464 protein-coding genes, 1 other RNA gene, 1 pseudogene, 6 riboswitches and 1 other annotated feature (2 of these 473 cut by a window edge) are annotated in these 457,846 nt (G+C 44.5%); of the genes and pseudogenes, 344 read left to right on the top strand and 122 right to left on the bottom strand.

Going from position 1 to position 457,846, the window contains the following annotated elements:
• Positions 1-494: the 3' end of an ABC transporter ATP-binding protein gene (locus tag ACK1LH_RS06850; protein ID WP_029282003.1), read on the top strand. The gene continues 520 nt to the left of window position 1, outside the view; only the last 494 of its 1,014 coding nucleotides appear in the window; its start codon lies off the left edge, out of view; the stop codon is at positions 492-494.
• Complete coding sequence (locus ACK1LH_RS06855; protein ID WP_051865101.1) at positions 491-1,276, top strand: serine hydrolase; 786 nt, start codon at positions 491-493, stop codon at positions 1,274-1,276. The genes ACK1LH_RS06850 and ACK1LH_RS06855 overlap by 4 nt, the downstream gene beginning before the upstream one ends.
• Positions 1,277-1,775: 499 nt before the next feature.
• Here ACK1LH_RS06855 and ACK1LH_RS06860 read toward each other — a convergent pair whose 3' ends face one another.
• Positions 1,776-3,026, bottom strand: a complete 1,251-nt coding sequence (locus ACK1LH_RS06860; RefSeq protein ID WP_029281999.1) for an ATP-binding protein — start codon at positions 3,024-3,026, stop codon at positions 1,776-1,778.
• Positions 3,027-3,204: 178 nt separating this feature from the next.
• Between ACK1LH_RS06860 and ACK1LH_RS06865 the strand changes: the two genes are divergently transcribed.
• The 7 genes from ACK1LH_RS06865 to ACK1LH_RS06895 all read left to right on the top strand — a co-directional run bounded on the left by ACK1LH_RS06865 (position 3,205) and on the right by ACK1LH_RS06895 (position 13,460).
• The gene (locus ACK1LH_RS06865) at positions 3,205-4,068 is read left to right on the top strand and encodes a dimethylarginine dimethylaminohydrolase family protein (RefSeq protein WP_411335075.1); all 864 of its coding nucleotides are present in this window, start codon (positions 3,205-3,207) and stop codon (positions 4,066-4,068) included.
• A 130-nt stretch (positions 4,069-4,198) separates the two neighbouring features.
• A complete protein-coding gene (locus ACK1LH_RS06870; RefSeq protein WP_051827027.1) occupies positions 4,199-4,657 on the top strand; it encodes an RDD family protein in 459 nt (152 codons plus the stop codon).
• 116 nt (positions 4,658-4,773) lie between these two features.
• Positions 4,774-5,688 carry a LacI family DNA-binding transcriptional regulator gene (locus ACK1LH_RS06875; RefSeq protein ID WP_411334844.1) on the top strand — a complete coding sequence of 305 codons (915 nt, stop codon included), beginning with the start codon at positions 4,774-4,776 and terminating at the stop codon, positions 5,686-5,688.
• A 57-nt stretch (positions 5,689-5,745) separates the two neighbouring features.
• The gene (locus ACK1LH_RS06880; protein WP_411334845.1) at positions 5,746-7,506 is read left to right on the top strand and encodes a glycoside hydrolase family 13 protein; all 1,761 of its coding nucleotides are present in this window, start codon (positions 5,746-5,748) and stop codon (positions 7,504-7,506) included.
• 127 nt (positions 7,507-7,633) lie between these two features.
• Positions 7,634-8,656 carry a M42 family metallopeptidase gene (locus tag ACK1LH_RS06885; RefSeq protein WP_411335076.1) on the top strand — a complete coding sequence of 341 codons (1,023 nt, stop codon included), beginning with the start codon at positions 7,634-7,636 and terminating at the stop codon, positions 8,654-8,656.
• 153 nt (positions 8,657-8,809) lie between these two features.
• Positions 8,810-11,887 carry a cell wall-binding repeat-containing protein gene (locus ACK1LH_RS06890; RefSeq protein ID WP_203289994.1) on the top strand — a complete coding sequence of 1,026 codons (3,078 nt, stop codon included), beginning with the start codon at positions 8,810-8,812 and terminating at the stop codon, positions 11,885-11,887.
• A gap of 154 nt (positions 11,888-12,041) precedes the next feature.
• Positions 12,042-13,460: a cell wall-binding repeat-containing protein gene (locus tag ACK1LH_RS06895; RefSeq protein ID WP_411334846.1), complete on the top strand. Its 1,419-nt coding sequence runs from the start codon at positions 12,042-12,044 to the stop codon at positions 13,458-13,460.
• A gap of 63 nt (positions 13,461-13,523) precedes the next feature.
• Here ACK1LH_RS06895 and ACK1LH_RS06900 read toward each other — a convergent pair whose 3' ends face one another.
• Complete coding sequence (locus ACK1LH_RS06900) at positions 13,524-14,168, bottom strand: alpha/beta hydrolase (RefSeq protein WP_411334847.1); 645 nt, start codon at positions 14,166-14,168, stop codon at positions 13,524-13,526.
• 153 nt (positions 14,169-14,321) lie between these two features.
• Between ACK1LH_RS06900 and ACK1LH_RS06905 the strand changes: the two genes are divergently transcribed.
• The 5 genes from ACK1LH_RS06905 (at position 14,322) to ACK1LH_RS06925 (ending at position 21,350) form a co-directional block, all read left to right on the top strand.
• Positions 14,322-15,275: an ABC transporter ATP-binding protein gene (locus ACK1LH_RS06905; RefSeq protein WP_411334848.1), complete on the top strand. Its 954-nt coding sequence runs from the start codon at positions 14,322-14,324 to the stop codon at positions 15,273-15,275.
• Positions 15,272-16,792: an osmoprotectant update ABC transporter permease/substrate-binding subunit OpuFB gene (gene opuFB, locus ACK1LH_RS06910; protein ID WP_411334849.1), complete on the top strand. Its 1,521-nt coding sequence runs from the start codon at positions 15,272-15,274 to the stop codon at positions 16,790-16,792. Before ACK1LH_RS06905 ends, opuFB begins: the two co-directional genes overlap by 4 nt.
• A gap of 119 nt (positions 16,793-16,911) precedes the next feature.
• Positions 16,912-17,841: a patatin-like phospholipase family protein gene (locus tag ACK1LH_RS06915; RefSeq protein ID WP_411334850.1), complete on the top strand. Its 930-nt coding sequence runs from the start codon at positions 16,912-16,914 to the stop codon at positions 17,839-17,841.
• 99 nt (positions 17,842-17,940) lie between these two features.
• Complete coding sequence (locus ACK1LH_RS06920; protein WP_411334851.1) at positions 17,941-19,449, top strand: MDR family MFS transporter; 1,509 nt, start codon at positions 17,941-17,943, stop codon at positions 19,447-19,449.
• Positions 19,450-19,733: 284 nt separating this feature from the next.
• Entirely contained in the window at positions 19,734-21,350 is a 1,617-nt protein-coding gene (locus ACK1LH_RS06925) for a M14 family metallopeptidase (protein ID WP_411334852.1), read from the top strand.
• A gap of 49 nt (positions 21,351-21,399) precedes the next feature.
• Here the strand turns inward: ACK1LH_RS06925 and ACK1LH_RS06930 are convergent, their stop codons facing one another.
• The 9 genes from ACK1LH_RS06930 to ACK1LH_RS06970 form a co-directional block, all read right to left on the bottom strand.
• Complete coding sequence (locus ACK1LH_RS06930; protein WP_029565380.1) at positions 21,400-22,581, bottom strand: NupC/NupG family nucleoside CNT transporter; 1,182 nt, start codon at positions 22,579-22,581, stop codon at positions 21,400-21,402.
• Positions 22,582-22,918: 337 nt separating this feature from the next.
• The gene (locus tag ACK1LH_RS06935; protein WP_029281966.1) at positions 22,919-23,536 is read right to left on the bottom strand and encodes a YczE/YyaS/YitT family protein; all 618 of its coding nucleotides are present in this window, start codon (positions 23,534-23,536) and stop codon (positions 22,919-22,921) included.
• A gap of 177 nt (positions 23,537-23,713) precedes the next feature.
• Positions 23,714-24,442, bottom strand: coding sequence for an amino acid ABC transporter ATP-binding protein (locus ACK1LH_RS06940; RefSeq protein WP_029281965.1), 729 nt, complete (start codon positions 24,440-24,442; stop codon positions 23,714-23,716).
• Between the two features lie 29 nt (positions 24,443-24,471).
• Positions 24,472-25,137: an amino acid ABC transporter permease gene (locus ACK1LH_RS06945; protein ID WP_029281963.1), complete on the bottom strand. Its 666-nt coding sequence runs from the start codon at positions 25,135-25,137 to the stop codon at positions 24,472-24,474.
• 32 nt (positions 25,138-25,169) lie between these two features.
• Positions 25,170-25,949, bottom strand: coding sequence for a transporter substrate-binding domain-containing protein (locus ACK1LH_RS06950; RefSeq protein ID WP_029281961.1), 780 nt, complete (start codon positions 25,947-25,949; stop codon positions 25,170-25,172).
• Positions 25,950-26,119: 170 nt separating this feature from the next.
• Complete coding sequence (locus ACK1LH_RS06955) at positions 26,120-26,623, bottom strand: GNAT family N-acetyltransferase (RefSeq protein WP_029281959.1); 504 nt, start codon at positions 26,621-26,623, stop codon at positions 26,120-26,122.
• Positions 26,624-26,764: 141 nt separating this feature from the next.
• Entirely contained in the window at positions 26,765-26,998 is a 234-nt protein-coding gene (locus tag ACK1LH_RS06960) for a hypothetical protein (protein WP_029281957.1), read from the bottom strand.
• A 79-nt stretch (positions 26,999-27,077) separates the two neighbouring features.
• Positions 27,078-27,500: a pyridoxamine 5'-phosphate oxidase family protein gene (locus tag ACK1LH_RS06965; protein WP_029281955.1), complete on the bottom strand. Its 423-nt coding sequence runs from the start codon at positions 27,498-27,500 to the stop codon at positions 27,078-27,080.
• Between the two features lie 80 nt (positions 27,501-27,580).
• Positions 27,581-28,009 (bottom strand): PH domain-containing protein, encoded by a 429-nt coding sequence (locus ACK1LH_RS06970; protein WP_029565382.1) that lies wholly within the window; start codon positions 28,007-28,009, stop codon positions 27,581-27,583.
• A gap of 215 nt (positions 28,010-28,224) precedes the next feature.
• Here ACK1LH_RS06970 and nagA point away from each other — a divergent pair, with 215 nt between their 5' ends.
• From nagA to nagE, 5 genes are read left to right on the top strand one after another with little or no spacing between them, the layout of a single operon-like run.
• Positions 28,225-29,409: an N-acetylglucosamine-6-phosphate deacetylase gene (nagA, locus tag ACK1LH_RS06975; RefSeq protein ID WP_029281952.1), complete on the top strand. Its 1,185-nt coding sequence runs from the start codon at positions 28,225-28,227 to the stop codon at positions 29,407-29,409.
• Positions 29,406-30,161 (top strand): glucosamine-6-phosphate deaminase, encoded by a 756-nt coding sequence (gene nagB / locus ACK1LH_RS06980; RefSeq protein ID WP_029565383.1) that lies wholly within the window; start codon positions 29,406-29,408, stop codon positions 30,159-30,161. Before nagA ends, nagB begins: the two co-directional genes overlap by 4 nt.
• Positions 30,158-30,886, top strand: a complete 729-nt coding sequence (locus ACK1LH_RS06985) for a GntR family transcriptional regulator (RefSeq protein WP_029565384.1) — start codon at positions 30,158-30,160, stop codon at positions 30,884-30,886. The genes nagB and ACK1LH_RS06985 overlap by 4 nt, the downstream gene beginning before the upstream one ends.
• Positions 30,883-31,791, top strand: a complete 909-nt coding sequence (gene murQ / locus ACK1LH_RS06990) for an N-acetylmuramic acid 6-phosphate etherase (RefSeq protein WP_029565385.1) — start codon at positions 30,883-30,885, stop codon at positions 31,789-31,791. The genes ACK1LH_RS06985 and murQ (ACK1LH_RS06990) overlap by 4 nt, the downstream gene beginning before the upstream one ends.
• A gap of 12 nt (positions 31,792-31,803) precedes the next feature.
• The gene (gene nagE / locus ACK1LH_RS06995; protein WP_029281944.1) at positions 31,804-33,177 is read left to right on the top strand and encodes an N-acetylglucosamine-specific PTS transporter subunit IIBC; all 1,374 of its coding nucleotides are present in this window, start codon (positions 31,804-31,806) and stop codon (positions 33,175-33,177) included.
• 27 nt (positions 33,178-33,204) lie between these two features.
• Here nagE and ACK1LH_RS07000 read toward each other — a convergent pair whose 3' ends face one another.
• Complete coding sequence (locus ACK1LH_RS07000; protein WP_324606977.1) at positions 33,205-34,020, bottom strand: alpha/beta hydrolase; 816 nt, start codon at positions 34,018-34,020, stop codon at positions 33,205-33,207.
• Between the two features lie 345 nt (positions 34,021-34,365).
• Here ACK1LH_RS07000 and ACK1LH_RS07005 point away from each other — a divergent pair, with 345 nt between their 5' ends.
• Positions 34,366-34,563, top strand: a complete 198-nt coding sequence (locus ACK1LH_RS07005; protein WP_029281940.1) for a cold-shock protein — start codon at positions 34,366-34,368, stop codon at positions 34,561-34,563.
• Between the two features lie 613 nt (positions 34,564-35,176).
• Here ACK1LH_RS07005 and ACK1LH_RS07010 read toward each other — a convergent pair.
• Positions 35,177-36,712 (bottom strand): FAD-dependent oxidoreductase, encoded by a 1,536-nt coding sequence (locus ACK1LH_RS07010; protein ID WP_411334855.1) that lies wholly within the window; start codon positions 36,710-36,712, stop codon positions 35,177-35,179.
• A gap of 133 nt (positions 36,713-36,845) precedes the next feature.
• Between ACK1LH_RS07010 and ACK1LH_RS07015 the strand changes: the two genes are divergently transcribed.
• Positions 36,846-36,980 carry an RAxF-45 family protein gene (locus tag ACK1LH_RS07015; RefSeq protein ID WP_282033294.1) on the top strand — a complete coding sequence of 45 codons (135 nt, stop codon included), beginning with the start codon at positions 36,846-36,848 and terminating at the stop codon, positions 36,978-36,980.
• 148 nt (positions 36,981-37,128) lie between these two features.
• Entirely contained in the window at positions 37,129-38,997 is a 1,869-nt protein-coding gene (gene abc-f / locus ACK1LH_RS07020; RefSeq protein ID WP_411334856.1) for a ribosomal protection-like ABC-F family protein, read from the top strand.
• Positions 38,998-39,059: 62 nt separating this feature from the next.
• Here abc-f (ACK1LH_RS07020) and ACK1LH_RS07025 read toward each other — a convergent pair whose 3' ends face one another.
• From ACK1LH_RS07025 to ACK1LH_RS07040, 4 genes are all read right to left on the bottom strand, one after another.
• Positions 39,060-39,416, bottom strand: a complete 357-nt coding sequence (locus tag ACK1LH_RS07025) for a hypothetical protein (RefSeq protein WP_051865114.1) — start codon at positions 39,414-39,416, stop codon at positions 39,060-39,062.
• A 64-nt stretch (positions 39,417-39,480) separates the two neighbouring features.
• Entirely contained in the window at positions 39,481-40,275 is a 795-nt protein-coding gene (locus tag ACK1LH_RS07030) for an ABC transporter ATP-binding protein (RefSeq protein WP_411335077.1), read from the bottom strand.
• Positions 40,268-41,245, bottom strand: coding sequence for an ABC transporter permease (locus ACK1LH_RS07035; RefSeq protein WP_411334857.1), 978 nt, complete (start codon positions 41,243-41,245; stop codon positions 40,268-40,270). Before ACK1LH_RS07035 ends, ACK1LH_RS07030 begins: the two co-directional genes overlap by 8 nt.
• Before the next feature lie 12 nt (positions 41,246-41,257).
• Positions 41,258-42,190: an ABC transporter substrate-binding protein gene (locus ACK1LH_RS07040; RefSeq protein ID WP_234703382.1), complete on the bottom strand. Its 933-nt coding sequence runs from the start codon at positions 42,188-42,190 to the stop codon at positions 41,258-41,260.
• Positions 42,191-42,416: 226 nt separating this feature from the next.
• Between ACK1LH_RS07040 and ACK1LH_RS07045 the strand changes: the two genes are divergently transcribed.
• From ACK1LH_RS07045 to ACK1LH_RS07055, 3 genes are all read left to right on the top strand, one after another.
• On the top strand, positions 42,417-43,826 hold the full coding sequence (locus tag ACK1LH_RS07045) for a sucrose-specific PTS transporter subunit IIBC (protein ID WP_029281926.1): 1,410 nt from the start codon (positions 42,417-42,419) through the stop codon (positions 43,824-43,826).
• 126 nt (positions 43,827-43,952) lie between these two features.
• Positions 43,953-44,333 (top strand): hypothetical protein, encoded by a 381-nt coding sequence (locus ACK1LH_RS07050; protein ID WP_029281924.1) that lies wholly within the window; start codon positions 43,953-43,955, stop codon positions 44,331-44,333.
• Between the two features lie 135 nt (positions 44,334-44,468).
• Entirely contained in the window at positions 44,469-45,713 is a 1,245-nt protein-coding gene (locus ACK1LH_RS07055) for a helix-turn-helix domain-containing protein (RefSeq protein ID WP_029281922.1), read from the top strand.
• A gap of 72 nt (positions 45,714-45,785) precedes the next feature.
• On the opposite strand, the gene ACK1LH_RS07060 is transcribed toward ACK1LH_RS07055, so the two are convergent.
• Positions 45,786-46,727 carry a S8 family peptidase gene (locus tag ACK1LH_RS07060; RefSeq protein WP_029565391.1) on the bottom strand — a complete coding sequence of 314 codons (942 nt, stop codon included), beginning with the start codon at positions 46,725-46,727 and terminating at the stop codon, positions 45,786-45,788.
• A gap of 189 nt (positions 46,728-46,916) precedes the next feature.
• Here ACK1LH_RS07060 and ACK1LH_RS07065 point away from each other — a divergent pair, with 189 nt between their 5' ends.
• Positions 46,917-47,657, top strand: coding sequence for a TspO/MBR family protein (locus ACK1LH_RS07065; protein WP_029281918.1), 741 nt, complete (start codon positions 46,917-46,919; stop codon positions 47,655-47,657).
• Between the two features lie 639 nt (positions 47,658-48,296).
• Here ACK1LH_RS07065 and ACK1LH_RS07070 read toward each other — a convergent pair.
• Together ACK1LH_RS07070 and aldA are read right to left on the bottom strand one after the other, a co-directional pair.
• Complete coding sequence (locus ACK1LH_RS07070) at positions 48,297-48,764, bottom strand: hypothetical protein (protein WP_029565392.1); 468 nt, start codon at positions 48,762-48,764, stop codon at positions 48,297-48,299.
• A gap of 84 nt (positions 48,765-48,848) precedes the next feature.
• Complete coding sequence (aldA, locus tag ACK1LH_RS07075) at positions 48,849-50,297, bottom strand: aldehyde dehydrogenase (protein WP_411334858.1); 1,449 nt, start codon at positions 50,295-50,297, stop codon at positions 48,849-48,851.
• A 177-nt stretch (positions 50,298-50,474) separates the two neighbouring features.
• Here aldA and ACK1LH_RS07080 point away from each other — a divergent pair, with 177 nt between their 5' ends.
• The 11 genes from ACK1LH_RS07080 (at position 50,475) to ACK1LH_RS07130 (ending at position 62,289) form a co-directional block, all read left to right on the top strand.
• Positions 50,475-51,053 (top strand): TerD family protein, encoded by a 579-nt coding sequence (locus ACK1LH_RS07080; RefSeq protein ID WP_029281912.1) that lies wholly within the window; start codon positions 50,475-50,477, stop codon positions 51,051-51,053.
• Between the two features lie 15 nt (positions 51,054-51,068).
• On the top strand, positions 51,069-51,734 hold the full coding sequence (locus ACK1LH_RS07085) for a vWA domain-containing protein (RefSeq protein ID WP_029281910.1): 666 nt from the start codon (positions 51,069-51,071) through the stop codon (positions 51,732-51,734).
• Between the two features lie 338 nt (positions 51,735-52,072).
• Positions 52,073-52,981 (top strand): N-acetylmuramic acid 6-phosphate etherase, encoded by a 909-nt coding sequence (gene murQ / locus ACK1LH_RS07090; RefSeq protein WP_411334859.1) that lies wholly within the window; start codon positions 52,073-52,075, stop codon positions 52,979-52,981.
• Between the two features lie 12 nt (positions 52,982-52,993).
• Positions 52,994-53,851 (top strand): MurR/RpiR family transcriptional regulator, encoded by an 858-nt coding sequence (locus tag ACK1LH_RS07095; protein ID WP_029281906.1) that lies wholly within the window; start codon positions 52,994-52,996, stop codon positions 53,849-53,851.
• A 24-nt stretch (positions 53,852-53,875) separates the two neighbouring features.
• Complete coding sequence (locus tag ACK1LH_RS07100) at positions 53,876-55,246, top strand: PTS transporter subunit EIIC (protein ID WP_029281904.1); 1,371 nt, start codon at positions 53,876-53,878, stop codon at positions 55,244-55,246.
• Entirely contained in the window at positions 55,243-56,253 is a 1,011-nt protein-coding gene (locus ACK1LH_RS07105; RefSeq protein WP_411334860.1) for a MupG family TIM beta-alpha barrel fold protein, read from the top strand. Before ACK1LH_RS07100 ends, ACK1LH_RS07105 begins: the two co-directional genes overlap by 4 nt.
• A 28-nt stretch (positions 56,254-56,281) precedes the next feature.
• Positions 56,282-57,634 (top strand): penicillin binding protein PBP4B, encoded by a 1,353-nt coding sequence (gene pbp4b, locus ACK1LH_RS07110; RefSeq protein ID WP_029281900.1) that lies wholly within the window; start codon positions 56,282-56,284, stop codon positions 57,632-57,634.
• Positions 57,635-57,654: 20 nt separating this feature from the next.
• Positions 57,655-59,574: a glycoside hydrolase family 3 protein gene (locus tag ACK1LH_RS07115; RefSeq protein WP_411334861.1), complete on the top strand. Its 1,920-nt coding sequence runs from the start codon at positions 57,655-57,657 to the stop codon at positions 59,572-59,574.
• 23 nt (positions 59,575-59,597) lie between these two features.
• Positions 59,598-60,839: an exo-beta-N-acetylmuramidase NamZ domain-containing protein gene (locus tag ACK1LH_RS07120; protein ID WP_411334862.1), complete on the top strand. Its 1,242-nt coding sequence runs from the start codon at positions 59,598-59,600 to the stop codon at positions 60,837-60,839.
• A 735-nt stretch (positions 60,840-61,574) separates the two neighbouring features.
• The gene (locus ACK1LH_RS07125; RefSeq protein ID WP_051827032.1) at positions 61,575-62,093 is read left to right on the top strand and encodes a GNAT family N-acetyltransferase; all 519 of its coding nucleotides are present in this window, start codon (positions 61,575-61,577) and stop codon (positions 62,091-62,093) included.
• A 58-nt stretch (positions 62,094-62,151) separates the two neighbouring features.
• Positions 62,152-62,289, top strand: coding sequence for a hypothetical protein (locus tag ACK1LH_RS07130; protein ID WP_161781192.1), 138 nt, complete (start codon positions 62,152-62,154; stop codon positions 62,287-62,289).
• Positions 62,290-62,333: 44 nt separating this feature from the next.
• Here ACK1LH_RS07130 and ACK1LH_RS07135 read toward each other — a convergent pair whose 3' ends face one another.
• Entirely contained in the window at positions 62,334-62,963 is a 630-nt protein-coding gene (locus tag ACK1LH_RS07135) for a YitT family protein (protein ID WP_029281890.1), read from the bottom strand.
• A gap of 233 nt (positions 62,964-63,196) precedes the next feature.
• On the opposite strand from ACK1LH_RS07135, the gene ACK1LH_RS07140 reads away from it, so the two are divergent.
• Complete coding sequence (locus ACK1LH_RS07140) at positions 63,197-64,057, top strand: STAS domain-containing protein (RefSeq protein ID WP_081870114.1); 861 nt, start codon at positions 63,197-63,199, stop codon at positions 64,055-64,057.
• 30 nt (positions 64,058-64,087) lie between these two features.
• On the opposite strand, the gene ACK1LH_RS07145 is transcribed toward ACK1LH_RS07140, so the two are convergent.
• Positions 64,088-64,909, bottom strand: coding sequence for a glycerophosphodiester phosphodiesterase (locus ACK1LH_RS07145; RefSeq protein ID WP_029281886.1), 822 nt, complete (start codon positions 64,907-64,909; stop codon positions 64,088-64,090).
• 128 nt (positions 64,910-65,037) lie between these two features.
• Between ACK1LH_RS07145 and ACK1LH_RS07150 the strand changes: the two genes are divergently transcribed.
• From ACK1LH_RS07150 to ACK1LH_RS07170, 5 genes are all read left to right on the top strand, one after another.
• The gene (locus ACK1LH_RS07150; protein WP_029281884.1) at positions 65,038-65,730 is read left to right on the top strand and encodes a response regulator transcription factor; all 693 of its coding nucleotides are present in this window, start codon (positions 65,038-65,040) and stop codon (positions 65,728-65,730) included.
• Entirely contained in the window at positions 65,727-67,085 is a 1,359-nt protein-coding gene (locus ACK1LH_RS07155) for an ATP-binding protein (protein WP_411334863.1), read from the top strand. The genes ACK1LH_RS07150 and ACK1LH_RS07155 overlap by 4 nt, the downstream gene beginning before the upstream one ends.
• A gap of 51 nt (positions 67,086-67,136) precedes the next feature.
• Complete coding sequence (locus ACK1LH_RS07160) at positions 67,137-67,826, top strand: PepSY domain-containing protein (RefSeq protein ID WP_411334864.1); 690 nt, start codon at positions 67,137-67,139, stop codon at positions 67,824-67,826.
• Positions 67,827-67,971: 145 nt separating this feature from the next.
• Positions 67,972-68,517 (top strand): PepSY domain-containing protein, encoded by a 546-nt coding sequence (locus tag ACK1LH_RS07165; RefSeq protein ID WP_282033312.1) that lies wholly within the window; start codon positions 67,972-67,974, stop codon positions 68,515-68,517.
• Positions 68,518-68,652: 135 nt separating this feature from the next.
• Positions 68,653-68,739, top strand: coding sequence for a YjcZ family sporulation protein (locus ACK1LH_RS07170; protein WP_035206476.1), 87 nt, complete (start codon positions 68,653-68,655; stop codon positions 68,737-68,739).
• Positions 68,740-69,011: 272 nt separating this feature from the next.
• Here ACK1LH_RS07170 and ACK1LH_RS07175 read toward each other — a convergent pair whose 3' ends face one another.
• Together ACK1LH_RS07175 and ACK1LH_RS07180 are read right to left on the bottom strand one after the other, a co-directional pair.
• Positions 69,012-70,532, bottom strand: coding sequence for a flotillin family protein (locus tag ACK1LH_RS07175; RefSeq protein ID WP_411334865.1), 1,521 nt, complete (start codon positions 70,530-70,532; stop codon positions 69,012-69,014).
• Between the two features lie 10 nt (positions 70,533-70,542).
• Complete coding sequence (locus ACK1LH_RS07180; RefSeq protein WP_411334866.1) at positions 70,543-71,082, bottom strand: NfeD family protein; 540 nt, start codon at positions 71,080-71,082, stop codon at positions 70,543-70,545.
• A 136-nt stretch (positions 71,083-71,218) separates the two neighbouring features.
• Here ACK1LH_RS07180 and ACK1LH_RS07185 point away from each other — a divergent pair, with 136 nt between their 5' ends.
• The 4 genes from ACK1LH_RS07185 to ACK1LH_RS07200 all read left to right on the top strand — a co-directional run bounded on the left by ACK1LH_RS07185 (position 71,219) and on the right by ACK1LH_RS07200 (position 75,763).
• Complete coding sequence (locus ACK1LH_RS07185) at positions 71,219-72,301, top strand: CdaR family transcriptional regulator (protein ID WP_411334867.1); 1,083 nt, start codon at positions 71,219-71,221, stop codon at positions 72,299-72,301.
• 122 nt (positions 72,302-72,423) lie between these two features.
• On the top strand, positions 72,424-73,692 hold the full coding sequence (locus ACK1LH_RS07190; RefSeq protein WP_411334868.1) for a GntP family permease: 1,269 nt from the start codon (positions 72,424-72,426) through the stop codon (positions 73,690-73,692).
• 12 nt (positions 73,693-73,704) lie between these two features.
• Positions 73,705-74,871, top strand: coding sequence for a glycerate kinase (locus ACK1LH_RS07195; protein WP_411334869.1), 1,167 nt, complete (start codon positions 73,705-73,707; stop codon positions 74,869-74,871).
• A gap of 166 nt (positions 74,872-75,037) precedes the next feature.
• Positions 75,038-75,763, top strand: a complete 726-nt coding sequence (locus ACK1LH_RS07200; protein WP_029281866.1) for a Bax inhibitor-1/YccA family membrane protein — start codon at positions 75,038-75,040, stop codon at positions 75,761-75,763.
• 33 nt (positions 75,764-75,796) lie between these two features.
• Here ACK1LH_RS07200 and ACK1LH_RS07205 read toward each other — a convergent pair whose 3' ends face one another.
• Complete coding sequence (locus ACK1LH_RS07205) at positions 75,797-77,122, bottom strand: DUF4179 domain-containing protein (RefSeq protein WP_411334870.1); 1,326 nt, start codon at positions 77,120-77,122, stop codon at positions 75,797-75,799.
• Entirely contained in the window at positions 77,115-77,636 is a 522-nt protein-coding gene (locus tag ACK1LH_RS07210) for an RNA polymerase sigma factor (RefSeq protein ID WP_411334871.1), read from the bottom strand. Before ACK1LH_RS07210 ends, ACK1LH_RS07205 begins: the two co-directional genes overlap by 8 nt.
• A gap of 382 nt (positions 77,637-78,018) precedes the next feature.
• On the opposite strand from ACK1LH_RS07210, the gene ACK1LH_RS07215 reads away from it, so the two are divergent.
• From ACK1LH_RS07215 to ACK1LH_RS07245, 7 genes are all read left to right on the top strand, one after another.
• On the top strand, positions 78,019-79,107 hold the full coding sequence (locus ACK1LH_RS07215) for a Gfo/Idh/MocA family protein (protein ID WP_411334872.1): 1,089 nt from the start codon (positions 78,019-78,021) through the stop codon (positions 79,105-79,107).
• 57 nt (positions 79,108-79,164) lie between these two features.
• Entirely contained in the window at positions 79,165-80,187 is a 1,023-nt protein-coding gene (locus ACK1LH_RS07220; RefSeq protein WP_411334873.1) for a Gfo/Idh/MocA family protein, read from the top strand.
• Positions 80,188-80,206: 19 nt separating this feature from the next.
• Positions 80,207-80,965: a sugar phosphate isomerase/epimerase family protein gene (locus ACK1LH_RS07225; RefSeq protein WP_411334874.1), complete on the top strand. Its 759-nt coding sequence runs from the start codon at positions 80,207-80,209 to the stop codon at positions 80,963-80,965.
• A 14-nt stretch (positions 80,966-80,979) separates the two neighbouring features.
• Positions 80,980-81,948 carry a sugar phosphate isomerase/epimerase family protein gene (locus tag ACK1LH_RS07230; RefSeq protein ID WP_282033321.1) on the top strand — a complete coding sequence of 323 codons (969 nt, stop codon included), beginning with the start codon at positions 80,980-80,982 and terminating at the stop codon, positions 81,946-81,948.
• A gap of 157 nt (positions 81,949-82,105) precedes the next feature.
• Positions 82,106-83,101: a LacI family DNA-binding transcriptional regulator gene (locus ACK1LH_RS07235; RefSeq protein WP_203290024.1), complete on the top strand. Its 996-nt coding sequence runs from the start codon at positions 82,106-82,108 to the stop codon at positions 83,099-83,101.
• Between the two features lie 78 nt (positions 83,102-83,179).
• Entirely contained in the window at positions 83,180-83,503 is a 324-nt protein-coding gene (locus tag ACK1LH_RS07240) for an AbrB/MazE/SpoVT family DNA-binding domain-containing protein (RefSeq protein ID WP_411334875.1), read from the top strand.
• Between the two features lie 40 nt (positions 83,504-83,543).
• Positions 83,544-83,936, top strand: a complete 393-nt coding sequence (locus ACK1LH_RS07245; protein WP_411334876.1) for a hypothetical protein — start codon at positions 83,544-83,546, stop codon at positions 83,934-83,936.
• 83 nt (positions 83,937-84,019) lie between these two features.
• Here ACK1LH_RS07245 and ACK1LH_RS07250 read toward each other — a convergent pair whose 3' ends face one another.
• The 3 genes from ACK1LH_RS07250 to ACK1LH_RS07260 form a co-directional block, all read right to left on the bottom strand.
• On the bottom strand, positions 84,020-84,685 hold the full coding sequence (locus ACK1LH_RS07250) for a hypothetical protein (protein ID WP_411334877.1): 666 nt from the start codon (positions 84,683-84,685) through the stop codon (positions 84,020-84,022).
• A 229-nt stretch (positions 84,686-84,914) separates the two neighbouring features.
• On the bottom strand, positions 84,915-85,073 hold the full coding sequence (locus ACK1LH_RS07255) for an aspartyl-phosphate phosphatase Spo0E family protein (protein ID WP_411334878.1): 159 nt from the start codon (positions 85,071-85,073) through the stop codon (positions 84,915-84,917).
• Between the two features lie 55 nt (positions 85,074-85,128).
• Positions 85,129-85,578 carry a MarR family winged helix-turn-helix transcriptional regulator gene (locus tag ACK1LH_RS07260; RefSeq protein WP_411334879.1) on the bottom strand — a complete coding sequence of 150 codons (450 nt, stop codon included), beginning with the start codon at positions 85,576-85,578 and terminating at the stop codon, positions 85,129-85,131.
• Between the two features lie 117 nt (positions 85,579-85,695).
• On the opposite strand from ACK1LH_RS07260, the gene ACK1LH_RS07265 reads away from it, so the two are divergent.
• On the top strand, positions 85,696-86,109 hold the full coding sequence (locus ACK1LH_RS07265; protein ID WP_411334880.1) for an organic hydroperoxide resistance protein: 414 nt from the start codon (positions 85,696-85,698) through the stop codon (positions 86,107-86,109).
• Between the two features lie 40 nt (positions 86,110-86,149).
• On the opposite strand, the gene ACK1LH_RS07270 is transcribed toward ACK1LH_RS07265, so the two are convergent.
• Positions 86,150-87,277, bottom strand: a complete 1,128-nt coding sequence (locus ACK1LH_RS07270; RefSeq protein ID WP_411334881.1) for a S8 family peptidase — start codon at positions 87,275-87,277, stop codon at positions 86,150-86,152.
• Between the two features lie 282 nt (positions 87,278-87,559).
• Between ACK1LH_RS07270 and ACK1LH_RS07275 the strand changes: the two genes are divergently transcribed.
• From ACK1LH_RS07275 to ACK1LH_RS07285, 3 genes are all read left to right on the top strand, one after another.
• Positions 87,560-88,813 carry a helix-turn-helix domain-containing protein gene (locus tag ACK1LH_RS07275; protein WP_203290027.1) on the top strand — a complete coding sequence of 418 codons (1,254 nt, stop codon included), beginning with the start codon at positions 87,560-87,562 and terminating at the stop codon, positions 88,811-88,813.
• A 19-nt stretch (positions 88,814-88,832) separates the two neighbouring features.
• Entirely contained in the window at positions 88,833-88,988 is a 156-nt protein-coding gene (locus tag ACK1LH_RS07280; protein ID WP_158001601.1) for a hypothetical protein, read from the top strand.
• Between the two features lie 1,135 nt (positions 88,989-90,123).
• Entirely contained in the window at positions 90,124-91,842 is a 1,719-nt protein-coding gene (locus ACK1LH_RS07285; RefSeq protein ID WP_411334882.1) for a methyl-accepting chemotaxis protein, read from the top strand.
• A gap of 24 nt (positions 91,843-91,866) precedes the next feature.
• Here the strand turns inward: ACK1LH_RS07285 and ACK1LH_RS07290 are convergent, their stop codons facing one another.
• Entirely contained in the window at positions 91,867-92,196 is a 330-nt protein-coding gene (locus ACK1LH_RS07290) for a MerR family transcriptional regulator (RefSeq protein WP_029281840.1), read from the bottom strand.
• A gap of 191 nt (positions 92,197-92,387) precedes the next feature.
• Here ACK1LH_RS07290 and ACK1LH_RS07295 point away from each other — a divergent pair, with 191 nt between their 5' ends.
• Positions 92,388-92,543 (top strand): hypothetical protein, encoded by a 156-nt coding sequence (locus ACK1LH_RS07295; protein WP_168713756.1) that lies wholly within the window; start codon positions 92,388-92,390, stop codon positions 92,541-92,543.
• On the opposite strand, the gene ACK1LH_RS07300 is transcribed toward ACK1LH_RS07295, so the two are convergent.
• Positions 92,535-92,795 carry a hypothetical protein gene (locus ACK1LH_RS07300; RefSeq protein WP_411334883.1) on the bottom strand — a complete coding sequence of 87 codons (261 nt, stop codon included), beginning with the start codon at positions 92,793-92,795 and terminating at the stop codon, positions 92,535-92,537. The genes ACK1LH_RS07295 and ACK1LH_RS07300 overlap by 9 nt on opposite strands.
• 151 nt (positions 92,796-92,946) lie before the next feature.
• On the opposite strand from ACK1LH_RS07300, the gene ACK1LH_RS07305 reads away from it, so the two are divergent.
• From ACK1LH_RS07305 to ACK1LH_RS07315, 3 genes are all read left to right on the top strand, one after another.
• Positions 92,947-93,138, top strand: a complete 192-nt coding sequence (locus ACK1LH_RS07305; RefSeq protein ID WP_029281836.1) for a hypothetical protein — start codon at positions 92,947-92,949, stop codon at positions 93,136-93,138.
• A gap of 219 nt (positions 93,139-93,357) precedes the next feature.
• Positions 93,358-93,948: a molybdenum cofactor guanylyltransferase gene (locus tag ACK1LH_RS07310; RefSeq protein ID WP_411334884.1), complete on the top strand. Its 591-nt coding sequence runs from the start codon at positions 93,358-93,360 to the stop codon at positions 93,946-93,948.
• Positions 93,949-94,035: 87 nt separating this feature from the next.
• Entirely contained in the window at positions 94,036-94,494 is a 459-nt protein-coding gene (locus ACK1LH_RS07315) for a MarR family winged helix-turn-helix transcriptional regulator (protein ID WP_369732696.1), read from the top strand.
• 28 nt (positions 94,495-94,522) lie between these two features.
• Here the strand turns inward: ACK1LH_RS07315 and ACK1LH_RS07320 are convergent, their stop codons facing one another.
• Together ACK1LH_RS07320 and ACK1LH_RS07325 are read right to left on the bottom strand one after the other, a co-directional pair.
• Positions 94,523-95,353: a hypothetical protein gene (locus tag ACK1LH_RS07320; RefSeq protein ID WP_029281829.1), complete on the bottom strand. Its 831-nt coding sequence runs from the start codon at positions 95,351-95,353 to the stop codon at positions 94,523-94,525.
• Between the two features lie 93 nt (positions 95,354-95,446).
• Positions 95,447-97,294, bottom strand: a complete 1,848-nt coding sequence (locus tag ACK1LH_RS07325) for a DNA ligase D (RefSeq protein ID WP_411334885.1) — start codon at positions 97,292-97,294, stop codon at positions 95,447-95,449.
• A gap of 71 nt (positions 97,295-97,365) precedes the next feature.
• On the opposite strand from ACK1LH_RS07325, the gene ACK1LH_RS07330 reads away from it, so the two are divergent.
• Positions 97,366-97,896: a D-glycero-alpha-D-manno-heptose-1,7-bisphosphate 7-phosphatase gene (locus tag ACK1LH_RS07330; RefSeq protein ID WP_029281825.1), complete on the top strand. Its 531-nt coding sequence runs from the start codon at positions 97,366-97,368 to the stop codon at positions 97,894-97,896.
• A gap of 19 nt (positions 97,897-97,915) precedes the next feature.
• On the opposite strand, the gene ACK1LH_RS07335 is transcribed toward ACK1LH_RS07330, so the two are convergent.
• A complete protein-coding gene (locus ACK1LH_RS07335; protein WP_411334886.1) occupies positions 97,916-98,773 on the bottom strand; it encodes a Ku protein in 858 nt (285 codons plus the stop codon).
• Between the two features lie 141 nt (positions 98,774-98,914).
• Here ACK1LH_RS07335 and ACK1LH_RS07340 point away from each other — a divergent pair, with 141 nt between their 5' ends.
• A complete protein-coding gene (locus tag ACK1LH_RS07340; RefSeq protein WP_411334887.1) occupies positions 98,915-100,414 on the top strand; it encodes an aldehyde dehydrogenase family protein in 1,500 nt (499 codons plus the stop codon).
• Between the two features lie 32 nt (positions 100,415-100,446).
• On the opposite strand, the gene ACK1LH_RS07345 is transcribed toward ACK1LH_RS07340, so the two are convergent.
• The gene (locus ACK1LH_RS07345; protein WP_029281819.1) at positions 100,447-101,220 is read right to left on the bottom strand and encodes an undecaprenyl-diphosphate phosphatase; all 774 of its coding nucleotides are present in this window, start codon (positions 101,218-101,220) and stop codon (positions 100,447-100,449) included.
• 190 nt (positions 101,221-101,410) lie between these two features.
• On the opposite strand from ACK1LH_RS07345, the gene ACK1LH_RS07350 reads away from it, so the two are divergent.
• The 4 genes from ACK1LH_RS07350 (at position 101,411) to ACK1LH_RS07365 (ending at position 105,255) form a co-directional block, all read left to right on the top strand.
• Positions 101,411-102,031, top strand: a complete 621-nt coding sequence (locus ACK1LH_RS07350; RefSeq protein ID WP_029281816.1) for a DedA family protein — start codon at positions 101,411-101,413, stop codon at positions 102,029-102,031.
• Between the two features lie 129 nt (positions 102,032-102,160).
• Positions 102,161-102,964 carry a TerC family protein gene (locus tag ACK1LH_RS07355; RefSeq protein WP_203290034.1) on the top strand — a complete coding sequence of 268 codons (804 nt, stop codon included), beginning with the start codon at positions 102,161-102,163 and terminating at the stop codon, positions 102,962-102,964.
• A 360-nt stretch (positions 102,965-103,324) separates the two neighbouring features.
• Positions 103,325-104,071 carry an RNA polymerase sigma factor SigI gene (sigI, locus tag ACK1LH_RS07360; protein WP_203290035.1) on the top strand — a complete coding sequence of 249 codons (747 nt, stop codon included), beginning with the start codon at positions 103,325-103,327 and terminating at the stop codon, positions 104,069-104,071.
• Positions 104,068-105,255 carry an anti-sigma factor domain-containing protein gene (locus ACK1LH_RS07365; RefSeq protein WP_029281810.1) on the top strand — a complete coding sequence of 396 codons (1,188 nt, stop codon included), beginning with the start codon at positions 104,068-104,070 and terminating at the stop codon, positions 105,253-105,255. Before sigI ends, ACK1LH_RS07365 begins: the two co-directional genes overlap by 4 nt.
• A 98-nt stretch (positions 105,256-105,353) precedes the next feature.
• Here the strand turns inward: ACK1LH_RS07365 and ACK1LH_RS07370 are convergent, their stop codons facing one another.
• The gene (locus tag ACK1LH_RS07370; RefSeq protein WP_029281808.1) at positions 105,354-105,560 is read right to left on the bottom strand and encodes an alpha/beta-type small acid-soluble spore protein; all 207 of its coding nucleotides are present in this window, start codon (positions 105,558-105,560) and stop codon (positions 105,354-105,356) included.
• A 119-nt stretch (positions 105,561-105,679) separates the two neighbouring features.
• Positions 105,680-106,354: a DUF1836 domain-containing protein gene (locus ACK1LH_RS07375; protein WP_051865117.1), complete on the bottom strand. Its 675-nt coding sequence runs from the start codon at positions 106,352-106,354 to the stop codon at positions 105,680-105,682.
• Positions 106,355-106,521: 167 nt separating this feature from the next.
• Here ACK1LH_RS07375 and htpX point away from each other — a divergent pair, with 167 nt between their 5' ends.
• The 4 genes from htpX to ACK1LH_RS07395 all read left to right on the top strand — a co-directional run bounded on the left by htpX (position 106,522) and on the right by ACK1LH_RS07395 (position 112,802).
• A complete protein-coding gene (htpX, locus tag ACK1LH_RS07380; protein ID WP_029281804.1) occupies positions 106,522-107,400 on the top strand; it encodes a protease HtpX in 879 nt (292 codons plus the stop codon).
• Between the two features lie 192 nt (positions 107,401-107,592).
• Positions 107,593-108,939, top strand: coding sequence for a TrkH family potassium uptake protein (locus ACK1LH_RS07385; RefSeq protein WP_029281802.1), 1,347 nt, complete (start codon positions 107,593-107,595; stop codon positions 108,937-108,939).
• Positions 108,940-109,060: 121 nt separating this feature from the next.
• Positions 109,061-111,076 (top strand): penicillin-binding transpeptidase domain-containing protein, encoded by a 2,016-nt coding sequence (locus tag ACK1LH_RS07390; protein WP_411334888.1) that lies wholly within the window; start codon positions 109,061-109,063, stop codon positions 111,074-111,076.
• A 163-nt stretch (positions 111,077-111,239) separates the two neighbouring features.
• Positions 111,240-112,802, top strand: a complete 1,563-nt coding sequence (locus ACK1LH_RS07395) for a bifunctional metallophosphatase/5'-nucleotidase (RefSeq protein WP_029281799.1) — start codon at positions 111,240-111,242, stop codon at positions 112,800-112,802.
• A gap of 50 nt (positions 112,803-112,852) precedes the next feature.
• Here the strand turns inward: ACK1LH_RS07395 and ACK1LH_RS07400 are convergent, their stop codons facing one another.
• Positions 112,853-113,188, bottom strand: a complete 336-nt coding sequence (locus ACK1LH_RS07400; protein WP_029281797.1) for a DUF3905 domain-containing protein — start codon at positions 113,186-113,188, stop codon at positions 112,853-112,855.
• 75 nt (positions 113,189-113,263) lie between these two features.
• Here ACK1LH_RS07400 and ACK1LH_RS07405 point away from each other — a divergent pair, with 75 nt between their 5' ends.
• The 3 genes from ACK1LH_RS07405 to ACK1LH_RS07415 all read left to right on the top strand — a co-directional run bounded on the left by ACK1LH_RS07405 (position 113,264) and on the right by ACK1LH_RS07415 (position 113,817).
• Complete coding sequence (locus tag ACK1LH_RS07405; protein ID WP_168713757.1) at positions 113,264-113,401, top strand: hypothetical protein; 138 nt, start codon at positions 113,264-113,266, stop codon at positions 113,399-113,401.
• Positions 113,402-113,488: 87 nt separating this feature from the next.
• Positions 113,489-113,665, top strand: coding sequence for a hypothetical protein (locus ACK1LH_RS07410; RefSeq protein WP_029281795.1), 177 nt, complete (start codon positions 113,489-113,491; stop codon positions 113,663-113,665).
• Positions 113,662-113,817 carry a hypothetical protein gene (locus tag ACK1LH_RS07415; RefSeq protein WP_168713758.1) on the top strand — a complete coding sequence of 52 codons (156 nt, stop codon included), beginning with the start codon at positions 113,662-113,664 and terminating at the stop codon, positions 113,815-113,817. Before ACK1LH_RS07410 ends, ACK1LH_RS07415 begins: the two co-directional genes overlap by 4 nt.
• Before the next feature lie 39 nt (positions 113,818-113,856).
• Here the strand turns inward: ACK1LH_RS07415 and ACK1LH_RS07420 are convergent, their stop codons facing one another.
• Together ACK1LH_RS07420 and ACK1LH_RS07425 are read right to left on the bottom strand one after the other, a co-directional pair.
• Entirely contained in the window at positions 113,857-115,623 is a 1,767-nt protein-coding gene (locus ACK1LH_RS07420; RefSeq protein WP_203290041.1) for a B12-binding domain-containing radical SAM protein, read from the bottom strand.
• A gap of 116 nt (positions 115,624-115,739) precedes the next feature.
• Positions 115,740-116,786: an acyltransferase family protein gene (locus ACK1LH_RS07425; RefSeq protein ID WP_051865119.1), complete on the bottom strand. Its 1,047-nt coding sequence runs from the start codon at positions 116,784-116,786 to the stop codon at positions 115,740-115,742.
• A gap of 295 nt (positions 116,787-117,081) precedes the next feature.
• Here ACK1LH_RS07425 and ACK1LH_RS07430 point away from each other — a divergent pair, with 295 nt between their 5' ends.
• From ACK1LH_RS07430 to ACK1LH_RS07450, 5 genes are all read left to right on the top strand, one after another.
• Positions 117,082-119,271: a PAS domain-containing sensor histidine kinase gene (locus tag ACK1LH_RS07430; RefSeq protein WP_029281789.1), complete on the top strand. Its 2,190-nt coding sequence runs from the start codon at positions 117,082-117,084 to the stop codon at positions 119,269-119,271.
• 12 nt (positions 119,272-119,283) lie between these two features.
• Entirely contained in the window at positions 119,284-119,778 is a 495-nt protein-coding gene (locus ACK1LH_RS07435) for a methylated-DNA--[protein]-cysteine S-methyltransferase (RefSeq protein WP_029281787.1), read from the top strand.
• Positions 119,779-120,039: 261 nt separating this feature from the next.
• Entirely contained in the window at positions 120,040-120,870 is an 831-nt protein-coding gene (kynA, locus tag ACK1LH_RS07440; RefSeq protein WP_411334889.1) for a tryptophan 2,3-dioxygenase, read from the top strand.
• Between the two features lie 547 nt (positions 120,871-121,417).
• A complete protein-coding gene (locus ACK1LH_RS07445; RefSeq protein WP_029281783.1) occupies positions 121,418-121,999 on the top strand; it encodes a metalloregulator ArsR/SmtB family transcription factor in 582 nt (193 codons plus the stop codon).
• 10 nt (positions 122,000-122,009) lie between these two features.
• Entirely contained in the window at positions 122,010-122,570 is a 561-nt protein-coding gene (locus ACK1LH_RS07450; RefSeq protein ID WP_411334890.1) for a GNAT family N-acetyltransferase, read from the top strand.
• Here ACK1LH_RS07450 and mtnA read toward each other — a convergent pair.
• The 3 genes from mtnA to ACK1LH_RS07465 all read right to left on the bottom strand — a co-directional run bounded on the left by mtnA (position 122,497) and on the right by ACK1LH_RS07465 (position 125,929).
• Positions 122,497-123,558 (bottom strand): S-methyl-5-thioribose-1-phosphate isomerase, encoded by a 1,062-nt coding sequence (mtnA, locus tag ACK1LH_RS07455; protein ID WP_203290043.1) that lies wholly within the window; start codon positions 123,556-123,558, stop codon positions 122,497-122,499. The genes ACK1LH_RS07450 and mtnA overlap by 74 nt on opposite strands.
• A 12-nt stretch (positions 123,559-123,570) precedes the next feature.
• Positions 123,571-124,755 (bottom strand): S-methyl-5-thioribose kinase, encoded by a 1,185-nt coding sequence (gene mtnK, locus ACK1LH_RS07460; protein ID WP_411334891.1) that lies wholly within the window; start codon positions 124,753-124,755, stop codon positions 123,571-123,573.
• Positions 124,756-124,886: 131 nt separating this feature from the next.
• A riboswitch (SAM riboswitch) is annotated at positions 124,887-125,044 on the bottom strand.
• A gap of 96 nt (positions 125,045-125,140) precedes the next feature.
• On the bottom strand, positions 125,141-125,929 hold the full coding sequence (locus tag ACK1LH_RS07465) for a carbon-nitrogen family hydrolase (RefSeq protein ID WP_411334892.1): 789 nt from the start codon (positions 125,927-125,929) through the stop codon (positions 125,141-125,143).
• A 101-nt stretch (positions 125,930-126,030) separates the two neighbouring features.
• Between ACK1LH_RS07465 and ACK1LH_RS07470 the strand changes: the two genes are divergently transcribed.
• From ACK1LH_RS07470 to ACK1LH_RS07500, 7 genes are all read left to right on the top strand, one after another.
• On the top strand, positions 126,031-127,221 hold the full coding sequence (locus ACK1LH_RS07470; protein ID WP_411334893.1) for a pyridoxal phosphate-dependent aminotransferase: 1,191 nt from the start codon (positions 126,031-126,033) through the stop codon (positions 127,219-127,221).
• Between the two features lie 53 nt (positions 127,222-127,274).
• Positions 127,275-127,382: riboswitch (SAM riboswitch) on the top strand.
• A gap of 80 nt (positions 127,383-127,462) precedes the next feature.
• Positions 127,463-128,701 carry a 2,3-diketo-5-methylthiopentyl-1-phosphate enolase gene (gene mtnW / locus ACK1LH_RS07475; RefSeq protein WP_411334894.1) on the top strand — a complete coding sequence of 413 codons (1,239 nt, stop codon included), beginning with the start codon at positions 127,463-127,465 and terminating at the stop codon, positions 128,699-128,701.
• Positions 128,698-129,360, top strand: a complete 663-nt coding sequence (locus tag ACK1LH_RS07480) for a 2-hydroxy-3-keto-5-methylthiopentenyl-1-phosphate phosphatase (RefSeq protein WP_411334895.1) — start codon at positions 128,698-128,700, stop codon at positions 129,358-129,360. The genes mtnW and ACK1LH_RS07480 overlap by 4 nt, the downstream gene beginning before the upstream one ends.
• Complete coding sequence (locus tag ACK1LH_RS07485) at positions 129,357-129,989, top strand: methylthioribulose 1-phosphate dehydratase (RefSeq protein ID WP_029281766.1); 633 nt, start codon at positions 129,357-129,359, stop codon at positions 129,987-129,989. Before ACK1LH_RS07480 ends, ACK1LH_RS07485 begins: the two co-directional genes overlap by 4 nt.
• A 25-nt stretch (positions 129,990-130,014) precedes the next feature.
• Positions 130,015-130,548 carry a 1,2-dihydroxy-3-keto-5-methylthiopentene dioxygenase gene (locus tag ACK1LH_RS07490; RefSeq protein WP_411334896.1) on the top strand — a complete coding sequence of 178 codons (534 nt, stop codon included), beginning with the start codon at positions 130,015-130,017 and terminating at the stop codon, positions 130,546-130,548.
• A 126-nt stretch (positions 130,549-130,674) separates the two neighbouring features.
• Complete coding sequence (gene cbpA, locus ACK1LH_RS07495; protein WP_411334897.1) at positions 130,675-131,328, top strand: cyclic di-AMP binding protein CbpA; 654 nt, start codon at positions 130,675-130,677, stop codon at positions 131,326-131,328.
• A gap of 253 nt (positions 131,329-131,581) precedes the next feature.
• Positions 131,582-131,830: an aspartyl-phosphate phosphatase Spo0E family protein gene (locus tag ACK1LH_RS07500; protein WP_035206479.1), complete on the top strand. Its 249-nt coding sequence runs from the start codon at positions 131,582-131,584 to the stop codon at positions 131,828-131,830.
• Between the two features lie 50 nt (positions 131,831-131,880).
• On the opposite strand, the gene ACK1LH_RS07505 is transcribed toward ACK1LH_RS07500, so the two are convergent.
• Positions 131,881-132,615: a ZIP family metal transporter gene (locus tag ACK1LH_RS07505; RefSeq protein ID WP_029565440.1), complete on the bottom strand. Its 735-nt coding sequence runs from the start codon at positions 132,613-132,615 to the stop codon at positions 131,881-131,883.
• 244 nt (positions 132,616-132,859) lie between these two features.
• Here ACK1LH_RS07505 and ACK1LH_RS07510 point away from each other — a divergent pair, with 244 nt between their 5' ends.
• The gene (locus ACK1LH_RS07510; protein WP_029565441.1) at positions 132,860-133,807 is read left to right on the top strand and encodes an aldo/keto reductase family protein; all 948 of its coding nucleotides are present in this window, start codon (positions 132,860-132,862) and stop codon (positions 133,805-133,807) included.
• A gap of 73 nt (positions 133,808-133,880) precedes the next feature.
• Here ACK1LH_RS07510 and ACK1LH_RS07515 read toward each other — a convergent pair whose 3' ends face one another.
• Positions 133,881-135,389 carry an ATP-binding protein gene (locus tag ACK1LH_RS07515; protein ID WP_051827042.1) on the bottom strand — a complete coding sequence of 503 codons (1,509 nt, stop codon included), beginning with the start codon at positions 135,387-135,389 and terminating at the stop codon, positions 133,881-133,883.
• Positions 135,390-135,700: 311 nt separating this feature from the next.
• Between ACK1LH_RS07515 and ACK1LH_RS07520 the strand changes: the two genes are divergently transcribed.
• A complete protein-coding gene (locus ACK1LH_RS07520; RefSeq protein ID WP_029281751.1) occupies positions 135,701-136,153 on the top strand; it encodes a MarR family winged helix-turn-helix transcriptional regulator in 453 nt (150 codons plus the stop codon).
• Positions 136,154-137,168: 1,015 nt separating this feature from the next.
• Here ACK1LH_RS07520 and motB read toward each other — a convergent pair.
• Both motB and motA read right to left on the bottom strand, forming a co-directional pair.
• Positions 137,169-137,927 (bottom strand): flagellar motor protein MotB, encoded by a 759-nt coding sequence (gene motB / locus ACK1LH_RS07525; RefSeq protein ID WP_029281749.1) that lies wholly within the window; start codon positions 137,925-137,927, stop codon positions 137,169-137,171.
• Entirely contained in the window at positions 137,920-138,711 is a 792-nt protein-coding gene (gene motA / locus ACK1LH_RS07530; protein ID WP_029281746.1) for a flagellar motor stator protein MotA, read from the bottom strand. Before motA ends, motB begins: the two co-directional genes overlap by 8 nt.
• A gap of 168 nt (positions 138,712-138,879) precedes the next feature.
• On the opposite strand from motA, the gene ACK1LH_RS07535 reads away from it, so the two are divergent.
• Both ACK1LH_RS07535 and ACK1LH_RS07540 read left to right on the top strand, forming a co-directional pair.
• Positions 138,880-140,574, top strand: coding sequence for a M3 family oligoendopeptidase (locus ACK1LH_RS07535; RefSeq protein ID WP_411334898.1), 1,695 nt, complete (start codon positions 138,880-138,882; stop codon positions 140,572-140,574).
• 390 nt (positions 140,575-140,964) lie between these two features.
• Entirely contained in the window at positions 140,965-141,402 is a 438-nt protein-coding gene (locus ACK1LH_RS07540) for a hypothetical protein (RefSeq protein WP_152554701.1), read from the top strand.
• Positions 141,403-141,421: 19 nt separating this feature from the next.
• On the opposite strand, the gene ACK1LH_RS07545 is transcribed toward ACK1LH_RS07540, so the two are convergent.
• Positions 141,422-143,491 (bottom strand): AAA family ATPase, encoded by a 2,070-nt coding sequence (locus tag ACK1LH_RS07545; RefSeq protein WP_411334899.1) that lies wholly within the window; start codon positions 143,489-143,491, stop codon positions 141,422-141,424.
• 261 nt (positions 143,492-143,752) lie between these two features.
• Here ACK1LH_RS07545 and ACK1LH_RS07550 point away from each other — a divergent pair, with 261 nt between their 5' ends.
• The 3 genes from ACK1LH_RS07550 to ACK1LH_RS07560 all read left to right on the top strand — a co-directional run bounded on the left by ACK1LH_RS07550 (position 143,753) and on the right by ACK1LH_RS07560 (position 146,596).
• On the top strand, positions 143,753-144,799 hold the full coding sequence (locus ACK1LH_RS07550) for a membrane protein (protein WP_029565447.1): 1,047 nt from the start codon (positions 143,753-143,755) through the stop codon (positions 144,797-144,799).
• Between the two features lie 257 nt (positions 144,800-145,056).
• Positions 145,057-146,400, top strand: coding sequence for a hemolysin family protein (locus ACK1LH_RS07555; protein WP_029565448.1), 1,344 nt, complete (start codon positions 145,057-145,059; stop codon positions 146,398-146,400).
• Positions 146,401-146,473: 73 nt separating this feature from the next.
• Positions 146,474-146,596 carry a DUF6254 family protein gene (locus ACK1LH_RS07560; protein WP_234703361.1) on the top strand — a complete coding sequence of 41 codons (123 nt, stop codon included), beginning with the start codon at positions 146,474-146,476 and terminating at the stop codon, positions 146,594-146,596.
• A gap of 41 nt (positions 146,597-146,637) precedes the next feature.
• Here the strand turns inward: ACK1LH_RS07560 and ACK1LH_RS07565 are convergent, their stop codons facing one another.
• A complete protein-coding gene (locus tag ACK1LH_RS07565) occupies positions 146,638-147,933 on the bottom strand; it encodes a DUF2254 domain-containing protein (RefSeq protein ID WP_411334900.1) in 1,296 nt (431 codons plus the stop codon).
• Positions 147,934-148,025: 92 nt separating this feature from the next.
• A riboswitch (PreQ1 riboswitch) is annotated at positions 148,026-148,070 on the top strand.
• 140 nt (positions 148,071-148,210) lie between these two features.
• On the opposite strand from ACK1LH_RS07565, the gene queC reads away from it, so the two are divergent.
• From queC to ACK1LH_RS07590, 5 genes are all read left to right on the top strand, one after another.
• On the top strand, positions 148,211-148,873 hold the full coding sequence (queC, locus tag ACK1LH_RS07570) for a 7-cyano-7-deazaguanine synthase QueC (RefSeq protein ID WP_029281734.1): 663 nt from the start codon (positions 148,211-148,213) through the stop codon (positions 148,871-148,873).
• Positions 148,870-149,307, top strand: a complete 438-nt coding sequence (queD, locus tag ACK1LH_RS07575; protein ID WP_029281732.1) for a 6-carboxytetrahydropterin synthase QueD — start codon at positions 148,870-148,872, stop codon at positions 149,305-149,307. The genes queC and queD overlap by 4 nt, the downstream gene beginning before the upstream one ends.
• The gene (gene queE, locus ACK1LH_RS07580; RefSeq protein ID WP_029281731.1) at positions 149,304-150,032 is read left to right on the top strand and encodes a 7-carboxy-7-deazaguanine synthase QueE; all 729 of its coding nucleotides are present in this window, start codon (positions 149,304-149,306) and stop codon (positions 150,030-150,032) included. The genes queD and queE overlap by 4 nt, the downstream gene beginning before the upstream one ends.
• Positions 150,033-150,051: 19 nt before the next feature.
• Entirely contained in the window at positions 150,052-150,549 is a 498-nt protein-coding gene (gene queF / locus ACK1LH_RS07585) for a preQ(1) synthase (protein ID WP_029281729.1), read from the top strand.
• Positions 150,550-150,721: 172 nt separating this feature from the next.
• Positions 150,722-150,922, top strand: coding sequence for a cold-shock protein (locus tag ACK1LH_RS07590; protein ID WP_029281727.1), 201 nt, complete (start codon positions 150,722-150,724; stop codon positions 150,920-150,922).
• A gap of 111 nt (positions 150,923-151,033) precedes the next feature.
• Here ACK1LH_RS07590 and ACK1LH_RS07595 read toward each other — a convergent pair whose 3' ends face one another.
• A complete protein-coding gene (locus tag ACK1LH_RS07595) occupies positions 151,034-151,165 on the bottom strand; it encodes a hypothetical protein (RefSeq protein WP_267881634.1) in 132 nt (43 codons plus the stop codon).
• A 155-nt stretch (positions 151,166-151,320) separates the two neighbouring features.
• Between ACK1LH_RS07595 and ssrS the strand changes: the two genes are divergently transcribed.
• Positions 151,321-151,508, top strand: a non-coding RNA gene (ssrS, locus tag ACK1LH_RS07600) — 6S RNA.
• A 68-nt stretch (positions 151,509-151,576) separates the two neighbouring features.
• Here the strand turns inward: ssrS and ACK1LH_RS07605 are convergent.
• Positions 151,577-152,251: an SOS response-associated peptidase gene (locus ACK1LH_RS07605; RefSeq protein WP_029281725.1), complete on the bottom strand. Its 675-nt coding sequence runs from the start codon at positions 152,249-152,251 to the stop codon at positions 151,577-151,579.
• Positions 152,252-152,355: 104 nt separating this feature from the next.
• On the opposite strand from ACK1LH_RS07605, the gene ACK1LH_RS07610 reads away from it, so the two are divergent.
• The gene (locus tag ACK1LH_RS07610) at positions 152,356-153,156 is read left to right on the top strand and encodes an ATP-binding cassette domain-containing protein (RefSeq protein ID WP_411334901.1); all 801 of its coding nucleotides are present in this window, start codon (positions 152,356-152,358) and stop codon (positions 153,154-153,156) included.
• 133 nt (positions 153,157-153,289) lie between these two features.
• Positions 153,290-154,087, top strand: a complete 798-nt coding sequence (locus tag ACK1LH_RS07615) for a peptidoglycan-binding protein (RefSeq protein WP_029565450.1) — start codon at positions 153,290-153,292, stop codon at positions 154,085-154,087.
• 26 nt (positions 154,088-154,113) lie between these two features.
• On the opposite strand, the gene ACK1LH_RS07620 is transcribed toward ACK1LH_RS07615, so the two are convergent.
• Both ACK1LH_RS07620 and ACK1LH_RS07625 read right to left on the bottom strand, forming a co-directional pair.
• Positions 154,114-154,632, bottom strand: a complete 519-nt coding sequence (locus ACK1LH_RS07620; protein ID WP_029281720.1) for a GNAT family N-acetyltransferase — start codon at positions 154,630-154,632, stop codon at positions 154,114-154,116.
• Between the two features lie 265 nt (positions 154,633-154,897).
• Positions 154,898-155,086: a YkvS family protein gene (locus ACK1LH_RS07625; protein ID WP_029281718.1), complete on the bottom strand. Its 189-nt coding sequence runs from the start codon at positions 155,084-155,086 to the stop codon at positions 154,898-154,900.
• Between the two features lie 185 nt (positions 155,087-155,271).
• Between ACK1LH_RS07625 and ACK1LH_RS07630 the strand changes: the two genes are divergently transcribed.
• The 3 genes from ACK1LH_RS07630 (at position 155,272) to ACK1LH_RS07640 (ending at position 157,127) form a co-directional block, all read left to right on the top strand.
• Positions 155,272-156,138 carry a patatin family protein gene (locus ACK1LH_RS07630; RefSeq protein ID WP_411334902.1) on the top strand — a complete coding sequence of 289 codons (867 nt, stop codon included), beginning with the start codon at positions 155,272-155,274 and terminating at the stop codon, positions 156,136-156,138.
• A 73-nt stretch (positions 156,139-156,211) separates the two neighbouring features.
• Positions 156,212-156,862, top strand: coding sequence for an SDR family oxidoreductase (locus tag ACK1LH_RS07635; protein ID WP_342826204.1), 651 nt, complete (start codon positions 156,212-156,214; stop codon positions 156,860-156,862).
• Between the two features lie 70 nt (positions 156,863-156,932).
• Positions 156,933-157,127, top strand: a complete 195-nt coding sequence (locus ACK1LH_RS07640; RefSeq protein WP_411334903.1) for a hypothetical protein — start codon at positions 156,933-156,935, stop codon at positions 157,125-157,127.
• A 35-nt stretch (positions 157,128-157,162) separates the two neighbouring features.
• Here the strand turns inward: ACK1LH_RS07640 and ACK1LH_RS07645 are convergent, their stop codons facing one another.
• Entirely contained in the window at positions 157,163-157,681 is a 519-nt protein-coding gene (locus tag ACK1LH_RS07645; protein WP_411334904.1) for a sigma-70 family RNA polymerase sigma factor, read from the bottom strand.
• Between the two features lie 344 nt (positions 157,682-158,025).
• On the opposite strand from ACK1LH_RS07645, the gene ACK1LH_RS07650 reads away from it, so the two are divergent.
• The 7 genes from ACK1LH_RS07650 to ACK1LH_RS07680 all read left to right on the top strand — a co-directional run bounded on the left by ACK1LH_RS07650 (position 158,026) and on the right by ACK1LH_RS07680 (position 165,754).
• Positions 158,026-158,613, top strand: a complete 588-nt coding sequence (locus tag ACK1LH_RS07650; protein WP_282033372.1) for a cell wall hydrolase — start codon at positions 158,026-158,028, stop codon at positions 158,611-158,613.
• 120 nt (positions 158,614-158,733) lie between these two features.
• Complete coding sequence (locus tag ACK1LH_RS07655) at positions 158,734-160,209, top strand: spore germination protein (protein WP_051827163.1); 1,476 nt, start codon at positions 158,734-158,736, stop codon at positions 160,207-160,209.
• 25 nt (positions 160,210-160,234) lie between these two features.
• Positions 160,235-161,341 carry a spore germination protein gene (locus ACK1LH_RS07660; RefSeq protein ID WP_029565454.1) on the top strand — a complete coding sequence of 369 codons (1,107 nt, stop codon included), beginning with the start codon at positions 160,235-160,237 and terminating at the stop codon, positions 161,339-161,341.
• Positions 161,328-162,401, top strand: a complete 1,074-nt coding sequence (locus ACK1LH_RS07665; RefSeq protein WP_029565455.1) for a Ger(x)C family spore germination protein — start codon at positions 161,328-161,330, stop codon at positions 162,399-162,401. Before ACK1LH_RS07660 ends, ACK1LH_RS07665 begins: the two co-directional genes overlap by 14 nt.
• A gap of 63 nt (positions 162,402-162,464) precedes the next feature.
• On the top strand, positions 162,465-163,793 hold the full coding sequence (locus tag ACK1LH_RS07670; protein WP_411334905.1) for a polysaccharide biosynthesis protein: 1,329 nt from the start codon (positions 162,465-162,467) through the stop codon (positions 163,791-163,793).
• 73 nt (positions 163,794-163,866) lie between these two features.
• Positions 163,867-163,968, top strand: a riboswitch (purine riboswitch).
• A gap of 150 nt (positions 163,969-164,118) precedes the next feature.
• Positions 164,119-165,312 (top strand): NupC/NupG family nucleoside CNT transporter, encoded by a 1,194-nt coding sequence (locus tag ACK1LH_RS07675; RefSeq protein WP_203290055.1) that lies wholly within the window; start codon positions 164,119-164,121, stop codon positions 165,310-165,312.
• Positions 165,313-165,391: 79 nt separating this feature from the next.
• On the top strand, positions 165,392-165,754 hold the full coding sequence (locus ACK1LH_RS07680; RefSeq protein ID WP_029281698.1) for a hypothetical protein: 363 nt from the start codon (positions 165,392-165,394) through the stop codon (positions 165,752-165,754).
• A 240-nt stretch (positions 165,755-165,994) separates the two neighbouring features.
• Here ACK1LH_RS07680 and ACK1LH_RS07685 read toward each other — a convergent pair whose 3' ends face one another.
• Positions 165,995-166,549 (bottom strand): GNAT family N-acetyltransferase, encoded by a 555-nt coding sequence (locus ACK1LH_RS07685; protein ID WP_411334906.1) that lies wholly within the window; start codon positions 166,547-166,549, stop codon positions 165,995-165,997.
• Positions 166,550-166,873: 324 nt separating this feature from the next.
• On the opposite strand from ACK1LH_RS07685, the gene ACK1LH_RS07690 reads away from it, so the two are divergent.
• Positions 166,874-168,778 (top strand): heavy metal translocating P-type ATPase, encoded by a 1,905-nt coding sequence (locus ACK1LH_RS07690; protein ID WP_029565459.1) that lies wholly within the window; start codon positions 166,874-166,876, stop codon positions 168,776-168,778.
• A 41-nt stretch (positions 168,779-168,819) separates the two neighbouring features.
• Here the strand turns inward: ACK1LH_RS07690 and ACK1LH_RS07695 are convergent, their stop codons facing one another.
• Entirely contained in the window at positions 168,820-169,017 is a 198-nt protein-coding gene (locus ACK1LH_RS07695; RefSeq protein WP_051827047.1) for a hypothetical protein, read from the bottom strand.
• 102 nt (positions 169,018-169,119) lie between these two features.
• Positions 169,120-170,442 carry a short-chain fatty acid transporter gene (locus tag ACK1LH_RS07700; RefSeq protein WP_282033377.1) on the bottom strand — a complete coding sequence of 441 codons (1,323 nt, stop codon included), beginning with the start codon at positions 170,440-170,442 and terminating at the stop codon, positions 169,120-169,122.
• 251 nt (positions 170,443-170,693) lie between these two features.
• Between ACK1LH_RS07700 and ACK1LH_RS07705 the strand changes: the two genes are divergently transcribed.
• Positions 170,694-172,838, top strand: coding sequence for a GDYXXLXY domain-containing protein (locus ACK1LH_RS07705; protein WP_411334907.1), 2,145 nt, complete (start codon positions 170,694-170,696; stop codon positions 172,836-172,838).
• A gap of 44 nt (positions 172,839-172,882) precedes the next feature.
• On the opposite strand, the gene ACK1LH_RS07710 is transcribed toward ACK1LH_RS07705, so the two are convergent.
• The 3 genes from ACK1LH_RS07710 to ACK1LH_RS07720 form a co-directional block, all read right to left on the bottom strand.
• Positions 172,883-173,218, bottom strand: a complete 336-nt coding sequence (locus ACK1LH_RS07710; RefSeq protein WP_029281687.1) for a DUF3243 domain-containing protein — start codon at positions 173,216-173,218, stop codon at positions 172,883-172,885.
• Positions 173,219-173,321: 103 nt separating this feature from the next.
• A complete protein-coding gene (locus ACK1LH_RS07715; RefSeq protein WP_029565461.1) occupies positions 173,322-174,437 on the bottom strand; it encodes a glycosyltransferase in 1,116 nt (371 codons plus the stop codon).
• Between the two features lie 82 nt (positions 174,438-174,519).
• Positions 174,520-176,040, bottom strand: coding sequence for a phytoene desaturase family protein (locus ACK1LH_RS07720; RefSeq protein ID WP_029565462.1), 1,521 nt, complete (start codon positions 176,038-176,040; stop codon positions 174,520-174,522).
• A gap of 167 nt (positions 176,041-176,207) precedes the next feature.
• Between ACK1LH_RS07720 and ACK1LH_RS07725 the strand changes: the two genes are divergently transcribed.
• From ACK1LH_RS07725 to ACK1LH_RS07740, 4 genes are all read left to right on the top strand, one after another.
• Complete coding sequence (locus ACK1LH_RS07725; protein ID WP_411334908.1) at positions 176,208-177,293, top strand: glycosyltransferase; 1,086 nt, start codon at positions 176,208-176,210, stop codon at positions 177,291-177,293.
• A complete protein-coding gene (locus ACK1LH_RS07730) occupies positions 177,290-177,826 on the top strand; it encodes a hypothetical protein (RefSeq protein WP_203290057.1) in 537 nt (178 codons plus the stop codon). Before ACK1LH_RS07725 ends, ACK1LH_RS07730 begins: the two co-directional genes overlap by 4 nt.
• A 36-nt stretch (positions 177,827-177,862) precedes the next feature.
• Entirely contained in the window at positions 177,863-178,966 is a 1,104-nt protein-coding gene (locus ACK1LH_RS07735) for a M24 family metallopeptidase (RefSeq protein WP_029281678.1), read from the top strand.
• An 81-nt stretch (positions 178,967-179,047) separates the two neighbouring features.
• Entirely contained in the window at positions 179,048-179,863 is an 816-nt protein-coding gene (locus ACK1LH_RS07740) for a thermonuclease family protein (RefSeq protein WP_203290058.1), read from the top strand.
• A gap of 34 nt (positions 179,864-179,897) precedes the next feature.
• Here ACK1LH_RS07740 and ACK1LH_RS07745 read toward each other — a convergent pair whose 3' ends face one another.
• Complete coding sequence (locus ACK1LH_RS07745) at positions 179,898-180,923, bottom strand: EAL domain-containing protein (protein WP_029565467.1); 1,026 nt, start codon at positions 180,921-180,923, stop codon at positions 179,898-179,900.
• Positions 180,924-181,078: 155 nt separating this feature from the next.
• On the opposite strand from ACK1LH_RS07745, the gene ACK1LH_RS07750 reads away from it, so the two are divergent.
• The 7 genes from ACK1LH_RS07750 to ACK1LH_RS07780 all read left to right on the top strand — a co-directional run bounded on the left by ACK1LH_RS07750 (position 181,079) and on the right by ACK1LH_RS07780 (position 189,505).
• Entirely contained in the window at positions 181,079-182,791 is a 1,713-nt protein-coding gene (locus tag ACK1LH_RS07750) for a methyl-accepting chemotaxis protein (protein WP_029281672.1), read from the top strand.
• Positions 182,792-182,973: 182 nt separating this feature from the next.
• Positions 182,974-184,206, top strand: coding sequence for an ABC transporter substrate-binding protein (locus ACK1LH_RS07755; protein WP_029565468.1), 1,233 nt, complete (start codon positions 182,974-182,976; stop codon positions 184,204-184,206).
• A complete protein-coding gene (locus ACK1LH_RS07760) occupies positions 184,184-185,839 on the top strand; it encodes an ABC transporter permease subunit (RefSeq protein WP_081870120.1) in 1,656 nt (551 codons plus the stop codon). The genes ACK1LH_RS07755 and ACK1LH_RS07760 overlap by 23 nt, the downstream gene beginning before the upstream one ends.
• A 5-nt stretch (positions 185,840-185,844) precedes the next feature.
• Complete coding sequence (locus ACK1LH_RS07765) at positions 185,845-186,831, top strand: ABC transporter ATP-binding protein (RefSeq protein ID WP_051827054.1); 987 nt, start codon at positions 185,845-185,847, stop codon at positions 186,829-186,831.
• A complete protein-coding gene (locus tag ACK1LH_RS07770; protein ID WP_029281666.1) occupies positions 186,828-187,481 on the top strand; it encodes a TVP38/TMEM64 family protein in 654 nt (217 codons plus the stop codon). The genes ACK1LH_RS07765 and ACK1LH_RS07770 overlap by 4 nt, the downstream gene beginning before the upstream one ends.
• 9 nt (positions 187,482-187,490) lie before the next feature.
• On the top strand, positions 187,491-188,072 hold the full coding sequence (locus ACK1LH_RS07775; protein ID WP_029281664.1) for a CDP-alcohol phosphatidyltransferase family protein: 582 nt from the start codon (positions 187,491-187,493) through the stop codon (positions 188,070-188,072).
• A gap of 11 nt (positions 188,073-188,083) precedes the next feature.
• Complete coding sequence (locus ACK1LH_RS07780) at positions 188,084-189,505, top strand: dihydrolipoyl dehydrogenase family protein (protein ID WP_411334909.1); 1,422 nt, start codon at positions 188,084-188,086, stop codon at positions 189,503-189,505.
• A gap of 11 nt (positions 189,506-189,516) precedes the next feature.
• On the opposite strand, the gene ACK1LH_RS07785 is transcribed toward ACK1LH_RS07780, so the two are convergent.
• Together ACK1LH_RS07785 and ACK1LH_RS07790 are read right to left on the bottom strand one after the other, a co-directional pair.
• Positions 189,517-190,593, bottom strand: coding sequence for an NAD(P)/FAD-dependent oxidoreductase (locus ACK1LH_RS07785; RefSeq protein ID WP_411334910.1), 1,077 nt, complete (start codon positions 190,591-190,593; stop codon positions 189,517-189,519).
• A gap of 267 nt (positions 190,594-190,860) precedes the next feature.
• On the bottom strand, positions 190,861-191,316 hold the full coding sequence (locus ACK1LH_RS07790; protein WP_029281659.1) for a membrane protein: 456 nt from the start codon (positions 191,314-191,316) through the stop codon (positions 190,861-190,863).
• Between the two features lie 187 nt (positions 191,317-191,503).
• On the opposite strand from ACK1LH_RS07790, the gene ACK1LH_RS07795 reads away from it, so the two are divergent.
• The 6 genes from ACK1LH_RS07795 (at position 191,504) to ACK1LH_RS07820 (ending at position 193,784) form a co-directional block, all read left to right on the top strand.
• The gene (locus ACK1LH_RS07795) at positions 191,504-191,722 is read left to right on the top strand and encodes a DUF1659 domain-containing protein (RefSeq protein ID WP_029281657.1); all 219 of its coding nucleotides are present in this window, start codon (positions 191,504-191,506) and stop codon (positions 191,720-191,722) included.
• Between the two features lie 36 nt (positions 191,723-191,758).
• The gene (locus tag ACK1LH_RS07800) at positions 191,759-191,974 is read left to right on the top strand and encodes a DUF2922 domain-containing protein (protein ID WP_029281655.1); all 216 of its coding nucleotides are present in this window, start codon (positions 191,759-191,761) and stop codon (positions 191,972-191,974) included.
• 133 nt (positions 191,975-192,107) lie between these two features.
• Positions 192,108-192,248, top strand: a complete 141-nt coding sequence (locus tag ACK1LH_RS07805) for a YvrJ family protein (protein ID WP_029281653.1) — start codon at positions 192,108-192,110, stop codon at positions 192,246-192,248.
• Between the two features lie 38 nt (positions 192,249-192,286).
• Positions 192,287-193,150: a cation diffusion facilitator family transporter gene (locus ACK1LH_RS07810; protein ID WP_029565471.1), complete on the top strand. Its 864-nt coding sequence runs from the start codon at positions 192,287-192,289 to the stop codon at positions 193,148-193,150.
• A 128-nt stretch (positions 193,151-193,278) separates the two neighbouring features.
• Positions 193,279-193,530: a hypothetical protein gene (locus tag ACK1LH_RS07815; RefSeq protein WP_051827056.1), complete on the top strand. Its 252-nt coding sequence runs from the start codon at positions 193,279-193,281 to the stop codon at positions 193,528-193,530.
• A gap of 167 nt (positions 193,531-193,697) precedes the next feature.
• Positions 193,698-193,784, top strand: a complete 87-nt coding sequence (locus ACK1LH_RS07820) for a putative holin-like toxin (protein WP_369733073.1) — start codon at positions 193,698-193,700, stop codon at positions 193,782-193,784.
• A 245-nt stretch (positions 193,785-194,029) separates the two neighbouring features.
• Here ACK1LH_RS07820 and ACK1LH_RS07825 read toward each other — a convergent pair whose 3' ends face one another.
• On the bottom strand, positions 194,030-194,161 hold the full coding sequence (locus ACK1LH_RS07825; RefSeq protein ID WP_267881635.1) for a hypothetical protein: 132 nt from the start codon (positions 194,159-194,161) through the stop codon (positions 194,030-194,032).
• Positions 194,162-194,393: 232 nt separating this feature from the next.
• Here ACK1LH_RS07825 and ACK1LH_RS07830 point away from each other — a divergent pair, with 232 nt between their 5' ends.
• Positions 194,394-196,790 (top strand): putative bifunctional diguanylate cyclase/phosphodiesterase, encoded by a 2,397-nt coding sequence (locus ACK1LH_RS07830; RefSeq protein WP_411334911.1) that lies wholly within the window; start codon positions 194,394-194,396, stop codon positions 196,788-196,790.
• A 30-nt stretch (positions 196,791-196,820) separates the two neighbouring features.
• Here ACK1LH_RS07830 and ACK1LH_RS07835 read toward each other — a convergent pair whose 3' ends face one another.
• Together ACK1LH_RS07835 and ACK1LH_RS07840 are read right to left on the bottom strand one after the other, a co-directional pair.
• Positions 196,821-197,618, bottom strand: coding sequence for a Cof-type HAD-IIB family hydrolase (locus ACK1LH_RS07835; RefSeq protein WP_029281645.1), 798 nt, complete (start codon positions 197,616-197,618; stop codon positions 196,821-196,823).
• 111 nt (positions 197,619-197,729) lie between these two features.
• The gene (locus ACK1LH_RS07840) at positions 197,730-198,155 is read right to left on the bottom strand and encodes a hypothetical protein (RefSeq protein WP_029281644.1); all 426 of its coding nucleotides are present in this window, start codon (positions 198,153-198,155) and stop codon (positions 197,730-197,732) included.
• 137 nt (positions 198,156-198,292) lie between these two features.
• Between ACK1LH_RS07840 and ACK1LH_RS07845 the strand changes: the two genes are divergently transcribed.
• The 13 genes from ACK1LH_RS07845 (at position 198,293) to ACK1LH_RS07905 (ending at position 210,383) form a co-directional block, all read left to right on the top strand.
• The gene (locus tag ACK1LH_RS07845) at positions 198,293-198,676 is read left to right on the top strand and encodes a DUF6843 domain-containing protein (protein ID WP_411334912.1); all 384 of its coding nucleotides are present in this window, start codon (positions 198,293-198,295) and stop codon (positions 198,674-198,676) included.
• Positions 198,677-198,759: 83 nt separating this feature from the next.
• A complete protein-coding gene (glcT, locus tag ACK1LH_RS07850) occupies positions 198,760-199,602 on the top strand; it encodes a glucose PTS transporter transcription antiterminator GlcT (protein ID WP_029281640.1) in 843 nt (280 codons plus the stop codon).
• A gap of 223 nt (positions 199,603-199,825) precedes the next feature.
• Positions 199,826-201,925 carry a glucose-specific PTS transporter subunit IIBC gene (ptsG, locus tag ACK1LH_RS07855; RefSeq protein ID WP_411334914.1) on the top strand — a complete coding sequence of 700 codons (2,100 nt, stop codon included), beginning with the start codon at positions 199,826-199,828 and terminating at the stop codon, positions 201,923-201,925.
• A 99-nt stretch (positions 201,926-202,024) separates the two neighbouring features.
• Positions 202,025-202,291: a phosphocarrier protein HPr gene (locus ACK1LH_RS07860; RefSeq protein ID WP_029281636.1), complete on the top strand. Its 267-nt coding sequence runs from the start codon at positions 202,025-202,027 to the stop codon at positions 202,289-202,291.
• A complete protein-coding gene (gene ptsP, locus ACK1LH_RS07865; protein WP_029281634.1) occupies positions 202,291-204,006 on the top strand; it encodes a phosphoenolpyruvate--protein phosphotransferase in 1,716 nt (571 codons plus the stop codon). The genes ACK1LH_RS07860 and ptsP overlap by 1 nt, the downstream gene beginning before the upstream one ends.
• Before the next feature lie 117 nt (positions 204,007-204,123).
• Complete coding sequence (locus tag ACK1LH_RS07870; protein ID WP_029565473.1) at positions 204,124-205,662, top strand: ATP-binding protein; 1,539 nt, start codon at positions 204,124-204,126, stop codon at positions 205,660-205,662.
• A 37-nt stretch (positions 205,663-205,699) separates the two neighbouring features.
• Entirely contained in the window at positions 205,700-205,942 is a 243-nt protein-coding gene (locus tag ACK1LH_RS07875; protein WP_029281630.1) for a transcriptional regulator SplA domain-containing protein, read from the top strand.
• Between the two features lie 142 nt (positions 205,943-206,084).
• Positions 206,085-207,113, top strand: coding sequence for a spore photoproduct lyase (gene splB, locus ACK1LH_RS07880; RefSeq protein WP_029281628.1), 1,029 nt, complete (start codon positions 206,085-206,087; stop codon positions 207,111-207,113).
• Between the two features lie 108 nt (positions 207,114-207,221).
• Positions 207,222-208,007: an SDR family oxidoreductase gene (locus tag ACK1LH_RS07885; protein ID WP_203290061.1), complete on the top strand. Its 786-nt coding sequence runs from the start codon at positions 207,222-207,224 to the stop codon at positions 208,005-208,007.
• 59 nt (positions 208,008-208,066) lie between these two features.
• Complete coding sequence (locus ACK1LH_RS07890) at positions 208,067-208,540, top strand: hypothetical protein (RefSeq protein WP_411334915.1); 474 nt, start codon at positions 208,067-208,069, stop codon at positions 208,538-208,540.
• Entirely contained in the window at positions 208,537-209,037 is a 501-nt protein-coding gene (locus ACK1LH_RS07895; RefSeq protein ID WP_411334916.1) for a hypothetical protein, read from the top strand. Before ACK1LH_RS07890 ends, ACK1LH_RS07895 begins: the two co-directional genes overlap by 4 nt.
• A gap of 33 nt (positions 209,038-209,070) precedes the next feature.
• A complete protein-coding gene (locus ACK1LH_RS07900; RefSeq protein ID WP_029281620.1) occupies positions 209,071-209,946 on the top strand; it encodes an NAD(P)-dependent oxidoreductase in 876 nt (291 codons plus the stop codon).
• Positions 209,922-210,383 carry a GNAT family N-acetyltransferase gene (locus ACK1LH_RS07905; protein WP_411334917.1) on the top strand — a complete coding sequence of 154 codons (462 nt, stop codon included), beginning with the start codon at positions 209,922-209,924 and terminating at the stop codon, positions 210,381-210,383. The genes ACK1LH_RS07900 and ACK1LH_RS07905 overlap by 25 nt, the downstream gene beginning before the upstream one ends.
• A 45-nt stretch (positions 210,384-210,428) precedes the next feature.
• Here the strand turns inward: ACK1LH_RS07905 and ACK1LH_RS07910 are convergent, their stop codons facing one another.
• Entirely contained in the window at positions 210,429-211,184 is a 756-nt protein-coding gene (locus ACK1LH_RS07910; RefSeq protein ID WP_029281616.1) for a CAP domain-containing protein, read from the bottom strand.
• Positions 211,185-211,570: 386 nt separating this feature from the next.
• Here ACK1LH_RS07910 and ACK1LH_RS07915 point away from each other — a divergent pair, with 386 nt between their 5' ends.
• The 4 genes from ACK1LH_RS07915 (at position 211,571) to ACK1LH_RS07930 (ending at position 216,808) form a co-directional block, all read left to right on the top strand.
• Positions 211,571-213,697 carry a peptidoglycan D,D-transpeptidase FtsI family protein gene (locus tag ACK1LH_RS07915; protein WP_411334918.1) on the top strand — a complete coding sequence of 709 codons (2,127 nt, stop codon included), beginning with the start codon at positions 211,571-211,573 and terminating at the stop codon, positions 213,695-213,697.
• 119 nt (positions 213,698-213,816) lie between these two features.
• On the top strand, positions 213,817-214,488 hold the full coding sequence (locus ACK1LH_RS07920; protein WP_411334919.1) for a carboxymuconolactone decarboxylase family protein: 672 nt from the start codon (positions 213,817-213,819) through the stop codon (positions 214,486-214,488).
• Positions 214,489-214,531: 43 nt separating this feature from the next.
• Positions 214,532-214,705: a hypothetical protein gene (locus tag ACK1LH_RS07925; protein WP_168713759.1), complete on the top strand. Its 174-nt coding sequence runs from the start codon at positions 214,532-214,534 to the stop codon at positions 214,703-214,705.
• Between the two features lie 291 nt (positions 214,706-214,996).
• The gene (locus ACK1LH_RS07930) at positions 214,997-216,808 is read left to right on the top strand and encodes a PAS domain S-box protein (RefSeq protein ID WP_411334920.1); all 1,812 of its coding nucleotides are present in this window, start codon (positions 214,997-214,999) and stop codon (positions 216,806-216,808) included.
• Between the two features lie 43 nt (positions 216,809-216,851).
• Here the strand turns inward: ACK1LH_RS07930 and ACK1LH_RS07935 are convergent, their stop codons facing one another.
• The gene (locus ACK1LH_RS07935) at positions 216,852-218,000 is read right to left on the bottom strand and encodes an aminotransferase A (protein WP_411334921.1); all 1,149 of its coding nucleotides are present in this window, start codon (positions 217,998-218,000) and stop codon (positions 216,852-216,854) included.
• 155 nt (positions 218,001-218,155) lie between these two features.
• On the opposite strand from ACK1LH_RS07935, the gene corA reads away from it, so the two are divergent.
• On the top strand, positions 218,156-219,127 hold the full coding sequence (gene corA, locus ACK1LH_RS07940; RefSeq protein ID WP_029281605.1) for a magnesium/cobalt transporter CorA: 972 nt from the start codon (positions 218,156-218,158) through the stop codon (positions 219,125-219,127).
• Between the two features lie 97 nt (positions 219,128-219,224).
• Positions 219,225-219,785, top strand: a complete 561-nt coding sequence (locus tag ACK1LH_RS07945; protein WP_234703364.1) for a TIGR00725 family protein — start codon at positions 219,225-219,227, stop codon at positions 219,783-219,785.
• Positions 219,786-219,830: 45 nt separating this feature from the next.
• Here the strand turns inward: ACK1LH_RS07945 and ACK1LH_RS07950 are convergent, their stop codons facing one another.
• The 4 genes from ACK1LH_RS07950 to ACK1LH_RS07965 all read right to left on the bottom strand — a co-directional run bounded on the left by ACK1LH_RS07950 (position 219,831) and on the right by ACK1LH_RS07965 (position 221,714).
• Positions 219,831-220,235, bottom strand: a complete 405-nt coding sequence (locus ACK1LH_RS07950) for a collagen-like protein (protein ID WP_411334922.1) — start codon at positions 220,233-220,235, stop codon at positions 219,831-219,833.
• A gap of 138 nt (positions 220,236-220,373) precedes the next feature.
• The gene (locus ACK1LH_RS07955; RefSeq protein WP_029281600.1) at positions 220,374-220,571 is read right to left on the bottom strand and encodes a hypothetical protein; all 198 of its coding nucleotides are present in this window, start codon (positions 220,569-220,571) and stop codon (positions 220,374-220,376) included.
• Between the two features lie 131 nt (positions 220,572-220,702).
• The gene (locus ACK1LH_RS07960; protein WP_411334923.1) at positions 220,703-221,167 is read right to left on the bottom strand and encodes a GNAT family N-acetyltransferase; all 465 of its coding nucleotides are present in this window, start codon (positions 221,165-221,167) and stop codon (positions 220,703-220,705) included.
• Positions 221,157-221,714 carry a PadR family transcriptional regulator gene (locus ACK1LH_RS07965; RefSeq protein WP_029281597.1) on the bottom strand — a complete coding sequence of 186 codons (558 nt, stop codon included), beginning with the start codon at positions 221,712-221,714 and terminating at the stop codon, positions 221,157-221,159. The genes ACK1LH_RS07960 and ACK1LH_RS07965 overlap by 11 nt, the downstream gene beginning before the upstream one ends.
• Positions 221,715-221,942: 228 nt before the next feature.
• On the opposite strand from ACK1LH_RS07965, the gene ACK1LH_RS07970 reads away from it, so the two are divergent.
• The gene (locus tag ACK1LH_RS07970; RefSeq protein ID WP_411335078.1) at positions 221,943-223,193 is read left to right on the top strand and encodes an ATP-binding protein; all 1,251 of its coding nucleotides are present in this window, start codon (positions 221,943-221,945) and stop codon (positions 223,191-223,193) included.
• Positions 223,194-223,429: 236 nt separating this feature from the next.
• On the opposite strand, the gene ACK1LH_RS07975 is transcribed toward ACK1LH_RS07970, so the two are convergent.
• Positions 223,430-224,713, bottom strand: a complete 1,284-nt coding sequence (locus ACK1LH_RS07975; protein ID WP_029281593.1) for an NCS2 family permease — start codon at positions 224,711-224,713, stop codon at positions 223,430-223,432.
• A 254-nt stretch (positions 224,714-224,967) separates the two neighbouring features.
• Between ACK1LH_RS07975 and ACK1LH_RS07980 the strand changes: the two genes are divergently transcribed.
• Positions 224,968-226,287, top strand: a complete 1,320-nt coding sequence (locus tag ACK1LH_RS07980) for an MFS transporter (RefSeq protein ID WP_411334924.1) — start codon at positions 224,968-224,970, stop codon at positions 226,285-226,287.
• 98 nt (positions 226,288-226,385) lie between these two features.
• Complete coding sequence (locus tag ACK1LH_RS07985; RefSeq protein WP_411334925.1) at positions 226,386-227,288, top strand: chemotaxis protein; 903 nt, start codon at positions 226,386-226,388, stop codon at positions 227,286-227,288.
• Between the two features lie 60 nt (positions 227,289-227,348).
• Here the strand turns inward: ACK1LH_RS07985 and ACK1LH_RS07990 are convergent, their stop codons facing one another.
• The 4 genes from ACK1LH_RS07990 to ACK1LH_RS08005 all read right to left on the bottom strand — a co-directional run bounded on the left by ACK1LH_RS07990 (position 227,349) and on the right by ACK1LH_RS08005 (position 231,415).
• Positions 227,349-227,810 carry a YkyB family protein gene (locus ACK1LH_RS07990; RefSeq protein ID WP_029281587.1) on the bottom strand — a complete coding sequence of 154 codons (462 nt, stop codon included), beginning with the start codon at positions 227,808-227,810 and terminating at the stop codon, positions 227,349-227,351.
• A gap of 82 nt (positions 227,811-227,892) precedes the next feature.
• Positions 227,893-229,386, bottom strand: a complete 1,494-nt coding sequence (locus tag ACK1LH_RS07995) for an HD domain-containing phosphohydrolase (RefSeq protein WP_282033414.1) — start codon at positions 229,384-229,386, stop codon at positions 227,893-227,895.
• A gap of 155 nt (positions 229,387-229,541) precedes the next feature.
• Positions 229,542-230,831 carry an MFS transporter gene (locus ACK1LH_RS08000; protein WP_411334926.1) on the bottom strand — a complete coding sequence of 430 codons (1,290 nt, stop codon included), beginning with the start codon at positions 230,829-230,831 and terminating at the stop codon, positions 229,542-229,544.
• Between the two features lie 89 nt (positions 230,832-230,920).
• Entirely contained in the window at positions 230,921-231,415 is a 495-nt protein-coding gene (locus tag ACK1LH_RS08005) for a L,D-transpeptidase family protein (protein ID WP_411334927.1), read from the bottom strand.
• 180 nt (positions 231,416-231,595) lie between these two features.
• Between ACK1LH_RS08005 and ACK1LH_RS08010 the strand changes: the two genes are divergently transcribed.
• From ACK1LH_RS08010 to ACK1LH_RS08020, 3 genes are all read left to right on the top strand, one after another.
• Complete coding sequence (locus tag ACK1LH_RS08010) at positions 231,596-233,122, top strand: exopolyphosphatase (protein WP_411334928.1); 1,527 nt, start codon at positions 231,596-231,598, stop codon at positions 233,120-233,122.
• Positions 233,123-233,278: 156 nt separating this feature from the next.
• On the top strand, positions 233,279-235,390 hold the full coding sequence (locus ACK1LH_RS08015; protein WP_051865140.1) for an RNA degradosome polyphosphate kinase: 2,112 nt from the start codon (positions 233,279-233,281) through the stop codon (positions 235,388-235,390).
• 168 nt (positions 235,391-235,558) lie between these two features.
• Positions 235,559-237,658, top strand: a complete 2,100-nt coding sequence (locus ACK1LH_RS08020; protein ID WP_411334929.1) for an EAL domain-containing protein — start codon at positions 235,559-235,561, stop codon at positions 237,656-237,658.
• Position 237,659: 1 nt separating this feature from the next.
• Here ACK1LH_RS08020 and ACK1LH_RS08025 read toward each other — a convergent pair whose 3' ends face one another.
• The gene (locus ACK1LH_RS08025; RefSeq protein ID WP_411334930.1) at positions 237,660-238,472 is read right to left on the bottom strand and encodes a metallophosphoesterase; all 813 of its coding nucleotides are present in this window, start codon (positions 238,470-238,472) and stop codon (positions 237,660-237,662) included.
• 157 nt (positions 238,473-238,629) lie between these two features.
• Between ACK1LH_RS08025 and fadH the strand changes: the two genes are divergently transcribed.
• From fadH to ACK1LH_RS08050, 5 genes are all read left to right on the top strand, one after another.
• Positions 238,630-239,436 carry a 2,4-dienoyl-CoA reductase gene (gene fadH, locus ACK1LH_RS08030; protein ID WP_282033418.1) on the top strand — a complete coding sequence of 269 codons (807 nt, stop codon included), beginning with the start codon at positions 238,630-238,632 and terminating at the stop codon, positions 239,434-239,436.
• 145 nt (positions 239,437-239,581) lie between these two features.
• Positions 239,582-240,784: an EAL-associated domain-containing protein gene (locus ACK1LH_RS08035; protein WP_411335079.1), complete on the top strand. Its 1,203-nt coding sequence runs from the start codon at positions 239,582-239,584 to the stop codon at positions 240,782-240,784.
• A 56-nt stretch (positions 240,785-240,840) separates the two neighbouring features.
• Entirely contained in the window at positions 240,841-241,080 is a 240-nt protein-coding gene (locus tag ACK1LH_RS08040; protein WP_029565497.1) for a hypothetical protein, read from the top strand.
• A 183-nt stretch (positions 241,081-241,263) separates the two neighbouring features.
• Complete coding sequence (locus ACK1LH_RS08045) at positions 241,264-241,923, top strand: DUF3993 domain-containing protein (RefSeq protein WP_029565498.1); 660 nt, start codon at positions 241,264-241,266, stop codon at positions 241,921-241,923.
• Positions 241,924-242,020: 97 nt separating this feature from the next.
• Positions 242,021-242,917, top strand: coding sequence for a manganese catalase family protein (locus ACK1LH_RS08050; RefSeq protein WP_029565499.1), 897 nt, complete (start codon positions 242,021-242,023; stop codon positions 242,915-242,917).
• A gap of 65 nt (positions 242,918-242,982) precedes the next feature.
• Here the strand turns inward: ACK1LH_RS08050 and ACK1LH_RS08055 are convergent, their stop codons facing one another.
• Together ACK1LH_RS08055 and ACK1LH_RS08060 are read right to left on the bottom strand one after the other, a co-directional pair.
• Entirely contained in the window at positions 242,983-243,219 is a 237-nt protein-coding gene (locus ACK1LH_RS08055; protein WP_411334931.1) for a glutaredoxin domain-containing protein, read from the bottom strand.
• Between the two features lie 19 nt (positions 243,220-243,238).
• On the bottom strand, positions 243,239-244,201 hold the full coding sequence (locus ACK1LH_RS08060) for an MBL fold metallo-hydrolase (protein ID WP_411334932.1): 963 nt from the start codon (positions 244,199-244,201) through the stop codon (positions 243,239-243,241).
• Between the two features lie 177 nt (positions 244,202-244,378).
• On the opposite strand from ACK1LH_RS08060, the gene ACK1LH_RS08065 reads away from it, so the two are divergent.
• The 6 genes from ACK1LH_RS08065 to ACK1LH_RS08090 all read left to right on the top strand — a co-directional run bounded on the left by ACK1LH_RS08065 (position 244,379) and on the right by ACK1LH_RS08090 (position 248,096).
• Positions 244,379-244,615, top strand: a complete 237-nt coding sequence (locus ACK1LH_RS08065; RefSeq protein ID WP_029281554.1) for a YkuJ family protein — start codon at positions 244,379-244,381, stop codon at positions 244,613-244,615.
• Positions 244,616-244,629: 14 nt separating this feature from the next.
• Complete coding sequence (locus tag ACK1LH_RS08070) at positions 244,630-244,779, top strand: hypothetical protein (RefSeq protein ID WP_087946297.1); 150 nt, start codon at positions 244,630-244,632, stop codon at positions 244,777-244,779.
• 304 nt (positions 244,780-245,083) lie between these two features.
• Positions 245,084-245,602 carry a ribonuclease H-like YkuK family protein gene (locus tag ACK1LH_RS08075; protein ID WP_029565503.1) on the top strand — a complete coding sequence of 173 codons (519 nt, stop codon included), beginning with the start codon at positions 245,084-245,086 and terminating at the stop codon, positions 245,600-245,602.
• A 73-nt stretch (positions 245,603-245,675) separates the two neighbouring features.
• On the top strand, positions 245,676-245,870 hold the full coding sequence (gene abbA / locus ACK1LH_RS08080) for an antirepressor AbbA (RefSeq protein ID WP_029281550.1): 195 nt from the start codon (positions 245,676-245,678) through the stop codon (positions 245,868-245,870).
• Between the two features lie 197 nt (positions 245,871-246,067).
• Entirely contained in the window at positions 246,068-246,502 is a 435-nt protein-coding gene (gene cbpB / locus ACK1LH_RS08085) for a cyclic-di-AMP-binding protein CbpB (RefSeq protein ID WP_029565505.1), read from the top strand.
• Between the two features lie 121 nt (positions 246,503-246,623).
• The gene (locus tag ACK1LH_RS08090; RefSeq protein ID WP_029281546.1) at positions 246,624-248,096 is read left to right on the top strand and encodes an MDR family MFS transporter; all 1,473 of its coding nucleotides are present in this window, start codon (positions 246,624-246,626) and stop codon (positions 248,094-248,096) included.
• 20 nt (positions 248,097-248,116) lie between these two features.
• Here the strand turns inward: ACK1LH_RS08090 and ACK1LH_RS08095 are convergent, their stop codons facing one another.
• A complete protein-coding gene (locus ACK1LH_RS08095) occupies positions 248,117-248,479 on the bottom strand; it encodes a VOC family protein (RefSeq protein WP_411334933.1) in 363 nt (120 codons plus the stop codon).
• A gap of 11 nt (positions 248,480-248,490) precedes the next feature.
• Positions 248,491-249,222 (bottom strand): sulfite exporter TauE/SafE family protein, encoded by a 732-nt coding sequence (locus ACK1LH_RS08100; RefSeq protein ID WP_411334934.1) that lies wholly within the window; start codon positions 249,220-249,222, stop codon positions 248,491-248,493.
• A gap of 126 nt (positions 249,223-249,348) precedes the next feature.
• Here ACK1LH_RS08100 and ACK1LH_RS08105 point away from each other — a divergent pair, with 126 nt between their 5' ends.
• The 5 genes from ACK1LH_RS08105 (at position 249,349) to ACK1LH_RS08125 (ending at position 253,107) form a co-directional block, all read left to right on the top strand.
• The gene (locus ACK1LH_RS08105) at positions 249,349-250,221 is read left to right on the top strand and encodes a LysR family transcriptional regulator (RefSeq protein WP_282033426.1); all 873 of its coding nucleotides are present in this window, start codon (positions 249,349-249,351) and stop codon (positions 250,219-250,221) included.
• A 130-nt stretch (positions 250,222-250,351) separates the two neighbouring features.
• Positions 250,352-250,819, top strand: a complete 468-nt coding sequence (locus ACK1LH_RS08110; RefSeq protein ID WP_411334935.1) for a flavodoxin — start codon at positions 250,352-250,354, stop codon at positions 250,817-250,819.
• A gap of 81 nt (positions 250,820-250,900) precedes the next feature.
• A complete protein-coding gene (gene dapD, locus ACK1LH_RS08115) occupies positions 250,901-251,611 on the top strand; it encodes a 2,3,4,5-tetrahydropyridine-2,6-dicarboxylate N-acetyltransferase (protein ID WP_029281540.1) in 711 nt (236 codons plus the stop codon).
• A 79-nt stretch (positions 251,612-251,690) separates the two neighbouring features.
• On the top strand, positions 251,691-252,821 hold the full coding sequence (locus ACK1LH_RS08120; protein WP_029281539.1) for an N-acetyldiaminopimelate deacetylase: 1,131 nt from the start codon (positions 251,691-251,693) through the stop codon (positions 252,819-252,821).
• A 43-nt stretch (positions 252,822-252,864) separates the two neighbouring features.
• Positions 252,865-253,107: a YkuS family protein gene (locus tag ACK1LH_RS08125; protein ID WP_029281537.1), complete on the top strand. Its 243-nt coding sequence runs from the start codon at positions 252,865-252,867 to the stop codon at positions 253,105-253,107.
• 44 nt (positions 253,108-253,151) lie between these two features.
• Here the strand turns inward: ACK1LH_RS08125 and ACK1LH_RS08130 are convergent, their stop codons facing one another.
• Positions 253,152-253,994 carry a mechanosensitive ion channel family protein gene (locus ACK1LH_RS08130; protein ID WP_029281535.1) on the bottom strand — a complete coding sequence of 281 codons (843 nt, stop codon included), beginning with the start codon at positions 253,992-253,994 and terminating at the stop codon, positions 253,152-253,154.
• A 331-nt stretch (positions 253,995-254,325) separates the two neighbouring features.
• On the opposite strand from ACK1LH_RS08130, the gene ACK1LH_RS08135 reads away from it, so the two are divergent.
• The 4 genes from ACK1LH_RS08135 (at position 254,326) to ACK1LH_RS08150 (ending at position 256,917) form a co-directional block, all read left to right on the top strand.
• The gene (locus ACK1LH_RS08135) at positions 254,326-254,868 is read left to right on the top strand and encodes a peroxiredoxin (RefSeq protein WP_029281532.1); all 543 of its coding nucleotides are present in this window, start codon (positions 254,326-254,328) and stop codon (positions 254,866-254,868) included.
• A gap of 67 nt (positions 254,869-254,935) precedes the next feature.
• A complete protein-coding gene (locus ACK1LH_RS08140; protein ID WP_411334936.1) occupies positions 254,936-255,391 on the top strand; it encodes a TlpA family protein disulfide reductase in 456 nt (151 codons plus the stop codon).
• 458 nt (positions 255,392-255,849) lie between these two features.
• Complete coding sequence (gene cspD / locus ACK1LH_RS08145) at positions 255,850-256,050, top strand: cold-shock protein CspD (RefSeq protein WP_029281530.1); 201 nt, start codon at positions 255,850-255,852, stop codon at positions 256,048-256,050.
• 249 nt (positions 256,051-256,299) lie between these two features.
• Positions 256,300-256,917, top strand: a complete 618-nt coding sequence (locus ACK1LH_RS08150; protein WP_029281529.1) for an acetate uptake transporter — start codon at positions 256,300-256,302, stop codon at positions 256,915-256,917.
• Positions 256,918-256,961: 44 nt separating this feature from the next.
• On the opposite strand, the gene ACK1LH_RS08155 is transcribed toward ACK1LH_RS08150, so the two are convergent.
• Positions 256,962-257,252, bottom strand: coding sequence for a DUF6509 family protein (locus ACK1LH_RS08155; protein ID WP_029281528.1), 291 nt, complete (start codon positions 257,250-257,252; stop codon positions 256,962-256,964).
• Positions 257,253-257,506: 254 nt separating this feature from the next.
• Between ACK1LH_RS08155 and ACK1LH_RS08160 the strand changes: the two genes are divergently transcribed.
• The 10 genes from ACK1LH_RS08160 to ACK1LH_RS08205 all read left to right on the top strand — a co-directional run bounded on the left by ACK1LH_RS08160 (position 257,507) and on the right by ACK1LH_RS08205 (position 270,553).
• Positions 257,507-258,397, top strand: a complete 891-nt coding sequence (locus ACK1LH_RS08160) for a nitrilase-related carbon-nitrogen hydrolase (protein WP_029281527.1) — start codon at positions 257,507-257,509, stop codon at positions 258,395-258,397.
• Positions 258,398-258,416: 19 nt separating this feature from the next.
• A complete protein-coding gene (locus ACK1LH_RS08165) occupies positions 258,417-259,775 on the top strand; it encodes an NAD(P)-dependent oxidoreductase (RefSeq protein WP_411335080.1) in 1,359 nt (452 codons plus the stop codon).
• 152 nt (positions 259,776-259,927) lie between these two features.
• Positions 259,928-261,208 carry an NAD-dependent dihydropyrimidine dehydrogenase subunit PreA gene (gene preA, locus ACK1LH_RS08170; RefSeq protein ID WP_029565509.1) on the top strand — a complete coding sequence of 427 codons (1,281 nt, stop codon included), beginning with the start codon at positions 259,928-259,930 and terminating at the stop codon, positions 261,206-261,208.
• A gap of 15 nt (positions 261,209-261,223) precedes the next feature.
• The gene (gene hydA / locus ACK1LH_RS08175) at positions 261,224-262,642 is read left to right on the top strand and encodes a dihydropyrimidinase (RefSeq protein ID WP_029281523.1); all 1,419 of its coding nucleotides are present in this window, start codon (positions 261,224-261,226) and stop codon (positions 262,640-262,642) included.
• 50 nt (positions 262,643-262,692) lie between these two features.
• On the top strand, positions 262,693-264,168 hold the full coding sequence (locus ACK1LH_RS08180; RefSeq protein ID WP_234703366.1) for an NCS1 family transporter: 1,476 nt from the start codon (positions 262,693-262,695) through the stop codon (positions 264,166-264,168).
• 13 nt (positions 264,169-264,181) lie between these two features.
• On the top strand, positions 264,182-264,391 hold the full coding sequence (locus ACK1LH_RS08185; RefSeq protein ID WP_029281518.1) for a hypothetical protein: 210 nt from the start codon (positions 264,182-264,184) through the stop codon (positions 264,389-264,391).
• A 127-nt stretch (positions 264,392-264,518) separates the two neighbouring features.
• The gene (locus ACK1LH_RS08190; protein WP_029281516.1) at positions 264,519-266,135 is read left to right on the top strand and encodes a PucR family transcriptional regulator; all 1,617 of its coding nucleotides are present in this window, start codon (positions 264,519-264,521) and stop codon (positions 266,133-266,135) included.
• Between the two features lie 898 nt (positions 266,136-267,033).
• A complete protein-coding gene (locus ACK1LH_RS08195) occupies positions 267,034-268,497 on the top strand; it encodes a CoA-acylating methylmalonate-semialdehyde dehydrogenase (RefSeq protein ID WP_029285285.1) in 1,464 nt (487 codons plus the stop codon).
• Positions 268,498-268,515: 18 nt separating this feature from the next.
• Positions 268,516-269,880, top strand: a complete 1,365-nt coding sequence (locus ACK1LH_RS08200) for an aspartate aminotransferase family protein (protein WP_029565510.1) — start codon at positions 268,516-268,518, stop codon at positions 269,878-269,880.
• 112 nt (positions 269,881-269,992) lie between these two features.
• Complete coding sequence (locus ACK1LH_RS08205) at positions 269,993-270,553, top strand: maltose acetyltransferase domain-containing protein (RefSeq protein ID WP_029565511.1); 561 nt, start codon at positions 269,993-269,995, stop codon at positions 270,551-270,553.
• Positions 270,554-270,625: 72 nt separating this feature from the next.
• Here the strand turns inward: ACK1LH_RS08205 and ACK1LH_RS08210 are convergent, their stop codons facing one another.
• The 5 genes and pseudogenes from ACK1LH_RS08210 to ACK1LH_RS08230 form a co-directional block, all read right to left on the bottom strand.
• A complete protein-coding gene (locus ACK1LH_RS08210; RefSeq protein ID WP_051827067.1) occupies positions 270,626-271,024 on the bottom strand; it encodes a hypothetical protein in 399 nt (132 codons plus the stop codon).
• 12 nt (positions 271,025-271,036) lie between these two features.
• The gene (locus ACK1LH_RS08215; RefSeq protein WP_029285277.1) at positions 271,037-271,480 is read right to left on the bottom strand and encodes an Hsp20/alpha crystallin family protein; all 444 of its coding nucleotides are present in this window, start codon (positions 271,478-271,480) and stop codon (positions 271,037-271,039) included.
• 24 nt (positions 271,481-271,504) lie between these two features.
• Entirely contained in the window at positions 271,505-271,747 is a 243-nt protein-coding gene (locus ACK1LH_RS08220; protein WP_029285275.1) for a spore germination protein, read from the bottom strand.
• A gap of 120 nt (positions 271,748-271,867) precedes the next feature.
• A pseudogene (locus ACK1LH_RS08225) lies at positions 271,868-272,128 on the bottom strand (spore germination protein); the annotation flags it as partial.
• Positions 272,129-272,231: 103 nt separating this feature from the next.
• Positions 272,232-272,528: a hypothetical protein gene (locus ACK1LH_RS08230; RefSeq protein WP_411335081.1), complete on the bottom strand. Its 297-nt coding sequence runs from the start codon at positions 272,526-272,528 to the stop codon at positions 272,232-272,234.
• A gap of 220 nt (positions 272,529-272,748) precedes the next feature.
• On the opposite strand from ACK1LH_RS08230, the gene ACK1LH_RS08235 reads away from it, so the two are divergent.
• From ACK1LH_RS08235 to ACK1LH_RS08280, 10 genes are all read left to right on the top strand, one after another.
• A complete protein-coding gene (locus ACK1LH_RS08235; protein ID WP_158001606.1) occupies positions 272,749-273,342 on the top strand; it encodes a GrpB family protein in 594 nt (197 codons plus the stop codon).
• A 2-nt stretch (positions 273,343-273,344) separates the two neighbouring features.
• On the top strand, positions 273,345-273,887 hold the full coding sequence (locus tag ACK1LH_RS08240) for a flavodoxin family protein (protein WP_087946313.1): 543 nt from the start codon (positions 273,345-273,347) through the stop codon (positions 273,885-273,887).
• A 223-nt stretch (positions 273,888-274,110) separates the two neighbouring features.
• Positions 274,111-275,865, top strand: coding sequence for an ABC transporter ATP-binding protein (locus tag ACK1LH_RS08245; RefSeq protein ID WP_029285266.1), 1,755 nt, complete (start codon positions 274,111-274,113; stop codon positions 275,863-275,865).
• Positions 275,866-275,873: 8 nt separating this feature from the next.
• On the top strand, positions 275,874-277,694 hold the full coding sequence (locus tag ACK1LH_RS08250) for an ABC transporter ATP-binding protein (RefSeq protein WP_029285264.1): 1,821 nt from the start codon (positions 275,874-275,876) through the stop codon (positions 277,692-277,694).
• A 127-nt stretch (positions 277,695-277,821) separates the two neighbouring features.
• Entirely contained in the window at positions 277,822-278,370 is a 549-nt protein-coding gene (locus tag ACK1LH_RS08255; protein WP_029285262.1) for a hypothetical protein, read from the top strand.
• A 137-nt stretch (positions 278,371-278,507) separates the two neighbouring features.
• On the top strand, positions 278,508-279,215 hold the full coding sequence (locus ACK1LH_RS08260; protein WP_051827071.1) for a Yip1 family protein: 708 nt from the start codon (positions 278,508-278,510) through the stop codon (positions 279,213-279,215).
• Positions 279,212-280,336 carry an efflux RND transporter periplasmic adaptor subunit gene (locus tag ACK1LH_RS08265; protein WP_029285258.1) on the top strand — a complete coding sequence of 375 codons (1,125 nt, stop codon included), beginning with the start codon at positions 279,212-279,214 and terminating at the stop codon, positions 280,334-280,336. Before ACK1LH_RS08260 ends, ACK1LH_RS08265 begins: the two co-directional genes overlap by 4 nt.
• Positions 280,333-281,019 (top strand): ABC transporter ATP-binding protein, encoded by a 687-nt coding sequence (locus tag ACK1LH_RS08270; RefSeq protein WP_029285256.1) that lies wholly within the window; start codon positions 280,333-280,335, stop codon positions 281,017-281,019. The genes ACK1LH_RS08265 and ACK1LH_RS08270 overlap by 4 nt, the downstream gene beginning before the upstream one ends.
• On the top strand, positions 281,016-282,209 hold the full coding sequence (locus ACK1LH_RS08275; protein ID WP_029565517.1) for an ABC transporter permease: 1,194 nt from the start codon (positions 281,016-281,018) through the stop codon (positions 282,207-282,209). The genes ACK1LH_RS08270 and ACK1LH_RS08275 overlap by 4 nt, the downstream gene beginning before the upstream one ends.
• Positions 282,210-282,490: 281 nt before the next feature.
• On the top strand, positions 282,491-283,114 hold the full coding sequence (locus tag ACK1LH_RS08280; protein ID WP_235728200.1) for a YdcF family protein: 624 nt from the start codon (positions 282,491-282,493) through the stop codon (positions 283,112-283,114).
• 14 nt (positions 283,115-283,128) lie between these two features.
• Here ACK1LH_RS08280 and ACK1LH_RS08285 read toward each other — a convergent pair whose 3' ends face one another.
• On the bottom strand, positions 283,129-283,776 hold the full coding sequence (locus ACK1LH_RS08285; protein WP_081870131.1) for a LysE family transporter: 648 nt from the start codon (positions 283,774-283,776) through the stop codon (positions 283,129-283,131).
• A 194-nt stretch (positions 283,777-283,970) separates the two neighbouring features.
• On the opposite strand from ACK1LH_RS08285, the gene lepB reads away from it, so the two are divergent.
• From lepB to ACK1LH_RS08300, 3 genes are all read left to right on the top strand, one after another.
• Positions 283,971-284,522 carry a signal peptidase I gene (gene lepB / locus ACK1LH_RS08290; RefSeq protein WP_411334937.1) on the top strand — a complete coding sequence of 184 codons (552 nt, stop codon included), beginning with the start codon at positions 283,971-283,973 and terminating at the stop codon, positions 284,520-284,522.
• A gap of 69 nt (positions 284,523-284,591) precedes the next feature.
• Complete coding sequence (locus ACK1LH_RS08295; RefSeq protein WP_203290086.1) at positions 284,592-285,515, top strand: DUF4349 domain-containing protein; 924 nt, start codon at positions 284,592-284,594, stop codon at positions 285,513-285,515.
• Positions 285,516-285,571: 56 nt separating this feature from the next.
• Positions 285,572-285,934 carry a DUF1499 domain-containing protein gene (locus ACK1LH_RS08300; protein ID WP_203290087.1) on the top strand — a complete coding sequence of 121 codons (363 nt, stop codon included), beginning with the start codon at positions 285,572-285,574 and terminating at the stop codon, positions 285,932-285,934.
• A gap of 25 nt (positions 285,935-285,959) precedes the next feature.
• Here ACK1LH_RS08300 and ACK1LH_RS08305 read toward each other — a convergent pair whose 3' ends face one another.
• Complete coding sequence (locus tag ACK1LH_RS08305) at positions 285,960-286,220, bottom strand: hypothetical protein (RefSeq protein ID WP_029285242.1); 261 nt, start codon at positions 286,218-286,220, stop codon at positions 285,960-285,962.
• A gap of 162 nt (positions 286,221-286,382) precedes the next feature.
• Here ACK1LH_RS08305 and ACK1LH_RS08310 point away from each other — a divergent pair, with 162 nt between their 5' ends.
• On the top strand, positions 286,383-288,002 hold the full coding sequence (locus tag ACK1LH_RS08310) for an ABC-F family ATP-binding cassette domain-containing protein (protein WP_029285240.1): 1,620 nt from the start codon (positions 286,383-286,385) through the stop codon (positions 288,000-288,002).
• 56 nt (positions 288,003-288,058) lie between these two features.
• On the opposite strand, the gene ACK1LH_RS08315 is transcribed toward ACK1LH_RS08310, so the two are convergent.
• Positions 288,059-288,973: a CobW family GTP-binding protein gene (locus tag ACK1LH_RS08315; RefSeq protein ID WP_029285239.1), complete on the bottom strand. Its 915-nt coding sequence runs from the start codon at positions 288,971-288,973 to the stop codon at positions 288,059-288,061.
• 119 nt (positions 288,974-289,092) lie between these two features.
• Positions 289,093-290,322 (bottom strand): aminopeptidase, encoded by a 1,230-nt coding sequence (locus ACK1LH_RS08320; RefSeq protein ID WP_411334938.1) that lies wholly within the window; start codon positions 290,320-290,322, stop codon positions 289,093-289,095.
• A 160-nt stretch (positions 290,323-290,482) separates the two neighbouring features.
• Here ACK1LH_RS08320 and ACK1LH_RS08325 point away from each other — a divergent pair, with 160 nt between their 5' ends.
• The 3 genes from ACK1LH_RS08325 (at position 290,483) to abc-f (ACK1LH_RS08335) (ending at position 294,562) form a co-directional block, all read left to right on the top strand.
• Positions 290,483-291,649, top strand: a complete 1,167-nt coding sequence (locus tag ACK1LH_RS08325) for an acyl-CoA dehydrogenase family protein (RefSeq protein WP_411334939.1) — start codon at positions 290,483-290,485, stop codon at positions 291,647-291,649.
• Positions 291,646-292,521 (top strand): aminoglycoside phosphotransferase family protein, encoded by an 876-nt coding sequence (locus tag ACK1LH_RS08330; protein WP_411334940.1) that lies wholly within the window; start codon positions 291,646-291,648, stop codon positions 292,519-292,521. Before ACK1LH_RS08325 ends, ACK1LH_RS08330 begins: the two co-directional genes overlap by 4 nt.
• 280 nt (positions 292,522-292,801) lie before the next feature.
• Complete coding sequence (gene abc-f / locus ACK1LH_RS08335; protein WP_411334941.1) at positions 292,802-294,562, top strand: ribosomal protection-like ABC-F family protein; 1,761 nt, start codon at positions 292,802-292,804, stop codon at positions 294,560-294,562.
• Positions 294,563-294,604: 42 nt separating this feature from the next.
• Here abc-f (ACK1LH_RS08335) and ACK1LH_RS08340 read toward each other — a convergent pair whose 3' ends face one another.
• Both ACK1LH_RS08340 and mreBH read right to left on the bottom strand, forming a co-directional pair.
• The gene (locus ACK1LH_RS08340) at positions 294,605-295,459 is read right to left on the bottom strand and encodes a VanW family protein (RefSeq protein ID WP_203290092.1); all 855 of its coding nucleotides are present in this window, start codon (positions 295,457-295,459) and stop codon (positions 294,605-294,607) included.
• A gap of 266 nt (positions 295,460-295,725) precedes the next feature.
• Complete coding sequence (mreBH, locus tag ACK1LH_RS08345; RefSeq protein ID WP_203290093.1) at positions 295,726-296,733, bottom strand: rod-share determining protein MreBH; 1,008 nt, start codon at positions 296,731-296,733, stop codon at positions 295,726-295,728.
• Positions 296,734-296,880: 147 nt separating this feature from the next.
• On the opposite strand from mreBH, the gene ACK1LH_RS08350 reads away from it, so the two are divergent.
• From ACK1LH_RS08350 to ade, 6 genes are all read left to right on the top strand, one after another.
• Positions 296,881-297,399: an acyl-CoA thioesterase gene (locus ACK1LH_RS08350; RefSeq protein ID WP_411334942.1), complete on the top strand. Its 519-nt coding sequence runs from the start codon at positions 296,881-296,883 to the stop codon at positions 297,397-297,399.
• A gap of 170 nt (positions 297,400-297,569) precedes the next feature.
• Entirely contained in the window at positions 297,570-298,025 is a 456-nt protein-coding gene (locus ACK1LH_RS08355) for a DUF6884 domain-containing protein (protein WP_411334943.1), read from the top strand.
• A gap of 85 nt (positions 298,026-298,110) precedes the next feature.
• Entirely contained in the window at positions 298,111-298,965 is an 855-nt protein-coding gene (locus ACK1LH_RS08360; protein ID WP_411334944.1) for a gamma-glutamylcyclotransferase, read from the top strand.
• Between the two features lie 109 nt (positions 298,966-299,074).
• The gene (locus tag ACK1LH_RS08365) at positions 299,075-299,737 is read left to right on the top strand and encodes a potassium channel family protein (protein ID WP_029285219.1); all 663 of its coding nucleotides are present in this window, start codon (positions 299,075-299,077) and stop codon (positions 299,735-299,737) included.
• A 167-nt stretch (positions 299,738-299,904) separates the two neighbouring features.
• Positions 299,905-299,988, top strand: a complete 84-nt coding sequence (locus tag ACK1LH_RS08370; protein WP_406817974.1) for a putative holin-like toxin — start codon at positions 299,905-299,907, stop codon at positions 299,986-299,988.
• A gap of 214 nt (positions 299,989-300,202) precedes the next feature.
• A riboswitch (purine riboswitch) is annotated at positions 300,203-300,304 on the top strand.
• 65 nt (positions 300,305-300,369) lie between these two features.
• Positions 300,370-302,091 carry an adenine deaminase gene (ade, locus tag ACK1LH_RS08375; RefSeq protein WP_411334945.1) on the top strand — a complete coding sequence of 574 codons (1,722 nt, stop codon included), beginning with the start codon at positions 300,370-300,372 and terminating at the stop codon, positions 302,089-302,091.
• Between the two features lie 69 nt (positions 302,092-302,160).
• Here ade and ACK1LH_RS08380 read toward each other — a convergent pair whose 3' ends face one another.
• The 3 genes from ACK1LH_RS08380 to ACK1LH_RS08390 form a co-directional block, all read right to left on the bottom strand.
• Entirely contained in the window at positions 302,161-302,298 is a 138-nt protein-coding gene (locus tag ACK1LH_RS08380) for a hypothetical protein (protein WP_158001607.1), read from the bottom strand.
• A 218-nt stretch (positions 302,299-302,516) separates the two neighbouring features.
• A complete protein-coding gene (gene rnjA, locus ACK1LH_RS08385) occupies positions 302,517-304,184 on the bottom strand; it encodes a ribonuclease J1 (RefSeq protein WP_029285211.1) in 1,668 nt (555 codons plus the stop codon).
• 4 nt (positions 304,185-304,188) lie between these two features.
• A complete protein-coding gene (locus ACK1LH_RS08390) occupies positions 304,189-304,398 on the bottom strand; it encodes a DNA-dependent RNA polymerase subunit epsilon (RefSeq protein WP_029285209.1) in 210 nt (69 codons plus the stop codon).
• 433 nt (positions 304,399-304,831) lie between these two features.
• On the opposite strand from ACK1LH_RS08390, the gene ACK1LH_RS08395 reads away from it, so the two are divergent.
• Complete coding sequence (locus tag ACK1LH_RS08395; RefSeq protein WP_411334946.1) at positions 304,832-305,602, top strand: Cof-type HAD-IIB family hydrolase; 771 nt, start codon at positions 304,832-304,834, stop codon at positions 305,600-305,602.
• A 45-nt stretch (positions 305,603-305,647) separates the two neighbouring features.
• On the opposite strand, the gene def is transcribed toward ACK1LH_RS08395, so the two are convergent.
• Positions 305,648-306,202, bottom strand: coding sequence for a peptide deformylase (gene def, locus ACK1LH_RS08400; RefSeq protein WP_029285205.1), 555 nt, complete (start codon positions 306,200-306,202; stop codon positions 305,648-305,650).
• 145 nt (positions 306,203-306,347) lie between these two features.
• The gene (locus ACK1LH_RS08405; RefSeq protein ID WP_081414064.1) at positions 306,348-306,476 is read right to left on the bottom strand and encodes a YjcZ family sporulation protein; all 129 of its coding nucleotides are present in this window, start codon (positions 306,474-306,476) and stop codon (positions 306,348-306,350) included.
• 238 nt (positions 306,477-306,714) lie between these two features.
• Between ACK1LH_RS08405 and ACK1LH_RS08410 the strand changes: the two genes are divergently transcribed.
• The 5 genes from ACK1LH_RS08410 (at position 306,715) to lpdA (ending at position 312,887) form a co-directional block, all read left to right on the top strand.
• Entirely contained in the window at positions 306,715-307,383 is a 669-nt protein-coding gene (locus ACK1LH_RS08410; RefSeq protein WP_029565540.1) for a YkyA family protein, read from the top strand.
• A 463-nt stretch (positions 307,384-307,846) separates the two neighbouring features.
• Positions 307,847-308,962 (top strand): pyruvate dehydrogenase (acetyl-transferring) E1 component subunit alpha, encoded by a 1,116-nt coding sequence (gene pdhA, locus ACK1LH_RS08415; RefSeq protein WP_029285202.1) that lies wholly within the window; start codon positions 307,847-307,849, stop codon positions 308,960-308,962.
• A 3-nt stretch (positions 308,963-308,965) separates the two neighbouring features.
• A complete protein-coding gene (locus tag ACK1LH_RS08420) occupies positions 308,966-309,943 on the top strand; it encodes an alpha-ketoacid dehydrogenase subunit beta (RefSeq protein WP_029285200.1) in 978 nt (325 codons plus the stop codon).
• A gap of 156 nt (positions 309,944-310,099) precedes the next feature.
• A complete protein-coding gene (locus ACK1LH_RS08425) occupies positions 310,100-311,470 on the top strand; it encodes a dihydrolipoamide acetyltransferase family protein (RefSeq protein WP_411334947.1) in 1,371 nt (456 codons plus the stop codon).
• Between the two features lie 4 nt (positions 311,471-311,474).
• Positions 311,475-312,887 carry a dihydrolipoyl dehydrogenase gene (gene lpdA / locus ACK1LH_RS08430; protein WP_029285196.1) on the top strand — a complete coding sequence of 471 codons (1,413 nt, stop codon included), beginning with the start codon at positions 311,475-311,477 and terminating at the stop codon, positions 312,885-312,887.
• Between the two features lie 69 nt (positions 312,888-312,956).
• On the opposite strand, the gene ACK1LH_RS08435 is transcribed toward lpdA, so the two are convergent.
• Both ACK1LH_RS08435 and ACK1LH_RS08440 read right to left on the bottom strand, forming a co-directional pair.
• Positions 312,957-313,343, bottom strand: a complete 387-nt coding sequence (locus ACK1LH_RS08435; RefSeq protein WP_051827077.1) for a hypothetical protein — start codon at positions 313,341-313,343, stop codon at positions 312,957-312,959.
• Positions 313,344-313,741: 398 nt separating this feature from the next.
• Positions 313,742-315,280 carry a BCCT family transporter gene (locus ACK1LH_RS08440; protein WP_029285183.1) on the bottom strand — a complete coding sequence of 513 codons (1,539 nt, stop codon included), beginning with the start codon at positions 315,278-315,280 and terminating at the stop codon, positions 313,742-313,744.
• 117 nt (positions 315,281-315,397) lie between these two features.
• Between ACK1LH_RS08440 and ACK1LH_RS08445 the strand changes: the two genes are divergently transcribed.
• Positions 315,398-316,231 (top strand): polysaccharide deacetylase family protein, encoded by an 834-nt coding sequence (locus ACK1LH_RS08445; protein WP_234703367.1) that lies wholly within the window; start codon positions 315,398-315,400, stop codon positions 316,229-316,231.
• Between the two features lie 33 nt (positions 316,232-316,264).
• Here ACK1LH_RS08445 and ACK1LH_RS08450 read toward each other — a convergent pair whose 3' ends face one another.
• Positions 316,265-316,663: a DUF1885 family protein gene (locus ACK1LH_RS08450; RefSeq protein WP_029285180.1), complete on the bottom strand. Its 399-nt coding sequence runs from the start codon at positions 316,661-316,663 to the stop codon at positions 316,265-316,267.
• A 155-nt stretch (positions 316,664-316,818) separates the two neighbouring features.
• Between ACK1LH_RS08450 and ACK1LH_RS08455 the strand changes: the two genes are divergently transcribed.
• Together ACK1LH_RS08455 and ACK1LH_RS08460 are read left to right on the top strand one after the other, a co-directional pair.
• Positions 316,819-317,118, top strand: a complete 300-nt coding sequence (locus ACK1LH_RS08455; RefSeq protein WP_411334948.1) for a DUF3055 domain-containing protein — start codon at positions 316,819-316,821, stop codon at positions 317,116-317,118.
• Positions 317,119-317,315: 197 nt separating this feature from the next.
• Positions 317,316-317,456, top strand: coding sequence for a GapA-binding peptide SR1P (locus tag ACK1LH_RS08460; protein WP_081414065.1), 141 nt, complete (start codon positions 317,316-317,318; stop codon positions 317,454-317,456).
• A 666-nt stretch (positions 317,457-318,122) separates the two neighbouring features.
• Here the strand turns inward: ACK1LH_RS08460 and ACK1LH_RS08465 are convergent.
• A complete protein-coding gene (locus tag ACK1LH_RS08465; RefSeq protein ID WP_029285176.1) occupies positions 318,123-319,595 on the bottom strand; it encodes an aminotransferase class I/II-fold pyridoxal phosphate-dependent enzyme in 1,473 nt (490 codons plus the stop codon).
• A gap of 246 nt (positions 319,596-319,841) precedes the next feature.
• Between ACK1LH_RS08465 and ACK1LH_RS08470 the strand changes: the two genes are divergently transcribed.
• The 23 genes from ACK1LH_RS08470 (at position 319,842) to ACK1LH_RS08580 (ending at position 342,288) form a co-directional block, all read left to right on the top strand.
• Entirely contained in the window at positions 319,842-321,068 is a 1,227-nt protein-coding gene (locus tag ACK1LH_RS08470) for an acyl-CoA dehydrogenase (RefSeq protein WP_029285174.1), read from the top strand.
• A gap of 11 nt (positions 321,069-321,079) precedes the next feature.
• Entirely contained in the window at positions 321,080-321,856 is a 777-nt protein-coding gene (locus ACK1LH_RS08475) for an SDR family oxidoreductase (RefSeq protein ID WP_029285172.1), read from the top strand.
• A 12-nt stretch (positions 321,857-321,868) separates the two neighbouring features.
• Positions 321,869-323,044: a thiolase family protein gene (locus ACK1LH_RS08480; RefSeq protein ID WP_029285171.1), complete on the top strand. Its 1,176-nt coding sequence runs from the start codon at positions 321,869-321,871 to the stop codon at positions 323,042-323,044.
• Positions 323,044-323,796 carry an SDR family NAD(P)-dependent oxidoreductase gene (locus ACK1LH_RS08485; RefSeq protein ID WP_029285169.1) on the top strand — a complete coding sequence of 251 codons (753 nt, stop codon included), beginning with the start codon at positions 323,044-323,046 and terminating at the stop codon, positions 323,794-323,796. Before ACK1LH_RS08480 ends, ACK1LH_RS08485 begins: the two co-directional genes overlap by 1 nt.
• Positions 323,797-323,832: 36 nt before the next feature.
• On the top strand, positions 323,833-325,437 hold the full coding sequence (locus tag ACK1LH_RS08490; RefSeq protein WP_029565544.1) for a long-chain-fatty-acid--CoA ligase: 1,605 nt from the start codon (positions 323,833-323,835) through the stop codon (positions 325,435-325,437).
• 72 nt (positions 325,438-325,509) lie between these two features.
• Positions 325,510-326,073, top strand: coding sequence for a TetR/AcrR family transcriptional regulator (locus tag ACK1LH_RS08495; RefSeq protein WP_029565545.1), 564 nt, complete (start codon positions 325,510-325,512; stop codon positions 326,071-326,073).
• 78 nt (positions 326,074-326,151) lie between these two features.
• Complete coding sequence (locus ACK1LH_RS08500) at positions 326,152-327,036, top strand: 3-hydroxyacyl-CoA dehydrogenase family protein (protein ID WP_411334949.1); 885 nt, start codon at positions 326,152-326,154, stop codon at positions 327,034-327,036.
• Positions 327,033-327,809, top strand: coding sequence for an enoyl-CoA hydratase (locus tag ACK1LH_RS08505; RefSeq protein WP_029285161.1), 777 nt, complete (start codon positions 327,033-327,035; stop codon positions 327,807-327,809). The genes ACK1LH_RS08500 and ACK1LH_RS08505 overlap by 4 nt, the downstream gene beginning before the upstream one ends.
• Positions 327,810-327,820: 11 nt before the next feature.
• Positions 327,821-328,228 (top strand): acyl-CoA thioesterase, encoded by a 408-nt coding sequence (locus ACK1LH_RS08510; protein WP_029285159.1) that lies wholly within the window; start codon positions 327,821-327,823, stop codon positions 328,226-328,228.
• A 23-nt stretch (positions 328,229-328,251) separates the two neighbouring features.
• Positions 328,252-329,307, top strand: coding sequence for a phosphotransferase family protein (locus ACK1LH_RS08515; protein WP_411334950.1), 1,056 nt, complete (start codon positions 328,252-328,254; stop codon positions 329,305-329,307).
• 2 nt (positions 329,308-329,309) lie between these two features.
• The gene (locus ACK1LH_RS08520; RefSeq protein WP_411334951.1) at positions 329,310-330,053 is read left to right on the top strand and encodes a 2-phosphosulfolactate phosphatase; all 744 of its coding nucleotides are present in this window, start codon (positions 329,310-329,312) and stop codon (positions 330,051-330,053) included.
• A 16-nt stretch (positions 330,054-330,069) separates the two neighbouring features.
• Positions 330,070-330,834 (top strand): SDR family NAD(P)-dependent oxidoreductase, encoded by a 765-nt coding sequence (locus ACK1LH_RS08525; protein ID WP_411334952.1) that lies wholly within the window; start codon positions 330,070-330,072, stop codon positions 330,832-330,834.
• An 11-nt stretch (positions 330,835-330,845) separates the two neighbouring features.
• Complete coding sequence (locus tag ACK1LH_RS08530; protein ID WP_320154495.1) at positions 330,846-331,625, top strand: enoyl-CoA hydratase; 780 nt, start codon at positions 330,846-330,848, stop codon at positions 331,623-331,625.
• 7 nt (positions 331,626-331,632) lie between these two features.
• The gene (locus tag ACK1LH_RS08535; protein ID WP_029285150.1) at positions 331,633-332,616 is read left to right on the top strand and encodes a zinc-binding alcohol dehydrogenase family protein; all 984 of its coding nucleotides are present in this window, start codon (positions 331,633-331,635) and stop codon (positions 332,614-332,616) included.
• 172 nt (positions 332,617-332,788) lie between these two features.
• Positions 332,789-333,655 (top strand): branched-chain amino acid ABC transporter permease, encoded by an 867-nt coding sequence (locus tag ACK1LH_RS08540; protein WP_029285149.1) that lies wholly within the window; start codon positions 332,789-332,791, stop codon positions 333,653-333,655.
• Positions 333,652-334,632: a branched-chain amino acid ABC transporter permease gene (locus ACK1LH_RS08545; protein ID WP_411334953.1), complete on the top strand. Its 981-nt coding sequence runs from the start codon at positions 333,652-333,654 to the stop codon at positions 334,630-334,632. The genes ACK1LH_RS08540 and ACK1LH_RS08545 overlap by 4 nt, the downstream gene beginning before the upstream one ends.
• Positions 334,632-335,411: an ABC transporter ATP-binding protein gene (locus ACK1LH_RS08550; protein ID WP_029565551.1), complete on the top strand. Its 780-nt coding sequence runs from the start codon at positions 334,632-334,634 to the stop codon at positions 335,409-335,411. Before ACK1LH_RS08545 ends, ACK1LH_RS08550 begins: the two co-directional genes overlap by 1 nt.
• Complete coding sequence (locus tag ACK1LH_RS08555; protein WP_029565552.1) at positions 335,389-336,096, top strand: ABC transporter ATP-binding protein; 708 nt, start codon at positions 335,389-335,391, stop codon at positions 336,094-336,096. Before ACK1LH_RS08550 ends, ACK1LH_RS08555 begins: the two co-directional genes overlap by 23 nt.
• 110 nt (positions 336,097-336,206) lie before the next feature.
• Positions 336,207-337,358, top strand: coding sequence for an ABC transporter substrate-binding protein (locus tag ACK1LH_RS08560; RefSeq protein WP_411335082.1), 1,152 nt, complete (start codon positions 336,207-336,209; stop codon positions 337,356-337,358).
• A 294-nt stretch (positions 337,359-337,652) separates the two neighbouring features.
• Positions 337,653-339,326 carry a long-chain fatty acid--CoA ligase gene (locus tag ACK1LH_RS08565; protein WP_029285139.1) on the top strand — a complete coding sequence of 558 codons (1,674 nt, stop codon included), beginning with the start codon at positions 337,653-337,655 and terminating at the stop codon, positions 339,324-339,326.
• Between the two features lie 6 nt (positions 339,327-339,332).
• Positions 339,333-340,334: a phosphotriesterase gene (locus ACK1LH_RS08570; protein WP_029285137.1), complete on the top strand. Its 1,002-nt coding sequence runs from the start codon at positions 339,333-339,335 to the stop codon at positions 340,332-340,334.
• A gap of 701 nt (positions 340,335-341,035) precedes the next feature.
• Positions 341,036-341,992, top strand: a complete 957-nt coding sequence (locus ACK1LH_RS08575) for an NAD(P)H-dependent flavin oxidoreductase (RefSeq protein ID WP_029285135.1) — start codon at positions 341,036-341,038, stop codon at positions 341,990-341,992.
• Between the two features lie 26 nt (positions 341,993-342,018).
• Positions 342,019-342,288, top strand: a complete 270-nt coding sequence (locus tag ACK1LH_RS08580) for a UPF0223 family protein (RefSeq protein ID WP_029285133.1) — start codon at positions 342,019-342,021, stop codon at positions 342,286-342,288.
• Between the two features lie 70 nt (positions 342,289-342,358).
• On the opposite strand, the gene ACK1LH_RS08585 is transcribed toward ACK1LH_RS08580, so the two are convergent.
• The gene (locus ACK1LH_RS08585; protein WP_029285131.1) at positions 342,359-343,000 is read right to left on the bottom strand and encodes a YktB family protein; all 642 of its coding nucleotides are present in this window, start codon (positions 342,998-343,000) and stop codon (positions 342,359-342,361) included.
• Positions 343,001-343,254: 254 nt separating this feature from the next.
• Here ACK1LH_RS08585 and ACK1LH_RS08590 point away from each other — a divergent pair, with 254 nt between their 5' ends.
• From ACK1LH_RS08590 to ACK1LH_RS08600, 3 genes are all read left to right on the top strand, one after another.
• Positions 343,255-343,443: a hypothetical protein gene (locus ACK1LH_RS08590; RefSeq protein WP_029285129.1), complete on the top strand. Its 189-nt coding sequence runs from the start codon at positions 343,255-343,257 to the stop codon at positions 343,441-343,443.
• A gap of 174 nt (positions 343,444-343,617) precedes the next feature.
• Entirely contained in the window at positions 343,618-344,409 is a 792-nt protein-coding gene (locus ACK1LH_RS08595) for an inositol monophosphatase family protein (RefSeq protein ID WP_029285128.1), read from the top strand.
• Positions 344,409-344,864, top strand: a complete 456-nt coding sequence (locus ACK1LH_RS08600) for a GNAT family N-acetyltransferase (protein WP_029565555.1) — start codon at positions 344,409-344,411, stop codon at positions 344,862-344,864. Before ACK1LH_RS08595 ends, ACK1LH_RS08600 begins: the two co-directional genes overlap by 1 nt.
• A 61-nt stretch (positions 344,865-344,925) precedes the next feature.
• On the opposite strand, the gene ACK1LH_RS08605 is transcribed toward ACK1LH_RS08600, so the two are convergent.
• Complete coding sequence (locus tag ACK1LH_RS08605) at positions 344,926-345,111, bottom strand: YlaF family protein (RefSeq protein WP_029285124.1); 186 nt, start codon at positions 345,109-345,111, stop codon at positions 344,926-344,928.
• Between the two features lie 139 nt (positions 345,112-345,250).
• Between ACK1LH_RS08605 and typA the strand changes: the two genes are divergently transcribed.
• The 3 genes from typA to ACK1LH_RS08620 are packed head-to-tail and all read left to right on the top strand — an operon-like array spanning position 345,251 to position 347,736.
• Complete coding sequence (gene typA / locus ACK1LH_RS08610) at positions 345,251-347,095, top strand: translational GTPase TypA (protein WP_029285122.1); 1,845 nt, start codon at positions 345,251-345,253, stop codon at positions 347,093-347,095.
• 54 nt (positions 347,096-347,149) lie between these two features.
• Positions 347,150-347,458, top strand: a complete 309-nt coding sequence (locus tag ACK1LH_RS08615; protein WP_369733087.1) for a YlaH-like family protein — start codon at positions 347,150-347,152, stop codon at positions 347,456-347,458.
• Positions 347,455-347,736, top strand: a complete 282-nt coding sequence (locus ACK1LH_RS08620) for a hypothetical protein (RefSeq protein WP_029285118.1) — start codon at positions 347,455-347,457, stop codon at positions 347,734-347,736. Before ACK1LH_RS08615 ends, ACK1LH_RS08620 begins: the two co-directional genes overlap by 4 nt.
• A gap of 9 nt (positions 347,737-347,745) precedes the next feature.
• On the opposite strand, the gene ACK1LH_RS08625 is transcribed toward ACK1LH_RS08620, so the two are convergent.
• Both ACK1LH_RS08625 and ACK1LH_RS08630 read right to left on the bottom strand, forming a co-directional pair.
• Positions 347,746-348,168, bottom strand: coding sequence for a hypothetical protein (locus ACK1LH_RS08625; RefSeq protein WP_035319098.1), 423 nt, complete (start codon positions 348,166-348,168; stop codon positions 347,746-347,748).
• On the bottom strand, positions 348,168-348,368 hold the full coding sequence (locus ACK1LH_RS08630) for a YlaI family protein (RefSeq protein ID WP_029285115.1): 201 nt from the start codon (positions 348,366-348,368) through the stop codon (positions 348,168-348,170). Before ACK1LH_RS08630 ends, ACK1LH_RS08625 begins: the two co-directional genes overlap by 1 nt.
• 176 nt (positions 348,369-348,544) lie before the next feature.
• Between ACK1LH_RS08630 and ACK1LH_RS08635 the strand changes: the two genes are divergently transcribed.
• A complete protein-coding gene (locus ACK1LH_RS08635) occupies positions 348,545-349,000 on the top strand; it encodes a pyridoxamine 5'-phosphate oxidase family protein (RefSeq protein ID WP_029285113.1) in 456 nt (151 codons plus the stop codon).
• Positions 349,001-349,027: 27 nt separating this feature from the next.
• On the opposite strand, the gene ACK1LH_RS08640 is transcribed toward ACK1LH_RS08635, so the two are convergent.
• Complete coding sequence (locus tag ACK1LH_RS08640; RefSeq protein WP_029285111.1) at positions 349,028-349,642, bottom strand: YhcN/YlaJ family sporulation lipoprotein; 615 nt, start codon at positions 349,640-349,642, stop codon at positions 349,028-349,030.
• A gap of 170 nt (positions 349,643-349,812) precedes the next feature.
• Between ACK1LH_RS08640 and ACK1LH_RS08645 the strand changes: the two genes are divergently transcribed.
• Complete coding sequence (locus tag ACK1LH_RS08645) at positions 349,813-351,141, top strand: PhoH family protein (protein WP_029285109.1); 1,329 nt, start codon at positions 349,813-349,815, stop codon at positions 351,139-351,141.
• A gap of 58 nt (positions 351,142-351,199) precedes the next feature.
• On the opposite strand, the gene ACK1LH_RS08650 is transcribed toward ACK1LH_RS08645, so the two are convergent.
• A complete protein-coding gene (locus tag ACK1LH_RS08650; RefSeq protein WP_411334954.1) occupies positions 351,200-351,688 on the bottom strand; it encodes a peptidyl-prolyl cis-trans isomerase in 489 nt (162 codons plus the stop codon).
• A gap of 134 nt (positions 351,689-351,822) precedes the next feature.
• On the opposite strand from ACK1LH_RS08650, the gene glsA reads away from it, so the two are divergent.
• From glsA to ACK1LH_RS08675, 5 genes are all read left to right on the top strand, one after another.
• Positions 351,823-352,752 carry a glutaminase A gene (gene glsA, locus ACK1LH_RS08655; protein WP_282033483.1) on the top strand — a complete coding sequence of 310 codons (930 nt, stop codon included), beginning with the start codon at positions 351,823-351,825 and terminating at the stop codon, positions 352,750-352,752.
• 112 nt (positions 352,753-352,864) lie between these two features.
• On the top strand, positions 352,865-353,146 hold the full coding sequence (locus tag ACK1LH_RS08660) for a YlaN family protein (RefSeq protein WP_029285103.1): 282 nt from the start codon (positions 352,865-352,867) through the stop codon (positions 353,144-353,146).
• Between the two features lie 263 nt (positions 353,147-353,409).
• A complete protein-coding gene (locus tag ACK1LH_RS08665; RefSeq protein WP_029285101.1) occupies positions 353,410-354,618 on the top strand; it encodes an FtsW/RodA/SpoVE family cell cycle protein in 1,209 nt (402 codons plus the stop codon).
• 69 nt (positions 354,619-354,687) lie between these two features.
• A complete protein-coding gene (gene pyc, locus ACK1LH_RS08670) occupies positions 354,688-358,131 on the top strand; it encodes a pyruvate carboxylase (protein ID WP_029285099.1) in 3,444 nt (1,147 codons plus the stop codon).
• Between the two features lie 130 nt (positions 358,132-358,261).
• A complete protein-coding gene (locus ACK1LH_RS08675) occupies positions 358,262-359,686 on the top strand; it encodes a cryptochrome/photolyase family protein (RefSeq protein ID WP_411334955.1) in 1,425 nt (474 codons plus the stop codon).
• 27 nt (positions 359,687-359,713) lie between these two features.
• Here the strand turns inward: ACK1LH_RS08675 and ACK1LH_RS08680 are convergent, their stop codons facing one another.
• Positions 359,714-360,655, bottom strand: coding sequence for a COX15/CtaA family protein (locus tag ACK1LH_RS08680; RefSeq protein ID WP_029285096.1), 942 nt, complete (start codon positions 360,653-360,655; stop codon positions 359,714-359,716).
• Between the two features lie 463 nt (positions 360,656-361,118).
• On the opposite strand from ACK1LH_RS08680, the gene cyoE reads away from it, so the two are divergent.
• The 9 genes from cyoE to ACK1LH_RS08725 all read left to right on the top strand — a co-directional run bounded on the left by cyoE (position 361,119) and on the right by ACK1LH_RS08725 (position 369,371).
• Entirely contained in the window at positions 361,119-362,036 is a 918-nt protein-coding gene (gene cyoE, locus ACK1LH_RS08685) for a heme o synthase (protein ID WP_411334956.1), read from the top strand.
• Positions 362,037-362,135: 99 nt separating this feature from the next.
• Positions 362,136-363,215, top strand: coding sequence for a cytochrome c oxidase subunit II (gene coxB / locus ACK1LH_RS08690; RefSeq protein ID WP_203290105.1), 1,080 nt, complete (start codon positions 362,136-362,138; stop codon positions 363,213-363,215).
• 34 nt (positions 363,216-363,249) lie between these two features.
• Positions 363,250-365,121 carry a cytochrome c oxidase subunit I gene (gene ctaD / locus ACK1LH_RS08695; protein WP_029285092.1) on the top strand — a complete coding sequence of 624 codons (1,872 nt, stop codon included), beginning with the start codon at positions 363,250-363,252 and terminating at the stop codon, positions 365,119-365,121.
• Complete coding sequence (gene ctaE, locus ACK1LH_RS08700) at positions 365,121-365,744, top strand: cytochrome c oxidase subunit III (protein WP_029285090.1); 624 nt, start codon at positions 365,121-365,123, stop codon at positions 365,742-365,744. The genes ctaD and ctaE overlap by 1 nt, the downstream gene beginning before the upstream one ends.
• Positions 365,745-365,748: 4 nt before the next feature.
• On the top strand, positions 365,749-366,078 hold the full coding sequence (gene ctaF / locus ACK1LH_RS08705; protein ID WP_029285089.1) for a cytochrome c oxidase subunit IVB: 330 nt from the start codon (positions 365,749-365,751) through the stop codon (positions 366,076-366,078).
• 173 nt (positions 366,079-366,251) lie between these two features.
• The gene (gene ctaG, locus ACK1LH_RS08710; protein ID WP_029285087.1) at positions 366,252-367,142 is read left to right on the top strand and encodes a cytochrome c oxidase assembly factor CtaG; all 891 of its coding nucleotides are present in this window, start codon (positions 366,252-366,254) and stop codon (positions 367,140-367,142) included.
• A 58-nt stretch (positions 367,143-367,200) separates the two neighbouring features.
• Positions 367,201-367,662, top strand: coding sequence for a DUF420 domain-containing protein (locus tag ACK1LH_RS08715; protein WP_029285085.1), 462 nt, complete (start codon positions 367,201-367,203; stop codon positions 367,660-367,662).
• Positions 367,663-367,807: 145 nt separating this feature from the next.
• On the top strand, positions 367,808-368,317 hold the full coding sequence (locus ACK1LH_RS08720; protein WP_029565559.1) for a GNAT family N-acetyltransferase: 510 nt from the start codon (positions 367,808-367,810) through the stop codon (positions 368,315-368,317).
• 313 nt (positions 368,318-368,630) lie between these two features.
• Positions 368,631-369,371, top strand: coding sequence for a sterol carrier protein domain-containing protein (locus tag ACK1LH_RS08725; protein ID WP_411334957.1), 741 nt, complete (start codon positions 368,631-368,633; stop codon positions 369,369-369,371).
• Positions 369,372-369,408: 37 nt separating this feature from the next.
• On the opposite strand, the gene ytvI is transcribed toward ACK1LH_RS08725, so the two are convergent.
• Together ytvI and ACK1LH_RS08735 are read right to left on the bottom strand one after the other, a co-directional pair.
• Positions 369,409-370,467 carry a sporulation integral membrane protein YtvI gene (ytvI, locus tag ACK1LH_RS08730; RefSeq protein ID WP_029285079.1) on the bottom strand — a complete coding sequence of 353 codons (1,059 nt, stop codon included), beginning with the start codon at positions 370,465-370,467 and terminating at the stop codon, positions 369,409-369,411.
• Between the two features lie 171 nt (positions 370,468-370,638).
• Positions 370,639-370,995: a YugN family protein gene (locus tag ACK1LH_RS08735; protein ID WP_029285077.1), complete on the bottom strand. Its 357-nt coding sequence runs from the start codon at positions 370,993-370,995 to the stop codon at positions 370,639-370,641.
• Between the two features lie 196 nt (positions 370,996-371,191).
• Here ACK1LH_RS08735 and ACK1LH_RS08740 point away from each other — a divergent pair, with 196 nt between their 5' ends.
• Positions 371,192-371,620 (top strand): CBS domain-containing protein, encoded by a 429-nt coding sequence (locus tag ACK1LH_RS08740; RefSeq protein ID WP_203290107.1) that lies wholly within the window; start codon positions 371,192-371,194, stop codon positions 371,618-371,620.
• Positions 371,621-371,824: 204 nt separating this feature from the next.
• Positions 371,825-372,862, top strand: coding sequence for a CAP domain-containing protein (locus tag ACK1LH_RS08745; RefSeq protein WP_411335083.1), 1,038 nt, complete (start codon positions 371,825-371,827; stop codon positions 372,860-372,862).
• Positions 372,863-373,054: 192 nt separating this feature from the next.
• On the opposite strand, the gene ACK1LH_RS08750 is transcribed toward ACK1LH_RS08745, so the two are convergent.
• Positions 373,055-373,537 carry a PaaI family thioesterase gene (locus ACK1LH_RS08750; RefSeq protein WP_029285072.1) on the bottom strand — a complete coding sequence of 161 codons (483 nt, stop codon included), beginning with the start codon at positions 373,535-373,537 and terminating at the stop codon, positions 373,055-373,057.
• 171 nt (positions 373,538-373,708) lie between these two features.
• On the opposite strand from ACK1LH_RS08750, the gene ACK1LH_RS08755 reads away from it, so the two are divergent.
• The 4 genes from ACK1LH_RS08755 (at position 373,709) to ACK1LH_RS08770 (ending at position 375,399) form a co-directional block, all read left to right on the top strand.
• The gene (locus ACK1LH_RS08755) at positions 373,709-374,104 is read left to right on the top strand and encodes a YlbD family protein (RefSeq protein WP_029285070.1); all 396 of its coding nucleotides are present in this window, start codon (positions 373,709-373,711) and stop codon (positions 374,102-374,104) included.
• A 15-nt stretch (positions 374,105-374,119) separates the two neighbouring features.
• Positions 374,120-374,359, top strand: coding sequence for a YlbE-like family protein (locus ACK1LH_RS08760; RefSeq protein WP_411334958.1), 240 nt, complete (start codon positions 374,120-374,122; stop codon positions 374,357-374,359).
• 103 nt (positions 374,360-374,462) lie between these two features.
• Positions 374,463-374,879: a hypothetical protein gene (locus ACK1LH_RS08765; protein WP_051827080.1), complete on the top strand. Its 417-nt coding sequence runs from the start codon at positions 374,463-374,465 to the stop codon at positions 374,877-374,879.
• Positions 374,880-374,949: 70 nt separating this feature from the next.
• Complete coding sequence (locus ACK1LH_RS08770; RefSeq protein ID WP_029285065.1) at positions 374,950-375,399, top strand: YlbF family regulator; 450 nt, start codon at positions 374,950-374,952, stop codon at positions 375,397-375,399.
• 9 nt (positions 375,400-375,408) lie between these two features.
• Here ACK1LH_RS08770 and ACK1LH_RS08775 read toward each other — a convergent pair whose 3' ends face one another.
• Positions 375,409-375,744, bottom strand: coding sequence for a hypothetical protein (locus ACK1LH_RS08775; protein WP_035206503.1), 336 nt, complete (start codon positions 375,742-375,744; stop codon positions 375,409-375,411).
• Between the two features lie 95 nt (positions 375,745-375,839).
• Here ACK1LH_RS08775 and ACK1LH_RS08780 point away from each other — a divergent pair, with 95 nt between their 5' ends.
• A complete protein-coding gene (locus ACK1LH_RS08780; protein WP_029285061.1) occupies positions 375,840-376,112 on the top strand; it encodes a YlbG family protein in 273 nt (90 codons plus the stop codon).
• Positions 376,113-376,165: 53 nt separating this feature from the next.
• On the opposite strand, the gene ACK1LH_RS08785 is transcribed toward ACK1LH_RS08780, so the two are convergent.
• Complete coding sequence (locus ACK1LH_RS08785) at positions 376,166-376,546, bottom strand: methylthioribose kinase (RefSeq protein ID WP_320154249.1); 381 nt, start codon at positions 376,544-376,546, stop codon at positions 376,166-376,168.
• Between the two features lie 380 nt (positions 376,547-376,926).
• On the opposite strand from ACK1LH_RS08785, the gene rsmD reads away from it, so the two are divergent.
• On the top strand, positions 376,927-377,496 hold the full coding sequence (gene rsmD, locus ACK1LH_RS08790) for a 16S rRNA (guanine(966)-N(2))-methyltransferase RsmD (RefSeq protein WP_411334959.1): 570 nt from the start codon (positions 376,927-376,929) through the stop codon (positions 377,494-377,496).
• A gap of 1 nt (position 377,497) precedes the next feature.
• Positions 377,498-377,980 (top strand): pantetheine-phosphate adenylyltransferase, encoded by a 483-nt coding sequence (gene coaD, locus ACK1LH_RS08795; protein ID WP_029285056.1) that lies wholly within the window; start codon positions 377,498-377,500, stop codon positions 377,978-377,980.
• A gap of 46 nt (positions 377,981-378,026) precedes the next feature.
• On the opposite strand, the gene ylbJ is transcribed toward coaD, so the two are convergent.
• On the bottom strand, positions 378,027-379,241 hold the full coding sequence (ylbJ, locus tag ACK1LH_RS08800) for a sporulation integral membrane protein YlbJ (protein ID WP_411334960.1): 1,215 nt from the start codon (positions 379,239-379,241) through the stop codon (positions 378,027-378,029).
• A 141-nt stretch (positions 379,242-379,382) separates the two neighbouring features.
• Here ylbJ and ACK1LH_RS08805 point away from each other — a divergent pair, with 141 nt between their 5' ends.
• Together ACK1LH_RS08805 and ACK1LH_RS08810 are read left to right on the top strand one after the other, a co-directional pair.
• A complete protein-coding gene (locus ACK1LH_RS08805; RefSeq protein ID WP_051827082.1) occupies positions 379,383-380,222 on the top strand; it encodes a patatin-like phospholipase family protein in 840 nt (279 codons plus the stop codon).
• Complete coding sequence (locus ACK1LH_RS08810; protein WP_203290110.1) at positions 380,206-381,228, top strand: SepM family pheromone-processing serine protease; 1,023 nt, start codon at positions 380,206-380,208, stop codon at positions 381,226-381,228. The genes ACK1LH_RS08805 and ACK1LH_RS08810 overlap by 17 nt, the downstream gene beginning before the upstream one ends.
• A gap of 82 nt (positions 381,229-381,310) precedes the next feature.
• On the opposite strand, the gene ACK1LH_RS08815 is transcribed toward ACK1LH_RS08810, so the two are convergent.
• A complete protein-coding gene (locus ACK1LH_RS08815; protein WP_203290111.1) occupies positions 381,311-382,540 on the bottom strand; it encodes a nucleotidyltransferase in 1,230 nt (409 codons plus the stop codon).
• Between the two features lie 296 nt (positions 382,541-382,836).
• On the opposite strand from ACK1LH_RS08815, the gene ACK1LH_RS08820 reads away from it, so the two are divergent.
• From ACK1LH_RS08820 to ACK1LH_RS08840, 5 genes are all read left to right on the top strand, one after another.
• Positions 382,837-383,073, top strand: coding sequence for a hypothetical protein (locus ACK1LH_RS08820; RefSeq protein ID WP_203290112.1), 237 nt, complete (start codon positions 382,837-382,839; stop codon positions 383,071-383,073).
• 53 nt (positions 383,074-383,126) lie between these two features.
• Positions 383,127-383,648: a YceD family protein gene (locus tag ACK1LH_RS08825; RefSeq protein WP_029285045.1), complete on the top strand. Its 522-nt coding sequence runs from the start codon at positions 383,127-383,129 to the stop codon at positions 383,646-383,648.
• A 72-nt stretch (positions 383,649-383,720) separates the two neighbouring features.
• The gene (rpmF, locus tag ACK1LH_RS08830; RefSeq protein WP_029285043.1) at positions 383,721-383,894 is read left to right on the top strand and encodes a 50S ribosomal protein L32; all 174 of its coding nucleotides are present in this window, start codon (positions 383,721-383,723) and stop codon (positions 383,892-383,894) included.
• A gap of 123 nt (positions 383,895-384,017) precedes the next feature.
• On the top strand, positions 384,018-384,800 hold the full coding sequence (locus ACK1LH_RS08835; RefSeq protein ID WP_029285041.1) for an enoyl-CoA hydratase/isomerase family protein: 783 nt from the start codon (positions 384,018-384,020) through the stop codon (positions 384,798-384,800).
• Between the two features lie 87 nt (positions 384,801-384,887).
• On the top strand, positions 384,888-385,496 hold the full coding sequence (locus ACK1LH_RS08840; RefSeq protein WP_029285040.1) for an RsfA family transcriptional regulator: 609 nt from the start codon (positions 384,888-384,890) through the stop codon (positions 385,494-385,496).
• 35 nt (positions 385,497-385,531) lie between these two features.
• Here the strand turns inward: ACK1LH_RS08840 and ACK1LH_RS08845 are convergent, their stop codons facing one another.
• On the bottom strand, positions 385,532-386,011 hold the full coding sequence (locus ACK1LH_RS08845; RefSeq protein ID WP_029285038.1) for an N-acetyltransferase: 480 nt from the start codon (positions 386,009-386,011) through the stop codon (positions 385,532-385,534).
• Between the two features lie 195 nt (positions 386,012-386,206).
• Here ACK1LH_RS08845 and ACK1LH_RS08850 point away from each other — a divergent pair, with 195 nt between their 5' ends.
• The 47 genes from ACK1LH_RS08850 to pyrE all read left to right on the top strand — a co-directional run bounded on the left by ACK1LH_RS08850 (position 386,207) and on the right by pyrE (position 440,223).
• The gene (locus ACK1LH_RS08850) at positions 386,207-387,541 is read left to right on the top strand and encodes an acetyl/propionyl/methylcrotonyl-CoA carboxylase subunit alpha (protein ID WP_203290113.1); all 1,335 of its coding nucleotides are present in this window, start codon (positions 386,207-386,209) and stop codon (positions 387,539-387,541) included.
• A 76-nt stretch (positions 387,542-387,617) separates the two neighbouring features.
• Entirely contained in the window at positions 387,618-387,833 is a 216-nt protein-coding gene (locus ACK1LH_RS08855) for an acetyl-CoA carboxylase biotin carboxyl carrier protein subunit (protein WP_029285035.1), read from the top strand.
• Positions 387,834-387,853: 20 nt separating this feature from the next.
• Entirely contained in the window at positions 387,854-389,392 is a 1,539-nt protein-coding gene (locus ACK1LH_RS08860) for an acyl-CoA carboxylase subunit beta (protein WP_407656359.1), read from the top strand.
• A 141-nt stretch (positions 389,393-389,533) separates the two neighbouring features.
• On the top strand, positions 389,534-390,412 hold the full coding sequence (locus ACK1LH_RS08865; RefSeq protein ID WP_203290114.1) for a 2-dehydropantoate 2-reductase: 879 nt from the start codon (positions 389,534-389,536) through the stop codon (positions 390,410-390,412).
• The gene (locus ACK1LH_RS08870) at positions 390,409-390,798 is read left to right on the top strand and encodes a DUF3397 family protein (protein ID WP_029285030.1); all 390 of its coding nucleotides are present in this window, start codon (positions 390,409-390,411) and stop codon (positions 390,796-390,798) included. Before ACK1LH_RS08865 ends, ACK1LH_RS08870 begins: the two co-directional genes overlap by 4 nt.
• Before the next feature lie 89 nt (positions 390,799-390,887).
• Positions 390,888-392,513 carry a bacillithiol biosynthesis cysteine-adding enzyme BshC gene (gene bshC / locus ACK1LH_RS08875; protein ID WP_029285028.1) on the top strand — a complete coding sequence of 542 codons (1,626 nt, stop codon included), beginning with the start codon at positions 390,888-390,890 and terminating at the stop codon, positions 392,511-392,513.
• A 123-nt stretch (positions 392,514-392,636) separates the two neighbouring features.
• Positions 392,637-393,068: a division/cell wall cluster transcriptional repressor MraZ gene (gene mraZ / locus ACK1LH_RS08880; RefSeq protein ID WP_029285027.1), complete on the top strand. Its 432-nt coding sequence runs from the start codon at positions 392,637-392,639 to the stop codon at positions 393,066-393,068.
• Positions 393,069-393,152: 84 nt separating this feature from the next.
• Complete coding sequence (rsmH, locus tag ACK1LH_RS08885; protein ID WP_029285025.1) at positions 393,153-394,085, top strand: 16S rRNA (cytosine(1402)-N(4))-methyltransferase RsmH; 933 nt, start codon at positions 393,153-393,155, stop codon at positions 394,083-394,085.
• A gap of 29 nt (positions 394,086-394,114) precedes the next feature.
• Positions 394,115-394,480, top strand: a complete 366-nt coding sequence (gene ftsL / locus ACK1LH_RS08890) for a cell division protein FtsL (protein ID WP_029285023.1) — start codon at positions 394,115-394,117, stop codon at positions 394,478-394,480.
• A 2-nt stretch (positions 394,481-394,482) separates the two neighbouring features.
• Positions 394,483-396,684 carry a penicillin-binding protein gene (locus tag ACK1LH_RS08895; RefSeq protein ID WP_411334961.1) on the top strand — a complete coding sequence of 734 codons (2,202 nt, stop codon included), beginning with the start codon at positions 394,483-394,485 and terminating at the stop codon, positions 396,682-396,684.
• 122 nt (positions 396,685-396,806) lie between these two features.
• A complete protein-coding gene (locus tag ACK1LH_RS08900; RefSeq protein ID WP_029285020.1) occupies positions 396,807-398,750 on the top strand; it encodes a stage V sporulation protein D in 1,944 nt (647 codons plus the stop codon).
• Positions 398,751-399,013: 263 nt separating this feature from the next.
• A complete protein-coding gene (locus tag ACK1LH_RS08905) occupies positions 399,014-400,483 on the top strand; it encodes a UDP-N-acetylmuramoyl-L-alanyl-D-glutamate--2,6-diaminopimelate ligase (RefSeq protein WP_029285018.1) in 1,470 nt (489 codons plus the stop codon).
• A 90-nt stretch (positions 400,484-400,573) separates the two neighbouring features.
• Positions 400,574-401,548 carry a phospho-N-acetylmuramoyl-pentapeptide-transferase gene (mraY, locus tag ACK1LH_RS08910; protein WP_029285016.1) on the top strand — a complete coding sequence of 325 codons (975 nt, stop codon included), beginning with the start codon at positions 400,574-400,576 and terminating at the stop codon, positions 401,546-401,548.
• A gap of 1 nt (position 401,549) precedes the next feature.
• A complete protein-coding gene (gene murD, locus ACK1LH_RS08915; RefSeq protein ID WP_029565565.1) occupies positions 401,550-402,899 on the top strand; it encodes a UDP-N-acetylmuramoyl-L-alanine--D-glutamate ligase in 1,350 nt (449 codons plus the stop codon).
• 47 nt (positions 402,900-402,946) lie between these two features.
• A complete protein-coding gene (spoVE, locus tag ACK1LH_RS08920) occupies positions 402,947-404,047 on the top strand; it encodes a stage V sporulation protein E (protein WP_029285012.1) in 1,101 nt (366 codons plus the stop codon).
• 234 nt (positions 404,048-404,281) lie between these two features.
• Positions 404,282-405,190, top strand: a complete 909-nt coding sequence (gene murB, locus ACK1LH_RS08925; RefSeq protein WP_029285010.1) for a UDP-N-acetylmuramate dehydrogenase — start codon at positions 404,282-404,284, stop codon at positions 405,188-405,190.
• Between the two features lie 145 nt (positions 405,191-405,335).
• Complete coding sequence (locus ACK1LH_RS08930; protein WP_081414069.1) at positions 405,336-406,175, top strand: cell division protein FtsQ/DivIB; 840 nt, start codon at positions 405,336-405,338, stop codon at positions 406,173-406,175.
• Positions 406,165-406,863 (top strand): DUF881 domain-containing protein, encoded by a 699-nt coding sequence (locus tag ACK1LH_RS08935; protein WP_029285006.1) that lies wholly within the window; start codon positions 406,165-406,167, stop codon positions 406,861-406,863. The genes ACK1LH_RS08930 and ACK1LH_RS08935 overlap by 11 nt, the downstream gene beginning before the upstream one ends.
• Positions 406,864-406,875: 12 nt before the next feature.
• The gene (locus tag ACK1LH_RS08940; RefSeq protein ID WP_029285004.1) at positions 406,876-407,595 is read left to right on the top strand and encodes a DUF881 domain-containing protein; all 720 of its coding nucleotides are present in this window, start codon (positions 406,876-406,878) and stop codon (positions 407,593-407,595) included.
• Positions 407,595-407,957, top strand: a complete 363-nt coding sequence (locus ACK1LH_RS08945) for a small basic family protein (protein ID WP_029285002.1) — start codon at positions 407,595-407,597, stop codon at positions 407,955-407,957. Before ACK1LH_RS08940 ends, ACK1LH_RS08945 begins: the two co-directional genes overlap by 1 nt.
• A 217-nt stretch (positions 407,958-408,174) precedes the next feature.
• A complete protein-coding gene (ftsA, locus tag ACK1LH_RS08950; protein WP_029285000.1) occupies positions 408,175-409,470 on the top strand; it encodes a cell division protein FtsA in 1,296 nt (431 codons plus the stop codon).
• A 44-nt stretch (positions 409,471-409,514) separates the two neighbouring features.
• Entirely contained in the window at positions 409,515-410,672 is a 1,158-nt protein-coding gene (gene ftsZ / locus ACK1LH_RS08955; RefSeq protein WP_029284998.1) for a cell division protein FtsZ, read from the top strand.
• Positions 410,673-411,183: 511 nt separating this feature from the next.
• Entirely contained in the window at positions 411,184-415,485 is a 4,302-nt protein-coding gene (locus tag ACK1LH_RS08960; RefSeq protein WP_411334962.1) for a S8 family serine peptidase, read from the top strand.
• Between the two features lie 259 nt (positions 415,486-415,744).
• Positions 415,745-416,674, top strand: coding sequence for a sigma-E processing peptidase SpoIIGA (gene spoIIGA / locus ACK1LH_RS08965; protein WP_029284994.1), 930 nt, complete (start codon positions 415,745-415,747; stop codon positions 416,672-416,674).
• A gap of 443 nt (positions 416,675-417,117) precedes the next feature.
• The gene (gene sigE, locus ACK1LH_RS08970) at positions 417,118-417,837 is read left to right on the top strand and encodes an RNA polymerase sporulation sigma factor SigE (RefSeq protein WP_029284992.1); all 720 of its coding nucleotides are present in this window, start codon (positions 417,118-417,120) and stop codon (positions 417,835-417,837) included.
• A gap of 72 nt (positions 417,838-417,909) precedes the next feature.
• Positions 417,910-418,758 carry an RNA polymerase sporulation sigma factor SigG gene (gene sigG / locus ACK1LH_RS08975; protein ID WP_087946299.1) on the top strand — a complete coding sequence of 283 codons (849 nt, stop codon included), beginning with the start codon at positions 417,910-417,912 and terminating at the stop codon, positions 418,756-418,758.
• Between the two features lie 90 nt (positions 418,759-418,848).
• Entirely contained in the window at positions 418,849-419,112 is a 264-nt protein-coding gene (locus ACK1LH_RS08980) for a YlmC/YmxH family sporulation protein (protein WP_029284990.1), read from the top strand.
• Between the two features lie 87 nt (positions 419,113-419,199).
• Complete coding sequence (gene pgeF / locus ACK1LH_RS08985; protein ID WP_411334963.1) at positions 419,200-420,039, top strand: peptidoglycan editing factor PgeF; 840 nt, start codon at positions 419,200-419,202, stop codon at positions 420,037-420,039.
• Positions 420,036-420,704: a YggS family pyridoxal phosphate-dependent enzyme gene (locus ACK1LH_RS08990; protein WP_411334964.1), complete on the top strand. Its 669-nt coding sequence runs from the start codon at positions 420,036-420,038 to the stop codon at positions 420,702-420,704. Before pgeF ends, ACK1LH_RS08990 begins: the two co-directional genes overlap by 4 nt.
• A 21-nt stretch (positions 420,705-420,725) precedes the next feature.
• Entirely contained in the window at positions 420,726-421,166 is a 441-nt protein-coding gene (locus ACK1LH_RS08995; protein WP_029284987.1) for a cell division protein SepF, read from the top strand.
• Between the two features lie 6 nt (positions 421,167-421,172).
• Entirely contained in the window at positions 421,173-421,436 is a 264-nt protein-coding gene (locus ACK1LH_RS09000; protein ID WP_029284986.1) for a YggT family protein, read from the top strand.
• A gap of 85 nt (positions 421,437-421,521) precedes the next feature.
• Entirely contained in the window at positions 421,522-422,292 is a 771-nt protein-coding gene (locus ACK1LH_RS09005; protein WP_411334965.1) for an RNA-binding protein, read from the top strand.
• A gap of 96 nt (positions 422,293-422,388) precedes the next feature.
• Positions 422,389-422,901, top strand: a complete 513-nt coding sequence (locus tag ACK1LH_RS09010) for a DivIVA domain-containing protein (protein WP_029284984.1) — start codon at positions 422,389-422,391, stop codon at positions 422,899-422,901.
• Positions 422,902-422,953: 52 nt separating this feature from the next.
• Positions 422,954-423,185, top strand: a binding site (T-box leader).
• Between the two features lie 60 nt (positions 423,186-423,245).
• A complete protein-coding gene (ileS, locus tag ACK1LH_RS09015) occupies positions 423,246-426,017 on the top strand; it encodes an isoleucine--tRNA ligase (RefSeq protein ID WP_411334966.1) in 2,772 nt (923 codons plus the stop codon).
• A gap of 540 nt (positions 426,018-426,557) precedes the next feature.
• Positions 426,558-426,929: a TraR/DksA family transcriptional regulator gene (locus ACK1LH_RS09020; protein ID WP_029281480.1), complete on the top strand. Its 372-nt coding sequence runs from the start codon at positions 426,558-426,560 to the stop codon at positions 426,927-426,929.
• Between the two features lie 80 nt (positions 426,930-427,009).
• The gene (gene lspA / locus ACK1LH_RS09025) at positions 427,010-427,492 is read left to right on the top strand and encodes a signal peptidase II (protein WP_029281478.1); all 483 of its coding nucleotides are present in this window, start codon (positions 427,010-427,012) and stop codon (positions 427,490-427,492) included.
• A complete protein-coding gene (locus ACK1LH_RS09030) occupies positions 427,473-428,387 on the top strand; it encodes an RluA family pseudouridine synthase (protein WP_203290130.1) in 915 nt (304 codons plus the stop codon). The genes lspA and ACK1LH_RS09030 overlap by 20 nt, the downstream gene beginning before the upstream one ends.
• 187 nt (positions 428,388-428,574) lie before the next feature.
• A complete protein-coding gene (pyrR, locus tag ACK1LH_RS09035) occupies positions 428,575-429,120 on the top strand; it encodes a bifunctional pyr operon transcriptional regulator/uracil phosphoribosyltransferase PyrR (RefSeq protein ID WP_029281474.1) in 546 nt (181 codons plus the stop codon).
• A 139-nt stretch (positions 429,121-429,259) separates the two neighbouring features.
• Positions 429,260-430,567 carry a solute carrier family 23 protein gene (locus ACK1LH_RS09040; protein ID WP_029281472.1) on the top strand — a complete coding sequence of 436 codons (1,308 nt, stop codon included), beginning with the start codon at positions 429,260-429,262 and terminating at the stop codon, positions 430,565-430,567.
• Between the two features lie 146 nt (positions 430,568-430,713).
• Positions 430,714-431,631, top strand: a complete 918-nt coding sequence (locus ACK1LH_RS09045) for an aspartate carbamoyltransferase catalytic subunit (RefSeq protein ID WP_035206509.1) — start codon at positions 430,714-430,716, stop codon at positions 431,629-431,631.
• On the top strand, positions 431,615-432,901 hold the full coding sequence (locus ACK1LH_RS09050; protein ID WP_029281468.1) for a dihydroorotase: 1,287 nt from the start codon (positions 431,615-431,617) through the stop codon (positions 432,899-432,901). The genes ACK1LH_RS09045 and ACK1LH_RS09050 overlap by 17 nt, the downstream gene beginning before the upstream one ends.
• On the top strand, positions 432,898-433,998 hold the full coding sequence (locus tag ACK1LH_RS09055) for a carbamoyl phosphate synthase small subunit (RefSeq protein ID WP_029281467.1): 1,101 nt from the start codon (positions 432,898-432,900) through the stop codon (positions 433,996-433,998). The genes ACK1LH_RS09050 and ACK1LH_RS09055 overlap by 4 nt, the downstream gene beginning before the upstream one ends.
• Complete coding sequence (gene carB, locus ACK1LH_RS09060; protein ID WP_411334967.1) at positions 433,983-437,195, top strand: carbamoyl-phosphate synthase large subunit; 3,213 nt, start codon at positions 433,983-433,985, stop codon at positions 437,193-437,195. The genes ACK1LH_RS09055 and carB overlap by 16 nt, the downstream gene beginning before the upstream one ends.
• Positions 437,192-437,977 (top strand): dihydroorotate dehydrogenase electron transfer subunit, encoded by a 786-nt coding sequence (locus ACK1LH_RS09065; protein WP_029565572.1) that lies wholly within the window; start codon positions 437,192-437,194, stop codon positions 437,975-437,977. Before carB ends, ACK1LH_RS09065 begins: the two co-directional genes overlap by 4 nt.
• Complete coding sequence (locus ACK1LH_RS09070) at positions 437,971-438,906, top strand: dihydroorotate dehydrogenase (RefSeq protein ID WP_029565573.1); 936 nt, start codon at positions 437,971-437,973, stop codon at positions 438,904-438,906. The genes ACK1LH_RS09065 and ACK1LH_RS09070 overlap by 7 nt, the downstream gene beginning before the upstream one ends.
• A complete protein-coding gene (gene pyrF / locus ACK1LH_RS09075) occupies positions 438,875-439,594 on the top strand; it encodes an orotidine-5'-phosphate decarboxylase (protein WP_411334968.1) in 720 nt (239 codons plus the stop codon). The genes ACK1LH_RS09070 and pyrF overlap by 32 nt, the downstream gene beginning before the upstream one ends.
• On the top strand, positions 439,591-440,223 hold the full coding sequence (gene pyrE, locus ACK1LH_RS09080) for an orotate phosphoribosyltransferase (RefSeq protein ID WP_029281461.1): 633 nt from the start codon (positions 439,591-439,593) through the stop codon (positions 440,221-440,223). The genes pyrF and pyrE overlap by 4 nt, the downstream gene beginning before the upstream one ends.
• 35 nt (positions 440,224-440,258) lie before the next feature.
• On the opposite strand, the gene ACK1LH_RS09085 is transcribed toward pyrE, so the two are convergent.
• Positions 440,259-440,519 (bottom strand): hypothetical protein, encoded by a 261-nt coding sequence (locus tag ACK1LH_RS09085; RefSeq protein WP_411334969.1) that lies wholly within the window; start codon positions 440,517-440,519, stop codon positions 440,259-440,261.
• Between the two features lie 171 nt (positions 440,520-440,690).
• A riboswitch (SAM riboswitch) is annotated at positions 440,691-440,796 on the top strand.
• A gap of 64 nt (positions 440,797-440,860) precedes the next feature.
• Here ACK1LH_RS09085 and ACK1LH_RS09090 point away from each other — a divergent pair.
• The 10 genes from ACK1LH_RS09090 to ACK1LH_RS09135 all read left to right on the top strand — a co-directional run bounded on the left by ACK1LH_RS09090 (position 440,861) and on the right by ACK1LH_RS09135 (position 448,123).
• Positions 440,861-441,004 carry a YezD family protein gene (locus ACK1LH_RS09090; protein WP_235728203.1) on the top strand — a complete coding sequence of 48 codons (144 nt, stop codon included), beginning with the start codon at positions 440,861-440,863 and terminating at the stop codon, positions 441,002-441,004.
• A 105-nt stretch (positions 441,005-441,109) separates the two neighbouring features.
• On the top strand, positions 441,110-441,811 hold the full coding sequence (locus tag ACK1LH_RS09095; RefSeq protein WP_282034506.1) for a phosphoadenylyl-sulfate reductase: 702 nt from the start codon (positions 441,110-441,112) through the stop codon (positions 441,809-441,811).
• A 54-nt stretch (positions 441,812-441,865) separates the two neighbouring features.
• Positions 441,866-442,888, top strand: a complete 1,023-nt coding sequence (locus ACK1LH_RS09100; protein WP_411335084.1) for an anion permease — start codon at positions 441,866-441,868, stop codon at positions 442,886-442,888.
• 42 nt (positions 442,889-442,930) lie between these two features.
• Positions 442,931-444,070 carry a sulfate adenylyltransferase gene (sat, locus tag ACK1LH_RS09105; RefSeq protein ID WP_282034507.1) on the top strand — a complete coding sequence of 380 codons (1,140 nt, stop codon included), beginning with the start codon at positions 442,931-442,933 and terminating at the stop codon, positions 444,068-444,070.
• Between the two features lie 16 nt (positions 444,071-444,086).
• Positions 444,087-444,680, top strand: a complete 594-nt coding sequence (cysC, locus tag ACK1LH_RS09110) for an adenylyl-sulfate kinase (RefSeq protein WP_029281451.1) — start codon at positions 444,087-444,089, stop codon at positions 444,678-444,680.
• Positions 444,681-444,793: 113 nt separating this feature from the next.
• Positions 444,794-445,567, top strand: a complete 774-nt coding sequence (gene cobA / locus ACK1LH_RS09115; RefSeq protein WP_282034508.1) for a uroporphyrinogen-III C-methyltransferase — start codon at positions 444,794-444,796, stop codon at positions 445,565-445,567.
• A 1-nt stretch (position 445,568) separates the two neighbouring features.
• Positions 445,569-446,354: a sirohydrochlorin chelatase gene (locus ACK1LH_RS09120; RefSeq protein ID WP_411334970.1), complete on the top strand. Its 786-nt coding sequence runs from the start codon at positions 445,569-445,571 to the stop codon at positions 446,352-446,354.
• A complete protein-coding gene (locus ACK1LH_RS09125; protein ID WP_051865216.1) occupies positions 446,335-446,898 on the top strand; it encodes an NAD(P)-dependent oxidoreductase in 564 nt (187 codons plus the stop codon). Before ACK1LH_RS09120 ends, ACK1LH_RS09125 begins: the two co-directional genes overlap by 20 nt.
• A 223-nt stretch (positions 446,899-447,121) precedes the next feature.
• On the top strand, positions 447,122-447,397 hold the full coding sequence (locus ACK1LH_RS09130) for a hypothetical protein (protein WP_029281447.1): 276 nt from the start codon (positions 447,122-447,124) through the stop codon (positions 447,395-447,397).
• Positions 447,398-447,769: 372 nt separating this feature from the next.
• The gene (locus ACK1LH_RS09135) at positions 447,770-448,123 is read left to right on the top strand and encodes a VOC family protein (protein WP_029281446.1); all 354 of its coding nucleotides are present in this window, start codon (positions 447,770-447,772) and stop codon (positions 448,121-448,123) included.
• A gap of 44 nt (positions 448,124-448,167) precedes the next feature.
• Here the strand turns inward: ACK1LH_RS09135 and ACK1LH_RS09140 are convergent, their stop codons facing one another.
• Complete coding sequence (locus tag ACK1LH_RS09140) at positions 448,168-449,871, bottom strand: NFACT family protein (protein WP_411334971.1); 1,704 nt, start codon at positions 449,869-449,871, stop codon at positions 448,168-448,170.
• A gap of 142 nt (positions 449,872-450,013) precedes the next feature.
• Between ACK1LH_RS09140 and ACK1LH_RS09145 the strand changes: the two genes are divergently transcribed.
• From ACK1LH_RS09145 to priA, 7 genes are all read left to right on the top strand, one after another.
• Positions 450,014-452,701 carry a calcium-translocating P-type ATPase, SERCA-type gene (locus ACK1LH_RS09145; RefSeq protein ID WP_411334972.1) on the top strand — a complete coding sequence of 896 codons (2,688 nt, stop codon included), beginning with the start codon at positions 450,014-450,016 and terminating at the stop codon, positions 452,699-452,701.
• Positions 452,702-452,798: 97 nt separating this feature from the next.
• Positions 452,799-453,674 carry a YicC/YloC family endoribonuclease gene (locus tag ACK1LH_RS09150; protein ID WP_411335085.1) on the top strand — a complete coding sequence of 292 codons (876 nt, stop codon included), beginning with the start codon at positions 452,799-452,801 and terminating at the stop codon, positions 453,672-453,674.
• A 73-nt stretch (positions 453,675-453,747) separates the two neighbouring features.
• A complete protein-coding gene (gene remA, locus ACK1LH_RS09155) occupies positions 453,748-454,011 on the top strand; it encodes an extracellular matrix/biofilm regulator RemA (RefSeq protein WP_029281439.1) in 264 nt (87 codons plus the stop codon).
• A gap of 14 nt (positions 454,012-454,025) precedes the next feature.
• The gene (gene gmk / locus ACK1LH_RS09160; RefSeq protein ID WP_029281437.1) at positions 454,026-454,637 is read left to right on the top strand and encodes a guanylate kinase; all 612 of its coding nucleotides are present in this window, start codon (positions 454,026-454,028) and stop codon (positions 454,635-454,637) included.
• A 5-nt stretch (positions 454,638-454,642) separates the two neighbouring features.
• Positions 454,643-454,840, top strand: coding sequence for a DNA-directed RNA polymerase subunit omega (rpoZ, locus tag ACK1LH_RS09165; RefSeq protein ID WP_029281435.1), 198 nt, complete (start codon positions 454,643-454,645; stop codon positions 454,838-454,840).
• Between the two features lie 101 nt (positions 454,841-454,941).
• Complete coding sequence (gene coaBC / locus ACK1LH_RS09170) at positions 454,942-456,144, top strand: bifunctional phosphopantothenoylcysteine decarboxylase/phosphopantothenate--cysteine ligase CoaBC (protein WP_029281433.1); 1,203 nt, start codon at positions 454,942-454,944, stop codon at positions 456,142-456,144.
• A gap of 3 nt (positions 456,145-456,147) precedes the next feature.
• Positions 456,148-457,846, top strand: the 5' portion of a protein-coding gene (gene priA / locus ACK1LH_RS09175) for a primosomal protein N' (protein WP_411334973.1). It continues 719 nt past the right edge of the window; the window shows 1,699 of its 2,418 coding nt (coding positions 1-1,699); its start codon is at positions 456,148-456,150; the stop codon falls past the right edge of the window.

A 457,846-nucleotide genomic window follows, 5' to 3' on the forward strand; every position in this document is an offset into this window, starting at 1 on the left:
TTGCGGACGAGCCGATTTCAGCACTGGATGTTTCCGTCCAGGCTCAAGTCGTCAATTTGATGAAACGCCTGCAAAAGGAAAAAGGACTGACATATGTATTCATCGCGCATGATTTGTCCATGGTGAAACAAATCAGCGACCGCATTGGGGTAATGTATCTTGGGCAGATGGTCGAGCTTACGGAAAGCAGCAGCCTTTATAAAAAGCCGCTTCATCCATATACACAGGCACTCCTGACGGCTATCCCGATACCGGACCCTGATGTTGAAGATAAGCGGGAGAGGATTATTCTTCAGGGAGAACTGCCGAGTCCAATGAATCCTCCAAGCGGATGTGTCTTCAGAACACGCTGCGCCTATGCGATGGAAGCATGTTCTGTCAAAAAACCGGAGTTTCGGGAAGTGGAAGAAAATCACTACGTTGCCTGCCATTTATATGATGCCGGCATAGTCGGCAGCAGCGGCTCAGAGCAGATTGCAGCTGCAAAAAAATGAACGATTTCGTAAAGAATGCAGCTGACATTTTATCGAGTTGTCCTGGACGGGCGGGTGCATGTTTCTCGTGGAACGGTGAATGGCTCGAAGCCGGAAGCAGTGATGTTTTCTCATCTGCAAGCCTGATTAAGCTGCCGATTCTTCTCACAGCATTCAGGCTTGCTGAAAAGGGAAATCTGGATTTGAATGAAAAGGTGAAGCTGCGTGATGTTGAAAAAACCGGCGGTGCCGGTGTCCTTCAGGCTTTATCAGAGGATGCCGTCTTATCAGTACAGGATCTTTTAACACTTATGATCACTGTTTCTGACAATGCCGCGACCAATTGGGTGATTGAAAAAATCGGCATGACTAAAATCAATGAAACTATTGAGGGTCTCGGCCTTGTCGATACGAAGCTTAACCGGAAAATGATGGACCTTGATGCCATCCAATCTGGAATGGATAATTTCACATCACCGGCAGATATGGTGAGATGCCTTCAGGCTATTAACGAGGGTGATTTTGTCTCTGAAGATAGCAGACAGAAGATGCTTGCCATCCTGCAAAAACAGCAGTTTACTGATAAACTTCCTTATAACATGGATAAAGACCTAATTTACGCAGGTAACAAAACAGGCGAACTCCCCGGAATTGAGCACGACTGCGCGATCATAAAGTACAGAGATACAACGGTGTATGCTGCTGTAATGATTGATCAGCTCGAACAGAAAGAATGGGGAAGAAAAACAATTAGTGAAGTTGGAAAGCTGATTTATGAGAAGCTGCTGGTCGGGAAGGGCTGATGAGTTCTGATAGGAACCGTCAAGCGGTGTGAAAATCTGATTTGATGGGACTTATCGGTGAGATTGGAACCATCAAGCGGCGGAGAATCTGATTTGATGTCACTTATCCGTGAGATAGGAACCATCAAACGGCGGGAAATCTGATTTGATGTCACTTATCGGTGAGATAGGAACCATCAAACGGCGGAGAATCTGATTTGATGGCACTTATCGGTGAGATAGGAACCATCAAGCGGCGGGAAATCTGGTTTGATGGCACTTATCGGTGAGATAGGAACCATCAAACGCAGGGAAATCTGATTTGATAGCACTTATCACGGAGTTTGGAACCATCAAGGGGTGGAAAACCTGGTTTGATGGCACTTATCGTTAGAGCACGGTACCATGATTGACTGAACTATACCAAATGAATGGTGTACCGGTATTGACACTATCAGTAATCAAAATGATCCCATACAAAAAACAACCGGCAGCTGTTACCCAGCTGCCGGTTGTTTTTTTATGAAGAGAACTTGCCTGTCACCAAAGGAAATTCCATATAGAAAACCGTTCCGTTTTCATCGCTTTCTGCTGACATTGTTCCCTTATGATTCTCAATGATTTTTTTCGAAACGGACAGTCCAAGGCCTGTGCCGCTGTCTTTTGTTGAGAAGAAAGGATCGAAAATATGACGGATCGCAGACGGGATGATCCCGCTGCCGTTATCCTTGAAAGCAACCTGCAGGCGGTCACCGGTCACAGCCGCAGTTAGTTGTATGATGAGCGGCTCTTTCTTTTTAGCCTGAAACGAGTTTTGAAACAGGTTGAGAAAAACTTGAAGCAGTTCATCTTTATTTCCGAGAACTGCCGCTTCTCTAGCCTGTGAATCAATGACAATTTCAACTTCAACCCCATACAATAGAGCTTCACTTTTCAAAATTCTACCGAGGTGAACTTCCAGAAAGTCAGCTATTTTAAACGTTTCAGACCTGATCTCTGCAGGCTTTGCGATACTTAGAAAATCGGTAATGATTTTATTGGCGCGGTCGATTTCTGGAATTAGCACAGACTGAAACAGCGCTTTTGTATCCGGATCAGCAGATTCCTTCAGCACCTGCAAAAATCCCCGCACCGTTGTAAGGGGGTTGCGGATTTCATGGGCAATGCCGGCTGCAATCCTTCCTGCGATTGCCTGCTTTTCTGCTTCTTTAATGGCATTCAAAAAGTAAAAGGTGCCTATGACGCGCATAATCGTTCCATCTGAGTCCCGAAGAATGCGCGTGTTCAGGATGCCGTAATTTTTATCAAGCACTTCCCTGTCTACGAACTCAATGCCAGTACGGGCAGTTTCGAGGGTCAGCAGCTGCTCATCAGGAATCTGGACGAGCTCGCGCAAATGTTTTCCTATGATTGTATCTCTGTCAACGCCGTGATCTTTGGCTGCCTGAAGATTGCATAATGTAATGATGCCCGATTCGTCGATGAAGACGATATGATGGGCAACGAGGTCAAAAATATCGGATAAGAATTCTTCTGTCTGCAAAAAAGAACCGGATTCAGATGCAGATAAATAGATTCGCTGGTTAGTGTGAGCCTGCTTCTCTTCATATGTAAGCGCACGGATTACGGGATGGCCATCCTTCTGTGTCTTGCTGACTGAAAGTTCGTGCTCAGGATTCACATACGTAAAGGCGGCGGGCCATTCGGCAAGAAGTTCTCTTAACATCTGATTTTCTTTTTTCAGAGCTTCCATTTCATTTTCTGGTTTCATGTACCTTCCTCATTAGGAAAAAATTAGTTTAACCTATAAGACTATATAACATATTGGGTTGGTTGACAATTCCTAACAGTCCAGTTTGCGAAAATAGGCGTAAGATTTTATAACAAGGTAGTTTAATATTTTGCAGGAATAGGGAATAATCTCATAAAAGCATACTTTTTATGGGGGAATTCATTTGACAGCCATCAGAAAACCGGAAGAAACATTAGCTTGCTTCAGTGAATATGATTCTTTAAAGAGGGTGCTGGTTTGTGAACCTCACTATATGAGGATTACTGAAGTCATTAACGAAACACAAAGGCATTATGCCAATGAAAATATTAACGGGAAGCTTGCAGCAGAGCAGCACCGCCAATTTGTCCGTGCTTTAACTGAAAACGGAGCAGAAGTGATAAAGCTTCAACCTGATGAGCGGTATCCAGAGCAGGTTTTTACTAGAGATATAGGCTTTACAATCGGAAAGACGGTCTTTGTTTCCGAAATGGGCCAGGATATCAGAAAAGGTGAGGAGACGGTGCTCAGAGAATGGCTGGATGTTCAGGGATATCCAATGGTCAGCCTTAATGACCACCGGATTGAAGGCGGTGATGTGATCATAGACTGCACAACCATTTTCGCAGGCGTAAGCGGCAGAACGTGCATGAGCGCCATCGAAAAACTTCAGGCGGAAGCGCCGGCGTTCCAGGTGATACCGGTGCCTTTTAAAGAAAAATATCTCCATCTTGACTGTGTGTTTAATGTTCTTTCAGAAAAAGAAGCGCTCGTATATAAACCGGCTTTTGAAGAGAAAGAACTTGCCATGCTTAAGAATAGATACACGCTGATCGAAATAAATGAATCCGAACAATTTACAATGGGAACAAATGTCCTTTCTATCGGAAACAGAACCGTTATCAGCCTTCCAGTCAACAAGGAAGTAAACAGCAAGCTCAGGGAAAAGGGTTTTAATGTCATCGAAGTGGACATCTCAGAAATTATAAAATCGGGAGGTTCGTTCAGATGCTGTACAATGCCCATCTTAAGAACGGTATAGTTGAAACAGCTGCTTCACGCAGCTGTTATTTTTTTTTGAATTTATAGGAAAATAGTCAGTTTTAATAATGGTAAAAAAGGGTAAAAGATTTCCAGATTCAAGAAAATAAACATGAAAGAGGATTGATTTTATGAATGAACAAAGACCTGCAGGATTCTGGATTCGGTTTGCCGCCGCAACGATCGATGGGCTGATAACGAACAGCGTGTTAATTTTGCCTAGTATTTTTTTATTGGTATCGGGAGTAAGAGAGGGACTCATTCCTGGAATTTTAGGGTTTCTAACCCTTGCACTATTAATAGGTACAATCCTGTATTTTGGAATGATGCCTGCAACCTCTTTTCAGGGAACGCTTGGAAAAAAGATGCTGGGTCTAAAAGTCGTTAACGATACCGGCGGAAAAATTTCCATGGGTCAATCGTGGATTAGATACCTCGGATACATAGTAAGCAGTATTTTTTATATTGGCTACATCATGGCTGCATTTACGGACAGAAAACGGGCCCTGCACGATATGATGGCAGATACATATGTGGTTAAAGCGGAACCGGATTTACAGGTAGCTTCTGAAAAAAGACTTCAGGCATAATGGACAAAACCGGCTGCACTCCAGCCGGTTTTTTGTTCTCAGAAGAAGATCAGCTGGACATTGCTTAAATGATGCTTTATAATTAACTTAAACGATTAAGTGAAAATGGTGAAACAATGAAAAAAGCAACAATGAAAGATATTGCGGCAGAAGCAGGTGTATCTGTTGCGACGGTCAGTTATGTGCTGAACGGCGCCCAAAACCAGACCATTCCATCAGATACAAAAGAACGGGTGCTTGAAATAGCCAAGAAGCTGAACTATGTTCCAAATCTTGCAGCAAGATCGCTCGTGAAACAAAAAACAGGCCTTGTCGGCATTCTATTGAACAGGGGAGCTGATGAAGGGGTATGGAAACGGTCCCATCAGGCAGAATTTCTCTTTGAACTGGAAAAACTTCTGACTAAACAAGGGTATCATGTTCTGCTTTCAAGTATCGATGTTGAAAAGCCGAATCTTGAAATTATTGCGGAACGGAAACTTGACGGGGTTATTCTTGTTGATGTAAAGGAGGACTTCTTCTACAGCATCTCAACCACCGTTCCATCAGGGGTTCCGCTGGTCATAGTCGACAGCGTCATTGATGATGATCTCTTTTATAAAGTCATCTTTGATTATCAGGATGCATTTCAGGCTGCGAGAAAGAAATCACCTGAACCTGCCGTTTTAATTATGGAAGCCTATCACAATGCAGGAATCACGGAAAGAATAATGAAGGATTCGGGTTTTCACAAGGATGATATTCATATCACTTCCGGTGAGAAAGACCTTCTTGCGTTCTTGGACAAAAAGAAGGACCAGCCTGCAGTCATTCTCAATGAATTTCTTGCTTCTTCAATAAGCAGGCACAGAAACATCGAGAAGGACACTGTCATATGCACATCCGGCTGTCCTTCCATTCTGCCGGCAGGAGTGAACTGCGTCGAATTTAAAGAAACGAAGGCAGCCGCCGCGTTCAACGTTCTGTCCGATTTGATGAAAGACAACCGCGGTCTCCATCTGGAAAAATATACGTCTATTCAAGCAGAGTGAAATCTGCTCTTTTTCACTAAACTTAAACGTTTAAGTTATTTACTGGGGGAATCTACAATGTTAACTAAAGAAGCAGTTTATCACCGTCCAAAAAACAATTTTGCTTATGCTTACGATAAAGACACTTTGCATATCCGCTTGCAGGTTAAGAAAAATGAGGCAGAAAGTGTGCGCCTGATATGGGGAGATCCATTTACATGGGACCAGGACAAAGACGGCGTGTGGAAATGGAAATCAGAAGAGCATGCTGAAATGACGCTGCTTGGTAAGACAGAACTGTTTGATATCTGGACAATCGCTTTAAAGCCTCCGCACAAACGGCTGAAATACGGCTTTGAAATCATTGCCGGCGGCGAAAAGCTGATTTACACAGAGGGAGGTTTTATTCAAAAGAAACCTGAACATACCGGCGGCTATTTTACTTTCCCTTATCTTAATGAAGAAGACATTTTTTCTGCTCCTTCATGGGTTAAAGATACAGTCTGGTATCAAATTTTTCCTGAACGATTTGCAAATGGCGACGAAGCGCTGAATCCTGAAGGAGCTTTGCCTTGGGGAAGCACGGAGCCCACTGCCAAAAACACATTTGGCGGTGATTTTGAAGGCGTCATACAAAACATTGATTACCTCGTTAAGCTGGGTGTAACGGGCATCTATTTTACACCGATTTTTAAAGCTTTCTCGAATCACAAATACGACACGATCGATTATATGGAGATTGATCCGCAGTTTGGAGATAAAGAAACGTTTAAGCGTCTTGTTGACATCTGTCATGAAAATGGAATTAAAGTCATGCTTGATGCAGTATTCAATCATTCCGGCTATGAATTCCCGCCTTTTCAGGATGTCTTTGTAAATGGAGAGCATTCCAAATACAAGGACTGGTTCCACATTAACAGCTTTCCTCTGAAAAAAGATGGAAAGGTGCAGTATGAAACGTTCGGTTTCTCTGAAAATATGCCGAAACTGAGAACGGGCAATCCTGAAGTAAGAGAATACCTTCTTGAAGTTGGCCGGTACTGGGTGAAGGAATTTGGCATCGACGGGTGGAGACTTGATGTTGCAAATGAAGTGTCCCATGATTTCTGGAGAGAATTCAGAAAAGAGATCAAGGCCATTGATCCAGAGGTCTATATCCTTGGTGAAGTTTGGCATGACGCCATGCCGTGGCTTCAGGGAGATCAGTTTGATGCGGTCATGAACTATCCTTATACAAGTGTTGCGATTGAATATTTCGCTGAAGGGAAAGTAACGGCTAGCGAGTTTATCAACCGTACATCTGAAGCTTTGCTCATGTATCCTGAGCAAATATCAGCAGTTGCCTTTAACCTGCTCGGCAGCCATGATACGCCGCGCATCGCGACCGTCTGCGGAGAGAGCACGGACAAAGTGAAGCAGCTCTTTACGTTTCTTTTATCTTCACCGGGAGCACCGTGCATCTACTACGGAGATGAAATCGGCCTGACGGGGGCAATGGATCCGGGCTGCAGAAAATGCATGGTCTGGGACGAGGAGGAGCAGGATACCGAACTGCTCAGCTTTATTAGACAGCTGATTTCGCTCCGGAAAACGAATCCTGCATTCGGGAGCAAAGGGCGGATTCAGTTCATGGAAGCGGCAGCAGAGGATGAGGTTGTCATGTACACAAAGACATATGAAGAACAAACCATATTGTTTGTTCTAAACGGAACAGACCGAGATGCAGAAGCGGAGCTGCCGGAGAACGCTGCAGGCGGACAATGTGTGCTGACAGGTGAAAAAGTGAATGGACCATCCATTAAGCTAAAGCCGCACGGAATTGCTATGATTGCATACTGAACACAAAATTAATTGTCATTGATAAACCGATGTTCCGTGCGGAATATCGGTTTTTTCTATATAAAGGATAAAAGAAACTGCTATACTTGAAAAAAAGACAAAAGAGGTGTCTGCGGTGAAAGATACAATGCAGCTTATAAAAGAACTCGTCTCCATACCGAGTCCGTCTGGAAATACGAATGAAGTGATTACATATGTTGAGAACTATTTATCCGACTGCGGCATAGAAACAAGACGCAACCGCAAAGGCGGCCTGATTGCAACAATTCCAGGCAAAGATCAAAGCCGTCACCGGATGCTTACTGCTCATGTCGATACACTTGGGGCTATTGTAAAAGAGATAAAAGGCAGCGGAAGACTGACAATCGACCTGATTGGCGGATTTACATACAATTCCATCGAAGGCGAATGCTGCAAAATTGAGACTTCCTCCGGAAAAATGTTCACGGGTACGATTTTAATGCATCAGACATCTGTACATGTGTATAAAGATGCCGGCAAAGCTGAACGCAATCAGGCGAATATGGAAATACGCCTTGACGAAAAAGTGAAGAATGCTGATGATGTCAGGGAGTTTGGGATAGAAGTCGGGGACTTTGTTTCATTTGACCCGCGGGTTGAAATCACAGACGGCGGTTTCATCAAATCAAGGCACTTAGACGATAAAGCGAGTGTGGCCCTGCTTTTAGAACTGATGAAAAAAGTAAAAGAAGAGCAGACCGAGCTTCCCTTTACAACCCATTTTTTAATTTCAAACAACGAGGAAATCGGGTATGGCGGCAACTCAAATATCACACCGGAGACGGTAGAATACCTGGCTGTCGATATGGGAGCCATGGGTGACGGCCAGTCAACAGATGAGTATACCGTATCCATTTGCGTGAAGGATGCAAGCGGGCCATATCATTACGGACTTAGAAAGCACTTAACGAATCTGGCTCAAAAGAACGGGATCGGCTATAAGCTTGATATCTACCCGTACTACGGCTCCGATGCCTCTGCTGCCATCCGTTCAGGCCATGACATCGTCCACGGACTAGTGGGGCCGGGCATTGACTCTTCCCATGCATATGAAAGAACTCATAAGGATTCACTTGAAAATACAGCTAAGCTTCTATACCATTACGTCCTATCTGAAATGGTTCTTTAATCCTGCTAAGACCCGGAGCTCATCCGGGTCTTTTGTCAATCCTTTTTACAATATTAAATCTTCCTTAAAAAAGTAGAAAAGTTTTCCATATTATAAATTTCTGTGATTTAATAGATTTGTATTAGCAATGAATCTAGTAACGGAGGTAGTTAAATGAAAAGAACCATCAGCAGCTTCATGGCATTTGTCATGATTTTTTCCCTGTTTTTCAGCCAGGCCGCAGGTGCAGCCGGGGCTGATGTTCCTAAAGAAGAAGCCCTTCTCAAAGCAGGAACACCTGTTGAAGGACAGTTTGAAGAAGGCGAAAATGTAAAATGGTATACTGTGGATCCTTCTGCAGCAGAAGTTAAGGATTTCACTCATCTCAGAGTGAAATTTCAATCAGAGCTTGAGATGAACATCACCGTTTATTCAAGTCTTGAAAACGCCGTTGATAACCGCGCGTTTGACAGATATATGGGATATTCCTATGCGAATGAACCGGTACAGCTTGATTTCCCGGTAGCATGGGCAGGCCCTTTCTATGTGAAAGTAGAGCATTATCCGTATGAAGAAGAGTACATAGAAGGAGAAGAAGCACCGGAAGCACCGGCTGCAGCCTATACTCTTTCTTATGACGGGGTAACACTTCCTCCTTCAGAATACATGAGTTCTGACGAGTGTCCGGCTGAGCTGAGCACGAAGGAAAGAGAAAACGGCAAGGCGATTTTGAAAGACCTTAGATCAATCCGTGAAGATGTGCTTGCAAAAACGGAAAACGGCAAGGAACTTTCCGCTATGTATTATAAAATCGCGCCATTTTTGAGCACGAAAATGGTTTTCAGCAAAACGATCCGCGATCAGGTCTACCAAGATCTTGTTCAGCTTAAAGGTCTATTTGCCGAAGTTGCTGAAAAAGGAAGCAGCAGCACGTATAAAGTGACTAAAGAGGATCAGGATGCCATTAACCGCCTCTACTCGACAGCACTTGATTCAGTTCCATCATTCCTTCAGGATTCTATTAAGAAAACCGGCAATGCTGTCGGCATCAGCAGTTTAACAAACAAGACGGTATCATCCATTCTTCAAAAGGGGGGCTATAGTGTCCCTTCAGCAGGAAGTACTGAACACCGTGTCATCGTTAAACTCAAAGAAGGCAAAAAGCTGAGCAGCATTCAATCGAAAACAAAAGCATTCGGCATTCAGTCTGCAGCACCTTTAAAAGCAGACAAATCCATCATTCCAGATACGTATGTCATGGAAGTTGAAGGCAGCACAGGAGGCTTTAAAGCTTCTTCAAGCAGTCTGAAATCTGCAGTAAGCAGTCTTTCAAAACTGCCTGAAGTAGAATATGCAGAGCCTGTTCAGCGCTATCAGTCATTTACAGCCGACGCCCAATATCCTTACCAGTGGTCACTTAAAAACGAAGGCCGCGACGGAGGAATTCAAGGTGCAGACATCAAGTTTGAACAGCTTCAGGAATTGCTGAAAGGCAAAGACCTGAAAGATACAGTCATTGCCGTTGCCGACACAGGAGTTGATCACACGCTTGCTGATTTAAGCGGTCAAGTTCTGACAGACAAAGGCTACAATTTTATTTCTAAAAATACAGATGCCATGGATGACAACGGTCACGGTACACATGTATCCGGCATCATTGCCGCTAAAGCGGGCAACGACTATTCTATGGCCGGGATTAACGCGCATGCAAAAATCCTTCCGGTAAAAGTCCTTGACGCAGCAGGAAGCGGTGACACAGAAGGAATCGCTTTTGGCATCAGATATGCGGTAGATCAGGGAGCGCAGGTTATTAACCTGAGCCTTGGCGGAGGATACAGCCGCGTGATTGAGAGTTCGTTAAAGTATGCATATGATCGCGGGGTAACAGTAGTTGCTGCAAGCGGTAATGACGGCATGGAGGAGCTTTCTTATCCGGCTTCATCTAAATATGTTATTTCTGTCGGCGGAACAAACAGAATCGACCTGGTTTCAGACTACTCCAACTATGGAAAAGGCCTGGACCTTGTAGCACCTGGCACAGACATTCCGAGCTTAATGCCCGACGGAAACGTTACAAACATGACCGGTACGTCTATGGCAACACCGCATGTTGCAGCGGTTGCAGGTCTGCTTCTTTCACACAAGCAGGATCTGACTCCTGCTGAGATTGAAAAAATTCTCACGAAGACCGCTCAGGATATCGCTTTTGATGAGCAGGATAATCCATGGGAAAACTATGAAGAGTACCCTTATGAGGAAGAAATCCCTTACGAGGAAGAAGAAGTTATTCCTGGATATGACAGAGTATCCGGATGGGGCCGCCTTGATGCTCCTGCAGCAATCAACGGAATCGGAAAGAACTTTACTGAATGGACGCGCATCGCGGGTGAAAACCGCTTTGAAACAGCGGTAAAGCTTTCTGAAGAGGGCTTTGAAACGGCAGAGACTGCAATTATTGCAACAGGCCGCAATTTCCCGGATGCCCTGAGTGCAACACCTTTGGCGTATAAAAACGATGCACCGCTTCTTTTGACAGATACAAATCAGCTTCCAGTCATCGTGCAGGATGAATTAGTAAGACTGGAAACGGAAACGGTTATTCTTGTCGGAGGAAAAACAGCTATTTCTGCAAATGTAGAAAAACAGCTGAAAAATCTTGGCGTGAAGAAAATCAAACGCATCAGCGGCGCTGACAGATATGCCACTTCTGTCAAGATTGCAGAAGAGCTGGATGAGCCTTTCTTCGCAGCAGTTGCAACAGGAGAAAGCTTTGCAGATGCCCTTTCTATTGCACCTGTAGCTGCATCTTTGGAAATGCCGATTCTTCTTACTAAGAAGAACAGTGTGCCGTCCGTTGTCAGAAACTTTGTCGATGAGAGCGGAATTGAACTTTCTTATATTATCGGGGGAACAGGCGTGATTTCTGACAAAACGGCAAAATCATTCCCGGAGCCTGACAGAATCGGCGGTTCTGACAGATACGTGACGAACAGCAGAATCATCTCTTACTTCAGCGACACGCTGAATATGTCGGCGCCATATATCGCTACAGGAATGAACTACCCGGATGCCCTTGCAGGATCTGCCCTTGCAGCAATGAGCGGAAGTCCTGTCATCCTTACAAGCCCGTCGGGAGCCAAGCAAACGACGAAAGATACACTAGCTGATTATGCTGACACAGCTTCCATGTATTATATCATCGGCGGAGAAACAGCTTTACCTGAAGATTCTATTCTTTCATTATTTGAATAAGAGTTTATGAATCAGGCCCCGGCATTTGCCGGGGTTTCTTTATGTCAAAAAAAGTCGAAAAAAATCAGCTGAAATAATAGATTGTACCTATTACATTCAGCACTGATAGAATGTATAATCTAGTAGATTTGATACATAGAAATAGGGGGATATTATGAAAAAGGAAATATTGCTGGCCTGCGGGCTAATGCTCGCCTTGCCTGGCGCACAGGGATTTGCGGCAGAAAAAACGACAGAGAAATGGTCTGCAGCGCAGGTTCAGGCAGGCCAAATGAAGGCTTTTGGATTTGATGAAGAAGAGGGAGTGTATTATGAGGAAGAGCCTAACGATATTTTGACTAAGGCTAATCCTGTTGAGACTGGCTATTCAATCTTCGGCAAAACAGTCAATCAAGCTTCTAACAATGGAAAAGATCTCGATTATTATAAGTTTACAGTAGATGGCGAGGCGCATTATAACCTCATTGGATTCACTGAAAACGGCAAAGAAAGCACACTAAAGATCCGCTTGCTTTCGTCAGATGGAAAAGAAGCAGCTAAAAGCACATTCTATGATGAAGATGAAGGATTGAGTTTTCAAAGCATTGAAGCTCAAATTCCAGCGGGAACTTACTATTTAGAAGTGTCTAATTCAAGTGCTGTCAGCCTAAACGAACAGTATTCACTTTACCAGGATGCAATGGAGAAATATCAGAGAATTTCTGGGGAAGACCGCTACGAAACAGCTGTAAATATCTCTAAGGAAGACTGGTTTGAAGGCGAAACAGATACGGCCGTTCTTGCAACCGGTACAAGCTTTCCGGATGCATTAAGTGCTACACCGCTTGCATACAGTGAAAATGCTCCGTTGCTGCTTACTAGACCGGGAGCACTTCCGGGCGCTGTTAAAAAAGAGTTAACCCGCCTGGATGTCACAAAAGTCATCATTGTCGGAGGAACAGGAGCGGTTTCTGCTAATGTTGAAAAAGAATTAAAAGGCATGGGACTGAGAGTTTCAAGAATCAGCGGTTCTGACCGCTATGCAACATCTGCTAAAATTGCAGAGAAAATCGGCACGTACGGTCCGGTCACTCTAGCAACAGGCTTAAGCTTTGCTGACGCTCTGTCAATCGCGCCAATTGCGGCACAGATGGAGATGCCGATTCTTCTGACAAGAAAAGATTCAGTGCCTGGAGCTGTTTCAACGTTTATAAAAAACTGGGAAGTTGACCGGACATATATTATCGGAGGACCCGGCGCAATTACAGACGCTTCTGTAAAAGCATTGCCTGGCAAAAAACGCATCAGCGGTGCAGACCGTTATGCAACGAACAACAAAATTATTGATACATTTATTGACGATATTGACGTTTCTATGATGTATTTTGCAACAGGTGCAGACTATCCGGATGCCCTTGCAGGTTCTGCTCTTGCTGCTAAATATTTTAGTCCTGTTGTTCTTGTAAATCCAGTAAAGTTCAACTCATCTACTTATGAGACAGTTCAAACTTACAAGGAACAAACATTTATTAACTACATCCTCGGCGGAGAGAAAGCTCTTCCTCAAAAAGCAATCGACCAGCTTTTTGAATAAAGCCATAGCATGAGAAAGACCGGTGAGCATTAGCTGCACCGGTCTTTTCCATTTAGAAGTGATTTAAAACCTCTTTATATTCATCATAACATCCTTCAGCACATCCACTGAACCTACCGGATCCTCTGAATCTTCCAGACTGTGGTCAGCCCCGTTTATGAGGACACGCTCAAGAAATGGATTTTCAGAAAGCTTCTCAAAGCGCTCCTGGTCATAGCAGGGGTCTGAATCGCCGATGATGCATAAACCTCTCTTTTTGCTTGTGTACATGCCCTCAAATACATCATCCCTTTTCAGCAAAGGCGTGAGCCAGACAAATTTCGCATCGAGGAATGCCGTTCTCCCAAGTTCAGCAGCAAGTGCGATCGTGCCGAGTGATTTTCCTATCAAATAAAAGTGTTCATAGGAGTGCGCGCTTAATACGGTATCAATGACATGCCGGACATCTCTTTTTAACGCATCATCAAGCTCTTTATCTGAAAATGATTCATAAAAAGGCGACTGGTAGGAGTAGTTAAGATGCAGGACATCTTCACCGCGGTTCAGGAAAATTCCTGTTGAATAGTGAAATAGCGGGCCCTGCGCTGTATATCCGTAGCCCGGAAACATAACAGCAAGTGTTTTTCCTTGAGAGGCTTTTTTGAGCAGGGAATAGGAGACAGTGCCGTCTTTGTAGCCTGTGATGGAATCTTTCTGGATTTGAACCATTGGCGTTTATCCTCTCTTTTTTAGTATGATACTACTAATTCCACTAATTGGGTGCAGATTCCTTTCTTGAGTAAAAAAGAAGCTTATCTTTCGCCGGGAGAGGGTAATACATTTGGTGGCGCTATGATAACACTATAGAAAAAAGGTGAGCAGATGATCCGGTTTGAGAATGTGACAAAGGTATACAAAGACGGTACGAAGGCAGTAAACGCCCTGGACTTAACAATAGAAAAAGGTGAGTTTTTTGTCTTTATCGGGCCTTCCGGCTGCGGCAAGACGACGACGATGAAAATGATCAACAGGCTGATTGATGCCACAGACGGCACTGTCAGCATAGATGGCAAAAATGTTCATGATTATGACATTCATGAACTGCGGTGGAATATAGGGTATGTTCTTCAGCAAATTGCGCTTTTTCCTCATATGACGATTGAAGAAAACATCGCGATTGTTCCTGAACTGAGGGGATGGAATGCAGAGAAAATACGGAACCGCACAGATGAACTTCTGGAAATGGTAGGGCTTGATCCGGATACATACAGAACAAGAAAACCGAATGAGCTGTCCGGCGGTCAGCAGCAGAGAATCGGGGTCATAAGAGCTCTTGCTGCAGACCCGGATATTATTTTGATGGATGAGCCATTCAGTGCACTCGACCCGATCAGCAGAGAAAAGCTGCAGCAGGATATCATTGACCTGCAAAAGCGTATTCATAAGACGATTGTGTTTGTGACTCATGATATGCAGGAGGCCCTTGCTCTCGGTGACCGGATTTGTGTGATGAAAGACGGGGAAGCTGTGCAAATTGACACGCCTGAAGCGCTCGTCAGACGTCCCACCAGCGATTTTGTCAAAGAATTTATTGGAAACAGAGGACAGGCTGCTGTTTTGGAAGGATCTATTGAACCGTGGATCAGGCCTCTGCAGGAAACAGATCCGCTCAAAAAACCGATATCCTTTACGGCAGACCGGAAGGAAGCCCTCCAGAGACTCGGGACAGAAGACATGATTCCTGTTGAGCGTAACGGACAGATTGTTGGAACCATAACGAGAGAGTCCGCGGTACAGTTTTTAGCCGGCCGTGCGGAAGAAAGAGGGAGAATATGACGGCATTTATTGATGTATTTAAAGAACGACAAAGCGAGCTTTTAGCTGCTTTGCTTGAGCATATCCAGATCTCCTTTATTGCTTTGCTGCTCGCGGTCGCCATTTCTATTCCGCTGGGCATTTATCTGACCAGAAAATCAGGAGCCGCAGAAGGAGTGATTGGTGTTTCTGCCGTCCTGCAGACCATTCCGTCCCTTGCCCTTCTCGGACTGCTGATTCCTCTTGTTGGCATTGGAGTAGTGCCTGCCATTATTGCACTGGTCATCTATGCACTGCTTCCGATTCTGAGAAATACGTACACCGGCATCAAAGAAGTGGATTCCTCCTTGATCGAAGCGGCCCGGGCGATGGGGATGAACAGCATGAAACGGCTGTATAAAGTAGAACTGCCCCTTGCCATGCCGGTCATTATGGCTGGTATCCGCACGGCGATGGTACTGATCGTTGGAACCACCACACTTGCGGCCCTTATTGGTGCAGGCGGACTCGGAAAACTCATTCTGCTTGGGATCGACAGAAATGACAACATGCTGATTTTGCTAGGAGCGATTCCTGCAGCCCTGCTTGCTATTTTCTTTGATGCTGTTCTGCGGGGCGTTGAAAAAGCGGCATCGAGGCGATCAATGAAAGTAATCGGCATTGCAGGATTCATTGCCATACTGGCTGTTGCTGTGCCGCTTGCGTTTGGTGCCGGCAAGAAAGACATTGTCATTGCAGGAAAACTGGGGGCTGAACCGGAAATTCTGATCAATATGTACAAACTGCTGATCGAGCAGGAGACGGATCTTGAGGTTGAATTAAAGCCCGGTCTTGGAAAAACGACATTCGTCTTTAACGCTCTAAAATCAGGAGATATTGATATTTACCCTGAATTTACAGGAACAGCGATTACGACCTTTTTAAAAGAAGAGGCCGTCAGCACTGACCGGAAAGAAGTATACGAGCAGGCAAAAGCAAGTATGCTCAAGAAGTTTGACATGGCATATCTTGAGCCGATGTCATTCAACAATACGTATACACTCGCTGTGCCTAAGGAAGCTGCAGAACAGTACGGCCTTGAAAAAATGTCAGATCTTAAACCGGCTGCAGGGAATATAAAAGCAGGGTTCACTCTTGAGTTTTCGGACAGGGAGGATGGCTACAAAGGCATACAGAAAGTTTACGGCACCACCTTTGCAAACTTAAAAACAATGGAGCCTAAGCTCAGGTATGAAGCCATTCAGACAGGCGAAATCAATTTAATTGATGCTTACTCGACAGACAGTGAGCTGAAACAATATAATCTTTTAGTGCTTGAAGATGATAAAAAACTGTTTCCACCCTATCAGGGAGCACCGCTGCTGAGAAAAGAAACGCTCGATCAGCATCCAGAACTCCAGAAAGCCCTGAATCAATTGTCAGGAAAAATAACGGATGACGAAATGAGAGAAATGAACTATCAGGTAAATGTTGAAGGGCAATCTGCTGCAGAAGTTGCTGAGCAGTACTTAAGTAATGAAGGTTTATTAGGGAAATAAGGAGCAAGAGGGAGAATGTCATGATTCTCTCTCTTTTTCTGATGGATGTGTTAGACAAAAAGGATTTCTGACAGAAAACAAGAATAAAGAAAGAAGATCATTCCGGAGGTGAAGCACAAATGAAAGCTGACGGAGTATTTGAAGGCGGAGGAGTCCGGGGCATTGCGTTTACAGGTGCTATTCAGGCAATGGAGGAAGAAAAAATTGAATGGGAGCGCCTTGCAGGGACATCTGCGGGTGCAGTCATTGCCGCTCTTTTGGCAGCAGGCTATAAAAGCTATGAAATCAGGGAGCATCTCATAGAGCTGGATTTTACAAAATTCAGGGGCAGAACCTTTTTGAATTATATCCCAATCATCGGCGGACTGCTCCAGCTTATGATTCATCTCGGTTTTTACAAAAACAGCTATCTGGAAGAATGGATAGACGGTCTCCTTTCGGCAAAAGGGATTCGCACATTTGCAGACCTGCCCCAAGATAAGCTGAAAATCATTGCATCAGACGTATCCAATGGCGAAATACTTATCCTGCCCGATGATCTGCCCAAATATAAGATGAAACCCTCCGATCTGAAAGTCTCTAAAGCGGTTATGATGAGCGCATCGATTCCCTTTTTCTTCAGGCCGGTAAAATGGAAATCATCTTCCCAGTTCACTTCCTATATATTAGATGGCGGATTGCTGAGCAATTTTCCGATCTGGCTGTTTGATTCGAAAGAAGAACCTCGCTTTCCAACCTTCGGATTCCGTTTTATTAAAGAAGAAATCAAAGCGGGAGCAGTTATACCGACTCCTGTCCATCTTTTCAAAAATATGTTCAAAACGATGCTTCAGGCACACGATCTTAGACATTTGACTGAAGAAACAAAAGGACGCACAGTCCAAATTCCTACAGGAGGAATAACAGCAACTGATTTTGATTTGAATAAAGACGAAATCGAGTTTTTGTATCAATCAGGGTATTCTTCCGCACAGCAGTTTCTGAAGAGCTTTGATTTTGAGAAATATAAAGAAATACGAAAGAAAACCAAAACCGCTGCGGGTCTTTAACTGGCCCGCTTATTTGCAGTTTATGCTGGTATCCTATTCAAATTTGACTATAATAGGAGATGAAGCTTCATCAACTTAACTATTAAGGAAGTGAAGGAAATGGACGCGTCTCAACAACATACCCGGCTGGTTGTCGCAGGTCTTCTCCTCGGTATTTTTATGGCTGCAATTGATAATACCATTGTTGCAACTGCCCTGGGATCGATTGTCAGTGATCTTGGAGGACTAGATCAATTCGTGTGGGTGACGTCTGCCTATATGGTGACGGTGCTTGCGGGTATGCCGATTTTTGGAAAGCTTTCTGATATGTACGGACGAAAACGGTTTTTCATCATTGGACTTATCATTTTTCTTGCAGGATCTGCCCTGTGCGGGATTGCACAGAACATTACTCAGTTGAGCATCTTCAGGGCTATACAGGGAGTTGGCGGCGGTGCGCTTCTGCCAATTGCATTCACCATTGTTTTTGATATTTTCCCGCCGGAAAAACGCGGGAAAATGACAGGACTTTTAGGTGCAGTGTTCGGATCTGCATCTGTTTTCGGCCCGCTGATCGGAGCTTATTTAACAGAATACATCAGCTGGCACTGGGTTTTTTATGTGAACATTCCGATCGGCCTTTTATCTGTCATTCTTGTCGGAAAGTTTTATCATGAAAAAGCAAAGCTTGAAAGCCAGAAAATTGACTGGGCTGGTGCCCTTTCGCTTGTAGCCGGCGTTGTCAGTCTTATGTTTGCTCTGGAGCTTGGAGGAAAAGAGTTTTCCTGGACTTCATGGCAGTCCTATTCCTTGTTCGGCTCTTTCGTCTTATTTTTGATTTTATTTTTAGTGGCCGAAACAAAAGCGAAAGATCCAATCATTTCCTTTTGGATGTTTAAAAGCAGGCTGTTTGCAAGTTCACAGATCCTTGCCTTTTTGTACGGAGGGTCATTTATTATTCTTACGATCTTCATTCCGATTTTCGTTCAGGCTGTATACGGGGGATCAGCAACAAGTGCCGGTTACATTCTTATGCCACTTATGCTTGGGTCTGTTGTCGGCAGCGGGCTTGCGGGTGCATTTATGACTAAAACAAGCTACCGCAGCATTATGTTTGTTTCCATCATTTCCTTTATAGCCGGAATGGGGCTGCTCAGCACGATGACTCCGGACACGGGAAGGCTGCTGCTGACGCTGTTTATGATACTTTCAGGATTTGGCGTCGGATTTTCCTTTTCGCTCCTACCAAATGCGTCCATTCATAATCTGGACCCTCGTTTCAGAGGTTCAGCGAACGCAACGAATGCCTTTTTCAGATCGCTTGGAATGACAATCGGAGTGACAATCTTCGGAGCTATTCAAACAAAAATCTTCATAAGAGAGCTTGAAAATGCCGGTTCTGCCGGCAGCGGTTTTGATATGGGCAATCCTCAGGGGATTTTTCAGCCGGAAGTACGGGAGCAGATTCCTCCCGGGGTGCTTGAACCGGTTGTAAATGCGATGTCAGATTCAATTACCGCCATGTTCCTGTTTGCCCTTATTCCGCTTGGAGCTGCCCTGATCACCGTCTTTTTCATGGGTAAAACAAGACTGATCACCGGGAAGAAAGAAGAAGTATCCGCCAATTAAAAAGAGAGCTTAAATGAAGCGTACTGCTTTGTTTAGGCTCTTTTTTATTACGGAAGGTTTTAAAAAAAATGAGCCGAAAGACGGTCTAATCAGACATACTTCCGTATACTGCGAGTATTTATTCGCTATTATAAGGAGAATCAGAACCTGTCCATGTTCCTGTTTTAAATGGGATTGAACATACCATAGGAAGACATAGGAATATAAAACTAGTTTGAATTTTTTGATAATATTATCTTTTTCCTCTATGATTGTAAGCAAATGACAAGAGGAGTTGGGAAAATTTGAAGAAAAAGGCAATTCCCGTTTTGCTGACAGCGAGCTTCCTGCTTGCCCCTGCAGTCAGCGCAGAAACACCATACTATGGAAAAACGTATACACAGCCCGAACAAGTGAGGCCGCTTTTTCCCGATGTTTCACTAACTGATGAAACACCGGCTTTTACTAAAGGTGAAGAAGCCTTTACCACCCAGGAGGAAATGCTTGCTTACATAGAAGAACTCAAAAAAAAATCTCCATACGTATCAGTAAAAGAGATTGGCAGATCGCAAAACGGAATGGCGATTCCTGCGCTTTACTTTACAAAGGACGGGAGCATAAAACCGAGCTACGCATCGCGTAAGCCGACGGTCTGGATTCAGAGCCAGATTCACGGAAATGAGCCTGCAAGCGGTGAATCCATTCTCGCCATCGCAAATCGTCTGACTGGCGAACTTGGGAATGAGCTGCTCGATGATATCAATATTATTATTGTTCCACGTGTAAATCCGGATGGTTCTTACAATTTTAAACGACAGCTTCAAAATGGCCTTGACGGCAACCGTGACCACGTCAAGCTTGAATCGCCGGAAGTGCAGGCGATACACAGAGAATACAATAAGTACACGCCTGAAGTTGTCATTGATGCGCATGAATATACGCCATACACCCGTTCGTTCGACCGGTTTGGGGAAGAGGGTCTTCTGAAGTATCATGATATCCTTCTGCTGTCAGGCAGAAATTTAAACATTCCTGAAAAAATCAGAACCATGTCAGACAGCCTCTATGTTGAACCGACGTTTGAAGCACTTGAAGATCAAGGGTTTTCAGCTGACCGTTATTATACATCGGCTGTGACAAATGGTGAAATCGATATTTTAGAAGGAGGGACAGAACCGCGCATCGGAAGAAACTCCTTTGGACTGCAGCCTGCTTTTTCGTTCCTTGTGGAAAGCAGGGGCATTGATATTGGGCGAGAGGACTTCGGGCGCAGGGTTGCAGCACAGATTGAAACACATGAAAACATCTTAAGACAAACAGCAGAAAATGCCCGAAAAGTGAAAGTGACCGTTGCAGCTGAACGGGCAAAGCTAGTTAAAAAAGGTCTGCTTCCAAAAGACAATGATCCTGTTTATGTGAACAGTGAAGCATTGGAAATAGATGGACAAACTCTTGAAATGATTGATATTGCAAGCGGAACCGTTCAGGATGTGCCTGTTAACTACTTCAGTGCAACAGAAGCTGTTCCGACATTGACACGCGAGCGTCCGACTGCATATGTCCTGCAGCCTGATCAGGGTGATGCTGCAGCAAGGCTGATGAATCAGGGGGTAAAAGGATTTAAGCTTCCGAAACAAATGAAACTCCCTGTTGAAGCCTATCAGATAACAAGCAAAGAAGAGACGGAACAGTACGAAGGAAAGCAGCTGGTCGAAGTAGAAACAGAGCTCACTAAAAAAGAGGTCGTTTTCCCGAAAGGCTCATATATCTTCCTGTCTGCTCAGCCGCAAAATAATCTGCTGTCTCTTTCCCTTGAGCCCGAGTCGATTGACAGCTATGTAACATTCGGCTATATACCGTCAGAGATTGGAGAAGAATTGCCGGTTTACCGGTTTATGTTTGATGGAAAAAAGCTGAAGTAAGGTAATAAAAAAACAGATCCCGCTATATTTAGCGTGATCTGTTTTTTTATTACAGTACGATACTTACAATGATCGCTGAAAGGATACTCACAAGTGTAGCACCGTAAAGCAGCTTCAAACCGAAACGTGCAACTACGTTTCCTTGTTTTTCATGCAGACCCTTCACCGCACCGGCAATAATTCCGATGGAAGAGAAGTTGGCAAAAGATACAAGGAACACAGAGATAATACCCAGTGTACGCTCACTGAACGTATCTGCAACATTTGCAAGGTCCATCATGGCTACAAATTCGTTTGTCACAAGCTTAGTTGCCATGATTCCGCCCGCAGCTACTGCTTCATTCATAGGAACACCCATGATAAAGGCGAATGGGGCAAAGATGTATCCAAGAATGCCCTGGAATGTAATGCCGAAGACCATATCAAAAATGTTGTTGACCGCTGCAATCAGTGCAACGAAACCAATCAGCATGGCGCCGACAATAATCGCTACTTTGAAGCCGTCCATGATGTATTCGCCAAGCATTTCAAAGAATGACTGCTTTTCTTCTTCCTGAATGACGAGAATATCTTCTTCATCTGAAACAGTGTAAGGATTGATGATTGAAGCAATGATAAATCCGCCGAACAGATTGATGACGATTGCCGTTACAACATACTTTGGCTCGATCATTGTCATGTATGCTCCAACAATGGACATGGATACAGTTGACATGGCAGATGCGCAAAGCGTGTAAAGACGCTGTGATGTCAGCTGTCCAAGCTGTTTTTTAACGGTGATGAAAACTTCTGATTGACCAACGATGGCAGATGCGACAGCGTTGTAAGACTCAAGTTTTCCCATTCCGTTAACTTTGCTCAGTACAAAACCTATGCCCTTCATGACAAAAGGCAGAATCTTAAAGTACTGGAAGATCCCAATCAATGCTGAAATAAAGACGATCGGAAGAAGAACATTCAGGAAAAACGGAGCTTGTCCATCGTTCGCGAGTCCTCCAAAGACAAACATGATTCCTTCATTTGCATATTCAAGCAGCTTTCCGAAACCGTCGGCAATAGCTGTAATTAAAATGAGTCCGAATTTGGTATTCAATAATAGGAACGTTAAAGCGATTTGAATGACAATCATTAATGCAACTGGTTTAAACTTAATCTTCTTTCTGTCGCTGCTTGCAACCCAGGCAAGACCCAGAACAATCGCAAGTCCAAGAAGGGCAATCAGGTATTTCATTTCATTCACCTCTATGATGGAATAGTAATCGTTTGTTGAAAGAATACTGTATACGCTTTCATCAACTGTAAAAAAGAGAGCCAGCGTCATCTGATGTCTGACCTCTGACGTATTCAACTATAATAGATTTATAGGAACAAAGCAATAACAAATTTTTGAAAGTTTAAGGAAGATACAAAGGATAAAATACTATAGTTAAATGACAAATTTATCCTCGGCCAGCTCCAGCGCCTAGATCCTCTGTCAGAACAAATCCGCCAAAAAAGTCAAACCCGGACTTTTCCGCCGGATTCTTATCTGCCTATCGGATCTGACCAAGGCGCTTGCGCTTTCGTTCTTACTTATAAGATAATCTGCTGCTCATACGCAGCAGCAATCCCTCAAACTTCGGATGGAAATATTGAACAACAAACCCAAGTGTAAGTGTTACAGCAAATGTGCCGATGCCGATTGCTCCCTGAAAAGCAAAAGCGAGAAGCAGCGCAAAGGTTTCGCTGATGATCCTTGAATTTCTTAAATTAAGACCGAAACGGGTATGAATGGCAACCATCAGTGTATCCATCGGACTTGCAGGGAACTTCGCCTGAAGGTAAACCGCAACGCCAATGCCCATTGTCAGAATCCCGGCAATTAAAGCAGATGCCTGGAAGAATAGTCCTGCAGGGGAATAATGCTTTAAAACGACAAGAAGCCAGAAGTCAATTAATGCACCTATTAAGAGAATGCTTCCTGCTGCCAGCAGTTCAGGTTTCTTTTTCATCAAAAATGAGTTAATAAAAATCAGCACGATGCCATTTATAAAAATACAGGTACCGACTGTGAGCCCAAATAAATTGGATTCTCCTACTGCAAGGGCGTCCCATGAGGATGCGCCGAGACCTGATTTGATAATCAGCGCCACACCGAGCGTAAGGGCCAGTAAGCCTGTGATAAAAAATAGTGTTCTTTCTTTCATGGAGTTTCCCCTCTCAAGTGGAGTTGTTTGAATAGTGGTTAGTCGTCAGACCTCTTGAATTCGTTTTCATCATATCCAATAATCTTCCCTTTGGCAAGAGAAAATGAGGTGGAAGAAGAATCCACAGGTTCGGGGGGAAATGAAAAAGCCGCAGAACCCATGTTCTGCGGCTTTTATTCAGCTTAGCTGAGTCGTTCTTAAAAACTCTTTTGTACGCTCTTCTTTAGGATTTGAGAAGAACTCCTCCGGGTGTCCGATTTCAACAATTCTGCCTTCGTTCATATACACGATCCAGTCGGCAACCTCTCTCGCAAACTGCATCTCATGTGTGACGACAACCATAGTCATTCCTTCTTCTGCGAGCTCTTTCATCGTTGCGAGCACCTCTCCGACAAGTTCCGGATCAAGAGCGGATGTAGGTTCGTCAAACAGCATGATTTCAGGCTTCATGGCAAGTGCACGGGCAATGGCAACCCGCTGCTTTTGTCCCCCTGACAATTTGTTCGGATAGACATCTGCTTTGTCGGAAAGGCCTACTTTTTCAAGGAGAGCCCGTGCTTCCGCTTCAGCCTGGTTCTTTTTCATTTTCTTTACCATCAGCGGTGCTTCCATAATGTTTTCAATCACTGTTTTATGAGGGAACAGCTGAAAATGCTGGAACACCATGCCGACTTTCTGGCGGACTTCGTTGATGTCATGTGTGCCCTGTGTGACTTCTTCGCCGTTTATGATGATTTTTCCGTTATCTTTTTTCTCAAGAAAGTTAAGGCACCTGAGAAGGGTACTTTTACCGGATCCGCTTGATCCGATTAAACAAACAACATCGCTTTCACCAACTTTCATATCAATATCTTTAAGGACATGCAGGTCGCCGAATGATTTATTCAGCTTTTCCACTTTGATCATTTCTTTTGATTCCAAAAAGATTCCCTCCTTTAGCGGTCACTGATGGACATTTTCTTTTCAAGTCCGTTTACAACGAGTGTCAGAATTGCAACCAGTATTAAGTAGTAAACGGCAACAATCAGCAGGAATGTCATTTCATCGAAATTGTTTGAACCGAGTGTGGTCGCAACGTTAAATAATTCATTGATGGAGATAAATGCTGCCAGAGAAGAATCCTTTAAACCGATAATCATCTGGTTTCCAAGAGGAGGAAGTGCACGTCTGAACGCCTGAGGCATGATGATGCGTCTCATTGTGAGACCCCTTGTCATGCCAAGGGAACGGCCTGCTTCCATCTGGCCTTTGTCGATGGACTGGATCGTGCCCCTGAAAATTTCAGCAATATAGGCACCATTGTGGAAGGCGAGAGCAAGGGATGCAGCCCAGAAATCAGGGATAAGAAACAATCCGCTGAAACCGAAGTACAGAATGAAAATCTGAACGATTAATGGTGTACCGCGGACAAGGTAAATATAAGCATCTGAAATCCAGCCGAGCACTTTCAGTTTGGATATTTTCAGCAATGCGAAAAAGAGGCCGATGACAATCCCGATTAAAATGGACACTACAGTCAGCTGGAGAGTGACAAGCATCGCATCGAAAAATACGCCTCTGCTGGCTATGAGGGAATCAAAAAAATGAGAAAAGCTAGGCAATATAAACAACATCCTTTCTGTACAGGCAGTGATTATTCCGGTTTAGTTGTAATGTCTTCTCCAAAATACTCAATGCTGATTTTCTTCAGTGTTCCGTCTTTGCGCAGATTTTCGAGTGCTTCGTTAACACGCTTTAAGAGTTCGGGGTTGTCCTGCGGAATAACAACAGCCTGTTCACTTCTTTCAATCAGCTGCTGTCCGGTAATGTCAAATCCGCCTTTTGCTGCACTTTTTCCTGTTACAAAATCGGTGATCACCGCGTCATGGCGGCCTGTACTAAGCGCTTTAAGAGCAGTGATATCGCTGTCGTACATCTTTATGTTGTCTGTATATTTCTCTGCGGTTGCAGCATATGTAGAGCCTTTGGCTACAGCGACTTCTTTTCCTTTTAGATCTTCAACTGTTTTGATGCTGCTGTCAGGACGCGTGAAAATTTGAGGTCCTGAATAGTAGTAGGGTGTGGAAAAGGACACGTGCTTTGCCCGCTGGTCATTGATGGTGTGGCTCGCCACCGCTGCATCGGCCCGGCCGGTTTTGACACCTTCAACAATCCCTTTGAATTTAATCCGTTTCTGGACGGGCTTAAGTCCAAGCTCCTTCGCAATCGCTTCTCCGACGGCAACATCAAATCCGGTCATCGTCATATCGTCCTTCACGTAGCTGAATGGTTTGAATTCACCTGATGCAGCAAATACAAATTCATCCTTGTCAATCAATTCTGTTCCGTCTGATAATTTTTCTTTCTCAGCACAGGCTGCTAAAAAAACACCTGTCATCAGAAGCAGGATCATAAGATATACTTGTTTTTTCATAAGTTGCTCCAAGTCTCCTTTCTGTATGGTATGTGTGATTATGGTAAACAGGAAAAAATGCGCTAGTTGTACATACCCTTATCTTACTTACTGTAATCGCATTTTTTAGAATTTTTCAGAAAAAGAAAATGTAAACTTGCATAAAAAAAGAAGCAGCTTTATAGCTGCTTCTACTGCATAGCATTCCATTCAATTTCTCCTGCCTGCTCTTCGTAATCAATGCTTACTTTAAAGTCATGCTTTTCGTAAAAGTGCACAAGACGGTCGACGTGATCCCAGTCTCTTTTGGCGATATCCCCGGTTATAGATGGAATGTTCTGGTCTTTAGCGATTTCTTTTAAATAATTCATGCAAATTGATCCGTAGCCTTTGTTTGCAGGGCCTTTAATGTCGCCAATATGAATGGCCTGATCGTCTGAATAGGTGGCATGAATGGAAAAATCCCATTTCCCCCGATAGGCTGTTTCACAATCATTAAGCATCACTTTGCATGAATCACCGTCATTTTGTGCATAAACAACGACCCATTTGTCTTCTTTTGTCTGATCAATTCCGACAACTTTCCACCTCTTGGCGATTTCCTTGAGATTATCCTGCATTCTATAAAGCTGAAACTGCAGTTCTTCCGCGTCCACAGGTGCCTGATTTCCGCCAGTCAGTACAGATTGATACATAAATATCTCCTTCCTTTATGGTAGTCCGTACGTAAAACACAGTTATCTATTGTACTGGACTGGAGCAAAAGCATCAACCGTTTTGCTCAAATTGGAAGGAGTTGCTTAATAAAAAAACGGCGCCAGTACAGGCGCCGGATGCTAGTCTTCATGACTGTCATAAATACAGTGGTCAAAACTGTCATTGTGGATTTGATTCAGTTCCTTTACCCCGTAAATTAAAAACTGGTGGTCGTCGCCATACAAGTCAAGCTTGTTTGCTTTTTTATACTGCTCTAAAGCTGTGCGTGCTTTATCTTCTTCTGTAAAGACACCAACTACGTTTGAAGCCTCTCCACAGTCTGAGCAGCCTATATCAACTACAACATAGTACATGAAATCACCCTTTATGCTTTCATTCGTCCCTTATTTTCTCACGATGGCCGGGTGAAAACAAGGAATTGGCATAAGCGGATCAGACATCCAGTGTCTGAGGTGTTTTCTGTCCGCTGTTCATCAGGCGGATCTTGTTCGGTTTAATGGCAAGAACAATATAGTCCGGGTCATCAGGACCCTTGAACCAATTTTTCATATGCTCATTCCAGATACGGTCTTTCAGTTCCTGGTCTGTGCTGATTTCCGCTGTTCCTTCAAACTCTACATAGGAATCACCATATCCCTCACCTTCATAGCCAAGCAGGATATGTACGTTCGGATTTTTTTCAATTTCATCTGCTTTGTGCGTGTGAACATTAGTCGGGGTATAGAGCATGAGTTCATCATTGGAAAAGGTCATATAGCGGGAGTGGGGTTTATCGTCCACGACGGTGGACAATGTGCCGACTTTGTGTTTCTCAAGAACGTCCAGAACTTCTTTGTTCAGTGTCTGCTTATTCATACATACATCTCCTTTAAACGTGATAGTGTATGTATTCCTTCCTTTCCTTTATCTAAAACCTGAAAGTGAAAAGGGATGCTTTATATTGGAGTGGAAATACCCGGATTAATCATCGTCAGCTCCCTGAAGAAACGTTTTTCATCTTTTGGCAGCGAAACAAGCGCAAATTTTGAATAGGCAGGGCGGCTGGATGTAAAAGAACCTGTGTACACAATTTTCAGGCGCTTGAATGTCCAGGCCGGTGAAGATAGTGGATTCATTGAATAGTGCACTTCTTTCATGTCTCTAATAAAAATTTCTTTTCTGATGAGTCCGAATACAATTTTCAGTTTCTGATCTGCAATGACAAAATAGGAGTTAAAAAGAGCATGTGCAAGAAAGGCTGCAATTAAAAAAGGAAAAATAAGAGGAGCCGCAGGTTCACCCTGATACAGGAGAAAAAACGGGAAAACAATCAAAAAAACGATAATACATACAAGAATTGGGTTTCGCTTTACTTTAAACTTCATGACAGACCTCCTCTCACTTATTTTAGCATATTTTTCCTGAAGTTATGACGGACAAATGTCGTTCTAAGTTTCTTTTAACGGAAGTTGGACTAGGGCGGATGCGTGTAAGGAGGCCAGGGTAAGTTAAGAGAAATGAATGAAATATAAACTGGTATAGACAACTAGTTGAATAGATGTTATAGTATGTGTGAAAACGGATGCAAGGAGCTGTAATGATGGCACAAATATGCTTATTGAACGCTGAAATTTATACTGGCGAATCCATTATTGAGAGTGGGTACGTTTTAATAGAAGATGAAAAAATAAAAGAAGTCGGGATGATGGAGGATTATCAGGAGCAGAGCGGATTTGAGCGCGTAATTGATTTAAAGCACGCTGCAAAGGCCGTGCCGGGGTTTATTGATCTCCACATCCACGGCGCACATGGCGCGGATGTGATGGATGCTACTGAAGAAGCGCTGCAAACAATGACTTCAAAGCTTCCATTTGAAGGAACAACAAGTTTTCTGGCAACTACAATGACTTCAAGTAAAGAACAAATTTCTAAAGCGCTTGTTAATACAGCCGGATACTTAAAAGAAAAAAATCAAACCGGTGCAGAGATCCTTGGCATTCACCTTGAAGGTCCATTTTTAAATCCGAAACGCGCAGGAGCTCAGGCACCCGGAAATATTATTGAACCCTCAGTTGAACTTTTTGACAGGTGGCATGAAGAGTCAGGCGGAAGTATCAAACTTGTGACACTGGCAGCGGAACGCGAAGGCGGGTATGAGCTTGCGAGCCATTTAAAGAGTTTGTCAATCGTCCCGTCAATCGGCCACAGTGATGCTGTTTATCAGGAAGTGGAGACGGCGGTTGCAAGCGGAGTTCATCATGCAACACATCTTTTCAACGGGATGAGAGGCATTCATCATCGCGATGCAGGCACTGCCGGCGCTGTTCTGATGAAGGATGAAGTGATGACGGAAATGATTGTGGACGGCATTCATATTGCACCTGAAATGGTCAAGTTTGCTTATAGAATGAAAGGCAGTGAAAGGGCCATTCTCATAACAGATGCCATGCGTGCTAAAGGGCTCGGTCCAGGCACATACGATCTTGGCGGACAGGAAGTAACAGTTGACGGGGAGCGGGCGACACTCGCCGATGGAACACTGGCGGGAAGTATTCTTACATTTAGAGATGCAGCGGTCAACATGATGTCATTCACGGGATGCTCTCTTTTGGATGCTGTCACGATGTCATCTGTTAATCCTGCTAAACAAATTGGGGTCTACGACAGAAAAGGGAGCCTTGAGAAGGGAAAAGATGCAGACATTGCCGTGCTCGATGACGAGTTAAATGTGATGATGACGATCTGCAGAGGAACGATATCTTTTACAGGGAGTGCTGACAAATGAAGCTGATTGAAGCGAAGGATTACAAGGAAATGAGCATACTTGCTTCAAGAATAATCTCAGAGCAGGTCCGGTCCAAAAAAGACTCAGTGCTTGGGCTTGCAACGGGAGGAACGGTTTTAGGCACCTATCAGCAGCTGATCCTTGACCATCAGGATAACGGAACAGACTACTCTGAAGTTAGAACTTTTAATCTGGATGAGTATGCAGGTCTCCATAAAGATGATGAAAACAGCTATCATACGTACATGAAGAAGCATTTTTTTGACAGCGTCAATGTCTCTGCTGCCAATACACATCTTCCTGACGGAGAAGCATCCGACTTAGAGAAAGAGTGCGGGGATTACGACAGGCTGATCAGCGAAAGCGGCGGCATTGACCTGCAGCTTCTGGGAATAGGTCAGAACGGGCACATTGGATTTAATGAACCGGGCAGCTCATTTGATTCAAACACCCATCTTGTGAAGCTTGCACAATCGACCCGCGAAGCGAATGCAAGGTATTTCGACAGAATCGAAGATGTACCGAAACATGCGGTTACCATGGGAATCGCTTCAATCATGAGAAGCAAAAAAATTCTTCTTCTTGCATCAGGTGTTCAAAAAGCAGCTATATTAAATGATCTTTTTCATGCGGATGTATCTGAAGATATTCCGGCGACTGTCCTTAGAAACCACCCGAATGCAGTGATTATTGCAGACCGGGAAGCCCTGTCAAAGCTTCAGCCGGATGAAAGGAAGATGTTTGCAAGATGATTCAAAAGAACTCACCCCTGCCAATCTACTATCAGCTCGAAGAAGCCATCAAAGAAGCAATTCAAAATCAGGAGCTGACACCAGGCCGGATGATTCCATCTGAGAGAGAATACGCGGAAAAGTACGGAATCAGCAGAATGACTGTCAGACAAGCTCTTTCTAACCTTGTAAATGATGGCTTTCTTTACAGACAGAGAGGGAAGGGAACGTTTGTCGCCCACCAGAAAATTGAACAGCCGCTTCAGGGGCTGACCAGTTTTTCTGAGGATATGAGGTCGCGGGGCCTTGAACCAAGTACGCGGGTCATCAGCTTCAAGGTAGTGCCTGCAAGTCATGACCTTGCTTCCAAGCTTGAGGTGGAAGCGGGAACATCCCTTTTTGAATTAAAACGGATCCGGCTTGCAGACCAGCTGCCGATGGCCTATGAAATGCTGTACATTTCAAAAGAAGTGGCACCCGATCTGACCGAAGAAATCGCTCAATCTTCTATCTATGAGTACGTGGAAAATAAACTGGGACTGAAGATTCAGCATGGACGCCAAGTTCTTGAGGCCTCTATTGCCAGAAGGACAGAAGCGGAAATGCTCCAGGTCGAAGAAGGTGCCCCGGTCCTGATGATCGAGCGGAGAAGCACGCTTGAATCAAATAAACCCCTTGAAGTCGTTAAATCTGTTTACCGGGCTGACCGCTATAAATTCACCATTGATATGGAGCGATTCTCATGAATAAACGCGCAACAGAAGAAAAAAACATCCGAACGTCTGCCATTGATGAAATGACTTCCTATGAGATGGTTAAACTTATGCACCAGGAGGACACGGCAATTTCTGCCGCTGTGGAGAAAGCACTTCCCAAAATTGCTGAAGCAGCCGATGAAATTGTAGCGCGATGGAACAAAGGCGGAAGAGTGTTTGTCATTGGAGCAGGAACCAGCGGAAGAGTGGGCATGCTTGATGCAGTGGAGCTCGGACCGACTTTTTCTGTAGAGGAAGACAGATGGACGGCCATTGTATCAGGAGGAAATGAAGCGATGTGGATGCCGCTTGAGGAGACTGAAGACGATGAACACGCCATCAGGGAGGAATTGAAATCCCATTCACTGGCTGAGCAGGACTGTGTCATCGGCATCACAGCCAGCGGTTCAACTCCGTTTGCTGTAAGCGGCCTTGACTATGCGAAACAGGCGGGTGCCTGTGCAATATCGATCAGCAACAATGAACATTCTGTCATATCCAAGATAGCTGATGTTGCCATAGAACTTACAACTGGACCTGAAGTCATCAGAGGGTCAACAAGACTAAAAGCGGGGACTTCTCAAAAAATCGCTCTGAACATGATCTCAACAAGCGTCATGATTCAGCTTGGGAAAGTATACGAAAACGAGATGGCCGACATGAAACTGATCAACCGCAAACTGAAAAAGCGGGCAGAGTTGATTTTGGCGGAAACGACGGGCATTGATGAGGAAACAGCAGGACTAACCATGGAAAAAACGCAGTACAATCTTAAAGAAGCCATTTTCATGACAGTCACACATGCATCACGGGAAGAAGCAGGCCTCTATATTCATGAGGCTCAAGGGAGATTGAAACAAGCGATTCATCGCTTTTTCGATAATAAAAACAAGTAAGGGGGAATTATTATGTTGGGGTTTTTACAGAAAATAGGTAAATCACTGCAGCTGCCGATCGCCGTACTTCCGGCTGCCGGGCTTATGCTGCGCCTTGGACAGGATGACCTGCTCGGCATTCCGTTATTGGCGCAGACAGGCGATTTCATTTTTGCAAATTTGGCTCTTATCTTTGCCATTGGGGTTGCAATCGGCTTATCGAAGGATGGGCATGGTTCTGCTGCGCTTGCAGGTACAATTGGCTACCTGGTTTTAACGAAAGGGATTGAAGTCATCAATCCGGATATTAAGCTGTCCGTTCTTGGGGGGATTATAGCCGGTATTATAGCCGGTCTCTTATATAACCGTTTTTCAGAGATAAAATTGCCTGAATGGCTCGCATTCTTTGGGGGGCGCAGGTTTGTTCCCATCATTACGGCTGCCGTTATGCTTATTCTCTCTCTTGCATTCGGCTATCTTTGGGGTCCTGTGCAGGAAGGGATCAACAACGTGGGTGTCTGGCTGACTGAGGCTGGTGCCGCAGGTGTAGCCATCTATGGATTCTTAAACCGAATCTTAATTCCAGTAGGACTTCATCAGTTTATTAATAGTTTGGTATGGTTTGTATTCGGCGAATATAACGGAGCGACAGGTGATCTTAACCGATTCTTCGCCGGTGATCCAAGTGCAGGATTTTTCATGTCAGGCATGTTCCCGATCATGATGTTCGGCCTTCCTGCAGCTGCAGCTGCCATGATTATGGCTGCTAAAAAAGAGCGCCGCAAAGCTGTATCAGGTTTGCTGATCGGTGTTGCGTTTACATCATTTTTAACAGGTATTACAGAACCGATCGAGTTTATGTTCATGTTCTTATCGCCATTGCTGTATGTTATCCACGCTGTCTTAACCGGTGCGTCGATGGCAATAGCACAGCTGCTTGATATTCACCTTGGCTTTACATTCTCTGCTGGAGCCATTGATTATGTATTGAACTTTAACGCTCCGGCTGCGAAAAATGCATGGCTGCTCCTTGTCATGGGAGCTGTGTATGCTGCAATCTATTTCTTCCTGTTCTACTTCCTGATCAAGAAGCTTGATCTGAAAACGCCTGGCCGCGAGGATGAGACAGATGAGGAAGCAATCAGCGAACCTGCTGCGGGCGGAGACAAATATGCTGCAATGGCAGCAAAATATATGGCCGGTCTTGGCGGCAGCGACAATCTGACAGAGATTGATAACTGTGTGACGCGCCTTCGCCTTAAAGTGAAGGACGCAGGTGCAATTGATGAAAAAGCACTCAAGCAAGCTGGTGCAAGAGGCGTAATCAAGCTGACGAAAACAGATGTACAGGTGATCGTCGGAACAGACGTTGAGTTTGTATCCAATGAGCTGAAAAAACTGAAATAAAGAAGAATGCCTGAATCATCTCCTGATTCAGGCATTTTTTATGCGGACAGAAAAACGGTCTGCTTCTGTCTTTACTATAAATGAGACAGCATGATGATTGAATCTGTCAGGCTGATCAATATTGCAGACGTGACCTGAATCAGCTATGTACACGGCCTGTACATCCTTGTTTTCCGAGGCAATCTCTTTTACCGGCTTTAAAAATAAATGGTCTTGTTCTCCCATTAAAAACAGGACAGGAATTTTGTGGAAGTCTTTTTGAAGCTCTATCAAGTACGGATTCACGAAACGCGTCAGTGAAAACCATTGAATAAACTCTTTTTGGCACATCTTCTTTGCCTGGCTGATGAACATCGTGCGGGATTCTTTATGAGTTGCATAGGGCATTATGATCCAGGCAAACAAAGAGTAAAGCCACATATACGGGAGAATTCTTTTGCCGAGGTTGCCAACAACAAGCAGCATTCTCGTAAAGACGTTCAGTTTTGTGATGGCCCCGCCGAGAACCATGGAAGAAAGAAGCCTTGGCCTGATCTTCGCGATGGTTTGAATAACAATCGTGCCAAGTGAAATCCCGACAAAATGAGAAGAGGATATTTTCAGCCGGTCATGAACATCGATAACTTCTTCAGCAATGTCTGAAAAATCATCGCCCTCTTTCCACATCCCCTTTGCGGATCTTCCATGTCCGCGCAGATCAATGAGCAAGATGTTAAAATGTTTTTTAAATTCCCTTATTTGCTTGTACCAAATTGACGAGCTTCCGCCTGCACCATGTATAAAGGTAACCCACGGCTTTTTCTCGTGAAGTTTCAGGGTTCTGTAATATAAAATGTGTAACACCTGCCATCTGGTAAGATTATAGGTTCATAGGAACTTATATCTTAATATGAGCAGGGAACAAATAGTAGAAAAAGAGGTCAATTGTAAGAAAAGTGTCACAATTGAGAGGCAGGCTCATGTCGTGGAAGAACGCTGCGCGTGTTCTGCCATAATATGCACACAGACAAGTAGATTCCTACTTTAAAAAGATCTTAGAAACGGTTGCGGGTCCTTTAGGCTTTTGTTATAATGAAGTTACTTATTTTTGTTCGTAATATGATTAAAAAGGCACTCGTCTTGAAGAATATTATTTAGAGCAGGGATAGTAATACAATTGTGCGCTTGGCGCACGAGGAGGATACACACATGTTACAAGGTAAAGTTAAATGGTTTAACGCAGAAAAAGGTTTCGGTTTCATCGAAGCAGAAGGTCAAGAAGACGTATTCGTACATTTCTCTGCTATTCAAGGCGAAGGCTTCAAATCTCTAGAAGAAGGCCAAGAAGTTACTTTCGAAATCGTTGAAGGCGCTCGTGGACCACAAGCTGCTAACGTTCAAAAGTAATGACTGAAAAAGACTCCTGTTAAGGAGTCTTTTTTTGTCTGCACAATTAAAACACGGCAAGCGTGTGAATCCTACCCTCGGAAACCGTAAAACGATCTGGGAGGGTAAGCAAGCTCTGGGATCGTACCCTCGGAAACCGTAAAACGATCTGGGAGGGTAAGCAAATGCTGGAATCGTACCCTCGAAAACCGTAAAACGATCTGGGAGGGTAAGCAAATGCTGGAATCGTACCCTCGGAAACCGTAAAACGATCTGGGAGGGTAAGCAAAAGGCAGAATCGTACCCCGCGAACCGGTAAAAACGTTAATGGAGGGTAAGCAAAAGGCAGAATCGTACCCAGCAACCCGGTAAAAACGTTAATGGAGGGTAAGCAAAAGGCAGAATCGTACCCAGCAACCCGGTAAAAACGCTATTGGAGGGTAAGTAAGCGCCCGAATCGTACCCAGCAACCCGGTAAAAACGTTAATGGAGGGTAAGCAAAAGGCAGAATCGTACCCCGCGAACCGGTAAAAACGTTGATGGAGGGTAAGCAAAAGGCAGAATCGTACCCAGTAAACCGGTAAAAACGTTAATGGAGGGTAAGTAAAGCCCCAAGGTCTCCCCCCTGCAAAACTTACTCTTCCTTTATCATTTTCAGCGGCTTATCAGCCGGCCCTTCTATCACATCACCCTTATAAGAAAACCTCGACCCGTGACACGGGCAGTCCCAAGAGCGGTCTCCGCTGTTCCATTCCACTTCGCAGCCGAGATGGGTGCAGGTCATGTCCACAAGGTGAAGCACTCCATGTTCGTCTTTATAGCCCCCTGCTTTTTTCCCGTTCACCATCACCGCACAGCCTTCATCAGCATGAAGATCATCAGGTGTCTTTGATGGACGCTTGATTTTACCTGCTATTAGGTGCTTTGCTACATCGGCATTTGCTTTCAGAAATTCTTTTACACCAGGGTCAGAGTGAAAGCGGCTCGGAGTGAAAAGGTCAAAATAGCGTGATTCTTTCTTCACAATTAAATCCCTGAGCATATGTGCAGCAAACGTGCCGTTTGTCATGCCCCATTTATGAAACCCCGTGGCTGCGTAGATATTGGGATTGCTTGATGTGAGGGGGCCGATGTACGGGATTTTATCCAATGTAAACAAGTCCTGTGCGGACCACCTGTGTGTAATCTCCTCCAAGCCAAAAATCTCTTCTCCAAAACCTTCGAGCTTTTCATAAAGTTTGTGGGTATCTTTCTCCTGGCCTGCTTTATGTCCTTCGCCTCCGATCAAGACGACATCCTGACCGCTGGAGGATGCGGATCTTAGCGAACGCTTAGGTTCATCGACACTTAGATACATGCCGCCGGGATACGGTTTTGACGTTTTTGCACTGATGACGTATGAACGATCAGCATACATTCTGGCAAAATAAAAGCCGTTTCCGTCATAAAAAGGAAAATGAGTCGCTGCAATGACATGTTCACAAGTGACCTCAAAACCTTCATTTGAAAGCAGAACAGGCTCTTCTTTTGTGCCTTTTACGTCAATTATCGCTGTGTTTTCATAAATCTGTACACCAGACTGCAGCATTTCTTCAAGAAGGGCGTGCAAATAATTCAGCGGGTGAAACTGAGCCTGGTTTTTTACAACCAGGGCGCCTTTAATGTCTATATTCAACGAGAGCTTTTCAATAAACTCATAAGGAATGCCAATAGCATCATAAGCATCTTTTTCCTTAAGGAGTTTGTCCAGCGATTCATCTGAAACTGCATATAGAACGGCATCCTGATTGCTGAAATCACACGGAATGTTTTTTTCTTCAACGGTGTTTCTTATAAAATCAAGTCCTGCCTGGTTCGCTTCATAATAGTGTTTGGCGCCATCTGTTCCAACATGCTGAATCAGCTCGTGATAAATAAGATCATGCTGAATGGTAACTTTAGCAGTCGTATGGCCGGTCGTGCCATTGAGCAGACAATCAGAATCAATCAGTGCAACCTTAAGTCCTTCTTTCGCAAGCAGGTAGGCTGAAGTGATGCCGGTAATGCCCCCGCCTACTACTGCCGCATCAACGGTTATGTGCTTTGAAAGTTTGGAAAAAGCGGGAAGGTTCGCCGTGTCTCTCCAGTAAGGTTCAGGAAACCGGGGCAGTTTCGAGTTCGTATTTTTCATATGTAATCCTCCTCCTCAGTCACCATTAGAATATCCTCATGGCAAAAATACATGTATTTGGAAGAATGGATTGATAATTCTGAAAGCGGCAGGTTATAATAGTAGTACTTTAAGGAACGGAGGTGGATGAGAGATGAACAGTTTGAATGTGCTGCACGGTAAAGAATTATCATACCTTTATTTGTGTCGTGCTATTTTTCATGCAATTGCTGCTGACGGGATACGTCTGTCCTTTTTCAGCAACTGCATAAACACATTCAAACGTTAAGAAGATTCTCTTATCCACAAGTGATGCGGAGGGCTTATTAGCTCTCCGTTTTTTGTTTTGGCGCGTTCAGATAAACTCGCTGAAGAACCAGGATAAGCAGGAAACTGCTTATTCTGGTTTTTTTTATATTTGAAAGGGGTTCCTACTAATGACGATATGTTCGGTTCAGGGATTAACAAAATCATACGGTAGCCAGCTGATTTTTGAAAAGCTGAGCTTTGAAATAAACGAAGGCGAAAAGATTGGGTTTACAGGCAGAAATGGTACAGGGAAAACGACGATTTTTAAATGTTTGTCAGGAATTGAGCAGCCGGACGAAGGCACAATTGCTATTAAAAAAGGAAAAAAGATCGGCTATCTGGCGCAAATCCCTGTTTTCCCTGAAGGTACGACTGTGGAAGATGTGCTGAGAGAGGGGTTCTCTGAACTGACAGAGCTGTCAGCTGAGATAGCTGAACTTGAGATGAGAATGGCTGAGGAAAAAGATCCCCATCTACTAGAACGGGTGATGGAGCGTTACGGCAGCTGCAGGCAGCAACTTGAATTGCTCGGGGGCTACGAAATGGATGCGAAGGTGCAGGCTGTTGCCAGCGGACTGAAGCTTCAGGAACTCCTGAATAATGAGTTCCAGGCCATAAGCGGAGGAGAAAAAACGAAAGTTTCAATTGGCATGATCCTTTTAAAGCAGCCGGATATTCTGCTGCTTGATGAACCGACCAACCATTTGGATATTGCAGCTGTAGTATGGCTGGAGGGCTATCTCAAAGAATATAAAGGTACCGTTGTTGTAATATCGCATGACCGGGCGTTTCTGGATGAGACGGCTGGAAAAATCCTTGATCTTGAAGGCGGGGAAGTGACTGTCTACCACACTAATTATTCAGGTTTTATCGCCCAGAAACAGAAAAGGCTGCTGGCGGAATTTCAGGCCTATCAGGATCAGCAGAAAAAAATCAAAAAAATGAAAGAGGCGATTAAAAGATTGAAAGAGTGGGCAAATCAGGCTAATCCCCCGAATGAGGGCCTTCATAAGCGGGCAAGAAATATGGAGCGCGCGCTCATGAGAATGGAGAAACTGAAACGGCCTGTCCTGCAGCATAAAAAAATGAATTTGTCCTTTGAAGAGACGGACAGAAGCGGAAAAAGAGTATTGTGTCTTGAAGGCGCTTCAAAATCATTTGGAAATCGGACGATTTTAGAAGAGATTTCACTGGATATTCAGTATAAAGACAGAACCGCTATAGTCGGGGAGAATGGGTCGGGCAAATCCACTTTGCTGAAAATGATCATGGGCCAGGTCGAACCTGAAAGCGGGGCTGTGAAAATTGGCAGCAGTGTAAAGGTCGGTTACCTTTCCCAGCAGTTTGCGCTTGAGGACACCGATGCTGCAATTATTGATTTTTTCAGGGAAGATGTGCATGTATCTGAGGAAGAAGCCCGTCACATTCTTGCAGGGTTCATGTTTTACGGACCAGCCGTTTTTAAAAAAATGAAGCATACAAGCGGCGGCGAACGGATGAGAATTCAGCTTGCAAAGCTTATGCAGCAGGATTTGAACGTGCTTATTTTAGATGAGCCGACAAATCATCTGGATATAGATTCCAGGGAGGTGCTTGAAGATGCGATTGAGCAGTTTGAGGGAACAATCCTGGCCGTTTCCCATGACCGTTTTTTCCTCAACAAGCTTTTTACAAAGACATGCTGGATCCATCAGCAAAAGCTCTACTCCTTTGATGGGAACTATGCCTGGGCCCGTGAAAAAATGGAGCCAGTGATGAATCAGTCTCCAAAAGGCATTAAAGAAAGTCAGCCTTCAATTCTTAAAACGAAACAACCGCAAATAAGAATGCGGGAAAATGTTGAGGACGTACTGAACCAAATTGAACAGCTTGAACATGAGGTGTATGAGATTGAACTGAATATGAATAAACAAAGTGAACTAAATGAGCTGATCCTGCTTAACAGCCGGAAAGAAGAAATAGAAGGAGAAATTAAATGTCTGTATGAAAGACTTTAGAATGAAAAAAGATCCGCTGCCTGTGCAGCGGATCTTTTTTATTGTTGAGTAACATCAAGCGGTTACTTGAAATTTTCTACGCTTTCCGGGTTATCCGAATGATTATCTTTCAAGATGCCATTTTCTTCGATATGGCGTTTGGCTTCTTCGTCGCCAAGCAAATAAATCATCCCGTAAATTTTTCTCATCGAATCGTCATATGCTTTATTTTCAGCATCATGATGATATTCGCGGAATGGCACCTGCGCGCGCTGAAAGGTTTGAAAGTCAGCCGAGCTGTTCTCACTGTAATAGGACTTCAGCTGATCAATCTCAGCCGGAGTGGCATACAGTTTGAAGCTTGGACTTGATTCTGCAGGATTCTGAAGGATTTCTCCGCTTGCCACGTCAATATAGTATGTTTGTTTTTCCTGATTCATCCAACCCATCTCCTTTTAGTGATTTGTCTTTCTTTACCACTAATCGGAGAAATATAACCCTCTATTAACTCAGCATGACCTTGTCTGACAGTGAGCTTCCGCCTTTTATTTTTGAAAATTCGTTCAGCAGGGAGGCTACAGTCAGTTTTTTCTTTTGATCTCCCTCTGCCTGAAAGATAATTCGTCCGCCGTCCATCATGACAAGGCGATTGCCAAGGTCGACTGCCTGCTGCATATTGTGGGTAATCATCAGAGTCGTTAACTGACCTTCTGAAACGAGCTTTTCTGTCAGGTTTGTAATGAGGTCGGCCCGGGAAGGATCAAGTGCAGCTGTATGCTCATCGAGCAAGAGTATTCCCGGATTCGTGAACGTGGCCATTAAAAGGGAAAGCGCCTGCCGTTCGCCTCCTGAAAGAAGCCCGACTTTTGCAGAGAGTCTGTCTTCGAGTCCAAGGCCGAGCGTCGTCAGCTTTTCCTTGAAAAATGCTTTTCTCCTCGCTGTAACGCCGGGTCTCAGTGTGCGTTTATGGACACGTGCATAAGCGATGGCGAGATTCTCTTCTATCGTGAGCGCAGGTGATGTTCCGGCCATCGGATCCTGAAAAACGCGGCCTAGGTATTTGGCGCGCTTGTGCTCGCGCAGGTTTGTCATCGATTTTTCTTCGATCAGCACGTCCCCGTAATCAGGAAAAAGCCTGCCAGATATAACGTTCAGCAAGGTGGATTTACCTGCTCCATTGCTGCCGATTACGGTTACGAAATCTCCTTTTTTAAGAGAAAGGGAAAGCCCGTTCAAAGCTTTTTTCTCATCGGGAGAACCTTCATTAAACACTTTTTCAATCTGCTTCAGCTCAAGCAATATGAACATCTCCCTTTCTCCTGAGAAGTTTTTTCCTTTTTTCTTTCTGTTTTGCCAGCAGCTGCGGCACGACGAGGGCCGCGATGACGATGGCTGCCGTGATCATCTTCATATCGCCTGTCTCAAGGAAGTCTGCTCTAAGCGCAAGCGCAATAATAATGCGGTAGAGTATGGCTCCAATGATGACAGCGAGAGTTGCCCGGATGATTGTTTTTGTTCCGACAAGGGCTTCCCCGATAATGACAGATGCAAGACCAATGATGATCATGCCGATTCCCATGCCAATATCGCTGAATCCTGAAAATTGAGCGATGAAAGCACCAGAAAAGGCAACAAGTGCATTGGATATGCCGAGACCGATAATTTTCAGAAGATCCGTATTGGCTGAAAAGCTTGAGATCATTTTTTCATTATCACCGACAGCGCGGATGGCAATGCCGATTTCTGTTTTCAGGAAATAATCGAGTGAAAGCTTTATAAGCACAATAATGGCGCACATGGCTGCGAGAACTGACCATGTTTTCGGGATAAATGCTTCAAGACCTGCTGATACAAATACAGACTGTATAAATGCGTCGATTCCAAGCTGATTCCAGCCATCAAGCAAAACAGAAAAGACCGTGCTTTCCTGAAGCAAAGGGACGTTTGATTGTCCCATGATCCGCAGATTTATCGAATATAAGGCAATCATCATCAGGATCCCCGAAAGCAGGGGATTGATTTTCCCTTTCGTGTGAAGAATTCCCGTAAGGAACCCTGCAACAAATCCGGCGACAAGGGCCGCCAGAGTTGCGATAAAAGGGTTAACGCCATTTACAATCAATGCAGCACATACCGCGGCACCTGTGACAAAGCTGCCGTCAACGGTGAGATCGGGAAAATCGAGAATCCTGAAGGAAAGATACACACCAAGAGCCATGATGGCGTAGATCAGTCCGGATTCAACAGAAGAGAATAGGGCAGTAAACATGGTGTATCCTCCTTAATCGATTAATTCAGCGTCTTTAAAGTCTTTTATGTCAACATTCATCGCTTCAGCCGCTTTTTTGCTGACCTGCAGTTTTAATTTCTGAGGGTAATCAACAGGGATATCTCCCGCTTTTTTTTCTCCTTTTAGGATATCAGCTGCCTTTAAGCCCGCTTCATATCCAATGTCCCCGTAGTCAAATCCATAAGCAGCAAAACCGCCTCTGGCTACTGAATCAAGCTCTCCGACAAACAGGGGAATGTCTTCGTCGCCTGCAACAGAAATAACAGACTCTAAAGCGGATACGACCGTATTATCAGTAATAATATAGAAAGAATCTACTTTTCCGACTAAGCTTTCAGCGGCCTGCTTGACTTCAGCTGAGGTTGAAACAGATGCTTCAACAATTTCAATATCTGTTCCCTTAGCTGCTTTTTTAACAAGATCAATTTGAGCCGCCGAGTTTTGCTCACCTGAGTTATAGATCATCCCGACCTTATTTCCGTCCACATTTTCATCTATGAATTTGACCGTATTCGGAATGGCATCAGGGTGAGTATCTGTCGTTCCGGTAATGTTTGCACCCGGTTTTTCAAAGCTTTCGACTAGGCCTGCCCCTATTGGATCCGTGACTGAAGTGAAAACAATCGGAATATCTTTAGTAGCATTGAGTGCGCTCAGAGCACTTGGTGTGGAGTTGGCGAAGATCAAGTCAACGCCATCGCCGACAAAATTGCTTGCAATGGTCTGATTATTATTCTGATCGCCGCCTGCAATCTGCACGTCATAGTCAACCTTTAGACCTTCATCTTTCAGTGCTTTTTGAAATCCTTTTAAAGCAGCATCAAGAGAAGGATGCTCGACAATTTGAGTGACACCCACCTGATAGGTCTTTTCGCCGCTGCCTCCCGACGTTTCTTTGCTTCCGCAGCCGGCAGCGATCATCATGCTTGACAGTGCGATTCCCATTCCAAGGTTTTTCCAGTTCATTTGACATACCCCCGTTTTATTTGCTTTTACGCTTTTATGCTTTTATTCATTAAATTATACCGCAATATTTAGTTTCGACAATCATTATTTTCTGATTTGAGTGAAATTTCAGCTATTTTTTCTGTTTAAAAGAAGAGATAATGAGGGAAATTACATGTATGTCAAATACATCCAGGAGGATTCCATGTCAGACACCCGGAAAATTGCCGAAGAAGTCATCTGGGCACTTGGAGGCCGTGAAAATATCACATCTGTGTCGCACTGTGCGACAAGGCTTCGCGTAATGGTGAAAAGGAAAGAAGACATTGATCAGAAAAAAGCGGAGTCCATTGATAAAGTAAAGGGAGCCTTTTTTCATTCAGGGCAATATCAGCTGATTTTCGGAACAGGGACGGTGAACCGCATTTATGAAGAGGTCATTGCGCTAGGTGTTACCGGGTCTGCAAAGGATGAACAGAAAGAGGCAGCAGCAAAAAGCGGCAATTTGTTTCAAAGATCCGTCCGTGCGTTTGGGGATGTTTTTGTTCCAATCATTCCGATTCTCGTTGCTACCGGGCTTTTTATGGGGATTAGGGGCCTTATCCTCCAGGAGCAGGTGCTTGCTTTTTTCGGCATGACACCTGAACAGATCCCGCAAAATGTCATTACGTTTTCAGAGGTGCTGACGGATACAGCCTTTGCTTTTCTTCCCGCGCTTGTTGCATGGTCTGCGTTCAGGGTTTTCGGGGGAAATCCCGTCATTGGAATGGTGCTCGGCTTAATGCTTGTAAGTCCTGCCCTTCCAAATGCCTACGATGTGGCGGCAGATAAAGCCGAGGCGTTGACATTTTTTGGTTTTATTCCGGTTCTTGGCTATCAGGGGTCGGTCCTCCCTGCATTTATCGCGGGGCTAATAGGAGCAAAACTTGAGCGTTCAATCAGGAAACATACAAGAGAATCGCTTGATTTGATTTTGACACCATTTTTAACGCTTTTATTCATGATCATTCTTTCTCTTTTTATCATAGGACCAGTTTTTCATACAGTTGAGGAATTTATCCTGAACAGCACAGTAGCCATATTAAACTGGCCGTTTGGCATAAGCGGTCTCATCATAGGTTCATTAAATCAGCTGATTGTTGTAACAGGCGTCCATCATGTGTTTAACCTGCTTGAGATCCAGCTGCTCGAGCGCTTCGGATACAATCAGTACAATGCGATCATTACGTGTTCTGTCGTTGCACAGGGGGGAGCGGCGCTTGCTGTGGGCCTGAAAACCAAGTCAAAAAAACTGAAGGCCATTGCGCTGCCATCTTCTTTTTCTGCTTTGCTCGGAATCACAGAGCCCGCGATTTTCGGCGTGAACCTCCGCTATATCAAACCGTTTGTCATGGCGCTGATTGGCGGCGGCATTGGCGGATTTGCTGCCTCTCTTGCAGGCCTTAAAGCAACAGGAATGGCGATAACGGCAATTCCTGGAGTTCTGCTGTACTTAAATGGACAGATCATCATGTATCTCGCTGTGAACTTTCTCGCAGTCGCAACGGCATTTGTCCTGACATGGCTGTTCGGTTTTTCAGATAAGATGATTGATTTAGACGATGAAAAGGAATAAACTCCTAAAAATTCACAGATATATAACAAACGGGTAAAAACTATATTACAAAATGATGATATGAAACATTGGCCCTAAGACAATATGTATACTGATTTGTAACAGATTGGATTAGGTGGCATAGAAATGAACATAAATGAGAGAGCATTGGTACATCTATCAGGCATCTATTCAAAGCTTCTAGGGTATTTGCTGGTTCATCGAGATGCTGACGGAAATGTCGCATATGACATCAGCGAGCTGTCGGATGAACTGGGATTGTCAAAGAGGACCGCTATTCTCAGAATGCAGCAGCTTGAGCAGTTTGGCGCCATTCAGACAGAAAAGCAGGGGGTGTGCAGAATCATCACCACCCGCATTGAAAAAACACCGATAAGCCTTTGCTATCAGGCATTGCATGCTTTGAAAAGAAAACCCGGCCTGGCAGAAGATCCTTTGAAGCTGGCTGATGAAATGAATGTGGATGAAAAAGATGCAGAAATGATCCTGCACGTTCTTTCAAAATAATGAAGTGAATACCTCCGGGCTCCCGGGGGTATTTCTGCTGCCGAAAAATATTCTGTTTGAACTCGGGGCCAATCAATTGGGCATGCCGTTATAATAGTTTTATAGAGATGCTTTGACACAGGGGGATGACGCAGCATGCTGGAAGGAAAAATTATTAAATTTTACCGTGAATTCTACAACATAAAGCAAAGGGACCTTGGTGAGGCGATTTGTTCGGCCACGCACATCAGTAAAATAGAACGCGGGCTGACAGAAGTATCGAAGGAAACCATTCAATTGCTGTGCGAGCGGCTTGGAATCAGCATCGATTCAGAAATTGAAAACTACTATAAGATTAAAAAACTTCTTAATGAATGGCACGAAGCCATCATACACAAAAGCCATTCAAAAACCGAAGCTGTCAAAGAGCAGCTTGAAAACAGCCGCCTGCTTCAGATTCAGGACTTTCACCGTACATATACGCTTATTTTAACCAGGTATTATCTATCATCTTCTAAAAATGAAGAAGCAGAAGCTCTTTTAAACGAGATGCGCCTGTGGACCGGTCTGTCCCCATATGAACAAAATCTTTTGCTGCATATCCAGGGGAATTATCATTTGAGAGCCCGGCATGATTACTTTAAAGCAATTGCCGTATTAAAAGAAATTAATCTTGCAGAATATTCTAACCGTGAATATTATTACGATCTGGCGCTTGCTTACCATTCGATTCATTCAAATGTCCTTGCTTACTTTTATGCGGGCAAAGCCCTCCAGTTCTTTACAGAAAACAGAAGCCTGTCACGAATCATTGAAACGGAAATGCTTATGCTGATTCAGCTGGAGCAATCGGATGATGCTGTTTTTCAAAACAAAGAATATGAGCGCCTCATAGAGATGGCAGGAGATTACGGACTGTCTCATCAGCAGGCGCTGCTGCACCACAATTTCGGATATCATCAGCTCAGGCAGGGGGAATTTACAGCTGCAGCAGAATACTATAAAAAATCTGCCGATAAACGGCAGCCCGGAGATCCCAATTACCTTGGTTCTTTTGAAGGATATGTGAATGCTCTCTCAAAAGAGGGCCTGACAAAGAAGGAAGACCTGGCAGCCCTTGCCCAAAAGGGTCTGTCACTCGCCGAAAAAGACGACAATAAGACTTTTATTCATTTTTTTACGATGCACCTATTAAAAATAAACGGGGAAGTCGAATCCTACTATCAGTACATAGAAAACCATGCTTATCCGCACTTTAAAGAACTTGGATATGTTCTTCCGGCACAGCATTACGGTTTATTGCTGTTTGATTATTACATGGAAAAAGGCGATTTGAAAAAGGCCAATGACTTCGCTAAAGGGCTGATGGAGAAGTTCAGGAGGAACAATCAGTTTGTTTAAGCGGATTTTTTCAGGTGACTACTTGAGATCATACAAAAAGAGCCATCATCTTATGCGGATGATGGCTCTTGATTATTCTTCTGAATCTCCTTCGGCAGCATCCCGGAGCAGATCAGGCGCTGTCAAGTAGAGCAGTCCATTGCCTTCGAGCGTCTTTGGATTTCCATAAGGAATTGTACGCTTAATGAGCTGGGCGTATAGTTCAGCTTCAGTCAGCGTCCTGTCAAATTCTTTTTCTTCCAGCTCTTTAATTAAAGCAAGTGCACCTGAAACGTGCGGAGTGGCCATAGAGGTACCGCTGAATGCAGCATATTCCCCGCCAGGTATAGTAGAAACAATCCTTTCACCAGGTGCAACTAAGTCAAGTTCATTATTGGAATTGGAAAAAGGGGAAGATGCCCTGTTAAATCCTACTGAGCCAACCGAAATCACTTCATTATATGAGCCGGGATAAGAATACTCGGAAGTGCCCCCGTCCTGATCTCCTTCATTTCCCGCAGCACAAACGACGGATATCTGATTCGCAACGGCTTTTTTTACAGCCTTGCGCAGCTCAGAATGATCAGACGGTCCTCCGAGTGACATCGAAATAACATCAACTTTCTGTTCAATGGCGTAAAGAATGCCTTTCACAATCCAGTCGTACTCACCGCTTCCTGTATCTCCTGCCAGCACTTTTACAACGAGAATTTTTGCCTGCGGGGCAACTCCCACATATTTTGATGCGGCAATTGTTCCCGCTACGTGAGTGCCGTGGCCGTGGTAATCGGTCACCCGGTTTTGGTCCCCGTTGTCATCGGTCGTAAAATTACGCCCTCCTGCTATATTGCCGCGCAGATCAGGGTGATTGATGTCACAGCCTGTATCAAGCACTGCGATCGTTATGCCCCTTCCGCGGACTCCCTTTTCCCAGATCTTTGGGGCTTGAATCATTTCCACACCTTCAGAATTGGTTTTCACATTTTTAACAACCGGGCCATATTTATGGGGGAGCAGCCTTACTTGTCCTCTCATCTCTCCCTCTCCTTTACTCGTAATGCTTTAGGTATATGATGGCGTGAGCAAAAGCATGATGAATGACGAGAAGAAACTCATGACTCGTTCAAAACTCCCAAATGTGCTTTGCTTATTTTAATTTGACTAATTAAGGGTATGAAAAAAAGACAGGCAAAATACACTAATTGTGAAAAGGAGGAGGTCATCATGAAGAGATTTTCCGGTTTTGCCCTTCTGAATGCGGCGGGATATGTTCTCGTCATTGTTGTTAACTATCTGGCAAATGCCCTGCCGCTCAATGGACAGACATCTGCAGAGGTGTCTGACAGTATCCCGGTTTTGTTCACGCCTGCAGGCTATGCATTTTCCATCTGGGGACTGATTTACCTGCTGCTTGGAATTTGGACGGCAAGACAATTTTTTGTGAATGAAGAAGAACGCATGAACTATGCAAAGATTGGCATTTGGTTTTTCCTGAGCTGTATCTTTAACAGCCTATGGCTTTTTGCTTTCCATTATGAACTGTTTCCGGTCTCGCTGCTTGTCATGCTGGGACTGCTGATTTCCCTGATTATCGTGTATACGCGCATTCAGCGTTTACCAGAACGGAAATGGCTCATGAGAACACCGTTTTCGATTTATCTAGGCTGGATTTCAGTTGCAACAATCGTAAACTTTTTCATTTTCTTTTATACGGCAGGCATTGAATCATTCCTTGGCTTGAATGAGCTCGCCTGGGCAGTTATTATGCTGATTGTCGGAGCCGTGCTTGCCGTCTGGTTTACATTCAAAAATGATGATGTCTATTATCCGCTTGTCTTCATCTGGGCATATATTGCCATTTATGTGATGCAGGATCCGGCTGCCATCAAAAGAACAGTTGTCATAACGGTGATCGTCATTGCAGCGGCTGTTCTGTTAAAACTTATTCAAAAGCTTCGGAAATAAGAAAAGTGATGCTGGAACTTAACGATTTCAGAGATGAAAAACACCGAACTAGGATATAGCTAGCTCGGTGTTTTTTTCGTGTTAAAGTACAGGACTAGAAGAGGGTGCCGCCACTTTTATCAGACATGGAACCTCGTTTGTGGCGTTATTAGAGGTAGTGCTGCCACTTTCATCGGAAGAGGAACCTCATATGTGGCGTTATTCGAGGTAGTGCTGCCACTTTCACCGGAAGAGGAACCTCATTTGTGGCGTTATTCGAGGTAGTGCTGCCACTTTCACCGGAAGGGGAACCTCGTTTGTGGCGTTATTCGAGGTAGTGCTGCCACTTTCATCGGAAGAGGAACCTCATATGTGGCGTCATTCGCGATAGTGCTGCCACTTTCACCGGAAGAGGAACCTCGTTTGTGGCGTTATTCGAGGTAGTGCTGCCACTTTCATCGGAAGAGGAACCTCATATGTGGCGTCATTCGCGATAGTGCTGCTACTTTCATCGGAAGAGGAACCTCATATGTGGCGTCATTCGCGATAGTGCTGCCACTTTTATCAGAAAAGGAACCTCATTTGTGTAGTCATACCCTGAAACAGCATCAATTTTAAGAATATTTTCAAGTGAACTACCGACATGTTTTCTCCCAGCCCCTAGGATGATTCTTTTTTAAAACTTCCTTCCAGTACCTTCTGATAGCCGTAAATCAAAGCTGCATAGGAAACCGAAAGTGCAAAGAGGCAGTGCTTATTTAATTTCTTCAGCTTATATAAACCTGTTTTTTCGAAAACGTAGGTGAGAGGATAGGCCAATAGGAAATCCATGGCCGCATTAAGCAGCATAAACCTCCAAAATTTTCCGTATGTAAGGTGGAATATCCAGAGGGTTCCTGAAATGAACGGGCCGAATATAAAGCTCAGATCTCCCCATAAGCGGTTTTTCTTTCCTCCTTTAATCGTCCAAAGCTGATAAGGCCCTGCGATCATTGTTTCAACCGCCAACAACAATGAGACAAGAAAAGAGGCAGGCGAAAAGCGAAGGATGGAAGCGGGCTTTAATAAGAACAGGCTTCCCCAGGAAAGAATAAGAATGATGATTCTGATCGGTTTTGAATAGGTCACAAAAAATCCCTCCTGTTATTCATCATGCTCGAATGGGGGAGGAATTATGAAAAAACGTCCAGACAATTGCCTGAACGTTTTTTGTTATGCTTTTTTGTCGTCATACTGCATGTAAACGGCGTGTGTGACAGTGAAGTCTTCAATCCCGTGTTTGCCGTCTGCTCCGCCAAGCCCTGATTTACGCAGGCCGGCATGATAGCCTTGAATGGCTTCGAAATTTTCACGGTTAATGAAGGTCTCGCCGAACTTCAGTTCATTTGCTGCACGCATGGCTTCGTGGACATTATCTGTATAGATGGACGATGAGAGGCCGTAATCAGAATCATTTGCAAGCTCGATTGCTTCATCAAGCGTTTTATACGTCATAATCGGAAGAACGGGTCCGAAAATTTCTTCCTGGATGATTTCTGAATCCTGACTGACATTTGTTATGACGGTAGGTTCATAAAAGAATCCTCCGGATATGTCAGCCCGCTTTCCGCCAGTAAGAATTTTTGCCCCGCTGTCAACAGCATTATGAACCATCTTTTCAACCGTTTCCAGGCGGTCCTTGCTGACGAGCGGTCCCATTTCAGACTCTCTGTCTGCAGGCATTCCAACCTTTGTATCTTTCATAGCTACTGTCATTTTCTCGATAAATTCTTCAGCAACATCCTCATGCACATACACACGTTCCGCATTTGTACAAGCCTGACCGGAATTTGTGATTCTCGACTGTTTGATGCTCTTAACGGCAGTCTCGAGATTTGCATGCTTCGTCACGATGGCAGGTGCCTTACCGCCAAGCTCCAGGTTCACCTTCGTGATGTTTTGGGCAGCTGCTTCCATAACCTTTGTTCCTGCTTTCACGCTGCCGGTCATGGTAATGATGCCAACCTTAGGGTGAGAGGCCATCACGTTTCCGATTGTCGAACCTTTTCCGGTAATGAAATTGTAAACGCCGGGAGGAATATCTTTCATTTCATCAATGATTTTTGTGAACTCAGCTGCGGTATTTGGTGTTTGCTGGCTTGGTTTGAGAACAATGGTGCAGCCTGTAATAAGAGCGGTTGCGACTTTCCTTGCCAAGATGAAAACAGGAAAGTTCCATGGGACGATTCCCGCAACAACGCCTATCGGCTTCCTGAACATCAGGATGTTTTCATTCGGACGGTCACTCGGAATGATTTCCCCTTCAATCCTGCGTGCCCACTCGGACATGTAGTAAAAGTAGTCAATTGCCGTATCAACCTCACCGCTTGCCTGCTGATATGGCTTTCCCTGTTCCTCCATCAGTAGTTCAATAAAGGTTTCACGCCGTTCCTTCAGCCTGTCCCCAAGAGCTCTGACGATTTTTCCTCTATCTGCTGAGGGGACTTTTTCCCATTGCTTCTGAGCTTTGAATGCCGCTTCAATCGCTTTGTTTGCATCTTCTTCTGTACCTGCAAAAATGGCTGAAATGACTTCCTCTGTCGCCGGATTTACGACTTCAATTGTTTCATCTGAAGTTGAATCCATGTATTCTCCGTTAATATATAATTTATGCCGTTTCATAGTGATCCTCCTTCAATTTCAATCTAGTAGACTGTTCCACTCATGGTTATCCCTTAAACATGAGAATCTTTTTGAATGTGCAGCGAAAAATTGGAAATTGAAACTTTTTTGTGCTAGATTCGTAGTACAATAGAAGCAGACTTCCTTTAATGGAAAATATTTTTAGGGGTGATCAACTTGTCAATTTCATTATCAAAAGGACAGCGCATTGATCTTACGAAAACAAATCCGGGTTTAACAAAAGTGATTATCGGTCTTGGGTGGGATACGAATAAATATTCAGGCGGCAGAGATTTTGATTTGGATGCGTCGGCATTTCTTGCAGATGGAAATGGAAATGTACAGAACGATCTTGATTTTATCTTTTATAACAATTTAAAGAGTCCAAATGGGGCAGTTGAACATACAGGGGATAACCGCACAGGTGAAGGAGACGGGGACGATGAACAGATGATCATTGATTTTTCCCTGATGCCTTCTCACGTTGAGAAAATCGGCATTACCGTTACCATTCATGATGCAGAAGCCCGAAGCCAGAACTTCGGCCAGGTTTCCAATGCCTTCGTGCGCGTTGTAAATGCAGACAACTCTGAAGAAGTGCTGCGCTATGACCTCGGTGAAGACTTCTCAGTCGAAACAGCAGTAGTTGTATGCGAATTGTACAAGCACGGCCAGGACTGGAAGTTCAATGCAATCGGCAGCGGCTTCTCAGGAGGACTCGCTGCATTATGCCGAAACTACGGACTTGATGTCTGATAGGAGGCTGTGAACATGAGCACAATCAATTTGATGAAAAAAACGGCCGGTATCGTTCTTGAGAAAAAAAAGCTTACAGGTGTCGTCGCAAGAGTAGGTCTTGTTCTTGATATTTCCGGTTCAATGCGGAGCCTCTACAAGGATGGAACCGTGCAAAAGGTGGTTGAGAGAATTCTTGCAGTGGCAAGCCAGTTTGATGATGACGGAATGCTTGACGTCTGGGTATACGACAATGAATTTACAAGACTTCCATCAGTCACAGAACGAGATTTCGAAAACTATGTAAACAGAGAGATTCTTTTTAACGATTCTATACATAAATTCGGGCGCAACGATGAACCGCCGGTCATGTTTGATGTCATGACAAAATATTTAAAGGAAGAGCCGAGCAGTGATCCTGCGTTTGTCGTGTTTATAAACGACGGAGGCTGTAAAAGCACAATTAAAAAACCGGTTGTGTCATCTTCTGATAAGCCGCTTTTCTGGCAGTTTGTCGGGATTGGAGATTCCAATTTTAAAGTGCTTGAAAATCTGGACACAATGGAAGGCAGGTTCATCGACAACGCAAACTTCTTCCATGTGCAGAACATCGATGCAATGACAGATGAAGAGCTTTATGACCGTTTACTGAATGAGTTTCCGGACTGGATCAGAGAAGCAAAGGACAAACGAGTATTGTGATTTTGAGGCCACAGGGCATAATCCTGTGGTCTTTTTTTTCTGTTCTGATTGAAAAATCATTCCTTTTTCCTGTTTGCTTATGTGAATCTGCATACAAACCAATCTTTTTTCATGCCCCGCTCACAAAAAACGAATCAAAAGACCCGTAAAATTGTGGGCATTTACATAATTTACAATTGAGAAAACAGGTCGGCACCTCTTGCCGTCTAGTCATAAAAGCGCTATCATGGACGTATAATCTGAAATGTAATTTCAAAAAAGTTAAGTTTAAATTGAAATTATGTTTATATTAAAATATACTGAATAGTAAGAATTTTGTTAGGGGGCAACATCCTTTTATGGAAAAACAGCTGCGTTCATTAACGACAGAATTGAGAAATGAACAAACAATGAAGATCGACAGCGCAAGCACGCTTGAAATCCTCTCGATCATGAATAACGAGGATATGAAAATAGCGGCGGCAGTACAAGAAGTTCTTCCTGAAGTGAAGGCGGCCGTAGAGTTTACCTATGAATCTCTTAAAAAGGGAGGCAGGATCATTTATATTGGTGCAGGCACAAGCGGCAGGCTCGGAGTCCTCGACGCTGTCGAATGCCCGCCGACCTTCAGTACATCACCGGATACAGTCATCGGGCTGATTGCCGGTGGGGAACGAGCTTTTGTTAAAGCGGTAGAAGGAGCAGAAGACAGAGAAGATTTTGGAGTAAATGATTTAAAATCCATCCAGCTCACAGCTAATGATACGGTAGTAGGCATTGCCGCAAGCGGAAGAACGCCTTATGTTTACGGAGGCCTTCAATATGCAAAAAGCATCGGGGCTAAAACAGTCGCTCTTTCATGCAACAAAGATGCGAAAATTTCTGAAGCGGCGGAAGTCGGTATAGAAGTGATTGTTGGGCCTGAAGTTGTAACGGGTTCAACAAGAATGAAAGCGGCTACTGCCCACAAGATGGTTTTAAACATGATCTCAACAGCATCCATGATCAAAATCGGAAAAGTGTATGAAAATCTGATGGTTGATGTGAATGTGAGCAACTACAAGCTCAAAGAACGGGCCGTCAGCATCATCCAGACGTTAACTGGATCAGATTATGAAACGGCAAAAGAGACTCTTGAAAAAGCGGAGCTGAAAGTGAAGCCGTCCATTGTCATGATTAAAGCGGGAGCCGCGTATGACGAAGCATCTGATTTATTGCTTCGCGCAGACGGAGATGTCCGAAAAGCCATCTCACTTCATGAAGGGTAAGGAGCGAAAGCTATGACAACCGGTGCTCTCTCCATTATCCAAACGATGCTTTCCAAGCTGCCGCAATCTGAACAAAAGCTTGCCGAATATATTCTCAAACATCCGCACGAAGTGGTAAACAGCACCGTAAGCGAGCTCAGCACATCGGCAAAGACAAGCGGGGCAGCTGTTGTCAGGCTCTGCAAATCACTTGGACTCAGAGGGTTTCAGGATCTGAAAATGAGAATTGCCGGCGACTTGATGAAGTCTGTTGAACAAGGCTACCGTGATATTGAGCCTGGTGAATCTCTTTACAGAGTTGTTGAGAAAACGACAAGCAATACGATTCAGATTATAAGAGATACAGCGGAGATTATTGATCATGACAATCTGAAAATGGCAATCAGCATGCTCATGAAGGCGAAAAACGTTCACTTCTGCGGGGTAGGCGCATCAAACATAGTCGCGCAGGATGCCCAGCAAAAGCTGATCCGCATCAACAAAGGAGCAACTGCCTTTACAGATATGCATCTTGTTGCAACATTAATAGCAAATGCACAGCCGGACGATGTGCTTTTCGCCATTTCGTTTTCGGGTGAAACGAAGGAAATCGTCAATGTGATGAAACTTGCAAGAGAAAGAGGAGTGAAAACGATTGGGCTTACCCATTTCGGGCAGACGACTGTTTCCTCACTCAGCGATGTCTCGCTTCATACTTCTTTCTCAAATGAAGCTCCATTCAGGAGCGCCGCGACGTCATCACGGCTTGCGCAGCTTTATATGATTGATATTTTATTCCTCGGAATGGCGACCGAGCAGTATGATGAGACCGTTCGATATATTGACAATACAAGAGCGGCGATCAAATCAATGACAGAAAAAATGAAATAGGCACAACAAAAGGGGGATTACAGAATGGCTAAGGGGAATAACAGAAACTTACTCATTGCCGAGCAGCTGCTTGAGCATCTTGGAGGAGCAGAAAACGTCAGTGCTTCTACACACTGCATGACTAGGCTTAGAGTTTCTCCGTATGACAAATCAAAAGTAAATATGGATGCCATTAAAAAAACAGACGGTGTTCTCGGGGTTGTAGAGGAAGAGACGATTCAGATCATTCTTGGACCTGGAGCTGTCAACAAGGTTTCGGCCGAGTTTGAAAAGCTGCTTGCTTCAGCGGACGGATTCGACTTAAAGGATGCCGCATCGAAAAACAAGTCGGAAATCGATAAAAAGAATGCAAAGCCTTTTAAACTGTTCCTCAGAAGAATTGCAAGCATCTTTATTCCGCTGATTCCGGCACTTGTCGCATCCGGGTTGATTACCGGTATTACAAAAGCAGTTGTCCAGGCAGAGTGGCTTGCAGCCGATTCACAGCTGGCCATTATTTTAACTGTTATAGGTTCAGGATTGTTCGCTTACCTAGGAATATTAGTCGGTACAAACGCGGCAAAAGAATTTGGCGGTTCGCCGGCGCTTGGCGCACTCGCAGGTATTCTGGTCATTAACCCCGCAGTGGGCGATATTGCCCTGTTCGGCGAAAATCTTCTTCCTGGACGCGGCGGCTTAATCGGAGTCCTTTTCGCTGCCATCTTTATTGCTTTCGTTGAAAAGCAGGTTCGCAAATTTGTTCCGCAGTCTCTTGATATTATCATTACACCTACCATTGCACTTTTAATTACAGGGATCGTAACCTATATCGTATTCATGCCAGTTGGAGGTTTTGTATCTGATACGATCACAAAAGGACTTCTGAGCGTGCTTGATCTTGGAGGAGTAGTTGCCGGTTTTGTCCTTGGAGCTACGTTCCTTCCGCTTGTTGTAACAGGTCTTCATCAGGGTCTGACACCTGTACATCTTGAGCTGATTAATTCAATCGGCGATGATCCGCTTCTTCCGATTCTTGCTATGGGAGGCGCAGGTCAGGTAGGGGCAGCCTTTGCCATCTACTTCAAAACAAAGAAGAAAAGCCTGAAGCGCGCCATTGGCGGCGGTCTTCCATCAGGCATGCTCGGCATCGGCGAACCGCTGATCTTTGGTGTCACACTGCCTCTGGGCCGTCCTTTCCTGACAGCATGTCTTGGAGCAGGAGTAGGGGGAGCCTTCCAGGCGCACTTTGATATTGCGACAATTGCAGTCGGTGTATCCGGCCTTCCGCTGACATTCCTGGTTCACACAAACCAGATCCTTCTTTACCTTGCAGGACTCGCCATCTCTTATGCTGCAGGTTTCATCTTTACGTATCTATTCGGATTTAAAGACGAAATGGCAGCTGAGTTCAAGTGATCGGCATATCATTTTATCTTCAGGACCCGCATGCAGAACAGCAGATTCTGCATGCGGCAGTATCAGGCGTGAAGCGGGCGTTTACCTCGCTTCACATTCCTGAAGAAAAGGGAAATCTGAAGCAGAGGGCGGCAGAGCTTCTGGCACTTGCAGAAAACCATGACATTGAGATCCATGCCGACGTATCACCTTCCACACTAAAGCATCTTGACATACATAATTTTGAAGAGCTTTCTGCATTTGGTATCAGGGGAATCAGACTTGATGACGGATTCGATGAAGCTGCGATACAGTCACTGTCTGCCGTTTTTGCCCTTTCTATTAATGCGAGCACGATAACCGGGCCCGAGCTTGCATCTTTGCTGAAAAAAGGCTTGGAACCTCAAAAGACGATAGCATGGCACAATTTCTATCCGAGGAGAGAAACCGGTTTAGACGAAGAATTCTTTCATTCTCAAAATGAGCTGTTCAGAAAATACGGCATTGAGACAGCAGCCTTCATCCCCGGTACAGGGACAAAAAGAGGACCGCTGTATGATGGACTGCCAACTTTAGAGAAACATAGAAACATATCCTCCTATGCAGCCGGTGTTGAACTGCTTCAAAAGGTCGATCACGTCAATATAGGCGACCCGGGTACAGAAGACGGCCTGATAGAAAAATTGTCTCTTTATAAAAGACGGAATATTCTAACTCTAAGGGTTCATTCAGACCAGTTTACAGGCGGCTTTTATCAGTTTCGGCCAGATGCATCAAGAGATGTTTTCAGACTAAAAGATACGCGATTGGCTGAAGAGGTAAAACCATGCAATACGATTGAACGGCAAATAGGAATGATTACGATGGATAACAGCGGGTACGGCCGCTACAGGGGAGAAGTCCAGATTTGCAGGCGGGTCTTAAAAGCAGATGAAAGAGTGAATGTCATCGGAAAAGTGATAGATGAGGATTTGCCGCTTTTGAACCTTGCCCTGCCCGGACAAAAAGTGAAGATCGACGCGGTTTAAAAAAATACGGAAAACAAAGGGGAAACACATGAAAAAATGGACAGCCAGCGCACTTAGTTCGGTTCTTGCTCTATCGCTTATCGCACCATCTGCATCGTTTGCAGAAATCAAAGCCTCGCCTAAAGCTAAAACAGAGTACTCTGTTCTGTCGAAAGCAAAAAAACCTGAAGAAGCCGGTTTCTCTTCTGAAAAACTTGAAAAAGTAGACCAGCTGATTGAAAAAGAAGTCGCAGCCGGTTTTCCGGGAGCCGCTCTGATTGTCATAAAAGACGGCAAAATCGTAAAAAATGAAAGCTACGGCTACAAACAAAAATTTGACGGTCATACACCGCTTAAGAAATTTTTGAAGATGGAGAACGATACGCTGTTTGACCTCGCCTCCAATACAAAAATGTATGCTGCAAACTTTGCTCTGCAAAAACTGGCAAGCGAAGGAAAACTGGATGTTTACGACAAAGTTCAAACGTACATTCCGGAATTTAAGGATTCAGAGTCTGATGTGATCAAGGGCAAAGACACGATGCGCATTATTGATGTCCTGCATCACACAGCAGGATTTAAGCCTGACCCGCAATATCATAACCCTGCAGTATCAAAGGAACTGTATTCGCAGGAGCGGGAAAAAACAATTGCAAATATCAACAAGACGCCTCTTACATATGAACCGGGAACACAGAATATTTACAGCGATGTAGATTATATGCTTCTTGGCACGATCGTTGAAAAAATTACTGGACAAAAGCTTGATCAATACGTTGAAAACGAATTGTACAAGCCTTTGAAATTGAAGGATACAGTCTTTAATCCGCTGCAAAAAGGGTTTAAACCGAAGGAAATCTCAGCAACAGAACTTATGGGCAATACCCGCGACGGCGTCATCAGCTTCCCGAACATCAGAACATATACACTTCAGGGGGAAGTTCATGATGAAAAAGCCTTCTATTCAATGGAAGGTGTATCTGGACACGCAGGTCTGTTTTCAACAACACAGGACCTTGCCGTTCTTCTTCAAGTGATGCTGAATGGAGGAGGCTACGGAAACGAGAAGCTTTTTGACAGAGAGGTTATCGAAGAATTCGTAGAGCCTTCTGACATGAATGGCACGTACGGCCTCGGCTGGAGATTAAATGGAAACGACAGCATGGACTGGATGTTCAGCAAGTATGCAAGCGACAGCGCTTATGGTCATACAGGCTGGACAGGCACTGTCACGATTATTGATCCTGAGTATGACCTTGGCATCGTTCTTTTAACAAACAAAAAGCACTCTCCGCTCGTGAATCCGGCTGCAAACTCTAATCAATTCTTCGGAGATCTGTTTACAACAGGCAGCTATGGAAGTGTTGTAACAGCTGTTTATGAAGCTTTGGAAACCAAATAAAAAATAAGGGGATGGGTAACATGGGGAAAAAGAAATGGATATCCGCCGCTCTTGCAGCGGTCCTGTCAGTATCAGCTTTAGCCGGAATCAAGCCGGTTAAAGCATCGGCAGAAACAGATGTGAAAGCCATTGTAGAAAACATGTCCGTTGATGAAAAAATCGGACAGATGCTGATGCCTGATTTCCGCAACTGGAAAAAAGAAGGGGAAAGCACTGCGACAGGCTTCACGGTTATGAACGATGAAGTCGGCGGCATCATTCAGAAATATCACCTTGGGGGAGTCATTCTTTTCGCAGAAAACGTTGTCGGAACCGAACAGACAGCACGTTTAACAGACGGTCTTCAGCAGGCAAGCCCTGATATTCCGCTCTTCATTACAATTGATCAGGAAGGCGGGATTGTCACGCGTCTTCAGACAGGGACAAACCTTCCAGGCAATATGGCACTCGGTGCTGCAAGAAGTGAAAAATATGCCTATCAGACAGGTGAAATTGTCGGCAAAGAGCTTTCCTCTCTCGGAGTGAACGTTAACTTTGGTCCGTCGGTTGATGTGAACAATAACCCAGGGAATCCGGTAATCGGCGTCCGTTCGTTCAGTTCTAATCCGGAACTTGTTTCAAAGCTTGGCATCCAGACAATCAAAGGACTACAAAGCCAGAATATGGCCGCAACAACAAAGCATTTCCCGGGACATGGCGATACAGCGACAGACAGCCATTATGGGCTTCCTATCGTGACGCATGACAAAGAAAGACTTCGTGCTGTTGAACTCGCTCCTTTCCAAAAAGCCATTGATGAAGGCGTTGACATGGTCATGACGGCTCATGTTCAATTCCCGGCATTTGACGATACGACGTACATCAGCAAAAAAGACGGTGAGGAAATTCTTGTTCCGGCTACGCTTTCCAAGAAAGTTCTGACTGGACTGCTTCGCGAAGAAATGGGCTTTAACGGTGTCATCATTACGGATGCCCTGAATATGAAAGCCATCGCCGACAACTTCGGCCAGGAAGAAGCTGTTGTGCTTGCACTGAAATCCGGTGTGGATATCGCATTAATGCCTGCACAGGTAAATTCACTTGATATGGAGCAAAATCTTGCATCTGTCTTCAATGCTGTGAAAGAAGCGATCTCAGAAGGGGAGCTTCCGATTGAGCAGGTGAATGCATCCGTTGAGCGCATTCTTACACTAAAGGAAAAACGCGGCATCTTAACACCTGATTTAACTCCAATTGAGGAAAAAGTAGAAAATGCACTTGAAGTAGTCGGAAACAAAGATCACCTGAAAAAAGAAAAGAAAATGGCAGAAGATGCTGTCACCCTTTTGAAAAACGAAGATAAAACACTTCCTTTCAAACCGAAAAAAGGCGAAAAAGTATTGGTGCTTGCACCATTTGCGGATCAAGTAGAAGCGATGACACGCAGTCTTAAAGAATTAAAAGGCAAGAAAAAAGACGTTGAAGTCTCAGGATATGCTTTCTCCGGGAAAACATTCGGTCCTGAAACAGCTGCGATGATTGATAAAGCTGATTATGTCATTACTGGTTCCTATGTGGTGAAAAACGACCCGGCTGTAAACGACGGCGTCATTGACGACTCAGTACAGGATTCAAGCAAATGGGCAACGGCTTTCCCAAGAGCGGTCATGAAAGATGCACAGTCAAAAGGCAAAGATTTTGTCCTTATGAGCATGCGCAATCCGTATGACGCAGCAAATTTTGAAGAAGCAAAAGCTGTCATGGCCGTTTACGGCTTCAAAGGCTATTCAAACGGCGCATACAGACAGCCAAACATCCCGGCCGGAATCAGAACGATCTTCGGAGAGTCAAATCCAAAAGGCAAGCTTCCAGTCGACATTCCATCCGTCACAAATCCAGAAGAAACGCTGTATCCGTTCGGATATGGACTGGACATCCGCTCAGGCAAACAGCTTAAATAATCTGATCTAAGGGAGAGGCTGAAATGAAACGAATACTTGTGCTTATAACGGTACTGATGCTTGCAATCAGTGCATGGCCGGCTGATAAAGATGTTTCTGCCCATAAAGAGAAAAAGAAAAACAAAGTCACACCGGGTGTTGAAGTATTGCTGGAGGATGAGAAAGAACTTCTCAAGGGGAAAAAAGTCGGGCTGATTACAAATCCGACGGGAATAGATTCAAACCTGAACAGCATCGTTGACCAGCTGCATAACGATCCTGAAATTGAACTGACGGCCCTTTTCGGCCCTGAGCACGGCGTCCGCGGAGATGCTCAGGCCGGCTCATACGTCGAGTTTTATATCGACGAGAAAACAGGCCTTCCAGTATACAGTCTATATGGTAATACGAAGAAACCAACTCCTGAAATGCTTGAGAACGTAGAAATTCTTCTTTTTGACATCCAGGATGTCGGAACGCGCTACTACACATACATTTACACAATGGCTTATGCCATGGAAGCAGCGAAAGAAAACAACATTCCGATTGTCGTGCTCGACCGCCCGAATCCGCAGGGAGGGGACAGTGTCGACGGACCTGTCCTTGAACCGGAAGCAGCGTCCTTTATCGGACTTTATCCGATTCCGACTAAGCACGGCATGACGGTTGGAGAGCTTGCTTCTCTCTTTAATGAAGAATTCAACATCGGAGCCGATCTCACAGTCGTGAAAATGAAAGGCTGGAAACGCTCCATGGGTTACGATGACACAGGACTTCCGTTTGTTCTGCCTTCTCCAAACATGCCGACTGTGTCGACAGCATTTGTCTATCCTGCAACTGGTCTGATTGAGGGAACGAACCTTTCAGAAGGACGGGGTACAACAAAACCGTTTGAACTGATTGGAGCACCGTTCATCAACAGCACAGACCTTGCTGCGGAGCTGAACGCACTCAGCTTGCCGGGCGTGAAGTTCCGGGCTGCATCATTTACACCGATGTTCTCTAAGCATGCCGGCAAACTCAGCCACGGTGTAGAAGTCTATGTGACCGACAGAGAGGAATTTGATGCCGTGCCGACAGGCCTGCATATCGTCAAAACCGTCCATGACATGTATCCGGAAGACTTCGAGTTCTTATCAAACAACTTCTTCGACAAGCTGATCGGCAACACATGGACAAGACCGATGATCCTTGAAGGAGCAGCAGTCTCTGACATAACAGACAAATACAAAAAAGACCTTGATGCATTCAAAAAAGTACGAAAAGAATATTTGATCTATAAGTAAACGCAAAAAGGATGGAATCTTCGGATTTCATCTTTTTTGTTGCCCTCCAGCACTGTAAAACGGTTTGGGAGGGTAAGTAAGAGCCGGAATCGTACCCTCGGAAACCGTAAAACGATTTGCGAAGGTAAGCAAACAGGAGAAACGTACCCTCGAAAACCGTAAAACGATTTGCGGGGGTAAGCAAACAGGAGAAACGTACCCTCGAAAACCGTAAAACGATTTGCGAGGGTAAGCAAACAGGAGAAACGTACCCTCGAAAACCGTAAAACGATTTGCGAGGGTAAGCAAACAGGAGAAACGTACCCTCGAAAACCTTAAAACGATTTGCGGGGGTAAGCAAACAGGAGAAACGTACCCTCGAAAACCGTAAAACGATTTGCGGGGGTAAGCAAACTCGGAGACCGTACAACTAAAAGCATGTTCCCCCAATCTAACTGCAATCCAAATAAATAACCACAGGTTGCAGGATATATATGGAATACAGAGAATGTTTTAGTTAAGTAAACAGAATTCCTCTTCAACATTGCTGAAAAGGGAGACTTATTATGAGAGAACAGGTAAATATGAGGGCAGTGCAGCAATCATATCGCGAAAGAGAGAAAAAGAAGGCAGCAGAAAATAAGGAAATGCTCGGGGGCAGCCGCGGTTCTTTCCATCTTCTTGCTTTTTGCTTTTTTATTTTTTCATCAGTATCTCGTGTGGTAGCAAGAATAAAATGGAAAAGCGGTGGACATGTTGATTGAAACGAAGAGGTGTCAGGCGTCCCGGATCCGAATAGCAGACATAGAAGAAGTAAAACAGCTCTATTTAAACCCGGAAGTGCGCAAATATCTGGGAGGAGTTCGTGATGAAGAGTCGCTTGCGCCTATGATTGAAGCTGTAAAGGTCGCTGAAGGCCAGCTGCCTTATTGGGTTGTAAGGGAAAAAATGACTCAGCAGTTCATGGGTACTGTTTCTCTTGATGTGCACCATGAAGGCGTGCATACGGAAATCTCCTATCAGTTCCTGCCAAAATGGTGGGGAGCGGGGTATGCTTCTGAAATTGTCCGTGCCGTAATAACATATGCTTTTGAAGAGATGAATCTTCCGGTTATCCTTGCCGAAACGCAGACAGCCAATCTGGCATCATGCAAAATGCTTGAGAAGATTGGCATGAAGCTGGAACGTAACCTGGTGCGCTTTGGGGCACAGCAGTCGCTGTATGCTTTGGAGTCATGCAGCCAGAAAGAGAATCCGAGGATATTGTATAAATAGAGGAAGACTGCACCTGTTCCAATCATATATTAATGTATCCTTTGAGCGGAGGGGTTCGATGGATAAGAATGATGATAAGACAAAGGTGAGGGAAGATGCCTGGAACCGGACGGTTTACGGGAGTCCGACAATAGGGGGATTCATAGTCTTCGGAAGTATTGCTGCAGTTATTATTTATCAGTGGCTGTTTGGATGAAAACAAAAAGGAACCGGATTAAAACCCGGTTCCTTTTTGTTTTTTCAGGCTGTTGCCGAAACGCTGTTTTCTTCAGTTTCAGCATGGCCGCTTTCACGCTCGAGCGGAGCTTTTTTATGGTATCTTCCGAGAATTGCCGTCATGACGAAGATGGCAATGGCCGAGTAGATAATTTGCAGGGGACCGAATACAAGCAGTGCTGATCCGACAATCATCAGGTCGGTGATAAGCATGGTTCTGCCTGGGTTGAATCCGAATTTCTTCTCGAGAAAAATACAAAGAATGTTCATGCCGCCAAGTGACGATCCGTTTCTGAATAAGAAGATGAGACCGATTCCAATGGAGATTCCTCCAAGTATGGCTGCGATGACAGGATGCGGAAAATGGACAATGAATGTTTGCTGCAGAAATTCTGAGGTGATGGACAAGATGCTGACGCTGATGAACGTCCTTAGGGTAAATGCGATGCCCAGCTGTGTGACGGCAAGTGCATAAAAAGGCAAGTTAATGACAAAAAAAAGAGTTCCGAATGAGTAGGCTGAAAGGTGCTGTGCTACAATTCCCATTCCTGCCGTTCCGCCGATGACAAGCTCTGAGGATGATAGCAGATGAACGCCGAGCGACACGGCAAAACAGCCTGTGATGATGCTGATCCAGCGAATAACAATGTGCATGCTTTCCGTACGACTCCTTCTATAGATGATAAAACTCATTATACATGAAGATTCCAGGAAACCTTTTGTTATTGAAAAATGGAAATGTTATGAAAATTAATGGAGGCTGAATACGCTGAAATTCCTGTCACACAGATTTATTGTGTTTCATTTTTCATCATAATGGGTATTAGTGCTAGGTTCTTAGAACGAGAAAGATCAACGATGAAGTTCAGAAGGGCTGGTGAACAGAAGTGACAGACACGCTATTAGGTTTGAGCAAGCCGATAAAGAAATATTCAAATTTTGATGAAGCTTCTGAAAGCATACTTCAAATGATGAGCAAGTTCATTGAAATTAACACCTTGTTCATTGCGAAAAATGATCGGCAGCGTAATGAAATTGTGAAAGTTTTTAATAAGGATTCAGTACTCCTCGAGGAAGGCTCTGAGCTCCCATTCAGGGAAACATTCTGCAAGCTGAGCGTCGATCGGGGAAGAGAGGTTCTGATTATTCCGGATTTGGCAGGCAGCGGCTTGACGAAGGATCTGGATGTGACGAAAAATTTAGGCGGAGGATGTTTTATCGGTATTCCGATTTACTATGAAAACGGAGAGAATTACGGAACAATATGCGGACTGGATACAAATTCTCTTCCTTTTACAGATAAGCATGTCGAGCTATTTGAAACGATGGCAACCCTCCTTTCTTATGTACTTGAGCTTGACCGGGCGAACAAAGAAATTATTCACTTGTCAGCTCCGATTGTCCCAATCACTAAAGGAGTGGCTATTCTTCCGATCATTGGTGATATCAGCGAATACCGTGCAGAAAAGATCATACATACGGCACTTACCTCGAGTACAGATTTGTCATTAAACTACCTGATCATCGACTTATCGGGGATTCTTCAAATAAATGACGATGTGAGCGTTCATTTGCTTAACCTCGTCAGAATGCTTGAGCTGATCGGGGTGACACCTGCCCTTACAGGAATACGTCCTGATTTGGCGATGAAGGCTGTTCAGCTAAATCTTGATTTGGATAATATCCTGATTGGAGGAGATGTCGAGGGGGTTTTAAGTCATATCGGCTTTTCTCTGAACCGCAAATGAGTGTAACTTTAAAAGCATGAAGCCGCGGCTTCATGCTTTTGCTGGTTTTATATAATCAGGAAAATCGGTCGTAATGCCGTCCAAATCAAGCTGAAGAAACGCATTTGCAGATCTTCTGTCACGGATGGTGTAGGGAATGATTTTCATGTCATGTGCGTGAATGCGGGAAATCAGCTTTTTTGTCACCAGCCGTTTGTTTGGATTTACGTAGTTTGCATATTTTTTGAACTCTTCCAGCTGGGCATTTGAGATTCCCTTTGGTGTGAATTTTACGAGTACGCCAATTGGGACAGTCGGAGCGATATCATGAAACAGCTTCATTGAATTTGTATCAAACGACTGAACAATGATTTTGGGTTCACGGTTTTCAATGAGCCCCCTGCCTGCAAGCGCGTCATAGACTTTCTGCTCAATTCCGGGATAAAGGGCAGGGCTTTTGAGTTCAATCAGCAATCCGCATTTTTGAGGATACCGGTCGAGAACTTCATCAAACGTCGGGATGCGCTCCCCTGCAAAAACGGGATCAAACCAGCTCCCTGCATCTAAGGCCTGAAGTTCGCGACGGGTCAAGTCACGTACATTGCCTTTGCCGTTTGTTGTCCGCTCGACAGAATCGTCGTGGATCACCATCAGTTTTCCGTCTTTGCTCAGCTGGAGATCAATTTCGATAAAGTCGGCTTTCATGTCCATTGCCTTGTCAAAGGATGCCAGGGTGTTCTCGGGTGCATATCCCGAAGCTCCCCTGTGGGCAATTGTCAGCATGGATTTTGCTTGCCCGCGGTGTGAAATCTTTTTTATGAAATAAATAACTGCCAGTATAATGACTGCAGCAGCAATCACAATCGTTTCCATAAATCTGTCCCTCCCGTTCAAGCTTGTCTTTTTATAGTACCCCAGTTCAGGAATGTTTGCCAGCTGGATGGTAAGAGTTCTCATGGAACTGTGATATACTGCAAGTAAAAAAACACAGGGGAGTTCGTATGGAAAAAATTCTGGTCGTGGAAGATGAAGTGAAAATTGCGCGTGTTCTGAAGCTTGAGCTGGAATTTGAAGGGTACAGCGTCCATTCTGTACATGACGGCCTTGAAGCGCTCGAGGAAATCCGTTCTTCTTCATGGGACTGCATCCTTCTTGATGTCATGCTGCCCGGGGTTACTGGTTTGGAAGTGCTGAGACGGCTCAGGGCACAGGATGACCAAACACCGGTTATTCTTTTGACAGCCCGTGATACCCTGCCGGATAAAGTGAGCGGACTTGATCAGGGAGCAAATGATTATATAACTAAGCCTTTTCAGATTGAAGAACTTCTTGCAAGGATCAGAGTATGCCTTCGTTCAGCGAAGCCTGCTCATGTTCAGAAAGAAGCAGAAATTCTAAAGGCGGGAAATCTTATAGTGAACATAAAAACAAGGGACGTAACACGAGGAGATGACTCAATTGAATTAACTCCGCGTGAATTTGATCTTCTTGTGTATTTGCTTTCGCATAAAAATCAGGTTTTAAACAGGGAGCAGATTCTAAACGCAGTGTGGGGGTTTGATTACTACGGAGACACAAATGTTGTTGATGTGTACATACGGTACTTGAGAAAGAAAATTGACAGCGGCGATAATCAGCCCCTCATCCACACTTCTAGAGGGGTCGGGTATTCTATCAAGGAGCCAGCAGAATGAAAATCAGCCATAAAATCCAGCTGTTTTCAACGGTATGGATGCTGATTATTGTCCTTGGCATTCATGCGGCCATTTATTTTCTTTTTTTAACAGTCACTCTTGATCGCGAGGTTGAACGAACGGAGAAGCAGGCACATGCCGTTGCAGCAGCATTAAAGGAAGAAGACGGCAGAACGATGAATACAACGAATCTTTTAAGGGCTTATTTACCTGCAGATGGAATGATCCGAATCATTGACGAGTCGTCAAGGCAGCTTGCCACTGTTTCTAAAAAAGGAGAGTACCGTTCAGATTTTGATCCGGATTACTCAGCTTCTGAAAGTAGCGGCACTGTCAAATCTGATGGTGTCACCTTCTCAAGGGCTGCCATTCCTCTCATCTGGACGGACGGTGGAGTTGTCCAGCTTGAGGTGACAGAAAACCTTTCGCATGTTGATGAGGATATGGACCGGCTGAAGGTCGTCCTAGCCCTGGCTTCTCTTTTTGTGCTGCTGCCGATCTTTGCAGCGGGCAGCACATTAAGCAGAATCATCCTGAAACCCATTCACACGCTAATACAAACGATGGAAGAAATTCAAAAGAAAGAAACGTTCAAAAAAATAGAGACAAACAGCGGTTCAAAAAAAGATGAACTTCATCAAATGACCGAAACATTCAATAAAATGATCGGGCTGATTCAGACGAATTTTGAAAAACAGCAGCAGTTTGTGTCTGATGCAAGTCATGAACTGAAGACTCCTCTGACGGTCATTGAAAGCTATGCTAAACTGCTGAAACGATGGGGCACAAAAAAGCCTGAGATTATGGAAGAAGCGGTTGAAGCCATCTATTCCGAAGCAGTAAGAATGAAAGAAATGACAGCCCAGCTCCTCCTGCTTGCAGAAAATGATGCACACATGCAGGCTGAAACGAAAAGAACAGATGCAGCAGCTATATGCAGGCAAACAGGGAAAAGCCTGGAACAGGTATATCAAAGAAGGGTGGTCTATCACTTTTTCAAGCAGGAAGTGATGGTGTCTGCAGATGAGTTAAAGCTAAAACAGCTGCTCTTTATCTTACTTGATAATGCCTTTAAATACAGTGAAGAAGAAATTGAATGCACAATCGATCAAAAGGGGGACATGATTCATTTTTGCATCAGAGACCGCGGGATCGGCATCCCCCAAAAAGATCTCCCCTTTGTTTTTGAGCGGTTTTTCAGAGTGGATAAAGCACGTGCCAGGGGAACTGGAGGAACGGGCCTTGGCCTGTCGATTGCCCGGAAAATTGTTGCTGCACATAATGGCGAGATTCGGATTGACAGTTCAGAAGGACGGGGAACAGAAGTTCATGTGTATCTCCCTGCTTTCTCATGAAATTTTAATGTTTGGGGTTTATGCTGAACATATAGATTAAGGGGGGAGCTCATGCCAAACAAATGGACGGTGCTGATAACTTTCATTCTTTTAGCAGGTGCAGCATCACTGGCTGTTATGGTTTTTTTCAAGGACGAGCCTCTCACTGAAGCAGAGGCGAGAACACTTGTTAACAGCCAGTACTCTGGAACAATCACTGCACTCGAAGAGACACGGGCAGACGGAGAACATCTTTTCATTGCTGAACTTGAGGAAAAGGGAGCCCTGTACTCGGTGTCCGTCGATGCTGATGCCGGTAAAATTAAAGAACTGAAAAAAATAAAAGACGTTTATGAGAAAAGAAGTCTTCCTGTTACAACGGCAGAAGCGAAGGAAATTGCTGAGGAGCAATATCAAGGAAAGGTAGAATCATTGTCCTACGATGAACCTGAACAGGCTTACAGCATCCGGCTTGTAGCCGGCAAGGATGAAATTTCGCTGAAGATGGATGCGTCAAGCGGGAAGATACTATCTGAAGACCGGAAGACAATAGGTTCAAACAATCCGAAGGTGAAGCTGACAGAAGAACAGGCGATTGAAATTGCAAGGAAAGAAGCAAAGGGTGAGGTTGGTGATCTTGACCTTGAAGAGGAGGACGGCCGGCTATATTACGAGGTTGAAATTGAAAATGGCGAGAATGAGACAACCGTTCAAGTCGATGCTTTTACAGGAACTGTCCTTTCCGTTTCTGTTGAAGATTAAAAGTGAACCTTTTGCCATCAAAAGGTTCTTTTTTATCGTTTACACCAGAAACTAATCAATTTCTCATCAAATTCTAATCTTTCTCTCTCTTGTTTATCATTTTTCAGAGGTAGGATAAATGTATACAAACCAAGGAGGAATTCAGATGAAAAAAACAGCAGCTATTTTAACCGGAGCATTAATTGTCGGAGGAATCGGGGTAGGTTCACAGTTTATCACGCCTGGAGATAAAGCGCTGGCAGAAAAAACAGCAGAAGAACAAAATTTGAAAATCAGCTATGAAAAAGCAAAAGAAATCGTTCTGAAGGAGAAAAAGGGCAGTATATCAGAAATGGAGCTTGAGCAGGAGGCTGACGGCTGGGTTTATGAAGCCGAAGTGAAGTCAAAAGGAATAGAATACGATTTTACCATTAACGCCGATACCGGCGAAGTGACAAAAATGCATGAGGACGACGACAGCAGCGATGACGGCAGTGTAAATCAGGATGAGGTTAAAGTGACAATGGAAGAGGCCAAAAAGGCTGCTTTAAAAGAAGTGAAAGGCAAGGTCACTGAAGCGGAGCTTGAAAGTGATGACGGCCAGGCTGTCTACAAGTTTGAGATCGTGGCAGAAGACGGCAGAGAAGCTGAAGTTGAAATTTCCGCTGAAAGCGGAGAAACGGTCAAAACGGAATGGGAAGATAAAGACTGATATAAGTATCCCTCAGGGTGCCCTCAGGGCGTTTGAGGGATTTTCTCAAATCTCCACTCTTGTCCTATATCAATCTCTATCATTCTACATATTTTGATAAGGAAAGTGAATAAGAGGTGAAATGGAGGAAGAGACATGTCAGGTGGATACGAAAACGGCTTCGCGCTTGTAGTTGTATTGTTTATTCTTTTAATCATTGTAGGAGCGTCATTCTTCAACTAAGTATAACATGACAAAGAGAGGCTGCTGATGAGTAAGATCAGCAGCTTCTTTTTATGTTTACTGAGAGGCTGCAGCTTCGGTGCGGGGCGTATAAAGGCAATTGCTGATTTTTGGCGGAATTTGTTAAAAATGGACAAATTCCACATAGCAATCTCCTGTACGCTGAATAGGATATGCTATGAGAAAATAATTTTTCTCATAAGCCTCATGTTTGTAAGACACCTCTTCCTGCTTGCGCATGCCGACACCGGCATGCGCTTTTTTTGCGGCAATTATTCAGCTTGATCTATATCTTTTTGTCTTGATGAAAGCTGATCGATGCTTTGTCTGATATTCCCTTTGCCGGAATAGTTTTCGATCAGTTCTTTCATATCAATGCCGGATGATGCCTTCAGTGTTTCCTGCAGGGAGCTCATGAGATTGGTGGCATAGCCTGTGATTTTATTCGCCCCGCTGTTTTCTCCGCCGCCTCCAGTGTCCACGACAGTAATTTTGTCAATGTTGGACAGGGGCGCAGCTACTTGCTTGGCATATTCAGGAAGCATCTTCACAATCATATCGAGTACGGCTGCCTTGCCGTATTGTTCAAAGGCTTCTGCAATTTTTTCCTTAGCTTCAGCTTCTGCAAGTCCTTTGAGGCGGATGATTTCAGCTTCTGTTTCCCCTTGAGCACGCTCGGCTTCAGCCTTTGCGAGACCGTCCATGCGGATTCGTTCAGCTTCTGCTCTTGCAAGTGCCTCGATGCGGTATTGATTCGCGTCGGCATCTGCAAGCTGTTTCGCTTTTTCTGCTGCAGCGGCTTGTTCTACTGAATAACGGTCAGCGTCTGCTTTTTTCTTTACTTCAGAATCGTATTGAAGCTCGCGGCGCAGGATTTCTCTTTCTTCAAGCTCGATCTGCTTCTGGCGTTCAATGATTTTGACCTGCATTTCCTGTTCAGTGACCTTCTGCCGTGCTTTTGCCGCTTCAAGGTCATAGGCTTGGTCAGCGTTTGCTTTAGCCGTATCCTGGTCTCTTCTGTACTCTGCCATTTTCAGCTGATTCATTTTTTCAGCTTCTGCAATTTCTGTTGCCCTCTCAAGCTCTGATTTTTTTGCTTCTTTTGCTGCCTCAGCACGTTTAATGCGCGTTTCTTTCTCTGCTTCCGCTGTTGCAATATCTGCGTCCCGCTTCACCTGAGCGATACGGGGCTTTCCAAGTGAATCGAGATATCCGTTTTTGTCGCGGACATCTTTAATGGTAAAGGAGACGATGACAAGACCCATTTTTGCCAGGTCCTGAGAAGCGACCCGCTGTACTTCCTGTGAAAACTTCTCCCTGTTTTTGTAGATTTCCTCTACCGTCATAGAGCCAAGAATGGAGCGCAGGTGCCCTTCGAGGACTTCACGTGCCTCCTGCTCTCTGTCTGTTTTTGATTTCCCGAGAAATTGTTCTGCAGCGGTTGCGATCTCGCCTATAGAACCTCCGATTTTAATAATCGCGGTGCCGTCCGCCATGACCGGAACCCCTTGTTCTGTATACACTTCCGGAGTTGATACATCAAGCTTGCTTGACAGGAGGCTCAGCGGTTCAGCCTGCTGAAAGACAGGCAGCACGAAAGTTCCTCCTCCGCGTACAATTTTAATTTTATTGCTGTTTTCATCCATGTGGACATTTTTGCTGCCCAGATAGCTTCCCGTAACAATCAATGCTTCATCAGGTCCTGCAGTACGGTACTTGGCTACAAAAACGGCAAGCAGAGCGATTAGGACAAAAAGAGCAATTCCAGCAATGATAATGATAGTAGTTAACATAAAATACCTCCTAAAGTGTATCCTCGAATGGCTGATAGGGTGCTACATAGACGATGCTGTTTTTGCTTTCAATCACCAGTATTTTCGTGCCTCCGGCAATTGGTGTATGATCAAAGCTTGAGGCCGTTTTTGAAATGGACCCCACACTGCTTGTAAGCAGCACTTCTCCAAAGCCGTCTGCAGGAATAGATGTAATGACCTGTCCTGTTCGTCCTTTTAAATCCGATTCATGATAAGAAAGAGACTCTTCTGCAGATGACAAAGGGACAAGGACGAAAAAATGAAGAAGAGCAACAAGGACACCGGATGCCATAACGGAAAGAACAGCAGATAATATGGTAGAGAAGATCCCGGTTACTTCAAAGATGTATCCGCCCGCACAGAAGAATGTGATAAAAGCGAGAACAAGAGTGGGACTGAAAAAAGGGACGGCTTCGCTCATTCCTTCAAAGATGTCTCCGAAAAAGACGAAGAGAAGAGTCAGAACACCGGCAATAATGAGTCCTGCAAGGTAAATGCCCTCAATAGTATGAACTGAAATGCTGATCACCCCCTGACCGTTTTAAACTGCGGAAGAAAAAGAATAGGCCTTCAATCAGTAATACGCTCAATTTTACAGAAAGTTTCATTAATTCTAAATAATGGAGCTGTGGTAAGATAAATCAAAAATCAGCAGGTGAAAAACAATGAATGAAAAACTCGCAAAAGAAATCGTATCAAGAACAATGTCCATCATTCCATATAACATAAATGTCATGGACAAAGACGGCACAATCATTGGCTCAGGAGATAAGAAAAGGCTTGGAGACATTCATACGGGTGCAATAAGTGTCATTCAAACCGGGAAAAAAGCCGTTGTATCAGAAGAAGACGGCAAGAAACGGATGAAAAAAGGAGTCAACCTCCCAATCTATTTTCATCACGAATTAATTGGAGTCATTGGCATTACAGGGGATCCGGATGTGGTCGGGCCGCTCGGAGAACTTGTGAAAATGGCGGCAGAACTGACCGTTGAGCAGGAATATTTGTCCGATCAAATACGGTGGAATGAAACGTTGAGGCAGGAAACACTGATTCAGCTGATAAAAGGAGAAATAACGGACAGGAGAGAATTTGCAGAACGGGCGCAAAGGCTGCGGATTAATCTGGACATTGAAAGGCAGGCTATTGTCTTTATTTTAAAAGAGGATATGAACTTAAAGAAACGGAACATGTTCTTAAAACAGCTTGAAGCCGCTGCAGATGAAGATGGCTTGATTGTCATTCCGGGTGCTGGTGAAATTGTGCTTCTTAAAGACAGCCGCTCTAGTCAAAGCCCCGCATTTTTACTGAAAATGGCGGAATTCTCTCAGCAATATTCGCTTAGAGGGGCAGCGGGCTACGTTTATAAGGGATTTAACGGCACTGCCCTTTCGTATGAAGGTGCAAAGGAGGCCCTTGCTTCAGGAGGAGGGGGAGAAGGTTCATTTATTGACTATAAAGAAATGGCGCTGCCTGTATTGATTCGAAGAGGATATGACAGGCAAAAAGATGTTTACTTGCAGGATATTAAGAACACTTTTGAAGAAATGGACAAAAATGGGGAGCTTCTTGACACCCTGCGATTATTTTTCAATCAGAACGGAGATATGAACCATACAGCAGAAGAGCTGTTTATTCATCGAAATACACTAAGATACAGGCTGGATAAAATAGAAGAATCGACCTCTTTGAACCCGCGGAAAATGAAAGATTTACTGACGCTTTATACGGCATTGCTGGTTGTCTGATTGTGCGCATGCACAAAAAAGAGGCAATGGCAGGCCGTCTTTTTTTGTCTGTACGGACAATGAATTCATAAAAGTAAGCGATTACAATTAAGAGAGTGAAAAGAGAGAAGGAGGAAATCACGATGGAGATTCAAGTAAGCGCTTTCGGGGCGTTATGCGCACTCATTGCAGCCATTTTTCTAATACTGAAAAAAGTTCCTCCCGCTTATGGAATGATGGCAGGAGCTCTTATTGGGGGGCTTCTGGGCGGAGTAAATCTGACAGGAACCGTTGAGCTGATGATCGCGGGAGCAAAAGATATTACCCCCGCGGTTCTTAGAATCCTCGCAGCGGGAGTCCTGGCAGGAGTACTGATTGAATCAGGATCTGCTTCGGTGATTGCAGATACGATTATAAAAAAAATTGGAGAAAAGCGTTCACTTCTTGCCCTGGTCTTATCGACCATGCTTCTTACTATGGTCGGCGTGTTCGTGGATGTGGCCGTCATAACAGTGGCGCCGATTGCCCTGGCCATTGCATATAAAGCGAAGCTTTCAAAGCCTGCGATACTCCTTGCCATGATCGGTGGAGGAAAAGCTGGAAATATTATGTCGCCAAATCCGAATACGATAGCAGCTTCTGATGCGTTTAATGTTCCTTTAACATCGGTCATGGCGGCAGGCGCCATTCCTGCCATTTTCGGTGTGGCCGTCACGTATGTGCTTGCTAAGAGAATGGTGAGAAAAGGTGAGCAGATCAAGTCGGAAGAAATCATTTCAAAGGATGGGAACAGCCTTCCATCATTTGCGGCAGCAGTCAGCGGTCCGGCTGCAGCAATTCTGCTTCTTTCCCTGCGGCCTGTCTTTGATATAGCCATAGATCCGATTATAGCATTGCCTGCAGGGGGGCTGATCGGTGCAATTGCTACAAGAAATATGACGCGTTTAACAGAGTTTGCAGCATCCGGGCTGCTGAAGATGTCAGGTGTTGCGATCATGCTGATTGGAACCGGTACACTTGCAGGCATCATCGCAAATTCAGGGCTGAAAGATGTCATTGTTGCAGGACTTAATGCTTCCGGTCTGCCTGCCTATATTCTGGCGCCGGCCTCCGGGATTTTAATGTCAGCAGCAACAGCCTCTACAACGGCGGGCACAGCTGTTGCGAGCAGTGTGTTTGCTCCGGCAATCATGGAGATTGGAATTCCTGCACTTGCAGGTGCGGCTATGGTGCATGCGGGTGCAACCGTTCTTGATCACCTTCCGCACGGAAGCTTCTTCCATGCAACAGGAGGCAGTGTGTTTATGGGGATGAAGGAGAGAATGAAGCTTATTCCATATGAGTCACTTGTAGGGCTTACACTTGCAGTGATTTCCACCCTGATCTTTGGTGTATTTAAACTGTTTGGATAGGAGATGTTCGAGATGAAGATTGTCATTGCACCTGATTCTTTTAAAGAAAGCATGACGGCCCTTGAAGTATGCGAAGCAGCTGAAAGAGGTCTTAAAAAGACGTTTCCCGGTGCGGAAATTGTAAAAGTGCCTGTTGCAGACGGCGGAGAGGGGACGGTGCAGGCGCTTGTTGATGCCACGAACGGCAGGATGACAAAACTGTCCGTTACAGGTCCGCTCGGTCAGCCGGCAGATGCGGAGTACGGCTGGCTTGGTGACGGAAAAACAGCTGTTATCGAAATGGCGTCTGCCTCCGGACTGCATTTAGTGCCGCCGGAACGGAGAAATCCTCTTATAACGACATCGGCCGGTACTGGAGATCTGATCAGAGATGCGGTCAAAAAGGGAGCAGAGCATATCATCATCGGCATCGGCGGCAGTGCAACAAATGACGGCGGAATGGGGATGGCAAGAGCCCTCGGAGCTCTCTTTCTGGATGATCAGAAAAAGGAAATCGGACATGGCGGGGGAGCATTGGCGGAGCTTGCTGAAATTGATGTTTCCGGCTTAATGTCCCAACTTTCAAAAGTGAAAATAGAAGTAGCGTGCGATGTGGACAATCCTTTAACAGGGCCAAATGGTGCATCTGCCATATTCGGCCCGCAAAAGGGGGCAACGGCTGAATCGGTTGCTATTCTTGACCGCAATCTTGCCCATTTCGCATCCTTTTTAAAACAGACAACCGGTGCGGATGTGGCGCAAACAAAGGGAGCTGGTGCTGCCGGAGGGCTGGGAGCGGGACTGATGGCCTTCTTAAACGCTGAACTGAAGAGTGGAGTGGACATTGTATTAAATACAGTGAATCTTAAACAGCACATGTCAGATGCAGACCTTGTCATAACAGGGGAAGGCAGAATTGACGGCCAGACTATCCATGGCAAGACTCCTGCAGGCGTATCAAAGCTTGCGAAGGAACATGGAATTCCAGTCATTGCTCTTGCCGGTTCAATTGGAGAAGGATATGAATCTGTTTATGAAGCGGGGATTGGAGCTGTATTTTCCATTGTGCCGGGCATAGTCACACTCGAAGAAGCACTGAGAAAAGGTCCCCAGTATGTAGAACAAACCATCGCGAATATCGGTTACCTATTAAAAAGGGATATAATGAAGATTAAACGCAATGAGAACAGCAGATGTTGATATGCTGTTCTTTTTTTTGAATTCTTTTCCCAGAACAAGAGATTCAGCAGAAGATTTTCATATTAAGAGATCCTTGCGATATAATGAAACTAGCAAGATGCGTTCACTGTGAAACTTTTTCATCAGCTGTCCGTATTACAAGTGAAAGAAAGAAGGAGTTGATCTTATGAGAACATCGAATCCTGCGTTGAAAGCTTTTGCCAAACGGGAAGGTTCTTATTCCAGCCAGCCGATGACGCTGATGGGTGCCATTAATAAATCGTTTCTGCTGCTGTTTATTTTAATTACGGCCGCAGGAGCTGCCTGGTATTACAGTGCACAGGGGCAGGACGTATCTGCCATCATGATCGGAGGGGCGATCGGCGGATTTGTGATTGCACTGATTGTAAGCTTTGTTCCGAAAACAGCGCCGGTGCTCGCGCCCGTGTATGCGGTCCTTGAAGGAATGTTTGTAGGAGGCATCTCAGCCTATTACGCATCCCTCTACGAAGGAATCGTGATGCAGGCGGTCCTTCTGACAGCAAGCGTATTTTTGGCCTTGCTGCTTGCCTATCGCTTCAGGCTCATTAAAGTGACACGCAACTTCAGACTGGGTGTCTTTGCTGCAACCTTTGGCATTTTAATCATGTATTTGCTGTCGTTTATTCTTGGGTTTTTCGGTGTAGCCATTCCGTTTTTGCATGATGCAAGCCCGGTTGGAATCCTCATTTCAGTTGCGATTGTGATTGTCGCATCGCTTAACCTTGTTTTGGATTTTGATTTTATTGAAAACGGGTCGAATGCAGGGCTTCCTAAGCACATGGAATGGTATGCAGGCTTTGCTCTTCTTGTGACGCTTGTCTGGCTGTACCTTGAGATCCTGCGCCTGCTTGCAAAGCTGCGACGCAACTAAACAGGAATGCCCGCTCATCTGAGCGGGCATTCTTTATTTTATGTTGATTTTTGTTTTTTCCTTTATAAAGCCTGGGTAGTCGATGAACTTCATGGTCAGGGGGCCGCTGCCTGCTTTCCGGCGGTCAAATCGAACAGAGAAGCGTTTTTTGCCGTCTCCAAAGTCCTCATTGGAAGAATGGACATAGACGCTTTTTCCATTAGCATCAGTCACGTCATTAATCAGCATGCTGGACATTTCTCTATCTTCGGTATAGGTGAACCCAACTTCATTTTCTGATACTTCTATAAGGCTGAAAACATTGTCTTTTGGCTTTTTAACAACTTTCATTTTGACAGGATCAATGATGACCTCTGCATCATCTTTACTGACTCCCCGTATTCTGCTGAATTCCAGATACAGTTCTTTAGGTGTTTCAAAGTAATTGCTCTCCAGATAAATCACATCTTCTGTGTCGCTGACTTCTGTTCTCACCAATCCATTATGGAAAAGTGACCATGGCTCGCCTTTTTCATCTGTAAGCCTGATATCATCGAAGGCGAATAGCTCCATCGTATTCTCTTTATCGTATTCTACGTAAAGGGCTGCAGAGAGAGGAGTGATATCAAGTTTTCTGAATGTAATCTTCTGGTTTTCTACTGAAACGGTTTTATTCATCTCAATCTCTCTCATCTTTTCCTTCACTAAATCCTGATCCAGTTTAAAATCGAATTGAAACGTATCTTCTTGAGCCATTGACAGAGGTCTTTGTGTCTTCACAACAATGTTCAGCTTGAAATCCTCATGGTTCATTGGATCTGCAAAGTCATAATCAATCGACGAATGTTCGCTCTCATTATGAGAGAGCGTTTCATCGGTATGTCCGAAGCTGATCATCGCATTTTCGTTAAGATTGTTTGTTCCTGATGTTAGTTGGACATTCTTTAATCCAGCTTCGGCTTTTTCTGCCTTGTTTTGAACGGTATAAAAAATACGGAGCTTTCTCTGGTCGACAATAGCTGAGTTCAGGGTGATTTCTATGCCGCTTTTCTCATCGGACAAGCCAATTTCCTGTACAAAATCATTTTCTGCGGCGGACATTAACCCTTTATTGTACCTGATGATTTCAACCACTTGTTCCATGCCCGGGATGCTGCTGACATAGGAAGCAAACGCCGGAGAAACTCTGACTAACGTGATAAAAATAAAAATGAACAGGGAAGCGGCCAATGCGGCCCATCTTAAAGGATAAGGCCTTTTTTTCTTTTTTGCTTTTTGAAATCCGGCCGTGATGGCATCATCAAGCTCATCAAATGGAACGGAAATCATATCTGTTTTCGTCTTCATCTTTTCCAGCAGAGCCTCTTCCTTTTCAAACATGACCTTCACCCCCATTGTCTTTAAAATGTTTTCTAAGCAGGGAAAGCGCTTTTTTCAGTCTTGTTTTTACCGTGCTTTCCGGACAGTTTAACTGATCGGCTATTTCTTTTATTTTCAGATCCTGAAAATATTTCATGACGATGACATCCTGATATTTTTCACTGAGGCTGCATAGCGCCTCCTGAATTTCCACCGAATGCAGGGAATCTGCAGCCGTACCGGATGAGGCTAGCTTTTCGTCAAGCTTCACTTTCTTTTGACGCTTAAGCTGATCATGGCAGTAGTTCATCATGATTCGGATCAGATACGTTGTAAAATAAGACGGCTCCTTCACTTTTTTGAGTGATTTATACGCACGGTACGTCACTTCCTGAACAGCTTCAATCGCATCGTTTTCATTTTTTAAATACAAATAGGCGGTCCGGTAAAGCTGTTCTTTATGCTGTTTCATGACAAGCAGAAAGGCCCGGTCATCGCCCCTGATCGCTGCCTTTGCGAGAGTGGGGTCTGTCAATGGTGATTCCTCCTTGATGGGATCATATATCCTGATAATAAAAAACAAGTTTCAGCTTTATGAGAAAGCATTTGCCTCTTTACTCATTAGACTTCAAACGTCTGAAAAAGTTTTCCGTTTTCATCCTTTTTTTAAGCTTACAAGAAAAAGAATCTCAGAGATAAATATTTTTTTATTTTTTGTTTGATTAAAAGCGCTTTCATGTTAAAATGAGTTTGTCGAAACGTTTCACATTGATTTTCAAGAACAGGAATAAGGGATTTATACATATTTGCCCCATATCTTGTGAAACGTTTCAAATCACGTATAAATACGGCAGCGGCTTAAGCACGCTTCCAGAACGGGTCCTGACAATGGGCCGGAATGAACCCGGAGGTGGACAATGAGTACGATTGTTCGAGTTGGAATTATCGGGTGCGGAGGAATTGCAACCGGCAAGCATATGCCTGCTCTCGCACGCCTGAAGAATGTTCAGATGGTGGCATTCTTTGATCTTGTGGAAGAAAGAGCCATCGAAGCAAAAATGCAGTTTGGTTCAGAGATGGCTGAACACTACACAGATTATAAGGAATTGCTTGCAAATCCGGGTATTGATGTCGTTCATGTCTGCACACCGAATGATTCCCATTCAGATATTTCAATTGCAGCCCTTGAGGCAGGCAAGCATGTTATGTGTGAAAAGCCGATGGCAACTTCAGCTGCCGAAGCGAAAAGAATGCTTGAAACAGCGAGGCGCACAGGCAAAAAGCTTTCTGTTGCTTATCAGAACCGCTACCGCGCAGACAGCCTGCACCTGAAAAATCTCTGCGAAGAAGGGGAGCTTGGCGATATTTATTTTGCGAAGGCCCATGCAGTCAGAAGACGTGCAGTGCCGACATGGGGAGTGTTCCTAGATAAGGAGAAACAGGGAGGCGGACCGCTAATTGACATCGGCACCCATGCCCTGGATCTGACACTTTGGATGATGGATAATTACGAGCCGAAAATGGTTGTCGGAACAGCTTTTCATAAGCTCGGACCTAAGGAACATGCAGCAAATCTCTGGGGACCCTGGGATCCTGAAAAGTTTCAGGTGGAAGATTCGGCTTTTGCCTATATTACGATGCAAAATGGCGCCACCATCTTTCTTGAGTCAAGCTGGGCACTGAATACCGTCAATATCGGAGAAAGTAAATGCACGCTGATGGGAACAGAAGGCGGAGCGGATATGGACAGCGGCCTACGCATTAACGGGGAACGCCGCGGAAAGCTTTATACGACAAATGTCGATCTTGATGAATCCGGGGCTTCTGTTGTGGACGGAAAGCCTGAAAGTGAAGCCGATATTGAAGCAAGGCTGTGGATTGAAGCAATAGTCGAAGACAAAGATCCAGTTGTAAAGCCTGAACAGGCCCTGATTGTAACGGAAATTTTGGAAGCGATTTATAAATCGTCCGAAACCGGCGAACCAGTATACTTTGAGAAAAAATAAGAGATTTCTGCAGCAGGAATCGATTTCATCTTTTAAACTACTAGGAGGAAGAGAAACATGAAAACGTTAAAAATCGGAATTATCGGATGCGGAAGCATTTCAAAACACAGACATCTGCCTGAATGGGCTGGAAATAAATTTGCTGAGATCGTTGCTGTCTGCGACATTAACGAAGACCGTGCAAACCTTACTGCACAGCAGTACAATGCAAAAGCATTTACAGATTACAGAGAGCTTCTTGCCCTTGAAGAGATTGACGCTGTAAGCGTTTGTACTCCAAATGCCCTTCATGCGCCAATGTCAATTGATGCGTTGAATGCAGGCAAGCATGTTCTTTGCGAAAAGCCAATGGCCACTTCAAAAGAAGAAGCAGAAGCAATGATTCAAGCGGCTGAAAAGAACAACCGCAAGCTTATGATCGGCCACAACCAGCGTTTTGTGCCTTCTCATGAAAAAGCAAGAGAACTGATCAAAAACGGAGATATCGGAAAAGTATTTTCTTTCCGCACAGCATTTGGCCACGGCGGTCCGGAAGGCTGGAGTGCTGATGGACGCGACAGCTGGTTCTTCAAGAAAGAAGATGCGTTTATCGGCGCTATGGGAGACCTTGGTGTTCATAAAGCTGATTTAATGCGCTACATTCTTGGCGAAGAAGTAACAGAAGTAGCTGCATTTGTAGATACAGTTGCAAAAGAGGGAGCAGACGTTGATGATAACGCTGTCTGCGTGGTTAAAACAGAAAGCGGCATCATGGGAACGCTCGCAGCAAGCTGGTCATACAGCAAGGAAGATAATGCGACGGTAATCTACGGTGAAAAAGGAGTGCTTCGTTTAGAAGATCACCCTCAATTCTCTTTAATCGCACAATATACGACTGGCGAAGTAGTAAACTATGAGCTTGGCAAAATTCAGTCAAATGATGAAGGCGGACAATCCTCATCTAAAGTGATTGATAAATTTGTCGACAGCATCATCGGCAATACAGAGCCTGCCGTTTCAGGGGAAGAAGGCTACAAATCTCTGAAGATCGTACTTGGCGCATTAGAGTCAAACGAAACAAAAACAATCATAAAACTATAATCATAAGGGGGATTATCTCATGACGAAAAAAGGGCTTCAGCTCTATACAATCAGAACGCTGCTCGAAAAGGATTTTTTCGGCACATTAAAAGAAGTTGCCGGTTACGGGTATGAAGGGGTACAGTTTGCAGGCTATTACGACACGCCGGCAGACCGTCTGAAAGAGGCATTAAACGAGTATGGACTGAAGGCAGCGGGGAGTCATGTGCCTTATGAACAAGTGGCAGGGGACGGGCTCAGCGAAGTTATTTCCTACAATAAGGAAATCGGCAATGATTTAATTATTGTTCCTTATTTAACTGAAGAGCAGCGCACGGACCTTGATGCATATAAACGCGTTGCGCAGGAATTGAACAAAGCAGGAGAAGTGATTAAGCAGCAGGGACTTCAGCTTGCGTACCATAACCACGATTTTGAATTTCAATCATTTGGAGAACAGACGCCATTTGACGTCCTGCTTCAGGAAACAGACCGCAATCTGGTCAAGTTTGAACTTGACTGCTACTGGGTTACTTATGCCGGCTATGATCCGCTTTCACTGATTAAAGAGCAGCGGGACCGTGTTGCGAGTCTCCATATTAAAGATATGAAAGAAACAAACGGTGTTAAGCACAGCACAGTTATAGGCGAAGGAACCCTTGATATGAAAGGGCTGCTGACTCTTGGAAAAGACCTTGAACTGCCATGGTTCATTGCTGAGCAGGAGCATTTTGAAGGCGAGTTAATGGAAGCCGTTGCGCTTAATTCGAAAAAAATGGACGAACTATTAAAAGCATAGAAAGGAAGATCATGATGAAACTAGGAGTATTCACGGTTTTATTTTCAGATAAAAACCTCGATGAAATGCTGGATTATGTGAAAGCATCAGGTGTGGAAGCTGTTGAGATTGGAACAGGCTGCTATCCTGGAAATGCACATTGTTCTTTAGAGGAGCTTCTTGGCAACAAGGAAAAGCAAAATGAGTATTTGGAGAAAGTTACTTCACGCGGACTGACAATCAGCGCATTCAGCTGCCACGGCAATCCGATTTCACCTGACTCTGCTTTTGCTGCTGAGTCTCATGAAACACTTGTTAAAACAATCAAGCTTGCAAACGAAATGAATGTTCCGGTTGTCAACTGCTTCTCCGGTACTGCAGGTGACCACGAAAATGCTAAATATCCAAACTGGCCGGTTGCCCCTTGGCCAAACGAATATGGCGACATTCTGAAGTGGCAATGGGAGCAAAAGCTGATTCCTTACTGGAAAGAAGTCGGCGAGCTTGCTCAAAGCCTGAACGTGAAAATCGGATTAGAACTTCACGGAGGGTTCCTGGTTCACACTCCATACACGCTGCTGAAATTGCGTGAGGAAACATGTGAAGCTATTGGTGCCAACCTTGATCCAAGTCACTTGTGGTGGCAGGGAATTGATCCTGTTGGAGCGATTAAAATCCTTGGAAAAGCGGGAGCGATTCATCATTTCCACGCTAAAGATACGTATCTTGACCAGGACAACATCAATATGTATGGGCTGACAGACATGCAGCCATACGGAGAAATTCAGTCAAGAGCATGGAATTTCCGTTCAGTCGGCTGCGGACACAGCATGCAGGAGTGGTCAGATATGATCAGTGCCCTTAGAACATACGGCTATGACTATGTTGTAAGCATTGAACATGAAGATCCGATCATGTCGATTGAAGAAGGCTTCCAGCGTGCAGTATCAAACTTAAAGAGCGTACTGATTAAAGAACAGCCTGCTAATATGTGGTGGGCATAAGAATTTCTATATGGGATACACCGTACAGGCGGGTTTGACACCTGCTTGTACGGGTTATTTCCAAAAAAACCTTTCCTCTCTTTATTCACCCCAAGCACCCCGCGCAAAACTCTGTTCAAGTAATTCAGAAGAAGCCATGAAAGTAAGGTGGAGAAGAATGGCCACAATCAAAGATGTTGCAAAATTGGCCGGTGTTGCTGTTTCCACAGCATCCTATGCATTAAACAATAATTCAAGAGTCAATTCAGAAACGGCAAAACGCGTTCTGGAAGCTGCCAAAACCCTGAATTATCAGAAAAACGGGATAGCCAGGGATTTAAAGCGCAGCAAAACAGAAACAATCGGCATCATTGTCCAGGACCTGTCAGGACCTTTTTATTCAGAATTGATGAGAGGCGCACAGGATACCCTTCTCACTCACAAATACGGGCTGATTGCCTGCAGCGCCATCGGCGGAAATGTATCCACTGCGACAAAATTTTTAAGAGAACGAAGAGTAGACGGGGTCATCATTCTTGCTGAAAGCCTTCCGGATGAGCTGATTCTGCAGTCCGTCAGAGAAGATTTTCCGATTATCGTTCTTGACCGCAAGCTCGACAGTGACAGCATCATTCATGTCCTCGTCGATAATTTTTCAGGCGGATATCAGGCAACGCAGCATCTCATCGATCTTGGCCATAAAGAGCTTGCCTATATTGGGGGACCGTCGCATAACCGCGACAATCAGCTCCGTTTTGAAGGCTATAAGCAGGCTCTGAAAGACTCGGGAATTCATCTCCATCCAAGCTGGATTCTTCAGGGCCAGTATACACGCGAAGGCGGATACTCTGCGGGCAAAATTCTCATGATGCAGGGGAACGCCCCGTCTGCTGTTTTCTGCGCAAATGACGAAATGGCGGTAGGAGCGATTAAAGCCTTTAAGGAAGCGGGTTTAAAAATACCGCATGAACTCTCTATCATTGGATTTGACGACATAGAAATCTCGCAGTATATCTCTCCGCCGCTGTCAACCGTTAAGCAGTCTAACTACGAAATTGGGTCTCTCGCGGCCCACTTGATTTACCAGGCTCTGAATGAAGGGATAGAAGGCAGGGATTATCTGCTGCCGACCGAACTTGTTCTGAGAAGCTCAACAGCCAGGAAGCAGCTTTAACAGCATAGCCGGGAGGAGAAATGATGCTCTTTTTATGATATAATTGAAGGCATCTTAAAAAGGAATGGAGTGAGATCGTTGAAAAAAGGCCCATTTTTCGTGAAAATTTGGTCAAATGGTCAAGTGATGATTCCTTCCTATATACGAAAAAAACTAAACATACAGTCAGGTGAGCGTGTCATTGTACGAACAGACGGCAGAACGATACAGCTGATGAAAAATGACAGCAGCACATTTGAAAACGAAACCATTATAAGCAGCAAAGGAACCGTGACCATACCAAGCGAAATAAGAAATCTCTGTGATATTGATGTTGGCGAGAAGCTGAAAATAGATTTGAACGAAGCGATGCAGAAAATAACGTTCAGCCTGCCGGATCATATGTCTACATTATCAAGCTGACGCAGAAGACGTGTCTTTTGCAGAGCGCAGGAGGACTCTAGTGAAAAAAGTTACGCTCTTTCTCATGACAGCCTTATTTGCATTTCTTCTGTCAGGCTGCAGGGACGAAGACGAAGGAAGAGACCGGAGGCTTGTTGCAGCAGAAGATATGTTAGAGGCAATTTTAGAAGAAGATGAAAGGGAGATGAAAGACCTTTACCTCAAAGGGGCTTATCATACACCCGAAGAATTGATTTCCCTCAAGAAAAAATGGGGAATTGACAAGCTGGAACTAAATGATTTTGATTTTCAGGAAGAAAGCTTTTACGTTTACCGCGCCTATTATGACCAGGATGACCAGACGGAGAGAAAAGCAATTGTCCTGCGCGTCAGGGAAACGGAAGATGACCGGATCATTGTTGATTTTGTTGATCAGATTACGGAAAAAAAATAAGAGTGATCTGAATAGAAACGGCGTTGAAACGGTATTAATGAAAAACCAGGCTCAGATTTTGAGCCTGGTTTTTTATATGGATATCAGCGGAACACTAACTTTTCAATCAAGCTGATAATCTCCTGACCATCCCTTGGTTCAATAGAAACGAGCTTTGTGTTGTTCAGGATATCTTCTGTATCTTTTTGAAGTTCTTTTTCATCAGTACCGGGAGGGGGAGCTTCCCAGCGCATCGGGGTCGCATACACATGAATGGTTCCGTCGCCATTTCCTCTGTAAGTAACCGATCCATCAACTAAACGGGAGCCGGATAACTGAATGACGCCTTCCGGATAGACTGCACTGTTGTCTATATTGGGATTGACAGGTTCTCCCGGGGGAATATGCCTGATATTGAGCTCATCAATCTCCTGATTCGGACCAAGCTGAGCCCACACTCTTGCGTATTCAATTTCTTCGGTGGAGTAGTTTTCAAGTGAAGCTGTCTGACTGGAGCTGTCATCATCCTTTGCATCGTCTTTTGGATCACCGATTTTTACAGATGAGGAATCTGCTTCTTGTGGAGCAGATCCCTTTTTCTCATTTATAGGTTCATTTACATCCGCTTCCGCGTCATCATCAATGTTCACGCTTGATCCTGAAGATGAGCTGTTCTTTGAAGAGGCAGGTTCTTTGGCTATGTTTTCAGTGCAGCCCCCAAGCAGCACCAGCAGTCCGAGAAGTAATAAAAGCATCACCAATTTTCGCATGAGTAAAATGCCTCCTTTCCATTTACAAGTTCCGGCCGCAAATATTAACTACTTAGGACTGAAGCCGGTAAAGCTGGAAGTCCATCCTCTATTATGACATAAGTTTCCTTTTAAGTTCATGTAAAACTTCAAAAATATTCCAATGTTATCTATTCTTGCCGAATCCAGCAAATGAACAGAAAAAAGCCGGGTGATACCTGATTGGTTTCACCCGGCTTTATATATGATTTCAATTAGAAGTATCCTGGATTCTGCTGCCAATGTTTAAGAGGCGGTCCAGCTGCTGGCTTGCCCTGACTGTGGAAGCGGAACTCAGCCCTTCACGTTTAGCGCTCTCTACCATTTTCTTCCGATATTTTTCGATTAACATGTCCATTCGGTTCAACATACCACCGCTCCTCTGCATGCGTTATTAATCTATATATCGTCCATTTTTTCCTTTTTTAAATATTTGTATTGATAGACGTCAGCTTTTTCAGTAAATTTCTGAACTCAAGGTTTAATCGTTCAAAATCTTCCTGATTGAGTCCGCTAGCTGAAAGCATATATTCTGGAACGCGGTATGCTTCTGTTTGAAGTTTTCTGCCGCGCTCTGTCAAACAGATATTTACTTTGCGTTCATCTTTTTTTGAGCGGTTGCGCTGAACAAAACCGGCTTCTTCCAGTCTTTTCAGCAGCGGTGTAAGAGTGCCGGAGTCAAGGAACAGTTCCTTTCCAAGTGCTTTTACACTGATTTCTTCCTGTTCCCAGAGAACAAGCATGACAAGGTATTGAGGGTAGGTCAGCCCCAGTTCCTGGAGTATGGGCCTGTACAGTTTTGTCATTTCTCTTGAACAGGCATAAATGGAAAAGCATAGCTGCTGCTCCAGGCTGAGAGAGTTTTCTGATGCCATGATGAATGATTCTCCTGACATTTCATATTTGACAAGAACAGTATACCCTTGTTATATTAGTTTTGCAATAACAAATTGTGCGCAATTAAATTACACAAAACCAAAGGAGAGATTCACATGCAAAAGCTATACACTGCAACAGCATCAGCCATTGGCGGCAGGGAAGGACGGGTGCAGACCGCTGACAATTTCCTGGATCTTGCAATTGAGATGCCGAAAGCGCTGGGAGGACGCGGCGGGGAAGGAACGAACCCGGAACAGCTGTTTGCTGCAGGGTATGCAGCATGTTTTGACAGTGCGCTGAACCTGGTTGCCCGTACTGAGCGTGAGAAAATTGGCCAGGCAAAAGTCACTTCCCACGTTTCGATCGGCAAAGATGACTCCGGCTTTGGACTGTCGGTTGTACTTGAAGTTCATATTCCAGAGGTCTCAGAAGAACGCGCGATGGAGCTTGTTCAAAAAGCTCACGGCGTATGCCCGTATTCAAAAGCGGTCAAAGGTAACATTGAAGTGGAATTGAAAATTGTTTAAAGATAGAAAAGAGCTCACGCAGGACGTGAGCTCTTTTGCATTATTGGATGGCGGCCTGGACATTAATCAATCCCGCACCATAATAAAATGGGTCGCCCAAAGGCAGAGCAGTGCTTTTCAGCCTGTTTCGGACTTCTGTATTAGACATGGATGGGTATTTTGACAAAATAAGGGCTGCAGCACCAGCTACATGAGGCGAAGCCATTGAAGTTCCATTAAATGATGCATACTTATTTCCAGGAACCGAACTTAAAATATTTACACCCGGAGCCATTACTTCAAGTTCGCTGCCGACACTTGAAAATGAAGCTCTGGCATTAGCTGAATCAACGGCTCCAACAGCAATGGCAGAACTGTATTTTGCAGGATAGCCAATCGTATTCCGTTTGCCCTTTGTTCCGCTGTTTCCTGCAGCAGCAACAACCACTACTCCTCTGCTGTAAGCGAGGTCTACGGCCTGTTTAAGAGCCGTTGAATCCTGACTGCCGCCGAGGCTCATGTTAATAACATCCATACCATTAGCAACAGCCCACTCAATTCCCTGTGCAATTCCGCTGTAGCTGCCGCTTCCTGTGGAGTCAAGAACTTTTACAGCATAGAGAGAGACGTCCGGAGCAGTACCAAGCACTCCAACTGTATTATTTAATGCTGCCACAGTACCTGCTACATGAGTCCCGTGACTATCTCCATCAACAAATGGATCGGGCTCATTTGGGATAAAGCTTGCTCCGCCAGAAACATTCAGATCTTCATGGGAAGCGTCAATTCCGGAATCGAGAATGGCAACTTTTACACCGCTTCCTTTCACCCCTGACGCCTGAACAGCGTCTGCTTTAATTTGTGAGATTCCGTAAGGCACCGATTGTCCAATGGCTTTTGCTTGGAAATCCTCTTCAACAAACAGTACGTTCGGGTTTTTCTCGAGTGCTGCCGCTGCCTGATCCGGCAGGGTGGCATGAACAACATTCATATATTTATATTGATGCTTGACCTTGCCACCGAAACCGGAGATGATAGATGCCTTCATTTTAGAATCTTTAACAGTTGGTTTCATCCCGATGAGGTAATCTTTTTTTACTGTCTCCGCTCCTGCCGGCTGGATGGAAAATGCCATTGTGAAAGCTAGAATAGCAGCAAGAAGCAGACTGAAAATCTTTTTCTTTTTCATCAAATTCCCCCCTAGAATAAATAACTGAATAGATTGACTATTCTATTAATTATGCTACCATTTTAATAGAAGGTCTTGTATTGGGAAAAATGAGCCTTTTTTCACCGCTTAGTGCAGAAAAGCAGAGGGGTGTTTCCTCACAACTTTTAATATTGGGAAATAAGGTCGTATTTTTTCAATTAATTTCGGAAAATTAAGTCTATTTTCCCAATACGAAACGACAAGGAATCGTCATAATAAAGAGAGAATGACATATACAGATTAGTAGATGAGGTGCTGCCCATGGAAATCGGAAGTCGGATAAGGTTCTATCGCATACAGCAGAATATGACCCAGGAGGAACTGTCTAGAGGCATCATTTCCACTTCATACTTATCGAAAATTGAAAATAACCAGACCACAGCAAGCATCGAGGTGTTGGATTTCCTCTGCAGCAGACTTACAATCAACCTCATCGAAGAAGAAGAAATTCCGCTCATGAAGTCCCTGTTTGACTGGTACCATGATATCGTTCACCGCAGGCAGGATACTCTCAAAAAAAGATACGAAGAGCTCCGGGAGAAAATCCATTCCACAAGCGACACAACAGCCATGCTGTATTTTGTTCTTTTTGAGTTCAGATACTTGCTCACAGAAAGAGATTTTGCAGAAGCAGAAGCAAAGCTTGAGAAAATCAGCCTCTATAAAGATATCTTTGAAGAAAAAATGACGTACTATTACGAGAAATTCGTCGGGCTTCATCACTACCTTCAGAGCAAATATTCCTCAGCCCTCATGCATCTTAAAGGAGCTGAACGGTTTTTAACGAAGCATCTCCCCTTTGAAAAATGGGAAGAAGCGGATCTCTATTATTCAATCGCCCTTACCCTCAGCCAGCTGCGAAAGGCAGCCCTGGTCATTCAATATACTCACTTCGCATTAAATATCTACCAGTCAAGATATGATTTAATGAGGTGTGCTGAATGCCAGATCCTGCTTGGGATTAATTATTTGAGGTGTGAGGAGTACAGCAGGTCAGAGGAAAGCTATCAGCTTGCCCGAAAAATAGCCGAACAGCTGAATGATAAAAGTTTACTGGGCATGATCTGCCATAACATGGGGTATTTAAGTTCTATCACCAAAAAATACGAGCAGGCAATTATTCATTACAACGAGGCCTTGAAGTACAAAAATAAACATGAGGCGTTAAGCACAATTTTCTCCATTCTCTACGCGTATTACCAGCTGGACAAGAAAGAGGAGGCCGAAAAGTGGATTCTTGAAGGCCAAACCATTTTAAAGCAGAATCCTAATCAGGAATATGCTTATCATTTTAAAGTCTATGATTCTCTGCTAAAAGGCAACCTTTCAGCTGAATTTGAATTCTTTATGCTGGAAGTGGTAATTCCATACTTTATTGAACATGAAAAGCAGCAATATATTATCGAATACTCGGAGCTCATGGCCTCTTACTTCGAAGAGCGCCACAAATATAAATCAGCGGCACACTACTATCAAATCGTATGTCATGCTTTAAAAAGAGCTTATTCAAATTAGGAAAAGAGGAGAATGATTCATGAAGAAACTATTAGTTGGATTAACCACTGGCGTATTCTCTCTGGCATTTGCAGCGGGAGTTGGACTTTTCTCAGAACCGGACCATCCGAAAATTGTTTCTGAACCTGATCACCCGAAGATTGTTTCGGAGCCGGATCATCCAAAAATTGTTTAATCTTTAAACATAGGCTGTGACCAGCGAGTTTGGCTCGATACTATTTTTAGTCAAAAAAAACCGAACTAGGGTGCTAGTTTGGTTTTTTTATGTTTAAAGTATTTGTATATTTTTATTAGTGCCGCAGCTTGATAATCCTCGTTAATGGCGTCATTCGCTGTAGTGATGCCACTTTTATCGTAGAAGGATCCTAGTATGTGGCGTCATTCGCTGTAGTGGTGCCACTTTTAACTGGAGTGAAACCTAGTTTGTGGCGTCATTCGCTGTAGTGGTGCCACTTTTATCGTAGAAGGATCCTAGTATGTGGCATCATTCACTGTAGTGGTGCCACTTTTACCGGGAGTGAATCCTAGTTTGTGGCGTCATTCCATGTAGTGGTGCCACTTTTATCGTAGAAGGATCCTAGTTTGTGGCGTCATTCGCTGTAGTGGTGCCACTTTTATCGTAGAAGGATCCTAGTATGTGGCGTCATTCGCTGTAGTGGTGCCACTTTTATCGTAGAAGGATCCTAGTATGTGGCGTCATTCGCTGTAGTGGTGCCACTTTTATCGTAGAAGGATCCTAGTTTGTGGCGTCATTCCTTGTAGTGGTTACACTTTTATCGTAGAAGGATCCCAGTTTGTGGTGGTATTCGTTGGAGTGCTGCGTGGATCATTCTCTACTAACAACACTTTCCCTCATCAATTGAACCAAGTAAGTGTTCTAAACCGCTAGTAGCAACACTTTCCCTCATCAATCGAACCAAGTAAGTGTTCTATACCGTGAATAGCAACACTTTCCCTCATCAATTGAACCAAGTAAGTGTTCTATACCGTGAATAGCAACACTTTCCCTCATCAATCGAACCAAGTAAGTGTTCTAAACTGTCAATTGCAACATTTTCCCTTAACCATTGAACCATGTAAGTGTTCTAAACCGCTAGTAGCAACACTTTCCCTCATCAATCGGACCAAGTAAGTGTTCTATTCCGTCCTTAACAGCACTTCACCCAATCCTGAACCCCCATCAATTGCTCCATTCATTCTTTTGACCTGCCGATTTGCTAAATATTCTGCCAAAATGGCCGATGTATGGTGTATAAGTCTTTTTGCACACATACATACTAGGCAGATTTGGTTAAAAGGGAGGTCTGGAAATGAAGAAGTTAAAATTATGGAATGTAAAGAAGAGGTCAAACCTCACATTGAAGGGCAAGCTGCTGGGGAGTTTTTCGATTATCATGGTGCTCAGCCTGCTGATGGCTGGGTTTACGATTGCCGGTTTCACGATGGTCAACAGCCAGACGAAGAAAATTGTGCAGGAGGATATGCAGTCGCTGCTTGCTGAAGGGAAGCTGAGGGACAATATCACGCAGCGGGTTTCTTTGATCAGGGCATACTTCATTTATGGAAAAGATGAATACAAAGATCAGTATTATGAATTGACGGAAGAAAGCAAATCTCTTCAGAAAAACCTGCTTGAACGAAGTGTGAATCCTAAAAGCAGAGAGCTTATGGAAAAGAGTTCCGAGTGGGAGAAGATGGTTGAGGAAGATGTGATTAAAAGCTTTGATTCCGGAATGAGAGTGACAGCCAATCAGACGTTGAGAGGCGATGTTCAGAATCTTGCGGATGAGCTTACAAAGGGTTTTGACGCCCTGGCTGCAGAGCGCGAAAAATCGATTGTAAGAGATGGTGACGCCATCATCAGTCAGGGAAGATTGATTAATATCCTTGGAATTGTTTTGTCACTGCTAATTATCGGAGCGGGTATTTTTCTTTCTGTCCGGATTTCAAATGCCTTGACGAAACCAATTCATTCCATCGCCAAAAGGATGGAGGATATTTCAAAAGGGCAGCTGAATCATGAGCCTATGTCCCTTGATTCGAAAGATGAAATCGGCAGTCTTGTTGCATCTGTAAATGAAATGAATGTGCAGCTGAGCGGAATTGTCCGGGACATTTCGGAAGCATCAGTTGTTGTTTCAGCGCAAAGCGGTCAGCTGCAGGCTTCTTCAAAAGAGTTAAAAGCAGGAAGCGAACAAATTGCGTCAACGATGCAGGAGCTTTCATCGGGAGCTGAAACGCAGGCATCTTCCGCTTCGGATCTTTCTGAAACGATGGGTGAACTGATGGAATCCATTTACGTAGCGAATCAGAGCGGGGAGGCTGTTGCAAAGGCATCAGCTGAAGTCCTCACTCATTCGTATGCGGGGTATGAACTTATGAATGAATCTGTGAATCAGATGAACCGCATTAATGGACTCATGGAAACAACTGTTGAAAAAGTAGAGCATCTGGATGAGCAGTCGGAGAAAATTTCCACTTTGGTGGATGTCATTCAGAGCATCGCAGATCAGACAAACCTTCTTGCTCTTAACGCAGCGATTGAAGCTGCCAGAGCGGGGGATCACGGCAGGGGGTTTGCGGTTGTGGCAGACGAGGTCAGAAAGCTTGCTGAACAGGTATCAAGCTCGGTTGTCGATATTAACAAGATAGTCAGCAACGTCCGTAAAGAAACGGAAGAAGTAGCTGAAAACCTGAAGGATGGATATAAGCAAATTGTCAAAGGGTCAGCATCCATCAGTCAGACAGGAGAGAGTTTTTCCGAGATAAAAGAGTACATTGAAGAGATGTCGGGAAGAATCACGACCATTCAAAAGGATTTAAACCGCATTATGAAAAGCAGCGAAGTCATGAATGATTCCATTTCCAGCATTGCATCTGTATCGGAGGAGGCTGCGGCAGGGATTGAGCAGACTGCTGCATCGGCAGAACAGTCAAGCCAGTCCATGGAAGAGATATCAGGACATGCTGATTCACTGGCTGCCGTCTCATCAAGACTTACACAGCTTGTAAACCGGTTTAAACTATAAAAAAATGAGGTGCCGCACGGCGCCTCATTTTTTATTGCGGAAGTGAAACTGGGCGTTCAGCTGGCCCTCAAGCATTTTCTTGCGGTAATCAGGGTTTGAACGCATTTCCTTCTTGCGCATTTCTTTCAGGATTTCATTCGTCTGCACGCCGTCTTCGCGTTTGTTGGCAATGTCCATTAATCGTTCTACATCCGAAAAAGAATACTTTCGTGTGCCTCTTGAGGTCCGCTGCGGAGAAATCAGATGCCTCTCCTCGTAATAGCGGATCTGGCGCAGGGATAACCCGGTAAGCTCGCTTACAATCCCGATTGAAATCACTTTTTTATCTTTATATGAGTGGTCTTGCTGTTCCATTTTTCCACCCCGCACTTTCATTTCTTTTTCCAATTATACCTTATGGAAATGAGTTGAAGTGCACTTTTGTCAGAAAATCTAACATAGATTGTCAGGTTTATAAAAAACATTGTGAGTTTATTTAACAACAATGATGATTTATGAATCTTTTCTCATTACACTTGGATTAACAGATTGAAGGAGGAGACACCATGGATTTGAAGAAGGCAGCTGAAATTGCCAGGATGATTGTAGAACTGGATGTAAGGAGGGATGAAATGCTTGAGGATCTGCAGAATGAAATCGGAAAGGATGCGCATGAATTTCTGCGGTACATGCAAAACTCATGCCTGAAAAAGTCATCCTGATCTTCTGGCCATTCGGGAAGGAAAAAAATTCGTTAAAAAGTGACTGAGCTCAAAAAGATAGTCTTCTGTAAACAAAGAAGTTACATCGCTGAAGCGGTCATATCTGTGTTCATAGGCACATAAAAGCAGCAGTATCCCGGATTTGAATTCAGCAGTATACAGCTGTTCGTTTTTCGGTTCAAGTGTATTCAGAAAATAGATTTGATGCCGTTCGTCACGTGTACGATAAGCAATCGGGCGGATATGCTTCATCGTCAAGCCTCCTCCATGTAAGATCCTGAGACTAGTCTTGACCGTTTACGGCTTTTTAACACATTCAGCTGAACTTTTACACTGGCTTAACCGTGGACTTACAATCAGCGGGTAAAGTGATAACTAGACAGTTTGAAAGGAGAAGTGAAAAATGAGCAAATTGTTCAGGAAAGCTCTTGAAGATCAAAGGGTTTTTTACAGCAGGAAATTGAACTCGCTCGGCATATACGACCAAGAGGTGCTTAGCAGCATGACGCTGTCTGAATTAAAAAAGGAATATCAGCATTTTTACAGCAGTGTGCCTTTTATGAAACTCACCCATAAAAAACCTGTGCAGCCGTAGAATACGGGTTTATGCTCTTCAGAGCGGGCGAAATTTGCAAAATTGATGCCATTCTTCTAATCAGCTTTCCTCATGAAATCCCCGCCAAAAGCCGAGAGGTTCTCCGGCTTTTTTTGCTGTCTGGAAAACTCGCGGTGCAGGAACAGAGGGAAAAAGAGAAGATAGCCTCGGGACACGAAATTGTGGTAAGATGATAAAAAGAAGTTACCGGAGGCATCTATGACAGTTGCAGGTATTGTACTGGCCGGCGGAATGTCGCGGCGCTTTCAGTCTGACAAGGCATGTGAACCATACAAAAACGGCACATTCCTCTCGCATTCATATACGGAATTGAAAGCGGTATCAGATACTGCGGCAGTCTCCGGGCGCAAATGGAAAGATCCCGGGATCACAAGTTTTGAAGACTGTCCTCCTTTTAAAGGACTTGGACCGCTTGCCGGAATTTACTCGGCTATGAAAATAGTAAAATCTGAATGGTACCTGGTCCTTGCTTGTGACATGCCGCTTATTGACCGGCAGACTCTCTCTGTCTTTACGGGGTTGAAAACGGCTGGACATTCAGCTGTTGTACCTGTTATAAACGGAAAAGTTCATCCGCTTTGTGCGATGTACCATTGCTCGCTGCTTCCTGTACTGCAGAAACAGCTTGAGGACAGGGAACTGAAAATGATGTCACTGCTGCATGCCGCAGAGCCGCTTATGCTCGATCAATCGCATTTTGACCGGCCTGACCAATTTGCAAATATCAATAAAAAAGAGGATCTCGTCTTACTGAATGAGTCAAACTTCCAGCATGAAAGAAGCCTTTAAAAAACAGTGTTTTCATAGTAAAATAATCCATATGGTTTTTTGAATTTTTAGATATCTTCACAATGTTAAGGTAAGAGGGCGATGAGAATGAAGTCTTATACAAATGAAGAACTTGAACTTGCACTGAATCTTTTTAAAACGTTTGCAAGAGCATTTAAGAGTGTTTCTGAACATTCAATCCGTGACAGCAAGGAACACGGGTTTAACCCGACAGAGTTTTCAGTGCTTGAACTTCTTTATACGAAAGGACCGCAGAAGCTTCAGCAAATTGGCTCGCGTCTTTTGCTTGTCAGCGGGAATGTTACGTATGTGATTGATAAGCTGGAAAAGAATGAATTTATATACAGGGAGCAGGATCCAAAAGACAAGCGTTCTGTTTATGCCAATCTTACTGAAAAAGGAAGAACCTACCTGGATGAGATCTATCCGGTACATACATTGCGGATGGCCCGGGCTTTCTCCGGCCTGTCCATCGACGAACAGCAGCAGCTGATGGCTTTGCTGAAAAAAGCAGGCGTTCACAGTCAGCATCTGCTTTTCAGATAAAAAATCCCGAATCCGGGATTTTTTATTTTTAATCAGCGTGAAGTTTGACAGCATCCTGTGTCCATTTCCACATCAGGCAGCTCACTGCGATAAAGAACAGATGGAGCGCTGTGAACGAGGCGAAGCCGGTGTGATAAGTAAATAATCCATTTTCCAGCAGGCAATAGTGAGTGATGAGAAGGATAAGAAAAAGCAGCAGTTTAATGGCTCTGCGGCGGATTAGGACGATCAGTGTGTAAAAAAAGCAGGCAATGCTGAAAAAGACCGAGTTTGCTGCAAGATGATCACGGACGGGATTTTCAAACCATCCCGGCTGAAACAAATACATGGTAAGCGGAACGGTTGCTGCCCATGTGATTGTTAAGGATACGCTCAAATTCATAAAGTAAAGGCCGAGTTTGGCAGCGGGCTGATTGTCCTTTTTCAGCAGCCTGTACCACCAGGATGAAATGAGAAAGGCAACAGGCAGCAGCAAAGTTGTATAGTAAACTTTCCACCAGTGATGCTCATAAATCCCCAAATGCAAAAAGAACAATTCTACAGCTGACATGCCAAAACTGATCAGCAGCATCACCGGAAAGGTGAGCCTGTAAAATGCAGCTGTGACTCCAATCATCGGGACAATCATGAGCTGGCTGAAAATAGAGCCAAATGAGCTGTCTGAGAAAGGGTCACTGAAAACTTCCGGTTTATATGTATAAGAATGAAAGAAAACAAAGATGACTACTTCAAAAATAATCGCAAGCCCCGCATTTAACAGCCACAGAGGAACGAGCATGAGACGGTCTTTTCGAGCAGCTGCATAAGCAAGCGCTGCGGTTGCTGCGAGAAGGAGAAAGAACCAAAAAAAATTCGGCATAGGTCAGGCCTCATTTATATAAGAGTATGACTTATTTTTGTCATTCTCCAGGTGAATTATGTTTGGCTTAATAAATTCGGGATCATGGCGCTGTTATTCTTTTGATTTTTGCTCCTCGATGAAATGCAGGATTTGCGTTATCACTTTATCCTGCGGAGATGTAAAAAAATCTGCAAATGGACATGGCTGATCCTGCAGGCGATCGGCAACAGTGTTCATTGTATAGGAGTCGGGATTAAGGCTGTCCTTTACTTCCTCCCAATAGAGCGGTGCTGCTGCATAGGCTCCGGCAGAATTTCCCCTGAGAGAATAGGGTGAGATGATGGTCTTTCCTTCTGCATGCTGAATATAATCGACATACAGCCTGTTTCCGCGGTTTTTCTTCAGTCGTTCAATCGTAAATGCTTCAGGGAATACCTGTACAAGATAAGAAGCAATAAATTCTGTAAAGCTTCTCGTCTGCTCGTAGGAAAATGTCCCCTCCGTTATGGGGATGTGAATCTGGATGCCTTTTCCTCCTGAAAGCTTTGGAAAAGACGTAAGAGAGAATGATTCAAATAGTTTGTGCATTTCAAGAGCCGCTTTTACAGCAAGTCCAAATTCATTTCTTGAAGGCGGGTCAAGGTCAAATACGATTTCATTTGGCTGATGGGACTTTCGGGTCTGAAAGGGAACGTGAAATTCGATGGCACCCTGGTTGCCGAGCCACAATAAAGTGGAGTGGTCATTGCAGAGAATGTACTCTATTCCTTCATGTAATGATGTTTTAATAAAATCCGGCGCGTAGTCAGGGCAGTTTTTCTGATAAAAAGCTTCATCAGAAGTACCGTGCGGATAGCGGATGACAGTCAAGTGTTTATCTTCAAGAAAAGGGAGCATGCTTTCAGAAACATCAATCAAGTAAGCAAGATAATCTTCCTTTGACCTCACCGGTTTGTTCCAAAGAGGCTTGTCAGGGTTAGTAAGCTGAACATCTTCATGAACGGAAACAGCATGTACTTTAAGTTGTGACCATGTGCAGAGTTCAGGAGCAAGGTCAAATCTGAACGCATGAAATGAAGGCTCCCGCAGCTGATTTTTGTACAGACCGAGAAATTGAAGTTCCACACAGATTGCCGGAGCAATCGTAATCCATTGAGGATCTTCCGCCTCTTTATTTTGTCTGAGAATCTCTATAAGGGATTCCCTTTCTTCCCCCTCAAGCCCGTGGGAAAATACCCCGGCTTCCCTGATCGTGCCGTGATCGAAAGTACCCGCTTTAAAGTAGCCGTTTTTCTTGTCATATCCGATAATAAATACAAGGCCGTATTTATAGTTTTTTATTTTCAGCCAGTTTTTTGTGCGGATGCCCGGCTCCCACCTGCTGTTTAGATCTTTCGCCAGAATTCCCTCAGAGTCATGGCGTATGGCATTCTTAAACAGGGCATCTCCGTCTGAGAAAGAGGGGACATATTGTATGCGGACTTCCCCGGGTGCGGGGGTGAGCGGAAAACCGCATGCTTCAGAAAGAGATAAGAGTTTCTCCTTTCTGATTTTTAAAGGGGAAGCAGCTGTCTTTTCACCGGCGCACTCTATAAGATCAAACACCAAAAACGTACATGGATCAGTGTGTACTGCACGCTGGATATTCTCCTCCTTTTTCAGCCTGCCCCGCTTTTGAATCTTCTCAAATGATGCTTTGTGCGCACTTTGCAAAACGGTTAATTCCCCGTCAAGTGTACAAGGCATAAACGGCTGAAACTTGGAAAAGCTTGAACGGACAGCTTCTATGATTTCGGGAAAAAGAGGAGCAAGGTCTTTTCCGTTCCGGCTTGTAAAGGAAATGGCTGATTCTGAGATGGAAAGAAGGGCTCTGAATCCGTCAAATTTTATTTCAAAGCTCCATTGGCTTCCTTCAGGCTTCTTTAAAGAAAGAGATGGAAGCATTGGTTTTACATACATAGCAGACTTCCTTTGCTTTTTATTACTCTTACTATTTCTTATTAACGATTTGTTTATGAAAGGATGTTCTAATGATGAAAGCCGTATTTTTGGACCGTGATGGTGTGATAAACGAAGTGCTTACAGAGAGGGTCCGCTTTGTGAACAATCCCTCTCAGCTTTATCTGCTTGCCGGCGCTGCAGAGGGCGTGCGGATTCTGTGCGATAAAGGCTATAAAGTGTTTGTCGTCACCAATCAGGGCGGAGTTGGACTTGGGTATATGAAAGAGGCTGTCCTTAAAGATATCCACCGTAAAATGGTTGAAGAGATTGAAAAAGCGGGAGGGAAAATCGAAGAGGTCGCCTATTGTGCACATTCCCCGCATGCCGGCTGCGAATGCAGAAAGCCCGGTTCTCTCATGATTACAGATCTTGCTGAACGGCATGGCATTACAATAGAAGAAAGTTACATGATCGGTGACAGGGATGTGGATATAATGGCCGGAAAAAAAGCCGGAACCAAAACCATTCTGGTCGGCTCAACTGATCATGGCGCGGATATGAATTTTCCTTCTCTGCTTGATGCCGCGAAATGGATTGGGGGACAGCAGGAATCCCGCTGATCGCTCAGCGGGACTGTCCTTACGCTTTTTTTCTGGCTGTTTTCGTTTTTTTGCCGGCTTCCGGTTTTTTCTTTGTTTTTGCAGCTGGTTCTTTTGCTGCCGGCTTTTCTTTGGATTTGTCAATGCTTGCCTGAAGGGCGCTCATCAAGTCAACGACATTTTCACGCGGAGCATCTGCAGGTGTTTTGCCCTCATTCTTGCCGGCTTTTTTCTGGATCAGATTCAGGAGTGCTTCCCGGTAGTCATCTTTATAAGATTCTGGATTGAAAGAGGTTGTCAGCTGGTCAATGAGCATGATTGCTGTATCAAGTTCCTTTTCCCCCAGATCTGTCTTCTCCGGGACACTTGGAACGTCTGATGCTTTTCGGACTTCATCCGGGTAATGAATGGTTTCCATTACAATCGTATTCTGATATACCCTAAGGGCGGCGAGCTGCTGTTTGGAACGGATGGTCATTTCTGCAACACCGATCTTACCCGATTTCAGCAGGGCTTCGCGAAGAAGGGAATATGCCTTTGCTCCATTTTCGCCGGGGCCGATAAAATAAGAGCGATTAAAGTAAATCGGATCGATTTCATCAAGGTTGACAAAGTCGATAATTTCAACCGCTTTATCTTCAAGCTCCTGCTTGAGCTGCTTGAGTTCGTCTTCTTCAAGGATGACAAATTTTCCTTTTACGTATTCGTAGCCTTTTACAATGTCGTCATTTCCGACTGCTTCATCACAGTTCGGGCATTTCTTTTCATATTGAATGGGTGTATGGCATTTACTGTGCAAATTCCTCAGTTTCACATCTTTATCTTCAGTAGCGGCATATAATTTAACCGGTATATTGACCAGTCCGAAACTGATGGATCCTTTCCACATCGTGTGCATGTCAGATCTCCTGCTTTCCTTGTTGATATATAATTAGGTTTGCCAGAATTTCTGTGATAATGTGCAGGTTCCGTTCAGCTGTTTTTTGTTTATGATCTTTTTAAATGGGAATATTTCTAGAAAAGGACAGGAGGGTAAGCCATGGAGCACAGCAAATCTGCGGCAAAATTAAGCCCGGCTGGAATGGCGGGGGCAGGACCCGTTGATCAGACATCTGATTTCCGCATCAGCCAAATCATGAATTCTTCAAGAAGAGCGTTTGCCTCCTGGAGAGAAAAGAGTACAGGTGAACGGTTGTCATATCTGAAAAAGCTCAAACACGTACTGATTGACCATATGGAGGAATGCATTGAAGTTCTCGCAGCCGACACCGGAAAAGTAAAAATAGAAGCTGTTACAGCAGATTTAATGCCTGTCCTTGACACATTGTCCTTTCTTGAGAAAAACGCTGAAAAAAGTTTGAAGGCGAGGCGTGTAAAAACGCCGATTCACTTCATAGGGAAAAAAAGCTACATTGAATATATGCCAAGAGGAGCCGCTCTCATTATTTCGCCATGGAATTATCCCCTCCAGCTCGCACTCGTGCCTGTCGTAAATGCTCTGGCGGCAGGAAATACCGTTATTTTGAAGCCTTCGGAAATAACCGCTGAAACAGGATTGTTTATTGAAAAAGCCGTCCAGCTTGCAGGTTTTCCGGATGGAGTCATTCAGGTTGTTCATGGTGGAAAGGAAACGGGGCAGGCGCTGGTTAAGGCTAAACCGGATTTTATCTTTTTTACAGGGTCTGCTGCTGCAGGCAAGAAGATTCAGGAAGAAGCCGCAAAGACCCTGATTCCCGTTACACTGGAGCTTGGCGGGAAGGACCCCTTCATCGTTTTTGAAGATGCAAATCTTGAAAGAGCAGCGAAGGCTGCTGCATGGGGTTCCTTCACAAACAGCGGGCAGGTCTGCATGAGTACAGAGAGAATTTATGTGCAGGAGGCTGTGTATGAAACATTTCTTGATCTGCTCGTATCCGAAACAGTCAAGCTGAAGCAGGGGCGGGGTGAGGATGATGATATCGGCGCGATGACACATCCGTCGCAGCTTTCAGTGATAAAGGACCACGTGGAAGATGCTGTTGAGGGTGGCGCACGACTCATTGCGGGGGCGCTTCCTGAAAACTGGGAGCTGTCAGAAGGCCTGTTCATTAAGCCGATGGTATTTGCAGACGTAAAGCAGCACATGAAAATTATGCAGGATGAAACCTTTGGGCCTGTTGCAGCCGTCATGCCGTTTCAGTCTGAAGAAGAAGCCATTGCTCTGGCCAATGATTCGGTCTACGGGCTGAATGCAAGCGTCTGGAGCAAAGATCTTAAAAAAGCCAAGCGTGTTACTTCAAGACTTGAAACTGGTAACGCCGTTATTAATGATGTGATGATGTCCATAGCCAACCAGCATCTCCCTTTCGGAGGAGTGAAACAGAGCGGAATCGGAAAGTATCACGGCAAGGACGGAATCCGCCGCTTTTGTCATGAGAAATCAGTCATGGTGGACAGGGGCAGAAAAAAGACAGAGATGCAGTGGTATCCTTACAAAAACAAGTACACGAAAGTAAAGTCGCTTTTAAAGATGCTTTACGGCAGGAAAAACAAACACTAAAAAACAGCGGAAAAGGCTCCGCTGTTTTTCTGTTACCCCTTAAACTGAATGAATAGAATAACCGCTCCCAATACCCATACGTAAACCGCAAAGCCCCTCAACGAATGATTCTTCACAAATTGGATCATCCACTTAACAGCCACATATCCTGTCAGTGCAGCACTTAGCGTTGCAACGAAAAGAGGAAAGAAGCCAATAGTCGCGGCCTCGCCTGAAAACAAATCGGATACTTGAAAAAGAATGGCTCCGAAAATAGCAGGGATTGACAGAAGAAACGAAAAATAAGCAGCTGTTTCTTTGTCAATTCCTCTCATAAGAGCCCCTACGATCGTCATTCCCGATCTTGAAATGGCAGGGAAGATGGCAAGGGCCTGAAAGGAACCGATGAAAAAGGCATCAAAAACGGTGAGGTCATCGAGTTTCTTTGCTCCTTTTTTTATGGAATCAGCAAACCATAAAAATGCTCCGGTAATAAGAAACTCCCATCCGATCGTTGCCCCTGATTTGCTGATGCCGTCAAAAAAATCGCTGATGAAAACACCTGCCGCAACCGCAGGCAAGGTTCCAACAGCAAGCAGAAGAGTTAATTTGCTGAATGGCTGTTTCAAAAGCTTCCATAGAATATCTTTGTAAAAGACAATCAGGGCGATAAATGTGCCGATATGAAGCATCGTATCGAGAAAAATCCCGCCGTCCTTCATGCCAAACAGCATTCTGCCCAAGTAAAGATGGCCAGTTGAACTGATGGGAAGAAATTCCGTCAGTCCCTGAATGACGCCCAAAATAAACGCCTGAATCCAGTCCATTTTCATCACCCCTGTAAAATAAGCGTTCATAAAAATGCCAAAATAAAAGTATTGTAAAGTTGTCCCTTTTTAATGGTATGTATAGTATGATAGCTTGTAGAACTGAAAGGCTGATTTGTGCGGCTGCTTCTGATAAAAGGAAAGGACTGCACGGATTCAAAGCCTTGAATAAAGGAGTCTGGAACTGAATATGGAACATTACATACTTGCTTTTATTGAGTACTTTAAAGACCTCTCCTATTTTGGGGTGCTTTTTGCTCTTTGTTTTGAATTTGTGCCTGCCGAGATTGTTCTGCCGCTCGCCGGATACTGGGTGTATCAGGGAGATATGCTGCTGTGGGGCACTGTGCTTGCCGGCACGATCGGCGGTACTATCGGTCCGCTTACCCTTTATGCACTTGGCCGCTATGGAGGAAGACCCTTCCTCATCAAATATGGAAAATACATGTTTATCAATGAAGAAAGTCTCGCTAAAGCGGATTTGTTTTTCGAAAAAAACGGGGCTATGGTTGCTTTTACAGCAAGGTTTCTGCCAGGAGTCCGAACGCTGATCTCCATTCCATGCGGCATGGCAAAAATGAACGTCTGGGTATTTTCCATCTATACCTTTGCAGCTATGCTGCCGATCACATTCCTGTATGTTTATCTCGGATTTAAGCTTGGGGATAAATGGGAGCAGGTGGGCGGAATGGCGAACGATTACCTTCTTCCTGCCGCTGCAGTCATCGTAGCTGCGTTTATTTTGTACAAATTCATCACAAGAAAAGCCATCAAGCCATCAGCCATTTCTCAGGATAAGAAAATCAGCTAAAAACACTTGCTGCATCCCGACATGGATTTCCTGAAACATCTTTTCCAACATTAGGAAAAGATGTTTTTTTGATAAGAGTGAAAGGAAATTGGGTATATAGAGAAAATACAGATATAGGAGGAATGTTGAATGGATGTTGCCCTTTTGCTTGAATACGGGTGGGTATTGCTTGTTTTAATTGCACTGGAGGGAATTCTTGCGGCAGACAATGCTCTTGTTATGGCCGTGATGGTTAAGCACCTACCTGATGATCAAAGGAAGAAAGCCCTGTTTTACGGACTTGCAGGAGCTTTTGTCCTGAGATTCGGCTCGCTTTTTTTAATTTCATTTTTGGTGGATGTCTGGCAGGTACAGGCAATAGGGGCTGTTTATCTGCTGTTTATTGCCATAAATCATTTAGTGAAGAAATTCGTTTTAAAAAAGGATTTGCATGGTGAAAAGGACAGAAAAGAATCAGGCTTTTGGATGACGGTCCTTAAAGTGGAACTTGCAGACATTGCGTTTGCGGTTGATTCTATCCTTGCGGCAGTCGCACTTGCAGTAACACTGCCTGCAACGGGACTGCCGGAAATCGGCGGTCTGGATGGCGGACAGTTTGCCGTCATTTTGGCCGGGGGCATCATTGGCCTGGTTATCATGAGATTTGCAGCGAGCTTTTTTGTCGCCCTGCTGCAAAAACGTCCGAGTCTTGAGACTGCTGCATTTGTCATTGTGGGCTGGGTGGGAGTGAAGCTTGCTTTGTACACGCTCGCTCACCCGGATATTAACATCATCGATAAACATTTCATTGAATCTGCAACATGGAAGCTTATCTTCTGGATTGTACTTGCAGGAATCGCTGTTGCCGGATGGTTCTTATCCAAAGATGAAAGCGCCCGGCCGGAATCAGAAGAAGAGAAACTGGTAGAAAAAGCTGAAGACCGACTTGATTGAGCACCCTTAACGGGGTGTTTTTTTATTGTAGATAAATGACATTTTGTGGATAAAATAGACGCTTTATATTAAAATTTTTACAATTAAACAACTTTTAACCTGGATTTCCACCTTTATTTGTAACCTTTTTGTAAAAAAACTAATATTACACCCTCAAATTCCGAACTCGCTTCGTAGCTGTTTAGTAAGAAAAAAGAAAGGAGAACAACCTTAATAATTCTTCATCTGTTGCTTCATCAACGCCTGAAAGGTTCATCTTTACCTCAAGGCTCTCACGATTCCAAATTTCTTCCTTTGCGCTCTCAGGGCAAATTAGCTATGATTATACGAAGTAATATGGGAGAACTGAGGTGAGAACCGGTGCTTAGCCTGTTGTTTAAACTTGGCAAAAAGAAACCAACTTTAGAAGAAACTGTCCTGCAGATCCAGGGCGGCGACACACAATTGCAGAACACATTAATTGACCAGTATAAACCTTTCGTGGCAAAAACCGTTTCTTCGGTGTGCAAAAGGTATATTGATGAAAAAGACGATGAATTCAGCATTGGTTTAATTGCCTTTAATGAGGCCATTGAAAAATATTCAACTGAAAAGGGAAGTTCCCTGCTCGCTTTTGCCGAATTGATTATAAAGAGAAAAGTCATTGACTATATTCGGAAAGAAGCAAGAAACGCACAAACAGTAAATATTGATCTTCAGGAACACGAAGAAGGCGAAGCTTCGCAGAGCAAGATAGAAGCGGAGCTGTCCGTTGAAGAGCATCAAAAGCTCATTGAACAGGAGCAGCGGAGGGAAGAGATCGTTTATTTCCATAAAGTGCTCCAGGAGTTCGGCCTTTCTTTTTCAGAGCTGATGGAGAATTCTCCAAAACATATGGATGCAAGGCAAAATGCAATAAAAGTAGCTCAAGTTCTGATTGAGCACGATGAGCTGAAGCGGATTCTGTTTGCGAAAAAACAGCTTCCAGTTAAACAGCTTGAATCGCTTGTATCTGTCAGCCGCAAAACAATAGAGAGAAACAGAAAATATATTATTGCCATGACAATTATTTTATCGGGGGATTACGTTTATCTGAAAGACTATATAAGAGGGGTGCTTCAATCATGAAAAAAGGGATCGTCGTTGACCGTAATGATGATTATGTTACATTGCTTACCCCTGATGGACAATTTTTGAAAGCAGCAAAACAAAAACGTTCATACGAGCTGGGTGAGGAAATTACTTTTTTTCAGCTTTCAGATACAAGCGAAAGAGCATCAAAATCAGTAAGTATTTTTAATCTGCGCGGAATTCGAAACGGGTTACTTGCAGTTGCAGCTCTTATTCTTATTTTTTTTACCGTGCTGCCCGTTTTGAAAGAGGACAGAGTATATGCTTATATGACGATTGATATCAATCCAAGCTTTGAGCTTCAATTAAATGAAGAACTTAAAGTCATAAGGATTGAACCCATGAATGAAGATGGGAAGGCTATGCTTGCCGAACTGAAAGACATGAATAAACGCAGTGTATCAGATGTCTTTTCAACCATTGTGGACAAAAGCAAATCTCTCGGCTATTTAACAGACGATAAAGAGATTTTTGTGACGACGGTAACAGCAGATGACAAGCATGAAGAGACAAAAAAGAAAATGCTTGCAGATGTTGTGCGCCTGAAAGAGTCCTACAAGGAGCAAAGCCTGAATGTTCAGGCGGTAGAGACAGATGTTGAAACACGCAATAAAGCAGTGGAACAAGGGATTTCTACTGGTAAATATGTAAGACTTCAAAAAACAGAACAAGCTGATCCTGCAGAGAAAGAAGAAGCGGAAAAGCGCAATGAAGAGGAAAAGGCTGAGAAAGAGACAGAACCAGCCAAAAAGGAATCTCCTGAAACGGCACCTCCTGTTAAAGATACGCCTAAAGCGCCAAAAAAGGATAAAGAAGCGCCTGGCCTGAAAGAGGACGAAGACAAGGAAATCGACAAAAAGCCTGTTGTTCCAAAACCTCCTAAAGAAAAAGAAACGGACATGAAGATTGAGAATCAGTCAGAAAAAGAAAAGGCTGAAGGAAAACAATCAAGAAAAGAAGCAGATAAAGCGAGAAAAGAAAGAGAGAAAGAAAAAAAGCGGAATGAAGAGAAATCCCGTGATGAAGATGATGACAGCAGAGACGCCGGCAGCCGCGATGGATCTTCATACTGGAACAGCTACAATCGTGACCGGGATGATGACCGCGACGAAAATGAAGAGAACGACAACGACGACAATGACGATGATGATAATGAGGGGTCAAGATCTGATCGTGATTGAAACATAGGGTGCCGCGAAAGCAAAACAGACCGGATAGGCACCTGCTACATAGATAGAAAGAAGAAAACCGCAGGAGGCTTCCTGCGGTTTTTGCCATGTTATTCAGTTTTAGAAGCTTGTCCGCCAAGACCAGCCTGTGCTTGTGCGACTAAGCGCTTCGTGATTTCTCCTCCAACAGAACCGTTAGAGCGTGCAACTGTATCAGAACCAAGCGTAACGCCAAATTCCTGTGCAATTTCATATTTAATTTGATCCAGGGCCTGTTCAATGCCTGGAACAAGCAATTTATTGCTGCTGCGTGCCATTATATTCAACTCCTTCATAAAAGTTTGCAGCCATATGGCTGTGTTTATAGTCTTGTTTCAAACGGACAATCTATACTGGCAATTGTGCCCTGTGATAGGTGGTGAAGAGATTGAGTAAATTACATTTCTTTAAAATGCTCCTGCAGAAAAAGACGGGTTCTCTTCTGAAGATAGGATGTGATGACGGAAAGCACGGTGATCGTCAAAATATCCTTCACCTGATTCCAGCCATCTTCCGGAAGATCCTGAAAAAGGTCATGAGCCGCCTGTATTTGATCCTGAACATCCTTTTCGAGCTCATGTTCAGAAAGCGAGAATACCGTGATCGATTCCATACGTTCAAGAATTGTCCCGTAAGCTGAATAGTATCGCAATGGTGAAATCAAATCATCGCTCCGGTCTGATAATGTATTAAACAGCAGCTTCAGCAAATGCCTGATCGTATCAAAATCAAATGCTGATTTCAGGTCTCTCACAATGAGGAGGATGGCTGCTTGTTCGATTGAATATTTTTTGCCGTGTTCAGGTGATCCGATCAGTTCCTTCATATCCCTCTTTATCCAATTCTGAATCGATGTGGACTTTAAAGAAGTCAGTTCGCACAGTTTTGCAAGTGAAACAATTTCATTCGATGAAAGTCCTCTTGGCAGAGGCTTGGAACTTCTGATGAAATCAGGAAAATCAGACGGGTCGATCCCGATTTCTTTCAGTATAGATGCCGGAGCTGCATCCGTTTCACCCTGCAGAGTGAATAGCAGTCTGGCCATTTCTGAGCGTTTCAGCTGTATTTTCATGCGCATCACCTCTTTGTCATTTAAGTGTCTGTTCTTTAAGCAGCCATTTTCAGATCGTGCTGCATAACATTACCAAGTGCTTAGTATTTGCGATTATTCCTCTTTATTCTTTATACTATAAATTATAATATAAGTTCAAATGAACTCAAAACCTTTGGGGGTGCAAGATGGCAAAACGTATCTTTTTGTTCCTTTTAACCAATATTCTCGTACTGACAACAATAGGAATTGTCTTATCTTTGCTTGGAGTCGGCTCCTATGTAACGGCTGAAGGTGGAATCGATCTCATCAGCCTGCTCGTATTCAGTGCCGTTGTCGGCTTCTCCGGCTCATTTATATCTTTGATCATGTCAAAGTGGATGGCTAAAATGATGATGGGCGTAAAGGTTCTGAAACCGGATCAGAATTTATCTGCATATGAGCGAAACCTTGTAGAACGCGTTCACAGACTTGCAAGAGCTGCAGGCATCAGAAAAATGCCTGAAGTGGGCATCTATCAGTCCCGCGAGGTCAATGCGTTTGCAACGGGTCCGTCTAAAAATAATTCTCTCGTTGCCGTTTCCACAGGTCTGCTTGAAGAAATGGATGACGCTGCAGTCGAGGGTGTTCTTGCCCATGAAGTTGCCCATATCTCTAATGGCGATATGGTGACGATGACTCTGCTGCAGGGTATCGTCAACACATTCGTTGTGTTCCTGGCAAGAATTGCAGCTTGGATTGCTTCCAGGTTTGTAAGAGAGGACATGGCGCCGATTGTTCATTTTATTGCTGTTTTAGTGTTCCAAATCCTGTTTTCGATTCTTGGAAGCCTTGTCGTTTTTGCTTTCTCCCGCCACAGAGAATTCCACGCGGACAAGGGAGGAGCCGATCTCGCAGGCAAGGACAAAATGGTGCACGCTCTGCGTATGCTGAAAGGATACACGCAGCGGATCAGCAGCGATCAATCTTCAGTCGCGTCATTGAAAATAAGCGGGAAACGCGGGCTTGCCCTCTTTTCAACTCATCCTGACCTTGATGAGCGAATCCGCCGTTTAGAAGCAAAATAACGAGGGTATGAATCTGAGGAGATGATGTCTCCTCTTTTTTTGTTTGTTCACCCAAAGTATGTTTTCGTCTGCACATGCTGAAAATGAAAATAGGCGCGACAGATAAATTTTGGAGAACCCCTTTTCATTCGTCCAGGTTTTCATTATGATAGAGAACATGCAGTTCACCCTAAATTTTAAGGAACGATATCCATGAACCGAACTAGAACTTTTTTTCAATCATTAACGCCTTTTCAGCTGATTGTAGCTTATTATGCCATAGCTGTCTCCGTCTCGGTTGCTTTGCTTAGCCTGCCTGTAGCCCATCAGGCGGGAGTAGAATGGACGTTTATGGACGGTCTTTTTACAGCTGTAAGTGCTGTAAGCGTGACAGGATTGAGCGTCATAACGGTAGCAGATACCCTGACAACACCCGGCATTTTCATTCTGATGTTTGTGCTGCAGTTCGGGGGGATTGGCGTCATGACGCTTGGAACATTCGTCTGGCTGATTGTCGGCAAGCGAATTGGCCTTAGAGAAAGAAGACTGATTATGGCTGATCAGAATCAGTATGCCCTTTCCGGAATCGTCAACTTGATGAAGCAGGTCCTGTTTTTAATTTTGATCATTGAATTCTGCGGAGGCATGATTCTTGGAACTTACTTTTTAAACTATTATCCCACTTGGCAGGAAGCGTATTTGCACGGTTTCTTTAATTCAGTCAGTGCAACTACAAACGGAGGCTTCGACATTACGGGATCATCGATGATTCCATATGCGGACGATTATTTTATTCAGTTTGTCATCATTCTTTTAATTACGCTTGGAGCGATTGGATTTCCAGTGCTGATTGAAGTGAAAACCTTTCTTTTCAGCAAAAAAGGCAAGTACAGGTTTTCCCTTTTCACAAAGCTGACGACTGTCACATATACCTTGCTCGTTATCGGCGGAACGATTATGATCGCACTGCTTGAGTATCAGTTTTTTTTCAGCGGGAAAAGCTGGCACGAAAGTTTTTTTTATTCCCTGTTCCAGTCAACCGCCACACGAAGCGGGGGACTTGCAACGATGGATGTCAGCCTGTTTTCTGAAGCCACGCTGCTCGTCATGTGCGCTCTGATGTTTATCGGAGCTTCCCCAAGCTCAGTAGGCGGAGGGATCAGGACAACGACATTTGCTTTAAATTTGCTTGCCCTTTATCACTTTGCCAAAGGAAACAAAACCATTAAGATCTTCAAACGGGAACTTCATGAGGATGATGTGAAAAAATCACTCGTCGTCACGCTGATGGCCTTTGTCCTTTGTTTTGGGTCCGTGTTTATTCTTTCAATTACAGAAAAATTCACGCTCATTGAAATTCTTTTTGAAGTATGTTCGGCATTCGGAACGACAGGCTTATCAATGGGAATTACAGCAGAGCTGAGCACGATCGGCAAATGCATCATAATGGTCTTGATGTTTATCGGACGGATCGGCATTGTTACGTTCATTTACATTATCGGATCAAAAGCATCAAAACCAAATTACCACTATCCGAAAGAGCGCGTTATTATCGGGTGACAAAGGATGAAGCAGACAGAGAGACTGTCTGCTTTTGCTGTTTCACAGAGTTTCGTTCAGGAAAATCCTCCCTTGTCTATGCTATACTTTAGCTAATACGTCTTGGGAGAGGTAAGATAACGTGAAAAAATGGATGGCAGTGCTTTTTTCGGTAGTAATGCTTGTGATTCTTTCGGCATGTTCAAAGGGACCGCAGCCTGAAGAGCGGTTTCAGAAATACGTCAGCCTGTGGAATGACCAGGATTTCAGCGGAATGTATGATTATTTATCTTCAGATGCTAAAAAAAGCATAACAAAGCAGGAATTTACAGAGCGATATCAGCAGATTTATAAGTCTATTGAGACGGAAAATCTGAGCATCAGCTATGAGAAGCCGGAGGAGCCAGAAGAGAGAAAAGATGAGAAAGAAGCCTCTTTGCCGTTTTCGTTGAAAATGGATACTCTGGCAGGACCTGTTGCATTCGATCATAAGGCGTCACTCGTTAAGGAAGAGACGGATGATGGAGACAACTGGTTTATCTCGTGGAATCCATCGATGATATTTCCGCAGCTGAAGGAAGGAGATGCGGTCAGAATTTCGGAAGATAAGCCGGAAAGGGGAAGCATCTTGGATAAAAACGGTAAAGGTCTGGCCATAAATGCCGTCGTTCCTGAGATCCAGGCAGTTCCTGAAAAGCTCGGAAGCGATCCTGAAGCCGCAAAAGAAGCAGCGGCAAAGCTTTTGAATCTGACAGTTGAGGACATAGATAAAAAGCTGTCAGCAAGCTGGGTTAAGCCTGATATGTCCGTGCCGGTCGCAAAGGTGGACCCTTCAGAAACTGAGCTGCTCAAAAAAGTGACATCCCTTCCCGGTTTTCAAAAGGCGGATGTATCCTCAAGGTACTACCCGCTGGGTGAGAATGCTGCCCATTTAACCGGATACATAGGCAATATTTCCGGTGAGGAACTCCAAGAGCTGAAAGGGAAAGGATATACAAGTACATCGCAGCTTGGAAAAGCAGGGCTTGAAGAAGTTTACGAAGACGATCTCCGGGGGCAAACCGGATTCAGAATTTATACAGATCCTTCAAACGAAACCATTGCAGAGCGGCCTGCCGAAGACGGCAAGGACATCACTGTAACAATCGACTCTGCTCTGCAGACAGTGCTTTACAATCAGCTGAAAGGTGATTCAGGTACGGCTGCAGCAGTTCATCCGCTGACAGGGGAAACACTTGCGCTTGTCAGCAGCCCGGCCTACAATCCGAACAGCTTTGTTTTTGGAATGTCAGGTGCAGCTTATCAGGCGCTTACAGAACAGACAGGGAATCCGCTGAGCGCCAAATTCAATAAAACATTCTCTCCGGGGTCTGTGTTTAAGCCTCTTACAGCTGCAGCGGGTTTAAAAGCAGGGACACTGAATCCCGCTGAAGTCAAAACCATTACGGGTTTAACCTGGAAGAAAGGGCCTGAGTGGGGGAATTACTCTGTCACAAGAGTAACAGACGCCTATTCAGCGGTTGACCTAAAAAGGGCTCTTGTCTCATCTGACAACATTTACTTCGCACAAGCAGCGCTGGAAATGGGTGCAGATGCTTTTAAAGACGGAGCAGCTGCTTTTGGGCTAGGGGAGCGATTTGAGTTTGACTTCCCGACTGCGGACTCATCAGTCGCGGAGTCTGATCTTGCTGCAAAGGACGTCCTGCTGGCTGACTCAGGATACGGGCAGGGCGAGGTTTTGATGAGTCCGGTTCATATCGCTGCATCCTATACGGCCTTTGTCAATAACGGCAGCATGATTATGCCTTATCTTGAGAAAAAGGATGATGCAGCTCCTGAGATTTGGAAGGAAGGCATTCTAACGCCTGAACAGAGCTCCTTAATCCTGAATCACTTAATCAGCGTCGTGGATGATCCAAGCGGTACCGGCCATGAGCCTGTCGTGCCGGGTCTGAAGCTCGCAGGAAAAACCGGCACAGCCGAACTGAAGATGGCTAAAGGTGAAATAGGTCAGGAAAACGGCTGGTTTGTGGCTGTGAATACGGATCAGCCAAAGCTGCTGATTGCGATGATGATTGAGGATGTGAAAGACAGAGGCGGAAGCCATTATGTGGTGCCAAAAGTAAAACAGGCGTTTTCCGCCTATCTTAAGCAATAATCAAAAAAGAAGCTGCCAGCGCAGCTTCTTTTTTGATACCTTTACCATCTGTAAAAGCTTTTATCTGCTTCTTAACAATTCTTAATAATCCTTTACCTTGACTTTAGATGGGCTTCATTCTGGCGTGATACGTTAGAAGCAGCATCAGAGGGAGGGAAGGCCAATGAAGCATTCTGTAAAAACAGCAGGCATTTTATTCATGATAGTTTTATTTTTATTTTTTGCATCTGTTTTTGGAGAAAGTCAAGGGCGCGCAGGTACAGATGACAGCAAGCTCACTGAAATCCATCTGCTTGGAATCAATGATTTTCATGGTCAGCTGGACACTCATTCTGTTCAATCAGGCAAAAAGGTGGGCGGAGCCGAATATCTTGCTGCTCATATTAACAAACGGAGAGAGCTGCATGAGCACTCGCTGCTCTTGCATGCGGGTGATATGACAGGAGGAAGTCCGCCGCTGTCATCCCTGTTTCTGGATGAGCCGGCCGTTGAGTTTATGAATCAGCTTAAGTTTGATGCCGGCACACCGGGAAACCATGAATTTGACAGAGGAATCGGAGAGCTTAAAAGGCTGATAAACGGAGGGTATCACAGAAGTACAGGATACTTCAAAGGTGCCGATTTTGATTATGTTTCAGCCAATGTGATTGATAAAGAGACAGGAAAACCGATTTTTCCAGCATATACAATAAAAGAAATGGACGGCGTACAGATAGGCATAATCGGTGTGGTAACGAAAGAAACCAATCAATTTCTGCTTCCTGAAAACCGGGAGCAGATTGAAATTACTGATGAGTCTGAGGCAATCAATCAGGCAGCTTCACAACTGAAAAAACTCGGAGTAGAATCAATCGTCGTTTTGGCGCATGCAGCCGCAGCTTCAGATCAAAACGGTGAACGTGCTGGAGAAGAACTTGTCGAGATGGCTCCGAAAATCACCGATGAAGTAGATGTCATATTCGGGGCTCACAGCCATAAGCGTGCAAATACCAGAATCGGAAACAAGCTGATTGTACAGAGCTATTCTTACGGGAAAGCCTTTTCTGATGTAACGCTTCTTATTGACCGCAGCCAGAAGGAAATCATCCAGAAAGAAGCGCAAATTATCCTGACCGACCATAGTCAGGCTGTACCCGATGAAGGTGCTCTCAAGCTTATTGATAAATACAAGAAGAAGGTGGGAGCAGAATACAGCAAGGAAATTGGGAGTCTTCCCCGCGATTTAACAAGAAAAAAGAATCATCAGGGCCAGTCACCTCTTGCCGCACTCCTGGCTGAATCCATGATGAAAGAAATGAATACCGATATTGCTTTCGTCCATCATGGCGGCATCAGGGAAAGCCTGAAGAGAGGGCCTGTGACAAAACAGCACCTTATTGCCGCTCTCCCTTTTAATCATTACGCTGCAGAAGTTTCTTTATCCGGGAAACAAATAAAAGAGGTTCTTGAACAGCAGTGGAGTTTAAAAGCAGAGAACTTGCTTCAAACAAAAGGATTGACCTTTGAGATCGACCGGAGTGCGCCAAAGGGAGAGAGGATAAAAGAATTAAAGACAGAAGATGGTGAAGTAATTGAAGAGAAAAAAATGTATCGTGCGGCCGCAAGCAATTATCTTGCATCAGGAGGAGATGGCTTCGAAGCATTTAAATCAGGAGTAATCATTCAAAAAGGACCGGAACTTTCAGATATACTGTCTCACTATTTGGTTAAAAGTTTTGACAAATAAAAGCCGCTCTTTCCCCAATGGCTGCACCTTTGGGGAAAAAGGGCTTATTTCTAATCCTGTCCATACCCTGCATCTTTATCAGGATGAGAAAACGGAAAGCCATCAGGCTTTTTTTTGCTTTCTAAAAGCTCACGGTTTTCAGGTGTGTTCCAGCCGATGTCGTTAGTAGGATGGACCCATTGATCGCCCGCCATGATGGAAGGATCGACATCATCGCTCCACTGATTTAAGGGAGACTGTTTGGAATCATAAAAACTGTCCCCGATTAAAACGCCGTATTCATTGATAAAGGGTTTTTTCATGGTTATGCCTGTTCCTTTAAAGGACGGGGCACTTGCCTGGTGAGGCATTGTTTCATCCATCGCAAATTCATCTTTTTCACTCATATTCATCACCTCTGTAGTAGTATTGTCTGCTTTTTGGCAGGCTATGAAAGAGACATCTACAAGGAGGAAAAGGATATGAACAAGGAATTTCCGGTTGCAGCTCTTCAGGATCAGTTTCTTGAAAAAGTGAAAAAGATGGAAAATGAACTGAGAGAACAAACAGGCGAAGAGATTGTACTTATTGCCTACAAACACAATAAACAGCAAAACTGACTCGTTTTCCCTCTAATGAAGGATTCGGATTCGCCTAACACTATAAACAGTGAGGTGCTTCTCACAGACTTTCAGGGGGGTATGAAGATGAAAAGAAAAGCCGCAAGAAATCAGGCAGTGAAAAATAATACAACACCGAAAGAAAGCATGGCCGATACTGAATTTGCTGCAGAGGCGGTATACAGCAGCGAGAATCCTGCCAAGGGTGCAAACCGCAACAGTAAAAACGGCAGCAAGGGACGGTCAGGAGGGTCATTCTCATGACAAAGAAGACACACAAAAGCAAAGAGAGCGGACAGCATAAAAAGCAGATGGATCCTGATCTGCTGAAAGAAGAGTTCGGCACTGAAATGGGCGATTATAATTCAGCAAAGTTTTTGGAGGCGGCATCATCCAAAAAGAAGACATGCAAATAAAAGAAAAACCGCTCAGGGGAGCGGTTTTTCTTTGTTATGTCAGCTGACTTTATTATGGAGTTTGTTTTCTTGTACAGCATAGGAGCTTGCCGTCCGTGTAACTGGATCATAATGAACAAGCAGGATGCTCTCGCCGGGCAGCATTTCTCCGTTTCTCAAAAATGCATCCATGTCAAACGGCACCTTATCAAGAATCGTATGCTTATAAAGATCTTTTTCAGTGAAAGCTTTTTCCTCAAATTCTTTTCCAAGCAGTGATGGCTGGGATAGAATCGCCTGATAAATCGTGCTGCGCTCTGACTTCGTCAGCATGTCGTTCCACCATGGCTTGCGCGGTTTATGTTTTTGAGAGGACAGATAGTCGTATTTCATAAATCCTTCTGCCATGTCAGCCTGTTCTTTATGAAGGACAGACAGGAACTCATAAAGACGTTTAAATAAGTCTTCAAGCTGATGCCCGATTCGGACCCATCCCTGTTCGTCCCAGTAGGTACCGAATTGCTGGAAGAAATCAAACGGGGTCTCAAACACATTCTTGATCAGAAATTCGACCGTTGCATCCATCCTGTGATCATTCCAGTACTTCTCAAGCACATCTTCAACTTGTTTAATCTTCACGATATCTTCAAAAGAAAGAACATTATTTTTCAGGATTTCATAAGGCGAGTGGTCCATGTACACATAGTCATGGTCGGCAGCGCGCAGCCGCAGCCCTGTGCCGCGCAGCATTTTCAAGAAGCCGAGCTGCAGCTCCTCAGGACGCATTTCAAATACATCATTAAATGTCTTTTTAAAGGATGTATAATCCTCCTCAGGAAGTCCGGCAATTAAATCAAGATGCTGGTCAATCTTTCCGCCTTCTTTAACCATTGTGACTGTCCTCGTAAGCTTGCTGAAATTCTGGCGTCTCATCACAAGATCATTTGTCGCATCATTTGTGGACTGCACGCCGATCTCAAAACGGAAAAGTCCTTTTGGGGCATTGTCATTTAGAAACTGAATGACTTCAGGCCGCATAATGTCGGCGGTTATTTCAAATTGAAAAACCGTTCCCGGCATATGCTCATCAATAAGAAACTGAAACATCTCCATCGCATAGCTTCTGCTGATGTTGAACGTCCTGTCAACGAACTTTATGGTTTTAGCGCCGTTTTGCATCAGGTAGCGGATGTCATCTTTCACTTTTTCACGGTCAAAATAACGGACGCCTACCTCGATGGAAGACAGACAGAACTGGCAGCTGAACGGACAGCCTCTGCTTGTTTCGATATAGGTAACCCGCTTTGAAAGGTGTGGAATGTCCTCTTCAAAACGAAAAGGAGAAGCAAGTTCAGCCAGATTGATTTTATTCCGCTGAGGATTGATCAGGACCTCGCCATGATTTCTGTAGGCAATTCCAGAGACATTCTTCATATTTTTGTCTGATTGAAGAGCAGTCAAAAATTGCTTGAACGTCTCTTCACCTTCGCCGATGACAATATAATCCGCTTCGGGTATGGATTCCATCCATTCTCTTGTGTCATACGTCACCTCGGGACCGCCGAGCACGATGATGAGGGAAGGATCGATTTTTTTCATCATTTTCATGATTTTAATGGTTTCTTCGATATTCCAAATATAGCAGCTGAAACCAACAACATCAGGTTTCATGCGAAACAGATCGGTCACGACATTCATCGCCGGATCTTTAATTGTATATTCAGCAATGGCCACATCAAAGTCAGGCTGAGCATGTGCTTTCAGGCAGCGCAGGGCAAGACTTGTGTGGATGTATTTTGCGTTCAGCGTACTCAGTACAACGTTCATTTATTAACACCACTTCTAACATAATTTTTAATCCTATCTATTCTATCACATTTTATCCATAATAAAGCGACCTAAAAACATGGAAAAACCCGCTGCACAAGCAGCGGGTCCTATTATTAGCGGTACTGCACCTTTTCTTCTCTGTTTTTGAAGAATTTGCGCAGATTTGTTGCTTTCAGCTCAATAATCGGCTGTGTAACAGTTTTAACAGCATTTGTAGACAAGATGAACGTCAGAAGAACGGACAGAAGAACAATCAGTGTGACGCTCTGATAATCTTTAAGCCATTCGAGAGCCTCGCTGTTTCTGAAGGATCTGACAATGAATCCGTGCAGCAGGTAAACGTAAAATGTCCGTGTTCCCCAATGTGTAAAGAAAAAGCGGCTTTTAGGAATCAGGGAAAGAAAACTGAATGTAAGGACAAATGTCAGTGTGTAAAACCCGAGACGGATCAGCCCGTCTTCAATGCCGACTCCGCCAAACTGGGAGTATGGTTTTGAACCAAACAGCCACTCGTAGTCAAAATCCATAAAGAAATAGGCGGCGAAAACTGCCATCAGCATGGAAATTGATGCGAGGCGCACTTTTACTCCAGTCAGTCGTTTGAAGTGTGATTTATCAAGATAGAACCCGACTAAAAACAGCGGGAAGAAGACAAACGTTCTTGACACACTCAAGTAATTGCTTGCTGAATCGACATAGCCAATTCCTACTCCAAGCGCGATGGCGACAAGAATGGCTGCTCTCTTATCAAGCTTCGTATAGGCGAACAGGAAGAGATTCCAGAAAAACAAGCTCATCAGGAACCAAAGCGACCAGTGCGGATCGAGCGGATTGACGGCAAGAGCGCTTTCGGATTCAACAAGGAAGTAATAGACAGAGTAAATTCCCTGGAAAATCAAATACGGGATAATCAGTTTTTTAAAGATTTTCTGAACATAGCCTTTTTTATTGTACCCTTTTGCAAAGAAGCCTGATATTAAGATAAAGGCAGGCATATGAAAGGTGTACACAAATTTATAAACATTCAGCATAAACTCGTTATCATCAATAAATGAGCGAATAACATGACCAAACACAACAAGAATGATCAGAATAAATTTCGCATTATCGAAATAGCTTTCACGATTTTTCACAGTATCACCCATTTTCACAGAAGTCATTAAAGGCTCCTGCAGTTAGTTTTCCCATAAGGGATATTACTACCCTTTGTACCCTTTCTTAAAAGAGTTTAAAACAGCCAAATAGCAATATAGCTGTTTTTAAAGGGATTGTAAAGAAGTTGTAAGGTGCATGTAAAAAGAACAAATTTTTGCATTCTTCCATGATTCCTCCTTTTTGCATAGGTCCTTAGCAATAAAATTGTCAAATCAGGTAAAACGGTGAAGGACTATTCAGTATTCTGTAGAATTACAGGGGAGATGAAAATTTGCCCGTCGGCAAGGAGCGGAATGATGCATGAGCAAAGTAATGAATGAATGTGAAGTGACGTCATTGCAGGAGCAGATCACGATATTGAAAGAAGAAAATAAGCGGCTTGCAGAAGAGAGCCGTCAGCAGGAATTGATTATTGAAAGTGCGATGGAAGCGATCATCATCCTTGATGAATCGTTTCATTTTATAGATTGCAACAAATCTGCCTGTCATCTTTTTCAGCTGGATAAGCAGGAAATGAGCAAAAGAAAGATGTGTGATTTTCTTTCACTTGTTCCCCACCAGCAGCTGCTGAATCAAGTGGACGAGCTTCGTGACAGGGATCAAATAGAAGATGAACTGATTATCAAGCTTGACAACGGCCAGGTGAAATTTATTGAACTGTCCATTAAGAAAAATGCACTCGGAACCCGGCATCTTGCTCTTATGAGGGATATATCCTCCAACAAAATGCTTGAGCGGGAACGGACGATCAACGAACAGCTCTTTAAAGATCTGTTTCACAGGGCGGTAGACGGCATCGTCATATTTGACGGGAGCGGCCAGTTTATTGATGCGAACGGCTCGTTTTGTCTGAATTTTGAAATAGATAAAAACAGCCTGGGCTCATTTAAGCTAGAGGATTTTGTTGAGCACCAGAATCAGTTTAAACTTGATAAGCTCTGGTCTATTTTAAATGAAGGAGGCAGGGCAAAAGGTGAAATGCCTGTGACGCTTTTGTCAGGGCGCAGAAAAGTATTTGAATTTACATCCACCTCCAATGTGCTCAGCGGGTTCAACATGGCCATTATGAGGGATATCACGGAAAAGCGGAATATGGAAATGAAACTGTTCAAAAGCGAGGAACGTTTCAGGGAAATATTTGAAAATGCAATAGATGCCATTATTATCTGGAACAATGACGGGCGGATCATCAGCGCCAATCAGTCAGCCTGCAGAACGTTTGAGCTTTCAATGGAAAACCTGATCAGCAGCAGCATTTTTGATTTTATGGATCTCAGTGAATCCAAATTCAGAACAGTCAAAAAAGAATATGTAAAATCAGGAGCTATTCGCGAGGAGCTCTTGTTTTATATGCCGAACGGCCAGTGCAAGCAGCTGGAATTCACATCTAAAATGGATGTAACGGACGGGCATCATCTGACTATTCTCCGGAACGTTAGCGACCGAAAGCAAATGGAAAAAGAATTAAGGGAAAGCGAACAGAAATTCAGGAAAATTTTCAACGGGGCAATGGACGGCATTGTACTGATCGATGACAATTACACCATTATTGACGCCAATCAGGCAGCAGGAAAAATCCTCGAGATCCCTCTTGAGGACATCCATAAGTACAATCTGCATGAGCTCATTTCCTATGATAAAATGGAAGGCAGCGCCATGTATCTCATGGACGAAATGACAGAGGAAATTCCATTTAAACTCCAGAACAACAAAGAAAAAATTCTTGAATTTTCATTAAAACGGCATATTATCGAAAACATGAACCTGGCTATTTTCAGAGACGTTACGGAGAAGAAGGAGCTTGAAGAACGGCTCCGCAAATCTGACACGCTGAGCGTTGTCGGAGAGCTTGCAGCAGGGATTGCGCACGAAATCCGAAACCCGATGACGGCTTTAAAGGGTTTTATCCAGCTGCTTGAGGCGAATGTGAAAGAAGACTTTTCCATGTATTTTAACGTGATTACATCTGAACTGAGCCGGATTGAATCCATCATTACAGAATTTCTCATACTCGCAAAGCCGCAGGCCATTTCCTATCAGGAAAAAGATGTCGTGACCATAATGAAGGAAACAATCGATCTTTTGAACGCTCAGGCTATATTGGTCAATGTGCAGATCGAGCTTTTTCATAATGGCTGCGTGCCTCATGTATACTGCGAGCCGAATCAGCTCAAGCAGGTCTTTATCAATATTTTAAAAAATGCGATTGAGGTTATGCCGTCAGGCGGTACAATCCAGGTCAATATATCCCTGAAAAACGAAGATGAACTTCATATTTCGATTATTGACGAGGGGTCAGGCATTCCTGAAGACAAAATCAAGCGCCTCGGGGAACCTTTTTATACAACGAAAGACAGGGGAACTGGACTCGGCCTAATGGTAAGCTACAAAATCATCGAAGAGCACTGCGGAAAAGTGGAGGTTGAAAGCGAAGTCGGAAAAGGCACAGCTTTTCATATCAGCCTGCCGCTTCATCAGACATCATGCTGAAAGGAAGACATCATGAACGCATATAAATCAGTCAGCACGCCAATGGGAATTCTCCGCATAACATCAGACGGAACGTATATAACGAATCTCTTTTTAATGGAAGAACACCTGCATGATTTCATGGAAAAAAATCAGGTGCAGGAGAGCAGCGAAGACCCGCTCCTCAATAAAGCAGAGAAGCAGCTGAATGAATATTTTGCAGGCACCAGAAAAGACTTCAGCCTGCCTCTGAAGCAAAAGGGAACAGCCTTTCAGGAAAAGGTGTGGCAGGCGCTCACTGAAATTCCTTATGGCACTTCCTGCACGTATCAGGCCATCGCTGTAAAGACAGGCAACCCAAAAGCTGTCCGCGCAGTCGGACAGGCCAACAGAAAAAATAATCTTCCCATCATTGTGCCTTGCCACAGGGTAATTGGAGCAAACGGCCGTATGACGGGGTATGCAGGAGCGAATGTCCATTTAAAGCAAGTGCTGCTGGACCTGGAAAAAATACCATATAAAATGTAGGTTTGCTTGTCACTTTTTAGCCTTCGCGACATATCATTTGATAAGGGTAAAAAAGTTGCTTAAGGGCAAATTGGAAGGGCGGGCTTAAAATGTGGAAAAGGCCGAATAAACTTGCATTTTATACGAGTCTCCTGACTGCCATGCATGTGCTGACAGAAGAACAGAAAAAGCTGATTTTAACTGATAAGAACAGATAAAGTGAAAAGGAGTTCAAGCGATGAACTCCTTTTGCATGAGGAGAATTGGGGCGGGGGGAAAATCATGAAAGATCCAAAAGACGAAAAAGGGATACATACCGATTTCAGCAGCCGGATGACATACGGGGAATATTTGAGTCTCGGACAGCTGCTTGGCAGTCAGAACCGATTATCTGGCCATCATGATGAAATGCTGTTTATCATTATCCATCAAGTCAGCGAATTATGGATGAAGCTGATTCTGCATGAGCTGCAGGCGAGCATACAGGCAATCGAAGATGGAAACCTGTCGATGGCATTTAAAATGCTTGCCCGCGTCTCAAAAATCCAGTCACAGATTATCGAATCCTGGGACGTGCTTTCTACATTAACGCCGTCTGAATATGTGCAGTTCCGCGACAAGCTTGGCCAGGCTTCAGGATTTCAGTCCCATCAGTACAGACTGATTGAATTTGCCCTCGGCTATAAAACCACGCATGTTCTGGAAATTTACAAAAAAGATGAAGGGCTGCACAGCGAGCTGTCAAAAGCCCTTAACAGCCCAAGCATTTATGATGTTTCAATTCAGGCACTCGCTAAAGCAGGGCTTCCGATTAGAGATGAGATTCTGAGCAGGGATCTTTCTCTGACCTATAAAGGCGATCCTTCAGTAGAGGCAGCCTGGCTCGAAGTATACAGGAATCCCGGCACCTACTGGGACTTGTATGAGCTTGCTGAAAAATTGATCGATATTGAGGACTGGCTTCAGCAATGGCGTTTCCGCCACAAGAAAACAGTCGAACGGATCATTGGATTCAAAAAAGGAACAGGCGGATCTTCAGGGGTCACCTATTTAAAAAAAGTACTCGATCACCGTTTTTTTCCTGAACTGTGGGATATCCGGACGAAATTATGATGACATGGGCTCAAGCTGAATGCTTGGGTCTTTTTTTTGTGTGGTTGTGCTGGGGGCAGCTTTTAAGAGCACTTTTGTTTTGTTGGGGGGCAGAGTTTGTGCTGCAAACATTGTTTAAGAGCACTTTTTTCTTGCTGTGAATCAGAGTTTGTGCTGCAAACATTGTTTAAGAGCACTTTCGTCTTGTTGCGGATCAGAGTTTGTGCTGCAAACATCGTTTAAGAACACTTTATTCTTACTGTGAATTAGAGTTTGTGTTGCAAACATTGTTTAAGAACACTTTCGCCCCTGTGCCAGTCAGAGTTCGTGTTGTAAACAACAGTTAAGAATACTTTCACCACTGTGCTAGTCAGGGTTAGTGTTGTAAAAGTCGCTTAAGAACGAAAACGTATTCGCGACAATCTGAGTTTGTGCTGCAAACATCCCATAACAGCAATTACCCCCTCCCAGGCAAAGCGCCAGTTTTTCAAAACCGAGATTGACAGAAATATCTAATTCGATTATCATCTAATTAGATAATAATCGAATTAGATGGAGGGGAACAACTATACAGCTCAGCAAACTTGTCACATTTCACAAAGTAATGGGAGATGCCACACGCATCCGCATTCTGGCTCTTTTGGCGAAAAGCCCTAAAAACGGGCAGGCGCTGGCCGGAATACTGGGTTTGACGCCGCCTACCATCACACATCATTTAGCGAAACTAAGGGAGACAGGCGTTGTCACTGAAAAACGGGTAAAAAACACCGTCTATTTTCAGGTGAACGAAAAGCTGCTGCAGCAGCTTTCACTTGGGATGATGGAAATTGTCACTGGAAAAGGGGAGCTTGAGATGAATCAGGAAAAAACGGGTGAACATGCGAGAATTCTGGGGAACTATTTAACAAAAGATGGAAAATTAAAAACCATTCCGCCGCAGCGGAAAAGAAGGCTTATTGTTTTATATCACTTGGCTAAAGAATTTGAGCCGGGAAGAAAATATCCGGAAAAAGAGATCAATGACATCATAAAAAAATACCACGAAGATTTTGCGACGATCAGGCGGGAATTTATAGTGAATCATATGATGTACCGCGAGAACAGCATCTATGAACTGAACCCTAAAGAGCTTTGGGCGAAGATTGAATAGGGGGCATTGTATGCTGACATTTGTACCGGTGCAGGACAAGCATCTCCTTGATGCAGAACTCTGTATCATGAACTCAAATCCTGCGTATAACTTAATTTCTGAAGACAGGGAAATGCTTAATAAGCAGGACATAGCAGAAGACAGGGAAGAAGGGAAAGCAGTCAGTGCCAAACGATTTTTAATCATGGACGGCGATTTTCCTGCAGGCATATTCGAATATTGCCCGCTTAATCCGAGTGATAAAAAACCATGGATTGGCTTGTTTATTCTTCACCGTTCTTATCATGGAAAAGGGTATGCCGCTGCAGCATATGAGACAGCAGAAAAGCTGCTTCTGGATGAAGGGTTCTCTGAAATGAGGCTTGGAGTCCTGACCGAAAATGAGCGGGGGAGGAAGTTTTGGATCAAGATGGGGTATTCTGCTTTTAAAGAGGGAGTGCACAAAAGGCAAGCCCATCATCCACTTCACAAAACAAATCAAGTAGAGCCGGATGGCTCTACTTTTTGGCTTGTTGGAAGAGGTTTTTTATTTCCAGCAGGTAGTCTCCGGATAAAACGCCTTCCTCTGTGATAATGCCGGTTATTAGTTCATGAGGCGTTACATCAAATGCGGGATTAAATACCTGCACTCCTTCAGGTGCAACGCGGCAGCCCGCTATGTGAGTGATTTCTGCAGCATCACGCTCTTCTATTGGAATGTCTGCTCCGCTGCCTGTTGCAGGATCAAAGGTCGAAAGAGGTGCAGCTACATAGAACGGAATCTGGAAAGCATGTGCAAGAAGGGCAAGGCCGTAGGTGCCGATTTTATTGGCTGTATCTCCATTTGCAGCAATCCGGTCAGCACCGACAATGATGGCTGAGATCTGTTTTGTGCGGATCGTATGCGCAGCCATACTGTCTGTAATCAGCGTTACATCAACGCCTGCCTCCATAAGCTCCCATGCTGTCAGCCTTGATCCCTGCAGCACAGGACGTGTTTCACAGGCGTATACACGCAAAGGGATGCCTTTTTCTTTTGCCAGGTAAAAAGGCGAGAGAGCCGTTCCGTATCTTGCTGTGGCAATAGAGCCTGCATTGCATATGGTCATAACAGCGTCGCCTTCATTAAAAAGAGGCAGAGCATGCTCGCCGATTTTCCTGCACGTTTCTTCATCTTCAACCTGTATTTGTATCGCTTCATGCAGCAGAACTGTTTTTGCTTCTTCTGCAGATATGGCATGCTGCACACTGTTTTTCAAGCGGCTGAGAGCCCAGAAAAGGTTGACGGCAGTCGGCCTTGAACTGGCAAGATAATCATGATCGCGGGAAAGCCATTTTTGAAATTTCGAAATATCATCTGTTTCATAGTTTTTTGCCGCGAGCGCGAGCCCGAAAGCAGCTGCAATGCCGATTGCAGGGGCTCCGCGCACTTTAAGGGTTTTAATGGCATCCCACACATCCTCAACCGTTTCGAGGTGAAGATATTCCGTCGCAGCAGGCAGTTTCTGCTGATCAAGAAGGCGGATATAGGATTCTTTCCATTCGACAGAACGGGGTATGATGGATTGCTGATATGTCATGGTGCATGCTCCTTATCTGACAGGTACTTGTTTGAAATAGTCTGCAATTTGTGCAGGTGTTTTGATGCTGCTGCGGTGCTTGACAAGTTTCTTTCCGAGTTCGAGCGCGCGGATTTTAGCTTCGATCTTTCTGTCATGCGGCTCTATTAAATCAAGGTCTGCAACGTGCGCAAGCCCGATGGTTCTTCTGATGATTTCCACACCTGCAAAGCCAACCGCATCTTCAAACGTTTTTTCCAGGATGAAGGAAAGATAGCCGTCGATTCCTGTGTAAACTTCAAGGCCGTCTTTCTCCCATGCTTTAGAAAATTCCTCTGCAAAGACAGTCCAGGCCGTTTCAATATGATCAAGGAGGACCTGCTGTTTTGCTTCCTCGCGTGAAATGGCATTCATTAATAAATTGGCTGTGAAATGTCCATAGTCAAAACCAGTCGGTCCATAATAAGCAAATTCCGGATCGATGACTTTTGTCGTTTCATCATCTGCAAAAATACTGCCCGTATGAAGATCTCCGTGAACGAGGGTTTCTGCTTCTGTTAAAAATTTATGCTTCAGCTTGGCAACTTCAAGCTTTAGTTCCGTGTCGTTCCAAATGGCTTCTGCTGCAGGTCTCAGTTCATCTTCAAAGCTGTTTGATTCGACATCAAAAAAGGGATCTGTAAAAACGAAATCTTCCGTTATTTTGCATAGCTCAGGGTTTGAAAACTGCTTTACCAGCTGCTTTTTTGTCTGCGGATTTAAAGCGAAATCCGAGCTGTAGAAAAGGGTTTTTCCAAGAAATTCACCAATGTGGCGTCCAAGAAGAGGGAAGTCTTTGCCTTCGATCAATCCGGCGCGTGCAATCTGAAGATGGGATAGGTCCTCCATCGCTGTAATGGCAAGTGTTTCGTCTGAGTAATAAATCTTCGGCACGTAATCTCCTGCCGTTTCAGCCTGCTTGAGCATGGCGCTGCTTTCAATTCTTGCACGGTCGAGCGTAAGCGGCCAGCTCTCGCCGATAACCTTTGCATATGGAAGAGCCTGTTTAATGATCAGGCCGTTATTTGATTGATCGGTAATGCGGAAAACGAGATTTAAGTTGCCGTCTCCTATTTCCGTGCAGGAAAGCACGCTCTTTTCTTCAAATAATCCAAGCCTGAGGGCCAGTGTGAAGGCAGCGCTTTCTGTTAATGGTTCATAAGATTGATAGTTTGACATGGGTTTCTTCCTCCGGTTTCATATGGACTTTTACTGCCAGCAGCAGGAACATGTCATCTGAGAAAGAGGCTATGTACATGTAAAAAAGCCTCTTTCACAGGGAAAGAGGCTTGAAGGCGCAGGCTTCGCACCTCTTATCTGCCAGAAAGATGTCTTTCTGCTGGAATTAGCACCGTGCCTTGTGGAAGATGTCTTCCGGCGCAAAAAGCTGCGCCCCATTTCGCAATGGTATTACGGTCGGTTGCTGGGCATCATAGGGCCAAATCCCTCCGCCTGCTCTTGATAAGAGATTGTATTAAGTTTGTTTTCGAATAATTCGCAATTGATCACTTGTTCTGAATGTTAACAGGTTTCAAAGAAAAATGTCAATGGTTTTTTTAGAAAGTTACAAATAAAAATGGGGAAGTCTGTCTTCAAAAACGGGAATTTGCTTTCGGATTTCTTTCACTTTTTCCAGGTCGATTTCTGCTGTAAGAACGGCTTCCTCTGTCCCTGCTTCAGCAAGAATTTCTCCCCATGGATCTATGATCATGGAATGACCGGCAAATACATTTTTCGGATCCTCCCCTGACCTGTTGCACGCTACAACGTAGCACTGATTTTCAATTGCGCGGCTGATAAGCATGGTTTTCCAGTGATGAAGTCTCGGAAGCGGCCACTCTGCGACAACGAACAGGATCTCAGCTCCATTAACGGTATGAGCGCGAATCCATTCTGGAAAACGAATGTCATAGCAAATGACTCCGGCACTTTGAATTCCTTCAAGCTTAAAAAGCCCTTTTTCTGTGCCGCCATTTAGATACAAGTGTTCATCCATCAGTTTGAAAAGGTGCAATTTGCTGTATTCGTGCAAGAGTTCACCCTGTCTGTCAAACACGTACATGGTGTTCGTTACCCCTGCCTCTGTCCTTTTAGCCACAGACCCTGCTATGATATTAACCGAGCAGTTTTTTGAAAGTTCGCTCATCAGAGAGAGGGTGCGTTTTCCTTCTTCATCTGCGAGCACATCAAGACGTGTCAGGTCATATCCGGTCGTCCATAACTCCGGCAGTACAATCACATCAGGTTTGTCGCTAAGCATGATGGATTTCATCTTTTCTTCCACTGCTGCAATGTTTTCGTCCGGTTTTCCGAAAGCAATGTCTGTCTGAAGGCAGGCGATTTTAAGTTTCATATGCGTCATCTCCGCTAAAAAATATTTTCCTTTACAAGCTGACTATAACAATATATGATTTTTCACTAGAATTTCAAGAATTTTCATAAGAAGGTGCAAAGATGAAAAAGTTCGAGCAATCAGTGCTATTAAATAATCTTCCAAAACAATTTTTTGCAGGTCTCGTTGCAAAAGTTAACACAAGTATTGAGGCCGGACATGATGTCATTAATCTTGGCCAGGGGAATCCGGATCAGCCGACGCCGCCTCATATTGTAAAAGCCCTGCAGGAAGCAGCAGGCAAACCGGACTATCACAAATATTCCCCGTTCAGAGGACAGCGTTTTTTAAAAACGGCGATAACAGAATTTTATCAAAGGGAATATGGCGTTACACTGGATCCTGACACAGAAGTGGCGATTCTATTTGGGGGAAAGGCAGGTCTTGTCGAAATTCCGCAGTGTCTCCTTAATCCCGGTGAGACGGTTCTTGTTCCCGACCCGGGCTATCCCGATTATTGGTCAGGCGTAGAGCTTGCGAGGGCCCGTATGGAATATATGCCTCTTTTGAAGGAAAATGAGTTTTTGCCTGACTATTCCAAGCTCTCTGAAAAAGCGAAGGCGGATGCTAAGCTCATGTTTTTAAACTATCCGAACAACCCTACAGGGGCAGTTGCAAGCCGGAGCTTTTTCGATGACACGGTTGCGTTTGCTGAAGAAAATGACATTTGCGTCGTGCATGATTTTGCCTATGGAGCAATTGGCTTTGACGGCAAAAAGCCGGTCAGCTTTCTTGAATCCGAGGGAGCAAAAGAGACTGGAATTGAAATTTATACGCTGTCTAAGACGTATAATATGGCAGGGTGGAGGATCGGGTTTGCAGTCGGCAATAAAAGCGTCATAGAGTCGATTAATCTTTTCCAGGATCACATGTTTGTCAGTGTGTTCAGCGGAATACAGGAAGCAGCAGCTGCTGCTCTTCTTGCCCCGCAGGATTGCGTCAGCGAGCTTGTCGCACGCTATGAAAGCAGGCGTGCGGCGTTTATAGACGCACTGAACGGCATCGGCTGGAAAGTGGAGGCTCCTCCGGGATCATTCTTTGCTTGGCTGCCTGTACCCGGGGGATTCACATCGGAATCATTCGCTGACTATCTGCTGGAACACGCTCATGTTTGCGTGGCGCCGGGCATTGGATTCGGGACGTTCGGTGAGGGGTATGTCCGTGCGGGACTTTTAACCTCTGAAGAGAGATTGAGAGAAGCAGCTGAAAGAATAAAATCTTTAAATCTCTTTTCACAGTCAGTTGACAGCTGAGGGAAAAGCTGTCATAATCCAAATTAATTTCAGGTTATTCAGAACATATACAATTCTTATCAAGAGCAGGTGGAGGGACTGGCCCGATGAAGCCCGGCAACCGACTTAAACGATGTTTAAGCACGGTGCTAAATCTTGCAGCAATTGCTGGCAGATAAGGATCTTACCCATTTCAGATAAGGTCTCTTCCGTCAGCGGAGGGGACCTTTTTTATTTTCTAATTCGAAAGGCAGGCATAATCATGAGCGGCGTTACAGCAACTTATCTCATCTATGATCAGAGCAGCATCCAAAAAAAAGCAGAAGGAATCGCCATAGGCCTTACGGTCGGCTCATGGACGGACCTTCCGGAGCTTACACAGCAGCAGCTGAAACAGCACAAGGGCCAAGTTGTATCAGTTGAAGAAACGGATGCTGAAGAACGCATTTCGGAGTTTCTCGGAAAAAAAGTGAAAAAAGGAATTGTAAAAATATTTTATCCTGGTCTTAATTACTCTCATGACCTTCCTGCAGTCCTTACGACGGTTTTCGGAAAGCTTTCCCTTGACGGCGAAGTGAAACTGCTTGATTTGGAGTTTACAGGAGATCTTCTTTCTTCCTTTCAGGGACCTGCATTTGGCATAAGCGGGATCAGGGAAAAGCTTGGAGTCTATAACCGGCCTCTTCTCATGAGCATTTTCAAAGGAGTCATTGGACGTGATCTCACGTTTTTAAAAGATCAGCTCAGGCATCAGGTACTTGGCGGCGTTGACCTTGTAAAGGATGACGAAATCCTGTTTGACAATCCTCTGACTCCGTTTGAGCAAAGAATTACAGCAGGAAAAGAAGTGCTTGGCAGCGTGTATGAGGAGACCGGCCATAAAGCTATGTATGCTGTTAATTTAACTGGAAAGACCTTCAGCCTCAAAGAGAAGGCAAGACGCGCTGCAGACCTCGGGGCGGACGCCCTGCTGTTTAATGTTTTCGCTTATGGTCTTGACGTTTTGCAGGAGCTTGCAGAAGACAGGGAGATTCATGTCCCGATCATGGCGCACCCTGCTGTAAGCGGAGCCTTGTCTTCTTCCGCCCTATACGGGATTTCGCACTCTCTGCTGCTTGGAAAGCTGCTGCGGCAATGCGGTGCGGACTTTTCCCTCTTCCCGTCGCCATACGGCAGTGTGGCACTTGAAAGGGATGCGGCACTGTCCATCGGTGCAGCGTGCAAAGAGACTTCCGGCATAAAAGAAACGTTTCCGGTTCCATCAGCTGGAATTCATCCGGGCCTTGTTCCTGTTCTTATCCAGGATTTCGGCATCGACAGCGTCATTAATGCCGGCGGAGGCGTACACGGGCATCCAAACGGTGCGCAGGCGGGCGGAAGAGCTTTCCGCTCTGCAATCGATGCTGTACTTGAAGGCATCTCATTATCTGAAAAAGCTAAAAGCGAACGCGACCTTCAGCTTGCGCTTGATCTTTGGGGTCAGGTGGAGGCGGGCCGATGAGCAAACCGGTTATTATCTGTGATTTTGACGGCACCATTACAAACAATGACAATATTATCGCGCTCATGAAACGATTCGCTCCTTCTGAGTGGAACACTTTAAAAGATGATGTTTTAAGCCAGCGCATTTCAGTCCGTGAAGGCGTCGGAAGGATGTTTGAGCTGATCCCTTCAAAGCTCAAGGCTGATATGATTCAGCATTTGCTGTTCACCGCACAGATCCGGGACGGATTCAGTGATTTTGTTCAGTTTGCAAAAGATCATGAAATACATCTGTACATTGTAAGCGGAGGAATTGATTTTTTCGTCTATCCGCTGTTAAACGGGCTTGTGGAATATGATCGTGTCTACTGCAATGAATCAGATTTCAGCGGGGAATTTGTTCAAATCCTCTGGCCGAATTCATGTGATGACAGATGCACAAATGACTGCGGATGCTGCAAGCCGAGCATCATCAGAAAGCTTGCTTCCTCTGATCAGGAGGTCATTGTAATCGGAGATTCGGTGACAGATCTTGAAGCGGCCAAGCTTGCAGATTTTGTGTTTGCCAGGGATTATCTTCTTGAAAAATGTGAAACTCTTCAGCTGCGGCATCAGGCATTTTCAACTTTTTATGACGTGATTGAAGGGCTGAAGAAAAGGCAGGAGGCGGCAGTATGAGCTTATATAAACAGCGCTGGAGTGAGCTTGCAGCTGTGAAAAGGGAACTGGCGGAACGGGACTGGTTTCCGGGAACAAGCGGAAATCTTGCGATAAAAGTTCATTCAGATCCGCTCTCGTTCCTGGTCACATCAAGCGGAAAAGACAAGAGACTCCAAACAGATGAAGATTTTCTGCTTGTGGACGGTGCTGGAACACCCCTTGAAGATACAGCACAAAGACCTTCAGCGGAAACCCTTCTGCACGTAGAAATCTATAAGCGGACCAGTGCCGGCTGCAGCCTCCATGTCCACACTGTAGACAATAATGTGATCTCTGAATTGTATGGCGATGAAGGCGGAATCACCTTCAAAGGGCAGGAGATCATTAAAGCTTTCGGGCTGTGGGAGGAGGATGCCGAATGGCATATTCCGATTATTGAAAACCCTGCGGACATTCCTGCTCTTGCTGCTGACTTCGGCAGACATGTCAAAGGCAGCTCTGGTGCCGTTCTTATCCGGAACCACGGCATTACGGTTTGGGGAAAAGACGCGTTTGAAGCCAAAAAAGTGCTGGAAGCGTGCGAATTTTTATTTTCCTATCAAGTGAAACTGCTTGCTCTTAAACAGGCAAAATCGCTCGTGCGATAAATTTACCATACAGGAGGAATGAAGGATGGCGACGATCCGTTTTCAAGAAACGAATGAAAGATTAACAGATCAAAAGGAAGTTTCAGCATTTCTTAATGCGCAGGAGGTCATTTATGAGCAATGGGATATTGAGAAGCTGCCGGAGGCATTGAGAGAAAACTACAGCCTTTCTGATGAACAGAAAGAAGAAATTCTTCAGGTGTTCACAAATGAAATTGCGGATATCTCGGAACGCCGCGGCTACATGGCACAGGACGTTATTTCTTTGTCTGAAAGCACGCCGAATCTAGAACAGCTTCTTCAAAATTTCCAGAAGGAGCACCATCATACAGATGATGAAGTCCGCTTTATTGTCAGCGGCCACGGTATTTTTATTATCCAGGCAAAAGACGGCTCATTTTTCGATGTTGAACTGAATCCCGGCGACCTGATCTCTGTTCCTCCGAACATCCGCCACTACTTTACGCTGCAGGAAGACCGTAAAGTAGTAGCAGTCCGCATTTTTGTAACGACTGAAGGATGGGTGCCCATCTACGAAAAAGAACAGCAGCAGGCTTAAACGGTCTTAATCCCCCCTTCATTTTCAGGAAGGGGGTTTCTTGCGGGCTTAATAATTAGAATTTTCTTTACTCTTGTCCTGTTCTATGGTAAATTTTCAACAATATAAGAGGGGAGGATTGTCCGCATGAAAATTCGCTACAATTTTGTAAAAAAAGAAGATGTCAGGTACTGCAAGGCGGAGAGTACTGTAAAAGAAGCTTACGAATTGCTGAAAGAATCAGGTTACCGCAGCATTCCTGTTCTGAAAGACAACGGGACAGTTTTTGCAGGTTTGATCTATAAAGTTGATTTGCTCGATTATTATGTAGAAAAGCAGGGCAAGAATGAAGATTCAATTCAATCTTTGATTGTAGATAAGGATGCATTTGTTTACGAGGAGGATTCGTTTTTTAAAACGTTTCTGACAATCAGAAGGCTTCCATTTTTAGCTGTTCTGAATGAAAAAGATGAATTTTCCGGTATCATTACACATGGAAACATTATGGATGTTCTTGAAGATTCATTCGGCATGAAGACAGGAGGATATATCCTGACTGTCGGCACTAAGGAACACAAGGGTGCCATCAAGGAACTTGTTTCTGCGATCAAAGATGTAAATATTGAAGGGCTGCTCACTCTGGATAATGGTGATACATATTTAAGACGGATCATCGTCAATCTGTCCCATGATATTTCAGAAAAAAAGCTTCATAAAATCATTAAAAAACTCGAAGAAAAAGATTTCAGAGTGACCGCGGTGGATGATGTAAACAAAAGTGATAAAGTACTGATAAAATAACTGCTGAACCGGTAAATCCGGTTCTTTTTTATTATAAAAAAAGTTGGAAATATAGGTTTGAATGTGGGGGAATATGGGAAAAGAAAGGAAAACAAGTCGGTTCATCCAAGTGTGTTAACAGAATTGTCAAAAAGTCCTGTGAAAAAGCTGTCGGATTTTGCTAATCTATTTACAAGTTTAGAAGTATCTGTAATAATTTACTTGAATATTTATTCCCATTACAGATATTTTTGGATGAGGCGGAGGGAAGAAAATGTCAACTGTATCAGATAAGACCCAGCTGCTTGAGAGCATCGATACAAAAAGGAAAGAAATGATGGACTCTGCAAGGGCCGGAGGATATACGAGCAGCGAGGCCGTGAAGTGCAGCCAGGAACTGGACATGCTGTTAAACCAATACCAGCAGATTGTTTTTGAAGAAGAAAACCGGACAACCCCCCCTTTTATGCGGTTTATTCATTCTATGAAAAAATGGACAGATCGGGAAGGACTTACTATATAGAACCAAAAACGGCAGAGCTCGCAGCTCAGCCGTTTTTATTTTCGCTTTATTTAGCCGAAGGTCTCAATGAGCAGAATCATGAACAATATTCCTAGAATGAAGGAGTAGGTTGCATTCCGTTCATTTCCGTCCCCGTGGCTTTCAGGAATCAGCTCTTTATAAATAATGAACAGCATGGCCCCGGCTGCAAAGGACAGGCCGTAAGGAACGAGATTGTCCGCGAATGACGTCAAATAAAATCCCAGAAGCGAAGTTATGATCTCAACTGCGCCTGTCATAGTTGCAATGATCAGAGCTTTAAATTTGCCGATGTTCTGATTAAAAAGGAATAAGGCGACGAGAAATCCTTCAGGAGCGTTCTGCAGACCAATGGCGAAAGCAATCAGATTTCCTGTCTCTGACTGCTCTGATGCATAGCTGACACCTACAGAAAGTCCTTCCGGCAGATTATGCATCGTGATCGCAGCGATAATCAGGAACGCCTTTTCGTCAAATTGTATGCCGTATTTTGAATGCTCAAGGTCTATATGGGGGATTTTTTTTTCAAGTGTCGTCAGCACCAAAACACCGAGAAAGAGTCCGGCAAAGACCTCAAGAAACCCTCCCTGATTCAGCGCTTCAGGAAGCAGGCTCATCATGGATGCAGCCATCATGATGCCTGCGGTGAAAGCAAGCAGAATATCTCTCCACCTGTGTGTAATCGTATTTTGCAGGAACAGGATAGGAAGAGCCCCGAGTCCTGTAGCAAGGGCAGACAGTGTGCTGCCGAGTAAAACTTCTGTCATGTTACTGCTCCTTTTTTAAACGGATCTATGTTAGCCATATTATAGCTGATTTTGTCTGTGAAAAGATAGACTTTGCACCTGTTTGATGACGAAGCAGAGAAAAAATGAAGGAGAATGATTGATTTGAGGAGGGGGCGGTGTCAAATTGTGTCGCAAGGACGGCGATTCTCTCTCTTTACGATATTTGAAATTTCTGATAAGTTAAAGATAACGATATTGATCATGCACAACAGGGGGAATGGAGATGCAGTACCGGAGGCTTGGGAGATCGGGGTTAAAAGTTAGTGAAATCAGTCTTGGAAGCTGGCTTACATTTGGGAAAACAGTAGATGAGCGGGCAGCATCTGAAATTATCCATAGGGCCTATGAAGCGGGCATCAACTTTTTCGACAGTGCCAACGTATATGAACGCGGGAAAGCAGAAGTCGTCATGTCAAGGGCGCTTAAATCATTTCCGCGCGACTCTTATGTCATTACGACAAAAGCGTTTTGGCCGATGGGAGACGGGCCGAACGACAGAGGGCTTTCAAGAAAGCATATTATGGAACAGGTTCATGCGAGTCTAAAGAGAATGGACCTTGACTATGTCGATATTTTTTATTGCCACCGCTATGACCAGGAAACGCCTCTTGATGAAACGCTGAGGGCAATAGACGACTTGATCCGCCAGGGAAAAGTTCTTTATGCAGGGGTCAGCGAATGGACGGCTGCGCAAATTCAGGAAGCGCTCAGTGTATCAGACCGTTATCTTCTTGACAGAATCGTCGTCAATCAGCCGCAATATAATATGTTTCACCGGGATATTGAAGAAGAAATCATCCCTATGTGCGAAAATGCCGGTGTATCTCAAGTTGTCTGGTCACCGCTTGCTCAGGGAATCCTGACAGGAAAGTATAAAGAGGGGCTGATCCCGAAAGGCAGCCGTGCTTCAGGTGAAAACGTCAATTCATGGATGAAGCAGATCTTAAATGATATGGTGAACCGCAAAGTAGAGCTGCTCGATCAGCTCGCAAAAGAGCACGACATCACACTTGCCCAGCTTGCCCTTGCATGGACCCTGCGCCAGCATAACGTTGCAAGCACCCTTGTCGGTGCATCTCATCCTGATCAGATCGCTGAAAATGCAAAAGCATCTGATGTAGCTTTAGGCTACAGCACCCTGCAGAGGATTGAGGAAATTATTACAAGCTGACAGGATACATAGGCAAATGCAAATGAGAGTGACAGGCGATCCTGTCACTCTTTCTTTGTGTTTTAATGATGCCTCAGGCTTTTGGCTCTGTCAGAGGGAGCATAATTGTTACTTCGGTGCCTTTGTTTGGCACACTTTTAATTGATATCGTGCCTTTGTACATGGTGATGATGCGTTTGCATACGACAAGACCAAGTCCTGTTCCAGTATCCTTCATCGTAAAGAAAGGGTGGAAAAGTTTGGACTGAACTTCCTGCGGCATGCCTTTGCCTGTATCCGTTACTTTAATTTGCGCATTGCCATCGAACTTCCTGACAGCTATCGTCACTTTTCCTTCCTGCTTATCTATCGCTTCCAGAGCGTTTTTTACAAGATTCAGAAGGACTTGCTTTATGTGATCTTTTGTACAGAAAATATAAAGCGGTTCTTTATTCAGCTTTAAATCCAATTCTGTGTTGTATAAGTTGGCTTCTGATCCAAGGAGCGGAGACAATTCCAGGATGATCGCATTCAGATCATTTACAGCATGGTGATGGGCTGTTGGTTTTCCGAGGACTAAAAATTCACTTACAATTTCATTAATGCGCTGAATTTCGATGTCAATGACAGAAAAATAATATTGATCCTCTGAATCTTTGTATTTTTCCTGAAGCAGCTGGATAAACCCTTTGATTCCCGTAAGAGGATTCCGGATCTCATGTGCGGTGCTTGCAGCGAGTGTTCCGACAAGCTCGACTTTCTGTGCATCAATCTGGCTTTGTTCCAAGAGAGCACGCCTCTTCAGCAAGTAATTCTGAATGAGAATGTAAATGATGTTCATCAGACCGAAAACAATCAGCATGTACACCGCAATGTCTTTCGTATGATCAGCCGTGATGACGGTTTCAGGGAAGCCTTCAAGTTTCCAGGGGATCTGATCTAAATAAACGCGTACAGGTTCGATGCTGCCGGTCGGTTCTGAGCGGCCTGCAGTGAAAATCGTGTGATCGCTGCCATTTATGACACTTATCGTCAGTCTCGGACTGATCACGTTCATGATGTTCTGAAGATAATCGACTTTAACCGCTGCTACAAGCAGACTCCTGACTTCTCCTTCATCATCAAGTACGGGAGTGCCGATGGAAACGATATAATCACCTGTTATGTTTCCGAAATAAGCATCTGAAACTTTCGACTGTTTTGTAGCCAGGGCACTTTGGAAGAACGCGCGGTTTGATATGTTGACAGATTTCATCAGTTTTGACGTTCCGGCTGTTATTTCACCGTTCTTTTTCACATAATAAAGACCGGAAAAGCGGGGTTCCTGGCTGTGCGCTTCATTCAGAATGCGCTGGATTTTTGCTGTGTCCGTTTCTTCTTCAAGAATGAGGGACATTGTTTCAAGCCTCGCTTTTGTATCCTGTATCAGATTATCAATTTGATTTTTGTGAATGGTAATTAAAAACGCTGCCTCTTCCCTGTGTTCATCCATGATTTTATCCTTTTGATACAAATAAATGCCTGTGTTGATCAAAAGGGAGGGGATAAGCACGATTAAAAAATAGACGGCAGCTTTTCTGTAGTGTGCAGAATCTTTCAGCAAGTTAATCGCCCCAGTTTGATATTGCCGATTAGGCATACTTTCAATTATATACCATTTACATGTTTTCTACTAGGAAGGAAGAATTGGGAAAAGCGTTGTGAGAACCTTGAAACCATCTATTGAAGAAATAGGACTTTTTATGTATGATGGAAAGAAAAGGGAAGAGTTTTCATGGAAAATGCTGCTGCCTTATTAGAAGGAAACAATCCTTCTAAATTGCACGAATGAGCTCTTCTTGACAGCAGAAAACAAAGTCTGTATTATTAATAGTTAGAATTCAAGATATTTAGTTATCGAAGGATTGATGAAAAGTGGAAAATACACAAACAGATATTGAACAGTCACTAAAGCTATTTATCGTACTGTCACGTGCTCACCGTGCCATTAACGATCAAGTGAATAAACAGATTACAAGCTTTGGACTTAATCCGACGGAATTTGCCGTACTGGAGTTGCTGTATCACAAAGGCGATCAGCCCCTGCAGCAAATCGGCGGGAAAATTCTCCTTGCAAGCGGAAGCATCACCTATGTAGTCGATAAGCTGGAACAAAAACAGCTGCTGACTAGAAAGGCGTGCGAAAAAGACCGCCGTGTGACGTTTGCTCAAATCACCGAAAACGGAAAACAGCTGATTGAACGCATTTTTCCTGCTCATCAGGAACGGTTGAATGAGATTGTCGGCATATTATCGGAAGAGGAAAAGCAGACTGTCATTGATCTTATGAAAAAAGTCGGATATCATGCCCGCGACAGTCATGAGTGAAAATGCTGGGATAAAGTCAGATAGCCAAAGAAAAATCCGGACTGGGAGTTAATTAGTCCGGATTTTTTTCTGTTGGTATAAAAGCCTTTGTGATTGGCATTTGATGACACAGACACTCAATTGAGACGCCACGCGCCTGAGTGCTGCCACTTTAGAGGTGAAGACCGCTGCAAAAGTGGCGCCATTAAGTAGAGTGCTGCCACATTTGAGGTGAAGACCGCTGCAAAAGTGGCGCCATTAAGTAGAGTGCTGCCACATTTGAGGTGAAGACCCCCGCAAAAGTGGCGCCATTCACGAGAGTGCTGCCACATTTGAGGTGAAGACCCCCGTAAAAGTGGCGCCATTCAGTAGAGTGCTGCCACATTTGAGGTGAAGACCGCTGCAAAAGTGGCGCCATTCAGTAGAGTGCTGCCACATTTGAGGTGAAGACCCCCGCAAAAGTGGCGCCATTCAGTAGAGTGCAGCCACATTTGAGGTGAAGACCGCTGCAAAAGTGGCGCCATTCAGTAGAGTGCTGCCACTTTTGAGTTGAAGACCCCCGTAAAAGTGGCGCCATTCAGTAGAGTGCTGCCACATTTGAGGTGAAGACCCCCGCAAAAGTGGCGCCATTCAGTAGAGTGCAGCCACATTTGAGTTGAAGATCCCTTCAAAAGTGGCGCTATTCGCAAGAGTGCAGCCACATTTGAGGTGAAGACCCATGCAAAAGTGGCGCCATTCAGTAGAGTGCTGCCACATTTGAGTTGAAGACCCCCGCAAAAGTGGCGCCATTCAGTAGAGTGCTACAACTTAGAGTTGAAGACCCCCGCAAAAGTGGCGTCACTCACGAGAGTGCTGCCACATTTGAGTTGAAGACCCCGTATAAGTGGTGCCACGCGCCTGAGTGCTGCCACGTTTCATATGAATACCCTGTAAAAGTGGCGGAACTCGTCGCAGTGGCGCCATTTCTCCTTAACCTTGCCTGTACGTTCAATCAATTAATATTTCAAACAAAAAAACGCCTGCAATCAGGCGCTTTTTACTGGTTTTGTTCAATTGGAAGAATGAGAATTTCAACACGGCGGTTTTTTTGCTGGCCGGCGTCTGTTGCATTGTCGGCAACGGGGTTATATTCACCAAATCCTTTGGCGGAAAAGGCTCTTGGATCAAGCTTTTCATTTTCGAGCAAGAGCTTCATGAAATTCACGGCTCTCATTACGCTCAAATGCCAGTTAGAATCATAGTCCGCATTGGAGATCGGAACATTGTCTGTATGGCCGCTCACGATAATATTTCTCGGAGGATTCATGACGAGCAGATTTGAAATTTCTTTTGCCAGTTTCTCATCTTTGCCTCGGATGGCTGATTCGCCTGAATCAAAAAAGATATCGTTCAGAATCGTAATCAGCAGACCTTCATCTGTAAGGGTCGTTTTGAGCTGGCTCTCGAGGTTGTTTGCTTTAATATATGCATTTACTTTTTCCTGAATTTCTTTAAGCTTTTTCTGTTCCATTTCTTTTTGTGCTTCCTGCTGATCCTCTTTTACTTCCTTTTTATCATCCAGCTGCTCCATATCCCCGTCCGGCACAGGGCTTGGATATTCAAGGACTCCTGTTCCGCCTGTAAATGTGCTGTTGAATGCGCGGGCAAGCATCTGGAATTTCTGCGCATCAACGGAGCTCATGGCAAACAGGACAATAAAAAGGGCAAGGAGCAGGGTCAGCAGGTCTGCATACGGCAGCAGCCAGGACTCATCAACATGCTCTTCTTCATGCTTCTTTTTTTTCTTTCTAGCCATCGAGCTTCTCTCCCTCAGCGAGCAGCCCGTCCCTTTCGTGAGCTGGAAGGTAGGTTGCGAGTTTTTGCTCAATCGCTTTTGGAGCCTGTCCTTCAAGGACTGACAGCACCCCTTCAATCATGACGTGCTTTACTTTAGCTTCCTGCTTTGATTTTCTCTTAAGTTTATTTGCGAATGGATGCCAGAGGACATAACCCGTAAAAATCCCCATTAATGTGGCAACAAACGCTGCTCCTATTGCTTTTCCGAGCTCATCTGTATTATCCATATGGGAGAGTGCGGCAATGAGGCCGACAACTGCTCCGAGCACTCCGAGAGTAGGTGCGTACGTGCCCGCCTGGGAAAAGATTGATGCGCCGGCAAGATGCCTTTCTTCCATTGCATCAATTTCCTCCGTCATGACGTCACGGATAAACTCAGCGTTCTGACCGTCTACAGCCATGCTCAGTCCATTCTTTAAAAACGGATCTTCCACATCTGCAATTTTTGCTTCAAGGGCAAGCAATCCTTCGCGCCGTGCTACTTGAGCCCATTCAGAAAACATAGGAATCAATTCCTGAATGCTGAGCGATTGCTGCTCTTTGAAAATAACCCCAAAGAGCTTTGGAACTCTTTTAATCTCGCTTGTCGGAAAAGCAGTGACAACCGTGGCAATTGTTCCTGCAATGATGATGAGCAGAGCTGCCGGATTGAGGAGTACAGCAGGACTGACCCCTTTCATGAACATGCCGACGCCGACTGCGATAATGCCTAACAATAATCCAATGAGGGACGTTTTATCCATAGAATTCACCAAATCCTTTTTCGAAACTAGTTCTTATTAGTAATATCGTCTGTTTTTCTTTAACTTTAAGGAAAGTTTCAAAAAGAGATAGAAAGGATTCAGCACTTTTTTCGCGAATAGTAAACCGTGGCAGGCAATAATTAATAGATGAAAGCGGGGACCATACATATGAAATTTCAGGATTATACATACAGCCGTCCTGTGAAAGAAGAAGTAGAAGCTTCCTTCCACGAAGCACTGGAGCTGTTCAAACAGGCGGAAACACTGGAGAAGCAGGAAGAAGCACTGGAGAAGATAGGAGAAATCAGGGGGCATGTTTCAACGGCATTCAACCTCTGTTCCATCCGTCATACGATTGATACGAATGATGAGTTCTATAAGGAAGAACAGGACTATCTGGATGAACTGGATCCTCATATTAAAGCGCTGGAAACGGAGTTTTACAAAGCTCTTACAGGTTCAAAATTCAGAAACGGCCTTGAAGAAAAGTACGGCAGACAGCTGTTCCTTCTTGCTGATGCACAGCTGAAAACATTCTCCCCTGAAGTACTTGCAGATCTTCAGCAGGAAAATAAACTGGTGACGGAATATACAAAACTTGTTGCCTCTGCAAAAATTGATTTTGACAGCAAAGAGTATACACTCGCCCAGATTGAACCGCTTCTCGAAGCAAAGGAGAGGGACATACGGAAACGCGCTTCTGATGCCTATTTTGGATTTTTTGCAGAGAACGGTGAAAAGTTCGATGACATTTTCGATAAATTGGTTAAAGTCCGAACGTCGATTGCCAAAAAACTTGGTTTTTCCAATTTTACAGAGCTTGGGTATCAGCGCATGCAGCGTGTGGATTATAATGCTGAGATGGTGAAAAACTTCCGTGATCAGATTCAGGAATATATTGTTCCGATTGCAACGGATCTCCGCAAAAGGCAGCAAAAACGGCTTGGTTTGGACAAGCTTGAGTTTGCAGATGAAAAACTTGCATTCACAACAGGAAATGCAGCGCCAAAAGGCGATGCAGAATGGATCATTTCTCACGGGAAGAAAATGTATGAGGAATTATCACCTGAAACAAATGAGTTCTTTGATTTTATGATCGAGAAAAACCTGATGGATCTGCTTGCCCAAAAAGGCAAAGCCGGCGGCGGATACTGCACGTATATTGAAGATTACAAGTCCCCTTATATCTTTGCGAATTTTAACGGGACAAGCGGGGATATTGATGTGCTCACACATGAAGCAGGACATGCGTTTCAAGTTTATATGAGCCGTCATTTCAATCTGTCTGAATATCATTTCCCGACCTATGAAGCGTGCGAAATTCACTCAATGAGCATGGAGTTCTTCACATGGCCATGGATGGAATCCTTCTTTAAGGAAGATGCGGAGAAGTATAAGTTCAGCCACTTGAGTGCAGCTCTTCAGTTCCTTCCATATGGAGTAGCTGTAGATGAGTTCCAGCACTTTATCTATGAAAATCCGGAAGCTTCTCCGCAGGAACGCAAACTTGCCTGGAGAGATATGGAGCGGAAGTATTTGCCGCACCGTGATTACGGAGACAACGAATTCTTAGATGGCGGAGGCTTCTGGCAGCGTCAGGGCCATATTTACAACTCGCCATTTTACTACATCGATTATACGCTTGCTCAAATCTGCGCTCTTCAGTTCTGGAAAAAAATGCACGAAGATAAAGATGCCGCATGGGCAGATTACCTTCATCTCTGCAAGCAGGGCGGAAGCAAGTCGTTCCTTGAGCTGGTGGAGGATGCGCGTTTAATTTCTCCATTTGAAGATGGCTGTGTGCAGTCTGTTACAGGAGAGATCAGGGAGTGGCTTGATCAGGTGGATGATACGAAGCTGTAATCTTTAAACCGTCAGCGGTAAGCTGGCGGTTTTTTTAGTCTAATGAATGAAGTGAATTTCAGCACAAAGGCTGAGCAAAGATGAAGACAAAAAACCTATACTTGAAAAGGTGATTGATTAACCGCCGGCAGTAACCGAAAAATTCTGCCGCATCAGTTTATTACTATTAAGGGAATAGGTGGCCAAATGAAATTCCTCCACATTAAAATGCACGCAAAAAACCTTTTAAAGCTCAAAGAATTTTACACAGAACCACTGAGTATGAACTTAATCTCCGAAGACTCTGACTCCTTTACTGTTCAGTCTGGAAAAACGCTTTTGACGTTCACACATTCAGAGAAATCCGCATATTACCATCTCTGCTTTAGGGTAAATGAGTTCTTTTTTGACATGATGGCCGAAAGACTGCCTTTGCTTTCAAATGAACAAGGCGAAGAAATTATGGATTGGAAAGGGAAACAGGCTTACTTTTACGATTCTGAAGGCAACATACTGGAAATGGTTGTAAGGGAGGAGATCTGCGAAAAACGGAATGGCTGGTTTGATGTCTCTGAAGTAGGTATGCCATGCACCTGTGTCAAGAACATGCAGGAGGATTTAAATTTTTTGAAGGATATCCATAACGGGGAAGACCGCATGTTTTCATTCTATGGGGATCATTACGGTTCATTTGTTCTTGTGAATCAGGGGAGGCCGTGGTTCCCAACTCAAAGAGGGGCAGAAATCCACCCGCTTGAGATTGAAATAGAGGACCGGATAGAAATTGAATTCCTTCACCCGGTCTATCCATATAAGATTAAAGCAAAAAAAAGAGCTGAATTCCTGTGAATTCAGCTCTTATCAATGTTTAACCTTGTGTTACTGTCAGCGTATCATGGTCAAGCGTTAAAGTAAGTTCTGAGATTTGGCTGCCGTCAAGCAGTACATCGGCAATGGCATCTTCTACATGCTCCTGAATGACTCTGCGGAGCGGGCGGGCACCAAAGGCAGGATGGTAGCCGAGCTCTGCTATTTTTTCTTTTGCTTCATCTGTGATGTTCAGCTTAATGTGCTGTTCATTGAGCGTTTCCTGAAGCTCATCAAGCATAATGTCTACGATTTGCAGCAAATCTGTTTTTTCCAGAGACTTAAATTCGATGATGCTGTCAAAACGGTTGAGAAATTCAGGTTTAAAAAATGACCCAAGTGACTCAAGCAATGAGCTTTCGTTCAGTGCTTCGCTGTTTCCGAAGCCAACTGTAACTTTCTTATGGCCGGCTCCGGCATTGCTTGTCATAATAATGACGGTATCTTTAAAGCTTACCGTTCTGCCCTGGCTGTCTGTCAGGCGGCCATCCTCCATGACTTGAAGGAACATATGCTGCACATCGGGATGCGCTTTTTCAATTTCATCAAGCAGGATGATGCTGTACGGGTTGCGGCGGACTTTTTCGGATAGCTGTCCTGCTTCCTCATGGCCGACATAGCCCGGAGGTGATCCGATAATTTTTGAGACAGAGTGTTTTTCCATATATTCACTCATGTCCAGGCGGATCAGTGAATCACGCGTACCGAACAGCTCGGATGCAAGGGTTTTAGTCAATTCCGTTTTTCCGACTCCTGTAGGGCCGACGAACAGGAATGAACCGATTGGACGCTGTTTTGATTTCAACCCTGCCCGGCTTCTTCTGATTGCCTTTGCCACTTTCTTTACGGCTTCCTCCTGACCGATGACTTTACCGGAGAGCTTGCTTTCAAGGTTTTTCATTTGCGCCTGCTCATCTTCCTGCAGCTTGCCTACAGGAATGCCTGTTTTCTTTTCGATAATGGCCGCAATATCTTCTGCTTCCACTACTGCATGTGATGTTGTCTGCATGCTTTCAAGCTTTATCTCCTCGTCACGCAGTTTAGCTGCAAGCTCATAGTTTTCTTCTTTAGTAGCCTGTGCTTTCTTTCGTGCGATCTCAGCGAGTTTTTCGCTGATATCTTCACCGCCGCCTGACTGAAGGTTCTTTTTAGATCCCGCTTCATCAAGAAGATCGATGGCTTTATCTGGCAGGTAACGGTCCTGGATATAGCGGTGCGATAGCATAACAGTTGCTTTAATCGCATCTTCCGAATAAGAAACTTCATGGTATTTTTCGTATTTGTCCTGGATGCCTTTCAAAATCTCGATGGCTTTTTCCAGTGAAGGCTCTGTAACCATGACAGGCTGGAAGCGGCGTTCAAGAGCTGCATCCTTTTCAATCTGACGGTATTCTTTCAGAGTAGTGGCTCCGACAACCTGCAGCTCTCCGCGCGCAAGTGCCGGTTTTAAAATGTTTCCTGCGTCCATGGAGCCTTCTGCAGAGCCAGCGCCTACAAGCTGGTGTATTTCATCTATAAACAGAATGATATTTTTCTTTTGCTGAAGTTCTGAGATCAGCTGCTTCATTCTCTCTTCAAATTGTCCTCTGACTCCAGTATTTGCAACAAGTGATGCAACATCCAGCAGATAGACTTCCTTGTTCTTCAGTTTAGCCGGAACATCGCCCTCAGCAATTTTAAGAGCAAAGCCCTCTACGACAGCCGTTTTTCCGACACCTGGCTCTCCAATGAGAACAGGGTTGTTTTTGTTTCTTCTGTTCAGTACCTCAATTAATCGTTCAACTTCCGCATCTCTGCCGATGACAGGATCAATGACGCCGGCTTTGGCCGCATGTGTCAGGTTGCGTGCCAGCTGATCGAGGATCCCGTTTGCGCCTTGTTTTTGTGCTGTTTGTTCAGCACGCGGACCGAATGGCTGTGATGGCGGAACGTGACCGAATCCTCCGCTTGGAACGGCGCTTCTGTACTGAGCGTAGCACTCAGAGCAGATCATGACTTGATGGCGCTCCTGGTTGATTTGCATAGTTAAATGAACAGATGCTTTCTTAGCTTGACAGTTTTGACATAGCATAGTGAAAACCTCCATACAATAAGTTTATTTTGACTTTGACTATCTTTGACTTTAGGCTGATTAAAAAATCACCTCAAGTGGATGATATTGATTCTTATTATAGTTTGACCTATTTTGACTTTCAAGTATTTTGCTTTACCTTTTTTTTCATTTCAGGATTGAGCGATTCCTTTCCTCAAACAGTGACAATCTGTCCTTCTTTCCTGGCACCTTGTCTCATATACATATGAAAAGACCAGGGTTCGTATCGGAGGCATAACAATGAAGAAACAGTGGTTTCAGGTCGTGCAGATAGCAGCTGTATATGTTGGAACGGTAGTAGGGGCAGGATTTGCCACCGGCCGGGAGATTGTTGAATTTTTTACGCAGTATGGCGTTTATGGAATGTTTGGCATTCTTTTATGCGGTTATTTCTTTATGCATCTTGGCTCCAAAATAATGATAATTTCAAAACGGATAGGTGCAAATTCGTATCAGGACCTTAATTTTTTCCTGTTCGGAAAATCATGCGGTACAGTCGTGAATCTATTTATGCTTGTCGTTTTGTTCGGGGTTACGTCTGTCATGCTTTCAGGGGCGGGCGCTATTTTCGAAGAGCAGCTTAACCTTTCAAGCCGGTTTGGCGTTATGCTGACGATTGCGCTGACGCTGATTGCCATGTCATTTGGGTCAAAGGGCCTTTTTAGCGTGAATATCATTGTTGTGCCGATGCTGATTTTGTTCAGTGTTCTTGTGGCAGCCTCATCTTTTGATGCCCATTCGGCAAAGAGTCTCATGTCCGGTCATTCATCCTTTAAGTGGATCATCTCTGCCGTTTCGTACGCGGCGTTTAATCTTGCTATGGCGGAGGCCGTGCTTGTCCCGCTTGCAAAGGAAATTGAGGATGAACGAACGGCAAAATGGGGCGGGATTGCAGGCGGAGCCATTCTCACATTTATTTTGCTCAGCAGTCATTTTGCGCTGTCTTCATTGCGCGATGTCATCTCCTACGACATCCCGATGGCAGAAGTCATGAAGGCATCTGTGTTTTCGTTTTTTATCATTTATATTCTTGTGATTTACGGGGAAGTGTTTACATCTGTAATCGGGAACCTGTTCGGTCTCGAGCGCCATCTAATAAGCGTCGTTCCTCTTCCTGGCATGATGATTATTGCCTTGCTGCTGTGCGGTGCGTTTTTTATCAGCCTGATTGACTACAGCTCGCTGATTGCGGTCTTGTACCCGGTTTTCGGTTACATGAGCCTCATCTTTCTCCTCTTGCTGATGGTCAGAAAAGCTCCGCCTTCCGGAAACGAAAACAAATTTTAAAAAAGCAGAATAATAAAACAATTCAAACATAATAGGCTGATTTTCGTCATATTTATGAAGAAAACAATGCAAAGGATTGTTTGACTGGTGACAGGCTTCATATTATGATGGATTATATTCAGAATTTTTTATATTTTTTCGGGAGAGGTGATTGATGGGGTAATACCTTCATGACAGGGTTTCACCATCTATTATTTAAAGATTGAACTTTTCCGGGAGGTGACTCCTTTTTCGTTTCTGCGAAAAAGGGAATTTATTTGGACATAGTCAATTTGTTCATAATTGCGGTTTTAATTGCTGCGACTGCCTTTTTTGTAGCGTCTGAGTTTGCCATTGTAAAAATCCGGAGTTCCCGTCTGAATCAGCTTATTGAAGAAGGCAGCAAACAGGCGCTCTCAGCAAAGCGGGTGACGGATAATCTGGATGAGTATTTATCAGCCTGTCAGCTGGGAATCACGATTACCGCACTTGGACTTGGGTGGCTCGGAGAACCTGCGGTAGGGAAGCTTCTTCAGCCGGTTTTTGAAAAGCTGAATCTACCAAGTACAGCTGCACACTTTTTTGCGATTGCTTTTGCTTTTGCCATTATTACCTTCCTGCACGTAGTTGTCGGAGAACTTGCTCCGAAAACAGTCGCGATCCAAAAAGCAGAAAGGGTCACCCTGGCTTTTTCAAAACCGCTTATTGCATTTTACAGGCTGATGTTTCCGGCGATCTGGCTTCTGAACGGCTCTGCCCGAATGCTCACTCAAGCCTTTGGACTTAAGCGGGTATCTGAACATGAACTCGCTCACAGCGAAGAAGAGCTCAGGATTCTGCTGTCTGAAAGCTATGAAAGCGGGGAAATCAATCAGTCGGAATATAAATATGTGAATAAAATTTTTAAGTTCGATGACCGCATTGCCAAAGAAATCATGGTGCCGCGCACACAGATTATATCGCTTGACAGTGATGAACCGCTGCAGGCACACCTTAAAATTATTAAAAGTGAAAAATATACAAGATACCCCGTTGTTGACGGAGATAAAGACCATATTATCGGGATGGTCAATATTAAAGAAATTTTCACCGATTTGTTTCAGTCAAAAAAACTTGAACAGTTCTCCCTAAGAACTTATATACGGCCTGTTATTCAGGTAACTCAGTCTGTACCTGTGCAGGAGCTGCTTTTAAAAATGCAGAGAGAGCATATTCATATGGCGATTCTTATTGACGAGTATGGAGGGACTGCAGGCCTTGTCACAGTAGAGGACATTCTCGAGGAGATCGTTGGAGAAATCCGTGATGAATTCGATGCGGATGAAGTGCCTCTCGTTCAAAAGATCAATGACGATCATTACATTATTGACGGCAAAGTCCTGATCAGTGAATTAAACGATCTTTTCGGCCTTGAGCTTGATGATTCAGATGTAGATACAATTGGCGGATGGATGCTGACTGAGAAATACGATATCCAAAAAGGAGAGCTTGTTGAACTCGGCTCTTACTCATTCAAGGTGAAAGATATGGAAAATCACCATATCCGCTATCTGGAAATGATCCGAAAAAAAAAGGAAGCTAGCGTGCCTGTCATTCAGGATGGAATCGCTGCCACCCAATAAAGATGCTGCGGCATCTTTTTTTGTTGTCAGGGCAAAATAAGTCTGAAATCCATCAGAAAAGGAGCTGTGAAACGTGACTCAATCAAAAGGACAAAAACAGCGTCAATGGGACATCCGGAAGGAATCTCAAAATGAACACGGAAAAGTAAAATCCTTTAAAGAACTTGAACAAGAAGGAACTCAAAAAAAGCAGTAACGCAAAAAGGAATCCATTTAACGGATTCCTTTTCTTCTGTCTTAAAGCTGAAGTGACGGGTCATCTTTGCCGCATGCGAGCGCAAGTGATGCAAGCTCACGATTCAAGTGCTTTTTATCAAGGCTCAGCCAGTCTATCGTGTCAAGTCCTTCATAAATGTATTGAGAAAAAGACCAAATATCTTCTTTAATTTCCTCCCGGTTTGTTTCAGCAATCAGGATGAGTGCTTTTAAAATAGAGGCCATAACGGAAACATCCTCTTTTCCATAATGACGGATCTGATAAAAGCTTGTATACAGGTAATCATGAAAATCAGGCTTTGGCAGGATGACCCTAATTTTCCCTTCGCTGTCCCTGTGGTAGGGGGAAGGGGAATGATGTTTCCCGATTTTGATGAGGATCTGAGTAAGGTGCTCAATGCATGCAATGGCTGTTTCCGGGTCATTTTTTCCTGGAGCGATGCCCCGCAAAGCGATTTCAGCAAGCTTCTGAATACCGAATTCAATGTCGTTTTTTGATTCATGATCGGCATTAAACGTGATGTATTTCAAGACATCTTCCGGGGCGATTTCTTTATTACCTGAAATGAGAGTCAAGAGTGGGGTATCTTCATCTGCATACGAACCCTGATCTCTGTGGAACTTTACGGCTGCTCCGTGTTTTGCGGCAAAGGAAACCAGTTCATCTACAGCGATGTCTTCAATATAGCCTTCATGTTCGCTTTTAACTTCGATCCCATCTTCGAATGAAGGCTCTTTTTCTGTTCTTTTTTCTTCAGGTCTTTTTTTATCATCAATCGAGGCGAGTGTTTCTTTCGTGATGTTTGAAATCACGTTTCCTACTTTAATCCACTCAGTCATATGGTGAATCAGGAAAACGAACATGCCCACACATAAGAAGGCAACAAGAATTGCAAGACTGGGTACTATGAAGTCGTTGCTTGTCTCATTTTCTCTCACCTGGTTAAGAAGCACGAGAGAATAAATATACCCTCCAACAAACACACCAAGCACCCGCTGTATTTTTGAATCGGTATTGAAATTATGCATGGTTCTTGGCGAGAAATTAGCCAAAAAGGTGGTCAGAACGACAAGGACAGATGAAAAGGTGATGGTTGTCATTGTAAGCAGCGAAGTGGAGGTTGCACTCAAAATCGTATGGGAGAGCTCTTTATCTGTCAGGAAGATGGAAGGGACATAGCTGAAATATCCGCGTGCAGCAAGGAATCTGTCAGCCGACATGCTGAGTATGGCAAGGATGAAGAAAAGGACGGCATAGGCAGCTGGCGTTATCCAGAAGTTTGATTTTACTTTTACAAGAACAGGTTTGAGCGGCACGGCATTTCCTCCTTTAAAATAGATTGATGTAACAGACCGTTCGTGGTATAGTATGAACGGTAAAAAGAATGATAAAATCCGCGCATGTGCGTGCGGGAGAGGTTCTAGCACAACCCTCTATAAAAAACTAAGATCAAACAGCCAAATCTGCTGTTTTTTAGTTGAGGACTTACATGCTGGACACTTCTGAACACTCAGGGTGTCTTTTCTTATGCCGATTTTTAGGAATCGGGTTGTGAAAGAATGCTCTCTTCTACTATGAGGAGGCAGAAAAATGATAAAAAATGAAAAAGCGCTTGTTGTCTTCAGCGGAGGACAGGACAGCACAACTTGCCTGTTCTGGGCGAAGAAGCAGTTTAAAGAAGTAGAGGCCGTAACCTTCAATTACAACCAGCGTCACAAACTGGAAATTGATGTGGCCGAACAAATCGCAAAAGAGCTTGATGTGCGCCATCATCTGCTTGATATGTCTCTGTTAAACCAGCTGGCTCCCAATGCTCTTACAAGAGATGATATCGCCATTGAACATAAGGAAGGAGAGCTTCCGTCTACTTTTGTGCCGGGAAGAAACCTTCTCTTTTTAACGTTTGCTTCCGTGCTTGCCAAGCAAATCGGCGCAAAGCATATTGTGACAGGGGTATGTGAAACGGATTTCAGCGGATATCCCGATTGCCGTGATGTATTTGTAAAGTCATGCAATGTAACAATCAATCTTGCCATGGATGATCAATTTGTCATCCATACTCCGCTTATGTGGATTGATAAGGCCGAAACGTGGAAGCTTGCAGATGAGCTTTCAGCCCTTGAATATGTAAGGGATAAAACACTTACATGCTACAACGGTATTATCGCAGACGGGTGCGGAGAATGTCCAGCCTGCCGCCTCCGTAAAAAAGGGCTTGACGAGTATATTTCAGCCAAAGGGGGAGAGGCTTCATGATCCAGCAAATGTATCCGCAGACACTGCATCCCTATACGTTTGAACTTAACAAAGATATGCAGCTGTCAGCAGCACACTATGTGCCTAAAGAAGAAGCGGGCAAATGCCGGCGCCTTCATGGCCATACGTACTTTATCAATGTAACGGTAGCAGGAGACGAGCTTGACGAATCAGGATTTCTCATAAATTTTGCCCATATCAAGCAGCTTGTGCATGACCGTTTTGATCATACCATCTTAAATGAACATGACGTTTTTAATGATGAAGATCCAAATAAATTCCCTACGACAGAAGTGGTAGCTCGAACAATCTGCGAAATGATTCAGCAGCATTTGGACAGTCTTTCCCACAAACCGAAATGTGTTGGAGTATTTGTCCGTGAAACCCCGACAAGCTACGTCATGTATCGTCCAAAGCTGGTGAAAAAAGGATGAAAAAGTTTCCGGTTTTGGAGATTTTCGGCCCGACTATCCAGGGAGAAGGCATGGTCATCGGCCAGAAGACGATGTTTGTCAGAACGGCGGGATGCGATTATTCCTGCAGCTGGTGTGATTCTGCTTTCACATGGGATGGTTCAGCTAAAGATGACATCAGGCAGCTCACTGCAGAACAAATCTGGAACGAGCTGTCTGAACTGGGAGGAGATCTTTTTTCCCATGTTACGATTTCCGGCGGGAACCCGGCTTTGCTCGTTCACTTATCAGAGCTGGTTGACCTGCTGCATGAGAAGGAGATAAAGGTTGCCATCGAAACGCAGGGCAGCCGTCTTCAGCCATGGTTTTCCAAAATTGATGATTTGACCATTTCACCTAAACCTCCAAGCTCGGGAATGAGCACGGATTTCGATAAACTAAAGGAAATCATCGATTATCTGGACATAGAAAACAGGCTTGGTCATGCGAGTCTTAAAGTGGTCGTTTTTGATGAAGCAGACCTTGAATTTGCTAAAAAAGTGCACATCACGTATCCAGAGCTTCCATTCTACATTCAAGTAGGCAATGATCTTGTGCAGGAAACTAGCGACGACAAGCTGATTGGACATCTGCTGTCCAGATACGAATGGCTGATTGAACGGTCAGCAAAAGAAAAAGAGCTTAACAGTGCCCGTATTCTGCCTCAGCTCCATACGCTCGTATGGGGAAATAAAAGGGGAGTTTAACATAGAAAGGACGTATAAAATGGCTGGAAGAATAGATTCAGAACTGACAGATGTAACTTTGCTCGGAAATCAGGGGACAAACTATTTGTTTGAGTACAGCCCTGAGATCCTTGAGTCATTTGATAATAAGCATGTGAACCGTGATTACTTTGTAAAGTTCAACTGCCCGGAGTTTACAAGTCTTTGCCCGAAAACAGGACAGCCTGATTTCGCGACCATTTACATCAGTTACATTCCTGACAGGAAAATGGTGGAAAGCAAATCACTGAAACTTTATTTGTTCAGCTTCAGAAATCACGGAGATTTCCATGAAGACTGCATGAATATCATTATGAATGATCTGATTGAACTTATGGATCCGCGCTATATTGAGGTCTGGGGCAAGTTTACACCGCGCGGCGGTATTTCCATCGACCCGTACACAAACTATGGAAAACCAGGGACAAAGTACGAGAAAATGGCGGAGCACCGCATGATGAACCACGATATGTATCCGGAGAAAATTGATAACCGATAAAAAAAATTACCGAGAAAATTTGCTTTTTATTTTCATACATGGTATGGTTTAAAAGAATTATTTTTGTTCGGTACGCAAGGAAAGACAAAGTTTACAACTTTTCGCCTTTTGTTATCACAAGAGCAAGGATAGTAATACAAAGTATGCTAAAGCATACGAGGAGGCAACAACAATGGAACAAGGTACAGTAAAATGGTTTAACGCAGAAAAAGGTTTCGGATTCATCGAGCGCGAAGGCGGAGAAGACGTATTCGTTCATTTCTCAGCTATTCAAGGCGAAGGTTTCAAAACTTTAGACGAAGGCCAAGCAGTTACTTTTGACGTAGAGCAAGGTCAACGCGGACCTCAAGCAACTAACGTTCAAAAAGCTTAATTGTTAAGCTGACATATAAAAACAGTCTCTTTTAAAGAGGCTGTTTTTTTTTGCGCATTTTTATAGGGTAAATAAAAATCCGCCCGTTTTGCGGGCGGGGGGCTTGCTGATTTATGGCTTATTTGTCTGGTGGTTTGAAACGGGTGACTTGTTTGCCTTTGGCTTTAAATTTTTCAGCCTGCTTTTAATGTAATCCTTGATCATGTCGCGTTTGCGCTTAAGGCGCTTATCACGGTTTTTCATGCGAATCACCATCCCATGCAGAAGAATTACGTGCACAGTTCTATTATAACCCGGATTTGCATTGCGCGACATGGCAGACTTGCATTTTTTATAAGCGCATCGCCCGAAAAAAACTTGCCGGTTGACCAATCGGCTGTCATGATGTAATATACTACTACAAGCTGCATTGTGCGTAATGATAATTAAGTTTTAACCTTTAAGCTGTAATAGGGAGTTTTACATCGCACCCGGAATGTCATGCCTCCATTTGCAGAGGAAGACAGGAAGGCTGCTGCAAACACCCACTTTGAGAAGTGGTGGTTTAAAACTTTCTTACGTGACTTACGGCAATTGTGGCTTCTATTTTTACCATTAAAACCAGTTCCTGTCTCAGGAACTGGTTTTTTGCTAATTTAAAGAAGTATGCAAACCTCAGCAAATCTCCTGAATCAGATGCGGCCCATTATTTTTAACTGAATTCACCTCAGAAGAAACTTCAAAAGCCTCCATTTGAGCTTCGTCAAAAGGTTTTAAAAACTGTCTTAAATAGTCCGGATCAGTATGCTTCGGGTTCAGCCAGCTCGACTCGTCCTCTTCTTTAAGGATGACAGGCATTCTGTCGTGGATTGTGCTCATCAGCCTGTTTGGCTCTGTTGTGATAACAGAGCATGAGTGGACGACTTTTCCCTCTTTCGACTTCCAGGATTCCCACAGCCCTGCCATTGCGAATGGCGCACCTGATTTCAGCTTTATCCTCATTGGAGTTTTTGTCCCTTCTTCACGCTTCCATTCATAAAATGAGTCTGCAGGAATGATGCATCTTTTTTTCATAAAGGCATTTCTGAAGCTTGGTTTCTCAGATAGCGTTTCGGCTCGTGCGTTAATGGTTTTATAGCCGATTTTTTCATCTTTTGCCCACGGCGGGATAAGACCCCACCGCAAGTAGCCCATTCTGTTTTGCTTTCCGTCGTTAATAACGGCTGCAACATGCTGCGAGGGGGCAATGTTGTAGCTTATGACGTATTGATCTTCCTCTATGGCTGCGCCAATCTGAAACCGTTCTACAAGTTCTGCGTATTCAGCAAAGAGCGTGTATCTTCCGCACATGGGGGACCGCCTCCTTTTATATGAAAATGATACCGTTATCATTCCCTCTTAGACAATAAGAAAACCGTTATCGTATAATGAAAGAAAGCATGAGCGGGAGGGGATTGCAGCTGGTCCATTTAAAAAGAGTACATTATACTGCGGGTCATCAAAACGGGGGATATCCTTATCATCTTCCTCTCTTTAAAGAATCTTTTGAATTATCCTTTGAAGCACCGGTCACTATCCTTGCGGGAGAGAACGGCACGGGTAAATCCACACTGCTTGAGTCGATTGCCCAGCATGCGGGCCTCATCAGGATTGCTTCTGAGGAGGAACAGGATATGAATGCTGAAATCAGAGCATTCACTAACCACCTTAAGATTACCTGGAGAGCAAAAACGAAAAAAGGATTCTATCTGAAAGCAGATGATTTTCTGACATATGCGCGGAATGTGTCCAGAATGAGAGCTGAAGCAGAGAAAAGGGTTGAAGAAGTGGAGGAGGAATACCGGGGGAAATCCATTCTCGCGCGTCAGCTTGCTGCGTCACCTCACAAAAAAGCGATGGCGGAAATTCAGTCCTTATATGGAAGGGGACTTGATAACAGGTCCCACGGTGAGAGATTTTTATCTTTTTTTCAGTCCAGATTCCGGCCGAATGGCTTTTATCTTCTGGATGAGCCTGAAGGGCCGCTTTCTCCTATGAAGCAGCTGAGCTTCATCAGTATGCTGAAGGATATGACGGATGAGGGCTCTCAATTTGTTATTGCCACGCATTCGCCGATATTAATGGCATTTCCCGGTGCCATTCTTTACTCGCTTGATGAGTACCCGGTTTTAAGTGTTTCCTACGATCAACTGGAGCATGTGAAGATGACAAGAGATTTTCTGAACGCACCTGAACGGTACCTTAGACACTTATGAGACATTTGTCGAAATAGGCACTAATCATTGCCATTTTTCTAGTTCAAATGCTTTGTTTTTACCTCATTGCACCTGTAATTCCAGGTTTTTGTCGAATAGTGTTATGTATAATCACTTTTCGAGGAGGAACACAATGAGGAAAAAGCTTATGGGATTAATTGGAGCATCAGTACTTGGCGTCAGTGTCATGTTTCCGCTGAGCGGGGAAGCTGCACTTGGTGACAGAACCCTTGCAGAAGGAATGAGCCATTCAGATGTGAAAGAACTTCAGGAGCATCTTTTATCAAAGAGTGTTTATCCTTATTTTGAGGAAACAGGCTACTTTGGCCCGATAACTAGAGAAGCGGTAAAAGATTTTCAGGAGAAAAGCAGAATCAAAGTGGACGGAATTGCCGGCCCGCAAACGCTGCAGAAAATAAAAGTGCTTCGCTACGGCGATATGGGAAAACCGGTTACAGATCTTCAGCTCTTACTGAAGGAATGGGGTTTTTACTCAGGCATTGCTGACGGCATGTATGGAAACGGAACCAAAAATGCAGTGGCAAGCTTCCAGCAGAACTACGGTCTTGGAAGCGATGGAATCGCCGGACCGAAAACCTTTGCAAAACTGAAGCAGAGATCAAGCGGTGTTTCCGGAACAGTTAAAGAGCTCTCTGTTACGAGTACAGCATATACAGCATCGTGTGAAGGATGTTCAGGCGTGACGAAAATGGGTGTTGATCTGAACAAGTATCCGGAAGCAAAAGTGATTGCCGTAGACCCAAACGTTATACCAATCGGTTCAACAGTCGAAGTTGAAGGCTACGGAAAAGCAATTGCCGCTGATATCGGAGGAGCAATAGACGGAAATAAAATCGATGTTTTCATCGCCAGTCAAAGCAGTGCTGTTAACTGGGGAAGAAAAACGGTAAAGATTAAAGTGTATCAATAATTGTACATAAAAAAATCCGCTGTCTTTCAGCGGATTTTTTCTGTTTTTAACGCCAGTGTCATATAAAGCTCATCAACGTATTCTCCGTCTACCTTTAAAGCATTCGCATACTCTCCGTACTGGACAAAGCCGAGAGACCTGTATAAGGCGATGGCCCCTTTATTTTCAGCTCCCACTGCAAGGTCTGCTTTTTCAATAGCAGGGTTTTCTTTTATGCGGTCCAAAAGATACGTTAGCAGGCTTTTTCCCGCGCCGTTTCCTCTGGCAGAAGGGGATATGTACATGCTCAGGATCTGTCCTCTGTGTTTCATTTTATGAAGAGGCTCCTGCTTGAACGCGGTTATGCCGGTAAGCTCCCTGCCGGAAAACGCCCCTGCAATGAATTGAGAGCCGGATGGCCTGATTTCATCCATCAGTTCTTCAATTGATTTTTTCTTTTCAATTTCATAGGCAGAGGCAAAATGAAACGGCAGCTCCTCCAGTGCCTGCAGACGCAAACTTCTGTACTGTTCAGTGTCTTCCAGTGTCAGCAAACGGAAATCCATGGCGGTCACCTCATTTAGTCGTTACAGAGTAGTATTGGTTAAAAAGAGCTTCCTCATGAGCTCCAGCGTAAAAAACAGCCTGAAAGATAAAACTCTTCCAGGCTGCTTCTTTTAAAGAGATAAGATAGTATATCTTTTTTTGTGCTGATGCCAGCTCCAGCGCCTAACTCCTCGGCCAGAACGGATCCGGCGTAAAAAGCAACCCCGGCTTTTTCGCCAAATCCTTTTCTGTCCTTCGGAGCTGAGCAAGGTGCTTCCGATTTTCTTAGTGAAGTTGTTCTTTCACGATTTTATAATTTTTATGATTGACGACCGTACGTCTTTCAAGATCCAAATCTCGGAAATTCTCCATATACGTCAAGTCTACAATCACTGAATTTTCATTAACTTTCTCTACGATTCCGCGTAAACCGTCTCTGAATTCAATCACATTGCCTACTTTAGCGATTTTCATTTCCTCTCTCCTTCTCTATACAGATCCCCCATTAGGACTATTTAACATTATTTTTACAGGTAAGTAAAGGCTTTCAGACAAAATTGTGCAAGAATTTCGAAAAAACAGGCAGGCAGATTGGATGAACAGCAAGTGCCGAACATGTTATAGTAGGATAAAATCAGCATGGAAAGAGGCGGATCAACGTGGTTTCATCAGGACTTGTCCTAGAAGGGGGAGGCATGCGCGGAGTCTATACCGCTGGCGTGCTTGAATATTTTATGGAAAAAGAATTGTATTTTCCTTATGTCATTGGAGTTTCTGCCGGGGCATGTATGGGCGCTTCTTACGTTTCCAGGCAAAGGGGAAGAAACAAAACTGTAAACATCGAGTATGTCAGCCACCCCCGCTATTTATCGCTCGGAAATTATATCAGACATAAGCAGCTGTTTGGAATGGATTTTATATTCGATGAAATCCCCAATAAGCTCGTGCCTTTTCATTATGATGCTTTCTTAAAAAGCAATCAGACATTTATAGTAGGAACAACGGATTGTGTGACGGGAGAAGCTGTCTATTATGATAAAAAAGACGCCGGAATGGACATTCTGACGCTGCTCCGTGCATCAAGCTCTCTTCCGTTTATCGCTCCCATGATTGAGTACGGGGGCAGGAAGCTGCTTGACGGAGGAATTGCCGATTCCATTCCGGTTAAAAAGTCTGAAGAGGACGGAAATGTGAGGAATGTGGTCATCCTTACGAGAAATGCAGATTACCGGAAGAAAAAAAGCAGTATGGAATGGATGGTCAGACGTTCATTTAAACAGTACCCGCTTCTTGCAGATGCGATGCTCGCCCGCTACGAAAAATACAACAGCACACTTGATTATATTGAAGAACAAGAGCAAAAAGGGAACGTATTTGTGATTCGGCCATCGCAAAAGCTGGAAGTGGACAGAATCGAGCGAAACCCTGTCAAGCTCGAAAGACTTTACAATCAGGGTATAAAGGATGCCGAGAAGCAGTTCGAGCAGCTGACGGACTGGCTCAAACCCCATCACGTTCTTGCCTGAACAGTTTCATTGTTTAAACCTCCCTGTACCCGGGAAAAGTACAAGCATACTACTTAAAAAGGTGTTGGTTAGAATGAATGTACTTATAGCTGGAGCAAATGGAACAACAGGAAGACTTCTTATCGAACAAATTGCAAAAGAGGGTGAGCATCGGGCGATTGCCATGGTGCGCGATCCGAAACAGGAGCCGGAGCTAGAAAAACTTGGGGCCCAAACGGTTGTCGGTGACCTTGAAGGTGACGTTTCGCACGCCGTACACCTTGCAGATGCGATCATTTTTGCAGCGGGCTCAGGGTCAAAAACAGGACCTGACAAAACAATTTCAGTTGATCAGGAAGGAGCCAAAAACCTGATTGATGAAGCTAAAAAGCATGGAATCAAACATTTTGTCATGCTCAGTTCGATGGGGACAGACAACCCGACGGCAGGACCATCAGATATGGAGCAGTATTTCATGGCAAAAGCCATAGCGGATGAGTACCTGCGAGGTTCAGATTTGTCCTATACAATCGTAAGGCCCGGCGCTCTTACCGATGAACGCGGCACAGGCAAAATCGAAGCTGCGGATAAAATTAATCAAAAAGAAGGCCGAAGCATTCCGAGAGAAGACGTGGCGGCTGTCCTTATTGCAGCCCTTACAAAAGATGAACTTAAAAATAAGACATTTGAAATCCTCTCAGGGGAAACGGATATGGATGAAGCTCTGTCAAAAGTGTATTCATAAAGGCGCTGGACAAGCGCCCTCCTCCTTAGTAAACTTGCAATGATGAACGAACAGGAGGAATCAGGTACTTATGGATAAGCAGCTCGCAAATGAAGTCCTTGATTCGCTGAAGACCGGGGAAATGAATGAATATCATGTACAAAAGGACTCATTTCTCCCTTTTCGCGAAGTTCTTGTTAAACGGGACGATTTCAAGCATTTCCGCGGCATTGCCCAGCAGGGCGGAAGTGTTGTATACAAATATCTCGAGACCCCAAGAAGCTGAAAAAGCCGTCGCGACAGACGGCTTCTTTTTTTTTCTTATTTTGACTGAACCCAAAATCTCTCTTTCCATTCTTCAGCACTCAGAGATCTGAGCTTCTTAACTGCGCCTCTTCTCCATGATTTGACACTTGCGGGAGTGGTATTTTCACTTGCGGCAATTTCACTGATTGTTTTTTCCTTCAGGCAATAGGATATCATCCAGATCTGCTGATGTTTGGTGAGGATGTCGCAGTTCGCCAAGATCATGGCTTCCATATCCTTTAAAGTTGATGGATCATCGGAAATCATCATGTGTTCCATCACATCTGATTCGGTCAAATCCTTGTTTTTATTTTGCTTATTCATTTCATTCAGCATAGAGCCTTTAATACTTGTATAAAGGTACGTTTCAAATGATCCCTTTTCCGGATCATATGTTTTTGAAGCTTTCCAAATGGCAATAAGGCCTGCCTGGTAAAATTCATCATGGTTACGGGTAATGCACAGCTTTTTAATATTGTGGTAAATCATTGGCTTATATTGTTTCTCAAGTTCTGCAAACGTGAAATCGTCCATGGTGCATCCATTTCTGAAGGGAGCGCTCTCTCAAGGGTATTCCGCGGTATCTTCATCATAGGAAATGGCTGCCGTCCGGTAAAATGCCGATACCGGCGAAATCATGCAAGAACAGAGACGGATGTGAACCGGATTCCTCTGTGATGTGCGGGGAATGAGGAGAATGGCATGACCATTAAAGGGGAAATGCCCTAATTTCTTTGGTGTGGAACCGGATTGGATGTATTTCCAGTTTTTTGGCAATGAAGAGCGTAAATAAACCTGTTAGGCTTATATATGTGCTTCACAGATTAAAATGTTCATCCGGCAAATTTGGATGCTATACAACTGGAGGTCTACATCATATGAAAAAATTAGCGTTCTTTACTTTAATTTCAGCGATGACTGTATCCCTATTCGGCTTCGAAAAGGCACAGGCTGCAGAAGGCCATAAAGTGCAGCACGGCGATACACTTTGGCTGATTGGAAAAAAACACGGAGTTTCTGTTAAAGATATTGAGTCTTTAAATCATAAAAGCGGACATTTATTATACGTTGGGGAAGAGCTTCAGATTCCTCAATCAATTTCAGATAAAGAGAAGGATCTGCTTGCACGCATTGTTCATGCTGAAGCAAAAGGTGAACCATATGCAGGCAAAGTGGCAGTTGCAACGGTCGTTTTAAACCGGGTAGAAGATGAGCGTTTCCCGGACTCTATCACAGATGTTATCTATCAGAAGGTATCAGGCATTTATGCATTCTCTCCTGTAGAAAACGGTGCAATTAACGAGCCGGCAGATGAAGAATCAAAAGAAGCTGTTCAGGAAGCGCTCGCTTATCAGGGAATGGACAATGAAGCTGTCTACTTCTACAATCCTGTCACGGCCGAAAGTGACTGGATCCGTTCAAGAGAAATTACGCTTACAATTGGTGACCATGTCTTTGCAAAATAAATTTTCTTCACTCCTTTCCTAAGCGGAAAGGAGTTTTTTTGCTCATTCGAATAAATCCTGCCGGGGGAGGAAATATAAGGGAAAGAATGAGCATGAAACGTGGTGAGACAAATGAACGAGATGATGAAGGAAAACGGAAAACCAAAACAATCGATGGCTGAACTGATCACCTGCTTTAAATCGTCATCTGATTTTGTTCAATTTGAGCACGATGCAAAAGAGCTGAAATTCTGGATTTCCTACATTAGGACAGTAGTGGATCCGACACTTTTGCATGAAAGTATATTAGGGCCGCTGCTTAAGGAAAAATGGACGAGTCTGCTTCAGCTCAAAGAGATTGTGCCAATAGAAGAAGTCATCATAACGATCGATACAGATGTTATATCAGAAAAGCTGCTTGAAGGGTATGTCATTATTTCCATGACAGAATACGGGACGCCCTGTGCGCTTCTTAGATCAACCCTGAATAAAGCAAGGGATATTTCTCTCCCTGAAGTGGAGTTCAGTGTAGTAGGGCCAAAGGAAGCCTTTGTCGAGGCGCTCGAGTTTAATATAAATCTTATCCGCAAACGGATACAGGTGCCGCAGCTGCGTGTTAAAGAACTGCAGATAGGTGACTTGTCAAAAACCAAAACAGCGGTTCTTTATATTGATAATATTGCAGATGAAGAAAACGTCAACACGATTATACAAAGACTGAAAAACATCCATTATGATCAGATTGGCGACAGCGGATATGTGGCGCAGTTCATATCTGACAACCATAACTCGCCGTTTCCGCAGGTGCTTGATTCTGAAAGGCCTGACCGGGTTGCAGCCGTACTCGCTGAAGGGAAGGTAGCTGTAGTTGTCGACGGATCTCCTCAGGTTCTGATTGGACCGACGACGCTTATCGAATTTTTCTCATCCTTTGAAGATTATTATTTAAACTGGGTGCTTTCATCCTTCTTCAGGCTTATAAGAGTTTTTGCGGTTGCCTTCTCCATATTGGTTACACCGGTATATGTAGCAACTCTGACTTTTCATTATGAACTGATTCCAAAAGATTTGCTCAGCACACTAGTAACATCCAGGAGAGAAATTCCGCTGCCTCCTATATTGGAAGCTCTCTTTCTCGAGCTGACAATTGAACTATTGAGGGAAGCAGGGGCAAGGCTCCCTACGAAAGTCGGCCAGACAATCGGCATCGTGGGCGGGATCGTTATCGGGACGGCTTCTGTTGAAGCGGGTCTTACAAGTAATGTCCTACTTATTATCGTTGCCCTGGCAGCCCTCGCTTCTTTTACAACACCTGTTTATAAAATGGGCAATACAATCCGGCTTCTAAGGTTTCCGTTTTTACTTTTTGCGCAGGTATACGGGCTTTTGGGCATTGTATTGTGCTTTTGTTTTCTGGCGGCCCATCTTCTCAGGCTTACATCGCTCGGCCGTCCGTTCCTGGTGCCGATTTTCCCTGCAAGAGCAAGGGATTTGAAGGATGCGATCATCAGGTTTCCATTTTCAACATTAAGCAAAAGACCGCTTGCTCTCAGAACGAAAAAACCGGACAAATTCTCATCGAAACAGGCAAAACAGAAACACGACATTGACGAGTAGACTGCATAAAGGAGGTGTCCCGGACTTGAAAAAAATTGCCGAACGCTATCAGGTTTCGCCCTATATGGTTTTCTACCTGATACACGCCCTGCAATTCGGTGTAGGTGTACTCGGGTTTCAGCGCTTTATTTCTCTTGATTCCGGGCACGACGCATGGATTGCTGTCCTAGGATCAGGGCTTGCAGTCCATATCGCAGTGTTCTTGATCTATCAGATACTTAAAGATCAAGAAGGCAACATTCTTGATGTGCAGAAAAAGCTTTTTGGGAAATGGATAGGAAATGCTCTTAATGCTGTGGTCATCATTTACTTTACCTGTCTTGCCACCAATGTACTAAGAACGTTTATTGAAGTCATCCAGGTGTGGATGTTTCCAGACTTAAATGTCTGGCTCTACAGCTTCCTCTTTCTCGTCCTCGCTTATTACATATTAAGCGGCGGATTCAGGGTGGTGGCCGGCATCGCTTTTTTTGGGGTCGTTCTTCCCAGTTATTTAATTCTGACCTATCTTTTCACACTTAAATTTGCGAATTTTAACAATCTGATGCCGATATTTGACCACTCATTAACAGATTTATTAAAAAGCACAAAAAACATGTCTCTGACTGTTATTGGATTCGAAGCGCTGTTCATGTACTATCCGTTTATAAAAAACCCCGAAAAATCAAAAAAGTGGGCTCATATAGGTATAGCAGTAACAACCCTTCTCTATTTGATCATCATGCTGTTCAGCATTATTTACTTCAGTGAAGAACAGCTGCAGAAAAATGTGTGGGCAACCCTTACAATCTGGAAAATCGTTGAAATGCCGTTTGTAGAGAGATTTGAGTATATAGGCATCGCAAACTGGAATCTTGTCATTCTTCCAAATGTCTGTCTCACGCTTTGGTGCGCAAGCAGGGGAATGAAGCAGCTGATTAAAATTAAGCAAAAATACACGATCCTTATCGTTCTTGCTGTCACCTATGCCGGGATCAACTTCATGAATAGCCGTGAGCAGATCAATACGCTGAATTCATTTCTGGGGGAAGTCGGATTTTACGTTTTTATAGCCTATATTCCAATGCTTTATTTATGCACTCTTATATACAGGAAACTAAAAAAAGGGGGCAAAAAAAGTGAAAAAGCGTAAATGGCTGATAGTCCTTATTCCGCTGTTTTTGACAGGCTGCCTTGAAAAAGAAATTCTTGATGATGTGAACATTATTACAGTCGTCGGGTATGACATGGAGAGCTCAGACAGGATGAAAGGCACGGTCATTATTCCTGTTTACACACAGGATGCCCCCGTCGAAAGCGAGATTATTGAGGATACGTCCTCTACAGAAGTGAGCAAAGACATTCTGACCCATCTCCAGCGGAAATCATCTGATCCGCTTGTGCTCGGGAAGATATCGGTCGTCATATATTCAGAAGAGGTTGCAAAAAAGGGGATTACAAATCTTGTGGACACGCTTCAAAGGGATGCCAGCGTAGGCTCAAGGGTTTATCTCACTGTCGGCAGGGAGAATGCAAATGAAATCATGAAGTCGGAGTTTGGAAACAGAGGAGCGGCACCTTATATTTCAAATTTGATTAAGCATAACATTGAAAACCGGGATGTCCCCAAAACAAATCTTCATATTTTTCTGTATGATCTGTATTCAAATGACTCCGATCCGTACTTGCCGATATTAAAGAAAAATGAAGCAGGTTCTGTTGAAATTGATGGCCTCGCCCTGTTTAAAGAAGACAAAATGATCGGTGAAATTCCTAATGAAAAATTGTTCTTCTTTAAACTGATTGCTGATAAATTTACAGAGGGATCCTATGCTTTAAAGCTTCCGGACAAGAACCAGGTAGCTATTAAAACGATTTCTTCAGACAGGAAAGTGAAGCTTGATAAAGCTGACCCTTCAAAGATTACAATAGATGTAAAAATTAACGGCTTTGTCCAGCAGTATACCGGCAAAATGATTACGCCAAAAATTAAAAACCAGATGGAAAAAGCGTTTGAGAAGGTGGTTGCTGAAGAGTCGCTTGAGCTTATTGAGCAATTTAAGGAACAGAATGTCGATCCGTTAGGACTGCACGATATAATCAAAAGCAAAGTAAGAGGATTTACTCAAAAAGACTGGAAAGAGACCTATCCTGAGCTTTCAGTGAAAATTAAGCCGTCTGTCACCATCACAGAAACAGGCGTGATCGAATAAGCGCCCTAAATACTAAAATAATTTCATGCCTTGTCTCATATCCTGTTAGCAGGGGGGAGCAGCATGAATTCTTTTTTTAAAGGAACATTGTTATTAATCGTCGCAGCCTTTTTCAGTGAATGCATCGAATTCTTCGTCAATATGATTCTTGCGAGGGAGCTTGGAGAAGAGGGCATGGGAAGGTATATGTCCATTTTGCCTGTTATCTTTTTGGTGATTGTTCTGGCAAGTCTTGAGCTTCCCATTTCAATTTCAAAATACATAGCAGAAAATAAGAAAGTCCTTCACTACAGCATGCTGCAGCATGCCCTGAAAATGACGGCTGCCGTCACATTCACCGTATTGGCAGGGACTTATATCCTCTTTACGGCCACACCGCTGCTGGATGGCTTTCATCCCGCAGTCAAATGGCTGTTTATCGGCCTCATCCCGATTGCCTCATTTTCATCCATTGCCCGGGGATACTTTATGGGTGTGCAGCAGATGGGGAAGATCGCGGTGTCCAATTTTCTGAGAAAAGCCGTCCAGTTCACCGTTCTGCTTTGCGTTTTCTCTGTATTTAACTTTAGCCAGCAGGCGCTTCTGATTGCTCTGTGTGCTTTTATAGGCAGCGAATTGATTGTCTTTCTCTACCTGACAAGCATGTTCATGATTCACATGCATGCACTCAGGCGGGGGAGCTTTACTCCAATTACAGGAACAGAAGCCCGGAAAAAACTGCTTTCTGTCTCCCTGCCGACAACAGGCTTGAGAATTTTTCATGCGATAACAAATGCCATCCAGCCTTTTCTGATTCAGACAGCCCTTGTGGCCGCCGGATTCGGGGCAGCAGCCGCAACAGAGCATTTCGGCATGCTGACTGGCGTTGCGATGTCGATTGGTTTTTTTCCGGCATTTATTGCCCATTCTCTTATGATCATGCTTATACCGACTGTTTCGGATGCTTATGCTCAAAAGGATACGAAAACATTGCGCAATCTTCTGCAGCAGTCCATGTCCTTTACTATGCTTTACGGGGTTCCGGCGGTTTTCATTATTTCTCTGTTTGCTGAGCCCCTGACAAGTCTTTTCTTTTCATCTGATCAGGCAGCCTTTTATTTGAAACTGCTCTGGCCGTATTTCCTGTTTCACTTCTTCGTCATCCCCATGCAGGCTTATTTAATAGGTCTCGGGCTTGTAAAAGATGCTTTTTATCATACGCTCTGGTCGCATATCGTTTCGTTTGCGATGATGTTTTTCCTCGGTTCGAGAGAGTCGCTTCATATGACCGGCATCATACTCGGCATGAACACGGGCATTGTGCTCCTGACGTTCATGCACTATTTTACAATCTGCGAGAAAATAGGCATTACCGTGTGGCTGACAAAAAGAAGAGACAATGTTTACCGATGATTCGAAATAAACTTTCTAGTCTGCAAATAACGGAGCGGGTTGAAAAAGTCCTGTGTCCAACGTAAAATACAGAAATAACTTCATACGTTTTCCTTATATAATCATGGAGATATGGTCCATAAGTTTCTACCTGGCAGCCTTAAATTGCCGGACTATAGGGAAAGTAAGAACGGATCGTCCATTTATTGAGGCCATTGTTCAAGCTTTCTTTGTAGAGAGATGAACTGCGGTCTCTTTTTTTTTGGTAAAGAGGTCAGACATCCGACCGCCGAAATGATTCGCTAAGGAAAACGGCTGTTGATTACGAAAAATGGGGGCATACAACTTGAGCATTTTATATGGAATACTATCACTTGCAGGCATTCTGTTTCTTGGCTGGCTCCTCAGCAGCAGCCGCAAAAGCATTAACTGGAAAACGATCGGCATCGGACTATTGCTTCAGACTGTTTTTATCCTGTTTGTCCTTAAAGTAGAGGCAGGGGCCTTTATCCTTGAAAAAGCAGCTTTAGGCGTTCAGAAAATGATTGATTTCAGCTCTGAGGGAATTCAATTTGTATTCGGAGGATTCTACGGGGAAGAAACGAACATTACCTTTGTTTTTGCCATTAATGTTCTTGCAGTGATCATTTTTATTTCTGCCCTTATATCCGCACTTTATTATATGAGAATTATTCCTTTTGTCGTAAGAATCATCGGCCTTTCAATCGGCAGACTGCTTGGGACAACAAAGGTTGAGACGTTCAGCGCTGTCGGCAACTCATTTCTTGGCCTTGTCGAAGCGCCGCTTCTTGTCCGTCCTTACTTGAAGGATCTGACCCGTTCGGAGCTGTTTGCCGTCATGGTAGGCGGAACCGCATCTGCCAGCGGAGCCATTCTTGTCGGATATTCGTTAATGGGCATTGAGATGAAGTATTTGCTGATTTCGGTTTTCAGCGTTCCGTTTGTTTCTTTGATAACAGCCAAACTTCTTGAACCTGAGACAGAAGTTTCAAAAACAAATGACAATGTGATGATGGAAAAAACGAAGCATGCCAACGTATTTGAGGCCATTGCAGAAGGTGCAGTGAGCGGAGTGTCGCTAGCACTTAATATCGGGGGACTGCTGATTGCTTTTATCAGTATTCTTGCCCTTGTCAACGGGGGACTTGGACTTCTTGGAACGGACCTGTCCGAAATTTTCGGGTACGTATTTTATCCGCTTGCCCTGATGATTGGCGTTCCGTTTGATGATGCATTTAAAGCGGCTTCCATTATTGGAACAAAGCTGTCAGTCAATGAATTTGTCGCCTTTATGGATTTAAGCAAGTCGATGGAGGAGCTTTCGCCTAAAACAACAGCCATCCTGTCAATAGCGCTATGCAACTTTGCCAATCTTTCTTCAATTGGACAGCTGATTGTCGGACTGGGCTCGCTCGAACCTTCAAAACGCCCGCTCGTTTCAAAGCTCGGATTCAAGGCAATTATCGGCGGGACACTTGCAAGCTTCATCACAGCTGTGTTTGTGGGCATGTTCATGTAAAAATTGAAAAGGACAATTTCTAAAGAGGAAAAAGGTGCGTAAAGTTAGGAAGAAGTAACTCCAGGCAGGAGGTTTTAATATGGGAATCAAAACCATTAAAATTTCAGTGCTGTACCTGGCTGCCGGGCTGTTTCTCGGTTTGTACATGTCCATGGCCCATGATTATGTGCTTGCGCCGGTTCATGCACACGTGAATCTTCTCGGTTGGACGACGCTGACCATTGCGGGTATTCTGTATTATTTATTTCCTGAGCTGACGGACCACTTTCTTGCGAAATCTCATTTTTGGCTGCACAACATCGGCCTGCCATTAATGATGATCGGCCTGGTGTTTGCTGTATCGGGAAACAGCAGCCTGCTTTTCCTGACCATCGCCGGTTCCTTTGCAGTTGTCGCGGGTTTGTTATGTTTTGTATGGAATGTGCTGGTCAATTTAAAGTAGAATGGAAAAAGGAAGCAAACTGCTTCCTTTTTTTGCTGTTCAGCTTTTGTATGTGAATTCCTGAAGTTTACCTGATCCGCTGCATGAACGGCATGTCCGGGATAAGGGAAGAACAGAATGTATCTTCACCTTGCCTGACCCGCTGCAGCTTCTGCAAATAACAACTAATGCCATCAAGCGTTCACCTCGCCAAGAAAATAGATAGAAATCACTATCTATTTTGGGAATCATGAAGAGGTATTATACATTTCTCAATGAAAAAGACAGCCATTCTTCGCGCAGCATGCCCATCTTAATGGCATCATAATAAACGCCATTGTAATATCGGCACTTCCTGATCCTGCCTTCTAATCGCATCCCTGTTTTTTCTGCCACCCTGATCATTCTTGTATTTCCCGACCAAGTGGATAGGCCGATCCTTATGAGCTTGTATTTTTCAAATAAATGCCGGACCCAGAGCTTTAAGGCCTCTGTGCCTGCTCCCTTGTGCCAGTTGGACGGCTCGTAAATGACAATCCCGACCTCAAGCCAGTTAGAAGGCTGATGCTCCCAGTAGTATGTCACCATTCCAATCAGGCGTCCGTTTACTTCAATATACATTTTATTTGAATACAAATCTTTTGCTTCTCTTTTTTTCTCCTTTTCAAAATCTCTTCTTGTCATAAAGCCGACAGGGAAATAGGGAGCGTCCCATTTCTTCCACTCTGGATCTTTTTCACCGTATATAAACTCCCATAATATAGGGATATCATCATGGTTCAGCCTTCTGAGAAGGACATTTTTTCCTTGAATCATACCATTATCCCGCCTCCTTTCTTCCTTTTTTCTCCACGTTTTACTGGAATCCTTTTCCAAAGTGAAGTTTTTTTAAAAAAAAAGACCGGTTATCGGAACAATTTGCCTTAATTCATTTCCGGTGGGAATACGATTCAAATGATAATAATTATTAAATAGAAATAATAATAATTTTTAGTTGAGTTTCGGTGACATTTTGCTATAATAGAACATACACTAGTTCAAAACCTTTATATATAGGTTACTGTTGCTGCTCTGAGGGCAGCATTTGTGTTTTATACAGAGAATGATGATGATTATGATTCTCAATTAAGGAGGCTTACAATGAGCTTAAATGAAAATGCGATTGAACATGGCGGGAAATCAGTGATTAATAGAATAAAAGAAAACGGCGAACTTATAGCGGCACTTCTATCGGGATTGCTGATCCTTTGCGGATGGCTCCTGCAGACACAGCAGGGAGACACCCCATTTACAGCTGCCCTGTTTATATCGGCATTCATTATAGGAGGGTATGCAAAAGCGAAAGAAGGCATTGAAGAAACGATTGAAGACCGCAAGCTGAATGTTGAACTTCTGATGGTTTTTGCAGCCATCGGATCAGCACTTATCGGCTATTGGGTAGAGGGAGCCATTTTAATTTTTATCTTTGCGCTGAGCGGTGCACTCGAAACGTTTACAATGAACAAAAGTGAAAGAGAACTTTCTGCACTCATGGAACTTCAGCCGGAAGAAGCGTCACTGCTGAAAGACGGAAGAGAAATACGAGTGCATGTGTCAGAACTCAAAGTAGGAGACAGAATTGTTGTCAGACCTGGTGAGCGGATTGCAACAGACGGGGAAGTGGTCTCAGGAACAACAAGCATCGATCAGGCAGCGATAACCGGTGAATCCATTCCGGTCGAGAAAAAGACGGAGGATACCGTCTATGCAGGAACCGTTAACTTGAGCGGTTCCATCACAGTAGCTGTTACAAAAAACAGCGATGAAACACTTTTCAAGAAAATTATTGAGCTTGTGCAATCCGCACAGTCTGAGAAGTCACCATCCCAGCTTTTTATTGAACGATTTGAAGGCACGTATGTAAAAGGTGTTCTTGCGGCAGTTGCCCTCATGATGTTTGTGCCTCATTACCTGCTTGACTGGAGCTTCAGCGAAAGCTTTTACCGCGCCATGGTCCTGATGGTCGTTGCGTCGCCATGTGCTCTTGTTGCATCCATTACACCCGCAACACTGTCTGCCATTTCCAATGGAGCCAGAAACGGACTCCTCTTCAAAGGGGGCGTTCATTTAGAGCGCTTGAGCAAATTGAAGGTCATCGCTTTTGATAAGACAGGGACTTTGACAAAGGGAGAACCGCAAGTAACAGACGTGATGATCCTAAAAGAGATGAATGAGACAGATGTTCTGTCTGCAGCAGCTTCAATTGAAAAACAGTCAAATCATCCCCTGGCAAAAGCGATTGTCAAGCATGTTGAAAAAGAATATCCTCATGTAGAGACTGGTATGGCTGAAGTTCAGGAGCAATCAGGGTTTGGTGTGAGCGCTGTATGGAAAGGCGGTAAATGGAGTATCGGAAAGCCTGACCAGAATGAACCGCAAAACAAGCTGACTGAATTTGGACTGAAAAAGGCACAAGAAGGGAAAACAGTCGTTTATGTAAAAAATGAGGAGACTCTTGCAGCCGTACTTTGTCTTCAGGATGGCTTAAGACATGACGCTGTATCGGCTATACGGGAACTGAAAGAAGCAGGAATCCATACCGTTATGCTTACAGGAGATAATGAATCTACGGCAAAATCAATTGCTGAAGCTGCAAATGTGGATCAGTATGTGGCGGAATGTCTGCCTGATGATAAGGTGTTTGAAGTGAAAAACCTCGGAAAAACATACGGACAGACCGCCATGATCGGCGACGGCATTAATGATGCCCCAGCCCTTGCAGCGGCTAATGTCGGCATTGCAATGGGGGAAGGCACGGATGTGGCACTTGAAACAGCAGATGTCGTTCTGATGAAAAATGACCTGACAAAGCTGAAAAAAGCGATTGAGCTTTCTAAAAAAATGGACCGGATCGTGAAGCAGAACATCGTCTTCTCCATGTCTGTCATCGCCCTGCTTATTTGTTCAAATTTTCTTCAAATCCTTGATTTGCCCCTTGGCGTCATAGGACATGAAGGCAGCACAATCCTTGTTATATTAAATGGTCTCCGCCTTTTGAAGGCATGAAAAAACGGACGAATTATTTTCGTCCGTTTTTTTGCGGAAAATTACTGTTCTCCGGCCGGTTCTTCATCCGGCCGTCTGCTTACGATGACGTAAGCGGATGAAATGCAGATAAAGCCAAGAATCCAGCCAATGAGCGAGCTGTAATAAAACCAATCTGTTAATTGAATAAAGATAAATGGCGAAGCAAAACCGGCAAGACATAATAGCAGGACTATTCTGCGTTTCATCCATTTCAGCAATGCGAACATCTCCTTAACTGGGTAAGAACATACTCCACCATTCATTATACATAAAAACATGTGCTGTGAAAAATGTGCATCCATCTTTAAACAATCGATCCCCTAGAGAAAGAAAAATCCAAGTGAAATGATGACACCGCTGATAAGGAGCACAAAAACGCAGTAGCCCATAATGTCTTTTGCTTTTAAACCTGCTATGGCAAGAGCAGGAAGCGCCCAGAACGGCTGAATCATATTCGTCCATGCATCACCCCAGGCAACGGCCATCGCGGTCTTTGGCATGGATACATCGAGTGCTTTGGCAGCTTCAATCATAACGGGTGCCTGTACCGCCCATTGTCCGCCGCCGGATGGGACAAAGATATTAACAAGTCCCGCACTCCAGAATGCAAGAACCGGGAATGTCTGCTGATTTGAAATGGAGACGAAGCCTTCTGAAATGACCGCAGCGAGTCCGGATGTGACCATCATCCCCATAATGCCTGCATAAAACGGAAACTGAATGATGATTCCAGAAGTGCCTTTAATGGCTTCTGCCACAGCATTCAGGAAATTCCTCGGAGTGCCGTGGAACAGGATGCCCAAAAATAAAAACATGAAATTTACTACATCCAGGTTCAGCAGAAATCCATTCTTCATAAAATAAGAAAAAAGGTAGATCAGGCCCATTATGCCAATGACCATTGAGATGATTTTGCTGTTTTCAGCCTTTTCAGCCGGAGTGTGAGAGGCAAACTCGAGCGAAGCAGCTTCAGCGCCTGTCTCATTCAAAAGAGCAGGATCAATTGATATCGTCTCCTCTTTTCCCGGCATCATCAATCTGTTAACAAGCGGGAGTGCGATAAACAATACGGCAACAATGATCAGGTTGAACGGGGCAAAAATGGTTTCGGATGTCGGAATCAGTCCAATCAGATCCTGTGCAAAATGCCCTTCTGTTGCAATCGTCAGCGGAACAGAGCCTGAAATTCCTCCATGCCAAATAACAAATCCGCTGTATGCGCTCGCTATCAGAAGACGGTAGTCAACGTTTGTTACTTTTTTAGCCAGCTCCTTAGCAAAAAGTGCTCCGATGACAAGGCCGAAACCCCAGTTGATAAAGCTTGCGATCATCGATACTGCCGTTACATACACGATGGCCTGACCTGGTGTTTTTGCCGCGGAAGCCATTGCGCTGAGCCCCTTTTTAAAGAGCGGGCTGCTTGCTAGAACATGGCCTGTTACAAGAACGAGCACCATCTGCATAGCAAAGCTGAGCAGTCCCCAAAATCCTCCTCCCCAGAATTCCACCATTTGAAGAGGGGTGGACGGCGTAAAGATAAGACCAAGGATGAAAACGGCAAGAGTTAGAATAATGACGAATAAATACGGGTCTGGCAAGTAGCGCTGCATAAGCCTGTTCGAAAGTGAAATGACTGCTTTCATTCGTTTCCCTCCAATTTTAGTTCTTGTGTGCACTAAAATGTATTCGCTTTCAATACGCAATCTCCTTTTTTACACCAGATTCTATGATGAGGTTTTATAATGATGATAAACTAGTTAAAGAGTATGTATGTTGATGACAAATAAATAATCATTTGTTGTATTTACACAATATAGAGAATAGTGTAATATTACACCACGAACACAAATGATTGCTTTTCTGTGAAACTTGTCTAAAGGAAGGGGCATGTAAGATGAAAAAAACGATCCCGCTTGGCTATGCAGCTTCAATTATCTTTATCCTCTCAGGCATCATCTTTTTCTTTGCATCAAACTGGGGAGGCTTTGAACGAACGGAAAAGACCTCCCTTGCAGCAGGTATTATGATTCTGTTTTATGGAGGAAGCTTTCTTTTTGGAAAATGGATGAAGAGACCGGATTTGACCAGATGGCTGCTGGTTGGCGGGGCAGTGTCCTTTGGGGCTGCCGTCGCTCTGATCGGGCAAATTTACAATTCACATGCAGACAGCTATCTCCTTTTTGTCATATGGCTGATTCCATCCCTGCTGCTTGCTGTTATTACCCGCTATCAGCCTTTTGCCATACTATCCTACGTGCTGTTTATGCTTTCTTACTGGTTTTATCTCTATCCGTCAAGCATCTTTCTTTACCGGACGGAATTTGAGCAGCTCCTCATTTATCTGGGCATCGTGGTGCTGAATGGCCTTGTCTTTTTTCTTGCAAGGTCACTGGGTCTGAAGGTGCTTGAATATTGTGCGTTTGCTGTCGTTCACCTCTTTTTGATCATCATGTCATTTTACTATGTATTTGAAACCTACAGTCTCTGGATGAATGTCATGTTCCTTGCCGTTCTTTTGTTGAGCTATTTTTCTTTCATGAAAAAAGCGGGGCATCAGGGCCTGACGTTTATTGGCTTCACAATGGCCGGCATCTATGTTCTGTCAAAATATATCGAGATGAGCATACGACTGTCAGATCAGCTTGGAGGACTCAGCTTTTACTTTTTCACCATTCTTCTGGCTCTTATCTTTTTAGGTGCCGGGATTTTTGCAGCAGTAAAAGCAGCTAAACAGGCATCAAGTGATTCGGCAGCGTTTAAAGTGTCTAAAAATATTCTGATTGTCATCATCACGTTAACATCTTCCATTTTACTGTCATCAAGCTTGGCGGGCTTGCTTTACCTGATATTTGAGTCCTCATATGCTTTGGCAATCGTGAGTATGGTGTTTCTGATTTTGGCTGCAGTGCTGAAAACAGTAAATCCTGCAGCAAGGTATACGCTTTTCATTACAGGATTTTTATCGGCTCTTGGGGTCATCACCATCATGGATACAGCGGCTGTTTATCTTTTTCTAATAGCGGGAGCAGTCATCCTCCTGATTGAAAGAGAAGGTTTCCTTCAATTTCTCGCATATTCATTCGTGCTCGCTTTATTGCTTAACCTGTTTTCCGTGCATTTTGAGTGGACGGATCATTTCAGAGTGATTCTTGCAGCTGTGTCACTCATCCAATTTGCCCTTTTGCTGATTCCGTTCAAGCCTCTGCGAAAGCTTGACAGTGTGTTTCTGGCATATGGGTTTCTGCTGTTGTATCCTGCAGCGTTCTGGGGGACGGACTGGCGGGAAACACTTGTCTATCAGATTTTGTATTTTGGACTGAATCTTGCGGCACTGGTCATTTATCAGCAAAAGGAGGAAGTGTTTAAGAGAAATGCAGCCTGGGTGTTTTTCATTCTGTTTTTAACAGGCTTATATTATGATTTTGCCTGGAAGCTCCTTCATAAATCGGTCACTTTCCTGATTATTGGCGTGGTGCTGTTTGCAGCTGCCCGTTACTTTGACCGGGAAAAGAGAGCAGGGGAATCTGCATTTTCAAAAAAGAGATGGGCGATGATTGCAGCAGTTGTTCTTCTGCAGCTGGGATTTACGGGCTATCAGTCTGTTGCCAATGAGACTGCCTTAAGAGAAGGAACGTCTGTCATTCTTGAGCTCGAACCGCTGGATCCGAGATCTGTGATGCAGGGGGATTATGTTCAGCTTAGATATGAGGCCGGCCGTTTTGAAGGAGATGAAGCCATGAAAACCGGCACGGTTGTCACTGTTAAGGTGAAGAAGGACAGTACTGGGGTTTTCAGACCGGAAGGAAAGCCTGTCATTGGAAGGGCAGCCGACATGGGAGAGCCTGAACAGGACACCGTCTATCTCACCGGGAAATACAACGGCTATGACAGCGTGCATTTCGGCATTGAATCGTTTTTTGTGGAAGAAGGTACCGGTCTTGAGCTTGAACGCTCGGCGAAGTATGCAAAAGTAATCGTATCTGATGAAGGAAATGCTTTACTGACAGATGTAAAAAAGGATCTTTCTTCATTAAAATAGAAAACATCCATCCAGGCTTCCTGGATGGATGTTTTCTGTTTCTGTTAATTTGTTTCGTTGGCCAGTTTGACCAGCATGTGCGCAAGATAATGTCTTTCTTCATCATTTCCGACTTTCCAAAGCTGGTGGAGAAGATATTCTTCGCTGTTTTTAGGTTCTACGTTATTGGCAAGGTAACCGGCCACTTTTTCTGCGCCTTTGGCCAGCATCTCATCACTCAGTCCGAGACGTTTCCCGGCTTCAACTTTGTCGCCTAAGTACGATTTAAACTCTTCAAAGTCTCTTAGGATCGCGTCCATTTTTTCGTTGTTCATAGAATCCAGCTTGTTCTCAATCTTTTCGGTTTGAATTGACTCGTCTTTTACTTGATGATTTGACATGTTTCTTGCACCTCCTGGTAAAGTTACTTGTTACATTCCCTTATCACAGAGAGGTAAACCTTGGGAATGTGCAAAAGTGCGGATGAATTCCTTTTTTAAAGGATTAATCATAGGTTCTTCCTTTCCAGGTATAGCCGGTTTTTTTGACAGAAGCAAACATGGACGCATAAAGGAGTAGTAGGAAGGCTGCAGCCGAAAATGGAATGGCAGGGGACAAAGCCAGTGTCTGCCTGCTGCGTAAGTCGATGTATGCTTTTTGCAGTACGATAAGCAAGTAGGGGACAAAAAAATGCAGGTTCATTTTCCCCTGAATCAGTTCTGTAATTCCATAGAGTGCTAGAAAAAAAGGAAACAGGTAGACCAATCCGTAAAACAGCGAAAAGAGAATAACAATTAAAATTGATCGCCCAAACCCCGGAAAAATGTTTTTTTTGAACCCTTCCCAAACAGCTTTATTGCTGTCATACATATAACAGGTGACATACTCCGTGACATTCGCAAGGACCGCGCGATATCCGTTTTGTTTCGTGATTTTTGCAAGAGCCACATCATCTACTATGGCGTCTTTAACCGCCTTATGTCCCCCGAACTTGCGGTATGCGTTTTTTTCAAACATGATAAAAGCTCCGTGTGCAGCGGATGCAGCTGCCATAGGTGTGTAATTGGCAAGGTAAAGGGGAAGATGAAAATAGATTAAGAGATGCTGCATGGGCACAAGCCATTTTTCCAGAATTGTTTTAACCGGAAAGCGGGGAAAACCGGAAAGCATGTTTGCTTTTTTTTGTTTCATTAAGGCGAGAGAACGTTCGATCGTATGTTTATGTACGCGAACATCTGCATCAAGAAATAAATAATAGTCGCCTGATGCCATGCTGCTGAGCTGGTGGCAGGCAAACACTTTGCCTGCCCAACCATCAGGCAGGTCTGAACCTGTCACAATTTTAAACCGGCTGTCATTCCTTGCTGCATTAGTCAGGATTTCTTTTGTCCGGTCTGTAGACTGATCATCAAGCATGATGATTTCAAGGTTTGGATAGGAAAGGTTTTTAAGGGATGCGGCAAGATCTTCTGCATTTTTTTCCTCATTGCGGAGGGGAATCAAGATTGATACTAAAGGTGCCGCACCTGTCGAACCTTTTTTTAAAGACGGCATGAAAAGTGAATTAAGTATAGTCCAGGCGAGAAGACAGGCTAGGAAAATCTCAAACAGGAGAAGCATGGAATCACATCCTTTTATACATATAAAATAAGGGCAAAAGGCAAAAGAAGGATGAAGCTCAGTGCTTATCCTTCTTGCATGTTCAGGAAATTTCTTTGTCTTGATTGATTTGAGGCTTTTTGTCTTCATGTTCTGCTATTAAATCTGCGGTCAGCTGTCCGGATAGGGTGACCATCGGCACTCCGCCGCCCGGATGGGTGGATCCTCCGACAAAATACAGATTCTCAAGCAGCGTGCTTTTGCTCGGGATTTTAAATCCTCCATTTTTCTTCCGGTCTGTAGCAACTCCGTAAATCGAGCCGCCGTTCGCTCCGTATAAACTTTGAAGGTCGTTTGGTGTAAACGTATATTCAAATTCAATATGCTCTCTCAACCCGGTCATCCCCATGCGCTCAAGCTTATCAAGGATTTGTGCCCGGTACGTTTCTTTTCTGAATTCCCAGTTCTCACCCTCCTTAAGAGGAGGAACATGAGTAAGAACAAACAAGTTTTCTTTTCCGGAAGGTGCCTGAGTCGGATCGGATTTTGCCGAAATGCCGACATAAACCGTCGGGTCATCTGCAAGCTTGCCTTCATTAAAAATCTGATGAAATTCTTTTTCGGGATCTTCCGAGAAAAAGAAATTATGATGGGCAAGATTTTCGTATGTCCGGTCTACCCCAAGAAGCATGACCAGACCTGATACGGTAGGCTCATATTTTTGGAGATCTGACGCCTTCTGGCTGCTGCCGGCTTTGTCTTTAAGAAGCGTATTGTAGGCAGGAATGGCTTCCAGATTGGATACAACAATGTCTGCATGAAGGATTCTGCCATCTGCAAGCTCGACGCCGGCTGCTCTTGAGCCCTCAGTGACAATACGTTCTGCCTTTGTGTTCAGCAGAATGTCAGCACCTAGTTCATGAAGCAGTTTGTTCATGGCCAGTGCAATGTTGTACATGCCGCCTTCAACGTAGTAGACGCCAAGCCCGAGCTGCACATGAGTCAGCTGCGAAAGAACGGCAGGGGCATGGTAAGGTGAAGAGCCTATGTACATAATCAGAAAATTGAACAGCTGTCTGATTTTCTTGTTTTTAAAATGTTTGCGTGTGACGCCGTCCATTGATTTCAGCGGTTCCATCATCAGCAGTTCCTTCACGCTGTGAAGAGAGCGGAGATCATTCAGGCCGGATAGGCTTTTGCTGTAAAAGCTCTTCATGCTGTATTCATACATTTTACTGCAATACTGCAGGTAATCAAAGAATTCGTTTGCATCTTCTTCGGAAACTTTTTTGAGTTCCTCAAGCATAACAGGCAAATCGCTTGTTAAATCAATCGTTGTCCCGTCTTCATAGAATGTTCTCCAGCCCGGCTCAATCCTTTTAATGATCAGGTAATCTGATAGATTCCGCCCGGCGCTTTTAAATAATTTTTCAAGCACCCAGGGCATTGTCAAAATAGACGGTCCTGTATCAAAGGTATAGCCGAGTCCGCCGCGCATATTAAGCTTGCCGCCGACACGTTCTCCTTTCTCCACTACTGTGACATGATAGCCGTCTGAACGGAGCCTGATAGCCGCTGACAGCCCGCCAAGCCCGCCGCCGATAATGACTGCTTTCTTATTCATCGAAAACCCTCCTTATGAAATTCTTCTAATTTGACTAAACTAATGACCAGTCTTTACAGACATCCATTCTGCCCTGAAAAGCTTGTTTTAAACCAGTTTTGCAGGAGAATGGTGGGCTGTCCGCATGGAGGCGGGACGGATCATTCCATTAGGAAAGTGTGATGTGCATGTTTACAATTGCAGCCGGTATAGCTGCCGGCCTTTACCTTCTATACAGAATTCAGACTCTTGAAAAGCAAAACAGAGATAAAGATTCTCTCCGCAGGCTTTCTATTATTATTCCTGCAAGAAATGAAGAACAGAATATCGGCAGACTGCTGCATTCGCTGGAAGGCCAATATCCAGCCGAAATCCTTGTTGTCGATGATGGTTCAGAAGACAAAACGGCCAAGATTGCGGCTGCATGCGGAGCAGAAGTCATGCATGCGGAGGAACCTCCGGAAGGTTGGCTCGGAAAATCATGGGCATGCTTTTCGGGGGCAAAGAAAGCTAAAGGAGAGTGGCTCATGTTTCTTGATGCAGATACTTTCTTTGAGGAGTTTGGCGCGGAAAAAACGGCCGCTGCCTTTCTTGATCAGGGAGCTTCCGGAATTCTGTCCATTCATCCGTATCACAGCATACAAAAGCCATACGAATCACTTTCTGCTTTTTTCCACTTGGCAGCTTTTTCGGCAATGGGCGCTTTTCGTTTCCTTCAGAGAAAAGGTGTTTCATACGGTGCGTTTGGACAGTGCATGATCTGTACAAAACAAGATTATTTTAATTGGGGCGGCCACGGCCTCATAAAAAACAAAGTCGCAGAAAATATGGAACTTGCCGTCCTTGTAAGCCGGACTGGAGCACCTGTCCGCTGCATAAGCGGAAAAGGCGCTCTTTCAATGAGAATGTATCCGGACGGTCCCGCATCTCTTGTTGCCGGCTTTTCAAAAACATTTGCAAGCGGAGCGAAGGCGACGGATTGGAAGGTTCTGCTTCCATTTGTGCTCTGGATAGCCGGATGTTTATCCTTTTTGACTGAATTCCGGCTGGGTGAGTGGCGGGAGGTATATGCTCTTCTTTATGCTGCTGCTGTTCTGCATATTTGGATGACGGTAAGAAAGATTGGTTCTTTCGGCATCATCACGGCTCTTTTTTTTCCTTTTCATGCCGTTTTTTTCATGCTCGTTTTTTTAACATCTTTCTGGAGGACCTTCATCAGCAAGTCAGCATCATGGAAAGGGAGAAAAATTATTGTAAAGGAAGATGCTAAGTGATCTTGCTGACAGGTGCAGAGGCGGTGGCCTTGAACATAGCGGCATGGGTAGGCATCCACCTTTCAGTTTCTTTGCTGACAAGCAGGATGGACGGCCGCTCCATTTGCCGGTTTAACTGGATGTGGAATGAAAAGTCCGCTGAGGAAAGCGGCAGACTTTATGAACGGCTGATGATCAAAAGATGGAAAGACAGAATGCCTGAAGCTGGCGGTTTGTTTCCGGGCGGCATGTCAAAAAAACACCTGCATGCGGCAAAAGACATGGAACGTTTCGTCCTTGAGACAAAAAGGGGAGAGCTGTCCCACTGGATGCAGCTGTTTGCCTTTCTGCTGTTTATTATTTGGAACACTCCTGGTTCAGTTCTTATCAATGGACTGTATGCAGCCTGCTTCAATTTGCCGTTTATCATGATTCAGCGGTATAACAGGATTCGTCTGAACCGGGCATTATCTAAAAGAAAGATGAAAAAAAGTCATACTCCGGCGGAGGAAGTCAAACCGCCTTCTTTAAGTTCTGATGAAATTGGCGTATGATAGAGAAGAGATATGCAGATGAAGGAGAGAGTGCGGATGAAGAAAGAAAGACTCCAAAAACTCGGCGATTGGCTTAACGAGCAGAACACAGATGCTGCGTTCATATCGTCAACAGAAAATATTTTCTACTTGACAAATTTTTACACGGATCCTCATGAGCGATTAATGGGGCTGTTTGTATTTAAAGAGGCGGAACCGTTTTTTATTTGTCCCGGCATGGAAGTCTCCCAGGCGAGAGACGCAGGTTTTGAAGGTGAAATCATCGGATATGCCGATCATGAAGATCCATGGGAAAAAGTGAAAACGGCCATTCATAAAAGAGGCCGGCAAAATATGAAGCAGGCAGCCGTGGAAAAGGAACTTCTTCCTTTTTCAAGAGCAGAAGAAATTCAGAAGATTCTTCCGGATGCAGCCTTAGTATCAGCTGAAGAGATTATGAATGAGCTTCGTCTTGTAAAGGATGAAAAGGAGCTTGCCGTTCTGAAGCAGGCAGCAGAACTTGCCGACTACGGTGTTGAAATCGGTGTTCAGTCCTTAAAAGAAGGCGTTTCTGAAATGGACGTCCTTGCTAGAATTGAATATGAGCTAAAGCGGAAAGGAATACGCGAAATGTCCTTTTCAACGATGGTTCTGTTCGGGAAAAAATCAGGCCAGCCTCACGGAAACCCTGGGCTTGCAGCCTTAAAAGAAGGAGATTTTGTCCTGTTTGATATGGGCGTTGTTCTTGATGGGTACTGCTCGGATATAACACGGACACTAGCTTACAAATCTGTCAGCAGTGAACAAAGAAAGATCTATCAGACCGTTCTTGATGCCCAGCTGCAGGCACTTGATGCAAGCAGACCCGGCACAAGAATCGGAGATCTTGACCAGATTGCACGAGATGTCATTACAAATGCCGGCTACGGCGAGTATTTCCCTCACCGGCTTGGCCACGGGCTAGGCATCAGCGTTCATGAGTACCCGTCTATAAGCCATACAAATAACGGCGTGCTTAAAGAGGGAATGGTTTATACGATTGAACCGGGCATCTATGTTCCTGAAATTGGCGGCGTCCGTATAGAAGATGATGTATGCATTACAAAAGACGGCCATGAAACGCTGACAAAATTTCCAAAAGACCTGCAAATTATTCAGTAAGACTAACAAACCGCACTGCATGTGCGGTTTGTTTATGCCGTTTGAAGGAACGGCCTGATTTTACAAAAGGGGAAGAGCGACATGAAAAAATGGATTGCACTCATGCTCGGAGCCATGCTCTCGGCTGGCTGCTCAGATGAGGCGGCAGAGCAGCCCGAAACCGGACAGCCTGCTGTTATGCAGGATGAAAAAGAAGAAGTAACAGAAGATGCCGCTGCACCTGCAGTCCAGGAAGAAAAACCGCAGGATAAACAAGAAAGCAGTTCCGAATCATTTATTGAGGCTGAAGTTATCAAAGTAATTGACGGAGATACCGTAAAAGTAATGGCTGAAGGAAGAGAAGAAACGCTTCGCCTCCTGCTTGTTGACACACCCGAAACCGTCCATCCGAATAAACCGGTTCAGCCGTTTGGCCCTGAAGCCAGCCGCTTTGCCAAAGACACGCTCTCAGGAAAAAAAGTCGAGCTTGAACTCGACGTTGGCGAGAGAGACAAGTACGGACGGCTCCTTGTTTATCTTCACGTGGACGGGAAGATGTTTAATGAAATGCTGATAGAAAAAGGCCTTGCAAGAGTGGGATATGTGTATGCTCCGAACACAAAGCATGTAGACCGGTTTTATGAGCTGCAAAAGCAGGCTCAGCAAAGCGAGATCGGAATATGGAGCATTGAAAACTATGCAGCTGAAGACGAGGGGTTCAGGGATCTCCAGGAAAAAGAGGAAGCGCCTGCAGAAAGCAAGGATGAGTCATGCGCCATCAAGGGGAATATTTCTTCTTCAGGAGAGAAAATCTACCATCTTCCAGACGGCCAGTATTATGATGTGACGGAAGAAGAGGAACTGTTCTGTTCAGAAAAAGAAGCCGCTCAGGCAGGATACAGAGCGTCAAAAAGGTAAGCAGCGGGAGTTGATTCCGCTGCTTTTTATATTGCTAACCCGCTAAGATCATTGGAATAACCGGTTTTGCACTTGGCTTGCCTATAAGATAGCCCTGTATAAAATCGATCCCTTTCTCTCTGAGAAAAGCAAACTCTTCTTCTGTTTCAACACCTTCGCCAAGCACCTGAATGCCGAGCTTTTTGCCGATGGCTATGACATTTGACACGAAAGCCTGTTTTTCTGTGTCGCTGTGGCAGTTCGAGATATAATGCCTGTCAATTTTCACATAATCTGGCTGCAGTTCATGAAGCATATCAAGTGTGGCGTATCCGGCCCCTAAATCATCGAGAGCCACTTTCATTCCATTCTCCCTGTATACGTTAAGCACTTTTTTTAAATGAACGACATCCTCTATTTTTTCCGTTTCAACGACTTCAAAGACTAGATCCTGCGGAGAAACCCCGTATTTCTTTACGATATCAAAGGTATGCTTCAGACAATACTCCGGATTATAGATGGTGGAAGGCAGAAAGTTAATAAAGCTTTTAATGCCTGCAGGAATATGAGATGCCTTCGCTTTAATCGCCGCTTCTCTTGCCTTTTTATCCAGGACTGACTGCATGTTCGTTTCGACGGCTGTTTGAAAGAGCCGGTATGGGGAGATTTCCTGATCCATCGCACGCAGTAGTGATTCATAGCCGTAAAGCCTGCCGCTTTGTGCATGGATGATAGGCTGCAGATGGCTGACGAATGTTCCGTTTTGTATAAGATGGACAGTCTCCTCGTTCAAAATATGGGCACAGACTAACTGGAGATCATGAAAAGATGTTTTTTCTTCTTTCATGCCTGAATGAATGGCGGCAAGCCATGGTTTATCTGCAAAAAAAAGAGCTAACGGCAGGATTTTCTCTTTGAGTTCATGTTTAGTTGAATAGGCCAGGTGGAAGCTTCCGTCAGCTTTGAACGTAAAACCGGATGATTCCAGGAAGCTCATATAGGCTGAGTCTGTATTTTTTAGAGTTAAGAAACCAGCCGGGCTGATTGGAAATGACTGATAACAAAACGAACAAGCATGCATGAACAAATCCCCTTTATTTCATAATAAATCCATTATACCAAAATAATAGAATGATATGAATAATAAGGCCTATGAAAATAGACTTATTGGAAGGTTAAACATTTCCATTCTGCCTCCGATAGTAAATGTAGATAAAGAATAAAGGGGTTAAAAATATGAAAAAAGCGGTCATGTTCTGGAGAAATATCAAAATTGGCTGGAAGTTCAGCTTTTCTGTTATGATGTGCATTCTTCTCTTTGCGATCTCTATGATGGTAACGTTTGCACAGCTGAGCAGAGTGGACGGGCATATTTCAGAAATGGACAAATTGAGCACCAGCGCAAGCACAATCACTGAGATGGGTTCAATTTTCCGGTCGATGGATATTGCCATTGCTGATTACATCATTAATCCTACAGATGAAAACAAAGAAAACTATCTTGAAAAGAGAAAGAAATTGCTGGATGCAGGAGACAAAAGCAAAAAAGAATTCAATGATCCGGAAGAAACGGCCCTGTATTTAAAGATGATTCAAAATGACAAAATGTTAAATGATCTTTTTTACATAACGATCATGCCGGCGGTTGAACAAAACAATTCTCAAACGTTAAGTCAGGCGAGAGAGAGAGCCAATGTACTCAGAGATGAGACCATTACAGCCCTCTATGAGCTCAGGGACTTGAAAAACAAAGAAAGAACAGATGCAGCTGAAGATTCCCGCAGCAGCATGGAACAGATTGCTTTCACTTTGCTTTTAGCCTTAGTTGTCTCTATTGTTCTCTCGGCGGCGATTACGTTCGTCGTTCAAAGAATGATCATCAGGCATTTCAACCGGGTCATCCGCTTCTCACATGAGATATCAGCCGGGAATCTAGCTGCGCAGGACCTTGAATATGGTGGAAGGGATGAAATCGGTCAGCTGACCGCTTCCCAAAATGAGCTGAAATCAAAGATGAACAACATGGTCCGCCAAATTAAAAAAGCATCTGAAGAACTTCAAGTGCGAAGCAGAGAGTTAAACAAAGCTTCCGGCGAAGTCAACGAAGGAAGCCAGCATGTATCTGCAACAATGCAGGAGCTTGCTGCAGGTTCATCCGCGCAGTCCAATGCTTCATCAGACATCGCATCTCAAATGGATGACTTCTCAAGGCAGCTCGAAAAAGCGAATGAAGAAGGCGCCTTTATGAGAAAGTCATCAAATGAAGTCATGCATTTAGTTTCACAGGGATCTGTTCAGATGAACTCATCCTCTGCCAGAATGAATGACATCATGGGTGTGATGAATACATCTGCAGCAGAAGTCATGAATCTTGATGGAAAAACAAAAGAAATTGCTGCGCTTGTTACGGTCATTGAACAAATTGCCGAACAGACAAATCTTTTATCTCTCAATGCTGCGATTGAAGCTGCGAGAGTAGGAGAGCACGGGAAGGGATTTGCCGTTGTTGCGGATGAAGTAAGAAAACTAGCTGTAGGGGTATCGGCTTCTGTATCTGATATTACAAGGATTGTTGAAGACTTCAGAAACGTTTCCAAAAATGTAGCAGCCACTTTAAACAGCGGACAGCTCCGTGTGAAAGATTCTGCTTCATCTATTAAACAAACAGGTGAATCATTTGAGATGATCACAAAGTCGATCCGAAAGCTTGATGAAAAGATAGCCAATGTGGACGATTACTTGAAAACAATTGCAGGCGGTATGGTGCTGGTCAACAGGGCGGCAGAAGAAGTTGCTGCTGTGTCTGAAGAGTCAGCAGCTGGGATTGAAGAAGTTTCCGCTTCTGTGCACCAGTCTTCTGAAAACATAAGAGAAGTAGCAGCCTCCTCCGACCGTCTGAAAGATCTGTCTGATGAACTCTCAAAGCTTGTTGGAGAATTTCAAGTATAAGCACGAAACCTGATCATAATTGGTCAGGTTTATTTATATCCCAAAAAATGAAATAAGGAAAAAAATACCGTCATCCAATCAGGACATTTTTCCGTTATCTTTTCATGAAAGCATATTCCTGCTTGAATCCGCGTCAGGTTAATAGCATCATGAAGAGAGGATGACCCTTAAAGGAGGATAAAATGAAGCCATTTTTATTGTTTTTAGTTCTGTTAGTAGCGGCAGCCGGATGCTCCCAGTCGTCTGCTCAAAATGAAAACCGGGAGTCACTTGATCAATCATGGGAAGAGATTGAAAACAAAGCAGATGGAACGACAGTCAGAATGTTTATGTGGGGCGGTGACGAGGGAATTAACCAGTACATTGACGACTGGGCTGCACCGAGGCTTAAAGAACAATATGGACTGACCCTTGAACGGGTTCCGATGGACGCCCCTGAATTTCTTCAAAAGCTCCTGAACGAGAAAAAGGCGGGAGAAAACAAAGGTTCAACAGATATTATCTGGATCAACGGCGAAAACTTTAAAAACGCCAAAAACAGTGATCTTCTGTACGGGCCATTCACAGAAAAGCTTCCGAACTTCAAAAATCATATCAACGGGGATGCCCTTGATATTCAGTATGATTTCGGTGAAAAAACAGAAGGTCTTGAAGCGCCGTGGGGCAAGGTGCAGTTTGTTTTTCACTATGACGGGGCGAAGGTGAAGGATCCTCCGGCATCACTTGAAGAACTTAAGAAATGGGCAGAGGATAATCCCGGAAAGTTCACGTACCCCGATGCAAATGACTTCACGGGAAATGCATTTTTAAGGCATGTTTTCTATGAGTCGGGAGGAGGAGCAGACCTGTTTTTAAAAGAGGGTTTTGATGAAGAACTTGCTGCCTCATCAAGCTCTGATATGTGGACGTATCTGAATGATCTGAAACCATCTCTATGGAAAAAGGGAGCTACTTACCCGAATACGCTGACAGAGCTTGACAGACTGTACAGCAGCGGGGAAGTGTGGATGACAATGGGCTACAACGAAGCAAGAGCGGAAAGCTTAATCGAAAAAGGAATTTTCCCTGAAACGACAAAATCATTCGTGCTTGATTCCGGGTCACTCGGAAACACTCATTTTCTTGGCATTCCATTTAACACTCAAAACCCGGAAGGCGCTATGACGGCCATTAACTTCTTCATGTCTCCGGAAGCTCAGCTTGCGAAGTATGACAGCACATATTGGGGAGAGGGAATGGCTGTTGATCCAGAAACATTTAACGAGGAGCAAAAGAAGAAGTTTAATGACATCGAAAGGGGACAGTCAGTGCTCCCTCAGGATGTGCTCCAAAAAGCGCTTGTTCCTGAAGTGGACGCACAATATGTGAACTGGTTAAAGGAGAATTGGCTGAATGAAGTGGCAGGAAAGAAATAGGCTGAAGCCTGCCGTCCCCGCAGTCCTGTTTACCTTGTTGATGGTTTTTGCAGGACTGTGGCTTGCTGCGGCTGAGAGCTTAACGGCGCCTGATGGAGCGAAAAGCCTGTCAGCGTATCAAGATCTTTTTACTAATGAGTCTTTCAGGGACTCATTATTTTATAGTCTGAAAATCACCCTGCTGTCGACAGTCATCTCTATTTTGGCAGGGCTATTGATTATCAGGTCTGTCTATCCGCTTTTGAAAAATAGATATCTAAAGCTTGCTGCATGGATTCCAATGCTTTTCCCCCATTTTGTATGGGGGTATATGCTGTTTTTACTTTTATCACAGAACGGGTGGATTTCATCCATTTCAACAGAACTGGGACTGATCTCTTCAACAGGCGCTTTTCCTGATTTTATGAAAGATTCAGAAGGGACCGGCATTATTCTCACGTATGTTTGGAAAGAGATTCCGTTCGTTCTTCTCATCCTTCTTCCTGTCTATCTGCAGCTGAATACGGGACGCAAAGATGCTGTGTATACTCTCGGAGGCAATGAATGGGATGCTTTTAAACTGGTGGAATGGCCGGTGCTCATCCCGAGTCTAATTGAAATCTTTATCCTTTTGTTTTCCTTTATTTTTGCAGCCTACGAAGTGCCTGCTCTGCTTGGGACGACTTACCCGAAAATGGTTTCTGTTTTAACTTATGAGTGGTTTTATTCGGGCGACTGGAGCAGAAGACCGGCTGCATTTGCGGTTATGATTCTCTCGACTGCTGTCATTCTGGCAGCTCTGGCAGCTGTTTACCTTCTATTCAATAAGCAAAGAGAAAGAATAACCAGGTCCAGTACGGTGGAAAGCGTCCGACACGGCAGCGGGTCCCGTCCTGTGATGGCCGTTCTGCTGATACTGTTTACAGCCCCGGTGTTATTCGTTATAGCAAAAAGCATGACATCCGGATGGACGGGACTGTTTCCGGAAACTTTCTCAGTAAGAGGATACGCTTTATTGATGGATGAGCCAAAACTGGCAGAAGCTTTGTCTCAGTCCATCACGATAGCCGTCTGTGTGATTGTTTTGAACCTGCTGCTTGGCATACCGGCTGCCCAGGTTCTTGCCCACCATTCTTTTAAAGGGAAATCAGCAGCAGAAACGCTGCTGCTTACACCTGTCATTGTCCCGGTTCTGGCCATCGCAATGGGACTTCATACAGTGTTTATCCAGGCAGGCTTGGCCGGGTCGCTTTCAGGTGTCATCCTGATCCACCTTCTCCCGACTCTGCCCTACACCATCAAGGTAATGCGTTCAGGATTTGAGAGAGCGGGAGTTTTGACGGGCGAACAGGCTGCTCTGCTTGGAGCCGGCAGGTTGAAAGTGTTTTACACCATTTATTTTCCTCAGCTGATTCCGTCCATACGAAGCGTTATTTTTTTGGCATCCACCATCTCCCTGAGCCAGTATTTACTTACAGCTCTAATAGGAGGCGGAAATGTACTTACACTTGCAGGTCTGTATTTTCCTTACTTCAGCAGTGCAGATGACACGGTGATTGCGAGTTTCTCTCTGCTGTTTGCCATCCTTCCGATTGGGATTTGGCTGTTGTTTGAAGGGCTGCTTCGCTTAGTAACTCCATATCAGAAAAGGTGATCGGTTTGAATCAAGGAATAGAACTATGCGCGTTAACAAAAATGTATAAGCAAAAGCCTGTTTTTGACAGGATGGACTTGACCATACACAAAGGGGAAATTGTTTCACTGGTCGGTCCTTCGGGGACGGGAAAAACGACTTTACTGCGGTGCATTGCAGGACTTGAGACGCTGGATGAGGGTGAAATTAAGATTAACGGAGAGAATGTAACCTGGAGTAAACCCCAGAAACGTCCGGTCGTCATGATGTTTCAGCAGCCGCTGCTTTTTTCGCATATGACGGTATTTGAAAATGTTGAGTACGGGTTAAAGGCAGCTAAAAAGAAAAACCGGCGGGAACAGGTCGCTGCGATGCTTGAAAAAGTGGATATGTCAGCTTATTCAGATGCTTATCCAAACGAATTATCAGGCGGCCAGCAGCAAAGGATTTCTCTAGCGAGGGCACTTATCGTGAAACCTGAGCTGATCCTTTTGGATGAGCCGTTTTCAAGTCTTGATCCAGAGCTCAGGAAAAAAATGAGGATGTGGGTCAGAAGGCTGCTTAAGGAAGAGGGCATGTCTGCATTATTTGTTACACATGATATGGAAGAAGCCATGTACATGGGGGACAGGGCAGCCGTGCTTGCTGACGGAAGGGTTCATCAGGCAGATGTCCCGGAAACCGTCTATCTGCATCCTAAAACGGAAGCTGCCGCTTCGATCTTCAGTGAAGGGATGATGACCGGCATCGGCTCCTTTGTGCACATCAGCAACCTGAGACTTGCTGTCGATAAGAAGGAGCAGTATCCATACAGCTATGCTGCTGAAATTGAAGACATTTTCATGAAGCACGGCGTCACTTTCTATACGCTTAAACTGAAAGATGCAAATGATAGAATAACCATCCATTCAGATATATTGGCAGGCATCCAGGATTCAGTCTATGTTGAAGTCGTTCATCCGGAACTCATTCAGACGTTTGATCATTCCGAAAAAGAGGAAGATGCAGGATGAAAAAGAACAGTGTATGGAAATTGCTTGTCATTGCTGCGGGAGCGGGAGTGCTGCTGTGGATTAACAGCCGTTATCTGAATCTGCAGCCTAAGACGATCAAGGACTGGATGTTATCCTTCGGGGCAGCTGCACCGCTCCTTTATATCGTTTTATATTCCGTCAGGCCGTTAATTCTTTTTCCGGCGTCTGTCATGTCCCTTGCAGGCGGCCTTGCTTTCGGCCCCTATCTGGGGACACTGTATACTCTGGCCGGCGCAACAATTGGAGCCGTTGTGGCTTATTTGGCAGCCGGCACCTTCAAGCTTGACATGTTCAGGAAATCAGATAATCAAAGAATGCAGACACTGAAAAAGCAGCTTGAGCAGAACGGATTTTTCTATGTGCTTATCCTCAGGCTGATTCCGATTGTCCATTTTGATGCCATAAGCTATGCAGCCGGCATTTCAAAAGTGAGACTTCTTCCATTCGCGGCTGCAACTTTTATAGGGGTAATCCCGGGTACATTTGCCTTCACCTTTTTAGGATCAAGCTTTGCCGAAGGGAACGTGCTGCTGCTTGCTGCTGCAGGAGCTGTATTTCTTCTTTTGATGCTCTTGCCCCTTCTTTTCAGGGAAAAAGTAAAACAGCTGCTTACCAATGAATCGAAATGAGGAAAATGTATGCTTGATACACATGCAAGAAAATATGTTCAGCCCATCATCCATCATTCTGCAAAGCGTCTCCTGCGAGCGGGACTCACGGCGAATCAGGTGACGGTTCTGGCTTTTATCATCGGTTCGTCTTCCGGCTTTTTCGTTTATATCGGACAGCCTTTCTGGGCCTTGGCCGTACTGTGGCTATCCGGATATTTGGATGCCGTTGACGGAACGATGGCGAGGCTGACGAAACCTTCAGGATTTGGAACCGTTCTTGATATTACATTTGACAGGGTGGTTGAAATAAGCGTCATCGTAGGCCTTGCGTTTGCGTTTCCTGATGCGCGTCTTGCCCTTCTGCTGTTGTCGGTTTCTATTATCCTTTCAATGACAATCTTCCTTACAGTAGGGGCCGTCAGCGAAAAACAGGGAGTGAAAACCTTTTATTATCAGGCTGGACTGGCTGAGAGGACAGAAGGATTTATTTTGTTTTCTCTTATGATTCTTTTAACTGATCACCTTATTCTAATTACCTATTTATTCTTTGCAATTGAACTGTTTACAGCCATGCAGAGGCTGAGAGAAGCGAAAACCATTTTGAAATAGGGGGATCAGACATGGAATATGACGTAATTGTAATTGGCGGAGGATCAGGGGGGCTGACGGCTGCTGCAGGCGCTGCAAGCTTTGGGGCGAAGACGGCTTTAATAGAAAAAGAGAAAGCTTTAGGGGGAGACTGCCTTCACGCTGGCTGTGTTCCTTCTAAAGCTTTTATCGCTGCAGCAAACAAAGTGTACAGCGCTAAAAAAGCAGCAGCCGCGTTCGGACTTACCTCAGGAGGCAAAGCCGATATGAAAAAAGTGATGGAGTCCGTTCAAAGGGCGATAGCTGTTATTCAGGAGCATGATGATGATGAGCGTTTTGAGAGTCTTGGAATCGATGTGATTCACGGCGAGGCCGTTTTTGTTTCAAGTCATGAGGTCAGTGTGGGAGATAACATCCTCAAAGGGAAAAAAATCATTCTTGCAACAGGCTCAAGACCGGCGATTCCGGATATTGACGGCATCCGCGATTCCGGCTATTTGACAAACCGGAATGTATTTAATCTGGAGGTTCTGCCTGAAAGTCTTGCCGTTATAGGCGGAGGACCGATCGGAGTGGAGCTTGCACAGGCTTTCTCCAGGCTTGGGACCCAAGTAACACTTATTGAAAGGTCCTCATTGCCGCTCTCAAAAGAAGATGATGAGATCAGGGAGACCGCAGCCCGCCTGCTAAGTAAGGAATTCACCATTTTAACAGAAGCAGCCATTGAATCAGTGTCTTCTTTTGAAGACAGGAAAGAGCTTGTGATACGGCAGAATGATGTTCTTAAAACGCTTGAAGTGAGCCATATTCTCGTAGCAGCCGGAAGAAAACCGAACAGTGACGGGCTGAAGCTTGAGACTATAGGGGTCGAATGCGACGAGAAAGGAGCCGTGAAAGTCAAAAGTTCCATGCAGACGAGCGTTCCGCATATTTTCGCCATCGGAGATGTTAACGGAAACCAGCTTTTTACTCATGCTGCCGGCCTGGAAGGAAAAGGCGTCGTTCAAAAAGCAGTCCTTGGATTGCCGCATACCGTCAAGTATGACAGCATGCCTTGGGTTACATATACGCACCCGGAGATCTTTCATCTTGGCATGACAGAGGATGAAGCGCGGAAAAATCACAGGGATATTGGCGTATACAAGGCTCTCCTCAATGAAGTGGACAGATTTATAGCCGAAGATGAGACAGAAGGATTTGTGAAAATCATAACGGATAAACACGGCGCTATCTTAGGTGCCCACGCAATAGGAGAGGGAGCGGGAGACTGGATGCAGCCTGTCGTATATGCCAGTCAGCTCGGGAAAAAAATCGGCGATCTTTCCCAGATGGTTTATCCTTATCCCAACAGGGCAGCAGCTGTTCAAAAAACGGCGGACCTGTACTGGAGAGAAAAACTTTTTTCAGGCATTGTGCCTAAACTGACAGAAAAATGGATCAAAGTAAAACGCTGAAGAAAAATTCTTCAGCGTTTCATCTTTTGCATATATCTTCTGTCAATCCAGTGCTTTATTTTCCAGGGGAAACTGCCGTATAAAGAGTATGTCCCGTATAGCAGAACCCCCTTTTTATTTCCTGCAGAAAGAATACTCAAATAGCGTTTTTTAGGTTTGAACGGCTTTAGCTTCTGCCCGATCTGAAATCTCTTGATATTTTTAAACAAGACTGGAGCCTGCCGGACGGCATATACGCCGTTCTTTGCAAGACCGGGGTATTCCTCAAACGATACACAGTCTCCTGCACCAAAAATATAAGGAAACTGAACAGATTGAAGAGTCTTTGAGACAAGCATAAAACCGTTCTCATCGCATGCAATCCCGCTTTCCTTCAGCATGGGATGCGGAGCCGGTCCTGTAAGGATAAGCGCTGAGTCGAAAGGAATCCTGCTGGTTTCTGTGTGTATTGATTGTAATTTGGCGGATACAGCTGACTGATGGAGAAAGAGCGGGATGTTGTTTTCTTCAAGCAGGCGTGTCAATCCTTTAGAGATATTTTCAGCTGCAGAAGGTGCTATGCCGCTGTTTGAAAGAATCGTAACATTTGAAAGGAACCCGTTTTTCCTTCTGTATGCTGATACGGATAATGCAAGCTCCAACCCTGCGATTCCTGCTCCTATAATAACGGGTGAGTCTGCTTCTCTGAATTTTCTCATCTTTTCAGGAAAGGTATAGGCCGGCTTTATGGAACGGACTGCCGGATGACCTGGAAAAGGGGAATGACTTTCTGACCCGAGGTTCAGGCTGAGCAGGTCAAAAGCCAATTTTCCCCCTGTTTGCAGAAGAACCTCCTTTTTCAATGGATCAATTCTGACTGCTTCTGCTTTTAAAAACTCCGCACCTGCTCTTCTGCAGAGCGCCTCAATACTGAAAGTCAGATCTGCTTCCTCATAAAGCCCCTCTGAAAATCCGGAAAACATGCCGGAGTAAAACTGATATTCAGAAGGAGAAACACATGTGATGCGGCAATTCCATTTTTCTGATTTAGCTCTCTGAAGGAAGGAAGCGTGAACATGCCCTCCTCCAAGCAGCACCAAATGCTTCATTTGAACACCCCTTGACCGCAATGAAAAGCACACGCGTATACAGCGGCGTGTGCAATAAGTAGTTGTAATAGTAGACTGTACTTTTGTGAAAGTCTGATTGTTTCAGCCATGCCGGTACCACCTACACGACGTAAGCCCTGCCTCTCAAACGTCCTTGCGGTTCCAAGCCCGCGCCAGCTGGAGTAAGTGAATTCATGATTGGCTGAAATCTTGCCTCTAGCCATTATTTACCCGATATTCAGGTTGTGAAACACACCATAGAGAGTTTTATTTTATCTTGAGAAGCAGGTATCTGACGAAAAATCCAGCGGAGAGTCCGGGGATCAAAGAGAGCATAGGAAGCCATATCGGCCCTGGCAAAACTCCAAACAGCCGCACTTTGGGGGACAGCATTAACCCGACTGTTACAAAATAAGCACAGGATGCAAATGGCAGAAAGGACAGCTCAGGCTGATGTCCATCTGCATGTTTGTAAGCATCATACATAGCATACATGTAGATGCATGGATAAAACATGAGCCATCCAAAGTCCACCGTCTGAAAAGCAGTATCTATTTCCCCTAAAAAGCTCAGCATAATTCCTCTGTTAAAATGGCTGTACGTATTTATAATCACTTCCAGAGCAATAAAAAGGATCCCCTTCACAAGCTGTCTGTTCAGCAGCTGCCCAAACCCCGGAAATGCTATGCTCCATAACAAAACTTCAAGCTTAGTTGTTTTCACATTCTAACCTGCCTATCCCTGTCTGTCTTATGTATAGAAGAATATGATCTAATGTTATTTTCTGTAAAAAAACAGAGAACATACAGTAAATTTGAACATGAAAAGTAAAAGATGAAAAAAATGATGCCTGACAATGCTACTCCATTCATGATATCCATGTATAACATTCATGAAAGGAGGTGATGAAATGGCAGAAACAGTCATTCTTGATTCACAGCTCCGCCTTGTGTTTGATATGGGTCTAAATGAAAAGGGCGAGCCGGCAGTTAAGTACAAAAATTACAACAACATTAAGACAACAGCAACGCCTGAACAGCTGCTGCAGGCAGCAGCAGCCATTGCGGAACTGCAGACGGAAACGCTTTTGCATGTTGAACGCAATGATTCTCATCAAGTCATGGCGTAATGAAAAAACAGCTGGAGGGAAGGAGGTGGGAGGACTATGGCAAAAACACTTGAACTTCATTTTTTAAATGAAGAGGGAAAAATCGTGAAACTGATGATCGATTCTCCGAAAGAACCTGTTGTGCCCGGTGACGTGTCACTTGCAATGGATGAAATTCTTGCATCCAACGCATTTTTTTCAGCGGGGGGAAACTTCATCAGCAAAAAAGGAGGCCGCATCGTTGAGCGCAATGTAGCAGACCTGACGATATAAAGATAGAGGGCCGGATCCCATGCACGGAGGATCCGGCCCTTTCCTGTATTCAAATCATGCCGGCTGTTAACAGTTGAAAAAACGTGTTTTCAGTCTTTGTGCAATAAATGATGGAAAAGGAGGAAAACCTAATATGGAAGAATGGATTCAAGTAGTGAGTGAAGTCGGATTTCCAATCGTGGTGACGCTCTATTTGCTGCATAGAATTGAAAGTAAACTGGACACTCTGAACAGTACAATCCAGATGCTTCCAAATCAGCTGAACAGCAAGTAAGACTGTGCCGGCCCTCACCGGCGTTAGGAAGTGAACAAGTGGATGTTTATGATGACCTGAAAAAGGGGGAGCGCGGAGCTTGGCTGAGCATCGCATCCTATTTAATTCTGGCAGCGGCAAAACTCTCGATCGGCTATCTTTATTCCTCTCAGGCTCTGCTTGCAGACGGCCTGAACAACGGCACGGACGTTATTGCCTCCGCTGCCGTTCTGGTCGGGCTGAAAATCTCCCAGAAGCCGCCGGATAAGGACCACCCGTATGGACATTTCAAAGCAGAGGCCATAGCTGCGCTTGTCGCATCTTTTATTATCATGTCAGTGGGGCTTCAAGTATTGTTTGAAGGCTTTAAATCTATTATTGAGCCGAAAACAGAATCCCCAAGCCTAATTACCGCATGGGCGGCCATTATCAGTGCGGCCATCATGTACGGTGTTTACAGATATAACCGGGCTCTGGCTGCAAAAATCAACTCCAAAGCTCTCGTTGCCGCCGCCCATGACAACAGATCGGATGCGCTTGTAAGTCTGGGGGCGTTTGCCGGCATTGCAGCCTCTCAGTTTGGGATTGCGTGGTTTGATACTCTTACAGCCATTACCATTGGGTTTATCATCTGTAAAACAGCATGGGATATCTTTAAAGATACGGCCCATTCTCTGACAGACGGTTTTGATGACCAGAAGCTTCTCAGCTTTAAATCCACCGTTGAATCAACACCGGGAGTCGACCGAATAAAGGATATTAAAGCAAGGTACCTCGGAAGCAGTGTTCTTGTTGATGTCGTAATTGAGGTCCATGCCGGATTGAATGTGACTGAAAGCCATGAAATTACAGATCTCGTTGAAAGAAGGATGGAAATGGAACACAAGATTTCTCATGTCCATGTTCATATTGAACCATCCTGAAGAAGCGGCCGGATTCGGCCGCTTTTTTTTGGCATCTGCCGCAGATTTATTTCTCGACACAATCATACAAAGGGAATTCTGCTCGTGAAGCGAATGTAATATAGTATGAAACGTAAGGAGGATGAATCATGAGGGAGAAAGAGAAAGCAGCCAAAATCAAAGAACTGAGTGATGAGATTCTGCGAAAAGTGCTACATGATGGATACGCACCTGATGCTTATTCACTTAAGAACGTGGCCGAACTGCTGTCAAGATCCATTTATGATCTGTCGGAAATGTACGTGAATGATCAGTGCAACCATGAAGAAACACTTAAAGGAACACTTGCTAAGATGCAAATCGCCTTAAACACAATGGACCGCACCAAAGTTAAGACTTAACCGGGGGCACATATGCGCTCTCTTTTTTTTGGCTCTTTTGGAAACTTATTAGTACAATAGCATCAAAATACAAACGTATGTTCCTGTTTTGTTCGAAAAATGTTATAATGGACTTGCAGGTCAATCTTTTATGGATCAGTTTCAACCCCTGGGGAAAGGGGGGATGAATGGTGACAATATTTGAGAGCTTAGTTGTGATGGTTTCATTTGCTACGCTGATTGTAGCCGTGCTTGGCTTCGGACAAAAAAAATAGACCTCGGTATGTTCCTTTGAGGCCCGTGCAAGTGCAATCTAAAAGATGCTGCTGATCCGTATAAGTGCAGTTTGACTGCTTTGGCTGTAGATGTGGCACCATCTGCAGCTTCACGTAAACATTATATCATAAAAAAAGTGAAAATCCCTGCCCGCATGCTGATTTTTAAAAAATTCAGCGCTTGCCGGAACAATGGAAAAAGGACGGTTAAATTAACCGTCCTTATCAGCTTACACTATGTAAACTTATTTTTGTTTTTTGTTAGCTTTTTGCTGATTCATTTCTTGTGCAAATTCTGTATCAGCTTGCTGATTTTGCTGGTTTTGCTGCTGTTGCTGCATATTTTGCTGCTGCTTGTTGTTTTGCTCTTGCTTCATTTTTTTCCCCTCCTTTCAAGTAGTGAAATTCACTTTCGTTCGATAGTTTGCATCAATTTGCAGCATTTTAAACCTCTTTTTATCATTTTTTTGGAAACGATCCCGGATTCCATTCTTTTAACTTGAGAAATAGTGTGGGATACAGAGGGCAAAATTTATAAAAAAACGAACAGAACCTCTTAACTATCTCTCCTTTCGTTCGATATAAGGGATGAGGGGGGAGTTCAGATCGATGTTTGTGAATGCAGATTTGCTGCTGGTTTTACTTGTCATGCTCTTATCCATAGTAAGTTATCATCTTGCTCCTATATTTGCCGCCATCCGCAAATACAATACGAAACCTTCCTTTAGAACGAATCATTGGCTGATGAGCCTGCTGCTGGGGTTCATGTTCTGGATGACGCACGTAACGGCTGTTTTCTCTGCCGGTCTTCCTGTTTCAGAAAAATGGTTCTCTTTATATTTGGTGCTCAGCTTTTGTTTATGCAGCATGATTGCCATCTTTTCAATCAGATCGGGAGACACAGAAAATCTCAACACCTCAGCGTATTTTAAAACGGGATTTGGTATGTCTGCCGGCATTGTTATGGTTGATTTTATCGGCTACATGGTCATATTCAGCGATCATTTGGAAATTAAGCCGCTGCTGATTCTTTTTGCTTTGCTCCTGTCAGTTGCCTTCAGTTTTTCGGGTGTAAGACTTTTGCTGATCGCTCTTCAAGACAGGGAAATGAATCGGAGCAGGTCCATCAGGTATCGTACAGCAGGCAGCATCATCGGAGGAATTGCACTTTCGGGAATTCCATATGTCATCATGACATCTGTCCTGGATTTTGAATTTGCAGAAGGCGGAAAATACGTGTATCTGCTTCCGTTCCTATTCGTTTTCTTTTTAAATTTTATCCTCACTTTGATTCCGGATTTATACAGCCAAACAATGATGTATGAACAGACTGAGAGAATTCATGAAAAAGAAGAGAGATTCAGGTCCCTGTTTCACCAAAGCCCTGATGCTGTTATTTCGACAGATTTAGAGGGAACCATTACATCTGTCAACAAAATAGCGGGTGTGATGACCCAGCTGAATGAATCAGAGCTGATTGGCCTGCGTTTTTTAAAGCTGATTCACAAAGAGGATCATCAAAAAGTGCTGCATTATTTTTCAGAGATCGTAAAGGGCACTCTCATCGATAATGATCTCTCTTTAAAGTTGAAGCAAAAGAACGGTGATAACCTCGATATTCTCATCACAGCCGTAAGGCAGGTAGTAAACAATGAAGTTGTAGGTGTATACGGAGTCATAAAGGATATTACGGAAAGCAAAAAAGCTCAAACCCGGATTAACTATCTCGCATATCACGATGAGCTGACCGGTTTGCCCAACAGAAGATTTTTTGTGCAAAAATTGTCTGAAGTCATCGCAAAAGAAAAGACATTTGCTGTATTAAGTCTTGATTTTGACAGGTTTAAAAGGCTCAATGATCTTTATGGCTATGCTTTTGGCGATCAGGTTTTCATTAAAATCGCGGAGCGTCTGTCTGCGGTGCTTCCCGAAAGGTCGTTTGCAGCAAGGCTTGGGGGAGATGAGTTCAGTGTCATTCTGCTGGATGTCTCACTTGAGGAAGCGAATGAACATGCACTTGACATGGTTCATCACTTCAGGCTGCCGATGAAGGTCAGAGGAAATGACTGTCTTGTAACAGCGAGCATCGGGGCTTCCCACTATCCGACTCACAGCACGGATGAGGAATTGCTGCTGAAGTATGCGGACATTGCCATGTATGATGTAAAGGTAAACGGCTCTAACAGCTGGAGCATCTATACACCGGAAATGAACGATAAGATGATCGAAAAAATCAAAATTGAAAATGAACTGAGAAAGGCTATTCAATACAAGGAGCTTACAGTTTACTTCCAGCCGAAATTTAAAGAGAATCTGTCTACAATCATCGGGGCTGAAGCGCTGGTCAGGTGGAATCATAAGGAACTTGGATTTATTCCTCCTTCAACGTTTATTCCGATTGCTGAAGAAACAGGCCTGATCTTTGACCTTGAGAGATTTGTCATTGGAGAAGTTGGAAAACACGTACAGCAGTGGGAAAGAAAAAAACTATCCTTTGGAAGAATTTCAATTAATATTTCACACCTGCATCTTTATCAGGATGATTTAGTGCAGACAATCGACGATGTTCTCTCTATTTACAATATAAGGGCTTCAAGTCTTGAGCTTGAGATAACTGAAACAGCCATGATGGACAATGAGCTCGAGGCAAACATGAAACTTTCCCTGCTTAGAGACAGAGGAATTGAAATCAGCATGGATGACTTTGGAACAGGCTACAGCTCCTTAAGCTATCTTCAAAAACTGAATATCGACAGGCTGAAAATCGATCAGTCTTTTATTAAGGAAATGGAGCACCAAAATGGAAACGAAGCTATTGTCTCGATGATCATCTCTATGGCACGCCACCTTAACTTGAAGGTTATTGCTGAAGGTGTGGAGACTTTGACGCAGAAAGAACTGCTCTCAAACCTCGGCTGTCTTGAATTTCAGGGATACCTTGGCGGCAGGCCTATCCCGGCTGATGAATTTTTTGCTGAGTACCTTGCCAGCGGAAAAGCAAGCTAAAAAAAGGCGAGCATCTCGCCTTTTTTGCAGTTATCCATTATTGTCATTGATCTCCATCACTTTTAAAATTGCATCCCCGACAGAAGCTGCAGTATAGGCGGCTTCTTTCTTTACCTCCGGCAGCGCATTTTCCATAGCGAAGCTGAATGGTGTTAAGCGGAACATCGGTATATCGTTAAAAGAATCGCCGATGCAGGCAATTTCAGAAGGCGCAATATCAAGGTGCTGAATCAGCATCTGAAGCGCATTTCCTTTGCTGATATGTTTGGGCATGATGTCCAGGCACTGACTGTCGGATATGTACGTTTCGATTGTATCAGGATACCTTTCGCGGAGTTTTTTCTGAAGGGGCAGCAAGGACTCATACTCACCAAGTATGGAAATCTTTGAAGCTTTAATATCCCTGCCTATCCCTTCAGCCAATTGTTCATTTTCTGTTATAGGAGCAAACATACGGGATTCGATGCTTGTCACGGCTTCATTCCGCCGTTCTGTATAATTTGTGCTGTAATCTGCGACAATTGTAAGAAAATCTTCTGCGCGAACAACGTCAAAAACTTCCTGTGCAATCACACTCTCAAAAGTAAGAGCATGCAGCGATTCATCGCTGTCAGTGTTGATAAAGGCTCCGTTCTGACTAATCCGGTGGTATTTTTCACCGATTTTCGTTAAGATCTCCCCAATCTCCACATCCATTCTTCCAGAAGCAAGGCATATGTCTACACCTGATTTTTTCAGATGCTTTAAGGCTTCGATGTCTTTATCCGATACTTCTTTCTGATGATCCAGCAGTGTCCCGTCGAGGTCACTTACAAATAATTTAATCATGCCGGAGTTCCTCCCTTTCGGTATATTGCTTAAAAACATAACACTTGGTTTATTTTAAAGAGACATTGCTGCGGCTGCAATTAAATGGTCTTTTGTAAGCTGTCTTCTCTTTCAGGGCTGCTCTACTCCAAGGGTTTTGATCAGGTTCTCAGGGCTGTAGTTTATTTCAAAGAACAGCGGCTTATTTTCATCTGTAAACAAGATCAGGCGGGGATCATCTTCTTTGCTGTATACGATCATTCCTTCTGATACAATGCCATTGAACCACTTATTTTCCACTTTAAAAGGCATAACAGGCTGAATGAGAACCAAGTATCCTTTTTTGGGAAGCGGGTTTATTTTGACAGTAATGCCTTTCATTGATTGAATAGCCTTCTTTAACTCATTTGAATAGTAGTCAGTAGAAGGAGCGGTCTTTACAACATCGCCAGTCTCTACATCAATTACTTTCACTTCCTTTTCTTCTGCATGTCCTTTGACTGCAGGCAGGGCTATAAGGAAGAAAATAGATAAAAAGCATATGATTTGTTTTTTCATGATGAACACCTCCTTTGTACTTTCCCCAATATCGCAGATTATTTTCTGGCAGTAATTTCATGAAGGCGGACATGAGGATAGTTTTACATGAATGGCCAATCCTAACGAATAGTCATGATATTTAAGGAGTGATGAGAATGAAAAACATACTTATCTTCGTTTTGGCTTTATCCCTTTTAGCAGGATGTAAACAGGCAGATCAGGGCCAGCGTACATTTTTGATTCCTGAAGGTTTTACTGGCTGGGTGACCGTTCACAATGAGCCTGCAGAAGGTGAAGGCAAGAGAGAATATAAAGTGACCGAAGAGGGGCATGCAGAAGTGAAGGAAAAAGATATTCATGATGGATGGGCCTCCAATAAGTATTATTACGTGGATAAAGAGGGAAAACGCAAAGAGCTTTCAGAAGGAAAGATGATCCACGGCGCATCAGGCGGAGATGAGAATAAAGGAGAAGCCTTTTTTTTCGTTGGAAACAAAGAGGATTTTGAAAAAACAGAGTATACGCCGGAAGATAAATAACGGCAAGGTTCTTCGCAGTTGACTGCATATGACATTATTAGTACGATATGAAGCATTGAGAGATAAAAGGAGCTGAGGATTTCGTGGAGGAGTCCTTTACAATAAAAAAGGTACTGAATAATAATGTGCTGATTGCCGAGCACGATTCGTTTGAGGAAGTCGTGCTGATCGGCAAAGGGATTGGATTTGGCCGTAAACGCGGGGACAGGCTTGAAGAAACATCCTATGAAAAAATGTTTGTTCTTAAAAATCAGAAGGAACAAGAGCAGTTTAAAATGCTTCTGCCTTTTGTAGATGAAGATATGATTGAGGTTGTGAGCGATGTGATTCATTATATTGCAGAACAGGTAAAGCTCCCCCTTAATGAACATATTCATATCGCGCTTATTGACCATATAACCTTTGCCATTAAGCGTCTGCAAAAAGGGATGGATATTAAAAATCCGTTTTTGACCGAAACCAAAACCCTTTATCCAAATGAGTACATGATAGCAGAGGAAGTTGTTCATATGATCAATGACCGGCTTAAAGTGGACTTGCCGGTCGGGGAAATCGGGTTTATTGCTCTGCACATTCATAGTGCCATTACGAACAAACCAATCTCGGATGTGAATCAATTTTCACAGCTGATCGGACAGCTGATCGGCGTCATTGAGGATTCCATGAAGCTGAAAGTCAATCAGGACAGCGTGAATTACATGAGGCTTGTCAGGCATTTGCGGTATACGATTGAAAGAGTTTTATCCGGTGAAAGTGTTGAGGAGCCAGAAAAATTTGCTTTACTGTTGAAAAAAGAATATCCGCTGTGCTACAATACATCTTGGAAAATGATCAAAGTAATGCAGCAATTCCTGAAAAAACCGGTATATGAAGCTGAGGCTGTGTATCTTACCCTCCATTTATACCGTTTAACAAACAAAACTTAATCTGAAAAAGTACCTTACGTGTTACTGATACGATCAGGCATGAGTGAACAAGTACGTGTTGAAACCGCCAATCAGGGGAAGTATACCCTTTGAGTGCGGATGTCCTTGTTGCACCATGCCTTTTTTGCGTTCTTTTTGGGATTGAAATGTAAACGCTTGTAATTTGCTTTCATGTTTTTTTTGGTTGCTGCTTACACAAACTATTCCTCAAGGAGGTTAAAACATGTTTAAAAATTTATTTGGAGTTCTCCAAAAAATTGGTAAAGCACTTATGCTGCCGGTTGCCATCCTTCCTGCTGCAGGGATCCTGCTGGCATTTGGAAATGCGATGCAAAATCCGGAATTAACATCAAAAGTGCCATTTTTGACAAATGACATCATCCAGCTGATTGCTAAAGTAATGGAGTCTTCAGGGGACATTGTCTTTGCAAACCTTCCGCTGCTTTTTGCAGTAGGTGTTGCTATCGGACTTGCCAATGGTGATGGTGTTGCTGGTCTTGCAGCCATTATCGGATACTTAATCATGAACGCTACAATGAGTGCAGTACTTATTCAGACAGGGAAAATTCCGAGCGACGCTGTAGAGCTTGCGCAATTCTTCCAGCAGCTGCATCCTGAATATGCAAGGGTGCTTGGAATGCCTACCCTTCAGACCGGGGTCTTCGGCGGTATTATCGTTGGTGTCCTTGGTGCATACATGTACAACAAATTCTTTAACATTGAACTGCCTCAATACTTAGGTTTCTTTGCAGGTAAACGTTTTGTTCCGATTATGACCGCTGTATCAGCAGTTGTTCTTGGATTGGTTATGCTGTTTGTGTGGCCGCCGGTACAAGGAGGACTTAATGCCTTTTCAACTGGACTTCTTGAGTCGAACAAAACATTGGCAGCATTCGTATTCGGTTTAATCGAACGTTCTCTTATTCCTTTTGGTCTTCATCATATTTTCTATTCTCCGTTCTGGTATGAGTTTGGAAATTATACAACTCAGGCCGGAGAAATCGTGCGCGGAGATCAGCGTATCTTCATGGCACAGATCAAAGATGGCGCTGAACTGACAGCAGGTACATTTATGACAGGTAAATTCCCGTTCATGATGTTTGGTCTTCCTGCTGCGGCACTTGCGATCTATCATGAAGCAAAAGCTGAAAACAAAAAATTTGTTGCAGGCATCATGGGTTCAGCCGCATTAACGTCATTCCTGACGGGTATCACTGAACCGCTTGAATTTTCATTCTTATTCGTTGCACCTATCTTGTTTGCCATTCACGCAGTCTTTGCAGGTCTGTCCTTTATGACAATGCATATTCTGAACGTGAAAATCGGAATGACATTCTCGGGCGGGGTTATTGACTACTTCCTGTTCGGAATTCTTCCAAACCGTACTGACTGGTGGCTTGTAATTCCAGTGGGTCTTGTATTCTCGCTGATCTATTACTTCGGATTCCGTTTTGCTATCCGCAAATTCAATCTGAAAACACCTGGCCGCGAGGACAAACAGGAAGATGAAGATGCAAGCACAACAACGGAAGTTGCAGGCGATCTTCCTTACAACATTCTTGAATCACTTGGCGGAAGCTCAAACATCAAGCATCTTGATGCGTGCATTACACGCCTACGCGTGACAGTAAATGACGTGAAAGCAGTAGACAAAAACCGTCTGAAACGTCTTGGCGCTGCAGGAGTCCTAGAAGTTGGAAACAACATCCAGGCAATCTACGGTCCTAAATCAGACAGCCTGAAATCACAGATTCAGGATGTAATGGCAGGCAAAACGCCTAGACCGGCAAAACCTGTTTCAGCAGAAAAAGAAGTAGAAGAACAGGTAGAGGACATCGTACCTGGCCCGCTTAAAAATGATGTAGATCAGTTCTCATTTGTTTCACCGATGACAGGTGAGATTCACCCGATCACAGAAGTTCCTGATCAAGTATTCTCAGGCAAAATGATGGGTGACGGAATTGCGATTACTCCTTCAAACGGAACAATTGTTTCTCCTGTTGACGGAAAAATCCTGAATGTTTTCCCTACAAAACATGCAATCGGCCTTGAATCTGAAAGCGGGAATGAAATTCTGATCCATGTCGGCATTGACACTGTAAACCTGAAAGGTGAAGGCTTTGAAGCTTTCGTAAAAGAAGGGGATACAGTTAAAAAAGGCCAGAAACTTCTTGAAGTGAACCTTGATTTCGTGAAACAAAACGCACCGTCCATCATGACGCCGATCGTCTTCACGAACTTAAACGAAGGCGAATTGATTGTGATTAAATCATCCGGCAGCGTTGAAGCTGGTCAGGAGCACATCATTTCGATTGAAAAATAAATGAACTTAAGCCGCATCACTTGTCAATCATGTGATGCGGCTGTTATGATAAGGTATTGTGTACTAGCTTTATTTAACTATAAAGGAGATTGATTAATTATGGCAGAAAAAACATTCAAAGTAACAGCAGAATCAGGTATCCACGCACGTCCGGCAACTGTGCTTGTTCAAACAGCAAGCAAGTTTGATGCTGATGTGAACTTAGCATATAACGGAAAAACAGTTAACCTAAAATCAATCATGGGCGTTATGTCTCTTGGCATCGCTAAAGATTCAGAAATCACAATTTCTGCAGCTGGTTCAGATGAAAACGATGCAATCGCAGCTCTTGAAGAAACAATGAAAAAAGAAGGTTTAGGCGAATAATGACTGAACTTAAAGGGATTGGAGCTTCAGCTGGGATCGCGATTGCAAAAGCTTACCGACTAGAAGAACCAGATCTTACAGTAACAAAGCGCGAGGTTGCAGATAAAGCTTCTGAAACCGCACGCTTTGAAGAAGCTATCCAACAATCCAAATCAGAGCTTGAACAGATCAAAGAGCATGCATTCAGAGAACTTGGTGCAGATAAAGCTGAAATTTTTGAAGCGCATATCCTGGTGCTCAGCGATCCTGAACTGCTTAATCCTGTAAAAGACAAAATCAGCAGCGAATCAGTCAACGCTGAATTTGCAATGAAAGAAACGGCTGATATGTTTGTCAGCATGTTTGAATCGATGGACAATGAATACATGAAAGAGCGTGCAGCGGATATCCGCGACGTGACAAAACGTGTAATCGGCCATCTTCTTGGAGTTGAAATTCCAAACCCAAGCATGATTTCTGAAGAAGTGATTATCATTGCCGAAGATCTGACACCATCAGATACTGCACAGCTTAACCGTCAGTATGTTCTTGGCTTTACGACAGATATCGGCGGCAGAACATCACACTCGGCGATCATGGCACGTTCCATGGAAATTCCGGCAGTAGTCGGTACAAAAAAAGCCACTTCTGACATTAAAAACGGCGACATTGTCATCGTGGATGGTATTGACGGGGATGTCGTCATCAATCCTTCTGAAGAAGTGATTGCAGGCTTTGAAAAGAAAAAAGCTCAATACGAAGTGCAAAAAGCTGAGTGGGCGAAGCTTGTTAATGAAGAAACTATTACAAAAGACGGACAGCATGTTGAGCTTGCAGCCAACATCGGAACTCCTGACGATGTTCGCGGAGTTCTTGAAAACGGCGGAGAAGCTGTCGGCCTTTACCGTACGGAATTCCTTTACATGGGCCGCGACCAGCTTCCGACAGAGGATGAGCAGTTTGAAGCATACAAAGCTGTGCTCCAGCGCATGGAAGGCAAGCCTGTTGTTGTCCGCACTCTGGACATTGGCGGAGATAAAGAGCTTCCATACTTAAATCTTCCTAAAGAAATGAATCCTTTCCTTGGTTTCCGGGCAATTCGTCTTTGTCTTGAGGAACAGGAAATCTTCCGCACTCAATTGCGTGCATTGCTTCGTGCGAGCACATTCGGAAACTTGAAAATCATGTTCCCGATGATTGCGGTTGTGGACGAGTTCAGAGAAGCTAAAGCTATTCTTCTTGAAGAAAAAGCGAAGCTTGTAAGCGAAGGCGTTCAGGTGTCAGACACAATCGAAATTGGCATGATGGTTGAAATTCCTTCAACTGCCGTGCTTGCAGATCAGTTTGCGAAAGATGTTGATTTCTTCAGCATCGGGACAAACGACCTGATCCAATACACAATGGCTGCCGACCGTATGAACGAGCGCGTTTCATACTTGTACCAGCCTTATAACCCTGCTATTCTTCGTCTTGTGACGCTTGTTATTGAAGCTGCTCACAAAGAAGGCAAATGGGTTGGCATGTGCGGAGAAATGGCAGGAGATCCTTTAGCGATTCCAGTTCTTCTTGGTCTTGGACTTGATGAGTTCTCAATGAGTGCTACTTCAATCCTTCCGGCACGTTCTTTGATTAAGAACCTTTCAAAAGAAGAAGCTGCAAGCTTTAAAGAAGAAATCCTTTCCATGAGCACAACAGAAGAAGTAGTTGAATTTGTTAAAGCGAAATTCAACGTGTGAGTTTAAAAGACCTGCTGCGGCAGGTCTTTTTTATTTGTCTTTTTCCTTCAGCTTTCCCACTAAATGAGCAAGTTGTGGTAAAATAGTCACGAATGCAGAAGAAATGGGGAAGCTTTCGTGAACCGGATAGAAAATCAAAATTTGAGAAAAAAACTCCTGCTGCAGTCCATGTGGGTCATCTTTATTTTGGACGCGCTTTTTATTTTAGTCATTGAAAGAAGCTATAAATATTTTCCGATTGTTTTGATCTTTGCCGGCATCCTCCTGTGCTACACCTTCCTTCTCAGGACTATAAAGAAGGACTCTTTTTTTGTCTGGAGTTCGCTTGGGCTTATCTATTGCTATTTATTTGCCTTAAACTACACAGATCCATATATAGTGAATTTTATTTTCTTGCTTTTTCCAGTCATTTTCAGCGCGGTGTTTCAAAATCTGAAGGTTGTCTTTATAACAGGTGCAGTCACCATCTGCAGCCAGTTTTATTTTTTTCTGAACAGTTTTGAAATCATCTCGGCTTCGTTTGAAAAAATAGATGTCATGTATTATGTGTTTTTTGCCATCATCATTGTTGTTATTCTGTCGTACTACATCAAATACATAAATTACCTCTGGGAAAAAGTGCAGCGGCAAAATGACAAGGTCTCAAGAAACCTGAAAACGACAGAGGCGAAATTCGACCTTATTTTTTCACAGAGTCATGACGCCATAGCCATTATTGATCCAGAGCGGACGGTAAAAGATATAAATCCTGCGTTTACAGCCCTTTACGGCTGGAGCAATCAGGAAATTGCGGGCTGTCTTTATCCATTTCGTTCAGCAGAAAAGTCAGGCGTCAGCTCCAGGAAAGACAGAACGAAATCCGGTAAAAGTATAGAAGTTGAAGTGACGACAACACCACTTTATAATCCCTACGGGGAATTGATTGCCTATTGCGAAATGATACGCGATGTGACAGAAAGAAGAGAAGAAGAGCTTGCCCTTTTTCAGCATGAAAAACTGAAGGTAGCGGGTCAAATGGCTGCGGGCGTTGCTCATGAGATCCGGAATCCGCTGACGGTGATTCAGGGTTTTCTGCAAATGATGGATGAAAAGAAAGACATTATCGACCCGCACTATACGAAGATTATGCTTCAGGAACTAAAAAGGATGAACAGCATCGTAAGTGAATTTCTAATCCTTTCGAAACCTCAGGCTGTCTACAAGAAAGAAATGAATTTGAAAGAACTCATCCAGTCCATCATCCGGTTTTTTGAAACGGAGAGTGCCCTTAAAAACATCGGCATTCAGTTCAAGTGCGGGGCTGATCAGCTCCCGGTAATGGGGGATGAAAACCAGGTGAAACAGGTTCTGATCAACCTCTTGAAAAATGCGTTTGATGCAATGTCAGGCGGCGGAAATATACAGGTTGAAGCACGTGCTGAAAAGGACTGTATCCGGGTCATAATCACCGATGAGGGAGAAGGAATACCCCAGCATCTGCTCACTCAGATCCGAAAGCCTTTCTTTACAACAAAGGAAAAAGGGACCGGGCTTGGTCTTGTCATTACTGAAAAGATTATTCGCCAGCATGGCGGAACCCTTTCCATATCGAGCCAAAAAGGCACAGGTACGACGGTTACGGCCACTTTCCCTGCATCAGTTTCTGAAAATGGGTAAAAACTAACTGCATCAACCGATTGAAAGGTGATGTAAAATGGAGAAAAATGATGTCAGAGCAGGCGATAAGGTGTATGTGATCTACCGAAACCCACATGCAGCCAACGTAGCAAATATTCAGCAGGCCGAAGTTGTGGATCATCCGACAGAGCCCGGACAAAAAGCTTTGTTTATCCACGATTCATACCACTTATTAGACGAAGAAGACGCGATTTTCCCATCATATTCAGATGCGGAAGAGATGTATAATAAGCTCTTTGATTACGAGCAATATGAGTAAAACTCCGTTTATGCGGAGTTTTTTTTGTGTCTGAGAAGCCCCGGAAGCCCTTTGCAGTTTAAGGAAATATTTAAAAAGGATATGAACACCCTGAAAGACAAACCTTAGTAACATACCGTTTTAATCAGAAGGAAGTGACAGCATAGTGAAACCATTCGTGCCGCAGCTCGTCTATATCGAACCAAGGGCGCTTGAATACCCTCTTGGTGTGGAGCTGAAAGAAAAATTCGAAAAGATGGGTCTTGAAATAAGGGAAACAACTTCACATAATCAGGTGCGCAATATTCCCGGCAAGAACGATCTTCAGAAATACCGGAATGCGAAATCAACATTAGTCGTCGGAGTCCGAAAAACATTGGACTTTGATTCATCAAAGCCATCTGCCGAGTATGCTATACCTCTTGCTACAGGATGCATGGGTCATTGTCATTATTGTTACTTGCAGACGACGATGGGATCTAAGCCTTATATCAGAACGTACGTGAATACAGATGAAATCTTTCAGCGTGCTCAGGAATACATGGAAGAGCGGGCCCCGCAAATGACCCGTTTTGAAGCCTCCTGTACATCTGATATCGTCGGCATTGATCATTTGACACATTCGTTAAAAAGGGCGATTGAGTTTTTTGGAAAGACAGACATGGGCCGCCTGCGTTTTGTGACAAAATTTCACCATGTCGATCACTTACTGGATGCCGATCACAAAGGGAAGACAAGATTTCGCTTCAGTATTAATGCAGATTATGTCATCCGGAATTTTGAACCTGGAACATCGCCGCTTGATAAACGCATTGAAGCTGCGGTTAAAGTTGCAAAGGCAGGATATCCGCTCGGATTTATAGTTGCGCCAATCTATATACATGAAGGATGGCAGGAAGGCTATAAAGAGCTCTTTACAAAACTTGATGAACTGCTGCCGCCGGAAGCAAGAGACGATATTACCTTTGAGATGATTCAGCACAGGTTCACAAAGCCTGCCAAGCGTGTCATTCAGAAGAACTATCCGAAGTCGAAGCTGGAAATGAATGAAGATGACCGCCGCTATAAGTGGGGAAGATATGGAATCGGAAAGTATATTTATCAGAAAGATGAAGAAGCCGATTTAAGAGATACGCTTGAGAGCTATATCGATGACTTTTTCCCGAATGCAAAAATTGAATATTTCACTTGAAAAAACAGGGGCTTTCTCTGTTTTTTCTGGTTTTAAATCTCAAATAAGACATTCCTGTCCATATCCTGATACTATAAAAGAGAAGATAATCAGGAAGAGGTGCTGAAGATGGATTTAGGTTTTAAGGGGAAAACTGCACTTGTTGCAGCATCCAGCCAGGGACTCGGAAGAGCTGTTGCCGAGGCGCTTGCAATAGAGGGCGCTAACGTCATGATTACCAGCAGAGACCCTGAAAAATTGCACAGGGTCAAAGAAGAGATTTCCAAAAAAGCTTCCGGCAGAATTGAATACAAAGCCTGCGATCTTTCAAATGGAGAGGAAATTGTGCAGCTTGTCGAGGAGACTGCAAAACGCTTCGGAACAATAGATCTTCTTGTTAACAATGCAGGAGGCCCTCCTACAGGCACATTTGAAATGATGACAGATGAAGACTGGCAAAAGTCTTTCGATTTGAACGTCATGAGCCACGTCAGACTGATCAGAGCTGTTCTCCCCTATATGAGAGGAAAAGGCGGTAAGATTGTTAATATCGCTTCGTCTTCTGTTAAAGAACCAATCCCCGGCCTTGTGCTGTCCAATACGTTCCGCTTAGGGATTGTCGGACTGACAAAGACGCTCGCAGCCGAGCTTGCACCATATCAGATTCTGATCAATACTGCAGCACCAGGCCGGATTGCGACTGACCGTACAGCCTCCCTCGATCAGGCTGCAGCAGAGAGACTTGGAATAAGTGCTGAAGAAGCAGAAGAGCTAAACAAAAAGAAAATTCCTGCAGGCAGGTACGGCACGCCAGGTGAATTTGCAGCCTATGTTCTCTTTTTGCTGTCAGAAGCCAATACGTATATGACCGGACAGACCCAGCTTATTGACGGCGGTCTGGTTAAGTCCGTATAGAACGGCCGTTTGTGAAGTAAACTAAGCCTTAGATAAACTAGGTAAGGTGGCTTCCATGAATGGCGATCGTTCTCGCTGCAATAATCATCTGGCTTATGATTCACATTTATGTGTATTTGCCTAAAAAATGCAACCCGATTGAGTCTGCTTTTATTTTTATGGCGACTTCAATTATGAATAATATGTTCTGCTCAATAATTACTGAAAACTTGAGATGGGCGGTACCGTATGAAACGCCCGAAGGATTTACCGTCTTAATTTTACAAAGAGTCTTAATTATACCTCTGCTGTTTTTGCTTATTCTTCACCTGTTTTTAACGGTCAGGAGCATTCTTGGCAAGCTGCTTCTATTAATGGCATCATTTGGCATCGTAGTCGGCATGGAGGAGCTCTGCATGTACTTCCATGTGATGAAGTATGTGGATAACAGATGGGCGGTGCCGCTTATCCATACTCCGCTGCTGTTTTTGACGGGACTGATTGCCTTAACGTTATTCAGGCCAGTTTTGAAAAGGGGAGTGACGATGAGATGAACGGGATGCAAAATGAGCTTTATATTCTTGCTACCATTGCTGTTGCTCTCCTGATCATGGCAAAGCTGCCTAAAAAATTTCCGGCAGGCGTGTCAGTCCTGATTTTTACGTTCAGTGCACTTATCGGCCTGACTGCTGATCACATTTTAGCCATTCCGCCATATGACGTTTATGATGTCAATGATTCCCCGAACTTCGAAGTGTGGGATTTTATTTATTACAGCATGTATGGATTTTTCGGATACTTTTTTCTTTATATTTATCAGCACTTCCGTATAAGAGGAATTCTGACAATCCCATACATCATTCTTTGGTCGATGTTTTCGGTGTTTTATGAATGGGTGGCCGTTCAAGTCGGAATCTTTGATTTTGGCAAAGGGTACAAAATGCAATATTCTTTTCCGATTTACCTGTACATCCAGACGTTCTTTATCATCTTTTTTCATTTTGTCATGAAAGAATATGATAAGCTGAAAGAAAAGTCTTCCATTATATAAAAAGAGGAAGCTGAATAAGAGAGGGAGAGATTCATGACACACATAGGATTTATCGGAACAGGAGTGATGGGCAGAAGCATGGCCATGCATTTGCTGAAAGCAGGCTATCCTGTTTCCATTTATACGAGAACAAAAGAAAAAGCCGAGGATTTGCTTAAAGAAGGAGCTGTCTGGAGAGAAACAGCAGAAGAACTGGCCGGGCACTCTGATGTGATCATGACAATGGTGGGATATCCATCAGATGTAGAGGAGCTTTATTTGGGGGATCATGGCATTTTAAATGCTGCCAAAAGCGGCACTTACGTGATTGATATGACCACTTCTAAGCCGAGCCTTGCCATACACATTTATGAACTGGCGAAGCAAAAGGGAATTTACTCCATTGACGCACCTGTTTCCGGCGGCGATGTCGGTGCCCGAGAGGCCAGACTGTCCATTATGGCCGGCGGAGATAAGGAAGCATTTGAAGCATGTTTGCCGATCTTTTCTATTATTGGGAAAAATATTGTCTACCAGGGTCCTGCAGGAAGCGGACAGCATACTAAAATGTGCAATCAAATTGCCATTGCAGCCGGTATGATTGGTGTCAGCGAAGCGATTGCGTATGCGCATTCAGCAGGTCTTGATCCTGAAAATGTGCTGAAAAGCATTTCGGCAGGCGCTGCGGGAAGCTGGTCATTAAGCAATCTTGCACCAAGAATGCTGAAGGATGATTTTGAACCAGGATTTTATGTGAAACATTTTCTGAAAGATATGAGCATTGCCATCGAAGAGGCTGAACAAATGAACATGGAGGTGCCTGGCCTCGCTCTTGCCCATAAGCTTTATACGGAGCTATCAGAAAAAGGGGAAGCCGAGAGCGGTACACAGGCTTTGTACAAGTTATGGAAATCACCATCAGAAAATTGATTGGCGGGGAAGCTGCCCCAATGCACCTGCTGCTTGAAGCAGATCCCGAGGAAAAAGCCATTCAAAAGTACCTTCACAAAAGCATCGTTTTTTTGGCAGAACATCAAGAACAGACGGCTGGTGTACTGGTACTTAATGAAAATTCCTCCACATCATTAGAAGTAATGAATCTTGCAGTTGATGAAGCATTCCGGGGAAAAGGAATCGCAAAGAAACTGCTTGCACGTGCCAGAATGGAAGGGGAAACCGGCGGTTATGATTTTCTTGAGATTGGTACAGGCAATTCGAGCCTTGACCAGCTGGCCCTTTATCAAAAGTGCGGCTTCAGATTAGACAGGATCATCAGTAATTACTTCCTGGATCATTATGATAAGCCGATTTATGAAAATGGCATACCGTGTCTTGATATGGTCCGCCTGAAAATGTCTCTCACATAAAAAAGACAGCCGGATATCCCGGCTGTCTCACATTATCAAATTCTATTATTTACCGATGAACATTTGAGTCCAGTAGTTGCCTTCTTCAATGTGGCCCACACCGATGTGTGTGAAGTCAGCGTTCATGATGTTTTTGCGGTGACCTTCAGAGTTCATCCATGCTTGAACAACTTCTTCAGGAGAAGCTTGTCCTTTTGCAATGTTTTCACCTGCAGTTGTATACTCAACGCCGAACTTTTTCATCATATCAAATGGTGATCCGTAAGTTGGGCTGTTGTGGTCAAAGTAGTTCTTGCTTTGCATGTCTTTAGACTTTTCTTTCGCTACTTTGCTTAGTTCTTCGTCAAGCTGAAGCGGTTTTAGACCTTGCTTTTCACGCTCTGCATTTGTAAGTTCTACAACTTTTTTCTCAAATTCACTTACTGCAGCCTGAGTTTGCTCTTGCTTTGGAGCTTCTTCTTTTGCTTCAGGTGCCTGCTGCTGTGCAGGTGCTGGAGCTGCTTCTTGCTTAGGCGCTTGAGCTTGTTCTTGCTGAGGTGCCTGTGGTGCAGCCTGTCCTTGCTGTGCTTTAAACTGGCTCAGCTGCTCTTCAACCATTTTTTGAAGCTCAGGATTGTTGATGTTTTTCAACATATCCTGTGTTTGTTCCTGATTTAAATTGCAGTTTTGACCGGCAATTTGGTAAGCTTTGACTTGCATATTTGATTGCTGTGGCGCTGCTGCATCTGCAGTTTGTCCACCCGCATTAAATGTAAAAATAGTAGCTGCTGCTGCAACTGAAAGTGCAATAGACTTCTTCATGAAAAAATTCCTCCTAAGAGTTTTTTTTGTTGTGTTCCTTGCTACACACATATCGTAACACACGATTCTTGTAATATATCAGCCAGTGCTTTCCATTGACACTCATTCAGAATGCCAATCTATCGTCCTTACAAATTGTAAGTCTCACAAAAACCTGACAGCAAAGAATTTGCGGCGGATTAAACATCTGTCTGACCCACCAGGTTTTTGGCAGATTTTTTCTAGCATTATCCAGCAAAACTAACTTTTTCATTGAATTGTTTCTTGACAAAAAATTTACCCCCATTTTTGTGTAACAAGTATTACACAAGTGTTACAATAGGGTTGTAATTAGATGAATGAACCCACAATCGGATGAATCCGATTTTGAAAGGAGATAAACTGCGTTGACTGAGCAAGGCAATAGTCAGGCGGATCTGCGGAAATTAAAGAAAAAACGCTTAATCCGCATCAACGTTTTCTTTTTCTTTGTGTTTTTGCTGTTTGTAGCACTTATTATCCGGCTTGGTGTTGTGCAGATTGTCCAGGGAGAAGAGTTTTCCAAGGAAGTCAGCCGCACAGAGTCCAACTATGCCAGTTTCCCTGCACCCCGGGGCAAGATGTATGACAGGAACGGAAATGTCCTTGTTGAAAACATCGGTGTAGACGCGATTACGTATACGGTTGAAAAAACAACCAAAGCAAAAGACAAGCTCGAGACTGCTGCGAAACTGGCTTCATTAATTGAAGTCCCAACCGAATTTCTAAAAGAACGAGATTTGAAGGACTACTGGGTCGCAGCGAACCCGGAAGATGCAGCAGACCTTTTAACCGAAAAGGAAAAATCGAAAAAAGGCAGTGAAACCTATAAGCTTCAGATCGACCGGGTACCCGTAAAAGAACTTGAAGCATTAAAGGCTAATCCTGCAGAACTTGAAATAGCGGCACTTTATACCCGTTTTTCATCCGGCTATGCCTATGAGCCCCAAATTGTAACAGCTACAGGCCTGACAAAAGGCGAAGAGCTGACAAAGGACGAGCTGACCCGCGTGGCTGAAAATCTTGAAGATCTGCCAGGTGTGGATATCATCACAGACTGGAAACGCTCCTATCCCAACGGCGACCTTCTGACAGGGGTTTTCGGCAGTGTGACAACTCCTAAACAGGGAATTCTTGAAGCAAGAAAATCATATTACACAGCCCGCGGCTATGCCCGCAACGAACGGGTTGGCCGAAGCAACCTTGAGTATCAGTACGAAGACTATCTGAATCCGAGAAAATCTAAAGTGCAATATGTGACGGACACAAGCGGCAATGTCATTTCCGAATCGGTCATCGACGAAGGAAGACGCGGCTATGATCTAAAACTGTCCTTTGACCTTGAGCTTCAGAAGCAGCTCGATCAAATTGTCGAACAAGAACTGAAAGTCGCCCGAGGAAAATCCGGAAATTACCTCGTGGACAGAGCCTTTGCGGTCATGATGGACCCGCATACAGGCGACGTGCTTGCCATGTCAGGGAAGAAGTACAGTTTTGAAGAGGGGAAAGTAAACGATTATATTGTAGGGAATTTTACGACTCAATATGAAATAGGCTCTACCATTAAAGGCGCAACTGTTTTAGCTGGATATCAACATGGAATACCGAGGGGCACTGTCTACGTTGATACTCCGATGAAACTGAAAGGTGCTCCTGATAAAAAGTCAGTCAGAAATATGGGGCCTGTCTCTGACATAAGAGCTCTTCAAAAAAGTTCAAACGTTTATATGTTCAGAATAGCTCTTGAAATTGCAGGGGAGACATACGTTCCAAACGGACCTCTAGATATTTCATCCAACGATTATCAGCGACTGAGAAATTATTACAGCCAATTTGGACTTGGTGTGCCGACAGGAATTGATCTTCCTAATGAATCAATTGGTCTTCAAACAAGTGCGAGTGATCCGGGTAAGCTTGTCGATATGGCAATCGGCCAGTTTGATACGTATACGCCGCTTCAAATGGCTCAGTACGTATCCGTTATAGCTAATGGAGGGTACCGCGTTGAACCGAGGATTGTAACAAGCATACATTCACCGAATGAAGAGAAACAGCTTGGACCGATTGTAACCGAACATGAACCGACTATTCTAAATCGAATAAATAATTCACCGGAAGACATACGACAAGTGCAGAGGGGATTCGAAGCTGTTACAAAAACAGAAGGTACGGCAGCAGGAGTCTTTGGTAAATACGATGTCGCAGGGAAAACCGGAACGTCTCAAACTAGCTACTATGGTGAACTGAGCAAAAAAGCATATTGGGGTACAGATACAAATAATTTAGCTTTCGTAGGCTACTACCCTGCATCAAAGCCTGAAGTGGCAATCAGTGTGTTGGTTCCTTATACTGGGCTGCGGGCAGGGCATCCTGTAAACAAAAATATCGCCAAGCGCGCAATCGAAGCCTATGCAAACCTTGATCCTAAACCGCAGAATCAGGATGCAGACAGTTCGGCTGATGTCTCTTCGCAGGAAGAAACCGGGCAGGAATAACAAGCAGACTTTAGCTTTCCTTCACAGGAAGGCTTTTTTCTTTGCCTTTTTTTCTGAAATCAGAGTAGCCCATTATATAGTAGGAAAAAATAGGGTAAATCAAAGAAATGAGGGATCACATGGGATTTTACTCTCCTGAAAACATTCAGCTTATGAAGAGGTTTCCTGATCTTGCGCCTGAGCTTTATCAGTCATATACTGCATTCAGCAAAGCGGTGCTGAGTGACGGACATTTAACGAAAAAGGACAAGGAAATCATTGCTGTGGCTGTTTCTCATGAAACGGAATGTCCTTACTGCATTGATTTTCATACGAAAAAAGCAAAGAAAGAAGGGGCAAGTGCGGAAGAATTATTTGAAGCAGTCATGGTCGCGGCTGCAATCGAAGCAGGCGGCGCCTATGCTCACAGAATGCAGATGCACAGGGCATACGACGGTAATGCTGCAGATGCCTTTTATAAAAGCTCGGATCTTGCAGATTTAAAAACGATGAGTGATTTGACTCCGGAAATCAGTGCTTCGGCCCATGCTTTTTTTTCTAAGGCAATGGCTGCCGGCAAGCTATCTGCCAAACAAAAGCAGCTGATTGCAGTGGCGGTGGCGCACACGTCAGAATGCCCATACTGCATTGCCTCCCATACAGCAGGTGCTAAGCAGGAAGGCTGCTCTAAGGAAGAACTGGCGGAAGCCGCTATGACAGCAGCACTGTTAAGGTCAGGCGGTGTTGTCACACATGCGGTAAATATGCTGAAATCCTTCGAGGGTGAAAACGAAAAATCTTCACATAATTGAAGCGGACATGCCAAAACTAAGATAAGTCAAAGGAGGGAAGAACATGTCTAAAACAAACAAAAACGATGCGGATCAGAAAAACAAAAAAGGGTTTGACTCAAGCAAAACGGACTCTGAGTTCAGCAATGAGCTAGGCAGTGCCGCTTCAAACCGCGCGCACAAAGAAAAAGCAAAAAAAGAAAAAGCTTCAAAAAATGCAGGTGAATATAAAGGATAAAAGCAAGCCGGATCTCAAGCCGGCTTGCTTTTTTGATAGCTAGAATGACAGCGATCCTTGCATAACCCGGAAAAAAATTAACTTTTTCAGGAAATCTTAAAGGAATTTTGAAAGACAGAATCGAATTTTGTTAAGTAAAATCGAACGTTCTGCAGGCGAAGGTCATCTGCTTCCTTGTTTCTTCCTTTTTCTCCTCTCAGGCTCCCGCATTACGATCATTTTGACTGCTGTTTCCCAAAAGCAGAAAGCACGGAATTGTGTTGTGATTCACATTTTAAGGGGGGGCAATGCATGAAGCAGGAAACAGAAAGCGAATATCAGGTATTGCCGCAGGCAGAGCTGTTTGCAGTGATGAACGACAGCGGCAGGTTTCAGTTTGTGTCTGCAAACAGCGAGGAGCACCTGGGCTTTAAAAGCAGTGAAATGATTGGCACCGTATTGAAGGAATATGTTCATAAAGATGATCTTTTTTTAGTGGAGAGCTATTTTTACAATGAACATCATCTTCATCCTTGCACCTTTCGTTTCATGTTAAAGAATGAAACCTATATATGGCTGGAAGCTGATATTGATTTTATAAGAGCTGCAGCTGCAGAGGAAAATCAGATTATTCTCAAGCTGAAAATTCCTAAAACAAGCCGGCATGGAGATCCGTCCAGGCGTGTGCAGCTGAATAATCCTTATTTAAGTGAAGAATCACAGGAAATCAGCATTCATGCGACAGAGCTGCTTAAAAAACTGCCGTGTCCCCTGTTTATATCCCAGAAGGGCCAGCTTTGCTATGTCAATCAGGCCCTTATTGACCTGCTTGGAGGATCGTCAAAAGAAGATCTTCTTGGGAAAGATGTTCTTGATATCATCGATCATGATTACCATGACATTGTAAAAAATCGCATACAAAGAATGCAGCAGGGCTCCTATGTCGGCCTTATCGAACAAACGTGGAGAAGGCTTGACGGAACACCTGTTGAAGTGGAAATAAAAGCGGCCCCTGCCATTTATAAAAACAAGCCGGCGGAACTGGTCGTTCTGATTGATATTTCATCACGCAAGAAGTTCCAGAAAATCCTTCAGAAAAGCAGGGAGCGGTATCAGCTCCTGATTCAGAATTCCATTGATACCATCGCTGTTATTCATAGAGACAAATGGGTTTTTATTAATGAGTCTGGAGTAAAGCTTTTTGAAGCTTTAGACTACCCTGATATGCTCGGCAAAAACGTCTTTGCCTTATTGGAACTGGAAGATCATGAACAGGTGAGGGAAAAACTCCGCAGTATTGTCGAAGAGAAATCTGAAGTGGAAGTAACGAAGCAATCCTGGCATACATACAACGGCAGCACAATTTATACGGAAATGGTCTGCATTCCCACCACGTATTTTGGCGAACGGGCCGTTCAAGTGATCTTAAGGGATATTTCTGACCGGAAAAAGGCAGAGGAGCTCATGCTTCGCTCTGAAAAACTTTCCGTTGCAGGACAGCTTGCAGCCGGAATTGCCCATGAAATCCGCAATCCGCTGACGGCTATCAAGGGATTTCTGCAGCTTATGCATTCTGCAAACCGCCACGATCAAGGGTACTACGAAATTGTCTTTTCTGAGCTGAACCGAATTGAACTGATCCTGAGTGAACTGCTGATGCTTGCAAAACCTCAGGAAAGGGTCCTGAAAAAAACGGACTTAACTGCTCTTGTAAGTGACGTTGCAACGCTGCTTGAAACGCAGGCAATCATGAATAATGTCATCATACAAACCGTTCCCCAGGAAGAAAAACTGTTTATCCACTGTGATCAGAACCAGCTGAAACAGGTGTTCATTAATCTGATTAAAAATGCGATTGATTCCATGCCTAAAGGAGGGACCATTCAGCTTCGTTTCGAAAAAGCGGAAGGTTTCATTTTTGTGCATGTGAAAGATGAAGGGGAGGGAATACCTAAAGAAGCCCTGAAAAAAATCGGCGAACCCTTCTACACGACGAAAGAAAAAGGAACAGGCCTTGGATTAATGATCACATATAAGATCATTGAAAATCATAAAGGCAGCATGAGCATTGAGAGCACGCCTGGAATGGGCACGGTTTTTACACTGAAGCTGCCTGAAGCATAAAAGGCAAAAAGCCAGCGAAGCATGTAGCGTCCGCTGGCCAATCTTACCTGCTTTTTATATAGTGTTCAAACCGGTCCATCGCCTCCTGAAGCTGTTCAAAGCTGCAGGCATAAGAAATTCGAATGTATCCTTCCCCCAAAGCAGAAAATGCACTCCCCGGCACTACAGCCACTCCCCCATCCTTTGCAAGCGAATAGGCAAAATCAAAAGAAGAGGCATTGAAATGCTTGATGCTCGGAAAAATGTAAAAGGATCCGTCCGGCTTTTCAGTCGGAAGCCCCATCTCCGTTAATCTCCTGTACACATAGTTCATTCTTTTTGAATATTCACCGTTCATAGGTGCTGCATCGTTTTTGCCTGCTGTAAGAGCCTCCAGAGCAGCCTTTTGCGAGATGGAGGACGCACAGGATATGTTATATTGATGCACCTTCAGCAAATGCTTGCTGATGGCAGCCGGCGCGAACACAAACCCGATTCGAAAGCCGGTCATGCTGTGTGATTTTGAAAGTCCGTTTATGACGATTGTCTGATCACGCAGGTAAGACGCAATCGAACGGTGTTTTCCATCAAAAACAAGTTCGCTGTATATTTCATCTGACAGAACGAAAAGATCTTTGACTTTCAGCAGTTCGGCAATTTTCATCAGTTCTTCCTCATCAAGCGTAACGCCTGTAGGATTGGATGGATACGGCAGGACGACACAGCGCGTTTTTTCAGTCAGATGCCTGCTGATCAGTTCTGCCGTTAATTTAAACCCGTGTTCTGTTGTATCAGCGTGCACCGCTTCAGCTCCGCAAAGTGAGATGATTGGCTCATAGCCGGGATAGACCGGTCCTGGCAGAATGACTTCGCTTCCCGGAGAAAGGATGGTCCTGAATGCAATATCAATGGCCTGACTGGCTCCGGCTGTTACTATCACTTCATCTTTTCCTTGATAAGTTAGCCCATATTTTTCTTTTACAAAGGCAGCGGCAGCTTCTCTGAGTTCGGGGTAGCCCGCATTGTGGGTATACGTGGTAAAATCGCTCTCAATCGCCTCGATGGCGGCCTTTTTCACATGAGCTGGAGTTAAAAAATCCGGCTGGCCGATTGTGAGTGATATGGTATCCTCAAATTCGGAAACCATATTGAAAAACTGGCGGATGCCAGAGATCTGAATGTTTTTAACCTGCTGATTAATAAGGTGCTCCATCATGTTCATCCTTTTTCTATGTAATCAAATAACGTGTTATTATACCATCATACACAATTATTCCGTCAAATTCACCCATTCTGCGCGTGTTTAGTAACATAGTAAGAAGGGTAAAAGTCAAAAATATATTTATCTACAAAGAAAGATGTGACAGAATGATACGTACATTAGCCGTTCAATCCAGCGGGGAGGTTGTTTATGACCTGCCCCTTAAAGAACTGAGAAAACCCGAAATAAAATGGTATTGGGTCGATTTCCAGGATCCTACCGCAGATGAAACGAAACTGCTGAGCAAATTCTTCCGCTTTCATCCTCTAGCCATTGAAGACTGTGTGGAGTTTGTTCAAAGACCGAAAATTGATACATATGACACCTATTTGTTTGTTGTCATGCATGCCATTCAGCAAAAAACTCTTGAAGCTGAAGAACTCGATCTTTTTATTGCGAGGAATTACGCGGTTACTTTTCATAAAAAGCCGATAAGGGATTTGAATAATATCTGGTTTAAAATGAAAAAGGACGAAGGCTTAAAGGAAGGGGGGCCTTCCCTTTTGATGCACCAGCTGATGGACCAGCTGGTAGATGAATATTTCCCTCCTGTCTATAAGCTTGAGGACTTGCTGAATGAAATTGAGGAGAATACGAAGGATCTGACAATCAGCGAATTGATGGAAGGTGTTTTTGATATCCGCACAGATTTGTATAAGCTGAGAAGAACAATCATCCCAATGCGGGACCTGCTGTACAGGATGATCAGTTCCAGCAGTCTTAAAGCCTATATCAGAGATGAGATCTATTTTCAGGATATATACGATCACCTGCTGAAGCTTGTTGAAATGATTGATGCGAACAGGGAGCTGAGCGCAGATATCAGGGACAGCTATCTGTCCATCAGTTCAGACAGAATGAACAGAGTCATGATGACATTGACGGTCATCTCGTCCATTTTCCTTCCGCTTACATTTATTGCGGGGCTTTACGGGATGAACTTCCAGTACATGCCGGAGCTCACCGGCAAATATAATTACTTTATTGTTGTGGGCATCATGGTGCTGATTGCAGCCGGAATGATTTACTTTTTCGCGAAAATGGGCTGGTTCAGATATCATAAAGGAACAAAGCTATAACGCACATACACGCTGCCTTCGGGCAGTTTTTTTACGTTTAATTAAAAGAATGAAGAGGAAAATCATAGTATAATAAAGGAAAAGACTGAGGCGGTGGATGGTTTTGAAAAGAATTGCTGTTATTGGCCAATCGGGAGAGATACCAGCTGAAGTGCGGGCAATAAGTGAAGAAGTGGGAGCTGAAATTGCCAAGCGAAATGCCGTGCTGCTGACAGGCGGCGGAAGCGGAGTGATGGAAGCGGCGTCCAAAGGGGCAAAAGAAGCGGGAGGTCTTGTCATCGGGATTCTTGCAGGAGATGAGACTCATGTTGCCAACGATTACCTGGACGTTCCGATTACGACGGGCTTATCCTTTGATTACAGAAGTCTTGTGCTGGTTCATTCCTGTGATGCGATCATTATGATCAGGGGAGGAAATGGGACATTGGGAGAACTGTCTGCTGCCTATATGAATAAAAAGCCTGCCGTTGTCATTGAAACATCCGGAGGGTGGGCGGCGAAGCTGAAGGAAGCCGCATTTGAAGGAGCCTATCTTGACGAGCGCCGGACCGTGGAAATCCACTACGCGAACTCAGCAAAAATGGCAGTAGACAGAGCCTTCTTAAGAATCGAACATCCGCTTGATGAAATGAAAAATACAGGGATTATCGGGGATTAATAAAAGATAAAGCGGACGTGCTGTTTGGCCGTCCGCTTTTTCTGGTTATCTGCTACAAGAAAACGAAGCAATCCGCTGCGTGTCAATTCCGAAATAGACCCATCTGAATTGGCGGGGTCTCCATCTGTACCCTGCGACGGATGTTCTGCCGACAAAGGTCGGGTAAAACCAAAAGCTGTTTCCATTGTTAAGCCAAACGTACGTAAAGCGGAAAAGACATCCGCTGATGGCTCCCGGGTCTACTGCAAAAAGTGATGGACTTTGCTGGGGGATCTGGCTTGGAGGGGGGCCTGTCGGTGCCTGCGTTCCTCCGCCTCCAAATCCTGGCGGCGGACCTGGCGGCATGCCTCCTCCAGGACCAAAGCCTCCTCCAGGACCGAAGCCTCCTCCAGGACCGAAGCCTCCTCCCGGAAAACCTGGAAATCCCTGACGATCGTATGGATTGTACATATTCACATTCCTCTCCTCATTAGCCTACAACTCACAGTATGCATCAGCGGGTAAGGAAGTGAATGGAAATTCTGGGCTTTGCTCAGCACAACGTAAAAAGGAACGCTTCATCTGAGCGTCCCTTTTTACGTTGGCACATTAATATCCGAAATCCCAATCCATTTGCTCCTGCCAGACAGCGAAATGAAAGGGGGGAAGAATCATCGTTCTGCCATTCACTTTACAGCTGCACGAGTCTGAACCCGCATTCTCTTTCAGTTGCACATATATTTCTTCAGGAATATCCTCAAGAACAGTCATATCCTGATTTTCATGAAACAGCAAAACGGTTCCCACCGAAAAAACACCTTCTTTTACTAGAGATCAGTCAAAAAACACATTTAGAATTCTACCATGTTTTCGAATGAAATCCGCGGCTGAAAAGAAGATGTCATAAAATCGCCAAATCGAAATCGTTTACAGGAAGTTTAAAGGTGTTTTTTCATTTTGTACTGAATGAAGAGCATGGGATCAATAGACACGTAATGCTCAGTTAAAACCGAGTAGCCCCTGTTCATGAAAAAGGTCCGGGCTGTTATTCCCGTACTGAGAGTGACCTTTTTGTGGCCCGAATCTCTTGCCGTTTTCTCCAGTGCCTCAAGAAGGGCGGATCCGGTTCCCGTCCTTTGATGGTCTTTATGAGAATATAAAAAATGAATGTCTCCGTTATGAGTCAGTGTGCCAAATCCTGTAATTTTTTTATTTATTACAGCAAGGAGAGTCGTGTTCACTGTCAGCAGGTCACCCCAATTTTCGTAGTGATCAAGTCTTTTTGGAGCAAGTGCATGTATATGATCAGATGAATAGTCTCTTCCATTAATTTCACAGACTGTATCAATATATAAGTTAATAACTTCTTCAAGATCCTTTTCTTCAAATAATCTAATCTTCATCAGCACCACCAAGTATGTTTAATTTTTCTGCACGCGCATCTTTAATTAAATCGGTTAACCAGGCAAGTTCTGCTTCTCCATGCAGTATTGATCCTCTAATTAAGTGAATAACAGCTCTCGGAAGCTTCTTATATAAGTCAAGTATTCCTTTAAGCTCTGTCACTCTCTTCTTTGTAAGCTCCACTCTCTTTTCAAGAACATCTGCGACTTCCTGAGGATTGCTGTGGAGAGTAAAAGCAACGCCCGTAAAAAGAGGATGATACAGATTTGAATCGCTCGACAGTTCGTCCAGAATCAATTTGTGAAAGAGTTTTTTCCCTGATTCGGTAATCGAATAGATCGTTTTATCAGGCCTGTTCGTATCTTTAATAATGTCAACAATTTCAATATGCTCTTTCTTGTAAAGCTGTTCCACTGCATAATACAAGGAGCCTTTCTGCAGTTTCATAAAATGGTCCATATGTCTTTGTTCCATAATCTGCTTCATTTCATAGGGATGGGCATCCTGTTCCATTAAAAGCCCTAGTATGACCAATTTCATTGACATACAGCATACCTCGCTTTACCGAAGCTGGTGGATCTTGATCAGCTTACTTAAATTATATAGTCTAGTTTGACCATTTAGCAACGATTTTACATGAAGGTTCACTAAATCGATAAAAGGGAAAGATATCGGTGGAAATGTAAATGAACCATCTATCTATTTTCTGTTCTATCCTGTAAAATAAAGTGTTTGAAAAAATAGTTCCTTTATGGAGGAATACGTGTGCTGCAAATGATGAAACCTTTATTGGTTAATATTACAATTCTTTTTTCCCTTACCTATAATGCGAATCTGTTTTTTCCGTTTCATTCAACCCAGAAGCAGGCATTAAAACAGAAAATCATTTATGGGCTGATCAGCTCATTCGGCGCTCTTCTTTGCATGGCGTATCCGATCGAAACACTCGGTGATACGAATTTTGATTTGAGAATGGTTGTTGTGATGATTGTCACCCTGTATTCCGGTTTTCTGTCAGGTGGAATTGTTCTTATTGTAACATGCTTTGCCAGATTTTTAATCGGCGGAGAATTCTATCAGATCGGGATTGCTGTTACAGTCTTTGCTTATGTTATGGCACTGCTGTTCAGGAAGGCGTTTCTTCAGTCAAGCAATAAATACATGTTTGGAAGCATCATTTTTGCCGTTTATTTTGCTGTCTATATTTTGATCATTTACTCTAAGATCAATTTTCTGGGACTTCCTTTTTACTTTGTCTATTTCCTGACCTTTTACTTTTCATGTATTTCGATGATTTATATTATTGAAAGCCTCATAAAAACAAATAAGCAGTTTGATGAAATGGTTTATATGGATAAACTCACGACAATTGGCCAAATGGCAGCAGCCATTGCCCATGAGATCCGCAATCCAATCACAACGGTCAGAGGATTTATCCAGTATATACAGCAGAATACAGCTGATGAAAATCTGAAAAAGTTTTCTCCTTTGATTTTGGAAGAACTGGACCGGACAAACAAAATTATTACAGATTATCTGCTGCTGTCAAAGCCCGGAAATCGTGAAATGACGAAGATTGATATTGATGATGTGCTTATCGACAGCATCGAGCTGCTGAAACCGCTCGGGTATTATTCCAATGTCAGCCTGACTTTCGAATCTGACGCCAGAAACGCCGTATACGGGGACATCCATCTCCTGAAGCAGTCTTTGATGAATGTGATTAAAAATGCAATTGAATCCATTGAAGACAGCGGGGAAGTAGAAATAACCAAAACAACGAATGATGCAGACGGAACCATCAGCATTGCCATCAGTGATAACGGAAAAGGAATGACGGAGGAAGTAAGAAAAAACCTCGGTTTGCCGTTCTATACCACAAAATCAAAAGGCACCGGTCTTGGATCGATGATCACAAACAGGCTGATCAGGGAAATGGGCGGCACAGTCGAATACGAAAGTGAGCTTGGAAAGGGCACCTGCGTAATTATCAGCCTTCAGTTATATCAGGAAATGAATCACTGAAGAGAAGAAGGAGACACGAATGTTCGGAGAGAAAGTATAACGGAAAAGGGGGAGACTGGAGATCACATGTTTTCTTTTCTCATGCAGGCACTAACCGTTGCCGGTGCCATTTTCTTGTTTACAGCCCTGTATATTGTGATTCGAATGATTAAGAAGCAGTAAAAAACCCAGTTCAAGCTGAACTGGGTTTTTTGTATTGGACTCCCGTAGCTTACCGGGCGATTCCGCATTTCTATCTATATACTATGTGAAATAAAATTAGCAAGAAACAGCACTGCGATGATGTAAAGCGGCAGGGCCACTTCGTTTGTGCGTTTCATGGCAAGTTTTAAGATTGGATAAGCAATGAATCCAAAGGCCATTCCGTCTACGATGCTGTAGGTAAGGGGAATGAGTGCAATGATCAAAAAGGCCGGAAAGCTTTCCGTAAAATCTTTCAGATCGATGTTCTGGATATTCTGAATCATCAGCCCGCCGATTAAAATTAAAATAGGGGCAATTGCACTGTCTGGAATCAATTTAAGATACGGCAGAAAGAACAGTGATCCTAAAAACAGGAAGCCTGCTGTGATGGCAGTCAGTCCTGTGCGTCCGCCTGCCTGAATTCCTGCAGCTGTTTCGACCGTGCTTACTGTTGGACTAGTTCCGAATAAGCCAGCTGTAATGGCCGAAATGGCATTTGCCCTGAGCGAACCGCTGTACCTGTCTTGTCTGCTGATCATATTGACGTGTCCGTGAACAAGGCCGATGTTTTCAAACACGATGACCATCGTGAGTGAGAAAGTGGCCGTCCAGAATGCGAGATCTGCCATCTGATTAAATGACATGGCGCCAAAAACCTGAGTATACGACGCCGCAGAAAAGGAGGTCCCGCTGCTTTGAGAACTGTCAATCAAGCCAAATCCTGCAGCAATGGCTGAACCGGCAAGAATGCTGATCAGGAAGTTGCCCGGAATGTTCCTGGCAAACAGCACAATTGTAATGATTAATGTTATCAGCGTAACGAAGACATGGGGATCTGTAAAATCACCAAGTTTGACGAACGTCGTCTCGCTTCCGGTGACAATTCCGCCTTTTTGCAGACCGATAAACGTAAGGAATATCCCAATTCCGACCGTAATCGCTTCTTTCAGCGAGTCCGGTATGGAAGCGCTGATGATGCCGGAGAGCTTCGTGAATGCAACAAGTGCAAAAAGAAGACCTGAGACAAAAACGACGGCAAGACCTTCCTGCCAGGAAAGTCCCATAGAACCGCAGATGGTGTAGGTGAATAACGCATTCACCCCCATCCCTGGAACTAGAATAATCGGTGTTTTTCCAATAAAGCCCATTAGTACACAACCTGTGAAAGAGGTAAGAATGGTGGCGATAATGCCTGCTTCAATCGGAATGCCTGCGTCTGCCAAGATCGCTCCGTTAACGGCTACGATATAGACAATCGTAAAAAAGGAAATCATTCCTGCGAGCAGCTCTTTCTTGACTGTCGTGTCATGCTGTTCAAGCTGAAAGTACTTATGCAATTTTTAACCCTTCCTTAAAAAGTAACCCTCGACCCAACCCGTACAACCGGCATCAGCCGATTCACATATAGCATTATACCAAGAGGGAAGACTTTGTGCATTATCTTTATTTGTCATTTTCTGTGAGAGGCTTTTTAATCATGACTCTTATTAAACAGACAGGAGCTCGTTCACGTTAATTTTTTGTAAACGGGCAGGTGGCGGCTTCCTGTTTAAAGAAGATAACCATACAAAAAGAAAACGGAGGATGCAAAATGGCACACTTAGAAAAGCCTGAAACGATTAGCCTTCAAAAGGATAGGGCCTGGAAACTGTACTTGTCGCTCCCTATTTTGTCATGGGCGCTTTATGATTTTGCGAACACTATTTTTTCATCTAATATTACAACCATTTTCTTCCCTTTTTATCTGCAGGAAGTCATTGGCGCAAACGAAAGACTGGACCAGATTGCAAGTTCATTTATATCCTATGCCAATGCAGCAGCAAGCTTCCTGCTCGTTCTGTTTTCTCCGCTGTTCGGCGTATTAATTGACAGATCGGGTAAAAAGAAGGCATATATTATTCCTTTTACCTTAATAACCGTGCTGTGCACCATTCTTATGGGGGTTTTTGGAATGACAGAGTTTTCTTATACGCTCTTTGGACTCCCCGCTGGTTTAGTGTACGTTATTTTGCTCTTTATCATGGCGAAATTCTTTTACCATTCAAGCCTGATCTTTTATGATACGATGATTTCTGATTTAGGCACCGGCAAGCAGATTCCTTTAATATCAGGATTCGGTGTTGCGGTAGGGTATGTTGGGACTCTTGTCGGTCTCAGTGTTTATCTGTATGTTGGAGATTCAGGCTTCCACAAGGCATTTATACCGACAGCCCTTCTTTTTTTAGTCTTTTCCCTTCCGCTTTTTTTCTTTGTAAAAGAAAAGCCCTTAGCGGGTAAACCTGAAAAGACGGGATTTTTCGATGGCTACAGAGAAATTATCCGTACATTCAAAGAAATAAGAACGTATAAAGCCGTTTTTTTATTCATGATTGCCTATTTCTTTTTAAACGATGCCATCGCCACCGCAGTAGCGATGATGGCTGTTTATTCAAAAGCCATTGTAGGGTTCTCATCAGGTGAATTTATTTTGCTGTATCTTGTCTCAACGGTGGCAAGCATAGCCGGATCTTTTCTTTTTGGATATATTACAAAGGCATCAGGAACGAAAAAAAGCATCATGTATGTAGGAATCATCCTGGTCATAGCGCTGGCTTTTGCGGCATTTGCTGTTAATGCAGCCATGTTCTGGGTTGCTGGAAGTTTGTTCGGAGTTTCTCTTGGAGCTATGTGGGTCACGTCAAGAACGTTTATTGTGGAATTGACGCCGGAAAACAAGAGGGGACAGTTCTTCGGCCTTTTTGCCTTTTCCGGGAAGGTGTCATCCATTGCAGGACCGCTCCTTTACGGAACCATCACACTTGTTCTCGCTGATTACGGTGATCTTGCAAGCAGGATTGCCATTGGCTCACTGATGATTCTTGCAGGCATCGGGCTTGCTGTCCATATGATTGTTCCTGACAATGAAGCGTAAGCCTGAGATTTCCTCAGGCTTTTTTTCATTGTCCGGTTGAGAAAGATCAAATTGTTCCGATATATAAGGTATGTGTAACTATAGAGAGGAAGAAAACGATGCAGCAGACAGAGATATTATTGGAAAGCGGCACGAATGAACTTGAAATCGTTGAATTTACTGTAGCGGGACTAAAATTCGGGATTAATGTCATTAAAGTGAAAGAAATCATCCAGCTTCAGACTATGACAAAAGTGCCTCATGCCCATCCGAATGTTGAAGGCATTACTGAGCTGAGAGGGGAAGTTCTGCCTGTAGTGAATACAGCAAAAGCACTTGGTCTTGGGGAGAATCCAAATTCTTCTGCAGACAAGCTGATTGTGACGGAATTTAATAAGCAAAAGGTCATCTTTCATGTGCATGGGGTCACTCAGATTCACCGGATTTCATGGAGCCTGATTGAAAAACCGTCCCGGCTTTACCAGGGTCTTGAAAGTCAGATTACAGGAGTCGTGAAGTGGAACGGGGAAATGATTCTTCTGCCTGACTTTGAGAAACTGATTGTTGAGATTAATCCGGAATCGGGCATTCACTTAAATCAAATAAAAAAGCTCGGAAAGCGCGAACGGTCAGATAAGAAAATCGTCATCGCAGAAGATTCGCCATTACTCAGAGGGCTATTGCATGATACGCTGCAGGAAGCGGGATTTGTAAATCTGGAATTTTTTGAAAATGGCAAAGACGCACTGGACTACCTTCAAACGCTCTGCAGCAGCGGCGGTGCATTAAAAGATGAAGTGCAGCTGGTGATTACAGACATTGAAATGCCGCAAATGGACGGCCACCATCTGACGAAGCGCATTAAGGAGCATACGGCGCTTGCGGTTCTGCCTGTTCTCATATTTTCTTCGCTCATAACAGAGGATCTTAAACATAAAGGTAGAAAAGTCGGGGCGGACGGACAAGTAAGCAAACCTGAAATTGCTGAGCTCGTTTCCATGATTGATCAATTTATTCTTTAGGGATGCAGGATGAAGAAAGAGGCCTTTCCGTATGAGGAAAGGCCTCTTTCTCATTTCTCTTCAATAGCTCTCGCCCAAGCGCTTAAATACAGGTTTTTTGTATGTAGGTGCAGATTTATTGGGGCGGTTTGAAACGGTCTCCTTTACGCCGACATACTGCTGAAGCAGTGCTTTTGCTTTTGCCAGGGATAAATGTATTTTTGGATTTCGGTATGACTGATTCAGTGAACCGAGATGTGGGAGATTTTCGAAGTCATCTTTAGTGGGAGGCATATGAAAATAATATTCTCCGGCAGATATAAGAACGTCTGACTGCTGTTTGCTGTTTTTAGGGTTATTGGAAAAGTGTAGTCCTTCTTTTTTTGCTTTTCCTTCGGTTAAGAGTTTTTGAAGGGCACGTTTCTTCAGCATATATAAAAATTTCGGGTCTGGCGCCGTCTTAGCATGCCGGTTTACGATATAGATTGCTTTTGCTACATTATCTGTCGTTGGTTTAAGCGGCTGATTTCGCTGATCGTCCATTTTCTCTCTCCTTTGCACATTTATTCGCTTATTCTAAATTATACGTTTCCAGGTGTAAAATGCAAACTTAATCTAAAATCAATTACCCGTTTTCCCGGTTTTCGTTCATCAGCTGACGATCTGAAAACGAATCCATGATCTTCAGGAAATAATCCGCATAAACAGGATCCCATTGTGTGCCGCGTCCTTCTTTAATAATGGAGAGCGCTGTCTCAGACGGCATTCCGCGTCTGTATGGTCTGTCAGAAGTCATTGCGTCGTATGCGTCCGCAACGGCCATAATCCTTCCGAAAAGAGGAATATCATTTCCTGCGAGTCCTTCAGGGTATCCATGACCGTCAAACCGTTCATGATGATATTTGACGCCTGGAATGAGAGGCCGGAGCATTTCAGCAGGCTGTACACTTGAGAGAATGCTTGCACCAATAACCGGGTGTTTTTTAATTTCTTCATATTCTTCCATGGTCAAGCGTCCTTCTTTCATAAGGATGCTGTCTTTAATGCCGATTTTGCCGATGTCATGGAGAAGCGCTGATTTCCTCAAGTCATCAAGAGTTTCTTCACATAATCCTGCTTCCCTGCCAATCATAACGGAATATTCCGCTACTCTGATGGAGTGGCCAGCGGTATTAGGATCTCTTGCATCTAGAGCAGAGGCAAGTGTTGTATACAAACTTTCCAGAAGCTGATTATTGATCTGATCACGCTCTTTAAGCCCGCGTATCATTTTATTAAAACCAGCGATAACCGTTGCAAATTCATCCGAATAAACCTCATTCCGGTAATGGAATTGCCCCTGTTCAACCTCTGCCATGCCCTCCTGAAGCTTCTCAATAGGTTCAGAAATGTTTTTGAACAGCAAAAAAGAGCCAAAAACCGCAAATAGCACAGACATAATGACAATCAGCATGGACCAGCTCCAATATTCAGGCAATCCCGGAGCCACACCTTCCTTAAAACGCAGCTGTGAAGCCAGAGCAAACAGCAGCAGCGGGTATACACCAATGTAGATGGCGCTGAACATGACTTTGGACTTTAAAGAGATGGGGATTTCCCGGTCAGGCACAAGATCCGTCCCATAAAGCATAAGACCTTTATTGCGGAGGGTAATAAGCATAGGCTTCACCGCTTTGGAACATAAAAAGAATTCAATGACGCTGTGCATGCCCGCAACTAAGAACGTGACTGCAAAAGCTGGAAGAATGTATGATAGCGGGATATTCAGCAAGTTATTTTTTATTAGGCAGATTCCAAGCAGAACCGCAGGAACAGAAAAGCCAAAAAGATGAGGACCTAAAATTCTGTATACGCTTAGAAGCGGAAAACGGTGTGCCTGTCTGAAAGCAGCATCAAGCGTGTCCAAAGAGGTATCTCTGTCTTTGAAAACGTTTTTGATCGGAGCAATGTGTATTCGGAAGAGAGCCCATTCACAAAGGCTCATGCAGATAACCGAACACAAGAGCAGCAGCATCAGCAGCATGACTTCTGATGCTGAAATCGTAAGTGTAGTAAAAATAAGAACGGAACCCACGCCAAATACAGCCAATAAAGACGCAGTAAAATTATGAATGATCAACTTTGTTATAAACTCTTTATATAGTGTCAATTGGAGACCCAACTTTCAGTCAATACTTCTCCAGTAATATCGGCTGTTTTTTCTGAATCTTTACCGGAACACTGAAAACTTGAAAAAAAAAGACAGCAGATGATGTCTGCTGCCGTGAAAACGACTTACGAAATATGAATCTGTTCTTTTCCTGTCCGCTGTGCAAGCTTTCTCTGGGAATACTCGAGTTCTTTGCTTAGCTTTGGCAAAGTAAGGGCATAGAAAAGGAAAACGAAAAGAATCACAGTGGCCATTCCATAGTAGAGATATTCAATGTTGCTGATAAATTTCGGAAAGACTACGGCAATAATGCCAAGGGTCAGGGACTGAGCAAACATCATCAATGGATCTGTCCATCCGCTTACTCTGCCCATCAGTTTTGGATGGACGATTTTAGGCATCCAGCCTCCAATGGCCACATTAATTGGTCCAATGCATGTCCCAATAATGAACACAGTGGCAAGAAAAATGCCAAGATGATCGGTCAGACCAAGCATAAAAATCAGAATGCCGCTTACGAAAATCGGATAAATCATCATTTGATGCGGCTTGAATCTTGAAGACAGGAATGTACCGATGAGGCTTCCGGCAAGAAGTCCGGCTCCAAGGGAAATGGCGAAAAATGAAGCATACTTTTCGTAATTGTCAGGCGACAGCTCGTACTTCATAGTAAAGATCGGAAGGATGGAAAAAGCACCATTCACAAACCCGAATACAAAGAAACCGAACACGAGCGAAGCAAGCAACTTGTTTTTTACAATATACAGAATGCCGTCTTTAAAATCACGGTAAGTGGAAGAGAGACTGAAATCCTTCCATTTCGCTTTTCCATTTGGAAGTCTTGCCTCCATGGGAATTTTGCATCGCCGGATGAGAATTGCAGAGATGACAAAGCTGATAAAGTCGAAAGCCACGGCGCCCTTTAGTCCGATTGTCTGATAGGCGATTGCACCGAGCCCCACTCCGAAAACCATAAATATACTGAACAGAATCTGGTTCAGCCCTGCAGCCTGCGCATACTGCTCTTTGCTTAAAATTCCCTGCACTAGGCTCGCTTCAGCAGGATAGAAGAATTTTGTCACTGCACTTCTTAAAAAGAGCAGGAAGAAAATGAGCGGGATGGAATTTAAAAACAAGGAACCAAACAGAAGCACAGTCAGAAATGCCCTGATCCAGTCACAGTTTTCAGCTACTTTTTTTCTGTCAAAACGGTCTGCAACCACCCCGACAAGAAAGAAAACAAACAATGTTGGAAGTGAATACATCAATTCTGCCAGTGTCGCATAGGACGGCTGATGGCTGAAACGGTCCAATAAATAAAAGGCAAAGGCCATATTTCCGATTGTAGTGCCCATTTGCGAAGCGAGTGCGGCAAAAAAAAGCTTCACAAAATTTCTGTTTTCAAAGATTTTCATTATGCTGCTCCTTATTTTGCAGGATAGTAGTCACAGTAGTTATTATAATAGAAACATGTTCGTTTTAACATAAAGTTTTTGTAAAAATTTTACTGGCGAATGGATACCCTTGTTCCGTTCGGGACAAGGGACCCGAGGTCAAGGACATCTTTGTTCTGCATGCGGATGCAGCCTCTTGAAACAGCCTTTCCGATTGAGCTTGGATCGTTCGTGCCGTGTATGCCGTAATGAATTTTTGACAGGCTGAGCCAAAGCACTCCAAATGGACCTCCAGGATTCGGCTGTCGGTTGACAATGACAAATTCTCCAATAGGGGTTCTTGAAAGAATCTTCCCGACAGCTATCGGATAGACTTTCATCACTTGTCCTCTATTCAGCAGAGTCAGCTGTCTGCGGCCAATCGATATCATGATGCTGTATGGAATGGAAGAAGGCTCAGGCAGCCCGGGAATAATCAGAGGCTGTCCGGCGGTTAATTTATTAGGATCTGACAGCTGGTTGGCAGTAATGAGAACCGCCGGACTGATGCGGAAGTCCTGGGCAATAGAGGTGAGGGTCTCACCGGGTTTTACAAGATAGATCATCTGTTTTCACCGCTTTATTTGTGATGAATACTTCGTTTCACATGACTAGGCTCCGAGGCATTTGCTCAGTTCCGGCGTGTTAAAGCATCATATGTGCACATATGGATTTTGTTTCCGCCCGCTGTGCCACTCCGTTTCTTCGATGTGGTATAATTTTCTATATTCAGAGGAGTTGAGCAGATGATTAAGGAAAAATATGCGATTATTGACATTGGCTCTAACACAATGAGACTGGTTATTTATCAGCGTGATAAAAGCCGGAGACTCAAAGAAATTGAAAATGTAAAGATATCGGCGAGGCTCAGGAACTATTTAACAGATGAGTCTTTCTTAAACGACGAAGGAATCACCGTTTTAGTTTCATCTCTGCTCAGTTTTCAGGAAGTAACGAGGCATCATGACCTTAAAGATGTGAAGTGTGCAGCAACGGCGACCATCAGACAGGCTGTCAATAAGGACGACGTCTTAAGAATCGTTAAAGAAAAAACCGATTTTACGATCCGCATACTCTCCGAATATGAAGAGGCATATTACGGTTTCCTCGCAGCCGTAAATTCCACTCAGATCAGGAGCGGAATCACCATTGATATCGGCGGGGGGAGTACGGAGATTACCTACTTTGAAAACCGCAGCCTCATAAATTATCACAGCTTTCCTTTCGGCGCCCTGTCTTTGAAAAAAGAGTTTGTAAAAGGGGAAAAACCGACAAAGGCAGAATTGCATGAGCTAAGGCTTTATCTTGAAGAAAACTTCAGAACACTGCCTTGGCTTATGAATAAAGGTCTGCCGGTAGTGGCAATAGGGGGAAGTGCGCGCAATATCGTACAAATCCACCAGGCCATGCAGGAATATCCGCTTGCAGGCGTCCACTTATATGAAATGTCAGGAAACGATCTCCTGGACGTTCAGCAATTTCTTTCCCCCATGACCATGCATGAGCTGCAACGAACGGAGGGACTGTCAAAAGACAGGGCTGATATTATTCTTCCGGCAGCGCAGGTTTTTGTCACGCTGACAGCCATTACGGCTTCAGACCGGTTTATCTTGAGCCGAAAGGGCCTGAGGGACGGCGTTTTTTATGAAGAGCTTACGAGAGGCACAGGAACAGCCATTTTTCCGAGTGTCATTGAAGAAAGCTTTCACGAATTGCTGAGTGATTATGACATTGATCTTGATCACGTGCAGCATGTCACAAAAATTGCCCTTGAGCTGTATTCCGGTTTAGCTGCAGCGGGGAAAATTTCTTATACAGAAGAAGATATCCGCCTGATCAGGAGAGGATCGTTCGTTTATAATCTGGGGCAGTACATTGATTCGGAATCAAGCAGCCAGCATACCTTTTACCTGATTGCCAACCGGACGATAGACGGTCTGTCCCACAGAGACAGACTGAAGCTTGCGCTGATCGCCTCCTTTAAAAGCAAGTCTGCCTACAAACAATATTCAGCTCCTTTCAAACACTGGTTTTCAAAAGTTGAACAGCACAAGATCATGCTGCTTGGAGCCATCATTAAATTTGCATACAGTCTGAATGCAACAAAAAGAAATGTTGTCCGTTCTGTCAGCCTGCAGGATGAAATTGACCGCACAGTCTGCATCATCACATGTGACGGCAATTATATGCCTGAGGAGTATCAGGCAGAAAAACAAAAAAAGAATCTTGAAAAATTTCTGAAGAAAAACATTCAATTAAAGTTTCAGCAATAGATTAGTAAAGAGAAAAGAAGAGGAGAAGCTCTTCTTTTTTCTGCAGCATTTACATAAACCACATATAATCTTTACACACCATTTACTTTCCTCTAAACCTCAAGTGCTATCATTACAAATGAATCCAAATGACTAATTCAAAAGGGTGACTTTTTTATGAGCACATTGCACACCGATGAAGCAAAACTTGGCAGCCCTCACTATTACAATAACCGGGAGCTCAGCTGGCTTGCCTTTAACAAAAGAGTGCTCGAAGAGGCGATTGACAGCAGAAACCCACTTTTGGAACGCTTGAAGTTCCTTGCGATTTTCAGCTCAAACCTTGATGAGTTTTTTATGGTCAGGGTTGCGGGTCTAAAGGACCAGGTGAAGGCGGGTTTCGGCAAACCTGAGAACAAAGCTGGACTTACCCCGAAACAGCAGCTGAAGCAAATATCAGAACTGAATCATAAACTTGTTGATCTCCAGGCAGGCACCTATAATGACGTGATTCTACCCGCATTGAAGAAGGAAGGGATTGTATTCTTAAGCTTAGAAAGCCTTAAGGAGGACCAGCTTGACATCATTGAAAAACACTTTGACGAGCACATTTTTCCCGTGCTGACCCCAATGGCTGTTGATGCATACAGGCCATTTCCCATGCTTCTGAATAAGAGCCTCAATCTGGTCGTGAAGCTTGAAGATCATTCTGAAACAGAAGAATTCAGGGCGAAAACGGCCATAGTGCAGGTTCCGGCCGTGCTCGACCGGTTTATTCCCATCCCTTCAGGCGAAAAAGACTGCTCATATGTACTATTGGAAGATGTAATCACCCGCTATATACATAAACTGTTCCACGGCTATCACGTCCAGTCGGTCACACCTTTCCGCATTACCCGAAACGCCGATATGACCATACACGAAGAAGGGGCAAGAGACCTTCTGAAGGAAATAGAAAAAGAACTGAAGAAAAGAAAATGGGGTGCAGCCGTCCGGCTTGAAGTGAGAAAGAACGGCTTTGATTCGCACGTTTTGGATTATCTCCTTGAAGAACTTGAGATCCACAGCGGCGATGTTTATGAAATTGACGGACCGCTCGATTTTACTTTTCTGTTTGGTTTTTACAAAGAGCTGAGTTCTAAATTTGAACATCTGACGTTTGAAACGTTTATTCCGCAGCCTCCTAAAGATCTTCTTGCTGATGATGATGTTTTTCAGACCGCAGCCGTCCAGGACCTGTTTTTGCACCATCCCTATGAATCTTTCGAACCTGTGATTGATTTTGTCAGAGACGCTGCAGAAGACCCTGATGTATTAGCCATCAAACAGACTCTTTACAGGGTAAGCGGCGGATCGCCTGTCATTGAAGCGCTGAAAAAAGCGGCTGAAAATGGCAAGCAGGTAACCGTCTTAGTTGAACTTAAAGCAAGGTTTGACGAAGAGAACAATGTTCAGTGGGCAAAAGAACTGGAAAAAGCGGGATGTCATGTTATTTACGGCATGACCTACTTAAAAACCCACAGCAAAATTACGCTTGTTGTCAGACGGAAAAACAGCCTGATTGAACGGTTTGTTCATCTGGGGACCGGAAATTACAACGATCAGACAGCGAAAATTTACACGGACATGAGTTTGATTACCTCTGACTACCACTTTGGAATTGATGCGACCAATTTCTTCAATTATTTAAGCGGCTACACAGAAAAGCCGGAATTTCATCACATTTCAGTCGCGCCCTTCGATATTAGAACCGATTTTTTAAAGCTTGTTGATCAGGAAATTGATTACCACCGTCATTTCGGAAACGGAAGAATTATTGCGAAGATGAATTCACTCACAGATAAAGCGATTATTATGAAGCTTTATGAGGCTTCGATTGCAGGAGTGAAGATTGACTTGATTGTGCGGGGCACATGCTGCCTGAGACCGGGAATTGAGGGAATCAGTGAAAAAATCCGGGTAAGAAGCATTGTCGGCAGGTTTTTGGAGCACAGCCGGATTTACTCTTTTCATCACAACGGCGAAAATAAGATGTTTTTATCCTCAGCTGACATGATGACCAGAAATATGGAAAAGCGGGTTGAAATACTCTTTCCGGTGTTTGATGTGAAAATTAAGACGAGAATCTTTTCAATGCTTGATATTATGCTGTCTGATAATGTCAAAGCCAGAGAACAGGATGCGTCCGGTGATTATCATTATGTATCCCGGCTCCCCCATGAAGAGGAGATTGACAGCCAGGCAATATTGCGAAAATTGTCCTACAGAGTATCAGAGGATGAGGAATGATAAGGAGAGTGCCGTTCAGGTGCTCTTTTTTTGCGTGGAGTAAATAGCAGCAGCCCACTTTCACAGAAGGAATCATAGTACAGGCAGTGCAGGATATGATACTATGAAAAAAGACTTATTAAAAACGGTGAAGTGCGTGATAAAGATCATGCTGAGAATGAGGGTATCATGAATAAATTAAAGAAAGCCATTACAGAAGATTTCAGTTCAGAAGAAAATATTGAAAAAATAGAATCTATCATTTTTGCCATCATTCTTGAACATATAAAAGATCTTGTTTTTCTGATGAAGGTTGATGAGGGGCAGCTGCGGTATGTATTTGTGAATGACGAAGGAGTGAGGCATGCCGGGCTTCCGGATCATTACGGGGGCATGGCGCTTTCGGATGTGATGGATAAAAGCACCTCCCTTCATCTCACGGAAATGTACAGGACCGTCATAGAGTTAAAAGAACCATATTCCTTTCAGGATCAAGTGCAGTTATCGGATGGGTCCGTCATGTTCGGTGAATCGATGCTGACGCCGATTTTAAACGATAAAGGAGACGTCATCTATATTATTTCAGTCACGAGGGATATTTCAGACCGAATGCTTGAAAGGCAAAAGCTCATTGAGAGCGAACAGAGATACAGGTCCCTGTTCGATCACACGAATGACAGCATCCTCTCACTCAATTTGAACGGCACAATCCTGTCGGCAAATCCCGCTGCGATTAATCTTTTTAAAAGAGTAACGATTTCAATTACAGGAAAGTCCATATTTAAACTGTTTGAACAAAATACAGCTGAAACGGAGAAGCTGTTAACCGAAGCCTCCGAAGGAAGAACGTTTGAGACAGACGTCAAGCTGGCAGTGAAGAGCAAGGAATGGCACCTTCACCTGAAAACATTTCCGATTGTTTTAAATGGAAGCGTTCAGGGCATCTATCTGTTTGCGAAAGACGTTTCTGACCAAAAGCGGCACGAGGCCCTGATCAGTCATATGGCTTTTCATGATGCACTGACCGGACTTTTGAACCGGACGGCCCTTGAAAAACATCTTAAAGATTGTCTAAGCAGTGATGCGGCCTCTGTTCATGCGCTCATGTATATTGACCTTGACAGGTTCAAATGGCTGAATGATACAGCAGGCCACTCGGCAGGAGATCTGCTCCTGCAAAAAGTGAGTGATCGCCTGCAGTCCATTGCAGCACCGTCCTTCAGTGTATACCGCCATGGAGGGGACGAGTTTATCCTGTTATTCAGAAATACTGATAAGTTGGAGGCAACCTCCTACGCTAAGCAAATTCTTGATTTGTTTGCCGAACCTTATTATCTCAATGAACTTGTTTATTTTGTCAGTCCGAGCATCGGAATCAGCCTGTACCCTGAGCATGGAATCAGCGGGGAAGAACTGATTGCAGGGGCCGACCTTGCCCTATACGAAGCGAAGCATCAGGGAAGGGGACAGTTTCAAGTATTTCATTTCGGGCTCCATCACCGGTCAAAAAGGCTCCTTGATATGGATTCAGGCCTTAGGCAGGCGATTGAAAACGATGAACTTCACCTCGTCTATCAGCCTCAGATTAATCTTGAAACGGGCGCGACAGAGGGTTTTGAAGCTCTTGTCAGGTGGGAAAGCGAGGTGCTTGGAAACGTTTCTCCGGCCGAATTTATTCCTGCTGCTGAGGAATCCGGACTGATTATCCCCATTGGAGAATGGATCATGGAAGAAGCGTTCAGACAGCTTGCTGAGTGGAGGTTCGAGGGGTTCGGGGACCAATGCATTTCCATCAACCTGTCTTCCAAACAGTTTCAGCAGCGGAACCTTCCTGAAATGATCAGGTCTCTGCTTCAGACCTATCAAATTATGCCATGGCAAATTACACTTGAAGTGACTGAAAGCGCGCTACATCACCAAAAAGAAGCTTCGCTTGTCTTAAAGAAGCTGAAGGAAATCGGTGTGGGGATTGCGATTGATGATTTTGGGAGCGGATTAACTTCGCTGCAAAGTCTTAAAACGTATCCTGTGGACCTTTTAAAAATAGACCCGGCATTTATTAAAGGCGGAATAAGCGATGGCAAAGACGCGGCGGTGATTGCTTCAATCGTTCACTTTGCTCAAAGTCTTTCTCTTGAAGTTCTCGCAGAAGGAATTGAGACTGAAAATCAGGCGGAGTGGCTGCTCTCGCTGAATTGCAACAGGGGCCAGGGCTTTTATTTTTCAGGCCCGCTTTTACCGTCAGAAATATCGTCCGGGTTCAGCTGCAGCACCAAAAAAGCACCTTAATTCAGGTGCTTTTTTCTTTTGTTCTTAATGTGAAAACAGTGATTTCAGGGACAGAAAGAAATCGGAAAGGAAGCCTCGTTGTACCAAGCCCCCTGTTCACATACAGGGTCAGCCCTTCCTCTTCATACATGCCCTCTGTATAGACAGAGGCAAAGGGAGGAGTTATGAGCGGGCCATAAAGGGGCAGCTGGACCTGTCCGCCGTGGCTGTGGCCTGAAAGCTGCCAGTCTGCAGGGTGCTTTTTCGTTTCCAGTGCAGCATCCGGCTCATGTGCAAGAAGGAGAGTGAAATGACTGCTGTCTGCACCGGCAAGCGCCTGCTGATAATCAGGTTTTCCAAGCATCAAATCGTCGATTCCCGCCAAATAGATGAATGAACCATCCAGCAATGAAATCTTTTTGCCGCTGTTTTTCAGCAGAGAAAAACCGGACTCTTCCATTATGGCCTTATAAACGTCTGTACCGTATCCCCCATGGTCGTGATTTCCGTATATGGAGTATTTTCCGAGCGGTGCTTTTAATTTTTTCAATTCAGGGGCAATTTTATGCAAATATTCGTATTGATTCGGTTTATCGACAAGATCTCCTGTAAATAAAATGATGTCGGGAGAAAGCTGGTTTATTTTACTTACAACTTTGACCAGCTGGGCAATTGAATAATCATGACCCAGATGGGTATCGCTGAATTGAACCACTCTAAGGCCGTCAAAGGCCGGAGGGATTTTGCCGTTTTTCATAGGTATTTGAGTCACTTTCATCAATTTCGGCTCAATATACCGTGCATATGCATAGCCGAAAAAAAGAGCAAACAGCATTCCTGCAGCTGCCGTTAAAAAAAGCTTGAGAAAACTTCTCCTCGAATGGGTGTGTTCCAGACTGCCGCCCCCTTTCTAAAAAAACTGCCCCTACTACTTTTAGAAAGACGACCCGTTTTCCTCTTTTTGAGATAATTATTTTAATTGTTAGAAAACTATGGTAAAATATGAATGGTCATTCATTTTGGGGGTGTTTTTGTTGAAGGATAAAGTAATTATAGTTACAGGCGGTTCCAGCGGGATGGGAAAAGCAATGGCGGCAAAGTTTGCGGCACAAGGCGCGAACGTTGTCATTACAGGAAGATCACTTGAAAATTTAGAAGCAGCCAAAGAGGAAATGACAGGTCTTGAAGGGACAATCACTCCGTTTCAGATGGATGTGAGAGTGCCTGAAATGTCAGAAGAGCTGATCCGTAAAACCGATGAAGCATTCGGACGCATTGACGGCCTTGTCAACAATGCTGCGGGTAATTTCATCTGTCCGGCTGAACAGCTTTCGGTTAATGGCTGGAACTCCGTAATCAATATTGTCTTGAACGGAACGTTTTACTGCAGCAGTGCAGCAGGGAAGTACTGGATTGAAAAGCAGCAAAAAGGATCGATTTTGAACATGGTTGCTACATATGCTTGGGGAGCCGGAGCAGGTGTCATTCACTCTGCTGCAGCGAAAGCAGGCGTGCTGTCCATGACAAGAACGCTTGCTGTTGAGTGGGGAAGAAAATACGGCATTCGGGTAAATGCCATCGCACCGGGTCCTATTGAGAGAACTGGGGGAGCGGACAAGCTGTTTCAATCTGAGGAAGCAGCTAAGAGAACGCTGAAAAGTGTACCGCTTGGACGTCTTGGAACACCTGAGGAAATCGCATCCCTGGCTTCGTTCATCCTTTCTGATGAAGCTTCATACATGAACGGGGAATGCATTACATTAGACGGCGGACAGTGGCTGAATCAGCACCCGTTTTAATCACTGACGATACATTCAAAAAGATGCTCGCTTCCGAGCATCTTTTTTCATATCTTAAGCACCATTAAACCGTCCTCTCACTATGGTATAATCATACAAAACAAAGAGAGAAAGCGGGGAATGGGATTTGGATCCATTGGATATTATGTCAAACCTGGAGGACGCCAGACCGTTCTACCAGGCGATTTTCAGTGCAGACGAACAAAAGGCAATCGGGTATGAGATCGTAGGGAGAATCTGCATTCATAACGAATGGAAGAGCATGGGGCCATTCTTTAGGGATGATTCCATTCCTGATGAATACAGACTTGAGGCAGACTGCCACATTTTACATAAGGCTCTTGATGATTTTCTTGATCCGGCTGATGATACCCTGATTTTTATTAACAGAGATGCAAATCTCCTTATGCTTGATCATGGGGAAAGTCTTCTTGAACAATTGTTTCAATGGCAGGAAAAGGGCGGAAATCTTGAACGGATCGTGATAGAAATTACGGAGCATACATTTACAGGAGATATTCGGCAGCTTACACATGTTTTTACCTATTACCGGACATACGGCATTAAAATGGCGGTTGAAAATGTAGGGAAAGCAAGCAGCAATTTGGACAGAATTGCTCTTCTGATGCCCAATATCCTGAAAATTGATCTGCAGCCCCTGAGGTTAACGTCGCCCCTGCAAACGTATCACGATGTCCTGTATTCCATATCCCTGCTTGCAAGAAAAATAGGTGCAGCCATTTTGTACAGCGAAATTGACCTTCATTTCCAGTTTCAGTACGCGTGGAAAAATGGCGGCCGTTTCTTTCAGGGGGATTATCTTCAGCCGCCAAGAGAAGGCAAAATAGAACCTTACCTCCTGAAAGAGAAAATGACAGGAGAGTTTCAGGCGTTTATCAGATATGAAAAGAAAAAACTGCAGCATTTCTATGACCTGTCTGAACAGTTTCATCAAAGAATCAGTCTTCTGTTTGCAAAAGAATCCAAGCATGCTGCAGGTTCATTTGATGAACTCATTAAAAAACTCGCGGAAGAACTGAACGATTGCTGTTTCAGGATCTACGTCTGCGACGGGGACGGTTTTCAGCAAAGCTCGAACTTCCTGAAAAAAGACGATGAATGGAAAATTCAGCCTCATTATAACCAAAAAAACTGGAGCTGGCGCCCTTATTTTCTTGAAAATATCATGAAAATGCAGATCAGGAAAAAAGGCTTTTTCAGTGATGTGTACAGCGACATTGAAACAGGTGAATCCATCAGAACATTCTCTTACCCGATTGATCAGCAGCATTACCTGTTCCTCGATCTGCCCTATTCCTATCTTTACGAAAATGAGGGGCTGCTGTAATAAATTTTGTTCATTGCGCCATCCTAGATAGAAAGAACACTCTAAGGGGTGACAATATGGACAAATTCACACTCGCTCTGGCTATTCTGGCATTTATGATTGCTGGAGGCGGACTGCTGTACACAATTGGTGTAGGGCGGCTTGTGGACACTAGAAAGAGCGAACACGATACCCAGATGAATGAGAAAATTCAGGCGCATCCCTATATTAGGAATCCTGTATTTCTGGCCTGCCTGATAGCAGCAGCTTTCATTGCGGTCTACATTTTTTATCTTGCTTTCACACGTACATGGTAAACAGCAGCAATCAGCTGCTGTTTTTGTTTTGAGAAGAAATACGATTAACCTTTTTTCAATAGGGTAATGAATAAAATAAGAGAAATTGTCAGAAAATGATGGTATTTTGTGGATTATCGTTGGATAAAAACGACACAGACTCTGATAAAATTTAAGCACAGATATTAGCGGGAGGGTAATGACATGAAACTTCTTTTAAGCACACTCGTCGCACTTATATTATTTCTGGGTTACGGACATGCAGGTTCTGCTGAGGAACTGCTGACTGAGGAACAGTCGGTTCAGGCAGTGCAGGAGGCATCAGAGGTACAAGCCTCTCTCACCGAAAAGGAACGGCCTTTAAATGAAATAAAGGCTATGATGAAACCTTATTTCACTCATTCCTTTATTGAAACCTACGTAAAAGAGAACGTAAAAGAGACTGAAAACGGCTATATTGTATACGGCAGTGATTTTATCCCGTACAGCATGCCATATTTCAATTATGAGGAAGAGCTGACGTTCGGTGCCGAGAAAAACACGTATAAATTATTTCAGTTTTTTCCTGCTGAAGAGGAAGGACCTGTGAGCTATGATGACCATTATGAGGCTGTCCTGTTTGTGAAGGAGAACGGCGAGTATAAAATTGATGATGTCATCTTTTCAGAAACTGAGCCGAAAACTGAATCTCCCGAAAAGAAACAAAATCTGCTTAATGTCAGCCTGATTTTCAATCAGCCTGAGGGCGTTCTATTTGGAAATGAGGGCGGTTTCAGTTTTGTTTTGAACCCTTATTTTCAGATGAAAACTCTGCTGAGCGCTTACGCCTATGACGTTAAGAGTGCTGCTGTAAATGCAGAGTGATAAGAAAGACATCTTCCAGTTCTCAGTTAGGTAATAAGACAAATTCCGGCCTGCATAACCTCTAAAGGGAACCACTCTTTTAAAGGGGGATTACGGGATGATAAAGCGGTTTAACCGGCTGCTGATTGAGCTGCCAAAGCCGAAGTATGCGGATCCAAATGCGGCAGCTGCCGTTCAGGAGCTGCTCGGCGGAAAATTCGGTGAGATGTCAACGCTTAATAATTATATGTTTCAGTCCTTCAATTTCAGGCAGAAGAAAAAGCTGAAGCCTTTTTATGATCTGGTTTCAAGCATAACGGCCGAGGAGTTTGGCCATGTTGAGCTCGTTTCCAATACGATCAATTTAATCCTGAGCGGCTCCACTTATCCTGCACCTCCTGATGCGACACCTATGCAGGGGGCAAAGGACAAGAGGAACAGCCAGCATTTTATTCAGACGGCACAGACCTCCTATCCCTTTGACTCTATGGGAAAACCATGGACGGGAGAAAATGTATTCAACAGCGGGAATCTGGTCCTTGATCTGCTTCATAACTTTTTCCTTGAATGCGGGGCGAGGACGCATAAAATGAGAGTGTATGAGATGACGGACCACCCGGTAGCTAGAGAGATGATCGGGTACTTGCTCGTCCGTGGCGGGGTGCATGTCGTTGCATATGCAAAAGCTCTTGAAGTCATTACCGGTGTTGATGTCGGAAAAATGCTGCCGATACCTAATCTTGATAATAAAGCCTTTGCCGATGCGAAAAAATTTGAGGACATGGGCATCCATCTGAGGCTTTATACGTTCAGTGATACGGATTATAAAGACATAAATAAAATCTGGAAGGGACAGCATCCGATTGACGGCCAGCCTCTAAAAGTATTTGACGGCATGCCATCAGGATCGCCGGTGCCGGATCTGGAAGAAATACCAGAAGAATTCGCCCCGGGTATTTCTAAAGAGGATTTTGATGAAATTGCTAAGAGGCTTATGAGGTCAGCAGGTATATAAAAAGGATGTCCCAAAAATAAAACTTTGGGACATCCTTTTTTTATGAAATTTAGCGCTGGTTACTATTAATCCAGTCCAAGCAGTTTCTCAAGCCTCTGCAGGTCGAATCCTGCAACTGTTTCTCCGTCTATCGTCACTGTTGGTGTGGAAAAAGATTTTAATTGTCCTGTCATTCTGTTTCTTGCTTCAGCATCCTCTGCTACATTGAAAACCTTGTATTGTATCCCGTGATGATCTAAATATTGCTTAACGATCTGACACGGCGGACAGTCGGGCTGTGTATAGACATGTACTTCTTTCATTCCTTTAGTGCTCCTTTTTTCAGCTCTTTATCTTTTTGGCATATGCATCAACAAGACCCATGGCACAAACGGACAGATCAAGATCGAGTATTCTGTATACGATATGTGTTCTTGGGATGCCTTTTAGATCAAGATACGCATAAATTTCTTTTTGAAGTTCCATTTTAACATGTTCTGCTGCTTTTTCTAAAGACTGAACCCCGGTTTGCCCGGCTACTGTTTCCGCTGCCCTGATAAAGACCGGCAGCCATTCCCTGAGTGCAGCCGTAGCGGCTTTTGGATTCCGGCTCACTCCGAAATGACTGAAATGGATCGCCTTTAAGTCCAAGCTGTCAAATAAATCAGCGGCTTTAAGCATCGCTTCAGGGTTGAACTGATTCGGGGAAGTGGACGGCAAATAAAATTCAAGCCCTTCAGAAAGCAGTTCCTGGTAGTAAATGCCGATTGTATCCCCTGTATACATACTCATGCTTTTATGGTCTAAAATGCTGAAATGATGATTGGCATGCCCTGGTGTATCATAAAAAGTGAGCTTTGAATCCGGTCCTATCCCAATGGATTCACCATCTGACATGACGATAATCCGGTCTTCAGGCACTGGTACGATCGGCGAAAAAAGACCATCAAACTGTTCGCCGTACACCGCTTTTGCACCGGCAATCAGTCTGCTGGGATCAATTAAATGCCTGGCCCCTTTTGGATGCACGACAACCTTTGCATTCGGGCAGCTTTCAAGAAGCAAACCCGCTCCGCCTGCATGGTCAAGGTGGACATGGGTAACAATAATATAGGAAATATTTTCAAGCCGGACGCCAAGGTCATTCAACCCATTTTTAATATGTGGAACAGAAGGACTTGATGAAGGCTCAAAGAGTGTGATATTCTCTTCAAGTAATACATAGGAACTTGTACGACCCGTCATCCCTAAATCATGACTGTCGATGATTGCTGAACGTTCATCCATTTTGGTTACAAGCGACACGTTTTTACCCCCTTGTGATCATTTTATTTCTCCCATCATACCCATTTTATGTCTGCCAGGACACGTTGTAAAGAATTTTCAGGCAGCTGTAAATCCGATGGATAGAATAAAGAAGGACGCACAAACTAGAGGCGAAGGCGGACCTCAAGTTGACTCACTCTGTTGGAGGTGATACTAATGTCACAGCTTTTAGGTATCATAACTAGACTTCAAAGTCTGCAGGAAAATGCCGTTTCGAATGAACCAAGCCAGCGCTTCTTTGAAGTTGAGGGTGAAAAACGCTGCAGTGTAAAATATTTTGATAAAACGGATACGTTCGAACTTGAAGTATTCCAAAAAGATGAAAAGCCCCAGTCTTATCAATTTGACAACATCGATATGATCGCAATTGAAATTTTTGATTTGCTCCAATAAACGGGAGGGAACCGATGAATACGAAACCAAGCGTCATTTGTCCGAATTGCCATGAGCAGCAGCCGCTAAGTGAAGTGCTGACCGCTCTGTCGAATCAGAATGTCAATTATTCGTGTTCCAGCTGCCATTATCATATGCGTAATATTCAAACGAAAAAAGGGTAAACAGCCAAATTCATTGGCTGTTTTTTTTTGCGTTCATTTTCTAGCTATAACCAACATTTGGTTAAATGAAAAAAGTTTTTATAAATTTGTGTGAAAATCCGAAACCTTCATTCAATTTCAATCGTTATATATAGTGAGTCGGGAAAAGGAGGAGGATCTGTCCAGCGGAAAACAGCGGACTGTTTAAAAAGAGTGCTTTGAGGAAAAAATATACTATAAAATTTGCGCCAATTTGCTCTATACTCTCTTCAGCCAAGCATATAATATCTTGGTTCTGTAATTTCCGCTGAAAAGGAGCTGTCATATGACTGACCATTTTGCCTTTTACAATGTCTCTGAAGGAAACATGTCATTTGAAGCTATGATCCATAAAATTAAATCCTTCCTGAAGAAAGACCCGAGAAGCACCTATCTTCTGTCAATCGGCACAGATTCACAGGTTCATCAGACAGAAACAAAGTTTATCACTGCTGTTCATGTTCACCGTCTTGGAAAAGGAGCGTGGGGCTGCCTGAAGAATACGGTCATTCCGCGGCCAATGACGAGCCTTCATGAGAAAATATCCATGGAAACGACTTTAAGCCAGGAGCTTGCCTATGCGTTTACTTCCGTTTATTTAGCAGAGCTTGCAGAAATTCTTATTCCTTATTCGGATGAAGGAGCAGATCTTACATTTGAAATTCATCTGGATATTGGGAGGAAGGGTGTGACAAAGGACCTTATTCAGGAGATGACCGGAAGAATCCAGGCTATGGGCCTGGAAGCAAAAATCAAGCCTGACTCCTATACTGCATTCAGCTATGCCAATCGGTTCACAAAATAATGAATCTGTCGGAATTTGCGGTTGACGCAGTGCTTTTTCATTGATTAATCTACCATTAAGGGGGCAATCTATTATGAATTCTGCAGCAGAAATTCTTTCACAGGACGACCAAAAATTTTTAGTTGAGCTTCTTCTTAAACAGCAATATGCTCTGGAACTTGTCAGCAGCGAGATTTATGAAATTGAAAACGGCACAAAACAGTCCGATCATGCAACCTATCAAAAACTGATCCGGCTTTATGACCGAATCCGATTTGAAGTGAAATGATTACATACACCTGGTACTCTTAGCAAGAGTATCTTTTTTTTGCTTTTCATGTTGGAAGATGCAAATAAGAGGATGGCAGAGGGAAGATGAGTCCGCATTTCTTTGCCTCTTTGTGGTAGAATAAAAAGGTGGTTTGAACATTATTAAAGCGGGGTAAATGGGTTCGGTGTGAACTTTTTTAGAGAGGGAGAACAAATGTGATCAGCATACATACAAAGAATGAATCAACGATAGAAGAATATATGATACCTTCAGATAAGGTTGCACATGTACAGATTGGGAATAACCTTGAGCATGCGCTGCTTGTTTTGACAAAAACAGGCTACACGGCGGTGCCGGTTCTTGATCCTTTCTTTAAACTGCATGGACTTCTTGGCACAAACATGATGATGGATGCTATCTTAGGCCTCCAGCGAATCGAATTTGAAAAGCTTGAACATATGAAGGTTGAAGAAGCAATGAATGCGGATATTCCAAGGCTGCATTTGAAAGATCCAATATCAAAAGGGCTGGATTTAGTCATTGATCACTCTTTTGTCTGCGTTGTCGATGATGACGGCATATTTGAGGGAATCTTGACAAGACGCGCCATTTTGAAAGAACTGCAAAAACAAATGACTGAAAACAGATAAATTCCGGGAGAGAAGGAGAGGTATATTTGCTCCTTCTTTTGCTTTTTTAAAGAAAAGGGAGACGATGAAGGTGGCACAGGCTATTCTTGAAAAAGAAGAAATCAAGCAGCAGTCTTCGAATATGAAGCGCCCATTTATCCTGGCTGCGGTTATGCTCGCAATGTTTATGGCTGCCATCGAGGCCACGATTGTATCTACAGCCATGCCTGCGATTGTAGGGGAGCTTGGAGGATTTTCATTATACAGCTGGGTTTTTTCATCCTATTTGCTGATGAATGCTGTTACCGTATTGATTTATGGAAAGTTATCCGATCTATTCGGCAGAAAGCCTGTTCTAATATTCGGCATTTCTGTTTTTCTCGCCGGTTCTGCAATGTGCGGGATGGTCAGCTCGATGGAGTGGCTGATTGCAGCACGTTTTATTCAGGGGTTTGGTGCTGGCGCTGTCATGCCGATTGCATCGACAATTGTCGGGGATATTTATACAAAAGAAGAACGGGCTAAAATTCAGGGATATTTATCAAGCGTATGGGGGATTTCAGCCATTATGGGACCGGCAATCGGCGGGCTGTTAGTCCAGTTTGTGAGCTGGAGATTCGTCTTTTGGGTCAATATTCCGCTTGGGCTTTTAGCGATTGCAGGGCTTGTTTTATATCTCCATGAAAATGTGGAGCGGAAAAAACATGAAATTGATTACAAAGGAGCCCTATTCTTATTTCTTTCCATAAGCACAGCGATGATTGTTCTTGTAGAAGGAGGCATCAGATGGCCATGGATGTCAAGTCCGGTGCTGCTTATCTCATCGGCAGCCATTCTTACTTTTGTCCTATTTATTCGACAGGAAAAACGAGCAAAAGAGCCTATGATGCCGTTTAGTATCTGGAAAGAAAAAAGCATTTTCATCGCAAATATGACCTCATTAACAACAGGTGTCATGCTGATTGGAATCTCTTCTTTTCTGCCGGCATTTGTACAGGCTGTGATGGGACAGACTCCGATTGTAGCGGGATTCACTCTTACCGCTATGTCCATTGGCTGGCCAATCGCATCAACTATATCAGGCCGGCTTCTTTTTAAAATTGGTTTTAGAACCACCTCGGTTATCGGGGGTGCAGCCCTGATTGCCGGAAGTGCTGTTTTCTTCACGCTGACGCCTGACGACGGCCCTTTGTGGGCGGCCTTCGGTTCCTTCCTGGTCGGTATAGGGATGGGAATGACCACGACCGCTTTCATTGTCTCCATTCAAAGTACAGTCAGCTGGGAGCAGCGGGGTTCGGCAACAGCGGCAAACATGTTTATGCGAACGCTGGGCAATACGATCGGCGCTGCTCTGCTTGGAGGCATTTTAAATACCCGGCTGCAGTCTTATTTCAGAGAAGAAGGAATTGGCGAAACAATCGATCTAGATTCCGTGAACAGGCTCCTCAGCCCTGAGGAAGCATCAAAGCTTTCTGCTGATGCTATGCAGGCTTTAAAAGAAGGGCTGACCTACTCCCTGCACAGTGTCTATATCATGGTGTTTGTATTTGCTGTTATCAGTTTCGCGCTTATATTGAGGCTTCCGAAAGAAAAGAAAGAGGCGCAGGAGAAATAACTCCCGCGCCTTTTTGCTGTTTAATTCAGCTCAAGCAGTTCAATCCGGTTTCCGAACGGATCGTAAAATGAAAATCTGTTTACACCCGGAACCCCAATTTCTTCTTTTATCTCTACAGAAAGCTTAGTCAGAAAATCCCTGGCACCTTCAAGATCTTCTACTTCAAAGGCCGGATGCCGCTTGCTTTTGGAGCCGTCCGTTTCCTCAAGGCCGATATGAAGTTCTATTTCTCCTGCCCGGCACCAGAAACCGCCATTTTTCAGAAGGGCAGGCGGCTTGGGTATCTCTTCAAATCCGAGCTCTTGAATGTAAAACTTACGGGCATGTTCTTCTTCAGCAGGAGAAACGCACAGCTGCAGATGATGGAGTCTTTTTATTTTCATTAGAAAACCTCCTATACGATAAGGTTATAGAATAACTGCAGAATGAGGAGAACAGTGATCAGGCGTATCAGCCAAGCCGCCTGTTTAAAACTGAGCTTTGCTGCAAAACGTACGGCAATCTGTGCTCCAAGTATGCTTCCTGCAGCAAGACTCAGCGCAATATTCCAGTTCATGATGCCTGAGAAGGCGTAGGCAGTGAATGCCCCGGTGCAGCTTAAGAAAGTTTGAAAACGTGTAAAGGCAACCGATTTAATATAGGTAAATCCGTTATGCAAAAAAGTGTACATAAGGAGAGTTCCCTGTCCGGGACCGAACATGCCGTCATACGCTCCAATTCCAAATACAAGCGGGTAAAGCCGTTTCTTCAGCCGGGGTTCAGCCATTTTCTGTTCCTGCGGTTTTTTCAAAAAATTGAGCCCTAAAGCGAAAAGGAGGAGAAAAAGAGCGATGACAGTCATCACTTCCCCGTTCAGCTGACTTGTGAAGTAAGCCCCGAGTATGCCTCCGCCAATCGTAAAAGGCGCAGTTGCCGCCATTTCTTTTACGTTCGCTTCCTTTTTTTTCACAAGGACAGCAAAGCTTGAAAATGAACTTAACGTATTTGCAAATTTGTTGGAGGAGATAATGGTGTGAATAGGCAGTCCGTACATGAGCATAAGGGGCATGTTAATCATCCCGCCGCTCCCTGCAAGTGTTCCGATGAAGGTTGCTGCAATACCGATGAAAAAAATCGGCCATTCCATAAAGCATCACATCTTCCTGACAAGTTAAAGCGCGCTCTTCAACCTTAGTATATTCTTCGAGTGACAATAATGAAATTATGAATAAATTAGCATATAATATAAGGAAAACTTATAGAGGAGGTATTTATGCAGCTAACTGAATTAAAAATGCTCGTCGTTCTATCTGAAGAAATGAATATGAGAAAAGCATCCGAACGGCTTTTTGTTTCCCAGCCTGCGCTGTCACAAAGGCTGCAATCCATCGAGAAGTCATGGGGCTTTCAAATTTTTATCCGTTCACAAAAAGGACTGACACTTACGCCTGCGGGAGAAAAGATTGTAGCATTCGCAAAAGAAGTGACGAAGAAAGAAGAAAAACTGCGTGAAGAAATTTCAGAGCTTGAAGGAGAAGTGCACGGAACGCTGAAAATCGCTGTGGCATCCATCATCGGACAGCACTGGCTGCCTAACATCCTAAAAAAATATGTCAGCAAATATCCTCATGCAAAGATTTCGCTTGTTACGGGGTGGAGCAGCGAAATTTTAAAAAGCATGTATGAAGATCACGTTCACATCGGCATCATAAGAGGAAATCCTGAGTGGAAAGGGGTCAAGAAGCACTTGCTGACAGACACCCTGTACTTAGTGGATTCAGAAATTCATAAGGTTGAGGATTTGATTGATACTGAGCGGCCCTTTATTCAGTTTAAAAGCGACTCATCCTATTATCAGGAGATTCAGGATTGGTGGCATAAACATTTTCAGAGCAGTCCAAAGCGCACGATTGTTGTCGACCAGATTGAAACGTGCAAACAAATGGCCTACAACGGAATCGGATATGCGATACTTCCGTCAGTCACGCTTGTGGACGACAATCGGGACATTCATAAAATCCCATTATTAAACGAGCACGGAGATCCAATAGTAAGGGATACATGGCTGCTTGGGTTTGAGTCATCGTTTAAATTGAAACAAGTGCAGGCATTTCTCGATATTCTGAACGAAGAAGGGATATCGTAAAAGTGACGATTTTTTTGCAAGCAGCTGATACAGCTGTTTTTTATTTTGCTGAACGATTGACAATGAGAATAGTTTTCAATTAAAGTAATAATGAAAATGAAAATCATTATCAATTAAAGAGGTGACACGAGTGAAAACGGCTCTTATTCTATATGCCAGCATGTCAGGAAATACAGAAGACATGGCAAGACTGATCGGTCAGCAGCTTAGTGAAAAAGGGATGGGTGTGATATTTGAGGAGCTGGATCTTTTCATGACAGATGAGCTGTTCAAATATGATGTGATTCTTGCTGGGTCTTACACGTGGGGAGACGGAGACCTTCCGTATGAGGCAGAAGATTTTTATGAAGAGCTTGGAGACTTAAATCTGAGAGGGAAGCTGGCAGCTTGTTTCGGTTCTGGAGATCATGCTTATCCTAAATTCTGCGCGGCAGCAGATCTGCTTCAAAGGCGATTTAAAGAAACAGGGGCAGAAGTTTTTGGAGATACATTAAAAATAGAAGGTTCTCCGGAATCAGACCTGGAACAGGAAGCCTGCAGAATGTTTGCAGATGCAGTTGCCGAATGGAGTGCTGCTGCCGGAAAATCAATCACATAAATGCAGCGCCAGGTTTCAGCTTGTCAACAAACCCGTCCTTTGATACAGTAATGAGGTATATAGTCTGAAGGAGGAATACATATGAAAATGATGGATGCGAATGAGATTATCTCGTTCATTCAAAATAGTACAAAATCGACACCTGTGAAAGTTTATGTGAAAGGTGATCTTGAAGGAATCGATTTTGGATCTTCTTCACAAACATTCATAAACGGCAACAGCGGTGTTGTTTTTGGCGAATGGGCTGAAATTCAAACGGTTCTTTCTCAAAATCAAGCGAAAATAGATGATTTTGTTGTGGAAAATGACCGCCGCAATTCAGCGATTCCGCTTCTTGACATGAAAAACATCAAAGCGCGAATTGAGCCAGGCGCAATTATCCGCGACCAAGTGGAAATCGGCGATAACGCTGTTATTATGATGGGAGCTTCCATCAACATCGGTTCAGTAATCGGCGAAGGCACGATGATTGATATGAACGTTGTTCTTGGCGGCCGTGCTACAGTAGGGAAAAACTGCCATATTGGAGCGGGATCTGTTCTTGCAGGCGTCATCGAACCGCCATCTGCAAAGCCGGTTGTCATCGAAGATGATGTTGTTATCGGAGCCAATGCCGTTGTATTAGAAGGTGTTACTGTAGGTAAAGGCGCTGTCGTTGCTGCAGGCGCAATCGTCATTGATGATGTTGAGCCTTATACAGTTGTAGCAGGTACGCCTGCCCGCAAAATTAAAGAAATCGATGAAAAAACAAAATCAAAAACTGAAATCAAACAAGAGCTTAGACAGCTTTAATACTTGAATGATTGACCGGCGTGGGTGTTTTAGCACCCACGCCTTCTCTATAGAATCAGGGGGGATACGATTGGATCAAATGCACCTATTGTCAAAAATCAGACAGGATCTGCACCGCATTCCTGAGCTTGGCTTCCAGGAGTTTAAAACTCAAGCCTACCTTTTGGAACATCTCGGGCATTTACCGGCAGAAAGACTCGAAATCAAAAAGTGGAAAACCGGTTTGTTTGTAAAAGTGAAAGGAACAGCTCCTTTGAAAACACTTGCTTACCGTGCAGATATTGACGGACTTCCCATCCGGGAGGAAACAGGCTATGAGTTCAAGTCCCATCATCCTGAGCTCATGCACGCTTGCGGCCATGATTTCCATATGACGATTGCGCTTGGAATCATTCAGTATTTCGTCAAGCACCCTGTAAGAGATGATCTGCTGTTTCTTTTTCAGCCTGCAGAGGAAGGTCCCGGAGGAGCTGAACCGATGCTAAGGAGCGAAATAATGAAGGAGTGGAAGCCTGATTTCATTACGGCTCTTCACATTGCCCCTGAATATCCTGTCGGGACAATCGCTACACGTCCCGGTCTTTTATTTGCGAATACATCGGAATTATTCATTGACTTAAAGGGGAAAGGCGGACATGCAGCCTATCCGCATACGGCTCAAGACATGATTGTAGCGGCTGCATCACTTGTCACCCAGCTTCAGACGGTTGTTTCAAGAAACGTTGATCCGCTTGACAGTGCGGTGATTACGTTCGGGAAGATAACAGGAGGCACCGTTCAGAACATTATTGCAGAGAACGCAAGGCTTGAAGGAACAATCCGGACACTGTCCGTAGAGTCGATGGATAAAGTGAAAGAACGGATTGAAGCCCTTGTGAGAGGGCTTGAGGTCGGCTATTCCTGCAGCGCGTCCATTGATTACGGTTCGATGTACCATCAGGTATACAACCATCATGAGCTGACGGAAGAATTCATGGAATTTGCAAAAGTGAACACAGATACTGAGGTTGTACTGTGCAGAGAGGCCATGACGGGCGAAGATTTTGGATATATGCTGGATGAGATTCCGGGATTTATGTTCTGGCTCGGAGTGGACTCCCCGTTTGGACTTCATCATTCAAAGCTTCAGCCTAAAGAGGAAGCAATAGGGGCGGCTGTTGACCTTATGTGCAGATATTTTCTCTACAAAGCGAACGGCTTATCAGAATAAAGGTCCCTCCTATGAGACACATTAGTCTTAGGAGGTGGATGAGATGCCAAAAATCGGTGTTGAACAATCATTATCAGACGTAACAGCTGCACTTCAGTCAAAGGGGTATGATGTTGTAGAACTCCGCAATGAAGAGGATGCAAAAGGCTGTGACTGCTGCATTATTACAGGCCAGGATTCCAACATTATGGGAATCAGCAATGCTGTAACAAGCGGTTCTGTTTTTACAGCAAGCGGTTATACAGCTGATGAAATCTGCCAGCAGGTAGAGAGCAGGCTTCAATAAAAAAGAAATGAGCTGCCGAAGCCGGCAGCTCATTTGCTGTTTTTTTACTGTTTCTTCTCAATATAAACCTGATGAGGAAACGGGATTTCAATTCCGTGTGCATCAAGTGTTTCTTTCACTTTTTTACGAAGATTGCGCTCTACGCCCCATTGCATCATATTCTCTGTCTTGGCGATAATCCGGATCACAACATCCGATGCGCCAAGGCTTTGAACACCGATCACACTTGGTCCTTCAATGATCGATGCATCCTCGGCGGCCATTTCATCACACGCCTTTTGAATAACCGATATAGCCTCATCGATATTATCATCGTATGAAATGCCGATATCAACGAGAGCACGCATGTTGCCTCTTGAATGATTGCTTAAGCTGATGATCTCTCTGTTCGGCACATAATTAAGCGTCCCGTCAAAGCTTCTGATCTGAGTGGTCCGAAGGCCAACCTGCTCAACGATTCCAGAATATCCTGCTGTTGTTACATAATCCTCCACATCAAGCTGTTTTTCAAGGAGCAGGAAGAAGCCTGTCACCACATCGCTGACAAGTCCCTGTGCGCCGAAACCGATGGCAAGTCCTACAACTCCAGCCCCTGCGAGAAGAGCAGTTGCATCGTATTCAAATACTTCAAACACCATCACGACAAAAATAAAGATCAGAATATATGAGAAGAGATTGAGTGTCAGACTCTGCAGCGTTCTGGATCTCCCAATTGAAATGGACTGACGCTCCTGAACCCTCTTAAACGTCTTTTCAACCACTCTTGTGCCAATAGCCCTTACAACCAAAAAAGCAATAAGTATGCCGATCAGCTTGAGTGTGATGACACCGGCTGCAGTCAAAATGCCAACCCAGTTTACTCTGCTGATTAAATCAAAAAATTCCATGAACCAACATCCTTCCTGTACTAATAAAGTAAGACTAATTATTTGGTTACCCCAAGGACATCATGTTAAACTTGATTTTGTAGAATTTAATCAGAAATTGCTGAGATTTGGTGATTGTTTTCAATCTGAAAAGGGAATACCAATACATGTGCTCCTATTTAGGCACAGAGCCTTTTTAAATTAATTATTATTTAACATTGACTAAAAATAGTCGTTGCACTATAATGGTCAATGTGAAATAAACAAGACAACAATTGAGAAAATCGATTTGTGATTCTCAATTAAGCTGATATCGATACCAGATATCAATTACATATTGGAGGGATACATCATGGCAGAACGCATGGTAGGTAAACAAGCACCGCGCTTTGAAATGGATGCGGTAATGGCTGACAAGGAATTTGGAAAAGTAAGCCTTGAAGAAAATATGAAAAACGACAAATGGACAGTGCTGTTCTTTTATCCAATGGACTTCACGTTCGTTTGCCCGACTGAAATTACATCAATGTCAGACCGTTATGATGAGTTTGAAGATCTTGATGCTGAAGTAATCGGCGTTTCTACTGATACAATTCACACTCATCTTGCATGGATCAACACAGACCGCAAAGAAAACGGCCTTGGCGATCTTAAATTCCCGCTTGCAGCGGATACAAACCATATGGTTTCACGCGAATACGGCGTCCTTATTGAAGAAGAAGGCGTAGCTCTTCGCGGACTATTCATCATCAATCCTGACGGCGAACTTCAATACGCTGTTGTTAACCACAACAACATCGGCCGTGACGTAGATGAAACACTTCGTGTGCTTCAGGCTCTTCAAACTGGCGGACTTTGCCCGGCTAACTGGAAACCTGGACAAGCTACACTTTAATAAACGGTTGATGAGAGGTCTAACTATTTGTTAGGCCTTTTTTAAACAAGCAATGGAGGGAAACACAATGAAATTACGTGCACAAATGCCGGAATTAAGCGGCGCGACTGAATGGCTGAACGGCCAGCAGACGAAAGAAGATTTAATTGGAGAAAAACCTACACTGATTCACTTCTGGTCAGTAAGCTGCCACCTCTGCAAAGAAGCAATGCCTCAGGTAAATGAATTCAGAGACCAGTATAAAGACAAACTGAATGTAGTGGCTGTTCACATGCCAAGATCAGAAGACGACCTGAACCTTGAGGACATCAAGAAAGTTGCGGCTGAGCATGATATTTCACAGCCAATCTTTGTTGACAGTGAACATAAGCTTACAGATGCATTCGAAAATCAGTATGTTCCTGCTTATTATGTATTTGACAAAACAGGAGCTCTCCGTCACTTCCAGGCAGGCGGAAGCGGCATGAAAATGCTTGAGAAACGTGTAAACCGCGTGCTTGCCGAAACAGAAAACGCAGAATAAAAAAAGTGCTCCGTTCTGCGGAGCGCTTTCTTTTTTCGACATTATTAACCATTTATTTGATTTTCTAGACCTTTCCATGTATAATGAAAAAGTTAGTTCATTATGAAATACCCTTCTACCATATTAATAATGAGTCAATCAGTCCTTATATGGACAAATGCTTCAAATTCAAATCCTTTGATTTTTGTTAGCTCAATTCAAGCTGGCGCGGTCATCGGAGCCGCAAGGACGAGAGAGAGGTAGGGCTTTCGTTGCTTTGTGTTCACAGATAATAAATGAATAACCAATAGATTTGTCAAACTATCAAAATCTTTTCATGATTTTATATGGCATTTAGCATTCACATGTTATAAAGACTATCTATTCCTCTAATTGATACTCTTTATAATATGTGAATATTTTATTTACCATGTTGTAAATAGTAGGGCATATTAAAAAATTTTTGGAGGTTTTCTCTCATGACGACTGGAAAAGTAAAATGGTTCAATTCAGAAAAAGGCTTTGGATTTATCGAAGTTGAAGGCGGAAACGACGTATTCGTTCACTTCAGCGCGATCACAGGCGAAGGGTACAAAACATTAGAAGAAGGCCAAGAAGTTGAATTCAACATCGTTGAAGGCAACCGCGGACCTCAAGCTGAGAATGTTGTAAAATTATAATGAACGAAAAAGCCGCTCAGGTCTGAGCGGCTTTTTTTATGCGCTTTTTTCCTGGATTTGCAGCAAAAAAAACCAGGAATTCCAGGTTTAGAACTGATGGCTGGACCTTTCGCAGTTTCGTGCGATGCATGAAGGGTCATAAATATCTTGGAAACGGTTACCTTTATCAGCTCATGAAAAATCCATTGACACGAGTATCTGCATCCTGTATCGTGGTCGAGTATGTGTTAAAAATTTAGGAGGCTCACCATGAATCAACAAAATGTACAGCAAGTAAAAATCACTACTGCAGATCCTTCAGCAATCGGGCTTTTTGGACTCGCTATGGTAACACTAGTGGCTTCGTCACAAAAACTAGGATTAACTGACGGGCTTTCTCTTATATTGCCTTGGGCTATATTCCTCGGAGGTTTTGCCCAGCTTTTTGCAAGTATTCACGACGCAAAGCATAACAACACATTTGGAACAACTGCTTTTGGCGCTTTTGGCCTTTTCTGGCTTGGAGTCGGCGCAACTTGGCTGATTCAAATGGGAGTGTTCGGCGAGAAGCTTGCAGCAGCTGCCGATCCGAAACAGCTTGGCTTTGCCTTTATCGGCTATCTGATCTTCAGTCTGTTCATGACAGTCGGTGCGATGGAAACACATAAGGTATTGTTTTTGATTTTTGTTTTTATCGATTTTTTATTTATCGGACTTTCATTAAGTGCTTTTGATATCATGCATGAGGCAACCCACATGCTTGCTGCTGTATCTGAAATGATCATTGCCCTGCTGTCGTTCTACGGTTCTGCTGCAGCGGTGCTGAATACTCATTTCGGAAAAACAGTGCTGCCTGTTGGAAAACCTTTTGGGATTTTCAAAAAATAAGCAAAAGAAAAACGAGCAGGGTGCTTACCCTGCTCGTTTTTTTTCTATTCTTCTCTGTAATGCTTCTGGCAAAATGCTTTAACCATCATTTCTTCTTCTTCTTCAAGCTCAAAATCAAGGACGGCATTTGTTTCCTGCTCCATCAGATGATAAACAGAAACGGTTCCTTCACCGGTGTCGTTAACAGCAAAAATCACCTTCATGAGAAGACCTTTTTCAGTATAAAGCTCATCCTCTTCATCTACCTCAAGGTCAAGAATAAATTCATACCGGTCTCCGGTGAGAATGCCAAATGGATCCTGCAGTTTTTCAACCGTATAGGCTGCAATGTTCATTATGTATCATTCCAATCTTTCAGGGTATACTCCCTACCTATCCTACCTAAAAAGTGTCCATAAAACAACTTTATAGAAAAGAGTGTCAGATTTACTGACAGCACTCTGCTCATTTTTTACATTCTGCAAGACAAATCTCCTTAACCATTTAACAATTTGTACAGTGTAAACCCAATTTGTTAAAAGTAAAATAGAGACAGGTATTATTTTTTTAATATTTAGACTATTTATTTGACGCAGAGGAGGTTTTTTATATGCCGGATAAGGTGGTCATCGGTTTAATTCAGGCAAGCAACGATACAGACGGAAATGAGGCTGTGGATATCCATAAAGAACGGGCGATTGAAAAGCACGTGAAGCTTGTGAGGGAAGCAAGCAGCAGGGGTGCGCAGATTGTCTGTCTTCAGGAGATATTCTACGGCCCTTATTTCTGCACGGAACAGAATACGAAATGGTACGATGCAGCAGAGGAAATTCCAAACGGGCCGACCACAAAACGGTTTCAGGAGCTTGCCCGGGAGCTTGGAACGGTGATCGTGCTGCCGATCTATGAAAGGGAAGGAATAGCAACTTATTATAATACAGCTGCTGTCATTGACGCGGATGGAACGTATTTAGGGAAATACCGCAAACATCATATCCCTCATGTCGGAGTCGGAAAAGACGGCGGCGGTTTTTGGGAGAAGTTCTACTTTAAGCCAGGCAATCTAGGCTACCCTGTTTTTGATACAGCGTTTGCGAAGATCGGTGTCTATATTTGCTATGACAGGCACTTTCCTGAGGGAGCAAGGCTTCTCGGGCTGAACGGTGCGGAAATTGTTTTTAATCCTTCAGCAACAGTTGCAGGCCTGTCTGAATACCTTTGGAAGCTTGAACAGCCTGCACATGCTGTCGCAAATGGCTATTATATTGGCGCCATCAACAGGGTGGGATATGAGGGGCCTTGGAATATGGGTGAATTTTACGGACAATCCTATCTCGCCGATCCAAGGGGCAGATTTGTTGCGGAAGGAAGCCGTGACAGAGATGAAGTGGTCATTGGAGAGATGGATAAAAAAGTGATCCGCGAAGTCCGGGATACCTGGCAATTTTACCGTGACAGACGCCCTGAAACGTATCAGGAAATGACGGCCCTGCTGCCTTAAAAAGGAGGTAATGAGCTTGATGAGAGAGATTACGGCCCATGAACTTGAACAAAATTTCATGGAAGTAGAACCGCCCCTGTCTGCCAGGGAAGCACTTGAGGAAGCAAACCGGTGCTTGTACTGCTATGATGCACCGTGCATTAAAGCCTGTCCGACCGGCATCGAGATTCCTTCTTTTATTAAGAAAATCGCTTCAGGAAATTTGAAAGGATCAGCTAAAACCATTATGTCGGCAAATCCCGTCGGCGCAAGCTGCTCCCGTGTTTGTCCGACTGAGGAACTTTGCGAGGGAGCCTGTGTGCTGAATTCTTCCACGAAACCGATTATGATCGGCAACCTTCAGCGCTATGCAACCGACTGGGCGATTCATAATGAGCAGGTCCTGTTTAAAGCAGGGGAGAAGAACGGAAAAAACGTTGCCGTTGTAGGCGGCGGTCCTGCAGGTCTCTCGGCTGCAAGAGAACTTGCCCTGCTTGGATATGAAGTCACCATTTTTGAAGCGGAAAGTCAGGCAGGCGGCTTAAACACATACGGCATTGTTTCATTCAGGCTGCCGCAGGCCATTTCGTTTTGGGAAGTCGATCAGGTGAAGAGCCTAGATGTGAAGATCAGAACGAATACCAAAGTTGGAAGAGACATTTTGCCTTCAGAGCTGCTTGAGGAGTATGATGCCGTGATTCTTGCCGCAGGCATGGCTGCTGTGCCAAAGCTTGGCATAGAAGGCGAGGATGCAGATGGTGTCTATGATGCGATTGAATTTGTCAAAGAAACAAAAACGGAAAAAACGCTTAAGCTTGCGGGGAAAAAAGCGGTCGTAATTGGTGCAGGGAATACGGCAATCGATGCTGCAACCTGCTCAGTCCGCCTTGGTGCAGAGGATGTGAGCATTCTTTACAGACGAACAAGAGCTGAAATGACAGCCTACGAGTTTGAGTATGAATTTGCCAAACAGGATGGCGTCGTCTTCAGATGGCTGACGGCACCAAAGCGGATTATTAAAAATGAAGAAAATAAAGTGACTGGCCTTGAATGCATCAAAATGGAGCTTGTTTCAGCAAGAGAAGGAGAACGTCCGCGTCCGGTGCCTGTTGAAGGATCTGAATTCATCATTGAAACAGATGCAGTAATCCGGGCAATCGGCCAATCAAGATATGTATCTCTCATAGAGAGTTTTGGGCTTGACCATGCAGACGGAGTCGTAAAGCTCTCATCAGGGACTTATCAGACCTCGAATGATAAAGTGTTTGCCTGCGGTGACGTAATCTTCGGAAAGGGCCAGGGCGAAGCCATGGTCGTCTCTGCAGCCCAGCAGGGGAAACTGACAGCTTATCAGATTCACAAAAAACTAATATCAGAGGCGCTCAACCCTGCTTTGTGATTTCAATTTGTCATTAGGAACTGCCCACCGCCTAGCTCCTCGGCCAGAACGGCTCAGCCATAAAAAGCAAACCCGGCTTTTTCTGGCTGATCCTTTTCTGTCCTTCGGAGCTGATCGAGGCGGTTCCACTTTTCTATAAAGGAGGATTCACTATGGCTGATTTAAAGATTGATCTTGCCGGGATACGGTCTCCGAATCCGTTCTGGCTTGCTTCAGCCCCGCCGACAAACTCGGGCTACCAGGTTCAGAGGGCATTTGAAGCAGGCTGGGGGGGAGCTGTCTGGAAAACACTCGGTGATCCGATCCTGAATGTTTCTTCACGGTTTGCAGCAGTCAGTTTTAATGGACAGCGCGTTGCAGGCTTTAACAATATTGAGCTTATTACAGACCGGCCGCTTGAAGTGAACCTTAAGGAAATTTATGAAACGAAAAAAAGGTTTCCGAATCATGCCATTATCGCTTCCTTAATGGTTGAGCCAAAACAGGAAAAGTGGCATGAAATTGTTAAGCGTGTTGAAGATGTCGGAGTTGACGGGCTTGAACTGAATTTCGGCTGTCCTCACGGTATGGCAGAGCGAGGAATGGGCGCGGCCTCAGGTCAAGTGCCTGACCTTGTCGAAAGGCAGACATACTGGGCGAAAGAAGCTGCGAAAACGCCTGTTATCGTGAAGCTGACACCAAATATTACCGATATCACCGTGACCGCAGAAGCTGCAGTGGCAGGCGGAGCTGATGCGATCTCGATGATCAATACGATCAACAGCCTTGCAGGAGTAGACATCGATACATGGAATACGATTCCGCATGTAGCAGGAAAAGGGGCTCACGGCGGATATTGCGGTCCTGCTGTTAAGCCGATTGCGCTGAACATGGTCGCTGAATGTGCGAGGAATCCCCGCATCAATGTTCCGATATCAGGAATAGGAGGGATTTCAAACTGGAAGGACACCGTTGAATTCATGCTGATGGGAGCAACCGGCGTGCAGGTATGCACAGCTGCCATGCATCACGGCTTCCGTATAGTTGAAGACATGATTGAAGGTCTTTCAAACTACTTGGATGAAAAGGGTCTTGCGTCCGTTATGGACCTTGTCGGGAAATCGGTTGAAAGGTATTCAGATTGGGGCGAGCTTGATCTGAATTATAAAATTGCTGCAAGAATTAATGAAGACGTCTGCATTAACTGCAATAAATGCCATATTGCTTGCGAAGACACGTCCCATCAGTGCATTGATATGCTGATGACGTCTGACGGAAAACCATACTTAAAAGTAAGGGAAGAAGATTGCGTCGGCTGCAATCTCTGTTCTATCGTCTGTCCTGTTGACGGGGCTATCGACATGGTTGAACTTGCAAATGAGCTGCCGCCAATGACGTGGAACGAGCGTCAGTCAGCGATTGCTTCTCTTGGAACGTCCAATGCTGTGAAATAGGAAAGGGGGATACACATGAAAAAACTCATTAAAAACGGAACGATTGTGACGGCTTCTGATACCTTTCAGGGAGATATTCTCATTATCGGAGAACAGATTGCTGCCATTGGCCTCAATCTGACAGAAAACGGTGCAGAAATCATTGATGCAAACGGATGCTACATTTTCCCGGGAGGAATTGACCCTCATACACACCTTGATATGCCGTTTGGAGGAACCGTTACAAAAGATGATTTTGAAACAGGGACAACCGCAGCAGCCTTTGGAGGCACAACGACCATCATCGATTTCTGCCTGACGGAAAAAGGAAAGCCATTAAAGGATGCCATAAAGACATGGCATAAGAAATCCAAAGACAAAGCCGTCATTGATTACAGCTTCCACTTAATGATTTCAGAAATCAATGATCAGGTCCTTGATGAATTGCCTTCTGTAATTGAAGAAGAAGGAATTTCCTCCTTTAAAGTCTTTATGGCCTACAAAAATGTTTTTCAGGCAGATGATGAAACCCTTTTCCGGACACTGCTGACCGCAAAAGAGCTAGGCGGTCTTGTCATGGTTCACGCAGAAAACGGGGACGTGATTGATTATTTAACAAAAAAGGCACTCCAAGAGGGCAAAACAGATCCGGTTTATCATGCTCTTACACGTCCGCCTGAAGTAGAAGGCGAAGCAACAGGAAGAGCAGCACAGCTCACAGGTCTTGCGGGATCGCAGCTGTATGTCGTTCATGTTTCCTGTGCAGAGGCTGTAGAAAAAATAGCCGAAGCAAGAAGCAGAGGTTTTGATGTCTGGGGAGAAACATGCCCGCAGTATCTTGTGCTTGATCAGTCTTATTTAGAAAAGCCTGAGTTCGAAGGGGCAAAGTACGTCTGGTCACCGCCGCTGCGCGAGAAAAAGCACCAGGATGTTTTGTGGAACGCCATGAAGACAGGCGTGCTGCAGACACTTGGCTCTGATCAGTGCTCGTTTGATTTTAATGGCCAAAAGGATCTTGGCAAGGGCGATTTCACGAAAATTCCTAACGGCGGGCCGATTATTGAGGACCGTTTCAGCATTCTCTATTCTGAAGGGGTAAGTAAAGGCAGGATCAGTTTAAATCAGTTCGTTGATTTAACGAGCACAAAGGCTGCGAAGCTGTTCGGCCTGTATCCGAAAAAAGGAACCATTGCAGTTGGATCTGATGCTGATCTTGTCCTGTTTGACCCGTCAGCAGAGAGAACGATTTCTGCTTCAACCCACCACATGGCTGTGGACTATAATGCGTTTGAAGGCATGGAGGTGAAAGGAGTGCCCGTTTCTGTTCTTTCAAAAGGGGAATTTGTCGTGCGCGACAGACAGTTTGCAGGAAAAGCAGGGACCGGGCAATATATAAAACGGGCCAAATACGGGGAACAGCTTGGAACAGCCGGCTCTTCAAAAGTCTCAATATAAGAGTAAGGCTTTGAAAATTTAAATGTTTCATGCGGAAGGGGACATGTATTGTGGCGAAAGGTTATTTGAAATCTCCGGATTTGCTGCCGATTCCTCATCATAAGAAAAACATCGGTTCACTTGGTTTTGGCCTGATTTGGGTAGGGATGGCTGTTGTTCTTGCTGCATTTGCCATAGGGGGTTCCGGGGTTCAGTCTCTTCCGCTTGGATGGGTCGTGGCCGCCACCATAGTTGGATCCGTTGCCCTTGGGTTTATTATGACGCTTACGGGCGACATTGGTGTTGAACACGGTTTAAGTTTTCCAGTATATATGAGAGCGCCGTTTGGTACGGTTGGAACACACATTCCGTCTGTTGTGAGGGGATTTGTTGCTTCCTGCTGGTTTGGAGTCAATACGTTTTTCGGAGCAAGCGCGATGAATGCGATTCTTGCAACTTTATTTGGATTTGATAATTGGATGGTCTGCTTCTTCATCTTTGCCATTTTGCAAGTTGTCAACACGGCTCTTGGCATGAAAGCGATCGAGCGCTTTGCAGATCTCGCGGCACCCGTTATTATTCTTATTTCCGGATGGATGTATTTTACGCTGTCAGATCAGGCTCTTGCGCAGGGAAGAAGCGTCTGGTCGTGGGTAGAGAGTCCGGCAGCCGGAGGGGCAGCTGTCACCGCTTTTATGGTTGTCATCATGGCGAACATGGGGTTTTGGGGAACGCTTGCGGCAGATATGCCCTCCCTTTCCAGGTTTGTAAAGGCGCCTAAAATGGAGCGTAATTGGTTTAAGCGAAACAGGAGCCAAATCGCAGGAAATCTGATCGCCTATCCAATTGTTCAAACGTTTATGGTCGTCATTGGTGCTGTGTCCTATATCGCTGTGACGAACTATGATCCTGTTGTTGCCCTGCAGCAGTCTGCAACAGGCATCATTCTCGGCATATTGCTCATTATGATCGTCCTGGCCCAGTGGTCGACAAATACGTCCGCTAACCTCATACCGGCCGCGACCATTTTTTCAAATGTCGGCGGTCCGAAAGTTCCTTTTTGGGCAGGGGTTGCGGTTGCGGGCATAATCGGAATTGTCGTGCAGCCGTGGAGTCTGTTTGGGGTCATTATTGAAATTCTGCTCGTTGTCGGAGGCATTCTTTCTGCCATCTGCGGCATTTTAATTTCAGACTACTATCTTCTCAGAAAGCGGAGAGTGAATGTAAAAGATCTTTACGAAGCTGAAGGGCAGTACAAATACTATAAAGGCATCAATGCAGCGGGCTATATTGCCTGGATTGCCGGGGGAGCAGCTGCAGTAATCTTTAAAGACTACTCTTTTATCATAGGTTTTGCAGCCGGAGGGGCAAGCTACTATCTTCTTGCAAAATACTGGTGGTTTAAAAAATATGCACAGGCTGAGATCAATGACCCGGATGATTCCAAGTATCTTGGCATAACTGCGGGTAACGACTGGATCATTGACCTTGAAGAGGAATATGAACCGAACATCGCAATCACAGCTGCTCCAACAGAACATATTTAATAGGAGGAGAAGGATGTCAGATTATCAGGAGTATCTTGCTGAACGGGACAAAATGGATTACTATCTCGGAAAAGGGTGGAAGATTTCTTCCGTTACGGAAAACCTGAGCGGAGCATTCCTTGTCTTCAAAGATCAGGATGATACTGAGGCGGAGATGCATGTGAAAACGGCTGACGGTCGAAAATACTTTTCGGCCATGCTGATTGCACAAGCTAAAAATTGACATGGTTCGACGCGGATAGGGCAGATTTTGTCCTATCTTTTTTGTGAGAAAAGCTGACAAACGTATAGTGTTCACCCTGTGCCTCTTTTATAATGAAAGGAAGCGACATCAAAAAAGGGGTGTGCGGATGAAATCATACATAACGATTGACGAGATTTTAAATCGAAAGCATTTTTCCCGGACTGAAGTCATCGCAGGAGTAAATGGCCTGCGGCGGCAGCTGAAATGGGTGCATATTGTCGAATCGATACAAATCAGCAATCTTTTAAATGGTCATGAACTGATTCTGACTACCGGTCTTGGTTTCAAGGATCATCCCGGACAACTTGTTTCTTTTCTTCAGCAATTAATCGACAGGCAGGCTGCCGGACTGTGCATTGAGCTCGGCACCCATATCCACACCATACCTGAAGAGGTGATTGCACTTGCAGATTCCCGCCATTTTCCCATCATTCTGTTTCATCACGAAGTGCCTTTTGTTGAAATTACACAAGATGTGCATTCCCTCATCATCAATAAACAATATCAACTGTTATCTGAACTTGAAACCTATTCTCAGCAGCTGAACAAGATGCTTCTTGAAATTGAAGATTACAAGCAAATCCTCAAATTTATGCAGTCCTATCTGGAAGTACAGGTGGCGGCTGTTCTCGGAGGGAATAAAACCGATTTTTTCCCGGAACCTGACAGCAGCGAAAAGGAAGCATTGCTCTTTTCATTAAGAAGTGAGGAAAAGAAAGCAGGGGCGGCCAGCCAGCCCGTCCAAATACTCGGCGAAACGTATGCAGAATTGCATATATGGACCGAGTGCAGAGAACTGAACGAATTTGATCTTCTCGTATTAGACCGAACGGCAAATGCATTTGCCCAGCATTTGCTCAGGGATCTCTATGTAAAAGAGAAAAAAATGGCAGAAGAAAGTGAGTGGCTGACCAACTGGCTTGAGGGGGAATATACCGATGAAGTGATCAAAGAGCAGCTTGCTTTTCAAGATCCCATGCTGAGGCTTAACGGAGGCGCGGTGTGCATCTGCAAATTATCCCCTGATGCAGCAGGCCAGACACAAAATGCAGACAGCACGTATTTTAAGTTATTATTCAGAACCGTTTTTGAACAATTCGGCTTTCACCTGTTTACCGTGGAAGTGCGCCATCACCTGATTTTCATTGCAGGAAACAAACGGAACAGGCAGGACTGGAAAGACCGCATGAGCGGTGCGATTTCAAGAATATATTCAGGAAGCGGAACAGAGAGGCAGAGAGCCTCCTCCCTCACAATCGGTGTGGGAAAATTTGCGGACAGACTGGGGAATATTCCATACAGCTATCAGACGGCCAAAGAAACACTGGCCCTTCAGGACTCTCTCTCAGCAGAAGGGAAAAGCTGCTTTTATCAGGATCTTCATATGTACAGAATGATGTCTCTTTTAAAAAAACACGGTGACCTAGAAGAGACAATCAATGAATACCTCGGTCCCGTTCTTGAATACGACCGCAAGTACAACGGTGATATGCTGATTACGCTGAAAACCTATCTTGCCTGCAGCGGGTCGAAGCAGGAAACCTCCAAAAAGCTCTTTATAGTCAGGCAGACCCTGTACCACCGAATTGAAAAACTTGAGCTTCTTCTTGGGGAGAACTTCATGAATTCAGACAAGCGCCTCGCCCTGGAGTTTATGCTGATGGCCTATGATTTTGTCCGAAATACAGAAGGCACCATCCCGCTGCAGCATAAAATTGAATAGTAGATTAGGAGCACTTCTATACGGAGGTGCTCTTTTTGCTGTGAGGGAGGGGAGTTTCTTACCCTGCAAAACTGAAATTCGATATGTGAGGGTAAGCAAATGATGGAATCGTACCCTCTCAAACTGAAAATCGATATCGGAGGGTAAGCAAATGTCTGAATCGTACCCTCTCAAACTGAAAATCGATATCGGAGGGTAAGCAAATGATGGAATCGTACCCTCTCAAACTGAAAATCGATATCAGAGGGTAAGCAAATGATGGAATCGTACCCTCTCAAACCGTAAATTGATATCGGAGGGTAAGCAAATGTCTGAATCGTACCCTCTTAAACTGAAAATCGATATCGGAGGGTAAGCAAACAGGACTTTTTGCCGTTTCCTTATCTGACTCCCGGAGCTAAACGAGCGATTCCGCTTTTCTTGTGTCCAGCTGCGCCTCCTAGTCCTTCTGTCAGAACAAAATCCCCGAAAAAGTCAAAACCGGACTTTTCCGATGATTTCTTATCTGACTGCCAGGCCTAAACAGTCGGCTCCGCTTTTCTTGTGTCCAGCTCCATCAGCCAGCTCCTCTGTCAGAACAAAATTGCCCAAAAAGGCAAACCCGGCCTTTCTGGTCAATTTCTTTTCTGCCTATCGGAGCTAAACGGCTGATTCCGCTTTTCTCATTGTCCAGCTCCATCGCTCAGCTCCTCTGTCAGAACGGAACCGTCGGCAAAGGCAAAAAGCGCCTTTACCGCCAATTCCTTATCTGACTCCCGGAGCTAAACGAGCGATTCCGCTTTTCTTGTCACTATGTAGCATTCTTCCTTTCTTTTGTTTTACAGTGTGTCTAATGAACGCGGGGGTGTTGTGGGGGATAATGAGTTTATAGAATTTTCAGTATTCAGGAGGGATGAGAATGACAGTTGCTAATGAGGCAGCGGTTATAAAGAATTTTATTAACGGGAAATGGGTGAGTGCTGCTGGAAGTGAGATGCAGGATGTCATTAATCCTGCGACAGGAAAGAAAATAGCTTCTGTGCCGATCTCAACTGAAGAGGATGTGCATGCAGCTGCGATGGCAGCCGCAGAAGCTTTTAAGACCTGGAAGCGCGTGCCTGTTCCAAAGCGGGCCAGGATTCTTTTTGCCTATCATCACTTATTGTCCAAAAACCATGAGGAGCTTGCGAAACTGATTGTTTCAGAGAATGGCAAGGCATATAAAGAAGCTTACGGGGAAGTTCAAAGGGGAATTGAGTGTGTGGAGTTTGCTGCCGGGGCTCCAAGTCTGATGATGGGCGAGTCGCTTTCTGGCATTGCTGAAGAGATGGACTCTGAAATGTTCCGTTACCCGCTTGGGGCAGTCGGAGGCATTACGCCTTTTAATTTTCCGATGATGGTGCCGCTTTGGATGTTCCCTCTTGCAGTAGCATGCGGAAATACTTTTGTGCTGAAGCCTTCAGAACGGACTCCGCTCCTGTCAAACAGACTTGCGGAGATGTTTACGGAAGCGGGGGCTCCGGCCGGTGTGCTGAACATTGTTCACGGAAGCCGCGATGTGGTTAACGGCCTGCTCGCACATCCGGAAATAAAAGCGATTTCATTTGTCGGCTCACAGCCTGTCGCCAAATATGTCTATGAAAAAGCTGCTGCTAATGGAAAGAGGGTGCAGGCGTTATCGGGAGCGAAAAATCATCATGTCGTCATGCCGGACGCTGACTTTGAAAAAGCAGCCCAGCATATTGTCAGTTCTGCATTCGGCAGCGCGGGCCAGAGGTGCATGGCATGCAGTGCTGTTGTCACGGTCGGAGACGGAACCGAGTTCATGAACATCCTTAAGCGAAAAGCGGATGAACTTGTGATGGGAAATGGCCTGGATGATGAGGTTTTACTGACGCCGGTTATTCGTGATTCTCATTTGAAAAAAGTGATCGGCTATATAGAAAAAGGCATGGAGGAGGGTGCGGCGCTTGTAAGGGATGGCCGGAGAGATATGGATGGCAACAAAGAAGGCTATTTCCTAGGTGCGACGATCTTCGATGAAGTCACACCGGACATGACCCTTGCAAAAGAAGAAATCTTTGCGCCGGTACTCAGTGTTCTTAGAGCATCAGACCTTGACGAGGCCCTTGAATATATCCGCAAATCCCGTTATGGAAACGGTGCAACCATTTATACGAAGGATGCGCAGGCTATCCGCACGTTCAGAGAAGAAGCGGATGCCGGAATGCTCGGCATCAATGTAGGGGTGCCTGCGACGATGGCCTTCTTCCCGTTTTCTGGCTGGAAGGATTCTTTTTACGGGGATCTACATGTTAACGGAAAAGACGGCGTAAACTTCTATACGCGGAAAAAAATGATTACATCCCGTTTTGATTTTTAACAGACAGGGAGGATGAGTATGCAAAAGAGTACAGATGTAAAAGATGCCCTGCAAAAAGATGAAGCGCATCTGTGGCATTCGATGAAGCCGTTTAATCCCGAGGCAACCATTATCGCACAAGAGGCTAAGGGAGCTTGGGTGACAGATGCCGGCGGAAAGAGGTACCTTGATGCCATGGCCGGATTATGGTGCGTCAATGCAGGATACGGAAGAACAGAGCTTGCAGAAGCAGCCTATGAACAGCTGAAGAAGCTTGCTTATTTTCCGCTGACACAGAGTCATCTGCCTGCCATTGAGCTTTCAGAGAAACTGAATGACATGCTTGGCGGGGACTATGTCATCTTTTTTTCAAACAGCGGATCTGAGGCGAATGAAACAGCATTTAAAATAGCCCGTCAATACCATCAGCAGACAGGAAGCAGTGAGCGGTATAAGATTATTTCAAGGTACAGAGCCTATCACGGCAACACTCTTGGTTCACTGGCTGCAACCGGGCAGGCGCAGAGGAAGTACAAATACGAACCGCTTGCTCCGGGCTTTATCCATGTGGCGCCGCCCGATCAGTACCGTTTTCCTGAAGAAGAAGGCATAAAGCCTGCCGAGCTTAAATCGGTTCAGGCGGTTGATCAGGCCATGACGTGGGAGCTCAGCGAGACAGTCGCTGCGGTTATTATGGAGCCGATTATTACCGGAGGCGGCATTCTGATGCCGCCTGAGCAGTACATGCAGGGTGTGAAGGAATCATGTGAAAAGCATGGCGCACTCCTGATTGTGGATGAAGTCATCTGCGGATTCGGCCGGACCGGGAAAGCATTCGGTTTCATGAACTATGGTGTGAAGCCGGATATCATTACCATGGCAAAGGGAATTACGAGCGCCTATCTTCCTCTGTCTGCGACGGCTGTGAAAAAAGAAATCTATGAAGCCTTTAAAGGGACGGAGGAATACGATTATTTCCGCCATGTGAATACCTTTGGAGGAAATCCTGCAGCCTGTGCCCTGGCCCTTAAAAACATTGAAATCTTTGAAAAAGAAAAGTTGTTCGAGCGGTCGGCTGAGCTTGGCGCAAAAATAAAATCTGAACTAACGTCAAGGCTGCAGAAAAATCCTCTGGTCGGCAATGTGAGAGGGAAAGGTCTTCTTATTGGAGTCGAGCTTGTCGAAAACAAAGAAACAAAAGCCCCGTTAAATGCCGGCCTTGTCAATAAAGTCATGGCTGTCTGCAAAGAAAAAGGGCTGCTGATCGGAAAGAACGGGGCAACAGTGGCAGGCTTCAACAACGTGCTGGCCATCTCGCCGCCTCTGAATATCGAGGATGAGGATGCAGCATTCATTGTAGAAACACTGATTTCTGAATTGAATGCCATAGCGGACCTGTCATAAATACATCCAGCAGTGCAGAGAAATCTGTGCTGCTTTTTATTTTGTAACACTTAACAAAACGTGAAAAAAGGAGTAAGATTTTAGGTATTAAAAATCAGAAGGAGCGACAACTATGAGAACGGAAAAAGAAATCATGCTGGCAGGAGAAATGTACGACCCTCAAGACAAAACGCTCGCAGAGGAACGAATCAGAGCAAGGAAACTTGTCCGTCATTTTAACGAAACAACTGAAACAGACCCTGAACGTGTGAGCCTTCTGAAAGAGCTCTTAGGTTCAACTGGCGACCATGTCTACATTGAGCCGACCTTCCGCTGTGATTACGGCTCGAATATCCATGTCGGTGAAAACTTTTTCGCCAACTTTGACTGTGTCATTCTGGATGTATGCGAGGTAAGATTCGGAGACAACTGCATGCTTGCACCTGGTGTTCACATCTATACGGCAACTCATCCTTTAAATGCGAAAGAACGCAACAGCGGCAAAGAGTTTGGAAAGCCGGTTACCATTGGGAACAATGTTTGGATCGGTGGAGCTGCTGTCATCAATCCCGGCGTAACGATTGGCGACAATGCCGTGATTGCTTCCGGTGCCGTCGTGACAAAGGACGTGCCTGCAAACACAGTTGTCGGAGGAAATCCGGCAAAGGTACTGAAAGTGATTGAAAATGACTAACGCCAAAAGCTGAAATCTAACGTGATTTCAGCTTTACTATTATGTAATGAATGAGGAACTTTCCGCAGGTTCCTATTCATCCCGCCTTTTTCGAATGGTTGTCTTCGGCCCTGCTTCCCCGGAATGTCCGGACAGTCTGTTCGTTTTTTCCGGAATCTTATCCGAAAGTTTTGATTGATACGTTGTGCCGATGTTCAGCTGGCCGCTCAATTCGTTGATGCCAAGCTGCCCAAAATTGCTGCTGAGATCCGCCTGATCAATGTTCAGGTTTTCAATGGTTACGTTCTCAATAATGATCGAACGGGATTCATTCTGCCAAACATCTTTCACCTGTTCTTTAGCCAAATGCTTAACAAGAATGCCGATTTCGTTTTCAAGAGATTCAATTTTTTTCACCAGCTGATCCCGTTCAATCATTGTCTGATCTTTAAGGTCTGCCAGCAGTTTCCTTTTAAAATAAGAAAATAGCATATTATCACACACTTAAGTTAGATTGTTGTGACCTTCTATTGGCTGAATGGGTTCCGCTCTCGAAACAGGGTAGGCAGCATAAACAAGACCATGATCGAAATGGAGGCTGATTTGATTGGCGTGGGCAGGTTCAGGAAGCCGGATGACCCACTCGAAATCCCCGTAGGAACGATGTATTTCAACTTCCATTTCCTTAGGATAAAGAGCCCTTTTATGGCCTTTTACAATCAAATCGATATTGGATTTAAGTGCAAAGGTGACATCATCCCGTCCAACCCCGGGGAGCTCTATAACTGCACATACATGAGTATCGCTTTTATACAGGTCATAAAGGGGCTTATGGTCTTCCTCAAAAACCCGTTCAGGCTTTTGCTGATCAAAAATATTCTGCCAGAAATCATTTTTCTGATTGGCATTCGTAAATTCCAGCCATTTTTGAACCTTGTGAATATCCATAAAGCTCCTCCTTTAATCCCATTTTTATATCTGGCTGACGACCGGCATCGAGGGATTCGCGATTTGATCCTGATCGCTTACGTCCGGATCAATTGTACATGTGTTCATTTGTGAAAAAGTTGGAGAAAAATTGCCAAGAGAAAAATTAACGCCAAAAAATTTGCTGTTTGCGGTATGACTGTTATGGACAGTAGGACCCAAGTCAACATTCCCGTTCTGGGTAACACCGTTGACCTGAAAGTTAAACACATTTATCTGAAAGGGCATATCTTTAACTCCTTACTTTTTAGTAATCGGAACGTATACCTCAGGAGGTAAATCCATATTTGAACCTGGACCAGCCATTGCAGGCACCGGAAATGGAAACCCGTTCACAGGCGGATTTGGTATAGGAACAGGAACCGGCGCCGGAACACCTATGCTGATAGGATCAGAGTTGGCAATATCGGTTTGATCATTTACATCCGGATCAATATAAACGTTTTCCATTAATGCCTCTGCAGGGGAAGTGTCACCGTAAGAAGAGTTAAGTCCCTGAGATTTATTGTTGGATGTATGACTGTTGTGAATCGCTTCCCCAATTGTTACGGATCCGTTGCCGGAAATACTGTTAACCTTTAAGCAGTAGAGATTAACAACTGTAGGCATTGCTTCACCTTCTATTCATCTTTACGTTATCCATATGCAGAAAAGGGCTCATCGGTTCTTGCCCGGAAAAAATAAGAAACGGGAAGAGAAATTCTTCCCGTTTTCAATAATAGCCGTAATATGGGTAATAAGGATATCCGTAACCGTAATAATATGGATTGTAGAGCGAGCTCAGCGCAAGTCCTCCAAGTAATCCTCCAAAGAATGGAAAACCAAATCCAAACGGATAAAATCCAAACGGCCTGCCAAAGCCAAAGCCAAACGGGCGTCCGAATCCAAAACCGAATCCTGGTCTGCCAAAGCCAAATCCCGGTCTCCCGAAACCAAATCCCGGTCTTCCAAATCCAAACCCAGGTCTTCCAAACCCGCCAAATCCAAACGGTCTTCTGACATCATTCATATCAAGCAGTTCCTGCTGATTTTCCATAGTAACATCTCCTTGAACAGGGATAAGCATTTCATCAATGCCTGCACAAAAAAAGTATATGCAGGGAAAAGCTTTGCCGGGTGGGCGTCTTTGGAGAAAATTCGTTCGCAGCGAAGTCATGCAAAATACTTTTAAAAACCTTACAGGAAATGGTACGATGGTCAAGGTTAATTTTAATGAAGGAGTCCTGCAAATGAAAATTGAGCTTGCAGCATATAATCCGGCTTGGAAAATACAGTTCCAGCAGCATAAGAGAAAGCTTGAAAACTGCTTTAAAAATGCGGATATTAAAATTGAGCATATCGGAAGCACGTCTGTTGAAGGTCTGTCTGCCAAGCCGATTATCGATATTCTGATTGGTGTACCAGATGAAGAAGACTTGCCCGATGTCGTTTCAGCTCTTTCAGGAGAGCCGTACATATACAAGAAAGTTTACGATCAGGCACTGCCATTCCGGCGGTTTTTTATTGGGGTAAGGGAGGATGTACTTGACCTCTATCCAAATCCTGTTGAAGTTGAGGGGCTGACGGTTGCCCGGGAGCACAGAATCGCTCATATTCATGCTGTGCCGGTAACTCATCAGTGGTGGGAGGATCATCTTTTGTTCCGTGACCATCTTCGGGCGAATCCAGATGATCTTAACTATTATGAAGAAACCAAAATAGTCCTCTCTGAAAAAGAGTGGGAAAGCGGCAATGATTATGCATCTGCAAAATCAGATTGTGTCATGCACATACTAAACAAAGCAAAACAGCTGAAAACAAATCAAGAGGAAGTGTCAGAATGAGTATTTTAGCCATCTACGGAAGCAGCCGGGAAAACGGCAATTCAGAAAAATTGGCAGATTGGGTGCTGGAGGGAACAGAGCATACGGCTATCCATCTCCGTAAAAAGACCATCCTGCCTATTGCAGATAAGCGTCATGAGGAAGGGGGCTTTCAGCCGGTCGAAGATGATTTTCATTCTGTGATTGACGCCTTTTTGAAGGCAGACACTGTTGTCTTCTCAACACCGCTGTACTGGTACGGAATGTCTGGTTCCATGAAAGACTTTTTCGACAGATGGTCACAGGCATTACGGGATGAAACATTATCTTTTAAAGAATCAGTCAAAGGGAAAAAAGCCTATGTAGTCATTGCAGGCGGAGACTCCCCGAAAATAAAGGCATTGCCGCTGATCCAGCAGTTTCAATATATCTTTGATTTCGTTGGCATGGAATTTTGCGGTTACATTATTGGGGAAGCCAATGCGCCTGGCGATATGGAAAAAGACAAAAAAGCAGCTGCAGAAGCAGGAGTCATGAACGAGCAGATTAAGCATATGAATAGATAATGTTGAGAAAACATGGATGAGTGTATCCATGTTTTTTTCATGTAAGCCTTAGAACGGAGGCGTTTCAATATAAAGTTTTAAACCTGTTTCATTAATTAGCATTAATTTTTAAAAAATTGAGTAAAATGACTAGAAATATATTTCGAAACCCGATATATTAAGTAATACGTTGTAAATTTTAAACAGTTGAGGAAAACGGTTAAGGCCGGAGGAGGGATAAGAAGTGGAAACATTCAAGAAGCTTAAGGCCTTCTATATGCCTTACAAAAATGACTTTTTATGGTCAATGGCTTTTTTGCTCATTATGACGGGGATTACTGTTGTGTATCCAATGGTCCTTCAGTTTACGATTGACGATGTGGTGCTGAAAGAGCAATTTTCGCTTGTGCCGTGGATCGCCCTTGGCTTTGTCGGAATAATGGTGATCAAAGGAGTTGCTACATACTTTCATCAGTATCTTGGCGACATGTTCGGCATCAAATCTGTCTACAGATTAAGAAATGAACTTTATGAGAAGCTGCAGAGGCTGCCGTTCCGCTACTATGATAATGCGAAAACAGGCGACTTGATGTCACGGCTCACAGCAGACGTAGAAGGATTCCGGTTTTTTCTTTCATTCGGGATTGCTGAACTTATCCGCTTCATTATTCTTATTGCCATCAGTCTTTGCGTCATGTTCTATTACTCTGTGCCGCTCACATTTGTCACGATTGCGGCGCTTCCGTTTCTTGCAGTTGCCGTCTACCGTTTTGACAAACGGGTTCATCCGGCTTTCAGAAGCATCAGGAAATCGTTTGGAAAACTGAACACGAACGTGCAGGAAAACATCAGCGGCATTCATACTGTAAAATCACTATCAAGAGAAGATTTTGAAATTTCAAAGTTTAATTCCTCCAATAACGAGTATCGTCAAAAATATTTGGATACATCAGATGTCTGGGCAAAATATTTTCCGCTTATGGAGTTTATCGGAAACATCTCCGTTGTTGCTCTATTGGGTTTTGGAGGATATATGGTGATAAACGGCACTCTTAAGCCTGGGGAACTTGTAGCCTTTTACAGTCTCGTCTGGTACATCATGTGGCCGATTATGAACCTTGGCTTTGTCATCAACTTATTTTCACAGTCAAAGGCATCCGGTGAAAGACTGCTCGAAATTCTGGAAGCAGATGAAGAAATTACGGACAGGGATGAACAGCTTTCCAGAGAAAAGCTGTCAGGGCATGTTACGTTCAAGAATGTCTCCTTATCATACAATGATGAAGATGTTCCTGCCCTTACAAATGTGTCGTTTGATGCGCCTCCAGGGAAAACAATCGGGCTGATAGGCGCGACAGGATCAGGAAAGACGACGGTCACCCAGCTGATGACACGTTTTTACGAAGCCACTTCGGGACAGATCCTATTAGACGGCAAAGATATTAAAGATCATACGATTAAAACACTGCGGGGAAGCATTGGAGTTGTGCTCCAGGAATCATTCCTTTTTTCTACGACCATCAAATCTAATATAGCTTACGGGAATCCGAATGCCACGATGGATGAGATTGTGAATGCGGCAAAACGGGCACAGGCGCATGATTTTATCATGGAGCTTCCTGAAGGGTACGACACGATGCTCGGTGAGCGGGGAATGGGACTGTCAGGCGGTCAAAAACAGCGGATTTCGATAGCACGCGCTATATGTGTTGACCCGAGCATTCTGATTCTGGATGACTCAACGAGTGCTGTTGACATGGAAACAGAATTCAGGATTCAAAAGGATTTAAAAATGGTGATGAAGGACCGTACAACGATCATCATTGCCCACCGCATTTCTTCACTAAAGCATGCAGACGAAATTATCGTTCTTGAAGACGGCGGGGTCGCAGAGAGAGGGACGCATGAACAGCTCCTTCAGGCTGAAGGCCCATACAAACGAATCTATGATATTCAGTACAAAGACCAGCAAGCCGTAGTTCAGTCAAACGCAGGGTAGGTGGGAACATGAAAACGGATGAAAAACAAAATTTGATTAAACAGAGGTTCTATTATTCAACGGACCAGATTATCGAAAAACCTTTTAACTGGAAGCAGATGGGGCGGCTGATGGGCTATATCAAGCCTTATTCAAAGAATCTTCTGCCCCTGTCTTTTTTGACGGTCATTCTGACAACGATCGTCAGGCTGATTGTGCCGATTCTGATTGGCGTCTATACCCTCGACAAAGCGATCGTCCAAAAAGACCTTGATCTGCTGTGGGTGCTTGTCGGGTCGATTTTCGGACTGTATCTCGTTTCCTATGTTGCGAATACTCTCCGGATCAGATGGATGAATATGCTCGGGCAAAACGTGATCTATGATTTGCGCAAGCATTTGTTTACCCATGTACAGTCCCTTTCCCACCGTTTCTTTGACTCAAGGTCGGCGGGGTCGATTCTGGTAAGGATTATGAATGACATCAATTCTCTTCAGGAATTGTTCACTAGCGGGGTTATCAATCTATTAATGGATTTCCTGCTTCTGATCGGCGTTATCGTTATTCTCTTTACTATCAGTCCGCCGCTTGCCCTTGCAATCATGATAATACTGCCTGTGATGTTTTTTATCTCAACAAGCCTGCGGAAAAAAATCAGAAGGTCCTGGCAGACAGTAAGGCTTAAGCAGTCAATGCTGAATTCGCATTTGAACGAGAGTATTCAGGGAATTCGCGTGACGCAGGCGTATACTCAGGAAAAAGAGAACATCGAGTTCTTTGATGGAATCAACACAGAGAACTTCAGCAGCTGGCAGGATGCGACCCAGAAGAATGCCGTATTCCGTCCTTTCGTTGAAATGACTAATGCGATCGGAACAGCGATTTTGATTTGGTTTGGCGCTTCTCTCATTGCAAATGAATCGATTACAATCGGAGAATTTGTTTCCTTTGCTTTTTATCTGGGCATGTTCTGGGAGCCGATTTCAAGACTCGGTCAGGTGTACAATCAGCTGCTGATGGGGATGGCTTCCTCTGAACGGATTTTTGAATTTCTTGATGAAAAGCCGATTGTATCTGAAAAGGATGACCCGGTTGTCCTGCCGGATATGAAAGGAGACATCGAATTTGATGGAGTCGAATTTTCCTATGACGGCACCCGAAAGGCATTAAACAGCGTTTCTCTTGAAATCAAGTCCGGCCAGACTGTAGCACTTGTCGGACATACCGGCTCAGGAAAAACCACGATTGCGAGTCTGATCAGCAGGTTCTACGATGCTACCGGAGGCGAAGTGAAAATCGACGGCTATAACATCAAGGATCTTTCAATAGGAAGTCTCCGTTCGCAAATCAGTGTTGTTCTCCAGGATACGTTTATTTTTTCCGGAACGATTATGGAGAATATCAGGTTCGGCAGACCGTCCGCATCAGATGAAGAGGTCATTGCTGCAGCTGAAGCGGTTGGAGCTGATGAATTTATAAAAGATTTGGCGAACGGCTACGCGACAGAAGTGGAAGAGCGGGGAAATGTTCTATCTGTCGGTGAGCGCCAGCTTCTTTCTTTCGCAAGAGCCATTCTTGCAGATCCGAAAATTCTCATTCTTGATGAAGCAACAGCAAGCATTGACACGGAGTCTGAAATGAAAATTCAGCAGGCTCTGAAAACGCTGCTGAAGGGCAGAACCGCCATTATGATCGCCCATCGCCTGTCAACCATCCGCGAGGCAGACAACATCATCGTCCTCGATCACGGAAACATTATGGAGCAGGGCAATCATGATGCTTTAATGAAACATCAGGGGATTTATTTCGAACTGGTAAAGTCACAGTTTAAAATGCTGGATGCAGGTTAACAGCAATGAGTCAGCCATTTAGGCTGGCTCATTTTTTGCGTCCAATGGCTCATTCTGCAAGCTAATGCTGCAAAATTGAAACTATAAGTGATTTGAACCGTAATGATAAAAAAGGGGGAGTGATTATATGTTACAGAGAAAATGGGTATTGGCAGGCGTGATCATCATTTTAGCAGCACTTTTTACAGCAGCATGCAGCGGGGAAGAAGAAAGGAAGCAGGAAGAGACAGCAGTCAACGAAGTGTTGAACCGTCTTTTCACAGGTCCTGATGAGACCTTTGCAGACTTAATGCTGAATCCTGAATACAAGAAAGTTGTAAATGGAGTAGAAGTGAACAAGGAACTGGATGCATTTATAAAAAAAGAATATGGGCCTTATATGACAGAAGATTATTTCAATACGTTCCTGTCAACGATTGGTGCTCAATATACAATACTGGCATATGAAAATGAATACACGCTGAGTCTTAAAAATTTGACGGTTAAAAAGGAAGAAAACCAATCCGCGCTCTATAAGTTCAGCGCAGAGGTCGTCTATCAGCATAAGAATGGAGAAGATAAAACGGCAAAAGTAGAAGGGGAAGCGCTATTCTCAACGAAGGAGAATGGAAAGATCCAGGGGTTTCAGAACATAGACGACGATGGACTGGCAGAGGATTTAAGAGAGGCCGAATAAGAAAGCCCGGTCATGCATCAGCCATATCGAAACTCATCAGCAGAAAAATAGTTTGGGATTTTTATAGAAAAACTGAAACCTTCTTCTAATTCGCTCGTATTACTTACAGAATACATAAAAAATGGAGGTATATGGATATGGAACATCAAACGAATCCTGTTTTGGAAGGAAGCACACCGCCGCCGAAAAAACCATCATTATTCGGTATGATCATGAACCCGGGTGAACAATTCGAACGCATCCGCCAAAACCCTAAAGTACTTGCAGGTTTTCTTCTTGTTACGCTGATGATTTTAATTGGGACGGTGCTTACCGTTTTTCATACGCCGGCACTCACGGAAGATATGACAGGTGAAATCGGAATGTCATCTGAAGAAGCGGCCATGTTCACTACGGTGATGAGCGTTGTCGGCATAGTAGTAGCAGCTATAGGAAGCATTGTTGTTTTAATTATTATGGCTGCCATTACGCTGGCGATTGTGAAAATGGCCGGTTCAGCGGTTAAGTTTAAGCAAATTCTTTCTATGACAATCTATATTTCTTTTGTTACGTCAATCGGTACCCTGTTAAACGGACTTATTGCATTTTTCATTAAAGATGAGAATTATGTCAATCCTTATACAAGTGTCAACAGCATTGTCGGTGCTGAAGGCGGTCTTGGCGGTCTGTTAATGACAGTAGAAGTGTTTACAATCTGGGGTGTTGTTCTGACGGCGCTTGGACTTCAGAAAGTCGCAGGTCTTTCTAAAGCAGCTTCATGGACAATCGCCATTATCTTCTTTGCACTTGGAGCTGTGCTTGCTGTAGCCGGCGGAGTGCTGCAAGGACTTGTACCGGCAGCATGAAGAAAAAAGTCTGGATATCCATCGGAGTTGCAGCCATTATCGTATTGCTTGCAGGTGTGAATGTATACCGTGCCATGAATACAGAAGAGGTTAAAGTCAGCACAGTGAATCTATCAGACCGGGAGATCGTTTCAAATGTAATGGTTCCCGGCACACTTAAGTTTCAAAGCGAGCAATACATTTATCAGGAGCCTGAAAAAGGCCGGATTGCCGAAGTCCTGGTGAAAGAAGGGGATGCAGTTAAAGAAGGAACGCCGCTTCTTCGTTATGAAAATGAACAGGCAGCACTTGAAAAAGAACAAAATATGCTGTCTATAGAATCAAGCTATCTTAAAATCAGCCAGCTGAAAAATCAGTTGGAGGATCTTGATGAAAAAGAAAAAGAGTTAGCAAATCAGACAGGTAAAAAAGAAGCAGAAAAAACCGTTGAAGCAGAGCGTGATCAGCTGAAGATGGAGCTTAAAATGGCAGACATCGAACTGCGCCAGCTGAATCTTCAGAAAGAAACAGTCCAAAAGCAGCTTGAGAATCTTGAAGTGAAAAGCGAGATGGCCGGCACTGTTATTGCGGTTGAAGATCAGCATGCACAGTCTGCAGACGGTACGCTGAAAGCGGTCATACATATTGCCAAAACAGATTCCTATATTGTCAGCGGAGTTCTGTCGGAATATGATTCTCTTAAAGTTGCCAAAGACCAGCCTGTAACCCTTCGTTCTGATGTGGTGACAGATGCTGAATGGAAGGGGAAAGTCAGTAAAATCGGCCTTCTGCCGGAAGTTGCAGCGGGAACGATGGGAACGGAAAATACAGCCGTTCAATACCCTGTTGAAGTCATCATTGAAGGCAGTGAAATGAAGGCAAAACCCGGTTTTAAGCTGATTATGGAAATTGAAACTGAAAAGCGGAACGTACAGACAGTGCCTGTAGATGCGGTCAAACAGGACGGTGAAGATTATTACGTCTATACAGTAGAAGACGGCAAAACAAAGAAGAAAACAGTTGAAATCGGTACGGCTTCCTCTGATTATATGGAAATCAAAGAAGGGCTGACAGATAAAGATCAAGTGGTGGCAAAACCCGAAGACAATCTTCTGAGCGGGACGGAAGTGACGGTCAAATGATCAGGCTCTCAGGCATCACAAAGAGCTACAAGGTCGGAAAAGAATCCTTCGACGTTCTGAAGAACATCAACCTTTTCATTGAAGAGGGGGAATTCATCTCGATCATGGGGCCGTCCGGTTCAGGCAAGTCAACGCTGATGAACATCATCGGCTGTCTGGACCGGCCGTCAGAAGGCCAATACTTCCTCGACGGGACAGATGTGGCAGGCTATCAGGATTCAGAGCTTGCAGGCGTGCGCAATCTCTCCATCGGATTTGTCTTTCAGCAGTTTCAGCTTCTTCCGAGACTTACAGCCCTTAAAAACGTTGAATTGCCCATGGTTTATGCCGGCGTTAAAAAGAAGGAGCGGGAGGAAAGAGCAAGACTTGCGCTTGAAAAGGTCGGTCTTTCAGAGCGGATCAATCATCTACCGAATGAACTGTCAGGGGGGCAAAAACAGCGTGTTGCCATCGCCCGTTCCATCGTCAATCAGCCCCGTCTGATTCTTGCTGACGAACCGACAGGCGCTTTAGATACGAAAACGAGTGTATCGATCATGGAGCAATTTGCCGCCCTTAATCTGGAAGGCACGACTGTCATAATCGTCACCCATGAACAGGAAGTAGCCGACTATACAAAGAGGGTCATTATGGTCAGAGACGGTGAAATTACCTCTCACGGAGCAGAAAGGAGAAACGCATGAGCTTTATTGAAAACATAAGAATGGCGTTCTCCTCTGTTCTCGCTCATAAACTCCGGTCGATCTTAACAATGCTTGGCATCATTATCGGGGTTGCATCCGTTATTTTAGTTGTAGCCATCGGCCAGGGCGGCGAGCAAATGCTTAAATCACAGTTCACCGGTACCAGCAATACGATCGAAGTCTTTTACCAGCCAAGTGAAGAAGAAATGCAATCAGACCCAAACGCGTATATGAAGTCCGCTTTTGACCAGTCAGATATTAATGACATGGCCAGCATTCCGGAAGTTGAAAAGGTTGTTGCTTCAAGCTCTGAGTTCATGCCGGTGCGTCATAAAGAGGAAACGGCCGATACGTCGATTTTCAGCATTAATCAGGCCTATATTGAAGTAAATCAGCTGAAGATCGAATCTGGAAGAAATCTGATGGAAGCTGATTTTATCGGAGGCGAAAGGGCCGGAATTATCAGCCAGGAGACGAAAAAAGAGCTCTTCAAAGACACTGACCCGATTGGGGAAATTGTCTGGATCAGCGGTCAGCCGTTTGAAATTGTCGGAGTGCTTGAAAAACCGGAGGGGCTGTTTTCGTTCGGTTCAATGGAAATCTACATCCCGTCCAATACATATCGCGCTTCTTTCGGCAAATCTGATTTTAATCAGGTGACGCTGCAGGCAAAAGACGCAGAAAGCCTGCAGGAAGCAGGAAAAAAAGCCACCTCCATGCTCAATCAAAAACATGATACGGAAGATTCCTACCAAGTGTTTAATATGGAAGAGATTGCAGAAGGAATTGGTCAGGTAACCAGAATCATGACCCTGATCATTGGTTCAATCGCAGGCATCTCACTGTTTGTCGGCGGAATTGGCGTCATGAACATCATGCTCGTATCCGTCACAGAGAGAACCCGGGAAATCGGCATAAGAAAAGCGCTTGGGGCAACAAAGCGTCAGATCCTGACCCAGTTTCTCATCGAATCCATCACACTGACCCTCATTGGAGGCATCATTGGCATCCTCCTCGGTGCAGGAGGAGCTTCACTCGTCTCCGTATTCGCCGGATGGCCGTCACTCGTATCCTGGCAAGTCGTCCTGGGAGGACTCGCATTCTCAATGGTCATAGGCATCATATTCGGCATGCTGCCCGCAAACAAAGCAGCAAGGCTTGATCCTATCGATTCCCTGCGTTATGAATAAACAAATTTTCTGGACGGATTTTGTTCAGGAATACTGAGAAAGTTTTAAGACACACCGACGAGCTCAAGCAATCGGTGTGTTTTTTTGAGTGCTTAAGCAGTCCAAATGACTGCTAGTGGACTGCAACGGAAAGCAAGTGACTGGAGCGAAAGGGAACGGTGTTACAGCTGCTAAGCATCATCCATAAACAGGAAAATCCCAGAAAACCCTTGCTACGCGGTTGTGATGATGGTACAAAGGGAATAGAGATTTTATGTGCCACGAGATTGGAATGATGTATGATGAAACTTGCAGGAGCACTGCTAAAACTGACAATGATAGCGGTTATCGGACTGTTTCTTTATTCTTCAGCTAGCATATGGTTCTATGGAAACAAACACGATTCAGTCAAAACAGATGCAGCGGTAGTTCTTGGAGCAGCCGCCTGGGGAGAAGAACCGTCTCCTGTTTTTAAAGAACGCATCAATCATGCCATTAAACTGTACAAGGAAAAAAAGGTAGAGAAAATTATCTTTACTGGCGGCAAAGCGATTCAGACCGATCTGCCTGAATCTGTAGTCGGTAAAAACTATGCAGTCGATCAGGGTGTCCGCGAATCAGATATTTTAGTTGAGACAAGTTCCAGACTGACAGAAGACAATTTGAAATTCGCCTATGAAAAAGGGCAAAAAGCAGGCATTGAATCATATACCATCGTGAGTGATCCCTACCACATGAAGAGATCGGTGCTGCTTGCAGAAAAAATCGGGATGAACGTTTACTCATCTCCAACCACCACATCCGCATACAGAACATGGGAAACGAAACTTCCCGTTTACTCAAAGGAAGTGCTGTTCTATGCAGGATATCTTGTTACGCTTCCATTTGAAATGATAAACAAAAAAGAGGAATTGCCCAGCGGGTAATTCCTCTTTTTTGTTTAAATAAGCAGCGCGAATAAATGTGAAAGCAAATAAAAACTGTAGCCAAGGAGATAAGCTCCGGCAGCAAATGTTACAGCTTTAAGAATCCATTCTTTCAAATAGTTTCTTAGAAAATGAACCGTCATTGCCACGTTGATATTCCATAAAATGATGCCTGCAATAATCAGCATGCTGTAGAGGAAGAGATACATGAAGGAGTGGCCGGGGCCAAGAGTTGTTAAACTTGAACCGTAAACACCGAGCCAGAAAATAAAAATAAACGGATTGGCGAGAGCAATCAATAATCCTGTCCAGTATGAACTTTTTTCGCCGGAAATCTCATCAGCATGTCTCAGCAGTTTTTTTTCAGACAGCGCGCTCATCATGCTATTAATGCCTAGCCTGGCCAATAGCAGAAAACCAGCCGCGCAAAGAAGATATGAAAAAAAAGGATGGGTAAGATAAACAGCAAGTCCGAGAAAAATAAGAAACATAAGGACCAGATCAATTGTGACCGCACCGAGTCCTACAAGCATGGAAGGCCAAAACCCCCCTTTAATTCCCCTCCGGATCATCTCAAGTTTAACAGGGCCGACCGGGGCAGCCAGACTGATGCCGAGTACAAGCGGTTTAATAATGAATAAAATCATCTCCAATTTGTTCATCTGCCTTTCAAGCCTTGTCCATAAAGTGTATTCAGAAGGCCGTCTTTTTCGTCCTTCATTTTTATAAAGACAGGAATTTTTTTACTTTAGAGGAATTTCACTTGCTTTCGGCAAACTTAACTGTTAATTACTTGCTTGTGTAGAATGTGTCTATTTAGAGGGCTTTAAGAGGACTGCAGAGGAGGTTATCGGTGATGAATTCAGTGAAGAAAAGGCATTTCATGATGGAATGGGGCAAGGCACTCCTTTTTGCAGCAGGAATAGCTCTTTTAATCAGACTGTTCTTGTTTGAGCCCTACATGGTGGAGGGTTCTTCGATGGATCCGACGCTTCATGACGGGGAGAGGATGTTTGTTAACAAAGCGGTATATGTTTCTGGAGGAATAAGGCATGGAGATATTGTCATTATCAGCGGACAAGAGAAGGGTCTGCATTATGTGAAAAGGGTGATTGGATTACCGGGTGACACAGTGGAAGTGAGAGATCACAAGGTGCGTGTTAATGGACACCCCTCAGATGAACCGTATATTAAAATGAACGAGGAGAAGGCAGCGCAGCTTGGCACATACATTATGGAGGACTTTCCGCCGGTCAAAGTTCCAAAAGACGAGGTGTTTGTCATGGGGGATAACCGCGCGAACAGCATGGATTCACGAAATGGCCTCGGCAGCATTAAAATCAGCCGCATCGAAGGAAAAGCGGCATTCATTTTTTATCCTTTTGAAAAAATAAGGTCAACAAAATAATAGAAAGAATGTAACGAAATGGAAAACACTCTCGTCTAATCGTTTAAAGAAAAAGGGGAGTGTCAATCCATGAGAAAATTCTCGGTGTCTTTATTTATGATTATTTTAATTCTGATCGTCTCAGCCTGCAGCAGTTCAGAGGAATCAAAAATGGACAGCTCAGGAAGTTCATCAAAAGAAATGTCCAATGCCGACTTTGCGGAGAAATCCGAAAATCCTGCTCCTGAAGAAAAAACGGTGCAAAATGACAGCAAAACAGCCGCACCTGTTCCGCAGAACCGCAAAGTGATCTACACGGCTGACATGGCCGTGAGGGTGAAAAGCTATCAGGAAGCTGTGTCATCCATTCAGAAAACACTTGCTTCACTGGGCGGGTATGTGATGGAATCAAATACATATTCAGGGGAAGAAGACCAGCCGCAGGAAGGCATGCTGACCGTAAAAGTCCCTCAGGAAGCCTTTCAGTCATTCCTGAATACGATTGAAAAGGGAAGCATCAAGGTTGAAAACCAAACGGTTTCAGGGCAGGATGTAACGGAGGAATATGTGGATTTAGAATCAAGGCTGAAATCAAAAAAGACCGTTGAGGAGAGGCTGCTGAGCTTTATGAAAGAAGCTCAAAAAACGGAGGATCTCCTGAAAATTTCTAATGATTTAAGTGCTGTTCAGGAAGAAATTGAACAGCTGACAGGCAGAATCAATTACTTGAACAATCAAACGGCATTCGCCACCGTTTCCATTCATCTCTCAGAAAATAAAATCAATGTGCCGGGCCTTGAGAATGAAAACCTGAATACGTGGCAGAAAACAAAACAGCAGTTCATGGAAAGCATAAATACCCTTCTGTCAGCAGGTTCAGCCATCATCGTCTTTACAGCCGGAAACTTGCCTGTCCTTGCCGTTCTCTTCCTTGCAGGCTTTGCCATATGGCTCGCTGTTAAAAAACGCATGAACAGGAACAATCCGGCACCTCCGGCTGATATGGGCGACTGATTAGGCGTTTTCTTTTTTCTCAGATTGGGAAAAAGAAGGAAAAGGCGGGATGAATAATGACAATAAAAGCATGTTCAAAGCTGACAAAAAATTGTGTGTCAACGGTAAATGAAAAAGGCGGGAGCAGCATGAATCCCATTTCGTATTCATGCAGTGCGTCTGAAGCAATGAATCACCTGCGCAATGTTCTTTTTTCCATGAAAGGCGCTGAGATTGCAGAGCAGAGCGGTACGCGGCTGCATGCAGTATTCACGTCAGATAAGCTGAAATTTAAAGACGATGTACATTTTGAATTGGACGATAAAGCGAAAAGCATTCATTTTAAATCGTCCTCCAGAACAGGCTACTATGACTTTGGCGTTAACCGCAGGCGCATGGAGGAGATTGAGGAGAGATTTAAAAAAGAATCCGGAACATAAAAAATCAGACAGCTGTCTGATTTTTTTACGTATAGATGAGAGTTAAGATCAGCATGGTGATAAAAACAGAACCGATAATCCCAAGGATTGTTTTTGGAAACGATACTCTGTCATCTATTTTTCCAAGCCGGGTGAGAATCTTTTTGCTGAAAAAATGCACAAGCAGATAAATGATCACAAGACCAATGAAAAAGGTCATATTGCTTGTTTTGAATCCCGTATATGCGAGGAAGAGCCCCGTAAAGAAGATATACAGAGAATATTCCATAAGAGTCAGTAATTTCATAGCAAATACCTCCGTGATGTACTGAACATAATCCTACCATAAAAAACGGAAATTCAACATGTCAGGACTGTGAACATTGAATTCAGATTCTGTATGCATATTTTTTTCTGCCGGTTCGTGTTATAATTTTGTAGATATTGTATAGATGGAGGCTTAACTTTAATGATAACAGTAAGCAATGTAGGATTGCGCTATGGTGACCGCAAACTTTTTGAAGATGTTAATATAAAATTCACACCGGGAAACTGCTACGGATTAATTGGGGCAAACGGTGCAGGCAAATCAACATTTATTAAAATTCTCTCCGGAGAAATTGAAGCACAGTCAGGGAACGTAAGCATGGGACCTGGAGAGCGTCTTGCTGTCCTGAAACAGAACCACTTCGAGTATGAGGAAATTGAAGTGATGCAGGTCGTCATTATGGGCCATGCACGTCTGTATGAAGTGATGCAGGAGAAGGATGCAATCTACATGAAAGCTGATTTCTCAGATGAAGACGGCATGCGTGCGGCTGAGCTGGAAGGCGAATTTGCCGAGCTTAACGGATGGGAAGCAGAAAGTGAAGCTGCCATTCTTTTAAAAGGACTTGGCATCACTGAAGATCTTCATACGAAGAAAATGGCAGATCTTGCTGGCGGAGACAAAGTGAAGGTTCTTCTTGCACAGGCTCTCTTCGGCAAACCGGATGTTCTACTTCTGGATGAGCCTACTAACCACCTTGACATCAAGGCGATTCAATGGCTTGAAGAATTCCTGATCAACTTTGAGAATACGGTCATCGTTGTATCCCATGACCGTCATTTCCTAAACAAAGTATGTACTCATATCGCTGACCTTGACTACGGAAAAATCCAGCTGTATGTCGGAAACTATGACTTCTGGTACGAATCAAGCCAGCTGGCTTCCCGCATGGCTTCGGATGCGAACAAGAAAAAAGAAGAAAAAATCAAAGAACTTCAGGCGTTCATTGCACGCTTCAGTGCGAATGCATCAAAGTCCAAGCAGGCTACTTCAAGAAAGAAACTGCTTGATAAAATTTCTCTTGATGACATCAGACCTTCATCAAGACGCTATCCGTATGTCGGATTTTCACCTGAGCGCGAAATCGGGAATGATGTTCTTCGTGTAGACGGCATTTCTAAAACGATTGACGGCGTGAAAGTACTTGATAATGTCAGCTTTATCATGAACAAAGAGGACAAAATTGCGTTAGTCGGCCGCGACGAAATCGCGATTACAACGCTCTTCAAAATTCTGATGGGTGAAATGGAGCCGGACAGCGGAACGTTTAAATGGGGTATTACAACGTCCCAGGCCTATTTCCCGAAAGACAACAGCGAGTTCTTTGAAGGTGTCGACATGAACCTTGTTGACTGGCTCCGCCAATATTCGCCGAATGACCAAAGCGAGAGCTTCCTTCGAGGTTTCCTCGGCAGAATGCTGTTCTCAGGGGAAGAAGTGCTTAAAAAAGCAAGCGTTCTGTCCGGAGGAGAAAAAGTACGCTGCATGCTTTCAAAAATGATGCTAAGCAGCTCAAATATCCTGCTTCTTGACGAACCTACGAACCACTTGGATCTTGAGTCGATTACAGCACTGAACAACGGTCTTATTGCCTTCAAAGGCGCTATGATCTTTACGTCCCATGACCATCAGTTTGTACAGACGATTGCCAACCGCATCATTGAGGTTACTCCAAACGGCGTTGTCGACAAGCAAATGACGTATGATGAGTACCTTGAAAATGAAGATGTTCAAAAACAAGTACAAGGGATGTACGCATAATTTTGCGGCGCCAGAAATAGAAAAAATCGTCCTGCAGCTCGTGCAGGACGATTTTTTTATTGCTGAAGTCTGTCCAGTTCCTGTTTCAGCCAGTGGTGATCCAGGTTTTCTCCAATAAAGACAAGGGTTTTTTTCATTTTGACAGGTTCTTTCATGTAAAGCGGCATCCCGTAGGAATACTGAAAAAGATACGTTTCCGCCGAGCGGGTGAAAGCGACATAGCCTTTTACCCGGTAGATCGTATCAGGCATCGTTCGAAGGAAGTTCTCAAATGAGTCAAAATCAATCGGACCCGTAAAGGTATGAACATACGTCTTTAAATGCAGATGATGCTCGACATGAGTCTCTTCGTGCTCACGTCTCTTCATGCGTGTCACTTGCTGAAAATCACTCAGGCGGACGGATGCAAACTGGGTAAGCAGTACCTTCGATGCAGGAGCTATGTTCTGAATATCCATTACAAGGGAGGCCTGCTCAGAATCTGATAAGGCATCGATTTTATTAAGTAGCACAACATCTGCATGGTGAATTTGCTCCTGAAGCAGTTTCTGAAGCTGAATGCTGAGACCGGTACGGTCGTGATAGCGGGGGCCGTCAACAAGGGTGACAATGGCACCGATGGCAAGTTTGTCTGCAAAAACAGGAGACAAACAGGCGTCAAGGACTTCTATAGGGTGCGCTGCACCTGTCGTCTCAATATAGATGGCATCAAGCTCATACTGGGAAAGCATGCCTTGAAGCTGTGCTTCAAGCTGTCCCTGCATCGTGCAGCAGACGCACCCGTTGAGCAGTTCTTTCAGCGGAATATCATCAGAAACAGCATCCGAATCTATGGATATTTTACCGAGCTCATTCATCACGACGGCAATTTTTCTTCCGTTTTCTTGTTCCTGTTTCAGAATGTTTTTTAATAGAGTGGTTTTCCCTGCCCCTAAAAATCCGGACAGAATGTAGACTTCTACAGATTTCATATCATGTACGCTCCGTTCTTTAAGCTATTTTTCTATGGTACATGAAGGCTGCATGCAGCGTCAATTCCATTAAAAGAAACCTGCACGGATGCCATGCAGGTTTGGTGAATCCGGTTGAATTAAATAGACCATGTTCCTTTTCTGAAAATCGGTTCGCTTGTGCCGTCTTCAAGAATGCCGTCAATATCCATCTCTTCAGAGCCAATCATAAAGTCAACATGAGTGATGCTCGAGTTGACGCCGTTCTTCTCAAGCTCTTCGCGGGACATTTTTTTTCCGCCCTCAATGCAGAAAGCATACGCATTGCCGATTGCCAGATGGTTCGACGCGTTTTCATCAAACAGCGTATTATAGAAAAGTACATTCGACATTGAGATCGGGGAGTCATGAGGCACGAGAGCAACTTCGCCAAGGTAGTGAGATCCCTCATCAGTAGCGACAAGCTCCTTCAAAATCTCTTCGCCCTCTTCTGCTTTCACATCGGTAATTCTCCCGTTTTCAAACGTGATGGAGAAGTTGTCGATCAAGTTGCCGCCATAGCTTAACGGCTTTGTACTCGCCACTGTACCGTTTACGCCTTCTTTTGCAGGGACCGTAAACACTTCCTCTGTCGGCATATTGGCCATAAAGTCATGAGCTTGTTCATTTGTGCTGCCTGCGCCGATCCAAAGATGTTTTTCAGGAAGCTCAATCGTTAAATCGGTTCCTTCTGCACGGTAGTGAAGTTTTTTATATTTTTTGCCGTTTAAATATTCGACTTTGCTGTTCAGTGAGCGGTCATGTTCTTTCCATGCGGAAACAGGATCTTCAAGATCAGTGCGTGTTGCTTTAAAAATAGCATCCCACAGGAGGTCAACTGCCTGGTCTCCTGCATCAGGGAAAACCTTTGCCGCCCACTTTTCAGAAGGAACAGCAATGACAGACCAGCTCACTTTGTCTGCCTGTATGTAATTTCTGTAGGTTGAAAGCGCCGTTCCAGCAGCTTTTGAATTCGCCGCGATGCGTTTTGAATCAATGCCTTTCAGCAAATCCGGTGATGATGAAACGATGGACATGAATGCAGCACCGCCTTCAGCCAGAGCTTCAAGCCCTTTCGCACGCCACTCAGGGAATTCGCTGAACGCTTCCATTGGAGCAAGCTCAAAACGGGCGCGCGTCACTTCATCGTCCGCCCAGTCAACCTGAACATGCTTCGCTCCTGTTTCATATGCTTTTCTGACGACAAGACGGACGAATTTCGCTGCATCGAGCGAAGCATTAATCACAAGCGTCTGTCCTTTTTGAATGTTTACGCCAACTTTAACGGCCAGCTCGGCATATTTTTCTAGATTACTTTGAAAAGAAGTCATTTGTTTAGCTCCTTATATAAGATTGGTTCTATTTTATCAGAACTGGCGGTTTTAGGAAATAAAAAAGACTGAGTATTCTATTTTCATAGGGGCTCAAACCGGAATTCTTTTCAAGCGGTGTATGAAAGAGATAAAATATAGTCAGAAAGAGGGTGGATGTATGCGGAATTCATCATTTATCAAGACAGATAAACAAAAACAGCTTGCCGCAAAGGCGGAGAAACTTGCTGAAACCTTTTCTGAGCGTGCGGAATATTATGACCGCCATGCGCTCTTTCCATTTGAAAACTTTGATGACTTAAAAAAAGCCGGATTTTTAACTTTATCCATTCCAGATACATACGGAGGGTCCGGACTTTCTCTTTATGACTTTGTCATGGTCCAGGAAATCCTGGCGCAGGGAGACGGACCGACAGCGCTGTCGCTTGGCTGGCATCTTGGCATTTTAATGAACATAAGAGAAACCGATAGATGGCCGGAAGAATTGTACGCTCAGATTTCCCGAGAAATCATACAGTTCGACAAAATCATCAACAGCGCTGCTTCCGAGCCGAACAGCGGCAGTCCTGCCAGAGGGGGAAAACCAGAAACAAAGGCTGTCCGCAGGGGAGATAAGTGGGTCATCAACGGGAAGAAGATCTTTACATCGCTTGCCCCTGCCCTTGATTATTTTTTAATTACAGCAACGATACAAGAATCCGGTGAAGTGGGAGAATTTATTATTCCGAAGGATTCAAAAGGGCTTTCCATTATAGAGACGTGGGATACTCTTGGCATGAGAGGGACCAGAAGCGATGATCTCATTCTGGATGGTGTTGTGCTGGAGGATCAGGCGCTGGCTTCCTACCGGTCAAAACCTGCCAAAAAACCGATGCCGCAGGGCTGGCTCCTTCATATTCCGGCTTGTTATCTTGGGATCGCGATTGCCGCAAGAAATTTCGCCGTTGAGTTTGCGAAGAAACATCAGCCAAACAGTTTGGACCATTCGATTTCTGAACTTCCTGAAGTCAGAAGAAAGACAGCCGAAATGGATTTAAAGCTTATGACGGCTAGACACCTTTTGTACGGCACAGCGGAAAAGTGGGATGAGAATCCCGATACGCGGCACACACTTTCAGCGGAACTGGCCGCTTCCAAAACGGTTGCAACGAACGCGGCCGTTGAAGTCGTTGATCTTGCAATGAGAATTGTCGGCGGGCAGAGCATCTTCCGCTCGCTTCCTATAGAACGCTATTACCGGGATGTAAGAGCCGGACTTCATAACCCTCCGGCAGATGACATTACCTATAAGCTCCTGGCCGACCAGGCATACAGTGAAGGATCATGATGCTACCTGAAACGTTCAGGCAGACGTTCCGCGGCGTTCATGGTGAGAATGGAGATGTCTGGCTTCGGCATCTTCCTGGCAGGATTGCCGGGTGGGAGCAGAAATACGGCATCAAAATAGGCAAATTCTATCCAATGACCTTTCATTTTGTTGCTGAAGTCACGCTTAATGGCGGCGTGGAAGCGGTTATTAAAGCGGGATTGCCTGCTGATAAAGAGCTTATTAACGAAAAAAACACCCTTACTGTTTTTGGAAGGGGCGCCGGAATGATTAAGCTGCTTGAGGATCATACCGATGAAGGATTTTTGCTGCTTGAAAAGGCAGTTCCGGGGACGGTCCTCTCAGATAGCATGGAGGATGAAAAAGCAGTCGCTGCTGCAGCGGCTGTGATGGGGCAAATTCGTGCGGATGACTGGGGCAGCATGCACTTTCCTCATTTAGCGGACTGGTTTAAAGGTTTGGACCGTGCAGAAGATATTCCCGAAAGATACCTCATAAAGGCATCTGCGGTCGTAAAAGAGCTGCTGTCTGAAATGAATCATCCCACTCTTTTGCATGGAGACCTGCATCAGAATAATATACTCAGCCATTACGGGGAATGGAAAGCGATTGACCCCAAAGGCGTGATCGGCGAGAAGGAGTTTGAGGTGACCAGTTTTTGCAGGAACAATCTGTTTAGTAAGCAAAAGCCATTTGATATCCTTCAAACCAGGTTGTCTATATTTGAGAAAGAGACTGGACTTAACCTCCATAAAATGATCCGGTGGGGATACTGTGGAGCCGTTTTAAGCGCCTGCTGGTGCAAGGAAGATCATATGCCGTGCGCTGATGAAAATCTGAAACTCGCTGATTTGTATGAAAAATTGCTTTGAAATTCCATTTTCTGTTGACTTCTGGTCAGAATACTGAATATACTGAAGTATAGTCTATTTTTGGAAAGGAAAAGGTGCTTGAAACAATGTGGAACTAATCTTATTTTCTAAACGTTTTTTGAATAAAGAAAAAACGGGACCTAGAGAATAGGATGAGTGCGCTCATTTTTCATACCATTTCCGAATTGAAAGGATTTTTCTGTGCATCTTTATGCCAGGTTCTTTCGGTTTCTTTCATATGGTTGAAAATCCTCTCTAGGGCAAACTGGGAGGTTTTTTTATGGCTAAAAATAAACGGAACGAAAAAGCAATCGTAAAAATAAACGGACTGACAAAGCATTATGGAGATAAAGCGGTTTTCGAGAATGTCAGTTTTGACATCAGAGCAGGTGATCGTGCCGGTCTGGCAGGCTATAACGGTACGGGGAAAACAACACTTGCGAATTTGCTGTTTGGTGCACTCGAGCCTGACAAAGGCAGCATTACAAGGAAAGCCGATCTTAAAATTGGCTATTTGCTGCAGTCAGTAGACTATTCGGTGCAGCATTTTAAAGACGCATTGAACAGCCAAGGGGATCAAACGATGCTTGAAGCAGCAGGCAGGCTTGGACTTCAAAAGGTGGCTGACTGGGAAGAGGAGCGGCTCCTGCATTTGAGCGGGGGAGAAAAGCTGAAGCTTGCTCTTGCTCAGGTCATTTCATCAAATCCGGACCTGCTGATTCTGGATGAACCGACCAATCATCTTGATTATCATGGCATTGAATGGCTGGCAGACTGGCTCCAAACATTCAAGGGAGCAGTACTGATCATATCCCACGACAGGCATTTTCTGGACCGGACCGTTTCACACATTTTTGAACTCAACAACAAAAAGCTAAAGGAGTTCAAAGGAAATTATACGGCGTACAGACAGGAAAAAAAGCGGCAGCTTGAGGAGCAAAAGCACGATTATGAAGAGCAGCAGCGTCATAAGGCGAAAATTGAGGGGCAAATGGAGAACCTGCGCAGCTGGTCTGAAAAGGCACACCGGAACTCAACAAAACAGGGAAGTCTGTCTGAGCGCAGGCAAATGGGCTACAAAGAATATCACCGGGCAAAAGCAAAAAAAATGGATGTGCAGGTGCGTTCTAAAATGAAAAGGCTTGAAGCCGAGCTTGTTAAAAATAAAGTTGAAAAGCCTCTTGAGGAAGCTGTTGTACAGTTTGAATTTGACGCTGCCGGAAAGAGGGGAAAACGGATCTTTGAAGCAAAAGGACTTCAAAAATCATTCGACGGCCGCACTCTGATTGAAAGCAGCCATTTTTACGTCAAACATGGAGAAAGAATAGGGGTCATCGGGAGGAACGGTGCAGGAAAAACGACTCTCATACGAATACTTCAAGGAATTGAAGCGTTGTCCGGCGGAGAATTATGGAAGAGCCCCACATTGAAAATCGCCTGTCTGAGCCAGGATGTGGGCGACTTAAATGCGGATGAAAGTGTCCTGGATGCCATGCATGCAGTCGGCAGGGATAAGCTGCTAGAAGCGAGGACACTTCTTGCCAATATGGGGCTTAAAGAAGAGAAAATAGAGCAGAAGATTGACTGCTTGAGTCTTGGAGAGAGAACCAGAGTCAAACTGGCCGGGCTCATCTTAAACGAATACGATTGCCTGATTCTGGATGAACCGACGAACCATCTCGATCTGCCAAGCAGGGAGCAGCTGGAGGAAACGCTGAGTCAGTTTGAAGGAACCCTCATCATCATCTCCCACGACAGATATTTTGTTGAAAAACTGTGCGATAAACTGCTGGTTTTTGAGAACGGCAGCATTAGAAGAGCTGAGATGAAAATCGGTGAGTATTATTCTGCATTAAAGAATGGAAATACAGTCACTAATGACGATGAGGAAAAACTGCTGAAAGTGAATAACCGTCTGACAGCAGTCATAGGCAAGCTTAGCCTTATAAACAGGGATCATCCTGAATTCCAGGAATATGATAATGAATTTGCAAGGCTTATCCGCGAGAAAAATCTTCTTGAGAAACGCAAAAAAAGCTGAGACGGAATTCCGTCTCAGCTTTTTTTGGCTCCAGCGAGTTGTTTATTTTACTGCTTCAATGATCTGTACTTGAAGACTGCCGCTTGTGAGGTCTGTCATTGTCTTAATAATGACTGGATGGTCTTTGCTGTTCATAAACTTAAAATCATATCCGCCCCATGAAACGGTAGCATCCTTATTTATAGGCACATAGCCGACTTCTTTGGAATGGTGGTGAAGTTCAATGATTTCAAGTCCTGCCTGAGCCACTGCGTTGTACAGAGTGCTGGAAGTCTGGCATATTCCTCCACCGATGCCCTCGACAAATTCTTTATTGACGATCTCCATTGCTTTTTGGTATCCGCGTGCAGGGGTCCGTTCGCCAACTGTCTGATTAAAAGCAAATCTGTCTCCGGGGCCAAGTACAATCTGGTCGATCGCATTTGCAGACAAAGCGATATTCATGCTCCTGCCCTTTACTGTAGCATTAAATGTCGTTCTGTAGGTTCCAATCACTTTCTGAGAAGCTCCGGTCAATGATTCTGCCGTAACGTTTGGTTGAGTTTCTGTAATCGGAAGGATAATTTCCCTGTCAAAAGCAGGAAGCGACTGCAGCTGCTGCAGCAATGCTTTTTCATCCAGAATAACTCTGCTTTGACCAGGTTCAAGCTGGCCGTTTCTTATTTTTGAAGGTGTCATTGGCCTGTCATACTGTCCGGCAAGCTCTTTCACAAGCTTTTGCATATTTTCCGCGTGGGCTGCTTTATCTGACAGAGGAGCGGCTTCGATGGTTTTGACTGCTTTGCCGTCCCTTGGGTCAATTAAGGCAAACTCCCGGCTGATTTCAGCAGCTTTTGCTGAGACCGCTTTGGCGCTGACGGCATTTTTAGCTGTCAGCAGCACCTCTTTTTCTCCCAATCCGCATCCGCTTAAACCTGCAGCAACAATTACAGCAATTAAAAAGCGTTTAATGATGTTCTCCCCCAGTTATCTATCATTTATTGTGAATCATACATTAGATAAGACGAAAAGGAAAGAGAAAAAGTTTCAAAAATTTGGAGAAAAAAAGAATATTTTGCTAAGGTTGAATTTGGAATTAATAGATGATAGAATGAAATAAAAGAACATACGTTCTTATTTTGACGAGAAAAAGAACCGCTCAGGAAGCGGTCCGTTTTTTATGATTATTTAGAGACTTTCTGAAGCTTATGAATAACCTGCAGAGATCTGCCTGTTCCAATCGCCACAGATTCCAGAGGGTTTGGTGCAAGGTGAACTGGAACGACAATCTCTTCGCTCAGCCACTCCTGCATGCCTTTCATTAAAGCTCCTCCTCCTGTCAGAATCACACCGCGGTCTACGATATCACCGCTTAGTTCAGGCGGACAGTCTTCAAGTGTAGCACGTATCGCTTCAAGAATGTGAAGCAGGGATTCTCTCATAGCGTTTTGCATTTCTGCAGATGACAGTGTAATCGTTTTTGGAAGTCCTGTCACCAGGTCACGGCCTCTGACATCCATATGAAGCTCTTCATGTTTGACAAGGGCATATCCGATTTCCATTTTGATGTTCTCCGCTGTGCGCTCACCGATCAGCAGGTTATAGTTTTTGCGGACGTAGCCGATAATATCTTCATCAAGCTGATCTCCACCAATTCTGATGGAATGGCATGATACGACACCGCCGAATGAAATAATGGCAACTTCAGTCGTGCCGCCGCCGATATCAACAATCACATTTGCAATCGGTTCATCAACAGGCAGATCTGCGCCAATTGCAGCAGCAACCGGCTCTTCAATTAAATGAACAATCTTTGCGCCTGAATTCTTGACAGCATCGTGGATGGCGCGGCGCTCAACGCTTGTAGCACCAGAAGGCGTGCACACGACAACAGTTGGCTTTCTGATTGAAAATCCAAGTTTCTTCGACGCTTTTCTCATAATTTGTTTTAGCATTTCTGTGGTCACATCATAATCAGCAATGACACCGTCTTTAAGAGGGCGTACAGCCACTATTTTACCAGGCGTTTTGCCGATCATGCTTTTTGCTTCCGTGCCGACGGCGAGTACATTTTTTGTAACAGTATCAATCGCCACTACGGACGGTTCGTTTAGAGCAATTCCTTTATCCTTGCTGTAGACAAGAATGTTTGCTGTGCCTAAATCAATTCCAATTTCAGAAGTAGAAAACATTTATCTTCACCCAATCCTCATAGATTTCGAGTCTTTCATAAGTATTCTGCAAAGAGTGTCGATTTATGGGGGCAGGATCAACTATTTCCTCATGAATTTTTTTGGTTTTTAAGGGCATACAAAGGAAAGGACCGAAAAAGGAAGTGAATGCAAGTGGAAATAAAGTTCTGCCGACACTCTTTTGTTGTGAAAACAAGCATTGTCCTTCCGTCAGATACAAATAACTACGGGACGTTATTTGGAGGAAGGCTGATGTCGTATATCGACGATGTTGCAGCAATAGCAGCAATCAGGCATGCTAGGACGCCGGTCGTCACAGCGTCCACAGATTCTGTTGATTTTCTTCATCCTATTTATGAAGGGAATTCAGTCTGTCTTGAAGCATTTGTGACGTATACAGGAAGAACGTCAATGGAAGTGTTTGTGAAAGTCATTTCCGAAGATCTCCTGAACGGCAACAGAAACCTTTGCGCCATGTCGTTTTTAACGATGGTTGCCGTAGACAAACATAACAAGCCCACACCTGTCCCGCAGGTGGTGCCTGAATCAGAAACAGAAAAAATGCTGCATGACTCCGCACTGAAGCGGGCAGCAATCAGAAAAAAACGCAAAGAAGAAGCTGCTGGCATGGCAGCTGCATTTGGAACGGACTATCCGTGGTGCTGAAGCGAAAGCTGCAGGACCACGCGGTTTTTTTCAGGAAATCAACAATATGTTCCCTGAGATAGATTTTAAGTATACTGGCTTTATATATTGTTCGTTCCAATACTTAGAGTTTAGCATGCATGCACCGCTTAAATGAACAAGAACAAACTTCCAGGAGGATGGATTCAGGGATGAAAGAGCTTTGTATCATACCGTGCGGAAACAGGAAAATATGGGATAAGGAGCCGGATATTGGCGAAGTGGAAGCAAAATACGCCTATACAGGAACGTTTCATTTGCTTTGCAGACAGTATGCAGATCTTTTCTATCATGATCAATGGGTGATTCTTTCGGCTAAACACGGTTTCCTGCTGCCGGAGGATCCAGTGCCTGGTCCATATAACCTTTCTTTCAGCATGAAATCAGACGAGATTATGAAACTGGAAGACTTAAAGAAGCAGGCAGCCGAAAAAAATCTGATGCAGTATGAGCGCCAAGTAGTCCTTGGCGGAAAAAAATTCAGACCTATAGCAGATTCGGTGTTTGAAGGTGAAGCTGTTTTTCCTTTAAGCGGCTGCAAGGGGATCGGCTATATGCAGCAAAAACTGAAAAAGGCCATTGCTGAAAAAAGAAGGATTCACTGCTGAACTGCCGGTTTAGTCTGAATATACCGGCAATTGAGAAAATGGTATACTGAAGAAAATCAGCCGTGAAAGGAGAAAAGGGAACATAATGAAAGTAAGCTTGTTTGTTTATGGAACACTCCGGCACGGAGAAAGCAATTTTACATATATGAAAGAGGCCTCGTGCATAGCTGAACAGGCTCGGACGTCAGGAAAGCTTTATGACACGGGGGAAGGATATCCTGCAATGACAGCTGAATCCGGAGCTGTTTATGGGGAGCTGTATGTACTGGACAAAGAAAATCTCGAACGCATCCATGAGTTGGAGGGGTACTTTGCCGAAAACCACCAGAATAACTTATTCGACCTTAAAGAAGTCACTGTTATGACGGATACCGGAGAAGTCCACGCTCTTACCTATGTGATGAACGAAAGCAGAACAAGCGGGATGAAACAGATTGAGAGCGGCGACTGGAAAGAATATTTGTTTGCTTCCGCATTGCCAGAAGATACGCTGTACTTTGCTTACGGGTCCTGCATGGATACAGAACGCTTCAAACTTGCAGGAGTCGATCATCACTTTTCTGAAGTAATGGGGGCAGGGAAAACAGAGCGATATTCGGTGAAATTCACTATTTCCGTACATGACGGCGGACGTGCGGATCTTGTTGAGGAACCTGGAGGAGCGGAAGGGATTCTGTACAGAGTTCCCAAAGAAGCTGTCGAGTACCTTTATGTGAGAGAAGGCGTAGGAACAGGCATGTACCGGCCTGCATTTATCGAAGTAAAGGTAAATGGCCGTGAATACGAGCGGTGTCTGACTTTTACAGTCATCGACAAGAAAGAAGAGTTTCGGCCGCCTGGTCATTATTCGTCAGAGATTTTAAAAGGTGCTGAGGGACGACTCAGTCCAGAATATGTGAAGCGAATAAAACGCTATATGGATGAGCTACCCGAAATGTAGGATTTCATTCTGCGGATAAGGCCTCATGGATGGCGCTTGCCATTTTGATTTTTTGGGTTTAAAGTTATGGTAACATTTATTTGCAAAATGATAGCTGGAGGAAGTACATATGAAAAAAGATTTTGCAGTTATCGGCCTTGGACGCTTTGGCGGCAGCATTTGCCGTGAGCTCAGTGAAGAGGGCATGGAAGTAATGGCGATTGATCTTGATGAAGATAAAGTGAACGAATTTGCCAACATCGCGTCACATGCTGTTGTAGGGGATACAACAGATGAGGCAGTACTTAAAAGCCTTGGTATCCGAAACTTTGATCATGTCATTGTTGCGATTGGTGATAATATCCAGTCGAGCATCCTCACCACTCTGATGCTTAAAGAGCTGGGAGTAAAGTTCATTACAGTTAAAGCCCAGAATGATTATCACGAAAAGGTGCTTTCAAAAATAGGCGCCGATCAGATTGTCCATCCAGAGCGGGATATGGGTAGACGGATTGCCCATAATCTTATTTCAAACAATGTGCTTGATTATCTTGAGCTTTCAGATGAACACAGCATTGTTGAGATTGTGGCTAACAGCAAGCTTGATGGAAACACGCTGATTGATCTTGATATTCGTGCAAAATACGGGATTAACATTGTTGCCATTAAAAGAGATAAAGAAATTTTCGTATCTCCCCAGGCCGATGAAATTATCCAAAAAGGCGATATTCTGATTGTCATAGGTGCAGATACAGATATAGACCGGTTTGAAAAGCGGGTTTTGGAAGCTTAAAAAAGACACATTGCGTGTCTTTTTTTCATATGACATGCCTCGTCTGTCCGTTTGTACTTTTGGAAAAGTGGCATACTTGATAATGTATACATGCTGGATTCCAGCTGGGCGGTCGGCTGAGCCCCTGTCTCTTTTCTTTTGAAGCAAAGGAAGGGGGTGATGCCCGGATGACAGTCTTTGAAAGCTTGACGTTAGCTATCTCTTTCGCCACGCTTATCATTGCCATCCTGTCATTTGACCATAAAAAATAGACCCCCGGCTGTTCGGCTGCAGGCGAGGTCTGGAATGTTCTTTGACTGTTTCTTTCAGGCCGGCCCCAGATTCGGGACCCTTGTATGCAGGCCGCAGGCTGTCAAGCACCTGCGGCTTTATTTATTGCCTTCCTTTTATAGCCTTCCTCAGAAAGAGCTTTTCTATAAGCAGAAAAAAAGATTGACTGCAAGGCTGATGTGCCTTAGTATATGAAACTAATTAAACATCTTTTCTCGTATAATTTTGGAAATAAGGTCCAAAAGTTTCTACCGAACTGCCGTAAAAAGTTTGACTGCGGGGATTATATTAGAACAGGCGCAAACACATGCGTCTTTCTTTTGCATCCTCTTCGCAAGCCTATAAAAGCGAGGGGTTTTTTTATGACTGAAAAAGAAGAATTGAAATACAAGATCCGGGCTGCATCAAAAAAAGAAAAAGCAGAGCTTGTTTTTAAAAATGCCCGTATCGTGGATGTGTTTAATTTGGACATCATCCAGGGCGATGTCGCCGTTTCAGCGGGGAAAATAGTCGGCATCGGCGATTATGAGGGGCATGATGAGATCGATGCATCAGACAAATTTATCTGTCCCGGCCTGATTGACGGTCATGTCCACATTGAATCCTCCATGGTTCCTCCTCACGAATTTGCTGAAGCTGTGCTTCCGCACGGAGTAACTGCCGTGATAGCAGATCCTCATGAAATTGCCAATGTTTCGGGGGTGAATGGCATTCAGTACATGCTTGACAGCTCAGAGGGCATACCGCTTGATGTTTTCATTATGCTTCCATCCTGTGTTCCGGCAACAAGCTTTGAGCATTCAGGTGCAAGACTTGAAGCAGAGGACCTCCAGCCTTTTTTTCTGCATGAACGTGTCATTGGCCTTGCGGAAGTGATGGACTATGTAGCTGTAAGTAACACGTCAGACAGTATGATGGATAAGCTTGAAATGGCGCTGAAGCATTCCAGCTTGCTTGACGGCCATATGGCGGGGCTCCCTTCGGATATGGCCAATGTTTACAGATCGGCCGGAATAAGTACGGATCACGAAGTGACGACTGCCCAAGAGGCAATACAACGCGTGCAGCGGGGAATGTATGTGCAGATCAGGCAAGGGTCTGCGGCTAAAGACTTTAACCGGGTTATTGGGGCGGTCAATCAGAAGAATGCCCGCAGATTTTTATTCTGCACAGATGATAAACACCTTGATGATCTTGTAAAAGAGGGAAGTGTGGACCATCATATCAGACTTGCAGTTAAACATGGTATACATCCTGTAACAGCCATTGGGATGGCGACTTTGAATGCTGCAGAATGTTACGGGCTTAAAAGCAAGGGTGCTGTAGCGCCAGGATATGATGCAGATCTTGTACTCGTAGATGATTTAAGCAGTTTTAAAGTTGATTCAGTTTATAAGCGAGGGGTGCTAACCGCAGCCAATGGAAAAACGGTGAAAACCGCAGATCGAAGAAAGGTTCCCGGCATGCTGCTGGATTCTGTTGTTCTTCCTGAAATCGATTCCTCCATGCTTGCTGTCCGTGCAGACGAAAATCAGCTGATGACTATAATTGAAGCTGTGCCCAATCAGCTCATCACGCGAAGGGCTGAGGAGTGCGTCAATACGGAAGGAGGATTTTTTGTTCCATCCGCAGATCTTGGGCACGTAAAGCTGATCATGGCTGAACGTCATAAAGGAACCGGGCTGATCGGCAAAGGAATTCTGAAAGGGTTCCCGATGAAGCGCGGCGCCATAGCAACGACGATTGCACATGACTCTCACAACCTCATTGCTGCCGGCATGAGTGATGAGGATCTCATCCACGCTGCAGCAGCAATCAAGGAAATGGGGGGAGGACTTGCCGTTGCGGCTGACGGGAAAATCCTCGCAAAGCTTCCTCTTCCTGTATCCGGTCTGCTATCAGATCAGCCTTATGAAAAAGTTCTTGATGGCCTGCAAAAGATTCATGATGCTCTTGCTGTAACCGGCCTTCCGGACAGCTTTAATCCGTTTCTGACATTGTCGTTTCTCGGCCTTCCGGTTATTCCGGAGCTGAAAATAACGTGCGAAGGCATATTTGATGTTGCTGAATTCAGACATATATAACAGAAAAAACCGGTCCCAGAAATTTCTGGGACCGGTTTTTTAAAATGTATGTAAGAATGCAATGCTGCTCTAATTTTCAAACTGAGTCTTTCTGTCGATCTGCAAAAGAGTGACCGCCTTTTTAGTGGCAGGGCTGATCACGTCCGCCTTTACACCTTTTTCTTTTAAACGCTGTACAAATTTTTCAAGAGAGGATGGCTTTTTCATCGCTTAGGCACTACCTTTCTGAATCTAAAAGTACTTGACTGAACGGTCAGTTCATTATACCCCAAATGACACTCAGCTTCAAGATGGTTTAAGGAGGAGAATGTGCCGGTAAAAGCATAACTTCGGAGAATGAAAAAGACTGCCGTTAGCAGGGCAGTCTTCTTCAAAAAATATAAGATGGTGCGTCCGGGAAGAATCCCGGCTTGCAGCATTCTAGATTAAACCTCCATGATAATCGGCAGGATCATCGGGCGGCGTTTTGTTTTTTCATACAGGAACGGTGCAAGTGTGTCTGTAATTTCATTTTTGATTTCAGACCACTGGCTTGTGCGGCGTTCCATCACTTTATTCAAGTGTTTTGTAATCAGAACCTGGGCGTCATTGATCAGGTCGCCGGATTCTCTCATATAGACAAATCCGCGTGAAATGATGTCTGGACCGGCTGAAATTTTAAATTCTTTCATATTAATGCTTACGACTACAATGACAAGTCCTTCTTCTGAAAGAATGCGGCGGTCTCTGAGAACGATGTTTCCGATGTCGCCAATTCCGCTGCCGTCAATGTAAACAGATCCTGAAGGGATTTTGCCTGCTACGGACACTTCGCGGTCGCTTAATGCAAGCACTTCGCCGTTATCCATGATAAAGCAGTTTTCTGCAGCTACTCCGCAATCCTTTGCGAGCTTGGAGTGCATAATCTGCATGCGGTATTCACCGTGAATTGGCATAAAGTATTCAGGTTTCATAAGGCGCAGCATCAGCTTTTGTTCTTCCTGGCCGCCGTGGCCTGAAGTATGAACGTCGCTCAATGAACCGTGAATGACTTCTGCTCCTGCACGGTAGAGCTGGTTAATGGTCCGGCTTACGCTGATTGTGTTGCCCGGAATCGGCGAAGATGAGAAAACAACAGTGTCGCCAGGAATAATCTGAATCTGGCGGTGTGTTCCGTTCGCGATGCGGGAAAGAGCAGCCATCGGTTCACCCTGGCTTCCTGTGCAGAGAATGGTCACTCTGTTTGCAGGAAGGCGGTTAATTTCATGAGGCTCAACAAATGTATCTTTCGGACACTGAATGTAGCCAAGATCCTGACCAATTGTAATGGCAGATTCCATGCTACGGCCAAATACGGCAATTTTTCTGCCATGCTGAACCGCAGCTTCTACTACCTGCTGGAGCCTGTGAATGTTGGATGCAAAGGTAGCGAAAATGACGCGTCCGTCGACTTTCCGGAAAATTTCCTGGATGCTTTCCCCAACGCGGCGCTCTGACATTGTGAAATGGGGAATTTCGCTGTTTGTGCTGTCTGATAACAGGCACAGTACGCCTTCTTTGCCGATCTCAGCCATTTTCGTCAAGTTGGCAGGTTCGCCGACAGGTGTGAAATCGAATTTAAAGTCTCCTGTATGGACGATATTTCCCGGCGGTGTTTTGACAACGATTCCATAAGAATCCGGAATGCTGTGAGTAGTGCGGAAGAATGTTACAGACGTTTTTCTGAACTTAATAATGTCATCTTCTTTAATTTCGATGAGTTTAGCCTGGCGAAGCAAACCGTGCTCTTCTAATTTGTTGCGGATAAGTCCGAGGGCAAGCTTACCTCCGTAGATCGGAATGTTCACTTGCTTTAAAAGGTAGGGAATTCCTCCAATATGATCTTCGTGGCCGTGCGTGATGAAAAGCCCCTTAATTTTATCCTCGTTTTTTACTAAGTACGTATAATCGGGTATAACATAATCAATTCCAAGCAGTTCCTCTTCAGGAAACTTAATGCCCGCATCAATCATGATGATCTCATCCTGGAACTGGACACCGTACGTGTTTTTCCCGATTTCTCCAAGTCCACCAAGAGCAAAAACCGCTACCTGGTCATTTTTAACAAATTTCATAAAATCAAATCTCCAATACTTTAAAGTTTTCGTTTTGTTTTTCGTATTCTAAGTAAGCACCTTCAACAGATTGAACAAATTCAATGTTGTGATTGCGTTCCTTCAGTTTATTGCGTGCATCGCCTTCTGTTTTAGCTTCAATATAAAGGGTTTTTGTTTTTTCGCGAACAGGAACCTCTCCGAGTTTTTCCTGAAAATAAACTTTGTATAACATTGCCAAATCTCTCCTTAACTACCGTATGTTAGACTAACTTGTTCTATTATATTCGATAATGGCCTCTAAGCCAACCCTCACCCGGTCCCGGGGCGTTTTTGGAGGAAAGAAAAAACCTTTCTGCGGGCAGAAAGGTTTCATTACGCTATTGATTTTCTGCCGAGAATGCTATTCCATTGAGAACGCAATCTGCGTCTGAGTTTTTTCATCATTATGTCCCACACTCCCATCTTGTCCAATTTTCGGATTGTTTACCGTTCGAATCTGCCAGACTTAGTATATGTGAATATCGGAAAAGATAACATGGGTATTTATGGAAGGGGGGGGCTGCGGCAAAAAATGCAGGTGTTTTGGTTGTGGCTGCATTTATTTTCCGCTATGATGAGTCATGTAAAAGCTGTCCAAATTAAGTACAAGTAAGGAGACCTATACTATGACAGCTAACGTAATCTTTTTTGATATAGACGGAACATTGCTTAATCATGATAAGGAAATTCCTGATTCAACAAGAAAAGCGGTAGAGGATGTGAAAAAAGCGGGACACCATGTTGCGATTGCAACAGGAAGAGCCCCGTTCATGTTTGAAGACCTTCGCCGCGAGCTTGGAATCGATTCCTTTGTCAGCTTCAACGGACAATATGTTGTTTTCGAAGGTGAAGTGATTTATAAAAACCCGCTTCATACAGAACGTCTGGAAGAATTATATGAATACGCAAAAACTTCGAATCATCCGCTTGTCTTTATGAGCAATGAAACGATGATGTCAACAGAAACAGATCACCCTTACATACATGAAAGCATGGGAAGCCTGAAATTCATGCACCCAGAGCATGATCCGGAATTCTACCGGAATCGTGAGATTTATCAGACGCTGCTGTTCTGCAAAGAAGGCGAAGAAGAGGCTTATAAAAAATACGAGGATTTTCACATCATCCGCTGGCATGAACTTGCAACAGATATTCTTCCATTTGGCGGATCAAAGGCAGAGGGGATCAAAAAGCTTATCGAACGCCTAAATATCAGCAAAGAAAATGTATATGCATTTGGTGACGGGCTGAATGACCTTGAAATGATTAAATTTGCAGGAACCGGCGTGGCTATGGGGAATGCGGTTTCCGAACTCAAAGAAATTGCAGATGAAATCACAACGAGTGTAGATGAAGACGGTATTTTGAACGGCTTGAAGAAAACCGGTCTTCTATAAGAAAAAACCTGTCTGCAGAGCAGACAGGTTTTTACGTGCTTACTTTTACCGTTCGATTGCAATGGCGCCTTCAGGTTCTTGCAAAGGGTCTTCACTGCTGATGTGATCGTAGAACATCACACCGTTTAAATGGTCAATTTCGTGCTGAAAGACGATGGCAAGCAGCCCGCGAAGTCTGAGGTCTACATTTTCTCCTTCAAGGGATACGGCTTTTACCCGGATTCTCGCATAGCGCGGAACATATCCCGGAACAGGTCTGTCAACTGAGAGACAGCCCTCTCCGCTTGTTAAATAACTTTTCTCAACTGAATGACTTACAATTTTAGGATTGAACAGAGCGTAACTGTGCAATTGGCCCTTTTCATCTGTTAACCGGATGGCAATCATCCGTTTGGAGACATTTATTTGAGGGGCTGCAAGGCCAATCCCGGGTCTCAGGCCGTATTTTTCAATCATCTCGGGATTCTGGCTGTTCTGGACATATTCAAGCAGCTCCTGCAGCGTTTTTTTATCTTCATCAGAAGGCGGCATCGGCACTTCTTCTGCAGCTTTACGCAAGGTTGGATGACCTTCCCTGATAATATCCTCCGTAGTAATCACCCGGACTCACACTCCTTTTCCTGCTGAATTATCTTACTAAGTATAATGGAACTTGGATCAAACGAAAAGTCCTGCTTGTCCACCAGTATCATTTTTGGATGCGGCGGCCCACATCGAATGTGGGCTCTGCTGCCGCAAGCCATTTTTAGCAATGACCTACAAACGCTGCTCCTACGATAATTAATAGAATAAACAATACAACAATCAGAGCAAACGTGCGTCCATAACCAGGATAGCCGCAGCCGCCATAACCGTATCCAGGATAACCGTACATGAGAAAACCTCCTTTAAATGTGACGCTTTACCCTCAGCAGCCTGTGCATCAGCCTTCAGCGTCTAATATAACCTATGTTTTTTGGTTGAATGTGTATAGACGATAGCCCAGTTCCCCAAAAAATGAATGTCATTTTTCAGATGCCGGAGTTTTAAAACAAATAAAAATATTGTAAAAATACCCAGAACCTTTTATAGTAAATATGTTGAATGGGTTAGGGGGACTCGCGGTGAAAAAAATGGTTGCAGCTTCTGCAGTGCTGCTTGCCGGAGCATTATTCCTGGCAGGTTGCAGCGGTACTTCTGCAGAGGAAGAAATGTATAATGCTCTTGAGAAAGCCGTTTCGGCGGAAAGTTCATTCGAAGATCAGCAGGAGCCATTGGTGGAACTTGAGAAAAAAGAAAACGAACTTTACGAAGAAATCATTTCACTCGGCATGAAAGAGTATGAAAAAATCGTCTCACTTTCTGAAGAAGCACTTTCTGTCGTTGAAGAAAGAGAGAAAAGAGCCGAAGATGAAAAAGAGAGCATCATGGATTCGAAAGAAGAATTCAAAGCAGTTGAGGACATTTCAAAGAACCTGGATGATCAGGCTCTGAAAAGCAAAGCTTCTGACCTGCAAAAATTGATGCAGCAGCGCTACGACGCTTACGATGCACTTTCTGCAGCTTATAATGAAGCGATCGCTCTTGATAAAGAGCTGTATCAGCTTTTTCAGAAAAAAGATCTGAAGCTTGAGGAACTGGAAGCGAAAATCACGGAAATTAACAGCAGCTACGAAAAAGTGGCGGCTCTGAATAAAGAATTCAACGATTTTACTGAAAAGTACAACAAGGCTAAGATGGATTTTTACAAAAAAGCCGGAATTGAAGTCGAGCAGTCAGATGCCAAAGGCAAAACGTCATAATGGAGTTCAGTGAATGCAGGGAGCAGCCGCCCCTGCATTTTTTGTATGCTGACGAAGGATATGTCTGGAACTGCAAAAAGAGACAATGCTGTATCGATTTTTATAGTACAGAATATCAAATAGTTATAGTACAGATTGATTAAAAGGGAATAAAAGTAAAATGAAAAGCAGCAAAAAGGTTGAAAGAATATCAGTATAAATCAATTGACGTATACATTTTTAATGGTGTACACTAAAACATGTTGAAATGAATTGTATTAATTTTTTTCTTCCCTTTAATTAGTACAGATTTTTGTACTGTCCAATACATAGAGAACGTTTCGGCATTCTCTAAAGTGGTATAAAGATATGTAGAGTGAAGCCTAAAATAATGTGTCATAAGATGTCATTTTGGGAAGGCTAATGCTGTATGTGTCATATAATCAAGAATTATTTTTTATTAGAGAAAGGACAGGTGACTTAGATGGCTGCTAAAACGAAAAATGCTGTAGTTGACAGCAAAAAGCAATTTGAAGGAATTGCAAAGCAGTTTGAAACGTTCCAAATTCTGAATGAGCAGGGCGAGGTAGTAAATGAAGCTGCAATGCCGGACTTGTCAGATGACCAATTAAAAGAATTAATGCGCCGTATGGTGTATACGCGTATTTTGGACCAGCGCTCAATTTCATTGAACCGCCAGGGCCGTTTAGGATTTTATGCACCGACAGCAGGACAGGAAGCTTCACAGATCGCTTCTCATTTTGCACTTGAAAAAGAAGATTTCGTTCTTCCTGGATACCGTGATGTGCCTCAGATTATCTGGCACGGACTTCCTTTATACCAAGCATTCCTTTTCTCACGCGGACATTTCCACGGAAACCAGTTCCCTGAGGATGTAAATGCATTATCTCCTCAAATTATCATCGGTGCTCAAATCATCCAGACAGCGGGTGTTGCACTTGGACTTAAAAAGAAAGATAAAAAAGCTGTTGCAATCACTTACACTGGTGACGGCGGAGCATCTCAGGGCGATTTCTACGAAGGAATCAACTTTGCAGGCGCTTATAAAGCACCGGCTATCTTCGTTGTGCAAAACAACCGTTTTGCGATCTCAACTCCGGTTGAAAAACAATCAGCTGCACAGACAATCGCTCAAAAAGCGGCTGCTGCAGGTATCGTAGGTATTCAAGTTGACGGCATGGATGCACTTGCTGTATACGCTGCTGTGCGTGATGCACGCGAGCGCGCTGTAAACGGCGAAGGCCCGACACTTGTTGAAACACTTACTTACCGCTATGGCCCGCATACAATGGCCGGCGATGATCCGACACGCTACCGCACAAAAGAGCTTGACACCGAGTGGGAAGAAAAAGATCCTCTTGTACGCTTCCGCAAATTCCTTGAAACAAAAGGCATCTGGAGCGAAGAAGAAGAGAACAAAGTGATCGAACAGGCTAAAGAAGATATTAAAGAAGCGATTAAAAAAGCGGATGAATATCCAAAACAAAAAGTAACAGATCTAATGGATATCATGTATGAAGAAATGCCATTCAATCTGAAAGAGCAATATGAAATCTACAAAGCAAAGGAGTCGAAGTAAGCCATGGCTCAAATGACAATGATTCAAGCAATTACGGATGCTCTCCGCACAGAACTTAAAAACGATTCAAACGTTCTTCTATTCGGAGAAGACGTTGGCGTAAACGGAGGAGTATTCCGTGCTACAGAAGGACTTCAAAAAGAATTTGGCGAAGACCGCGTGTTTGACACGCCGCTTGCTGAATCAGGAATCGGCGGTCTTGCAATCGGACTTGGCCTGACAGGTTTCCGTCCGGTTGCTGAAATCCAGTTCTTCGGTTTCGTTTACGAAGTAATGGATTCCATCTCAGGACAAATGGCACGTATGCGCTACCGTTCAGGCGGCCGCTGGAATTCTCCAGTAACAATCCGTTCACCGTTTGGCGGAGGCGTTCATACTCCTGAGATGCATGCTGACAGCTTAGAGGGTCTTATGGCGCAGCAGCCTGGTGTGAAGGTTGTTATTCCTTCAACTCCATACGATGCCAAAGGACTTTTAATCTCTGCTATCCGCGACAACGACCCAGTCGTTTTCCTTGAGCACATGAAACTTTACCGTTCATTCCGCCAGGAAGTTCCGGAAGAAGAGTACACAATTGAAATCGGCAAAGCAGAAGTGAAGCGCGAAGGTTCAGACCTTTCAATCATCACTTACGGAGCAATGGTTCATGAATCTTTAAAAGCGGCTGAAGAGCTTGAAAAAGAAGGCGTTTCTGCAGAAGTTATCGACCTTCGCACAATCAGCCCGATTGATATTGACGCAATTATTGCATCTGTTGAAAAAACAGGACGTGCAATTGTTGTACAGGAAGCTCAAAAGCAAGCCGGCATTGCAGCTAACGTAGTGGCTGAAATCAACGACCGCGCTATCTTAAGCCTTGAAGCACCTGTGCTTCGCGTAGCAGCTCCTGACACTGTTTTCCCATTCTCTCAAGCAGAGGGAGTATGGCTTCCTAACTTCAAGGATGTCATTGAAACAGCTAAAAAAGTAATGAATTTCTAATTATACATTTATGAAAAGAAATCAGTTGGTCCGGGCAGAGTGTTATTGTTTCATGATGGAGCGCATCGAAGGCGCAAAAGCATTTGAACGATCAAAGTTCTTCCGAGACCTGACACCTGGTTTCTTTTCCATATGAAAAATAGGAGGTAGTATACCGTGTCTTTCGAATTTAAAATGCCGGATATCGGTGAAGGTATCCACGAAGGTGAGATTGTAAAGTGGTTTATCAAGCCTGGCGATGAAGTAAACGAAGATGATGTTCTGGCTGAGATTCAGAATGATAAAGCAGTCGTAGAAATTCCTTCTCCTGTCAAAGGAAAAGTAATTGAGGTTAAAGTGGAAGAGGGAACTGTTGCTACGGTTGGACAAACTCTTATCACATTTGATGCACCAGGTTACGAAAACCTTAAATTTAAAGGTGACGACCATGGCGATGAGCCTGCTAAAGAAGAGTCTAAAAAAGAGGAAGCTCAAGTTCAGGCTACAGCTGAAGCCGGCCAGGACGTGAAAAAAGAAGAAGCTCCTAAACAGGAAGAAGAAGCAGCAACTGGTGCAGGTGCACAAGATCAGGCTGATGCAGATCCAAACAAGCGTGTAATCGCAATGCCATCAGTACGCAAATACGCTCGTGAAAAAGGCGTTGAAATCCGTCAGGTATCAGGCTCAGGCAAAAACGGCCGCGTAAGCAAAGAAGATATCGACGCATTCCTTGATGGCGGTTCTAAACCTGCTGCTGAAGCTCAGGCTGAAGCTCCGAAGGCAGAAGCTAAAGAAGAAAAAGCAGAGCAAAAAGCACCTGCTAAACAAGCTGTTCCAGAAGGCGACTTCCCTGAAACACGCGAAAAAATGAGCCCGATGCGCAAAGCGATCGCTAAAGCAATGGTTAACTCGAAGCATACAGCTCCTCACGTAACATTGATGGACGAAGTGGACGTAACAAACCTTGTTGCTCACAGAAAACAGTTCAAAGGTGTTGCAGCCGAGCAGGGTATTAAGTTAACATATTTACCGTACGTAGTGAAAGCTCTTACATCAGCGCTTAAGAAATACCCGGTTCTTAATACTTCAATCGATGACAAAACCGAAGAAGTTGTTCAAAAGCATTACTACAACATCGGTATTGCCGCTGACACAGAAAAAGGACTTATGGTTCCTATTGTTAAAAACGCAGAACGCAAATCAGTCTTTGAAATTTCTGATGAAATTAACGGCCTGGCTACAAAAGCCCGCGACGGTAAACTTTCTGCTGCGGAAATGAAAGGCGCTTCTTGCACGATTACAAACATCGGTTCTGCAGGCGGCCAATGGTTCACTCCGGTTATCAACCACCCAGAGGTTGCGATTCTTGGAATCGGCCGCATCGCTGAAAAAGCAATCGTTGTTGACGGAGAAATTGTTGCTGCTCCAGTACTTGCGCTGTCACTGAGCTTTGACCACCGCATGATTGATGGTGCTACAGCACAAAATGCTCTAAATCACATTAAGCGTTTATTGAACGACCCACAACTTATTCTAATGGAGGCGTAATTCAATGGTAGTAGGAGATTTCCCTATTGAAACAGATACTCTTGTCATTGGTGCGGGACCTGGCGGCTATGTAGCTGCCATCCGCGCTGCACAACTAGGACAAAAAGTAACAATCGTAGAAAAAGCAAACCTTGGCGGCGTTTGCCTTAACGTAGGATGTATTCCTTCAAAAGCTTTAATTGCTGCAGGTCACCGCTTTGAGAATGCCAAGCATTCTGAAGACATGGGAATTAAAGCCGAAAACGTAACAGTTGACTTTACAAAGGTACAGGAATTCAAAGCTGGCGTTGTAAAGAAACTTGTCGGCGGAGTTGAAGGACTTCTTAAAGGAAACAAAGTTGAGATTGTCAGCGGAGAAGCTTACTTTGTTGACAGCGAATCTATTAAAGTAATGGATGACAACTCATCTCAAACGTACAAATTCAAAAACGCAATCATTGCTACTGGATCTCGCCCAATTGAAATTCCAGGATTCAAATACTCTAAAAGAGTGCTTGATTCAACTGGTGCTCTAAGCTTGAACGAAATTCCAAAGAAAATTGTTGTTATCGGTGCAGGCTACATAGGCACTGAGCTTGGAACAGCTTATGCCAACTTTGGTTCTGAAGTTGTCTTCATCGAGGCAATGGATGAAATCCTTATGGGCTTCGAAAAGCAAATGAGTTCTCTTGTTAAGCGTAACCTTAAGAAAAAAGGAAACGTTGAAATCCATACAAAAGCAAAAGCAAAATCTGTTGAAGAAACAGAAAACGGCGTAAAAGTAACCTTTGAAGTGAAAGGCGAAGAGCAGACAGTTGAAGCAGATTACCTTCTTGTAACTGTTGGCCGCCGTGCAAACACTGATGAGCTTGGACTTGAGCAAGTAGGCGTTGAAATGTCAGACCGCGGCGTTATCAAAATTGATAAGCAGTGCCGTACAAGCGTTTCTAACATCTACGCAATCGGTGACATCGTTGAAGGTCCTCCGCTTGCTCATAAAGCTTCATACGAAGGTAAAATTGCTGCTGAAGCAATTGCCGGCGAGCATGCTGAAATCGACTACCTCGGAATTCCTGCTGTTGTATTCTCTGAGCCTGAACTGGCTACAGTTGGATACACTGAAACACAGGCTAAAGAAGAAGGAATCGAAGTTGTTGCAGCGAAGTTCCCATTTGCTGCTAACGGACGTGCTCTTTCTCTTAACGAAACAGACGGTTTCTTGAAACTTGTTACACGTAAAGAAGACGGTCTTGTTATCGGAGCTCAAATCGCAGGTGCGGCTGCTTCTGATATGATTTCAGAGCTAAGCCTTGCAATTGAAGCTGGCATGACTGCAGAAGATATCGCAATGACAATTCATGCGCATCCAACATTGGGAGAAATCACAATGGAAGCTGCTGAAGTTGCAATCGGAAGCCCAATCCACATTATTAAATAATAATCAAACCCCCTGATGGCATCCATCAGGGGGTTTTTTTGCAGAAAAAAAAGACGGTGTGAAATCCGTCTATCGATCTCCGCTGCTGCCTGAAAGAGCTTTTACAACGGGATTAATAATTTCTTCCTTTGTTCCTACGTGGCCTTCAATCTGGAAGAGGACGCGATTATCGTCTACAACCACAAGCGAAGGAAATGTATCAATGTCTACAGGATAGTCTTCATCACTGCTCGTTTCAACAAATTCCAAGTCTTCCACTTCTTCGGGGAAATCCTGTTTCAGATCAATCAGAGCATCAAAATAAACAGATTCCCGGTGTTCATCCTGTTCATCTGAAAAAAACAGCAGCTTTTTATCATCGTCTTCTGGACGCAGCGATTCTGAGGATATATTCAGACTGCAAGATGAAAGAAGAAAAACTGGCATGATGAAGGCGACAATAACCGACTTTGCCATATTGTCCACCCCTTTTAATGAAATGGTCGTAACGGTCCGAACTAAGTCCTACTTCGTACCTATTTTACAGTTTCCGTTAATCTAAATTAATGCTATTTTATCATGTTTTCCGAATATTCCCCTGAATGTTACCTATTTGTTACAAAAATGAAAAATACAATGACAGTTTGTCGCAAAAATTTATAATTTACTTCATAACAAGGTGGAACGGTGAGGCAGCGAGAGGATGCGTACCCTGGAAAACTGAAAAACGATGTGGGAGGGTAAGAAAGAGAAGAATACGTACCCTCGAAAACTGAAAAACGATGTGAGAGGGTAAGAAAGAGAAGAATGCGTACCCTCTAAAACTGAAATTCGATATGAGAGGGTAAGAAAGAGCAAAGAAAAAAGACACTTCATTACAAAGTGTCTTTTTTAGTCTCAGTCCGATTCATAACAGGGAATTTTTCGCGTCTCAATGATTTCATTAACGAAATGACCATTAAAATCATGATGACGGCAAACGGAAGTGCAGCAATGATGGATGCCCTCTGAAGAGCTTCAAGACCGCCAATCCATAAGAGAACGGCAGCTGCAGCAGATTGGATAAAGCCCCATACAAATTTGATTTTGTTTGGCGGATTTAAGTCTCCGTCTGTTGTCTGCATGCCAAGCACAAAAGTTGCCGAATCGGCTGAAGTAATAAAGAAAGTGCTAATCAGGAGAATAGCGAGCAGTGACATGAACATGCCAAACGGAAATTGTTCAAGGACAGCAAACAGAGCGACTTCCATCCCTTTATCATTGACGATATCCATGATTGGCTTTTTCATAAAGTGCTGCAGGTATAATGCGGAACCTCCGAAAACTGAGAACCACAATGCACCGAAAATGGTTGGAACAGCAAGAACACCGATCAGAAATTCTCTGATTGTTCTACCTCTGGAAATCCGTGCGATAAATGTGCCGACGAACGGAGCCCACGATATCCACCATGCCCAGTAAAAGATGGTCCAATCCTGAACCCATGTGCTTTCCTCGTTAAAAGGCGTAAGACGGAAGCTCATGTAGGTCAAATTCTGCAGGTATCCGCCAATGGTTGTCGTGAACAAATCCATGATGAAATTTGTCGGGCCTGCAAAGAGCAGAAAGAGCATGAGGGCAATCGCCAGAATAATATTAACGTTGCTGAGTATTTTAATTCCTTTATCAAGCCCTGTTTGAGCAGACAGCATGAAAAGAAAGGTCACTATCACAATAATAATCAGCTGGGTTGAAAATGTATTGCTGATTCCGTCAAACAAGTAGGAGACACCTGCACTAATTTGAATGGCGCCGAGCCCAAGGGACGTTGCAACTCCAAAAATGGTGGCAAACACTGCAAGGAAGTCTACCAGTACGCCGGCCTTTCCATCTGCACGATCCCCAATAAGCGGCCGAAGAATATTACTGATAACTCCGTTTTGATTTTTCCTGAACGTAAAATAAGCAAGTGATAAAGCGATAACCGAGTAAATGGCCCAAGGATGAAGGCCCCAGTGGAAAAAGGAGTAGCGCATCGCAGCACGGGCAGATTCATCCGTGAATCCTTCACCGGAAGGAGGTGCGCTGTAATGATTCATCGGCTCAGATACTCCCCAGAACACAAGTCCGATTCCCATGCCGGCACTAAAAAGCATCGCAAACCAGCTGAGGTAAGAATACTTTGGTTCATCATCATCATTTCCAAGCTTGATGTTTCCGTACTTCGTAAAAATTAATCCAATTGCAAAAATAAGAAAAAAAGTAGCAGTCAGCAGATAAAACCAGCCGAATTTTTCAATAATAAATCCGTGGATAAGTGTCGTTACATTTGACAGATTGGCACTCCCGATTATGCTTTTTGGCAGCGCTCCCCACAAAATAAAAAGAACAGAAACGATGAGAGAAAGGATAAAAACAGGTGTTAGTCTCTTCATATTCAGACCTCCTTCAAAATAGGAAATAAGAAGTGTTGTTAATTAATTCCTCTTCCTATATAGTGAAGCAATCGGCGGCAAATTATTCTAAAAAGAATGCACCGGGGAGGAAAGAACGTGAGAAAAGCACTCTGTATGACGGCAGCAGCTTTTTTCCTTGCAGGATGCACTGCATCAGGAACTGGCGGCAAAAACGAAGAAAAGCCGCCTGAGGAAGAGAAAGCGGTACATGAGGCAGGGGAGGAAAAACCAGAGCCTGCAGCAGATCTGGAATCAGATGAAAAGACTAAACAGCCAGCCATATTGGATAAAACGCCAAAATATAAAATCGATCCGGAAAATTGGTCACTTAAGCCTTTAAGTCCTGATGTCAGCCCGAAAGCGGTGCTTCTGACTATCGACGATGCTCCTGATCAGCACAGTGTGGAGATGGCTCAGACATTAAAAAAGATGGGAGTAAAGGCGATTTTCTTTGTAAATGGTCATTTCCTGGATACGGAAGAGGAGAAAGCAAGACTGAAAGAGATTTATCAGCTTGGCTTCCCTATTGGAAATCATACAATGACCCATTCCAATCTTAAGGACCTGACCCCTTCAGAACAGAAAAGGGAAATTACGGTTCTGAATGATCTCGTTGAGCAAATAACGGGTGAACGTCCCCGTTTTTTCAGAGCTCCGTTTGGAAGCAACACAGATGAAAGCAGAAAAATTGCGGAAGAGGAAAAGATGGTGCTGATGAACTGGACGTACGGCTATGACTGGGAAAGTGATTACCAGACAAAAGAAGCACTGACAGAAATCATGATCAATACTCCGTACTTGACTGATGGTGCAAACTTGCTAATGCATGACCGCAAGTGGACAAGCGAAGCATTAAGCGCCATTGTGACAGGACTGAAACAAAAAGGGTATGAAATGGCTGATCCTGATACAATTGAAACTCCTCTTTAGAATGAAAACAGCGATCTTTGGCGATCGCTGTTTTCATCTTTTGTAATAGTACATCTTCCTTCCGTTGAATAAAGTTAGTTCCCCTTTTAGTTTTTTTGCCAGAAACTTTGAAAATTCATTTGCTTTATTTCTGTCGCCATATTTGGAATCTGCCGGCAGGGTAATTTGCAGAAATGAAAAGGCCTCTTCATTCACGGGACCTGCTCCAATATACATTTTTGCATAGCCGCGCTCCTCAGAGGTAAGGGAGAGATATCCGTCCTCATGCTTGCACTCGTATGGAAAAGCAGACTGGTCATAGTCAAACTGCAGCTGTTCGCCCGTTTTTCCTGTTATCTCTTTGTAATAAAGAAAGAGCTCCTCAACCTGTTGGAGGGATATTGTCTGCTGAGCAGATCCTTCGACTAAATGAATAAAAGCGTGTGAGGCCATTGCGTCAACTCCTAAGCACAATTTTATAGATGTCAGATTATTTAAAATATTACATATTATCCGCCGGCTTGCAAGTTCAAGGGGAAATGATTGTGCTCTTCGGAATAATGAAGTATAATTAATCTGAATAATCTGATAAAAAGAAGGAGGCCATCATGAACACATTGGAAAAGTTTTATGATGATACCGAACAGGCAAATGTCAGGTATGTTGGTTTTGCTTCCAGTGATTTAAGGTACGATATGGCCATCGTGTATTCAGGCATGTTTTTTGGCAAACCTCTCGTCATCTGCCTTCAGACCGGAAAATCTGTTCTCCTTGACTCATCAGATATCGAAGACCTCGAATTCCTCATGCGCTCCTTTCGGATTGATACACTGCAGCAGGCAGCAGAACTGTCAGATTTCTTCCGTGAAGTCATCCCGTCCGTCCAATTAACAACTCAATATGAATAGTTAAGCAAAGACTGGCGAACAGATCCGTTCCGCCAGTTTTTTTGTGCATTTTTCAAAAAAGAATACTTTTAGAGATAAAAAGATTAAATGTGTTATACAATTTAGGCTTGACGGATTAAATGTGTTATATTATTATAAAGTTACAAAGTATTAAGCGCTTTCAAATAGTGCTAATCCATTCAAAAAGGGGTATGGAAATGGGAACAATCGTGTGTCAAACCTGCAACGGAACGATCGATCATTTTGAAGATGAAAAGGTCAGTGTTTTGTACGGAAAATGCACAAGCTGCGATTGCCAAGTACTAGAGAGAGAAATGACAGTTATTCAAGGGGTTTAAATAGAAGATTGAAAAGCATGCAGGGGGGCCTGCATGCTTTTTTTGCTGTTTAAAAGACAAGGTGAATGGTACCCCATAAATCTGACGGAGCAAATTACAGGGAAGCAAAGCGTCAAAATGGTACCTCATAAATCGGCCGGAGCAAATTACAGGGAAGCAAAGCGTCAAAATGGTACCTCATAAATCGGCCGGAGCAAATTACAGGGAAGCAAAGCATCAAAATGGTACCCCATGAATCAGGCGAAGTAAATTATGGGGAAGCAAAAAGCGAGAATGGTACCTCATAAATCAGACGGAGCAAATTAAAGGGAAGCAAAAAGCGAGAATGGTACCTCATAAATCAGACGGAGCAAATTAAAGGGGAGCAAAAAGCCAAAATGGTACCTCATAAATCAGGCGGAACAAGTTATAGGGAAGCAAAAAGCGAGAATGGTACCTCATAAATCAGACTGATCAAATTATAGGGAAGCAAAAAGCCAGAATGGTGCCCTATAAATCAGGCGGAGCAATTTATAGGGCAGCAAAGCGTCAAAATGGTACCCCATAAATCAGACAGAACAAATTATAAGCTGCCCAGCATCACACCAATCCGCTGTTATCAAATAAATAACAAAACAAACCCCCGGGAACTCTTTCCCGGGGGTTTCAGCATGCACCATGCTTCAGTTATTTAATCGCTCTATGCTCTTTAATTACCCGCAGGTAATGGAGTTCCGGATCTTCCGGTCCCTGGACGGGAAGCCCGACTTCAAGATTTTTGCGCACATATGAAAGGTTCTCTTCTGAAATGATTTCTCCTGGAATGAAAATTGGAATCCCCGGAGGATACACCATGATAAACTCTGCAATGATCCGGCCAGCAGATTCTGAAAACGGAACGATTTCTGTGTCAGCGTAGAAAGCGTCACGCGGCGTTAAAGCCAGTACTGGAATATCCGGAAGCATGACCTCCGGCTTAGCTTTATCAGCTGATGCGTGTGCAAATTGCGCCGACAGCGCCTGCAGCGCTTCAACCAGGATTCCGGTTTCTCTTTCCGTGTCACCAGGTGTGATGATACAGAGAATGTTGTATAAATCAGACATTTCCACTTCGATATTATAGTTTTCACGCAGCCATTTTTCTACATCATAGCCGTTCAGTCCGAGCTCTTTAATCGAAATGATTAATTTCGTCGGATCGTAATCATAAGCGGCCTTTGTGCCGATGATTTCTTCTCCGATGCATTCAATTTTATCGATTTCATTGATTTTGTTTCTTGTTTCATTTGCAAGCTGTATCGCTTTTTCGGCAAGATCGCGTCCTTCTGTGGCAAGCCTCTTTCTTGCCACGTCAAGGGATGCAAGCAGCAGGTAGGAAGTTGACGTTGTTGTCAGCATGCTCAGGATTGTCTGGACTCTCTGAACCGAAACAAGTCCTTCCCGCACATTGAGGATCGAACTTTGAGTCATGGAGCCACCTAGCTTATGAACGCTTGTAGCGGCCATATCAGCACCTGCCTGCATCGCTGAAAGCGGCAGGTCATCATGAAAATGAATGTGCACGCCGTGTGCTTCATCAACAAGCACCGGCACGTTGTAGGAATGAGAAATTTCCACGATTTTTTTCAAATCAGCTGAAACGCCGAAGTACGTAGGATTAATGACGAGCAGCCCTTTTGCATCAGGATGCTGCTCAAGTGCATGTTCAACAGATTCGGTTGTTATGCCGTGCGAAATGCCGAGGTCTTTGTCAATCTCAGGGTGGATAAAGATCGGTGTTGCACCTGAGAAAACTACGGCAGACATAACAGATTTATGAACATTGCGCGGGACAAGGATTTTATCTCCAGGTCCGCAGACGGCCATTACCATGGTCATGATGGCCCCGCTCGTGCCCTGCACAGAGAAGAATGTATAGTCAGCTCCGAATGCTTCTGCTGCGAGGTCCTGGGCTTTTTTTATCATGCCTTTAGGAGAGTGGAGATCATCCAGCGGGCCGATGTTGATCAAATCTATAGATAAAGCAGATTCCCCGATAAAAGATCTGAATTCCGGGTCAATGCCTGCTCCTTTTTTATGTCCAGGAATATGGAATTGTACAGGATCTTTCTTTGCATGTTCTTTTAGCCCTGTAAATAACGGTGTTTCATATTGCGACAATTTGTATTCCCACCTTCTTTAGTGCGTAATCTATTTTCATCACGTTCATTTACACATAAAACAAGTGAATTATATCACTTTCTACAAGGATTGGAAAGGAGTTTTTAGCGGGCAGATAAACGGGGGACAATGAATATTTAACAGAATTTTTAGAATAATAGTTGTCTTTTTTGGCAGAATCATATTATGATAGAAACAGAACTACATACCAACCGGTTAGTAAGGTGGATGAAAGGGTGATGAGAGTTGAATTTCTCGTATTCAGAAAAGGTAGTTGAGCTGCAGAAGCAGGTAATCTCTTTTATGGAAGAATTCGTCTATCCGAATGAAAAGAAATATGAAGAGCAATTAAATGATCAGGAAACGAGATGGTCTGCCATTCCTCCTATTATGGAGGAGCTGAAAGCCAAAGCAAAGGAACGGGGACTGTGGAACTTGTTCCTTCCAGAAAGCGAATATGGTGCCGGGCTGACAAATCTTGAATATGCTCCGCTTTGTGAGATTATGGGCCGTTCGCTGCTCGCTCCGGAAGTTTTCAACTGTGCTGCACCTGACACTGGAAACATGGAAGTGCTTGTGAGGTATGGATCGCATGAACAGAAAGAAAAATGGCTGAAACCGCTGCTTGCGGGCGAGATCCGCTCTTGCTTTTCCATGACAGAACCAGACGTTGCCTCAGCTGACGCGACAAATATTGAAGCGAGCATTATCCGCGACGGTAATGAGTATGTCATCAACGGAAGAAAATGGTGGTCATCCGGTGCAGGAGATCCGCGCTGCAAGATTGCGATTGTCATGGGTAAATCTGATTACAACGCTCCTAAATATGAGCAGCAGTCTATGATTCTCGTGCCGCTCGATACTCCGGGAGTTACTATTGAAAGAGTTCTTCCCGTTTTTGGCTATGATCATGCTCCGCACGGTCATGCTGAAATTACGTTTAAGGATGTCCGCGTTCCTGCAGAGAATATGCTTCTAGGCGAAGGAAGAGGGTTTGAGATTGCCCAGGGCCGCCTTGGACCGGGCCGCATCCATCACTGCATGCGCTTAATAGGGGCTGCAGAACGTGCGCTTGAAGAATTATGTAAGCGTGTACAAAAGAGAGAAGCCTTCGGTAAACCGATATCAAGCCAGGGTGTTGTCAGAGAGTGGATCGCTGATTCCCGAATTGAAATTGAGCAGGCAAGGCTGCTGACGCTGAAAGCTGCCTATATGATGGATACAGTTGGAAACAAACAGGCGAAAACGGAAATTGCCATGATTAAAGTGATTGCTCCAAACATGGCTTTAAAAGTCATTGACCGTGCTATTCAGGCATTTGGAGCAGCCGGAGTAAGCGAAGATACTCCGCTTGCGGCTCAGTGGGCAGGGGCAAGAACGCTCAGAATCGCCGACGGTCCTGATGAGGTTCACCGTGCACAGCTGGCAAGACTTGAACTGAAAAAATACGATGTGAATCTGCAGACTGTATAAGGAGGGATATCATGCACATCAAGGAACTTTTTGATCTGAAAGACAAGGTCGCCATAATTACAGGCGGCGGCAGGGGGCTTGGCGCCCAGATGGCGGAAGGCTTTGCCCAGGCCGGCGCATCGCTCGTGCTCTGCTCCAGAAAGGCAGCTGCCTGTGAGGATACAGCGCAAAGGCTGAGCAGTGAATACGGAATCAAGGCGATCGCACTCGGGTGTGACGTAACGAATCAGGCTGATGTGAAAAATGTGGTGCAGACAGCAGTGGACACGTTCCGAAAAATTGACATTCTCGTCAATAACAGCGGTGCTACATGGGGAGCTCCGGTACAGGACATGCCGCTTGATGCGTGGAATAAAGTCATGAATGTGAATGTAACGGGCACCTTTTTGATGTCACAGGAAGCAGGAAAGCACATGATCCAGCAAAAAAGCGGAAAAATCATCAACATTGCTTCCGTTGCAGGCCTTGGAGGGACAGACCCGCGCTACATGGATACGATTGCCTATAACACCAGTAAAGGAGCGGTTATTACCTTTACAAAGGATTTAGCTGTGAAATGGGGCCAATACAACATCAATGTCAACGCGATTGCCCCGGGATTTTTCCCGACAAAAATGTCCCAGGTCATTATCGAGAATGGAAAAGACCATTTCCTGAACATGACGCCGCTCAAGAGGTTCGGGACCGACCAGGATTTAAAAGGAGCTGCATTGTTCCTTGCAGCTAAAGCATCAGACTTTATGACCGGTGATGTTCTCGTCGTTGACGGCGGAACACATGCCATGTAAGGAGGAAGAAGAATGAACAGAGATCCTGTCATTGTAGCGGCAGTCAGAACACCCATCGGACGCCAGGGCGGTGCGCTATCCGCCATGGAACCGAATGAGTTCGGGGCAATCGTCATAAAAGAAGCCATGAACCGTGCAGGCGTTACGGCAGATATGATTGATGATGTTATTTTTGGAAACGTCCTGTCAGGCGGAGGCAATATTGCAAGACTCACTGCCTTAACAACCGGCCTTTCTATCAGCATTCCCGGATTGACAGTAGACCGGCAATGCGGCTCAGGCATTAATGCAGTCTGTCTTGCAGCCCAGGCCATCAAAGCCGGTGACGGAGACGTCTACATTGCCGGAGGAACAGAAAGCATGTCCCTTGCGCCATTTCTGATGGAAAAGCCGAAAAAAGCATTCAGTCCTGCACCGCCAAAATTTAAATCTGCTGTCCTTTCGCCGAAGGAGATCGGAAATCCGCCAATGGGCATAACAGCAGAAAATCTGGCGGTCAAATACGAAATAAGCAGGGAAGAGCAGGATGAATATGCACTGAGAAGCCAAGCGAGGATGGCCGCAGCTGTCGAAGAAGGCAGATTCGACGAGCAGATTGTGCCCGTCCCTGTTCCTCAGCGAAAAGGGGAGCCGCTTCTATTCGAAAGAGACGAGCACCCGCGTCCGAATACGACGATTCAGGGTTTGGAAGCACTCCAGCCTGCATTTAAAGAAGGCGGAACGGTTACGGCTGGAAGCAGTTCAGGGTTAAATGACGCGGCATCCGCTGTTGTCGTCATGTCCCGCGAAAAAGCGGCGGAGCTTGGACTAAAACCGCTGTGTACAGTCAGACAGTATGCAGTTGCAGGAGTAGACCCGAACATTATGGGAATAGGTCCGGTTCCTGCAGTAAAGCTTGCACTTGAGAAATCAGGCCTTTCACTCAGCGACATGGATTTGATTGAACTGAACGAGGCGTTTGCTGCCCAAGTTCTGGCATGTGACCGTGAACTGCAGTTTGACCACAGCAAATTGAACGTAAACGGCGGGGCGATCGCACATGGACACCCATTAGGTGCGACTGGTGCGATTCTCATGACGAAAGCCGTATATGAACTGCAGCGGTCAGGCGGGCGCTTTGCAATGATTACGGCCTGCATCGGAGGAGGCCAGGGAATCGCCGCCATTATTGAAAGAGAGTCTGAGTGATGAGACTAGAAGGAAAAACGGCAGTCATAACCGGGGGAGCTGGAGGAATCGGCAGAGCAACGGCGTTCCTCTTTGCTGAACATGGAGCAAACGTCGTGATTGGAGATGCCGATCAGGAGGCCGGTGAAAAAACAGCTGCAGCCGTGAGAGAAAAAGGCTTTTCCTGTCTTTTTATCCATACAGATGCAGCGAAGGCTGAAGATATAGAAAGACTGATGAATGGGGCTGTTTCCGCATACGGGGGCCTTCACATCCTGTTTAACAACGCCGGTGTTTCAAATCAGAGTGTGAAGCTTCATGATATGGAAGAAATGGAGTGGGACAGGGTCGTTGATATTAACCTGAAGGGTGTTTTCCTCGGCATGAAATATGCTGTTCCGCATATGAAACAGAGCGGGGGCGGATCGATCATCAACACGTCGAGCGTGCTCGGCATAAAAGGGAAAAAGCGAATGGCTCCTTATAACGCCTCAAAAGCCGGAGTCATAGCCCTCACTAAAAATGCCGCGCTTGATTACGGGAAAGACGGGATCCGGGTCAATGCCATTGCTCCGGGTGTGATCGATACAGCCATTGTTGATGAATGGCGGAATGATGAACGAAGATGGGGCATTTATACAACATCCAATGCGCTCGGCAGAATCGGCCAGCCTGAAGAAATCGCTAAGGCTGTGCTGTTTTTGGCAAGCGACGATGCCTCATATGTAACAGCTGCTGCTCTACTCGCAGACGGAGGAACGATTACCTTTTGAAAAAGTCTATCTTTTTTAGCATAAGGAGGAGTTCAATTGGATCAATGGCTAGCTAATTATCCGGATACTGTCAGTCACGAGTTCGAAATACCCTACATTTCCATTCCGCAGATGCTTGAAGAAACCGTTGAGAATTACGGCGACAAAGAGGCGATTTCGTTTTACGGGAAATCCATCTCCTACCGTCAGCTGTACGGGATGACCATTGCCTTTGCATCAGCGCTTCAGAAAAAAGGCGTTCAAAAAGGGGACAGGGTGGCGATCATGCTTCCAAATTGCCCGCAATATCCGGCAGCCTATTACGGAGCCCTTAAAGCGGGAGCCATTATCACCCAGGTTAATCCGATGCTCGTCGAACGGGAGCTTGATTATATTCTGAATGATTCCGGCGCGGAAACGATTGTCGTATATGATGCGCTTTATCCGCGAGTAAAGGCGGTCAGTGCAGGCACGGCTTTAAAGCGGATTATTACCGTCAGTCTGCAGGAGGAAATGACTCCTGCAGAGGGAGATTTTACGTTTTCGCAGTTTCTTTCTTTTTCAACAGGAGAGGTTCTTCCGGTGCAGATTGAACCGGAGCACGATATCGCCGTGCTTCAGTATACAGGAGGAACGACCGGGCGCTCAAAAGGGGCGATGCTTACACACAGAAATTTGATTGCAAATATTTATCAGTCTTTCGAATTTTTCAAGCATGAAGTTCAGACCGGCTCAGAACGCTGCCTGACAGTAATCCCGCTCTTTCACGTCTTCGGAATGACCTCGTGCATGAATTTGACTGTCCTGAGAGGGAATTCAATGATTCTGCTTCCGCGATTTGACCTTGAGGAAGTGATGCAGACCATCAAACGTGAACAGCCGACCATTTTTCCGGGTGTACCGACGATGTATGTGGCCATTACCAACCATCCTAAAGCTGAGGAGTACGGGATCAGCAGCATCCGCATCTGCAACAGCGGCAGTGCACCGATGCCTGTTGAGCTGCTGAATGAATTCGAGCGCAAAACGGGTGCCAAAATTCTTGAGGGATACGGATTATCAGAGGCTGCTCCAACGACTCACTGCAACCCGCCGTTTGCCAAGCGGAAGCCTGGGAGCGTCGGAATCGGCGTGCCGGGCACGGCTTATAAAATTGTCGATGTGGCAACAGGCAAAGAAGAAGTGCCTGCCGGAAAACTCGGAGAAGTCATCCTTAAAGGCCCCCAGGTGATGAAGGGCTACTGGAACATGCCTGAGGAAACGGCCAATACGCTCCGGGACGGCTGGCTTTTTACGGGCGATATCGCAAAGGTTGATGAAGAGGGATACCTTTACATCGTTGACCGGAAAAAAGACCTGATCATCGCAAGCGGCTACAATGTGTACCCGAGAGACATAGAAGAAGTTCTCTATGAACATGAAGCGGTGCAGGAGGCTGTCGTTATCGGGGTGCCTGATCCTTACAGGGGAGAGACTGTCAAAGCTTTTGTTGTGTTAAAAGCAGGGCGGCAGGCATCAGATGAAGAGATTATCGCCTTTTGCAGGTCCAATCTTGCTGCCTATAAAGTACCGGCGATGATTGAATTCAGAAGCGAACTTCCGAAAACAAGCGTGGGCAAAATCCTCCGCAGGGCCTTGCGGGAAGAAACCCTTCAAAGATAACAGGAAACTATGAATCTCTTTAAGTGCTTATGGTATACTTTTTTTAATCTAAGCTAGAGAGGATTAGCCAATATGAAGGAAAAAATCATCCAGGAAAGCATTCAGCTGTTTGGAGAAAAAGGCTTTAAGGAAACGTCCATTCAGGACATCGTCGATGCACTCAGCGTCACTAAGGGCACATTCTATTACTATTACAAAAGCAAAACTGAGCTGCTTATGGCCATCCATTTAAAATACATTGATGAGCTTCTGAGAAAACAGGAAGAAATCATCCATGACGGTTCGAAGCCATATAAGCAAAAGCTGCATGAAATTGTTTATATGCTGATTCATGATATTGAAAAAGAAGGCTTAAGCGCAAAAGTGTTTTTCAGGGAAATGAGAAATTTGACAGAAGAGGATATGGCTGAGGTCATTAAAAAACGCGACCAGTTCAGACTGAACATACAGCAGCTTCTTGAAGCAGGAATCGGAGCAGGGGAATTCCGGTCCGACTTGCCGATGGATATTGTCACCTTCGGTATACTCGGCATGACAAACTGGAGCTACTTCTGGTTTGATCCAAACGGAAGAGTGTCTGACGCAGAAGTATCGGATATTTTTCTGAAAATGGTGCTCCAAGGATTGAAAGGGTAAAGGGGGTTCCGGTTTTGTCCCGGATCTCTCCCTGCTCTAATTATACCGACTGGTCAGTAGTTAAAAGGAGAGATGATGATGAAAAAGGAAGATATTCAGCAGATTTCGGTCATTGGAGGGGGTCAGATGGGCCATCAGATTGCCATGCTGTGCGCCCTTGGCGGTTATGAAACCGTGATTCAGGACGTTCAAGAAAGCGCTTTAGAAAAAGCGGAAGCATCTCTCCGTAAATTGATGGACAAATGGGTATCAAAATCCAAACTGACGGAGGAGCAAAAAGAGGCGGCATTTGGAAGGCTTACCTTTACACCTTCGCTTGAACAGGCTGCTGCCCACGCTGATTTTATCATTGAAGCAGTCGTTGAAAAGCTGGATGTAAAAAGGGAATTGTTTGCAAAGCTTGACCAAATGGCAAAGCCTCATGCCATTTTTGCATCCAACAGCTCAACTATTGTCAATTCACTGATTGCATCAGCAACAAATCGTGCAGACAAAGTTGTCAACATGCATTTCTTTTTTCCGCCGCTTGTCATGGACTGTGTGGAAGTTGTCATGAGTGAAGACACGTCAAAAGAAACAGCCGATTTGACGATGGATGTCTGTAACACAATCAACCGCACGGCAGTCCTTCTGAATAAAGAAATTTCCGGCTTTATCGCCAACCGGATTTTGGGTGCCCTGCAAAGAGAAGCCGTTTACCTGTATGAAGAAGGGTATGCAAGTTTTCAGGATATCGACACCATCTGCCGAAAAGCACTGAATCATCCGATCGGGCCGTTTGAATTAATGGATCTGTCCGGCATTGATGTCGGCTATTACGTCATGCAGCAAAGGTATGCGGAGTCGGGAGACCCTGCTGATAAGCCTTTTGCCTGCATTGAGCAGAAGGTGCGTCAAGGTGATCTTGGACGAAAAACGGGCAAGGGATGGTACACCTATCAAAAAGAAGAGGTGAAAAAATGAGCGTTGTATCTTACGAAAAACATGGAGCAGCTGCTGTTGTCACAATCAGCAATCCCCCTTTGAATGTCATGAACCAGCAGGTTACAAGAGAGCTTAAAGAAGCCTTTGCAAGTCTCAGAGAAGATGATGAGACACTTGCGGTCATTCTGACAGGAGCGGGTGACAGAGCGTTTATGGCCGGAGCTGATATTAAAGAATTTCCGAACCTTATCGGGAAAAAAGGCATTAAAGCCAATTTCCTGGAAGGACACGCATTCTTAAATGAAATTGAACAGTTCCCTAAACCGGTGATTGCGGTTTTAAACGGAATGACCTTCGGAGGAGGGTGTGAACTTGCATTAACATGCGATCTAAGAATAGCCGAGGAGCATGCCCAGGTAGGGCTTCCGGAAATTAAACTCGGATTATTCCCGGGTGGAGGCGGCACTCAGAGGCTTCCGAGAGCGGTTGGAGCAGCTAAAGCAAAAGAGCTCATGTTCACGGGAGATCCGATTGACGCAGCTGAAGCAAAAAGAATCGGCCTCGTCTCGTATGTTGTACCAAAGGGAGAAGGACTTCAAAAAGCCCTTGAACTTGCCGGCCGCATGACGCGCCACTCGCTTCCTGCCCTGTCCAAAATTAAAAAAGCGGTAGACGAGGGCATGAGCAGCACGCTTGAAGAAGGACTGGATCTTGAAGCTGGCCTGTTTGAAGAGGTATTCCAGACAGAAGATATTAAAGAGGGCGTACAGGCATTCATTGAAAAACGAAAGCCTGCTTTCAGCCATAAGTAAGGAGATGCTCCATGCATGAAGCACGGATGAGAGTCAGGTTTTGTGAAACAGATGCGCTTGGGCATGTGAACAATACTAGCTACTTCATTTACCTTGAAGATGCGCGCGTTCAGTTTTTTGAAGCGCTCGGATATTGCATGTCTTCAGGGGACTGGCCGTTTATCCTTGCCAGAGCAACATGCGATTTCCGCGGTCAGGCTTACTTCAATGAACACCTGATCATAAAAACGTCCGTTATGAAAATCGGAAAAAAAAGCTTCACCGTTCATCATGAAATTACAGAACAGGAATCCGGAAGACTGATTGCAGAAGGCGAAGCGGTCATTGTGACCTATAACTTTAAAACCGAGGAAACAGAAGAGATGCCGGACCATCTTGTAGAACAGCTGAAGAATTATGCTGCAAGAATTAATATCTGAATTTTCAAAAAAGAGGTGGCGCGATGTCTCAGCTTATTCCGGTAAGAACAGGAGAAGAACTGAATGCAGGGGTTCTTGAGACATACTTAAGAACGAAAATAGAAGAGCTGCCTGAAGGTACTCTTCAAATCAATCAGTTCGGCACAGGTGCTTCAAATTTAACGTATGCCCTTAAGATCGGCAGCTGGGAAGGGGTGCTCAGAAGGCCGCCGCTTGGACCAGTGGCTCCTAAAGCGCATGATATGGAACGGGAATTTGTCATTTTAAAAGACTTGCATCCATTGTTTCCTCTGGCGCCGAAACCTTATTTTTTCAGCAGCGATGAGTCGATTGCAGGCAGCCCGTTTTTCGTTATGGAAAGACGGCACGGTGTATTGATCGACACTGAGTTTCCAAAGGGAATCGAAGCAACCCCGGAACTTGGCAGATCTCTTTCTGAGCTGATGGTCGATACGCTTGTCCGTCTTCATGATGTTCCGTATAAGGGTACGGCGCTTGAAAAACTGAGCAGGCCTGAAGGATTTATGGAGCGTCAGGTGCATGGCTGGATCGGCCGTTATCACAGGGCAAAAACAGATGATATACCAGAAGTCAGGCTGCTGACAGAGTGGCTTGAGAAAAACCTGCCAGCTTCACCTGATCCGACGGTAATTCATTATGATTTCAAATTGAATAATTCGCTGTTTTCAAGTGACCTGAAAGAAATGACCGGCCTGTTTGACTGGGAGATGACCACAATCGGGGATCCTCTCGCAGATCTCGGGGCCGCCATGAGCTACTGGATGGAGGAGGATGATCCGGAGCCTTTGAAAAAAGGAATGGGCAAGCCTTCTGTTACAGCGAGCGGCATCTTCTATACCAGAAAGCAATTTATAGAAAGCTATGCTAAAAAAAGCGGCAGAGATACAGCAAACATCCATTACTACACTACATTTGCCACCTTTAAGCTTGCCGTCATCTGCCAGCAGATCTATTACCGCTTTAAAAAAGGGCAGACAAATGACCAGCGCTTTGCCCGCTTTGGGCCATATACTGAAATCCTCATCCAGCATGCACTGCGGCTGGCACAGAAGGGCTGACTATGGGAAAAATACATGTTGTGACCAGAAAAGAAGAAATAGACGGAGCCAAAATGAAAGGCAAAATAGCGGTAGTCTTTGATGTGCTGCTTGCCACATCAACCATTGCCACTGTTCTTGAACATGGTGCCCGCTCCGTCATCCCTGTACTGGACGGTGAACAGGCCCGAAGCCGTGCAGCGGAAATGAATCATGATGACTGTATGCTTGTCGGCGAATATGAGGGAAGGACGATTGATGGATTTCTGGATCCTAACCCCTCCGCTTTGAAGGCTTCAGCCAAAGGAAAAAAAATCATATTATCTACGACAAACGGAACGGTTGCCGTTCATAAAAGCAGTCCTGCCAGAAGAATATTCACCTGCTCGCTCTTGAATGCCAAAGCAGTGGCAAATGCCCTTACTAAAGACCACAGTGAGGATACAATCATCCTTGTCTGTTCCGGTTCGTCCGGGCATTTCAGTTTGGAAGATTTCTACGGCGCAGGCTGCCTGGTTCAGCACCTGGCAGAAGCGGGGGGCTATGAACTGAGTGATGCCGCCCAGACTGCGAAGCTGTTTTATGAAGGCTGCAAAGAAGAACCGGCAGTCGTACTTGCGAAATCCAAAGTCGGGAAAATGCTCGAGAAATACGGTTTTCAGGAGGAAATCAGCTTTATTTCCGCTAGAGACTGCTTTTCATGCGTGCCGGTCCTATACGGAGATGAATTAATCGATTACCGCCATCTGAAAGTCAACTCGTCATGAAAGGAGAGTGGGAAAATTGAGATTTCAAAACCAAATCGCTGTAGTGACAGGCGGAGGTAGCGGTATCGGGCTTGAAACGGCAAGAAAGCTTGCATCAGAAGGAGCAAAAGTCATTCTTGCAGGAAGAAGCGAGGAAAAACTGAAGGCGGCCGCAGAGCAGCTGAACCATTCAGAGCAAGCTGCGTTTCCTTTTGCGGCTGATGTTACTAAGGAAGAGGATGTCCTCTCACTTCTCTCATATGTGAAAGAGGAGTTTGGCGATCTGCATATTCTCGTCAACAACGCTGGTGGATCTGTACACTCGAGAATTATGGATACAACAGCAGAACAATGGGATTTTGTTCAAAATGTCAATCTGAAGAGTGTTTTTCTAGTATCAAAAGTGCTTGGCGGCTACATGGCTGAGTGCAGCGATGAGGGTATCGACAACAGGGCAATCGTCAACGTAGCGTCTCTTTCAGGACATAAGGCGGGGGCGGAAATCCCTCATTACAGTGCAGCTAAAGCGGCCGTCATTCATTTTACAAGGGCGCTTGCACATGAGTTCGCGCGAAATGGCATCAGAGTCAACTCGGTATCACCAGGTTTCATTGAAACACCCCTGACAGAGCAGGGTCTGCAAAACGCAAGATTCACAGAAGCGATAAAGCGGAATACCGCATTGAAGCGTGTCGGCAAGCCTGAAGAAATTGCGAACATTATTACATTTGTTGCTTCTCACGAGGCATCATATATGACCGGTTCCGATCTGCTTGCAGACGGCGGCTGGCTGATTACATAAACCAGGGAGGAATAAAGATGAGCGATTTATTAGTAGAAAAAAGCGGAAATGTCTTGTTTTTAACGCTGAACCGTCCTGAAAGACTGAATGCTTTCAGTGCAGAGATGATTTTATCACTGACGAATGAACTTGCCGCAGCAAAAAAAGATGACAGCATCAGAGCGGTTGTCCTGTCAGGATCAGGACGGTCGTTCAGTGCAGGAGGGGACGTCAAAACGATGGGAGAGGCTGACGGGCAGCAGGTTTATGATCATATTGGCCGCCTGAATGAATGCATCAAGGCTTTTAAAGAACTTGATAAACCTGTCATTGCCGCTGTACATGGGTTTGCCGCAGGTGCAGCCTTCAACCTTGCTCTCGCGTGCGATCAGATTCTGGCTGCCGAAGACAGCAAGTTTGTGATGAGCTTTTCACAGGTCGGGCTGATTTCCGACGGAGGAGGCCTTTATTTTCTGCCTAGGATCATTGGACCTTATAAGGCGAAGCAATTGTTCTTCAATGCTGAACCGATTACAGCTGTCCAGGCTGAAGAGTATGGCATCGTAAACAAAGTAGTCCCGCTTGAGCAGCTTAAGGATGAAGCTGTCTCATATGCCCATAAGCTCTCCCAGGGACCTGTAAAAGCATATGGCATGATGAAAAAAATCATCAATGCCTCAGCGGTGAGCACACTTGAAGAAATTCTTGAGCAGGAACGGATCGCACAGACGCTGATGATCTCAACAGAAGATCATCAGGAAGGCATTCATGCATTTAAAGAAAAACGCAAGCCAGTCTTTCAGGGGAAGTGAAGAGATGATGAGAGCGATCCAATTAAAAGAATACGGCGGACCGGAAGTATTGAAGGTAGTGGAACTTGATGTGCCGAAGCCGGCTGAAAACGAAGTGCTGATTAAAATTGAAGCAATCGGCGTCAATTATGCAGATACGGCAAGAAGGGAAGGGCAGTATGTGATTGATACGCCGCTTCCGTTTGTTCCCGGTGCAGAGGTGGCTGGAACGGTCGCTGAGACAGGAAACGGGGTTACCCGTTTTAAAAAGGGGGACAAAGTCGTTACCCTTCTTGGATCAAGCAGAGCTACAGGCTATGCAGAATATACCGTTGCAGAAGAACGCGGGCTGATTCCCGTTCCTGAAGGAGTGGATCTCAAGCAGGCTGTGTCTCTCCCGCTGCAGGGACTGAGTGCTTATCATATCTTAAAAACAATGGGACGGGTTGAAAAAGGCGAAACGGTCCTTGTTCATGCGGCTGCAGGAGGAGTCGGTACCATTGCCGTCCAGCTTGCCAAATTGTTTGGAGCAGGCAAAGTCATTGCAACAGCCAGTACGGCTGAAAAAAGAAGGCTTGCTCTTGAGATGGGGGCAGATGAAGCTGTTGATTATACACTTGAAGGCTGGGAGAAGGAAGTGCTGCAGCTGACGGACGGCAAGGGCGTAGATGTTGCTCTTGAGATGGCCGGAGGAGATGTTTTCAGGAAAACCCTCTCCTGCATGGCTCCATTTGGCCGCCTGGTCATTTACGGCGTGGCGAGCGGGGAGCAATCAAGGCTTTATCCATCATCGCTGATGGCTCAAAACCTGTCTGTCATAGGATTTTTTCTTCCTCAGATTATGAGAAAGAAAGAAATCTATCTTCAAAGTTTGTCTGACCTGCTTGGACATCTTCAAAAAGGAGAACTGAAGCTTACGATCGGCGGCGTTTATCCGCTCGAACAGGCAGGCGAAGTTCATGAAATGCTTCAGGGCAGACAGACGAAAGGAAAACTGATTCTCGTGCCTTGATTTTTTTAGCGGGGGGCTATAGTCCCCCTGCCTCTTATCTTTTACTACATCCATCCTTATCCAGCAGCAGTTTTGCAAAAACTCCTCTCATCTACCCTGATATGTACCTGACATGAATATCTTCCAGATGGACTGCAATTGAATGAAAATAAGCATGAGCAAGGGGGCCGCTATGGAATTATTTCTTCAGCAATTGTTTAACGGAATTACAATTGGAAGCGTTTACAGTCTTGTGGCTTTAGGGCTGACGCTTGTGTTCGGCATTCTGCATATCCCGAATTTCGCCCACGGTTCGTTCTATATGATCGGCGCTTATGTCAGTCTCTTATTTATGACTCAGTATGGCATGAACTACTGGGCAGCACTCATATTGTCGATCCTGATTGTTGCTGGTCTCGGCATTCTCTGCGAGCAAGTAGTGTTTAAATACCTTGGAAATGTCAATCCGATGAGAGTCATGGTTGCTGCAATCGGCCTGATGCTGTTTTTTGAAGCGCTGGCGCAGCTGATATGGGGAACAGATTACAAACAAATGCCAACGCCTTTTTCAGGGGTAGTGGAAATATTCGGGCTGACCATCACGCAGCAGCGGATACTGGTTGTTGTATCATCCGTCCTCCTGATGCTTGCTCTGCATTTTTTCCTGACAAAGACGATGATTGGAGCTTCCATTGTCGCAATGTCACAAAACAGGGACGGCGCCTTTTTGGTCGGCATCAACGCCAATATGGTGGCCATGCTGACATTTGCCATTGCAGCGGCGCTTGCTTCTGCAGCCGCTACTTTAGCTTCTCCAATCAATCTCGTCTTTCCGACGATGGGGAGCCTAGTCATAATGAAAGCCTTCGTCATCATCATTATCGGAGGAATGGGCAGTATTCCCGGGGCAATAGCGGGAGGATTTCTTCTTGGGCTGACTGAAAGCATGGGGGCTACGTATCTTTCTAACGATTATAAAGACATCTTTGCCTTTCTTCTCCTCGTGGCCATTTTAACCATTAAGCCTACCGGTCTCTTTTCAAAGGGGGCACGTACATGAAGGTTCAAAAAATACTGCTGCCGGTTATTTTGCTGATTGCGGTGCTGTTTCCTTTAATCTCTCAAAATCATTATCATAAGCAAATCCTCATCCTTGTCATGATCTGGTCCATCGCTGTTTACGGACTTAACATCATCTCGGGGTTTACAGGCCAGCTGTCTTTGGCCCATGCCGGTTTTTTTGCGGCAGGCGCCTACACGCTCGGAATACTGACATCCACTTATCAGATGAATTTCTGGCTTGCATTCTTAGCGGCGCTTGCCGTTACTGTAACCCTGAGTTTTGTAATCGGTCTGATTGCGCTAAGGACAAGACACCATTTTTTCGCCATATACACCATGTGTGTGGGGTTTATTATTTACCTGGTTATCGACAAGTGGGATGAAGTCACCGGGGGAGTAAGAGGGCTGATCGGCATTCCTGTGCCGTCGCCTCTTGGTCCTGTCACCTTTGACACGATTGAATCGCAGTACTATTTTATCTTGTTCTTTTTGCTCGGAACAATCATCGCTGTTAAAAGAATCAAAGACTCTCTATTCGGCAGAACGCTCTTTGCCATCAGGGGAAGTGAGGATCTGTCAAAGACAATCGGGATCAATATTATGAAGAATCAGCTGCTCGCCTTTGTCCTCTCCGCTTTTTTTGCGGGTCTCTCAGGCGTGCTGTATGCGGGTTTTATCCGTTTTCTCGGGCCGGATATCTCAGCGATCACCGTCACGTTTGAAATGCTGATGTATCTTCTTGTCGGAGGAATCGGCACGATGACAGGACCTGTTCTCGGTACATTTTTGATTGTTACTGTCACACAGTCCCTGCAGTTTCTGGAAGAATACAGAATGCTGATTTTCGGTCCGATCGTCGTTTTGATCATGCTTTTTTATCCAAAAGGGCTTGTCGGAAGCTATCACTCTCTGAAAATGTATTTCTCGCAGCGCAGGCCTGCTGATGCAAAGAGAAAAATAAAGGAGGCTGGATGATGCTGATAGAAATCAGACAGCTGACAAAATCCTTCGGGGGATTGACGGCTGTAAATGAAGTTGACCTTGGGATTGAAAAAGGGAAGATCACCGCAATCATAGGGCCGAATGGAGCCGGAAAATCAACATTTCTGAATCTGATCAGCGGTTTTCACCGGCCGACTTCCGGAACCATCCTGTTTAACGGGACAGATGTGACAGCAGCAAAGCCTGCCAGAATGGCAAAGCTCGGAATCGGCAGGACGTTTCAGACGACAAGTCTTTTTTCGGACGCTACTGTCATTGACAATGTGCTGATCGGCCATCGCCTCAGAACGAAATCAAACTTGTTTGACGGAATCTTTAAAACAAAAAGGGAACGGTCGGAGCAGCAGCTGTGCTATGACAAAGCGGTGGAAGCTCTTTCCTTTTGCGGGGTCGACCATTTAGAAGGTGAAGTGGCGTCTGCCATTTCACAGGAAGCACAAAAACGGGTGGCCATTGCACTTGCTCTTGCAACTGAACCGCAGATCATCCTTCTTGACGAACCTGCAGCAGGAGTTAATCCCGATGAAACAGACGGACTGTCCGAGCTGATCCTCAAATTAAAGCGCACCGGATATACAGTCTGTTTCATCGAACATAAGATGAAGATGGTCATGAGTCTTGCTGATAAAGTGATGGTTCTCAATCACGGCAAAAAAATTGCAGAAGGTCTGCCGTCCGATATTCAGGCAGATCCAAACGTGATTGAAGCTTATCTTGGAGGACATGCCTATGCTGAAGCTGCAACATATTGATGTTTTTTACGGGCGATTTCAGGCATTGAAAAACGTATCCATGGAAATTGAACAGGGAGAGCTTGTGACCATTCTGGGGGCAAACGGTGCAGGGAAAAGCACGCTGTTTCACACGCTGTCGGGCCTGAACAAGGTTTCTTCCGGCGACATTCTTTTTGAAGACCGGAAGATTCATAATATGGCGCCCTATAAATTAGTCAGAGCTGGTATTGTCCAGTGCGCCGAAGGCAGAAAGCTGTTTTCTGAAATGAGTGTTTTTGAAAATCTGAAAATGGGAAGCTATACCCGGCGAAGTGATAAAAAGGCTGTCCAAAAACAGCTGGATGACATTTATGCCCTGTTTCCGATTCTATTTGAAAAACGGAAAGATGCTGCAGGGTCTCTCAGCGGCGGTCAGCAGCAAATGCTTGCCATCGGCAGGGCTCTCATGGCGAAGCCGAAGATTCTGATGCTTGATGAACCTTCTCTCGGACTCGCACCGCTGATTGTAGACCAGATGTTTAAAGTCATCCAGGAAATTCATAAGCACGGAACGACGGTGCTGCTCGCTGAACAGAACGCGCATGCCGCTTTGTCCATTTCAACAAGAGGTTATGTTATGGAGAACGGACAGATTGTGATGCAGGGGACAAAAAAAGAGCTGTTTGATAACGATGAGGTCAAACGCGCCTATATTGGCGCTTGACATAGTTTTTTTTTGCAAATGGCATGCCTGCAGCGCAAATAGGTTGGGCAGAAGTCGATTTTGATGAAAAACAAGGGGGAATTTCTGTGAAATCGCTTAAAAAGATCGGGATGGTTCTTGGGCTTTCGATGTCGTTAATGGGTCTTGCAGCATGCAATTCAAGCGGTGCGTCAGGCGGGGGAGATGCAGGCGGAGAGGGCACAGTCAATATCGGATACAGCGGTCCTCTTTCCGGTCCCGCTGCTTTTTACGGGGAGAATACGCTGAGAGGCCTGACGATGGCGGCAGACGAGATAAATAAAGAAGGATTTGAAGTCGACGGAAAAACATACAAGGTGAAAATTGTATCGCTTGATGACAAGTACCTTCCAAATGAAACGGGTACGAATGCCCGCAGGCTGGTGCAGGAAAATAAAGCGCCGATCGTTTTTGTTCCGCACAGCGGCGGTGTGTTCGCGACGCAAGTTTTTAACCAGCAGGAAAACTTTATCATCGGGGCCTATACAAGCGAACCGAAAATCCAGGAACAGGGCAATAAGCTGACATTAAGCATTCCTCCTGCATATGACGCGTATCCTGAGCCGTATGCTGATTATCAGATGGAACGCTTCGGGAAAAAGCTTGCACTGATTCCGACTGCTACACAATATGGCAAAGACTGGACGGCTACCATTAAACCGGTCTGGGAAGAAAAAGGCGGAGAAATCGTTTTTGACGGTTCAGTGGATTTCAGCAAAGAAACAGACTTTTTCACCATCATGACAAATGCGCTTAAAGAAAAACCTGACGTATTGTTTGTCGGGGGACCATCACAGCCGACGGCACTGCTGATCAAACAGGCGAGAGAGCTCGGGTTTAAAGGCGGTATCATGATTATGGACCAGGCGAAATTTGAAGAAATGGAACCGGTCCTCGGAGGATATGAAATGCTTGAAGGCGCCATCGGCACTCTGCCAATCAGTCAAAGTGACGCACCGGGAGGCAAGGCGTTTGTTGACAAATATGCAGAGCTGACTGACGGCATTCCTACAGCCGAAAGTGCATTTAACTATCAGGCCCTTCACGTTGCAGTGAAAGCAATGCAGGCAGCAGGCACTGTCTCAGACCCGGCGAAAATCATGGAGAACATGGATAAAGGAATTAAAGAACTTGAAGACGAGCAAATGGTATGGCACTTGACCGGAGTGGAAAACAACGGATTCAACTGGAAAACGTCCATCCACGTCGTAGAAGACGGAAAGCTTGTGAAGTTGGATAAGTAAGGTTGTCCTGCAGATTGAAAGATTGAATTTTAACAGTTTCCCGCTGTATACAGCGGGAAACTGTCTTTAATTAAGTCTGTGTTCGCAGTTATGGTTGCTTCAAAGTCTTTAAATAAGACACCAGTGACTTGAGCGAAAGGGAACGGGTACAACTTAAAAAACTAAGTAACAGTTACTTAATAAACCATGTGATGATAAGAAAAAATTTTTCCACAAAGAATAAAGGTATTTATCAGAAAAGTTAGAAATGTTACTGTAAGCGCTATCAAAACCAGTAAGGAAGGTGGAACACATATGATTCAATCTCATTTCAAGCATTGGCCGGTCAGGGTGCCATACACACTGACAGTACCTGAAACAACCTTGTACGAAAACCTTGAACTGTCTGCAAAAAGATACCCGGACAAAACAGCCATTCATTATTACGGCGCAGAACTTACATACAAACAGCTTTTAAAAGAAACCGAAGCACTTGCCGGATTCCTTGAAAAGAAAATGGGCGTTCAAAAAGGTGAAAATGTTCTGCTGTTCGTTCAAAATTCGCCCCAGTTTGTCATCGGGTATTATGCCATCCTCCGTGCCGGCGGCGTCGTCGTGCCGATTAATCCGATGAACACTTCAGAAGAACTGAGATTTTTTATAAACGACTGCGAGTTAAAGACAGGTATTGTAGGGCAGGAGCTGTACGCCAAGGTGCTTCCTTTGCTGGATTCAGTCCCGATGAAAAATGTCATCGTTTCAACCTATTCTGATTATCTGCAGGCAGGGAGCCCCGGTCATGGAATACCGGAAGAAGTAAAAATGGGGCCGATTGAGCTTGGTCAAACCGGGCATATTCACTGGAAGGATGCGCTGTCGAGTCTGGAAGTGCCTTCACAAATGACGGCATCAGCTGATGATCTCGCTGTACTGCCGTACACATCGGGAACGACAGGACTTCCAAAGGGGTGCATGCATACTCACCGCACCGTTCAAGCAAACACGTTCGGAGGCTATCACTGGCTGAATGCAACGTCTGATGCCGTATGTCTTGCGACTTTGCCCCTGTTTCATGTGACAGGCATGGTACACAGTATGCACATCCCAATCCTCTCTGGTGCCACCATGATCATGATGACAAGGTGGGACAGGGAATATGCGAGAAACACCATCAGGGATAAAGAAGTGACGCACTGGATAACAATCAGCACGATGCTGATCGACTTTATGGCCAATCCTTCCCTGAAAAAAGAGGATATGGCAAGCCTGATGAATCTTGCAGGAGGAGGCGCAGCTCTTCCTGCAGCAGTTGGAGAAAGACTGTACCAATTGTCCGGCCTGAAATTTATTGAGGGCTACGGGCTTTCAGAAACCATTGCCCAGACGCATTTTAATCCGCCTGACAGATCGAAGCTTCAATGTCTTGGAATCCCTTCATTTGATGTAGATGCAAGGATTATTGATCCCGTGACATGCCGGGAGCTTGAAAATGGAGAAGAAGGCGAAATTGTCGTGAACGGGCCGCAAGTCTTTTTAGGCTATTACAGAAGACCGGAGGAAAATGAAAAATCGTTTGTCGAGATTGAAGGAAAAAAATTCTTCAGGACCGGCGATATTGGAAAGCGCGACGAAGAAGGCTATTACTTTATCGTGGACAGAGTAAAACGAATGATCAATGCATCGGGCTTTAAAGTGTGGCCGACAGAGGTTGAAGGCATGCTTTATCAGCATCCTGCCGTTATGCAGGCATGCGTGGTCGGCGTACCTGATGAACGCAGGGGAGAAACGGTCAAAGCCTTTATCATTCTGAATCAGGAATATAAGGGGAAAATTGACGGCGAGGAAATCATCGCCTGGGCAAAAGAAAAAATGGCAGCCTACAAGTATCCAAGGATGATCGAATTCAGAGAAAGCCTTCCGATGACCTCAAGCGGCAAGCTGCTTTGGCGGAAGCTTCAGGAAGAAGAAAAACAAAAGGTGATGGGGTGAAGCGCAATGACCGGCACAGTTGAAACCGTTACAGGGCCGATCCCGGCAGATCAGCTCGGCAAAACACTGATTCATGAACATTTTGTTTTCGGGTATCCGGGTTTTCACGGTGACGATTCCCTTGGAGGCTTTGATGAGCAGGATGCCCTTGAAACAGGCATAACCGTCGCTCTTCAGCTGCTCAGCTTCGGAGTCGATACAGTAGTGGATCCTACACCGAATGAGTGCGGCAGAAATCCGGAGCTGCTGAAGGAAATATCAGAAAGAACCGGCCTCCAGATTATCTGCGCCACGGGATATTATTATGAAGGGGAAGGAGCTACTCCTTACTTCAAATTCAGACAAGGCCTCGGGACGGCAGAAGAAGAAATTTATGAAATGTTTAAAAAAGAGCTGACAGAAGGCATTCGCCAGACGGGCATCAAGCCTGGAATTATAAAACTTGCATCAAGCAAGGGTGAAATTACGCCTTATGAGCAAATGTTCTTCAGAGCCGCAGCAAGGGTTCACCGTGAAGAAGGCACGGTGATTCTTACCCACACCCAGGAAGGCACAATGGGGCCGGAACAAATCAAACTGCTCATTGAACTTGGCTGTGATCCGAAAAAGATCGTCATTGGACACATGTGCGGCAATACGGATACTGACTATCACTCAGCTGTTCTTGAGCACGGAGCTTATATAGCTTTTGACCGTTTCGGCATTCAGGGAATGGTGGGAGCACCTGACGATGACATAAGAATAAAGACGCTGATGGAATTACTTGATAAAGGGTATGCAGACCAAATCATGATGTCTCACGATACCGTAAACTACTGGATGGGAAGACCGCTGATCCTCCCGAAGCAGGTTCAGGAGAAAATGAAGAACTGGCACCCTGCCCACCTGTTTGAAAATGTTATTCCGGCTCTTCGGGAAAAGGGAGTGCAGGAAGAGCAAATCAGAACCATGACAGAAAAAAATCCTTCCAGACTGTTTGCAGGTGTGGGGGCAAAGGTAAGGCTTTAGGGCCGGACAAGGAAACTCAGTAAAAAGAATCCGAACGGTTTAAGCCGTTTCGGATTTTATTGCTTTAATTGACTGATCTGACTGGAACAACGAGTTAGTGGGGTCATTTCCTAGGCGTAGTCACTATTCTTCTGTTGAAGTGTTTGCTAAAGTGGCGTCATTCCATAGAGTGCTGCCATTATTACCGTTTAGGGATCATTAGAAGTGGCTTCATTCTCCAGAGTGCTGCCACTTTTGCCGTTGAGGGATCATCAGAAGTGGCGCCAATCCACAGAGTGCTGCAACTTTTACCGTTGAGGTTTATTCGGAAGTGGCGTCAATCCACAGAGTGCTGCCACTTATGCCGTTGAGGAATCATCGGAAATGGCGCCAATCCACAGAGTACTGCCACTTTTGCCGTTGAGAGATCATCGGAAGTGGCGTCATTCTACAGAGTGCTGCCACTTTTACCGTTGAGGTTTATTCGGAAGTGGCGTCATTCAGCAGAGTGCTGCCACTTATGCCGTTGAGGGATCATCAGAAGTGGCGCCAATCCACAGAGTGCTGCCACTTTTGCAACTGAGGGAGCTCCGAAAGTGGCGCTATTCCCCAAAGCGGCACCACTTTTTTCATTATGAGTGTTCCTTTTTTCACACAGCAAGAAGGAGAACGGCTGTCTTGAGAGAAGTGGAATACAGTACGATTTTAAAGGGGGGATCATGATGAACTGGAAAACAAGAATAACCGATATGCTTAATATTCAGTACCCGATCATACAGGGAGGTCTTGCATATCTCGCTTATTCGGAACTGGCTGCGGCAGTGTCGAATGCCGGGGGGCTTGGGCAGATCACGGCGATGTCGCTTGGAGAGCCTGAACTGCTGAGAGAAGAGATCGCGAGAGTCAGGATGAAGACTGATAAGCCGTTTGGCGTCAACTTCGCAGTCGGCCAGCACGGCAGACCTTATTCTGACCTGCTTCAGGTTGCAATTGATGAAGAAGTGCCCGTGATTACGATGACAGGAGGAAATCCTGCACCCATTTTTGAGCAGCTAAAAGGGGTGAATGTAAAAAAACTTGTGCTTGTAGCTGCGAGAAGACAGGCGGAAAAAGCTGAAGAGCTTGGTGCTGATGCTGTGATGGTTGTCGGCCAGGAGGGGGGAGGACATCTCGGACGGGATGATACAGGCACATTTGTCCTCATTCCGCAGGTTGTCGATGCGGTTTCCATTCCGGTCATCGCTTCAGGCGGAATTGGAGACGGAAGAGGCCTTATGGCAGCATTAAGCCTTGGTGCAGAAGGAATTGAAATGGGCACAAGGTTTATCGCTACTAAAGAATGCACCCATGCCCATAAGGCATACAAGACAGCCCTTGTGAACAGCTCTGAAAGAGATACAGTCGTGATTAAACGAAGTATTGGCACGCCTGCCCGCGCGCTTGCAGGGACTTGGACGGACACCATTCTTGACATGGAGCAAAAAAAGGCAGATTATGAGCAGCTGAAAGATTATATTAGCGGACAAGCTAACAAAAGATACATATATGATGGTATGATAGACAATGGTTTTGCCTGGGCAGGCCAGGTTACAGGGCTGATCAGGGATGTTCCGAGCGTGGACGAGCTGTTTTCAAGAATCATCTCAGAAGCCTCGGATATCAGAGGGAAATGGAACTAGCAGCAGGAAAAAGGCAGGTGAACAGAGTGGATTATCAATATCCAATACAGCCGGATTGGTCGACAACAGAAATCATCGACGTCATCTCATTTTTTCAGGCAGTCGAGAAAGCCTATGAAAAGGGGATCAGCAGAGAAGACTTCATGAAGAAATACCGCAGGTTTAAAGAAATTGTCCCAAGCAAAGCGGAGGAAAAAAACATTTGCGATGATTTTGAGGAAATAAGCGGCTATTCCAGCTACAGGGCTGTGAAAAAAAGCAAAGACAACAGCGATGCTGAAATAATTAAAATGTAAAAAAAGGACGGGTATGCTCCGTTCAAAATCAAAACAGGGTGCCATCCTTAGATGGCACCCTGTCTGGTTCTTATGACTTAACCGCAGCTTTTTGAGACAGCTTGTAAAGCGGGAGAAGTGTTTTGAATGCATCCTGCACGGTGCTGATAAATTCGTCACCGCTCATCTTTACTGCGTCATCGCGGTCAATTCGGATGCCGCAGAGCAATTCCGCTTTTTTTACGTTTTGAAGACGCTGGAACAGGTTTTGAAAATCAGTGCTGCTCAGCTCTTTTTGAACGAGGGTCTGAGGTTTTGTATGATCGCCTGACCATACATAGTGATCAGGAATATTCTTTTTCAATTTGCTCCAGTTTTTTTCAATCGCTTCGCCGTACTCTTCTTTAACCGGCGCTTCGTATATGACGGCAAACCAGGCAAAGGCGTGTGACTCCCAAAGTCCGATTTGGAAGTGCGGCAGCATTTTGTAGCCGCGTTTGCTGCCGGCAAATGCAACCCACGTATCATTCGGAGGGTTAACCGATCTGCGGGCATGCTTTGCAACATGAGAGAACATCTCTTCTCCTGTCATGGCAGACAGCTCACCCGCGAACACTTCCCCGAGCACTTCAAGCTTTGGCCTGACAGTAGATATGAGCGCCTCCATCCGCTGATCAAGTCCATCTATTTTAAAAACATCAAAATCTTCATTTGTAAATCCTTTAAATTCCATATGATTGCCTCCCGTTTGCAGGTAATGGAATCAGTTTAGCACAGGTGTGCGCATATTCGAAAGGAACTTGCACGTTTCGACACTCCTCCAATGTGGTATTTAAAAAATAATAGGTAAATACACAATTTTCACTTCCAAGTTGCATCCTATTTCCATATCTCATATCATATATAAAAATATCAGAAAATTAAGTCAATCGATTAAAAGTCACCGGTTAACAATTATAGACAATTTTTGAAAGGGGCGGTAGAAAGATGAAACAAATCGTGAGAACGACAGGACAAAAGGAATCAGATCATCGCATAGGGGTGCTAAAGCTCGAACTGGACTATGAATTGGCCACCCTTTACGACGCCATGACCGAAAATGATGAAACGAAGAAGAATGAATGCAAACGCAAGCTTGAAAGACTCAGAAAAGAATGGATCAGACTTCAGGCATAGCAGCCGCAAACAAAAGCGAACCTCAGCACAGGGTTCGTTTTTATCTGAGCAGACAAATCCTCCCTGCAGAGCGCTTGCGTTTCTTAAATTCATTGCGTTATTCTTACTATATAGAAGTCTTTCACAGCCATTAACCCTGCAATTAGGTTACCTACATAGAAAGAAGGTTTATACATGGAAAATTGGACTAAGATTGAACAGGATGCTAAAACGTGGATTTATGAGGCAGGAGAAAAAATCAGGCAGTCTTTTCAGAAGGTCCTGTCTGTTCAGGCCAAATCGAATCCCGATGATCTCGTTACGAATATGGACAAAGAAACAGAACAATATTTAATTTCTAAAATCAACCATACATATCCCGATCATAAAATTCTTGGTGAGGAAGGCTTCGGGGACAAGCCTGACTCGATGGACGGCGTTATCTGGATTGTTGATCCGATCGACGGAACGATGAACTTTGTTCACCAGCAGCGCAATTTTGCCATTTCCATTGGAATTTATGAGAACGGCGTCGGACAGGTCGGCCTGATCTATGATGTCGTGCATGATGAGCTTTACCATGCAGTAAAGGGAAAGGGCGCCTATATGAATGACGCGGAATTGCCTAAGCTTGAAGATGTTCCGCTGAATGAGGCCGTCATAGCCCTGAACGCTACGTGGGTAATGGAGAATAAACGATTTGACCATAGTAAGCTTGTTCCTGTTGCAAAAGCGGTCAGAGGCACAAGGTCATATGGTTCTGCTACGATTGAATGCGCATATGTGGCAGCGGGCAGGCTTGACGCCTACATCACTTTGAGGCTTGCACCGTGGGATTTCGCAGCCGGCCTGGTGCTGCTTGAGGAAGTCGGAGCAAAAGCAAGCACTCTTGACGGGAAACCAATCAATATGCTTGGACAAAACAGTATTTTCGTTGCGAAAAAAGGGATTCATGACACGATTTTGAATGAGTACTTAAACAACTAATGATTGAGAGCAGACCATACGAGGATTCAGATCTGGATTTTTTCAGGGAGCTCATAGCTTCAAGCCCTGCATGGCAAAAAGAAGAATGCCTCCCGGAGCAGGCTCTGGAATACATGTTTTCTTACAAGATGTATAACGGGGAATGGCAGATATGGAGCTGCAATAATGAAGCAATCGGCATTTCCTTTCATATCAGCTGGTCTCCTTCAAACGAGAAACCGTGGCTAGGAACAGTACTTGTTAAAGAAGACCAGCGAAACAAAGGGTACGGAAAAGGAATGGTTTCGCGGATCTCAGCCGATCTGAAGAAGGCGGGCCATAAAGCCGTTTTTGCCGGCTGTCCTGCGGATAAGCTTGAATGGCTGAAATTTCTCGCATCGTGCGGCTTTGAGCAGCTGAAGCTTGAACGGGATGCGGGCGGTAAAGAGTATATGATTACAGTGAAACCTGCTTAGCAGGTTTTTTTTCATGCAGTAAAAAAATACAAAAATAAAGCCCGGACACATATCCAGGCTCCTAAAGCATTCCTTTATCGCGCATTTTCTTTTTTGTGGCAAAGCCAAATCCCATTGCTCCGGTAAGTGCAAGCAGCGAGAGAACGACTCCGATTATGCTTCTTTCCCCGACAGCGATGCCGACTGCAACCATAGAAGCTGCCGCTGTAAAAGCTAAAAGAAAGAAAATCCATTTTCCGGATTTCATCGTTGTTTTCATCCCCTTTAAAGCGGTTTGGACAGAAAATACTGCCCCTTTTAACAGTTTACATAAAATGATTTCTTTTTTCTACAAAAGTTTGTGGTATAATACACTAGGTTATTTTAAATTTTTAGGAGATGAAAATGTGAAACTTCGAAATGATATTCGAAACATTGCGATTATTGCCCACGTAGACCACGGGAAAACGACGCTTGTAGACAAATTGCTTCACCAGGCAGGAACGTTCCGTGCGAACGAACAAGTTGCAGAAAGAGCGATGGATTCAAACGACCTCGAACGCGAGCGCGGAATCACGATCTTGGCAAAAAATACGGCAATTAACTATAAAGATACACGCATTAACATTATGGATACACCAGGACATGCCGACTTTGGCGGAGAAGTAGAGCGCATCATGAAAATGGTTGACGGCGTACTTCTTGTTGTTGACGCTTATGAAGGATGTATGCCCCAAACACGCTTCGTGCTGAAAAAAGCACTTGAGCAAAATCTGACGCCGATTGTAGTTGTCAATAAAATTGACCGCGACTTTGCACGTCCTGAAGAAGTGGTTGATGAAGTTCTTGACCTGTTCATCGAACTTGATGCAAATGAAGAACAGCTTGAGTTCCCGGTTATCTTTGCATCTGCCATGAACGGAACGGCAAGCACAAGCCCTGACCCGGCTGATCAGGAAGAAAACATGGTTGCATTATTTGATTCTATTGTTGAGAACATTCCTGCACCAGTTGACAACACAGATGAGCCTCTTCAATTCCAGGTAGCTCTTCTTGACTATAATGACTATGTAGGACGTATCGGAATCGGCCGTGTATTCCGCGGAACGATGACTGTCGGCCAGCAGGTTTCATTAATGAAAATCGACGGAAGCATTAAAAACTTCCGTGTAACGAAATTATTCGGATTCCAGGGATTAAAACGCGTTGAAATCGAAAGCGCTAAGGCAGGGGATCTTGTTGCCGTTTCCGGAATGGAAGACATCAACGTAGGGGAGACTGTCTGCCCGGTTGAGCATCAGGAAGCATTGCCTATCCTGCGAATCGATGAGCCTACTCTTCAAATGACGTTTGTTGTTAACAACAGCCCATTTGCAGGCCGCGAAGGAAAATATGTGACGTCACGTAAAATTGAAGAGCGTTTAATGGCGCAGCTTCAGACAGATGTCAGCCTTCGTGTTGAGAACACAGAATCTCCGGATGCGTGGATTGTGTCAGGACGCGGTGAGCTTCACCTTTCCATCCTGATTGAAAACATGCGCCGCGAGGGCTATGAGCTGCAGGTTTCAAAACCTGAAGTTATCGTAAAAGAAATTGACGGAGTCCGCTGTGAGCCGGTTGAGCGTGTTCAAATCGATGTTCCTGAAGAGCACACGGGTTCTGTTATGGAATCAATCGGTGCCCGCAAAGGCGAAATGCTTGATATGATCAACAACGGCAACGGTCAAGTCCGTTTGATTTTCAACGTGCCTGCACGCGGATTAATTGGATACTCTACTGAGTTCATGTCTATCACACGCGGTTTCGGCATCATCAACCACACATTTGACAGCTACCAGCCAATGCAGCCTGGCCAGGTTGGCGGACGCCGTCAGGGTGTACTGATCTCAATGGAAAACGGAAAGTCAACAACTTACGGTATCCAGGGAATCGAAGACCGCGGAATCATCTTCCTTGATGCAGGTACAGACGTGTATGAAGGAATGATCGTAGGAGAGCACAACCGCGAAAACGACCTTGTTGTTAACATCTGCAAAATGAAGCAGCAGACAAACATTCGTTCAGCAAACAAAGATCAAACGAGCACAATGAAAAAACCTCGCATCATGTCACTTGAAGAATCTCTTGAATACTTGAACGAAGATGAGTATTGCGAACTTACGCCTACTTCAATCCGTTTGAGAAAGAAAATTCTTGATAAGAACGAACGCGAAAAGCAGGCTAAAAAGAAAAAGCTTGCAGGATTGCTTTAAGTCTGACTCTCGACGTGCAATGGAGGGGATAGCGGGATGAACGTATACGAAAGTATGTGGCCGGTTGCCTACAGTATTTATACGGCAACAGAACCCGATACACAAACAGGGGCAAATATCTTATATCTGGTCATTCTCGGACTGTCAATTGTCGTATTCAAGCTGGGGTTTGCTAAAAAGCTTCCCCTTCTTCAGACAATTGTCATCTACTTGTTTTTGATGTTCGGCTGTACGGTTCTGACGTTTTTAGGGGCGTTTTTGCCTGTTGCAGAAGGACTCATTGTGGCTGCACTGATTTTGATTATTTATAAAATCAGACTCCACAGGGCAAAAAAAGCCGAGCAGCAGGATGCCGCAACATGAAGTCTATTCAGGACTCCCTCTACAATTGGCTCTCCATTAAAACAGTGGCAGACGCCCGTCCTGATGACACGGCAGCAGCAGATACATTCAGCCTTTTTGATCAGCTGCTGAAAGAAAATCATGACATACAGGAAATTTCTGTCCAAAAGGACGATGTGATGTACCTGGTCGCGTATAAGCTGAACGGGGAACAGAAATCATCCAGATTTCCGGTTGAACTGATTGACAGCATGATTGAGCAGATTGAAGCTGAACCTGAAAAATATAAGAACTATTAAAAAGACACCTCAACGTTGAGGTGTCTTTTTGTGTATGCATGCCGCAAGCACTGCGGCAAACAGAATATGGCCGGCAATCCACCAGGAGATCGCTTCAATATTAAAAATGCCGGGTGTTTCTTTAACAGCAAGAATGGTAAGGGGAAAATAAAGGAGAGCTGCAGGCAGGGTAAGGAGGAAAGATGCAGCCCATACTTTTCCTTCAGACAGCCTGAAAGCACGGGTCATCCAGCTGCAGACGATGCCAATTGCGACAGCCACCGCCAAATGCAGAATAAATTCAGCAAGTTCAGGAAGAGGCCTGCTGTAAATAAAGTCGATATTCAGCAGTAAGACATATACTTTTTCACCGCTGAATTGTTCGGCAAATTTAAGAAAAAGCCCCAAAAGGATTCCGCTCAGCAGGCCGGCGATGGCGCCTCTCAGTGCCACTACCAGCTGTCCTCTGTTTTTTTATCTCTGTAAAGCTTGAAATTTCCCGTATTTGCCCGTTCAATTGTCCGGTTTTCTATTCTGTTTTCACACTCTTTGCACATATATGTATGAATTGGCCTGTTGCGCAGACGCTTCGCCTGGAGTGTTTCATCATGGATCGTTTCAACTTTGTCGCACAGCACGCATTTTACTCTCATGTGACACCTCATTCTTTTTTTGTAGGAGATATTGAATTTGATTAAGCCGCCAGTTCCATTCGCAAGTTCGGCAGGCAGCGGAGTTTATCGGCAAAAAGGATGTCCGAATTTGAATGTAGCAAGCATTAGAAAAAAAAGGTATGATAGCATTATACAACGAATATGGAGGGAAGAAAATGGCTAATAAGTCAGAAACCAAATTGATTCAGCCTTTGTTTGACAATCTCCAGAAAGAACGTTTTGCTGTTTTTGCCACAATTGACTTTGAAACAGGCGCTCCAAATGTGTCAGCCGTCTCCTGGGTTTTTGCGCCGGATGAGGAGCGGGTGTACCTTGCGGTTGATAACCGCTCGCGCATTGTCAAAAATGTCAAAAAGCATCCTGCTGCAGCTCTGACGCTGCTTGCAAATGAGTCTACATATACTATTAACGGAAATGCACATATAAAAGAAGAAAAACTTGAATCTGTCCCACTGAAGCTTGCCCTGATCGAACTGGTGATCTCTGAAGTAAGAGATGTTATGTTTTACGGTTCGAAAATTTCGGCTGAACCAGCATATGAAAAAACATATGATGAAAAAGCAGCAGCTAAGCTTGACGGCCAGGTTTTAGAAGCCATGAAAAAAGCTTAGTTCAGCGTGAACTAAGCTTTTTTTGCTTCAATCTTTGTTTAAATGGTTTTCTGACTGATCATTCTGTTCGCGGTCAAGCTCTTTTTGCTCTTTCGTGTTGAGCTGATTGTTGTCCTGCTCAGTCGGTCTGTTATTGCGGTTTTGATTGTTCAGCGCATCATTCGGGATTTCGGGCATCACACGGCCTACTATGGCAGCAAGCTCATCAAGAATACCTGAGATTGGTTTGCCCTGCTGAAGATCTTTGCCGATTGCTTTTAGACGCACTGTCGTATCGGCATCTGCAATGATGACAGCATTTGCACCGTACGGGTCGTGCTGAATGCTTTCAGCAACCGCATATTTAATGGATTCAGCCTTGTTTCTGTCAAGCTCTGAGTTTACATCAATCCCTACAATGGCATATCTCCCGAGAACAACGGCGCTGGCATCATTTACACCAGGCACCCGTCCTGCAAGATCAACGAGGCGGCGTGAAATCTGCTGGCCCGTTTTCTTTTCAACCGGTTCATTGACAGAGTTCCTGACGTTCATCGGTTTTCCGTTTTGATCTTCAGAACGGTTTTGTTCTGATCCCTGATTAAAAGAACAGGCTGAAAGCATAAGCACAAGGACCAATGCTGAAAATGTCATACTGCGCATGTAATCACTCCTTTTAGACCATGCTTTTTAATTTTATTGTCCGATAAATCTTCTATCTTTATGCACCATTTCATATATTTTAGCAACGCTTCAATTACAGCTTGATTATTTCATGACCCCGAGCACGCGCAGCACGCTCTAAAAACCCGTATAAGGTAGGAGGCGGAAGGTTGAGTAAAATCTATGTTTTGGATACGAATGTCTTACTTCAAGATCCGAATTCCATTTTTTCATTTGAAGACAACGAAGTAGTCATTCCAGCAGTTGTACTAGAAGAGGTCGATTCAAAAAAAAGGTATATGGATGAAATAGGACGAAATGCAAGACATGTTTCCAAACTCATTGATAGCCTAAGGCTCATCGGAAAGCTGCACGAAAAAATACCGCTGCCGGGCGGAGGCTTTTTAAGAATTGAACTGAATCACCGCTCGTTTCACGAGCTGCAGGAGATTTTCATCGAAAAAACGAATGATAACCGGATCCTTGCGGTGGCGAAAAATCTGTCAATTGAAGAAGAGACAACTGAAAACGGCAGACCTGTCATATTGGTGAGCAAAGATACGCTGGTCAGAGTAAAGGCAGATGCAATCGGGCTGATTGCAGAAGATTTTCTGAGCGACAGAGTGGTTGAGATTGACCGGATCTACACGGGCTATCTTGATTTGTATATAAGCGGGGATGATCTCAACAGGTTTTATGAAAAAAATGAGCTGATTCTGGCAGAGGTGACAAATCATCCATTTTATCCGAATCAGTTTGTCATTATGAAGAATGCTCTCGGCGGTTCGTCATCTGCTATTGGAATTGTGGACAAAACCGGGAAAAAAGTAAAACGTCTGGTCTTTGATCATGATCATATTTGGGGGATAAAACCGAGGAACGTACAGCAGACAATGGCAATGGAGCTGCTTCTGAGAAACGATATGCCTCTTGTGACGCTGATCGGGAAAGCAGGAACAGGCAAAACGCTGCTTGCTTTAGCCGCTGGACTTATGCAGACAGAGGACCTGGGATCATTTAAGAAACTGCTTGTGGCAAGACCCATTGTGCCGGTCGGAAAAGATATCGGCTATTTGCCGGGGGAAAAGCAGGAAAAGCTCAGACCGTGGATGCAGCCGATTTATGATAATCTCGAGTATTTATTTAATGCCAAAAAGCCGGGGGAACTGGATGCCATTCTTGCCGGAATGGGTTCGATTGAAGTAGAAGCCCTCACATATATAAGAGGAAGAAGTATTCCTGAACAATTCATCATCATTGATGAGGCTCAGAATTTAACCAAGCATGAAGTGAAAACAATCCTGACGAGGGTTGGGGAAAAGAGCAAAATTGTCCTCATGGGGGATCCCGAGCAGATTGATCATCCTTACTTGGATGAATACAACAATGGGTTAACCTATGTAGTGGAGAAATTTAAAGACCAGCAAATTGCAGGGCATGTCAGACTTGTCAAAGGGGAGCGCTCAGGCCTCGCCCAGCTGGCCGCTGATTTGCTATAAAAAAGACGAAAAGCCGCTGATCTCAGCGGCTTTCTTAAGGGAAAGCAGAGAATGCTTTCTACTCAACAATTATTCTTTTTATGTTTTTAAAAGGATTGTCTTTATTGCTTCCGTCACCATAGTAAAGAGTAGCAGGTCCGTCACCTGCAAGGGGTTTGCCGTTTCTGCTGAAGCCGATTACGGCGTTTGAGGCTTCTTCCAGAGTCAGTTCAATTTCTCCTTCGACAGTGGAAAAAATGACTTTTCGTGCATCCGCTCTCGGCTCGGCATTTTGGAGAAACGGGTAAAATGGGATTCCGAACGTTCCGTTAAGAAGCGCCTCTTTTTTTGAAACTTTTCTTTCTTCCGGCATCCGCGCACCTTCTTTTATTTCCTGATCCCAATGTTTTGAAACAGCTTTTGTGTATTCTTCAAGCTCGTCAACGGAGTCTCTGGTTTCCTCAAAATAAGTGTTCAGATCCACTTTGCGGTCATCAAAAATCCAGACCCCCGGATCGAGTGTAATTGGATAGGCTACATTTCCTGTCAGAGTAATGATGGATTCCATTGCTGCACGTCCTTCCTTTAGTAAGCTCTTTGTAAAGTATAAGCGCTTTCCTGTATTTTGTCATGCCGCTCATGCTGATTCTTTTAATTGGGCAAACTACGTTTCATAATGATGAGCAGATGAGGTGAACGGAAATGCCGTGCAAGACGAATGAAGAGCTTGCTGAACTGGTGGAAGAAGCGAAAAAGGTGACGTCAGAAGGAAAAGTGGCGGATTATATACCGGAGCTTGGAAAAGCAGAAGCGGATGATTTATCCGTTGCCATTTACCATGTGGAAAACTCCTGTATGTCTGCCGGGGATATTGAAAAGACGTTTACTCTGCAAAGTATATCAAAAGTGCTGACCCTGGCTCTTGTTTTAATGGATCACGGGGAGCCCTTCGTTTTCAGCAAAGTTGGAATGGAACCGACCGGAGATCCGTTTAATTCGATCGTCAAACTCGAAACACACGAAAAACAGCGCCCTCTGAATCCAATGATCAATGCCGGGGCGCTCGCGGTCACAAATATGATTAAAGGCTCGACAAAGGAAGAAAAACTGCTGAGGTACATTGATTTCATAAGGAAGCTTACGTTTAACAAGAAAATAAACATCTGCAAAAATGTGGCCGCGTCTGAATTTGAAACCGCCTGGCTGAACAGGTCGCTCTGCTATTTCATGAAAAAAGACGGAATAATTGAAGGTGACGTTGAAGATCTGATTGATCTGTACTCCAATCAGTGCGCTATTGAGATGCACAGTTTGGACCTGGCAAAGATAGGGGCTGTTTTTGCGCTTGACGGCAAGCACCCTGAAACTGAACAACAGGTCATTCCAAAGGACATTGCCAGAATCTGCAAAACCTTTATGGTAACGTGCGGAATGTATAATGCTTCAGGGGAATTTGCAATAAAAGTAGGCATTCCTGCAAAAAGCGGGGTCTCAGGCGGAATTATGGGAATCGTCCCCTATCAGTTTGGAATCGGCATCTTTGGGCCGTCACTTGATGAAAAGGGGAACAGCATTGCAGGAATAAAACTCCTTCATCTTTTGTCAGAAAAATATGAATTGAGCATCTTTTAGCGGAAGAGGGCCGGCGTGCGGGAAACACCCTGTTTTTTCTTGATTTTTTCACGCTTACCCTATAATATTAATAGATAGATTAAGGTAATCGCTCGGGAACGGAGGGGTTCAATTGGCGTCTGAGATTGCAATTGATCATCGAGAAAAAGCACTTGCTCTTTTAAAAGCGGATGCTGATAAAATTACGAAGCTGATTCAAGTCCAAATGGACAATTTGACGATGCCTCAATGTCCTCTTTACGAAGAGGTTTTAGATACACAAATGTTTGGACTTTCAAGAGAGATTGACTTTGCTGTCAGACTTGATCTTATTGATGAAAGAGAAGGCAAGGCGATACTCGACACACTTGAGAGAGAGATGTCTGCACTTCATGAAGCTTTTACGAAAAAATAAGCTTCAAGGTAAAGCTTACAGAATGAAAATGAAAACTCAAACTGCCTGAAAATTGCAGTTTGAGTTTTTTTATAAGGTAAATCATTCCCGGAGCTTTAGACCTACATACTTTTTTAACTTGTTTCCGCCTGTCTAGCGGGTTAACATAAGTCGTGCCCCTTAAACCAAGATTTCAGAAGGAATTCCGTCTGCCAATCTCGAACAATAAAGGAAAAAGATCTACATCATGAAAACAGCAACTTGTAACGATAGGAAGCGATAAAATGATAAAAAAAATCTTAAAATCATATGACTACTCCCTTATTCTGGCGGTGCTTCTTCTGTGCGGATTCGGGCTTGTCATGGTATACAGTTCCAGTATGATTTCAGCGGTTGCAAGATGGGATTATGCGAGTGACCATTTCTTTGTCAGGCAGTCAATCTTCGTTGCCGCGGGATTTCTTGTTCTGCTTTTAGCCATGTTTTTTCCGTACAGAGCTTATCTGCAGCCGGTGTTTCTCAGAAGCGTCGTTCTGATTTCGATCGGCATGCTTCTTGCCATCTTTGTTTTCGGATCGGTAGCAGGGGGAGCCAGAAGCTGGTTTTCCGTTATGGGTTTTAAGCTGCAGCCTGCTGAATTTGTGAAACTGAGCGTCATTCTGTATCTCGCTGCCGTTTATGAAAAAAAACAGGCCTATATCGATCACTTTGGAAGAGGAGTTCTGCCTCCGATCATCTTTACAGGGTTTATCTGTGTTCTGATCATTTTGCAGCCGGATATCGGTTCTGCTTCCATCATTGCCATGATCGCCATATCAATGGTCCTGTGCTCGGGACTTGGCATGAAAAATATTGTGAAATTGCTGATTCTTGGTCTGGCAATGGTTGTTCTGATCAGTCCTCTTGTTCTTATTATGTGGGATGATATCTTTACAACGGAGCGTGTAAGCAGATTCACTGGCTTTATGGATCCATTTGCTGATGCAGGAGATTCAGGCTTCCACCTCATCAATTCGTATTATGCCATTAGTTCTGGCGGGCTTACCGGCCTTGGGCTTGGTGAAAGCATTCAAAAGTACGGATATCTGCCTGAATCGCATACAGATTTTATTCTTGCGATCATTTCTGAAGAGCTTGGCATCTTTGGCGTGTTATTTGTCCTTGTTCTCCTGGCTTTTATTGTGTTGAAGGGATTTCATATTGCACGCAGCTGCGATGATGCATTCGGCACACTCCTTGCCATTGGGATTTCGAGCATGATCGGCATTCAGACAGCCATTAATGTCGGCGGTTTAACCGGTCTTCTTCCGATAACAGGGGTTACGCTTCCGTTTATCAGCTACGGAGGATCGTCTATGATCCTGCTGATGCTCTCGATGGGCCTGCTCATAAACATTTCGATGTTTGTCAAATACCGCTCTGTCTATCAGAAGGACGAAGTGAAAAAAACGGCTGAGCTTAAAGGCAACGCGGTTCCTTTTCAGCAAAATTAAAGTGATATACTAATTTTAAATGTGCTATACTAATAATCGAGCAACTGATGAAGCCTAAGGGGGATTCCTATGACGCAGAAAACAATTCAGAAAATACTTGTAGCTAACCGCGGTGAAATTGCCATTCGCGTGTTCCGCGCCTGCACGGAGCTGAACATCAGAACGGTCGCTGTATATTCCAAGGAGGACTCGGGCTCTTTCCACCGTTACAAAGCAGACGAAGCATACATAGTCGGTGAAGGAAAAAAACCGATCGATGCCTATCTTGATATTGAAGGTATTATTGAAATTGCGAAAAACAACGGGGTTGATGCCATCCATCCCGGATACGGATTCCTGTCTGAAAACATTCATTTTGCAAGAAGATGCGAAGAAGAAGGCATTATTTTTATCGGGCCTAAATCCGCACATCTCGATATGTTCGGGGACAAAGTAAAAGCGAGAAAACAGGCCGAAATGGCAGAAATCCCTGTCATTCCCGGCAGCGACGGACCGGTTGCAAGCCTTGAGGATGTAGTTGATTTCGGCCGTAAAAACGGATATCCGTTCATTATCAAAGCTTCGCTTGGCGGAGGCGGACGCGGCATGCGTATTGTCAGAAGCGCCTCTGAGGTGAAAGAAAGCTATGAGCGCGCCAAATCAGAAGCGAAGGCTGCATTCGGCAATGACGAAGTGTATGTTGAAAAGCTGATTGAAAATCCAAAGCATATTGAAGTTCAGATTATCGGGGATGACCACGGAAACATCGTCCATCTTTATGAGCGCGACTGTTCGGTTCAGCGCCGTCATCAGAAGGTTGTGGAAGTTGCACCAAGCGTATCTGTAAGCGAAGAACTCAGACGGGAGATTTGCGATGCAGCTGTCAAGCTGATGAGCAACGTCAGCTATGTGAATGCCGGAACCGTTGAATTTCTCGTAGCAGGCGGAGAATTCTACTTTATTGAAGTTAATCCCCGCGTACAGGTAGAGCATACGATTACTGAGATGGTGACTGGAATTGACATTGTGCAGACGCAGATTATGGTTGCACAGGGACATGCCCTCCATAGCAGTAAAATCGGCATACCGCAGCAGGAGGAGATCAGAGTAACAGGCTATGCCATCCAATCAAGGGTAACAACAGAAGATCCTTTGAAAGGCTTTATGCCGGATACAGGAAAAATTATGGCCTACCGATCAGGCGGCGGATTCGGGGTCAGGCTTGATGCCGGCAACGGATTCCAGGGGGCAGTCATTACACCTCACTATGACTCTCTTCTTGTAAAGCTTTCAACACAGGCGCTTACCTTTGAACAGGCAGCTGCCAAAATGATCAGAAACTTAAGGGAGTTCCGCATCCGCGGAATCAAAACGAATATTCCGTTCTTAGAGAACGTCATCAAGCATGAAAAGTTTATGTCAGGTGAATATGATACTTCTTTTATCGACTCGTCTCCGGAGCTGTTTGTCTTTCCGAAGAAAAAAGACCGGGGAACAAAAATGCTTTCCTATATCGGCAATGTGACCGTCAACGGATTTCCCGGCATCGAGAAGAAAAAGAAACCTGTATTTGACAAGCTTCATATTCCAAAAGTCAAATACTCAGAACCGGTCCCTGAGGGAACGAAACAGATTCTGGACAGGCTTGGACCTGAGGGTCTTGTAAACTGGCTGAAAGAGCAGGATGAAGTGCTGCTGACGGATACAACTTTCCGCGACGCCCATCAGTCTCTGCTTGCCACGAGACTCAGAACAAATGACATCAAACATATTGCAGAGCCGACGGCAAGACTTCTTCCAAACTTGTTTTCTCTTGAAATGTGGGGCGGGGCTACATTTGATGTAGCGTACAGATTCTTAAAAGAAGATCCGTGGGACAGACTGCTGACAGTCAGAAAGCAAGTCCCGAATGTTTTGCTTCAGATGCTCCTTCGTGCATCAAATGCTGTTGGGTATAAGAACTATCCCGACAACGTGATCGAAGAGTTTGTAGAAAAGTCAGCCTATGCGGGCATTGACGTTTTCCGGATATTTGACAGCTTGAACTGGGTAGAGGGAATGCGGCCTGCCATTGAAGCGGTCAGAAAATCCAACAAGCTTGCAGAAGCGGCCATTTGCTACACGGGGGACATTCTTGATCCTTCCCGCCGGAAATATGATCTCGCCTACTATACGAATCTTGCGAAAGAACTTGAAGCATCAGGCGCGCATATTCTTGGAATTAAAGATATGGCGGGTCTCCTTAAACCTCAGGCAGCCTATGATCTGATTTCTGCACTGAAAGAAACAATCGATATCCCTGTGCATCTTCATACACATGATACGAGCGGAAACGGCCTGTTTACATATGCCAAAGCAATTGAAGCAGGTGTCGATGTCGTCGATACAGCTGTGAGCTCGATGGCAGGGCTGACTTCACAGCCGAGCGCCAATTCTCTGTACCATGCGCTGCAGGGAATGGAGCGCCGTCCGAATATTGATATTGAAGCGCTTGAAGAGCTTTCGCAGTACTGGGAAGGCGTGCGTCACTATTACCGGGATTTTGAGAGCGGCATGAATGCCCCTCACTCTGAAGTGTACATGCATGAAATGCCCGGCGGACAGTACAGCAATCTTCAGCAGCAGGCTAAAGGCGTCGGCCTTGACGACCGCTGGAACGAAGTGAAGGAAATGTACAGACGCGTCAATGATCTTTTTGGAGATTTGGTGAAAGTGACCCCGTCTTCTAAAGTAGTTGGCGATATGGCCCTGTTTATGGTTCAAAACAATCTGACAGAAAATGATATCTTCGAGCGCGGCGAGACGCTTGATTTCCCTGATTCAGTTGTAGAGCTGTTTGAAGGCTATCTCGGCCAGCCGCATGGCGGGTTCCCGGAAAAACTGCAAAGAATCATCCTGAAAGGCAGAGACCCGATTTCAGTGAGACCGGGAGAGCTGCTTGAACCGGTTGATTTTCCTGCCTTAAAAGAAGAACTGTTTGAAACACTCGGACGTCAGGTAACAAGTTTTGATGCGATTGCCCATGCGCTTTACCCTAAAGTCTTCCTCGACTACGCTAAGACGTTTGAGCAATTCGGTGATATTTCTGTACTCGATACACCTACGTTCCTGTACGGAATGAGGCTTGGCGAAGAGATTGAAGTTGAAATCGAACAGGGGAAAACCCTGATTGTAAAGCTTGTATCAATAGGCGAACCTCAGCCTGACGGTACGCGGGTTGTGTATTTTGAACTGAACGGCCAGCCGCGTGAAGTTATTATCCGCGATGAAAACGTCAAGGCGACGGTTACCGCCAAAATGAAAGCAGATAAAGGCAATAAGGATCACATTGGCGCGACAATGCCCGGCACAGTCATTAAAGTGCTTATCGAAAAGGGCGAAAAAGTAAGCAAAGGCGATCATCTTCTTCTTACTGAAGCTATGAAAATGGAAACGACCGTTCAGGCCCCATTCTCAGGCACCATAAAAGAGATTCATGTTTCAAACGGAGAAGCCATTCAGACTGGTGATCTGCTGATTGAAATGACTGTATAACTCTCATTTGTAAAAACGTCAAAGACAAGAGCCCGGTGTAAACCCCGCTCTTGTCTTTTTCTATTTGGAAGCCTATCATTTCTTTCATTCGCCTGGGGAAAACAGTACAATCATGAAAGAGGTGATTGTCATGAAGACAGCAGCAGTCTGGTTCAGAAGAGATTTGAGGCTGCAGGATCATACAGCCCTGTCTGAGGCCGTAAAATGGGCAGAAGAACATAACGGAAAGCTGTTTTTGTTTTTTCAGCTGAATCCAGCTTTTCTCGAAAAGCCGGCAGACTTCCGCCATCACTATTTTTTTCAGACATTAAAGGCGTTTGTGGACAACTGCAGGGATCATAAAATTGCCTTTCATCTGATGTATGGCGAGACAGAAGAAATAATGGAAATGGTTATTGAAAAGGTGCCTGAGATCAACCTGTTTTTATTTAATGAAGATGAAACAGGCTACGGAAAAGAACGTGATGACAAGGTGAAAAGGGTTCTGAAAGAAAATGAGGTCGATTACTGGACATTTCAGGATCATTTCCTTCATGGGGCCCGGGAAGTGAAAAAGCAGGACGGCTCCCTTTACAAAGTCTACACGCCTTATTACAAAGCGTGGAGCAAGCTTGAAAAAAAACAGCCTGCTGAAATCGATCTGAAAAAACTCAAGTCCTGCTCCGTTTCCATACAGGACCTCCCAGATACAGGTGCTGAAAAGCTCGAGGAGATGATCGGCAGCCTTGAAGAAAGGGAGGACATCGGGGAAGAAGCTGCGTTAAAAACCCTGAAGGAGTTTACAGACGAAAAATTAGAAGATTACCATAAAAAAAGAGACCTTCCGGCTGAAGCGGGGACGAGCAGGCTCTCAAGATATTTAAAAACTGGAACCATCTCTATCCGCACCGTCTATCACCACATCATGCAGACTGAGGATCATCCTCAGGATACGGGAAAAGAAACATTTATCAAGGAGCTTGCCTGGCGGGACTTTTATAATATGGTGTACGTTCAGTTCCCGAACAGCGTGAAGGAAGAAGCGGATAAGCGCTACCGGTCAATCAAATGGAATACGGATAAAGAGAGGCTGAAAGCGTGGAAAGAAGGTAAAACAGGCTATCCGATCGTTGATGCGGGCATGAGGCAGCTGAATGAAGAGGGATGGATGCATAACCGGCTGAGAATGATCACAGCTTCCTTTTTAACGAAAGATTACTTGCTTGACTGGAGACTCGGGGAGGCGTATTTTGCAGAAAAACTTGTCGATTATGAGCCCGGCTCCAACATTGGAGGATGGCAGTGGGCAGCATCTGTCGGAACAGACCCGGTCCCGTATTTCAGAGTGTTTAATCCGGTCACGCAATCAAAAAAGTTTGATCCGGACGGAGAGTACATCAAAAAATACGTGCCCGAGCTTCGGGACGTTGACGTGAAACGAATTCATGAGCCGTGGAAGATGAGCAGCGGGGAGCAGAAAGAAGCAGGCTGCATCATCGGAACCGATTATCCGGAACCTACAGTTAATCACAGCGAACAGCGGGTAAAAGCAATTGAAATGTTTCAGGGCATATAAAAAAGAGAGGCGTCATCGCCTCTCTTTTTATATGGCTTTCTTATCTTCTTTGTTTTTTAAAGCCTCACGGTTAATGCGGTTGCGGCTGATCAGCAGGATGAAATAGCTCAGCACGCCGAACAGACAGGAAATGATCAGTGCGTGGGCCAGGGCAACACCAAGGTTCAGCCCGGTTAATACGACAAGCGCGCCTGATGCGACCTGCATGGAAATAAGGGCAAATGCTATGATCCATCCATAATAGACGACTTTCTGATGTTTATAGTGCTTAACTGCGGTATAAGCAGCATATGCCACCCAAACGAAAATCAGAGCAGCTGCAAATCTGTGGCCCATTTGAATCCACTCATGCAGGGTTGCCGGCAGTCCGTATGGTCTGTTGCTGCACATCGGCCATTCCGGACATGCGAGGCTTGCGCCTTTATGTCTGACAAATGCGCCTGTATAGACCACGATATATGTGTAGCTGATGATGCCGATGCTGTGGAATTTCATCCTTTTATCAATAATAAGGGACTCTGTATCAAACTTTTTGTCCACTTCAAAAATCAGCAGGGTGAGCAGCAGCACTGATGCAAAAGAGATAAGAGAAATACCGAAATGCAGGGCAAGAACGGCATCAGACTGTCCCCATTTTACTGCGGCTGCACCAATAAGCGCCTGAAGAATCAGGAAGAAAAATGAAAGTGCGGCCAGAAATTTCGTTTCCCGCTTATGTCCAATCTTGATCCAGGAAGTAACAGCAAGCAGCAGGACAAGAATCCCCGCAAGGCCGCTGACCACCCTGTGGCTGAGCTCAATGACAAGCTCCGGGGTAATTTCAGACGGAATCAGTTCTCCGTGGCAAAGCGGCCATGAATCTCCGCATCCTGCGCCGGATTCCGTTTTTGTGACAAGCGCTCCCCCTAGAAGCACAAGAAGCATCACAAGTGTTGTGAGCACACCAATTCCTTTTAATGCTCGATGCAAGATGTTCACCTTCTTATTCGTAGTAATGAGCTTATGAAAACCGGACATTTCAAAGTCCGGCCAGGCAACAAATAATGACAATATCTATCTACTGTTTATTATACTGGCAAAACAGATTGAATGAAAAGGAATGATATGGAGAAATCCCATTAGAATCATTTTTTCGCAAAAGATTCCATTATCTATAAAAAATTCCTGACAGGTATGATAGAATGTTAACGTGGTCATAAAGGTATGCCATTTATTTTTAGAGTATCAGTGAATGAATTGCTTTTCAATGAATTAGCCGGCTCTCCTGTTCTGCTTCACAATTTCGACAAAACTTCTTCATATTTTGTTCACAAAACAAGAACCGATTATGGTTTAATATCAAGAAGGAAGCGATTTTGAAAATATTGCTTAATTTAGTATGATATAGCAAGCTGCACAGCCGGCAGCAGAGCAAAAAGGGGGACTGTCATACGTGCCAGATTCAAGGACCTCGAAAGAAACGGGATTCGGTGAGGTAGTTTATGAAACAACCGTATTAAAAGACTTTTTGAGCCTTATCAAAATGGGAATCGTTAATTCCAATTTGATTACCGCTTTTACAGGCATCTGGCTTGCGCTGTATTTTAACGGGCAAAGTTTTCTTGGGAATATTGACACAGTTCTGTATGCGCTCTCAGGATCAGCTCTTGTGATTGCAGGATCTTGTGCCATTAACAACTTTTATGACCGTGACATAGACCATATTATGGAGCGGACAAAGACGAGGCCGACTGTCACAGGCAGAATGAATCCAATTCAGGCACTGTGGATTGGTGTTTTATTGCTTGTATTCGGATTTATCATGCTTTCCATGACAACGGCAGCAGCAACGCTTATCGGGTTGATCGGCGTAATTACATACGTCTTTTTATATACAATGTGGACAAAACGCCACTATACGCTTAATACAGTTGTCGGCAGCATCTCCGGTGCCGTTCCTCCTCTCATAGGATGGGCAGCTGTTGATGCAGACCTCAGTGTGACGGCATGGGTATTGTTCATGATCATGTTTATCTGGCAGCCGCCCCATTTCCTCGCTCTCGCAATGAAGCGGGTTGAGGAATACCGGGCAGCCGGGATACCAATGCTGCCTGTCATACACGGATTTGCTGTTACAAAAAGGCAAATGATGGTCTGGGTAATCTGTCTGTTGCCTTTGCCGTTTTACTTGTTTCAGCTCGGGGCTGCGTTCATCATTCTGGCAACTGTCCTGAACATCGGCTGGCTAGTGATTGCCCTGTCCGGCATAAGGGCTAAGGATGACCTGAAATGGGCAAAGTGGATGTTTATTTATTCGCTGAACTACTTAACGATCCTTTTTGTGGCGATGGTACTTTTCACGATCAACTAGGTTAGAAATTCTTTCTTTTAGGAATTTACATAGAAGGAATTGACGATTCCTGTTTAGCATGCGGGGATTAATTTACTGAAAGAGGGGTTTGATTTAGCTATGGAAAAGAGGCTGACAAAATTTCGTCTCGTTGCCGTATTTGCAATGCTGACACTTGTCCTAGCCGGCTGTGGTGAACCATATCTTTCCGCTCTTCAACCAGCTGGTGAAGTAGCGGATATGCAGTACTCGCTTATGATTTTGAGTACACTCATCATGGTCATTGTAATCGCAGTCGTAACTGTGATCTTCATTTATGTGGTTGTGAAGTTCAGACAGCGCAAAGGTGAGGAAAATAAAATTCCTGAGCAAGTAGAGGGAAGTCATAAACTGGAAATCATTTGGACTGTTATTCCTATTCTTTTACTTCTTGTGCTGGCGGTTCCTGTAGTTTCTGCAACATTTGAGCTTGCAGACGTTAAGGCGATGGACAAAAAAGACCGCAAGCCTGAAGATGCAGTCGTTGTAAACGTCAGAGCAAACCTTTACTGGTGGGAATTCGAGTATCCTGACTACGGGATCATCACGAGCCAGGATTTAGTTGTGCCGACAGATGAAAGGGTTTACTTTAATCTGATTGCTTCCGATGTTAAGCATTCATTCTGGGTGCCTTCTGCAGGCGGAAAAATGGATACAAACACGGAGAATGTGAATAAATTCTGGCTTAATTTTGACGGTGACCGTGCTGAGCAGGCCGGAGAATATTTCTACGGTAAATGTGCTGAGCTTTGCGGACCTTCACACGCTTTGATGGATTTTAAAGTTGAAACAAAATCCAAGGAAGAGTTTGTTCAGTGGGCTGAAGAAATGAAAAATGCCAAAGCTGTTGCATCTTCTGACCTTGCTAAAGAGGGAGAGAAGCTGTTCCAGGAAAAAAGCTGTATCGGCTGTCATGCTGTCACTCCGGTGGATGAGCGTCCTGAACAGGCAAGAACTGCTCCAAACCTTGCAAGCTTCGGCGAGCGTTCACGAGTTGCAGGAATTCTTCCTCATAATGAAGAGAACATCAGAAACTGGCTGAAAGATCCTGAACAGTACAAACCGGGCAATAAAATGACAAAAACATATCCGGAACTGAATGATCAGGAACTTGATGCTCTTACAGAATACTTAAGCGGCTTGAAGGTAGAAGCCAAATAAGATTGTCTTAGCAGAATAAAAGGGAGGTAACACTGTGAGTACGTTAACTCAGAAAAAAGGGTTCGGCGCAGTTCTCTGGGACTACCTGACAACGGTAGACCATAAGAAAATCGCCATCCTTTACCTGGTTTCCGGCGGCTTCTTCTTCCTCGTGGGAGGTCTGGAAGCGATGCTGATCCGTATTCAGCTCGCTGTACCGGATAATGATTTCATCTCAGCCGGACTATATAATGAAGTATTGACTATGCATGGCACGACCATGATATTCCTGGCAGCGATGCCGCTGATTTTTGGATTTATGAACGCGGTTGTACCGATTCAGATCGGAGCGCGCGACGTTGCATTTCCTTTCTTGAACTCACTTGGGTTCTGGCTTTTCTTCTTTGGAGGATTGTTCCTGAACATGGGTTGGTTTTTAGGGGGAGCACCTGATGCAGGCTGGACGAACTATGCGTCGCTTGCCCTCAATTCACCGGGACACGGAATTGATTTTTATCTTCTGGGTCTTCAGATATCAGGTTTCGGAACTCTTATTGCAGGGATTAACTTCCTGGCAACAATCATTAACATGCGTGCGCCTGGTATGACTTATATGCGCATGCCGCTCTTTACCTGGACAACATTTGTTGCATCTGCACTTATCTTATTTGCTTTCCCGCCGCTTACTGTGGGTCTTGCAATTATGATGTTTGACCGTGTATTCGGAACTGGGTTTTTCGTTCCTGAGCTTGGCGGAAATACGATTATCTGGGAGCATTTATTCTGGATCTTCGGACATCCTGAGGTTTACATCCTGATTCTTCCTGCATTCGGAATTTTCTCTGATGTCCTTCCTCATTTTTCTAAAAAGCGTCTTTTCGGATACTCTTCCATGGTATTCGCAACTGTGCTTATCGGCTTTTTAGGATTCATGGTATGGGCGCATCATATGTTTACAACTGGTCTTGGACCGATTGCAAATGCGATTTTCGCCGTTGCCACAATGGCAATTGCTGTTCCTACGGGCATTAAGATCTTTAACTGGATGTTTACTATGTGGGGCGGAAGCATCCGCTTTACGGTTCCGATGATCTGGTCTGTAGCTTTCATTCCGACATTTGTAATGGGCGGAGTAACAGGAATCATGCTTGCCGCTGCTCCAACAGATTATCAGTATCATGACACGTATTTCGTTGTAGCCCACTTCCACTACGTTATTGTAGGCGGAGTTGTCATGGGATTGTTTGCAGGCCTTCACTACTGGTGGCCGAAAATGTTTGGAAAAATGCTCGGCGAAAAGCTTGGCGTCGTTACATTTGTCCTGTTCTTTACAGGATTCCATTTAACTTTCTTTATTCAGCATTTCCTTGGACTGATGGGGATGCCGCGCCGTATTTTCACATTCCTGCCTGGCCAGGGACTTGAAATGGGTAACTTAATCAGTACAGTCGGTGCATTCCTGATGGCAGCCGGAACAATCGTATTGCTCTGGAACATCATTATTTCATCGATTAAAGGTGAAAAAGCTGCAGGAGATGCATGGGGAGACGGGCGCAACCTTGAGTGGGCCGTTTCATCACCGGCACCTGAATACAACTTTAAACAAACTCCGCTTGTACGCGGACTTGATGCACTTTGGGTAGAAAGAATGGAAGGCAATAAAGGAATGACTCCAGCAGAACCGCTTGGCGATATTCACATGCCTAATGGATCGATTCTTCCTTTGATCATGTCTTTCGGACTGTTCGTTGCTGCATTCGGACTGCTTTATCATTCAGAACACGCATGGGGCATCCCGGTTGTTATCATCGGATTTGGCATTACTCTAGGCTGTATGTTCCTGCGTTCCATCATTGATGATCACGGTTATCACATCCACAAAGAAGATTTGATGAATGATGATAACGATAAGGGGGTAAAGGCATAATGCATGTTGAGGAAAAATTGACAGCTGAAACGTTCCCTGCCTCACCTGAAAAGGCGACCCTTGAAGGCAAAAATAAATTTTTGGGCTTCTGGCTCTTCCTTGGCGGAGAGACAGTCCTGTTCGCATCGTTGTTTGCGACGTTCCTGGCTCTCAGGGATTCTGACAACGGAGGGGCAACTACCCAGGAAATGTTTGAGCTTCCGCTCGTATTTGCTGCAACGATGCTTCTTTTGACAAGTTCACTGACCAGTGTATATGCAATGTATCACATGAAGAACTTTCAATTTAAAAAAATGCAGCTTTGGATGGGAATCACGGTTCTATTAGGAGCTGCCTTCCTAGCACTTGAGATTTATGAATTTAATCATTATATTCATGAATACAAATTCACGATTACAAGCAGTGCACTCGGGTCTGCCTTTTACACGCTTGTCGGAACACATGGTGCCCACGTGGCATTCGGTCTCCTTTGGATTACAACATTGATGGTCCGCAATGCAAAAAGAGGACTGAACTTATACAACGCACCTAAATACTACGTTGCAAGTCTTTACTGGCATTTCATTGACGTTGTATGGGTATTCATCTTCACAGTTGTATACTTAATGGGAATGGTGGGATAAACTGATGGCAAATCAAAACTCAGGAAACCCAAAAGTAGATCTTGCTTATCGCCGCAAGAAAAACAAAGAAGATATGAAGTATCAGGTTGTAACCTTTGCACTGATGATCTTCCTGACTGTCGTTGCATTTGTTGCAATCGGATATGACGGCATAGCAGAATGGTTTAAGATTCCATTTATCCTTCTTCTTGCTGTCGTACAGGTTATTTTCCAGCTTTACTACTTTATGCACATGAGCCACAAAGGACATGAGGTGCCTGCGCTTTTCCTTTATTCAGGAATCGGCGTTGCCTTTTTGACAGTCCTTGCTTTTGTCACAATCATTTGGTGGTAAGTTCTGATCCGGCTGATTTTTCAGCCGGATTCTTTTTATGTTTTCTTTCAGTCAATCCTGCGGGACGCCTGTCTTTGTCATAGAACGTTCATTGATAGCGCTTCATCTAAGGTGTATAATAAGACAAGGAGTATTAGCAGAAATAGGAGTTGAACTCATTGTTAAATTTAGAAATGTTTGGTTTTAGAGCAATGTGGAGCCCGATTTTTTTTCTGTTTACAGCAGGCATTCTTGTGCTCTATTTCCTTGCAGCAGGGCCTCTGAGAAGCAGATTTAAAGAAAGCGCTCCTGTCACGATCAAACAGAAAGCTCTGTTCACGTCGTCCATTCTGCTTCTTTATGCGGTAAAAGGCAGTCCTCTGGATTTAATGGGGCATTTAATGTTCAGTGCACATATGACACAAATGGCCCTCTTATATTTGCTCGTTCCGCCGCTTATGATTTACGGTGTGCCCGTATGGATGTGGAGAGCCATCATTTACAGACCGGGAATTAAACAGACGGTTTCCTTCCTGTCCCGTCCGCTGATTGCCCTTTTTGTATTTAATGGCGTATTTTCGCTCTATCATATTCCTCTTGTTTTTGATGCGGTGAAAACAGACCATATTCTTCATGCGGCTGTTACCATCTTTATTTTTATTGCCGCAATGCTTATGTGGTGGCCTCTATTAAATGAGCTTCCCGAATGGAGAGAGCTAGGCGGAATTAAGAAGATCGGCTACATATTTGCAAATGGAATGCTGCTTACACCGGCCTGTGCGCTGATCATCTTTGCAGAGACATCTTTGTATTCCACCTACTCGAATCCAAGCGCCTGGGCCAGCGCTCTTGAGCTGTGCGTTCCTGCAAGCATGCTGGCAGGTCTTGATCTGACCGGCCCGGAAATGTTTAACACCCTTCCTTTAGTCGAAGACCAGCAGCTTGGCGGCATCATGATGAAGATTATTCAGGAATTTGTCTATGGGGGACTGCTCGGGATTATTTTCTTTAAATGGGCCCGTAAAGAAAGAGAGAAAGACGAACTTGAAGAACGCAGCCGTCTTGCTCCTCAGCCGGTAAAATAAGATACGCTCCGGTTTTTCTGCTTATCAATCTATGATTACTATATTAGGAGCTGCCAATATGAACGTACCTCTTTTACCTACAATCAGTACAGCCTTTATCGTTCTCAGCGCTGCAGCCGTTGCCGTTGGATGGTATCTTATCAAACAGCGGAGAATAGAGGCGCATCAGAAGGCGATGATGACGGCCGCTGTATTTGCAGTAATCTTTTTTATTGTCTATGCATCGCGGACGATCTTTGTCGGGAACACTGCTTTTGGCGGACCTGATTCGATTAAAATCTACTATACTGTATTTTTGATTTTCCATATCACTCTTGCAACTGTAGGGGCAGTGCTTGGAATCATCATGCTGGTCTCAGGTTTTAAAAACAGGCTTGCAAGGCACAGAAAGCTTGGACCCGGAACAAGCATCATCTGGTTTTTTACTGCAATCACAGGAGTTGCTGTTTATTTTCTCCTTTATATTCAATACAAAGGCGGAGAAACGACATCTGTGTTTAAAGCGATATTGGGATTTTAAATGTGGAAGCAATAGAATGAAAGATTTCTATTGCTTCTTTTTTTATGCTCTAATCTTGAAAAAACGCTCTGCAGGAAGTATAGGACGCTCATTATGGCCATAAAATGAAAGTATGAGGGAGTTCTTGAAAGGGAGTGTCGGGAAGATGATCGAAATTATAACAGACCGGCTTTTAATTATTCCTTGTTCACTGGATATTGCAAAGTCGCTGATTTTTCACAGAAAGGAACTGGAAACCCGGTCCCCGATTGGAATACCCTGTGCCTGGCCTTCTTCTGCTGTAAGAGGGATGCTCCCGCTGTTTATTGAAAAGCTCGAGAAAAACGATCAGGAGCACGGATTGGGTCTTTGGCTGATCATTTTATACAATGAAAAAAGAATTATCGGAGATTTGTTTCTTCAGGGAATACCTGATGACAGCGGGACAGTCGAGCTGAGCTACAACATTCACGAGGCGGCTGATGAAGAAAGTCTGACCTATGAAGCGATTGATGCTGTCATGGAATGGCTGACAAGTGAACGAAAAGTAGCCAGTATTCAGATGGAGTGTCTGGATGAGAACAGCAAGTCCATCAAACTGTTTGAAAAGCTCGGTATGATCTGCACGAAAAAAGAAGATGTTTTCTTATCCTGGGAGCTGAAAAAGAAAGCGTAGAAGAGGGGTGTGCAGCATAGGCGAAGCCAAAAAAAGAATGGAAGCAGATCTGCCATTTTTTCAAGCTGCACCCGGGGAGGATTTATTTGTCCGCCTTAGAGAGCTGACTTATTCGGGTCATAAGCTTAAAGCCGTTCAAGTAAGCGCATCTCCTTTCATTAATTGGAGGTCCAGCAAGTTGGACAGGCAAATGAGCGGTCTCCTTGAAGAATGGAGAAGTCAGGGATGTCACGTGGTTTTTTTTGATCGCATGCCTCTCTCATTCAAAAGGAAGTATGGAGTTGAAACGTTAATAAGGGCAAGGGAATGGAGAATGGCTCCCGAATGCCTTTATTTACGGTCATTTAACAGTTCCTGTGAAGTATTTGAAGCCAATGGAATCAGCGGTAAATACTTGTCAAAACAGATCGTGAAGAAATTATCGGGGCATCGAACCTGCCTGATTTCTTCTTCTGACGACCTCACGGAACTCAAGAGTGCGGCTCAATACTACCTTTTTGCAGCGAATAACGACAAAGGTGAAGCCATTGGCTATATGAAATGTTTCATGGCCGATCAAAAGCTTCATATAAAAGAATGGGCCGCAATCAGCCCGAAAGCCAAACCGGCCCTTTGGAACAAAATCAGGACGCTTCCAGCGAATGAATTAATCTTGACACTGCAAGAGAGTGATTCATTTCCATATCAGTTGAAAAATCCATTTTTATCAAGCCGTCAGCTTCCAGTCTTTATTGGAAAAATCATTAATTTGCCTGATTTTATGGCTGTGTTTCCTTTTAACAACGCAGAGAGTCCCCTGTACTTGCAAGTAACGGATTCATCCTTGCCTGCAAACAGCGGCATATATTGCATCGAGGACGGGAAGGGAAGAGCTGTTCAATCAGCCGGCTGCAGAAGTGTGGTGTCTGTTGAGAGCAGTATTCTCGCTGCGCTCCTTTTTAAAAGCCTGAATCCGGGCATGCTTTATGGGGCCGGGTATATAAACGGCTCTACGCACGATGTGAGACTTCTTGAAAAGGCATTGCCGGGAGAAAAACCGTATTGTTTTTTATAAAATAAGAGCCGGACAATTTCAGTCCGGCTCTTGCAATTTAAATTTTAAATGTAAAGCGGATAATCCCTGCTTCTCTTGCAGAGTTGTAGATAATTAAAATCATCGGGCCGATGAAAAATCCAAGGACGCCGAACAGTTTCAGTCCAAGATACATGGAGATCAGTGTTGCAAGCGGGGAAAGACCAATGTGGCTTCCCATGACTTTCGGTTCAACTGTCCTTCTGATGATTAAAAGGACCGCAGTCAGGATGCCGAGTTTTGCTGCAAGAATAGTATCTCCGGAGATAAGGTGATACAGCGTCCATGGACCCATAATGATGATGGAGCCGATAATCGGTATCACATCAATCACCCAAATGATGATGGCCATGACAAGAGCGACCTCGGGCATAATCAGCATCAGACCGATAAAGGAAGCGATAAAAATAATGATGCTTACAAGAAACTGAGCTTTGACAAAGCCGAAAATAACATAGGACATGCGGTTAATCATAAAGTTTACTTTTTGCGCAGTGTTTTCCTTCATATGTGCATACATGCGCATCTTCAGATTGGGCAGCTCCAGCATGAAAAGAAACAGTGCGATTAAAAATACGAGCATGTTGACCATATAATCGGGAATGTTCGTTATGATCGTTTTCACATTTTCGATGTTAACGGAGCTTGCAAGATCTGCTTTTGTCTTCTCAAGAAATTCTTTTACCTGATTGCTGATTTCATTTACAAATTCGGGAGGAAGATCTTTTGCCGAGTGTGTAAATCTTTCTTCAATTTCATTCCAGGCAACCGTAATTTCATTTATGTACTCAGGCGCATTTTCAATCGTAATGATTGCTTCACCGACAACCTTCGTCGTAATGAAATAGCCGCTTACAGCAATGAGACATAAAAACAGCAAAAAGGTGATAAGGACACTCAGTTTCCGCTGAAGTTTTGCACGGTTCTGCAAAAGCCTGACAAGCGGCTCCAGCAAAAGTGCAGTCAGAAAAGCCATAATGAGAGGAACTGAGATCGGCAGAAGAAAATAGATGATCAGCCCGATCAGGACTATGAATAATGCAGTGAGGAGGCGCCGCTTAGTAAATATAGTAGACAATCTTTTGCTCCTTTCAATCTTTCTCTCTAAATTATAGTACGAAAGTACGGAATTAAGGAACGGAATTTTGGCAATTCTTCAAAAAAGTTTTTAAAAAAAGAAAATAAAAAACAAAAGCTGCGAGAGCTTTTGCTTTTTTGCATCTGCTTCTGCACTGGACAGAAACAGATCTTATACGATGCGTCCGATTTCTTCTTTCAGCTGTTTCAGAAGATTTTTGCTTGTGTTTAAAACAGCATTTGGAAAATCCTCGCCTTCTCCGTATTCCACACCATGAGGATAATAGTGCTTTCCAAGAAGGGGAGTCATGAGTTTTATCACTGCATGTCTCGATCCGATATCACCTTCAGCGGCATAGCCTGGAATGCGCAGGTAGAACGTTTCCCCTTTGTTTTCAAACTTGCGGTCATATGTAACGCGCTCATAATCCCATTGCCCTGCACGGACAATTCCAAGATCATCCATGATTTCATCCAGTCTGTTCAGTTCAACCGTAAGCCCGTCAAGTCCCGTGTTTTCCATTTTCATTATGTATTCCCTCCTAAAAACCTTGTCGCGGCATTTTCATTAGTAAAGCGCTTTAATGAACTCCCCTTCAATCATAGTACGAATGCATCGAACTTTCAATCTTTACCTTTTATTTTACATCTTTATCTTGTTTTTGGACAAACTGGGTGTATCGGAACTTTTTCGTTCACATATCGTTTGTCAGGGAGGATAAAAGATGCAAAAAGTGAGAGATATTATGTCTGAAGATATTCAAGTATGTACGCCGCTTGATAATGTTTATGAGGCTGCTGTTAAGATGAGGGACTGGGATGTAGGCTCGATTCCTGTAGTCGAAGGCGATAAGCTGATTGGAATGATTACAGACCGTGATTTGGTTATCCGTGGAATAGCTGAAAAACATCCGGGGTCTAACAAGGTGACAAATGTAATGAGTGATCACCTTTGTACTATCGGCCCGGATGCAACAGCGGAAGAAGCTGCAGGGCTCATGGCCGAGCATCAGATCAGACGGCTTCCTGTAGTGGAAAATGGCCGAATGCTCGGGATGGTTTCACTGGGAGACCTGTCACTAAATCATCTGTCAGACCAAAGAGCGGGAACAGCGCTCTCAGACATTTCCGAACACGGCAGCCATTTGCACTGAAGAATAAAGGAGCATGCAGCTGCATGCTCCTTTTTAAACGATTTAGCCCTCCTGAACCTTACAATTTGAAAAAAAACCTGTTTTTTGATTAAATGACCTATAAAAGGATATACTATCTGCCAATCTTGTGAAATACTGTTTACTAGTATATAGATTTTGCTGTTTCATATAATGGCAGAAACGAAAGACCTGGAGGGATGAAAGCTGGGCGGTATATTTAAGACGTTTTTTCTTTTGCTGATTATTGCAGGTTCTTATTTTTTATATATTCAGTATGGAAATCATGAGCAGCCGATCAGACAGCAGGATGAGAGCGAACAGCTCGCCGGGCAGTCTGAAGAGCAGCTGAACGTGCCGGAAGAAGGGGTATTATCCTTCATTGGAAAATCATCAGATGATATCGTGAATACACTGGGGGAACCAGTCAGAATTGATCCGTCTTCCTACGATTATGAATGGTGGATTTATAATCAGAATGACAGGCAATATCTGCAGGTTGGAGTAAAGGACAATAAGGTTGTCACCGTTTATGCAATTGGACCTGATGTCAACGTGAATCCGTATAAGCTCGGACAGCCTGCCGGAGATGTTTTTAAAACAAATTCCATATCCTCAAGCATTTCCATTGATCTGAATGGGAGCTCCTACCGATTTGAAATGTCCGAGGAAGACATGAACACGAGGCCTATTGTGCAGATCGGCGATATTTTCGTTCAGCTTTATCTGGATAAATTTGATGGAGAGCTGTCGAGCATCAGGGCCCTGGATAAAGAGACCCTCATAAAGCAGAGGCCATACGAAGTGGTTTACAGAGGTGAACTTCTTGAACCCGCCGAACTGACAGATGAACAGTGGAAGGCGGTTGAAGAAGGCGCAGAAAAGCAGATTCTGGATTTGACAAACGTGATCCGCGACAGGCACGGCGTACCGCCTGTAGAATGGGATCAAATGACTTCAGAGGTTGCTTTCAGGCACAGCAATGATATGCTCGTCAACAATTACTTCTCTCATGAGTCACCAACTGAAGGAACTCTTGGCGACAGACTGAAAGAAGGCGGAGTCACTTATCAGCTTGCGGGTGAAAATATTGCTGCCCAGTACATTGACGGCATTGCTGCTGTTGAAGGCTGGCTTAACAGCAAAGGCCATAGAGAAGCCCTGCTGAACCCTGAATTTACAAAGCTTGGTGTTGGTGTTAACGAGCTTTACTATACACAGAACTTCATCAGGCCTTTTGAATAAAGACAGAAAGACATCCGGGCTGGATGTCTTTTCTTATGCTTTGCGGTATGCTCTTCGTTCGGCATAGGCTTTACAAAGCCTGCACACATGGATTTTCTTCTGTTTTTCCCCAAGATAAACCTCTGAATGCTTCACTTTCTTTTTACAGAAATAACAGGTCTTTTTAAAAAATGGAAACATTGGATCCCCGCCTTATTGAGCTGGTCTGTCGATGATAAAAAAGCTTGCTGTACAATGGGCCATTAATTTTCCGTCATCCCGGACGACTCTGCCTTCTGTCACAAGCGTTTTGCTGCCCTTATGGATAAGAGATGCGGTGCAAGTGAGTTCTGAGCCTATGCCAGGAGCCACATAGTTGATCTTCATTTCAGACGTTACGGCTGCAAGATGGCCTGGCAGGACGTGATGGACGAGAGAGCCCATTGCAGAGTCAAGCAGAGTAGCGGTGATGCCTCCGTGCACAATATCCAGTGAATTTTGAATTAAAGGGGTGTTCGGTATTTTTAAAATAAATTCATTTTCCCGGTATTCCCCGCTTGGCGCAAGGAATGCTCCTATGTATGTACCGTTTTCTTTTTGCGCTTTCTTTTGCAGTCCCAAAAGAAACAGCTCGGCTGCTTGAAGATCTTCCTCCTTTATTTCAGCCAAAAGCTTCGCAATTTCTGCCTTTTCCATGTCTCACTCATCCTTTCTGTGCTGCTTTTATCTTATCAGCTGCTGCAAACTGAGCGCAATCAGGATTTTCCAGTGAAGGATGTAAATGACACTTCCTTTGAAAAATTGGGCGAACCGATTGACCGTTCAAAAATAAAATAAAGCAGGCGAATGTAAGCAGAGGTGATCATAATGACTGAGAAAAAAGAACATCCATCTATTGCACAATTTAAAGAATTTGTAAAAAAACATCCAAAATTGATTTCAGAGGTAAGAAAAGGCGATAAAAAATGGCAGGAATTATTTGAAGACTGGTATCTGCTCGGAGAAAATGATGCTTCCTGGCAAAAATACAGGGAAGACGCGGCCGAGGCTGAAAGTGCAGAGGATAAAAAATCCGATTTTATGTCCAGAATGATGACGGCTGTTAAAAACATGGACGCAAATCAGATGAATCAGCATCTGTACAACATGAACAACACAATTTCTTCCATTCAAAATCTGTTTTCAACATTCGGGCTGACAAAAGGTGCTTCTTCAGGCCAGTCAAAAACGCAAAGTAATCCATTTTCTTTCAGAAAAGATTAAGCAGGAGCGGGTGAGATGAGAAAAGAAATTCAGGACATGATTGCAGCAGACAACGAATTAAAAAAGTTCCTGCGCGAGCAGCCGCAGTGGTACAGAAAGCTGTCGAGAAACCCGGGCGAAACCGAATCAATGAAGCTTGCGATGATGAATTATTATCAAAAAACCATTCCTCACAAGGTAGCCCAATTTTCAAACTCCGTCAACATGGCTTCCATGATGCTCGGCATGCTACAGTCCATGAGGCAGCAGGATTAATAGAAGAGGGGTCAGGTAAAGACTTTCTCTTCTATTTTCTTTTATCCGGACATATTTGGCTTCTTTCTGGTGAAACTACCGTGAAAAGGAGGCGTTGTTTACTGTGAAACATTTTATTTTGCTGTTGGCTCTGGCTGCGGCTCTATCTGCATGTTCGAATGAAAAGCCCCGGCCTGAGGGGGAGGAAACGGTCCCTATGGAAGTCAGCATGCTTGGAGATGAGGCGGTTGAAACAGCCGTTCAGCCGAGGCAGCTCAATGTCACTCATCATGTTAAAGGAAGCAATGTATACATAGAATGCTACATCCCGAATTTTTCCTTTTCGGATGAGCGCGGGGAAAAGGTTAACGGAGAAGGCTATCTGAATCTGTATATTGACGGAAAAAAAACAGATGAAATTCATACAGCTGCTTTTATCATAAAAGGACTGGACAAAGGAACCCATACGATTTTTATAGAAGTGCTCCACAACGACTCTTCCCGCTATCATCTGAAAAAGACGTGGAACGTCACAATCTGATGCAGGACGAGCCGCTCCATTTACCATTGAGGCGCAAACATGGTAGAATGTAGTTTGAGGTGATGTTTCTATGCTAGCTACAATGGAAAGTGTTCAATTGCTCGATGAAGCTGAGCTTCTTGGCGCATTAGTGGTACAATCAGAAATTGCGGAAGATTACCGCCGCACTTTAGATACATTAAGAAAAGACAAATCTGCACAGAAAGTGATTGCGCGTTTTGTTGAGATAAAGAATTTATATGAGGATGTTCAGCGTTTTGGTAAATACCATCCCCAATATAAAGAAATAACAAAAGCGATGAGAGATGCTAAACGGGAGCTCGACCTCCATGATGCAGTGTCTGCGTTTAAAAAAGCGGAGAAAGAGCTGCAGAATCTCCTTGATGAGATCAGCGTCGAACTTGGCACAGCCGTGTCGCAGAATATCAAAGTGCCGACCGGCAATCCGTTCTTTGATTCCGGGTCAAGCTGCGGGGGCGGATGCGGCTCCGGCGGGTCGTGCGGCTGTAAAGCATCATAAAAGCGAGGCTCAGCCTCGTTTTTTATGTCTGTTTTTTAAACGGATGCAGTCATCGCATAAATTACCGCAGCAAAACATCTTTTCCTGGGGCACATAAAAACGGTGGCGGAATACATAAAGATTTTTATCCTCTCTGACAAAAACGGTTTCAGCCGTCAGCCTTTTGCCGCGCATGGCGGTCCGTGCCGACTTCTCAATCAGTAAGGCAAGCTCATTTGCTGATGCATTTCCTTTGTGCGCAATATAAAGAAACGGGATGCCTGCTGTTTTTTTAACCGTGCACGCAAGTCGTTTGTCCTCATTCATAAGCCGCAGGAACAGCTGAAACGTCTGCTCAAGATCCAACTTGGCCAGCTCCTTTCAAAAAAGCTGCGTATTGTAAAAAAATTAGAAAATTGTTACACTTCAAGTGGAGAATATAAAAAGGGAGAATATGAACGATGTTTGATAAACGTCAAGGCATTATTATATGGATGCATTCGTTAAAGCAGATTAAAATGCTCCGCAAATTCGGCAACATCCACTACGTATCAAAAAAATTAAAGTATGTCGTCTTATATTGTGACATGGAGCAGGTTGAACATACAATCGAAAAGGTTTCTTCCTTTTCATTCGTCAAGCATGCTGAACCGTCATATAAGCCCTTTCTTAAACTGGAGTTTGAATCGAAGATTGATAAAGCGAAAGAATATGACTATAAACTTGGCTTGTAAGAAAAAGCGCAGTCCTCGCGGCTGCGCTTTTTTTGATCTGTTAAGTCCGGCGTTTATTGCCAGGCAGGCAGATATCTGTTCATTCTGAGAATGCCTGTTAAATACTGATAATATAACTCTTTCTCAGCAAACTCTCCAGAGGATTTCACATTTAGTGCAATCATCGGTTTTTCAAGAGACTCCGAGAGCTCCTGGAATAGTTGGCGGCGCTTCGTTTCACCCGCCGGAATACCTTCAAGGCATAGATAGATGGCTTGAAATTGTCCCGGGTCAGTCGGCTGCATAACTACCGCAAAGGAAGACATGCTTCTTCCATCTATATCTGTCTCCAAGATTAAAAATCTTGAGACACGGTGCGCATTAGCTTTAGATGTTTCAATCAGTTCATATAGGTCGGAATATCCTGCTCCAAGTTCGATAAAGCGCTGAATCATGCGTATTTGTCCCCCTGTTTGTTCGTTCTTCACATAATGTATCACTTTTTTTAAAAGTACGGTAGGTGATGATTTTATTTTCTTTCAGAAAAAATGTTAGAAGATGTATAGGGTCCGGATGATTAGTGGATAATGTTAGTAACAACATCGATCGAGATGTTGTTGCCAACCGCGGAGAAGACTTACGTTTCCCCATAAGTTCTTCCTCCGGTTTCTCCTCTCCCTTTGCCTTCTGCCCAAAAAAAGCGTGCTTTTTTTGGTTCAGAAGGACCCCGCAGGATGCCTGCGGGGTTTTTTTTAATGCATTTGCCCATTCTCTATGGTACGATAAAACAGGCTGTTTTCATGCAGTAAAGACATATATGACAGTGGTGAAAAAGATGAGAGTAGTTTCTGGGAGCTGCAAGGGCCGCCCGCTTAAGGCTGTACCGGGTACGTCAACGCGCCCTACAACTGATAAAGTGAAAGAATCCATTTTTAATATCATCGGGCCTTATTTTGAAGGAGGTCTTGCTGTTGACCTGTTTGGAGGAAGCGGAGGTCTTGGGATCGAAGCGCTCAGCAGGGGAATGGATACGTGCATATTTGTAGACAGAGAAGCAAAAGCAGTCGCAACGATACATAAAAATTTAGAAGCATGCCGCTTTCAGGGTCAGGCCGAGGTTTACCGGAATGATGCAGAGAGAGCACTGAAAGCGATGGCAAAGAGAGAGCTGTCCTGTGAGCTCATGTTTTTGGATCCGCCGTATAAGAAACAAAAATTGAAAGCGCTTATCGAATTAATAGACGAGCTTAAACTTTTGAAGACAGGCGGCATCATTGTGGCTGAGCATGATCATGATGTTGAATTGCCGGAAACAATCGGAGCTTTTGTGATGACGAGGAAAGAAACATACGGCATCAGCGGGGTATCCATTTTTGCACACACAGATAAAGGGACGGGGGAGTAAGATGGCAAGCATTGCAGTTTGTCCGGGAAGCTTTGATCCTGTGACTTACGGACACTTGGATATTATTAAACGGGGAGCAAAAGTTTTTGATCATGTTTATGTGTGCGTCCTGAATAATTCTTCTAAAAATCCGCTCTTTAATGTGGATGAGCGCATCGAGCTGCTGCAGGAAGTGACAAAGGATATGCCGAATGTCACGGTGGAGTCGTTTAAAGGCCTTCTGATTGAATATGCAAACAGCAAAAAAGCAAGCACGATCTTAAGAGGGCTCCGTGCAGTGTCGGATTTTGAATATGAGATGCAGATCACATCCATGAACAGAGTGCTTGATGAGAATGTTGAGACCCTGTTTATGATGACGAACAATCAGTATTCGTTCCTCAGCTCAAGCATTGTAAAAGAAGTGGCCAAGTACAGGGGAGATATTTCAGAGCTTGTTCCAAAGCCTGTTGAGCACGCCCTTAAACAAAAATTCAACAAATAAAATCAAGAGGTCTCATGAATTGAGGCCTCTTTTTTATGAGGATTCTTCACTTTCTCTGAAGCATTCTCTTGGCATAGATGATGACATAGACGGATAGTGAGAAAAGTGTAATAACAGGACCTGTTTGCGTAAGCACGGACCAGACGGAACCAAGCACAACCGGCGCATCTTCCCTTAAAAATACAGGAATGACGGAAACCTCTGAACCGGAAACACCCAAATACAGCGGTTTCCAGAAGAGCCAGGCGAAAAATGCCGCATAAATGCCCTGCAGGATCCTTGCAGCGAAAAACGGCTGAAAACGGATATCTGTATCAGCAAGGATACTTGCCACCTGCGCCTGGATGGACAATCCGCTGAAGCCGAGCATAAAGCTGACGACAATTGCTTTTTGAAGCAAGTCTGTGTCAACCGTGCTCACAAGCTGACTGCCAAGAGTCATCTCAAATAACCCAGAAACGAGGGGAAGACCAAGAGAAGCCGATAAATGAACAGAAGCGAGAATAAGGCTGAATCCTGCAGCCGCTGCGTCTGTCAGAGATAAAAGGGATAATAGTTTGTTTATGACAGAAAATAAGATAATAAAGCCGCCTACCATTAAAAGCGTCTGGATGGATGAAAGAACGGCATCGCCAAGCATTTTGCCGATTGGGCGCCGGTCTTCTATACGTGTTCTGTGCATTTCATCAAAAGCTTCTTTAATGGACGGAATCTTTCTTGATTTGTCCTGATTTTCAGATTGGCTGTCCCTGCCGTGAAACCTCATTGTAAGACCTACTGCAAGATTTCCGGAATAGTGGGCAGCTGCAAGGAGAAGACCAAGTGCCTGATTGTTGAAGAAACCGATCGCTACAGCACCGAATATGAAAAGGGGATTTGACGAGTTTGTAAATGAAACAAGCCTCTCTGCTTCTCCTGCAGTAAGCTGCTGTTTCTTCCTCATCTCTGCAGTCAGTTTAGCGCCTGCCGGAGACCCTGAAGCCCATCCCATCGCCCAGACAAATCCGCCAATGCCGGGCACTCTGAACAGCGGCCGCATAACTGGTTCAAGAAGCACGCCGATAAAGGCGACAACACCGAAGCCGGTCAATAGCTGAGAGAGAATGAAAAAGGGAAGAAGAGACGGAAAAACAACTCCCCACCACAATTCAAGCCCTGCCTTAGAAGCAGTAAAGGAAACCTTCGGGCTTATGATCATGGCAAATGCAAGGATGAAAAGCGAGCATCCAAGCACGAGTGTCTTCATTTTAGATGAATTCAACATGCGTCCCCCTCTTGCTTCTTTCTATACTTTTGAAAGCAGGAAGTGATAAAATAAAATCAGACTTCCTGCAGGGTTGTACACTCTTTGATACTTCAATATACGAGAATAGGGGACCGTTTTAGACCATAGAATTGACTAATGAACGAATTGACATCAGAGGAGGGTATCTCTTTGAAAAGAGAACCTAAAATTGGTCTTGCACTGGGATCCGGGGGAGCGCGCGGATTTGCACATCTCGGAGTACTGAAAGTATTGAACGATGAAGGAATACCTGTCAATATGATTGCCGGAAGCAGCATGGGCGCGCTTGTCGGGAGTTTTTATGCAACGGGGCTCGGATTTGAGCATTTATATAAACTTGCAGTGATGTTCAAACGGAAATACTATCTTGACTTTACTGTGCCGAAAATGGGGTTCATTGCCGGAAACCGCGTAAAGGAATTTATCCGCGTTTTTACAAGAGGGATGAATATCGAAGATCTCGAAATTCCGCTGTCTATTGTGGCAACGGATTTGTACGAAGGAAAAAAAGTCATCTTTACAAAAGGGCCTGTGGCAGATGCGGTGAGGGCAAGCATTGCGATTCCAGGCATATTTGTTCCTGAAAAAATTGACGGCAAACTGCTCATCGACGGCGGAGTGGTCGATCGTATTCCCGTATCGGTGGTCAAAGAAATGGGGGCTGATCTCGTCATTGCAGTGGACGTTTCCCGCGTGAAAAAGACGGAAGAAATAACATCCATCTTTGATGTTATTCTGCAAAGTCTTGATATTATGCAGGATGAACTTGTTCATCACCGGAAAATTGCTTCTGACATCATGATTCGCCCGCATGTCGAGCAGTACAGTTCCAAAGCATTTAAAAACATTAAAGAAATCATTGAAATTGGTGAAAACGAAGCAAAAAAGCATGTAGAGGAAATAAAATTGCTTATAGAGAGCTGGAAGGGGTCTCAGCAGGATGAAGAAGAATACTAAACTGGTAAGAGCGATCCTTATAGGGATCATTCTGGCAGCGGTGCTGAATTTTATTAAGCTTCCTTTTTATATAACGAAGCCCGGAATGGCTACGGAGCTTGAGCCGATTATTGAAGTGGAGGGCGGCTATGAGGAGGAAGGCAGCTTTTCCCTTACAACCGTAGGTTTTGGAAGAGCCAATATCTTCTCTTACGCCATAGCTTCTGTGTTCCCGTATCACGAAATCCTTCCTCTTGAGGACGTTGTCCAGGAAGGTGAATCAGATGATGAGTATCTGGACCGGCAGCTTCATATGATGGAATCTTCTCAGGAATCAGCGGTTGCGCTTGCTTATGAAAAAGCGGGCAAAAAGGTAGATTATCTTTTCAGGGGAATTTACGTCATGCAGGTGGTAAAAGATATGCCTTCTGAAGGCAAACTGAAAAACGGCGACAGAATTTTTGAAGTTGACGGCAGCGAATTTAAAACAGCTGAAGAATTTATTGCATATGTCGGCAAGAAGAAAAAAGGCGATACAATCGAAATTACATACGAACGCAATGGAAAAAAAGGAAAAACAGAGATTGTGGCAGATACCTTCCCGAACGACCCGAACAAAGTGGGAATCGGCATATCTCTTGTGACGGACAGGGAAATTGAAACCGATCCGGACATCACGCTTGATACAAGCAATATTGGCGGGCCTTCAGCAGGACTGATGATGTCGCTTGAAATTTATAATCAGCTGACAAAAGAGGATTTCACAAAGGGCCATCAGATTGCAGGAACCGGAACCATTGACGACAATGGAAAAGTCGGTCCGATCGGAGGGATTTCGCAGAAAATTGTGGCTGCCGATAAATCAGGGGCAGATATTTTCCTTGCTCCAAATCAAGAGGGCATTGAAACGTCAAATTACAGGGAGGCGGTCAAGACGGCAAAAGATATAGGCACAGAAATGAAGATCGTCCCGATTGACACCTTTGACGACGCAATCACTTATCTCGAAAAGCTGGACGTGAAATAAAACGGACGGCTCTATACGAAAAAACCACGCGGAAACATTTCTGCGTGGTTTTTTCGTATAAAAGCCTCAACTGAACTAAGTTCTACAAAAAACAGTCTTTCTCCCTGTCATACTGAATCGGTCTAGTGGAATATTCCCGTTTGATACATTGGGATCTCAGCGGTTCAGGCAGGATCATCGCATGAACCCCTGAAGCTTTGATGTCAAGCTCAAGCAGCGGGTGGCTGAATGATGAAAGAACAGAAACAAGCGGCGTCTCCAGGTTTTTTTTCACCATGTTTAAGTAGGACCTGCCTGCTCCAGACATTCCTAGCAGCCTTAAATAGGGAGCGCGTCCGCCTGCCTGCAGCATTTGATCTTTCGTTGTCCGTGTTAAAACATGAAGGCACATCCGCTGCAGTCTTGTCCATGTATATCGTTTCGTTTTAAGCTGTTCCATAAACTCTTTAAACGATTCCGCTTGCATCATCACAGATTTCACCCTGTTTTCAAGGCCTTCCTCAACTTCATAGATTTGTCTCATTTCTTCCGTGCTCATCGTGCAGACCGTATACTTCAGCAGGTCAAAATAGTTTTCCCATTGATGAAGAACGCCGTGCTCTGAATCATACTGGCGCAGAAGCTCGTCAGTAGACGATGGAACAAACCGGGAAATATCCTTTTGTTCATCTGAAAACAGCGCTTTTCTTATGCTTGTTGCACTTGCGATCGGAGATGAATTAAAATCTTCATCATGATAGCCTGCAGCGGTCCGTTTGATTGTGAGGGGACGTATGGACGCTTTCTGCTTTAGAATTGCACGAACATACTGAAAGCCCAGAATATTATTAGGAAGGGACAGATCAAGCGGGCGTGAATCCGTTTCAATGGCAAGAAATGCTGAAGTCTGGGCACTGGGATAGCTCATGCCCTCTTTCATAAACTGTTTAACGAGCTGCTGATACTCTGCATGATGGCTGTTCAGTAGCTCGGCTGTTTCAAGAAAAGGAGAGATCTCCCCGTTTTCACTGCCGAAGCATACACTGCTGCATCCGAGCGCTTCAAGAATGGAAATGGCACCATCAGCAAAGGTTTCAGCTTTTTGAGTTGCATAGGCATAAGGGAGTTCAATCACAAGATCTGCACCCTGCTTTAATGCCATTTTCGTACGCGCCCATTTTGAAACAAGAGCAGGCTCGCCGCGCTGAAGAAAATTGCCGCTCATCACGGCAATCACTGCATCTGCCTCAGAAGCCGTTTTTGAAGCCTCAAGATGATAAAGATGTCCGTTATGAAACGGATTATATTCCACAACCAATCCTACCGCTTTCAAGTGGGCATGCCTCCAAACCAAATGTTTTACATAAATCATGTCTCCTGAAGCGGAGGAAGTCAAGTTCGGTTCTTGGAAAAGCTGTTCTGCTGTTTTTGAGGGACCGGTTTGAAGCTTGAGGTAGCAAACAGGATTGTATTACGACCCTTCAGTGAAAAGGGTGGTGGCTGAAGGTTCAAAAGAGGGCGGCATATGACCGTTTAGAGAACAGCATCTGAGCTGAAGGGTTATAAGAAGACTACATATGACCGTTCAGGGAGCAGCATCTGAGCTGAGGGGTCATAAGAAGGGTGCATATGACCGTTCAGAGAGCAGCATCTGAGCTGAGGGGTCAAAAGAAAGCCGCATATGACCGTTCAAAGAACAGCAGCAGACCTAAAAGGTCAAAAAAAGATTTCATATTACTGCACAATGAATTCCTCCTGAAAAAAATCCTCCATGCACCTGACATAAAAAAACGTGTTTTTTGCCCCGAATATTTTGCTTTAAATGCTTATTCATGTATACTAAACACTGTAAAGAAAAAATATTGACAAATATTATTGCGAAAGCTATAATTACCTTTGTTGCCTTGAGGTGATACCATATGAAATGGTCTATTAATGAATTGAACAAACTGCAAAACAAGGGACTGCAGATTGATGAAACGATCCAGTTAACCGATATGAGAGGCGCTCTTTCTGAAGTTCGCGATATTTCTCCTGTTAAAGTAACAGGCAGAGCAGATCTCGGCTCTTCAAAAGCTGTCTTTCATCTGACGCTTTCCGGCACGCTGATTCTCCCTTGTGCAAGAACGCTGGTGGATGTTCCATTTCCGTTCGAAATTCATACAACTGAAACGTTTTTATTAAAACCGAATGCAGACTTCGAGATGGAAGAAGATGTCCATCACGTTCAGGAAGATATCGTTGACTTAATACCTGTTATTAAAGAAAACATTCTTTTGGAAGTGCCGATGCAGGTTTTTAGCGATTCTGTTGAAGAAAATGATCAGGCTGCCCCGCAAGAGGGAAAAGATTGGAAAGTGATCTCTGAAGAAGAGAACAAAAACAAGATTGACCCAAGACTTGCCGGGTTATCGAAATTTTTCGATGATCAAGACAGCTGATGCTATTGTTTAGCACTTATATATAGGCTGTTACACACTGTTTTAACGAAACTCTGTAAGGAGGTGGGAATAATGGCTGTACCTTTTAGAAGAACTTCTAAAACGAGAAAGAGACTGCGTCGTACACACTTCAAATTGCAAGTGCCTGGTATGGTAGCATGCCCAAACTGTGGTGAAGTGAAATTAGCTCACCGCGTATGTAAAGAATGTGGAACATACAAAGGAAAAGAAGTTGTAAGCAAATAACAGCTTCATTAAAAACGCAAGGATCCTAAAGGGTCCTTGCGTTTTTTTGTGTTTGTGCTGGTTTGCTTCTTATCCTTCCTATAAAATAAGAGGGGAGATAATAACGGCAAGAAGGGGATGCATATGGGGAAAGTAACAGCAGTCGAAAGCGAGGGTATTCTTCAGGTTACGCTGAACAGGCCTGAACGGAGAAATGCCATAGATTTTGATGTCATGAATGAACTGAGCCAGATTCTTGCTAGCGCACTGGATAATGAAAGAATTCTTGCACTGACGATAACCGGCAGCGGGACAAAGGCTTTTTGCTCAGGCGGAGATCTTTCCGTTTTTCATGCCCTTGAGACGGAGGAGGAAGCATTTGAAATGCTATCACGAATGGGCGATATTCTTTACCGGATCGCTGCTTTTCCTCTTCCGGTCTTTGCCCTCATTAACGGAACAGCTGTCGGGGGCGGAATGGAGATTGCTGCGGCTGCTGATTTCAGGCTGGTCAGCGTTGGTGCCGACCTCGGCTTTATTCAGGGCAGTCAGGCAATCACGACCGGCTGGGGAGGCGGCACGCTGCTGTTTGAAAAAATACAGCATGATGCTGCTATGACGATGCTGATGAGCGGAAGAAAATTAGGGGCACTAAAGGCAAAAGAACTGGGATTTGCTTCAGAAGTTCTTGAAGCTTCCGACTTTGAATCCAAAGCGCTGCGCTATGTGAAAGAGTCGCTTGTATCTTTCCCGCCGGTGCTGAAAGCTTATAAGCAAATGCAGGTTGAAAAGTGGATGGCAACAGGACTCAGGGACCGTATGAACAAAGAAATCCGCCAGTGTGCAAAGCTTTGGACAGGTGAAGAACATATGCGGCTGGTGCAGAAGTTCCTCGCCAAAAATGACGCGGCAAAAAAGAGCTTGTAAGTCATGTATTAAAACATTGTCAATTAGTCTATCTACTCTAGCAGGCGCATAAGTATGTAAAAAATGCGCATTGAGGGGGAACAGACAATGACGACTACACGGCAGGATGCCTGGACACAGGATGAGGATTTAATGCTGGCAGAGATCGTACTCAGACAAATCCGGGAAGGCGGCACGCAGCTTGCTGCATTCGAAGATGTCGGCAGAAAATTGTCCAGAACGGCAGCTGCATGCGGTTTCCGCTGGAATTCGTATGTCAGAAAGCAATATAAATCTGCAATTGAGATTGCCAAGACGCAGCGTAAACAGCTGCGCAGCCAGGAACCGAACGACCAGCCTCAAAAACAGGCTTCAAGCACAGCTGATCACGAACCTGCTGAAGCGGGCGCATTGACGTTAGGGGATGTCATTGCCTTTCTGCAAAACTATGAGAACTCAGGGAGTCCAGCAGGGCTCAAGAGTGAAAATGAAAAACTGGCTCAGCGCATAAAGCAGCTTGAACATGATCTTGAACAGGCTAAGTCAGAAAAAGAAACGATTCATAATAATCTTAAGATGGTGGAAGAGGATTATATGATGCTGATTGAAATGATGGAAAAAGCGAGAAACATAGCTGTCATGAGAGATGATGAACGAAGCAGAAAAGTGAATTTTCAAGTGGACCAGAACGGAAAAATAGAACGGACAGAAAAATAAGAAATGACCGCTGACAAGCGGTCATTTCTTATTTTTTATGCATTTTCGCTTTTTTGCTCTGATACTCCTTCAGGATACCATACGAGAGGATTTTCTCCCTTATCGCGCTCCATATCATACGTTACCGGCTCAAATCCCATCCTTGACCAGAACTCCCCGGATTTCACGCGCGGATTTGTTTTAATCGGCACACCATAGGATTTTGCATATTCAACAAGCGCCGTGCCGCAGCCCTTGCGTTTATAATCAGGCAGAACTTCAAGCTTCCAAAGCTCCAGATAATCCTGCTTAGGTTCAAAGTAAACATCAAACCTTTTATCAACACGGTAGAGACTCATGCGGGCGACAAGCTTATCCCCGAAGTAAATCCCGTAAAATGGTGAATTGCTGTCATTTTCAATGATATTGTCCTGAAGATCGTCAAGCATGGAGAGTTCCTGAAGCCCGTACTCTTTGAACTTCTTAAATTCTTCCAGCGTTTTAAAATTTATTAATAATTTTTCTACCTTAAACATGGTTTATGCCCCCTTGCAGCCTATGAATCTTGCGTTTAAGATCATTAAAATGGTAAAGCTTTGCATTTATTATACCATGCTCAGAAAATTAAGAAAGGTTTTCGTATGCGTTTTCATTTTTCGGGAAGGAATCTTTAAAAAGATGGAGAAATGTACTTAGTGGGGATTTTCTTATCATCATGGGAGGGGAGAATATTGAAGAAAATTTTAATTGCAAACAGGGGAGAAATCGCACTCCGGATTATGAAAACGTGTCAAAAAATGGGGATAGAAACGGTTGCTGTTTATTCGGATGCCGATGAAGGACTGCCTTTTGTAAAGGCAGCTGATTATGCATTCAGGATCGGTGAAGCGCCTGTAGCGAAATCTTACTTATTAAAAGATGATATTTTAAACATAGCAGTCCGTGAAAAAGTGGATGCCATTCACCCGGGATATGGTTTCTTGTCCGAAAATACCGAGTTTGCCCAGGCGGCAGAGGCGAAAGGGATTAAATTTATTGGCCCGAAGTCTGAGACACTTGCCATAATGGGTGACAAAGTAGCGGCTAGGAAAACAATGAAAGAAGCAGGTGTTCCCGTCGTGCCGGGAAGCTCAGGACTTGCTGATATGGACGAAGCATGCGCATATGCTTCTGAGATCGGCTATCCGGTCATGCTGAAAGCAAGCGGAGGCGGCGGAGGAATCGGCATGCAGCGCTGCGATGACGAGGAAGCTTTGAAAAAATCCTTTGCTTCCGTCAAGACGAGAGCAAAAGCTTACTTTGGAAATGATGATGTGTTTATTGAAAAATTCATTTCAGAAGCAAGGCATATTGAGATTCAGCTTTTTGGTGATGAGTTCGGGAATGTTGTGCACATGTTTGAGCGGGATTGTTCTGTTCAGCGCAGAAACCAAAAAGTGGTGGAAGAATCACCATCGCCTCATCTGTCTGAAGCAACCCGGGAAAAAATGTGCGCTGCTGCAGTTGCTGCAGCCGTTCATGCAGGGTACATAAATGCCGGCACGATTGAATTTATTGTGGATGAAGAAGAAAATTTCTATTTCCTTGAAATGAATACAAGACTTCAAGTGGAGCACAGGGTGACAGAAGGAATAACAGGACTTGACCTTGTTGAATGGCAAATCAGGACCTCGGCAGGAGAAAAGCTTCCATTCTTGCAGCCTGAGATCACAAAAGAGGGCCATTCCATCCAGTTCAGGCTCTATGCGGAAGATCCTGTGAAATTCATTCCGTCACCAGGTTTAATTAAAGCGTTTACATTTAATGAAACGGACGGAGTCATTGTCGACTGTGCCTATGCAGAAGGGGATACAGTCACACCGTTTTATGATCCGCTAGTTGCAAAAATCATTGTAACCGGTGAAAACCGTCCGGATGCATTAGCTAAAGCCGAGACATTTTTGAACGGAGTTAAAGTAGAAGGAATTAAAACCAATCTGCCGTTATTTCTGACGATCTTATCAAACAGTCAGTTTAAAAAGGGCACATACAGCACGTCCTTCCTGCAGACGGCCGTTTTGGCATAAGAGAGTGCTGAAAGGCTTCAGCAGATTCAAAAAACATGAATAAAGTAACCAAACACCATGAATGGAGGATTTAAACATGATCGAAATTAAAGCAAGTATGGCAGGAACGGTATTACATGTATTAGTGGCAGCAGGTGATGAAGTAGCGGCTGGACAAGATGTGATCATGCTAGAGTCAATGAAAATGGAGATCCCCCTCGACAGTCCGGGAAACGGCACAGTGGAAGAGGTGAAAGCAGAAGCTGGGGATTTTGTTAACGAAGGCGACGTTCTGCTTGTTTTAAAACCTTAATGGAGGAGGGATTCCAAATGATGAAAGTTGATGAACTTGAAAAATTGCTTAAAGAAAAGACAGCTGAAATCGAAGCCGGCGGACACCCTAAATATCACGACAAACTGAATGCCCAGGGCAAGCTGTTTGTCAGGGAACGGCTGAACAGGCTGTTTGACAACGGAAAGTATACAGAAGACGGCAAGTTCGCCAATAATCAGGCAGGCGATCTTCCATCTGATGGAGTTGTGACCGCTGTCGGAAAAATAAACGGAGAAACGGTTTGCGTGATGGCTAATGACTCGACGATCAAAGCGGGATCATGGGGTGCCAGAACCGTTGAAAAAATCATCCGCATTCAGGAAACAGCAGAAAAATTGAAAGTGCCCCTCCTCTATTTGGTTGATTCTGCAGGTGCCAGAATTACGGATCAAATTGATATGTTCCCAAACCGCCGAGGCGCAGGCAGAATATTTTACAATCAGGTAAAGCTGTCCGGCAGCATCCCGCAAATCTGTCTCCTCTTTGGGCCTTCAGCTGCGGGGGGAGCTTATATTCCTGCTTTTTGCGATATTGTGATCATGGTTGACGGGAATGCTTCCATGTATCTTGGATCTCCGCGCATGGCCGAGAAAGTCATCGGGGAAAAAGTTTCGCTAGAGGAAATGGGCGGTGCGAGAATGCACTGTTCGGTGAGCGGATGCGGTGACGTTCTTGTGAAAACAGAAGAAGAGGCGATTCTTGAAGCAAGACGCTATTTGACGTACTTCCCGCAAAACTATCTGAGCGTGACGAAAGAAGCAGAACCTGTTTTGCCAAAACAGGGCAGACCGCTTACAGAAATTGTGCCTCACAATCAGAATGCGCCGTTTGATATGTATGAATGCATTGATTCACTTATTGATGCAGGCAGTTTTTTTGAAATCAAACGATTATTTGCTCCTGAAATCATCACAGGATTTGCGAGACTGGACGGGAAAGTCGTGGCCATTATCGCGAATCAGCCGAGGGTAAAAGGAGGCGTGCTTTTTGTGGATTCCGCCGACAAAGCGGCAAAATTCATGCAGCTGGCAGACGCTTTTCACATTCCGCTCCTGTTCCTTGCCGATGTGCCGGGTTTCATGATTGGAACGAAAGTGGAGCGTGCCGGCATTATCCGCCACGGGGCAAAGATGATTGCAGCGATGAGTTCGGCAACTGTGCCTAAAATCTCCGTGATTGTGAGAAAAGCATACGGTGCAGGACTTTATGCGATGGCAGGCCCTGCATTTGAAACAGATTGTGTAATCGCCCTTCCAACTGCGCAGATCGCCGTTATGGGTCCTGAAGCAGCAGTGAATGCCATTTACTCAAACAAAATTAATGAAATTGAAGACCCGAAAGAAAGAATGAAGTTTGTTCTTGAAAAGCAGCAGGAATACAAAGAAAATATTGATATTTATAAGCTCGCATCAGAAATGATTGTGGATGATATTGTTTCTGCTGATAATCTGAGAGAAGAGCTGATATCAAGATTTTCCCTTTATGAAACGAAAGCCATTCCATTCGGCGAACGCAAGCATCCGGTCTATCCGGTCTGATGACAAACAAGCCAGCCATGAGCTGGCTTGTTTTCTTTTATTTGGCGAAAATTTCACCTAACAGGCGGCGGAATAGCTATAGGAACATTTTTACTATTTTGTTATGATAAAGAAACGAATGAGAAACGGTGGGATGCTTATATGGAAATTGGCATTATCGGCATAGGCTCTGTGGGAATGCTCTGTGCAGCTTACTTGGCTAAAGAGCACATAGTCACAGTTTACACGAGAAGAAAAGAACAGTCAGACCTGATCAATGAAAAAGGAATAATCCTTATTCATGGCGATCAGAAAACAACTGTAAAAGATGTGAAAGCGCGTTCCGGCAAGGATTTCAAAGAGCCGCTGCTGATAATAGCGGTCAAGCAGTATCAGCTTGGCGATGTTCTTCCTTTATTAAAAGAAACGAAAGAAAGGAAAAACCTCCTGTTTCTCCAAAATGGCATGTCGCATATCCCAATGCTTGAATCTCTTGAAGGACATAATGTCTATATCGGTTCTGTCGAACATGGATCTTTAAAGACGGGGGATGCGACTGTCGCGCATACGGGTGCGGGTGTCATTAAAGTGGGTTCTCTTTTCCCTGATCAGCCTCCTCTGACACTTACGGACCTTCATTCAGAACGTTTCCCGTTTGAAGCTGCCCGGAACTGGAAAGAATCACATTCAAGAAAATTGCTTGCAAATGCAGTGATTAATCCGCTGACAGCACTTTTAAAAGTGAAAAACGGTGAGCTTACTGAAAACCCGCATTACAGCAGAATGGCTAAATCGGTATTTAAAGAAGCTTCCGGGATTTTGGGTATAACGGATGAAAATGCCGAGTGGGAAAAAGTGATGGAGATCTGCAGAAGGACGGCGGAGAACAGGTCGTCCATGCTCAGGGATACGGAAGCAGGCCGTAAAACAGAGATTGACGGCATTATCGGCTATTTGCTTGATGAGGCAAAAAAGCAGAATACCCGGGTTCCTCTGCTTGAGTTTTTGTATCATGCAGTTAAAGGCGGGGAAAAAGAATGAACGGCGAATGGATCATAAATCTGGCAGCATTTGCCGTGTCTCTGCCGCTACTTACTTTCCTCATTCTGGTCGCTGTTTTATCAGCTGTAACGGGAAATGTAAAAAGGGGTATGCTGTATGCAGCAGATGCTGCTGTCATTCTGTTCGCGCTCTCCATTTATTTTAAATTGCTTGTTTTATCTGATACCGCTGTTTACGGGGGCATTTTTCTGTTTCTGCTGCTTGTGATGTTTGCTGTTCTCATTTATATGATAAGATCGAGCTCTTCTGTGCCGCTGTCAAAAGCCTTCAAAAAGTGCTGGCGATTTTCTTTTCTGATTCTCCTTCCGCTATCAACCATTCTTGCGGTATTCGGAGCAGTAAGAGGGATACTCGAATATATCTGAAGGTGCAGGCAAAGTCTTTTTCTTTTCAGCCGGATAAATGCTATACTCTTCTCGGATGCTTACATAACCCGGAAAGGAAGTTTACACAAATGGAGATTACTGACCTCTCCCTTCGCCATTCAAACCGATTAGTCGAAGATCTGATCAGCGGCAGGCTGAATACAGCGGACTACTTTGACTACAGCATTACGGATGACACCGTTTATGAACAAAGAGTGAAGGACTTGAAAAATAGAACATTCGCAAGAGAAGAGCTGTCCTCCTATCTTTTGAGGTACCACCAAAAGCATTTTCAGGACAAGGAACCTGTGATTCGGAACATTGAGCGTTTAAAAGATCCGGAAAGTCTTGTTGTCGTCGGGGGACAGCAGGCAGGTCTTCTGACAGGACCGCTCTATACAATTCACAAAATCATCTCAATTCTCGTCCTTGCAGAGCAGCAGGAAGCAAAGCTCTCTGTTCCGGTCATTCCAGTCTTCTGGGTGGCGGGTGAAGACCATGACTTTGCTGAGGTCAATCATCTGCATGTCTCTCAAAACGGGGTTATCAAGAAGAAGGCTGTTAAAACAGCCATGAATGAAAAGATTCCTGTGTTCTATAAGAATATCGACCACGAGGAATGCTGGAACTTTATCTGCTCTATTTTTGAAACTTTCGGGGAAACCGACTATACAATGGAGCTGATGAACAGCCTCAAACAAACATTGTCTGTTTCAGCCACATATACAGAGTTTTTCGAACATCTTACATATGAAATGTTTTCGGATTACGGATTGGTGCTCATTAACTCTTCAGATCCTGAGCTCAGAAAAATGGAAGCCGGATTTTTTCAGCATTTGATCTTGAAAAATGAAGAGCTGTCTGAGAGCCTTTCAGCTCAGCAGGCATTCATGAAAGAAGCTGGCTACAAGCCGATCATTGAAGCCGATCACACGAGCGCAAATCTTTTCTACCATGACAGCAAAGGTGACCGTCTGCTTCTGAAGCGTACAGGTGATTCCGTCTTTTCGGCCGAAGGTCAGTCGTTTACAGAGGCGGAACTGAAGCAGTTTGCAGAACAATATCCAGAGAGGCTGAGCAACAATGTTGTCACAAGGCCGCTCATGCAGGAATATCTGCTTCCGACACTTGCCTTTATCGCAGGGCCGGGAGAAATTTCTTACTGGGCAGAGCTTAAGAGAGTATTTGATACAGCAGGCTTTCACATGCCGCCTGTCGTGCCAAGGCTGAATATCACCATTGTTGAACGGTCCATTGAATCGGACATGAGGGAAGTTTCACTTACGATCGATGACCTGTTTTCAAAAGGGGCTGACAAAGTCCGTGAAGAGTGGCTTGCAAAAATGGAGCCTTCTCAGCTGACCCCTGAAATTTCTCAAGCAAAGACCGAGATTGAACGGATTCACAAAAACCTGCGGGAGTCAGCAGTATCAAAAGACGCTAGTCTGGAACCGTTTCTTGAGAAAAATGCATTTTTCATTCAGTCTCAGCTTGATTTGCTTCAATCTTACGTCGACAAAAAAATTCAGCAAAAGCACCGCGCAGAATTGGATAAATTCACAAGAATCGCGAAATCTCTCCAGCCAAATGGCGGATTTCAGGAGAGAACATGGAATATTTACTATTATTTGAATAAATATGGACCCCATTTTGTGCACGAAATCGTGAAGCTTCGCTATTCTTTTAACTTCCATCATAAAGTTGTCAAAATTTAAAGAACGAATTTCTGAAATCCTGTGGAATACAGGGTTTTTTTTTATGAAAAGAACGTGTAGAATAGGAAGTGGGGAGAAGTGGGGGGAAGTGGTGACCGAGAGGAAGAAAGTGGGGCGACGGACATGTTCATGGGTGAATATCATCACACGATTGATGCAAAAGGCCGCATGATCGTTCCAGCCAAATTCCGCGAAGAACTCGGAGAAACTTTCGTCATCACCAGAGGACTCGATCAATGCTTGTTCGGCTATCCGATGAGTGAATGGAAAATGATCGAAGAAAAGCTGAAGGCCCTTCCATTAACAAAAAAAGACGCACGTGCATTTACAAGGTTTTTCTTCTCGGGTGCTGTTGAATGCGAGCTTGATAAACAGGGGCGCATAAACCTGGCTGCACCGCTTCTGCAGTATGCAAAGCTTGAAAAAGAGTGTGTTGTTATCGGAGTATCAAATCGGATCGAACTTTGGGATAAGGCAATTTGGGATACATATGTAGCCGAACAGGAAGATTCATTTGCCGAAATTGCTGAAAATATGATTGGTTTTGATATATAATAATCTCTTGTGCAACAATGAGTAATAGCAATGTCAAAATCAGCATCCCAAGTACGTACGAATCTGATAAAGGTGGTAGCAGCAATGTTTCAACATAAAACAGTATTATTGCATGAAACGGTAGATGGTTTGAACATCAAAGAAGATGGGGTATATGTCGACTGCACATTAGGCGGAGCGGGACACAGTTCTTACTTGCTGTCCAAGCTTTCAAAAAAAGGGCACCTTTTCGCTTTTGACCAGGACGATGCAGCCCTCTCGCATGCAGAAAAGCTATTAGAGTCCTACAAAGGACAAGTAACATTTATTAAGAGCAATTTCAGACATTTAAAAGAAGAACTTGAAAACCTTGGTGTAACAGAGGTTGACGGCATTTTATTCGACCTCGGAGTTTCATCGCCGCAATTAGATACACCTGAGAGAGGCTTCAGCTATCATCATGACGCACCTCTTGATATGAGAATGGATCAGAACGCAAGGACTTCCGCCTATGATGTCGTGAACGGGTGGACCTATGAAGAGCTGGTTAAAATCTTCTTCAGATACGGAGAAGAAAAGTTCTCTAAACAAGTAGCAAGGAAAATTGAAGCTGCAAGGGAAATTCAGCCGATCCGGACGACCGGAGAGCTGGTGGAACTAATTAAGGATGCCATTCCCGCACCTGCAAGACGCAAAGGCGGCCATCCTGCCAAACGGATTTTTCAGGCGATCCGAATTGCGGTTAATGATGAATTGAAAGTGTTTGAAGAAGCGATCGGACAAGCAGTTGAAATGATTAAACCCGGCGGCAGAGTCAGTGTCATTACCTTCCATTCTTTAGAGGACCGAATCTGCAAGACGGCATTCAAGCAAGCTGCTTCATTACCGGAACTGCCTCCTAATTTGCCGGTTATACCTGATGAATTCAAGCCTAAAGTGAAACTGATCACAAGAAAACCGATTACACCATCTGAAGAAGAGCTTGAAGAAAACAATCGTGCAAGATCAGCCAAGCTGCGTATACTTGAAAAACTGTAAAAAATAGATGAAACGAGGGGGTTTTGTTCATGAGTAATTTAGCTGTGAAAATCCAGCAGCAAAGGCAAGAGCAGCATAAGCAAATGCCCGAACAGCAGCAATCTGTGGTCATCAAAAGAAGACCTACAATCACAATCGGCGAAAAAGTGCTGATCGTTGCCTTTTTATCTGTTCTGCTGTTTGCAGCCATTCAAATTGTTTCAAATAGCGTCGCGGTCTACAAGGGAAATGTGGCCGTTCAGAAAATCGAAGCAAAAATCCAGGATCAGCAGAAAGTAAACGCAGATCTTGGCGTACAGGTAAAAGAGCTAAGCAGCTATGAGCGCATAATGGGCATAGCTAAAGGCCTTGGACTTGAGCTTGATACGAATAAAGTGAAAGTAGTAAATGACTAATCATGAATCAGCCGAAAAATATCAATATGAACAGAGGAGCAGCAATATTAACCTTAATATTTGCATTGCTCTTTTTTGTCTTAGTCATCCGTTTCTTGTATTTGCAGACAACAGGCGAAGTAAATGGGGAAGTCCTTGCCGCAAGGGCCCAGGAACAGTATGAAAGAAAGCGGACAATAGAAGCAAGCAGGGGCTCCATTGTAGACAGAAAAGGTGAAGTGATTGCCGAGGATACAAATACGTACACTCTGATCGCTGTACTTGACGAAAAAATGACCACTTCTCCAAAAAAACCAAGACATGTATTTGACCCTGAGGAAACGGCGGAAAAGCTTGCTCCCCTCCTTGATATGGAAAACAGTGAAGTCAAGGATATCCTTGAAAAAGATGCCGATCAGGTCGAATTTGGATCAGCGGGCAGAAACATCAGTCATTCACTCAAAGTCAAAATTGAGAAATTAAACCTTCCGGGTATCGGTTTTATCCGTGATACGCACAGGTATTATCCAAACGGCACCTTTGCATCACATATTATCGGGTATGCCCAAAGAGAAGAAGGTTCAAAGAAAACTATCGGCATGTTTGGAATTGAAAAAAGCCTTGATAAGTTCCTTCAGGAAAAAGACGGATATATGGCATTTGAAGGCGACAAGCAGGGGTTCAAGCTTCCAAACGGCGAGGAAAAGATTGTTGCTCCAGATAATGGAGATACGGTCTATCTGACACTCGACCAAAAGATTCAGACATTCCTTGAAGATGCGATGAACGAAGCGGCTGAAGAATATGAACCTGAAAAAATCATCGGAATTGTCGCAGATCCGAAAACAGGAAAAATACTGGCAATGGGGCAGCGCCCGAGCTTTGACCCTAACGTCCGTGATATTAATAACTATTATAATGATTCAGTGGCCTATCCTTTTGAGCCCGGCTCAACTATGAAGATCTTCACTGTGGCAGCAGCTATAGAAGAGGGTGTCTTCAATAGGGACGAGTTGTATAAATCCGGCGCCTATAAAGTAGAAGGCGGAAGAATCCGCGACCATAACAAAACCGGATGGGGGACGATTACTTTCCTTGAAGGTGTTCAGCGTTCATCTAACGTCGCGATGGCTATTCTTACAAAAGAAAAGCTTGGCCCTGACCGCTTTATGAATTACATGGAGAAATTCGGACTGAATCAAAAAACGGGAATCGATCTTCCCAATGAAGCAAACGGAGTCTTCAATTACAAGTATGATATTGAAAAAGTAACAACCGCTTTCGGCCAGGGATCCACTGTAACGCCAATTCAGCAGGTGCAGGCAGCTACGGCGATTGCTAACGGCGGCAAAATGATGAAGCCGTACATCATTGATAAAATTGTTGATCCTGACAGCGGAAAAACGGTGAAAGAAAACAAACCGCAAACAGCGGGAACGCCAATTTCGGAAAAAACCTCAAAAGAAGTGCTCGACATTCTTGAAACAGTCGTAAGTTCCGAAAAAGGCACAGGAAAACCATACAAAATTGAAGGCTACAGTGTGGCCGGAAAAACAGGAACGGCCCAGATGGCAGGCAGTGATGGAAGATATCTGACCGGCAGAAACAATTTTGTGTTCTCATTCCTCGGAATGGCGCCGAAAGAAGACCCTGAACTCCTTGTTTATGTAGCGGTGCAAAAGCCGCAGCTTAAAGATACGGAAACAGGTTCAATGCCCGTATCGACCGTGTTTAACTCTGTCATGAAAAACAGTCTTCAGTATATGAAAATCCAGCCGACTGAAGAAGTGGAAGAAGAACCGGAAAAAGCGGAGACAGAAGTAGGCTCTGAGCTTCCTTCTTTTGAAGGGGAAAGTGTCACAGCTGCACAAAAATGGCTGCAGGACAATAAGATGAATGCCGTCATTCTCGGCAGCAGCAATGAAGTGATTGAACAATACCCCGAAGAAGATTCGAGATTGATCGCGAACGGGCGGGTTTTTCTGAAGACAGACGGGAAAATGTCAATGCCTGATCTTACCGGATGGTCATCGCGGGATGTCATGAAGCTTGCCAATTTCCTTGATTTAGAGCTTGAGGTAAAAGGGAATGGCTATGCTGCCTCTCAAACAATCAAAAAAGGTGAACGTGTTCAGAAAAATGACCGGCTGACGGTGAAACTTCAAAGTCCAGCGGGGGCTTCCGGTGATGAAACGGAAGAATCTGAAGAGACTGAAACAGAATAAGAGAGGGCCCGGACCGCTTTGGACGGGCTCTCTTTTTGCTTTTTCCTAGTTGTCCAGTCAAAGTTCTAGCACTCACGGTACAAGCATATATTTGAACGAGCCTTAAGTAAGGAGGAAAATATATGCGAGTTTCAAATGTGACGGTGCGCAAACGGCTTGCAATGGTGCTGATGTTTGGTTTTCTGATTTTTCTTATTATCGATATCCGCCTTGGATACGTTCAATTTTTTATTGGAGACAAACTGACAGCCCTGGCGAAGGATTCCTGGAGCCGGAACATTCCGTTTGAGCCGGAGAGGGGCGAGATTCTGGACAGGAACGGCGTGAAGCTTGCGACGAATATGAGTGCTCCGTCTGTTCTCGTTGTGCCGAGGCAGGTCGAGGACCCGGCGGGCACGGCAGAAAAGCTTGCAGCTGTTCTAAATATGCCGAAAGAACGTGCTTATGAACTGATCACCCAGAAGCAATCCATTCAGAGAATTAATCCCGAAGGCCGGAAGATTTCTCATGAAAAAGCAAAAGAACTCAGGGCACTCGGTTTAAAAGGTGTTTACATAGCGGAGGATTCAAAACGCCATTATCCGTTCGGCAGCTACCTCTCGCACGTACTCGGATTTGCAGGAATTGATAATCAGGGCCTGCTTGGACTGGAGTCGTATTATGATGAACAGCTGAAAGGAACAAAGGGATATGTGAAGTTTTATTCTGATGCTAAAGGGAAAAGGATGCCAAAAGAGGCTGATGAATATACCGCTCCGGTGGATGGCCTGAATTTAAAACTGACAATCGATTCAAAAGTGCAGACGATCGTCGAGAGGGAACTCGATAATGCACAGGCACAATACAATCCAGACGGCATGATCGCAATCGCGATGAATCCGAAAAACGGCGAAATCCTTGCGATGTCAAGCAGACCTGATTTTGATCCGGCGGATTTCCGGAATGTCGATCCGCTCATCTATAACCGGAACCTCCCTGTATGGAGTTCCTATGAGCCTGGTTCAACATTTAAAATCATTACACTTGCAGCTGCACTTGAAGAGAAAAAAGTAGATTTGCAGAAAGAGCATTTTCATGACGGGGGTTCAGTGGAGGTTGGCGGGGCCAGATTAAAGTGCTGGAAGCGCGGAGGACACGGGAGCCAGTCTTTCCTTGAAGTTGTTCAGAACTCCTGTAACCCGGGTTTTGTAGAGCTTGGTCAAAGACTTGGAACCAGCACCCTTTTTAAATACATCCAAAACTTCGGTTTTGGCCAAAAAACAGGCATTGATCTTCAGGGAGAGGCCAGGGGAATCCTGTTTGATGTTAAAAATGTAGGACCGGTGGAACAGGCAACGACCGCATTCGGACAGGGGGTATCCGTTACACCGATCCAGCAGGTTGCAGCCGTTGCGGCAGCTGTAAATGGAGGTACGCTTTACACCCCGTATATAGCTAAGGAATGGATCGACCCTGTTACAGGAGATGTGATCAGCAGCACAGAACCCGAAGCAAAGCGCAAAGTCATTTCCGAAGAAACGTCGAAGCAAATCAGATATGCACTTGAAAGTGTAGTAGCCCAAGGAACAGGGAAAAACGCATTTGTTGAGGGGTACCGTGTAGGCGGAAAAACAGGGACAGCTCAAAAAGTAAAAGACGGTGTCTATATGAAGAACAACTATATTGTTTCATTCATTGGATTTGCTCCGGCAGACGACCCGGAAATCGTTGTTTATACAGCAGTCGATAATCCTAAGGGCACTGTGCAGTTCGGGGGAACGGTTGCAGCCCCGATTGTCGGAAACATTATGGAAGACAGCCTGAGGGAGCTTGGAGTGAAACCGCGGAAAAACCAAATCGAGAAGGAATACACATGGCTAGACACAAAACTTGTGAGCGTTCCGAATGTTGTAGGGCTTACAGCGCAGGAACTCAGGGAGCAGATGGTGAATCTCAAACTTGATATCGCAGGATCCGGAGATACAGTTGTTCAGCAGTCGCCTCAAGCAGGCGTAAAGGTGAAAGAAGGGTCAACACTTCGTCTTTATTTAGGAAAAGGAAGCAAAAAATCAGATGACAATGACTAAACGCATATGTTCTGAAGCCGGCATTCACAAAACGTGACTGCCTCGCTTTTGTTTGGGGAGAAACAGCTCTGCCCCCGCACATTTTTTAGTGCGGATATGGCTCTTTTACCGAAGATAAGATAAAATAGGTACTGTGCGTTTTTCTGACAAAAGGATGACCATTTGCCGGTATGCCGGCAGGCCGTATATGGAAAAGGACGATTTGCTGCACGACTAAAATAAAGACAGAAACTATTGTTGGTTCTTGAGAGGATTTGGTAAAAATGAAATTACACACACTGCTTTCGCAGCTTCAGAATATAAAATGGAATGTGGAGGAAAATCCGGAAATTCTCTCGATTGAAATGGATTCACGGGAAGTAAAGCAGGACAGCTTATTTATCTGCATCAGCGGATATACGGTTGACGGACACGATTATGCAGAGCAGGCCGTAAGGAACGGCGCAGCCGCTGTACTGTCTGAAAAACCTTTAGACCTGCCGGTGCCTGTTGTCGTTGTTAAAAATACTAAGCGTGCGATGGCGCTTCTTGCAGATGCTTTTTACGGCCATCCAACACAAGGCATGCATTTGATCGGCGTAACAGGAACAAACGGAAAAACATCAACGACACACCTGATTGAGAAAATTCTTGAAAATGCAGGGAAAACAACCGGCCTGATTGGAACAATGTACATAAAGATTGGCAATGAAGAACTGAGTGTCAAAAATACGACACCTGAGAGCCTGACCCTTCAAAAAACATTCCGTACAATGGCAGATAAAGGAGTAAGCCATGGTGTGATGGAGGTTTCATCTCACGCTCTCCATATGGGCCGCGTCCATGGATGTGACTATGATGTAGCCGTGTTTACAAACCTTACCCAGGATCACCTGGATTATCACGAGACAATGGATGCGTACCGTGCAGCCAAAGGGCTCTTGTTTTCTCAGCTTGGCAATACATTTAACCCGGATAAGCCCAAAACGGCGGTTTTAAATGCAGATGATCCTGCATCAGGCGAATTTATGAGCATGACAGCAGCCCATATTCTCACATACGGGATTGATTCAGAATGCGATGTATCTGCACGAAACATCGTCATGTCTCCAAGCGGAACGGCATTTGACCTTGTCACACCGTTTGGCTCACAGCACATCAAAATGAAACTCATCGGCAAATTCAGCATTTATAACGCTCTCGCTGCTGCATCAGCGTGTCTTGCTTCTGGTGTAAGCCTTGAAATTGTTGCCGGGACACTGGCTGAGATTGAAGGGGTAAGAGGCAGATTTGAAGTCGTTGACGGAGGCCAGGATTTCTCTGTCATCGTTGATTATGCCCATACACCTGACAGTCTTGAAAATGTCCTGAAAACAGTTAAGCAGTTTGCTGCAGGAAAAACGTTTGTCATTGTCGGCTGCGGCGGGGACAGAGACAGGACGAAGCGGGCCATCATGGCGCAAATAGCTGTCAAGTATGCAGAAGAGCCCATTTTCACATCGGATAACCCAAGAAGCGAAGAGCCTGCTGCTATCCTTAAGGAAATGGAAGAAGGTGTTGAAGGAGCCTATTTCCATACGATCGAAAAAAGGGAAGATGCGATTTTTTACGCAGTAAATGAAGCAAAAGCGGGGGATGTGATCCTGATTGCAGGCAAGGGTCATGAAACGTATCAGATTATCGGATCAGAGGTATTCGATTTTGATGACCGCGAGGTTGCGCTGCGTGCGGTACAATCTAAATTAAATCAATAACCGGCGGACTTATCCGTACTTTATGAATGAAACAGGGACGCTCAGGCTTACGGGCCTGCGTCCTGCAGTGATACCAGGGAGGATCTATACATGCTTGAACAAATTATCATCTTTACAATACTAATGGGCTTTTTAATCAGTGTTCTGATATCTCCCATCTTTATCCCTTTCTTAAGAAGGCTTAAATTCGGACAGAGCATCAGGGATGAAGGGCCAAAATCGCATCAGAAGAAATCAGGAACGCCTACGATGGGCGGCATCATGATTATCTTGTCTGTCATTGTGACAACCATTGTCATGAGCTACAAATTTGCAGAACCAAGCGTTGAAATGTATTTGCTTTTATTTGTTACGTTCGGTTACGGCCTTCTCGGGTTTTTGGATGATTTCATCAAAGTTGTGATGAAGCGCAACCTCGGCCTAACATCGAAACAAAAGCTGCTCGGGCAAGTCATTATTGCTGTTATTTTCTATATCGTTTTCAGACAGTTTGGATTCTCTTCAGAGGTCCGCATTCCGGGTACTGAGCTCGGTGTTGATCTTGGATGGGCGTATGTGCTGCTTATTGTCTTCATGCTTGTCGGCGGTTCTAATGCAGTTAACTTGACGGATGGTCTCGACGGTCTGCTTTCAGGTACGGCTGCCATTGCGTTTGGAGCATTTGCTGTTCTTGCATGGAATCAATCTCAATATGATGTGGCCATTTTCTCTGTAGCAGTCGTAGGGGCTGTTCTTGGATTTCTCGTATTTAATGCTCACCCCGCAAAAGTATTTATGGGAGATACAGGATCTCTTGCGCTAGGCGGAGCAATCGTAACCATCGCCATTTTAACCAAGCTTGAAATCCTGCTTGTTCTGATCGGCGGAGTATTTGTTATTGAAACTCTTTCCGTTATTATTCAGGTAATCTCTTTTAAAACAACAGGAAAGCGCGTCTTTAAGATGAGTCCCCTTCATCACCATTATGAACTGACAGGATGGTCGGAATGGAGAGTTGTCGTGACGTTCTGGTCAGTAGGGCTGATTTTCGCCGTTCTTGGAATTTACGTAGAGGTGTGGTTATAACATGAAACAAATTAACGATTTTAAAGACAAACATGTCCTTGTGCTCGGGCTCGCAAAAAGCGGCCTGGCTGCAGCAAGGCTCTTACATAAACTGGGTGCGCACGTGACGGTCAATGATATGCTGCCGCTGGAAGAAAACGAATCAGCGCAGGAGCTTGAGGCAATGGGGCTGAGCGTCGTGTGCGGAAGCCATCCGCCTGAACTCCTCGACGGGGCAGAATACATTGTGAAAAATCCCGGTATTCCATATTCAAACACTCTGCTTGCAAAAGCGCTGGAAATGCAAATTCCAATCGTTACAGAAGTTGAACTAGCCTATTTAATCTCAGAAGCTGACATGATCGGCATTACCGGTTCCAACGGGAAAACGACGACGACGACCCTAATCCATGAAATGCTGCTGTCTGACAGGAAAAAGTCACTCATCGCCGGCAATATCGGAACAGTCGCCTGTGAAGTGGCAGAGAAAGCAGACAAAGACAGTATCATCGTTACAGAGCTTTCTTCTTTTCAGCTGATGGGAACGGAAACATTCCGGCCTAAAATTGCCCTGATGCTGAACTTGTTTGATGCCCATCTTGATTATCACGGCACGAGAGAAGAATATGCTTCTGCAAAATCAAGAATTTATGCCAACCAGCAGAACAGTGATTTTGCTGTTGTCAACGCGGATGATGCCGAGGTTGTAAAAGCAGCTGCCGCCGGTAATGGGGAAAAGATTTTCTTTTCCGTTAAAAAAGAGCTTGAATCAGGAGCGTACATCAAAGACGGTGCCGTTTGGTTCAACGATGAAAAAATCATTGATGTAAAAGAGATCGTTCTTCCAGGCAGACACAACCTTGAAAATATTCTCGCTGCTGTTTGTGCGGTGAAACTGAGCGGTGCAAAAACAGAAGCCATCCGCCGTGTTCTGACTTCTTTCAAAGGGGTCAAACACCGTCTGCAGTTTATCCGCACGATAAATGGCGTTAAATATTACAATGACTCAAAAGCTACGAATATCCTGGCTACTTCAAAAGCTCTCCAGGCATTTGATGCACCGACGGTACTACTTGCCGGCGGCCTTGACCGCGGCAATGAATTTGATGAACTGATTCCTTTCCTCGGGAATGTCAAAACTCTGATTACGTTTGGCCAGACTGCGCCAAAGCTTGAGAGAATAGCAGCAGATGCGGGAATAGAAGAGGTTAAACGTGTCGATAATGTTGAACAGGCGGCTTATGCGGCGTTCAGCTTATCTCAGGAAGGCGACATCGTACTCTTATCCCCGGCATGTGCAAGCTGGGATCAATATAAAACATTTGAACAAAGAGGAGACATGTTTGAGAACGCCGTGCATAAGCTAAAGTAAAGGGCTCGTACACGCGCCCTAATTCCATTATATTGGGGTGTTTGGCGTTGACGGCAAAAAGATCTGCACCGGACTTTATACTAGTCATTATCACGCTGCTCCTTCTGACAATTGGACTGATTATGGTTTACAGTGCAAGCGCAGTATGGGCAACGTATAAATTCGAAGATTCGTTTTTCTTTGCCAAGAGGCAGCTTTTGTTCGCAGGCGTCGGAGTCGTAGCCATGTTCTTCATTATGAATGTGGATTACTGGACGTGGAGAACATGGGCGAAAATGCTTGTCATCGTCTGTTTTATCCTGCTTCTCGCTGTCCTTGTTCCCGGTATCGGGATGGAGAGAAACGGATCAAGAAGCTGGATTGGAGTAGGGGCTTTTTCCATACAGCCTTCTGAATTTATGAAGCTTGCAATGATTGCCTTTTTAGCTAAATTTCTATCGGAAAATCAAAAGAAAATAACCTCCTTTAAAAGAGGGCTTTTGCCGTCGCTGGCATTTGTTTTTACCGCATTCGCGCTGATCATGCTGCAGCCGGATCTCGGAACGGGAACGGTTATGGTCGGGACGTGCATTGTCATGATTTTTGTGGCAGGTGCAAGAATCAGTCATTTCGGTTTACTGGGCCTTCTTGGTGTGGCAGGGTTTGCAGCGCTCGTGCTTTCCGCACCTTACCGGATTAAACGGATTACGTCGTTTTTAAATCCGTGGGAAGATCCTCTCGGAAGCGGCTTTCAAATTATCCAGTCATTATATGCAATCGGGCCGGGCGGTTTGTTTGGACTCGGCCTCGGGCAAAGCAGGCAGAAGTTCTTTTATCTGCCGGAGCCGCAGACAGATTTTATTTTCGCCATTCTTGCCGAGGAACTCGGGTTTATTGGCGGATCGCTGATCATTCTTCTGTTTGGCCTCCTGTTATGGCGCGGAGTGAGGATTGCGCTCGGGGCACCCGACCAGTATGGTTCTTACCTTGCAATCGGCATTATAACAATGGTTGCCATACAGGTAATGATCAATATTGGAGTTGTAACAGGTCTAATGCCCGTAACAGGGATCACTCTGCCGTTTTTAAGCTACGGGGGCTCTTCGCTTACGCTGATGCTGATGGCAGTAGGTGTGCTGCTGAACATAAGCAGATATGCCAGGTATTGACGCTATACGTAACGGGGCCCTGTTGAAAAACAGGGTTCCTCGCGTTTTGCGGGAAAGTGGCTGGTTTTTAAGTCTATAAGAATCTAAAATTGATTGGGCATTGTGCTCATAGAATATAAAAACATACAAAAGGGTTTTAACTGCGGTTCAAGAGGGAAAAGAAGATATTGTGCTTTTACAGGCTCCTTCTGACACAGCAGGGAAAATGACAAACAATTTTTACAGGAGGCTGTCATGGAAAACATACTTAATAAGCTTCAAGAGGCACAGGTAGGAAAGGTTGTTCATAACGAACCTTTAGCGAAACACACAACCATTAAAATCGGGGGACCTGCAGAGATTTTCGTGGAACCAGGCTCCATCAGTGATTTGAAAAAGACAATGGACATTGTGAATGAAAGCGGACTGCCGTGGAGAGCAATCGGACGCGGCTCAAATTTGCTTGTCAGTGACGCAGGAATCAAAGGCGTTGTCATTAAACTCGGCAAGGGCCTCGACCATATGGAGATTGACGGAGAGACGGTGACAGCCGGAGGCGGATACTCTCTGATTAAGCTGACAACACTGCTCACCAAGCAGGGACTGTCAGGTCTTCAATTCGCAGGGGGAATCCCGGGCTCAGTCGGCGGCGCTGTCTATATGAACGCCGGAGCTCACGGATCAGATATGTCTAAGATTCTCATAAAAGCACACATTCTGTTTGAAGACGGAAAAATGGAGTGGCTGACCGCTGATGAACTCGAGTTTTCATACCGCACATCGCTGCTTCAGAAAAAGCGTCCGGGCATCTGCCTTGAAGCCGTCCTGAAGCTTCAAAAAGGGAACAGAGAAGAGATTACGGCACAGCTCCAAAAGAATAAGGATTACCGCAGAGAAACACAGCCGTGGGATTTGCCTAACTGCGGAAGTGTATTCCGCAATCCCCTTCCTTACTATGCAGGACAGCTCATTCAGGAATCAGGACTTAAAGGCCACCAGATCGGCGGCGCGAAAATTTCCGATCTCCACGGAAATTTCATCGTGAACACGGGCACTGCCACTGCAAAAGACGTTCTTGACCTGATTGATTATGTCAAAAAGACGATTTATGACAAGCACGGAGTGAAAATGGAGACGGAGGTTGAAATTGCCGGTCAAATGTGATGATTGCTTATCTCTTTTTCCTTATATTGTGGTATACTATCTTTATTAAAAGCACAGTTGCTAAACGGCATCCAGCATGCCGTTTGTTTCTCTTTTTAAGAAGATTTTACGGCCCCGAAAGTCATTCGGGATGAGGGGTGAATACATGGAAAAAGGCAAAGTCGTTTCGCTTGAAGACAGGGTGCCCAAGTTAAAAGAGCACCGGAGGCAAAAATCAAACCGCAGATTAATAGGTTTTCTATCCGTCTTTTTCATCCTCATACTGCTTGTCATCTACTTTCAGTCTCCGCTGAGCAAAGTGTCTTCCATAGAGGTAAAAGGCAACAGAACTGTTTCTGACGAAGAGATCATTTCTTTGAGCGGAATTACCAAAAAAACAGGTTTTTTCAGCATCGAGGTAAGTGAAGTTCGGGAGGCGCTGTCTGGCTTTGACCAAATTCAGGATGTCCGGATTGAAAAAGAGCTGCCAAATAAGGTAACGATTGCAGTCAATGAGTTTCAGAAAGTGGCATACGTCGTAAATGGGGACAAGTTTTCGCCGATTCTTGAGAACGGAAGAACACTTGATCCTGTAACCGGTGCATTTCCAGATGACGCACCGCTTTTGATGAACTGGAAAAACGCTGAAGAAATAGAAGAAATGGCTCTTGAATTAATGAGCCTGCCTGACAGCATTTCAAATGCCATTTCGGAAATTTATCATACACCTGAAGAAATGGACCGGTGGCATATCACGCTGTACATGAATGACGGCTATGAAGTACAGGCATCTGTCAGAGGTTTTTCAGAAAAAATGAAAAATTATCCTTCCATTGTCAGTCAGCTTGAGCCTGGTGCAAAGGGCATTATCCATATGGAAGTCGGCACATACTTTGAATCATTTGACAAGAGCGGGGAAACTGACCTCACCACTCCTGCTGAAGGAGCTGCAGACGAAACAGAGGCGGAGGCGACGGAACAAAATGAAAATGAAAATGAGGGGTAGGTATGTCATCCTCTCCTTAATCATGCTTGTGCTTGGCTTTCTTGTAGCTTTTTCTTATCAGCTAACGAAAGAAAAACAGCCTGAAAGCGGCATTTCTTCTGAACAATGGGATAAAGAATATGAGACAAGGCAGCTTTTGATCAAGCAGGAGGAACGAAATGCCGAGCTTCAAAAGCAATTGTCTGATACCCAGGAAAAGGTCAGGAAAATTGAAGAAGATCTGAAAAATGAAAAGCAGCTTTATTTTAACCTGGTTGAAGATGCCGAGAAATACCGGATGTATGTAGGAGAGCTCGGTGTAAAAGGAGAGGGCATTGAAGTCACTCTTGAAGATTCTTCCTACATACCTGAAGGTGAAAATGTCAATAATTACATTGTGCATGAAGGCCATATTTTTAAAGTGATCAACGAACTTCTCATATCCGGTGCAAGTGCAGTTGCGATCAATGGACAGAGATTATCGCATGATTCGTATATATATTGTAATGGACCTGTTGTAACTGTGGATGGAAATCAATTTCCCGCACCGTTTGTCATTTCAGCCATCGGCGATCCTGCTGTGCTCGACCAGGCTCTGAATATTGCAGGCGGAGTTGTGGAACAAGTAGCATATGACAACATTGTCATTACCCTTGAGAAAAAAGATGAGATTAAAATGAATCCATTGTTGCAAGAAAAGAAATCTTGACGGGTGGTTGCCTTGAAGAAAAATTTGAAGGGTGTCAGCTTTTCCATACTGACAATGATATTCGGCCTTATGCTTGCTGTTCAGTTTCAGTCCATTCAGGAACCTCAGGTCAGAGATACTAGAGACATGTGGCAGCTGCGGGAGGCACTCAAAACAGAGCAGATGATGCAGTCTGAGCTTCTGCTTGAGATCCGCAAGTATGAAGAGCTGATCGATACATATGAGAATGATGAGAGCCAAAGTGCTGAAAAAACCCTGAAGGAAACTGTAGAAGAGCTAAAGAAAGAAGCAGGGCTGACCGAAGTAACAGGGGAGGGGATTACGATTACGATCTCCCCGCTGTTTGAGGAGTCATTGACACAGACGGAAACAAACAGTGTTGCACCGGATTTGCTGAAGCGTCTTTTAAATGAACTTAATTCCTACGGTGCAGAAAGTATCTCAATAGATGGCCGGAGAGTCGTCAATACGACCGTCATCAGGGACATCAACGGCAAAACGAAGATAGACGGCTACAGCCTGCATTCTTTTCCGCTTGAGATTAAGGTGATTGGCGAGGATGCAGAAAAGCTTTTCAGCCGGTTAAATGGATCAACGGTTATGGATACGTTTGCTGTTGATAATCTCAGACTTTCCATCTCGGAGCCAAAAGGGAACATGACGATCCCTCCGTATGATGATGTGATCAGGGTTCAGAATATGAAACCGTTTGAAAAAGGAGAGAATTCATAATGTGGCTTCCCATTTTAGGGTTGATTCTTGGCATCTCATTGGGACTGCTGACTGATTTCCGGATTCCCGGCGAATATTCGAATTACCTTTCCATAGCCATCCTTGCGGCACTTGATACACTGCTTGGGGGGATTCGCGCGCACTTGCAGAATATGTACGATGAAATGGTGTTTGTATCAGGTTTTTTCTTTAACATCATTTTGGCAGCAAGTTTAGCTTTTCTGGGTGTTCATCTTGGTGTAGACTTGTATTTGGTAGCAATATTTGCTTTTGGAGTCAGACTGTTCCAGAATATTGCCGTCATCAGACGAATCATTATTGCCAATTGGACTGAATCGCGCCAAAAACTTAAAAAAAGTTGATTTTTTAAGAGGGAAAATCAAGGATTTGACGAATACTCACTTTAAGTATCTATTTCATGTTAGAACCTGCACGAAGCAGGCTGGAATTTGTGTGACATGCATGTTTCAAATGTCACAGCATTTTTCAGCATTGTTACAAATATGTAAAACTAGATTCATTGTATTGTTGTTCCTCTAATAATAGAATGGAAATGATAAGTTAAGGAGGTGCCATAGAATGAACAACAATGAAATCTTTGTAAGTCTAGACATCGGTACATCCAGTGTTAAGGTTATCATCGGCGAAATGGCAGATGATAATTTGAACATTATTGGTGTAGGCAATGTTAAATCAGAAGGACTCAGAAAAGGGTCGATCGTCGACATTGACGAGACCGTTCATTCTATTAGAAAAGCGGTAGAACAGGCAGAGAGAATGGTAGGCATCCCGCTTAGAAGAGTTGTAGTGGGAGTGACCGGCAATCATGTTCAGCTTCAGGACTGCCACGGTGTTGTGGCTGTCTCAAGCGAAAACCGCGAAATAGCAAACGAGGACATCAGACGCGTCATTGATGCTGCTCAAGTTATGTCAATACCTCCGGAACGGGAGATCATAGATGTGATTCCTCAGCAGTTTATTGTTGACGGACTGGATGAAATCAGCGATCCGCGCGGAATGATCGGTGTGCGTCTTGAAATGGAAGGCACGATCATTACCGGATCAAGAACGATTTTACATAATCTTCTTCGGTGCGTAGAGAAAGCAGGGCTCGAAATTACAGACATATGCCTGCAGCCGCTTGCATCAGGAGCTGTTGCCCTTTCTAAGGATGAGAAAAACCTTGGCGTTGCCCTTGTTGATATCGGGGGCGGTTCAACAACAATTGCCGTCTTTGACCAAGGTCATCTGCAGACGACAAGCGTCCTGCCAATCGGCGGAGAAAACATAACGAAGGATCTGTCCATCGGTCTTCGCACAACGACGGATGAGGCTGAGCGGATCAAAGTAAAGCATGGACATGCCTACTATGATTACGCCTCTGAAGAAGAAGTGTTTGAAGCGGCCATTATCGGCACAGATCAAAAACAGCAATTTAATCAGCTTGAAATTTCTGATATTATAGAAGCCAGACTGGAAGAAATGTTTGAGCTCGTCCAGCACGAGATTAAGAGACTCGGTGTCAGGGACCTGCCAGGAGGATTTGTTCTCACCGGAGGAACTGTAAGCATGCCAGGAGTGCTTGAAATTGCACAGGATGTGCTTCAGAGCAATGTCCGCATTGCAAGCCCGGATTATATCGGGGTCAGAGAACCGCAGTACATGACTGGAGTAGGCCTGATACAGTTTGCCTTTAAAAATGCGAAAATTCAGGGCCGGAGCATCAGTTCAAATGCTGTTCCGGACAAGGCTGAAATGACAGCGCAAAGAGAGCCTCAGCCGCAGCAGAATCAGCAGCAGCGCGCTAAGGCGAAAGAAAAAGAAGAGAAAAAAGAAAGCAAAGTGAAAAAATTCTTTGGTTACTTCTTTGAATAACATGCATCAAGAGGAAGTCATTCGATGGATTAGGAGGATTTTGTATGTTGGAGTTTGAAAGCAATATTGACGGCATGGCAACGATAAAAGTAATTGGGGTTGGCGGCGGCGGAAACAACGCTGTTAACCGTATGATAGAACATGGTGTTCAGGGTGTAGATTTTATCGCTGTAAACACTGATGCACAGGCTTTGAATCTTTCTAAAGCAGAAACTAGAATGCAGATCGGCTCAAAGCTTACAAGAGGCCTTGGCGCAGGCGCAAACCCTGAAGTCGGCAAAAAAGCAGCTGAAGAAAGCAAAGAGCAGATTGAAGAGGCTTTAAGAGGAGCAGACATGGTCTTCGTTACTGCAGGAATGGGCGGCGGTACAGGTACCGGTGCAGCTCCTGTCATCGCCCAGATCGCTAAAGACCTTGGCGCCCTGACTGTTGGGGTTGTAACACGTCCGTTTACGTTTGAAGGGCGCAAGCGTGCGATGCAGGCTGCCGGCGGTATCTCTTCAATGAAAGAATCAGTTGATACGCTGATTGTTATCCCGAACGACCGTCTTCTTGAAATCGTAGACAAAAACACACCGATGCTTGAAGCTTTCCGCGAAGCGGATAACGTTCTTCGCCAAGGTGTACAAGGCATCTCAGATCTGATTGCTGTCCCTGGACTAATCAACCTTGATTTTGCCGATGTTAAGACAATTATGTCAAATAAAGGTTCATCCCTTATGGGTATCGGGGTTGCAACTGGAGAAAGCAGAGCAGCAGAAGCAGCTAAAAAAGCTATTTCAAGTCCGCTTCTTGAGACATCAATTGACGGCGCACAAGGTGTTCTGATGAACATTACCGGCGGTTCAAACCTAAGTCTTTATGAAGTTCAGGAAGCAGCCGACATCGTTGCTACTGCTTCAGATCAGGACGTAAACATGATCTTCGGTTCTGTTATTAACGAAAACCTGAAGGATGAGATTGTGGTAACTGTTATTGCTACAGGCTTTAACGAAGTTGAAATCAATCACAGCAAACCGCAGTCAAGACCATTTGGAAACACGGCTCCTAAACCATCACCTAAACCTCGTGATGTAAGAGAAATGAAACGTGAACGCGAACGCGAGGAGCCTGCTCAGGACATGTCAAGCCGTTCTATGCAGCAAGGCGATGATACACTTGATATCCCGACATTCCTGCGAAACCGCAATAAACGCAGATAATAGCAAAAAAAGACATGGCCAGAAGCCATGTCTTTTTTTTGCATTTTTCTATTCATAAGACCTGTCTCCTCATATTGTCCTGTTCTTCATTGATAAAAGACGTAATTAGTCCCCCGAGAAATCTGCTGATAGTGAGTACCATTCCCTGTATTGTGACAATCTGCTCTGTCTGATCTTTTTATAATGGATAAATTAGGTAAAATGTGTTTATTTTTACAGGCTGGTCTTCCCCATAGTCCGAATGTCCTTTCAAATAATCGGTGTGAATCCCTGTGTTCATCGCCTTTTTAATAGAGTAAAAAAAGACAGGCGTTCCTTCGTCATGATTTACATAACTTTCCATATAAGTAAAATCGATCATTTCTGCAAAAGGGATATTTTGGGTGCAAATAATGACAAAATTTTCAAAAAACTTTCTTTACATTTAGTGTAACAGCTCAGAACGTACATACATTTCAGAGGGAGGGAGGATGCGGAACTGCCTACACCATTATAAGGGGGAATTGAAAGAATGCCGAAGAAATTTGTGAAATCGCTCAGTTTTTTGTCAATCATGATCCTGCTTTTAACCTTGCTTGCGCCAAGTGTGTCAATTGCAAGCACAAACGTCAGCACATCTGTTAAAAATCAAAAAAACATAACGGCTGATAAAGTTTCAAAGAAGGTTGCAGAATCTTTCAAGAAAGAAGAAAAGGTGACGTTTCTCATTAAGCTGAAAGAACAAGTTGATACAGCAAAAGCTGCAAAAAATGCTGCAAAAGCTGAATCCAAAGCAGTTCAGTCTAAATATGAGAAACGGTCGGCTGTCGTTTCTTCCCTTCGTGCAAAAGCCTTTGAAACTCAGCATAATCTGAAAACATACTTAACGAAAGAAGAAAAAGCCGGAAATGCGAAGGACATAAAGTCTTTCTATATCGTAAACGGAATGGCTGTTACGGCTACTAAGGAAGTGATGGAAAAGGTCGCATCTTTCCCGGAAGTGGACAAGGTGCTTCCAAATGAAGTCCGGCAGCTGCATAAGGTTAAAGAGAAAGCAGCAGGTAAACAGACAGAAGCAAACGCCTCTCCTGCAGCAACAGAGTGGAACATCAATCAAGTTGGTGCTCCTGCAGCATGGGAGATGGGCATCGACGGCAGCGGAACCGTTGTTGCTTCGATTGATACAGGTGTTCAATGGGACCACCCGGCATTAAAAGAAAAATACCGCGGCTACAATCCATCTGCACCAAATGCACCTGATCACGAGTTCAGCTGGTTTGATGCTACAGCAAATCAGGAAGCGCCTTATGACGATGATGGGCATGGAACGCACGTAACAGGCACGATGGTAGGCGCAGAGCCGAACGGCAATAACCAAATCGGTGTTGCACCAGGTGCAAAGTGGATTGCTGTCAAAGCATTTACTGCAAATGGCGGAACAGATGCAGATTTGCTTGAGGCAGGAGAGTGGATTCTTGCTCCTAAAGATGCAGCCGGAAATCCGCACCCTGAAATGGCGCCGGATGTAGTCAACAACTCCTGGGGAGGCGGACCAGGGCTTGATGAATGGTACAGGCCGATGGTCAATGCATGGCGCGCTGCAGACATCTTTCCGGAATTCTCTGCAGGCAACACGACATTATTTAACCCGGGAGGTCCGGGATCGATTGCCAACCCGGCAAACTATCCTGAATCCTTTGCAACAGGTGCAACAGACATCAACAACCAATTAGGAAGCTTTTCGCTTCAGGGACCGTCACCTTATAATGAAACAAAGCCTGATATTTCAGCACCGGGCGTAAACATCCGGTCATCTGTTCCAGGCGGAGTTTATGAAGGCGGCTGGAATGGTACATCAATGGCAGGACCTCACGTTTCGGCTGTAGCAGCCCTGCTGAGGCAGGTTGATTCCTCCATTACGGTAGAGGAAATCGAAAACGTACTGACAACTACAGCAACACCACTTACGGATTCAACTTTTACAAACTCACCTAATAACGGATATGGCCATGGACTGGTAAATGCCTATGATGCGGTTTCCTCTCTGATGACAGGTCTTGGAAAAGTAAAAGGACAGGTTGCCAAAGAAGGAGAAGATGCAGAGGCTCCGGTTATGGAACATACAGGGCCTGCAGAGGCATTCGCGGGTATGAATCTTCCATTAACGGTGAATGTATCCGATAATATCAGCGTGACAAACGTCTCCCTTCATTACCAAAGCAATGGCGGACAATGGCAGACAGCTGAAGCTGCCAGAGTGTCGGGTGATTTCCTTGATGGAAATTACGAAGCAGTCATTCCTGGTGAGGCATTAGAAGAAGGAACACTTGTATATAAGTGGAAAGCTGTTGATTTTGGCGCAAATGAAGTGGTATCAGAAGAATATGAAATCGCCGTTCAGCCAGGCATTACGACTGGCTATGAGCAGGATTTTGAATCAGGCGCTGCAGGATGGACTTCTTACGGAGTGAAAAACAGCTGGGAGCATGGAGCACCTGTAAACGGCCCGGGGAATGCAGCTTCAGGTGAAAACGTTTTTGCGACCAACCTTGACGGCGATTACGAAAACGGGGCAAACATGAATTTGCTTATGCCTCCAATTGATTTGCCGGCAGAAGGAGCTGCGTTCCTTCAATTCAAGCAGTGGCATGAACTTGAAAACCGGTATGATTATGGACATGTTTTCGTTTCAACCGATCAGGAAACATGGACTCAGGCATTACGGGTAAACGGGGTCACTGAAAACTGGATGGATGGACAGGTAGACCTTAGCGGGTATGCAGGAGAGCGCATTTATGTTGCGTTCAACGTTACATCGGACGGCAGCGTCGTAAAAGACGGATGGTACATTGACGATGTAAAACTATCAGATACTCCGATTGAAATTCAGAACAAAGCGTCACTTGGAGTTGAAGGCAAATCTGCAACTGCAGATAAAGCTTCAAAAGAGAAAAAGGAAAAAGTGTATCCGAACAAAATCAAACCCGCACCGTTCACTGCTGCCAAAGGATCAACTGACCATGCACAGCCTGCTGCCCTTCCAATGAGAGCAGAAGTAAGCATTGTTGAAACAGGAAGATCGACATACTCTAGCCTTCAGGACGGCAGCTATGAAATCGTTCATGGTGCAGGAGAATTTACTCTCCAGGCAGAAGCATACGGATTTGCGACAGAAACCATGCCGATTACAATTGAAAACGACGGCATCACAGAAGCAAACTTTGTTCTAGAAGAACTTCCTCAAGGAACAGTGAGCGGAGTAGTGACAAATGAAGCAACAGGCGAGCCGGTTGCAAACGCGACCCTTCTGCTTGTTGAAGATGCCGCCATTACTCCTGTTCAAACGAATGAACAAGGGGAATATTCAATTGAAGCCTACGAAGGAGACTATACGCTGAAAGCGATGGCACCTTCTTATTATGCCAAGGACACAAGCATCACGATCGATGCAGAACAGACAACTGTTCAAAATATTACGCTTAAGCCGTTCATCGGGTACCCGGGTGAGATCGGATATGACGACGGGACAGCTGAAAACGCCAGAGCATTTAATGCAGCAGGCAATGGCTGGGCTGTGAAAATGTCTCTTGCTGAAGGAAACGAGAGAGCGATGGTAACGGGCGGACTGTTCAGGTTCTGGGATACAGAATGGCCTGTACCTGGAGGCACTGAATTCCAGGTTGCCATTTACGATGCTTCAGGAACGGACGGTGCACCGGGCAAAAAGCTTGCCGGACCGATCAATGCAGAAGCGCTGCGCAACGGAGAATGGACAATGGTCAACTTGCTTGACCAGGGCGTAGTTGTGGATGGCGATTTCTATATGGTTTACATTCAAACGAAAGCAAACCCTAATTCGCCTGGGCTTGCAACAGATGAAGATGGCGAAAATGCCGGACGCAGCTGGCAGATGGTCAGCGGAGCCTGGTCACCTTCACCTGCTGAAGAAGGAAACTACATGATCAGGGCGATTGTGGACTATGAAGTGACTGCTCCGGAAATTACCTCACCTAAAGACGGTTCGTTCACAAATAAAGAAACGGCTGTTGTAGAGGGGAAAGCATCACCGACAACCACTGTTCATATTTACAATGGTGAAACAGAGGCAGCTTCTGTGCAAGCTACAGAAACCGGCACATTCCGGGCAGAAGTCATGCTGAATACAGGCGAAAATGTTCTGACTGCCAAGTCCAGCACAGATGCAGGCATGACAGATGCATCTAATGCAGTAAAAGTGACGCTGGACAAAACCAAACCGGTATTCACCGTTGAAAATCCTAAAGACGGACAAAAGCTGAACACGGAAGCATTAACGGTCAGCGGAACCGTTGCAGATGATAATCTGGACTGGATAAAAGTTAATGGACAAAAAGCTGCCGTCAAGGACGGCAAATTCTCTAAACGGATTCTGCTTGAAAACGGAGAGAATGTAATAACCGTTCTTGCAGCAGACAAAGCAGGAAACCGTTTGAAGAAAACCGTTAAAGTATATGTGAAATATGATGCACCGGTCATTGAAAATCTAAAACCTGCCGAGGATAAATACATCAAGTCAGGTGAAAGCGTGAAAATAGAATTTGACAGCGAAGAAGATCTGGATGCAACGTTCGTTCTTCATATGCCGCTTACAAATGCGCGAATCCAGAATGCAACAGAGCTTCCGCTGAGAGAAACATCACCAGGACATTACGAGGGCTATTACACGGCAACATCCAATATGAAAGCTGACGGTGCGAGAATCGAAGTCATTGCAAAAGATGACTTTGGCAACGAAACAAGAGCCGTCGCAGAAGGCAAACTGTTTATAAACGGCAAAAAACCTGCAAATAAATAAGCTCACAAAGAACTCTCATTCCGGTTGCGGAATGAGAGTTTTTGTTTTTTATATACATAACTCATGTTCATACAGAATTCCATATGCCAATCCACTCTTTTCCATCGACAAATAGCAGCGATATCTATCAAAAATACTCTATTTTATCGGCAGTAACTGACAGACTTCACCTGCTGGGCTCAGCTATACTATTACTATCCAATCGGACAGCGCCCTTATTTTTTCTTAGATGTGAAAACCTCAGGGGAAGGAGTTTAACGTGGCCATATATTTGGATGTCATCTGGTTTTTGAATTTTTCTTTTGATCTTTTCCTGCTGCTTTTGACGGCTATATTGCTGAAGCAGAAACTGATGAAGATCAGGATTTTGATTGGAGCCTTGATTGGATCTGGCATCGTTGTCCTTCTGTTCACACCTTTTGCACCCATTGCAACGCATCCTTTAGGCAAATTATCCGTTTCTGTCTTTATGATTTTGGCAGCCTTTGGTTTTAAGAGGTTTAAGTACTTCGCCAAGTGTCTGCTTACTTTTTATTTCGTTACTTTTATGGTAGGCGGGGCCATGATGGGGGCCCATTATTTTATTCAGACGGAAATCGGATTTGCAGACGGAATTTTAATGACAAACTCAGGAGGTTTCGGCGATCCAGTCAGCTGGCTGTTTGTCATCGCCGGCTTTCCTGCAGCCTGGTATTTTTCAAGAAAGAGGCTCGATGATCTTGAAATGAAAAAGATTCAATATGACATGATCGTCTCGGTTTACGTCAGGATTGGTGAAGCATCGTTTACACTGAAGGGCCTGATTGACAGCGGAAATCAGCTTTATGATCCCATCTCAAAGTCCCCGGTCATGATTGCAGATGCCAATAAGCTGAAAGGGCATCTTCCGGATGCGCTGCTTGATATAGCGCTTCAGGAAGATGTGATGACGGCTCTAACCGCGTCAAGTGAATCTCATTCTATGGATAACAGAGTAAGAATTATTCCGTTTCGAGTCGTTGGAAAATCAAATCAGTTTTTGATTGGTTTAAAACCGGATGAGGTCATCGTGACAACAAAAGATGAAACGATTCTTGCTTCAAAAACGATTATCGGGCTGAACCGAACAAGCCTGTCGCCTGAAGGGGAATATGACTGCATCGTTCATCCGAAAATGCTTCAGAGCGGAGCCGTGCAGGACGTTTCATAACGGTTTTTCCGAACGCAGTGACAAGTGCCACCAAAACAGGATTTAAAATCGAATGATGGTTTCAAACTTTGCAATCAGTGCCACCAAAACAAAATTCCAACCGCTTGATGGTACCGAACTCAGGTATAAGTGCCATCAAAACAGAATTTCAACCGCTTGATGGTCCCGAACGCACCGATAAGTGCCATCAAAACAGAATTCCAACCGCTTGATGGTCCCGAACGCACCGATAAGTGCCATCAAAACAGAATTTCAACACCTTGGTGGTACCGAACTCAGGTATAAGTGCCATCAAAACAGAATTTCAACCGCTTGATGGTCCCGAACGCACCGATAAGTGCCATCAAACCAAAATCTCACCCGTTTGATGGTTCTGAACACAGCGATATCGTTATCCTGTAGTAGTGTACTCAGCTGTAAAGGAAAATAGAAGGGAGAGAATTATGAAAAAACTAAAATTGCAGATTACGTATCTCTGGTATAAATTACTGATGAAGCTGGGCCTGAAAACAGATGAAATCCACTATATAGGAGGAAGCGAAGCACTGCCGCCCCCGCTTACAAAGGATGAAGAAGAAGTCCTTCTGAAAAAACTGCCGGGAGGCGATCAGGCGGCACGCTCCATTCTGATTGAAAGAAATTTAAGACTTGTCGTCTATATTGCCAGAAAGTTTGAGAATACAGGCATTAACATTGAAGATTTGATCAGCATCGGAACAATTGGACTGATCAAAGCTGTCAACACCTTCAATCCGGAAAAGAAAATCAAGCTTGCAACCTATGCATCACGATGCATCGAGAATGAAATCCTGATGTATCTGAGAAGAAACAACAAGATCCGGTCTGAAGTTTCATTTGATGAACCATTGAATATCGACTGGGACGGAAACGAGCTGCTGCTGTCGGATGTTCTCGGAACCGAGGAGGACATCATCACAAAAGATCTTGAAGCCAATGTGGACCGCAAACTTCTCCTTAAAGCTCTTCAGCAGCTGAATGACCGGGAAAAGCAGATCATGGAACTGCGTTTTGGCCTTCAGGGAGGAGAAGAAAAAACGCAGAAAGATGTCGCGGATATGCTTGGGATCTCCCAGTCTTACATATCCAGGCTTGAGAAGAGAATTATCAAAAGATTGCGCAAAGAATTCAATAAAATGGTCTAAAAAAATATTATCCGCCGAATTTCCAGTTCCTGTATGCTTCGGAGTCACTTTCGTGATTTTTGGCTTTTGGACATGTGCATATTTTTCCCACCTAAGGAGATACTTAACTCTGTACAGCAGCTCCTGTTAGGAGGGAAAGATGTGGCAAGAAATAAAGTTGAAATATGCGGAGTAGATACTTCCAAACTTCCAGTCCTGAAAAATGAGGAAATGAGAATCCTGTTCCGCGAGATGCAAAGCGGTAATTCGGATGCACGGGAAAAGCTCGTGAACGGGAATCTTCGCTTGGTTTTGAGCGTCATTCAGCGATTTAACAACCGCGGTGAGTTTGTCGATGACCTGTTTCAAGTTGGCTGTATTGGACTTATGAAATCCATTGATAATTTCGATCTTGGCCAGAATGTAAAATTTTCAACTTATGCTGTACCGATGATTATTGGAGAGATCAGGCGCTATCTGCGCGATAACAATCCGATCCGGGTTTCCAGATCTCTTCGTGATATTGCCTACAAAGCTTTGCAGGTCAGGGAACAATTGATGAGCAAAACCTCAAGAGAACCGACAGCGGAAGAAATATCCCGGGTACTGGAAGTCCCGCATGAAGAAATCGTCTTTGCACTGGATGCCATCCAGGACCCGGTGTCGCTTTTTGAACCGATCTACAACGATGGCGGAGATCCAATCTATGTCATGGATCAGCTCAGTGACGAAAAAAACCGCGATTCACACTGGATTGAAGAAATTGCTTTAAAAGAGGGAATGCGCAGGCTTAATGAGCGTGAAAAACTCATATTGAGAAAACGGTTCTTCCAGGGAAAAACCCAAATGGAAGTGGCGGAGGAAATCGGCATCTCACAAGCGCAGGTATCAAGGCTTGAAAAAGCTGCTATCAAACAAATGAATAAGAATATACAGAACTAGAGCCGTCTTCAGACGGCTCTTTTTCATGAACTTGAGGGAATAGAACGCTCACATTCATACATATAGTTAAGTAGACGGGGGGCGGATGCGATGATGAATATATCTGAATTTCAGACTAAAGATGTTGTCAATGTTTCAGATGGAAAGAAGCTCGGAATGGTATCGGATTTTGATATAAATGTAACGACGGGGAAGATTCAGGCAGTCTTTATAAGCGGGCCGGGCAAAGTTCTCGGTTTTTTCGGCAAGGAGGAAGAAGTCATCGTACCGTGGAGGAACATTGTCAAAATCGGAGAAGATGTGATTTTAGTCCGTGTAAATAGGGAAATAGACCAAAACAGCGAATTAATTTAACAATCTTTCTGTCGGAATGGGAAAGATGTGGTAAAATATAGTCGTATATAAAATGCTTAGAACAGCAAACAGAAGGAATGATCATTTATGACTCAGAATCCGCTTAACCTTCAGCATGAGACATACTTAAACAGCCCGGACTGGGAACAATTAAATGAAGATCTCATTATCGGATTTACAACAAAAAACGGTGGAGTCTCAAGCGGTCACTTTCAGTCTCTGAATCTTGGCCTTCATGTCCACGACGATCCCGGATGCGTAACAGAAAACAGAAAGATCCTTGCATCAGCCGTGAATATGCCTCTTGAACATTGGGTGTATGCAGACCAGGTTCATGACAGCAGCATTTATAAAGCACGCAAGGAAGACCGTTCAAAAGGGACAATGAATTATGCTTCGGCTGTTCCGGAAACAGACGGCCTTTACACAGATGAAGAAGACCTGATGCTTTCTCTCTGCTACGCAGACTGTGTGCCTCTTTTCTTCTATGAACCTGAAAAAAGGCTGGTCGGCACTGCTCATGCAGGCTGGAAAGGTTCAGTCCTTGATATCGGAGGCAAAATGGCAAGAACGTGGACTCAGAACGAAGGCGTCCCGGCAAAATCCATTTACGCCATCATCGGACCATCCATCGGAACTTGCTGCTATACAGTTGATGATTATGTCATTGATAGAGTAAACAACGCGCTGTCTAAAGATTTCCCTTCTCCATATGAAGAGGTGTCTGCCGGGCAGTATTCACTTGACTTAAAGCTGCTCAACAAATATTTGCTTTTGAAAGCAGGACTGAGTGAGTCCCGCATATTGACAAGTCCGCTTTGTACAAGCTGCGAATCTTCCCTGTTTTTTTCACACAGGAGAGATCAGGGCAAAACCGGAAGAATGGCTGGATTTATCGGTTTAAAGGGGAGGCAAAAACAACTGTGAGCGTGAAACAGAATTTAGAGGAAATACGTGCCAGAATTAAACATACATGCAGTAAAACAGACCGCAATCCGGATGAGATCAGCCTGATTGCCGTCACGAAATATGTCTGCATCGAACGGGCGAAAGAAGCTGTTGAAGCAGGCATTGCCCATCTTGGCGAAAACAGAAACGAAGGTCTTGCCGAAAAATATGAAGCTATTGGCAACAGCGCTTCATGGCATTTTATCGGAACCCTTCAGACGAGAAAAGTAAAAGACATGATTGATAAAGCAGACTACATACATTCCCTGGACAGGCTTTCGCTAGCTAAAGAAATTGATAAACGGGCCGATGATAAAGTAAAGTGCTTCATTCAGGTGAATACGTCGGGAGAAGAATCCAAGCATGGCATGACACCTGAGGAAGTTCTCCCATTTGTTAAGGAGCTTGAGAATTATCCGAACATTCTTGTCGTCGGGTTAATGACTATGGCACCTAACACAGATGATGAACATGTATTGAGAGAATCCTTCAAAAGGCTCCGTACATTGCGCGGGGAAGTAACATCCCTTCATCTGCCGTATGCACCTTGCAGTGAGCTTTCTATGGGAATGTCGAATGACTTTGAAATAGCGGTTGAAGAAGGCGCTACTTTCATCCGCATCGGCTCAGCCCTGGTTGGATAAGAAATCGGAGGTGTCACGTACATGAGTATTAAAAATAAGTTTAAAAGCTTTTTTGCCCTTGATGAGGAGGAATATGAATACGTTGAGCAGGAGAGGCATCAGGACTATGATTACGAGGAAGAACAGCCGTTTACTCCAAAGCCGCAGCAGACCAAACAGAATGTTGTCAGTTTGCAAAGTGTTCAGAAATCATCTAAAGTGGTTTTATGCGAGCCGAGGGTATACGCCGAAGCACAGGATGTTGCCGATCAGCTGAAGAACAGACGGGCAGTTGTTGTCAATCTGCAGCGCATTCAGCATGACCAGGCAAAGCGCATTGTAGACTTTTTAAGCGGAACTGTGTACGCTATAGGTGGAGACATTCAGAAAATAGGAGCGAATATTTTCCTGTGCACACCGGATAACGTTGATGTTGCAGGCTCGATTTCAGAAATTGTCTCGGAAGAAGATCAGAGGTGGTAAAAATAAATGGGCGTAGTAGCTGATGTTTTATTTACGTTGTTGCAGGTTTATTCTTATGCGATTATTATTTACATCTTGCTTTCATGGTTTCCGAATGCAAGAGAAAGCAGTTTCGGACAGCTGCTTGCTAAAATTGTAGAGCCGTACCTTGAACCTTTCCGCAGGTTTATTCCGCCGCTTGGCATGATTGACATCTCACCAATTGTTGCACTTCTTGCTCTGCGATTTGCAGGATACGGGCTTAACTCGATTTTCACAATGATTGGATAAGATACAGGCGGTGCCGTACATAACGGCACTGTTTTCATTTTGGCATCAATTTATAAGAGCTTAACGAAAAGGCTGGAAGATTAATATGGACCACATTTATCAGCACTTCAGACAGGAAGAACGGCATTTTATCGATCAGGCTTCAGAATGGAAAGAAAGTGTCATGAACAGCTATGCTCCAAAATTGACGGATTTTCTTGACCCGAGAGAGCAGGAAATGGTTAAAGCAGTCGTCGGATCAAGCACGGATGTGTGTCTTCAGTTTTCGGGAGAGAATATGGAACGAAAACGGGCTTTGCTTTATCCGGACTACTTTGTTCCTTCCCATGAGGATTTCCAGCTTTCCCTGCTTGAAATCGGATATCCGTCTAAGTTTGTTAGCATCGAACACCGGCAAGTACTGGGTGCTTTAATGTCACTCGGGCTCAAACGGTCAAAATTCGGCGATCTGCTGTTTTCCGGCGACCGGATACAGCTGGTTGCTGCAAAAGAAACAGAATCTTTTCTTTTGATGAATCTGACTGAAATCGGCCGGGCAAAAGTTTCGCTGAGCGCACTTGACTGGAGTGAGCGCATCCTCCATGTGGAAGAAATGCTGGAAAAAACAGCGACCGTCAGTTCCTTAAGGCTTGATGCTGTTGCAGCATCTGTTTATAACATTTCCCGGCAAAAAATCGGCGCGCTTGTTCAGACGGGTTATGTGAAAGTAAACTTTCGGGTCATCGAGCAGCCGTCATTTGAATGCAGAGAGGGAGACACGCTTTCTGTCAGAGGCCACGGCAGATCCAAACTATTGTCGATTGATGGCAGGACAAAGAAAGATAAGTGGAAAATTTCATATGGCATTCAAAAATAAATTTGGGAAATTAGAAGGATTTTTGCCTTTTCTGTCAAAATATGAATTATACTTGAAGAAAGATCGATTGATCAATACATACTGGAGGTGGCAGAAGTGCCGTTAACACCGCTTGATATTCATAACAAAGAATTTAACAAAGGGTTCCGGGGCTATGACGAGGACGAAGTCAATGAGTTCCTCGACCAGGTCATCAAAGATTATGAGCTTGCCATCCGCGAGAAAAAAGAACTCGAAAACAAAGTGACTGAACTTAATGAACGCATTGGTCATTTTTCAAATATCGAGGAAACACTCAATAAATCCATTCTTGTAGCGCAGGAGGCTGCTGAGGAAGTCCGCCGCCACGCACAAAAGGAAGCTAAGCTGATTGTGAAGGAAGCAGAGAAAAACGCTGACCGGATCATTAATGAATCTCTTTCTAAATCAAGAAAAATAGCTGTGGAAATTGAAGAGCTGAAAAAGCAGTCGAAAGTTTTCAGAACACGCTTCCAGATGCTGATTGAAGCACAGCTTGACCTTCTTAAAAATGATGACTGGGATCACCTCCTTGAGTATGAACTTGAATCATTATACGAGGAACGCGAAGAATCAAAGGTACAGTCTTGACTTTGAAGCACCATTTCACATATAATTTGATGACTACTATTAAATAAATGATTAAAAAACCATGACAGGGACAGTAGCAGTATGAAATCTTTTAAAGCGAGCCGGAGTTGGTGCGAGTCCGGCAAAGAAGCAAACTTGCGAAAATCACCCTCGAGTTTTTTTGCTGAACCTATAGAATCAGTAAGCAAAAACGCGTTATTCACGTTACGAATCTCAAAGAGGATAAGCAGTTTTTTTAGCTTATCTAAAAGGGTGGTACCGCGAGAAACCTTCTCGTCCCTTCTGGGATGAGAAGGTTTTTTGTGTTTTCTCTGCCCCATTACAAACTGTCTGGAGGAATACCGATGGAGTACAAAGATACCCTGCTGATGCCGAAAACCGAATTTCCGATGAGAGGAAACCTTCCTAACCGCGAACCGCAAATTCAGGAAAAATGGGAAGAAATGACGATTTACCAAAAAGTTCAGGAGCGCACAAAAGACCGCCCGATGTTTATTCTTCATGACGGACCGCCGTATGCAAATGGAGATATCCACATGGGCCATGCACTGAACAAAGTGCTGAAGGATTTTATCGTCCGCTATAAATCAATTAGCGGATACAACGCTCCGTATGTTCCGGGCTGGGACACACATGGTCTGCCGATTGAAACGGCTCTTACTAAAAACAAAAAAGTAAACCGCAAAGAATTAAGTGTAGCTGAATTCCGCAAGCTGTGCGCAGAGTATGCATGGGAGCAAATCAACAATCAGCGTGAGCAGTTTAAGCGTCTCGGTGTTCGCGGTGACTGGGAAAACCCTTATGTGACGCTGAATCCGGAGTATGAAGCCCAGCAGATCAAAGTGTTCGGGGAAATGGCGAAGAAAGGGTACATCTATAAAGGATTAAAGCCGGTTTACTGGTCACCTTCAAGTGAGTCTGCTCTTGCAGAAGCTGAAATCGAGTATTATGACAAACGCTCTGCTTCTATTTATGTAGCATTTACTGTTGCACAGGGAAATGAAGTGCTGAGCGGCGGAGAAAAAATCATTATCTGGACGACTACTCCGTGGACGATTCCTGCAAACCTTGGCATTGCTGTTCATCCGGACCTTGAGTATACGGTGGCAGATGCAGGTGGGGAATCATTCGTTGTTGCATCAGCATTGCTTGAAACGGTAGCTAAAGAACTCGGATGGGAAGACTATAAGGCTGTCAAAACATTCAAAGGCGCAGAGATCGAAAGAGTGTCTGCAAAGCATCCGCTGTATGACCGCGAATCCCTCGTTGTTCTGGGCGAACATGTTACGACAGATGCCGGTACCGGCTGCGTTCATACTGCACCTGGCCATGGGGAAGATGACTTTATCGTCGGTCAGAAATACGGTCTTGGTGTTCTTTGTCCGGTTGATGAAAAGGGACATATGACAAGCGAAGCTCCAGGGTTTGAAGGCATGTTCTATGATGCGGCAAACAAGCCGATTACAGAAAAGCTTGAAGAAGCAGGCGCACTGCTTAAGCTTTCGTTCATCACACACTCATACCCTCATGACTGGAGAACGAAAAAACCGACAATTTTCCGTGCAACTGCCCAGTGGTTTGCATCCATCAAGGATTTCCGCGAGGATCTTCTTCAGGCGGTAAAAGATACGAAATGGGTACCTGCCTGGGGCGAGACAAGATTGTTCAACATGGTTCGCGACCGCGGGGACTGGTGTATTTCTAGACAGCGTGCATGGGGAGTTCCGATTCCTGTCTTTTATGCAGAAAATGGAGAGCCGATCATTACGGATGAAACAATCGATCATGTATCCGGCCTGTTCCGCGAGCACGGTTCAAACATCTGGTTTGAACGTGAAACAAAAGATCTTCTTCCTGAGGGATTCACGCATCCTGGCAGCCCGAATGGAAACTTCACGAAAGAACAGGACATCATGGATGTCTGGTTCGACTCTGGTTCATCGCATCAGGCAGTATTGCTTGAAAGAGATGATCTGCAGCGTCCGGCAGACCTTTATTTGGAAGGCTCTGATCAATACCGCGGCTGGTTTAACTCTTCCCTGTCCACAGGTGTTGCTGTAACAGGAAAAGCTCCATATAAAGGCGTTCTCAGCCATGGTTTTGCCCTGGACGGAGAAGGACGCAAAATGAGTAAATCTCTTGGGAACGTTGTGCTGCCTTCAAAAGTTATGAACCAGCTTGGGGGAGACATTCTTCGTCTTTGGGTTGCTTCTGTTGACTACCAGGCTGATGTAAGAGTTTCAGACAACATTCTGAAGCAAGTGGCTGAGGTGTACAGAAAAATCCGCAATACTTTCCGTTTCCTTCTTGGAAACCTTGCTGATTTTAATCCGGAAACAGATGCCCTCGCGTTTGACGAGCTTCGCGATGTTGACCGTTACATGATGGTTAAGCTGAACAAGCTGACAGACAAAGTGAAAAAATCGTATGAAGACTATGAGTTCGCGGCCATCTTCCATGCGGTTCATAATTTCTGCACGATCGAACTGAGCTCCTTCTATCTGGATTTCGCTAAAGATGTTCTCTACATCGAAGCTCCTGATAACAAAGAGCGCCGCGCCATTCAGACCGTTCTTTATGACACGCTGCTTTCACTTGTCAAGCTGGTTGCTCCAATTCTTCCTCACACGGCTGATGAAGTATGGGCACACATTGACTCTGTTTCAGAAGAAAGCGTTCAGCTGACAGATATGCCTGAAAGCAAAGAAATTGCCGGCGCTGACCTGCTTGAGAAGAAATGGGATGCTTTCATGGAGCTTCGCGATGATGTCTTAAAGGCACTTGAAGAAGCCCGCAATGAAAAAGTAATCGGCAAATCGCTGACTGCAAGCATCGAAGTATATGCGAACGGTGAAGCGAAACAATTGCTCCAATCCATTGATGAAAACTTAAAGCAGCTGTTCATTGTATCAGGCTTTAAGCTTGCAGGTAATTATGAGGACGCTCCTGAGGATGCACATACTTGCGAAAAAGTAAAAATCACCGTTAAGCCTGCTGAAGGCGAAACATGTGAAAGATGCTGGGTTGTCACAACCGATGTGGGCGAAAATGAAAATCATAAAACACTCTGCACGCGCTGTGCAGCGATTGTTGACGAACATTATACGACTGCTTAAACACATAGAAAAACCGCTGAATTGATCAGCGGTTTTTTTTGTGTGCACTCCTATTGACTAAACGGCTGATTCCGCTTTTCGTGGTGTCCAGCTCCATCAGCCAACTCCTCCGACAGAACAAAATCCCCAAAAAAGGCGGGACCCGTACTTTTCCGGTGATTTCTTATCTGACTGAAAGGGTTAAACGGTCGGCTCCGCTTTTCGCGGTGTCCAGCTCCATCAGCCAACTCCTCCGTCAGAACAAAATCCCCCAAAAAGTCAAACCCGGACTTTTAGGGGGATTTCTTTTCTGCCTGTCGGAGCTAAACGGCTGATTCCGCTTTTCGTGGTGTCCAGCTCCATCGCCCAACTCCTCTGTCAGAACGGAACCGTCGGCAAAGGCAAAAAGCGCCTTTACCGCCGTTTCCTTATCTGACTCCCGGAGCTAAACGGGCGATTCCGCTTTTCTTATTCCCTCCACAGGAAAATTCTTATCAGCGTGAGGGCCTTCAATCCGGATAGACTATAGGTACAAAGCCAAGCCACAAGGAGATGTCCGCTATGAGTATAGATGCTATCTGGCATGAGCTTCAATTGATGCAGCGAGAGCTTAAGTCAAGGCTTTTTGATCATTGTCTGTTTGATATGGAGACAGAACAGCCTCATTTATTTTATCCATACAAAGAAAAAACAATTATGGGACATGTGAAAGAAGAGCTGAACGACGTTGAGAGAGCGCTCCTTAAAATAAAAAACGGAACGTACGGCATTTGTGAAGAAACCGGACTTGCAATTGAACTTGAAAAATTAGCGATTATCCCCACTGCAAGAAGCATACATGATTTTGCTTTTCAGGAACTGTATGAACGAAAATCCCTGCCTCATACTTATTATCATCCATCCCTTTATTTAGAAGCAGAAGAATATCAGTAATACCTTCAGACAAGCTTTGCTCTTCTATTTTGCCTGTGATACAATTCAGAAGTATATTATAGGAAAGTTGGGGAAAGCTTGTGCTTTACTATCTCATCGCACTTGTGATTATTGCACTGGATCAGCTGACAAAATGGCTGATTGTAAAAGAACTTGAAATCGGAGAAAGCATACCGGTTATTGAAAATGTCCTGTACATTACCTCACATCGGAATCAGGGAGCTGCCTGGGGAATTCTTCAGGGCCAGATGTGGTTTTTTTACGTGATTACAATTATCGTTGTAGCCGGCCTGGTTGTTTACATTCAAAAATATACAAACGGAAGCCGTCTGATGGGGATCGCACTTGGCTTAATGCTTGGCGGTGCAATCGGCAACTTTATTGACAGAGTGATTCATCAGGAAGTGGTTGATTTTGTCCAAACCTATATTGGTACATACCCGTTTCCAATTTTCAATGTAGCGGATTCTGCTCTTTGTGTGGGAGTAGCGCTGCTCTTTATTGTCATGCTTTTAGATGGGAAACAAGAGAAGGAGAAAGTGAATGAACAGCATAGAAATTAAGATTGATGACAGCAATAAATATGAACGCCTTGATAAGCTGCTTGCTGCTGAAAATGCAGACTGGTCAAGAAGCCAGGTTCAGATCTGGATTAAAGAGGGACATGTGAAAGTGAATGACGGGGAGTCAAGAAGCAATTATAAAGTTCAGCCAGGTGATACAGTCACTCTTCTCATTCCGGATCCTGAGCCGCTTGATGTTCTGCCGGAAGAAATGAATCTTGATGTTTATTATGAGGATGCAGACGTTCTTGTTGTCAATAAACCTAAAGGGATGGTTGTCCATCCTGCACCTGGACATTTATCAGGAACACTTGTAAATGGACTCATGGCCCACTGCAAAGACCTTTCAGGTATAAACGGCGTTATGAGACCCGGCATTGTCCACCGGATTGATAAAGATACTTCAGGACTTCTGATGGTTGCCAAAAACGACATGGCGCATGAGTCGCTGGTTAACCAGCTTGTGGAAAAATCGGTTACAAGACGGTATCAGGCGATTGTTCATGGGATTATTCAGCATGACAAGGGAACAGTTGATGCTCCGATCGGCCGCGATAAACAGGACCGCCAGAGCATGACGGTTACAAATGAGCACAGCAAGGACGCTGTCACTCATTTTCATGTTCTTGACCGCTTTGCGGGCTTCACGCTGATTGAGTGCCAGCTTGAGACAGGCAGAACGCATCAGATCAGAGTTCATATGAAATACATTGGTTTCCCTATTGTCGGCGATCCGAAATACGGCCCGAAAAAAACGCCGAATATCGGAGGCCAGGCGCTTCATGCAGGCGTTCTCGGCTTTAAGCATCCCCGCACGGGCGAGTACCTTGAATTTAATGCTCCTCTTCCTGCTGAATTTCAGCAGGTAATCGAAGATCTGAAAAAAAGTCATTGACACAAGCCATATGATTTGTCATAATAGCTGTAGTTGAAAATGAACCTTTAAGACAGTCCCGTGAGGCTGAGAAGGAAACGGATCTTATGCGCATAGTCTGCGTATATTTAAGCACGCATCCAATCCCTCTTGCCAAACGGCAGGAGGGATTTTCTTGTTTTCAGGTTCAAAAGGAGAGGTGAACAGCATGCCCCAAAAAGCAGTTGTGCTTGACCAGCAGTCAATCAGAAGAGCATTGACAAGAATTGCCCACGAAATTATCGAACGAAACAAAGGCATTGATTCTGTCATTCTTGTCGGGATCAAGACAAGAGGCATCCATCTTGCCAAAAGGCTTGCAGAACGGATCGAACAGATTGAAGGCAAGCCTGTAGAGGTAGGAGAGCTTGACATTACACTCTACAGAGATGACCTTTCCAAAAAAACAGTGAATGAGGAGCCGCTCGTGAAAGGCTCGGATATTCCTGCAGATATCACCAACAAAACAGTCATCCTGATTGATGACGTCCTATATACAGGAAGAACAGTCCGCGCAGGGCTTGATGCGCTGATTGACATCGGAAGACCTTCACAGATCCAGCTCGCGGTCCTGGTAGACAGGGGACACAGAGAACTTCCGATCCGGGCAGACTATGTCGGCAAAAACATCCCGACCTCAAGCTCTGAAAAAATTGTTGTCGAACTGATGGAGGTGGATAAAAACGATCAGGTCGCCATACACGAAAAAGAATAGCCAACCCTTTTAATGAAGTCCAGAGAGGCTGCAAAAGGAACGTAAAATCACACCTGTGATTCTTTTTGACAGGATGATTATGCCTCTTTGCAGCCTCATGCAAAGAGGTTTTTTTATAAAAAGAAAGCGGGGAAAAGACATGAAACCAAGAAAAGAAGCTCTACAGCTTGATATAAAAGAAACACCAAAGCCGCTCACATGGATCACCCTGAGCTTTCAGCATCTGTTTGCCATGTTTGGAGCGACCATCCTCGTACCCTTCCTGGTAGGACTTGATCCTGCTGTCGCCCTGATTTCAAGCGGGCTTGGGACGCTTGCGTTTCTGCTGATCACAAAAGGCCAGGTGCCGGCCTATCTGGGTTCCTCATTCGCCTTCATCGCACCAATTATCGCAGCTAAGGCAGCTGAAGGACCCGAAGGCGCAATGGTCGGAAGCTTCCTGGCAGGAGTCGTTTACGGACTTGTAGCCCTGCTGATTAAAATCGTCGGATACAAGTGGATCATGAAGCTTCTGCCTCCGGTGGTCGTCGGTCCTGTCATCATCGTCATCGGACTGAGCCTTGCAGGAACTGCGGTGGATATGGCCATGAACAGCCCTGAAGGAGAATATAACCTGACCTACTTCTCGGTAGCTCTTGTGACGCTTGCGATAACGATTGTATGCTCGGTTGCATTTAAAGGCTTTGTCAGCCTGATTCCTGTTCTGATCGGAATCGCCGGCGGCTACCTGTACGCCCTCGCAATCGGATTGGTTGATTTCAGTAAAGTTGTTGGGGCAGAACTGTTTCAAAAACCGGACTTTATCATACCTTTTGTCACATATACTCCAGGGTTTTCCTATGAAATCGTTCTTCTGATGGTCCCTGTCGCAGTTGTGACCCTCTCAGAGCATATCGGACATCAGCTTGTTCTTGGTAAAGTGGTTGAGAGGGATTACTTGAAAGAGCCTGGTCTGCACCGTTCAATCCTCGGAGATGGAGTAGCAACGATGATCGCATCACTTATCGGCGGACCGCCGAATACAACGTACGGCGAAAACATCGGCGTACTTGCCATTACAAGGGTCTACAGCGTCTACATCATCGCAGGTGCTGCGGTTATGGCCGTCGTGTTCGGCTTCATCGGAAAAATTTCAGCATTCATCAGCTCTATACCGACACCGGTTATGGGAGGCGTATCCATCCTGCTGTTTGGGATTATTGCCTCATCAGGATTAAGAATGCTGACTGATAACAAGATTGATTTCGGAAATAAACGAAACCTTGTGATTTCCTCAGTCATCCTGGTCATCGGGATTGGCGGAGCCATGATAAAAGTAAGCGAGCAGTTTGAACTTCACGGCATGGCACTTGCGGCAATCATCGGCATTGCCCTGAACCTGATCCTTCCGGGGCGCAAAGCTGCTGAACGTGAACAAACAGCTGCAAATGAACATACAGCTGCATAAGAACACCTTTTAACGAAAAGTCCAGAGAGGCTTACAAGGGTGGACGGGCACGGACAAAGCAACCTTTTGGTTTTGTCCTGCCTTCTCACACCCTGAAACCGGATTTCAGGGTGTTTTTTTGCAGAAAAACGACGGGAGAGATGATGATGAAGCACTTGCTTAGAATGAATGATCTGCCTGCAGATGAAATTTTAAACATATTAAAGGACGCAGAAAAATTCCGTTCAGGAAAGGCGGAAGTTCAAAAAACGGCATTGTTTGCTGCGAACCTGTTTTTTGAACCGAGCACAAGAACACGGTTCAGTTTTGAAGTAGCTGAGAAAAGGCTTGGCCTAAATGTTCTTAACTTTGATGCCTCACATTCAAGCGTGCAAAAAGGAGAAACCCTTTATGACACAGTGCGCACGCTTGAGGCAATAGGAGCAAACGCAGTCGTCATCAGACATCCTGAAGATGAGTACTTCGAAGAACTGAAAGAGAAAGTCGGAATTCCGATTTTAAATGCAGGAGACGGCTGCGGCCATCATCCTACACAATCGCTTCTTGATCTGCTGACCATCCGCCAGGAGTTTGGAAAGTTCGAAGGTCTGACCGTCTCCATTCATGGAGACATCAAGCATAGCCGCGTTGCAAGGTCTAATGCGGAGGTTCTGCGGAGGCTCGGGGCAAATGTCCTGCTCTGTGCGCCTGATGAGTGGAAGGATGAAACATACGGCACATATGCAGAGACAGATGAAGCCATTCAAGCTTCAGACGTCGTGATGCTCCTGAGAATCCAGCATGAAAGACACGGAAGCAACAGCAGCGCAGGAGCAGATTACCACAACCTTTACGGACTTACGCTAGAAAGAGAAAAAACGATGAAGCCGAAAGCCATTATCATGCATCCAGCCCCGGTGAACAGAGGCGTTGAAATCGCAGATGAACTGGTTGAATGCAGAAGATCGAGAATTTTTAAGCAAATGGAAAACGGCGTATATGTCAGAATGGCCGTTTTAAAACGCGCGCTTGACGGCGCAGCATCACATAACAAGGGGGAAGCAGCATATGCAATCTATCATTAAAAACGGCTTGATTTTAACGGACAGCGGAGAAAAAGTGAAAGCTGATATTCTGATTTCAGACGGCATCATCTCAAAGATCAGCGAAAACATCGAAGCGGATGCAGTAGAGGTCATCGATGCTGAGGGCAAGCTGGTTTCCCCGGGGTTTATCGATTTACATATCCACTTGAGGGAACCTGGCGGAGAACATAAAGAAACGATTGAAACAGGTACGAAGGCTGCTGCTGCAGGAGGCTTTACAGCCGTTGCCGCCATGCCGAATACAAAGCCTGTTCCGGACCACGCAGAGCAAATGAACTGGCTGCAGGACAGGATTAAAGAAAAAGCTTCTGTACGAGTTCTTCCGTATGCATCGATCACGGTAAGACAGGCTGGAAAAGAACTGACGGATTTCAAAAAGCTGAAAGAAGCAGGAGCGTTTGCCTTTACAGATGACGGAGTAGGCGTTCAGTCTGCCGGCATGATGTTTGAGGCAATGAAAAAAGCGGCAGAGACCGGTGCAAGCATCGTAGCCCACTGTGAAGACAACTCGCTGATTTATAAAGGGGCACTTCATGACGGGGAATTTGCAAAAAGGCAAGGGATCAATGGCATTCCTTCAATCTGCGAATCTGTGCAGATCGCAAGAGATGTACTGCTGGCTGAAGCCGCAGGCTGCCACTACCACGTGTGCCACATCAGCACGAAAGAGTCAGTCAGAGTCGTGCGAGATGCGAAAAAAGCAGGCATAAACGTAACAGCGGAAGTAACGCCTCATCACCTTCTGCTGTGCGACACAGATATCCCCGGACTGGATACAAATTACAAAATGAATCCGCCGCTCCGTGGGAAAGAAGACCGGGAAGCGCTGATTGAAGGGCTGCTTGACGGAACAATTGATTTTATCGCGACGGACCATGCTCCGCATACAGCGGAAGAAAAGGCCGAACCGCTGAGCCTTGCTCCGTTCGGCATTGTGGGACTTGAAACGGCATTTCCGCTTTTATACACCCGGTTTGTTGAGTCAGGGGAATGGAAGCTGAAACAGCTGATTGATTTTCTCACAGCTAAGCCGGCGGAAACGTTTGGCCTGCCATTTGGCAGACTTGAAGAAGGCCGCGCAGCGGATTTGACGATCCTTGATCTGGAAGAAGAAAAAACCATAAATCCGGAAACGTTCCTTTCAAAAGGAAAAAACACACCGTTTGCAGGCTATTCATGCAAAGGCTGGCCGGAAGCAACCATCTTTGAAGGCAAAATCGTATGGAAAAGGGAGAGAGTAAACGTATGATCAGACATCTGATTCTCGAAGACGGCACCATTTTTACAGGACAGGGATTTGGAAGCGAAGCGGATACAATGGGAGAGGTAGTGTTCCATACTGGAATGACAGGCTATCAGGAGATTCTCTCCGACCCGTCATACTGCGGGCAGATTGTGACGCTTACGTATCCGATGATTGGAAACTACGGCATTAACCGCGACGATTTTGAAACGATTTCTCCATTCATCAACGGGTTTATCGTAAAAGAATTATGTGAAGTGCCATCAAATTTCAGAAGCGAGTTTTCACTGGACGAGTACTTCAAAATCAAGGGAATTCCCGGACTTGCAGGCATAGATACACGCAAGCTGACAAGAATTATCCGCACTTATGGAACATTGAAAGGCGCTTTTTGCTCAGAGCATGCAGATGTAGATGAGGTGATTGCCTCATTGAGATCAGCGGAGCTTCCAAGAAATCAGGTGGAAATTGTTTCGACTAAAACACCTTATCCAAGCCCTGGACGCGGATGCAGAGTGGTTCTTGTCGATTTCGGGATGAAACACGGCATCCTCCGCGAGCTGAACAAACGCAGCTGCGATGTGGTCGTCGTGCCCCATACGGCTACTGCTGAAGAAATCCTTCAGTTAAATCCAGACGGCATCATGCTGTCAAACGGACCTGGGGACCCGAAAGATGTCCCTCATGCACTTGAGATGATCAATGGAGTGCTCGGGAAAATTCCTCTATTCGGCATCTGCCTTGGCCATCAGCTTTTTGCCCTTGCAGGGGGAGCCGATACGGAAAAAATGAAATTCGGACACCGCGGGTCAAACCATCCGGTAAAAGACCTGTCAACAGGAAAGGTAGCTCTTACCTCCCAAAATCACGGATACACCGTTACTCTTGATTCAGTAAAAGCAACAGACCTTGAGGTTACTCATCTTGCTTTAAACGACGGATCTGTAGAAGGACTGAAGCATAAAACGCTGCCTGCCTTCACCGTGCAGTACCATCCGGAAGCTTCACCGGGACCAGAAGATGCAAACGGACTATTTGATCAATTTATCGACATGATTGAAACATTCAAGAAAGAAGGGATCAACGTATGCCAAAACGCGTAGACATTAAAAAAATTCTAGTAATCGGATCAGGGCCAATTATCATCGGACAGGCAGCAGAGTTTGACTATGCAGGAACACAGGCCTGCATCGCTCTTAAAGAAGAAGGTTATGAAGTCATCCTTGTCAATTCAAACCCTGCAACGATCATGACAGATACAGAAATGGCAGACAAAGTGTATATTGAGCCCCTGACACTTGAGTTTTTGACGAAAATCATCCGCAAAGAACGCCCGGATGCACTTCTTCCGACGCTTGGAGGCCAGACAGGCCTTAACATGGCGGTTCAGCTTGCTGAAGCAGGGGTTCTTGAAGAATGCAACGTTGAGATTCTTGGAACAAAATTAAGCGCTATACAAAAAGCGGAAGACCGCGATCTTTTCCGCCAGCTGATGAATGAACTGGGTGAGCCGGTTCCGGAGAGCGATATTGTCCACAACCTTGAAGAAGCTTACGCTTTTATAGAAAAAGTCGGTTATCCTGTCATCGTAAGACCTGCCTATACACTTGGAGGCACAGGCGGCGGAATCTGTTCAAACGAAGAAGAGCTGATTGAAATCGTGACAAGCGGACTAAAATACAGTCCGGTCACACAATGCCTGCTTGAAAAAAGCATCGCGGGTTATAAAGAAATCGAATATGAAGTCATGCGTGATAAAAATGACAGCGCAATTGTTGTCTGCAACATGGAAAACATCGATCCTGTCGGCATTCATACAGGCGACTCCATCGTAGTTGCACCAAGCCAGACGCTTAGCGACAGAGAGTATCAGATGCTCAGGAACGTTTCACTTAAAATTATCCGCGCACTCGGAATAGAAGGGGGATGCAATGTCCAGCTTGCGCTTGATCCGCACAGCTTCCAGTACTACATCATTGAAGTGAATCCGCGTGTAAGCCGGTCATCAGCGCTTGCATCTAAAGCAACAGGCTATCCGATTGCGAAGCTTGCGGCAAAAATTGCTGTCGGACTGACTCTTGATGAAATGATGAACCCGGTAACTGGCAAAACGTATGCGTGCTTTGAGCCGGCTCTTGACTACATCGTCACAAAAATCCCGAGATGGCCGTTTGATAAATTTGAGTCAGCCAACCGCAGACTCGGAACGCAGATGAAAGCTACCGGCGAAGTGATGGCGATTGGCAGAACGCTTGAAGAATCCCTGCTTAAAGCCGTCCGTTCACTTGAAGCGGATCAGTACCATATCGATCTGAAACATGCAGCCGATTTCAGCGATGAAAAGATTGAAAAGCGAATCCGCAAAGCAGGAGACGAGAGGCTGTTCTATCTTTCTGAAGCGATCAGAAGAGGCGTATCAATCGAGACGATTCATGAGTGGAGCGGAATTGACCTATTCTTCCTTGTGAAAATTGAAAATATCATCAAGTTTGAGCGTGTCATTGAAGAAGCGAAGTTTGATGCCATCACCCTTGAAAAAGCGAAAAAGATGGGCTTCTCTGATATCGCTGTTGCTGAACTTTGGAAAACAACAGAGCGGGAGGTATACAAATTCAGAAAACAGCTGAACTTGTTCCCGGTCTATAAAACAGTTGATACGTGCGCAGCAGAATTCGAATCTGAAACACCTTACTTCTACGGCACGTATGAAGATGAGAATGAATCAGCTGTTACAGAAAAAGAAAGTGTGATTGTCCTTGGTTCAGGGCCGATCCGAATCGGGCAGGGTGTAGAATTCGACTATGCAACCGTGCACTCCGTATGGGCCATTAAAGAAGCCGGATATGAAGCGATTATCATCAACAACAATCCTGAAACCGTCTCAACCGATTTCAGCATCTCGGATAAGCTTTACTTTGAGCCGCTGACGGCGGAAGATGTGATGCACATCATCGAACTTGAAAAGCCTAAAGGGGTAGTTGTTCAGTTCGGGGGACAGACAGCGATAAACCTTGCGGATGAACTTGAAGCAAGAGGCGTCAAGATTCTCGGAACATCTCTTGAGGATTTGGACCGTGCGGAAAACAGAGATAAATTTGAGCACACATTAAACACACTCGGCATCCCTCAGCCTCTTGGAAAAACGGCGACATCTGTAGAAGAGGCGGTTGCCATTGCTTCATCCATCCGCTATCCGGTTCTTGTCAGACCGTCATATGTTCTCGGCGGACGTGCGATGGAAATCGTGCATGAGGAAACTGATCTGCTGCATTACATGAAAAATGCTGTAAAAGTAAATCCGCAGCACCCGGTACTGATCGATAAATATTTAACTGGAAAAGAAATAGAAGTTGATGCGATCTCAGACGGCAAAAACGTCTTTATTCCTGGAATTATGGAGCATATCGAGCGTGCAGGGGTCCACTCCGGAGATTCCATCGCGGTTTATCCTCCGCAAACACTGACGGAAGATATCAAAAAGACAATTACTGAACGGACAATCGCACTTGCAAGGGGATTAAACATTAAAGGGCTTCTGAACATTCAGTTTGTCATCTATAAAGATGAAGTATTTGTCATCGAAGTGAATCCAAGATCTAGCCGCACGGTTCCTTTCTTAAGCAAAATAACAGGCGTGCCGATGGCAAATCTTGCAACGAAGGTGATACTCGGCAAATCATTGCCGGAGCTTGGGTATGAAACGGGCATTCAGCCTGAAAGCGAGGGCGTCTATGTCAAAGTGCCGGTCTTCTCTTTTGAAAAGCTGCGCAGAGTGGATATTACGCTCGGCCCTGAAATGAAATCGACAGGCGAAGTGATGGGAAAAGATTCAACCCTTGAAAAAGCTCTTTATAAAGGCCTGATCGCATCAGGAATGAAAGTGCAGAATTACGGACAGGTCCTTCTGACAATCGCGGACAAAGATAAAGAAGAAGGTCTGGAGGTAGCACGCCGCTTCAGTGCAATCGGCTATCAGATCATGGCAACAAGCGGAACAGCCGGCTACCTGCATGAGAACGGGGTAGAAGCGAGAATCGTCGGCAAAATCGGCAGCGAGTCTCCTACTATGCTGGATATTATCCGCACGGGCGAAGCCCAGTTCGTTATCAATACACTGACCAAAGGAAAACAGCCGCAGCGCGATGGCTTCAGAATCAGACGCGAGTCGGTTGAAAACGGCATCCCGTGTCTCACATCACTTGACACAGCAAAAGCGATTTTAAGAGTTTTAGAGTCAATGACTTTCTCAACAGAACAAATGCCAAAACGAGTAATCAGCAAAGAGGTGACGTACGCTTGATCCGAAAAGAATGGATGATCATTGCCGGACAGAGAGAAATTGCTGAGGGAATTTATGAGCTTACATTAAAAGGGAGTCTGGTCGACGAGATGAACCAGCCCGGCCAGTTCGTTCATATCAAGGTTTCAAGTGCAGCATCTCCTCTTTTAAGAAGACCGATCAGCATTGCAAAAATAGAGAAAGAAAAGCGGGAATTCACGATGATCTACCGGGCAGAGGGAGCGGGCACGAAGCTCCTCTCTGCAAGGAAAGAAGGAGAACTGGTCGATGTGCTCGGCCCGCTTGGAAACGGATTTGATCCAAAAAGCCTGAATCAGGGAGATACAGCGCTTCTTGTCGGAGGCGGCATCGGAGTCCCTCCTTTATACGAGCTTTCAAGACGTCTGCTTGCAAAGGGTGTTAACGTCCGCCACGTACTCGGTTTCCAGTCTGCGGATCAGGTTTTCTATGAAAGTGAGTTTAAGAAACTCGGAGAAACCTATATTGCGACGGCAGATGGTTCATACGGGACGAAAGGGTTCGTCACAGACTGCATCAAAGAGCGCAGCATCGATTTTGACGCTCTTTTCGCATGCGGTCCGACCCCCATGCTTTCAAGCCTCCAAAATCTTTTTCCTGACAAGCCTGTTTTTCTCTCTCTTGAAGAAAGAATGGGCTGCGGAATCGGCGCATGCTTTGCATGTGTGTGCCATACAGCAGATGACCCGAATGGCACATCTTACAAAAAAGTGTGCACCGACGGGCCGGTATTTAAAGCAGGAGAGGTTGTGCTGTCATGCTGAATGTTGAACTTCCGGGACTTTCACTCAAAAATCCGATTATGCCTGCATCAGGCTGCTTTGGCTTCGGAAAAGAATTCGCAGGCCTTTATGATCTGAACAAACTTGGAGCCATCATGATTAAGGCAGCAACGGCCGAACCGAGATTTGGAAATCCGACGCCGAGGGTGGCTGAAACAGAAGCGGGCATGCTCAATGCAATCGGCCTGCAAAACCCCGGACTGAAAGGTATCCTTGAAAATGAACTTCCCTGGCTTGAGTCATTCGATGTGCCGGTTCTTGCAAATGTGGCGGGCTCAGCAGAAGAAGATTATGTAGAAGTCGCAAGAGAGATCAGCAGGGCGAAAAATGTTCACGCGCTTGAACTGAACATTTCCTGTCCGAATGTGAAAACCGGTGGAATTGCTTTCGGTACAAACCCCGAAATGGCAGCCTCCCTTACGCGAGCAGTTAAAGCTGTGTCAGAGGTGCCTGTTTATGTCAAGCTGTCACCGAACGTCAGCAATATCACGGAAATTGCCAAAGCGATCGAAGCGGCTGGAGCAGATGGATTAACGATGATCAACACGCTCATCGGAATGAGGCTGGATTTGAAAACAGGAAAGCCGGTTCTTGCAAACCGAACAGGAGGATTATCCGGTCCTGCCATCAAACCGGTAGCCATCCGCATGATTCATGAAGTCAGCCAGGCTGTATCCATTCCTATTATCGGCATGGGCGGTGTTCAGACAGCAGAAGATGTTCTTGAATTCATGTATGCGGGGGCAAGCGCCGTAGCCGTAGGAACAGCCAACTTTGTAAATCCATTCGTCTGCCCTGAAATCATTGAAGAACTGCCTCATGTCCTTAAAAAATATGGGTTTGACCACATTACAGAATGCATTGGAAGGAGCTTTAAGCATGAACGAGAGACCGCTGATTATCGCGCTTGATTTTAAGGATGCTGCGGAAACAGGAGAATTCCTGAAAAAGATGTCCGGACAAAAGCTGTATGTAAAAGCAGGCATGGAGCTCTTTTACCGGGAAGGTCCTGCAATCATCGATCAGCTGAAATCAGGCGGACATGAGATTTTCCTTGATCTTAAGCTCCATGATATTCCCGAAACAGTGAAAAAAGCGATGAGGGGTCTTGCCGGACTCGGAGTCAATCTGGTCAATGTGCATGCTGCCGGCGGCAGTGCCATGATGGAATCTGCAATGGAAGGTCTTGAGGCCGGAACACCTGCAGGCTCCAAGCGTCCCGCCTGCATTGCTGTCACTCAGCTGACAAGCACATCGGCAGAGATGCTGAAGAAAGAATTGCTGATCGGCAACAGCCTTGATGATACGGTGCTAAGCTACGCTAAGCTTGCGGCGAAAAGCGGCCTTGACGGTATTGTCTGCTCTTCTCTGGAGGTGCCCCGCATCTACAGCGAGCTTCCAGCCTCGTTTATGACCGTAACACCCGGCATACGCATGAGCGGAGATGCAGTAAATGACCAGGTCAGGGTGGCAACTCCTGAAAAAGCGAGAGAGCTTGGGTCAACCGGAATTGTGGTCGGACGGAGCATCACTAAAGCACCGGATCCGCTTGCGGCCTATACTCAAATGAAAAACGCCTGGGAGGGACTGCCTGTATGAACCATCAAATTGCAGAACAACTGCTGACAATCGAAGCTGTATTCCTTAGCCCGAATGATCCGTTTACATGGTCAAGCGGGCTCAAATCACCGATCTACTGCGATAACCGCCTCACGCTTTCTTATCCGGAAGTAAGAAAAAACATTGCAGAAGGCCTGTCGGCTCTGATCAGAGAGCATTATCCCCAAGCTGAAATGATAGCAGGCACGGCTACTGCAGGAATTCCTCATGCTGCATGGGTAAGTGATCTTCTGAATCTGCCGATGTCCTATGTGAGAAGCAAGCCAAAGGGACACGGAAAGGGCAATCAGATTGAAGGAAAGATCCGGGAAGGACAGAAAGTGGTAGTAGTGGAGGATTTGATTTCAACCGGAGGAAGCGTTATTACGGCGGTCAAAGCCCTTAGAGAAGCCGGATGCGAAGTGATCGGCGCTGTATCCATTTTCACATATGAACTGCAAAAAGGGACAGAGATGCTTGAGGAAGAAGGCATTCATTCCGTATCACTGACGGACTATTCATCTCTGATTGAAACAGCTCTGAAAAAAGGCTCCATTCAAAAAGAAGACTTAGCCAAGCTGAAGAAATGGCGTGAAAATCCATCGTCAGAAGAATGGCTGAACGTATAAATGATAAAGGCATCAGAAGCAGCTGATGCCTTTTTTTATTTCCATATCAGCACGCTTCCGGAAAAAGCCAGTGTGCTGATCAGCAAAAAGCCAATTCTGAATCCTTTTTTCTGCCAGGGTGCAGGCAGCAGCTTCCCGCTGAGTTTAAATCCCGCAGAACCGAGCATTCCGAAACACTTCATCACTCCGCGTTCCTCTTTCATTTTTTCAAAAATGGCTGGGTCATCAATCTCCATTGCCGCATAAGCTAATGAAAATCCGCCTAACGCATAAAAAACGGCAGCTGCACTTAACAAGATAAAAATAACTCCCACCTCCCGGACGAACTATAGTACACCTTATTCCGGCGCTGTATATCTAGCACTTTTTTATCAATAGTTCCTAAAAAGAGTCGTTTTTTTAATTCCGATAGAAAAACTAAGGTTGACAGTGACTGCAATTGTGATAAAATTTAGAAAAATATAATAAACTTATCCAGAGAGGCGGAGGGAACTGGCCCGGTGAAGCCCGGCAACCTGCATGCGTGCAAGGTGCTACATCCAGCAAAATGAAACCCATTTTGGAAGATAAGGTTGATGCCTGAACAGTCTTTCAAACCGGAAGGCTTTTTTTAATGGGAAAGAAACGGGGGACCACTGTGGGTACTGATCAAAAACTTGACGCGGTCATCGACAGGCTGAAGGAAATGCTGAACACAATGAGCTATGGTTCTGTGACACTGATCGTTCAGGACGGAAAAGTGATTCAGCTTGAGAAAAATGAAAAAATAAGAATGAAATGAAAAATGCTGACTGGATAAACTGGAGGCATTTTAACGAAAGCGGGCTCCTGTCCTACTATTAAAAGCTTTTTGTACAGGACCTGAAAAAGTGAGGAGAAGACCAGCATGCTTACGTATAAAACATGGCAGGAGCATGAACAGACTTTTGAAACAGACGACGGGTACAGCGGCGCATTGAATGTGCTGAACTGGGCTTACGGCCATTACGGCGAAGAGATTGTCTATGCCTGCAGCTTTGGCATTGAGGGCATTGTTCTCATTGACCTGATTTCAAAAGTAAAACCGGATGCGTCGATTGTGTTTCTTGATACAGATGTTCATTTCAAGGAAACATATGAAACCATTGAACGTGTAAAAGAAAAGTATCCCAAGCTCCGAATTACGATGAAAAAACCAGCCCTTACCCTTGCAGAACAAGCTGAACAGCATGGAGATAAGCTGTGGGAAACAAATCCGAATCAGTGCTGTGCAATCAGAAAGCTTCAGCCGCTGAATGAAACACTCTCTCAGTCAAAAGCGTGGATTTCAGGGCTTCGGAGAGAGCAGTCTGAAACAAGGAAAAATGTGCAATTTATCAATAAAGACGACAAGTTTCAGTCGGTAAAAGTCTGTCCTCTCATTCACTGGACGTGGAAAGATGTCTGGCGCTATGTTCATAAAAATGACCTCCCTTATAATCCGCTCCATGATCAGGGATATCCGAGCATCGGCTGTTTCCACTGCACGCAGCCTGCGTTCAGTGCAGATGATCTGCGCTCAGGCAGATGGAGCGGCCAGGGCAAAACAGAATGCGGCCTGCATGGATAAGGAGGGATTGCGGTGCTTGAACTGGGTGCGCTTGCCATCAGTCTCTTTTTCGCCATGAATATTGGAGCGAGCGGGGCCGCTGCTTCCATGGGAGTAGCTTACGGTTCCGGTGCAGTTCCGAAAGCCCGGCATGCCCTTTTTATATGCGCCATCGGTGTTTTTGCAGGCGCGTATCTTGGCGGGGGAGAGGTTGTTAAGACAATAAGTGCCGGAATTATTCCGCAGGATATCATTGATGTGAAAGTTGTTCTGATCATTATTTTGTCTGCGACAAGCTCGCTGTTTCTTGCAAACCTGCTGGGAATCCCGCTTTCAACAAGCGAGGTGACGGTTGGAGCCGTTGTGGGAGTGGGAGTTGCCTATCAGATCCTATTTATTAAATCACTGATGATTATCATGATGTTCTGGGTGATTGTTCCTGTCGCAGCTTTCGGAATTGCCTGGCTGTTCGGCAAAGGGCTTTATAAAGTGCAGCATAAACCGTTCTTTAAAGACCGTCCGCTCCTTACAGGCATCCTGATACTGGCAGGATTTTTCGAGGCTTTCTCAGCTGGAATGAACAATGTGGCAAACGCAGTAGGGCCGCTTGTCGGGGCTGGCCTGATTTCCGTGCCGGACGGGACCCTGCTCGGAGGAGCATTTGTTGCTCTTGGAGCGATTTTTCTCGGCAAAAAAGTGCTTGAAACAAACGGTAAGAAAATTACCCGGTATTCAAAGCCTGAAGGCATTCTGATTTCCGGTACAGGAGCAGGACTTGTGATTGCCAGTTCCATTTTCGGACTTCCCGTCCCTCTGACGCAGGTGACCTCATCAGCTATTATCGGACTTGGAATGGCGAAAAGCGGGAGCGAGATCCTTCAAAAGCACATTGTGAAGAAAATCATCCGAATCTGGATTGTTTCACCGTTGTTTTCACTTGCCATATCGTATATGCTTGTCAAACTGTTTTTGGAAAAGGATATGTACTCCCTTATCGTTCTTCTGAGTGTCATGCTGGCAACACTTGGTGCACTGAGCCTGATGAAGGCGATAAAGGATGAAAAGCGTGCCGTGCATGAAGAAGGCGGAGGCATTTAACATTAAAACCAATTAAAAAGGTCAGTTTAGGAGGAAAAATAAATGAGTTTACAGCCGCATGGTGGAGTATTAGTTGATGTATACAATCCTGAAGTAACTGCACATGAAATCGATCAGGTGATCGAAATTGATGCAATGGCTCTCAGCGATCTGGAATTGATCGGAATCGGAGCCTACAGCCCGCTTACGGGTTTTTTAACACAAGAGGATTATGAAAGTGTAGTCACCAGCATGAGACTTGCAGACGGCACAGTCTGGAGTATTCCGATCACGCTTCCGGTTTCAAGAGAAACAGCAGCGTCGCTGAAGACAGGAGACAAAGCAAAGCTTCAGTATGGCGGCGAAGTGTATGGGCTGATTGAAATCGAAGATCTCTATGAGCCGGATAAAACGAATGAAGCGATCAATGTTTACGGAACAGCGGATCTCGCCCATCCCGGAGTGAAAAAACTGCATGAAAGAGAAGACATCTATGCAGGAGGCAAAATCACTCTGATCAAGCGTCCCGATAAGCCGTTTAAAGAATATACGTTTGATCCATCAGAAACAAGAGCGATTTTTAAAAGTAAAGAGTGGAAAACCGTAGTCGGCTTCCAGACAAGAAATCCTGTGCACAGAGCACATGAATACATCCAGAAAGCTGCCCTTGAAACAGTTGACGGATTGTTTCTGAATCCTCTTGTCGGCGAAACGAAATCTGATGATATTTCAGCAGAAATCCGCATGGAGAGCTATGAAGTATTGCTTAAAAACTACTATCCGGAAGAACGAGTGGAGCTTGGCGTTTTCCCTGCTGCGATGAGATATGCAGGACCAAGAGAAGCGATTTTCCATGCGCTTGTCCGCAAAAATTACGGATGCACGCATTTTATTGTCGGAAGAGATCATGCAGGCGTCGGTGATTATTACGGCACATATGATGCTCAGAAGATATTTGACCAATTTGAAGAAGCGGAGCTTGGCATTAAGCCGATGAAATTCGACCACAGCTTCTACTGCAGCAAATGCGAAAGTATGGCTACAACGAAAACGTGCCCTCATGACAGCGCAGATCACGTCATTCTCTCAGGCACAAAGGTCAGACAGATGCTGAGAAACGGCGAAGTGCCGCCAAGCACATTCAGCAGGCCTGAAGTGATTGAAGTATTGATCAGCGGACTAAAAAAAGAAGTCGTTTCGTAAGAAGGGAGAAACAATGATGAGCAGCAATATCGTATGGCATCAAGCATCTATCGCAAAAGAAGAACGGCATAATAAAAACAAGCATCAAAGCTTTATCCTCTGGTTTACAGGGCTGTCTGCTTCAGGCAAGTCTTCTGTCGCAAACGCATTTGCACGGACATTGTTCGACCGCGGCGCCCAGTCATTTGTGCTGGATGGAGACAACGTGAGACATGGACTGAACAGTGATCTTGGCTTCGGTGAAGAAGACCGCAAAGAAAATATCCGCCGGATCGGCGAGGTTTCAAAGCTGTTTGTGGAAAGCGGGCAGATTGTCCTGACGGCGTTTATTTCACCCTACCGCGCTGACCGCGATCTTGTCAGATCGCTTGTCGGAGAGAATGAATTTCTTGAGGTCTATGTGAAATGTTCTGTTGAAGAATGCGAGAAGCGTGATCCTAAAGGTCTTTATAAAAAAGCGAGAAATGAAGAGATTAAGAACTTTACGGGAATCAGCGCCCCGTACGAGGAACCTCTTCATCCCGAAATTATTCTGGACACCGAAAAGCACTCAGTAGAAGAGTGTGTCAAACAGCTGACAAAAGCTTTGATTGAAAGAGGCTTGATTTAACAAAAATATTCTAAAAAATGCTCCGTTTTCCTGATATAGTAGACTGTAAGAATCACTACATCACACGCCGAACGCAGCGAGGCAGTTTTCATATAAGTAAGGAGAGTCTATCAATGGGGAATGTTTATTTAGTAGGTGCAGGACCAGGTGATCCTGAACTGATCACGTTAAAGGCTGTTAAATGCATTCAAAAGGCCGATGTCATTTTATATGACCGCCTTGTGAACAAAGAATTGCTTTCCTATGCAAAAGAAGGTGCAGACCTTATTTACTGCGGAAAGCTGCCAGATTATCACTTAATGAAGCAGGAAACAATCAATCATTTTCTTGTCCGCTACGCTAAAAGCGGAAAAATCGTCACCCGTCTGAAAGGCGGAGATCCGTTTGTGTTCGGCCGGGGTGCAGAAGAAGCGGAAGCCCTTGTCAAACACGGCATCCCGTTTGAAATTGTACCCGGCATCACATCTGGAATAGCTGCTGCTGCATATGCAGGGATTCCCGTCACACACCGTGATGTGAGCGCAAGCGTTGCCTTCGTTGCAGGGCACCATAAAAACGATGAAAAAGAAGAGCAAAAATGGGCAAGTCTTGCAAAAGGGATTGATACACTTGCAATCTATATGGGAGTGGGGAATCTGCCCTATATTCAGGAGCAGCTGCTGAAAAACGGAAAGTCCAAAGATACCCCTGCTGCGCTTGTTCACTGGGGAACGACTGACGTTCAGAAGACTGTAACCGGAACGCTTGAAACGATTGCAGAGATTGCCAGAACTGAAAAAATCACGAACCCCAGCATGATCATCATCGGAGAAGTTGTCCGCTACCGCGAAAAAATCAGCTGGTTTGAGGAAAAAGCCTCTAAAGCTGCCATCAGCGGGGTGCTTTAGGATGAAACAGGCTGTTCTATATGTCTGCCACGGCAGCCGGATCAGACAGGCCTGTGATGAGGCTGTCTCCTTTATCAGGCGGGTCCAGCCGCACATCGAAGCGGATATTCAGGAAATTTGCTTTCTTGAACTGGCCGAGCCCTCCATTGAAGAAGGATTCGCTGCATGCGTCAGAAAAGGGGCTGAAAAAATCGCGGTAGTGCCCCTGCTTTTGCTGACGGCCGCTCATGCGAAAGAGGATATACCAAAAGAAGTTGCAGAAGCCGCATCGCTTTTCCCGCATGTTGAGGTAACGTACGGAAAACCAATCGGCGTTCATGAAAAACTGGCTGAGAGTGTGCTCAAGCGAGTAACGGAACAGGGAAATCCGGGTCCCGGATCGCTCATCGTCATTGTCGGCAGAGGAAGCTCTGATCCGGATGTGGCAAGAGATTTAAAGGAAATCAGCCTGCTTGTAAAAGACCGTGCAGGCGGGAGCGAAGTGGACATAGCCTTCGTGACAGCAGCAAAACCGAGTCTTGATGATATGCTTGATAGGGTGGCGGGCATGAATGATAAACGCATTTTTCTAGTGCCTTACCTGCTCTTCACAGGTCTTGTCATGAGAGAGGTTATGAGAAAGGCTTTGTCTGTTCCCCATAAGGATTTAACTGTGTGCAGATACCTTGGATACGACAGCGGGGTTGAGGAAGTCTTTACTGAGCGCGTGCAGGAAGCCGTTTCAAACCGGGACGGTGCATTTGACTTTATATATGAGGGAAAAACGCATGCTTCCATTAATGATTGATGTGAAAAACCGGCCAGTCGTCATCATAGGCGGGGGGAAAATCGCATGCCGAAGACTTGCCGTTTTTCTCGAGCAGGGAGCAGCTGTCACAGTTGTCAGCCCTGAGGCTGCTGCAGAAATACAGGAACTTCATCTTGCAGGCATCATTACGTGGAAGCAAAAAGAAGTTCAAAAAGAAGACCTGTCGGATGCGTTCTTAATCATAGCAGCTGCCGGAAGCAGGGAAGTAAATGCCTGGGCTGCAGAAGCGGCGGGAAAGCACCAGCTTGTAAACATTGCGGGTGAAGCCGGCCTTGGAAATGTACAAGTTCCCTCTATAAAAAAAAGAGGCAGACTTACCCTGTCAGTTTCAACAGACAGCGCAAGCCCTGCTCTCGCCAAAAAAATAGCCGGTCATTTTGCCGATCAGCTGAACGACCCATTCATCATCAAACTGAACGAACTGCATGAACAGCGGAAACACATTCACGCATCTGATCTGAGCAGGGAAGAAAAAAAGAAACTACTAAAAAAGCTGGCAGATGACTGCATGGAACTTTTATAAAGAGCATGGAATCTAAAAATAAAGGGTTCGGTTTAAAGATTCTAAACAAAAATCGCAAAGTATTCGCACACCATTCAACAATTGAAATGGTGTGCTTTTTCATTTATGTCATTTAAACAGGATGTTAGATAATTGTGATAAAATGGAAATAACAGTTATTCGGTTAAAGGGCAGGATTTTTCAATAAGCATTTGAGATAAATTTGAATAAGGAGGGATATAAAATGAACGCAATTAATCGTTGGGTTGTTTTTACTTTTCTTGCTTTCATTACAGTTTTAATGGTCAATAAAGGAATAAATTTATGGTCTCTTGGAACAAATGTGGATGGCGATGGCATTGGAGTACACTTCTTAGGATTAGAAATAAATGACAGAGTACCAGAAGCGAATATCCCTGCATATGCAATTGGTTTCTTTGTTGCAAGTTTTATTTCTTTGTTGATTGCCTTTGCATTTGTTGGGAAAACTTTTTTGAAAAGTAACACACCAGCACGTTAATTTTAATAGATATTCAACGATTGGGGGCGATTACAGAAACATGAATAAGAAGCTATAGATTGGGCTCCTTATTTTGTGTGCTATTTGACATTAGAATCTAAAATATGAGTCTATTTCGTACCTTTTGAAGCTTAGTAGAATGCTCCAAGCTCCAGTGGACTGAAGCGGAAGGCACTTGACTCCTGCGGGATGAAGAGTGCACTGGAGACCCCGCAAGCGCAGCGAGGAGGCTCCAGGCGCTCCCCGCGGAAAGCAAGTGACTGCAGCGAAAGGGAACGGGTACATTTCATGTTTTTCCTAAGTAAGCAGGAATACAAAAAAAGATATGGAATGGTATCAAAGGACATCTAACAAAAATCTGGAGGAGAAAAAATGAAAAGCCCTGTAATGAACCAAATCGGAACCGTGTTCGTTCCTGTCAGCGATGTAGAAAAAGCAAGAGACTGGTATTGCAGCATTCTAGGTGTGGAACCTCAAGGAGAAATCCAGTTCGGCCATATATATGTTCTCCCGATGCAGGGGACAGGTGCCGTTCTCGACAGCAAGATTTACCGAGAGGGAGAAGCATCAAAAGTGCCTTTGTTTCACTTCAATGCCGAAGATATTAATACAGCTCATTCATTCATTAAAGAAAAAGGAGCTGCCCATCAATCGGACATTCAGCATGATCATTATTTTACGTTTCAGGACCCTGACGGAAACACGCTCATGGTATGCAAGTGCTGATTCAATAAAAAGACCCCGGAAATGTCATTTCCGGGGTCTTTATTTTACTTTTTAAGCTTGATCACAAGATCAGGATCCGGCGTGACATAGACCGTCTGCTGGTTGTCGTAGATGACAAAGCCGGGCTTTGAGCCGTTCGGCTTTTTAACGTGACGGACTTTTGTATAGTCTACAGGAACAGAGCTTGAGCCTTTCGCTTTACTGAAGTACGCTGCAAGATTCGCTGCTTCAAGGATTGTTTCATCGCTTGGCTCCTGGTGGCGGATCACGACGTGGGAGCCTGGAATGTCTTTCGTGTGCAGCCAGATATCATCCCGGGCTGCCGTTTTGTTTGTCAGGTGATCATTTTGCTTATTGTTTTTTCCTACAAGAATTTCGGTGCCGTCACTGGATCGGTATGCTTCCAGCACGATTTTTGCCTGTTTGGCCTTTTTGTTTCCTTTTGTCTGTCTCTTTTTAAGATAGCCGCCTTCCATGAGTTCCTCGCGGATTTCCTCAATATCCTTCGGTGAAGCGGATTCGATTTGCTGGAAAAGGTTTTCGAAGTAGGCAATCTCTTTTTCGGCAAGTGAAATCTGCTCGTTAACGTAGGCTACAGATTTCTTTGCTTTATTGTATTTCTGGAAATAGGCCTGGGCATTATCTGACGGCGTTTTTTGAGGATTCAGCGTGATGGTGACCGTATCCCCGTTATAGTAATTGATGACATCCGCAGATGCATCTCCGCGCTTAATAGCGTACATATTGGCTGTTATCAGCTCTCCCTGAAGCTTGTACTTTTCAGCTTTTTCAGCATCCTTTAACGTTCCTTCAAGTTTTTTGATTTTCGTTTTATTTTTTTTGATTTCATTCTGCACGAACCGTTCAAGATCATTTCCCTGCTGCTTGACTCTGTCCCTTGCTGCTTTTCCATAATAATACCGGTCAAGCATTTCCGAAATGGTTGAAAACGGCTTTTCTTTTCCATCAAGGTGGGTGAGGGGAAGAATGTAAAAATAATCTTTTTCCGGAAGTTCAATCATGGCAGGTGAAAGCTGATGCTGCTTGATTTCACCGACAAGAGAAAGAAAGGACTTCGGCAGACTGCTTCTGTTGGCAAGGCCTGCACGGAACAGGATCTCGCGTGCAAACAGCGGGGAGATCCCTGAGAACTGCTGCATGATCTGCTGGTCTAATTTACCTGCGTTAAAATCGAGCTTCCGGAGCACGGTTTCTTCCGTTGCTTCAAATGGATCTGCTTTCATCTGCTCAGGGGGAAGCACATATTCCTGTCCGGGCATTACCGTCCGGTGGCGGTTTACAGCAGGTGAAAGATGCTTGATGCTGTCAAGAATCATATTCCTGCCGCGGTCTATCAAAATAATATTGCTGTGTCTTCCCATGACTTCAATGATCACCCTCTTGTAGGTGACATCTCCGATTTCGCTTCGTCCTTTCACATCGATATAGAGAATCCGCTCCATTCCAATCTGTCCGATTTCCTCAATGACTCCGCCTTCAAGATGCTTTCTCATCAGCATGCAGAACATCGGAGGCTCACTAGGATTTTCGTAGCTCTCTTCTGTTAAGTGAATTCTTGCATAGCTCGGATGAGCAGAAAGCAAAAGCTTATGATTGGCTCCGTTTGAGCGAATCACAAAAATAAGTTCGTTTTTATACGGCTGATGAACCTTTGAGATTCTGCCGTTTTCAAGTGAATTCTTAAGTTCTTCTGTTATCGCATATGTAAACATGCCATCAAATGACATCGCAAGCACCCTTTTCTATAGCTGTTTAGGAAACAATTGTTCATTCGAATTATTATAGCATTTTTTCGGACAGGTCTGAATAAATTGGCATTAGAAGAGATTGTCCTACTATTTAGAGTATTGAGAGGTGTAATAATCATTCATGAAATGGCATGAAGTGAAACCTGAGGAAGTACTAGAGTCCATTCATTCCAGCAGGGAAAACGGTTTGTCTGAAAAAGACGTACAGAAACGGGTCAGGCACCACGGATTTAATGAACTGAAGGAAGCGGAAAAACCTTCAGCCTTTTTAGTATTTCTTGAGCAGTTCAAAGATTTTATGGTCCTAGTATTGCTCGCAGCAACTCTCATATCCGGTTTGCTCGGCGAATACATTGATGCCATTGCGATCATTGCCATTGTGATGGTAAACGGGATCCTTGGTTTTTTTCAGGAACAGAAAGCAGAGAAGTCTCTGCAGGCCCTAAAAGAAATGTCGGCGCCACAGGTGCAGGCCCTCAGAGAAGGTGAATGGACAAGAATTCAGTCGAAGGACCTTGTTCCCGGTGATATCGTGAAGTTTTCGAGCGGTGACAGGATCGGGGCAGATCTGAGGCTGCTTGAAGCAAAAAGCCTTGAGATTGAAGAATCAGCCCTTACAGGTGAATCTCTTCCTGTTGCCAAATGCACAAACGCCCTTTCTGACAGTCACGCAGGAATTGGGGATCTCGTGAATATGGCGTTTATGGGAACGCTTGTGACAAGGGGAAATGGTGTCGGGGTTGTTGTCGCGACCGGAATGAACACCGCGATGGGACAGATTGCAGATCTTCTTCAATCTGCTGAAACGCTTGAAACCCCGCTGCAAAGACGGCTTGAACAGCTTGGCAAAATTCTCATCATTGTAGCCCTTGCCCTTACATGTTTAGTAGTAGCTGTCGGAGTCATACAGGGACATGCGCTTTACGATATGTTCCTTGCAGGAGTGTCGCTTGCCGTAGCGGCAATCCCGGAGGGGCTCCCTGCAATCGTGACCGTTGCGCTGTCTCTTGGGGTCCAGCGGATGATCAAACAGCGTTCAATTGTCAGAAAGCTTCCCGCTGTTGAAACGCTTGGCTGCGCATCTGTCATTTGTTCGGATAAAACAGGTACGATGACACAGAACAAAATGACGGTTACGCACATCTGGTCAGGCGGGACAACGTGGAAACTGAGCGGAACAGGCTATCAGCCAAAAGGCGATTTTTTTATCAATGACCAGAAAGTGCTTGTGAAAGACAGCAGGCCGCTGCAGCAGATTCTGACGTTCGGTATGCTCTGCAACACAGCAGAAATAACCGAAAAAGATGACGACTATGTTCTCGACGGCGATCCGACTGAAGGGGCTATGGCTGTTGCCGCGATGAAAGCGGGACTGTCGAGAGAATCTCTTCTGAATCAGTTCAAACTGGTGGAAGAGTTTCCTTTCGATTCAACAAGAAAAATGATGAGTGTCATTATCGAGGATAAAAATGGTAAAAGATTTGCTGTTACAAAAGGCGCTCCTGATATTCTTCTGAAAAAACTTGATTTTGTTCTATGGGGCGAAAAACAGCATGCTGTATCTTCAAAATATGAAGCAGAAATCATGGGAGCGATCGACAGCCTTGCTTCCCAGGCACTGCGAACAATAGCCGTTGCATTTAAACCTGTAGCCGTACAAAGTGTGTACCATCAGCATGAAGTTGAGAGAAACCTCGTGTTTCTTGGGCTGCAGGGCATGATTGATCCTCCGCGTCCTGAGGTAAAACAGGCCGTAAAAGAATGCAGGCAGGCCGGGATTAAAACCGTCATGATCACAGGGGACCATGCGAATACAGCGCGCGCTATCGCCTCTCAGCTTGATCTCCTTCCTCCAAATGGAAAAGTGCTGGACGGTGCGGCACTGTCTGCCATGTCGGATGAAGAGCTTGTGGCGGTTGTGGAAGATGTCTATGTCTTTTCAAGGGTTTCGCCCGAGCATAAGCTTAAAATTGTTAAAGCGCTGCAGAGCAGGGGACACGTCGTTGCCATGACGGGTGACGGGGTGAATGATGCTCCTGCAATCAAATCCGCCGACATCGGGATTTCAATGGGCATAACAGGAACAGATGTCGCAAAAGAAGCCTCTTCTCTTATTCTGGTTGATGACAATTTTGCAACCATAAAGCTTGCTATTAAAGAAGGACGCAATATATATGAGAATATCAGAAAATTCATCAGGTATCTGCTTGCCTCAAATGTCGGAGAGATTCTCGTTATGCTGTTTGCGATGCTCCTGGCCCTGCCGCTGCCGCTCGTTCCAATTCAGATTCTGTGGGTGAACCTTGTCACAGACGGACTTCCGGCTATGGCCCTCGGCCTTGATCAGCCTGAAGGTGATCTGATGCAGAGAAAACCGAGGCACCATAAAGAAGGTGTGTTTGCACGCGGTCTCGGATGGAAAGTCATTTCAAGAGGGTTTTTAATCGGTGCTGTCACCCTGGCAGCCTTCATGATTGTCTATTACAGAGACCCGGAAAACTTGATCTATGCTCAGACCATCGCGTTTGCAACGCTCGTCATGGCCCAGCTGATTCACGTTTTTGACTGCAGAAGCGAGCGGTCCGTATTCTTAAGAAATCCATTCGAAAATCTTTACCTGGTCGGAGCAGTCATTTCATCCATCTTGCTCATGCTTGGTGTCATCTATTACGCTCCGATGCAGCCGATCTTCCACACAGTTCCGATTCTGGCCAGAGACTGGCTCCTTGTTCTCGGCCTGTCCGCCATTCCAACTTTTTTGCTGGCGGGGTCACTTTTGACAAGTAAAAAAAGGGAGAATATGCTATAATTTTAAAGGTAATAGAGTTCTCTATTACCTTTTCTTTTGTTTAAAGATACAGAAAAGCATTTCTTATGATATGATCAGAGAATTGGATGTGATAAAAATGGTATGCAGCATGACAGGATACGGACGTTCAACTGAGAGAAATGATCAACACACCATAACAGCCGAAATGAAATCGGTTAATCACCGTTTTTTTGAAATTAACGTAAGAATGCCTAGACAATTGATGTCTGTTGAGGATAAAATCAAAAAAGTGATCTCATCCGAGGTTAAAAGAGGACGGGTTGAAGTATACATAACGATTGAAGGCGAAGCGCTGGCAGAACGGGTCATTGGAATTGACTGGAAGCTGCTTGACCAGTATGCGGATGCTGCGTCTGAAATGGAAAACCGGTATCAGACCGGGAGCAGGCTGAAGCTTTCAGATCTGTTCAGGCTTGACAGTGTCTTTTCCGTGGCTGAAATGGCTAAAGGAAATGAAACACTTGAAGAGTTGATTCTTTCGGCTGTCAGGGGTGCTGCCATGCAGCTTAAGGATATGAGGCGCGAAGAAGGATCCTATCTGAGAATTGATCTTCTGAAGCAGCTGTCTGAAATAGAGGGATATGCAGACGAGATTGAAAAGCATGCCCCGGACGTTGTGCTCCGTTATAAAAACAGGCTCGAAAAGAAGATGGCTGAGCTGTCAGGCGGCTCCATCGATGACAGCAGAATCGCAGCTGAAGCAGCCCTCTTTGCTGACCGGGCGGACATATCAGAGGAGATTACAAGAATAAGAAGCCACCTTCTTCAGTTCAGGCAGACAATGGAAAAGCCTGAACCTGCCGGCAGAAAGCTCGATTTTCTTGTTCAGGAGCTGAACCGCGAAGCAAATACGATCGGTTCAAAAGCAAATGACAAGGAGATCTCAAGATGCTCAGTCGAACTGAAAAGCGTGATTGAAAGAATTAAAGAACAGGTTCAAAATATTGAATAATTAGAAGTTAATCGTTTATGCCGGGCCTTTTAGGGCAAAAATAGGGTTGTCGTTTATTAGGGGGAGCAAACAGATGAGTATTAAACTAATTAACATTGGCTTTGGGAATATTGTTTCTGCCAATCGGATTATCTCGATTGTCAGTCCTGAATCAGCTCCGATAAAAAGGATCATTCAGGATGCCCGCGACAGAGCGATGCTTATTGATGCGACTTACGGACGCAGAACAAGAGCGGTCGTGATTATGGACAGTGATCATATTATACTATCTGCGGTTCAGCCAGAAACGGTTGCCCACAGGCTTTCAAATAAAGACGAGTTAACAGACGAAGGGTAGGGAACGTTCTGGATATGAAAGAAAGAGGATTACTCATCGTGCTTTCGGGTCCTTCTGGAGTCGGCAAAGGTACAGTGCGGAAAGCCATCTTTTCGCAGAATACAGACTTTGAATATTCGATCAGCATGACAACGCGCAAGCCTCGCGAGGGAGAAGTGGACGGAGTCGACTACTTCTTTAAAACCAGAGAGGAATTTGAGCAGCTGATCAAAGAGGAAGGCCTGCTCGAATGGGCGGAGTTTGTAGGGAATTACTACGGCACGCCGGTTGAATACGTTGAAAAAACGCTCAGTGAAGGAAAAGATGTCTTCCTTGAGATTGAAGTGCAAGGTGCCCTGCAGGTCAGAAAGGCATTTCCGGAAGGGCTGTTCATCTTCCTGATGCCGCCGAGCTTAAGCGAGCTGAAAAACCGCATTGTTACGCGCGGCACTGAGACACAGGATATCATCAATAACCGAATGGCTGCTGCCAAAGAAGAAATCGAAATGATGGATGCATACGACTATGTAGTCGAAAATGACCAGGTGGACCTTGCCTGTGCACGCATTCGCGCGATCGTAACGGCTGAGCACTGCAGACGTGACCGCATCGCACTTCGCTATAAGAAAATGCTGGAGGTTGAATAAAACATATGCTATATCCATCTATTGACAAACTTATGAACAAACTGGATTCAAAATACACGCTTGTAACGGTTGCCGCAAGACGTGCACGCGAAATGCAGGAAAATCACGATCAGCAGATCGTGAAGCCTGTTTCTCATAAATACGTAGGAAAAGCACTTGAAGAAATTCATTCAGGCCTGCTTGATTATGAAAAACAAGACTAATTGAATCGCTTTTAAAAATAACAACCTGATTCATCATGGGTTGTTATTTTTTCATACTGCCAGCAATTACAGGATAAACAGCACTGATGGGGGGATGTAAAATGAAGGGTAAAAAGATACTCCTTTGTGTAAGCGGGGGAATTGCAGTCTATAAAGCGGCTGCGCTGACAAGCAAGCTGGTGCAGGCGGGAGCAGAAGTAAAAGTGATCATGACGGCCTCAGCCCGTGAATTTGTCCAACCTCTTACGTTTCAGGCACTGTCAAGAAATGATGTCTACTATGACACGTTCGATGAAAAAAATTCTGCCGTCATCGCTCACATCGATCTTGCAGACTGGGCGGATCTGATCCTTGTGGCACCGGCTACAGCCAATACAATCGGAAAGCTTGCAAATGGAATAGCAGATGACATGCTTACGACAACTTTGCTTGCATCAACAGCCCCTGTATGGATTGCTCCGGCTATGAACGTCCATATGTATGATCACCCTGCCGTTAAGAAGAACATTTTGACCCTTTCTCAGTTCGGCTATCAGTATATTGAACCGAGCGAGGGATATCTTGCATGCGGGTATGTCGGAAAAGGCAGGCTTGAAGAACCGGAGAAAATCACGGCGCTGATTACTGCTTATTTTTCTGCTGAAGCTGAACAGCCGCTAAAAGGCAAAAAAATAATCATAACCGCCGGCCCTACACGTGAAAAAGCAGATCCGGTCCGATTCTTCTCGAATTCTTCGACTGGAAAAATGGGATATGCCCTTGCAGCTGCTGCAAGAAACATGGGAGCCGATGTCACTCTGGTGTCCGGTCCGGTGAGTCTTGCACCGCCCCAGGGTGTGGAAACTGTGCAGGTGGAATCAGCAGAAGACATGTACAGGGAAACAGTCAACAGGTTCGCTGAGGCGGACATCGTGATCAAGTCGGCTGCTGTCGCCGATTACCGCCCGCGTCTTGTGTCAGATGAAAAAATGAAGAAGCAGGACGGCGATCTTGTGATTGAGTTTGAACGGACAAAGGATATTTTAAAAGAGCTGGGCGAACGGAAAGAACATCAGATTCTTGTCGGATTTGCTGCTGAAACTCATCATGTTGAAGAGTATGCATTAAAAAAACTTGAGAAGAAAAACCTTGATATGATTGTGGCCAACAATGTAAATCAGGACGGAGCCGGCTTTGGCACGGATACAAACATTGTCACGATCTATAAGCGGAGCGGAGAAAAAATGGAACTTCCCGTTATGTCCAAAGAAGAAGTTTCAAAGAATATACTCCGCGAGATTATCCGTCTTGATAAAGGAGTTTAAATGATGAAGTTTGCCAGTGTAATCGTAGATGTTAAAGCCATGCAGACAGACAGGGCGTTCGATTACCTGATTCCTGAAAAATGGATGGGTTTTATCAAACCCGGCATGCGTGTGATCGTGCCATTCGGACCGCGTGCGGTGCAGGGGTTTGTTATCGCTCTGAAAGACAGCAGCGATTTTGACAAAGTGAAGCCGATTACGGAAGTTATGGATATAACGCCTGCTTTGACGGCGGAGCTTCTTGACATCGGCCACTGGCTGACAGAGTCAACACTCTGCTTCAAAATTTCTGCGTTTCAGGCCATGCTGCCTGCTGCCATGAAAGCGAAGTATGAAAAAGAGATCCGCCTGACATCCTCTGAGGCGAAGGACAGGCTGCATCCAAAGTCTGCCCGCTGGTTTGAGAACGCACCGGGCATCTTCTGGAAAGAGATAGAAAAAAGCGACAGCGTGAAAGAGCTTCAGGGGGATATTGAGCGCGGGCTGCTTGAGGTCATATACCGGGTTAAACAGAAAAACAAACAAAAAACACAGAAGGTCATCCGTGCTGCTGTCACATCAGACGTGCTGAAAGAGGAAGCCTCCGGATGCACGCAGCAGGCAGCAAAGCAAAAAAAAGTACTGGATTATTTCGCAGAACATGGCGGAGCAGCTGTCCCTCTGCAGGAGCTTTTGCTTAAACTGAATATCACGGACTCTCCCGTCAAAACTCTGATCAAGAAAAACCTTCTGTCTGAATCCTACGAAGAAATCTACAGAGACCCTTATGCTGACCGCACATTCCAGAAAACAGAGTCTCTGCCGCTTACACCAGAACAGCAGACGGCGATTGCTCCTATTCTTGACGGCATCGAACGGAAGGCGCATGATGTCTTTTTGATGTATGGGGTCACCGGAAGCGGGAAAACAGAGGTTTATCTTCAATCCATTGAAGCTGTGCTGAATCAGGGGAGGGAAGCGATTGTTCTTGTGCCTGAGATCTCACTGACGCCGCAGATGGTCAACCGGTTTAAAGCAAGGTTCGGATCGCTTGTTGCGGTCCTCCACAGCGGACTTTCGATCGGTGAAAAATACGATGAGTGGAGAAAAATCCGCCGCGGTGAAGTTAAGCTTGTCGTAGGTGCAAGGTCTGCCGTTTTTGCTCCGTTTACAAACCTTGGCATGATCATCATTGATGAGGAGCATGAAGGCAGCTACAAGCAGGAAGAAAATCCCCGCTATCATGCAAGGGATGTAGCCATTTACAGGGCAAAGCGCCACAAGTGTCCTGTTGTCCTCGGCAGCGCAACTCCTTCTCTTGAATCGTTTGCACGAGCAGGCAAAGGGGTTTATCAGCTGCTTACCTTAAAAGAACGAGTGAACAGCCGCCCCCTTCCCGAAGTGGAAATTGTGGATATGCGGGATGAACTCAGGAGCGGGAACAGGACAATGTTTTCTAAAGTTCTGCTTGAGAAGCTGGAAGACAGGTTAGAAAAAGGGCAGCAGTCGGTCCTGTTCCTGAATAAAAGAGGCTATTCCTCCTTTATCATGTGCAGAGACTGCGGCTGTGTAAAGGGCTGTCCCCATTGTGACATTTCCCTTACGTATCACAAGCGCGGACATTTGTTGAAATGCCATTACTGCGGTCATGAGGAGCCGATGCCGAATGTCTGCCCTGAGTGTGCAAGCGAGCATATCCGCTTTTTTGGCACCGGCACACAGA

It is taken from the genome of Metabacillus indicus, assembly GCF_046603695.1.
Classification (GTDB): domain Bacteria; phylum Bacillota; class Bacilli; order Bacillales; family Bacillaceae; genus Bacillus_P; species Bacillus_P indicus.

Excerpts from the sequence above, each read along its gene's own strand:
- ACK1LH_RS06855 (WP_051865101.1), top strand. The coding sequence starts at position 491 with ATGAACGATTTCGTAAAGAATGCAGCTGACATTTTATCGAGTTGTCCT.
- ACK1LH_RS06860 (WP_029281999.1), bottom strand. The coding sequence starts at position 3,026 with ATGAAACCAGAAAATGAAATGGAAGCTCTGAAAAAAGAAAATCAGATG.
- ACK1LH_RS06870 (WP_051827027.1), top strand. The coding sequence starts at position 4,199 with ATGAATGAACAAAGACCTGCAGGATTCTGGATTCGGTTTGCCGCCGCA.
- ACK1LH_RS06875 (WP_411334844.1), top strand. The coding sequence starts at position 4,774 with ATGAAAAAAGCAACAATGAAAGATATTGCGGCAGAAGCAGGTGTATCT.
- ACK1LH_RS06880 (WP_411334845.1), top strand. The coding sequence starts at position 5,746 with ATGTTAACTAAAGAAGCAGTTTATCACCGTCCAAAAAACAATTTTGCT.
- ACK1LH_RS06885 (WP_411335076.1), top strand. The coding sequence starts at position 7,634 with ATGCAGCTTATAAAAGAACTCGTCTCCATACCGAGTCCGTCTGGAAAT.
- ACK1LH_RS06890 (WP_203289994.1), top strand. The coding sequence starts at position 8,810 with ATGAAAAGAACCATCAGCAGCTTCATGGCATTTGTCATGATTTTTTCC.
- ACK1LH_RS06895 (WP_411334846.1), top strand. The coding sequence starts at position 12,042 with ATGAAAAAGGAAATATTGCTGGCCTGCGGGCTAATGCTCGCCTTGCCT.
- ACK1LH_RS06900 (WP_411334847.1), bottom strand. The coding sequence starts at position 14,168 with ATGGTTCAAATCCAGAAAGATTCCATCACAGGCTACAAAGACGGCACT.
- ACK1LH_RS06905 (WP_411334848.1), top strand. The coding sequence starts at position 14,322 with ATGATCCGGTTTGAGAATGTGACAAAGGTATACAAAGACGGTACGAAG.
- opuFB (WP_411334849.1), top strand. The coding sequence starts at position 15,272 with ATGACGGCATTTATTGATGTATTTAAAGAACGACAAAGCGAGCTTTTA.
- ACK1LH_RS06915 (WP_411334850.1), top strand. The coding sequence starts at position 16,912 with ATGAAAGCTGACGGAGTATTTGAAGGCGGAGGAGTCCGGGGCATTGCG.
- ACK1LH_RS06920 (WP_411334851.1), top strand. The coding sequence starts at position 17,941 with ATGGACGCGTCTCAACAACATACCCGGCTGGTTGTCGCAGGTCTTCTC.
- ACK1LH_RS06930 (WP_029565380.1), bottom strand. The coding sequence starts at position 22,581 with ATGAAATACCTGATTGCCCTTCTTGGACTTGCGATTGTTCTGGGTCTT.
- ACK1LH_RS06935 (WP_029281966.1), bottom strand. The coding sequence starts at position 23,536 with ATGAAAGAAAGAACACTATTTTTTATCACAGGCTTACTGGCCCTTACG.
- ACK1LH_RS06940 (WP_029281965.1), bottom strand. The coding sequence starts at position 24,442 with ATGATCAAAGTGGAAAAGCTGAATAAATCATTCGGCGACCTGCATGTC.
- ACK1LH_RS06950 (WP_029281961.1), bottom strand. The coding sequence starts at position 25,949 with ATGAAAAAACAAGTATATCTTATGATCCTGCTTCTGATGACAGGTGTT.
- ACK1LH_RS06955 (WP_029281959.1), bottom strand. The coding sequence starts at position 26,623 with ATGTATCAATCTGTACTGACTGGCGGAAATCAGGCACCTGTGGACGCG.
- ACK1LH_RS06960 (WP_029281957.1), bottom strand. The coding sequence starts at position 26,998 with ATGTACTATGTTGTAGTTGATATAGGCTGCTCAGACTGTGGAGAGGCT.
- ACK1LH_RS06965 (WP_029281955.1), bottom strand. The coding sequence starts at position 27,500 with ATGAATAAGCAGACACTGAACAAAGAAGTTCTGGACGTTCTTGAGAAA.
- ACK1LH_RS06970 (WP_029565382.1), bottom strand. The coding sequence starts at position 28,009 with ATGAAGTTTAAAGTAAAGCGAAACCCAATTCTTGTATGTATTATCGTT.
- nagA (WP_029281952.1), top strand. The coding sequence starts at position 28,225 with ATGGCACAAATATGCTTATTGAACGCTGAAATTTATACTGGCGAATCC.
- nagB (WP_029565383.1), top strand. The coding sequence starts at position 29,406 with ATGAAGCTGATTGAAGCGAAGGATTACAAGGAAATGAGCATACTTGCT.
- ACK1LH_RS06985 (WP_029565384.1), top strand. The coding sequence starts at position 30,158 with ATGATTCAAAAGAACTCACCCCTGCCAATCTACTATCAGCTCGAAGAA.
- murQ (WP_029565385.1), top strand. The coding sequence starts at position 30,883 with ATGAATAAACGCGCAACAGAAGAAAAAAACATCCGAACGTCTGCCATT.
- nagE (WP_029281944.1), top strand. The coding sequence starts at position 31,804 with ATGTTGGGGTTTTTACAGAAAATAGGTAAATCACTGCAGCTGCCGATC.
- ACK1LH_RS07005 (WP_029281940.1), top strand. The coding sequence starts at position 34,366 with ATGTTACAAGGTAAAGTTAAATGGTTTAACGCAGAAAAAGGTTTCGGT.
- ACK1LH_RS07010 (WP_411334855.1), bottom strand. The coding sequence starts at position 36,712 with ATGAAAAATACGAACTCGAAACTGCCCCGGTTTCCTGAACCTTACTGG.
- ACK1LH_RS07015 (WP_282033294.1), top strand. The coding sequence starts at position 36,846 with ATGAACAGTTTGAATGTGCTGCACGGTAAAGAATTATCATACCTTTAT.
- abc-f (WP_411334856.1), top strand. The coding sequence starts at position 37,129 with ATGACGATATGTTCGGTTCAGGGATTAACAAAATCATACGGTAGCCAG.
- ACK1LH_RS07025 (WP_051865114.1), bottom strand. The coding sequence starts at position 39,416 with ATGAATCAGGAAAAACAAACATACTATATTGACGTGGCAAGCGGAGAA.
- ACK1LH_RS07035 (WP_411334857.1), bottom strand. The coding sequence starts at position 41,245 with ATGTTTACTGCCCTATTCTCTTCTGTTGAATCCGGACTGATCTACGCC.
- ACK1LH_RS07040 (WP_234703382.1), bottom strand. The coding sequence starts at position 42,190 with ATGATGATCGCTGCCGGCTGCGGAAGCAAAGAAACGTCGGGAGGCAGC.
- ACK1LH_RS07045 (WP_029281926.1), top strand. The coding sequence starts at position 42,417 with ATGTCAGACACCCGGAAAATTGCCGAAGAAGTCATCTGGGCACTTGGA.
- ACK1LH_RS07050 (WP_029281924.1), top strand. The coding sequence starts at position 43,953 with ATGAACATAAATGAGAGAGCATTGGTACATCTATCAGGCATCTATTCA.
- ACK1LH_RS07055 (WP_029281922.1), top strand. The coding sequence starts at position 44,469 with ATGCTGGAAGGAAAAATTATTAAATTTTACCGTGAATTCTACAACATA.
- ACK1LH_RS07060 (WP_029565391.1), bottom strand. The coding sequence starts at position 46,727 with ATGAGAGGACAAGTAAGGCTGCTCCCCCATAAATATGGCCCGGTTGTT.
- ACK1LH_RS07065 (WP_029281918.1), top strand. The coding sequence starts at position 46,917 with ATGAAGAGATTTTCCGGTTTTGCCCTTCTGAATGCGGCGGGATATGTT.
- aldA (WP_411334858.1), bottom strand. The coding sequence starts at position 50,297 with ATGAAACGGCATAAATTATATATTAACGGAGAATACATGGATTCAACT.
- ACK1LH_RS07085 (WP_029281910.1), top strand. The coding sequence starts at position 51,069 with ATGAGCACAATCAATTTGATGAAAAAAACGGCCGGTATCGTTCTTGAG.
- murQ (WP_411334859.1), top strand. The coding sequence starts at position 52,073 with ATGGAAAAACAGCTGCGTTCATTAACGACAGAATTGAGAAATGAACAA.
- ACK1LH_RS07095 (WP_029281906.1), top strand. The coding sequence starts at position 52,994 with ATGACAACCGGTGCTCTCTCCATTATCCAAACGATGCTTTCCAAGCTG.
- ACK1LH_RS07100 (WP_029281904.1), top strand. The coding sequence starts at position 53,876 with ATGGCTAAGGGGAATAACAGAAACTTACTCATTGCCGAGCAGCTGCTT.
- pbp4b (WP_029281900.1), top strand. The coding sequence starts at position 56,282 with ATGAAAAAATGGACAGCCAGCGCACTTAGTTCGGTTCTTGCTCTATCG.
- ACK1LH_RS07115 (WP_411334861.1), top strand. The coding sequence starts at position 57,655 with ATGGGGAAAAAGAAATGGATATCCGCCGCTCTTGCAGCGGTCCTGTCA.
- ACK1LH_RS07120 (WP_411334862.1), top strand. The coding sequence starts at position 59,598 with ATGAAACGAATACTTGTGCTTATAACGGTACTGATGCTTGCAATCAGT.
- ACK1LH_RS07130 (WP_161781192.1), top strand. The coding sequence starts at position 62,152 with ATGGATAAGAATGATGATAAGACAAAGGTGAGGGAAGATGCCTGGAAC.
- ACK1LH_RS07135 (WP_029281890.1), bottom strand. The coding sequence starts at position 62,963 with ATGCACATTGTTATTCGCTGGATCAGCATCATCACAGGCTGTTTTGCC.
- ACK1LH_RS07145 (WP_029281886.1), bottom strand. The coding sequence starts at position 64,909 with ATGGAAACGATTGTGATTGCTGCTGCAGTCATTATACTGGCAGTTATT.
- ACK1LH_RS07150 (WP_029281884.1), top strand. The coding sequence starts at position 65,038 with ATGGAAAAAATTCTGGTCGTGGAAGATGAAGTGAAAATTGCGCGTGTT.
- ACK1LH_RS07155 (WP_411334863.1), top strand. The coding sequence starts at position 65,727 with ATGAAAATCAGCCATAAAATCCAGCTGTTTTCAACGGTATGGATGCTG.
- ACK1LH_RS07160 (WP_411334864.1), top strand. The coding sequence starts at position 67,137 with ATGCCAAACAAATGGACGGTGCTGATAACTTTCATTCTTTTAGCAGGT.
- ACK1LH_RS07165 (WP_282033312.1), top strand. The coding sequence starts at position 67,972 with ATGAAAAAAACAGCAGCTATTTTAACCGGAGCATTAATTGTCGGAGGA.
- ACK1LH_RS07170 (WP_035206476.1), top strand. The coding sequence starts at position 68,653 with ATGTCAGGTGGATACGAAAACGGCTTCGCGCTTGTAGTTGTATTGTTT.
- ACK1LH_RS07175 (WP_411334865.1), bottom strand. The coding sequence starts at position 70,532 with ATGTTAACTACTATCATTATCATTGCTGGAATTGCTCTTTTTGTCCTA.
- ACK1LH_RS07185 (WP_411334867.1), top strand. The coding sequence starts at position 71,219 with ATGAATGAAAAACTCGCAAAAGAAATCGTATCAAGAACAATGTCCATC.
- ACK1LH_RS07190 (WP_411334868.1), top strand. The coding sequence starts at position 72,424 with ATGGAGATTCAAGTAAGCGCTTTCGGGGCGTTATGCGCACTCATTGCA.
- ACK1LH_RS07195 (WP_411334869.1), top strand. The coding sequence starts at position 73,705 with ATGAAGATTGTCATTGCACCTGATTCTTTTAAAGAAAGCATGACGGCC.
- ACK1LH_RS07200 (WP_029281866.1), top strand. The coding sequence starts at position 75,038 with ATGAGAACATCGAATCCTGCGTTGAAAGCTTTTGCCAAACGGGAAGGT.
- ACK1LH_RS07205 (WP_411334870.1), bottom strand. The coding sequence starts at position 77,122 with ATGTTTGAAAAGGAAGAGGCTCTGCTGGAAAAGATGAAGACGAAAACA.
- ACK1LH_RS07215 (WP_411334872.1), top strand. The coding sequence starts at position 78,019 with ATGAGTACGATTGTTCGAGTTGGAATTATCGGGTGCGGAGGAATTGCA.
- ACK1LH_RS07220 (WP_411334873.1), top strand. The coding sequence starts at position 79,165 with ATGAAAACGTTAAAAATCGGAATTATCGGATGCGGAAGCATTTCAAAA.
- ACK1LH_RS07225 (WP_411334874.1), top strand. The coding sequence starts at position 80,207 with ATGACGAAAAAAGGGCTTCAGCTCTATACAATCAGAACGCTGCTCGAA.
- ACK1LH_RS07230 (WP_282033321.1), top strand. The coding sequence starts at position 80,980 with ATGAAACTAGGAGTATTCACGGTTTTATTTTCAGATAAAAACCTCGAT.
- ACK1LH_RS07235 (WP_203290024.1), top strand. The coding sequence starts at position 82,106 with ATGGCCACAATCAAAGATGTTGCAAAATTGGCCGGTGTTGCTGTTTCC.
- ACK1LH_RS07250 (WP_411334877.1), bottom strand. The coding sequence starts at position 84,685 with ATGCGAAAATTGGTGATGCTTTTATTACTTCTCGGACTGCTGGTGCTG.
- ACK1LH_RS07255 (WP_411334878.1), bottom strand. The coding sequence starts at position 85,073 with ATGTTGAACCGAATGGACATGTTAATCGAAAAATATCGGAAGAAAATG.
- ACK1LH_RS07260 (WP_411334879.1), bottom strand. The coding sequence starts at position 85,578 with ATGGCATCAGAAAACTCTCTCAGCCTGGAGCAGCAGCTATGCTTTTCC.
- ACK1LH_RS07265 (WP_411334880.1), top strand. The coding sequence starts at position 85,696 with ATGCAAAAGCTATACACTGCAACAGCATCAGCCATTGGCGGCAGGGAA.
- ACK1LH_RS07270 (WP_411334881.1), bottom strand. The coding sequence starts at position 87,277 with ATGAAAAAGAAAAAGATTTTCAGTCTGCTTCTTGCTGCTATTCTAGCT.
- ACK1LH_RS07275 (WP_203290027.1), top strand. The coding sequence starts at position 87,560 with ATGGAAATCGGAAGTCGGATAAGGTTCTATCGCATACAGCAGAATATG.
- ACK1LH_RS07280 (WP_158001601.1), top strand. The coding sequence starts at position 88,833 with ATGAAGAAACTATTAGTTGGATTAACCACTGGCGTATTCTCTCTGGCA.
- ACK1LH_RS07285 (WP_411334882.1), top strand. The coding sequence starts at position 90,124 with ATGAAGAAGTTAAAATTATGGAATGTAAAGAAGAGGTCAAACCTCACA.
- ACK1LH_RS07290 (WP_029281840.1), bottom strand. The coding sequence starts at position 92,196 with ATGGAACAGCAAGACCACTCATATAAAGATAAAAAAGTGATTTCAATC.
- ACK1LH_RS07295 (WP_168713756.1), top strand. The coding sequence starts at position 92,388 with ATGGATTTGAAGAAGGCAGCTGAAATTGCCAGGATGATTGTAGAACTG.
- ACK1LH_RS07300 (WP_411334883.1), bottom strand. The coding sequence starts at position 92,795 with ATGAAGCATATCCGCCCGATTGCTTATCGTACACGTGACGAACGGCAT.
- ACK1LH_RS07305 (WP_029281836.1), top strand. The coding sequence starts at position 92,947 with ATGAGCAAATTGTTCAGGAAAGCTCTTGAAGATCAAAGGGTTTTTTAC.
- ACK1LH_RS07310 (WP_411334884.1), top strand. The coding sequence starts at position 93,358 with ATGACAGTTGCAGGTATTGTACTGGCCGGCGGAATGTCGCGGCGCTTT.
- ACK1LH_RS07315 (WP_369732696.1), top strand. The coding sequence starts at position 94,036 with ATGAAGTCTTATACAAATGAAGAACTTGAACTTGCACTGAATCTTTTT.
- ACK1LH_RS07320 (WP_029281829.1), bottom strand. The coding sequence starts at position 95,353 with ATGCCGAATTTTTTTTGGTTCTTTCTCCTTCTCGCAGCAACCGCAGCG.
- ACK1LH_RS07325 (WP_411334885.1), bottom strand. The coding sequence starts at position 97,294 with ATGTATGTAAAACCAATGCTTCCATCTCTTTCTTTAAAGAAGCCTGAA.
- ACK1LH_RS07330 (WP_029281825.1), top strand. The coding sequence starts at position 97,366 with ATGATGAAAGCCGTATTTTTGGACCGTGATGGTGTGATAAACGAAGTG.
- ACK1LH_RS07335 (WP_411334886.1), bottom strand. The coding sequence starts at position 98,773 with ATGCACACGATGTGGAAAGGATCCATCAGTTTCGGACTGGTCAATATA.
- ACK1LH_RS07340 (WP_411334887.1), top strand. The coding sequence starts at position 98,915 with ATGGAGCACAGCAAATCTGCGGCAAAATTAAGCCCGGCTGGAATGGCG.
- ACK1LH_RS07345 (WP_029281819.1), bottom strand. The coding sequence starts at position 101,220 with ATGGACTGGATTCAGGCGTTTATTTTGGGCGTCATTCAGGGACTGACG.
- ACK1LH_RS07350 (WP_029281816.1), top strand. The coding sequence starts at position 101,411 with ATGGAACATTACATACTTGCTTTTATTGAGTACTTTAAAGACCTCTCC.
- ACK1LH_RS07355 (WP_203290034.1), top strand. The coding sequence starts at position 102,161 with ATGGATGTTGCCCTTTTGCTTGAATACGGGTGGGTATTGCTTGTTTTA.
- ACK1LH_RS07365 (WP_029281810.1), top strand. The coding sequence starts at position 104,068 with ATGAAAAAAGGGATCGTCGTTGACCGTAATGATGATTATGTTACATTG.
- ACK1LH_RS07370 (WP_029281808.1), bottom strand. The coding sequence starts at position 105,560 with ATGGCACGCAGCAGCAATAAATTGCTTGTTCCAGGCATTGAACAGGCC.
- ACK1LH_RS07375 (WP_051865117.1), bottom strand. The coding sequence starts at position 106,354 with ATGAAAATACAGCTGAAACGCTCAGAAATGGCCAGACTGCTATTCACT.
- htpX (WP_029281804.1), top strand. The coding sequence starts at position 106,522 with ATGGCAAAACGTATCTTTTTGTTCCTTTTAACCAATATTCTCGTACTG.
- ACK1LH_RS07385 (WP_029281802.1), top strand. The coding sequence starts at position 107,593 with ATGAACCGAACTAGAACTTTTTTTCAATCATTAACGCCTTTTCAGCTG.
- ACK1LH_RS07395 (WP_029281799.1), top strand. The coding sequence starts at position 111,240 with ATGAAGCATTCTGTAAAAACAGCAGGCATTTTATTCATGATAGTTTTA.
- ACK1LH_RS07400 (WP_029281797.1), bottom strand. The coding sequence starts at position 113,188 with ATGAGTGAAAAAGATGAATTTGCGATGGATGAAACAATGCCTCACCAG.
- ACK1LH_RS07405 (WP_168713757.1), top strand. The coding sequence starts at position 113,264 with ATGAACAAGGAATTTCCGGTTGCAGCTCTTCAGGATCAGTTTCTTGAA.
- ACK1LH_RS07410 (WP_029281795.1), top strand. The coding sequence starts at position 113,489 with ATGAAAAGAAAAGCCGCAAGAAATCAGGCAGTGAAAAATAATACAACA.
- ACK1LH_RS07415 (WP_168713758.1), top strand. The coding sequence starts at position 113,662 with ATGACAAAGAAGACACACAAAAGCAAAGAGAGCGGACAGCATAAAAAG.
- ACK1LH_RS07420 (WP_203290041.1), bottom strand. The coding sequence starts at position 115,623 with ATGAACGTTGTACTGAGTACGCTGAACGCAAAATACATCCACACAAGT.
- ACK1LH_RS07425 (WP_051865119.1), bottom strand. The coding sequence starts at position 116,786 with ATGACTTCTGTGAAAATGGGTGATACTGTGAAAAATCGTGAAAGCTAT.
- ACK1LH_RS07430 (WP_029281789.1), top strand. The coding sequence starts at position 117,082 with ATGAGCAAAGTAATGAATGAATGTGAAGTGACGTCATTGCAGGAGCAG.
- ACK1LH_RS07435 (WP_029281787.1), top strand. The coding sequence starts at position 119,284 with ATGAACGCATATAAATCAGTCAGCACGCCAATGGGAATTCTCCGCATA.
- kynA (WP_411334889.1), top strand. The coding sequence starts at position 120,040 with ATGAAAGATCCAAAAGACGAAAAAGGGATACATACCGATTTCAGCAGC.
- ACK1LH_RS07450 (WP_411334890.1), top strand. The coding sequence starts at position 122,010 with ATGCTGACATTTGTACCGGTGCAGGACAAGCATCTCCTTGATGCAGAA.
- mtnA (WP_203290043.1), bottom strand. The coding sequence starts at position 123,558 with ATGACATATCAGCAATCCATCATACCCCGTTCTGTCGAATGGAAAGAA.
- mtnK (WP_411334891.1), bottom strand. The coding sequence starts at position 124,755 with ATGTCAAACTATCAATCTTATGAACCATTAACAGAAAGCGCTGCCTTC.
- ACK1LH_RS07465 (WP_411334892.1), bottom strand. The coding sequence starts at position 125,929 with ATGAAACTTAAAATCGCCTGCCTTCAGACAGACATTGCTTTCGGAAAA.
- ACK1LH_RS07470 (WP_411334893.1), top strand. The coding sequence starts at position 126,031 with ATGAAAAAGTTCGAGCAATCAGTGCTATTAAATAATCTTCCAAAACAA.
- mtnW (WP_411334894.1), top strand. The coding sequence starts at position 127,463 with ATGAGCGGCGTTACAGCAACTTATCTCATCTATGATCAGAGCAGCATC.
- ACK1LH_RS07480 (WP_411334895.1), top strand. The coding sequence starts at position 128,698 with ATGAGCAAACCGGTTATTATCTGTGATTTTGACGGCACCATTACAAAC.
- ACK1LH_RS07485 (WP_029281766.1), top strand. The coding sequence starts at position 129,357 with ATGAGCTTATATAAACAGCGCTGGAGTGAGCTTGCAGCTGTGAAAAGG.
- ACK1LH_RS07490 (WP_411334896.1), top strand. The coding sequence starts at position 130,015 with ATGGCGACGATCCGTTTTCAAGAAACGAATGAAAGATTAACAGATCAA.
- cbpA (WP_411334897.1), top strand. The coding sequence starts at position 130,675 with ATGAAAATTCGCTACAATTTTGTAAAAAAAGAAGATGTCAGGTACTGC.
- ACK1LH_RS07500 (WP_035206479.1), top strand. The coding sequence starts at position 131,582 with ATGTCAACTGTATCAGATAAGACCCAGCTGCTTGAGAGCATCGATACA.
- ACK1LH_RS07505 (WP_029565440.1), bottom strand. The coding sequence starts at position 132,615 with ATGACAGAAGTTTTACTCGGCAGCACACTGTCTGCCCTTGCTACAGGA.
- ACK1LH_RS07510 (WP_029565441.1), top strand. The coding sequence starts at position 132,860 with ATGCAGTACCGGAGGCTTGGGAGATCGGGGTTAAAAGTTAGTGAAATC.
- motB (WP_029281749.1), bottom strand. The coding sequence starts at position 137,927 with ATGGCTAGAAAGAAAAAAAAGAAGCATGAAGAAGAGCATGTTGATGAG.
- motA (WP_029281746.1), bottom strand. The coding sequence starts at position 138,711 with ATGGATAAAACGTCCCTCATTGGATTATTGTTAGGCATTATCGCAGTC.
- ACK1LH_RS07535 (WP_411334898.1), top strand. The coding sequence starts at position 138,880 with ATGAAATTTCAGGATTATACATACAGCCGTCCTGTGAAAGAAGAAGTA.
- ACK1LH_RS07540 (WP_152554701.1), top strand. The coding sequence starts at position 140,965 with ATGATGGCCGAAAGACTGCCTTTGCTTTCAAATGAACAAGGCGAAGAA.
- ACK1LH_RS07545 (WP_411334899.1), bottom strand. The coding sequence starts at position 143,491 with ATGCTATGTCAAAACTGTCAAGCTAAGAAAGCATCTGTTCATTTAACT.
- ACK1LH_RS07550 (WP_029565447.1), top strand. The coding sequence starts at position 143,753 with ATGAAGAAACAGTGGTTTCAGGTCGTGCAGATAGCAGCTGTATATGTT.
- queD (WP_029281732.1), top strand. The coding sequence starts at position 148,870 with ATGATCCAGCAAATGTATCCGCAGACACTGCATCCCTATACGTTTGAA.
- queE (WP_029281731.1), top strand. The coding sequence starts at position 149,304 with ATGAAAAAGTTTCCGGTTTTGGAGATTTTCGGCCCGACTATCCAGGGA.
- queF (WP_029281729.1), top strand. The coding sequence starts at position 150,052 with ATGGCTGGAAGAATAGATTCAGAACTGACAGATGTAACTTTGCTCGGA.
- ACK1LH_RS07590 (WP_029281727.1), top strand. The coding sequence starts at position 150,722 with ATGGAACAAGGTACAGTAAAATGGTTTAACGCAGAAAAAGGTTTCGGA.
- ACK1LH_RS07595 (WP_267881634.1), bottom strand. The coding sequence starts at position 151,165 with ATGAAAAACCGTGATAAGCGCCTTAAGCGCAAACGCGACATGATCAAG.
- ACK1LH_RS07605 (WP_029281725.1), bottom strand. The coding sequence starts at position 152,251 with ATGTGCGGAAGATACACGCTCTTTGCTGAATACGCAGAACTTGTAGAA.
- ACK1LH_RS07615 (WP_029565450.1), top strand. The coding sequence starts at position 153,290 with ATGAGGAAAAAGCTTATGGGATTAATTGGAGCATCAGTACTTGGCGTC.
- ACK1LH_RS07620 (WP_029281720.1), bottom strand. The coding sequence starts at position 154,632 with ATGGATTTCCGTTTGCTGACACTGGAAGACACTGAACAGTACAGAAGT.
- ACK1LH_RS07625 (WP_029281718.1), bottom strand. The coding sequence starts at position 155,086 with ATGAAAATCGCTAAAGTAGGCAATGTGATTGAATTCAGAGACGGTTTA.
- ACK1LH_RS07635 (WP_342826204.1), top strand. The coding sequence starts at position 156,212 with ATGAATGTACTTATAGCTGGAGCAAATGGAACAACAGGAAGACTTCTT.
- ACK1LH_RS07640 (WP_411334903.1), top strand. The coding sequence starts at position 156,933 with ATGGATAAGCAGCTCGCAAATGAAGTCCTTGATTCGCTGAAGACCGGG.
- ACK1LH_RS07645 (WP_411334904.1), bottom strand. The coding sequence starts at position 157,681 with ATGGACGATTTCACGTTTGCAGAACTTGAGAAACAATATAAGCCAATG.
- ACK1LH_RS07650 (WP_282033372.1), top strand. The coding sequence starts at position 158,026 with ATGAAAAAATTAGCGTTCTTTACTTTAATTTCAGCGATGACTGTATCC.
- ACK1LH_RS07655 (WP_051827163.1), top strand. The coding sequence starts at position 158,734 with ATGATGAAGGAAAACGGAAAACCAAAACAATCGATGGCTGAACTGATC.
- ACK1LH_RS07670 (WP_411334905.1), top strand. The coding sequence starts at position 162,465 with ATGAATTCTTTTTTTAAAGGAACATTGTTATTAATCGTCGCAGCCTTT.
- ACK1LH_RS07680 (WP_029281698.1), top strand. The coding sequence starts at position 165,392 with ATGGGAATCAAAACCATTAAAATTTCAGTGCTGTACCTGGCTGCCGGG.
- ACK1LH_RS07685 (WP_411334906.1), bottom strand. The coding sequence starts at position 166,549 with ATGATTCAAGGAAAAAATGTCCTTCTCAGAAGGCTGAACCATGATGAT.
- ACK1LH_RS07690 (WP_029565459.1), top strand. The coding sequence starts at position 166,874 with ATGAGCTTAAATGAAAATGCGATTGAACATGGCGGGAAATCAGTGATT.
- ACK1LH_RS07700 (WP_282033377.1), bottom strand. The coding sequence starts at position 170,442 with ATGAAAGCAGTCATTTCACTTTCGAACAGGCTTATGCAGCGCTACTTG.
- ACK1LH_RS07705 (WP_411334907.1), top strand. The coding sequence starts at position 170,694 with ATGAAAAAAACGATCCCGCTTGGCTATGCAGCTTCAATTATCTTTATC.
- ACK1LH_RS07710 (WP_029281687.1), bottom strand. The coding sequence starts at position 173,218 with ATGTCAAATCATCAAGTAAAAGACGAGTCAATTCAAACCGAAAAGATT.
- ACK1LH_RS07715 (WP_029565461.1), bottom strand. The coding sequence starts at position 174,437 with ATGCTTCTCCTGTTTGAGATTTTCCTAGCCTGTCTTCTCGCCTGGACT.
- ACK1LH_RS07720 (WP_029565462.1), bottom strand. The coding sequence starts at position 176,040 with ATGAATAAGAAAGCAGTCATTATCGGCGGCGGGCTTGGCGGGCTGTCA.
- ACK1LH_RS07725 (WP_411334908.1), top strand. The coding sequence starts at position 176,208 with ATGTTTACAATTGCAGCCGGTATAGCTGCCGGCCTTTACCTTCTATAC.
- ACK1LH_RS07735 (WP_029281678.1), top strand. The coding sequence starts at position 177,863 with ATGAAGAAAGAAAGACTCCAAAAACTCGGCGATTGGCTTAACGAGCAG.
- ACK1LH_RS07740 (WP_203290058.1), top strand. The coding sequence starts at position 179,048 with ATGAAAAAATGGATTGCACTCATGCTCGGAGCCATGCTCTCGGCTGGC.
- ACK1LH_RS07745 (WP_029565467.1), bottom strand. The coding sequence starts at position 180,923 with ATGCATGCTTGTTCGTTTTGTTATCAGTCATTTCCAATCAGCCCGGCT.
- ACK1LH_RS07750 (WP_029281672.1), top strand. The coding sequence starts at position 181,079 with ATGAAAAAAGCGGTCATGTTCTGGAGAAATATCAAAATTGGCTGGAAG.
- ACK1LH_RS07755 (WP_029565468.1), top strand. The coding sequence starts at position 182,974 with ATGAAGCCATTTTTATTGTTTTTAGTTCTGTTAGTAGCGGCAGCCGGA.
- ACK1LH_RS07760 (WP_081870120.1), top strand. The coding sequence starts at position 184,184 with ATGAAGTGGCAGGAAAGAAATAGGCTGAAGCCTGCCGTCCCCGCAGTC.
- ACK1LH_RS07770 (WP_029281666.1), top strand. The coding sequence starts at position 186,828 with ATGAAAAAGAACAGTGTATGGAAATTGCTTGTCATTGCTGCGGGAGCG.
- ACK1LH_RS07775 (WP_029281664.1), top strand. The coding sequence starts at position 187,491 with ATGCTTGATACACATGCAAGAAAATATGTTCAGCCCATCATCCATCAT.
- ACK1LH_RS07780 (WP_411334909.1), top strand. The coding sequence starts at position 188,084 with ATGGAATATGACGTAATTGTAATTGGCGGAGGATCAGGGGGGCTGACG.
- ACK1LH_RS07785 (WP_411334910.1), bottom strand. The coding sequence starts at position 190,593 with ATGAAGCATTTGGTGCTGCTTGGAGGAGGGCATGTTCACGCTTCCTTC.
- ACK1LH_RS07795 (WP_029281657.1), top strand. The coding sequence starts at position 191,504 with ATGGCAGAAACAGTCATTCTTGATTCACAGCTCCGCCTTGTGTTTGAT.
- ACK1LH_RS07800 (WP_029281655.1), top strand. The coding sequence starts at position 191,759 with ATGGCAAAAACACTTGAACTTCATTTTTTAAATGAAGAGGGAAAAATC.
- ACK1LH_RS07805 (WP_029281653.1), top strand. The coding sequence starts at position 192,108 with ATGGAAGAATGGATTCAAGTAGTGAGTGAAGTCGGATTTCCAATCGTG.
- ACK1LH_RS07815 (WP_051827056.1), top strand. The coding sequence starts at position 193,279 with ATGAGGGAGAAAGAGAAAGCAGCCAAAATCAAAGAACTGAGTGATGAG.
- ACK1LH_RS07820 (WP_369733073.1), top strand. The coding sequence starts at position 193,698 with ATGGTGACAATATTTGAGAGCTTAGTTGTGATGGTTTCATTTGCTACG.
- ACK1LH_RS07825 (WP_267881635.1), bottom strand. The coding sequence starts at position 194,161 with ATGAAGCAAGAGCAAAACAACAAGCAGCAGCAAAATATGCAGCAACAG.
- ACK1LH_RS07830 (WP_411334911.1), top strand. The coding sequence starts at position 194,394 with ATGTTTGTGAATGCAGATTTGCTGCTGGTTTTACTTGTCATGCTCTTA.
- ACK1LH_RS07835 (WP_029281645.1), bottom strand. The coding sequence starts at position 197,618 with ATGATTAAATTATTTGTAAGTGACCTCGACGGGACACTGCTGGATCAT.
- ACK1LH_RS07840 (WP_029281644.1), bottom strand. The coding sequence starts at position 198,155 with ATGAAAAAACAAATCATATGCTTTTTATCTATTTTCTTCCTTATAGCC.
- ACK1LH_RS07845 (WP_411334912.1), top strand. The coding sequence starts at position 198,293 with ATGAAAAACATACTTATCTTCGTTTTGGCTTTATCCCTTTTAGCAGGA.
- ptsG (WP_411334914.1), top strand. The coding sequence starts at position 199,826 with ATGTTTAAAAATTTATTTGGAGTTCTCCAAAAAATTGGTAAAGCACTT.
- ACK1LH_RS07860 (WP_029281636.1), top strand. The coding sequence starts at position 202,025 with ATGGCAGAAAAAACATTCAAAGTAACAGCAGAATCAGGTATCCACGCA.
- ptsP (WP_029281634.1), top strand. The coding sequence starts at position 202,291 with ATGACTGAACTTAAAGGGATTGGAGCTTCAGCTGGGATCGCGATTGCA.
- ACK1LH_RS07875 (WP_029281630.1), top strand. The coding sequence starts at position 205,700 with ATGGAGAAAAATGATGTCAGAGCAGGCGATAAGGTGTATGTGATCTAC.
- ACK1LH_RS07885 (WP_203290061.1), top strand. The coding sequence starts at position 207,222 with ATGGATTTAGGTTTTAAGGGGAAAACTGCACTTGTTGCAGCATCCAGC.
- ACK1LH_RS07890 (WP_411334915.1), top strand. The coding sequence starts at position 208,067 with ATGGCGATCGTTCTCGCTGCAATAATCATCTGGCTTATGATTCACATT.
- ACK1LH_RS07895 (WP_411334916.1), top strand. The coding sequence starts at position 208,537 with ATGAACGGGATGCAAAATGAGCTTTATATTCTTGCTACCATTGCTGTT.
- ACK1LH_RS07900 (WP_029281620.1), top strand. The coding sequence starts at position 209,071 with ATGACACACATAGGATTTATCGGAACAGGAGTGATGGGCAGAAGCATG.
- ACK1LH_RS07905 (WP_411334917.1), top strand. The coding sequence starts at position 209,922 with ATGGAAATCACCATCAGAAAATTGATTGGCGGGGAAGCTGCCCCAATG.
- ACK1LH_RS07910 (WP_029281616.1), bottom strand. The coding sequence starts at position 211,184 with ATGAAGAAGTCTATTGCACTTTCAGTTGCAGCAGCAGCTACTATTTTT.
- ACK1LH_RS07920 (WP_411334919.1), top strand. The coding sequence starts at position 213,817 with ATGGGATTTTACTCTCCTGAAAACATTCAGCTTATGAAGAGGTTTCCT.
- ACK1LH_RS07925 (WP_168713759.1), top strand. The coding sequence starts at position 214,532 with ATGTCTAAAACAAACAAAAACGATGCGGATCAGAAAAACAAAAAAGGG.
- ACK1LH_RS07930 (WP_411334920.1), top strand. The coding sequence starts at position 214,997 with ATGAAGCAGGAAACAGAAAGCGAATATCAGGTATTGCCGCAGGCAGAG.
- ACK1LH_RS07935 (WP_411334921.1), bottom strand. The coding sequence starts at position 218,000 with ATGGAGCACCTTATTAATCAGCAGGTTAAAAACATTCAGATCTCTGGC.
- corA (WP_029281605.1), top strand. The coding sequence starts at position 218,156 with ATGATACGTACATTAGCCGTTCAATCCAGCGGGGAGGTTGTTTATGAC.
- ACK1LH_RS07945 (WP_234703364.1), top strand. The coding sequence starts at position 219,225 with ATGGTTTTGAAAAGAATTGCTGTTATTGGCCAATCGGGAGAGATACCA.
- ACK1LH_RS07950 (WP_411334922.1), bottom strand. The coding sequence starts at position 220,235 with ATGTACAATCCATACGATCGTCAGGGATTTCCAGGTTTTCCGGGAGGA.
- ACK1LH_RS07960 (WP_411334923.1), bottom strand. The coding sequence starts at position 221,167 with ATGAAGATTAGATTATTTGAAGAAAAGGATCTTGAAGAAGTTATTAAC.
- ACK1LH_RS07965 (WP_029281597.1), bottom strand. The coding sequence starts at position 221,714 with ATGTCAATGAAATTGGTCATACTAGGGCTTTTAATGGAACAGGATGCC.
- ACK1LH_RS07970 (WP_411335078.1), top strand. The coding sequence starts at position 221,943 with ATGATGAAACCTTTATTGGTTAATATTACAATTCTTTTTTCCCTTACC.
- ACK1LH_RS07980 (WP_411334924.1), top strand. The coding sequence starts at position 224,968 with ATGGCACACTTAGAAAAGCCTGAAACGATTAGCCTTCAAAAGGATAGG.
- ACK1LH_RS07985 (WP_411334925.1), top strand. The coding sequence starts at position 226,386 with ATGCAGCAGACAGAGATATTATTGGAAAGCGGCACGAATGAACTTGAA.
- ACK1LH_RS07990 (WP_029281587.1), bottom strand. The coding sequence starts at position 227,810 with ATGGACGATCAGCGAAATCAGCCGCTTAAACCAACGACAGATAATGTA.
- ACK1LH_RS08000 (WP_411334926.1), bottom strand. The coding sequence starts at position 230,831 with ATGAAAATCTTTGAAAACAGAAATTTTGTGAAGCTTTTTTTTGCCGCA.
- ACK1LH_RS08005 (WP_411334927.1), bottom strand. The coding sequence starts at position 231,415 with ATGATCTATCTTGTAAAACCCGGTGAGACCCTCACCTCTATTGCCCAG.
- ACK1LH_RS08010 (WP_411334928.1), top strand. The coding sequence starts at position 231,596 with ATGATTAAGGAAAAATATGCGATTATTGACATTGGCTCTAACACAATG.
- ACK1LH_RS08015 (WP_051865140.1), top strand. The coding sequence starts at position 233,279 with ATGAGCACATTGCACACCGATGAAGCAAAACTTGGCAGCCCTCACTAT.
- ACK1LH_RS08020 (WP_411334929.1), top strand. The coding sequence starts at position 235,559 with ATGAATAAATTAAAGAAAGCCATTACAGAAGATTTCAGTTCAGAAGAA.
- ACK1LH_RS08025 (WP_411334930.1), bottom strand. The coding sequence starts at position 238,472 with ATGCTGTTTGCTCTTTTTTTCGGCTATGCATATGCACGGTATATTGAG.
- fadH (WP_282033418.1), top strand. The coding sequence starts at position 238,630 with ATGGTAAAATATGAATGGTCATTCATTTTGGGGGTGTTTTTGTTGAAG.
- ACK1LH_RS08035 (WP_411335079.1), top strand. The coding sequence starts at position 239,582 with ATGTCAAACCTGGAGGACGCCAGACCGTTCTACCAGGCGATTTTCAGT.
- ACK1LH_RS08040 (WP_029565497.1), top strand. The coding sequence starts at position 240,841 with ATGGACAAATTCACACTCGCTCTGGCTATTCTGGCATTTATGATTGCT.
- ACK1LH_RS08045 (WP_029565498.1), top strand. The coding sequence starts at position 241,264 with ATGAAACTTCTTTTAAGCACACTCGTCGCACTTATATTATTTCTGGGT.
- ACK1LH_RS08050 (WP_029565499.1), top strand. The coding sequence starts at position 242,021 with ATGATAAAGCGGTTTAACCGGCTGCTGATTGAGCTGCCAAAGCCGAAG.
- ACK1LH_RS08055 (WP_411334931.1), bottom strand. The coding sequence starts at position 243,219 with ATGAAAGAAGTACATGTCTATACACAGCCCGACTGTCCGCCGTGTCAG.
- ACK1LH_RS08065 (WP_029281554.1), top strand. The coding sequence starts at position 244,379 with ATGTCACAGCTTTTAGGTATCATAACTAGACTTCAAAGTCTGCAGGAA.
- ACK1LH_RS08070 (WP_087946297.1), top strand. The coding sequence starts at position 244,630 with ATGAATACGAAACCAAGCGTCATTTGTCCGAATTGCCATGAGCAGCAG.
- ACK1LH_RS08075 (WP_029565503.1), top strand. The coding sequence starts at position 245,084 with ATGACTGACCATTTTGCCTTTTACAATGTCTCTGAAGGAAACATGTCA.
- abbA (WP_029281550.1), top strand. The coding sequence starts at position 245,676 with ATGAATTCTGCAGCAGAAATTCTTTCACAGGACGACCAAAAATTTTTA.
- ACK1LH_RS08090 (WP_029281546.1), top strand. The coding sequence starts at position 246,624 with ATGAAGCGCCCATTTATCCTGGCTGCGGTTATGCTCGCAATGTTTATG.
- ACK1LH_RS08095 (WP_411334933.1), bottom strand. The coding sequence starts at position 248,479 with ATGAAAATAAAAAGACTCCATCATCTGCAGCTGTGCGTTTCTCCTGCT.
- ACK1LH_RS08100 (WP_411334934.1), bottom strand. The coding sequence starts at position 249,222 with ATGGAATGGCCGATTTTTTTCATCGGTATTGCAGCAACCTTCATCGGA.
- ACK1LH_RS08105 (WP_282033426.1), top strand. The coding sequence starts at position 249,349 with ATGCAGCTAACTGAATTAAAAATGCTCGTCGTTCTATCTGAAGAAATG.
- dapD (WP_029281540.1), top strand. The coding sequence starts at position 250,901 with ATGAAAATGATGGATGCGAATGAGATTATCTCGTTCATTCAAAATAGT.
- ACK1LH_RS08120 (WP_029281539.1), top strand. The coding sequence starts at position 251,691 with ATGCACCTATTGTCAAAAATCAGACAGGATCTGCACCGCATTCCTGAG.
- ACK1LH_RS08125 (WP_029281537.1), top strand. The coding sequence starts at position 252,865 with ATGCCAAAAATCGGTGTTGAACAATCATTATCAGACGTAACAGCTGCA.
- ACK1LH_RS08130 (WP_029281535.1), bottom strand. The coding sequence starts at position 253,994 with ATGGAATTTTTTGATTTAATCAGCAGAGTAAACTGGGTTGGCATTTTG.
- ACK1LH_RS08135 (WP_029281532.1), top strand. The coding sequence starts at position 254,326 with ATGGCAGAACGCATGGTAGGTAAACAAGCACCGCGCTTTGAAATGGAT.
- ACK1LH_RS08140 (WP_411334936.1), top strand. The coding sequence starts at position 254,936 with ATGAAATTACGTGCACAAATGCCGGAATTAAGCGGCGCGACTGAATGG.
- cspD (WP_029281530.1), top strand. The coding sequence starts at position 255,850 with ATGACGACTGGAAAAGTAAAATGGTTCAATTCAGAAAAAGGCTTTGGA.
- ACK1LH_RS08150 (WP_029281529.1), top strand. The coding sequence starts at position 256,300 with ATGAATCAACAAAATGTACAGCAAGTAAAAATCACTACTGCAGATCCT.
- ACK1LH_RS08155 (WP_029281528.1), bottom strand. The coding sequence starts at position 257,252 with ATGAACATTGCAGCCTATACGGTTGAAAAACTGCAGGATCCATTTGGC.
- ACK1LH_RS08160 (WP_029281527.1), top strand. The coding sequence starts at position 257,507 with ATGCCGGATAAGGTGGTCATCGGTTTAATTCAGGCAAGCAACGATACA.
- ACK1LH_RS08165 (WP_411335080.1), top strand. The coding sequence starts at position 258,417 with ATGAGAGAGATTACGGCCCATGAACTTGAACAAAATTTCATGGAAGTA.
- preA (WP_029565509.1), top strand. The coding sequence starts at position 259,928 with ATGGCTGATTTAAAGATTGATCTTGCCGGGATACGGTCTCCGAATCCG.
- hydA (WP_029281523.1), top strand. The coding sequence starts at position 261,224 with ATGAAAAAACTCATTAAAAACGGAACGATTGTGACGGCTTCTGATACC.
- ACK1LH_RS08185 (WP_029281518.1), top strand. The coding sequence starts at position 264,182 with ATGTCAGATTATCAGGAGTATCTTGCTGAACGGGACAAAATGGATTAC.
- ACK1LH_RS08190 (WP_029281516.1), top strand. The coding sequence starts at position 264,519 with ATGAAATCATACATAACGATTGACGAGATTTTAAATCGAAAGCATTTT.
- ACK1LH_RS08195 (WP_029285285.1), top strand. The coding sequence starts at position 267,034 with ATGACAGTTGCTAATGAGGCAGCGGTTATAAAGAATTTTATTAACGGG.
- ACK1LH_RS08200 (WP_029565510.1), top strand. The coding sequence starts at position 268,516 with ATGCAAAAGAGTACAGATGTAAAAGATGCCCTGCAAAAAGATGAAGCG.
- ACK1LH_RS08205 (WP_029565511.1), top strand. The coding sequence starts at position 269,993 with ATGAGAACGGAAAAAGAAATCATGCTGGCAGGAGAAATGTACGACCCT.
- ACK1LH_RS08210 (WP_051827067.1), bottom strand. The coding sequence starts at position 271,024 with ATGCTATTTTCTTATTTTAAAAGGAAACTGCTGGCAGACCTTAAAGAT.
- ACK1LH_RS08215 (WP_029285277.1), bottom strand. The coding sequence starts at position 271,480 with ATGGATATTCACAAGGTTCAAAAATGGCTGGAATTTACGAATGCCAAT.
- ACK1LH_RS08220 (WP_029285275.1), bottom strand. The coding sequence starts at position 271,747 with ATGCCCTTTCAGATAAATGTGTTTAACTTTCAGGTCAACGGTGTTACC.
- ACK1LH_RS08230 (WP_411335081.1), bottom strand. The coding sequence starts at position 272,528 with ATGAATGATGTCAGAAGACCGTTTGGATTTGGCGGGTTTGGAAGACCT.
- ACK1LH_RS08235 (WP_158001606.1), top strand. The coding sequence starts at position 272,749 with ATGAAAATTGAGCTTGCAGCATATAATCCGGCTTGGAAAATACAGTTC.
- ACK1LH_RS08250 (WP_029285264.1), top strand. The coding sequence starts at position 275,874 with ATGAAAACGGATGAAAAACAAAATTTGATTAAACAGAGGTTCTATTAT.
- ACK1LH_RS08255 (WP_029285262.1), top strand. The coding sequence starts at position 277,822 with ATGTTACAGAGAAAATGGGTATTGGCAGGCGTGATCATCATTTTAGCA.
- ACK1LH_RS08260 (WP_051827071.1), top strand. The coding sequence starts at position 278,508 with ATGGAACATCAAACGAATCCTGTTTTGGAAGGAAGCACACCGCCGCCG.
- ACK1LH_RS08265 (WP_029285258.1), top strand. The coding sequence starts at position 279,212 with ATGAAGAAAAAAGTCTGGATATCCATCGGAGTTGCAGCCATTATCGTA.
- ACK1LH_RS08270 (WP_029285256.1), top strand. The coding sequence starts at position 280,333 with ATGATCAGGCTCTCAGGCATCACAAAGAGCTACAAGGTCGGAAAAGAA.
- ACK1LH_RS08275 (WP_029565517.1), top strand. The coding sequence starts at position 281,016 with ATGAGCTTTATTGAAAACATAAGAATGGCGTTCTCCTCTGTTCTCGCT.
- ACK1LH_RS08280 (WP_235728200.1), top strand. The coding sequence starts at position 282,491 with ATGAAACTTGCAGGAGCACTGCTAAAACTGACAATGATAGCGGTTATC.
- ACK1LH_RS08285 (WP_081870131.1), bottom strand. The coding sequence starts at position 283,776 with ATGAACAAATTGGAGATGATTTTATTCATTATTAAACCGCTTGTACTC.
- lepB (WP_411334937.1), top strand. The coding sequence starts at position 283,971 with ATGAATTCAGTGAAGAAAAGGCATTTCATGATGGAATGGGGCAAGGCA.
- ACK1LH_RS08295 (WP_203290086.1), top strand. The coding sequence starts at position 284,592 with ATGAGAAAATTCTCGGTGTCTTTATTTATGATTATTTTAATTCTGATC.
- ACK1LH_RS08300 (WP_203290087.1), top strand. The coding sequence starts at position 285,572 with ATGACAATAAAAGCATGTTCAAAGCTGACAAAAAATTGTGTGTCAACG.
- ACK1LH_RS08305 (WP_029285242.1), bottom strand. The coding sequence starts at position 286,220 with ATGAAATTACTGACTCTTATGGAATATTCTCTGTATATCTTCTTTACG.
- ACK1LH_RS08310 (WP_029285240.1), top strand. The coding sequence starts at position 286,383 with ATGATAACAGTAAGCAATGTAGGATTGCGCTATGGTGACCGCAAACTT.
- ACK1LH_RS08315 (WP_029285239.1), bottom strand. The coding sequence starts at position 288,973 with ATGAAATCTGTAGAAGTCTACATTCTGTCCGGATTTTTAGGGGCAGGG.
- ACK1LH_RS08320 (WP_411334938.1), bottom strand. The coding sequence starts at position 290,322 with ATGACTTCTTTTCAAAGTAATCTAGAAAAATATGCCGAGCTGGCCGTT.
- ACK1LH_RS08325 (WP_411334939.1), top strand. The coding sequence starts at position 290,483 with ATGCGGAATTCATCATTTATCAAGACAGATAAACAAAAACAGCTTGCC.
- ACK1LH_RS08330 (WP_411334940.1), top strand. The coding sequence starts at position 291,646 with ATGATGCTACCTGAAACGTTCAGGCAGACGTTCCGCGGCGTTCATGGT.
- abc-f (WP_411334941.1), top strand. The coding sequence starts at position 292,802 with ATGGCTAAAAATAAACGGAACGAAAAAGCAATCGTAAAAATAAACGGA.
- mreBH (WP_203290093.1), bottom strand. The coding sequence starts at position 296,733 with ATGTTTTCTACTTCTGAAATTGGAATTGATTTAGGCACAGCAAACATT.
- ACK1LH_RS08350 (WP_411334942.1), top strand. The coding sequence starts at position 296,881 with ATGCAAGTGGAAATAAAGTTCTGCCGACACTCTTTTGTTGTGAAAACA.
- ACK1LH_RS08355 (WP_411334943.1), top strand. The coding sequence starts at position 297,570 with ATGAAAGAGCTTTGTATCATACCGTGCGGAAACAGGAAAATATGGGAT.
- ACK1LH_RS08360 (WP_411334944.1), top strand. The coding sequence starts at position 298,111 with ATGAAAGTAAGCTTGTTTGTTTATGGAACACTCCGGCACGGAGAAAGC.
- ACK1LH_RS08365 (WP_029285219.1), top strand. The coding sequence starts at position 299,075 with ATGAAAAAAGATTTTGCAGTTATCGGCCTTGGACGCTTTGGCGGCAGC.
- ACK1LH_RS08370 (WP_406817974.1), top strand. The coding sequence starts at position 299,905 with ATGACAGTCTTTGAAAGCTTGACGTTAGCTATCTCTTTCGCCACGCTT.
- ade (WP_411334945.1), top strand. The coding sequence starts at position 300,370 with ATGACTGAAAAAGAAGAATTGAAATACAAGATCCGGGCTGCATCAAAA.
- ACK1LH_RS08380 (WP_158001607.1), bottom strand. The coding sequence starts at position 302,298 with ATGAAAAAGCCATCCTCTCTTGAAAAATTTGTACAGCGTTTAAAAGAA.
- rnjA (WP_029285211.1), bottom strand. The coding sequence starts at position 304,184 with ATGAAATTTGTTAAAAATGACCAGGTAGCGGTTTTTGCTCTTGGTGGA.
- ACK1LH_RS08390 (WP_029285209.1), bottom strand. The coding sequence starts at position 304,398 with ATGTTATACAAAGTTTATTTTCAGGAAAAACTCGGAGAGGTTCCTGTT.
- ACK1LH_RS08395 (WP_411334946.1), top strand. The coding sequence starts at position 304,832 with ATGACAGCTAACGTAATCTTTTTTGATATAGACGGAACATTGCTTAAT.
- ACK1LH_RS08405 (WP_081414064.1), bottom strand. The coding sequence starts at position 306,476 with ATGTACGGTTATCCTGGATACGGTTATGGCGGCTGCGGCTATCCTGGT.
- ACK1LH_RS08410 (WP_029565540.1), top strand. The coding sequence starts at position 306,715 with ATGGTTGCAGCTTCTGCAGTGCTGCTTGCCGGAGCATTATTCCTGGCA.
- pdhA (WP_029285202.1), top strand. The coding sequence starts at position 307,847 with ATGGCTGCTAAAACGAAAAATGCTGTAGTTGACAGCAAAAAGCAATTT.
- ACK1LH_RS08420 (WP_029285200.1), top strand. The coding sequence starts at position 308,966 with ATGGCTCAAATGACAATGATTCAAGCAATTACGGATGCTCTCCGCACA.
- lpdA (WP_029285196.1), top strand. The coding sequence starts at position 311,475 with ATGGTAGTAGGAGATTTCCCTATTGAAACAGATACTCTTGTCATTGGT.
- ACK1LH_RS08435 (WP_051827077.1), bottom strand. The coding sequence starts at position 313,343 with ATGGCAAAGTCGGTTATTGTCGCCTTCATCATGCCAGTTTTTCTTCTT.
- ACK1LH_RS08440 (WP_029285183.1), bottom strand. The coding sequence starts at position 315,280 with ATGAAGAGACTAACACCTGTTTTTATCCTTTCTCTCATCGTTTCTGTT.
- ACK1LH_RS08450 (WP_029285180.1), bottom strand. The coding sequence starts at position 316,663 with ATGGCCTCACACGCTTTTATTCATTTAGTCGAAGGATCTGCTCAGCAG.
- ACK1LH_RS08455 (WP_411334948.1), top strand. The coding sequence starts at position 316,819 with ATGAACACATTGGAAAAGTTTTATGATGATACCGAACAGGCAAATGTC.
- ACK1LH_RS08460 (WP_081414065.1), top strand. The coding sequence starts at position 317,316 with ATGGGAACAATCGTGTGTCAAACCTGCAACGGAACGATCGATCATTTT.
- ACK1LH_RS08475 (WP_029285172.1), top strand. The coding sequence starts at position 321,080 with ATGCACATCAAGGAACTTTTTGATCTGAAAGACAAGGTCGCCATAATT.
- ACK1LH_RS08480 (WP_029285171.1), top strand. The coding sequence starts at position 321,869 with ATGAACAGAGATCCTGTCATTGTAGCGGCAGTCAGAACACCCATCGGA.
- ACK1LH_RS08485 (WP_029285169.1), top strand. The coding sequence starts at position 323,044 with ATGAGACTAGAAGGAAAAACGGCAGTCATAACCGGGGGAGCTGGAGGA.
- ACK1LH_RS08495 (WP_029565545.1), top strand. The coding sequence starts at position 325,510 with ATGAAGGAAAAAATCATCCAGGAAAGCATTCAGCTGTTTGGAGAAAAA.
- ACK1LH_RS08500 (WP_411334949.1), top strand. The coding sequence starts at position 326,152 with ATGAAAAAGGAAGATATTCAGCAGATTTCGGTCATTGGAGGGGGTCAG.
- ACK1LH_RS08505 (WP_029285161.1), top strand. The coding sequence starts at position 327,033 with ATGAGCGTTGTATCTTACGAAAAACATGGAGCAGCTGCTGTTGTCACA.
- ACK1LH_RS08510 (WP_029285159.1), top strand. The coding sequence starts at position 327,821 with ATGCATGAAGCACGGATGAGAGTCAGGTTTTGTGAAACAGATGCGCTT.
- ACK1LH_RS08515 (WP_411334950.1), top strand. The coding sequence starts at position 328,252 with ATGTCTCAGCTTATTCCGGTAAGAACAGGAGAAGAACTGAATGCAGGG.
- ACK1LH_RS08520 (WP_411334951.1), top strand. The coding sequence starts at position 329,310 with ATGGGAAAAATACATGTTGTGACCAGAAAAGAAGAAATAGACGGAGCC.
- ACK1LH_RS08535 (WP_029285150.1), top strand. The coding sequence starts at position 331,633 with ATGAGAGCGATCCAATTAAAAGAATACGGCGGACCGGAAGTATTGAAG.
- ACK1LH_RS08540 (WP_029285149.1), top strand. The coding sequence starts at position 332,789 with ATGGAATTATTTCTTCAGCAATTGTTTAACGGAATTACAATTGGAAGC.
- ACK1LH_RS08545 (WP_411334953.1), top strand. The coding sequence starts at position 333,652 with ATGAAGGTTCAAAAAATACTGCTGCCGGTTATTTTGCTGATTGCGGTG.
- ACK1LH_RS08550 (WP_029565551.1), top strand. The coding sequence starts at position 334,632 with ATGCTGATAGAAATCAGACAGCTGACAAAATCCTTCGGGGGATTGACG.
- ACK1LH_RS08555 (WP_029565552.1), top strand. The coding sequence starts at position 335,389 with ATGCTGAAGCTGCAACATATTGATGTTTTTTACGGGCGATTTCAGGCA.
- ACK1LH_RS08560 (WP_411335082.1), top strand. The coding sequence starts at position 336,207 with ATGGTTCTTGGGCTTTCGATGTCGTTAATGGGTCTTGCAGCATGCAAT.
- ACK1LH_RS08565 (WP_029285139.1), top strand. The coding sequence starts at position 337,653 with ATGATTCAATCTCATTTCAAGCATTGGCCGGTCAGGGTGCCATACACA.
- ACK1LH_RS08570 (WP_029285137.1), top strand. The coding sequence starts at position 339,333 with ATGACCGGCACAGTTGAAACCGTTACAGGGCCGATCCCGGCAGATCAG.
- ACK1LH_RS08575 (WP_029285135.1), top strand. The coding sequence starts at position 341,036 with ATGAACTGGAAAACAAGAATAACCGATATGCTTAATATTCAGTACCCG.
- ACK1LH_RS08585 (WP_029285131.1), bottom strand. The coding sequence starts at position 343,000 with ATGGAATTTAAAGGATTTACAAATGAAGATTTTGATGTTTTTAAAATA.
- ACK1LH_RS08590 (WP_029285129.1), top strand. The coding sequence starts at position 343,255 with ATGAAACAAATCGTGAGAACGACAGGACAAAAGGAATCAGATCATCGC.
- ACK1LH_RS08595 (WP_029285128.1), top strand. The coding sequence starts at position 343,618 with ATGGAAAATTGGACTAAGATTGAACAGGATGCTAAAACGTGGATTTAT.
- ACK1LH_RS08600 (WP_029565555.1), top strand. The coding sequence starts at position 344,409 with ATGATTGAGAGCAGACCATACGAGGATTCAGATCTGGATTTTTTCAGG.
- ACK1LH_RS08605 (WP_029285124.1), bottom strand. The coding sequence starts at position 345,111 with ATGAAATCCGGAAAATGGATTTTCTTTCTTTTAGCTTTTACAGCGGCA.
- ACK1LH_RS08615 (WP_369733087.1), top strand. The coding sequence starts at position 347,150 with ATGTGGCCGGTTGCCTACAGTATTTATACGGCAACAGAACCCGATACA.
- ACK1LH_RS08620 (WP_029285118.1), top strand. The coding sequence starts at position 347,455 with ATGAAGTCTATTCAGGACTCCCTCTACAATTGGCTCTCCATTAAAACA.
- ACK1LH_RS08630 (WP_029285115.1), bottom strand. The coding sequence starts at position 348,368 with ATGAGAGTAAAATGCGTGCTGTGCGACAAAGTTGAAACGATCCATGAT.
- ACK1LH_RS08635 (WP_029285113.1), top strand. The coding sequence starts at position 348,545 with ATGGCTAATAAGTCAGAAACCAAATTGATTCAGCCTTTGTTTGACAAT.
- ACK1LH_RS08640 (WP_029285111.1), bottom strand. The coding sequence starts at position 349,642 with ATGCGCAGTATGACATTTTCAGCATTGGTCCTTGTGCTTATGCTTTCA.
- ACK1LH_RS08650 (WP_411334954.1), bottom strand. The coding sequence starts at position 351,688 with ATGGAATCCATCATTACTCTGACAGGAAATGTAGCCTATCCAATTACA.
- glsA (WP_282033483.1), top strand. The coding sequence starts at position 351,823 with ATGCCGTGCAAGACGAATGAAGAGCTTGCTGAACTGGTGGAAGAAGCG.
- ACK1LH_RS08665 (WP_029285101.1), top strand. The coding sequence starts at position 353,410 with ATGATAAAAAAAATCTTAAAATCATATGACTACTCCCTTATTCTGGCG.
- pyc (WP_029285099.1), top strand. The coding sequence starts at position 354,688 with ATGACGCAGAAAACAATTCAGAAAATACTTGTAGCTAACCGCGGTGAA.
- ACK1LH_RS08675 (WP_411334955.1), top strand. The coding sequence starts at position 358,262 with ATGAAGACAGCAGCAGTCTGGTTCAGAAGAGATTTGAGGCTGCAGGAT.
- coxB (WP_203290105.1), top strand. The coding sequence starts at position 362,136 with ATGGAAAAGAGGCTGACAAAATTTCGTCTCGTTGCCGTATTTGCAATG.
- ctaE (WP_029285090.1), top strand. The coding sequence starts at position 365,121 with ATGCATGTTGAGGAAAAATTGACAGCTGAAACGTTCCCTGCCTCACCT.
- ctaF (WP_029285089.1), top strand. The coding sequence starts at position 365,749 with ATGGCAAATCAAAACTCAGGAAACCCAAAAGTAGATCTTGCTTATCGC.
- ctaG (WP_029285087.1), top strand. The coding sequence starts at position 366,252 with ATGTTTGGTTTTAGAGCAATGTGGAGCCCGATTTTTTTTCTGTTTACA.
- ACK1LH_RS08715 (WP_029285085.1), top strand. The coding sequence starts at position 367,201 with ATGAACGTACCTCTTTTACCTACAATCAGTACAGCCTTTATCGTTCTC.
- ACK1LH_RS08720 (WP_029565559.1), top strand. The coding sequence starts at position 367,808 with ATGATCGAAATTATAACAGACCGGCTTTTAATTATTCCTTGTTCACTG.
- ACK1LH_RS08725 (WP_411334957.1), top strand. The coding sequence starts at position 368,631 with ATGGCTCCCGAATGCCTTTATTTACGGTCATTTAACAGTTCCTGTGAA.
- ACK1LH_RS08735 (WP_029285077.1), bottom strand. The coding sequence starts at position 370,995 with ATGAAAATGGAAAACACGGGACTTGACGGGCTTACGGTTGAACTGAAC.
- ACK1LH_RS08740 (WP_203290107.1), top strand. The coding sequence starts at position 371,192 with ATGCAAAAAGTGAGAGATATTATGTCTGAAGATATTCAAGTATGTACG.
- ACK1LH_RS08750 (WP_029285072.1), bottom strand. The coding sequence starts at position 373,537 with ATGGAAAAGGCAGAAATTGCGAAGCTTTTGGCTGAAATAAAGGAGGAA.
- ACK1LH_RS08755 (WP_029285070.1), top strand. The coding sequence starts at position 373,709 with ATGACTGAGAAAAAAGAACATCCATCTATTGCACAATTTAAAGAATTT.
- ACK1LH_RS08760 (WP_411334958.1), top strand. The coding sequence starts at position 374,120 with ATGAGAAAAGAAATTCAGGACATGATTGCAGCAGACAACGAATTAAAA.
- ACK1LH_RS08770 (WP_029285065.1), top strand. The coding sequence starts at position 374,950 with ATGCTAGCTACAATGGAAAGTGTTCAATTGCTCGATGAAGCTGAGCTT.
- ACK1LH_RS08780 (WP_029285061.1), top strand. The coding sequence starts at position 375,840 with ATGTTTGATAAACGTCAAGGCATTATTATATGGATGCATTCGTTAAAG.
- ACK1LH_RS08785 (WP_320154249.1), bottom strand. The coding sequence starts at position 376,546 with ATGATTCAGCGCTTTATCGAACTTGGAGCAGGATATTCCGACCTATAT.
- rsmD (WP_411334959.1), top strand. The coding sequence starts at position 376,927 with ATGAGAGTAGTTTCTGGGAGCTGCAAGGGCCGCCCGCTTAAGGCTGTA.
- coaD (WP_029285056.1), top strand. The coding sequence starts at position 377,498 with ATGGCAAGCATTGCAGTTTGTCCGGGAAGCTTTGATCCTGTGACTTAC.
- ACK1LH_RS08805 (WP_051827082.1), top strand. The coding sequence starts at position 379,383 with ATGAACGAATTGACATCAGAGGAGGGTATCTCTTTGAAAAGAGAACCT.
- ACK1LH_RS08810 (WP_203290110.1), top strand. The coding sequence starts at position 380,206 with ATGAAGAAGAATACTAAACTGGTAAGAGCGATCCTTATAGGGATCATT.
- ACK1LH_RS08820 (WP_203290112.1), top strand. The coding sequence starts at position 382,837 with ATGACCGTTCAGAGAGCAGCATCTGAGCTGAGGGGTCAAAAGAAAGCC.
- ACK1LH_RS08825 (WP_029285045.1), top strand. The coding sequence starts at position 383,127 with ATGAAATGGTCTATTAATGAATTGAACAAACTGCAAAACAAGGGACTG.
- rpmF (WP_029285043.1), top strand. The coding sequence starts at position 383,721 with ATGGCTGTACCTTTTAGAAGAACTTCTAAAACGAGAAAGAGACTGCGT.
- ACK1LH_RS08835 (WP_029285041.1), top strand. The coding sequence starts at position 384,018 with ATGGGGAAAGTAACAGCAGTCGAAAGCGAGGGTATTCTTCAGGTTACG.
- ACK1LH_RS08840 (WP_029285040.1), top strand. The coding sequence starts at position 384,888 with ATGACGACTACACGGCAGGATGCCTGGACACAGGATGAGGATTTAATG.
- ACK1LH_RS08845 (WP_029285038.1), bottom strand. The coding sequence starts at position 386,011 with ATGTTTAAGGTAGAAAAATTATTAATAAATTTTAAAACGCTGGAAGAA.
- ACK1LH_RS08855 (WP_029285035.1), top strand. The coding sequence starts at position 387,618 with ATGATCGAAATTAAAGCAAGTATGGCAGGAACGGTATTACATGTATTA.
- ACK1LH_RS08860 (WP_407656359.1), top strand. The coding sequence starts at position 387,854 with ATGAAAGTTGATGAACTTGAAAAATTGCTTAAAGAAAAGACAGCTGAA.
- ACK1LH_RS08865 (WP_203290114.1), top strand. The coding sequence starts at position 389,534 with ATGGAAATTGGCATTATCGGCATAGGCTCTGTGGGAATGCTCTGTGCA.
- ACK1LH_RS08870 (WP_029285030.1), top strand. The coding sequence starts at position 390,409 with ATGAACGGCGAATGGATCATAAATCTGGCAGCATTTGCCGTGTCTCTG.
- bshC (WP_029285028.1), top strand. The coding sequence starts at position 390,888 with ATGGAGATTACTGACCTCTCCCTTCGCCATTCAAACCGATTAGTCGAA.
- mraZ (WP_029285027.1), top strand. The coding sequence starts at position 392,637 with ATGTTCATGGGTGAATATCATCACACGATTGATGCAAAAGGCCGCATG.
- rsmH (WP_029285025.1), top strand. The coding sequence starts at position 393,153 with ATGTTTCAACATAAAACAGTATTATTGCATGAAACGGTAGATGGTTTG.
- ftsL (WP_029285023.1), top strand. The coding sequence starts at position 394,115 with ATGAGTAATTTAGCTGTGAAAATCCAGCAGCAAAGGCAAGAGCAGCAT.
- ACK1LH_RS08895 (WP_411334961.1), top strand. The coding sequence starts at position 394,483 with ATGAATCAGCCGAAAAATATCAATATGAACAGAGGAGCAGCAATATTA.
- ACK1LH_RS08900 (WP_029285020.1), top strand. The coding sequence starts at position 396,807 with ATGCGAGTTTCAAATGTGACGGTGCGCAAACGGCTTGCAATGGTGCTG.
- ACK1LH_RS08905 (WP_029285018.1), top strand. The coding sequence starts at position 399,014 with ATGAAATTACACACACTGCTTTCGCAGCTTCAGAATATAAAATGGAAT.
- mraY (WP_029285016.1), top strand. The coding sequence starts at position 400,574 with ATGCTTGAACAAATTATCATCTTTACAATACTAATGGGCTTTTTAATC.
- murD (WP_029565565.1), top strand. The coding sequence starts at position 401,550 with ATGAAACAAATTAACGATTTTAAAGACAAACATGTCCTTGTGCTCGGG.
- murB (WP_029285010.1), top strand. The coding sequence starts at position 404,282 with ATGGAAAACATACTTAATAAGCTTCAAGAGGCACAGGTAGGAAAGGTT.
- ACK1LH_RS08930 (WP_081414069.1), top strand. The coding sequence starts at position 405,336 with ATGGAAAAAGGCAAAGTCGTTTCGCTTGAAGACAGGGTGCCCAAGTTA.
- ACK1LH_RS08935 (WP_029285006.1), top strand. The coding sequence starts at position 406,165 with ATGAGGGGTAGGTATGTCATCCTCTCCTTAATCATGCTTGTGCTTGGC.
- ACK1LH_RS08945 (WP_029285002.1), top strand. The coding sequence starts at position 407,595 with ATGTGGCTTCCCATTTTAGGGTTGATTCTTGGCATCTCATTGGGACTG.
- ftsA (WP_029285000.1), top strand. The coding sequence starts at position 408,175 with ATGAACAACAATGAAATCTTTGTAAGTCTAGACATCGGTACATCCAGT.
- ftsZ (WP_029284998.1), top strand. The coding sequence starts at position 409,515 with ATGTTGGAGTTTGAAAGCAATATTGACGGCATGGCAACGATAAAAGTA.
- ACK1LH_RS08960 (WP_411334962.1), top strand. The coding sequence starts at position 411,184 with ATGCCGAAGAAATTTGTGAAATCGCTCAGTTTTTTGTCAATCATGATC.
- sigE (WP_029284992.1), top strand. The coding sequence starts at position 417,118 with ATGAAAAAACTAAAATTGCAGATTACGTATCTCTGGTATAAATTACTG.
- sigG (WP_087946299.1), top strand. The coding sequence starts at position 417,910 with ATGTGCATATTTTTCCCACCTAAGGAGATACTTAACTCTGTACAGCAG.
- ACK1LH_RS08980 (WP_029284990.1), top strand. The coding sequence starts at position 418,849 with ATGATGAATATATCTGAATTTCAGACTAAAGATGTTGTCAATGTTTCA.
- pgeF (WP_411334963.1), top strand. The coding sequence starts at position 419,200 with ATGACTCAGAATCCGCTTAACCTTCAGCATGAGACATACTTAAACAGC.
- ACK1LH_RS08995 (WP_029284987.1), top strand. The coding sequence starts at position 420,726 with ATGAGTATTAAAAATAAGTTTAAAAGCTTTTTTGCCCTTGATGAGGAG.
- ACK1LH_RS09000 (WP_029284986.1), top strand. The coding sequence starts at position 421,173 with ATGGGCGTAGTAGCTGATGTTTTATTTACGTTGTTGCAGGTTTATTCT.
- ACK1LH_RS09005 (WP_411334965.1), top strand. The coding sequence starts at position 421,522 with ATGGACCACATTTATCAGCACTTCAGACAGGAAGAACGGCATTTTATC.
- ileS (WP_411334966.1), top strand. The coding sequence starts at position 423,246 with ATGGAGTACAAAGATACCCTGCTGATGCCGAAAACCGAATTTCCGATG.
- ACK1LH_RS09020 (WP_029281480.1), top strand. The coding sequence starts at position 426,558 with ATGAGTATAGATGCTATCTGGCATGAGCTTCAATTGATGCAGCGAGAG.
- ACK1LH_RS09030 (WP_203290130.1), top strand. The coding sequence starts at position 427,473 with ATGAACAGCATAGAAATTAAGATTGATGACAGCAATAAATATGAACGC.
- pyrR (WP_029281474.1), top strand. The coding sequence starts at position 428,575 with ATGCCCCAAAAAGCAGTTGTGCTTGACCAGCAGTCAATCAGAAGAGCA.
- ACK1LH_RS09040 (WP_029281472.1), top strand. The coding sequence starts at position 429,260 with ATGAAACCAAGAAAAGAAGCTCTACAGCTTGATATAAAAGAAACACCA.
- ACK1LH_RS09045 (WP_035206509.1), top strand. The coding sequence starts at position 430,714 with ATGAAGCACTTGCTTAGAATGAATGATCTGCCTGCAGATGAAATTTTA.
- ACK1LH_RS09050 (WP_029281468.1), top strand. The coding sequence starts at position 431,615 with ATGCAATCTATCATTAAAAACGGCTTGATTTTAACGGACAGCGGAGAA.
- ACK1LH_RS09055 (WP_029281467.1), top strand. The coding sequence starts at position 432,898 with ATGATCAGACATCTGATTCTCGAAGACGGCACCATTTTTACAGGACAG.
- carB (WP_411334967.1), top strand. The coding sequence starts at position 433,983 with ATGCCAAAACGCGTAGACATTAAAAAAATTCTAGTAATCGGATCAGGG.
- ACK1LH_RS09070 (WP_029565573.1), top strand. The coding sequence starts at position 437,971 with ATGCTGAATGTTGAACTTCCGGGACTTTCACTCAAAAATCCGATTATG.
- pyrF (WP_411334968.1), top strand. The coding sequence starts at position 438,875 with ATGAACGAGAGACCGCTGATTATCGCGCTTGATTTTAAGGATGCTGCG.
- pyrE (WP_029281461.1), top strand. The coding sequence starts at position 439,591 with ATGAACCATCAAATTGCAGAACAACTGCTGACAATCGAAGCTGTATTC.
- ACK1LH_RS09095 (WP_282034506.1), top strand. The coding sequence starts at position 441,110 with ATGCTTACGTATAAAACATGGCAGGAGCATGAACAGACTTTTGAAACA.
- ACK1LH_RS09100 (WP_411335084.1), top strand. The coding sequence starts at position 441,866 with ATGAATATTGGAGCGAGCGGGGCCGCTGCTTCCATGGGAGTAGCTTAC.
- sat (WP_282034507.1), top strand. The coding sequence starts at position 442,931 with ATGAGTTTACAGCCGCATGGTGGAGTATTAGTTGATGTATACAATCCT.
- cysC (WP_029281451.1), top strand. The coding sequence starts at position 444,087 with ATGAGCAGCAATATCGTATGGCATCAAGCATCTATCGCAAAAGAAGAA.
- cobA (WP_282034508.1), top strand. The coding sequence starts at position 444,794 with ATGGGGAATGTTTATTTAGTAGGTGCAGGACCAGGTGATCCTGAACTG.
- ACK1LH_RS09120 (WP_411334970.1), top strand. The coding sequence starts at position 445,569 with ATGAAACAGGCTGTTCTATATGTCTGCCACGGCAGCCGGATCAGACAG.
- ACK1LH_RS09125 (WP_051865216.1), top strand. The coding sequence starts at position 446,335 with ATGCTTCCATTAATGATTGATGTGAAAAACCGGCCAGTCGTCATCATA.
- ACK1LH_RS09130 (WP_029281447.1), top strand. The coding sequence starts at position 447,122 with ATGAACGCAATTAATCGTTGGGTTGTTTTTACTTTTCTTGCTTTCATT.
- ACK1LH_RS09135 (WP_029281446.1), top strand. The coding sequence starts at position 447,770 with ATGAAAAGCCCTGTAATGAACCAAATCGGAACCGTGTTCGTTCCTGTC.
- ACK1LH_RS09140 (WP_411334971.1), bottom strand. The coding sequence starts at position 449,871 with ATGTCATTTGATGGCATGTTTACATATGCGATAACAGAAGAACTTAAG.
- ACK1LH_RS09145 (WP_411334972.1), top strand. The coding sequence starts at position 450,014 with ATGAAATGGCATGAAGTGAAACCTGAGGAAGTACTAGAGTCCATTCAT.
- ACK1LH_RS09150 (WP_411335085.1), top strand. The coding sequence starts at position 452,799 with ATGGTATGCAGCATGACAGGATACGGACGTTCAACTGAGAGAAATGAT.
- remA (WP_029281439.1), top strand. The coding sequence starts at position 453,748 with ATGAGTATTAAACTAATTAACATTGGCTTTGGGAATATTGTTTCTGCC.
- gmk (WP_029281437.1), top strand. The coding sequence starts at position 454,026 with ATGAAAGAAAGAGGATTACTCATCGTGCTTTCGGGTCCTTCTGGAGTC.
- rpoZ (WP_029281435.1), top strand. The coding sequence starts at position 454,643 with ATGCTATATCCATCTATTGACAAACTTATGAACAAACTGGATTCAAAA.
- coaBC (WP_029281433.1), top strand. The coding sequence starts at position 454,942 with ATGAAGGGTAAAAAGATACTCCTTTGTGTAAGCGGGGGAATTGCAGTC.